Annotated in this window: 375 protein-coding genes, 14 tRNA genes, 6 pseudogenes and 1 riboswitch (2 of these 396 only partly in view); of the genes and pseudogenes, 175 read left to right on the forward strand and 220 right to left on the reverse strand. The window is 47.9% G+C overall.

Going from position 1 to position 461373, the window contains the following annotated elements; translation table 11 throughout:
* On the reverse strand, positions 1–60 hold the 5' portion of the coding sequence (locus CF168_RS09595) for a DUF58 domain-containing protein (protein WP_089067700.1). The gene continues 1026 nt to the left of window position 1, outside the view; 60 of the gene's 1086 nt are visible here — the first part of the coding sequence; its start codon is at positions 58–60; its stop codon lies beyond the left edge, outside the window.
* Positions 61–110: 50 nt separating this feature from the next.
* Positions 111–1022: an AAA family ATPase gene (locus CF168_RS09600; protein ID WP_089067701.1), complete on the reverse strand. Its 912-nt coding sequence runs from the start codon at positions 1020–1022 to the stop codon at positions 111–113.
* A 147-nt stretch (positions 1023–1169) separates the two neighbouring features.
* On the opposite strand from CF168_RS09600, the gene CF168_RS22635 reads away from it, so the two are divergent.
* A complete protein-coding gene (locus tag CF168_RS22635) occupies positions 1170–1301 on the forward strand; it encodes a hypothetical protein (protein ID WP_276207246.1) in 132 nt (43 codons plus the stop codon).
* A gap of 235 nt (positions 1302–1536) precedes the next feature.
* Here CF168_RS22635 and CF168_RS09605 read toward each other — a convergent pair whose 3' ends face one another.
* From CF168_RS09605 to CF168_RS09625, 5 genes are all read right to left on the reverse strand, one after another.
* Positions 1537–2085, reverse strand: a complete 549-nt coding sequence (locus CF168_RS09605; protein ID WP_089067702.1) for a YbhB/YbcL family Raf kinase inhibitor-like protein — start codon at positions 2083–2085, stop codon at positions 1537–1539.
* Between the two features lie 399 nt (positions 2086–2484).
* Positions 2485–3711, reverse strand: coding sequence for an MFS transporter (locus CF168_RS09610; protein WP_206191660.1), 1227 nt, complete (start codon positions 3709–3711; stop codon positions 2485–2487).
* A 65-nt stretch (positions 3712–3776) separates the two neighbouring features.
* Positions 3777–4457, reverse strand: coding sequence for a DUF4405 domain-containing protein (locus tag CF168_RS09615; RefSeq protein WP_157705939.1), 681 nt, complete (start codon positions 4455–4457; stop codon positions 3777–3779).
* Between the two features lie 47 nt (positions 4458–4504).
* Positions 4505–4987 carry a cytochrome P460 family protein gene (locus CF168_RS09620; protein ID WP_206191661.1) on the reverse strand — a complete coding sequence of 161 codons (483 nt, stop codon included), beginning with the start codon at positions 4985–4987 and terminating at the stop codon, positions 4505–4507.
* Positions 4988–5005: 18 nt separating this feature from the next.
* Entirely contained in the window at positions 5006–6166 is a 1161-nt protein-coding gene (locus tag CF168_RS09625) for an alpha/beta hydrolase (protein ID WP_157705942.1), read from the reverse strand.
* A 129-nt stretch (positions 6167–6295) separates the two neighbouring features.
* Between CF168_RS09625 and CF168_RS09630 the strand changes: the two genes are divergently transcribed.
* Positions 6296–7189: a LysR family transcriptional regulator gene (locus tag CF168_RS09630; protein WP_089067704.1), complete on the forward strand. Its 894-nt coding sequence runs from the start codon at positions 6296–6298 to the stop codon at positions 7187–7189.
* A 734-nt stretch (positions 7190–7923) separates the two neighbouring features.
* Here CF168_RS09630 and CF168_RS09635 read toward each other — a convergent pair.
* Complete coding sequence (locus tag CF168_RS09635) at positions 7924–8808, reverse strand: AraC family transcriptional regulator (RefSeq protein WP_089067705.1); 885 nt, start codon at positions 8806–8808, stop codon at positions 7924–7926.
* Positions 8809–9017: 209 nt separating this feature from the next.
* Here CF168_RS09635 and CF168_RS09640 point away from each other — a divergent pair, with 209 nt between their 5' ends.
* Positions 9018–9911: an aldo/keto reductase gene (locus tag CF168_RS09640; protein ID WP_089067706.1), complete on the forward strand. Its 894-nt coding sequence runs from the start codon at positions 9018–9020 to the stop codon at positions 9909–9911.
* A 165-nt stretch (positions 9912–10076) separates the two neighbouring features.
* Positions 10077–11231: an NAD(P)-dependent alcohol dehydrogenase gene (locus CF168_RS09645; protein ID WP_089067707.1), complete on the forward strand. Its 1155-nt coding sequence runs from the start codon at positions 10077–10079 to the stop codon at positions 11229–11231.
* Positions 11232–11485: 254 nt separating this feature from the next.
* Here CF168_RS09645 and CF168_RS09650 read toward each other — a convergent pair whose 3' ends face one another.
* The 3 genes from CF168_RS09650 to rmuC form a co-directional block, all read right to left on the reverse strand.
* Entirely contained in the window at positions 11486–12187 is a 702-nt protein-coding gene (locus tag CF168_RS09650; protein ID WP_089067708.1) for an EAL domain-containing protein, read from the reverse strand.
* Positions 12188–12410: 223 nt separating this feature from the next.
* Positions 12411–14336 carry a transglycosylase SLT domain-containing protein gene (locus CF168_RS09655; RefSeq protein WP_089067709.1) on the reverse strand — a complete coding sequence of 642 codons (1926 nt, stop codon included), beginning with the start codon at positions 14334–14336 and terminating at the stop codon, positions 12411–12413.
* Positions 14337–14429: 93 nt separating this feature from the next.
* Positions 14430–15995, reverse strand: a complete 1566-nt coding sequence (gene rmuC, locus CF168_RS09660) for a DNA recombination protein RmuC (RefSeq protein ID WP_089067710.1) — start codon at positions 15993–15995, stop codon at positions 14430–14432.
* A gap of 274 nt (positions 15996–16269) precedes the next feature.
* On the opposite strand from rmuC, the gene msrP reads away from it, so the two are divergent.
* Both msrP and msrQ read left to right on the forward strand, forming a co-directional pair.
* The gene (msrP, locus tag CF168_RS09665; protein ID WP_086904694.1) at positions 16270–17304 is read left to right on the forward strand and encodes a protein-methionine-sulfoxide reductase catalytic subunit MsrP; all 1035 of its coding nucleotides are present in this window, start codon (positions 16270–16272) and stop codon (positions 17302–17304) included.
* A 114-nt stretch (positions 17305–17418) separates the two neighbouring features.
* The gene (msrQ, locus tag CF168_RS09670) at positions 17419–18066 is read left to right on the forward strand and encodes a protein-methionine-sulfoxide reductase heme-binding subunit MsrQ (protein WP_089067711.1); all 648 of its coding nucleotides are present in this window, start codon (positions 17419–17421) and stop codon (positions 18064–18066) included.
* A 92-nt stretch (positions 18067–18158) separates the two neighbouring features.
* On the opposite strand, the gene gloA is transcribed toward msrQ, so the two are convergent.
* The gene (gloA, locus tag CF168_RS09675) at positions 18159–18569 is read right to left on the reverse strand and encodes a lactoylglutathione lyase (RefSeq protein WP_011626085.1); all 411 of its coding nucleotides are present in this window, start codon (positions 18567–18569) and stop codon (positions 18159–18161) included.
* Between the two features lie 730 nt (positions 18570–19299).
* Between gloA and CF168_RS09680 the strand changes: the two genes are divergently transcribed.
* The 9 genes from CF168_RS09680 (at position 19300) to CF168_RS09715 (ending at position 29806) form a co-directional block, all read left to right on the forward strand.
* Entirely contained in the window at positions 19300–20472 is a 1173-nt protein-coding gene (locus tag CF168_RS09680; RefSeq protein WP_089067712.1) for a cation diffusion facilitator family transporter, read from the forward strand.
* Positions 20472–20933 (forward strand): MarR family winged helix-turn-helix transcriptional regulator, encoded by a 462-nt coding sequence (locus CF168_RS09685; RefSeq protein WP_011622868.1) that lies wholly within the window; start codon positions 20472–20474, stop codon positions 20931–20933. The genes CF168_RS09680 and CF168_RS09685 overlap by 1 nt, the downstream gene beginning before the upstream one ends.
* A gap of 274 nt (positions 20934–21207) precedes the next feature.
* Positions 21208–23301, forward strand: coding sequence for a prolyl oligopeptidase family serine peptidase (locus CF168_RS09690; RefSeq protein ID WP_089067713.1), 2094 nt, complete (start codon positions 21208–21210; stop codon positions 23299–23301).
* Positions 23302–23554: 253 nt separating this feature from the next.
* The gene (locus CF168_RS09695) at positions 23555–25180 is read left to right on the forward strand and encodes a phosphoethanolamine transferase (protein WP_089067714.1); all 1626 of its coding nucleotides are present in this window, start codon (positions 23555–23557) and stop codon (positions 25178–25180) included.
* A gap of 155 nt (positions 25181–25335) precedes the next feature.
* Positions 25336–26364, forward strand: a complete 1029-nt coding sequence (locus CF168_RS09700) for a GGDEF domain-containing protein (protein ID WP_089067715.1) — start codon at positions 25336–25338, stop codon at positions 26362–26364.
* Positions 26365–26665: 301 nt separating this feature from the next.
* Positions 26666–27100, forward strand: a complete 435-nt coding sequence (locus tag CF168_RS09705) for a MarR family winged helix-turn-helix transcriptional regulator (RefSeq protein WP_086904272.1) — start codon at positions 26666–26668, stop codon at positions 27098–27100.
* 56 nt (positions 27101–27156) lie between these two features.
* On the forward strand, positions 27157–28029 hold the full coding sequence (locus CF168_RS09710; protein WP_240520081.1) for an HlyD family secretion protein: 873 nt from the start codon (positions 27157–27159) through the stop codon (positions 28027–28029).
* Positions 28030–28088: 59 nt separating this feature from the next.
* A complete protein-coding gene (locus tag CF168_RS22520) occupies positions 28089–28226 on the forward strand; it encodes a hypothetical protein (RefSeq protein ID WP_240520082.1) in 138 nt (45 codons plus the stop codon).
* The gene (locus CF168_RS09715) at positions 28223–29806 is read left to right on the forward strand and encodes a DHA2 family efflux MFS transporter permease subunit (protein ID WP_089067716.1); all 1584 of its coding nucleotides are present in this window, start codon (positions 28223–28225) and stop codon (positions 29804–29806) included. The genes CF168_RS22520 and CF168_RS09715 overlap by 4 nt, the downstream gene beginning before the upstream one ends.
* Positions 29807–29929: 123 nt before the next feature.
* Here the strand turns inward: CF168_RS09715 and CF168_RS09720 are convergent, their stop codons facing one another.
* Positions 29930–32644: an acetate--CoA ligase family protein gene (locus CF168_RS09720; protein ID WP_089067717.1), complete on the reverse strand. Its 2715-nt coding sequence runs from the start codon at positions 32642–32644 to the stop codon at positions 29930–29932.
* A 253-nt stretch (positions 32645–32897) separates the two neighbouring features.
* On the opposite strand from CF168_RS09720, the gene CF168_RS22640 reads away from it, so the two are divergent.
* Genes CF168_RS22640 through CF168_RS09770 form a run of 10 tightly spaced genes read left to right on the forward strand, consistent with a single transcriptional unit; the run spans position 32898 to position 43653 of the window.
* Positions 32898–34043 carry a methyl-accepting chemotaxis protein gene (locus CF168_RS22640; protein WP_089067718.1) on the forward strand — a complete coding sequence of 382 codons (1146 nt, stop codon included), beginning with the start codon at positions 32898–32900 and terminating at the stop codon, positions 34041–34043.
* Between the two features lie 15 nt (positions 34044–34058).
* Positions 34059–34352, forward strand: coding sequence for an STAS domain-containing protein (locus tag CF168_RS09730; protein ID WP_086904268.1), 294 nt, complete (start codon positions 34059–34061; stop codon positions 34350–34352).
* The gene (locus CF168_RS09735; RefSeq protein ID WP_089067719.1) at positions 34353–36050 is read left to right on the forward strand and encodes a fused response regulator/phosphatase; all 1698 of its coding nucleotides are present in this window, start codon (positions 34353–34355) and stop codon (positions 36048–36050) included.
* Positions 36051–36416, forward strand: a complete 366-nt coding sequence (locus CF168_RS09740) for a response regulator (RefSeq protein WP_011626096.1) — start codon at positions 36051–36053, stop codon at positions 36414–36416.
* 18 nt (positions 36417–36434) lie between these two features.
* The gene (locus CF168_RS09745) at positions 36435–38636 is read left to right on the forward strand and encodes a chemotaxis protein CheA (RefSeq protein WP_089067720.1); all 2202 of its coding nucleotides are present in this window, start codon (positions 36435–36437) and stop codon (positions 38634–38636) included.
* 14 nt (positions 38637–38650) lie between these two features.
* A complete protein-coding gene (locus CF168_RS09750; RefSeq protein ID WP_011622855.1) occupies positions 38651–39163 on the forward strand; it encodes a chemotaxis protein CheW in 513 nt (170 codons plus the stop codon).
* Positions 39164–39168: 5 nt separating this feature from the next.
* The gene (locus tag CF168_RS09755; RefSeq protein ID WP_089067721.1) at positions 39169–41139 is read left to right on the forward strand and encodes a methyl-accepting chemotaxis protein; all 1971 of its coding nucleotides are present in this window, start codon (positions 39169–39171) and stop codon (positions 41137–41139) included.
* Positions 41140–41970 carry a CheR family methyltransferase gene (locus tag CF168_RS09760; RefSeq protein ID WP_086904263.1) on the forward strand — a complete coding sequence of 277 codons (831 nt, stop codon included), beginning with the start codon at positions 41140–41142 and terminating at the stop codon, positions 41968–41970.
* A gap of 3 nt (positions 41971–41973) precedes the next feature.
* A complete protein-coding gene (gene cheD / locus CF168_RS09765) occupies positions 41974–42594 on the forward strand; it encodes a chemoreceptor glutamine deamidase CheD (RefSeq protein WP_089067722.1) in 621 nt (206 codons plus the stop codon).
* Positions 42595–42597: 3 nt separating this feature from the next.
* Positions 42598–43653: a protein-glutamate methylesterase/protein-glutamine glutaminase gene (locus tag CF168_RS09770; protein WP_089067723.1), complete on the forward strand. Its 1056-nt coding sequence runs from the start codon at positions 42598–42600 to the stop codon at positions 43651–43653.
* A 219-nt stretch (positions 43654–43872) separates the two neighbouring features.
* On the opposite strand, the gene CF168_RS09775 is transcribed toward CF168_RS09770, so the two are convergent.
* A complete protein-coding gene (locus tag CF168_RS09775; RefSeq protein WP_089067724.1) occupies positions 43873–45507 on the reverse strand; it encodes a diguanylate cyclase in 1635 nt (544 codons plus the stop codon).
* 352 nt (positions 45508–45859) lie between these two features.
* On the opposite strand from CF168_RS09775, the gene CF168_RS09780 reads away from it, so the two are divergent.
* Together CF168_RS09780 and CF168_RS09785 are read left to right on the forward strand one after the other, a co-directional pair.
* Complete coding sequence (locus CF168_RS09780; RefSeq protein ID WP_089067725.1) at positions 45860–47014, forward strand: DUF1570 domain-containing protein; 1155 nt, start codon at positions 45860–45862, stop codon at positions 47012–47014.
* Between the two features lie 111 nt (positions 47015–47125).
* The gene (locus CF168_RS09785; protein WP_089067726.1) at positions 47126–47575 is read left to right on the forward strand and encodes an SRPBCC family protein; all 450 of its coding nucleotides are present in this window, start codon (positions 47126–47128) and stop codon (positions 47573–47575) included.
* Positions 47576–47765: 190 nt separating this feature from the next.
* Here CF168_RS09785 and CF168_RS09790 read toward each other — a convergent pair whose 3' ends face one another.
* The 3 genes and pseudogenes from CF168_RS09790 to CF168_RS09800 all read right to left on the reverse strand — a co-directional run bounded on the left by CF168_RS09790 (position 47766) and on the right by CF168_RS09800 (position 54375).
* Positions 47766–49358 (reverse strand): ABC-F family ATPase, encoded by a 1593-nt coding sequence (locus tag CF168_RS09790; protein WP_011622847.1) that lies wholly within the window; start codon positions 49356–49358, stop codon positions 47766–47768.
* A 229-nt stretch (positions 49359–49587) separates the two neighbouring features.
* Positions 49588–51525 (reverse strand): phytase, encoded by a 1938-nt coding sequence (locus CF168_RS09795; protein WP_089067727.1) that lies wholly within the window; start codon positions 51523–51525, stop codon positions 49588–49590.
* Between the two features lie 24 nt (positions 51526–51549).
* A pseudogene (locus tag CF168_RS09800) lies at positions 51550–54375 on the reverse strand (TonB-dependent receptor).
* A gap of 651 nt (positions 54376–55026) precedes the next feature.
* Here CF168_RS09800 and CF168_RS09805 point away from each other — a divergent pair.
* The 3 genes from CF168_RS09805 (at position 55027) to CF168_RS09815 (ending at position 58314) form a co-directional block, all read left to right on the forward strand.
* Positions 55027–55992 carry a diguanylate cyclase domain-containing protein gene (locus CF168_RS09805; protein WP_089067728.1) on the forward strand — a complete coding sequence of 322 codons (966 nt, stop codon included), beginning with the start codon at positions 55027–55029 and terminating at the stop codon, positions 55990–55992.
* The gene (locus CF168_RS09810; RefSeq protein WP_089067729.1) at positions 55992–57200 is read left to right on the forward strand and encodes an AraC family transcriptional regulator; all 1209 of its coding nucleotides are present in this window, start codon (positions 55992–55994) and stop codon (positions 57198–57200) included. The genes CF168_RS09805 and CF168_RS09810 overlap by 1 nt, the downstream gene beginning before the upstream one ends.
* Positions 57201–57531: 331 nt before the next feature.
* The gene (locus CF168_RS09815; RefSeq protein ID WP_089067730.1) at positions 57532–58314 is read left to right on the forward strand and encodes a CLCA_X family protein; all 783 of its coding nucleotides are present in this window, start codon (positions 57532–57534) and stop codon (positions 58312–58314) included.
* A 10-nt stretch (positions 58315–58324) separates the two neighbouring features.
* Here CF168_RS09815 and CF168_RS09820 read toward each other — a convergent pair whose 3' ends face one another.
* Complete coding sequence (locus tag CF168_RS09820; RefSeq protein WP_089067731.1) at positions 58325–59281, reverse strand: hypothetical protein; 957 nt, start codon at positions 59279–59281, stop codon at positions 58325–58327.
* A gap of 254 nt (positions 59282–59535) precedes the next feature.
* A complete protein-coding gene (locus tag CF168_RS09825) occupies positions 59536–60357 on the reverse strand; it encodes an MBL fold metallo-hydrolase (protein ID WP_089067732.1) in 822 nt (273 codons plus the stop codon).
* A gap of 229 nt (positions 60358–60586) precedes the next feature.
* On the opposite strand from CF168_RS09825, the gene CF168_RS09830 reads away from it, so the two are divergent.
* The 3 genes from CF168_RS09830 (at position 60587) to CF168_RS09840 (ending at position 62584) form a co-directional block, all read left to right on the forward strand.
* On the forward strand, positions 60587–61756 hold the full coding sequence (locus CF168_RS09830) for a PepSY-associated TM helix domain-containing protein (RefSeq protein WP_089067733.1): 1170 nt from the start codon (positions 60587–60589) through the stop codon (positions 61754–61756).
* The gene (locus tag CF168_RS09835) at positions 61756–62220 is read left to right on the forward strand and encodes a hypothetical protein (RefSeq protein ID WP_011622838.1); all 465 of its coding nucleotides are present in this window, start codon (positions 61756–61758) and stop codon (positions 62218–62220) included. The genes CF168_RS09830 and CF168_RS09835 overlap by 1 nt, the downstream gene beginning before the upstream one ends.
* 97 nt (positions 62221–62317) lie before the next feature.
* Entirely contained in the window at positions 62318–62584 is a 267-nt protein-coding gene (locus tag CF168_RS09840; RefSeq protein ID WP_089067734.1) for a hypothetical protein, read from the forward strand.
* 141 nt (positions 62585–62725) lie between these two features.
* Here the strand turns inward: CF168_RS09840 and nth are convergent, their stop codons facing one another.
* The 13 genes from nth to CF168_RS09905 all read right to left on the reverse strand — a co-directional run bounded on the left by nth (position 62726) and on the right by CF168_RS09905 (position 72235).
* Positions 62726–63367, reverse strand: coding sequence for an endonuclease III (nth, locus tag CF168_RS09845; RefSeq protein ID WP_011626118.1), 642 nt, complete (start codon positions 63365–63367; stop codon positions 62726–62728).
* 66 nt (positions 63368–63433) lie between these two features.
* Positions 63434–64132: an electron transport complex subunit E gene (locus tag CF168_RS09850; protein WP_011622832.1), complete on the reverse strand. Its 699-nt coding sequence runs from the start codon at positions 64130–64132 to the stop codon at positions 63434–63436.
* Complete coding sequence (gene rsxG, locus CF168_RS09855; protein ID WP_083757899.1) at positions 64125–64763, reverse strand: electron transport complex subunit RsxG; 639 nt, start codon at positions 64761–64763, stop codon at positions 64125–64127. Before rsxG ends, CF168_RS09850 begins: the two co-directional genes overlap by 8 nt.
* 53 nt (positions 64764–64816) lie before the next feature.
* Positions 64817–65866, reverse strand: coding sequence for an electron transport complex subunit RsxD (gene rsxD, locus CF168_RS09860; protein WP_089067735.1), 1050 nt, complete (start codon positions 65864–65866; stop codon positions 64817–64819).
* 80 nt (positions 65867–65946) lie between these two features.
* Positions 65947–68286 (reverse strand): electron transport complex subunit RsxC, encoded by a 2340-nt coding sequence (rsxC, locus tag CF168_RS09865; protein WP_089067736.1) that lies wholly within the window; start codon positions 68284–68286, stop codon positions 65947–65949.
* A 3-nt stretch (positions 68287–68289) separates the two neighbouring features.
* Positions 68290–68871, reverse strand: coding sequence for an electron transport complex subunit RsxB (gene rsxB, locus CF168_RS09870; RefSeq protein ID WP_011626120.1), 582 nt, complete (start codon positions 68869–68871; stop codon positions 68290–68292).
* Positions 68872–69450, reverse strand: a complete 579-nt coding sequence (gene rsxA / locus CF168_RS09875; RefSeq protein ID WP_011622827.1) for an electron transport complex subunit RsxA — start codon at positions 69448–69450, stop codon at positions 68872–68874. It lies immediately after the preceding gene.
* Between the two features lie 125 nt (positions 69451–69575).
* On the reverse strand, positions 69576–71480 hold the full coding sequence (locus tag CF168_RS09880; protein ID WP_089067737.1) for an EAL domain-containing protein: 1905 nt from the start codon (positions 71478–71480) through the stop codon (positions 69576–69578).
* A gap of 205 nt (positions 71481–71685) precedes the next feature.
* Positions 71686–71761: transfer RNA gene (locus tag CF168_RS09885), tRNA-Asn, on the reverse strand.
* 47 nt (positions 71762–71808) lie between these two features.
* Positions 71809–71884, reverse strand: a tRNA-Asn gene (locus CF168_RS09890).
* Positions 71885–71930: 46 nt separating this feature from the next.
* Positions 71931–72006, reverse strand: a tRNA-Asn gene (locus CF168_RS09895).
* Between the two features lie 30 nt (positions 72007–72036).
* A tRNA-Asn gene (locus CF168_RS09900) sits at positions 72037–72112 on the reverse strand.
* Between the two features lie 47 nt (positions 72113–72159).
* Positions 72160–72235: transfer RNA gene (locus CF168_RS09905), tRNA-Asn, on the reverse strand.
* A 586-nt stretch (positions 72236–72821) separates the two neighbouring features.
* Between CF168_RS09905 and CF168_RS09910 the strand changes: the two genes are divergently transcribed.
* Positions 72822–73025 (forward strand): hypothetical protein, encoded by a 204-nt coding sequence (locus CF168_RS09910; protein WP_011622825.1) that lies wholly within the window; start codon positions 72822–72824, stop codon positions 73023–73025.
* 711 nt (positions 73026–73736) lie between these two features.
* On the forward strand, positions 73737–75758 hold the full coding sequence (gene uvrB, locus CF168_RS09915; protein WP_089067738.1) for an excinuclease ABC subunit UvrB: 2022 nt from the start codon (positions 73737–73739) through the stop codon (positions 75756–75758).
* 140 nt (positions 75759–75898) lie between these two features.
* Here the strand turns inward: uvrB and rrtA are convergent, their stop codons facing one another.
* Positions 75899–76516: a rhombosortase gene (gene rrtA / locus CF168_RS09920; RefSeq protein ID WP_089067739.1), complete on the reverse strand. Its 618-nt coding sequence runs from the start codon at positions 76514–76516 to the stop codon at positions 75899–75901.
* A complete protein-coding gene (queC, locus tag CF168_RS09925; protein ID WP_089067740.1) occupies positions 76513–77232 on the reverse strand; it encodes a 7-cyano-7-deazaguanine synthase QueC in 720 nt (239 codons plus the stop codon). Before queC ends, rrtA begins: the two co-directional genes overlap by 4 nt.
* Positions 77233–77420: 188 nt before the next feature.
* On the opposite strand from queC, the gene queE reads away from it, so the two are divergent.
* On the forward strand, positions 77421–78089 hold the full coding sequence (queE, locus tag CF168_RS09930) for a 7-carboxy-7-deazaguanine synthase QueE (RefSeq protein WP_089067741.1): 669 nt from the start codon (positions 77421–77423) through the stop codon (positions 78087–78089).
* A gap of 182 nt (positions 78090–78271) precedes the next feature.
* Here the strand turns inward: queE and CF168_RS09935 are convergent.
* The 3 genes from CF168_RS09935 to CF168_RS09945 all read right to left on the reverse strand — a co-directional run bounded on the left by CF168_RS09935 (position 78272) and on the right by CF168_RS09945 (position 78695).
* A tRNA-Tyr gene (locus tag CF168_RS09935) sits at positions 78272–78356 on the reverse strand.
* A 130-nt stretch (positions 78357–78486) separates the two neighbouring features.
* Positions 78487–78571, reverse strand: a tRNA-Tyr gene (locus tag CF168_RS09940).
* 39 nt (positions 78572–78610) lie between these two features.
* Positions 78611–78695 (reverse strand) — tRNA-Tyr (locus tag CF168_RS09945).
* 125 nt (positions 78696–78820) lie between these two features.
* Between CF168_RS09945 and CF168_RS09950 the strand changes: the two genes are divergently transcribed.
* From CF168_RS09950 to CF168_RS09960, 3 genes are all read left to right on the forward strand, one after another.
* Positions 78821–79309: a VC2046/SO_2500 family protein gene (locus tag CF168_RS09950; protein ID WP_086904921.1), complete on the forward strand. Its 489-nt coding sequence runs from the start codon at positions 78821–78823 to the stop codon at positions 79307–79309.
* 238 nt (positions 79310–79547) lie between these two features.
* Complete coding sequence (locus CF168_RS09955; protein ID WP_086904920.1) at positions 79548–79835, forward strand: DUF406 family protein; 288 nt, start codon at positions 79548–79550, stop codon at positions 79833–79835.
* Between the two features lie 188 nt (positions 79836–80023).
* On the forward strand, positions 80024–82207 hold the full coding sequence (locus CF168_RS09960; RefSeq protein ID WP_089067742.1) for a putative bifunctional diguanylate cyclase/phosphodiesterase: 2184 nt from the start codon (positions 80024–80026) through the stop codon (positions 82205–82207).
* Positions 82208–82286: 79 nt separating this feature from the next.
* Here the strand turns inward: CF168_RS09960 and CF168_RS09965 are convergent, their stop codons facing one another.
* Positions 82287–82781 carry a YchJ family protein gene (locus CF168_RS09965; protein ID WP_011717112.1) on the reverse strand — a complete coding sequence of 165 codons (495 nt, stop codon included), beginning with the start codon at positions 82779–82781 and terminating at the stop codon, positions 82287–82289.
* 27 nt (positions 82782–82808) lie between these two features.
* Positions 82809–83387 carry a DUF4440 domain-containing protein gene (locus tag CF168_RS09970; RefSeq protein ID WP_089067743.1) on the reverse strand — a complete coding sequence of 193 codons (579 nt, stop codon included), beginning with the start codon at positions 83385–83387 and terminating at the stop codon, positions 82809–82811.
* Between the two features lie 132 nt (positions 83388–83519).
* Here CF168_RS09970 and smrA point away from each other — a divergent pair, with 132 nt between their 5' ends.
* Positions 83520–84110 carry a DNA endonuclease SmrA gene (smrA, locus tag CF168_RS09975; protein WP_089067744.1) on the forward strand — a complete coding sequence of 197 codons (591 nt, stop codon included), beginning with the start codon at positions 83520–83522 and terminating at the stop codon, positions 84108–84110.
* A 169-nt stretch (positions 84111–84279) separates the two neighbouring features.
* Here smrA and CF168_RS09980 read toward each other — a convergent pair whose 3' ends face one another.
* Complete coding sequence (locus tag CF168_RS09980) at positions 84280–86142, reverse strand: M2 family metallopeptidase (RefSeq protein WP_089067745.1); 1863 nt, start codon at positions 86140–86142, stop codon at positions 84280–84282.
* Between the two features lie 218 nt (positions 86143–86360).
* On the opposite strand from CF168_RS09980, the gene CF168_RS09985 reads away from it, so the two are divergent.
* A complete protein-coding gene (locus CF168_RS09985) occupies positions 86361–86999 on the forward strand; it encodes a TetR/AcrR family transcriptional regulator (RefSeq protein WP_011622813.1) in 639 nt (212 codons plus the stop codon).
* Between the two features lie 15 nt (positions 87000–87014).
* Complete coding sequence (locus CF168_RS09990; RefSeq protein ID WP_089067746.1) at positions 87015–89294, forward strand: acyl-CoA dehydrogenase; 2280 nt, start codon at positions 87015–87017, stop codon at positions 89292–89294.
* Between the two features lie 139 nt (positions 89295–89433).
* Here CF168_RS09990 and pyk read toward each other — a convergent pair whose 3' ends face one another.
* Entirely contained in the window at positions 89434–90873 is a 1440-nt protein-coding gene (gene pyk, locus CF168_RS09995; protein ID WP_088212341.1) for a pyruvate kinase, read from the reverse strand.
* 184 nt (positions 90874–91057) lie between these two features.
* Complete coding sequence (locus CF168_RS10000) at positions 91058–91912, reverse strand: MurR/RpiR family transcriptional regulator (protein ID WP_011622810.1); 855 nt, start codon at positions 91910–91912, stop codon at positions 91058–91060.
* Positions 91913–92224: 312 nt separating this feature from the next.
* Between CF168_RS10000 and zwf the strand changes: the two genes are divergently transcribed.
* Genes zwf through CF168_RS10020 form a run of 4 tightly spaced genes read left to right on the forward strand, consistent with a single transcriptional unit; the run spans position 92225 to position 96906 of the window.
* Positions 92225–93697, forward strand: coding sequence for a glucose-6-phosphate dehydrogenase (gene zwf / locus CF168_RS10005; RefSeq protein ID WP_089067747.1), 1473 nt, complete (start codon positions 92225–92227; stop codon positions 93695–93697).
* A 9-nt stretch (positions 93698–93706) separates the two neighbouring features.
* The gene (gene pgl / locus CF168_RS10010) at positions 93707–94405 is read left to right on the forward strand and encodes a 6-phosphogluconolactonase (RefSeq protein ID WP_089067748.1); all 699 of its coding nucleotides are present in this window, start codon (positions 93707–93709) and stop codon (positions 94403–94405) included.
* A gap of 12 nt (positions 94406–94417) precedes the next feature.
* Positions 94418–96244, forward strand: a complete 1827-nt coding sequence (edd, locus tag CF168_RS10015; protein WP_011717105.1) for a phosphogluconate dehydratase — start codon at positions 94418–94420, stop codon at positions 96242–96244.
* 20 nt (positions 96245–96264) lie between these two features.
* On the forward strand, positions 96265–96906 hold the full coding sequence (locus tag CF168_RS10020) for a bifunctional 4-hydroxy-2-oxoglutarate aldolase/2-dehydro-3-deoxy-phosphogluconate aldolase (protein ID WP_011622806.1): 642 nt from the start codon (positions 96265–96267) through the stop codon (positions 96904–96906).
* A 69-nt stretch (positions 96907–96975) separates the two neighbouring features.
* Here the strand turns inward: CF168_RS10020 and CF168_RS10025 are convergent, their stop codons facing one another.
* From CF168_RS10025 to CF168_RS10035, 3 genes are all read right to left on the reverse strand, one after another.
* Positions 96976–98316: an anti-phage deoxyguanosine triphosphatase gene (locus tag CF168_RS10025; protein ID WP_089067749.1), complete on the reverse strand. Its 1341-nt coding sequence runs from the start codon at positions 98314–98316 to the stop codon at positions 96976–96978.
* A gap of 25 nt (positions 98317–98341) precedes the next feature.
* Positions 98342–98929: a 5'-deoxynucleotidase gene (gene yfbR / locus CF168_RS10030; RefSeq protein WP_089067750.1), complete on the reverse strand. Its 588-nt coding sequence runs from the start codon at positions 98927–98929 to the stop codon at positions 98342–98344.
* Positions 98930–99167: 238 nt separating this feature from the next.
* On the reverse strand, positions 99168–100382 hold the full coding sequence (locus CF168_RS10035) for a pyridoxal phosphate-dependent aminotransferase (RefSeq protein WP_089067751.1): 1215 nt from the start codon (positions 100380–100382) through the stop codon (positions 99168–99170).
* Positions 100383–101121: 739 nt separating this feature from the next.
* Here CF168_RS10035 and CF168_RS10040 point away from each other — a divergent pair.
* Positions 101122–102504, forward strand: coding sequence for a Na+/H+ antiporter NhaC family protein (locus CF168_RS10040; protein WP_011717101.1), 1383 nt, complete (start codon positions 101122–101124; stop codon positions 102502–102504).
* A 254-nt stretch (positions 102505–102758) separates the two neighbouring features.
* Here the strand turns inward: CF168_RS10040 and efp are convergent, their stop codons facing one another.
* From efp to CF168_RS10070, 6 genes are all read right to left on the reverse strand, one after another.
* Positions 102759–103319: an elongation factor P gene (gene efp, locus CF168_RS10045; RefSeq protein ID WP_011622801.1), complete on the reverse strand. Its 561-nt coding sequence runs from the start codon at positions 103317–103319 to the stop codon at positions 102759–102761.
* Positions 103320–103363: 44 nt separating this feature from the next.
* Positions 103364–104545, reverse strand: a complete 1182-nt coding sequence (gene earP, locus CF168_RS10050; protein ID WP_089067752.1) for an elongation factor P maturation arginine rhamnosyltransferase EarP — start codon at positions 104543–104545, stop codon at positions 103364–103366.
* Positions 104546–104624: 79 nt separating this feature from the next.
* Positions 104625–105152, reverse strand: a complete 528-nt coding sequence (fldA, locus tag CF168_RS10055; RefSeq protein WP_011622799.1) for a flavodoxin FldA — start codon at positions 105150–105152, stop codon at positions 104625–104627.
* Between the two features lie 55 nt (positions 105153–105207).
* Complete coding sequence (gene ybfE, locus CF168_RS10060; protein WP_011622798.1) at positions 105208–105480, reverse strand: LexA regulated protein; 273 nt, start codon at positions 105478–105480, stop codon at positions 105208–105210.
* 11 nt (positions 105481–105491) lie between these two features.
* On the reverse strand, positions 105492–105713 hold the full coding sequence (locus tag CF168_RS10065) for a DUF2788 domain-containing protein (protein WP_007648263.1): 222 nt from the start codon (positions 105711–105713) through the stop codon (positions 105492–105494).
* Between the two features lie 101 nt (positions 105714–105814).
* On the reverse strand, positions 105815–106591 hold the full coding sequence (locus CF168_RS10070; RefSeq protein WP_089067753.1) for an alpha/beta fold hydrolase: 777 nt from the start codon (positions 106589–106591) through the stop codon (positions 105815–105817).
* Between the two features lie 295 nt (positions 106592–106886).
* Here CF168_RS10070 and seqA point away from each other — a divergent pair, with 295 nt between their 5' ends.
* The gene (gene seqA, locus CF168_RS10075) at positions 106887–107438 is read left to right on the forward strand and encodes a replication initiation negative regulator SeqA (protein WP_089067754.1); all 552 of its coding nucleotides are present in this window, start codon (positions 106887–106889) and stop codon (positions 107436–107438) included.
* A gap of 71 nt (positions 107439–107509) precedes the next feature.
* A complete protein-coding gene (pgm, locus tag CF168_RS10080; protein ID WP_089067755.1) occupies positions 107510–109162 on the forward strand; it encodes a phosphoglucomutase (alpha-D-glucose-1,6-bisphosphate-dependent) in 1653 nt (550 codons plus the stop codon).
* A 119-nt stretch (positions 109163–109281) separates the two neighbouring features.
* Here pgm and msrA read toward each other — a convergent pair whose 3' ends face one another.
* Positions 109282–109761, reverse strand: coding sequence for a peptide-methionine (S)-S-oxide reductase MsrA (gene msrA / locus CF168_RS10085; RefSeq protein WP_011717096.1), 480 nt, complete (start codon positions 109759–109761; stop codon positions 109282–109284).
* A 278-nt stretch (positions 109762–110039) separates the two neighbouring features.
* On the opposite strand from msrA, the gene astE reads away from it, so the two are divergent.
* From astE to sodC, 6 genes are all read left to right on the forward strand, one after another.
* Entirely contained in the window at positions 110040–111074 is a 1035-nt protein-coding gene (astE, locus tag CF168_RS10090) for a succinylglutamate desuccinylase (protein WP_089067756.1), read from the forward strand.
* A 162-nt stretch (positions 111075–111236) separates the two neighbouring features.
* Complete coding sequence (locus tag CF168_RS10095; RefSeq protein ID WP_023265282.1) at positions 111237–112415, forward strand: thiamine pyrophosphate-dependent dehydrogenase E1 component subunit alpha; 1179 nt, start codon at positions 111237–111239, stop codon at positions 112413–112415.
* Between the two features lie 3 nt (positions 112416–112418).
* Positions 112419–113396 (forward strand): alpha-ketoacid dehydrogenase subunit beta, encoded by a 978-nt coding sequence (locus tag CF168_RS10100; protein ID WP_069454932.1) that lies wholly within the window; start codon positions 112419–112421, stop codon positions 113394–113396.
* Between the two features lie 9 nt (positions 113397–113405).
* A complete protein-coding gene (locus CF168_RS10105; RefSeq protein ID WP_089067757.1) occupies positions 113406–115001 on the forward strand; it encodes a dihydrolipoyllysine-residue acetyltransferase in 1596 nt (531 codons plus the stop codon).
* A 144-nt stretch (positions 115002–115145) separates the two neighbouring features.
* The gene (nadA, locus tag CF168_RS10110) at positions 115146–116219 is read left to right on the forward strand and encodes a quinolinate synthase NadA (protein WP_011622789.1); all 1074 of its coding nucleotides are present in this window, start codon (positions 115146–115148) and stop codon (positions 116217–116219) included.
* A gap of 291 nt (positions 116220–116510) precedes the next feature.
* Positions 116511–117023: a superoxide dismutase family protein gene (gene sodC, locus CF168_RS10115; protein WP_089067758.1), complete on the forward strand. Its 513-nt coding sequence runs from the start codon at positions 116511–116513 to the stop codon at positions 117021–117023.
* Between the two features lie 125 nt (positions 117024–117148).
* On the opposite strand, the gene gap is transcribed toward sodC, so the two are convergent.
* Together gap and CF168_RS10125 are read right to left on the reverse strand one after the other, a co-directional pair.
* Entirely contained in the window at positions 117149–118159 is a 1011-nt protein-coding gene (gap, locus tag CF168_RS10120) for a type I glyceraldehyde-3-phosphate dehydrogenase (RefSeq protein ID WP_011622787.1), read from the reverse strand.
* A 212-nt stretch (positions 118160–118371) separates the two neighbouring features.
* Positions 118372–119259 carry a DUF2989 domain-containing protein gene (locus CF168_RS10125; protein WP_089067759.1) on the reverse strand — a complete coding sequence of 296 codons (888 nt, stop codon included), beginning with the start codon at positions 119257–119259 and terminating at the stop codon, positions 118372–118374.
* A 206-nt stretch (positions 119260–119465) separates the two neighbouring features.
* On the opposite strand from CF168_RS10125, the gene CF168_RS10130 reads away from it, so the two are divergent.
* From CF168_RS10130 to CF168_RS10150, 5 genes are all read left to right on the forward strand, one after another.
* Positions 119466–120899 carry a glyceraldehyde-3-phosphate dehydrogenase gene (locus tag CF168_RS10130; RefSeq protein ID WP_011622785.1) on the forward strand — a complete coding sequence of 478 codons (1434 nt, stop codon included), beginning with the start codon at positions 119466–119468 and terminating at the stop codon, positions 120897–120899.
* A gap of 314 nt (positions 120900–121213) precedes the next feature.
* Positions 121214–121289, forward strand: a tRNA-Gly gene (locus tag CF168_RS10135).
* A gap of 23 nt (positions 121290–121312) precedes the next feature.
* Positions 121313–121386, forward strand: a tRNA-Cys gene (locus CF168_RS10140).
* A gap of 49 nt (positions 121387–121435) precedes the next feature.
* Positions 121436–121522: transfer RNA gene (locus CF168_RS10145), tRNA-Leu, on the forward strand.
* A 293-nt stretch (positions 121523–121815) separates the two neighbouring features.
* Positions 121816–123009, forward strand: coding sequence for an amino acid aminotransferase (locus CF168_RS10150; protein WP_089067760.1), 1194 nt, complete (start codon positions 121816–121818; stop codon positions 123007–123009).
* A 138-nt stretch (positions 123010–123147) separates the two neighbouring features.
* On the opposite strand, the pseudogene yvcK reads toward CF168_RS10150, so the two are convergent.
* Positions 123148–123985, reverse strand: a pseudogene (gene yvcK / locus CF168_RS10155) (uridine diphosphate-N-acetylglucosamine-binding protein YvcK).
* Positions 123986–124302: 317 nt separating this feature from the next.
* Between yvcK and CF168_RS10160 the strand changes: the two are divergent.
* Positions 124303–125115: a glucosaminidase domain-containing protein gene (locus CF168_RS10160; protein ID WP_089067761.1), complete on the forward strand. Its 813-nt coding sequence runs from the start codon at positions 124303–124305 to the stop codon at positions 125113–125115.
* A complete protein-coding gene (locus CF168_RS10165; RefSeq protein ID WP_089067762.1) occupies positions 125108–125731 on the forward strand; it encodes a DUF2987 domain-containing protein in 624 nt (207 codons plus the stop codon). The genes CF168_RS10160 and CF168_RS10165 overlap by 8 nt, the downstream gene beginning before the upstream one ends.
* A 58-nt stretch (positions 125732–125789) precedes the next feature.
* Here the strand turns inward: CF168_RS10165 and ttcA are convergent, their stop codons facing one another.
* From ttcA to ccoN, 11 genes are all read right to left on the reverse strand, one after another.
* The gene (ttcA, locus tag CF168_RS10170; RefSeq protein ID WP_011622780.1) at positions 125790–126758 is read right to left on the reverse strand and encodes a tRNA 2-thiocytidine(32) synthetase TtcA; all 969 of its coding nucleotides are present in this window, start codon (positions 126756–126758) and stop codon (positions 125790–125792) included.
* A 77-nt stretch (positions 126759–126835) separates the two neighbouring features.
* The gene (gene uspE, locus CF168_RS10175) at positions 126836–127768 is read right to left on the reverse strand and encodes a universal stress protein UspE (protein ID WP_011622779.1); all 933 of its coding nucleotides are present in this window, start codon (positions 127766–127768) and stop codon (positions 126836–126838) included.
* 142 nt (positions 127769–127910) lie between these two features.
* On the reverse strand, positions 127911–128663 hold the full coding sequence (etrA, locus tag CF168_RS10180; protein ID WP_011622778.1) for an electron transport transcriptional regulator EtrA: 753 nt from the start codon (positions 128661–128663) through the stop codon (positions 127911–127913).
* Between the two features lie 55 nt (positions 128664–128718).
* Positions 128719–129411 (reverse strand): sulfite exporter TauE/SafE family protein, encoded by a 693-nt coding sequence (locus tag CF168_RS10185; RefSeq protein ID WP_011622777.1) that lies wholly within the window; start codon positions 129409–129411, stop codon positions 128719–128721.
* Positions 129412–129419: 8 nt separating this feature from the next.
* Entirely contained in the window at positions 129420–129620 is a 201-nt protein-coding gene (gene ccoS, locus CF168_RS10190; protein ID WP_089067763.1) for a cbb3-type cytochrome oxidase assembly protein CcoS, read from the reverse strand.
* Between the two features lie 20 nt (positions 129621–129640).
* Positions 129641–132040, reverse strand: coding sequence for a heavy metal translocating P-type ATPase (locus CF168_RS10195; RefSeq protein ID WP_089067764.1), 2400 nt, complete (start codon positions 132038–132040; stop codon positions 129641–129643).
* A gap of 22 nt (positions 132041–132062) precedes the next feature.
* Positions 132063–132542 (reverse strand): FixH family protein, encoded by a 480-nt coding sequence (locus CF168_RS10200; RefSeq protein ID WP_011622774.1) that lies wholly within the window; start codon positions 132540–132542, stop codon positions 132063–132065.
* Positions 132543–132652: 110 nt separating this feature from the next.
* Complete coding sequence (gene ccoP / locus CF168_RS10205) at positions 132653–133621, reverse strand: cytochrome-c oxidase, cbb3-type subunit III (protein ID WP_011622773.1); 969 nt, start codon at positions 133619–133621, stop codon at positions 132653–132655.
* Positions 133621–133797, reverse strand: a complete 177-nt coding sequence (locus tag CF168_RS10210) for a CcoQ/FixQ family Cbb3-type cytochrome c oxidase assembly chaperone (protein ID WP_011072349.1) — start codon at positions 133795–133797, stop codon at positions 133621–133623. The genes ccoP and CF168_RS10210 overlap by 1 nt, the downstream gene beginning before the upstream one ends.
* A gap of 11 nt (positions 133798–133808) precedes the next feature.
* On the reverse strand, positions 133809–134435 hold the full coding sequence (gene ccoO, locus CF168_RS10215; protein WP_037430478.1) for a cytochrome-c oxidase, cbb3-type subunit II: 627 nt from the start codon (positions 134433–134435) through the stop codon (positions 133809–133811).
* Between the two features lie 12 nt (positions 134436–134447).
* The gene (gene ccoN / locus CF168_RS10220; RefSeq protein ID WP_089067765.1) at positions 134448–135884 is read right to left on the reverse strand and encodes a cytochrome-c oxidase, cbb3-type subunit I; all 1437 of its coding nucleotides are present in this window, start codon (positions 135882–135884) and stop codon (positions 134448–134450) included.
* A gap of 223 nt (positions 135885–136107) precedes the next feature.
* Here ccoN and CF168_RS10225 point away from each other — a divergent pair, with 223 nt between their 5' ends.
* The gene (locus tag CF168_RS10225; protein ID WP_089067766.1) at positions 136108–136593 is read left to right on the forward strand and encodes a hypothetical protein; all 486 of its coding nucleotides are present in this window, start codon (positions 136108–136110) and stop codon (positions 136591–136593) included.
* Between the two features lie 99 nt (positions 136594–136692).
* Here CF168_RS10225 and CF168_RS10230 read toward each other — a convergent pair whose 3' ends face one another.
* On the reverse strand, positions 136693–138279 hold the full coding sequence (locus tag CF168_RS10230) for a DUF3369 domain-containing protein (RefSeq protein ID WP_089067767.1): 1587 nt from the start codon (positions 138277–138279) through the stop codon (positions 136693–136695).
* Between the two features lie 171 nt (positions 138280–138450).
* On the opposite strand from CF168_RS10230, the gene CF168_RS10235 reads away from it, so the two are divergent.
* The gene (locus CF168_RS10235; RefSeq protein WP_089067768.1) at positions 138451–138669 is read left to right on the forward strand and encodes a hypothetical protein; all 219 of its coding nucleotides are present in this window, start codon (positions 138451–138453) and stop codon (positions 138667–138669) included.
* A 61-nt stretch (positions 138670–138730) separates the two neighbouring features.
* Positions 138731–140026: a tyrosine-type recombinase/integrase gene (locus tag CF168_RS10240; protein ID WP_089067769.1), complete on the forward strand. Its 1296-nt coding sequence runs from the start codon at positions 138731–138733 to the stop codon at positions 140024–140026.
* A gap of 1119 nt (positions 140027–141145) precedes the next feature.
* Here the strand turns inward: CF168_RS10240 and fdhE are convergent.
* From fdhE to CF168_RS10275, 7 genes and pseudogenes are all read right to left on the reverse strand, one after another.
* Entirely contained in the window at positions 141146–142045 is a 900-nt protein-coding gene (gene fdhE, locus CF168_RS10245) for a formate dehydrogenase accessory protein FdhE (protein WP_089067770.1), read from the reverse strand.
* A 2-nt stretch (positions 142046–142047) separates the two neighbouring features.
* Positions 142048–142671, reverse strand: a complete 624-nt coding sequence (locus CF168_RS10250) for a formate dehydrogenase subunit gamma (RefSeq protein WP_089067771.1) — start codon at positions 142669–142671, stop codon at positions 142048–142050.
* Positions 142668–143570, reverse strand: a complete 903-nt coding sequence (gene fdxH / locus CF168_RS10255) for a formate dehydrogenase subunit beta (RefSeq protein WP_089067772.1) — start codon at positions 143568–143570, stop codon at positions 142668–142670. Before fdxH ends, CF168_RS10250 begins: the two co-directional genes overlap by 4 nt.
* A 2-nt stretch (positions 143571–143572) precedes the next feature.
* Positions 143573–146590, reverse strand: coding sequence for a formate dehydrogenase-N subunit alpha (fdnG, locus tag CF168_RS10260; RefSeq protein WP_089068948.1), 3018 nt, complete (start codon positions 146588–146590; stop codon positions 143573–143575).
* A 523-nt stretch (positions 146591–147113) separates the two neighbouring features.
* Positions 147114–148016: an SMP-30/gluconolactonase/LRE family protein gene (locus tag CF168_RS10265; RefSeq protein ID WP_089067773.1), complete on the reverse strand. Its 903-nt coding sequence runs from the start codon at positions 148014–148016 to the stop codon at positions 147114–147116.
* A 99-nt stretch (positions 148017–148115) separates the two neighbouring features.
* Positions 148116–148966: pseudogene (locus CF168_RS10270) on the reverse strand (DMT family transporter).
* A gap of 99 nt (positions 148967–149065) precedes the next feature.
* Positions 149066–152431, reverse strand: coding sequence for a LamG-like jellyroll fold domain-containing protein (locus CF168_RS10275; protein ID WP_089067774.1), 3366 nt, complete (start codon positions 152429–152431; stop codon positions 149066–149068).
* 594 nt (positions 152432–153025) lie between these two features.
* On the opposite strand from CF168_RS10275, the gene CF168_RS10280 reads away from it, so the two are divergent.
* Positions 153026–155836 (forward strand): TonB-dependent receptor, encoded by a 2811-nt coding sequence (locus CF168_RS10280; RefSeq protein ID WP_089067775.1) that lies wholly within the window; start codon positions 153026–153028, stop codon positions 155834–155836.
* Between the two features lie 179 nt (positions 155837–156015).
* Positions 156016–156771, forward strand: coding sequence for a sulfite exporter TauE/SafE family protein (locus CF168_RS10285; protein WP_089067776.1), 756 nt, complete (start codon positions 156016–156018; stop codon positions 156769–156771).
* Positions 156772–156827: 56 nt separating this feature from the next.
* On the opposite strand, the gene CF168_RS10290 is transcribed toward CF168_RS10285, so the two are convergent.
* The 3 genes from CF168_RS10290 to CF168_RS10300 form a co-directional block, all read right to left on the reverse strand.
* A protein-coding gene (locus CF168_RS10290) for an IS3 family transposase (protein ID WP_089067777.1) occupies positions 156828–158044 on the reverse strand; the annotation gives its coding sequence in 2 pieces (ribosomal slippage) (positions 156828–157696 and positions 157696–158044; 1218 coding nt in all).
* Between the two features lie 212 nt (positions 158045–158256).
* Entirely contained in the window at positions 158257–160161 is a 1905-nt protein-coding gene (locus tag CF168_RS10295; protein WP_089067778.1) for a family 43 glycosylhydrolase, read from the reverse strand.
* Between the two features lie 2 nt (positions 160162–160163).
* Positions 160164–161231 (reverse strand): arabinan endo-1,5-alpha-L-arabinosidase, encoded by a 1068-nt coding sequence (locus CF168_RS10300; protein ID WP_089067779.1) that lies wholly within the window; start codon positions 161229–161231, stop codon positions 160164–160166.
* 208 nt (positions 161232–161439) lie between these two features.
* Here CF168_RS10300 and CF168_RS10305 point away from each other — a divergent pair, with 208 nt between their 5' ends.
* Positions 161440–162885: an MFS transporter gene (locus CF168_RS10305; protein WP_089067780.1), complete on the forward strand. Its 1446-nt coding sequence runs from the start codon at positions 161440–161442 to the stop codon at positions 162883–162885.
* Between the two features lie 107 nt (positions 162886–162992).
* On the forward strand, positions 162993–165380 hold the full coding sequence (locus CF168_RS10310) for a glycoside hydrolase family 127 protein (protein ID WP_089067781.1): 2388 nt from the start codon (positions 162993–162995) through the stop codon (positions 165378–165380).
* Between the two features lie 269 nt (positions 165381–165649).
* Here CF168_RS10310 and CF168_RS10315 read toward each other — a convergent pair whose 3' ends face one another.
* From CF168_RS10315 to CF168_RS10360, 10 genes are all read right to left on the reverse strand, one after another.
* Positions 165650–166240 carry a DUF4303 domain-containing protein gene (locus tag CF168_RS10315; protein ID WP_089067782.1) on the reverse strand — a complete coding sequence of 197 codons (591 nt, stop codon included), beginning with the start codon at positions 166238–166240 and terminating at the stop codon, positions 165650–165652.
* 283 nt (positions 166241–166523) lie between these two features.
* Positions 166524–167525: a family 43 glycosylhydrolase gene (locus CF168_RS10320; protein ID WP_089067783.1), complete on the reverse strand. Its 1002-nt coding sequence runs from the start codon at positions 167523–167525 to the stop codon at positions 166524–166526.
* A 61-nt stretch (positions 167526–167586) separates the two neighbouring features.
* Complete coding sequence (locus CF168_RS10325; RefSeq protein ID WP_089067784.1) at positions 167587–168723, reverse strand: glycoside hydrolase family 43 protein; 1137 nt, start codon at positions 168721–168723, stop codon at positions 167587–167589.
* Positions 168698–169660 carry a galactofuranose ABC transporter, permease protein YjfF gene (gene yjfF, locus CF168_RS10330; protein WP_011622755.1) on the reverse strand — a complete coding sequence of 321 codons (963 nt, stop codon included), beginning with the start codon at positions 169658–169660 and terminating at the stop codon, positions 168698–168700. Before yjfF ends, CF168_RS10325 begins: the two co-directional genes overlap by 26 nt.
* A complete protein-coding gene (locus CF168_RS10335) occupies positions 169657–170874 on the reverse strand; it encodes an ABC transporter permease (RefSeq protein ID WP_089067785.1) in 1218 nt (405 codons plus the stop codon). Before CF168_RS10335 ends, yjfF begins: the two co-directional genes overlap by 4 nt.
* Positions 170875–172374, reverse strand: a complete 1500-nt coding sequence (locus CF168_RS10340) for a sugar ABC transporter ATP-binding protein (RefSeq protein WP_089067786.1) — start codon at positions 172372–172374, stop codon at positions 170875–170877. It abuts the gene before it with no gap.
* Between the two features lie 31 nt (positions 172375–172405).
* Positions 172406–173347 (reverse strand): ABC transporter substrate-binding protein, encoded by a 942-nt coding sequence (locus CF168_RS10345; RefSeq protein ID WP_011622752.1) that lies wholly within the window; start codon positions 173345–173347, stop codon positions 172406–172408.
* A 98-nt stretch (positions 173348–173445) separates the two neighbouring features.
* Entirely contained in the window at positions 173446–174501 is a 1056-nt protein-coding gene (locus CF168_RS10350; RefSeq protein ID WP_089067787.1) for an aldose epimerase family protein, read from the reverse strand.
* 79 nt (positions 174502–174580) lie between these two features.
* On the reverse strand, positions 174581–175351 hold the full coding sequence (locus tag CF168_RS10355; RefSeq protein ID WP_086904278.1) for an SDR family NAD(P)-dependent oxidoreductase: 771 nt from the start codon (positions 175349–175351) through the stop codon (positions 174581–174583).
* 60 nt (positions 175352–175411) lie between these two features.
* Positions 175412–177145, reverse strand: a complete 1734-nt coding sequence (locus CF168_RS10360; protein ID WP_089067788.1) for an IlvD/Edd family dehydratase — start codon at positions 177143–177145, stop codon at positions 175412–175414.
* A gap of 176 nt (positions 177146–177321) precedes the next feature.
* Between CF168_RS10360 and CF168_RS10365 the strand changes: the two genes are divergently transcribed.
* Positions 177322–178269, forward strand: coding sequence for a glycoside hydrolase family 43 protein (locus CF168_RS10365; protein WP_011626170.1), 948 nt, complete (start codon positions 177322–177324; stop codon positions 178267–178269).
* Between the two features lie 87 nt (positions 178270–178356).
* Here the strand turns inward: CF168_RS10365 and CF168_RS10370 are convergent, their stop codons facing one another.
* From CF168_RS10370 to CF168_RS10390, 5 genes are all read right to left on the reverse strand, one after another.
* On the reverse strand, positions 178357–179073 hold the full coding sequence (locus CF168_RS10370; RefSeq protein WP_011622747.1) for a FadR/GntR family transcriptional regulator: 717 nt from the start codon (positions 179071–179073) through the stop codon (positions 178357–178359).
* A 235-nt stretch (positions 179074–179308) separates the two neighbouring features.
* Positions 179309–179917, reverse strand: a complete 609-nt coding sequence (locus CF168_RS10375; protein ID WP_011717044.1) for an HAD family hydrolase — start codon at positions 179915–179917, stop codon at positions 179309–179311.
* 76 nt (positions 179918–179993) lie between these two features.
* On the reverse strand, positions 179994–181496 hold the full coding sequence (gene araA, locus CF168_RS10380) for an L-arabinose isomerase (protein WP_011717043.1): 1503 nt from the start codon (positions 181494–181496) through the stop codon (positions 179994–179996).
* A 38-nt stretch (positions 181497–181534) separates the two neighbouring features.
* Positions 181535–182230, reverse strand: coding sequence for an L-ribulose-5-phosphate 4-epimerase (locus CF168_RS10385; RefSeq protein ID WP_089067789.1), 696 nt, complete (start codon positions 182228–182230; stop codon positions 181535–181537).
* A gap of 1 nt (position 182231) precedes the next feature.
* Positions 182232–183905: a ribulokinase gene (locus CF168_RS10390; protein ID WP_089067790.1), complete on the reverse strand. Its 1674-nt coding sequence runs from the start codon at positions 183903–183905 to the stop codon at positions 182232–182234.
* A 369-nt stretch (positions 183906–184274) separates the two neighbouring features.
* On the opposite strand from CF168_RS10390, the gene CF168_RS10395 reads away from it, so the two are divergent.
* A complete protein-coding gene (locus CF168_RS10395; RefSeq protein ID WP_089067791.1) occupies positions 184275–184805 on the forward strand; it encodes a hypothetical protein in 531 nt (176 codons plus the stop codon).
* Positions 184806–184904: 99 nt separating this feature from the next.
* On the opposite strand, the gene CF168_RS10400 is transcribed toward CF168_RS10395, so the two are convergent.
* The 3 genes from CF168_RS10400 to punC form a co-directional block, all read right to left on the reverse strand.
* Positions 184905–186133, reverse strand: a protein-coding gene (locus CF168_RS10400; RefSeq protein WP_089067141.1) for an IS3 family transposase whose coding sequence is annotated in 2 segments (ribosomal slippage) — positions 184905–185782 and positions 185782–186133 — 1230 coding nt in all. Because the reading frame shifts where the segments join, the coding sequence is not laid out codon by codon here.
* Between the two features lie 181 nt (positions 186134–186314).
* Positions 186315–186405 (reverse strand) — tRNA-Ser (locus CF168_RS10405).
* A gap of 80 nt (positions 186406–186485) precedes the next feature.
* Positions 186486–187757 (reverse strand): purine nucleoside transporter PunC, encoded by a 1272-nt coding sequence (punC, locus tag CF168_RS10410; RefSeq protein ID WP_089067792.1) that lies wholly within the window; start codon positions 187755–187757, stop codon positions 186486–186488.
* Positions 187758–187872: 115 nt separating this feature from the next.
* Here punC and punR point away from each other — a divergent pair, with 115 nt between their 5' ends.
* The 6 genes from punR to CF168_RS10440 all read left to right on the forward strand — a co-directional run bounded on the left by punR (position 187873) and on the right by CF168_RS10440 (position 191127).
* Positions 187873–188775, forward strand: coding sequence for a DNA-binding transcriptional activator PunR (gene punR, locus CF168_RS10415; RefSeq protein WP_041412630.1), 903 nt, complete (start codon positions 187873–187875; stop codon positions 188773–188775).
* A gap of 259 nt (positions 188776–189034) precedes the next feature.
* Complete coding sequence (locus CF168_RS10420; RefSeq protein WP_011717039.1) at positions 189035–189694, forward strand: Bax inhibitor-1/YccA family protein; 660 nt, start codon at positions 189035–189037, stop codon at positions 189692–189694.
* Positions 189695–189753: 59 nt separating this feature from the next.
* A complete protein-coding gene (gene tusD, locus CF168_RS10425; protein ID WP_167373615.1) occupies positions 189754–190143 on the forward strand; it encodes a sulfurtransferase complex subunit TusD in 390 nt (129 codons plus the stop codon).
* Between the two features lie 14 nt (positions 190144–190157).
* Entirely contained in the window at positions 190158–190514 is a 357-nt protein-coding gene (gene tusC / locus CF168_RS10430; RefSeq protein ID WP_089067794.1) for a sulfurtransferase complex subunit TusC, read from the forward strand.
* The gene (gene tusB / locus CF168_RS10435) at positions 190514–190795 is read left to right on the forward strand and encodes a sulfurtransferase complex subunit TusB (RefSeq protein ID WP_011622736.1); all 282 of its coding nucleotides are present in this window, start codon (positions 190514–190516) and stop codon (positions 190793–190795) included. Before tusC ends, tusB begins: the two co-directional genes overlap by 1 nt.
* On the forward strand, positions 190789–191127 hold the full coding sequence (locus CF168_RS10440; protein WP_011622735.1) for a TusE/DsrC/DsvC family sulfur relay protein: 339 nt from the start codon (positions 190789–190791) through the stop codon (positions 191125–191127). The genes tusB and CF168_RS10440 overlap by 7 nt, the downstream gene beginning before the upstream one ends.
* Before the next feature lie 67 nt (positions 191128–191194).
* Here the strand turns inward: CF168_RS10440 and CF168_RS22645 are convergent, their stop codons facing one another.
* The 7 genes from CF168_RS22645 to lrp form a co-directional block, all read right to left on the reverse strand.
* Positions 191195–191317 (reverse strand): hypothetical protein, encoded by a 123-nt coding sequence (locus tag CF168_RS22645; protein ID WP_011622734.1) that lies wholly within the window; start codon positions 191315–191317, stop codon positions 191195–191197.
* Positions 191318–191335: 18 nt separating this feature from the next.
* Positions 191336–192622, reverse strand: coding sequence for a serine--tRNA ligase (gene serS / locus CF168_RS10450; protein WP_011622733.1), 1287 nt, complete (start codon positions 192620–192622; stop codon positions 191336–191338).
* 18 nt (positions 192623–192640) lie between these two features.
* The gene (gene crcB / locus CF168_RS10455) at positions 192641–193015 is read right to left on the reverse strand and encodes a fluoride efflux transporter CrcB (protein ID WP_011622732.1); all 375 of its coding nucleotides are present in this window, start codon (positions 193013–193015) and stop codon (positions 192641–192643) included.
* Positions 193008–194339, reverse strand: coding sequence for a replication-associated recombination protein A (locus CF168_RS10460; RefSeq protein WP_089067795.1), 1332 nt, complete (start codon positions 194337–194339; stop codon positions 193008–193010). The genes crcB and CF168_RS10460 overlap by 8 nt, the downstream gene beginning before the upstream one ends.
* 8 nt (positions 194340–194347) lie before the next feature.
* Positions 194348–194968, reverse strand: a complete 621-nt coding sequence (gene lolA, locus CF168_RS10465; RefSeq protein WP_089067796.1) for an outer membrane lipoprotein chaperone LolA — start codon at positions 194966–194968, stop codon at positions 194348–194350.
* Positions 194969–195037: 69 nt separating this feature from the next.
* Complete coding sequence (locus tag CF168_RS10470; protein ID WP_089067797.1) at positions 195038–197785, reverse strand: DNA translocase FtsK; 2748 nt, start codon at positions 197783–197785, stop codon at positions 195038–195040.
* A gap of 322 nt (positions 197786–198107) precedes the next feature.
* Positions 198108–198614 (reverse strand): leucine-responsive transcriptional regulator Lrp, encoded by a 507-nt coding sequence (gene lrp / locus CF168_RS10475; RefSeq protein WP_007647640.1) that lies wholly within the window; start codon positions 198612–198614, stop codon positions 198108–198110.
* A 180-nt stretch (positions 198615–198794) separates the two neighbouring features.
* Between lrp and ald the strand changes: the two genes are divergently transcribed.
* Positions 198795–199910 carry an alanine dehydrogenase gene (gene ald / locus CF168_RS10480; RefSeq protein WP_011622728.1) on the forward strand — a complete coding sequence of 372 codons (1116 nt, stop codon included), beginning with the start codon at positions 198795–198797 and terminating at the stop codon, positions 199908–199910.
* A 47-nt stretch (positions 199911–199957) separates the two neighbouring features.
* Here the strand turns inward: ald and CF168_RS22530 are convergent, their stop codons facing one another.
* Positions 199958–200161 (reverse strand): hypothetical protein, encoded by a 204-nt coding sequence (locus CF168_RS22530; protein WP_089067798.1) that lies wholly within the window; start codon positions 200159–200161, stop codon positions 199958–199960.
* A 265-nt stretch (positions 200162–200426) separates the two neighbouring features.
* On the opposite strand from CF168_RS22530, the gene trxB reads away from it, so the two are divergent.
* On the forward strand, positions 200427–201380 hold the full coding sequence (gene trxB, locus CF168_RS10490; RefSeq protein WP_011717030.1) for a thioredoxin-disulfide reductase: 954 nt from the start codon (positions 200427–200429) through the stop codon (positions 201378–201380).
* A 196-nt stretch (positions 201381–201576) separates the two neighbouring features.
* Here trxB and rplT read toward each other — a convergent pair whose 3' ends face one another.
* The 4 genes from rplT to thrS all read right to left on the reverse strand — a co-directional run bounded on the left by rplT (position 201577) and on the right by thrS (position 204704).
* Entirely contained in the window at positions 201577–201933 is a 357-nt protein-coding gene (rplT, locus tag CF168_RS10495) for a 50S ribosomal protein L20 (RefSeq protein WP_006081652.1), read from the reverse strand.
* A gap of 16 nt (positions 201934–201949) precedes the next feature.
* Entirely contained in the window at positions 201950–202144 is a 195-nt protein-coding gene (rpmI, locus tag CF168_RS10500) for a 50S ribosomal protein L35 (protein WP_011072303.1), read from the reverse strand.
* 85 nt (positions 202145–202229) lie between these two features.
* Complete coding sequence (gene infC / locus CF168_RS10505) at positions 202230–202772, reverse strand: translation initiation factor IF-3 (RefSeq protein WP_084294816.1); 543 nt, start codon at positions 202770–202772, stop codon at positions 202230–202232.
* A gap of 3 nt (positions 202773–202775) precedes the next feature.
* Entirely contained in the window at positions 202776–204704 is a 1929-nt protein-coding gene (thrS, locus tag CF168_RS10510) for a threonine--tRNA ligase (protein ID WP_011622724.1), read from the reverse strand.
* Positions 204705–205079: 375 nt separating this feature from the next.
* Here thrS and CF168_RS10515 point away from each other — a divergent pair, with 375 nt between their 5' ends.
* Together CF168_RS10515 and CF168_RS10520 are read left to right on the forward strand one after the other, a co-directional pair.
* A complete protein-coding gene (locus tag CF168_RS10515) occupies positions 205080–205340 on the forward strand; it encodes a hypothetical protein (RefSeq protein ID WP_232015290.1) in 261 nt (86 codons plus the stop codon).
* A 220-nt stretch (positions 205341–205560) separates the two neighbouring features.
* Positions 205561–205761 carry a CPXCG motif-containing cysteine-rich protein gene (locus CF168_RS10520; RefSeq protein WP_086904633.1) on the forward strand — a complete coding sequence of 67 codons (201 nt, stop codon included), beginning with the start codon at positions 205561–205563 and terminating at the stop codon, positions 205759–205761.
* Between the two features lie 9 nt (positions 205762–205770).
* Here CF168_RS10520 and CF168_RS10525 read toward each other — a convergent pair whose 3' ends face one another.
* Positions 205771–206391 (reverse strand): riboflavin synthase, encoded by a 621-nt coding sequence (locus tag CF168_RS10525; protein WP_011622721.1) that lies wholly within the window; start codon positions 206389–206391, stop codon positions 205771–205773.
* A 33-nt stretch (positions 206392–206424) separates the two neighbouring features.
* On the opposite strand from CF168_RS10525, the gene CF168_RS10530 reads away from it, so the two are divergent.
* The 3 genes from CF168_RS10530 to CF168_RS10540 all read left to right on the forward strand — a co-directional run bounded on the left by CF168_RS10530 (position 206425) and on the right by CF168_RS10540 (position 208258).
* Positions 206425–207804, forward strand: coding sequence for an MATE family efflux transporter (locus CF168_RS10530; RefSeq protein ID WP_089067799.1), 1380 nt, complete (start codon positions 206425–206427; stop codon positions 207802–207804).
* Between the two features lie 251 nt (positions 207805–208055).
* Positions 208056–208132, forward strand: a tRNA-Val gene (locus CF168_RS10535).
* Between the two features lie 49 nt (positions 208133–208181).
* Positions 208182–208258: transfer RNA gene (locus CF168_RS10540), tRNA-Val, on the forward strand.
* Between the two features lie 720 nt (positions 208259–208978).
* Here the strand turns inward: CF168_RS10540 and CF168_RS22725 are convergent.
* The 7 genes from CF168_RS22725 to CF168_RS22315 all read right to left on the reverse strand — a co-directional run bounded on the left by CF168_RS22725 (position 208979) and on the right by CF168_RS22315 (position 215667).
* Positions 208979–209272 (reverse strand): YkgJ family cysteine cluster protein, encoded by a 294-nt coding sequence (locus tag CF168_RS22725; protein WP_206191662.1) that lies wholly within the window; start codon positions 209270–209272, stop codon positions 208979–208981.
* 2 nt (positions 209273–209274) lie between these two features.
* Positions 209275–210897, reverse strand: coding sequence for a GTPase (locus CF168_RS10550; RefSeq protein WP_157705945.1), 1623 nt, complete (start codon positions 210895–210897; stop codon positions 209275–209277).
* Position 210898: 1 nt separating this feature from the next.
* Positions 210899–212749, reverse strand: coding sequence for a dynamin family protein (locus tag CF168_RS10555; RefSeq protein ID WP_089067801.1), 1851 nt, complete (start codon positions 212747–212749; stop codon positions 210899–210901).
* Between the two features lie 34 nt (positions 212750–212783).
* Entirely contained in the window at positions 212784–213293 is a 510-nt protein-coding gene (locus CF168_RS10560) for a hypothetical protein (RefSeq protein ID WP_089067802.1), read from the reverse strand.
* A 3-nt stretch (positions 213294–213296) separates the two neighbouring features.
* Positions 213297–214154, reverse strand: a complete 858-nt coding sequence (locus tag CF168_RS10565; protein WP_089067803.1) for a GTPase — start codon at positions 214152–214154, stop codon at positions 213297–213299.
* A gap of 207 nt (positions 214155–214361) precedes the next feature.
* A complete protein-coding gene (locus CF168_RS10570) occupies positions 214362–215318 on the reverse strand; it encodes a 5'-nucleotidase (RefSeq protein ID WP_089067804.1) in 957 nt (318 codons plus the stop codon).
* Between the two features lie 172 nt (positions 215319–215490).
* Positions 215491–215667, reverse strand: coding sequence for a hypothetical protein (locus CF168_RS22315; RefSeq protein WP_157705948.1), 177 nt, complete (start codon positions 215665–215667; stop codon positions 215491–215493).
* Between the two features lie 51 nt (positions 215668–215718).
* Here CF168_RS22315 and CF168_RS10575 point away from each other — a divergent pair.
* A pseudogene (locus CF168_RS10575) lies at positions 215719–216864 on the forward strand (IS3 family transposase).
* 43 nt (positions 216865–216907) lie between these two features.
* On the opposite strand, the gene CF168_RS10580 reads toward CF168_RS10575, so the two are convergent.
* The 4 genes from CF168_RS10580 to CF168_RS10590 all read right to left on the reverse strand — a co-directional run bounded on the left by CF168_RS10580 (position 216908) and on the right by CF168_RS10590 (position 219507).
* Positions 216908–217603, reverse strand: a complete 696-nt coding sequence (locus CF168_RS10580) for a LysR substrate-binding domain-containing protein (RefSeq protein WP_206191633.1) — start codon at positions 217601–217603, stop codon at positions 216908–216910.
* 25 nt (positions 217604–217628) lie between these two features.
* Positions 217629–217817, reverse strand: coding sequence for a LysR family transcriptional regulator (locus CF168_RS22480; protein WP_206191634.1), 189 nt, complete (start codon positions 217815–217817; stop codon positions 217629–217631).
* A gap of 245 nt (positions 217818–218062) precedes the next feature.
* Complete coding sequence (locus CF168_RS10585) at positions 218063–219016, reverse strand: TIGR03571 family LLM class oxidoreductase (protein WP_089067805.1); 954 nt, start codon at positions 219014–219016, stop codon at positions 218063–218065.
* 8 nt (positions 219017–219024) lie between these two features.
* Positions 219025–219507, reverse strand: a complete 483-nt coding sequence (locus tag CF168_RS10590) for a nuclear transport factor 2 family protein (RefSeq protein ID WP_206191636.1) — start codon at positions 219505–219507, stop codon at positions 219025–219027.
* A 432-nt stretch (positions 219508–219939) separates the two neighbouring features.
* Between CF168_RS10590 and CF168_RS10595 the strand changes: the two genes are divergently transcribed.
* Entirely contained in the window at positions 219940–221571 is a 1632-nt protein-coding gene (locus tag CF168_RS10595; protein ID WP_089067807.1) for a methyl-accepting chemotaxis protein, read from the forward strand.
* A 234-nt stretch (positions 221572–221805) separates the two neighbouring features.
* Here CF168_RS10595 and CF168_RS10600 read toward each other — a convergent pair whose 3' ends face one another.
* The 3 genes from CF168_RS10600 to CF168_RS10610 are packed head-to-tail and all read right to left on the reverse strand — an operon-like array spanning position 221806 to position 227586.
* Positions 221806–223314 carry a sigma-54-dependent transcriptional regulator gene (locus CF168_RS10600; protein WP_089067808.1) on the reverse strand — a complete coding sequence of 503 codons (1509 nt, stop codon included), beginning with the start codon at positions 223312–223314 and terminating at the stop codon, positions 221806–221808.
* Between the two features lie 8 nt (positions 223315–223322).
* A complete protein-coding gene (locus CF168_RS10605; protein WP_089067809.1) occupies positions 223323–226682 on the reverse strand; it encodes a PAS domain S-box protein in 3360 nt (1119 codons plus the stop codon).
* Position 226683: 1 nt separating this feature from the next.
* Positions 226684–227586 carry a phosphate/phosphite/phosphonate ABC transporter substrate-binding protein gene (locus tag CF168_RS10610; RefSeq protein WP_089067810.1) on the reverse strand — a complete coding sequence of 301 codons (903 nt, stop codon included), beginning with the start codon at positions 227584–227586 and terminating at the stop codon, positions 226684–226686.
* A gap of 311 nt (positions 227587–227897) precedes the next feature.
* On the opposite strand from CF168_RS10610, the gene CF168_RS10615 reads away from it, so the two are divergent.
* The 12 genes from CF168_RS10615 to CF168_RS10670 all read left to right on the forward strand — a co-directional run bounded on the left by CF168_RS10615 (position 227898) and on the right by CF168_RS10670 (position 242509).
* Complete coding sequence (locus CF168_RS10615; protein ID WP_089067811.1) at positions 227898–229133, forward strand: PP2C family protein-serine/threonine phosphatase; 1236 nt, start codon at positions 227898–227900, stop codon at positions 229131–229133.
* Complete coding sequence (locus CF168_RS10620; protein ID WP_086904306.1) at positions 229130–229525, forward strand: ATP-binding protein; 396 nt, start codon at positions 229130–229132, stop codon at positions 229523–229525. Before CF168_RS10615 ends, CF168_RS10620 begins: the two co-directional genes overlap by 4 nt.
* 222 nt (positions 229526–229747) lie before the next feature.
* A complete protein-coding gene (locus CF168_RS10625; protein WP_089067812.1) occupies positions 229748–230089 on the forward strand; it encodes an STAS domain-containing protein in 342 nt (113 codons plus the stop codon).
* A gap of 35 nt (positions 230090–230124) precedes the next feature.
* Positions 230125–231393, forward strand: a complete 1269-nt coding sequence (locus tag CF168_RS10630; protein WP_206191638.1) for a polysaccharide biosynthesis/export family protein — start codon at positions 230125–230127, stop codon at positions 231391–231393.
* A gap of 81 nt (positions 231394–231474) precedes the next feature.
* Complete coding sequence (locus CF168_RS10635) at positions 231475–232887, forward strand: exopolysaccharide biosynthesis protein (protein ID WP_206191639.1); 1413 nt, start codon at positions 231475–231477, stop codon at positions 232885–232887.
* Positions 232842–234176 carry an O-antigen ligase domain-containing protein gene (locus tag CF168_RS10640; protein WP_240520017.1) on the forward strand — a complete coding sequence of 445 codons (1335 nt, stop codon included), beginning with the start codon at positions 232842–232844 and terminating at the stop codon, positions 234174–234176. The genes CF168_RS10635 and CF168_RS10640 overlap by 46 nt, the downstream gene beginning before the upstream one ends.
* A 216-nt stretch (positions 234177–234392) precedes the next feature.
* Complete coding sequence (locus CF168_RS10645; RefSeq protein WP_089067813.1) at positions 234393–235721, forward strand: oligosaccharide flippase family protein; 1329 nt, start codon at positions 234393–234395, stop codon at positions 235719–235721.
* Positions 235718–236773 carry a glycosyltransferase gene (locus CF168_RS10650; protein ID WP_089067814.1) on the forward strand — a complete coding sequence of 352 codons (1056 nt, stop codon included), beginning with the start codon at positions 235718–235720 and terminating at the stop codon, positions 236771–236773. The genes CF168_RS10645 and CF168_RS10650 overlap by 4 nt, the downstream gene beginning before the upstream one ends.
* A 403-nt stretch (positions 236774–237176) precedes the next feature.
* Entirely contained in the window at positions 237177–239123 is a 1947-nt protein-coding gene (locus tag CF168_RS10655) for an exopolysaccharide biosynthesis polyprenyl glycosylphosphotransferase (RefSeq protein WP_089067815.1), read from the forward strand.
* Positions 239124–239133: 10 nt separating this feature from the next.
* The gene (locus tag CF168_RS10660) at positions 239134–240642 is read left to right on the forward strand and encodes a sugar phosphate nucleotidyltransferase (RefSeq protein WP_089067816.1); all 1509 of its coding nucleotides are present in this window, start codon (positions 239134–239136) and stop codon (positions 240640–240642) included.
* Positions 240639–241067 (forward strand): adenylyltransferase/cytidyltransferase family protein, encoded by a 429-nt coding sequence (locus CF168_RS10665; RefSeq protein ID WP_089067817.1) that lies wholly within the window; start codon positions 240639–240641, stop codon positions 241065–241067. Before CF168_RS10660 ends, CF168_RS10665 begins: the two co-directional genes overlap by 4 nt.
* A gap of 44 nt (positions 241068–241111) precedes the next feature.
* Entirely contained in the window at positions 241112–242509 is a 1398-nt protein-coding gene (locus tag CF168_RS10670) for a CDP-glycerol glycerophosphotransferase family protein (protein WP_089067818.1), read from the forward strand.
* Positions 242510–242543: 34 nt separating this feature from the next.
* On the opposite strand, the gene CF168_RS10675 is transcribed toward CF168_RS10670, so the two are convergent.
* Positions 242544–242981, reverse strand: coding sequence for a hypothetical protein (locus CF168_RS10675; protein ID WP_089067819.1), 438 nt, complete (start codon positions 242979–242981; stop codon positions 242544–242546).
* 337 nt (positions 242982–243318) lie between these two features.
* Here CF168_RS10675 and eco point away from each other — a divergent pair, with 337 nt between their 5' ends.
* Positions 243319–243870, forward strand: coding sequence for a serine protease inhibitor ecotin (gene eco, locus CF168_RS10680; protein ID WP_086904738.1), 552 nt, complete (start codon positions 243319–243321; stop codon positions 243868–243870).
* Positions 243871–243953: 83 nt separating this feature from the next.
* Here the strand turns inward: eco and CF168_RS10685 are convergent, their stop codons facing one another.
* The 3 genes from CF168_RS10685 to CF168_RS10695 form a co-directional block, all read right to left on the reverse strand.
* Positions 243954–245930 (reverse strand): RecQ family ATP-dependent DNA helicase, encoded by a 1977-nt coding sequence (locus tag CF168_RS10685; RefSeq protein WP_089067820.1) that lies wholly within the window; start codon positions 245928–245930, stop codon positions 243954–243956.
* Positions 245931–246018: 88 nt separating this feature from the next.
* Complete coding sequence (locus tag CF168_RS10690; protein ID WP_011716988.1) at positions 246019–246345, reverse strand: hypothetical protein; 327 nt, start codon at positions 246343–246345, stop codon at positions 246019–246021.
* 154 nt (positions 246346–246499) lie between these two features.
* Complete coding sequence (locus CF168_RS10695; protein ID WP_011716987.1) at positions 246500–247000, reverse strand: hypothetical protein; 501 nt, start codon at positions 246998–247000, stop codon at positions 246500–246502.
* A 687-nt stretch (positions 247001–247687) separates the two neighbouring features.
* On the opposite strand from CF168_RS10695, the gene CF168_RS10700 reads away from it, so the two are divergent.
* Positions 247688–248737: a tyrosine-type recombinase/integrase gene (locus CF168_RS10700; protein WP_041412626.1), complete on the forward strand. Its 1050-nt coding sequence runs from the start codon at positions 247688–247690 to the stop codon at positions 248735–248737.
* 197 nt (positions 248738–248934) lie between these two features.
* A complete protein-coding gene (locus CF168_RS10705) occupies positions 248935–250992 on the forward strand; it encodes a PhoX family protein (RefSeq protein WP_089067821.1) in 2058 nt (685 codons plus the stop codon).
* Between the two features lie 48 nt (positions 250993–251040).
* On the opposite strand, the gene CF168_RS10710 is transcribed toward CF168_RS10705, so the two are convergent.
* The 4 genes from CF168_RS10710 to CF168_RS10725 all read right to left on the reverse strand — a co-directional run bounded on the left by CF168_RS10710 (position 251041) and on the right by CF168_RS10725 (position 257969).
* Positions 251041–252534 (reverse strand): efflux transporter outer membrane subunit, encoded by a 1494-nt coding sequence (locus CF168_RS10710; protein WP_089067822.1) that lies wholly within the window; start codon positions 252532–252534, stop codon positions 251041–251043.
* A complete protein-coding gene (locus CF168_RS10715; protein WP_089067823.1) occupies positions 252527–255694 on the reverse strand; it encodes an efflux RND transporter permease subunit in 3168 nt (1055 codons plus the stop codon). Before CF168_RS10715 ends, CF168_RS10710 begins: the two co-directional genes overlap by 8 nt.
* Positions 255694–256950 carry an efflux RND transporter periplasmic adaptor subunit gene (locus CF168_RS10720; RefSeq protein ID WP_089067824.1) on the reverse strand — a complete coding sequence of 419 codons (1257 nt, stop codon included), beginning with the start codon at positions 256948–256950 and terminating at the stop codon, positions 255694–255696. The genes CF168_RS10715 and CF168_RS10720 overlap by 1 nt, the downstream gene beginning before the upstream one ends.
* A 254-nt stretch (positions 256951–257204) precedes the next feature.
* A complete protein-coding gene (locus CF168_RS10725; protein ID WP_089067825.1) occupies positions 257205–257969 on the reverse strand; it encodes a tRNA-uridine aminocarboxypropyltransferase in 765 nt (254 codons plus the stop codon).
* A gap of 582 nt (positions 257970–258551) precedes the next feature.
* Between CF168_RS10725 and ampC the strand changes: the two genes are divergently transcribed.
* Positions 258552–259700 carry a class C beta-lactamase gene (gene ampC, locus CF168_RS10730; protein ID WP_167373700.1) on the forward strand — a complete coding sequence of 383 codons (1149 nt, stop codon included), beginning with the start codon at positions 258552–258554 and terminating at the stop codon, positions 259698–259700.
* 357 nt (positions 259701–260057) lie between these two features.
* The gene (gene emrD, locus CF168_RS10735) at positions 260058–261302 is read left to right on the forward strand and encodes a multidrug efflux MFS transporter EmrD (RefSeq protein WP_089068952.1); all 1245 of its coding nucleotides are present in this window, start codon (positions 260058–260060) and stop codon (positions 261300–261302) included.
* Between the two features lie 80 nt (positions 261303–261382).
* On the opposite strand, the gene tnpA is transcribed toward emrD, so the two are convergent.
* The 3 genes from tnpA to CF168_RS10750 all read right to left on the reverse strand — a co-directional run bounded on the left by tnpA (position 261383) and on the right by CF168_RS10750 (position 263634).
* Positions 261383–261820, reverse strand: coding sequence for an IS200/IS605-like element ISShes4 family transposase (gene tnpA, locus CF168_RS10740; protein WP_011623097.1), 438 nt, complete (start codon positions 261818–261820; stop codon positions 261383–261385).
* A gap of 156 nt (positions 261821–261976) precedes the next feature.
* A complete protein-coding gene (pssA, locus tag CF168_RS10745) occupies positions 261977–263290 on the reverse strand; it encodes a CDP-diacylglycerol--serine O-phosphatidyltransferase (RefSeq protein WP_089067827.1) in 1314 nt (437 codons plus the stop codon).
* Positions 263291–263301: 11 nt separating this feature from the next.
* Positions 263302–263634 (reverse strand): DUF1904 domain-containing protein, encoded by a 333-nt coding sequence (locus CF168_RS10750; RefSeq protein WP_011622704.1) that lies wholly within the window; start codon positions 263632–263634, stop codon positions 263302–263304.
* A gap of 392 nt (positions 263635–264026) precedes the next feature.
* Here CF168_RS10750 and CF168_RS10755 point away from each other — a divergent pair, with 392 nt between their 5' ends.
* Both CF168_RS10755 and dacB read left to right on the forward strand, forming a co-directional pair.
* The gene (locus tag CF168_RS10755) at positions 264027–264203 is read left to right on the forward strand and encodes a hypothetical protein (protein ID WP_011622703.1); all 177 of its coding nucleotides are present in this window, start codon (positions 264027–264029) and stop codon (positions 264201–264203) included.
* Positions 264204–264229: 26 nt separating this feature from the next.
* Positions 264230–265771 (forward strand): D-alanyl-D-alanine carboxypeptidase/D-alanyl-D-alanine endopeptidase, encoded by a 1542-nt coding sequence (dacB, locus tag CF168_RS10760; RefSeq protein WP_089067828.1) that lies wholly within the window; start codon positions 264230–264232, stop codon positions 265769–265771.
* A gap of 63 nt (positions 265772–265834) precedes the next feature.
* Here dacB and CF168_RS10765 read toward each other — a convergent pair.
* The 11 genes and pseudogenes from CF168_RS10765 to aroA all read right to left on the reverse strand — a co-directional run bounded on the left by CF168_RS10765 (position 265835) and on the right by aroA (position 277241).
* Positions 265835–267063, reverse strand: a pseudogene (locus tag CF168_RS10765) (IS3 family transposase).
* Positions 267064–267179: 116 nt separating this feature from the next.
* Positions 267180–268937, reverse strand: a complete 1758-nt coding sequence (locus CF168_RS10770) for an acyl-CoA dehydrogenase family protein (RefSeq protein ID WP_089067829.1) — start codon at positions 268935–268937, stop codon at positions 267180–267182.
* A gap of 217 nt (positions 268938–269154) precedes the next feature.
* Positions 269155–269697, reverse strand: coding sequence for a DUF2058 domain-containing protein (locus CF168_RS10775; protein ID WP_089067830.1), 543 nt, complete (start codon positions 269695–269697; stop codon positions 269155–269157).
* Positions 269698–269755: 58 nt separating this feature from the next.
* Positions 269756–270583: an SDR family oxidoreductase gene (locus CF168_RS10780; RefSeq protein ID WP_089067831.1), complete on the reverse strand. Its 828-nt coding sequence runs from the start codon at positions 270581–270583 to the stop codon at positions 269756–269758.
* A 72-nt stretch (positions 270584–270655) separates the two neighbouring features.
* The gene (gene pyrF, locus CF168_RS10785; RefSeq protein WP_089067832.1) at positions 270656–271351 is read right to left on the reverse strand and encodes an orotidine-5'-phosphate decarboxylase; all 696 of its coding nucleotides are present in this window, start codon (positions 271349–271351) and stop codon (positions 270656–270658) included.
* Between the two features lie 42 nt (positions 271352–271393).
* Positions 271394–272554 (reverse strand): lipopolysaccharide assembly protein LapB, encoded by a 1161-nt coding sequence (lapB, locus tag CF168_RS10790; RefSeq protein WP_089067833.1) that lies wholly within the window; start codon positions 272552–272554, stop codon positions 271394–271396.
* 1 nt (position 272555) lies between these two features.
* A complete protein-coding gene (locus CF168_RS10795) occupies positions 272556–272831 on the reverse strand; it encodes a LapA family protein (RefSeq protein WP_011626213.1) in 276 nt (91 codons plus the stop codon).
* Between the two features lie 122 nt (positions 272832–272953).
* A complete protein-coding gene (ihfB, locus tag CF168_RS10800) occupies positions 272954–273241 on the reverse strand; it encodes an integration host factor subunit beta (protein ID WP_011072380.1) in 288 nt (95 codons plus the stop codon).
* Positions 273242–273314: 73 nt separating this feature from the next.
* Positions 273315–274982 carry a 30S ribosomal protein S1 gene (rpsA, locus tag CF168_RS10805; protein WP_089067834.1) on the reverse strand — a complete coding sequence of 556 codons (1668 nt, stop codon included), beginning with the start codon at positions 274980–274982 and terminating at the stop codon, positions 273315–273317.
* 102 nt (positions 274983–275084) lie between these two features.
* Positions 275085–275777, reverse strand: a complete 693-nt coding sequence (cmk, locus tag CF168_RS10810; protein ID WP_011622694.1) for a (d)CMP kinase — start codon at positions 275775–275777, stop codon at positions 275085–275087.
* Between the two features lie 183 nt (positions 275778–275960).
* Complete coding sequence (aroA, locus tag CF168_RS10815) at positions 275961–277241, reverse strand: 3-phosphoshikimate 1-carboxyvinyltransferase (RefSeq protein WP_089067835.1); 1281 nt, start codon at positions 277239–277241, stop codon at positions 275961–275963.
* Between the two features lie 435 nt (positions 277242–277676).
* Here aroA and CF168_RS10820 point away from each other — a divergent pair, with 435 nt between their 5' ends.
* The gene (locus tag CF168_RS10820) at positions 277677–278867 is read left to right on the forward strand and encodes an amino acid aminotransferase (RefSeq protein WP_089067836.1); all 1191 of its coding nucleotides are present in this window, start codon (positions 277677–277679) and stop codon (positions 278865–278867) included.
* Between the two features lie 214 nt (positions 278868–279081).
* On the opposite strand, the gene serC is transcribed toward CF168_RS10820, so the two are convergent.
* Both serC and gyrA read right to left on the reverse strand, forming a co-directional pair.
* Positions 279082–280173, reverse strand: a complete 1092-nt coding sequence (gene serC, locus CF168_RS10825) for a 3-phosphoserine/phosphohydroxythreonine transaminase (protein WP_089067837.1) — start codon at positions 280171–280173, stop codon at positions 279082–279084.
* A gap of 105 nt (positions 280174–280278) precedes the next feature.
* The gene (gyrA, locus tag CF168_RS10830; protein ID WP_089068953.1) at positions 280279–283035 is read right to left on the reverse strand and encodes a DNA gyrase subunit A; all 2757 of its coding nucleotides are present in this window, start codon (positions 283033–283035) and stop codon (positions 280279–280281) included.
* 385 nt (positions 283036–283420) lie between these two features.
* Here gyrA and ubiG point away from each other — a divergent pair, with 385 nt between their 5' ends.
* From ubiG to CF168_RS10860, 6 genes are all read left to right on the forward strand, one after another.
* A complete protein-coding gene (ubiG, locus tag CF168_RS10835; protein ID WP_089068954.1) occupies positions 283421–284131 on the forward strand; it encodes a bifunctional 2-polyprenyl-6-hydroxyphenol methylase/3-demethylubiquinol 3-O-methyltransferase UbiG in 711 nt (236 codons plus the stop codon).
* Position 284132: 1 nt separating this feature from the next.
* Positions 284133–284807: an HAD family hydrolase gene (locus CF168_RS10840; RefSeq protein WP_089067838.1), complete on the forward strand. Its 675-nt coding sequence runs from the start codon at positions 284133–284135 to the stop codon at positions 284805–284807.
* A 487-nt stretch (positions 284808–285294) separates the two neighbouring features.
* On the forward strand, positions 285295–287583 hold the full coding sequence (gene nrdA, locus CF168_RS10845; RefSeq protein ID WP_011622687.1) for a class 1a ribonucleoside-diphosphate reductase subunit alpha: 2289 nt from the start codon (positions 285295–285297) through the stop codon (positions 287581–287583).
* 61 nt (positions 287584–287644) lie between these two features.
* On the forward strand, positions 287645–288775 hold the full coding sequence (gene nrdB / locus CF168_RS10850; protein ID WP_088211170.1) for a class Ia ribonucleoside-diphosphate reductase subunit beta: 1131 nt from the start codon (positions 287645–287647) through the stop codon (positions 288773–288775).
* A gap of 16 nt (positions 288776–288791) precedes the next feature.
* On the forward strand, positions 288792–289202 hold the full coding sequence (gene yfaE / locus CF168_RS10855) for a class I ribonucleotide reductase maintenance protein YfaE (protein WP_089067839.1): 411 nt from the start codon (positions 288792–288794) through the stop codon (positions 289200–289202).
* A gap of 198 nt (positions 289203–289400) precedes the next feature.
* A complete protein-coding gene (locus CF168_RS10860) occupies positions 289401–289856 on the forward strand; it encodes a nuclear transport factor 2 family protein (protein ID WP_240520018.1) in 456 nt (151 codons plus the stop codon).
* Between the two features lie 73 nt (positions 289857–289929).
* Here CF168_RS10860 and CF168_RS10865 read toward each other — a convergent pair.
* Positions 289930–291158 (reverse strand): IS3 family transposase gene (locus tag CF168_RS10865; RefSeq protein ID WP_089067141.1). Its coding sequence is split into 2 segments (ribosomal slippage): positions 289930–290807 and positions 290807–291158, totalling 1230 coding nucleotides; the frame shifts between segments, so codons are not numbered across the junction.
* Between the two features lie 140 nt (positions 291159–291298).
* Between CF168_RS10865 and CF168_RS10870 the strand changes: the two genes are divergently transcribed.
* Positions 291299–292515, forward strand: a protein-coding gene (locus CF168_RS10870) for an IS3 family transposase (protein ID WP_089067288.1) whose coding sequence is annotated in 2 segments (ribosomal slippage) — positions 291299–291647 and positions 291647–292515 — 1218 coding nt in all. Because the reading frame shifts where the segments join, the coding sequence is not laid out codon by codon here.
* A gap of 51 nt (positions 292516–292566) precedes the next feature.
* On the opposite strand, the gene CF168_RS10875 is transcribed toward CF168_RS10870, so the two are convergent.
* Complete coding sequence (locus CF168_RS10875; RefSeq protein WP_089067841.1) at positions 292567–294585, reverse strand: FAD-dependent oxidoreductase; 2019 nt, start codon at positions 294583–294585, stop codon at positions 292567–292569.
* 165 nt (positions 294586–294750) lie between these two features.
* Here CF168_RS10875 and sppA point away from each other — a divergent pair, with 165 nt between their 5' ends.
* Positions 294751–296595: a signal peptide peptidase SppA gene (gene sppA / locus CF168_RS10880; RefSeq protein WP_089067842.1), complete on the forward strand. Its 1845-nt coding sequence runs from the start codon at positions 294751–294753 to the stop codon at positions 296593–296595.
* Between the two features lie 110 nt (positions 296596–296705).
* Positions 296706–297719, forward strand: coding sequence for an asparaginase (gene ansA, locus CF168_RS10885; RefSeq protein ID WP_089067843.1), 1014 nt, complete (start codon positions 296706–296708; stop codon positions 297717–297719).
* Positions 297720–297789: 70 nt separating this feature from the next.
* On the opposite strand, the gene CF168_RS10890 is transcribed toward ansA, so the two are convergent.
* The 11 genes from CF168_RS10890 to CF168_RS10940 all read right to left on the reverse strand — a co-directional run bounded on the left by CF168_RS10890 (position 297790) and on the right by CF168_RS10940 (position 312325).
* Positions 297790–298071: a YeaC family protein gene (locus CF168_RS10890; RefSeq protein WP_011716957.1), complete on the reverse strand. Its 282-nt coding sequence runs from the start codon at positions 298069–298071 to the stop codon at positions 297790–297792.
* Positions 298068–298385 carry a hypothetical protein gene (locus CF168_RS10895; RefSeq protein ID WP_039977219.1) on the reverse strand — a complete coding sequence of 106 codons (318 nt, stop codon included), beginning with the start codon at positions 298383–298385 and terminating at the stop codon, positions 298068–298070. Before CF168_RS10895 ends, CF168_RS10890 begins: the two co-directional genes overlap by 4 nt.
* An 8-nt stretch (positions 298386–298393) precedes the next feature.
* Positions 298394–299521 (reverse strand): M14 family metallopeptidase, encoded by a 1128-nt coding sequence (locus CF168_RS10900; RefSeq protein ID WP_089067844.1) that lies wholly within the window; start codon positions 299519–299521, stop codon positions 298394–298396.
* Positions 299522–299701: 180 nt separating this feature from the next.
* Entirely contained in the window at positions 299702–300382 is a 681-nt protein-coding gene (locus CF168_RS10905) for a response regulator transcription factor (protein WP_089067845.1), read from the reverse strand.
* 197 nt (positions 300383–300579) lie between these two features.
* Positions 300580–303096, reverse strand: coding sequence for a TonB-dependent receptor plug domain-containing protein (locus CF168_RS10910; protein WP_089067846.1), 2517 nt, complete (start codon positions 303094–303096; stop codon positions 300580–300582).
* Positions 303097–304070: 974 nt separating this feature from the next.
* Positions 304071–305075, reverse strand: a complete 1005-nt coding sequence (gene ruvB, locus CF168_RS10915; protein WP_011716952.1) for a Holliday junction branch migration DNA helicase RuvB — start codon at positions 305073–305075, stop codon at positions 304071–304073.
* A gap of 120 nt (positions 305076–305195) precedes the next feature.
* Positions 305196–305813: a Holliday junction branch migration protein RuvA gene (ruvA, locus tag CF168_RS10920; RefSeq protein WP_011626232.1), complete on the reverse strand. Its 618-nt coding sequence runs from the start codon at positions 305811–305813 to the stop codon at positions 305196–305198.
* Complete coding sequence (gene ruvC, locus CF168_RS10925; RefSeq protein WP_011622671.1) at positions 305810–306331, reverse strand: crossover junction endodeoxyribonuclease RuvC; 522 nt, start codon at positions 306329–306331, stop codon at positions 305810–305812. The genes ruvA and ruvC overlap by 4 nt, the downstream gene beginning before the upstream one ends.
* 257 nt (positions 306332–306588) lie before the next feature.
* Positions 306589–307335, reverse strand: a complete 747-nt coding sequence (locus CF168_RS10930; protein WP_011622670.1) for a YebC/PmpR family DNA-binding transcriptional regulator — start codon at positions 307333–307335, stop codon at positions 306589–306591.
* A gap of 216 nt (positions 307336–307551) precedes the next feature.
* Positions 307552–309327 carry an aspartate--tRNA ligase gene (aspS, locus tag CF168_RS10935; protein ID WP_089067847.1) on the reverse strand — a complete coding sequence of 592 codons (1776 nt, stop codon included), beginning with the start codon at positions 309325–309327 and terminating at the stop codon, positions 307552–307554.
* Between the two features lie 184 nt (positions 309328–309511).
* The gene (locus tag CF168_RS10940) at positions 309512–312325 is read right to left on the reverse strand and encodes a diguanylate cyclase domain-containing protein (RefSeq protein ID WP_089067848.1); all 2814 of its coding nucleotides are present in this window, start codon (positions 312323–312325) and stop codon (positions 309512–309514) included.
* A 148-nt stretch (positions 312326–312473) separates the two neighbouring features.
* Here CF168_RS10940 and cmoA point away from each other — a divergent pair, with 148 nt between their 5' ends.
* The 8 genes from cmoA (at position 312474) to CF168_RS10980 (ending at position 321858) form a co-directional block, all read left to right on the forward strand.
* Complete coding sequence (gene cmoA, locus CF168_RS10945; RefSeq protein WP_011622667.1) at positions 312474–313205, forward strand: carboxy-S-adenosyl-L-methionine synthase CmoA; 732 nt, start codon at positions 312474–312476, stop codon at positions 313203–313205.
* Positions 313202–314194, forward strand: a complete 993-nt coding sequence (cmoB, locus tag CF168_RS10950) for a tRNA 5-methoxyuridine(34)/uridine 5-oxyacetic acid(34) synthase CmoB (protein WP_089067849.1) — start codon at positions 313202–313204, stop codon at positions 314192–314194. The genes cmoA and cmoB overlap by 4 nt, the downstream gene beginning before the upstream one ends.
* Positions 314195–314277: 83 nt before the next feature.
* Positions 314278–315105: an ATP-dependent zinc protease family protein gene (locus CF168_RS10955; protein WP_089067850.1), complete on the forward strand. Its 828-nt coding sequence runs from the start codon at positions 314278–314280 to the stop codon at positions 315103–315105.
* A gap of 215 nt (positions 315106–315320) precedes the next feature.
* Positions 315321–316829, forward strand: coding sequence for a UUP1 family membrane protein (locus CF168_RS10960; RefSeq protein WP_089067851.1), 1509 nt, complete (start codon positions 315321–315323; stop codon positions 316827–316829).
* Positions 316829–317773, forward strand: a complete 945-nt coding sequence (locus CF168_RS10965) for an alpha-L-glutamate ligase-like protein (RefSeq protein WP_089067852.1) — start codon at positions 316829–316831, stop codon at positions 317771–317773. The genes CF168_RS10960 and CF168_RS10965 overlap by 1 nt, the downstream gene beginning before the upstream one ends.
* Positions 317748–319655, forward strand: coding sequence for a M3 family metallopeptidase (locus tag CF168_RS10970; RefSeq protein WP_089067853.1), 1908 nt, complete (start codon positions 317748–317750; stop codon positions 319653–319655). Before CF168_RS10965 ends, CF168_RS10970 begins: the two co-directional genes overlap by 26 nt.
* Positions 319582–320781: a DUF3541 domain-containing protein gene (locus CF168_RS10975; RefSeq protein WP_089067854.1), complete on the forward strand. Its 1200-nt coding sequence runs from the start codon at positions 319582–319584 to the stop codon at positions 320779–320781. The genes CF168_RS10970 and CF168_RS10975 overlap by 74 nt, the downstream gene beginning before the upstream one ends.
* Before the next feature lie 174 nt (positions 320782–320955).
* A complete protein-coding gene (locus CF168_RS10980) occupies positions 320956–321858 on the forward strand; it encodes a LysR family transcriptional regulator (RefSeq protein WP_011716942.1) in 903 nt (300 codons plus the stop codon).
* Between the two features lie 178 nt (positions 321859–322036).
* Here the strand turns inward: CF168_RS10980 and CF168_RS10985 are convergent, their stop codons facing one another.
* The 9 genes from CF168_RS10985 to CF168_RS11025 form a co-directional block, all read right to left on the reverse strand.
* A complete protein-coding gene (locus CF168_RS10985) occupies positions 322037–324190 on the reverse strand; it encodes a putative metalloprotease CJM1_0395 family protein (protein WP_089067855.1) in 2154 nt (717 codons plus the stop codon).
* Between the two features lie 2 nt (positions 324191–324192).
* The gene (locus CF168_RS10990; protein WP_089067856.1) at positions 324193–324456 is read right to left on the reverse strand and encodes a chemotaxis protein; all 264 of its coding nucleotides are present in this window, start codon (positions 324454–324456) and stop codon (positions 324193–324195) included.
* A 124-nt stretch (positions 324457–324580) separates the two neighbouring features.
* Positions 324581–325696, reverse strand: coding sequence for a 2-iminoacetate synthase ThiH (gene thiH / locus CF168_RS10995; RefSeq protein WP_089067857.1), 1116 nt, complete (start codon positions 325694–325696; stop codon positions 324581–324583).
* Complete coding sequence (locus CF168_RS11000; protein ID WP_089067858.1) at positions 325693–326457, reverse strand: thiazole synthase; 765 nt, start codon at positions 326455–326457, stop codon at positions 325693–325695. Before CF168_RS11000 ends, thiH begins: the two co-directional genes overlap by 4 nt.
* A 1-nt stretch (position 326458) precedes the next feature.
* Complete coding sequence (gene thiS / locus CF168_RS11005) at positions 326459–326662, reverse strand: sulfur carrier protein ThiS (RefSeq protein WP_089067859.1); 204 nt, start codon at positions 326660–326662, stop codon at positions 326459–326461.
* On the reverse strand, positions 326659–327675 hold the full coding sequence (locus tag CF168_RS11010; RefSeq protein WP_089067860.1) for a HesA/MoeB/ThiF family protein: 1017 nt from the start codon (positions 327673–327675) through the stop codon (positions 326659–326661). The genes thiS and CF168_RS11010 overlap by 4 nt, the downstream gene beginning before the upstream one ends.
* The gene (gene thiE / locus CF168_RS11015; protein WP_089067861.1) at positions 327672–329369 is read right to left on the reverse strand and encodes a thiamine phosphate synthase; all 1698 of its coding nucleotides are present in this window, start codon (positions 329367–329369) and stop codon (positions 327672–327674) included. Before thiE ends, CF168_RS11010 begins: the two co-directional genes overlap by 4 nt.
* Positions 329370–329371: 2 nt before the next feature.
* A complete protein-coding gene (gene thiC / locus CF168_RS11020) occupies positions 329372–331534 on the reverse strand; it encodes a phosphomethylpyrimidine synthase ThiC (protein WP_089067862.1) in 2163 nt (720 codons plus the stop codon).
* 159 nt (positions 331535–331693) lie between these two features.
* Positions 331694–331792, reverse strand: a riboswitch (TPP riboswitch).
* 175 nt (positions 331793–331967) lie between these two features.
* The gene (locus CF168_RS11025) at positions 331968–333176 is read right to left on the reverse strand and encodes a hypothetical protein (RefSeq protein ID WP_089067863.1); all 1209 of its coding nucleotides are present in this window, start codon (positions 333174–333176) and stop codon (positions 331968–331970) included.
* A gap of 276 nt (positions 333177–333452) precedes the next feature.
* Between CF168_RS11025 and trhA the strand changes: the two genes are divergently transcribed.
* A complete protein-coding gene (trhA, locus tag CF168_RS11030) occupies positions 333453–334136 on the forward strand; it encodes a PAQR family membrane homeostasis protein TrhA (RefSeq protein WP_089067864.1) in 684 nt (227 codons plus the stop codon).
* A gap of 92 nt (positions 334137–334228) precedes the next feature.
* Here the strand turns inward: trhA and CF168_RS11035 are convergent, their stop codons facing one another.
* Together CF168_RS11035 and CF168_RS11040 are read right to left on the reverse strand one after the other, a co-directional pair.
* Positions 334229–334759 (reverse strand): NUDIX hydrolase, encoded by a 531-nt coding sequence (locus tag CF168_RS11035; protein ID WP_086903475.1) that lies wholly within the window; start codon positions 334757–334759, stop codon positions 334229–334231.
* Between the two features lie 113 nt (positions 334760–334872).
* Positions 334873–335718 carry a tRNA (adenine(22)-N(1))-methyltransferase gene (locus CF168_RS11040; RefSeq protein WP_089067865.1) on the reverse strand — a complete coding sequence of 282 codons (846 nt, stop codon included), beginning with the start codon at positions 335716–335718 and terminating at the stop codon, positions 334873–334875.
* A gap of 254 nt (positions 335719–335972) precedes the next feature.
* On the opposite strand from CF168_RS11040, the gene CF168_RS11050 reads away from it, so the two are divergent.
* The 3 genes from CF168_RS11050 (at position 335973) to CF168_RS11060 (ending at position 339779) form a co-directional block, all read left to right on the forward strand.
* The gene (locus CF168_RS11050; RefSeq protein ID WP_089067867.1) at positions 335973–338084 is read left to right on the forward strand and encodes a glycoside hydrolase family 97 protein; all 2112 of its coding nucleotides are present in this window, start codon (positions 335973–335975) and stop codon (positions 338082–338084) included.
* Positions 338085–338408: 324 nt separating this feature from the next.
* Entirely contained in the window at positions 338409–339293 is an 885-nt protein-coding gene (locus CF168_RS11055) for a helix-turn-helix domain-containing protein (RefSeq protein ID WP_089067868.1), read from the forward strand.
* 36 nt (positions 339294–339329) lie between these two features.
* Positions 339330–339779, forward strand: a complete 450-nt coding sequence (locus tag CF168_RS11060; protein WP_089067869.1) for a carboxymuconolactone decarboxylase family protein — start codon at positions 339330–339332, stop codon at positions 339777–339779.
* A 102-nt stretch (positions 339780–339881) separates the two neighbouring features.
* Here CF168_RS11060 and CF168_RS11065 read toward each other — a convergent pair whose 3' ends face one another.
* The 3 genes from CF168_RS11065 to CF168_RS11075 form a co-directional block, all read right to left on the reverse strand.
* The gene (locus CF168_RS11065) at positions 339882–340889 is read right to left on the reverse strand and encodes a class I SAM-dependent rRNA methyltransferase (protein WP_089067870.1); all 1008 of its coding nucleotides are present in this window, start codon (positions 340887–340889) and stop codon (positions 339882–339884) included.
* Between the two features lie 187 nt (positions 340890–341076).
* On the reverse strand, positions 341077–341955 hold the full coding sequence (locus tag CF168_RS11070) for an alpha/beta fold hydrolase (protein ID WP_089067871.1): 879 nt from the start codon (positions 341953–341955) through the stop codon (positions 341077–341079).
* A gap of 147 nt (positions 341956–342102) precedes the next feature.
* On the reverse strand, positions 342103–342396 hold the full coding sequence (locus tag CF168_RS11075) for a YciI family protein (protein WP_086903480.1): 294 nt from the start codon (positions 342394–342396) through the stop codon (positions 342103–342105).
* Between the two features lie 741 nt (positions 342397–343137).
* Here CF168_RS11075 and CF168_RS11080 point away from each other — a divergent pair.
* From CF168_RS11080 to CF168_RS11090, 3 genes are all read left to right on the forward strand, one after another.
* Positions 343138–344733, forward strand: coding sequence for an MFS transporter (locus CF168_RS11080; protein ID WP_089067872.1), 1596 nt, complete (start codon positions 343138–343140; stop codon positions 344731–344733).
* A gap of 137 nt (positions 344734–344870) precedes the next feature.
* Entirely contained in the window at positions 344871–347387 is a 2517-nt protein-coding gene (locus CF168_RS11085) for a glucan 1,4-alpha-glucosidase (protein WP_089067873.1), read from the forward strand.
* A gap of 264 nt (positions 347388–347651) precedes the next feature.
* On the forward strand, positions 347652–348794 hold the full coding sequence (locus CF168_RS11090) for a hypothetical protein (RefSeq protein WP_089067874.1): 1143 nt from the start codon (positions 347652–347654) through the stop codon (positions 348792–348794).
* Between the two features lie 9 nt (positions 348795–348803).
* Here CF168_RS11090 and CF168_RS11095 read toward each other — a convergent pair whose 3' ends face one another.
* Entirely contained in the window at positions 348804–349616 is an 813-nt protein-coding gene (locus CF168_RS11095) for an AraC family transcriptional regulator (protein WP_089067875.1), read from the reverse strand.
* A gap of 79 nt (positions 349617–349695) precedes the next feature.
* On the opposite strand from CF168_RS11095, the gene CF168_RS11100 reads away from it, so the two are divergent.
* A complete protein-coding gene (locus CF168_RS11100; protein WP_089067876.1) occupies positions 349696–351084 on the forward strand; it encodes an SLC13 family permease in 1389 nt (462 codons plus the stop codon).
* A 157-nt stretch (positions 351085–351241) separates the two neighbouring features.
* Here the strand turns inward: CF168_RS11100 and CF168_RS11105 are convergent, their stop codons facing one another.
* The 7 genes from CF168_RS11105 to CF168_RS11135 form a co-directional block, all read right to left on the reverse strand.
* Positions 351242–351850: a PqiC family protein gene (locus CF168_RS11105; RefSeq protein ID WP_089067877.1), complete on the reverse strand. Its 609-nt coding sequence runs from the start codon at positions 351848–351850 to the stop codon at positions 351242–351244.
* A gap of 1 nt (position 351851) precedes the next feature.
* Positions 351852–353504 carry an intermembrane transport protein PqiB gene (pqiB, locus tag CF168_RS11110; RefSeq protein WP_240520019.1) on the reverse strand — a complete coding sequence of 551 codons (1653 nt, stop codon included), beginning with the start codon at positions 353502–353504 and terminating at the stop codon, positions 351852–351854.
* Between the two features lie 25 nt (positions 353505–353529).
* Positions 353530–354813 (reverse strand): paraquat-inducible protein A, encoded by a 1284-nt coding sequence (locus CF168_RS11115; protein WP_089067879.1) that lies wholly within the window; start codon positions 354811–354813, stop codon positions 353530–353532.
* 125 nt (positions 354814–354938) lie between these two features.
* Positions 354939–356405 (reverse strand): efflux transporter outer membrane subunit, encoded by a 1467-nt coding sequence (locus CF168_RS11120; protein WP_089067880.1) that lies wholly within the window; start codon positions 356403–356405, stop codon positions 354939–354941.
* Between the two features lie 2 nt (positions 356406–356407).
* Positions 356408–359515 carry an efflux RND transporter permease subunit gene (locus tag CF168_RS11125; RefSeq protein ID WP_089067881.1) on the reverse strand — a complete coding sequence of 1036 codons (3108 nt, stop codon included), beginning with the start codon at positions 359513–359515 and terminating at the stop codon, positions 356408–356410.
* Positions 359512–360621, reverse strand: coding sequence for an efflux RND transporter periplasmic adaptor subunit (locus CF168_RS11130; RefSeq protein ID WP_240520020.1), 1110 nt, complete (start codon positions 360619–360621; stop codon positions 359512–359514). Before CF168_RS11130 ends, CF168_RS11125 begins: the two co-directional genes overlap by 4 nt.
* A gap of 85 nt (positions 360622–360706) precedes the next feature.
* Positions 360707–361612, reverse strand: a complete 906-nt coding sequence (locus CF168_RS11135; RefSeq protein WP_089067883.1) for a LysR family transcriptional regulator — start codon at positions 361610–361612, stop codon at positions 360707–360709.
* 767 nt (positions 361613–362379) lie between these two features.
* On the opposite strand from CF168_RS11135, the gene CF168_RS11140 reads away from it, so the two are divergent.
* From CF168_RS11140 to CF168_RS11185, 10 genes are all read left to right on the forward strand, one after another.
* Positions 362380–365052: a TonB-dependent receptor plug domain-containing protein gene (locus tag CF168_RS11140; RefSeq protein ID WP_089067884.1), complete on the forward strand. Its 2673-nt coding sequence runs from the start codon at positions 362380–362382 to the stop codon at positions 365050–365052.
* 436 nt (positions 365053–365488) lie between these two features.
* Positions 365489–365893, forward strand: coding sequence for an ArsC family reductase (locus tag CF168_RS11145; protein ID WP_157705950.1), 405 nt, complete (start codon positions 365489–365491; stop codon positions 365891–365893).
* Entirely contained in the window at positions 365890–367035 is a 1146-nt protein-coding gene (dapE, locus tag CF168_RS11150; protein ID WP_089067886.1) for a succinyl-diaminopimelate desuccinylase, read from the forward strand. The genes CF168_RS11145 and dapE overlap by 4 nt, the downstream gene beginning before the upstream one ends.
* The gene (locus CF168_RS11155; RefSeq protein WP_167373617.1) at positions 367029–367841 is read left to right on the forward strand and encodes a M15 family metallopeptidase; all 813 of its coding nucleotides are present in this window, start codon (positions 367029–367031) and stop codon (positions 367839–367841) included. The genes dapE and CF168_RS11155 overlap by 7 nt, the downstream gene beginning before the upstream one ends.
* Positions 367842–367906: 65 nt before the next feature.
* Positions 367907–368737 (forward strand): alpha/beta fold hydrolase, encoded by an 831-nt coding sequence (locus tag CF168_RS11160; protein ID WP_089067887.1) that lies wholly within the window; start codon positions 367907–367909, stop codon positions 368735–368737.
* Positions 368738–368890: 153 nt separating this feature from the next.
* Positions 368891–369496 carry a carbonate dehydratase gene (gene can / locus CF168_RS11165; RefSeq protein ID WP_089067888.1) on the forward strand — a complete coding sequence of 202 codons (606 nt, stop codon included), beginning with the start codon at positions 368891–368893 and terminating at the stop codon, positions 369494–369496.
* Between the two features lie 429 nt (positions 369497–369925).
* Positions 369926–371113, forward strand: coding sequence for an 8-amino-3,8-dideoxy-alpha-D-manno-octulosonate transaminase KdnA (gene kdnA, locus CF168_RS11170; protein ID WP_089067889.1), 1188 nt, complete (start codon positions 369926–369928; stop codon positions 371111–371113).
* A 19-nt stretch (positions 371114–371132) separates the two neighbouring features.
* Entirely contained in the window at positions 371133–372203 is a 1071-nt protein-coding gene (kdnB, locus tag CF168_RS11175) for a 3-deoxy-alpha-D-manno-octulosonate 8-oxidase KdnB (RefSeq protein WP_088211218.1), read from the forward strand.
* Between the two features lie 82 nt (positions 372204–372285).
* Entirely contained in the window at positions 372286–373023 is a 738-nt protein-coding gene (kdsB, locus tag CF168_RS11180; RefSeq protein WP_089067890.1) for an 8-amino-3,8-dideoxy-manno-octulosonate cytidylyltransferase KdsB, read from the forward strand.
* Between the two features lie 28 nt (positions 373024–373051).
* Positions 373052–373288, forward strand: a complete 237-nt coding sequence (locus tag CF168_RS11185) for a DUF2897 family protein (RefSeq protein WP_089067891.1) — start codon at positions 373052–373054, stop codon at positions 373286–373288.
* 371 nt (positions 373289–373659) lie between these two features.
* Here CF168_RS11185 and CF168_RS11190 read toward each other — a convergent pair whose 3' ends face one another.
* The 14 genes and pseudogenes from CF168_RS11190 to CF168_RS11255 all read right to left on the reverse strand — a co-directional run bounded on the left by CF168_RS11190 (position 373660) and on the right by CF168_RS11255 (position 388871).
* On the reverse strand, positions 373660–374082 hold the full coding sequence (locus CF168_RS11190) for a GNAT family N-acetyltransferase (RefSeq protein ID WP_089067892.1): 423 nt from the start codon (positions 374080–374082) through the stop codon (positions 373660–373662).
* Positions 374083–374222: 140 nt separating this feature from the next.
* Positions 374223–374480: a hypothetical protein gene (locus tag CF168_RS11200; protein ID WP_089067894.1), complete on the reverse strand. Its 258-nt coding sequence runs from the start codon at positions 374478–374480 to the stop codon at positions 374223–374225.
* A 13-nt stretch (positions 374481–374493) separates the two neighbouring features.
* The gene (locus tag CF168_RS22395; RefSeq protein WP_167373619.1) at positions 374494–374664 is read right to left on the reverse strand and encodes a hypothetical protein; all 171 of its coding nucleotides are present in this window, start codon (positions 374662–374664) and stop codon (positions 374494–374496) included.
* Between the two features lie 80 nt (positions 374665–374744).
* Complete coding sequence (locus tag CF168_RS11205; RefSeq protein ID WP_089067895.1) at positions 374745–375497, reverse strand: hypothetical protein; 753 nt, start codon at positions 375495–375497, stop codon at positions 374745–374747.
* Between the two features lie 81 nt (positions 375498–375578).
* Positions 375579–376346, reverse strand: coding sequence for a hypothetical protein (locus CF168_RS11210; RefSeq protein WP_089067896.1), 768 nt, complete (start codon positions 376344–376346; stop codon positions 375579–375581).
* A gap of 263 nt (positions 376347–376609) precedes the next feature.
* Entirely contained in the window at positions 376610–377632 is a 1023-nt protein-coding gene (locus CF168_RS11215; protein WP_089067897.1) for an IS110 family transposase, read from the reverse strand.
* Positions 377633–378405: 773 nt separating this feature from the next.
* A pseudogene (locus CF168_RS11220) lies at positions 378406–378992 on the reverse strand (cytochrome c3 family protein).
* A gap of 8 nt (positions 378993–379000) precedes the next feature.
* Positions 379001–379486, reverse strand: a complete 486-nt coding sequence (locus CF168_RS11225; protein WP_011716901.1) for a nitrate reductase cytochrome c-type subunit — start codon at positions 379484–379486, stop codon at positions 379001–379003.
* Between the two features lie 10 nt (positions 379487–379496).
* Complete coding sequence (gene napA / locus CF168_RS11230; protein WP_011716900.1) at positions 379497–381986, reverse strand: nitrate reductase catalytic subunit NapA; 2490 nt, start codon at positions 381984–381986, stop codon at positions 379497–379499.
* Positions 381987–381988: 2 nt separating this feature from the next.
* Positions 381989–382246 carry a chaperone NapD gene (locus tag CF168_RS11235; RefSeq protein ID WP_089067898.1) on the reverse strand — a complete coding sequence of 86 codons (258 nt, stop codon included), beginning with the start codon at positions 382244–382246 and terminating at the stop codon, positions 381989–381991.
* A 44-nt stretch (positions 382247–382290) separates the two neighbouring features.
* Positions 382291–382449 (reverse strand): periplasmic nitrate reductase, NapE protein, encoded by a 159-nt coding sequence (locus CF168_RS11240; protein ID WP_011716898.1) that lies wholly within the window; start codon positions 382447–382449, stop codon positions 382291–382293.
* Between the two features lie 714 nt (positions 382450–383163).
* Positions 383164–387045 carry an ATP-dependent RNA helicase HrpA gene (gene hrpA / locus CF168_RS11245; RefSeq protein WP_089067899.1) on the reverse strand — a complete coding sequence of 1294 codons (3882 nt, stop codon included), beginning with the start codon at positions 387043–387045 and terminating at the stop codon, positions 383164–383166.
* A 128-nt stretch (positions 387046–387173) separates the two neighbouring features.
* Entirely contained in the window at positions 387174–387590 is a 417-nt protein-coding gene (locus CF168_RS11250) for a CBS domain-containing protein (RefSeq protein ID WP_011716896.1), read from the reverse strand.
* 249 nt (positions 387591–387839) lie between these two features.
* Positions 387840–388871, reverse strand: a complete 1032-nt coding sequence (locus CF168_RS11255; RefSeq protein ID WP_086903498.1) for an isoaspartyl peptidase/L-asparaginase family protein — start codon at positions 388869–388871, stop codon at positions 387840–387842.
* 120 nt (positions 388872–388991) lie between these two features.
* Here CF168_RS11255 and CF168_RS11260 point away from each other — a divergent pair, with 120 nt between their 5' ends.
* Positions 388992–390848, forward strand: coding sequence for an autotransporter assembly complex protein TamA (locus CF168_RS11260; RefSeq protein ID WP_041412619.1), 1857 nt, complete (start codon positions 388992–388994; stop codon positions 390846–390848).
* Positions 390845–395188 (forward strand): translocation/assembly module TamB domain-containing protein, encoded by a 4344-nt coding sequence (locus CF168_RS11265; protein WP_089067900.1) that lies wholly within the window; start codon positions 390845–390847, stop codon positions 395186–395188. The genes CF168_RS11260 and CF168_RS11265 overlap by 4 nt, the downstream gene beginning before the upstream one ends.
* A gap of 109 nt (positions 395189–395297) precedes the next feature.
* Here CF168_RS11265 and rplY read toward each other — a convergent pair whose 3' ends face one another.
* Positions 395298–395585, reverse strand: coding sequence for a 50S ribosomal protein L25 (rplY, locus tag CF168_RS11270; protein ID WP_011622605.1), 288 nt, complete (start codon positions 395583–395585; stop codon positions 395298–395300).
* A gap of 312 nt (positions 395586–395897) precedes the next feature.
* Here rplY and CF168_RS11275 point away from each other — a divergent pair, with 312 nt between their 5' ends.
* Positions 395898–396332, forward strand: coding sequence for a hypothetical protein (locus CF168_RS11275; protein WP_011716892.1), 435 nt, complete (start codon positions 395898–395900; stop codon positions 396330–396332).
* Here CF168_RS11275 and CF168_RS11280 read toward each other — a convergent pair.
* From CF168_RS11280 to CF168_RS11325, 10 genes are all read right to left on the reverse strand, one after another.
* Positions 396283–396831: a DUF882 domain-containing protein gene (locus CF168_RS11280; RefSeq protein WP_011622603.1), complete on the reverse strand. Its 549-nt coding sequence runs from the start codon at positions 396829–396831 to the stop codon at positions 396283–396285. The two genes, CF168_RS11275 and CF168_RS11280, sit on opposite strands and share 50 nt — an antisense overlap.
* A 123-nt stretch (positions 396832–396954) precedes the next feature.
* The gene (locus CF168_RS11285; protein ID WP_089067901.1) at positions 396955–398631 is read right to left on the reverse strand and encodes a L,D-transpeptidase family protein; all 1677 of its coding nucleotides are present in this window, start codon (positions 398629–398631) and stop codon (positions 396955–396957) included.
* A 230-nt stretch (positions 398632–398861) separates the two neighbouring features.
* Positions 398862–401045 carry a glucans biosynthesis glucosyltransferase MdoH gene (mdoH, locus tag CF168_RS11290; RefSeq protein ID WP_089067902.1) on the reverse strand — a complete coding sequence of 728 codons (2184 nt, stop codon included), beginning with the start codon at positions 401043–401045 and terminating at the stop codon, positions 398862–398864.
* 23 nt (positions 401046–401068) lie between these two features.
* The gene (locus CF168_RS11295) at positions 401069–402706 is read right to left on the reverse strand and encodes a glucan biosynthesis protein G (protein ID WP_011716889.1); all 1638 of its coding nucleotides are present in this window, start codon (positions 402704–402706) and stop codon (positions 401069–401071) included.
* 444 nt (positions 402707–403150) lie between these two features.
* The gene (locus CF168_RS11300; protein ID WP_089067903.1) at positions 403151–404545 is read right to left on the reverse strand and encodes an ATP-binding protein; all 1395 of its coding nucleotides are present in this window, start codon (positions 404543–404545) and stop codon (positions 403151–403153) included.
* Positions 404546–404658: 113 nt separating this feature from the next.
* A complete protein-coding gene (locus CF168_RS11305) occupies positions 404659–405318 on the reverse strand; it encodes a response regulator transcription factor (RefSeq protein WP_011716887.1) in 660 nt (219 codons plus the stop codon).
* A 10-nt stretch (positions 405319–405328) separates the two neighbouring features.
* Positions 405329–406231: an FAD:protein FMN transferase gene (locus tag CF168_RS11310; RefSeq protein ID WP_089067904.1), complete on the reverse strand. Its 903-nt coding sequence runs from the start codon at positions 406229–406231 to the stop codon at positions 405329–405331.
* Positions 406232–406327: 96 nt separating this feature from the next.
* Positions 406328–407686 (reverse strand): DUF3570 domain-containing protein, encoded by a 1359-nt coding sequence (locus CF168_RS11315; protein WP_089067905.1) that lies wholly within the window; start codon positions 407684–407686, stop codon positions 406328–406330.
* A gap of 107 nt (positions 407687–407793) precedes the next feature.
* Positions 407794–408015: a DUF4266 domain-containing protein gene (locus tag CF168_RS11320; RefSeq protein ID WP_086903676.1), complete on the reverse strand. Its 222-nt coding sequence runs from the start codon at positions 408013–408015 to the stop codon at positions 407794–407796.
* Positions 408016–408018: 3 nt separating this feature from the next.
* Positions 408019–408486, reverse strand: a complete 468-nt coding sequence (locus CF168_RS11325; protein ID WP_086903675.1) for a TlpA disulfide reductase family protein — start codon at positions 408484–408486, stop codon at positions 408019–408021.
* A 350-nt stretch (positions 408487–408836) separates the two neighbouring features.
* Here CF168_RS11325 and hyaA point away from each other — a divergent pair, with 350 nt between their 5' ends.
* The 6 genes from hyaA (at position 408837) to hypF (ending at position 417393) form a co-directional block, all read left to right on the forward strand.
* Positions 408837–409973: a nickel-dependent hydrogenase small subunit gene (gene hyaA, locus CF168_RS11330; RefSeq protein ID WP_089067906.1), complete on the forward strand. Its 1137-nt coding sequence runs from the start codon at positions 408837–408839 to the stop codon at positions 409971–409973.
* A 3-nt stretch (positions 409974–409976) separates the two neighbouring features.
* Positions 409977–411680: a nickel-dependent hydrogenase large subunit gene (gene hyaB / locus CF168_RS11335; RefSeq protein WP_089067907.1), complete on the forward strand. Its 1704-nt coding sequence runs from the start codon at positions 409977–409979 to the stop codon at positions 411678–411680.
* Between the two features lie 21 nt (positions 411681–411701).
* Positions 411702–412376, forward strand: a complete 675-nt coding sequence (cybH, locus tag CF168_RS11340) for a Ni/Fe-hydrogenase, b-type cytochrome subunit (RefSeq protein ID WP_011626297.1) — start codon at positions 411702–411704, stop codon at positions 412374–412376.
* 7 nt (positions 412377–412383) lie between these two features.
* The gene (locus CF168_RS11345; protein WP_011622590.1) at positions 412384–412962 is read left to right on the forward strand and encodes a HyaD/HybD family hydrogenase maturation endopeptidase; all 579 of its coding nucleotides are present in this window, start codon (positions 412384–412386) and stop codon (positions 412960–412962) included.
* Positions 412943–414793 (forward strand): NiFe hydrogenase, encoded by a 1851-nt coding sequence (locus CF168_RS11350; protein ID WP_089067908.1) that lies wholly within the window; start codon positions 412943–412945, stop codon positions 414791–414793. Before CF168_RS11345 ends, CF168_RS11350 begins: the two co-directional genes overlap by 20 nt.
* A 71-nt stretch (positions 414794–414864) precedes the next feature.
* On the forward strand, positions 414865–417393 hold the full coding sequence (gene hypF, locus CF168_RS11355) for a carbamoyltransferase HypF (RefSeq protein ID WP_089067909.1): 2529 nt from the start codon (positions 414865–414867) through the stop codon (positions 417391–417393).
* Positions 417394–417397: 4 nt separating this feature from the next.
* Here hypF and CF168_RS11360 read toward each other — a convergent pair whose 3' ends face one another.
* The gene (locus CF168_RS11360; protein ID WP_089067910.1) at positions 417398–418276 is read right to left on the reverse strand and encodes a LysR family transcriptional regulator; all 879 of its coding nucleotides are present in this window, start codon (positions 418274–418276) and stop codon (positions 417398–417400) included.
* 171 nt (positions 418277–418447) lie between these two features.
* Here CF168_RS11360 and fdhD point away from each other — a divergent pair, with 171 nt between their 5' ends.
* The 7 genes from fdhD to hypA all read left to right on the forward strand — a co-directional run bounded on the left by fdhD (position 418448) and on the right by hypA (position 425399).
* Positions 418448–419308, forward strand: coding sequence for a formate dehydrogenase accessory sulfurtransferase FdhD (gene fdhD, locus CF168_RS11365; protein ID WP_089067911.1), 861 nt, complete (start codon positions 418448–418450; stop codon positions 419306–419308).
* Complete coding sequence (locus CF168_RS11370; RefSeq protein WP_089067912.1) at positions 419292–421613, forward strand: FdhF/YdeP family oxidoreductase; 2322 nt, start codon at positions 419292–419294, stop codon at positions 421611–421613. The genes fdhD and CF168_RS11370 overlap by 17 nt, the downstream gene beginning before the upstream one ends.
* Positions 421614–421825: 212 nt before the next feature.
* On the forward strand, positions 421826–422587 hold the full coding sequence (hypB, locus tag CF168_RS11375; RefSeq protein WP_089067913.1) for a hydrogenase nickel incorporation protein HypB: 762 nt from the start codon (positions 421826–421828) through the stop codon (positions 422585–422587).
* Complete coding sequence (locus CF168_RS11380) at positions 422587–422832, forward strand: HypC/HybG/HupF family hydrogenase formation chaperone (protein WP_089067914.1); 246 nt, start codon at positions 422587–422589, stop codon at positions 422830–422832. The genes hypB and CF168_RS11380 overlap by 1 nt, the downstream gene beginning before the upstream one ends.
* Before the next feature lie 59 nt (positions 422833–422891).
* A complete protein-coding gene (hypD, locus tag CF168_RS11385; protein WP_011622585.1) occupies positions 422892–424031 on the forward strand; it encodes a hydrogenase formation protein HypD in 1140 nt (379 codons plus the stop codon).
* Complete coding sequence (gene hypE, locus CF168_RS11390) at positions 424024–425043, forward strand: hydrogenase expression/formation protein HypE (protein WP_089067915.1); 1020 nt, start codon at positions 424024–424026, stop codon at positions 425041–425043. Before hypD ends, hypE begins: the two co-directional genes overlap by 8 nt.
* Positions 425043–425399, forward strand: coding sequence for a hydrogenase/urease nickel incorporation protein HypA (hypA, locus tag CF168_RS11395; RefSeq protein WP_089067916.1), 357 nt, complete (start codon positions 425043–425045; stop codon positions 425397–425399). Before hypE ends, hypA begins: the two co-directional genes overlap by 1 nt.
* A 116-nt stretch (positions 425400–425515) precedes the next feature.
* Here hypA and lpxM read toward each other — a convergent pair whose 3' ends face one another.
* From lpxM to pheS, 4 genes are all read right to left on the reverse strand, one after another.
* Entirely contained in the window at positions 425516–426454 is a 939-nt protein-coding gene (gene lpxM / locus CF168_RS11400) for a lauroyl-Kdo(2)-lipid IV(A) myristoyltransferase (RefSeq protein WP_089067917.1), read from the reverse strand.
* A 96-nt stretch (positions 426455–426550) separates the two neighbouring features.
* A complete protein-coding gene (ihfA, locus tag CF168_RS11405; RefSeq protein ID WP_011716870.1) occupies positions 426551–426847 on the reverse strand; it encodes an integration host factor subunit alpha in 297 nt (98 codons plus the stop codon).
* A gap of 3 nt (positions 426848–426850) precedes the next feature.
* The gene (pheT, locus tag CF168_RS11410; RefSeq protein WP_089067918.1) at positions 426851–429238 is read right to left on the reverse strand and encodes a phenylalanine--tRNA ligase subunit beta; all 2388 of its coding nucleotides are present in this window, start codon (positions 429236–429238) and stop codon (positions 426851–426853) included.
* A 14-nt stretch (positions 429239–429252) separates the two neighbouring features.
* On the reverse strand, positions 429253–430236 hold the full coding sequence (gene pheS, locus CF168_RS11415) for a phenylalanine--tRNA ligase subunit alpha (protein ID WP_041413005.1): 984 nt from the start codon (positions 430234–430236) through the stop codon (positions 429253–429255).
* Between the two features lie 470 nt (positions 430237–430706).
* Here pheS and CF168_RS11420 point away from each other — a divergent pair, with 470 nt between their 5' ends.
* Complete coding sequence (locus CF168_RS11420; RefSeq protein WP_089067919.1) at positions 430707–432224, forward strand: methyl-accepting chemotaxis protein; 1518 nt, start codon at positions 430707–430709, stop codon at positions 432222–432224.
* A 38-nt stretch (positions 432225–432262) separates the two neighbouring features.
* Here CF168_RS11420 and CF168_RS11425 read toward each other — a convergent pair whose 3' ends face one another.
* Both CF168_RS11425 and CF168_RS11430 read right to left on the reverse strand, forming a co-directional pair.
* Entirely contained in the window at positions 432263–432769 is a 507-nt protein-coding gene (locus CF168_RS11425; RefSeq protein ID WP_167373701.1) for a rod shape-determining protein, read from the reverse strand.
* 55 nt (positions 432770–432824) lie between these two features.
* Positions 432825–434804 carry an ATP-dependent DNA helicase gene (locus CF168_RS11430; RefSeq protein WP_240520095.1) on the reverse strand — a complete coding sequence of 660 codons (1980 nt, stop codon included), beginning with the start codon at positions 434802–434804 and terminating at the stop codon, positions 432825–432827.
* 730 nt (positions 434805–435534) lie between these two features.
* Here CF168_RS11430 and CF168_RS11440 point away from each other — a divergent pair.
* The 15 genes from CF168_RS11440 (at position 435535) to CF168_RS11510 (ending at position 451559) form a co-directional block, all read left to right on the forward strand.
* Positions 435535–435987 (forward strand): acyltransferase, encoded by a 453-nt coding sequence (locus tag CF168_RS11440; protein WP_089067920.1) that lies wholly within the window; start codon positions 435535–435537, stop codon positions 435985–435987.
* 54 nt (positions 435988–436041) lie between these two features.
* Positions 436042–436368, forward strand: coding sequence for a DUF7716 domain-containing protein (locus CF168_RS11445; RefSeq protein ID WP_089067921.1), 327 nt, complete (start codon positions 436042–436044; stop codon positions 436366–436368).
* A gap of 64 nt (positions 436369–436432) precedes the next feature.
* Entirely contained in the window at positions 436433–437260 is an 828-nt protein-coding gene (locus CF168_RS11450) for a hypothetical protein (RefSeq protein WP_089067922.1), read from the forward strand.
* A 653-nt stretch (positions 437261–437913) separates the two neighbouring features.
* Complete coding sequence (hisG, locus tag CF168_RS11455) at positions 437914–438813, forward strand: ATP phosphoribosyltransferase (protein ID WP_041409034.1); 900 nt, start codon at positions 437914–437916, stop codon at positions 438811–438813.
* A 3-nt stretch (positions 438814–438816) separates the two neighbouring features.
* A complete protein-coding gene (hisD, locus tag CF168_RS11460) occupies positions 438817–440118 on the forward strand; it encodes a histidinol dehydrogenase (RefSeq protein WP_089067923.1) in 1302 nt (433 codons plus the stop codon).
* Positions 440119–440184: 66 nt separating this feature from the next.
* Positions 440185–441360, forward strand: coding sequence for a histidinol-phosphate transaminase (hisC, locus tag CF168_RS11465; RefSeq protein ID WP_089067924.1), 1176 nt, complete (start codon positions 440185–440187; stop codon positions 441358–441360).
* An 82-nt stretch (positions 441361–441442) separates the two neighbouring features.
* Complete coding sequence (hisB, locus tag CF168_RS11470; RefSeq protein WP_089067925.1) at positions 441443–442534, forward strand: bifunctional histidinol-phosphatase/imidazoleglycerol-phosphate dehydratase HisB; 1092 nt, start codon at positions 441443–441445, stop codon at positions 442532–442534.
* Positions 442535–442680: 146 nt separating this feature from the next.
* Positions 442681–443331: an imidazole glycerol phosphate synthase subunit HisH gene (gene hisH / locus CF168_RS11475; protein WP_089067926.1), complete on the forward strand. Its 651-nt coding sequence runs from the start codon at positions 442681–442683 to the stop codon at positions 443329–443331.
* A gap of 131 nt (positions 443332–443462) precedes the next feature.
* On the forward strand, positions 443463–444200 hold the full coding sequence (gene hisA, locus CF168_RS11480; protein WP_089067927.1) for a 1-(5-phosphoribosyl)-5-[(5-phosphoribosylamino)methylideneamino]imidazole-4-carboxamide isomerase: 738 nt from the start codon (positions 443463–443465) through the stop codon (positions 444198–444200).
* Positions 444182–444955, forward strand: coding sequence for an imidazole glycerol phosphate synthase subunit HisF (hisF, locus tag CF168_RS11485; RefSeq protein ID WP_089067928.1), 774 nt, complete (start codon positions 444182–444184; stop codon positions 444953–444955). The genes hisA and hisF overlap by 19 nt, the downstream gene beginning before the upstream one ends.
* A gap of 44 nt (positions 444956–444999) precedes the next feature.
* Positions 445000–445659: a bifunctional phosphoribosyl-AMP cyclohydrolase/phosphoribosyl-ATP diphosphatase HisIE gene (gene hisIE / locus CF168_RS11490; protein WP_240520021.1), complete on the forward strand. Its 660-nt coding sequence runs from the start codon at positions 445000–445002 to the stop codon at positions 445657–445659.
* Between the two features lie 664 nt (positions 445660–446323).
* Positions 446324–447511: an aromatic amino acid transport family protein gene (locus CF168_RS11495; protein ID WP_089067929.1), complete on the forward strand. Its 1188-nt coding sequence runs from the start codon at positions 446324–446326 to the stop codon at positions 447509–447511.
* Between the two features lie 258 nt (positions 447512–447769).
* A complete protein-coding gene (locus tag CF168_RS11500; protein ID WP_089067930.1) occupies positions 447770–450970 on the forward strand; it encodes an intermembrane phospholipid transport protein YdbH family protein in 3201 nt (1066 codons plus the stop codon).
* Positions 450971–450983: 13 nt separating this feature from the next.
* A complete protein-coding gene (locus CF168_RS11505) occupies positions 450984–451184 on the forward strand; it encodes a YnbE family lipoprotein (protein ID WP_011622561.1) in 201 nt (66 codons plus the stop codon).
* Between the two features lie 24 nt (positions 451185–451208).
* Positions 451209–451559, forward strand: a complete 351-nt coding sequence (locus CF168_RS11510; protein WP_011626323.1) for a YdbL family protein — start codon at positions 451209–451211, stop codon at positions 451557–451559.
* 152 nt (positions 451560–451711) lie between these two features.
* Here the strand turns inward: CF168_RS11510 and CF168_RS11515 are convergent, their stop codons facing one another.
* The 4 genes from CF168_RS11515 to CF168_RS11530 all read right to left on the reverse strand — a co-directional run bounded on the left by CF168_RS11515 (position 451712) and on the right by CF168_RS11530 (position 455290).
* A complete protein-coding gene (locus CF168_RS11515; protein WP_086903647.1) occupies positions 451712–452053 on the reverse strand; it encodes a hypothetical protein in 342 nt (113 codons plus the stop codon).
* A gap of 55 nt (positions 452054–452108) precedes the next feature.
* Positions 452109–452894 (reverse strand): S1 family peptidase, encoded by a 786-nt coding sequence (locus CF168_RS11520; protein ID WP_089067931.1) that lies wholly within the window; start codon positions 452892–452894, stop codon positions 452109–452111.
* A gap of 289 nt (positions 452895–453183) precedes the next feature.
* Positions 453184–454023: an S-formylglutathione hydrolase gene (fghA, locus tag CF168_RS11525; protein ID WP_011622558.1), complete on the reverse strand. Its 840-nt coding sequence runs from the start codon at positions 454021–454023 to the stop codon at positions 453184–453186.
* A gap of 127 nt (positions 454024–454150) precedes the next feature.
* Positions 454151–455290 carry an S-(hydroxymethyl)glutathione dehydrogenase/class III alcohol dehydrogenase gene (locus tag CF168_RS11530; protein ID WP_011622557.1) on the reverse strand — a complete coding sequence of 380 codons (1140 nt, stop codon included), beginning with the start codon at positions 455288–455290 and terminating at the stop codon, positions 454151–454153.
* Positions 455291–455486: 196 nt separating this feature from the next.
* Here CF168_RS11530 and CF168_RS11535 point away from each other — a divergent pair, with 196 nt between their 5' ends.
* A complete protein-coding gene (locus CF168_RS11535; protein WP_089067932.1) occupies positions 455487–456368 on the forward strand; it encodes a LysR substrate-binding domain-containing protein in 882 nt (293 codons plus the stop codon).
* Between the two features lie 88 nt (positions 456369–456456).
* Here CF168_RS11535 and CF168_RS11540 read toward each other — a convergent pair whose 3' ends face one another.
* A complete protein-coding gene (locus CF168_RS11540) occupies positions 456457–457746 on the reverse strand; it encodes an NAD(P)/FAD-dependent oxidoreductase (RefSeq protein ID WP_089067933.1) in 1290 nt (429 codons plus the stop codon).
* Positions 457747–458023: 277 nt separating this feature from the next.
* On the opposite strand from CF168_RS11540, the gene CF168_RS11545 reads away from it, so the two are divergent.
* Complete coding sequence (locus CF168_RS11545) at positions 458024–458665, forward strand: DUF938 domain-containing protein (protein ID WP_089067934.1); 642 nt, start codon at positions 458024–458026, stop codon at positions 458663–458665.
* Positions 458666–458848: 183 nt separating this feature from the next.
* On the opposite strand, the gene CF168_RS11550 is transcribed toward CF168_RS11545, so the two are convergent.
* Complete coding sequence (locus tag CF168_RS11550; protein ID WP_240520022.1) at positions 458849–460546, reverse strand: class I SAM-dependent methyltransferase; 1698 nt, start codon at positions 460544–460546, stop codon at positions 458849–458851.
* Between the two features lie 558 nt (positions 460547–461104).
* Positions 461105–461373, reverse strand: partial view of a hypothetical protein gene (locus CF168_RS22535; RefSeq protein WP_232015282.1) — the 3' portion only. It continues 154 nt past the right edge of the window; 269 of the gene's 423 nt are visible here — the last part of the coding sequence; its start codon lies off the right edge, out of view; the stop codon is at positions 461105–461107.

Genomic DNA, 461373 nt, shown 5'->3' on the forward strand with positions numbered 1-461373 from the left:
ACTGGGCGGCATGCGCCTTGCCAACCAGCGTTGCCAGAAAGCCGTCAATACTCGTTTCATCCTGTCCTCATCATAGTCTGAGCATCCTTATCGATATGATTAGCAAGGCATTACATGATGGGGTTGACGCTGGCGAGGATCCGCTCCGATAGCGCTTCCCCCTGCAATTGGCTGCTGGTGCGCAGTCGATGTTCAGCCACACTGCAAAACACCGCTTGTACATCTTCGGGGACTAAATAGTGTCTACCCTCTAAAAATGCCCATGCTTTAGCCGCCTGCAATAGGGCTTTGGTTGCGCGGGGCGATAGGCCGACGGCATCGGTTTGATTGCGCGAGTCATGCACTAAGGCCAAGACGTAATTGAGCAGTGCATCGGACGCCGCGACTTTGTCGCATTGCTCCTGCAACTGGGTTAACGCCAGCGGGGTTAAACATTGGGGTAAATTATCGAGGGTTTGCGGCGTTTGATCGCTTTTCAGCATTGCCAGCTCCGCATCATGGCTGGGATAACCGATAGAAATCCGCATCATAAAGCGGTCGAGTTGGGATTCTGGCAGCGGAAAGGTGCCCGATTGTTCCGTGGGGTTTTGTGTGGCAATCACAAAAAACGGATTGGGTAATCTGTGGGTGACGCCATCGACAGAAATTTGCTGCTCGGCCATTGCCTCGAGCAGGGCGCTCTGAGTCTTAGGGCTGGCGCGGTTAATCTCATCGGCCAGCACCATCTGTTTAAAAATAGGGCCGGGATGAAACACAAATTGCGCTTGGTGTTTATCAAAAATCGATACCCCGAGAATATCGGCGGGCAGCATATCACTGGTAAATTGAATACGTTGATAGCTAAGGCCGAGGCTTTGGGCGAGGGCATGGGACAGGCTGGTTTTGCCCATGCCGGGCAAATCTTCAATTAATAGGTGCCCACGGGCGAGAATACAGGCGAGGGCTAAGCGAACTTGCCGTGGCTTGCCTAATAATACTTGTTCAAGTTGTTGTAATAGTTGGCTTAAACCAGAATGTGCCACGGGAGACTCCTTGTGCATGGATGAGGTCATTCGCTCTACCACTATGGCGGAATATGACGCGCTTAGCCAGTCGCTTTTACTGTGAAATCAATCGGCTTAGTGAGTCGTTGCTAAGTAACCTTATGTAGGATCTTACTGCTTGGAGCTTTGAAGCATAGATATATAGGTGAGCAATGGCATTTGCTCAACGACGCGCAGCGAGTCCATCCGTGGATGCTCGACCGCCCCGTCCGTGGGGCGGACGGTCGTCTCGCTAATCGCCATGGCTCACCTGTTTAGCATTAGCTTAACATTTAGATTTAAAAGCTTTACACAGCATGCTTTGGGACATTTCCGCGTTAGACTTTTAGCTCGGATTAGTGAATTTCGGATTAAAATTTCTATGGAACAACCGCCTGTAAGAACAACGTCACGTAGCAAATATCTTGAACTGAATCGCCACTACTTCAATAAACTACAGTTAGTCTCATTTGATACATCTCGGTGTCAAGGAATTACGGGCGATTCTACTTCATTAACGCGTTGATATTGGGACTATTTCCGCAACAGCAAGTTTATTTGACATGACCATTGCTCCCACTAACGCACCACTGGATTCATTTGTCACAGGTAGTTTATCAACCTTCAGTGCCCAAACTTTGAAGTGATAATGGTGAGATTTATCTCCCTCTGGAGGGCACGCTCCACCATAACCTGGATCTACAAAGTCAGTACGTCCCTGAACAGCACCTGTCGGAATATTTTTACCATTACGATTCCCTGTGTCAGATTTGAGAGAATGGACGGTATTTGGAATATTAACCAGTGTCCAGTGCCACCATCCACTTCCGGTCGGAGCATCAGGATCGTAAACAGTTACAGCAAAGCTCTTCGTATCAATAGGCTCTCCTGACCAAGATAGTTGTGGAGAAATATCGTCTCCAGTACATCCTGAACCATTTTGTATGAAGGCCTTGCCTAACTCCTGACTATTTTTAATATCTGAGCTTGTTACCTGGAAGGTCTGTGCCTGAGCTAAAGAAGTGATCATGATCAGGGGGAGTAGTTTTATATTTTTTTTCATTGTAAAAATCCTTAGTTGTTAAATTATATTCATAGTAGAGGATGAACTCTATAATGCGAAAAGCATTTAATTAATGTCTGATTTACATATAATTGTATGAAGAAAATTGCTAATTTAAAATCCAATCTCCACGCCAAGTTTATTCCGTATGGGACGAAGAAAATAAAATGACAAAAATACTAAATGATATAAAGCAATGCCCAGCATGCCGAGGTATCTTCTTCTGGTTTTACACAGTTTTTTCAGATGACAACGTGCTAATTCCTGCCTCCAGAACCACACTATCTATGCGAACTAACAACTTTTGCGGCACCGACAGCAACGGCACCTTGAATAAATGTTCTGCGGGAACTTTTCATTTGAAACTCCCCGGATTAACGCCAAGAAAATAACGACGTTTTACTCATTAAACCTCTGTTGTTTAAACTTCGAAGTAAAGAAGGTGAAGAATGAAGATGCAATTAGCAGCAATGCACTTATTGTAAATGTTGCGCGATATCCACTGTGGTCGAATGCGATCCCACCGGCAACTGAACCGAGTGCAATGCACATCTGGACCACGGCAACCATCAATCCACCTCCAGCTTCCACGTCGTCAGGCAACGTTTTTGCAATCCAGGTCCACCATCCTACCGGTGCTGCCGTGGCCACAAGGCCCCAGGTTGCTAACAATAACGCCACTACAAATGTGTTATGCCCGAACACCATCAGTAAAGCAGCAACGACCGCCATATATAGCGGTATCAGAAGCAATGTCTGATAGAATCCTTTCTTGAGAAAAAGACCGATAATCAACGTTCCTGCAAAACCGGCAATGCCTATGGCGAGGAGGATAAGAGACAGTGTGGAAATCTCCACGCGGGTTACTTTCTCCAGAAATGGTCTTACATAGGTAAATAATGTGAACTGTCCCATAAAAAATAGACCACAACCTGTAATACCCACTGCAACAATCGGACGTTTCAACAAGTAAAGAACACTGCCTGACTGCGACTCAGACCGCTTGTCATGCATTGAGGGCATACTCAGCCATTGCCAAATAAAGGCAATTATTGACAGAGGTATAAGGCTGTAAAATGCACCACGCCAGCCTATCAGTGAACCGAGATAGCTTCCGAGCGGAGCAGCAACAACAGTTGCAAGGGCATTACCCCCATTGAAAATTGCCAATGCGCGGGATACATATCGCCCCGGTACCAGTCTGATTGCTGTCGCGGCTGACAGTGACCAGAATCCACCAATAGCAATACCGATCAGGGCCCGCCCAAACATGTAAGTCATGTAACTTGTTGCCTGTCCAATAATTAGACCTGAAAGGGCCATCAGCGCGGTCATCCCTAGCAATACATGTTTACGATTAAGCCTACCTGCAACAGTCAGGATAAACAGGCTGGTGACGACGGCAAACGCACCAGAAATAGTGATCCCCTGACCAGCCAAGCCCTCGCTAACACCCAAGTCTTTTGATATCGGAGTTAGCAAACTGACAGGCATAAATTCCGAGGCAATCAATACAAAAACACAAAGTGTCATAGCAAAAATGCCGCTCCAGTACGCCCCCTCTTTTTTGCTATCATTTAGTTCGAAATTAATAATTGAAGATGCTTCTTCGACTTTAGAGTTCATATAAAACCGTATGCTTATTAGTTAAAAGTGGGTAGAAGATGACAGGTTGATACTCGGTAATCTTTTCATTTATTTCTGGCGAGCCGACTTTGGCGACACCAATACTTCATAGCGTAATGAGTCACAACAGCAGGAAGTGCGATGACCGTTAGCCAATGTCCAAAAAATGGTGTGACGGACGTTTTGAAGTTCCATACATCAAGGCTGTAGGTAAACGTCAGTTTCGTCCAAATGCCCAGAACGGAGAAACTCCATACTCCTATCCCCACGATAGCAACAACAGCGATTCGAAGAGCCAGTTTCCTGTATGCATTGTCGTTCAACTTCATTAAAGCCCGGCTCAATCCCATGACTCTCGCCCAGTGAATTCCTACATGGATACCGGTAATAACCATCACCCAATACGCAGAAAACCAGTGAATTTCTCTTAGATAAATACTATCGATGGGAAGAAAACCAAACACAGTCTTGGAAATCACAATGCTCGTCACCAGCAGAATGATCATGTTCACTAGCAGAGCGGCATGAAGAAGCACCATCACGATGCGACGCTTGTCGTACCGCCCTTTGAGTAAGCCATTAAGCCAGGATTTATGCCTCGCTATATGCCAGGTCAATAGCATGAAAAATAACGAGCCAAAAATTTCATGCGGAACATTTTCCAACCACCAATAAGCCAGTGAGAGTAAAAGAAAAGTGAGCATCACGCATGGTAGTAAAAGCGTCATTAAACGAGATAACTTCATTCTTTTCCCCATTGTGTTGCAGTGTCTAATCAAGGTTTGAATCGCCACTACTTCACTAGACGACTTTTAGCATCATTGTAGGTAAACATGTATTGACGACTTTCACGAGACTGATGGCATGAGTAGCATCGCGCTGGACTCTCATCATCCATCTTAAAGGTACGATCTGGTGTAAATGCTTGGTATGACCAATCTCCCGGTGCGTCCCCTGTTTTCTCGGATACTAGATAGCGAGCGAGCTCATCACTTTGAAAATCCACTAGTACCACATGAGTCCCGGTTGGCACTGGCTCACCAGCCTGTATTGCATCAAGTGCTGATTGAGTGGTTAACATATGCTCACGAGTTCGTCCTCTGCGGACAGTCGTGTAGTGAACTAACTTTTCCAACTCAGGAAAGGTGACCGCTTGCATTTCTTCTGCTGCATTGGCAGGAGAAATTATGTTTGTCGGCCAGATTGTATAAGTACCAACAAGTGCCACTGTACCGACAAACGCAACTGACATGAGTCTTTTCGTCATCTTATGCATAGTTAACCACCCCAGGTCTTAAGCTAAGTTTTTCTGGAAAAAGGCCGTTAACTTTTCAAATGGAATTTTGTCCATTTGGTCATAGAGATCGACGTGATCGGCATCTGGAATAATCATCAGCTCAGCATTATCAGGAGACAACTTATGCACATCTTCTGAATAATATCGAGAGTGTGCATTATCACCTGCAATCAATAGCACTGGTCGCGGTGCGATCATTTCTATGTTGGCGTACATAGGAAAACTAAAGAACGACATTGGTGTCGTCGCAGTCCAAGCAGAACTGGATATAACACTGCGAGAATGAAAACCACGTTTGGTGCGGTAGTAATCAAAAAACATGGCTAAAACCGGATCGGGATTAGTCGGTAGTGTCTCAGGCAGCATACGTTGACTTGTAATAATATGCCCATTGTCATCGAACGGAACTTCATGGTAGCCCAAACCATAACTGCCCCGATCGACATCAGCCCAACGTTGCTGACCGAGATAATCCAGAACTTTGTGGCGTTGTTCCATCGTGTAACTGTCTTTATAGCTGCGACTCATACTGCGAGACATGTCGTACATTGAAGCAGTTGCCACTGCCTTAATACGAGAGTCGCTCGTTGCTGCGGTGAGCGCCATGCCACTGTAGCCACAAACTGCAATAACACCTATTCTGTCACGATCGACATTGGGTAAAGAGCCAAGGAAGTCCACAGAGGCACTAAAATCTTCGGTATTGATATCAGGAGATGCAACATGACGTGGCTCACCACTACTTTCTCCCGTATAAGACGGATCGAAAGCAAGTGCTATAAACCCTCTTTCGGCCATTGTTTGAGCATAAAGCCCTGACGACTGTTCTTTAACTGCACCAAACGGACCACTAACAGCCAACGCTGGGTGTTTGCCAGTCATATTTTTGGGTACGTAAAGATCGGCAGCTAGTGTTAGGCCATATCGAGTTCTATAGCTAACTTTTCTATGCTCCACTTTGTCACTTTTTGCAAAAGTCTTATCCCACTCGCTAGACAGCGCGAGTGTTGGTGCACCATTACCTGCCGCGAAAGCCGCTCCTGTTAAAGATAAAGCTCCTAGCGTAACAGCACTTGCACCTGACTTTTTCAGAAACGTACGTCGAGTTAGCGCGCTATTTGCTTGTTCAACATGTTTGTTATTTTTGGATAACGTCATTGATGTGTCTCCTTTATTATTTCAATACAGTCATGATTGGGTAGGTGATTAATAACTTGGATCTTGACACATCTACTAAAAAATGATTAGTAGCAATTAATTTGATGTATTTGTGAGAAAAGCTCAGCAATGAATTTTACAAAGATTGATGACATACAGGCATTTCTAGCAGTTGCTGAAGATGAAAGCTTTACTAAGGCCGCCGCAAAACTAGGTATTACGCCATCTGCGTTAAGTCATCGGATGAAAGGGTTAGAAGAGCGGTTGGGCATAAGATTACTCTCCAGAACAACTCGCAACGTATCCGCGACGGAGGCTGGGGAGCGATTAATTACTTCTCTATCGCCTTTATTTGAAATGATTAATCATGAGGTTCAAGCGCTGGGTGAATTGCGTGACAAGCCCTCTGGCACTATTCGCATTTCATGTACTGATGACCAAATAGAGCTATGTTTGAGGCCTAAATTAGCTGAGTTCTTGAGAGATTTCCCTGATGTGACAGTTGAGCTTTACGTCAATTATGGTTTTACCAATGTGGTAACAGAAAGGTTTGACGCTGGGATCCGTTTAGGTCAATCAATTAGCCAAGATATGATAGCGGTTCCTATTGGCCCTGATATACGCTTGGTTGTCGTCGGCTCACCAAGCTACTTTAATCAACGTGGAGAACCAAACACACCTTACGAGTTACCTGAACATTCATGTATTGACATCCGTCATCGGCCAGACGGTTCTGTTTACGCTTGGGAATTTGAAAAAGACGGTAAAGCATTCACGGTCAAGGGCAAAGGGCAGATTGTATTTAACAGCATAATGCATGTCTTGAACGCAGCCGTCGATGGGATTGGTCTTGGATTTGTCCCGGAAGAATTGGCAAGACCGTATCTGGATGATGGTCGATTAAAATCGATATTGACCGATTGGACACCATATTTTTCTGGCTTTCATCTCTACTATCCCAACCGAAGGCTGTCATCTCCTGCATTTATAGCTTTTGTTGAGGTATTTAAATACAAAAAATAGTAACGCGAATCGCCATCAATACAACAGCCACTCTGTATCATTACTAAAATTTGGTTAACTAGAACGACATACGTTTTAATGAAAGCTCGGCGCATAGCAAGCTATGGGGCAAAAAACCTTTAGCCTGATGAACAGTTCAATGGTTGTTAAGATTGCCACTGTTACCACCGTGACCGTTGGCGGCATGGCCGCTCTTTCACATCTGACCCATAGGGATATGGGAAATGCCACTATGATGTCGGGAACATCATAGGCCATGTGAACGCGGCATTTGCACTTCCATGTGTTGCAGATGCCGCTGTCGAGCCTATATGGACACTTCTAGTTAAATAAATAGGCGGCGTGTCACTGGGGAAACAATGACAATTCATCCTGCACAGCTGACGATAAACTTATCTCGTTTTAGGGCAACAAGCTTTTAGCCAGTTGAACAGTTCAATGGTCGTTAAGATTGCCACTGTTGCAACAGTGACCATTGGCGTGCATTGCGGTGTTATTGACCGTATTGGGTTTGTCGGTGGCGTTTGTGGTGATGTTGATGGAGACTGACCGCGACAGCCACGTCTGTCGGTTGGTGGGCTATTTGTGATTGTCGTGCAGTTAGTCATAGCCCTAGGTTCAACATTGGGAGGGGGTTGTTCGATTTAGTCAGCTTTATTCGTCAGCATTAAAATCAGTATGAGCATACTCATCTGCTCAGCGTTGCTGACGGCCCTGACGATGCGCCAACAATCTTAGACTAGCGTAGCTCCCTCATGATGAAGCTCAGCAGGGCCATAACCAAAATAACGCTTAAACTCGCGGCTAAATTGTGACGGGCTTTCATAGCCTACGCGATAAGCTGCGACATAGGCCTTGGTGCCTTGCTGCGCGATCAGGTATTTGGCTTTGTTTAAGCGCAGCTTCTTAAGGTATTGCAGCGGGGTCTCGCTGGTCACGTCTTTAAATGCTTTATGGAACTTTGATGGGCTCATGCTGGCGAGTTCAGCAAGCTGCTCGACATCTATTTTTTCCGCATATTTACGCTCAATAAAACGCAGCACCTTTGTGATTTTATCAAAATCACTATTCGGTGTTGCGAGTGAATAAAGCACCGCCGCCTGATCGCCATTAAGGGCGCGATAGATGATTTCATTCACTATTGAGGGGCCTAAAATTTGCGTGTCATTTTTAGACTTTAAGCAACTCACCAAGCGACACACGGCGTCTTTCATCTCTTTATCTAAAAATGCTGGCCCAATGGCGCGATTCAATTTTTTGCTGTTGTCACTATTGGACCGCTGAAAACCAATTTGATCAATCATGTGGTACAGCTGCTCAACATCAATCTCAATGTAAATACCTAGGAGCGGCTCTTCCTTGCTGCCGAATGTTTCACATTCAAAGGGAATCGACACCAGATTAACCAAGTAATTATCTACGTTGTAGACGAATGATTCTTTGCCTAGATAGCCCACCTTATGACCCTGCGCCACTATGTAGATCCCCGGTTCGTAAACCATGGGGGTTCTTGGGCTTTGGGTGACGACTTTGAAAAATCTAACCCCCTTCAATGCGGTTTCAGTGGCATCATTTTCAATCAGGTCTAAGTCAGCCATTAGTTCGGCGAGTTCTGTCATGGTCGGTTCCATCTGCAATATTGATCCACCGAGAATCTATAAAAATCTGCTCCAAATAGAAAGCCTAAAACAGGAATAGGCAAGTTACTGCGAGGAACGTGCATTCAAGGTTTTACTGTCGTTGCTTAATATCATCAAAACGTACTTAGCTCGTTCTGCCCCGAATGAATAACGAGCATCGTCCCCGAATCGTTGAAAGGAGCAATAGCATGATATTGAACGAAACCTTCACACTTTCAAACGGTGTGCAAATTCCTAAACTGGGTCTCGGCACTTGGATGATTGGCAACAATGATGCGGCGCAAACCGTGCGCAATGCGATTGAAGCGGGCTACCGCCATATTGATACGGCACAAGCTTACGGCAATGAGGCTGGCGTAGGCGAGGGCGTGCGAACCAGTGGTGTTGCCCGCGATAAGATTTTTGTTACCACGAAACTCGATGCCGCAGTTAAAACCTATACTGAAGCCGCGAATGCAATTGATGGGTCCTTGCAGGCGCTAGGTCTGGATTATATCGATCTTATGATCATCCATAGCCCTCAACCTTGGACGGATTTTCGAGAAGGTGAACATTTCTTTGAAGGTAATTTGCAGGCATGGCGGGCGCTAGAAGATGCCTATAAAGCCAATAAACTTCGCGCTATTGGCGTATCCAATTTTGAGCAGCCTGATTTAGATAATCTGCTTAAAAACGGCACGGTTAAGCCTATGGTCAATCAGATCCTCGCCCATGTAGGCAATATGCCTTTTGAGCTGATTGAGTATGCCCAAAAGCAAGGTATTTTGGTTCAAGCCTATTCGCCAGTCGCACACGGTGCGGCCTTGGGAAATCCGACATTGCTGGCATTGGCGACTCAATACCAAGTGACTGTGCCACAACTCTGTATTCGTTACTGCTTACAGCTTGGCTTGCTGCCACTCCCTAAAACCGCCAATCCCGCACATATGCGTGATAACGCCCAAGTTAACTTCAGCATTACGGCCGTGGATATGACGCTGCTGCAACAAATTGAGCCATTAACTCACTATGGCGAGGCCAATATTTTTCCTGTGTTCGGCGGTAAGTTACTCGCCGACGGTACATGCGTTGCTCGGGATTAACTCCCAAACCTTGTCTATCAGCAAGCATGGTTACACAGAACATCGAGCCATAGCGGCAAGGTAACAACAGCATTTAGCGCAAATATTAATGCTATCGCCAGTAGCTGAGCGCGTTCGCTCAGCTACAGGCACGACATTATTCATACTCGTTAAGGAGATAATCAAATGTGTGAAGATACAGATAAAACGCGTAGAAACGTCATTAAACTGACCGGCGCGATTGGCATAGGCGCTATGCTGGGCGGTTCCATGAATGTGTTTGCGAGCGAGTCGTCAGGCAATATTCAATCCCGTGGTTATGCCGCGTTTGATGAATCAGGCAAACTCAAACCATGGCAGTTTGAACGCCGTCCCGTTGGCGATAATGATGTGTTAATCGATATCAAATTTGCCAGCATCTGCCACTCGGATATTCACCAAGAAAAAGGTCATTGGGGTAAGCAGCAATATCCACAGGTGCCAGGCCATGAAATCGTCGGTATTGTTGCCGCTGTCGGTAAGAATGTGACCAAATTTAAAGTTGGCGATCGTGCGGGTGTTGGCTGTATGGTCGGTAATCATAATCACAGCCATCAAACCGATGAGGAGCAATATAGTCCCGACACTATCTTTACCTATGGCGCTAAAGATGACCGCTCGCCAACGGGTATCACACAAGGTGGTTATGCTAACAATATCGTCGTTGAAGAAAACTTTGTTATGCATGTGCCTGAGAGTGTCGATCTAGCAGACGCCGCACCATTGATGTGTGCGGGGATCACCACTTATTCACCACTGATGCGTGCGAACCTAAAACCTGGCACTAAAGTTGGCATTGCAGGTATCGGCGGTTTAGGGCATTTGGCAATCAAGATTGCAGTATCAAAGGGCGCAGAAGTGTATGCCTTTACAACCTCTCCCGATAAAGTGAAGGATATTCTCGCGTTTGGTGCAAAAGAGGCCATTGTGGTGAATGATCTGAGTAAGCTGGCAGATTATCGCGGTCAAATGGACTATTTGCTCAGCACTATTCCCTATGAGTACGATGTGGCCGCTTATGCATCTGTGGTTAAACCTTATGGAACGTTCACGCAAGTGGGTATGCCCAATGGTTTCGAAGTTAACATCAACGCCCTGAGCCTTGCTTTCTCACGCGTCAATTTTAATGCTTCCCTTATTGGTGGCATTAAAGAAACTCAGGAAATGGTGGATTATTGCGCCACGCACAAAGTGTTGCCAAGAATCCAAAAGATTAAAGCAATGCAGATTAACGATGCTTGGGAGCGAGTGGTCAACAAAGAAGCCAGATACCGCTATGTGATCGATGCTTCGACCTTCTAAGTTGTATCATCGTTAAGATATCGTTTAATAAGGGCGCTCTAGAGAGCGCCCTTTTTGTTGGAATAGCTTCGGTGCTGTAAACGGCTATGGTGATATCAACCAATTGTTTTTAGGTAAGTAAATGTATTTTGTCCGCAGATATAAGAACCAAAATCTGAGCTTAGTTTACCGTCGTTTGGGGATACGTTTTTAGCACGATGAACGGCCGACGATATCAATGCCGCCATCGGCATCCTCAACCATTTTATTCCTCCCTAACAAATTAACCTTTCGCTTTGCTCTGGGCGGATAAACCAAGGTTTGAATAGGAATCCTTGAACCCAATCGACATTTAGCTCGCGGGCCTGCTGGAGCTGTGCCTCGGTTTCTATGCCTTCGAGAATGCACTGTTTACCCGTGCGCTTGCCAAATTCAATCAAGGCGCTGAGCAGGGCGATACCATGGGGCGCGTCGATTAATTGAAGCCAGTAGCGGTCAAATTTGAGGTAATCCACATTCATCATCAAATCGATGGAGAGCATGGAGTGGGGCGCACCGATATCATCGAGCGCCACTTGAATATTGGCCGCTTTAAATTGATGAAACAAGCGATTCGCGAGCTCGGCATCACTCACACAGGTGTTTTCGATGATTTCTACCGTCAATTGCGAATGCTGCGATAGCAGATCGAGTAACTTTGGGGTATGCGCGCCATCTACCGCGTGGGGATCCACATTCACAAATAAACGCAGGTCCCGTGGGGCGTGTTTGAGCTGAAAGGCTTTTGCCTGAAACTCAACCGCCGCCAGTTGTTCGCTGGCTTCGTGTAATTGCTCAAAGATGAGATTCGGGGCGATGGCTTGACCCTGCTCGAGGTAAAAACGAGCGAGTGCTTCATAGCCATGAATGCGTTGAGTGTGGGGACAGACAAAGGGCTGGTATTCGCAACTTAAGGATAAACCGCTGAGATTGAGCATCGAAACTGGGGGGGTAAATGGCTAATCGCTAATTATTCGCATTTAGTGGCCAAGAGTGCAAACAAGTTTACCTCGCTTGAGTGCGTTTGCCGATTTAATACTCATACGGTTAAGCGTGAGTGTAAACGGCATTTGATACCGCCAAAAATAATCAAGGTGGCCAACGCCACCTTGATTACTATTCGATTGCTGCTCGATTAGTATCCCATTTCCGCCATGCGGCTTAGTAATGGAACTTAAGCTCAGCCTCGTTGAATAAAGGCTGCGGCTTTTGTTTTTGCGCTTCGTAAATCAAGCGATAACTTAACACGGCTTGCACATATTCACGGGTTTCGGTGAAGGGAATGGACTCGATAAAACTCATGGCATCGAGTTGACCATTCGACTCCGCTAACCAGCGACGAACCCGCGAGGGGCCAGCGTTATAGGCGGCGGTTGCTAACACGCGGTTTTGATTGAAATCATTCAACAATTGCGCGTAATAGGCACTGCCTAAGTTTAAGTTAAGCTCGGCGCTGTAGAGATCCTTCGGATCGTTGTACTTAGCCCCGTGTTTCTTCGCGGTTGCCTTGGCGGTGGCGGGCATGATCTGCATTAAACCGCGGGCACCGACACCAGAGGTTGCGTAGAGGAAAAACGCACTTTCGCGGCGGCTAATGGCACGAATTTCATCAATATTGACCTTGTGCTTTTTACTGGCATGTTCAAAGCCAGATTGATGCGCCATCGGGAAGCGCAGGGGAATATCATCCCAGAGCTTGCCTTGGATACTGGCCTCCACGCCAAAGTCATACCAGCCTTGATCGTGGGCATAACGACCATAGCGGGCGCGCATCTCATTATTGCTGCGTTTTAGCAGGGCAACCCATTCATAGCGGGCATCGAAGTAACGGTCCAGCGCCATCAGCTCCAATACGCGCACAAAGCCTAAGTCGTCTTCGAGTTTTTGACTGGTCCCATCCACCACTGGCTCTGGGCTTTGATTTAAGGACACGGGTTTATTCAATAACTGTGACGCGGCAAACCCGTAAAAGTTACGCTCATTACTGACCGCCGCTAATGCCTTGGTGGCGCTTTCGGGGGCGTGTTTCGCGTTGGTACGATACAGCCAATATTGCCAGCGCTCCTTGGCTAAGGTCTCGGGCGATAATAAATCTAAGTAGCGCGCGATATGGGTGTTGTCCTGCTCGCGGATAGCCCAGCGTAAGCGGCGCTCGAACATATCATCGCTTTTCATCTCGGGCAGCAGGTTATCGGCCCAGTCTTTAAAATTATCATCCTGCTCAATCAACACGCGGCGTACCAAGTACTTTTGCAGCTGTTGATCCTGCGCTGGGGTAAAGCGTTTCGCTTTTTGATACCGAGTATATAAATTAATAGCTTGGTCGAGATCCTTGCGGGCAAGGCGTTTTAAACCTGCGGCAACGATATCGCCAACAATAGGATTTTTATCCTTAAATTTTTCGGTATGGCGCAGGCTATTGGGATCTTTAAATACCGCCACTAAGCGTTTTGCCTCGGCGCTATGCACGGTGATTTTTTGCGATAAGTAACTGAGCAGGCTGGTTTGGCCCTCATCGAAACTCAGTAACATCCGCGCCCAAATCACATCTTGAGTGCGCTTACCGGCCTTGGTCCAGGCATTGAAGAGGGGATCGCATTCCTTGGGACGGGAATCGCCATAAACCCAAAGTGACTGCGCCGCCGTGTAGGCGGTTTGGGTTTCGCCCTTGGCGAGTTTGGCTTCATAAAAATAACACTGCAGCCTGACATCGGTTGGCGCGTCTTGAGCGAGGCTCAAAAAGTCATTCCAACGCTTTTGGCCGCCGGCATTTAATAAATATTTTGAACGAAGGCGCTGATACATAGGCGTGGTTTGATATTTATCTATCATGGCCTTAGCGTCGTTGCCGCGTAAATCGTTAAGCTTGCCAATGTCGATATCATGGTCGAGATAAATCGCCAGCGGATACTCGCCTAACTTAGCACGCAGGGGCTTGTAGGTGGCATAGTCTTGTTTCTTTAAGGCTTTTTCAGCCTCAAGAAAGGTCTTCTGGGTAGAAGTTAACGCGAAAGCCGCAGAGGCATTGAATGCCCCTGCGATGATAATTGCGCTGGATAACACCATCTTTGTCAATGGGTTGCACATGCAGAACTTGCCTCCGGGCATCAAGGTTACAATCGACTTTTCCCTATCGATTCAGGATTATGAGTTATTGGCTTTTAAACTGCGTGTTTATCGTTATTGTTCGAGTGCGGTGGCATCCTCAGTATGGGTCAAAAGCGTATCGCGATTTGTGTCATTATCACTGCTGTCCTGGGCATCACCCTCGTCTAAGGCTTCATTGAGCGCCTTCTCAAGTAACATCTTATCGAGTTGTTTGCTGGTATCAACACCTAGTTGCTGCATTAAATGCGCTTGACGCACTAAATTGCCTTTTCCCGATGACAATTTGTTCATGGCACTGTGATAGGTTTTTTCGGCGTTATCCAGAGCTCGGCCGAGTTTTTCCATATCGTCGAGGTAGCCACAAAGTTTGTCGTAGATGCGACCTGCCTGTTTGGCAATGGTTTGGGCGTGCTGGTTTTGATACTCGTAACGCCAAATATTATTGATTGTTCGCAGGGCAACCAAGAGGTTGGTTGGACTGACCAGCATAATATTTTGCTCAAGGGCAAAGTTCACTAGGCTTGGGTCATGCTCTAGGGCCAGCAAGAACGCGGGTTCAATCGGGATAAACATCAGCACGTAATCTAAGCTTTTTAGCCCGTGTAAACGCTGATAATCCTTTTGACTCAAGCCCTTAATATGATTGCGGATCGATAAAACATGTTCATTGATGGCCTGTTCACGCACCAGCGGATCTTCGCTATTAAAATAGCGCTCGTAACTGATGAGCGACATTTTTGCATCGATAACTACGTCTTTATTTTCGGGCAAATGCACGATCACATCGGGCTTAAAGCGTTTGCCGCTGTCGTCCTTCAGATCCTGCTGGGTGTGGTATTCGTGACCTTCGCGCAGGCCGCTTTCTTGCAGCACGCGGTCTAAAATCACTTCGCCCCAGTTGCCTTGCTGCTTGTTATCGCCCTTTAAGGCTTTAGTCAGGTTAATGGCATCCTGGCTCATTTTTAAATTGAGCTCGCGCAGGTGTTCTAATTGATGTTTAAGGGCGCTGCGTTCCGACTGTTCATGGTTGTAGGATTCGCGAATTTGCTGTCTAAACCCTTCTAACTGCTGCTTTAACGGCCCGAGCACGCCTTCTAACTGATTGGCATTTTGATGCTTAAAGCTTTCGCTACGCTCTTCGAAAATTCGATTGGCAAGGTTCTCAAACTGGGTTTGCAGGCGCACTTCGGCCATTTCTAAGGTGGCGATTTTTTCCTGCATCGCAGATTGCTGGGCATCGGCCTTGGCTTGAATGGTTTGTTGCATCGCATTGGATTTGGATAAGGCCAGTTGTAGCTCGAGTTGGCGGCGATGGCTGTCGGCAAGTTGTTGCTCTAAACTCGGCAGGCGCTCGGCCATGGCTTCGGCTTTGCCCAGTTGTTCTATCTTTTGTTCTAAGCGCTGTTGGCACTGGCGCAGTTGGCTGTCTTTATCGTCGACTAAAATTTGCTGCTGGGCGAGGGAGAGCTCGGCGTCTTCGTTTACCTGCCGCATTTCTTGCTCTAATTCGTCTTTAAACTGTTGCCAGCGAGAACGGGTGAGACGTTGATTGAGCAGGGCACCGATTAACAGTCCTAAAAAGGCCACGGCGAGTAGGCCGATGATCTGGGCGAGGGAAAAAGATTGAGAAAATGGCATCTTACTAGCACTCCTTTAGCTGTGGCGCCTAGGGTCGCATGCCCCTAAAAAGGCTTCAAGTGCTTTAATAAACAATCTGTTTAGGCGATGACTCAAATGAGCAAGACTTAGTCGCTTAAGTTGAGATACTGTGAGGGATGAAATTTTTTTGCTGTTATCTGTGTCTATATCCCTACAGCTTATCAACACAGGTAAATGTACCTGAGGTTTTTGGGTGAGCGCTGAGGGTGAGTTAAGCGTCGGTAGATAACATTTATTTTTGCAGAGGTGTCCATTGGCTAATCAATCACGTTTTACACCGGGTATTTTGAAAAAAGCGCGCTGGCATATCCAAGATAATCAAGTGACACCCGAATCGGTGTTTAAGGCTCGCCGCCATATAGTCAAAGCCATGGGCCTTGGCGCGATTGGGGCTAGCATTCCGGGTTATGTGCAGGCGGGATTATTCGATCTGTTTGGCGAACAACCCAAAACCAGCTTTATCACCACACCATTAACCTTCGAGGCCAATGCGCGCTTTGGCAAGGACGAAGTGCTAACGCCCGTCGATAAGGTCACCACCCACAATAACTTTTATGAGTTTGGTACCAGCAAACAGGATCCGTCTGATAACGCCCAGCAGTTTAAGGTCGATCCTTGGCAATTACGTATCGAAGGCGAAGTGGAGCGCCCGATGACGCTCGATTATCAAGATCTCACTAAGCTATTTCCCCTGGAAGAACGTATTTATCGGCTGCGCTGCGTCGAAGCTTGGTCCATGGTGATCCCCTGGGTGGGCTTTCCGCTCGCCGCATTACTGAAAAAAGTCGGGGTGACCAGTAAAGGCAAGTATGTTGCCTTTGAAACGGCCTTCGATCCCGAGCAAATGCCGGGACAAAAGAGCCGTTTAATGGGCGGCGGTATTCATTATCCCTATGTGGAAGGTCTAACCATTGCCGAGGCGATGAATGAGCTGACGCTGATGTCGGTCGGACTCTACGGTAAAACTTTGCCGCCGCAAAACGGCGCGCCGATCCGTTTAGTGGTGCCTTGGAAATACGGTTTTAAGAGCATTAAATCCATTGTCCGTATTCGGGTGATGGACAAGCAGCCGCCCACCAGTTGGAATCAACTAGCGCCCCATGAGTATGGCTTTTATGCCAATGTGAATCCTGCGGTGGATCATCCCCGTTGGTCGCAGGCGAGCGAGCGGCGCATCGGCGAGGGTGGGTTATTCTCGGCAAAACGCATCGATACCTTGCCCTTTAATGGCTATGGCGAATTTGTCGCTTCTTTATATGAAGGCATGGATTTAAGGCAATTTTATTAACCCATGGCGGGCGTATTCTTAGGCGCAGTCGATTGCGCCTAGCGAACAAGTGGCAATATCTGTCTAGTGAGAGAGTTGTTAGCGCCTTTAAAGGGCAAAAAGAGTAGGAGTCCTATGTTTAACATCACGGCGTTAAGAGTCACGCCAAAACAGCTGCTCTGGGTAAAGTTAGTCTTTCATTTGATTGGGCTTATCCCGATTGCTTGGTTGGTTTTTACTGTGCTGTCGGGGCGTGCGGGCGGCGATCCCGTGCAGCATATTATCCACTTTACGGGCATTGCCGCGTTGAATGCGTTAGCGGCGACGCTGTTGATTTCCCCCCTTGCTAAGGGATTAAAGTTAGGCTGGTTGATGCAAACGCGCCGCTTGGTTGGCTTGTATGTGTTTGCCTATGCGAGTTTGCATATTGTGGCGTTTTTTAGTTTAGATCTGCTGTTTGCCTGGGAGTTATTCTTCAGCGAGGTGGCGAAACGGCCTTATATTTTAGTCGGCGCACTGGCCTATGTGATAGTCACCGCGCTAGCGCTGACGTCCTTTAAAGCCTTGATGCGTAAGATGGGTCGCCGTTGGCAAACGCTACACAATGGGGTGTATGTCGTGGCGATTCTGGCGCCGATTCATTTTTATTGGTCGGTAAAGTCCGAAATTATCGAACCGAGTCTGTATATTCTCGGCTTTGGTTTGTTGCTCGCGTGGCGTGTACCCATTTGGCAGAAGAAACGCAGCAGCCGTATCGCGATGGCCGCCGAGGGCAAGCGATAGTCTGCAGTGTTGGCATTTATCAATGAGTAAAGAAAACGGCGTTTGCAGGGCATGCAAACGCCGTTTTTATATCAGGCGGGAAGATTAAAGGCTTAACCTAAACCTTGGGTCGCCGATTTCATTTGAATAAATTCAATCTTATAACCGTCGGGATCTTCCACAAACGCGATTTCAGTGGTGCCGCCAGCAACAGGACCGGGCGCGCGAGTCACTTTACCTCCCGCAGCGGCAATGGCTTCGCAGCGGGCATAAATGTCTTCATCACCGATGGCAATATGACCAAAGGCCGTGCCGAGATCGTATTTTTCCGTTCCCCAGTTGTAGGTCAACTCGATGACGGCCTGACCCGTTGATTCTTCACCGTAACCCACGAAGGCGAGGGAATATTTGTACTCTGGATTTTCGGAGGTGCGGAGCAGCTTCATGCCCAGCACTTGAGTGTAAAAAGCGATACTGCGTTCTAAGTTACCGACGCGAAGCATGGTGTGTAACAGTTGTGACATAGGATTATCTCGGTCAATGAATTACGTCGGCAGTATATCAAAATTTGCCAAAAATCATGCCGGAATGTTAATCGAATAAATGGATTGCCCAATCTTGATTTCGATAATTACGTGCGCTAGGGAGGAGGGGCAATGTGAGCTGTATCACTTTGTCAGCCCGAGCGGTGTGAAAAGTGCACGATTATTTAGCTCTTGCTCACAAAATAACTATCTCAATATAGGCATTTTTCTCAGCCTTGATAATAATGGGGTTATACCAACTAGGAGAGTGAATATGAACACCGAACTAAAAATGGCGCTAGGTACGACAGTTGTAATTGCTTTATTTTTCAGTGCATTCTTTGTATCCATGTTCTGATATTGCATTCAAATCCCTTCCCATGCAGAGGCGCTTAAGTCGATTGATTTAAGTGCCTTTGTGTTATTTGTCCTATAGCGTTTATCCCGTTCTTTATTTCAATCTCCTGAGCTGTCGTGCTTAGGGTAGCCTAAGCGATGGCGTCATTGCTAAACACTTGCGGGGCTGGTTTTGCCTGCGTTTACTCCTGTGATATTTAGCAACAGTTGTGCAAATAGTTTGAAAAATGATTATTTTGATATTTATATATTTTGATTTTCAAACTAAACTGGCAACAGAAGTCATCAATCACCACAGCGTGTTTGCACTTGCCGCATGAATTTACGCTCACTCATTTATGCAAGCTAGGGAAAATCGCTTAGGAAAAAAATAATGAAAACAACATCTTCAACCGATAAGCCGATGCAGAGTACCGGGCTTGGGCATTCTGTCGCGCAGTGGCAGCATTCCCATGGATTTTCTAACCAAAATACGGCGGGCGAAAAAAACACTCGCTATGTGTTGTATCTCACCGTGATTACCATGGTAGCCGAGATTGTGGCCGGAACCATTTATGGCTCTATGGCCTTGCTGGCCGATGGTTGGCATATGGGCACCCACGCCGCCGCCTTTATGATTACCCTGTTTGCCTATTCCTATGCCCGTAAGCATGCCAATGATCCGGCCTTTGCCTTTGGTACTGGAAAGGTGAGTGTGCTTGGCGGTTACACCAGCGCCATCGCCTTAGGCTTAGTGGCCTTAGTGATGTTAATTGAATCGGGCATGCGCTTGATTAATCCTGAGGATATTCACTTTAATGAAGCGATTTTTGTCGCCCTGATTGGTTTAAGCGTGAACGTATTGAGTGTGTTCCTGTTGAAAGATCACCATTCCCACGACCATGGACATTCACACAGTCACTCACACGACCATGATCACGACGATGATGATCATAAAGAGCATCAAGATAATCATTGCTGCCATGGGCACGATCATCATGCTGCTGACCATGACCATGACCATGACCATGACCATGACCATGACCATGACCATGCCGACCATTCACACAGCCACGCACAGGGTCATTCCCATGGGCATTCACACGGGCACTCGGGCCATGATCACAACCTGAGGGCCGCCTATTTCCACGTTTTAGCCGATGCGTTAACCTCAGTGCTGGCGATTGCGGCGCTGTTATTCGGTAAATATATGGGCTTAACTTGGCTCGATCCGATTATGGGGATTGTTGGCGCGATTATTATCAGCCGCTGGTCATGGGGTCTTATCCAACAGACCAGTCCAATTCTGTTGGACGGTGGGGTAAAAGCCTCGCTACAGCGCAAAGTGCGTGAGACCATAGAGGCGGTACCGGATCATCAAGTGGCCGATTTACATATTTGGCGCGTGAGTGCCGATCACCATGCTATTATGGTGTCCATTGTGTCTCACTCACCGAAAGAAGCCAGTTATTTTAATCAGTTACTGACTAAGTTCCCTGAGTTATCCCATATTACCATTGAGCTGCATACTTGCCGTCAACGTGAGTGTGTGGCTAAGGAAGCCTAATGACAGTTGCACACCCGCATGATGCTTTATCAGCCGCGTCCGCCCATTCTACGGATCAGGCCTTGAACCATGTGATTATTGAGTTTTATGAAAAATTATCATCGTGGGAGCATGCTATTGTGCGCGATAAGGGTTTTAGCTTGTCGCAGGTACACACGATAGAGTTGTTGGGTGTGCACGGCGCGATGCGAATGAAGGAACTGGCCGACAAAATCGGTGTGACCACAGGCACGCTCACCGTACAAATCGATAAAATGGTCGAGTCCCAGTGGGTGATGCGCCGTCCCCATGAGAGTGACAGACGCTCGATTCTGGTTGAGCTTACCGAGAAAGGTCAGGCGCTGTTCCTCGAGCATGATGCACTGCATTTGCAATTAACGACCGATCTTACCGCTAAGATGAGTGCAGAAGAGCGAAGCTTACTGCTGAGTCTGTTGACACGGATGAATCAAGAGTTTTAATGGCAGCGTTAACTCGCGATTCAGTATTGATTAAAGCGCCCCGATGGGCGCTTTTTTTATGGCATAACATCTCGAATATTTTCGATTCATTCTCGATTAATCATCCGTGATTACAATATCTTACCTTTTGTTACATTCTTGTTGTATTAAAGGTTGAACTGGAGGTCAATTAAGGTAATGTAGGGCAGAAATCAAGATGGACTCAATCTAAGGGCTCTGGTCAAGGACTCTGTTCAAGGACTATGTTTAAGGGCTCTGTTTAAAAAGGAATAACATGAATCGTAAATTACTGCCTTGGTGCATCGCAGGGGTACTCACTATGAGTGGTCAACTCCACGCCGAAGAAGACAAATACCTTTGGCTTGAAGAGGTTGAAGGCGCAAAGCCAATGGAGTGGGTTAAGGCCCAAAATGCTACTTCTGCCGCTGAAATTAAAGCCTTCAAAGGCTTCGACACCTTAGTCGCCAACAGTCTCGCTATCCTCAATGACAAAGAGCGTATTCCTTACGCCACCCATATCGGCGATAAGCTGTATAACTTTTGGAAGGATGATACCCATGTGCGGGGGATTTACCGCCGCACTACGATGGAAGAATATGCCAAGGCGGATCCTAAGTGGGAAACCGTGCTCGATGTCGATGCCTTAGGCAAAACCGAAGCGGTGAACTGGGTATTCAAAGGCATTGATTGCCAGTATCCACAGAATCAGCGCTGCTTTGTGTCCTTATCCCGTGGCGGCGCTGATGCGGTCGAAGTGCGTGAATTTGATTTAACCACCAAAGACTTTGTGCCCGCGAAAGACAAACCTTTCTTCTTAAAAGAAGCGAAATCTAGCCTTAGTTGGATTAATACCGATCAGGCCTTTGTCGGTACCGACTTTGGCGATGGTCAAAGCATGACGGACTCGGGTTATCCCCGCGTGGTAAAGTTATGGCAACGTGGTATGCCGCTTGAACAAGCGAAAACCATTTTCAGTGGCGACAAAACTTCGGTCGCGGTATCGGGTTGGGTGATGTTTGACGACAAAACCCCTCTAAGCCTAGTTACCGAGGCGCATACCTTTTACACCGCCACCCAATATGTTTACCAAGACGGCAAACTCATTAAGCTGCCGCTCCCACAGGATGCCGAGATTAAAGGCTATTTCCAAGGCAAGCTGTTTATTGAGCTTAAGAGTGACTTAGCAACCCCTGCGGCGACATTCAGCCAAGGCGCAGTGGTGTACGCTAATGTGGCGGATTTGATTGCCCAAAAAGCCGCCTTTACTGAATTTGTCAGCCCAACGCCGACCGCATCAATCGCCCAGCTAACGTTCAGTAAGAGCGCGATTTTTGTTAATTGGCTCGATAACGTGAAAAGCAAACTGGTTCGCTATGAGCAAGACGCGAAAGGCGCATGGCAAAGCACGCCGGTACCCTTTGAGGCCAACGGCGCGCTTACCGTGATGGATATGGAGCGCGACAGTGATGATTTCTTTGTCAATTACACAAGCTTCCTTGAGCCATCGAGCCTGTATACCGTCAATGCTAAGGCGCTAAAACCGCAAAAGATGAAAGGTATGCCTCAGCAATTTGCGGCGGATAAATTTACCACCGAGCAGTATTTTGCGACCTCAAAGGATGGCACCAAAGTGCCGTATTTTGTGGTGATGGCAAAAGATCTTAAGCTCGATGGCAGCAATCCAACACTGCTTTATGGTTATGGTGGTTTTGAAGTGTCACTGCGCCCAGCCTATTCTGCAACCATTGGTAAAAACTGGTTAGAGCAGGGCGGTGTGTATGTGCTGGCGAATATCCGTGGTGGCGGCGAGTATGGGCCTGCGTGGCATCAAGCGGCGCTTAAGGAAAATCGTCATAAGGCTTACGAGGACTTTGAAGCCATCGCCGAGGATCTCATCGCCCGTAAGATTACTTCGAGCAAGCATTTAGGTATTCAAGGTGGCAGTAATGGTGGTTTGCTGATGGGCGCCGCTTTTACCCGTCGTCCCGATCTCTACAATGCCGTGGTCTGCCAAGTGCCGTTACTCGACATGTACCGCTTCAATAAGTTACTCGCCGGCGCAAGTTGGATGGGGGAATACGGTAATCCCGATGTTCCAGAGGAATGGGCTTACATTAAAACCTATTCGCCATACCATAATTTGCACAAGGATAAGCATTATCCAAAGGTGTTCTTCACCACCTCAACCCGTGATGACAGGGTCCACCCAGGACACGCGCGTAAGATGGTGGCCAAGATGAAGGACATGGGTATCGATGTGCTTTACTATGAAAATATCGAAGGTGGGCATGCTGGGGCTGCAGATAATAATCAAGCTGCGGAACTAAATTCAATGGCGTTTGCCTACTTATTACAGCAGTTAAAATAATCGTGACCTTTACACGCAAAAAGTGTCGCGATTAGCACCGAGCAAGTCCCTATAGGTTGGGGAGCAAAAAACGGTCGAATTCATTCAGGTTCGGCCGTTTTTTTAATCCGTATTTTAACTTGTTAATAATATTAATAATTTTATTGAGTGAGCCAAGGTCAGTTGCTAAGATGACATTCATTTTTAGGCATAAGATTACCTTAAGAAAACTAAGTTAGCTTCGGCCCACTATTTATTTGAGAGACCATTACCAGTGCTGACGAGATTTAAAACCCTAACTGTGAATCGCTTCACCTTCCTCACCGCATTATTTTACGTTTGCGTTTTTAATATCCCTCTCTTTGAAGTCATCAAAAAAGGCATTGAAAAACAACCTGATGTGGATCCGATCTTTATCGCCACTATGCCGCTGTTTTTAACCTTTGCACTGAGTTTTGTGTTTTCACTGTTTACGGTGAGGTATCTGGTAAAACCCTTTTTCATCATTCTTACGCTGCTCTCCTCGAGCGTGTTTTTTGCCGCGCTTAAATACAATGTCGTGTTCGACTACGGCATGATTGAAAACACCTTTCAAACCAACAGCGCTGAAGCCTTGATGTATGTGAACTTTGCTTCCATTCTCAACATGCTGCTCACGGGGATTTTACCCGCCTATTTAATTTATAAAGCCGATATCCAATACAAGCCATTTTTTAAAGAATTGCTGCATAAAGTTTTGTTTATGCTGGCGATGCTCGCGGGGCTGGGGATTATCGCCTTCTTCTATTTCCAAGATTACGCCGCCTTTGGTCGCAATAATGATGAGATCAAGCGCTATATAGTGCCGACCTATTTTATTGGTGCAGCTTCTAAATACATTAACGTGCATTATTTGCAAACGCCGATGGAATATCAGCAACTGGGCTTGGATGCAAAAAATGTGACGACCAATGCCAACGGCAAACCTAACTTGTTAGTGCTGGTGGTGGGTGAGACTGCCCGTTCGATGAACTATCAATACTACGGTTACGATAAACCCACGAATGCTCATACTCAGGGCCAAGGCTTGATTGCCTTTAAAGATACCCATTCCTGCGGTACGGCTACAGCGGTCTCGTTGCCTTGCATGTTCTCGCGTATGGGGCGTGAGGATTACGATTCTCGCCGTGCCTATGCCCAAGACACGGCCATGGATGTACTGAATCACGGCGGGATTAAAGTACAGTGGTTTGATAATGACTCGGGTTGTAAAGGAGTGTGCGATCAGGTTGAAAACATCACCATCGACCTTAATAGCGATCCTGAACTCTGTTCGGGCCAATATTGTTTCGACCAAGTGCTGCTCAATAAACTCGATGAAGCTTTAGCCAATGCGGAGCAGAAAGACACTGTGATTGCCTTGCATGTGATCGGCAGCCATGGGCCGACGTACTTCCTGCGTTATCCGCCAGAGCACCGCAAATTTACGCCGGATTGCCCACGCAGTGATATTCAAAACTGCAGCGCCGAAGAGCTGATGAACACCTATGACAACACGATTTTGTATACCGATTACATCATCAGTGAAGTGGTAAATAAGCTTAAACAGCAACAAGCTAAGTTTGATACCGCCATGTTCTATGTGTCAGACCACGGCGAATCTCTAGGTGAGAAAGGCATGTATCTGCATGGTGCGCCGTACAGCATCGCGCCGATTGAACAAACCAGTATTCCTATGCTGGCCTGGGTGTCGGAGGATTTCAGCCAAGACAACCATTTAAATATGGCGTGTTTGGCCAAAGAGGCCGAGAAGGGCGGCTTCTCCCACGACAATCTGTTCGACAGTCTGTTGGGATTAATGAACGTACAGACCCAAGTGTATCAGCCTAAGTTAGATATTTTTGCCCGCTGCCGCGGTTAAGTTCAGTACGCTTGTGAATAGATGAAGGAGGATGGCGACATCCTCCTTTGTTTTTTGCGCGCCATCATAATAATCATTGTGCCCAGTATCCAAATTGAAGTAGTTGAGTTAACTTAAATGATACAAAAACATAACAACCATTGGGTGCGCGATTCATGTCTTCTTCTGCAGCAAATAAAGAGCTCGATTCGGCGGTGCAAATCCTGCGATTAGCCGTGCCACAAATGTCTGCGCTTGATATTCCCGTGACCCCCGAAAACTACACGGTTTGGTATGAGTATTTTGCCCAGTCAAACCTCGACTTAAATCGCGCCATTGATGGCTTTCTGGCAAACAAAGTGGTGTTTACTAAGGAGGTGAATACCAGTCTGTACAAGAATTTTATTCAAGAAAAATCCCCAGAAGTGATTGAGAATGTTCAAATTGAAACTCAAATATTGATCAACTCGCTGATCAGTAAAATTTCTCAGTTAACCCAAGGGACGGAGGCCTTTTCAAGTACCTTGGCGGACTTTGGACTGCAATTGCAATCAACCCCCGATGTCTGCACCTTGAACCAATTAGTGGGTGGGGTGATAGATGAAATGCAAAATCTCTTAATCAACAACCAGAACATGGAGCAAAGCTTAACGGCCATGGGGCAAGAGGTGCAGAACTTAAAATCCGAGATGGAAAACCTAAGTTTAGCGGCCATGACAGATCAATTGACCTCACTGCATAACCGCCGCGCCTACGAGATTGCCATTCAAGATCATATTCACCGCGCCGAAGAGCAACAAACCCGTTGCAGCCTGTTACTCATCGATATTGACCGCTTTAAATTGTTTAACGACACCTATGGTCATCAAGTGGGGGATAAGGTGTTAGCCTATGTCGCGCTCGCCCTCAAACAATGTGTGCGGGGGGATGACTTTGTCGCCCGCTATGGCGGCGAGGAGTTTGTGGTGGTGTTGCCTAACACCCATTTCCACGATGCGCTCCAAGTGGCCGAAACCTTAAGGGAGCGTATCTCAGAGCGGCGTTTAGCCATAGGCAAAGATAAAAAACTCTCACTGGGCGCGATTACTGCGTCTATCGGCTTAGCCTCGTTGCAAAAAGGGGATGATGCCGAAACCTTATTTAGCCGAGCGGATAAAGCCTTATATGAAGCCAAATCCGATGGCCGTAACTGCGTGCGCGGCTAGCAAATTGGGCAAGATAGTATAGTGTGATGGCTTGGCAAATGTTTCTGAGCTGAGGTGTAAGTTTGTGCCATTTTGACTATTCGGCTAAGGCACTTTTGCTCAAAGGCACTTTCGTTCAAAGACACTTTCGCTAATGCCCCTGTATCAATCAATGAATAAAAATTAATCTCATCTCTTATCAATTAGTTATCAGGATCCTCCCGCCACATTTGCATTTTGTTACCTATGTTGCCTAAATGGGCAATTGCTTTACATCGCATAGCATCCATATAATAAGTAATGCTTACTATATGGATGGCTTATGAAATCATCATCAAATACCCTAGGCGCACTCTTAAGTGATATTACCCGCATGATGCGCCGCGTATTCCAAGAAACCTACAGGCCCACGGCAGACTGCTCACTGACACTGTCTCAGGCGAGAGCCTTATTGCATATCGCCCGTAATGAAGGTCTTAAACAGATTGAACTGGCGGATCGCCTCGAGATTAAACCTATCACGGCCGCGAGATTAATTGATGTGCTGTGTGATGCGGCGCTGGTTGAACGTAGACCCGATGCCAAGGACAGACGCGCTTTTCAGTTATTTTTGACTGAAGCGGCTGCGCCTCATTTGGCCGAAATTGAACGCGCCGTGACCATAGTGTACGCCCAAGCCTTTAAAGGATTCGATGAAGCCGAGTCACAAACGGTGATCCGCTTGTTGTCGCAAATTCATAAAAATTTTTCAGCCTAATCAAAGCTGATAACCCATCCCAGTGATAGAACGTGAGTGAAGTTGGAGTTGTTGTAATGAGTGACGCAAACCCTCAAGCCCCTCAAGGTAATATGCGTAAAAAACGCAGCGTGTTACTGATTGTGGTTCCCCTGTTATCTGTTTTGGCCATAGGTGCGGTTTATCTACATGGCGGCCGCTACATGGAAACCGATAACGCCTACGTGAAGGCGGATAAAGTCCCCGTGAGTGCTCAAGTGGCCGGGAATGTGGACAGCTTGTATGTGGTGGAAAACCAACGGGTTGAGAAGGGGCAAGTGTTGTTTCGCCTCGACGATGCCATGTTTAAGGTGATGGTCGATAAGGCAAGCGCCAAACTGGCACAGGTCAAAACAGATTTAGCGGTACTCAAGGCGAGTTACCATGAGAAGCAAGCCGAAATTACCTTAGCTGAAACCAAATTAACCTTTGCCGAGAAAGAGCAAAAGCGGCAGGAGAATTTAATCGGTAAACACTTTGTGTCCGAATCTCAGCTTGAGGATGCAAAACAAAATACCGATATTGCGCGGCAGAATATTCAGACTCTGCAAAAAGATTTACACCGCATTGCCGAAAGCTTAGGTGGCAGCCCCGATTTTCCGATTGAACAACATCCAAGCTATTTAGAAGCTTTAGCCCAATTAAATGAAGCCAAGCTTGATTTAAGCCGCGTGGAGATTAAAGCCCCAGTATCAGGCGTCGTTAGCCAACTGCCTAAGTTGGGACAATATGTGAATGTTGGCGCCATCGCTTTAGCGCTGGTGGCCGATCATGCCCTCTGGATTGAGGCGAACTTCACCGAAACCGATTTAACCCACGTCAAACCCGGACAAAAGGTCAATATCCATATCGATACCTTTCCCGACAATCCTTTCCCGACAATCGCTGGCAAGGTACGGTCGAGAGTTTAAGTCCGGCAACGGGCGCTGAGTTTTCGCTGATCCCTGCGCAAAATGCTACGGGCAACTGGGTGAAAATCGCCCAGCGCGTTCCGGTGCGAATTGCCATTGATACTGTGTTACCCGAGGCGCCGCTGCGCGCTGGATTAAGCGCCGTGGTGGATATCGATACTGAATATCAACGCCAGTTGTTGGGTTTTAGTCTGTGAGTCAGCAAGTGATAGCAGGGCAAGACCATGCCCCAACAAAGGGCGTGAATTCGAGCGACGCTTTGCAAGCCGATACTAAACCTAAGTCTGAGCAACACCTTGGGTTTATCACGCTTTCGGTGATGCTGGCGACCATTATGCAAGCGCTGGATACTACGATTGCCAATGTGGCCTTGCCCCATATGCAGGGCAGCATGGGGGCGACTCAGGATCAGATCTCTTGGGTGTTAACCTCCTATATTGTCGCCGCGGCGATTTTTATGCCGCTGACGGGATTTTTAACCGCAAGGCTTGGGCGTAAACGGGTATTTATGTGGGCCGTGGTGGGCTTTACGATTGCCTCCATGCTCTGCGGCGCTGCGCAAAATCTTGAGCAAATTGTGTTATTTCGCTTATTGCAAGGGGTGTTTGGTGCCAGCTTAGTGCCTTTATCTCAATCGGTATTACTAGACAGTTATCCGCCAGAGCGCCATGGTTCGGCCATGGCCCTTTGGGGAGTGGGTGTGATGGTTGGGCCGATTTTGGGACCATCCCTCGGTGGTTGGTTAACTGAGTATTACAACTGGCGCTGGGTGTTCTATATCAACCTGCCTTTTGGGCTTTTAGCTTGGTTTGGTCTTGCCGCCTATGTGAAAGAAACGCCGCTGGACCATAGCCGTAAGTTCGATTTACTCGGTTTTGCCATGTTGAGTCTGGCCATTGGCGCCTTGCAAATGTTGCTCGATAGGGGAGAATCCCTCGATTGGTTTTCTAGTCGCGAAATTGTTATCGAAGCCATTATTGCTGGCATGGCGTTTTATTTGTTTGTGGCCCATATCTTTACCCATAAACATCCTTTTATTGAACCCGGGCTGTTTAAGGACCGAAACTTCAGTGTGGGGCTTATCTTCATCTTTATCATTGGGATTATTCTGCTGGCGACCATGGCCTTACTGCCGCCGTTTATGCAGAACCTGTTAGGTTATCCTGTGATTGATGTGGGTTACTTGCTGGCGCCAAGGGGTGTCGGCACTATGATCGCCATGATGACTGTGGGTAAACTCGCGGGCAAAGTGGATGTTCGCTACCAAATCTTCTTAGGTTTGATGCTCACTATTTTGTCCCTATGGGAGATGACGGGTTTTAACACCAATATTACCGGCTGGGACATAGTGCGCACTGGGATTATCCAGGGCCTTGGCTTAGGGTTTATCTTTGTACCGCTCTCGACCATTACCTTTGCAACCTTAGCGGCGAAATACCGTAATGAGGGGACCGCGCTCTTTAGCCTGATGCGAAATATCGGCAGCAGCATAGGGATCTCCGTGGTGATCACCTATCTTGCCCAGCACACACAGATGAACCATGCGGTGTTTGCCGATTACATTCATCCCTTTAGTTTTGCGCTGCAACATGCTGTTGATGTTCATGCGGTAGATTTATCGACGACGCAGGGCATAGCCTTACTCAATGCCGAAGTGAATCGTCAGGCGGCTACCTTGGCCTATTTGCAGGACTTTAGGTTAATGATGTGGGTGACGTTATCCGCCGTGCCCTTAGTGTTTCTGCTTAAAGGCGTGCATAAAAAACCAAAGCTATAAAATGAGCAGTAAATCGGGGTTTAGTGGGTTCAGCTAAGCGTTAACTGCATGATAAATAAAAACGCCGCATCTTTTGAGTGCGGCGTTTTTTATTGTGTCCAGCGAAACGTAGACTGCTTCGCGCTATTGACTGCTATTGGCGTTGGGCGCCTTAAGATCCATATGCATTTTGATCAAATGTTCCTCCATATCGAAGGTGACCTTAAAGCCTAAGCTCTTGGCAAGGCTGGCCATATTACGGTTTTCAAACATGGTAAAGCCGGTTAGCACTGGGGTGTCGTTGGCTTGATAGTATTTAATCAATTTTTCGAGCAGCAATTTGCCTAGCCCAATACCTTGATGATCGCCTCGCACCGCCATGGCAAATTCAGCTTCGGTATTGTCGGGATCGATAGAGGCCCTGACCGCACCTAAGGTAATGTCATCACCGTCTGGCCCCTTTGCGGTGGCGATAAACGCCATTTCGCGGGCGTAGTCGATTTGAGTTAGTACCGCCATTTCCTCGTGGGTCATCTTAGAGCGCACGCCAAAGTAGCGTTTGTATCTATCTTCATCGGAGAGGGAATTGTCGAAGGCCAAATGCTTGGGCTCATCCTCGGGCAGGATGGGGCGTAGCATGACTTTAAGGCCATTTTTAAGCTCGGCAAATTCCTCTAATTCCTTGGGATAAGGCATGATGGCAAGGCGCGAGGTGTTATCGGTATTGGCATCGTGCAGACGGATATTCACATCGAGCAGGGTGATGTTTTCCCCCGCCGCCAGCACAGGGTTAAGATCTAACGATGCTATTTCGGGGCAATCGATGATGATGTGGGAAATTTGCGTCAGCATCACGCATAGGGCGTTCATATCCAGCCCCAGGGGTAAATGCCTGTCCTTTAACTTATGGGTCTTTAAGGCTTGGATCACCATGTAGCGGGCCAGCGCCATATTGAGTGGCGGCAAGGCGACTGCGGCATCTTGAGTCGGATCCCACTCCGAGCCGCCTTCCCCTAAACAGATGGCCGGGCCGAAGACGGGATCGCTTATCACGGCGACCCGAATTTCCTGCGCGCCCGCGGTCAATGCCATCTTCTGCACTATCATGCCCTCGATAATTGCGTCGGGATTGGCCTGATGCACCCGCTGGGTAATTGCATTGGCGGCATGGCGAATATCTTCTGCCGAGGTGAGGTTAAGCATGACGCCGTGGACATCGGATTTATGCAAAATATTCGGTGATTGCACCTTGAGCGCGAGGGGATAACCCGCCTCGTTGGCAATGGCGACGGCTTCATCGGCATCTTTGACAAACCAAGTGTCGATAGTATTGAGGCCATAGGCGCGCAAAATCGGGCTGGCTTCGTGGGTTTCGAGCACCGCTTTGCCCTTGGCCTGCGCCGCTTGCAGCAGTTTTCGCGCCGTTTGGCTATCGGTTGGAATATTGTCGGGGATGGACTGCGGCACTTCCTGCAGCAGTTTTTGGTTACGACGATATTCCACCATATGCATAAAGGCACCGACCGCACCTTCGGGGGTGCGATAGGTGGAGATGCCACCTTTGGTAAAGCGTTTGCGGGCCTGATAGGCCGAGTCTTCACCGCTCCAATTGGTGAGGATATTTAAGCGGTTTTTCTTCGGATGCGCGTGGATCACTTTAATTAAGGCATCGGCAATTTCGACACTTTCGCCAAGGGCGGACGGCGAATGCAGCACTAAGATGGCGTCTAATTCTTCACAATCCATCAAGATATTAAGCGCGCTGGCGTAACGGCTGGCGTTGGCATCGCCGATAATATCAACGGGGTTTTGTTTCGACCAAGTATTGGGCAGCACGGCATCGAGTTTAGCTATGGTCTCTTGGGATAATTCCGCCAGTTTGCCACCGCGTAGGATCAGTTCATCGACGGCTAATACCGCAGGGCCGCCACCATTACTGATAATGCCTAATCGTTCGCCCTGCAATGGATTAGAATGGGCGAGACTTTCTACTGCGGCAAAAAGTTCAATCAAATCATTCACCCGCAGCATACCCGCGCGCCTAAAGGCGGCCTCATAGACGGCATCGTTGCCGCCAATCCCACCAGTATGTAACTTGGCGGCACGCACGCCTTCGGCGCTGCGGCCTGATTTAATCACTAATATGGGCTTATTGCGGGAAGCGGCGCGGGCGGCGGAGAGGAAATGGCGTTTTTCATTGACCGAATCGATATACAACATAATGGCGCTGGTACGGCTATCGCGGCCGAGGAAATCGAGTAACTCATCGAAGTTAATATCGGTGGCATCCCCAAGGGAGATAAAGGATGAGAAACCGATGCCTTTGTTGTTTGCCCAATCCAGCACTGTGGTACAAATGGCGGCAGATTGCGATACAAAGGCAATTTTACCGGGCAGGGCGCTGGCATGGGCCAAACTGGCATTGAGTCCTAGCGGCGGCAACAACATCCCCAAACTATTGGGGCCAAGAATGCGCATGCCATAGCGTTTAGCATGTTGCATGGCTAAGTCGAGTAGGCTGACACCTTCTTCATTGACTTCCTGTGCCATGCCGGAGGCCATGATAATCGCCACTTTACAGCCGAATTGGGCCAGAGTTTCGACGATGGCGGGCACGCGGCTGGCGCGGGTACAGATGACCGCTAAATCGGGCTTTATCGGCAAGGCTTCAATATTGGGATAGGCAAGTACCCCCATTACCGCGCGGTATTTTGGCGTCACGGGCATGATGGGGCCTGAAAATCCGCTCGAGAGCAGGTTTTTCATCAGCACATTACCGGCACGTTTCTCGCTATTGGAGGCGCCAATAATCGCTACGGATGTGGGTTTAAATAAGGAGTGTAATGTACGTTGACTCATAAATGATCCCATCCCAGTCGAAGACATCGCCAGTGTAACCTAGCCTGTGGTGGCTGCACAGCTAAGTTTATGTATCCACTAGACAAGTCTCTACATTAATCAGTCATTCGCCTGACTGCAGACCGAATGCCTGTATAGCGTAACCATTTTGCGCATGCCGTTCTGATTTTAGTGAAAAAAGTCGATTAGTTGTTTGAAAACCCCTGAATATGAAACTACTTTTTAATCACAAATCAATAATTGCGAAGTCTCTATGACATACAAGGATGGCATTGTTGCAGTGTTTGCTGCAGTAATAGGATATTTCATCGGCAGCCTAGTCAGTTTTATGCTGAGTACCTTAGTCGCCGTGATCATTATGCTTGCTTGGCAGTTTTATCGACAATCTTCAGTGTCTCAACCCATCTCCCATGCCTATGCCACATCTGGTACTCGCGCCGATTGGCAAGACCAACTGACGCTGTATCAAGAAGTGTCTGTGTCACTAAAAACCTGTGAGCAGAGTATCGATGATGTGCTGTCGGTGCTGTCGGTGCAGTCGGATGCGGTCGAGCTATTGGGCGGCGCCTTTGATGGCCTAGGTAAGTTAATGCACGAGCAAAGCGAGTTTATTTCAGCACTGGTGCATAGCACTGATGATGAAGAGATTTTCCATTCTGAGCAGATGAAGCTATTTGCTAATAACACCTCGACCACGCTGGATCGATTTATTCAATCGACCATTGAGATGTCAGCTTCTAATATCGATTTGCTCGAGAAAGTGAATGTGATTTATGAAGCCATGCCGCAGGCGATGAAGGCATTGAAGGATATCGACCAAATCTCTTCGCAAACCAATTTACTGGCATTGAACGCGGCAATTGAGGCCGCCCGTGCAGGGGATGCGGGTAGGGGCTTTGCCGTGGTGGCCGATGAGGTGCGCGCCCTCTCTAATCGCAGTGCTGGTTTTAGTGAAAGCATTCAAAAACAGCTACATACAATTCAAGTACAAATCGAACAGTTAACCCATCAAGTGAGTAAAGTCGCCGCTCAGGATATGTCTTACATTATCGAGGCGAAAAAAGATCTCGATACGGCGCTAGAACAAATCATTGTAAAAGCAGAAAAAGACGCTGTGGTCATTGACCGCATCGACGCCTCCGCCCACGAATTAGAGAGTGCCATTGCCGACACGATTCGTGGCTTACAATTTAGCGATATCACCTCGCAAAGTTTAATTTATACCAATCAGAGTTTGCAGCACTTGCGTGAATCTTTAAATCGGGTCACGGCAATGTCGCCCGAAGAATTCGATGAGCAGTGTGATGGTCTAGTTTCACAGATCAGTGGTCGGCGTACCAACACCCATAATCCAGTGTCCGCAAGTCAAATCAGTTGTGGTGAGATTGAGCTTTTCTAAACAGGGAAGATTGTGATGGCTAATATTTTTTATATCTCTTTGCCAGAACGTTTTGATTTTTATCATCATAAAAAATTCACCAGCGATTATCAAAAGGCCTTTCTCGAAGAGGACATTAAGCACTTAGTGCTGGATTTTAGCCGCGTGCTCTACATTGATAGCTCGGCACTGGGGATGATGGTGTTACTGCATCGTAAGGCGCTTGAGCGTCAGATCAGCACGGCGATTCGGGGACTGCATGGGCAAGCGGAAGAAATTATAACGATTGCCAATATGGGACGTTTGTATCTTGTTGAACGGGATGTGTAAGTGCCTAAAAGCCAACGTTATATTCTGGTCATTGATGATGACTTAGTCACAAACCAAATTATTACGGCGTTTATTCACAGTAAAGGTTGGGGGGTGATTACTTGCTGTAATCTGGAGGAAGCAAACGAGGAAATTAATCAGCAAAATATTGAGCTTATTTTATTAGACTATTATTTGCCCGATGGTACCGCCCTGACTTTATTAGAAAGACTGCGATACCGAGAATCGCCCGTGCCGGTAATTGTTATCAGCGCGGATAATGAATATCAAAAAATAATATCCTGCTTTCGTTTAGGGGCCTTGGATTTTATTATTAAACCGATTAACTTAGAACTATTCTGGCATAAAGTTGAAGGGTTATTAGCGCATTTTTCCTTAGAGAAACAAGTTAAGCAACAACGCTCAATATTAGAAAAAATGCTGTATCAAAAGGCCCGTGAAGAACAAATGGCAAGGCATTTATTTGAGCATCTTGTTAATATTCGTAATGTCAGTTTTGATTTCGTCAAATCCTTTACCCAAGCAAGTGCTAATTTTAGCGGCGATATTATTCTTAATACCGTTGGTCCCAACGGAAACTTCTTCTTAATTATTGCGGATTCTACCGGCCATGGATTAAGTGCGGCTATGCCGATTTTACGGGTGGCCAATACCTTCAGGGCCATGGTAGCGAAAGGCTTTAATCTCGTCAGTTTGATTTATGAACTTAATGCCAACGTGTATGAAGACAGCCCCGGCGATCGTTTTGTGGCGGCCGTGGTCTTAGAGATAGATTTCTTTAAAAATCAAATCAATCTCTGGAATGGCGGCATGCCGGACGCATTGCTTTATCAAGATGAATTGGAGAGCGATTCGGCTTATGCCGAGCATGAGCACATACAGAAATACCGCTCTAAAAATATGGCTCTAGGCATTTTGTCGCCCAGTGCGTTTATCGCGAATATTGCTTCGTTTCCCATTCCGCGGACGGGGCGGATCTGTTTACTCAGTGACGGATTAATTGAGCAACAGAGTAAAGGCGGCACATTTTTTGGCATGGACGGCGTGATTTCGTTGCTGAGTTTTTATGGTCGCGATTTAACTGAATACCTAAGAACAAAACTCAAAACCATTTTTGAACACGAGATCACCGATGATATTGCGGTGTGTGTACTCGATTTCGAGTTATTACATAACTGGTATCGAGAACGAGAACATAAATCGAGTCAAATTTGTATGAAAGGCGAGTTTACTTGGGCCATAAAAATGATGGGCGCCATGTTATTAAATGCCGACTATTTAAATTCACTGAATCAGTTTTTGAATATTTTTGGGTTTTCTACTACGTTTAGTCAGAGGGTATTTACTGTTGTTTCTGAGTTAGTTACTAACGCAGTCGACCATGGTGTACTCAAGTTAGACTCTCGTCTTAAAAATGATCCTGAACGTTTTGAGTTATACCACAGTATACGTGAAAGCAGCATCGACAAGCTTAAGGCTGAAGATTGGGTCAAGGTTGAGCTGGAATGGCATGCACAACTCAGTGAACTCAGGATCACTGTATCCGACAGTGGTGATGGGTATGTGCCGAAGGAGCAGGAGGAAATCGCAGATTGGTTTCAAATTTCGGGTCGTGGTCTTTTATTGGTTAAATCCCTCTCTAAGAGCTATGAGTTAGTGGCTCCAGGAAATAAAACTAAAGTCATAATGGAATGGTAAATGAGCAAAAAAATATTAATTGTTGATGACTCGGCCGCGATCAGACAGATGGTTGAGGCGACGTTAAAGTCGGCAAATTATCAAGTCGTGCTCGCAAAAGATGGTCGTGAAGCCCTAGATTTATGTGGCGGACAACGATTCGATTTTATTTTGACGGATCAAAATATGCCCCGTATGGACGGTTTGACGCTCATTAAATCCCTCAGAGCCATGACGGCGTTTATGCGCACGCCCATCGTCATGCTGACCACCGAAGCTGGTGAAGATATGAAGGCGCAAGGTCGAGCCGCTGGCGCTACGGGATGGATGGTCAAGCCCTTTGACCCGCAGAAGCTATTAGCTATCACAGCCAAAGTGCTGGGCTAACCTAGGTCGGGGTGTGCTATGTCCATTAATATGGCAGAGTTCCATCAGGTTTTTTTTGAAGAAAGCCACGAACATCTTGAAAATATGGAGCAATTGCTCCTTGCATTAGATTTAGACGCCCCCGATCCCGAAGAGTTAAATACCATTTTCCGCGCTGCCCATTCGATTAAAGGGGGCAGTGGCATCTTTGGTTTTACTGCGCTCACCAGCGTGACCCACGTAATGGAGAATTTGCTCGATAAAACCCGAAAGGGCACGTTTGAGCTTTCTTCTTCTGTCATTGATCTTTTGCTTCGTACCGTCGATACCCTTTCACATATTTTAAACCTCTATCGGGAAGAGGAACCTATCGATTGGCAACAGGTGGAATTTGCCAAAAACCAGCTGGTGGCGGCCTTAAATGGTGAACCCTTTTCCACTCAAACCGCCAATGCTGCAAATGGTTTGAGTGCCGCAAATCCCAATACCAATAACCAGAGCGAAGATAACCCCTTACAAGCTGTGGTCACGCCAAGCGTGGTTAGTCAATCAGTAGACGATAGCTTCGGTTTTTTTGAGGATGAAGTGGAGCTAGGGTTAGTCGATGAAACGGAACATTTCGGCTTTTTTGACGAGGCCTATACCGCAAAGGAAATCCGCGCCGAGGATATTCACGCATCTACCGCAGCTGAGCTGAGTTCGACGCTGCAAGAACAGGCGGCTGCTGATCTGGCTGCCAATCACGTTGCTGTTGTTAGCGACGATGCGCTAGATGATGAATTAGGCTACGGCTTTTTTGAATCATTAACGCCCGAAACATTCGCCACTGAAATTGATGCATTAACTTCAACATCGGTAAAAGAGAAGTCCATCACCAATCAGGCGTCTGCGCCACGAGCAGAAGCGGACACTGCAAAGTCGCAGTCGACTCGAACCAAAAAGCCCGCACAAGAAGTCAGTAAACAGCCCGCTAAACCGGCAGCTAAAGCCGAGGCAATGCCGCAATCTTTTACTTCAACCATAGGCGCTGCATCCGGCAGTAGTAGTCAACCCGCAGCGAAAAAGGCCAGTGCCGCCAGCCAAGATGCCACGTTGAGGGTAGAAACCTCAAAGATAGATACTCTAGTTAATCTTGCGGGTGAATTGGTGATCACCCAATCCATGCTCACCCTTATCGGTAATGAGCTGGGCGGCGAATTAGGTGAGCGGCTAAAAACCGCGCTTAATGAGTTAGAACGCAATACCCGGGAGATGCAGGAAGCTGTGATGTCGGTGCGCATGTTACCCGTGTCGTTCGTGTTTAACCGTTTTCATCGACTGGTGCGGGATTTATCGGATCAGCTTGGCAAAAATGTCAGTCTGGTGATTGAGGGCGGCAACACTGAAATTGATAAGGGGATGATTGAAAAGTTAGTCGATCCGCTCACCCACCTTGTTCGTAACAGTCTTGACCATGGTATTGAAAAACCAGAAAAAAGACTTGCAGCAGGCAAAAGTGAAGCCGGTGTCTTGTCGCTTAAAGCCAGTCAGCGCGGCGGCAGTATAGTGATCGCAGTGCACGATGATGGCGGCGGGTTAAACCGCGAGCGCATTTTACAAAAAGCCCGGGAAAATGGCATGGCACTGCCCGAGAACATGACAGACAAACAAGTGTGGCAATTGATCTTTGCTGCGGGGTTCTCAACGGCGGCTGAGGTTACCGATGTCTCGGGGCGTGGCGTGGGTATGGATGTGGTACGCAAGAATATTGAGGCCTTAGGTGGTCGGATTGATATTGATTCCGTTGCGGGTCAGGGCGCGACCTTCGAAATCCAACTTCCCCTTACCTTAGCCATTGTCGATGGCATGAGTGTCAGCGTAGGCAATCAAATTTATATCTTACCTTTAGTACACATTATCGAATCGATACAACCGCAAACTGAGCAGCTTAAATTTTTGGCCAAAGAGCGGTTACTCAAGGTGCGGGAAGAATATTTACCCCTGCTAAACCTCTATCAATTAATGGAAATCGAACCCCAAGCCAAGACGCCAGAAGCCGGCATAGTGGTCTTGCTAGAAAGCAATAATAAACGCTTTGGTCTGTGTGTCGATGCTCTCGTCGGGCAGCAACAAGTGGTGATCAAGAGCCTTGAAAAGCACTATCGGCGGATCCCCGGTGTATCGGGAGCGACCATTATGGGCGATGGCAGCGTGGCCTTGATCCTCGATGTTGAATCACTTGCACTGCATATCAAAAATTAACTAAGGATGTCGCAATGGATAACCGCACGAACACGGTGAGTAAGCAGGAGTACAGCGTCCACGATGAGGTCGAGTTTTTAAGTTTTGTGCTGGGTGAAGAACACTATGCGCTCGACATTATGTCGGTGAAGGAGATCCGTGGGTATGAACCTGTCACCAAAATCGCCAATGCGCCGAGTTTTATCAAAGGTGTACTGAATCTTAGGGGCGATATCGTACCTATTGTCGATTTAAGGATGAAGTTTGCTGTGGGCAGTGCGACCTACAATGAGTTCACCATCGTCATTATGTTGAATGTGTTTGACCGTATCGTCGGGATTGTCGTCGATGCGGTGTCGGATGTGATTAAACTCGCCGCCGAAGAAATTCTACCCGCCCCCGAATTTGGGGTGGCCTTCGATAGCCGTTACCTCAAGGGGCTGGCAACGGTAGAAGACAAGATGATCATTTTGGTAAATATACAGGCTCTGATCAGCAGTGATGAGCTGGGTCTAATTGATGCAAATAGTCTGTCTGATCAGGAGTAATCATAATGGGTATTTTCAATGTGTTTGGAAATGAAGAGGCGCGCCAGCAAAAGGAAGAGGAGCTGCAACGCTATTTCCAATTATTAGATAACAGCGGCAACAGCTTTATGATCGCCGACAGCAACCGCAATATTATCTACGCCAATAAAGCGGTATTGAATATGTTATCCGAGGCTGAGGCGGACATTCGCAAAGAGCTGCCGCAGTTCTCTGTGGCCAAGGTGGTGGGCAGTAATATCGATATTTTCCATAAAAATCCGGCCCATCAACGCAATATGCTCGAGCGTCTTACCCAATCCCATACGGCGCAAATCACCATAGGAAAGCGGACTTTTAAGCTGATCCTGACGCCCATTATCACCCGCGAGAATAAACACTTAGGTACGGGGGTTGAGTGGATTGATAGAACGGAGAGCATAGAGTCCGAGCGGGCGACGCAGCGCATTTTAGAGGCGCTGAATAATACCAGTACCAATGTGATGATCGCCGATGCCAACCGCACCATCATCTATATGAACCGCTCGGTGGAATCGATGCTGCGCCAATCAGAGAATGAGATCAGGCAAGCGCTGCCGCATTTCTCCGTCGATAAAATTCTTGGCAGCTCTATGGATATTTTCCATAAGAATCCAGCCCATCAAGCCAGTCTGTTAGACAAGCTCGACCGTAAATATGAATCGCAAATCAAAGTGGCCAGTTGTCACTTCCGCTTAACCGCCAGCCCGATTATTTCCAAAACGGGTGAGCGGTTAGGTTCTGTTGTCGAATGGCTCGACCGCACGGTCGAAGTGCAAATCGAGCAGGAAATCTCGCGGATCGTCAATGCGGCAGCGGCGGGGGATTTCTCCCAACGGGCTGAGACGCAAGGTAAGCAGGGCTTCTTTTTGATGCTGGCGAACAGCCTCAATGCCTTGATTGAGACCTCGGATCGCGGTCTACAGGATGTGGCGCGGGTGTTGATGGCGCTCGCCGAAGGCGATTTAACCACGCGTATCTATAACGATTACGAAGGCACCTTTAATGATTTGAAAAACTATTCAAATCAAACCGCTGAAAAGCTCTCTTACATGATAAGAGACATTCAAAAAGCCGCCGATACCATCAATACCGCCTCTTCAGAAATCGCTCAGGGCAATGCTGATCTGTCGAGCCGCACCGAGGAGCAAGCATCGAGTCTTGAACAAACTTCGGCGAGTATGGAAGAACTGACAGGCACAGTGAAGCTAAATGCCGACAACGCCAGCCAGGCCAATGCACTTGCCTCTAAGGCCGCCGATGTCGCCGTCGATGGGGGCGAACTTATCCAGCAAGTGGTGCAAACCATGGCATCGATTAACGAATCGGCACGCAAGATTGCCGATATTATCGGTGTTATTGATGGCATAGCCTTCCAAACCAATATCTTAGCGCTAAATGCGGCGGTAGAAGCGGCCAGAGCTGGCGAGCAAGGTCGTGGATTTGCGGTGGTGGCCTCAGAGGTGAGAAGTTTGGCTCAACGTTCGGCCAACGCTGCCAAGGACATTAAAGCCTTGATCTCCGACTCTGTGACCAAAATCGAAAGCGGTAACAGTTTAGTCGGCAAATCCGGCGACACCATGAAAGAAATCGTCATCGCCATTAAACGGGTGAACGACATCATGGCCGAAATTGCTTCAGCCTCGAATGAGCAGGCGATCGGTATCGATGAGATCAGTAAAGCCGTAGTGCAAATGGATGAAATGACGCAGCAAAACGCGGCCTTAGTGGAAGAAGCCGCCGCCGCAGCCGAAAGCATGCAATCGCAGGCGCAGCAGTTAGCGGACAGTGTGGCCAACTTTACCGTGGACGAAGACACCACACCTGCGCCAAAACCCGTGGCGAGCCACAAGAAGTTAGCGGTTAAACCGCCATCGACTGTGACTCGCATGCCCGTTAAACCTAAGGCGATGGCGCCAAAGGTCAATAAAGCCGACCAAGATGAATGGGAAGATTTTTGATTGAGCGAACATCAACCTCTAGGGAAAGAGTTTGTTTTTACGGCGGCGCACTTTAATACGGTGAAAACCCGGCTGTACCAATTTGCCGGCATTAAGTTAGCCGACAGTAAAGACGCCATGGTGTATAGCCGTTTAGTCCGGCGGATAAGGGCGCTCAAGTTAGCGGGATTTACCGCGTATTTTGAGTATTTGCAGGCGCACGAGAGTGAACATCAGGAGTTTATTAATGCGCTAACCACTAATCAGACGGCGTTCTTTCGCGAGCCCCATCACTTTGAGATCTTAAAACAATATTTGCAGGCCCATCCGCACACCAAAAGGATCTGGTGTGCGGCCAGTAGCACGGGGGAGGAGCCTTACTCCATTGCTATGGTGGTCGCGGAGCATTTCGGCCGCTTCAACACCCCCATCGAAATCATTGCTTCGGATATCGACAGCGGCGTACTGAAAAAGGCGCAACTGGGCATCTATCCTATCGAGCGTATCGAGGCGGTAAGTGCCGAGCGCAAGAAGGCGTTTTTTCAACGGGGGCGCGGGGCACAACAAGGCAATGTGCGCGTGGTGCCTGAGCTCAAACAGATGCTGCAGTTCACCCGGCTCAACTTGGTTGATGAGTTTTGGTCAATCAAGACGCCAATCGATGTGATTTTTTGTCGAAATGTGATGATTTATTTCGATAAAACTACGCAGGAAAGTATCCTTAAACACATGATGCTTTCCCTTGCCGATGATGGACTCTACATCGCAGGCCATTCGGAGAACTTTAATATGTTCCCCCAGATCATTAAGCCAGTGGGCCAGACAACCTACAAGGCGGTAAAGGGAGCTTGATGAGTGCCAAAGCCGAATATTGAATACCCCGTTATCGAGCCGAATCGCTATTATGACCATCATTTTGGCTGTGATGCGGTCAAAATTTTGCCGGGAGAGTTTTTCGCCACCCGCGACCAAACCATGATAGTCACAGTGCTAGGCTCATGTGTGTCCGTTTGCCTCTCCGATCCCGATTTAAAAATTGGTGGAATGAATCATTTTTTATTACCGAGTGATAATGGCAGCAATTCGGGGATCTTAACCGATTCAGCCCGTTACGGTGTGTACGCCATGGAGTTGCTGATCAACGAGCTGCTCAAACTCGGTGCGCGGCGCCGTGCCTTGGTCGCTAAAGTGTTCGGGGGCGGAAATATGCTCAATGGGATCACCGCCCATAATATCGGTGAGCGCAATGCGGAGTTTGTACTCGAATATTTGCAGATGGAACAAATCCCTATCTTGGCCGCAGACTTACTCGATTATTATCCTCGAAAAGTGTATTTTTTTCCGGCGACAGGTTTAGTAAAAGTTAGAAAAATCAGAACAATGCATAATAGCACCATTATGGACAGGGAAAGTGAGTATCGCCTAAGGATCAGGAATTTGCCGAGTGGCGGAGATGTGGAACTCTTTGGTGACTAAGACATGACGATAAAAGTACTGGTGGTTGATGATTCGGCATTGATCCGTAACTTATTGGGCAAGATGATCGAAGCCGATAGCGAACTTTCCCTAGTTGGCATGGCCGCCGATGCCTACATGGCCAAGGATATGGTGAATCAGTATCGCCCCGATGTGATCACTTTAGATATTGAAATGCCTAAAGTGGATGGCTTGACCTTTTTAGACCGCTTAATGAAGGCTAGACCCACGGTGGTGGTGATGATTTCATCCTTAACCGAAGAAGGCGCCGATGCTACATTTAACGCGCTCGCCCTCGGGGCGGTGGATTTTATCCCTAAGCCGAAATTAGATTCCCCCCAGGATTTTAATGAATACCAAGATTTAATTTTAGAGAAAATTAAATCGGCCGCCCACGCTAAACTGAAAACCCAACGAGCAGCTCCTACCGTCGTGGTGCAACCTAGCCATAAACCCGCGCTGAGCAACCGAGTAATCAACACCCAATTGGTGGCAATTGGCGCCTCCACTGGCGGTACCGAAGCCATTTTGTCGCTGTTACAGCAGTTTCCGGCGGTAATGCCACCGATTGTGATCACTCAACATATGCCACCGGGCTTTACTCGCACTTTTGCTGAGCGGCTAAATAAACTCACCCGATTGAATGTCAAACAGGCCGAAGATGGTGAACGTTTGCTGCCCTGTTATGTGTATATTGCGCCGGGGGATCAACACTTAGAAGTGATTAAGGTCGGCGGCAGTTTTAAGACCCGCTTGACCCAGAGCGACAAGGTGAGTGGCCATAGGCCGTCGGTCGATGTGCTATTTAACTCGGTTGCCGAGTGTGCGGGAGCCAATACCACTGCGGCGATCCTAACTGGCATGGGCAAAGATGGCGCCGATGGGATGGCGTTAATCGATGAACAGGGCGGTAAAACCTTTGCACAGGGAGAGCAGAGCTGTGTGGTGTTCGGCATGCCAAGGGAAGCGATCAAACGCGGCGTTATCCATCATGTCGTCGAACTACCGCAACTGGCGGATAAGATGCTCAATTATTTAGCCTCGCTTAAGCGAGACTAAAGCACTGACAACGTCTGTTAAGGTTGCAGGACTAGCGCGTCGATGCACTTTGTTCTTATCAATCGCAAACAAAGGCAAATTACGCGCTATCTTGTCATTCCACACAACAATCTTATTTGTACGCATAAATTTCGTTACTCATGCAAATCACCGCGAAGGTCACTTCTTAACGCCCTAACATAACGAGATTATCGCCAGAGCATATCGCGTGAGTCGGGTTTATTTTATTAAGGTAGTGATTAAACGATTGCGCCCAGTACGTTTTGCCTCATACAGATTTTTATCCGCCAGCAATAAACAGTCTTGAAACTCGCTGCATTCGGTCGAAAAGGCTAAGCCCCCGCTTAAGGTGACTTTAAATTCGGCGCCTTCTTCGACAAACACAATATGGCTAAAGCTCTCGCGAATAGCATTAAGCTTGGCAATGGCTAAGGGCGCGGGGAGATCGGGCAAGACCAACATAAATTCTTCGCCGCCGTAACGACCCATAAAATCCACGGGGCGCAGGGATTGCTGCAACAGATGGGCAAAGGCCAACAGCACTTTGTCACCGCCAGAATGCCCATAGGTATCATTCACTTGCTTAAAGTGATCTAAGTCCAGCATGGCAATGCACACCGAAGAGTTGATGCGTTTGGCGAGGTTAAAACAGCGGCGGGCGGCAACGAGGATCTGGGTGTGATTGAGCAGGCCCGTTAAGCTATCGCGGCTGGCGGAGCTTCGAATATCATGGCCACGCTGGGCGCGGGAAATCACTTGCGTCACAAACAGACTTGGCGCGGTTTGTTTTGAGATTAAATCGTCGGAACCCGCCTGAATGATGCTGACCTTGTTCTGCATAGTGTCGTCGGAACTGAGCACTAGGATAGGGCTTGAGCTGTATTTATCTAATTGGCGGATCATTTTTGCCAGCTCTAAACCATTCACATCGGGCATATACAAATCGAAAATAAACAGATCTGGCTCAAATTGCTCTAGGGTTGGCAGTACTTGTTCGGGTTTGGTCATACCTTTGACCATCAGTCCATGACTGCGAAGCAGACTGGAAAAATAATCGACCATGGATTGCTGATCGTCCACCAGCAAAATTTTAAGCGGCTGTTTTTCTGACATTTTGAGCCACTGGTGGATCTTGCGTACCAGTAGGGTGGTTTCGGCGGGTTTAACAAAATACTCACTGACATTGGCACGGATGGCCAGTAGTCGCATCTCAAAATCACCGCGGGAAGAGAGAACAAATACACGGGTATTGTGTTTCTCAAACTCGGTCGCCGCAGTAAATAAGGCTTCTTCGGTATAATCGGGCAAGATGAGATCTAATAAAATCAAATCGAAGGGCGAGGTCTTTTGGATATCGAGGAAGTCGGTGAAATTTAAAAAGTGCTGCACATTAAAGCCAAATTCATGCAGCTGCTTCGTTATCATCGCCCCGACATTGTTGTCATCCTCAATAATCGCAATTCGATATTCGTGCCGTGCTTTTGTCGGCTTATAGGGACTGTGCTGCATTTGCGCTTCAACCACTGGGGCCGCTGGCTCACCACGGAGGTTATTTTGCAGTAATTGGTGGAAGAGGGTATCTAAGCTTTTGATCACATTCAGCGCTGGGGCGGGCGAATCGAGTAAATTTTTTAACAGCAGCTCAAGCTTATCGACAATCTCTTTGGTGTCGGTCAAGCCAAAAGTTTCGCAGGAGCCTTTTAAGTTATGGACTTCACGGTAGACCGCCGACAGCATATGGCTCTGCCAGTTTTTCCGAAGCGAGATCCACAGGGTGATAATTTGTTTCTTCTTATCGGGTAGTGCATGTAAGTACTGACGTTTTAGTTGTTCTAAGGATTCTTCAAGACTCATAGGCTATCACCACCATCAGAATTTATAGGATAAGCTGGTGCACTGCTGGCGCGTATGCAATACCTCATAAGTATTAGTCGGCACAATTAGTGGGATTTTCTGCTTATTCGATACCCTAAGAGTGTAAACCAAGGTTGAGAAAATGCGGCAAAACAAGCCTTTTCTGGTGGATATTTTGTTTAGTCTTAAGTGAATACTATAGTGTTGTGTATTTTGATGTAGTAGCTTGCTAACTGATCAAATAACGTCTTGTTTCAAGGCATCTTGGCATTCAACTTTTGAGAATTGAAGACAAGTTTTATGTGTTCACTCGACAGTTTAATCGTAATTGAATCTTAAGGGAGTGTTGGCAATGGAAAGCCGCACAAAGCGTATTTTTGTAACGTTATTTTCAATGGCCATTATTGCTTTGCTAGTCGATTATTTTCACTATCAAGGTCGATGGAGCCGAATTGAGGCCAGTCATCTATTGGCAGACATTCTGGAGCCCATTCACCGCAATTGTTCTGTGAATCAATGGGATTGGTGCAGTGCATCAGCAGAGATCTCTCCCACAATGAGTCAAACAACATCTCGGAATGTGGATAATGAGTCACATCAGATGGATTATGGTGGATGTGATGACTTAGTTATAAAACAAGCGGAAGAGGCCCAGCAAAGTAGAGGAATATATACTTGGGTTGATGAAAAAGGGCTGACACATTTCTCCGATAGTAGCCATGCAATTAAGGATAGTCAGCTGACACATTACACCGAGCCTCAATATAGTTTTGAGTTGAAGATAGATTCATTGGCCACAAGTCCTCCACCATTTTTTCGAGATCGCCTCAGCGCAACGATTAAAGACATTGATAGTATTTACCGAAAATACTTACCCAAACGCCAACTTCATCCCGTTAAGGTCAACTTAATGTTGGCTGGAAACCTGTCGGCTTATAACAAATTAAAGGCAATGTATGCTTCGCAAGTAGGAGCAAGCCAAGGATTTTACTCCGGTCAACATAATCTGGCAGCCGTATGGCATCGTGAAGACTCGCAAGCATTTAGAACCGCAATCCATGAGAGTGTTCATGTGATGAACGCCGGACAATTTGGTAGTACGCCTCGCTGGTTAAATGAAGGACTTGCAGAGTACTTTGAATCTTCAGAATTCTTAGAGACCGTTGAGTTAAATACTCGCTATGAATCAATTATTAACAATAACACTCGGAACAAGTCGAATATGATTTTTGTGGATGATAAAGCTCCTTTATCGATGGGACTTGTTGAACTTCTTACTTCAGAACAAGATTGGCAAGGACAGAAGCAAGATGCCCTCTATCAACATTCTCACAGCTTTGTTCGCTTTCTGTTTCAGCATAAAAATGGCAAACAGTTATTAAGGAAATTATTTGAGCACCTTAGTGCTCAGCGTTGTGAAAATAAGAATGTTGACGACATACTCGCTTCCTATCCTGGCGGGCTCAATCAATTGAATCGAGATTGGCTGGGGTGGAGGCAACGATAGATAGAGGATTTTGACTATAGAAATTAACCGAGCAACTATAATTTTGTCTTCGTTCTGGTTAAATACTGAGAGCAGACACGATGCTTCAAGGTCATTTTAAAGGATAAGGATATGTCAGATAACACAGGTACAGTGAAGTTACATAGAGTGCTACGTGCGCCCGCGGCGTTAGTCTACAAGGCGTTTACCGATAAAGCGGCCCTAGAGCGTTGGTTACCGCCTTGCGGCTTTGTGGGAACGATTCATGAGTTTGAATTAGCCGTTGGGTCAGGGTATTCCATGAGTTTTACCCAATTTGCGACCGGACACAGTCACTCCTTTAAGGTGATCTATACCGAGCTTATCCCCAACACACTTATTCGCCATACCGACCAATTTGATGATGAACATCTGCCTGGGGTGATGCAGGTGACTATCGCGTTAACCGAGGTGTCCTGTGGTACCAGTTTGCAGATCACTCAGGAGGGTATTCCTGCCGTGATCCCAGAGGAAATGTGTTACTTAGGTTGGCAGGAATCATTAACGCAACTTGCGGCTTTGGTGGAAGCGAAGACGGAATAAGGCTGTCAGTCACTGGGTGCTATAAAATGGTAATGTGAGAGGGTGATAAAAAAGACGCTTATCTCGAGTAGAGTGAAGCGTCTTTTTATTAGGTAACTTTATTGGGTAACTCTATTAGGCAATTTTGTAGGGCAACTTTATAGGCTAATGGATAAAGCCTTTTAAAAAGGCTTATCGCACAGCAGCAGGATTATGCACTGGCAAGGTTTGCCAGATACTCATCAAAGGTCCCTTGGAAGTTGACCAATTTTCTATCCCGAATATCGATAATGCGGGTCGCTAACGAGGACACGAATTCGCGGTCGTGACTGACAAAAATCAATGTGCCTTCAAAATCTTTGAGGGCATTATTTAAGGATTCAATCGCTTCCATATCCATATGGTTAGTCGGTTCATCCATAATGATGACGTTGATATCTTGCATCATTAACTTGCCGAAAATTAAACGGTTTTTCTCGCCGCCTGAGCAGTTTTTCGCTTTTTTGTTAGCATCATCTTCGGTAAACAGCAAACGACCTAACATGGCTCGCACCATTAAATCGTTGTGTTTTGGCTGACGCCATTGGTCCATCCATTCAATAATAGTCAAATCATTATCGAAGTCGCTGGTGCTGTCCTGTGGGCAGTAACCTATGGAAGCGTTCTCGGACCACTTAATCACGCCTTGATTATGGATTAACTCATTGACTAAACAGCGTAATAGAGTCGTTTTACCTACGCCGTTCTCGCCGATAATCGCAAGCTTTGCACCGGCTTCGAGGATTAAATCGCCGCCTTCGAATAATAATTCGCCATCAAAACCGTGGGCGAGGTTCTCAAGCACCAATGCCTGACGGTGCATCTTTTTGCCCGGCGCGAAGCGAATCGATGGCGCGATACGGCTGGAGGATTTCACCTCATCCAGCTTAATTTTGTCCATGCGCTTGGCGCGTGAACTGGCGAGTTTTGCCTTAGAGGCGTTAGCCCCAAAGCGGTTAACGAAGTCCTGTAGTTCTTCAATCTCGGCGCTCTTCTTGGCGTTGCTCGACAGCAGTTGTTCGCGCTGTAAGGCCGATTGCTCGAGGAAATATTCGTAGTTGCCGGGATAAATCCGCAGTTCACCGTAATCGATATCCGCCATATGGGTACAGACAGCATTTAAGAAGTGTCTGTCGTGGGAAATAATGATCATGGTGCATTTGCGCTTATTCAGCTCAGTTTCGAGCCAACTGATGGTGTGAATATCCAAGTTGTTGGTGGGCTCGTCGAGCAGCAGAATATCGGGGTTAGCAAACAGGGCTTGGGCTAACAGTACACGCAGTTTCCAACCGGGGGCGACCTGTGACATAGGGCCATAATGGAAGGATTCTTCAATCCCGGCTTCAATCAGAATTTCGCCAGCGCGGCTCTCGGCGCTGTAGCCGTCCATTTCGGCGAATTCACTCTCGAGATCGCCCACACGCATGCCGTCTTCTTCGGTCATATCGGGTTTGGCATAAATCGCGTCACGCTCTTGCTTGATTTTCCACAGCTGGGTATCGCCCATGATCACCGCATCGATAACTGTGTATTGCTCGAAGGCGAATTGATCTTGGCTTAGGGTGCCGACCTTTAACCCCGGCGTGATAGACACGTTGCCTGAGGTTGGGGCGAGGGCGCCACTTAAGATCTTCATAAAAGTCGATTTGCCGCAGCCGTTTGCGCCAATCAAACCATAACGGTTGCCGTTGCCAAATTTTGCCGAGATATTTTCAAATAATGGCTCTGGGCCGAATTGCATGGTGATATTTGCGGTAGAGATCAAGGGTATGTCCTAGGAAAAAGTCGTTAATAACGGCTTAAAAAGCTGACAACCGCAAAGGATTGCAATATCGAGCTAGTTATTGGCCACATATTTGGGCGCGGAGTATAGCGATTTCAGGCTCAAGATGCGAGTTTCAAGCATAAAGGTTCAAGGCAAAAACAAACCGAGCCACTCGGACTCGGTTATCATTCGTCTCGCCAGAACATGCCGATTTCAGTTGGCGAAATACTCAGTTAAGCGATAACTTCTCAACAATACTGCGCCAAGGCAGCCATTTAAAGGATTGATTATTATCGGGTAAATGATTGTGCCCATCCTGTACTACCAGCATTCCCTGTTGCCAAGCTCCCGTGCCGACGCTTAAGTGAGTCACGGCTAAGCCATCGGTTTCACTGCTGCCATCGATACTGGTTTCACGGCCATTTTCCATGCCGTTAAGGTTTATTCCAAGGCGAAACTTGCCTAATTGTGCGTAGGGCGGCTGCGCCTGATACAGCAAATAACTGTTATCGCCTTGGCTGGACACCACCAGCAGATCCTGCTTTTTACCGTGAATAGTCGCGCCTTGGTAGAGTGAAATCCCTTCGACATCGGGAACTAAATCGTCCTCGGCTTTAATGATGAGTTCGCCTTGGGTGCCGCCATTAGCCTTGGCATTAAAGCGCCAAATGCCTTTGTCCTCTTCACCGATAAATAGCGCGTGCTGAGCCTCATCGACCACACAACCTTCGACTTGGCTTGGGGTATGAATATCGCGCACCAGTTTAATACTTGGGCCATTTGCCTGCCAATCGACGCGGTATTGGGCGATGCGGCCAGACTTTTCATTAGCGAACACATACAGGCTATCGGCATCTTGATACAGGCACATGCCATAAATATCCTGCATATTCGTGGCTTGATTGGGATACTCGTTGAGCTTCCCTTCTGCGTCGATTTCATAAAAGGCGAGGCTGTCGTTATCCCTTAGGGTCGCCACCGCGATATCGCGTTTTTTACCGCCCAGCATCACTTGCTGGCGCAGATCGACGTTATTGATACGCCCCGACGGCAGGGCTTGAATCTGCTCGCCACGCATATTAAAGCTCAGTAGCCCCCAACGTTTGTTGGTGCCAAGCACTAGGCTTTTTTCCGGTTGAGTTGGATGCACCCAAATCGCTGGGTCGTCCATGGTATCTCCGGGTCTATCGGATGGCGCGCTTTCAACCCAAGCAGGGATTTCGATAATCTTATCGCTGGACTCGTTATTTGATTGACTCTGGTCTTTAGGCAAGACAGCTTGGCTGAATAAGTACTGATCGGTTTTATCATCATAGAGGGCAAACTGGATTGTCTTGTTGGTGCTGGTTCCGCTTAGATAACCACTGAAACCCTGCACCTTCCCTAAGTTGTAGTTCGCAATAGCCTGTTGATCTAAGGTCATGGCGCCTTTTTTATCGCTTAACAATAACTTGCCATCGATGACTTGCATGCCCGCGATATCATTATTGAGCGCGGCGAGCACCAACTTAGCGCTGTTGTCGGCGAAGGGGCTGGCATCAAATTGCCAGACACCGGCTTCGGGCTCACTGACTAACAGTTTGTCGCCGTCGATGGCGCAGCTGGTGCTGTTGACGGGAATTGCCTGACTGCGCAGTTTTTTCGGCATAAAGTGTCCGGCATCGCCTAACAGCCATTGCTCGCTATAACCGTCTTCGCCACCAAACCACGCGTAGATATTGCCGTCCTGTGGCCTTGGCTGAATACAGATCCAATTGATTTCAAATGACGCCATCGGCAGCAGTGGCAATACATTGGTCGCGACCTTGCCTTCTATCTGTTTGATCATGATAGGGCGAATGCGATCGGCGCGGCGATCGAGCGTTAAAGCATAGGGAGCGTTAAAGGCCAACAGCTCAAACTCGCCTTTGACTAAGGTTTTAGCTGCGGGCAGCGTCGTTTTATCTGCGCTTGGCATGCTTTGTAACATCAAACCTTGCTTTTCACTCACCCACAGCCAATCGACTGCAGGGAATACTGCGTGGTTATCGTTGTTAAACAGCAAGGCTTGGGCTTGGCTGCCCTTATTAGCCGTGACTGAGACGGGTTGAGCGAAGACGCTCAAGGGCGCACTGATAAGGCCTAAGGTGATTGCTATGGCACTAATTTGGGTAAATGCTGTTGTCATATCTTTGTTCTTTTCAATGGGTGATTAATAGTTGGTGTACTGCACGCCTAACTGGAAAGTGCGGCCATAGGCTTCGTATTGGGCGTTGTAGCTGCTGTCACCCGTGTAGCTGTAGTAGGGCTCGTCGGTCAGGTTCACCCCTTTGAAATACACGGTTAAATTGCTGGTTAAATGGGCCTTGGCGACAAAGTCCCACTGCAAGTGATTGTCTTGATAGAGATCGTAGCGCTCATCACTGAGCTCAGTGACTTCCTGTAAATATTCGGATTTATAGGCCGCCGATAACCAGACACTGGCGTAGCTGTTTTCATAGCCAAGCGACAGGTTTGCGGTGAGATCCGATTGGCTTGGCATCGGAATATCACGGCTCAGTAATTGGCCATCCTCCAGCCAACTAATCTTGGCGCTGGAATCCGTGTAGGTGAGGTTAGAGTTGAGCACCAGTGCATTAAAGGGCTCGGGCAAAAAGTTAAACTCTTGCACATAGCTGAGCTCCACGCCGTAGATGTCGGCACTGTCGCCATTGACAAAGGTCACGGCGCTGTGGGCATCGATATAATCGCCACGACCAGCTAAATCTGCCTGATAGATAAAGTTGTCGATATCTTTATAAAACAGCCCCGCCGAAATTAAGCCGATATTGCCAAAATAGTGCTCGAGGCTTAAGTCAAAGTTCATCGATTCGAGCGACTTAAGCTGTGGATTGCCAAAGGTTAAATCGATATCGCCATCATCCTCTTCGAGCAAATATCCCGGCGCCAATTGGCCGAATGTTGGGCGCACTAAGGTGTTGGTCCAAGCGGCGCGCAGCACGGTATTGTCGCTATAGCGGTAAGTGAGGTGCAGTGCGGGCAGCCAATGATCCTCATCGCGCGAATGCTTGATATCGATAAACTCGCTCTTGGCACCATCGTAACCGTAGCCGCTAGAGTCCCATTGATTTTGCTCGAAACGCAGCCCAGTTAAGATACGCAGTTTATCGATATCGATGTGGCCCATCAGATAGGCGGCGTTGATATCTTAGCTGATATCAAAATCGTTAATGGTGGACTCGATATCATCGCGATTGCTGTCGGCATCGAGGCTATCGATTAGCTGCCATAACGGCGCAGCATTGATGCCGCTGCCAAAGCGGCCGAGGTCATAGTCAAGTTCATTGCCCACATATTGACTCAATAACAAGTCTTCATCGCTCACGCCTTGATCGCCTAAGTCGCTGTAGATCCAAATATCTTCGCGATTGGATTTATCGCGGCGGCTCAGCTTGACGCCGGTTTTTAGCTCGACGCTGTAATCCGCAATAGTTAACTGGCGGGTGAGATCCAGTTGACCACTGTTGATGGTGTCTTCGGCCTTGGAGGCGGCGATTTCAATTTCATCTAATTCAAAGTTAGCGTTTTGAAAGTAATCTTCGGGGGCGATAATCTGTGGCTGTTTGGTATTGCTAAAACCCGTGTTATCAATCTTGGCGACAAAGTCGGCGCCAGCGATATCCCGCGGTTTGTCGGCGCTGGCGGTGCTGTGGCTCGCCTGATAGTCAAAGGTCCAGCGTTCGAAGCGGGTTTGACCGCCCAACACAAAGGAGGTGATGTTCTGGTTTTCGGTGCGTGATTTTAATGAGCGAGTGGTTTTGCCTTGGCTGAGGGCATTGGCTTGCTGCGGCGATTTCCACTTGGTTTTAGCGCTGTTACGGGTTTCGGTATCATCAAACTCACTGTAAAGGGTGCGCAGATACAGATCGGTATCATCGCTCGGGCGATAATCGAAGTTCACGCCTATGCCTAAACGTTCACGATTGATTTCATAATCCCGCGCATCGATGGATTCGAGCGCCGCATCCTCAAAGCCGTTATCCCCAGCAAACTCCCATTTACCTCCGGTTTCGACGTTGTCTGAGCCAAAGTCGCGGTTATACCAACTGGCTCCTATGGCTACCCCTAGCTTGTCAGCAAAGATATCGCTGTAGCTGGCGGCAAGTTTGGGATTGGTATTGTCGGTTAAGGTATCTTGGCTCGCCTCAGCGTTGAGGTTGAGATAAGTATCATCGCGATCGAAGGCCGACAGACTTTTAACCTCAATGGCGCCGCCCAGTGCATCGGCATCCATATCCGGCGTTAAGGTTTTACTCACTTCTACCGATTGCAATAGATCCGATGGCACCACATCGAGGGCAACCGCACGGCGATCACTTTCGGGTGAGGGCAAGCGCGTGCCGTTCATCGACACTGAGTTATAGTCCGGTGCCATACCGCGCACGCGCACAAAGCGACCTTCGCCCTGATCCCGCTCGATAGACAGTCCAGGCACCCGCTGCAGCGATTCACTGATATTGCTATCGGGGAAATTCCCCAGCACATCGGCGCTGACTACGCTCAGCACGTTATCGGCGCCGCGTTGGCGGTTCATGGATTTACTTAATGCGCCTTGTTGGCCGACCACGCGGATATGCTCGACATCTTGGCTATTTAAGTTGATGTCTTGCAGTGTGGTTTGTTTATCGCGGATGCTGATCCTATGTTCGGTCGGCATCGCCCCGAGGTAGTTGACCACTAAGGTGTAATCGCCATCCTGCACGCCGACAAAAAAGAAACGCCCATCACGGCCTGCTTGTTGGCTCAAGTTGAGCTCTTTTAAGGTGACGGTTGCACCTGCAAGGGGCTGTTGGCTGCTGTTATCGCGAATTTGCCCCTCAAGTTTGCCTATGGCCAGAGCATTGTGACTCAGGCCTGCGAGCAGCATGGCTAAGCTTAAGGCAGAGAGACGCGACGTGAGACGTTTGTGGACCCTAGCGACAGGATGCGCTTGTTGTGGCGGCAGAGAACCTAATTGTCGAGCGATTGGAAATTGCATCTTGAGTTCCGTTTCAGTTGTTTCAGTTGAGTGTTATTGCAAGCCTTGTGGAAAGGCTGATTTGTAATGGCGGCCAAGTTAGGGGAGCAAAATGTCAGATTTGTGACGGCATCGTTGAGCCGTACGGTTTGGCCCGCTTTTACCGAGTGATATGGCGATTTTGAGCTAAGGCTGAGCCAAAATGACGCTTACAGAATCAGCGCCGAATAAGAAGATGTTGGCTGTTATAGGTCGCTTGCATGATTGAATCATTCAATCCCGTTTGAAGTGAAAATAACGCAATTTTAGAATGGGTTAGAGAGTATTTGTTTAGATTTTGTCTCGTTACTTTAGGGCGGGGTGCGATGATTTTTTGTCCGCGAATACGGCGTAGATTGAGTTCACAGGGACTCAAATTAAGCGAAGATGGCACTTTTCTCGACTCAGCGGAAAACTGCCTGAGCTAATTTGCCGCAGTAGCAGTGCGTGCTGTGAGGTGGGAAGGTTATTTTTGGCTTTAAATTTAATTGGTTATGGATATGTCCTGCATTTTCTATCGTAAAGTCGCGACAAGTGACGTCACCGAGTTGTCACAAAAGCCCGCTAACTTGCGTCCCCATAGTATCAAGGCTTAATTCTCCTTTTAGGGCTTTAATAAACAAGGTGTGTATTTTGGAAACTCCTGCAAAATCATTACGACTCGCCAGCGTCTATGGCGTGAGTCTGCTGATCATCTTTATGGTGCCTTTACTGCTTTGGCAGAGCACCACGGCCAAAACCGTAACGGCGGTGGATTGGTTTGATGTGGTCACCGAGGGCGCCTTATTTGTGCTCGGCATGTGCTGGCTGATGGTGATGGTTTCGGTGCGCCCCTCGGGTAGAGTGACAAATCTGTTGATTGCGGGCCTCTCAAGCTATTGTTTGGGTTGTTATTTGGATTTACTGGACGAGATTTTTATTGTCAAAACCATTCCTGTATATAACTGGTTTGAAAAGATGCCAACGCCTGTCGGGCTGTTGGTGCTGACCTACGGTTTATGGTTATGGCGCGATGAGCAGACCGTCGTCAATCGCCAGCTACAAACTCGGGAGCAATTTCACCGCGAACATCAGTTAACCGACGGCTTGACCTTACTCAATGATGCCAAGGCATTCGAACAGCATCTCATTAGGCAAATATCGCAAAATCAATCATTTGGTCTGATTATGCTTGATGTCGATAATTTTCATCAATACAACGAATCAAACGGCGTCGAAGAGGGCGATAGGCTGTTGTCCCAGTTGGCATTGTGGCTAAGCGCGAGCCTAAGAAGTCAGGATTTAGTCTGCCGTTATGCTGGCGATCGCTTTATCATTCTGATGCGCGGCGCCATTCCGCCATTAGTGAGTGTGATGGCAGAACAGATACAGCAAGGGGTGAGGGAGTTGGGCTGCTCTGTTTCAGTGGTTTGGACGCTACCCTCTCCCAAAGCATTGGATAGGCAGGACAAGCAGAATAGTCCAAAGTCTCAGGCTGCAACTTTGTTGCAATCGTTGAATCAAAAAATATCACAGCAAAAAGCGTATCGCGCCTCAGCGGCGCCTTTCACCCCGCCGTTTCATCCGCGCAGCACCTCAACTGAAAGAGGGCTTAACTAATGCGCGCGCTCGCCACATGGCAGGATAAATGTATCGATAGCCAATTGCTGGTGGCAAGTTTAGTGATGTTGTTTAAGCAGCGTGAACTGGATACTGATAAGTTACTGCGCGGGACGGGGATTTTTATCGCGGATATTCGTAAACCCGATCACCTTATTAGCCCCAAACAATTATCACGACTGCTGGATAATGCGCTCTCCCTGTGGCCAAGTGGCGATTTAAGTTTTTTATTGGGTCAACGTTGGTTGCCATCCCAAAGCGGCGCGCTGACGGCGGCCATGTTTTGCGTACAGGATTTACAGGCATTAAGCCGCGTTTGGCATAAGTATCATTGGCTCACTCAGCCCTGGCTGCAAACTTGGTGCTGCCAAGGCGAGCATGAGTGGCATTATCTCTTGAGTCTCGACTTAGGTATGCAGCGCCATCGGCAATTTTTTGTTGAGCTGAGTCTGTCGTCGCTCACCGCAGCCTGTAAGCAGCTGCTTGGGCAAGCTTGGCGCGGCAGTCTGTGTTTTCCCTACCGCGCGCCGGATAATTTGGCCCATTACTATAAATACTTTGGTACCGACTTAAGTTTCGATGCGCCCCTTTGCCGGATTTCAATGACTAAAGCCCAGTTACGCCAACCCTCATTATTTGCGCGCCAGAGCGCGGCCTATGCCTTATCAACTGGGGAAGAGTGGGATGACAATCTCATTCATGATGGTGTGATTCATCATGGCGCTAGTCATTCTGTGGGTGACTCTCAGGCCATGGCATATCAAGCTACGGCGTCGCAAACTATTGTATCTCTACAGAATAGGCTGGATCAGACGCCAAACATGATATCAGCGCCAGATATCGCTCCAGCGCCGAATATAACCCTCGCGGCTCGCCAAGCGTTGTTAGTACACAAGTTTCGCCTTGGGTTGGCGGGAGGGATCCGCCTTAAACTGATGCGCAGCACTCTTTCCTTGCCAGAGATGGCACAATCGCTGGAGATGAGCCCCGCAACCTTAAAACGCCGCCTGACGGAGATGGGCTTAAGTTACGGGCAACTTGCCGACGAAACGCGTTTGATCCGAGCGCTGTATTTTTTAGCCGAACCCGAGCAAGATGCGCACACGATTGCCAATACTCTATCCTTTAGTGATGCCAGTAATTTCAGGCGTTCCTTTAAACGTTGGACAGGTCAACTGCCTGCGTATTTCCGCTTTTGGTTAGCCTAGCTCCAATTAGCCCAGTCCCCATAAGCCAGGCCCCAATTAGCTTAAACAACAGCACCCCGCAATTTCCCTCCAGACTGATGATAAATAAACCACCCTTATCCATTTTTGAATGACTATTCATTGGTTTGCATAGTTGTTAGAAGATTCCCGAGGGTTATATTTTTATTTATGCAAATGTACGAATAAATACTCAAAATAAATTTTTGTCTGTGTCATTGTTTCTGTGAATATTAAAGCGCCTTGTATCGTTGAAGAACTGGGCTATAAATGCTGTTTTGTTTCACTTAGAATAACCGTCCTCGACCTTTCACTTGCCGTTTTCAGGGATCGCGTGCTAATCCATCAGCAATACCATCGTCATGGCCCCGATTATCGCTTTGGGGAGCAAATGACTTTCCTCGATGTGAAGCAAACCTTTGGTTTTAGCCATGTCCGTGTGGGACGTTGGGTCACGCGCGAGGAGTCATTAATTGCCGCGAATTTGGTATTTGATTCGCTGGCAGATCTTGCCTTTATCCTCAATTTACCGCCGTTGACCTTAGGGTTAAGGCAAACCTTAAGCCTTGCCTTTGGCCATGGTGGGCAAAAGGGTGTGCAGGCACACTATGCGCCAGGGGCGCGAGAATTGGCATTAGCGAAAAATGCGGGTGCTGGGGCGCTGGCCCATGAGTTTTGGCATGCGTTTGACCACTATGTTGCCCCTAAGGCGTTTTCGCGCGCCACAGGGCGTTTTAAGTGCGCCAGCGATCTCTGGCTTGCGGATCAGCCGCTTATCGAGCATCCCCTTAATCACCGTTTAGCTGAGATCTTTCGGGTTACCTTGCTCTCCGAGGACAATTTGGAGCCAAGTGATTACGTGCGCCGCGCAATTGCCTTGGATAAGCGTTATGGCGCGCAGTATTTTGCTAAACCGACGGAAATGATGGCGAGGGCCTTTGAGGCCTGTATCGAATCCTATCAAGGGATCCAAAATCCCTATTTAGTCTCTGGCACGCGCTATTCAGCGCTGGCAAAGGAAGGGGCCTACCCCGATGAGCCACATAGACAACGTATCTTCAATGCCTTGATTGCCTACTTTGAGCCATTAGGCATGGCGTTAGGGAAAACCGGATAAACCTGAGGCGCTAGTCCGTGAGTTGCTGCTGGCAATAGGCGAGCTGGTGGCGAATGGCATCGAGGGTTTGCGAGGCGGCATAATCCATCAGATACCAAGGGCTGATTTGGCTCTCGGGCTGATGATTGAAAAACAGTGACTCCGATGCTTTAAGACTCGATTTTTCAGCAAATTGTTGCCAAATCGCACTGGGTGTAAGGGCGAGTTTGGCTAACTGTTCACGTAGTTGTTGTTTTGTTTGCTCACTTACGTTTGGCGTAAGTGTGGATTGTCTGAGTAAATCCAGTTGGCCGAAGGGATTTTCAAATCGTTCGTTTCGGTCAGTGTGGCGAGTTGGTTTACTCTCTGCGCCATCAGTCTCACAGGCCTTAGGCATGCTCTCCCACGGCGTTAAGGTAAATTCAGGCCAATCGATACGCTCGTATAACAGCGTTTGGGCGATTCTTCTCTCTCCAAGCCAGTTGTGTACCATACAAGGCAAATGAATGTTGTCTGGCAAGTCGATACTGCGCTGTAAGCTCGGCAACAGCGACATCCGCTGAACTTGTACCTTTTTGGCTAATGACATCATTAACACGACTGTGGTTAGGCCCGATGAAGGCCAACAGCCGAGGGAAGGGGTGAGATCGGTTGCGACTTGTGTCAGAGCCTTTGCCAATTGCACGCCTTGGGGATGACCTTGCACTTCGAAGGCATACTGAGATTCGGCAAAGCCACCATTGGCAATATTGACCACTTGGCCATGGGCGGATACATCTTCGGGGCATTGGGTGCCATTAAAGATAAAGGTGAGACCTTTGTTTGCGGGTTGCCAGTCGCCTGAAGCGTTACCGATAATGGTGGCCTGCTCAAGCTTGAGCTGCTCGGCTAATGCGCTTAACGAAATCCTGGGTTGTGGCTCAGCCAATTGACGGTGCATATGCGTATGTGATTGAGGCGCATCGGCTAAGGGCTGTGGATAGGACATACTCGCAAGGACTCTGTAAAACAAAGAGGCTAATTGTACTGGAACTTCCCCGCTGACTAAAGGGCTATTCCCTATCGATGCTCTGTAGATTCATGAATAAAATTTCACAATAACAGTACGTTAGACTGTTTTATTAAGGTTTGATGGGGAGCTTCACGTTTAAACAGACACTTGCAACCTGATGCCATCGAACGCCTTTTTGAACTCATTATTTAGCGTTTTTAGTGAGTTAACTAAATGGCTCACTGAATGATTTAGTTGCTATTGGTTGGCGTGCTAAGACGCGCTTTTTCAATCACGCTAATGGTTCTTTCGATAAATTTCCTTAAAGCCTTTGGCGGTAGAAAAGGGGATTTATCCTCCTGATTAAAGCGTGCAATAAGGGTCGCGACCTGTTGATGTTGAATGATGTCCTCCACACTTTTACCCGCATCTAGCTGGGCTTCAATCAATTGTACCCACTCGTTGGTGTTTTGCTGAAAGCTGCGAAGTGATGCTTTATTACTTGGCTTACCATGTCCCGGCACGATAAGGCTGTCTTCATCGCCGAGACGTAAAATGTGGTTAATTGCCGCATTAAAGCCGCGTATGCCACCAGCATAAAATGTGGGGTGCCAGCTGTTATCGACAATATCGCCGACAAATAGGCTGTTGCTTTGCGGATGAAAATAGATCCTGTCGACGGCAGAATGGGATGAAACTTGGATGGTCACTATCTCTGCCAAGAATGGCTGCGCTGAGGCTAGGCTTTGTGTTGGTGCTAAGCTGGCACCTTGTTGGATAAAATATTGATTACCGCCGGTATGATCGGCGTGTTCATGGGTATTCAAGATAAATTTAACGGGTTTGCCATAGAGGGATTGAACGGTGCGACTTAAGGCATCTAAGTGTTCATCCCCAGGCATAGGGTCGATAAGCACCAAGCCCTCGCTCGTTGATAGCACACCGATATTGGTGCCGTAGTCCACACCCTTCAATAGCTGTAGTTGATCGGAGACTTTTTCAACACTGATAGTATCGGCGTTGGCTGTAAAACAGCATGTAACAAAGACGAGGGGAGCTAATGCTTTATACATGTAGGCAAGCCTATGATTAAGTGTGAGTGTTGAAATCTATACGCATCAAATCTTTTCGCATCAAATCTATACGCATTATTAGCGTCAGTCAGCTGTCTCGCCAACTCTCACATCTGCTTAATTTGTGACAAATCTTATAAACCTATCGTATTATCAATATATCGTATTGATAACAATTCGTATTAACCTTACACTATCGGGATTCTAAAAGAGGTAGGAACAATCCCCCATGGCGAAAATAAGTAATCGCTTCTGGTTTATGTTACACGGTTGGGTATCTTTGCCCATCTGGATTTTATTCAGTTTTATCTGCTTAACGGGCACGGTTGCCGTACTCAGTCATGAATTGACTTGGCTGACCAACCCAGCCGCCCGTGCGCTAAATCCAGATGAGCTGCCCGCGAAACCCGTCGATGAATTAATGCTGGTGGTCGAAAAGGCCTATCCGAATGCGCAGGTGATGGGTGCTATGACCTTTGAGCCTTACTTAGTCAATGCGATTACCTTTACTGATGCCGATAAACCTTATGCTATCGCCTATGTGAATCAATATACGGGACAAATTCAGCAGATCAACGAAGGCCTAACTTTTATTGGCTTTATGCGTTCCTTACATGGTTGGTTATTGTTTCCTTGGCAGAGCGGTTACAGCGTCGGCTATTACCTTGTTTGCTCTATGGCACTCATGATGCTCGCCTCATTGATTACTGGGTTAATCGTTTATAAGCGTTTTTGGCGCAGCTTTTTTGCACCCAAACTTAGACTTACCCAAGGGAAGAAGACCTTACTCTCTGATTTGCATAAATTATCCGGCGTCTGGTCGATTTGGTTTATTGCGATTATGAGCCTGACTGGGCTGTGGTATTTAGTTCAAGCTATCTTCTGGCATGCGGATATTGATATCGAGCCCCATGCGCCTATGATTGCCTCCGAGCAAGTGCCGCTGATGCAAGCGGGTGATACGCAACTGCCAAGCGCCAATGTTTCTTTTACTGAGGCCTTAAGTTTAGCTAAGCAGCGCTTCCCCGATTTTCAACCAAGCTATGTGATGCTGCCTGAGCATCAACGGGATATGTACCATCTGAGTGGTAGTGGCGATCATATCTTCTACGATCAATATTCCTACAATCTCAGTATCAATCCGTGGACGGGTGAGATTGCTAGCGCAACCTCGCCAGACACCATGACCGGCATGCAAACCTTAATGCATATTGCCGATCCGCTGCATTACGGCACCTTAGGCGGGATTTGGACTAAATTGATTTGGTTCTTCTTTGGGCTAGTGCTTTCGGGGATGTCGATCACCGGTTTTATGATGTGGGGATTACGCCATGTCCGTGCCTTTAAACAGGCCGAAAGCAAAGACTTAGCCGCAGATATGTTAGGGGAGGCACGCTAATGGCATCATCGGTATTTTGGTTAAAACATAAATACAAGCTCAGTGGTTTGATTTTGATCTTACCCTTAGTGTTTCTCTATCAGTCGCTTAACCCGAGTTTTCCACCCGCGTGGCCGAGCCAGCAATTAGGTGAATTTAAAATCGCGCCAATGCCGTTAGATTTAAAGGCACCTTATAAGCACCACGATGATTACGTTAAAGATTTTATGTTGATCTTTGAACAGGGCAATGTGGCCCATATTCGCCAAGGTTATGCCAATATCGGCCCAGAGGCTCTGCCTTTAGAAGCCCTACAAAAAGGCGAAAATGGAGTGTTGCATGGCAGCAAACATGGCCAGCATGTGCATGCGATTACTGGCGCTAAGTTAGCGGCAACGGACAGCTTGTGGGTGTCGATTCAAAATTGGCAGGGTGAATGGTTGGTTAGCCAATGGCCCGTACCCGAGGCGGTGTTAGTTCAGTAATACCGTTCGCAAATTGTTTGCAGTAAAGTAGCCCTCAGGTGCAAACTGTGCCTGAGGGTTATTTTTTATCGGATAGGCTGACTGCAAAGGATTGGATATGGAATTTACGAATGCAGAACTTGCGCTAATCACTGCCGCGAAACAAAAAGTGCAAATGGCGCAGCGGGTGCGAGTTGGGGTTATTATTTTACTTATCTTAGGCACGCTTACGCTGCTGGCAGGATTTTGGAGTCACCCGTACGCGATTTATATTGCCTTTGCGCTGGTGGTCTTTGCGGTCGCGCTACCTCAGTTTGGCCGAGGGCCAAAATATGAAGAATTGCTCGCCCTATTGCAGCAAAAAGCCGCTCAGCAAAACGATTAATCTGCACCACAGTGCTAATCACAGTGCTTAGAACGGTGCTAAAACAGCGCTAATAACAAAAGGGCTTTCAGCAAGATTGAAAGCCCTTGTTGCTTGTTCATTCCGTTAGTTAAAGCGTTGAACGACAGTCTTGTGGCGCTTTTATTCTTCGGGATAGACCTTTTCCTTAAATTCGCAAAGGTCCTCAATAATGCAGCTACCACAACGGGGTTTGCGCGCTAGACAGGTATAGCGGCCATGCAGAATAAACCAGTGGTGTACATCGACTTTAAATTCGGCGGGAACAACCTTTAACATGCGCTCCTCGACTTCGACCACATTTTTACCGGGGGCGAATTTAGTGCGGTTTGCCATGCGAAAGATATGGGTGTCGACGGCGATGGTCGGCCAGCCAAAGGCGGTATTGAGCACCACATTAGCGGTTTTACGACCAACGCCAGGAAGCGACTCTAGCGCTTCTCTGTCCTCAGGGACTTCGCCATTGTATTTTTCAATCAAGATCTCACAGGCTTTAATCACATTGATGGCCTTGTTGTTATACAGGCCAATCGTCTTGATATATTCCTTTAATCCATCCACGCCTAAGGCATAAATACTGTGGGCGGTATTGGCGACTGGAAACAGTTTATCGGTTGCCTTATTCACGCTCACATCGGTCGCCTGCGCTGATAAAGTCACCGCCACCAGTAATTCAAAGGGACTGGAGAAATTCAGCTCGGTTTCGGGTTTGGGATTGTTTTCGCGAAGGCGGGTGAGGATTTGGATACGTTTTTCTTGATTCATAGTGATCCTTGGAAGTAGTGGGTTTAACGCTAAACCCACCACTTAAGCTGTTATCTCAATAAGGGCTTAACTCACTTTGGTGATCCGTGCCCGTGTCACGCTTGGTTGTACAGCCGCTTCGGGTTGACGCTCTTTAAGCTTTTTATCGATAACGTTTTTCAGGGCGATAAGTAGGCCCATCACAATAAAGGCGCCAGGCGGTAACATCGCCAGCAGGAAGGGGGTATCGACTTGCCATACCTGAATCGTTAAGGCTTTAGCCCATGGGCCGAGTAGTTGGTCGGCGCCATCAAACAGGGTGCCTTGGCCGAGAATTTCGCGCGTGGCGCCAAGAACCGCTAAGACTAAGGTAAAGCCAAGCCCCATCATCAGTCCATCGAACGCAGCGCTAAAGGCATTATTACGGGAGGCAAATGCTTCTGCGCGGCCAATGATAATGCAGTTGGTCACAATCAGCGGCAAGAAGATCCCTAAGGACAAATACAGACCATAGGCGTAGGCGTTGATCAGTAGTTGCACCGCCGTCACCAGCGCCGCAATGATCATCACAAACACGGGGATACGGATTTCCTTAGGCACATAGTCACGTACCAACGAGACTAAAATGTTTGAGCCTATCAGCACCAACATAGTGGCGACCCCAAGCCCGAGGGCGTTGGTGAGGGTGGCCGTTACGGCTAACAGGGGGCACAGGCCCAGCAATTGCACTAAGCCTGGGTTGTTTTTCCACAGTCCTTGCCAGGCAATTTCGCGATAATTAGTCATGGTTGGCCTCACAATTCAGAGGTTGGCTGAAAATCTCTGCTTGATGCTGAGTAAAGTACCATACGGCGCGTTTAACCGCTTTCACATAGGCGCGCGGTGTGATTGTCGCGCCGGTAAATTGGTCGAAATCACCGCCGTCTTTTTGCACTTGCCATTGCTTATCATCTTCTGATTTAAGCACTTTACCGACGAATTGCGTCACCCAGTCGGATTTACGTAAATCGATTTTATCCCCAAGGCCTGGGGTTTCTTGGTGGGCGAGTGTGCGCACGCCTAATACTTCACCTTGGGTATTGATGCCCACAATCAGCTTAATATTGCCGTTGTAACCATCGGGGGCAATGGCTTCTAGGGCGATAGCAACGGGTTTACCGGCAGCTGTGGCGATATAGGCGGGCATGGCATCTTCGGTGCCGAGCGCCTCTTTATCCTGCAACAGGGTGCATTGCGCGGTCAGCTCATTGTCATGGAGCTCATCAGGGATCAGCTGATGCAGCACGCGCATCAATTCCTGCTGCTCTTGCTGCTTAATTTTGTCTAAGGTCTGTTGATTGACCACTGCGACTAAGCCCGTGCAGAGCAGGGCAAATAGCGCAAGTAACAGACCATTTTTAATCATTGGATTATTCACTTTTATTCCTCAAGAATCTTTGTTCAAGCATGCTTGATTCTTTTGCCACAGGCCTAGGGCGCTGAATGGCCATAGGTGCGCGGACGCACATAGTAGTCAATAAATGGCGCGCACAGGTTTGCGAGCAGCACGGCAAAGGCGAAGGCATCGGGGTAGCCACCTTGGGTACGAATGACATAGACCAAGACGCCAATTAATGCGCCGAAAATCAAACGGCCGCGCGGACTGGTCGCCGCGGTGACAGGATCGGTCGCAATAAAGAAGGCGGCGAGCATGGTCGCGCCCGAGAATAAATGGAACAGTGGGCTTGCCTGTGTATCGGGCGACAGTAAAAAGCCAATGCTCGATGCCACAAATAATCCCGCCAATACGCCGGTGCTGATATGCCAACGGATGGCTTTTAATTTAAGTAGCACTAAACCGCCAGCAAGATAAGCTAAATTGACCCAAAACCAACCTACGCCAGTGCCGCCATCGAAGATGCTTTTAGCCATACTCTCAGTGGTAGTGAGCCCTAGTGATAGATCGGTTTTGAGGGTATCGAGTGGTGTCGCCATACTGATCCCATCGATACCGAGGCGGAATTGCTCCATGCCACCATGGGCGCCGACATTGAAGATCAATTGCAAACTATCGATCACACTTGGGGTATTGAGCGCAACGGTACTTGGTGCAATCCAACTGGTCATCTGTACAGGGAATGAAACCAGCAGTAACACATAAGCGGCCATCGCGGGGTTGAACAGGTTATGGCCTAGGCCACCGTATAGGTGTTTGACGATAACAATCGCAAACACTGTGCCCATAACGATCATCCACCAAGGTGCCAGCGGCGGGATCGCAACCCCGATTAAGATCGCCGTCAGCATAGCGCTGTTATCGCTTAAGCTCGCTTTGATGCTGCGCTTACGCAGTTTCATCACCGCGGCTTCACAGCTTAGGGCAACGATAATCGCCAGTAACACTTGAATAAGTGTGCCCCAGCCGAAAAAGGCGCATTGCACCACAAGGCCGGGTAACAAGCATAAAATGACCCTTTGCATAACCGTTGAAGTATGCAAATTACGGGTAACATGGGGTGATGAGGCTATTTTAAACGCCATTGTGATCCCTTTTATCTAATCTTGAGTCACTGATTTTTAAGCTAATCATTTTTAAAGCACTGAGGTTAAAACCCGCAGTGCTATTCATTTGCGTCGCTGATCGCATTCGCTTCTCTGGCCGCTTTTTTGGCTTTCGCGCGGGCAACCGCAGCAGCGACCTTGGCTTTCTTCTCATCTTCAGGACTGAGTGGCGCGTTTGGAATAGAGCCTGACTCCGATTCTGGCTTAGCGTCTGCTGCAAGCTTGGTTTGCTCGTCAACAACGTCAGTTGATTCAGCTTGCTGCGCGGCGGCTTTTTTGGCTTTCGCGCGGGCAACGGCAGCAGCGACTTTGGCCTTTTTCTCATCTTCAGGACTGAGTGGTGCGCTAGGAATAGAGCCTGACTCTGATTCTGGCTGAGCGTCTGCAGATAGCTTGGGCTGCTCGTCAACAACATCAGTTGATTCAGCCTGCTGCGCAGCGGCTTTTTTGGCTTTCGCACGGGCAACAGCTGCAGCGACCTTGGCTTTTTTGTCATCCGCTTCTGCGTTAGCAGTAGTCTCTGTTGCTGGCTTATCTGTGTTGCCTGTCGCGGCGTCAGTGTCGTCATTAGCATCCGAGTCGGCCTTCAGCGCCGCTTTTTTCGCTTTGGCGCGAGCGATAGCTGCGGCGACTTTATCTTTTTGCGATAGCGTCTCAGCTTGCTCAGTTGGCTCGTTTTGCTCAGAAGATACCGTTTGTTCAGAAGAGACTGCATCATCCGCACTTTGCGTCGCAGCGGCAGCTTTCTTGGCTTTAGCGCGGGCAATCGCGGCGGCTACGGCTGCTTTACCCTTAGGTGCCTCAGTGCTGTTTGCATCAGCATTCACGACTTCGACCGGTGTGTTATCCGCTGTGGTTTCTGCCGCAGCTGCCTTTTTGGCCGCGATCCGCGCCATGGCTTCGGCAACGGCATTTTTATCCGTTGAAGTCATGGTCGCTTGACGACGCGCAGCGGCTTCCTTAGCCTTGGCTTCGCGGGCGAGCTTTTCTTCTTCGAGGCGTTGAATACGCGCCTCGAAACGCAGTTTGGCGCGCTCGGCTTGATGTTTCTCATCGGCGGCTTGTTTTAGTGCCGATTTAGCGATGCGGTAGTATTCCACCAGTGGAATATCACTGGGACACACATAACTACAGCAACCGCATTCGATGCAATCTTTAAGGTTGTAGCTGGCCGCCTTGTCATATTCTTCGGCTTTTGCATGCCAAAACAGTTGTTGTGGTAGCAAGAGTGCAGGGCAGGCGTTGGCACATTCGCCGCAGCGGATACAGGCCTTTTCCTCTGGAGTGGTTCCAATTTCTTGACTGCTGGGCACCAAAATACAGTTTGTGCCCTTTAAAATCGGCACTTGGATGGTGGGTAACGCATGGCCCATCATTGGACCGCCAATAATCACTTTTTGATCGGCTTCGGCGTTAAATTCAGTGTGTTTGAGCACATGTTCAACGGGCGTGCCTATGGGTAACCAATAGTTGCCGGGCTTACCGACATTTTGGCCAGTAACGGTAACTACTCGCTCAATCAACGGTTTACCTTGGGTCACGGCTTGGTGAATCGCAAACGCGGTTCCTACGTTATGCACGACAATCCCAAGCTTTGCTGGGATGGAGCCTGAGGGCACTTCACGCCCCGTGATGATCTGAATAAGCTGCTTTTCACCGCCAGAAGGATACTTGGTTGGTATCGCCGTCACCCGCGTGCTGCCCGCAGGGAGCGTGGATTGATTCACCGCCTGTTGCATGGCTTTGATGGCTTCGGGCTTGTTGTCTTCGATAGCAATCACAATGCGCTTGGGCGCGAGGAGACGATGGATAATCCCAATACCCGCCAGAATGTCTTGGCTGTATTCGCGCATTAAGCGATCGTCGGCGCTGATATAAGGCTCACATTCCACGCCGTTGATAATCACTAATTCGATTTCACTGACGGGATTCAGCTTGATATGGCTTGGGAAGGCGGCGCCGCCCATACCGGCAATGCCTGCACCATGGATTTTGGCAATCATCTCTTGATTGCTAAGCTCAATTGAGCCTGGCATTAACTCGCACCAGCGGTCTTCACCATCGGCGGCAATCACGCAGGTATTGACCGGCAAGGCCGAAGCGTGGTTACTGGCTCTTGGCTCAATGGCGACGACAGTGCCAGAGGTTGGCGCATGTACTGGCAAATGCCAAATCGAGGTGCCTTGGGTTAATGGCGCGCCTTTTAATACTTTGTCACCCACTTTGACTACAAGGGTGCAGTTTTCACCCACCTGTGGCACGGGTACAAGGTATTCCTGCGCTAAGGGCAGTTGGCTAATCGGTGTCGTGTTGGAGAGGAATTTGACTTCAGGTGGATGAATGCCACCGGGTGAGCGCCAAAGGGTTCCTTTATCTAATTGATCTAATAAAGTCAGCACCGCTTATCCTCTCTTTTCTTCGTGCGGGGTCTCTTGGATAAGAGTCACGGGAATGGCATTTAAGCGCCAGTTCCAGTTTTTCAGATTTTGGCCCACAGGGATCATATCGATACAGTCAACGGGGCAGGGCTCGACACAGAGATCGCAACCTGTGCAGTCTGCCGTGAGCACGGTATGCATGAGTTTGCCCGCACCAATAATGGCATCGACTGGACAGGCCTGAATACATTTAGTGCAGCCAATACATTCATCTTCGCGAATGTAGGCGACTTTTTTGACTTGGGATTGGGCCTCTGCATTGAGCGGCTCAGGTTCTACACCCATTAAGCTGGCGAGCTTTTCCATGGTCGCGGTGCCGCCGGGCGGGCACTTGTTGACTTTATCGCCATTGGCTATTGCTTCAGCGTAAGGGCGGCAACCGGGATAACCACATTGACCGCATTGGGTTTGTGGCAGAATCGCTTCGAGTTCATCGACGATGGGATTACCTTCAACCTTAAATTTTAAGGCGGCAAATCCGAGTAATACCCCAAAGAACAATGCCAATAGGGTTAATAAAATAACGGCAATTAACATGGTGGACATCTATTTAACCAATCCTGTGAATCCCATAAAGGCCAAGGACATCAGCCCTGCGGTGATCATGGCAATCGCGCCGCCTTTGAAAGGCATAGGCACGTCGGCCGCTGCTAAACGTTCACGCATCGCGGAAAACAGAATTAACACTAAGGAAAAACCGACCGCAGCACCAAAACCATAAATAGCAGATTGAATAAAATCGTGTTTTTCGTTCACGTTTAACAGGGCAACCCCGAGTACGGCGCAGTTAGTGGTGATGAGCGGCAGATAGATACCGAGGGCGCGGTGTAAAGCCGCACTGGTTTTTTGCACCACCATCTCAGTAAATTGCACCACCACGGCAATCACCAGAATAAAGCTCATGGTACGCAGGTAACCTAAGTCAAAGGGCAATAACAGATATTGGTTGACGAGGTAACTGAGAATCGACGCTAAGGTCAACACAAAGGTCGTGGCCATAGACATGCCGATAGCGGACTCCAACTTGCTGGAGACCCCCATAAATGGACATAAACCTAAGAATTTCACTAAAACGAAATTGTTAACCAGCACTGTGCTGATCAACAACAGGAGATATTCACTCATCTGAATACTTGTCTAAACGGATCTTGGCCGTATTATCGACTTTTCCGTTTGCATAAACAACATATAGAATGCAGGGTTAACTATCTTTACTGTAAATTTGCGCGCTCCGTTAACCCTGCGCTGGTTTAAATTTGGTCAGTTAAAGTAATGGCTTGCGGCTGGGCAATATAATAGCCCTGCAGCCCATCGACGAGGAGTTTTTCGAGGGTCAGTTTTTCCTCCTGACGTTCGACACTGGTCGCGATAACACGAATGCCGATACGTCTTGCCACATCCACCATCATCCGCACGAAGAACTTATTATTGCTGTCCTCATCGATTGATGAGGTGTAGCTGCCATCGAGCTTAATGTAGTCTGGGCGCACTTCGCTGAAGAATTTGAAGGAGGTAAAGCTCATCCCAAATCGCTCAATTGAGACCCGCGAACCGACACTGTGAACCTCACGGACGAACTTATAGCTGGCACCTAAATTGGCTTGCATACCGGACTCGTTGATCTCAAACACTAGACGTGAGGCGATATATCTGTGCTTGCCGAGAACATCTCGCAACCAGCCGACAAACAGTTCTTGATGGGCCGAAAAAGCGCTGATATTGATGCCAAAGTTACCGCTAATGGTCGGATTTTCTTTAAGCATTCTTAATGTGCTGATCACCACGAGTTTATCTAATTCGGTGCTCATGCCGTGGCGCTCGGCCATAGCGATAACCGTGGTGGTGGGTAAAAACTTGCCTTCGCTGTTGTAAAAGCGTGCCAGTAACTCGCGGTAGACCTCGACATCATTGCGGCAAGGTTGAATGGGTTGTTGAAAAAACTTCAGCGCTTGGCGGCTAATTAAGTCGTTGATTGCCACTTTCCAACGATCGTCGCCAAACTGCTCGTCACCATTGAGTTTCTCTTGAATATGGAAGCTGTTGGGGCCTAAGGTTTGGGCTATGCTAACGGCGGTGTCCGCCAAGGAGAGCAAGTTAACGGGATCTGTACCCTGTTGGTAAGGCACTAAGCCAATGTGCGCCACGGATTCGGCTCTCGTCATCTGCTGGTATTCATCGAGGAATACTTTAAGTTGCTCTAAAAACTTGGGGCCGTCTTTTAACACTAAATCGGGTAAAAAAATCGCAAAATCGGCGCTGGAGACGCGGTAGCATTCCGAATCGGGATATTTTGAACAGGCCTTACGAATGCAATTGGCGACGCTGGCTAAATAATCGTCTCCGGCGGAGCGGCCTTGTAATTGGTTCACATGGGAAAGCTCAGTCGCTTTAACCATGGCCAGCAGCCCAAGTTGCGGCACGCTGCGGTTACTAATACTTTCTAACTTAGTGGTAAAACGTGGGCGGCTGCCAAATCCCGTGATCGGATCCTGATAAGCTACCTTATGCAGTTTCTGGTTTTCTTGGGTGAGGGTATCCATTTGCGATTTGAGCTGTAGCCGGCAGTCTTCGAGTGCCAATCTCACTGGCGTCATTTCACCATTGAGTTTGGAGGACTCAATGGCGGAAAAATTCATCTCTGGAATATGGGAAATATACTCAGCCGCATAACGGATAGCCGATCTTAACTTGTTGTTAAGCAATACAAACACAACCAAGAGTATAAGGTAGGTGAGTATCAATACTAAGCCGAGTTGCTGAGTACTGCCGATAGCCGTCTCAATCGCTTGGTCGGCACTGAGTTTCACCTGTAAACGACCCGCGGCCAGTTTTTGTGTATGAGCTAAATCTAAGGCAAATAATTCAGAGAGTGGATGAGAACCCTGGGAATTGAGCTCTCCTTGGGTGTAATTGAGCTGTCCATCGGTATCATCAATATATTGAAAAAACTGCAGTGGGTAATGGGCAGAAATAGTTTGATAGAGCTCGGCGCCATTGCCTTGCCACTGGGAAAAATTACCCAAGTATTGTTTGAAGTTACTGAGCTCTTGTTGTTGCTGGACCTGGAGTTGGTTGTTTTCGTTGTGATAAATCCAACCAAACAGCCCTAAAAAAATCAGCAATAAAAAGATGGGATATGATTTAGACATCGCCATAAAAATCCGCTCTCAAAGTGTCTCAGTATTACGGACAGAATATTAAATGAATGCTCAGTCAATATCCCTATCTGCGTGATGATACTCAAAATTTTGGTTAACAAGCAGATCACAGTGTAACTGTATTTGAGGCAAAACAGAAATGAAAAGCGATTAGTTTAACGGAGTCACAAAGGAGGGGATTGTGTGTATTGCGATAAGAAAGTGGCTCCCCTGACTGGACTTGAACCAGTGACATACGGATTAACAGTCCGCCGTTCTACCGACTGAACTACAGGGGAGTAGAGGGTGCGATATTGCTATCGACTTGAGATATCATCTTTTAAAGTGGCTCCCCTGACTGGACTTGAACCAGTGACATACGGATTAACAGTCCGCCGTTCTACCGACTGAACTACAGGGGAGTAGATGATGCGATATTGCTATCGACTTTAAGTTGTCTTGCGTTAGTGGCTCCCCTGACTGGACTTGAACCAGTGACATACGGATTAACAGTCCGCCGTTCTACCGACTGAACTACAGGGGAATCGTTTAACGCAACAGCTTGGTAATTAAGTGGCTCCCCTGACTGGACTTGAACCAGTGACATACGGATTAACAGTCCGCCGTTCTACCGACTGAACTACAGGGGAATCGTTAGTTACCTAACTGCATCCTCACTTTTATCGAGATTGAAATTTGGCTCCCCTGACTGGACTTGAACCAGTGACATACGGATTAACAGTCCGCCGTTCTACCGACTGAACTACAGGGGAATCGTTTCTCTCGTCTCGATGACTCGTTGAGAACGGAGCGCATAGTAAAACGCTCTGTGGGATGAGTCAACTCGAGTTACTAAAAAAAGTGTAATTATGCTGTTAAGTGCTCATCTAATGTGCATCGTGGTGCCAAAATCAGCATTTTGATGAAGAAATAACTTATGTTTTCGTAAGATAGCGTGTCTTCATCTTAAAAACACTTGGGATTTTTCAGGGAGACAAAAGCGCAAATAGACCTAGTTGGTTAAATTCTCAGCATTATTCTGGTGGGAGACCCATTTGATCTTTCAAAAACCTCAGGCTTAAATAGATAAAGTTTATTTGAGTGGCAACGAATCGATGCTTTTGTGGTCAAAACCATTACGCAGTCATACTGCCACTCGCTTGGTAAGTCTTAACCTGATGCTTTAATTACTGAGCTCACAATATAAGGTACTAATAATGAGGTGCTGACTATTTATAGAGTGCACATTATGCGATAGGTATATTAGGCAGCACTGCAGCTTCCACTGTTTATCCCTAAAGCGACAGCGGGAAGCCCATCTCAGCCGAGTGGCAAAACACTTATCGAGAGGTGAAAATAATGGCAATGAGTCGATTAGAACAAGCAGAAGCGTTACTCGAGCAGCCCTTAACCTTAGATGTACTGCGTCAGTACCGTGAGTTGTCCATGCATTTAGATGATCCTGATTTTCAAAAAATCCAAGATTTAGCCGAAATCCTCTTTGTGGTTGCCTCTACGGACGAAGCGCTTTTTGCGGCCGCGCTTGCAGAAGATTTAATTTAAGCGCTAATCAAGTTATCCCTCTGTAGTGAAAATTCACTTTCTACTATTTTCTGCGAACAGATAGCCCCAATTCTACTGACTGATACTGATAAAGCGGAAAACGCTGTCATTTTATGCTGTAAAACACCAATAGAGGTGTAACAGCAGGAGATCAATCAGATTTTGTGAATGTTATCGGTTGTAACAAGTAGTAACATTTATCAAATGTAATAAAATTACCAAACCCGATGAGAGCGTGAGCTAAGGGGGGAATAGTCCTCAATCCCGCATGGTTTCTCACTAATTTCGACTTATCAACAAATTCTGTGGATAACCCTGTGAGTTGCGGCTTGAAACAGGCGGCAAAGCCTTGCTGCACGTGCGATGGACTTAAATTGCACTATTTTGGCGATAAAAATTTAATAATATATTTATCAAATAGATATGAATTGCAAGCCTTATCTTTTTTGGGCTTGTTTGAGGTTGCAATTTTGTAAGCAAGTGAAAGTCAACTCTTGTGTATTAATTTGGCATTCCCCCTGTATTTTTGGGCGTTTTATCGCCAATTTGAGCATTAAAAGCTCGTGGTCAAAAAGTTTCATTTTCTGTCCATCAAACTGTCATTCAGATGGTTTAGGGCTTAATGTTCCCTTCGACTTCTAAAGGAGAACTGCTGGAGCTTAAAGGATGAGTTGATTAGAATGGGGCTACTAACCACAAGGATATGTTCGCGTGTCAGAATCTGTTTTTCAGCTTGAATCTCAATTTGCTCCCGCAGGGGATCAGCCCACGGCCATTGCCAAGTTGGTCGATGGCTTAGAATCGGGCCTAGCTTGCCAAACCCTATTGGGGGTAACGGGCTCGGGCAAGACATTCACTATCGCCAATGTGATCGCCCAATTGGGGCGCCCAACCATTATTATGGCGCCAAACAAGACGCTGGCGGCGCAGCTTTATGGTGAGATGAAAGAGTTTTTCCCCAATAATGCGGTGGAATACTTTGTCTCCTATTACGATTATTACCAGCCAGAAGCCTACGTGCCCGCATCGAACACTTTTATTGAAAAGGATGCGTCGGTTAACGCCCATATCGAGCAAATGCGACTCTCGGCGACTAAAGCCTTGTTGGAGCGTAAGGATGTCGTCTTGATTGCCTCTGTATCGGCAATTTACGGTCTGGGCGATCCCGATTCCTACATGAAGATGCTTTTGCATCTACGCCAGGGCGATACCATGGGGCAGCGGGATATTCTTAAGCGCTTGAGTGAGTTGCAATATACTCGCAACGATCTCGAGTTGCAGCGCGGTACTTTTCGCGCCCGTGGTGAAGTTATCGATATTTTCCCCGCCGATTCTGACCGCTACGGGATTCGAGTCGAGCTCTTTGACGATGAAATTGAACGCTTAAGCGAGTTTGACCCGTTAACGGGGCAAATTGTTAAGCGTATCGCGCGCACCACAGTGTATCCGAAAACCCACTATGTGACGCCACGGGAAAAAATCCTCGAAGCGACCGAGTTAATTAAAGAAGAGCTGCGCGAGCGTAAGCAGTATCTGCTCGACAACAATAAATTGATTGAAGCGCAGCGGATCCATGAGCGGGTGCAATACGATATCGAGATGATGGTCGAGCTGGGCTATTGCTCTGGAATTGAAAACTACTCCCGCTATCTGTCGGGTCGTGCACCGGGGGAAGGCCCGCCGACCTTGCTCGATTATTTACCCGCCGATGGATTGTTGATTATCGACGAGTCCCACGTCACTGTGCCGCAAATTGGCGCCATGTATAAGGGTGACCGCTCCCGTAAAACTACGCTTGTGGAATATGGCTTCCGTTTACCCTCGGCGCTGGATAACCGGCCGCTGAAGTTTGAAGAGTTTGAGCAATTGATGCCGCAGACCATTTATGTGTCGGCAACACCAAACCCTTACGAACTGGATAAGAGTGGCGGCGAGATTGTTGAGCAAGTCGTTCGGCCAACGGGTTTGCTCGATCCCGAGTTAGAAGTGCGCCCGGTCAGCATTCAAGTGGATGATTTACTCTCAGAGGTGGCCAAACGCGTCGCCGTCAACGAGCGGGTGCTTGTCACCACCCTAACCAAGCGCATGTCGGAGGATTTAACTGAATACCTCGATGAGCATGGCGTCAAAGTCCGTTATTTGCACTCGGACATTGATACCGTGGAGCGGGTGGAGATCATTCGCGATCTGCGCCTCGGTAAGTTTGATGTGCTGGTCGGTATCAACTTGCTGCGTGAAGGTTTAGACATGCCCGAAGTTTCCTTGGTCTGTATTCTCGATGCGGATAAGGAAGGCTTTTTACGTTCGGAACGTTCGCTTATTCAGACCATTGGTCGCGCTGCGCGTAACGTCAATGGCAAGGTTATCCTCTATGCGGATAGGATCACCCAGTCGATGGCCAAGGCGATGGGTGAAACCGAGCGTCGCCGCGAGAAACAACACGCCTACAACCTTGAGCATGGCATAGTGCCAAAAGGCGTGGTCAAGCGCATTACCGATGTGATGGATATCGACGATGGCAGAGATACTGAGAAGGGCTACAGCCCATCGTCACTGGGTAAAGTGGCTGAACCTAAAGCCAAACGTTATCAACCCGATGCGGCGCAGCTTAGCCATGATATCGACAAGCTCGAGAAGCAAATGCATGAACATGCGCGTAACTTGGAGTTTGAACAGGCGGCGGCCTTGCGCGATGAGGTGAAACGATTACGGGAGTTGCTGATCACAGCATAACAGAATCTAAGTCTTAGCTGAGGTAGACTCAGGACTTTGATGCTAATTAAACTGATCCCAAGCTTCTCTACCTAATAAAAAGCCGCCAATACAATAATGTAAGGCGGCTTTTTTGTATGGATTAATCAAACTTTGAGGTATTAGCGCTGCGTTTCCTTGGCGAATTTGCTTCGTTGGAATACCAACACCATAAGCGCGCAGACTAAGCCACAGATCAGGCCGACTAAATGCGCCTCAGTGGCCACGCGTGCACCAATCATTGCGGTCACATCATCACTGGCACCATAAAATTGTTCATGGCCGACTTTAACTATCACGCCGAGCAACAGCAGATAACCCGAGCGCATTTTGCGGCGTATATCCTGCACTGCACCAAAGGTGAATAGCCCGTGTAACATGCCACTCAGCCCCACATAACCTAATAACTGTGGATAGCCCAGATACAGGCCAATGCCTTCAAACAGACAGAGTAGGATAAACAGCGCGGTTAAGCCCTTGAGCCGGTAATGAAAGTGGTGCAAAAACAACACTACCCATAATCCTGCGAGGTTCATCAGCAGGTGCCAATGATTGGTATGCAGCAGATTGCCTGTGATCAGACGCCACCACTGGCCGTCACTGATAGCGCTGCGGCGATAGGCGAGCAGGTTATCTATGCTCGGGGTAAAAAGTCCCGCAATATACAAGAGCGCGCAGAGCAGACTGACGATAAACGCCAGCCAATAGGGGCCGAGTTTTTTGAACGTCACCAGTCTCACGCCTGCGGTTTACCCGTTTCTGTTGCCTTGTCGAGCGAGGCCATCACCTCTGCTTTATTTTGCAGGTAATCCTCTAGGCCTCGTTTGCGTAGATGGCAGGCTGGGCAGTCACCACAACCATCGCCGACAATGCCGTTATAACAGGTTAGGGTATGGTGGCGAACTAAATCGAGTTGCTGGTATTTATCGGCCAGCGCCCAGGTTTGGGCCTTGTTGAGCCACATTAATGGGGTGATGATCTCAAGCTTTTTATCCATGCCTTGCACCAGTGCCGATTCCATCGCGCGCACAAAGTCGTGGCGACAGTCGGGATAACCGGAAAAATCGGTTTCGCAAACACCGGTGATAATCGCCTCGGCCCCTAATTGATAGGCGTAGATCCCCGCCAAAGTCAAAAACAGGATATTGCGGCCGGGCACAAAGGTGTTGGGTAAGCCATTTTCCATTAATTCGTGGGATACGGGGATCGCATCTCGGGTGAGGGCAGAAATCGCTAACTCATTGAGTAAGCTTACATCCATCACTTTATGGCTAGTGATCTTTAAGCGCTTGGCGAGGAATTTAGCAACTTCAATTTCTTCACGGTGACGCTGACCATAATCGAAGGTGATCCCGTGGACTTCATCAAACTGAGTTAAGGCTTGAATAAGACAAGTCGTTGAGTCTTGTCCGCCACTGAAAACCACTACCACCTTTGAAACTGATGCTGCTGACATAGGATCCACTTAAATTGACACATAAAATAGGGCGTAAGTGTAACTCAGGCGCTAGGGGTTGCAAACTCTTTGCTGGCGCGTGGCGACGGGGATGCGGTACTTGGTATCACAATGGCTGAGGCGGTAAAAACTTGCAGCTGCAGCTAAAATCCTCTATAAATGCCGCCCCAGAAAAACGGAACGCTAGCATGAATTACCCAGTCAACGAAGTCTTTGAAACCATTCAAGGTGAAGGTGTCTTTACCGGAGTGCCCGCCATTTTTGTGCGTTTACAGGGTTGCCCTGTGGGATGTGCTTGGTGTGATACGAAACAGACTTGGGATCTGCTTGAGGAAAATAAGGTGTCACCCGAACAAGTGATCACCGTCGATGGCTCCGTGGGGCGCTGGGCGAATCATACGGCGCAGAGTCTTATTGAGGCGTTCAACGCTAAGGGATACACGGCGCGCCATGTGGTGATCACAGGTGGTGAGCCTTGTATGTACGATCTGAATGAACTAACTCACGCGCTTCATGCTGCCGGTTTTGCTACTCAAATCGAGACCAGTGGCACCTTTGAGGTGAAGTGCGATGCTGATACTTGGGTAACTGTCTCGCCCAAGATCAATATGAAAGGTGGTTATAAGGTGTTAGCGCAGGCCTTGATCCGCGCCAACGAGATTAAGCACCCGATAGCGACCGAAAATCATATCGACGAACTCGATGAGTTACTCAAAGGGATTGATGTGTCATCGAAAACGATTTGTCTGCAACCGATCAGCCAAAAACCAAGGGCGACGGAATTAGCCATGAAGGTGTGTATTGCCCGCAACTGGCGCTTATCGATTCAGACCCATAAGTACTTGAATATCGATTAATCGCCCACTTAGCGCTATGCACACTTCTTGAACGCTCCGAATGGGGCGTTTTTTATCAGCAAAATCTATAGATTAAAGACAATCGTTTTAACTAAGCGATAAAAAATAAGTTTGGATAAGCTGGAGTGTTAGAAAGAAAACTTGGGGAATAAAGCGATACAAAGAGTGATATGAGAAAGAAGTGGTGGAGGGAGAAGGATTCGAACCTTCGAAGGCGGAGCCGTCAGATTTACAGTCTGATCCCTTTGGCCACTCGGGAACCCCTCCACATATTTTCTTCAACTTTTAAGTCTGACTCATCGAGTCTTATTTAAAAGTTATCTTAAATCTTGGCCGGATTTAAGGGTAAAGCAAGTGTACAGCAGACTAACTATTGACGAACCACATAAGATAAAAGTGGTGGAGGGAGAAGGATTCGAACCTTCGAAGGCGGAGCCGTCAGATTTACAGTCTGATCCCTTTGGCCACTCGGGAACCCCTCCACGAGTATCTTTTATAGCATCGCTAATTGTTAGTGCAAATGGTGGAGGGAGAAGGATTCGAACCTTCGAAGGCGGAGCCGTCAGATTTACAGTCTGATCCCTTTGGCCACTCGGGAACCCCTCCTCAATTGCGGCCGCCATAGTAGTCAGAAACGTTTGGCATGTAAAGTCTAAATATGAAAATTTTCCTAAAGTTCTGGTTCAACTGGTCGATTAACTAACAACGAGTTGTTTTAATGATGTTTTTTTATGCAGATCGATGTTCCTTTAATCAACGAAGCCCAAATTGGCTCCCGCTTAAATGCGGCAATCGAACACAACAGGCGAGGAGAGTTCGCCCTGTTGCTGTCGCTATTGTCTGCAGACGCGAGGGACATGGCGCAGTTTCAATGGCAAAAAGAGCTCGATAATGCAGAAAAATTACAACGTCAGTTTGAGTTACCCCCAAAGCAAGCGCTTGTGGCGGATTTATCGACGGATAACAAGGTTACCGACAACAGTGCTGTTTTTGCTGAGCAAGGGGCGAGGGCGTTTCAACTGCAACAGGCATTGCGCCCAGAGGCATTAGTGATCCGCGGTGGTGAGCCTATCGCGATGGCCGAAGCCTTAAGCAATTGCGATCTCACCACACGTCTGCGCCAACGTGGCCAGTTGCCATCCCCGAAAATGGACGTCATGCATTTTGCCGATCAACTGGCGATTCAACGTAACTTAGTGCCGTTATTGGCCAGCGCCTAACGAGTATGTCGTCTTGCCTCCAAGTCGCTATCGGGCGGTTAAGCAAGATGCTGTCTTTAAAAGCACAGGTTGGGATTAAAGGAACTTGTTGGCCAAATAGCCGTCAACTGTGTCGATGCACAATAATAAGCGTGAGCTAAAGCTGAGTCTCTGCCGCCACTGTTACCTATAATAAGGCGTTAATGATGCTGGTTTAAGTTGATGCATCACCCTTACAGCGATTAGAGAGGAAAAACAGATGAAAGGTATCATTGCAGGACAAGCGGCTACCGTAAACGACACTTGCACCGATTGCGGCAGTTTTGTGGATATTGGCGCTGTGATTGACGAGCAGGATACAGTGCTGGAGTTATCCTTCGCGGGTGCAGAGGCTGAGGTCGAAGCGACTAAGATGTTGGAGCGGGCTCAAGCGCGTTTTAGCCAAACCCAAGGGAATATTGTGCATGATGAAGCGGGTGTTACCCTCAAGCTGGTCTTCGATGTGAGTGTCGAGAAAATGATTTTCCAATTAGAGAATGGCCTATGATGCAAGCGACCGTGAAGTCCGTTAGCGTTAATTTGTAATAAAGTGTGGCCGATGTTGCTGTTTTAAATGTAGATAGTGTAATCTGCATCAACAAAAATAAAGATAAATAGGCTCTATTAACACGCTTCTTTAGTGTGTTAGTCGCAGCAGTACCGTTTTACCCAACACGAAGTTTTGTAGGAATCAGAGTGAAGCGACGTCAGCATCAGCATTTATTAGAGTCTTTAGTGCATTCCACGGCTAAACAGCAGGGTGATTTTACTAAGACCGCAGAGTTAGCCACTGAGCTACTTTGCCAAAATTTAGCCGTTTCTCTGGTGTCGGTTTGGATTTTTTCCGCCGACCAATCGAGCCAATCCCTAGTGGCGCAATTTGGCGCTATGCCCCTACAAGACACTCATCGTCCTTCGCAGTTGCAGACGCTGCCACGCTATTTAGATGAACTCAAAAATCATCGCCATATCGATGCGAGTAATACGCTTATCGATCCGCGTTTGACAGAGTTAGTCGATAACTATTTTATCCCTCGGCAAATTTTATCTAGCCTCGAGATTGGCATTCGCATTAATGGCCATCTCGAAGGGGTGCTTTGCCTCGAGCGAGCGCAACTGACTCACCATTGGCACGACAGCGAAATTCACCTTGCCTGCCAAATGGCCGATCAACTGGCCCTCACGCTGGCCACCAAACATACCTACGATAAAGAAGAGCGCTTAAGCCTGTTTCGCTGTGCCACCGAGCAGTCTCGCCAGATGAGCATGCTGATTAACCTGCACACCGAAAAAGTGGAATACGTGAACCAAGCCCACGAGGAGATCACTGGCTTAGCGCGTGAAAAAAGCATAGGCACCAATTTACGCGAGTTAAGTTTCTTTAAGCAGCACAGTGAATTAGCCGAGCAGACCTTGGCTAAAATTTTCAGAGGCGAGCAGGCTAAAGGCGAAGTGCAATTTAATCGAGCCGATGGCAGTCGCTACTGGCTCAAGTATGTGGTCAGCCAATTTATCACCGATCGCGGCAATCATTACGCCTTAGTCTCCGGCGAAGAAAGCACAGATGAGCACAACTATAAGGCGGAGCTTGAGCGTTTAGCTTGGCGTTGTAGCCTCACTGGGCTGAATAATCGTAGTCACTTCAATCGCGTATTGGAGCGCACCACTAATGGATTGTTGCTGTTGGTCGATTTAGTCGCCTTTAAACGTTTCAACGATACCTATGGCCACGAAAATGGCGACAGCTTGCTGATTGAAATTGGCCGGCGCTTAAAACATTTTTCGGAAATTAATAAGGCAACCGAAATTGCCCGCGTCGGTAGCGACGAGTTTGCCGTGTTGCTCACCGATGATAACGCGGTTTACGATCTGGATTATTTCAGTACCCGCCTATATCAGCATTTAGCCATGCCGATTTTAATCGGTCGTGAGCAAATCGAACCTAAACCCGCACTGGCGGTTGTCGATATCGCCTCGGTGGCCAATCTGTTCGCGCCGCTGACCTGCGCCGATATTGCGGTGCAATACGCGAAGAAGAAAAAGGGCACCGCTATTCAAGTGTTTAACAGCACCTTGCTCAGCGCCTTTAAGGAAGATGCGCAAATCGAGCGTGATTTACATAGCGCGATTCGCGGCCGTCAATTCGAACTTTATTATCAGCCCTTACGGGATCTGGAGCAGAAAACCTATATCGGTGCCGAAGCCTTGATCCGTTGGCATCACCCGAAAAAAGGTGTGTTGTATCCCGGCGCCTTTATCGATATTGCCGAGCAATCTGGGATGATCAACGCCATTGGCAGCTGGGTGCTTGAGGCCGCGTGCCGACAATTGAATATATGGCAGCACCATAATGCCGATTTAAGCATGCATGTTAACGTGTCGGCGCGGCAGTTTTTTAGCGGAAACCTGTATGAGCAAGTCTGGCAACTGCTGACGCGCTATCGTTTAAAGCCTAAAACCCTGATCCTTGAGATCACCGAGACGGAATTGATGGGCGACATTCGCCATGCCACGCTCTTATGTCAGGAATTGGCAGAGCTGGGTGTGGGGCTGGCCATAGATGACTTTGGTACGGGTTACAGCTCGATGCGCTATCTTAAACAATTCCCGATCAGTAAGTTAAAAATCGACCGCTCCTTTATCTCCGATCTCGCCATTAGCCGCGAAAGCCAAGAAATCGTCTCGGCCATTATTGCGATGGCGAGCGCGCTTAATATTTCCTTGACCGCCGAAGGGGTTGAAACCGCCGAGCAGGAAGCGTTTTTAGCCAAGAGTTTTTGCCATCAGGCGCAGGGGTATTTATACAGTCCTGCGTTGCGAGAGCCCGAATTTGCGCAATTCTTATTGGCGGCAAAAGAACCTAATCTTGTTACGCATTAACCAGTTAGATTAGTCGTACAGGTGATATAAAAACAAAAGGCAATCAATAGATTGCCTTTTGTTTTATCTGTGGACTTGGTTAACCCTTCATGCAGCACTGCTTAAACTTTTTACCGCTGTGGCAGACGCAAGGATCATTACGCCCCGGTAATTTGGCATGCATTTGATGGCCTTTAGTGTAAAACCAACGACCTTGCTCGAAGATAAACTCAGAGCGCTCGTAAATGGCATCAATCTCGCCACTCATTTTATACCAGGCTTTGAAAGTTACAGTACCGAACTTGCTGCCATCGGGCTGGGTAGTGTCATTGGCGGATAATACATCGAGCCCTAACCATTCGGGATGTGGACCTTGTTGGAGCTGCTCAAGGGTTAAGCCATCGAGGTAAGCTGCATGGTGTGTTTTGATAATGTAATCAAAATTTTTCAACACAAAAGCGCAGTAGCGAGAGCGCATTAATTGCTCAGGACTTGTCGCCAGTTGTGCTCCTGAATCGAGCCCTAGATGCAGTATTTGACAGCAATCTTGATAGATTTTTGGGCTGCCGCAAGGGCAGGTTTTGTCGTGTGTCATAATGGTAATGCTTTAAAATATAATAGATTACTGCTTTTTCTTTTGGCTGTCCGGTAATGGTGGGAACTGGCGGCCATAGTAAAGATTGGGTACAGGTTTGGCATTCAAATAGAAACTGGGTTCGGCACGGTTATTCATATCCAGTGTGACGTTCCAACGCTGCTGAGAGTCTTTTTGGGTGCCAATCACAAATTTGCCAGCAAATTCACTCACTGGTTCGCCAGTTTCTTCTGCGGGGTAAAAACGCACTAAATAATAGCCAGTGTCGAACGCGCTGTTGCCCGAAAGCTTACGGTTGAGCACCCGGAAATCGATATCGATACGGGCCTTTTTATTGCGGATTTTATCGAAAAAACGTTGGTAGATAGCAACAATGCTGTCGCGGCCATAATAGATTTCTTTACTTTGACTTTCAGAGAGATAGCTTGCATCTTTCGCATAAATCTCTGCGGTGACTTCGGGGGCAAGCTCAGTAAATGCTTTACTGAACAGCGGATAATTCGCATTGATCAGCTGATCGGTTGTCATGGTTGTTTTGGCTTTTGCAGGAGTTGCAAAACTTGGAAGCGACAATAGGCATATCAGGGCTAGCAGCAAAAATCTCATTACATTATTCTAATCAAGCATTCATGGCGCCACTATAATGGAGGTGCCCGCTGAACTAAAGGGTTGAATGTTTACAAAGTGTGTTTCTGTTCTAAAAGTGCACACTGAGCGTTAAGAGTGGAGGAGCTTGCCATGCTAGATGATGAATCAGCACTGTTTTTTGAGGAAATGGCGGGGGTTGTGCCACTTAAGGGTGATGTGAAAGCGGTGAATTTGCAACCTAAGGCACTAACGGAGGAGCAACTTCAGCGCCGTGATGCGTTGCAACGCGAGGCTTATTTAGCCTGTATGCCCTTGGATTTGAGTTTGATCCCGATAATAGCGCCCGATGATATTGCCAGTTTTAAGCGCGAAGGGGTGCAAGGGGCAGTGTTTAAGCGCTTGAGGCTGGGGCAGTACAGCATTAAGATGGAATTAGATGTACATGCCTACCGTTTAAGTCAGGCCCGTGATGCGTTGCTCAATTATCTGTTAGCGGCGCAGGCCCATGGGGAACGCTGCGTCATGCTTATCCATGGTAAGGGTCATAACAGTAAACCCGTGGCTGGCCTGTTGAAATCTGCCGTCTGCCATTGGTTGTCTCAACTTGATATGGTGCTGGCCTATCATTCGGCGAAAACCGAGCAGGGCGGCACGGGCGCCTTGTATGTGATGCTCACTAAATCCGAACAGCTTAAGATTGAGAACAAAGAGGCAAATCGTAAGGGAATGGGTTGGCGTTAATAGGCTTCTGAACGCATTGATTTTATCTGATTGTTACTCGCGTTCGTTATTAATGCCGAAGCTTAAAAGAAAATGCCCAACATCGTTGGGCATTTTTATCGGTTACATTTTCACACCTAAGAGCCTAGGTGTTACTGACGTCAGAGGCTTCATTCCGTCATGGTTTTAATTACCAACCACATTGACGATTCGCCGCTGTGTTTTGCTCATCGAGCCAGGTTTTAAGCGGCGCAAAATAATCGAGTACGGCTTTGGCATCCATTCCCTCAGTACCTGTCACTTCTTTTAAAGCAACTGGCCAAGGTTGACTTGCACCTAGCTCTAACATTTTATTGAGTTTTTCCCCAGCGGCTTGATTGCCATAAATACTGCATCTGTGTACAGGTCCTTTATCGCCGGCGGTATCACACAGTGCCTTATGGAACTGGAATTGCAGAATATGCGCGAGGAAGTAGCGCGTATAAGGCACGTTACCGGGCACATGGTACTTGGCACCTGGATCAAAATCGGCTTCGCTGCGGTCCGTTGGCGCCTTAACGCCTTGGTATTTCTCTCTTAATTCCCACCAGGCTTGGTTATACTGCGCTGGAGTGATTTCACCGCTAAAGACTTTCCAGCGCCACTGGTCAATCATCAAACCAAAGGGCAGGAAGGCGATTTTATCTAAAGCTTGTTTCAGCAGTAAGCCAATATCCTTGGAAGCATCGGGCACGTCTTCGAGCAAACCAATCTGTTTTAGATAGCTTGGGGTAATAGATAGCGCGATCGTGTCACCAATGGCCTCATGGAAACCATCATTGGCACTGTTTTTAAACAGGAAAGGCTGCTGTTTATAGGCACGTTGATAGAAGTTGTGCCCAAGTTCGTGGTGAATAACGGTAAAGTCTTCAGCGGTTTTCTGGATACACATCTTGATGCGAATATCGTCGAGGTTATCCAAATCCCACGCCGAGGCATGACAAACGACATCACGATCCTTGGGTTGCAAGAATAAAGAGCGACTCCAGAAACTGTCTGGCAGCGGCGCAAAGCCTAACGAGGTGAAAAAGCTTTCGGCCTGTTTAACCATCTTGTGTTCATCATAGCCCTTCTGCTCGAGCAATTCCGTCACATCATAGCCAGGATCGGCATCGTCAGGGGCGACGAGATCGTACACATTGCCCCATTGCTGCGCCCACATATTTCCCAGTAAGTGTGCGGGAATAGGGCCGGTTTTTGGCGCGATGGCATCACCGTATTCGTTATTCAGCTCGCCGCGAACGTAACAATGCAGGGATTCATAGAGGGGCTTAACTTGTCCCCATAAACGATCTAACTCCTGTGAAAATTCATCGGGTTTCATATCGTATTGGCTGCGCCATAACTCAGAGAGGTTAGCGTAACCTAGATCTTTTGCACCTTCGTTGGCTAGTTCAACTTCACGTTGAAATAGTGGGCGCATCGGTTTTGCAATTTCGCGCCAACCTTTCCATGCTTCAAGCAGTTTGGCTGGGTCACGCGATTCCGCCATCAGGTTCGACAGCTCTGGCTGGGTCATACACTTGCCATCGGCGAAACAGTATTTGCCTTTACCATAGAGTCCATTGAGCTCGGAGCTGATTTGCGCCAGCTCAGCATTTTTGACGGGATCAAGCGGCGCAGGTAACACGAGTGCGCTGCGCAGAATATTCAGTTTGCGCGAATTGGCAGGATCGAGTTCCACATTGGCGTACTTGGCGGCTTCGGTGGCGAATTTGACCGACGCGGCACTGACTTTTTCCCCAACTGCGGCCGAGAGTGCAGCGGTATCTTCGGTGATGAAGTTACTGTAAATCCATTCGGCGCGATTCGCTTCGATAGAGAGCTGCGCCATGTGGGCTTCAGCATCTTGAATAAAGGCGATGGCCTGAGCTTTATCGGGCGCAGCATTAGTTGCAGCAGGTGCTGCTGCAGTGGTTTCGGCCTTGCTTTGGGCATCATTACAGGCGGTTAGGCCTAAGGTTAGCGCTATGGTAAGCGCAAGAGTGGTGGGACGATTCAATAGAATAGCCATGTATTGCAGTCCTTTGTTGTTTTTGTGTTAAGCATTCTACCTAAGCACAGTGTTTTTTGCACAGGACTTGATGACTTTTCATGGTTTTTTGCAACGGATGTGAGTGGCCTGTTAATCCATGTCAGCAAGGCGCAGCTTATTTGGCCATTTTTCGTTTGACAACTCCCATACCAATGTTTAATTTAAACGAGTGTTTTAAATTAATTCAAGGTCACGGAATGGCAAGTCGATCCGATACAAAAACTAGAATACTTGATGCCGCAGAGAAGCTATTTGCCGAAAGGGGGTTTTCTGAGACGTCATTGCGACTTATCACGAGCAAGGCGGAGGTTAACTTAGCCTCGGTGAACTATCACTTTGGCTCTAAAAAAGAGTTAATCCGCGCCGTGTTAGCCCGCTATTTAGACGTGTTTATGCCCGCCGCATCGACGGCCATAAAACGTTTGCATACTGCGCCAACACAAGCTTCGTTAGAGGAGATTTTCTCTGCGTTAGTCGATCCATTATTGGATTTGAACGAGCTGCGCACCGAAGGCACGACAATTTTCCTACAATTGCTGGGTCGCGGTTACATTGAAAGCCAAGGGCACCTGCGTTGGTTTATCACCACCCACTATGGGCAGCATTTAGACACCTTTGTTAAAGCTGTTTCGGCCAGTGCTCCGCATATTCCTCCTGCTGAAATGTTTTGGCGCTTACACTTTACCCTAGGCACGATTGTTTTCACCATGGCGTCAGCCGATGCGCTCAATGATATTGCCGCGGCCGAATTTGGTGAGCATAACGACATCGAAGCCGTGATCCGTAAAGTGATCCCCTACATGGCTGCGGGCGTATCAGTCCCCGTGGCTTCTTAATAAAAGGTCTTGATTATGTTGACGATTATAATTATTGCCCTGATTGCGATTATTGGGCTGTTTGCAGTAAAAAGCCTTCGGATGCAATTTATCACCCAGCCTGTGTTTCACTTCTTTAAAAAAGTATTACCGCCATTATCCGATACCGAGCGCGAAGCGATGGAAGCGGGTGATGTGTGGTGGGAAGGCGAGCTATTCCGCGGTAATCCGAATTGGAATACCCTGCACAGCTACGGTAAACCAACCCTGACGGCTGAAGAGAAAGACTTTATCGATAATCAGGTGATGACCGCCCTGAAGATGATCGATGATTTCGACATTGTGCATAATCGTAAGGATTTGCCACCAGAGCTGTGGGACTACTTTAAAAAAGAAGGCTTCTTTGCACTGATCATCCCGAAAAAGTTTGGTGGTCGTGCGTTTTCTGCCTACGCCAACTCGACGATTGTGAGTAAATTAGCCAGCCGCAGTGTGAGTGCCGCGGTCACTGTGATGGTGCCAAACTCATTAGGCCCAGGTGAGCTTTTGACTCATTATGGTACCAAAGAGCAAAAGGAGCGCTGGTTACCTGCATTAGCCAAGGGTGATGAGATCCCATGTTTTGCATTAACTGGTCCTGAAGCCGGTAGTGATGCGGGCGCTATCCCCGATGTGGGTATTGTTTGCCGTGGTGAGTTTAACGGCGAAGAAGTTTTAGGCCTTAAATTAACCTGGGACAAGCGTTATATCACCCTCGCACCAGTGGCAACCGTATTAGGTTTAGCCTTCCAGATGCGCGACCCTGATGGTTTGCTTGGCGATAAAAAGAATTTAGGTATTACCTGCGCCTTGATCCCAACCGATCATCCTGGTGTGATCATTGGCCGTCGTCATAATCCGCTAAACATGGCATTTATGAACGGGACCACTAAGGGCGAAGAAGTCTTTATTCCGCTGGATTGGATCATCGGTGGTCCTGAGTTTGCGGGCAGAGGCTGGCGTATGCTGGTTGAATGTTTATCGGCGGGTCGCGGTATTTCTCTGCCTGCATTGGCTACGGCCTCTGGCCATATGGCGACCAAAACCACAACGGCTTACAGCTATGTGCGTCATCAATTTGGTATGGCGATTGGCAACTTTGAAGGTGTGCAAGAAGCGCTGGCGCGCATTATCGCCAATACCTATCAATTGGAAGCGGCGCGCCGTTTAACCACTACGGGGATTGATCTTAAAGTTAAACCCTCAGTGGTGACGGCAATTGCTAAATTCCACATGACTGAACTTGGCCGTGCGGTGATGAACGATGCGATGGATATTCAGTCGGGTAAGGGCATCCAATTAGGACCTAAAAACTACTTAGGCCACCCTTATATGTCGAATCCGATTTCGATTACCGTTGAAGGGGCGAACATTTTGACGCGTTCCTTGATGATCTTTGGTCAAGGTGCGACCCGTTGCCATCCATATGTGTTGGCCGAAATGGAAGCTGCGGCGATGGAAAACGAGCACGATGCGCTCGAGCGTTTCGACTCGCTGTTAATGGGCCATATGGGTTACGCCACTCGCAACGCGTTCAGTGCCTTATTCAACGCCTTGACTGCCAGCCGTTTCGGCAGTGCGCCAGTGAGCGGCGAAACCAAGCAATATTACAAAGACATGTCGCGCATTTCATCGGCATTAGCCTTGATGACAGATATTTCAATGCTGATCATGGGCGGCGATTTGAAGCGTAAGGAAATGTTGTCGGCACGTATGGGAGATGTGTTAAGCCAGCTGTACTTAGGCTCAGCCACCTTAAAACTGTTTGAAGACAATGGCCGTCAACAGGACGATTTACCTGTGGTTCGCTATGTAATGGCAAATCGCTTGCACTTAGCAGCTAAAGCGCTTGAAGAAGTGATCCGTAACTTCCCGAACCGCCCATTTGCATGGCTGCTACGTGCGCTGATTTTCCCCATCGGCAACCATTTCACTGCGCCTAGCGATAAAATGGCGACTGAATTGGTCTCTGGCATGTTAAAACCAAGTCCTGCCCGTGAACGCATTACTTTCCTATGCCCAGAGTTTGAAGGCGACGTGGGGGGTATTGCTGAGGTTGAACAGGCCTTCGTGGCGCAATATGCCTGTAAAGAGATTTACAAGAAGCTCAAGAAAGCACAACGCGCCGGTGAGTTGCCAGCCAAAGTGCCTAACTTAGTGTTATTTGCTAAAGCGCTGGAGCAGGGCACTGTGACTCAAGATGAACATCAAAAGCTGTTACATGCCGATAAGTTGCGCTTAGCGGCCATCAATGTGAATGATTTTGAAGCCCTTTAATCTGGTCTGCTAGCACGATTGCAATCGTTTCTAGCCTGACAACATATAAAAAACCACCTCACTTGAGGTGGTTTTTGTTTTTAAGCTTAATGACGGTTAGCTTTACTTTGTACGTCTAGCTAACGCCAATCAGCAAAGATTAAGCAACGATCAACACTTTACAAGTGTTAGTGCCGCCGATAGTTTCCATCGCATCGCCCTTGGTCATTAATACCAAGTCGCCACTCTGCAGATAACCCGCCGTTGTTAATGATTCCAACGCTTTTTGCGCTAACTCATCGGCAGGATAAATGGTTGAGTCGAAGTAAATCGGTAACACACCACGGTACAGTGCCATCTTCGCCAGCGTTGTCTCATGGCGTGATAAACCAAGAATCGGTAAAGATGAACTGATACGTGACATCAGTTTAGGTGTTGCGCCAGACTCAGTTAAAGCAATAATTGCTTTAACGCCTTCTAAGTGGTTAGCAGCATACATAGTAGAGAGTGCAATCGTTTCTTCAACTGAAGTGAAACGTGCATCTAATCTGTGCTTAGACACTTTCACGCTTGGATGAGATTCGGCACCGATACACACATTCGCCATCGCCTTAACGGTTTCTTCTGGGAAGTCACCAGCAGCGGTTTCGGCAGACAGCATCACAGCGTCAGTACCATCGAGCACGGCGTTGGCCACGTCCATGACTTCCGCGCGAGTTGGCATTGGACTCGAAATCATTGACTCCATCATTTGAGTCGCAGTGATCACGATTTTATTCAGTTGACGAGAGCGGGCGATAAGCTTCTTCTGCACTGCAACCAGTGCTGCGTCACCAATCTCAACCCCTAAGTCACCACGGGCAACCATGACTACGTCAGAGGCTAAAATCACATCATCCATCGCTTCTTCGCTAGCAACGGCTTCAGCACGTTCTACTTTTGCGACGATCAGTGCATTACTGCCAGCTTGTTGCGCTAAAGAACGCGCGTATTCCAGATCGGCGCCGCTACGTGGGAAAGACACGGCTAAGTAATCTACTTGGATCATGGCCGCAGTCAGAATGTCTGCCTTGTCTTTTTCAGTCAGAGCCGCTGCCGAAAGACCACCACCTTGTTTGTTGATCCCTTTATTGTTTGATAGAGGGCCTGCAACGGTAACAGTCGTGTGCACTTTACGACCTTCAACGCGCTCAACACGCAGTTGAACGCGGCCGTCGTCGAGCATCAGGATATCGCCAACATTCACATCGTCTGGCAATTGCTTATAGTCGATACCGACTTGATTCTCGTCGCCTTCGCCTTTACCTAACTCGGCATCCAGAATGTAGGCTTGACCTAAGTTCAGTTGAACTTTCTTGTTGTCTTTAAAGGTAGATACACGGATCTTAGGACCTTGTAAGTCACCTAAAATAGCAACATGGACACCTAATTCTTTTGCAATTTCGCGAGCTTGAGTCGCGCGTTTGAGATGATCTTCGGGGGAGCCGTGGGAGAAGTTAAGACGAACAACGTTTGCACCTGCCGCGATAATACGGCGTAAGTTATCGTCACGGTCAGTGGCGGGGCCCAGAGTGGTGACGATTTTGGTTCTGCGGAACATAAGATACTCCGTTAAAGTTAAAAAATCTTGGGGCTATATTACCATGCAATTCCAAATTATGTAGTAAAGTTACAATCAAATTGATCTAAAGTTATGTTTCAAATTTGTGAGGTATCGCTGAAATTTGCTTTAAAAAAGGCTAGACGGACGATTTGCACTAGCCTTTTTTAAGATAGGAAGTGAATTACAGTATCGGATCTTTATTGATACGAGACTCTTTCAACACTTCTTTCACACGTTTTAAATTGTCACGGAAACGCGGGCCGCGGCGTAGGGTAAAGCCAGTCGCCAATACATCTATAGTCACCAATTGCGCTAAACGCGAGGCCATTGGTAAATACATATCGGTATCTTCAGGCACTTCCATCGTCACGGGCAGTGTACATTCCATAGATAACGGTGAGTTACGAGCTGTAATACCAATCACTGCTGCGCCGTTTTCTCTCGCTAAACGCGCTATTTCAATCAATGATTTAGTGCGACCTGTATGGGAAATCAGCACCACAACGTCGCCTTCATTGCTGTTAATACAGCTCATGCGCTGCATTAGAACATCGTCAAAACAGATGACAGGCACATTAAAACGGAAAAATTTATTCTGGGCATCATGGGCAACGGAGGCCGAAGCGCCTAAGCCAAAGAAGGAGATGGTTTTGGCTTGGGTCAGAATATCCACGGCTTTATTGATGGCAGTGACGTCTAAGCTTTGACGTGCTGTATCTAAGGAAGCCATTGATGATTCGAAAATTTTTGTCGTGTAAGACTCAGGAGAGTCATCTTCTTCCACATGGCGGCTCACATAAGGCGTACCGTTTGCGAGACTTTGCGCCAGATGTAACTTAAAATCAGGAAAGCCTTTAGTATCTAAGCGGCGACAGAAACGGTTCACAGTAGGTTCACTCACATCTGCCATCTTAGCTAGCGTGGCAATACTGGAGTGAATAGCTGTTTGCGGAGAGGCTAAGATCACCTCTGCAACCTTGCGTTCTGACTTACTAAAATGGGTGAGGCTTTTTTGAACCTTTTCTAGGGTATTCATACGCGTACGTCCGCTAAATTGAGAATGTAATTTTATTTATTTTTGTTTAGTGCTGCTGATCTGTTTCAGGATCTCACTAATCGACACTGCTTAAGTAAGTTTTAAGTACATTTTTGAAATAAGAATTTACTATCATCAGTAATTTAAGCACAAAAAGCATATCAGATTTATGCCCTAGGTGCCTAGTTAGCAAGAATGTTAATATTGATAAAAATAGATGCATTTAACAAATTCTGTTGTTATATTACAACAAAAGTGTGGATTTCTTCATTGGCATGAAGGGACACGACATACAAAGGAGAGCGTAACGCAATGGGCAAAACAACATCAGGCGCCAAAGCTTGTGACTTCGTACTCTTTGGTACTAAAGGCGACTTGGCACGACGCAAGTTGTTACCTTCTTTATACCAGCTAGATAAAGCTGAACTTCTGGATAAAAACACCAAAGTCATTGGGGTTGCCAAAGATGAGTTCAGTCAGGATGAATTTAGAGAACTCGTCATCCTTGCGTTAAAAACCTTCGTAAAAGAAGCCCTCTGCGAAGAGACTGTCCAACGCTTCTTGTCCCGCTGCCATTATGTCGGCACAAATTTCACTGAATCTGCAGGCTACAGCGCCTTCCATGAATTGCTCAAACCAGAAGATCGCGTCATGGTCAGTTATTTTGCCACCCCTCCTGCGATTTTTGGCGATATCTGCCGCTGTTTACACGAACAAAATCTTATCCATAGCGATTCTCGCGTGGTACTCGAAAAGCCCATTGGCTCTGACCTCGCTTCTTCCCGTGTGATTAACGATCAAGTTTCTGCCTATTTTAAAGAAAACCAAGTTTATCGTATCGACCATTACTTAGGTAAAGAGACGGTCCAAAACCTGATTGCACTGCGTTTCGCTAACTCGTTATTCGCGTCTAAGTGGGACAACCGGACCATTGACCATGTCCAGATCACCGTTGCTGAAGAAGTGGGTATCGAAGGCCGTTGGGGTTACTTCGACAAAGCCGGTCAGATGCGCGATATGATCCAAAACCACTTACTGCAAGTGTTGACACTGGTTGCCATGGATCCACCAGTTAACTTAGATGCCGACAGTATTCGCGATGAAAAAGTGAAAGTACTGAAGTCGCTACGCCCAATCAATGCCGACAATGTCTATGAAAACACTGTCCGTGGTCAGTACAGTGCAGGCTTCCTAAAAGGCAGTCCAGTGCCAGGCTATTTAGAGGAGGAGGGCGCTAACCTTCAGTCCCACACTGAAACCTTTGTGGCGCTGCGTGTCGATATCGACAACTGGCGTTGGGCTGGCGTGCCATTTTATCTGCGTAGTGGTAAACGCATGCCGTTCAAGAGCTCTGAAATTGTGGTGTATTTTAAAAACCCACCCCACAACCTGTATCGCTCAAGTTACCGTAACTTGCCACCTAACAAGTTAACCATCCGTCTGCAACCACATGAAGGGGTTGAGATCCAGATGATGAACAAGGTGCCGGGGCTAGAGCAGAAGCAACGTTTACAAACCACTAAACTCGACTTGAGTTTCTCGGATACCTTTAAAAACGAGCGTATCGCCGATGCTTACGAGCGTCTGTTGCTCGAAGCCATGCTCGGTAACCAAGCGCTGTTCGTTCGCCGTGACGAAGTGGAGCAGGCTTGGACTTGGGTGGATGGCATCATCCAATCATGGGAACAAAGTAACGAGAAACCGAAACCTTATCCTGCGGGCACTTGGGGACCTGTAGCGTCGGTCGCGCTGATCACCAAAGACGGCCGTTCGTGGGATGAATAGGGGGCTTCGATGATTAAAGAAACCGTATTTAAATCCTTTGATACACCCGCAGCGCTCGAGCAACAGTTGGCGAATAAGATCGCCAGCCAGTTGCAAGAGGCCGTGGATGCCCGTGGTAAGGCAAGCTTAGTCGTCTCCGGCGGCTCAACACCGCTGAAACTGTTTGAGCTCCTCAGCATGAAATCCATCGATTGGAGTGATGTTTATGTCACTCTCGCCGATGAGCGCTGGGTAGATGTGGAAGACAGTGCATCGAATGAGCGGTTAGTGCGTGAACATTTACTGCAAAACCGCGCGGCCAATGCCAAGTTCCGTGGATTAAAGAACATGTTTTCCACCGCTGAAGCGGGCGCCGATATGACCGCCGAGTCGCTGTCTAATTTCCCGCGTCCCTTCGATGTGGTGGTGCTCGGTATGGGCAATGATGGTCACACTTGCTCATGGTTCCCTTGCAGCGCCGAGTTAAATGATACCTTGAGCACTCAAGCCCTGTGTGTGGCAACCAATCCCACCACGGCGCCCCATGGCCGGATCACATTATCTAAGAATGCGATCCTCAATAGCAGACAGATTTATCTGCATTTGGTCGGGGAACAGAAATTATCCGTATATCGTCAAGCCTTAGAAAATGATGATGTTAATGCTATGCCCATCAGAGCCGTGTTAGCGCAGCGTAAAACGCCCGTTGACGTGTTCTGGAGCGCTTAAGGAGTCACTCTCATGCACTCAGTCGTTCAATCTGTTACCGATAGAATTATTGCCCGTAGCAAAGCATCTCGTGAAGCGTATTTAGCCGCGTTAAATGATGCTCGTAACCATGGCGTACACCGTAGCTCGTTAAGCTGCGGCAACTTAGCCCACGGTTTTGCTGCTTGTAGTCCAGATGACAAAAATTCATTACGTCAACTGACCAAAGCCAACATCGGGATTATTACCGCATTCAACGACATGTTGTCTGCACACCAACCCTATGAAACCTATCCTGAACTGCTGAAAAAAGCCTGTCAGGAAGTGGGCAGTGTTGCACAGGTTGCAGGTGGTGTACCCGCGATGTGTGACGGTGTGACTCAAGGTCAACCCGGGATGGAACTGAGCTTACTGAGTCGTGAAGTGATTGCCATGGCGACGGCGGTGGGCTTATCCCACAACATGTTTGATGGCGCCTTATTACTGGGTATTTGCGACAAAATCGTGCCGGGCTTATTGATTGGCGCCTTAAGTTTTGGCCATTTACCTATGCTGTTTGTGCCTGCAGGGCCAATGAAGTCGGGAATTCCTAACAAGGAAAAGGCCCGTATTCGCCAGCAATTTGCCCAAGGCAAAGTCGATAGAGCGCAGCTGCTTGAAGCTGAAGCGCAGTCTTACCACAGCGCTGGTACCTGTACCTTCTACGGTACGGCTAACTCGAACCAGCTGATGCTCGAAGTCATGGGGCTGCAATTGCCGGGTTCATCCTTTGTGAATCCTGACGACCCACTGCGTGAAGCCCTGAATAAAATGGCGGCCAAGCAGGTGTGCCGCTTAACTGAACTGGGTACTCAATACAGCCCAATCGGTGAAGTGGTTAACGAGAAATCCGTGGTGAACGGCATAGTGGCGCTACTGGCAACGGGTGGTTCAACTAACTTGACCATGCACATTGTGGCGGCGGCACGTGCGGCCGGCATTATCGTTAACTGGGATGATTTTTCAGAACTATCCGATGCGGTTCCTTTGCTGGCCCGTGTTTATCCAAACGGTCATGCGGATATTAACCACTTCCACGCCGCAGGCGGTATGGCTTTCCTTATCAAGGAATTACTTGATGCGGGCCTACTGCACGAGGATGTCAACACAGTTGCCGGTTTTGGTCTACGTCGTTACACCCAAGAGCCCAAATTACTCGATGGCGAGCTGCGCTGGGTCGATGGTCCAACCGTGAGCTTAGATACCGAAGTATTAACGTCTGTGGCTACGCCTTTCCAAAACAACGGTGGCTTAAAACTGCTTAAGGGCAACTTGGGCCGTGCTGTGATTAAAGTGTCAGCCGTGCAAGAAAAACACCGTGTAGTTGAAGCGCCTGCCGTGGTGATTGACGATCAAAATAAACTCGATGCGCTGTTTAAATCCGGTGCATTAGACCGAGATTGTGTGGTGGTCGTAAAAGGCCAAGGACCGAAAGCGAACGGTATGCCAGAGCTGCACAAGTTAACGCCGCTGTTAGGCTCTTTGCAGGATAAAGGCTTTAAAGTGGCTTTAATGACCGACGGTCGAATGTCGGGCGCATCGGGCAAAGTACCAGCAGCGATTCACTTAACGCCAGAGGCTATCGATGGCGGGCTGATTGCCAAAGTGCAAGATGGCGATCTTATTCGTGTCGATGCGCTGACCGGTGAGCTGAGCTTATTGGTCTCGGATGCCGAACTTGCCGCGAGAACCGCCGCTGAAATTGATTTACGCCACTCACGCTATGGAATGGGCCGTGAGTTGTTTGGGGCACTGCGTTCAAATTTAAGCAGTCCAGAAACCGGTGCGCGCAGTACCAGCGCCATTGACGAACTTTATTAATACAAAGGAAGAATACCGCAATGCTTGAGAATAACTGGTCATTACAACCACAAGATATTTTTAAACGCAGCCCTATTGTTCCTGTTATGGTCATTAACAAGATTGAACATGCGGTGCCGTTAGCAAAAGCCTTGGTCGCTGGCGGGATTAGCGTTTTGGAAGTGACATTACGTACTCCATGCGCCCTCGAAGCTATCACTAAAATCGCCCAAGAAGTGCCTGAGGCACTTGTTGGCGCGGGTACCATTTTAAATGAAGCCCAGCTCGATCAAGCGATTGCTGCCGGTGCACAATTTATTATCACCCCAGGGGCGACGGTTGAGCTGCTTAAAGCGGGTATGCAAGGTCCTGTGCCTTTGATCCCTGGCGTTGCCAGCATCTCCGAAGTGATGACGGGCATGGCGCTCGGTTACACTCACTTTAAATTCTTCCCAGCGGAAGCTTCGGGCGGTGTGGATGCGCTAAAAGCATTCTCTGGCCCATTAGCGGATATCCGTTTCTGCCCAACGGGTGGTATTACGCCAAGCAGCTATAAAGATTACTTAGCGCTTAAAAATGTGGATTGTATCGGCGGCAGCTGGATTGCCCCAACCGATGCAATGGAGCAGGGCGATTGGGCGCGTATCACTCAATTGTGTAAAGATGCGATTGGCGGACTCTAAGCCGTTTACTTGCGGAACGCACTGATAATAAAAAACCACCGCAAGGTGGTTTTTATTGCCTGTTCAGCGCTACATCTCTTTGCTGAGTTCCACGTTCGAGCCGGCCTTGGGGCTAAATAACTGCTGGTACAGTCTTCCGGCAAATTCATCCGTCATGCCAGAAATATAATCTGCCAACACCCTGTGGCTGTTTTGGCCTTGCTGCTCGCTGGTGCGCCAACGTTCTTGGGTATTGAGTGGTAATAACCGCTCGGGATCCGAGGCGAACGCTTCGAAGAGTCCCATCACTATCTGTTGGCCCTTGTATTCCAGCATCTGGATCTCAGGTTTACGGATAACGTATTTAAACACTAACTGCTTTAGCACATTGAGCGCATTAGCAAATTCGGGTTCGAGGCTCGCATTAAACCGCAGCAACGGTTCCTCGAAGGCCGGATCGTCGTTGATGATAATGGCGGTGACAAAACCATTTACTAAGGTACCGATGGCATCCTTTCGCAGATGATGTTCATGGGAGAAGAGCTTAGTGCCGATATCGGCAAGCTCCTGGCGGATCCAAGGATCGCCACTGTGCTTAAGTGTCGGCGCCACATCCTGTTGCCATTGTGAGGCGGTAACTATGCCCATGACAATCGCATCTTCAAGATCGTGCACGGCGTAGGCTATGTCGTCTGCCAGTTCCATAATCGAGCAATCGAAGGATTTAAACTGAGTGCGTAGATGCGGGTAGTTTGGCTGCAGGCTCGGCTGAACAGAGGTAAAGCGCGCTCTATCGGCAACGGATAAGGGTTCCAGTACCCAATCGAAAATGTCACTATCATCGTCGAATATGCCTTTAACAGGCGGCCATTGTGACGGTTTAAGCTGTCTGTGATTGGTGATTTCAGGATGTGTTCCAGGCACAAATAGCAGTGATTGCGGCGCGGGATATTTTAAAATGCCGAGCATAGTACGGCGGCACAGATTCATCCCAAAGGCCTCGGTGTAAGGCTCGAGTTTCGAGAGAATACGAAACGTCTGGCCATTGCCTTCAAAGCCGCCGTGGTGGCGCATCATATAGTTGAGTGCGACTTCACCGCCATGACCAAAGGGCGGATGGCCAATATCGTGGGCAAGACAGAGGGATTCGAGTAGGCTCATCGAGCCTAATAAGGGCTTATGCTCGGGATACTTGCGGCTGAGCTGCGCCGCGATGCCGGTGCCGATTTGTGACACTTCGAGTGAATGGGTTAAGCGTGTGCGATAAAAGTCATTCATGCCCACCCCAAGCACTTGGGTTTTGGCCTGTAGGCGGCGAAAGGCGGCGGAGTGGAGGATCCTTGCTCTGTCCCTTTGGAAAGGGCTTCGATGATCATTACGTCTTTGTTTATCTTCGCCATGGCGGCGTTCTTGCCAAACACTTGAGCTCATATGCATTCCTAGCGAGAGTGATACATCACAACATCTTGTTAATTTCGTCTAAATTCAAGGTGAAACTTGGCACAAAGCAATCCATAAAATATTTCACCGCCGGATCGGGATTGGCCGCCAGCATGGCTTCGAGTCGTTTACGCGCGGTATTAAATTCGGTGTTGCCGGCGCGGTTTTCCTCTAGACATTTAAGGTAAGCGCACAGGGTATCGGCGGATTTGACTATGGCTTTGTAAATCGGATCGGCGTAATCGCTAATAAAAAGGCTGCGATAATCCTCTTTAAATTCATCGGGTACCATATCGAGCATGCGTTGCTCGGCAATGGCCTCAATCTTCTTATACTCGGCTTCGATTTCTTTATTAAAGTACTTTACCGGAGTCGGTAAGTCGCCAGTTAAAATCTCACTGGCATCATGGAAAATCGCTAAACTGGTCGCCTGATGGGCATCGAGCGTGGTGCCAAATTTCTTATTACTGATAATCACGAGGGCATGGGCGACCATGGCAACTTGCAGTGAATGCTCTTGAACGTTTTCGGTGCGCACGTTGTACATTAAGGGCCAGCGCTGGATAAGTTTCATTCGGGCGAGGTGGGCAAATAAATGACTCATAATGCTCCTTTATATGAATGCCGGACCGCAAACACTCAACTCGAGATAAATCGGCGAGAAGCGTGGCTTAAAATACTGCATAAAAAGTACGGCGATGAAGCTTTAGCCTAACACAGGCAAGAGGATAAGTGAGTGGAATGATTGAAGAGTTTTTACGCACTGCAAAAAATAAAGCGACCCAGAGGATCGCTTTAGTCGAGGTTAACCTAATGGTCATCTTGGCGGTGAGACTAAAACATTATTGTTTGTAGGTCTCGAGGAAATTGCCAAACTCTGTCAATGCTTTAGTCAAATCTTCCTTATAGGGTAAAAATACGACTCTTAAGTGATCTGGCTCTGGCCAGTTAAAGGCGCTGCCGTGCACGAGGAGGATTTTTTTATCCCTGAGTAAATCGAGTACTAAGCGCTCATCATCCCTGAGGTTGAACTTTTTCATGTCCAATTTGGGGAAGGCGTACAGTGCCCCCTTGGGCTTTTTCACGCTCACACCGGGAATTTGGTTCAATAACTCATAACAGGTATCGCGCTGCACGGTTAAGCGGCCGCTAGGTAAAATCAGCTCATTAATGCTTTGGTAACCTCCGAGCGCGGTTTGAATCGCGTGTTGATTCGGCACGTTGGCACACAAGCGCATCGAGGAGAGCATCTCTAAACCTTCGATATAACTCTTGGCAGCCTTAAGATTGCCAGACAACATCATCCAACCGACACGAAAGCCCGCTGCGCGATAGGCTTTTGAAAGACCATTAAAGGTCACGGTTAAGATATCGTCAGAGAGGCTCGCGGCCGGAATATGTTTGGCCTCGTCGTATAAAATCTTATCGTAGATTTCATCGGCAAACAGGATCAGGTTGTGCTCGCGGCAGAGCTCGATAACTTGCAGCAGTAATTCTTTGCTGTAGACCGCGCCCGTTGGGTTGTTTGGGTTAATCAACACAATACCACGGGTACGAGACGAAATTTTGCTCTTAATATCATCAAGATCCGGGAACCAATCCGCCTCTTCATCACAGCGATAATGCACCGCTTTACCGCCGGCTAAATTCGCCGCCGCGGTCCATAGCGGATAGTCGGGTGAGGGGATCAGCACTTCATCATCGGTGTTTAATAAGCCCTGCATGGCCATCATAATCAGCTCAGATACACCATTACCGATATAGATGTCTTCAATATCGACGCCATGAATGCCCTGCGCTTGATAATGCTGCACAATCGCCTTGCGGGCAGAGAATAATCCTTTTGACTCACAGTAGCCTTGGGCACTGGGGAGATTGAGGATCACATCGCGCACAATTTCTTCCGGCGCTTCAAAACCGAAGGGGGCGGGGTTACCAATGTTGAGTTTGAGGATGCGGTGTCCCTCGTCCTCTAAACGTCTGGCTTCCTTGTGCACTGGGCCGCGGATGTCGTAGCAAACAGTATCCAACTTGTTGGACTTGATGATAGGGCGCATTTACACCTCGAAACATGCAGTTAATTTAGGCTTAAGTTTGTGCACCATAACGAAATTATTTGGCTTAAGGAAGGGGGGGGGAGCACAAATAACAAGTTTTTTTCATCAAACTCTCCAGTTAAATATGCTTTAACTAAGCTTTAAATAAATTAAAACAAGTTATATATGCTGAAAACTGTAACTTTTAAAAACTATTGAACTGCCCGTTTCAGTGGGGATAGCCTTTGCGACTATCAAGCGGCTCGCTTAAGCTTCGGCTCACTTTTTAGAAACTTGAAAATCCACTCAGAGGTTAAATGTTAATAAAATTGTTAATCAGTTTTTGCTTAACCGCTGATTTACTGGCGGTGATTTTAGTTAATGGGGTTTTATCGGGCATTCAGCCATTTTTTGATATTTAGGCAGATTAACTGAATGCTTATTAAGCATTTAAGGTCAAATAAAGATTTCTTTTAACTGGTTAAAAGTCATTTAAAATCAGTCGGATATATCAATGCTTATTTCAGTATTAAAAATTATTTATGGTTAGCATAAATTTATGGTTGACTCGATATTCGATGCGCTTTATTTTCTGCGCGATGTTTTTGGCAAGGCACCTAAGATAACAAGCTTTTAGCAGGTTTTATCAGCGGAGTTAGTCATCATGAAGCAGCAATATTGGCGTCCGTTATCGAGGTGATTTCAGGCGCTGTTCTAAAAACTTTTGCCTTTAGGCAACTTATTTAGAGGACCTAAGTGCATGTCTGAACCGACAGCGTTAAGTCTTATTCCACCTCTGGTGGTATTGGTGTTGGCCATTTGGTTACGCCGCCCCATTCTTTCTCTGATCATTGGTGCGGTAACTGGTTTCCTGTTACTCGATCCGTCGCAAGTCTTAAATAATTTCGCCAGTACTTCATTAAAAGTCATGGCCGATGAAACCATCGGTTGGTTGATTTTAGTCTGTGGTTGTTTTGGTGCGTTAATTGCCCTGTTAGTGCGTACTGGTGGTGCACTGGCGTTTGGTCGAAATGCGTTGAAATTTGCTAAAGGCCCTAAATCCTCCCTGTTTATGACCTTTATTCTCGGGATTGTGATTTTTATCGATGACTATCTGAACGCGTTAACCGTGGGTGAAACCATGAAGCGTGTGACCGATAAGTTTAAAGTGTCCCGTGAAATGCTGGCCTATGTGGTTGACTCTACCGCAGCGCCAGTTTGCGTGCTCGTGCCATTATCCACCTGGGCAGTATTCTTTGGTGGCTTGCTTGTTGATAACGGTGTGGCGGCAGAAGGTCAGGGCATTAGCGTATATATGCAGGCGATCCCCTACATGCTTTACGCTTGGTTAGCCGTAGCCATGGTGTTACTGGTGGTGTTAGGTGTTGTGCCTGCCATTGGTCCGATGAAAAAAGCCCAGCTGCGCGCCGCCCAAGGTGAACCTGCTGAGGCGCAAGTCGATTTAGACCAGGTACAAACTTCAGACGAATACGCGATTGCTGCGATTGAAGAAGAGTTTAAGCATGCCGACAATCAGGGCAAGCTGCACAACTTTTTGGTGCCTATTCTGCTACTGGTTGCCTTTACCGTTTATTTTGATATCGACGTGTGGAAGGGCTTGTTAGCGACATTAGTTATCACGCTGCCTTACTATGCGGTGCAGCGTTTAATGCCACTGTCAGAGATGATGGATCAGATGATCGATGGTTTTAAGAGCATGTTGCCCGCCATTGGTACCGTGATCGCCGCATTCGTGTTTAAGGATGTGTGTGATGCGCTGCTGCTGCCACAATATGTAATTGAATCATTGAGCCCATTCATGACGCCTAAGATGTTGCCTGCGGTAGTATTCCTCTCTATGGCTATCCTTGCTTTTGCGACGGGTTCAAGCTGGGGTATTTTTGCGGTGACCATTCCAATTGTGATGCCACTGGCGCAATCGGTTGGTGCGGATATTCCACTGGTGATTGGTGCGCTGCTGTCGGCATCATCATTTGGTAGCCAAGCGTGTTTCTACTCAGATTCAACCGTATTGGCCGCACAAGGCTCTGGTTGTAACTTAGTGAGCCATGCGGTGACTCAGTTACCCTATGCGTTAATTGCCGCTGTGATTGCGTTCTTTGGCTTTATCTTGATTGCCTAAGCTGCGATGCAGTAAATATAAAAAACCAGCTACGGCTGGTTTTTTTATTGCCAACGTTTATTGCGAAGGTTTATTGCTAACGTTTATTGAGCGTGTTGACTGGCTCGCGCCACTAAAGAACTCTTCGCTGTTTACCTCGATACCCAATTCCATGTGATAACTGTCCGGCAGCAAACCGTTAGAAGCATCAAATTCGAGGCAATAAAAAAGCCAGTGCAGGCACTGGCTTTTTTATCTGGGAGTGGGAAGGGCGATTATACGCGCTTCTTGAATTCGCCAGTACGAGTGTCGATTTCAATCTTGTCGCCAACTTTAACGAAGTCAGCCACGCTGATTGTACCGCCGCCAGTGATAGTTGCTGGCTTCATCACTTTACCTGAAGTATCGCCACGAGCAGATGGCTCAGTGTAGATCACTTCACGTACGATAGTGGTTGGCATTTCAACAGAAATTGCTTTACCTTCGTAGAAAGTTACTTGGCAAGTTTCTTCCATACCGTCAACGATGTAAGCCGCTGCGTCACCTAAGTTCTCAGCTTCTACGTCGTATTGGTTGTATTCTGCATCCATGAACACGTACATAGGATCAGCAAAGTAAGAATAAGTACAATCCAGACGATCTAGGATAATATCGTCAATCTTATCTTCACCTTTGAAAGTGGTTTCAGTACCAGAGTTAAGCAGTAAGTTTTTCAGCTTTAACTTAACGATGGCAGCGTTACGGCCAGAACGAGTTGTTTCTGTTTTCTGTACAACCCATGGGCTGCCTTCAAACATGATCACGTTACCAGGACGGACTTCATGAGCAGTTTTCATTACACAATTTCCTATATGTCGATTTTCTATTTCAGCGCAGCATCTTAGCTTTTTTTGACGAATTGGACTAGCCGAGTCGCAAGATCTGCAGCATTTATTGCGTCAATTGGCCAATCTTTAGCATGTTGCAAGAGTGGCAAACTGACAGGATTTAGGTTTTGCCAGTGAGTTTTCACGGCAGATTGCTCGCCTTGGTTAAATGCAACATTCAATTTAGACCAAGTGTCGGCAATATCAGGGGGCAGATTATCGCAGTAAAGTTGAATAAAAGCTTCTAATTTTATTAGATGATAATCATCTTCTTGCGGATAAATATGCCAAATGAAGGGTTTAGCGGCCCATTGCGCCCTCAGGAAGCTATCTTCTCCGCGGACAATATTAAAGTCGCAGCTCCACAGCAGGCGGTCGAACCCTTGTTGGTCTGTCATCGGCAAGATATGCAGGGTCAAATGACCTAGCTTAATTTGCTGTCCGGGGCTGAGCGCCTCAACCTTGCAGGGTAATAAGTGTTGTAAACTGTTTAAGCTGCGTCCCTTGGGAATAAGCGCATGGATTGTGGCATCGCTTGTTGCACTGGCTTGCCAGAGCTCACACAAGGCCGGCAGAGAATCAGTTTCATAGCTAAAGACGCTGTAGACAGTATCTTGCGCTTGAATATCCTTAAGACCAAGACGCTCAAATAATTGCAGTTTATTGGCGCTATCCTGTTGCCATGCATCGCGTTCGGCAAACAGCTCCCGCTCACAGATCAGTCCACCCGTCTTTGGGGTGAAACCCGGGAAAAAGAAATACTTTTTGATGCCGCTTGCCTGCATCGAGGGTAGCCCATGGCAGCCATCGACCCAGTCTTCGGCGCTTAAATATTCTAAATTCAGCCATACAGGCACAGCTTGCGGTGTGGTGCTGTGCAGCGTGATGAGTTGTTGTTTGACCTCGTCAGGCAGTTCGCAGGCAAAGGCTTCAATTAACACGGCGCCGGGCACAAATGCCACGGGCAGGGGCGTTGTCCAATGATTGATGGTGACGCCATTAAAGACTTGGCTGCTTTGGTTTGGGTCAAGGCTTGGTAAAATATGCGAGAAGCTGTTTAAGTCATCGACCCAGAGTGTAATGGGGAGCTGATATTCATTGACCAGCTGTTTGGCTAAGCGCCAAGTGACGCCGATATCGCCGTAATTATCGACGACGCAGCAAAAGATGTCCCATTGGGGAGCTGTGGTTGCCATTGAGTGTATCGCTTTCATTAATCGGGAGAGCACACATAAAAAAAGCGGCGTTTCGGCCGCTTTTTTTACGGAACTGAGCTTAGTCTTCGAACTCGGCTAAGCACATTTCTTCGTAGATTTGCTTAACCCAAGCATCCACACGCTCTTCAGTCAGCTCTGGTTGACGGTCTTCGTCAATCCCTAAACCGATGAAGTGGTCATCATCGACTAAGCCTTTTGACGCTTCGAAGTTATAACCTGCCGTTGGCCAGTGACCGATGATGATACCGCCACGTGCTTGAACGATATCGCCCACCATGCCCATGGCATCGAGGAAGTATTCTGCGTAGTCCTCTTGGTCACCACAACCGAAGATAGCAACCAGTTTATCTGTAAAATCAATCTGTTCTAATTCAGGGAAAAAGTCATCCCAGTCGCACTGTGCTTCACCGTAATACCAGGTTGGGATGCCGAACAGCAGCAGGTCGTATTCTGCGATCTGTTCTTTGGTGCTCTTGGCGATATCTTTCACCTCAACCATTTTCTTACCCAGTTTTTTCTGGATCATCTTGGCGACAGCTTCGGTGTTGCCTGTGTCGCTACCGAAAAAAAGACCTACAGTTGCCATTGTCTATCCTTTATGTCTAGTTCACTTATACGTTAATCTTGCTGCTATCGATTGCTCAGCATTCAATTTTTTGCTGAAGAATTAATTCGATTAACTGGCTTCGGCTGATGTTACTGGCCAATGCCTGCTCATTCAAGGCGTCATATAAATCTTGTGACACCTTTAACTCTATTCGCTTTAATCCTTTGGCTTTATCCCGCTGGATCTGGTTGCGCTTATTGACCTTAAGTTGCTGGCTACGGGACAAAGGATTGCTACGTGGGCGGCCCCGGCGCTTTTCATTGGCAAAAAGGTCAATGGTTGTTCTATCTGTTGCTTCTTTTGCCATGTTCTTATTGTTTAACCGATGCCCGAACCTTCCCAGGACATCTGGATAATACCTTTTGCAATAAACCCGGCGCAGCCGAGAAATAACACTAACCACACAATAAATCGACCAAATTTCGGCACATTACCTTGTTTAAGCACATCGTGGATGGCCATGCCGATAAAGAAAAATATCGCGGCAAAAAACAGGTTCAGGCCGATGGTTTCAATTTGTTCCATGTACTGAGATAACATACTTTCTTAGTCCTCTAGAGTCTTCTAAGGCTAAAAGAGGCGCGAATATATCACATCAGCAGGGTGTCGGCTATATGATTTAGGTCGAGAATCATTGTCATTTACATTGAGTGTTTGTCAATAAATTCAGACACAATACGATTAAACACCGCTGGTTTTTGAGCATGTAGCCAATGGCCACAACCTTCTAATGTTTTGGCCTGCGCCGCGGGAAATTGACGCATGATCTCGTCGCGATGTTCGGCGGTCACATAATTGGAGTCACCACCACGGATAAAAAGGCTCGGTCCGTTATAGACTTGCTGCGATTTGTGGTTTTCATTAGGCCAACCAATGATGTTGGGATAGCAGCTTTTTAAGCCAGTAAGGTTCATCTTCCAACGAAAGCCGGTGTCGGTGCGCTGGAGGTTTTTGAGTAAAAACTGCGCGGTCGGTTCATCGATGCCACCCGCTAATAAATGCGATAACGCAAAGCGGCGGTCGATGTGGCCTTCAAGTGGCAAACTTTCGAGTGCCGCAAATACCACATCATGGCGCGGCTGATAAGCAACTGGGGCAATATCAGCGGCTACCATGCTGATGATGCGTTCTGGATAGGCAAGGGCGGTTGCCATGGCGATTTTACCGCCCATGGAATGGCCAACAATGTGTACACGCTCAAGCTCAAGTTCATCTAACAATGCCACCATGGCCTCGGCTAAGCTTGGGTAATCCATTTCCTGCCAATGTTCACTCAAACCATGATTAGGCACATCAACACGGATAACCTGATGATTTGCTTCGAGGACTTGTCCTAGCCCCTTAAGATTATCTAAATTGCCAAAGAGTCCGTGGATAAGGAGGACTGCTTCTCCTTGACCTGTGGATGCAAAATTCATGGAATCGCCTGTGCTGTGGTACATAAAGTGCTGCGGATTGTGCCCCTAATGGGTTAAGTTTGACAAGTCTTGAGGCGATTTTGAGGCTCAGTGCGCCGAACTTGCTGGCTTTTTCAGCGATTAACGCGCTTGTGCTAATTTGATGTGCGATTTCACGCATTTTTAGATTAATGATGCTTTATCAGATTGATAGAGATAGATACACTGGGGCAACGATCGCACAGATCCTTTGCGAGGATCGCCTGTGGTGCACTTTTTCGGTTAAGCCTATCGAATAACAAAGGATAATAAGGTTATGAAATACATCGAAGTGGATGAAGAGCTCTATCGTCATATTGCCAGCAAAACGGAACGTATTGGTGAGAGCGCCTCTGACATTCTCCGTCGATTACTCGGCCTGTCCGTCGATGCGGTTGAACAGGCGCAGCCACAGGCCATTAGCCAACCGAGTTTAGAGGCAACGACGCCAGAGCCACAGATTGCGCCTCAGGTAGAAACCTTAGTCTCTGCCACCGATTTCAATCAATTGGTGGATGAGCATAAGTTAGAGCAGCAAAAAGGCGCCGTGGGTCGTTTCTTATTTTTGCTCGAGAGTTTATATCAACAGAGCCAAGCGCAATTCTCGCAAATTTTACAGATCCAAGGTCGCGATCGACTCTATTTTGCGCGTTCACGGGAAGAGTTACTCAAGGCCAGTGCTACCGCTAATCCGAAGGAAATCGGTAATACCGGATTTTGGGTCACGACCAACAATAACACCGCCAAAAAACGGGCAATTTTAGTCGAAGCCTTAATGCAATTTGGCTGCGATGCCCAAATCGCCAACGGCATTGCCGAACGCGTATAACGCTTTTATCGACGCCGCAATGATGCGGCGTTTCCATTTAATTAACCGATTTTCCAGTAGGAGAGGATCAGGTGGCAATACATCAACGGGCAGGACAAACCGCGAGTCAGACGGATCTGGTGAATATTCCAAAGCTGATGAGCCATTATTACAGCATCAAACCTAATGTGGATGCTGCAGAGCAACGTGTGACGTTCGGGACCTCGGGTCACCGCGGAACCGCGTTTCAAGCAAGTTTTAACCAAGACCATATTTGGGCGATTACTCAGGCCGTGGTGGATTATCGCCAATCGGTGAATATCGACGGTCCACTATTTTTAGGTATTGATACCCACGCCTTATCTTATGCGGCTTACGTGTCGGCGATTGAAGTGTTAGCGGCCAATAAGGTGACTGTGCATATTCAGCAAAATGATGGCTTTACCCCCACGCCTGTGGTGTCCCATGCCATTATTTGCGCCAATCGTGAAGCCGCGCTGAGTGGCGCCGCGTTAAGCGATGGTTTGATTATTACGCCATCCCATAATCCACCTCAGGATGGTGGTATCAAGTACAATCCTCCCCATGGCGGCCCAGCCGAAGGCAATATCACAGCGTGGATTGAATCCCGTGCTAATGATTACCTGCGCGCAGGGCTTAAGGGCGTTAATAAGCTGGCTTATGCCGATGCGTTAACCTCGGGTTATGTGCATGCCATCGATTTGATCACCCCCTATGTCGCGGATTTAGTCAATGTGGTCGATATGCACGCTATCGCTGAGGCTAAGCTGAAATTGGGCGTTGACCCATTAGGCGGCTCGGGTATTCATTATTGGGCACCGATTGCCAAGCACTATGGCATCGATATCACCTTAGTTAACGATAAGGTCGACCCAAGCTTTAGTTTTATGTCGCTCGATAAAGACGGCAAGATCCGCATGGATTGTTCTTCTCCCTATGCGATGGCAGGCTTATTGGCCCACAAAGAATCCTACGATTTATGTGTCGGTAACGATCCTGACTACGACAGACACGGAATCGTGTGTCCGGGCACCGGACTGATGGATCCCAACCATTATTTAGCGGTAGCCATTGATTATTTGCTGACCCACAGACCCGAATGGAGCGAGCAGTTAGCCATCGGCAAGACGCTAGTATCGAGCGCGCTTATCGATAAAATCTGCGCCTTCCATGGTAAAAAATTACTCGAAGTCCCGGTAGGCTTTAAGTGGTTCGTCGATGGATTAGCCGAGGCAACTATTGCATTTGGCGGTGAGGAGAGTGCGGGTGCGGCGTTCCTGCGCCGTGATGGCACGACTTGGTGTACCGACAAAGACGGTTTTATTCTGGTATTGCTAGCGGCCGAAATGCTTGCTGTTACTGGCAAGACACCGGGGCAACGCCATCAAGAATTAGTGGCGCAATTCGGTCAAAGTTTTTACAAGCGTATCGACAGTCCGATCAGCCTTGAGAACAAAGCCAAATTTGCCAAGCTTAATGCCGAAACCTTAAACGCCACTATGCTGGCGGGTGAGAAGATTGATGCCGTATTGACCCACGCCCCTGGTAACAACGCCTCGATAGGTGGCATTAAAGTGACGACGGCCAATGGTTGGTTCGCGGCGCGGCCGTCGGGCACTGAGGCGTTATTTAAGATTTACGGTGAGAGCTTTATCAGTGAGCAGCATCTTGCCGATATCATTAAGGATGCACAGGCCTTGATTGATAAGGCGCTTAGCGCCTGATCTAGCAGTTAAGCATTGTTTTTACCGATAAAAAACGCACTCATGGAAATCCTTTGAGTGCGTTTTTATTTGCAGCGGTGAGAAGTCGAGCCGCTCAAGCAGATGCTAAATGGTGATGATCAATACTCGAGATGGCAACTTGGTAAGTTGTTCTTATCGATATAGTTTTGATGATATTCCTCTGCCACATGGAATTGCTGCAAAGGTACAATTTCAGTCACAATGTGGCGTAATCCCCAGCGGCCCGAGCGGGCAAAGGCCAGCTTAGAAGCTTCGGCCGTCGCTTTTTGCTCACGGTCATGGAAGAAAATGGTACTGCGGTACTGAGTGCCGATATCGCCACCTTGCATATTGAGCGTGGTAGGATTGTGATTCTTCCAAAACACATCCAGTAACTCGTCGTAGCTGACAATCGCAGGGTCAAATTCCACTTGCACGACTTCAGCATGGCCTGTCTTACCTTTTTTGACTTCCTCATAGGTGGTCGCTTCGTTATTGCCACCCATATAGCCGCAGGTCGCGTTGGTCACGCCGTTGACTTGTCTAAAGAAATACTCCACGCCCCAAAAACAGCCGGCACCGAAAGTTGCTAACGCCATGATAAATCCTGATAGAAGTCTAGATGGCTAAGGATTGTGATAAAACTCATGCCTAAAAGCAAGTGTGTCGACAAAATTAATCCTATGTCGACCAAAGGCGGCTAAGATGCTGTGGTTTTGCCGCGAAATGCGCTTGTTTGACCAGAATGACAGAGTAACGGCCCAAAAACTTGTGTTAGTATGGATGCGCTTTTTAAGGCGGGTAGCGATAAGTGCCATGAAACAGGCAGTTATTGCCATCACTCCCGTCTTTGACACGCTATTATAAGGAGAATTCTGTGTTACAAGCTCTGTTAGATTCGAAGGATTTTCTCGCGCTGACCCTCGCCAATCCTGAAACCCTCGGAGATGAGTTTAGTTTCACCTTAGGGGAACATACTCGAGTCGAAGTGTGGGACACCGGCGTCATCGTCTTTGAGCCAGTACAAGCCCAAGGTAAGGATGTCATTCTCTCCTGCGGTGTCCACGGGAATGAAACCGCCCCCATCGAACTCTGCAATACCTTAATCAAACAGCTTCTCCAACAAAAAATCATCGCCAAACAACGCACGCTCTTTCTTATTGGTAACCCTTTAGCGATTAATAATGGGACTCGCATTATCGACGAGAACATGAATCGTCTCTTTAGTGGCGAGCATTCAAGCCCACCGGGATTAGTGAATCCTGAGCGGGTGCGGGCAAAAAAATTAGAAGCCTATGTCGACCGCTTCTTTAAGGGCGCAGCCGCAGGGCGCCAGCGCATTCACTACGATTTACACACGGCGATGCGGGCGTCAAAACACGAAAAGTTTGCGATTTATCCCTATCGTCCCGGCCGTGCTTACAGCGCCGAACAAATCATGTTTTTAGCCGCCAGTGGCGTCGATACTGTGTTATTTCACCATGAGCCGACAACCACCTTTAGCTATTTTTCCTCCGAGCAGTATGGCGCCGATGCCTTTACCATTGAATTAGGTAAGGTGTATCCCATGGGGCAAAACGATATGACGCGTTTTATTGCCGCCCAAGAGATGTTTATGCGCCTTATCACAGACAAACCCTTAGCGCTTGAGCCATTCTCAGCGGATAAGGTGAATCTGTATCAAGTGTGTCGGGTGATTAACAAACATTTTGATGATTTTGAATTTACCTTCGCGACCGATGTCGAAAACTTCCGATCGTTCCCGAAAGGCTTTGTATTGGCCCGAGAGGGTGGGCAGGAAATTAAAGTCGAACAGGAATTTGAAGCGATTGTCTTCCCCAATGCTAAGGTGCCCATCGGCAATCGCACTGTGATTTGCCTGATCCCTTCAGTCGCGCCAGATGTTCGCTAGTTTTGTAAAGCATTATATACATGCCCACAGGGGATTAGTTGTCGTTTGAACTGTGCCAACGGTTGATAGGTAGTTTACGTTAACGTAATGTTCATCCGGCATATTCGTATAAATTAGGCGTTGTGGATTTTCCATGGCGTAACGAGATAACAAGAGCACAATATGAGCAAAGCAACACTCAACACTGATACAGTGCACCGTGTCGGCTTCTTGGATAAGGCATCGCTTCACATTCCTATCCTTCGAATTCTACAAGCAGACGGCACTACCTATGAAACCGCGGTTTTGCCTGTAATAGATGAAGCCTTAGCCACCAAAATTTACGATACCTGCGTGTTTACGCGGGTACTCGACGAACGTATGTTAGGCGCGCAGCGTCAGGGCCGGATCAGCTTCTATATGACCTGCACAGGTGAAGAAGCGGCGATCGTCGGCAGTGTCGCGGCGCTGGACGCTGAGGACGTGATCCTCGCGCAATATCGTGAACATGCGGCGCTACGTTACCGTGGCTTTACCACTGAACAGTTTATGAACCAAATGTTCAGTAATGAGAAGGACTTAGGTAAAGGTCGCCAAATGCCAATCCACTACGGCTGCGCGGCGTTAAACTACCAAACCATTTCATCGCCACTGGCCACGCAAATCCCGCAAGCAACAGGTGTCGGTTATAGCCTAAAAATGCAGGGCAAACGTAATGTCGCCGTCTGTTATTTCGGTGAAGGCGCTGCGTCTGAAGGTGACTTCCACGCCGGCTTGAATATGGCTGCGGTGTTAAAATGCCCGGTGATTTTCTTCTGCCGTAACAATGGTTATGCGATTTCCACCCCAACCGAAGAACAGTTTGCTGGTAACGGTATCGCTAGCCGCGGTGTGGGTTACGGCATGCACACCATTCGCGTCGACGGTAACGATATGCTTGCGGTGTTAGCGGCGACGCAACAGGCGCGTGCCTATGCAATTGAGCATAATGCTCCCGTGTTGATTGAAGCAATGACTTATCGTCTGGGCGCCCACTCATCTTCTGACGATCCTTCTGGCTATCGCTCCAAAGAAGAAGAGGCGAAATGGCAACAACACGATCCAGTCAAACGCTTTAAGTTGTGGCTGATTAATAAAGGCTGGTTAGCCGAGGCCGATGATGCCCAGCGTTACGAAAAGTACCGTGAAGAAGTGTTAGCCGCCGTTAAAGTCGCGGAAAAATTACCTATCCCTATGCTGGATGAGATTATTGAAGACGTGTACGACAAGCCAACACCAGCGCTGAAAAAGCAGCTGAGTGAACTGAAAGAACACATCAAAAAATATCCGCAATCCTATCCCAAAAGTGCAGGGAGGCTATAAGCCGTGGCAGAAATGAATATGTTACAGGCCGTCAATGAGGCCTTGTCAATCGCCATGCAAGCTGATGAGCGCATGGTGGTGTTTGGTGAAGACGTTGGCCACTTTGGCGGCGTGTTTCGCGCAACCTCAGGTTTACAGGAAAAGTTTGGTCGCAGCCGCTGCTTTAACACGCCACTGACTGAGCAAGGTATTGCGGGTTTTGCCAACGGGTTAGCCTCTAATGGTATGACTGCCGTAGCGGAAATCCAGTTTGCTGATTACATCTTTCCGGCGTTTGACCAGATCGTGAACGAGTCGGCTAAATTCCGTTACCGCAGCGGTAATGAATTTAATGTGGGAAGCCTGGTGTTCCGCACACCTTATGGTGGCGGTATTGCGGGCGGTCATTATCATTCACAATCGCCAGAAGCCTATTTTACCCAAACTCCAGGCTTAAAAGTGGTTGTGCCGCGTAATCCTGCTCAAGCCAAAGGTTTATTATTAGCCTCTATTCGCGATAAAAACCCTGTGGTGTTCTTCGAGCCTAAGCGTTTATACCGTGCTTCTGTGGGGGAAGTCCCTGCGGGCGATTATGAAATCGAGCTGGGTAAAGCCGAAGTGGTGCGTGAAGGGAAAGACATCACGTTAGTGGCCTGGGGCGCACAGATGGAAATCATCGAAAAAGCGGCCGACATGGCGGCAAAAGAGGGGATTTCCTGCGAAATTATCGACCTGCGTACACTCTCGCCTTGGGATGTTGATACAGTTGCCGATTCTGTGAAGAAGACCGGCCGCTTACTGATCAACCATGAAGCACCATTAACGGGTGGTTTTGCGGGTGAAATTGCGGCCACCATTCAGCAGGAGTGTTTCTTGTATTTAGAATCACCCATCAGCCGTGTATGTGGTCTAGATACCCCATATCCACTGGTCCACGAAAAAGAATATATGCCCGATGCGCTCAAAACCTTTGAAGCCATTAAGGCATCAGTGAACTTCTAGGAGTCCGGTATGATTAAAGATTTTATTTTGCCGGACATTGGTGAAGGCGTTGTCGAGTGCGAACTCGTCGAGTGGTTGGTGCAAGAGGGCGACACGATTGTGGAAGATCAGCCCATCGCCGATGTGATGACTGACAAAGCCTTAGTGCAAATTCCGGCGCCTTTTGCGGGAGTCGTGACCAAGCTGTATTACGCCAAAGGCGATATTGCTAAGGTGCATGCACCGCTGTATGCCGTGCAGGTTGAGTCTGACGAAGCTGCGCCTGTTGCTGCGTCTCAACCTGAAGCACACACATCTACTCAAATACCTGCAAGCCAAGCCAGCGTGGCGGGTACCAGCGTCGAAGAGTTCCTGCTGCCCGATATTGGCGAAGGCATTGTTGAGTGTGAACTGGTCGAATGGCTAGTCCAAGAAGGCGATACTGTGGTGGAAGACCAACCCATCGCCGATGTGATGACTGATAAAGCCTTAGTGCAAATCCCCGCCATCAAAGCGGGCAAAATTGTCAAATTGCACTACCGTAAGGGCCAGTTAGCGAAAGTACATGCGCCACTATTTTCGATTGAGGTTGAAGGTGGCGTTAGTGCGCCGGTCAGCCATGCACAGGAAGCAAGCGCCACCGCTGTGAATACCGCTGCACCAGCCGCTTGCGCGGCGGTGTCCTCGGAGCCTGCTCGCCAAGGTAAAGCCTTAGCCAGCCCAGCCGTTCGCCGTATGGCACGTGCCTTAGATATCGATTTAAGTCGCGTCCCTGGTAGTGGCAAACATGGCCGTGTGTATAAGGAAGACATTACTCGCTTCCAAGCACAGGGCGGCGCTGTGCCTGCCGCTGCGCCAGTGGCTGCTGCCCCAAATGTGGCTCAATCGACCGTTTCTACCGCAGTGGCAAGCGCTGCACGGGGTGACATTGTTGAGCCTATCCGTGGCGTGAAAGCCGTGATGGCAAAAATGATGGTGGAGTCGGTATCCACTATTCCACACTTCACCTATTGCGAAGAGTTTGATTTGACAGACTTAGTCGCTCTGCGTGAAAGCATGAAGGCCAAGTATTCCTCCGACGAAGTAAAGCTGACCATGATGCCATTCTTTATGAAGGCCATGTCGTTAGCCTTAACGCAGTTCCCTGTGCTTAACAGCCAAGTGAATGCTGATTGTACGGAAATCACCTACAAGGCGCGTCATAACATAGGTATGGCGGTCGACTCTAAGGTGGGATTATTGGTACCAAACGTTAAGGATGTACAAGATAAGAGCATCCTTGAGGTCGCGGCCGAAATCACTCGCTTAACCAATGCTGCGCGCAGCGGCCGTGTGGCGCCGGCGGATCTTAAAGAAGGCACGATTTCGATTTCGAATATTGGCGCCTTAGGTGGCACAGTCGCAACGCCTATTATCAATAAGCCGGAAGTCGCGATTGTCGCATTAGGTAAGTTGCAAACCTTGCCGCGCTTTAATGCGAAAGGTGAAGTCGAAGCGCGTCAGATCATGCAAGTGAGTTGGTCTGGGGATCACCGCGTTATTGATGGCGGCACCATCGCTCGTTTCTGTAACCTTTGGAAACAATACCTTGAGCAGCCGCAGGATATGCTATTAGCCATGCGCTAATCGGTTGTCAGTCAAAACTTACAGCCAATCCAGCAAAAAAGGACGCAATTTAGCGTCCTTTTTTATTCGCAGGCCATAAATGGGTTAATCTTTTGATCCCAATTACGTATAATTCGCGAACGTTGTTATCCTGATGGATTTGTTATGAGCCCCAGCCCATTTGCCCCAACAATCGAAACTATTGATTATCCGTTTCCGCCTAAGCCAATTCCTCTGTCCGATGCCGAAAAGGCGGACTACAAGGCTCGTATCAAGCAGCTGCTGATTGAAAAAGATGCGGTATTGGTTGCCCATTATTATACCGACCCTGAAATTCAAGCGCTGGCCGAAGAAACCGGCGGTTGTGTTTCCGACTCACTCGAAATGGCGCGCTTTGGCCGCGATCATCCCGCTAAGACGTTAATCGTCGCCGGGGTGAAATTTATGGGTGAAACAGCCAAAATCTTAAGCCCAGAAAAAACCATTCTGATGCCGACCTTGGAGGCGACCTGTTCATTGGACTTAGGTTGCCCCATCGATAAATTCAGCGCCTTCTGTGATGCGCATCCTGACCATACCGTGGTCGTTTATGCCAACACTTCGGCGGCGGTAAAAGCCCGTGCCGATTGGGTGGTCACCTCAAGTATTGCCCTTGAAATCGTTGAGCACTTAGACAGCGAAGGTAAAAAAATCATTTGGGGTCCAGACCGTCATTTAGGCAGCTATATTGCCAAACAAACGGGCGCCGAGATGTTGATGTGGCAGGGCGACTGTATTGTTCACGATGAGTTTAAGGCCAATGCTCTGCGTGATTTAAAGCGTGTTTACCCCGATGCGGCGATTTTAGTGCACCCAGAGTCACCCGCGAGTGTGGTGGCGATGGCGGATGCTGTCGGCTCCACCAGCCAGTTGATTAAAGCTGCGCAAACCATGGCTAATGAGCGTTTTATTGTGGCGACCGATCGCGGTATTTTCTACAAAATGCAACAAGCGGCGCCGGGTAAAACACTGATTGAAGCGCCTACTGGCGGTAATGGTGCCACCTGTAAGAGCTGTGCTCACTGTCCTTGGATGGCGATGAACGGCTTGAAGGCTATTGAAGCGTCATTAAGTGACAGCGACAAAACGACTCACGAAATCTTTGTCGATGAAGATTTACGCGTGAAAGCCTTAATCCCGCTGACCCGCATGCTGGACTTCGCTAAAACACTGAATATGAAAGTGAAAGGCAACGCTTAATCAAGCGTCCATAACACTCACGAAAAATGAAATCCCTGCCACTTGGCGGGGATTTTTGTATCGGTTCAAATTGATCAGCAGCTAAGCTGCTAAGTATGTGCTTAATAAGGTGCGCTAGCTTTTAGACGCCATTCTTCATAGATGCATATATGCTTCAATTTAAAGAAATTCACGCTCTTTTACTTACTGGATCGGTGTTGTTGGCCTAAATTTGATATAGCAAAGCGTAGGAGAGTTCACTCACTGCGCTGTGTTCATGCAATTTTGTATAAGATAACCATGGAGAAGGGTATGAAAAACATCGTGTTACTGCTTGCATCAATGTCTGCTGCCAGTGCATTTGCAGACGTGAGCGTGCCAATGAATCTTGTCAACGAAAAGGGCGTGGCTGAAAGTGTCGGTCAAGTGACCATTTCAGAGTCGCAGTATGGAGTGGTATTTACGCCATCACTCAAAGGCTTAATGCCGGGATTACATGGTTTCCATCTACATGAGAACGGCAGCTGTGATCCAAAGGAAAAGGACGGAAAAATTGTCCCTGCTGGCGCGGCAGGTGGACACTATGATCCTGCCGCCACGAAGGCCCACGGCACGCCATGGGGAGAAGGGCATTTAGGCGATCTGCCACCATTGTTTGTCGATGCAGACGGTGCAGCTAGCCAGGCCGTGCTGGCACCGCGCTTAAAAATGGGTGATCTTAAAGGCCATGCGATCATGATCCATGCCGGTGGCGACAACCATTCCGATCACCCTGCGCCTTTAGGTGGCGGCGGTGCGCGTGTAGCCTGTGGTATTATCAATTAATGTATCGCCACATTCAGTTGTTAGCGGCGATATACTCGCATTGGTAACGACAGTGGATTAATGAGCCGTGAAATCGGTATAAAAAAAGCCCCGCAAGAGCGGGGCTTTTTGATAAAGAAGAATGATTACTTCGCGTTCATCAGCGCAACCGCGTTATCTAACATACGGTTACTGAAGCCCCATTCGTTATCGTACCATGCCATCACTTTGACTAAACGGCCGTTTACGCGGGTTTGAGTCGCATCGAAGTTAGATGAAAACGCATTGTGGTTAAAGTCGATAGACACCAGTGGCTCTTTGTTAACCGCTAACACTTCGCTCAGTGGCGCAACAGCAGCGGCACGTTCGATAATGGCGTTAACTTCTTCAACAGTGGTATCACGTGCAGCAATGAAAGATAAATCCACTAAAGACACGTTAACAGTCGGTACACGTACTGCTAAACCATCGAATTTACCTTGTAATTCAGGTACAACTAAACCTACTGCCGCGGCAGCGCCAGTTTTAGTTGGGATCATTGACAGTGCTGCAGCGCGGGCACGGCGTAAATCTGTGTGGTATACGTCAGATAAACGTTGATCGTTGGTGTAAGCATGAATGGTGGTCATCAGACCTGATTCGATACCAATTTCGTCATTTAACGGCTTAGCGAAAGGCGCTAAACAGTTAGTGGTACATGAAGCATTAGAGATAACTGTCATATCCGCGGTCAACACATTGTTGTTCACACCGTAAACGACGGTTGCATCAACGTTTTTACCTGGTGCAGAGATAATGACTTTCTTCGCGCCCGCCGCTAAATGTGGCTGTACAGATTCTTTAGAAGTGAAGATACCAGTACATTCGAACACGACGTCAACTTGTAAGTCGCCCCAAGGTAATTTACCTGGATCGCGTTCTTGGAAGGTGAGGATCTTGTCGCCGTTGACATAAATTGCTTCAGCATCATGCTCAACTTTGGCATTGAAACGACCATGTACAGAATCGTATTTTGTCAGGTGAGCGTTGATTGAAGCGTCGCCTAAATCGTTGATGGCAACAATTTTGATTGGGTAAGCTTTTTCGCTTTCATACAGGGCGCGTAATACGTTTCTACCGATACGGCCATAACCATTTATTGCTACACGGATAGTCATCTCATATCCCTCTGGTGATTATAAAATTCAACTGGTAGTAAAATTACCAAACTGACAGCTATCGTCAAGTGAATTCGGCAATTTTGCCGGGATTCGGTTAACAAATTAGGTGTTTTTTTTACATTGCTCGCGAAAACACCATTTTCAGCGCTGTATTTGGGTAAAAAATTACAAGGTGGCAAACATTTTGCCGACGTTCTTCAAAACGCAAGTTAAGGCGAATTTGGCTTTTCTGGCTCGACAGTTGTTGCCGCAGGCTGTGTGACCTCCGTCTTGGGCGGAGCAAGCCAGAGCGCAACTGGACTGGTCGAATAGAGGCCATCTTCTAACGCGTCAATTAAGTTCTGGGCGTATTGATCTAATTTGGCCGCTAGCGTCTTGTCGCCACCGATTAAGGCTAGCATCTTATCTTCAGAATACTTCTGCTGCGTAAGTAGTAAATTGGCTTTGGTCAGCATATATGTTTTTTCAAACGCTTGGGTTTGACGATAGGCTGAGGCGAGCCCAAGCAACCAGTTGGGATCAAAGTCGGCATATTGAATTTCTGCAAACACTTTAAGATAGAGTTGTTGCGCTTTGATGGCATTTCGATTGCTGTAATAGGTGGCGATTTGCGCAAGGAGAAAAGGCTCAGTGACTTCACCGGCATTTTCTTGCGCTAATAGTCGGTTTAAGGCATCGGTGTCGGCAAAACGTGTCCATTGATAGTAAGACATAAAGGGGTCTTGGCGTTCGCGGGTTTCTTCCTGTAGACGGCTGAGGTTTTCTGTACTCAGGCGAAAGGCTCTTGCGCGGTCAGCCGTGCGATTCGTATGGATGATATGTTGCACCCCTGAGGCCAATTCAATACAACGGCTGTAATCTTCAAGGTAAGTTAACTGTTGATAAAGTTGCTTACCCGTAGGATTTTTGTTGTCTAATAGGTCGAATCGGCTCTGGATCAGCAGGGTTTTCTCGGTTAAACACCATCCATCCTTATGCAAATCGGCACAAATTTCAGGATTATTTTTACAAATCGTTTCGATATTTCGGCCATTATCACAACCGAAAAGGCTTATCGCGAGGGTAAATGATGTAATTATTACTAGATTTTGTCTCAAAATACGCTCCAAAATGCAATTTTCTCTAATAAAATTACAGATTTACAGAAAATATCTTACTGGCAAGCTGGGTCAGTTTTCATTACAATGGCGCCGACCAAAACACAGGGTTTTCCCTAAAACCTCCATAAGATTATTGGTCTTTTCGTCATGTTACTCAAACCTTTCAATATATTTTATTGAAAAGTGAGATAAAGGATCTGTAAATGAGCGCTGATAAACACCTACAAAGTTGGCAAGAACGTTTTGAAATGGCAGAGGCAATGCAACCTTTGCTGGGCAAGTTGTACCGTAACCAAGGCGTCGAAGTTGTGGTTTATGGTAAGCCATTACTCAATGCTTCTACTATTGAGATTATTAAAGCGCACCGTTTAGTTCGTCGTCATGTCGGCGAGAAATTACGTTTACGCGAGAGTTTCCCGTTTGTTCAAGCCTTAAGCAGACTCGCAGTTAAACAATGTAAAGTGGATATTGGTAAGCTTGCCGTTAAATACTGGGCTGAACATACCGATACCAACGAAATTGAAAGCTATATGGCACGTGAATTAGCGGCAGCGATTGATCATGCTGATGATATCGCCCCGCGTGATGTAGTGTTGTATGGTTTTGGTCGTATTGGCCGCTTATTAGCGCGCTTACTGATCGAACGTACTGGCCGCAGCAACAAGTTAAGACTGCGCGCTATCGTGTTACGTGGTGGTAAGAAGGGCGATTTAGAAAAACGCGCAAGCTTACTGCGTCGTGACTCTGTTCATGGTCCATTTAACGGTTCAGTTGAAGTGGATGAAGAGAACAACGCCATCATCGCTAACGGCACCTATATCCAAGTTATTTACGCAAACTCGCCAGATGAAGTGGATTACACCAAATACGGTATTACAGATGCCTTAGTGGTAGACAACACGGGTATTTGGAAAGATGAAGCTGGCCTTGGCTTACACTTGAAGAGCCCTGGTGCGAGCAAAGTGTTACTGACTGCACCTGCAAAAGGCGCTATCAAGAACATCGTTTACGGCGTGAACGAAGGCGACATCACTGCAGAAGACATCATTGTGTCTGCGGCGAGCTGTACCACTAACGCCATCACACCAGTACTGAAAGCGGTAAACGACAAGTACGGTATCGAGAATGGTCACGTTGAGACTATCCACTCATACACGAACGATCAAAACCTGATCGACAATTACCACAGTGCTGACCGTCGTGGTCGCAGTGCACCATTAAACATGGTGATCACTGAAACGGGTGCAGCTAAAGCCGTGGCTAAAGCTCTGCCTGTATTAGCGGGTAAACTGACGGGTAACGCGATTCGCGTGCCAACACCAAACGTATCGATGGCGATCATCAGCATGAACCTCAATGCTGAGACCAACAAAGACGAATTGAACGAATACCTGAAAGACACGGCGCTGCAATCACCATTGCAGAACCAAATCGATTACACAGACTCAACTGAAATCGTATCAAGCGATTTAGTGGGTTCTCGCTATGCGGGTGTGGTTGATTCACAAGCGACTATCGCCGAAGGTAAACGTGCCATTCTGTACGTATGGTATGACAACGAATTTGGTTACAGCTGCCAAGTAGTCGGTGTGATGCAGACGATGTTAGGCCTGACGACTCTGTCTCTGCCAGCATAATCGCTACGCACATAAAAACGTCCAAGAAAAAGCGCCCAGTAGGGCGCTTTTTTTATGAAATGATGCGCGTTGATAAGGCTGGATAACATCACTTCAGCTCTTGTTGTTGCAAAGAAAATCATCAAATTGATTATTCCATCGGCAAGTTTTTATCTCTGTGGCTGAATATTGGGCAAACAGTGCTTCAAAGCGCAATATTTCAAATTTGTTGATTGACTCTGAAGGTTAAATCGGTAGAATGCCAATCCGCAGTCAGGGGAAAGCGTAGCAACGTAACTCCTAAGCTTAATGACTCATTAAGCTGTGACATCGATGCGACATTAGCTCAGTTGGTAGAGCGATACCTTGCCAAGGTATAGGTCATCGGTTCGAACCCGATATGTCGCTCCAACTCTTGACGAGTTTGGAAATATGGCGCGATGGCAGAATGGCTATGCTGCGGATTGCAAATCCGTCGATCTCGGTTCGACTCCGGGTCGCGCCTCCATAGATTAAGGTATTAATGACACAATTCCCGTCGTTAATATAAAGAGTTTGCCCGAGTGGTGGAATCGGTAGACACAAGGGATTTAAAATCCCTCGCTGGTAACAGCGTGCCAGTTCAAGTCTGGCCTCGGGTACCATAACATAAAAAAGGCCTAACATCTGTTAGGCCTTTTTTATTACCGCAAATCCCGTTATAACTCCTACAAATTAATCCTTAAACAAATAGTGATCAGCCTCTTAAAAATCACAATTATCAAAAATTTCAGCCTCAAGACAATTGATCTCTCATTTAGTTGTTATTTATTTTAATCAATCCATAATACGCAAACTATTTCCTTAAGATGCGGCAATAGGCGCTATTCCCCCTCTTAAGACAGTGGTATAAATAAGCCGAATTTCCCCTACACGTGAACATTTAGGATAAGTAGTCATGATTTTCTCTCAGGTAGTACTCGCACCCGCTGATCCCATCCTTGGTTTAACCGATACCTTCAAGGCCGATCCACGCCAAGATAAAGTGAACCTCGGTGTTGGCATTTATAAGGATGAAGCAGGGCAGACTCCAGTATTACAGTCAGTGAAGAAAGCAGAAGCCCTATTGCTTGAGCAAGAGAAGACCAAGAACTATTTAGGTATTGAAGGGGTTCAAACCTATAACCGCGTGGTACAAGAGCTATTATTTGGCGAGGGCAGTACGCTTGTGACGTCAGGCCGTGCCGCGACCGCTCAGGCGCCAGGTGGTACTGGTGCACTGCGTATTGCCGCCGAGTTTCTACTGCGCAACACGCCATCGCGCACTGTGTGGGTAAGTAACCCAACTTGGGCGAACCATCAGAATATTTTTGAAACTGCAGGTTTAACGGTTAAAGAATACGGTTACTACAATGCCAGTGCCCACGATATCGATTTCGATGGCATGATGACAGATCTCGCCAATGCACAGGCGGGTGACATTGTTCTACTACATGGCTGCTGCCATAACCCAACGGGTATTGATTTGACCTTAGCCCAATGGGAATTGGTTGCTAACCTGTGTGCAGACAAACAGTTAGTGCCATTGTTTGACTTTGCTTACCAAGGTTTTGGTGCTGGGATTGAAGAAGATGCCGCAGGCCTACGTTTAGTGGCAGCAAAAGTACCTGAGTTGTTAGTGGCTAACTCTTTCTCTAAAAACTTTGGTCTTTATAACGAGCGTATCGGTGCTGTGACTGTGGTTGCACAAAATGGCGATGAAGCGGTGCGTGCCTTTAGCCAAGTGAAACGTACTATCCGCGCTAATTACTCAAACCCACCAGCACACGGTGCGTTAATCGTTAGCACCATTTTAAGCGATGCGGCATTAAAAGCACTTTGGGTACAAGAGTTGACCGAAATGCGTGAGCGTATCGCCGAGATGCGTACCCTGTTCGTCCAAAGCTTAAAGGATGAAGGCGTGACCCAGGACTTTAGCTTTATTTCCCGCCAAAACGGTATGTTTAGCTTCTCTGGCTTAAACAAAGCGCAGGTTGCACGCTTGAAAGACGAGTTTGGTATTTATATCGTCGGCTCAGGCCGTATTAGTGTTGCCGGTATGACCAAAACCAATATGCCTTTGATTTGTAAAGCGATTGCCCAAGTTCTTTAACTTAGCTCTTTAATTTAGTCCTCTGAAATAAGAAGAGGGCTCACTAAAAAGGACAGCTTAGGCTGTCCTTTTGGTATTTTGAGTTGTCCTTTAGCATTTTGAATCTGTTGGATGCTAAAGGATGCGATTAGTCTGTCGTTATGACGCCAAGGTTTCTAGCGGTAAATCCGACTTAATTCTCAACACAGCGCTGAGCGCATCACGCAGCCCTGCCTGATCGTGTAATTGTGGATTATGGCGATTTCTTAACGGGAAGTAATTCATTAAAGTGCCAAGGCGCACTTGTTCTGAGTGACGTAGCACCTTAGTGATCACAGGCTTGCCAATCACTTGATGGCACCAAGCTATCCGCTGCTCAATACTAAACTGGCCGGCTGGTGAAGTTTCTTCATTCAGATTATCGATATAAACCACGGGCGCAGTGGTCATCGCTAAGGCTTTAGCAAAGCAGGGCAGTAACAGCGGTGGCATAATACTGGTCAGGAAGCTCCCTGGGCCTAGGATAATCAGATCCGCACGGCTGATGGCTTCACAGGCTTCGGCAGTCGCATCGACCTGTGGTTCAAGACATAAGGCAATGGGCGCCTCATTCATCTTATCGACATTAACCTCACCAAAGACCTTACAGCCAGAGGCCTGCAAAGCCACTAAATGGGTTGGTTGCTCTGACATAGGGATGATATTGGTTTCAATCTTAAGCATATGACGAATAAGATTGACGGCCTCGAGGGGCCTAACGCAAAGCTTGTCGAGGGCAAGCAACATCAAATTCCCCAGATTGTGGCCGCTTAGTTCGGTTTCGCCCTGAAAGCGGTACTCAAATAATTGCGAGCTCACCGAAGGGCGATGGGCTAGTTGAGACAGACAATTACGCAGATCGCCCCAGAAAATCCAGCGATGAGAGTACACGACCCAAGCCGTGACCACCGCCAATGGCGACCACGTGTCTGTATTGATTTAAGATTTGATGCTGCATGAGGGTTCCTTCCTGAATACCCAAAAAATCCTGTCCTGTTGTTAAGCGGTGTTGCGAAGCCTCGTTTGGGCTCGGTTGCCAATACCTGCGTTAACGGAACCTTAGTATAAAAGCTCAGTCAAAAGCATGCACTAAATATTCACGCTCAAATTGTGCCAATGTGTATGAGTTAAGCGTGGGATCGCATTTTCAGCACAGATACGCTTTGACTGCGCTTGGCATGGGCGGTTTTGTCGTCAGATTTCGTGAATTTCAAGATATGACATATAATCTGGCGCTTATTTTGCCACTCGTGACTCAATATCAAAGGTGACTTATTGAAAACAGGTAGAATTGGTTCGTTTACACTCGCGTTAGCCCTAGTGATCTTAGCGATTTTTTCGCTGAGAGTCTGGCTCATTCCTACTATTGATGAGCCTGAATCTATCGTTAACCAACTGGAAAACTCCGTTGATCCCGTTACTCAAGTGCCTGACTTTTCTGCCATCAATGATGTGGCGGAAAAAAAGCGTGCCTTTTTTGATTTTCTTAGGCCGATCATTCAACAACAAAACGCCATTATTGCCACCGAGCGTGACTTTATCACCGACATGTTGGCCTTAGTGGAGAACGACAGCACTTTGTCGGATAAACAGTTAGCACAGCTCAATCAGTTATTTGATAAATATCAATATGCTGCCCGTAATGTGGATGCAAAATCCCTGAACAGTTTACTGAAACGGGTCGATATTATTCCCGAATCTATGGTGCTTATTCAGGCGGCCAATGAATCGGGGTGGGGCAGTTCGCGTTTTGCCCGTGAAGGCTTTAACTTTTTCGGCGAATGGTGTTTTAGCAATGGTTGCGGCATAGTGCCATCCTCTCGAGGTTCGGGCAAAACCCATGAAGTGAAAGTGTTTCCCTCGGTGGACGCTTCAGTGTCTTCCTATATGCGCAATTTGAACTCGAATACGGCATACACGCTGTTTCGCTCAATACGGGCCGATTTACGCTCTCAGGAAGCAGAGCTAAGTGCCGACCAACTGATCTATGGACTAGTGAATTATTCTGAAAGGCAAGAAGCTTATATCGACGAGTTACTCGATATGTTACGTCATAATGAAAAATATTTGGTGAAGGCGGATGTATAAAAAATGGTGGTTAGTGGGGCTTTGCTTGTGTGCGACAAGCCTGCAGGCAGAAACGATTTCCCTCGAATATAAAGGCTTTTATGACAGATTAAAGCAAGTCAATAAGGGGAATTATCAGTTAGTCGAAATCGCCTTTAGTGTACCAATGCTGCCTAATTGTCAGATCCAGAGTGGAAGCATTTCGAGTGAATTAAATTCAACGCCACTCACTTATACTGCGGCGCAGCGGTTGTTTATTCCCTTTGATGACGCGCTGAAAGATCAACGCGCATTAGTGAATCTAGAGTTTGAAGGCAAGGCTGAGGGCTGTGGTATTGCGATGCAAGTCAGAGCTAAGCAGACTTTATCCACATACGACAAGACGAGACTAGCGCAAATCGTCAGCGAAATGGATGCTTTACTCGGAGCCATGCAGGGCTTCCCGATGCGCTATTTTAAGGAGCCAATCGCGGGATTAAACTTTGAATTTGCCCAAGACCAAGCCGTTACTGTGACGCTCGATGGGCGTGAGCAACAGGTGAACAGCAGCTTTAAGTTGAGTGTTGAGCAGCTTAACAGTTTGACGTCGTTGGAATTTAGCCAGGCGCCGACCGTGTTGAGCCCTTGGGTTAAGTAAGGATAGATTTAAGCTATAAAAAAGCCCACTCTCGTGGGCTTTTTTATGCGTATCGTGTTTAGGCTTCGTAAACGTTGACGATATTGATACGTTTTGCCGCATCTAAATCGATATGGCCGCTGTTGGCGATATCCAAAAAGTCAAATGCGGGTAAATCGGCTTCGGCCACATCACCCTTCATCGGCGCGTTGGGATCGCGTTTTAAGGACACAAAGTCAAACTGCTCACGGTCAACACCCTGTGAAGGGGCAGTGTTTTGCATGGCGGTGAAAATAGTTTCAATACGGCCTGGGTAGAGTCTATCCCACTGATTGAGCATGTCTTTCACTGCTTGACGCTTGAGGTTTTCCTGCGAGCCACAGAGGTTACAGGGAATGATGGGGAATTTTTTCAATTCCGCATATTCTTCTAAATCCTTTTCGCGGCAATAAGCGAGTGGACGAATAACCACGTTTGCGCCGTCATCCGAGAGCAACTTAGGTGGCATTGCTTTCATCTTGCCGCCGTAGAACATGTTGAGGAACATGGTCTCAATAATATCGTCTCTGTGGTGGCCTAGTGCGATTTTGGTTGCGCCAATGCGCTGGGCAAAGCCATAGAGAGTACCGCGACGCAGGCGAGAGCACAGCGAGCAAGTGGTTTTGCCTTCAGGGATCTTTTCTTTCACAATCGAGTAAGTGTCTTTCTCGAGAATGTGATAGGGAATATTTAGGCTGTCTAAATAGGCTGGCAGTACGTGTTCAGGGAAACCCGGCTGCTTTTGATCTAAGTTAACGGCAATAATTTCGAACTGTACGGGCGCGCGCTGCTGTAGATTAAGCAGAATATCCAGCATGGCGTAACTGTCTTTACCGCCACTTAAGCAGCACATGACTCGGTCGCCATCTTCAATCATGTTGTAATCGGCGATGGCACTACCCACTTCACGGCGCAGACGCTTCTGTAATTTATTCAGACGGGTAATTTGTTTTTTTGATAATTCTTCAGGCATTTGACTCGCCGTAACTTCAGACATAGCTTCCAACATAAAAAAAGCGCCCAGTAACTCAGTTTCAGGGCGCGTATTATTCCAGCTATCGACGGCGGGGTAAAGAGCGGCGTGCGTTATGCCTCTTCAAGCGGCGATTTATAACCATCGGGTTTGATGGCTAATAAATCACAGTTAATGCTATCAATCACATGCTCTGCGGTATTGCCGATAAGCGCCGCCGAGAATCCAGTCCGACCGACGGTACCTAAAATGACCAGCTCGGCATCGAGTTGCTCGGCAAGCTCAGGGATCACATCCTCTGGTAAGCCTTCTTTCACATGGCAGTGCAGGGTATCGATACCATAGGCATTGGCAAGGTATTGCACTCGTTGCTCATGCTGCATGCGAATGGTGTCGTTATAGGTTTGTGCATCGAAATCAGGCAGTTCAATGGCAAGATTCACCGGTGTGCCGGGATAACCATTGACTAAGTGCACTTCGGCGGCAAATTTTGCGGCTAAATCCTTGGCATGTTCGATAATCTTGCCGTTTAGCATCTGATGATCGGTGTCTTCGGTTGCCACGTTGACGGCGCAGAGGATTTTACCCGCTTCTGGCCAATCATGATCTTTAACCATCAACACAGGCACAGGCGCTTTACGCATTAAATGCCAATCGGTTGGAGTAAAAATAACGGCCTTTAACTTGTCGTGGGCGTGGGTGCCTTTGACGATCAAATCATATTGCCCTGCAATCGCATGGTTGATGATGCTTTCAAATGGGCGATTGTGCCAAATAACTTGAGTATCAATATCGAGTTGCAGGTGGTTATAGGCGGTCAGTAGATCTTGGATCCACGCCAGACGCTGATCAATCACACCTTGGCGCATGGCTTCGCGCTCTTGGCTCGATAGAATCGATGTCATTTCGTAGGAGAAGTCAAAAATAGAGAGAAACACAGTCACATGGGCGTTACTTTTACTGGCCAAGGTCACCGCTCGGGCGAGTGCAACTTGATGCTCTGTCGTAGGGTCGACTACTACCAGTATTTTTTGATAATCCTTCATAACATGTTCCTTTAGTCATAGGCTCATGTTCATCATGAGCCTTTGGCAATTATCTGTATTGTTCTAGATCAAAACTCTTTTCAAAACCAGTGCCTAGCGCATTTATTACGAATATTAAAGCACAAACGCAGGAAGGTGTGACTTATCTGGCGATCCTAGCATTACCTGCCAAGAGATTCAGTTCGTGGTGGTCAAGGATAGTGATGTACTTGCCTTTCACTTCAATCAAACCTGACTTTTGGAAACGGCCTAACAAGCGGCTGATGGTTTCTACGGTTAAGCCAAGGTAGTTACCAATATCACCACGGGTCATGGTTAAACGGAATTCTTTCGGAGAAAAACCACGGTTGCCAAAGCGGTTAGCAAGATTGCTGATAAACGCGGCGAGGCGTTCCTCGGCGTTTTTCTTGCTCAGCAATAAAATCATTTCTTGATCGCTCATGATTTCATTGCTCATTAAGCGCATGATTTGTTGGCGCAACTTGGGCATGCTGCCTGAAAGCTCATCGAGAATATTGAAGGGGATTTCACATACCATGGAGGTTTCTAAGGCTTGGGCAAAACTCTGGTGGGATTGAGCGTGAATACCGTCAAAACCAATCACATCGCCCGCTAAATGGAAACCGGTGATCTGTTCATCGCCCTGTTCGGTAATCGTATAACTTTTGACTGTACCAGAGCGGATGGCGAACAGGGACTTTAATGGATCGCCTGATTTAAAAATCTGCTCACCTTTTTGAATTGGCTTTTTACGCTCAATGATATCGTCGAGCTGATCAAGCTCGTTGGCATTGAGGGTAAACGGAATACAAAGGGTACCCATACTGCAATCGTGACAATGAATTGCGCACCCACTCGCGGCGGGACGACGGTTTTTATTCTGCTCTATTGTCATGTCGGTTCTCAAGTTAATCCACTGCAGCCATGTTAAACCAATTCACTCGCTTGGGCTAGTTTAGCTGCGACAGGGCGATATATAAAGTTTGTGCGCCAAAGGCAATTAAAAGTAAGCCACTCAATAATCTAACGGTTTTTTGCTGTACCCAATTGGCTAAACGTTTGGCCGCAACGCCGGCACTCAGGAGCGCTGGGAGTGTCCCTAATCCAAAGGCGAACATAATCAAGGCGCCTTGGCTGGCAGAGCCTGCCGCCACCGACCAGGTTAAGGTACTATATACCAAGCCGCAGGGTAGCCAGCCCCAAATCAGTCCGGCGGTGATGGCCTGCATGGGCGTAGTGATGGGAACGAGGCGCTGGGCTAAGGGTTTCAGGTAGCGCCATAACACTTGGCCAAGGCGCTCAATCTGCACTATACCCACCCAGATTTTTGCAATGTAAAGCCCAGTTGCAATCATCATCACGCCAGCAATGATCCTTAGGATCAACAGGTAACTGTCGAGTTCAAATAAGTGCCCAAGCATGGCCGATGAACCGCCGACTAAGGCGCCTGCGAGGGTATAACTTAAAATCCGGCCGAGGTTATAGCTTAATAAGTAGGTGAGTTGATGGGCTAAGTGATTGCCCTGTTTAGGATTCGGCAGTTGGGAGGAAAAGGCGCCAACGAGGCCGCCACACATGCCAAAGCAGTGGGCTGCGCCCATTAATCCCACCAGAAATGCCCCTGTGACGTTATACTCAATCACAGAGCCAATCACTGAGGCATGCCTTTATCTTGTGCCTGTGACGATGGATTGCCTTGAGTCGGTTTGTCTGCATCCTCATCGAAGAGAATCGACACGCTTTGACGGTCTAAGTCATCGAATTGTTCGGATTTTACCGCCCAAAAGAACACGGCTACGGCGATCAACACAAAGATCATCGCGATAGGGATTAGTACATAAATGATGCTCATAACCTAAGCCTATTTCATTGTTATAATTTAATTCGTAATAATCTCAAACTGTTACCCACAACAATCAAAGAGCTTGCCGACATGCCAAGGGCGGCAATATAAGGCGCAACATGCCCAGTTACCGCTAGCGGTAAAATCAGCGCGTTATAGCCTAAGGCCCAAGCGAGGTTTTGACGAATAATTTGTGTGGTCAGTTTAGCAACCTTGACCGCTTGGGTGAAGCGAGAGAGGTGATCGCCAAGCAGAATGAGGTCGGCGCTGTTTTTAGCAATCGCGCTGCCGCTCCCCATCGCCACAGATAAATCGGCGCCCGCCAGTACTGGCGCATCGTTGATGCCATCGCCGAACATCGCAACCGGTGTCGATTGCTGTAGTTTGGTCACCAGGGCCAGTTTATCGGCTGGAGTCAGTCCACTGTGGACATCGCTAATCCCGAGTTCTTTCGCCAATTGATGCACATGCCCTGAGCTATCGCCACTGGCAATACTGACCTTGCAACCTTGTTGCTTCAAAATATCGACGGTTTCTTTGCTATCGACACGGATATTATCTTGGATCTCAATAGTGGCAATGACTTCAAGCTGGCCATTCTGACTGTGGGCGAGCCAAATCAGCTGGTTTGCAAGTTTGGGCTCGGCGGCGGCCCCCGTGAAGTTTGAATTACCAATGCGGTACTCAGTGCCATTAATCAAGCCTTTCACCCCAAAACCCACTTCATGGTGAACTTGCTCGGCCACAACATCGACTTGGGCAAAGCTGGCAAAGGCCGCAGCGATAGGGTGGCGTGAGCCTGATTCTAGCGCTGCTGCGATTGCCAGTACCTGTTCTTCCTCGATATCGCTATGGCATTCAACCTTGGCAATCGATAGGGTGCCGCAGGTGAGGGTGCCAGTTTTATCAAATACCACATGTTTGATTTGTGGCAGTTTTTCAAAGACGCCAGCTTTGCGGGTAATAATCCCAAGGCGAGTAAAAATCGCGGTCGCGCAGGTGACGGCGGTGGGGGTGGCTAGCGCAAGCGCGCAAGGGCAAGTTGCCACTAATACCGACAAGGTGACCCAAAAGGCATCTTCGGGGGAGATTTGCAGCCACACCAGATAGGTGATTGTCGCAATCGATAAGATAGTGCCGGAGAAATAACGCGACAATTTATCAGCCAACATAGCGACAGCAGGTTTAGTATTTGAGGCTAATTCCTGCAGGCGAATAATTTCGGCAACCAATTGGTCTTGCCCAAGGGCGGTCACTTTAACCTTAATGGGTTGGTCTAGGTTAATGGTGCCAGCAAATACTTGGCTATCGACGGGCTTTTCAATCGGCATTTGCTCACCGGTGAGCATGGCTTCATTGATGCTAGTGTGGCCGTCAACGACGATTCCGTCGGCGGCGACCATTTCGCCGGGTTTAATAAGAATAATGTCCCCGAGGCGTAATTTTTTCGCGGGGATCTCTTCTTGCCCCTGGGCCGTGACTAAATGCGCCGTTAACGGCACTAATTTGTGGAGATTACTGGAGCTGACGGAAGCTTTTTGTCTTGCCTTCTGCTCGAAATAACGCCCCAGCAGCAGGAAGAAGGTAAACATGGAAACGGATTCAAAATAGACTTCGCCCGTGCCGTTAACCGTCGCAAAGCAACTGGCGATATAGGCGCCGCCAATAGCGATAGAGACCGACACATCCATATTGAGTTTGCCACTGAGCAGGGTGCGAATGGCGCTGAAATAGAAGGGCTGCGCCGAGTACAGCACCACGGGTGTGGCAAAAATCATGCTCACCCAACGGAAATAATCCCGATATTGCACATCCAAATCGGTAAAGTAACCGGTATAGAGGGCGAGGGCGAACATCATCACTTGCATGGTAGCAAAACCCGCCAAGCCTAAGCGCAGTAAAAATTTGCGGCTATTTTGCTTGGCGGTCAGTTCTTGCTCATCCACTTGATAGGGCGCGGCTTGATAACCTATACGGCTAATTTGTCCAAGAATATCACTGAGTTTAATTTGCTGGTTATCCCAGCTGATCATCGCCCTTTGGGTGGTGGAGTTGACCATCACTTGGCTGACGCCAGGCAGTTGTTTCACTTTATGTTCGATTAACCAAGCGCAGGCCGCGCAGGTAATGCCGTCGATGGACAGTGACACAGAGTCACTCTTTTCCTCCGAGTGGACAAAGTCCTGCTGTACTTCGGGCAAATCGTAGGCACTAAACTGATTTAATTCATCAGGTACCAGTGCCGTCTGTTTACTGCCAGGTTCGGTTCGAAACTTGTAATAGTTTAATAAGCCTGCATCCACAATGGCTTGGGATACCGCTTGGCAGCCTGGGCAACACATGAGTTCATCGCGGTCATTAATGCGGGTGACAAACTGAGTCCCAGTGAGCACGGGCTCATTACAGTGAAAACAACTTGGATGTGTCATAGCAATATTCATTCAACCACAATTAGTTCAGCCACAATTGGACGTTGTCTTTGAGTTCGACACGTTGATGAATACGCCATTTACCGTCAAAACCTTCGAGGCGGACTTCCCAAGCACCTGTTAATACATCGGGCAGAGTAATGCGATACACATGGTTAGCATCGGCCGTTACCGTCATCTTGATGTCTTTTTCGGCAATCGTTGGGTGATAAAATTCGACTTTTAACGCGGCTTGATAGGCAGGTCCACCGTGTTGGGTGAAGAGTACTTCGTGGTGATTTTGTTCGAGTTGCCATTGCATGCCAAGTTGCTTGGCATATTTGACTTTACTCAAGTCCATGTTGATGGCTTTGCCTTCTTTGTAATAATCCTCGGCGACCAGAGAGTCAGAGTTAGAGAGGGCAATTTTTAGCGTGGTAAAACTTGCGACGACGGCACACAAAGGAAGAATAATTAAAAACCAAGGCCAAAACTGCTTATACCAGGGTTGTTGTTCGCTCATGTTAAATACCCATAATAAAAATTTGCGCCATTTTACCGTTAAAAGGTGGCTTTAGCACTTTAAAAAAAAGGCCTCGACGTTATCGAGGCCTTAGCGTTACTCACATCTAATTACTTGTTTGACAAGCTATAAACATAAGCTGCGATCACGTGGACTTTCTCTTCACCGAGAACGTCTTTCCATGCTGGCATCACACCTGCACGGCCGTGTTTGATCGTTTCTTCGATCATGCCGCGGCTACCGCCATATAACCAAACATCGTCAGTTAAGTTAGGTGCGCCCATGAGTTTGTTGCCTTTTGCGTCCATACCGTGACACGCAAAACAACCCTTCATGAATGAACCTTGACCTTGAGCGGCGAGTTTCTCGTCGTGCTCACGGCCAGATAACTTAACTACGTACTCGGCCAGACCTGCAATCTCGCTATCGTCGATTGGCAAACCACCTTTTGGTGGCATCATGCCATGACGACCGTTCATGATAGTGGTCTTGATGGTCGCTAAATCGCCACCGTATAACCAATCACTGTCGGTCAGGTTAGGGAAGCCTTTGCTACCACGTGCGTCAGAGCCATGGCACTGCGCGCAGTTTTGTAGGAACAAACGGCCGCCCACTTTCAACGCTTCTTGGTTTTTCACTAACTCTTCGAGTGGTGTAGCCAAGTAAGCCGCGAAGATTGGGCCATATTTTTCGTTAGCGTGTTTAACTTCTTGGTCATACTGAACGTACATGCCTTCTTTTGCTGCCAGCTCAACCGCTGCTGCAGAATCGGCTTTAATACCTTTCTCTGTACCAATGCTTTGGTTAGAGCTGGTCCAGTTAAGTAGACCTTTATAGTTACCTAAACCTGGGAATAGGGCTAAGTAAACCAGGCCAAACACGATAGTGATATAGAACATATAACTCCACCATTTTGGCAGTGGGTTATTGAGTTCTTCGATACCATCGAAACTGTGACCCATAGATTCGCCTTCTTTGACATCCGTGGTGTTCTTTGAACACACACGCAGCAACAGAAAACATCCTGCGATCACAATTAACGAGAGTACGCTAATCCAAATACTCCAGAAGCTACTCATCACTTATTCTCTCCTGAGTCCTTCGATTCCTTGCTGATTTCCTCATCGGAAAACACAAGATTGGCTGCTTCATCAAAGGATTTTTGACGACGCGAGCTATATGCCCAAGCAAATATACCGACGAAGGTCAGCATCACAATGATGGTTAAAATACCTTGTAATGTGCCGTAATCCATATATTGCCTCCTTATTTGAGTGCGTGACCCAAAGACTGAAGATATGCAATCAAGGCTTCCAGCTCTGTCTTACCTTCAACAGCTTTCTGAGCGCCTGCGATTTCTTCATCGGTGTAAAGATCATTACCTTTGTAACCGCCTTTGTGCATGTTACGCAGAATAGTCATCTTGTCGCCGGTTAACTTGCCGTCTAACTTGTTTTCGGCAAGCCATGGGAAGGCTGGCATATTCGATTGAGGGACCACAGCACGAGGATCGATTAAGTGAACTTCATGCCATTTATCGCTGTAGCGACCGCCAACACGGGCCAAGTCTGGACCAGTACGCTTAGAACCCCATTGGAATGGGTGATCCCAAACAGACTCACCGGCAACAGAGTAGTGACCGTAACGTTCAGTCTCTGCACGTAAAGGACGGATCATCTGGCTGTGGCAGTTGTAGCAACCTTCACGCACATAGATGTCACGGCCTTCCAGTTGCAGGGCAGTGTAGGGTTTCAAACCTTCAACAGGCTCAGTGGTATCTTTTTGGAAAATCAACGGCGTGATTTCTACCAAGCTACCGAAGCTGATAGCGATAACAGTGAAGATCGCTAACAAACCGATGTTTTTTTCAACTATCTCATGATTAAATTTCATCGAGTTTGCTCCTTAAGCCGCTTTTGCTTCAGCCAGTGCTGGCAATGAATCTTTAGAGGCTTTCACAGTACGGATCACGTTGTATGCCATGATCAGCATACCGGTTAAGAAGAAACAACCGCCGAGGAAACGTACGAAGTAGAAAGGATAAGAAGCTTCCAGACTTTCAACAAAGCTATAAGTCAAAGTACCGTCAGCGTTAACTGCACGCCACATCAGACCTTGCATTACACCCGAAATCCACATAGACACGATGTAAAGTACAGTACCGATAGTCGCTAACCAGAAATGCACGTTAACTAACTTGATGCTGTACATACGGCCATGGCCGAACAGTACTGGGATCAAGTGATACAGAGAACCGATAGACACCATTGCAACCCAGCCTAGCGCGCCTGAGTGAACGTGACCGACAGTCCAGTCTGTGTAGTGAGATAAAGCGTTAACTGTCTTGATGGCCATCATCGGACCTTCGAAGGTCGACATACCGTAGAAAGACAGAGAAACCACTAAGAAACGCAGTACTGGGTCAGTACGCAGTTTGTGCCATGCGCCAGATAAGGTCATGATACCGTTGATCATACCACCCCAAGATGGTGCGAACAGGATCAGTGACATCACCATACCTAGAGACTGAGTCCAGTCTGGCAGGGCAGTGTAGTGTAAGTGGTGAGGACCCGCCCAAATGTACAGTGCGATCAGTGCCCAGAAGTGCACGATAGACAGACGATATGAGTAAACAGGACGACCGGCTTGCTTAGGCACAAAGTAGTACATCATCCCTAAGAAACCTGCGGTTAACAGGAAGCCTACCGCGTTGTGACCATACCACCATTGCACCATGGCATCGACCGCGCCACTGTACATAGAGTATGACTTGAACAAGCTAACAGGAACGGCCATAGAGTTCACGATGTGAAGCACGGCAACCGTAATGATAAATGCACCAAAGAACCAGTTCGCTACGTAGATATGCGATGTTGTTCGTTTGATAATAGTGCCGAAGAACACTATTGCATAAGATACCCAGACGATAGCGATAGCGATATCGATTGGCCATTCTAATTCAGCATACTCTTTACCACTGGTGTAACCCATTGGCAGCGTAATGGCTGCTGACAGAATGATGGCTTGCCATCCCCAAAACGTAAATGCAGCTAATTTAGGTGCAAATAGTCGGGTTTGACAGGTGCGTTGTACGACATAATAGGATGTTGCAAAGAGGGCTGATGTTCCGAACGCGAAGATAACCGCATTGGTATGTAATGGTCGCAAGCGACTATACGTAAACCAAGGAGTATCAAAGTTCAGATGTGGCCAGATTAACTGAGCCGCAATTAATACACCGACTGACATACCAACAATACCCCACAAAACTGTGGTTAAGGCAAATTGGCGGACAATGGTGTAATTGTAATCAGCGCCTGTTGGCTGGGAATGGTTCATCATAATGCTTCCACTGCTTATTACTTTTACTTTTAGTAAAGACAAGCTTTACCTGTTATATATGACACAAAGCTCGCTTCCCTATTAGGGTTGTGAAGCCATGTCAATGCGTTAACCTACACATTTGTGCTCAAATATGAGGTTTCGCAATGATACTTGAGCCATGTCAAAAAAGATACCAAAGATGGGGTCTGGAAAGTTGATCTAGATCAACCTACGCCATAGAATGTTAACATCTTGCATCACAAGGTTAATTTTTGTGCTTACACGCAAACTTCTGCCACTCACACTCATGCTAGTTATGATGAATCTCACAGCTTGCAATGAAAAGACCACGCAACAGATAAAAACTACGCCTGCAGACCCAACACTTTGCGTCTTTACGCAGGGAGATTGTATTAAACGCATTGGCGATATTGAGCTGCGTATTAGTCTCACCCCCGCCCATGCGCCGAGCGAAAAACCATTAACATTGAAGCTATTAACATCCGATACTATCGAAAACCTTCAGATCCGTTTAGAAGGCAGAGACATGTTTATGGGGGTTATACCTGTTAATCTTCGTGAAGTGAATAAAACCACCTATGAAGGGCAGATGATTTACGGCGCTTGCAGTAGTGGATACATGGTCTGGCGAGGATTTATCAGTTTTAACCGAAATGGTGTTCAACAAGCCGTCGTTTTTGACTTTCTGGCCGATAATCCGAGTTGATTGGAACGATTGAGCCAAATAAAACCTTATTTCGTGAATTTTTGCTGAAGAAATAGCAGATACAGCTATTTACCATTCAGTTTGTGCTGATTTTTAAGGTTATTTTAATGACTCGTCATGATCCTTCCAGTTATCTTTGACTCGAACAAAGATATCGATGTTATTGATAAAGAGTTCGAGCAAATCTGGGTCAAAATGTTTACCCGCACCTTTACGCATTTCGACGATTACATCCTCTAATGGCCAGGCAGCTTTGTAGCATCTTGCGTGTGATAGGGCGTCAAACACATCTGCGATAGCAACGATGCGGGCAAAAATGTGAATTTGATCTTGTTTTAAATTGCTTGGATAGCCAGAGCCGTCATATTTTTCATGGTGTTGTAGGGCGATAATCGCCGCCGCTTTTAAAATTGGCCGTTCGGAATTGGCGAGGATTTGGTATCCAATGCTGGGGTGCTGACGCATTACAGACCATTCTTGGTCATCTAATTTGCCTGGTTTGAGTAATACCGCCTCGGGGATGGCGATTTTACCTATATCGTGCATTGGAGAGGCGCGGCGCAATAAGTCGGCTTCGGTCTCGGTTAACCCCGCCAGTAACGCCAGTTGGGCACAATATTCCGCCATGCGCTTAACATGATTGGCGGCTTCTTTAGAACGGCTCTCGACCACATCGCCCAAACGTAGGATCAGTTCTGATTGAGTATCTTCCACCTCTTGATTCAAGAGGAGATTCTCAAACGCAACTCCGACGTTTATCGCAAAGATATCGACCAGTTTTTTATCCAAATCATCAATTTTATCAATGCCATCCATATAGAGCAGGTTAATAAGGCCGCTCTTTGTCGGGAAATAACCGATAAAACAATTGTCTTCGTATAAGCAGCGCTTTTGCATTAAGGCGCTACGCAACAGCGTGGCAATATGCTCAGGGAGTTCTTTATGTGAAGGACTATTGGCAAATTGCCCTGTACCGGCGAGGATTTCGATTTCAGCCGTATCCACATGGCCACTAATCGCATCCATCGCATTGCAGGTCAGCAGCAAGGTTTCGGTATCAAGATTAAGCAGAGTCGCAACTTGAGTGAGTAGGCCATCGGCAAATCGATGTAAGGTTCTGAGTTCAAAGAGACCCGAGGTGGCTTCAAGCACCCGCTCTAAGCCCTTACGATGATTCACTTGCGCTCGTCTTGCTTGCTCGATTTCCATAATGTCGCGATAGGAGCGAAGGGCTGAGTAGACGCTGGTCATGAGTTTGCGGGAATCGAGTTCAGATTTGGCTTTGTAATCATTGATATCGTAATTGACTATGACATCCTCTTCGGGGGCTTGTCCGGGCTGGCCAGTACGGAGAATGAGTCGAATATTTTTGTTCACTTGCACTTCGCGGATCCATTTAACCAGCTCGAGTCCCGCATGGTCGCTTTCCATCACCACATCGATAAAAGCAACGGCAATATCTTGTTCATGGGCGAGCAGCTCCTTTGCCTGTTCGCCACTGTAGGCATTAATAAAGGTGAGGGCACGGCCATCGAGGCGAAAACGGGAAAGGGCGAGTTTAGTCACGGTATGGACATCGGGCTCATCATCGACAACAAGGATCTTCCAGGGGGCCCCAGAGGTAGATGTTTCAGTGGTTTTCTTAGTGGAGAACAACGGCTTTTTGTTTGTAAGATCAATCACCATCCGGTACCTCAACACGTAAAGGAGCAGCACACAGTTAGAGTGTAGTAGAAGCCAATCAGATCAGTTGAAAATAATTAAGATAGTGGGGGAGTTAGCATTATTGCATTAAGCTTGTTGATAACTATTCTCATTTTAGTATTATCGACACAGGGTTAATCGCAGGGGATTTATATGGCTGAACGTATCAATCTATCCATATCAGAGGAAAAACTCGCGCAGCTTATTCGCGAAGGTACGTTATGTGCGGCGGACTTTTCTTGTCTCGATAGTCAATCAAAACGTAAAGTCTGGCAGCTTTGTCTGATTTGCTGCCAAAAACGCATCGGTTGCCAGCAATGTACGCAAACGAGCTGTCCACAAATTGAGTTTTTGGTTAATGCCGATAAATAACGTTATCGGCATTTGCATTTAAGTATTATCATGCAATAAACCATTAAATTTTAAAGTTAATATGCAGCTTCCTCCAGTATTACCATTATTTGATTCAATTCAATTCATACAAGACGGCAACAGTGTGGTGAATCAATACATCACACAAGTCAGTCTTGCAGATGTACCTGATGCGGGTTTAGTAATGGAACACGCAACTGATTGGTTATTCGAGCAAAAACACAGTGAAAATAACTATAAAGCCTATCGGAGTGAAGTAACAACGTTCCTGCATTGGTGTTTTGATGTCGCGAAAATGTCGCCTACACAGGTGCTACGTAAGGATATGAGTCGCTATGTAGATTATTGCTTGGCGCCACCATTAACGCTAATCGGTTACTTTAACGTGCCACAGTTTAAACTCGATAAATTGCGGGATGAGCGAGTGCCCAACAGCCTTTGGCGGCCATTTGTCGGCAAGAAAACCCTTGGGCAAGTACAGCCTTATGTGTTGAGCGATAACGCCTTAAAGACCAAGATTGCTATTTTATCCTCGTTTTATAGCTATTTAATGAGTGAGGAGTTTTGCGAGCGTAATCCCGCGCAAATTTGGTTGAATCACAGTCGTTTTGCGCAAAACAAGCAGTATCAAAGACAAACTGATGAAGATGAAAACAGCTTGGCTTTCACAGAATTACAGTGGTCCTATGTGATGAGTACAGTGACTCAGCTGACAGAAACGACACCCGAATTACACCAACGTAGTTTGTTTTTGATTTCATTGATTTATTCCTGTTATTTGCGTATTTCAGATGTTTCGGCTCGGGTTGGCTATTCACCCGTTATGGGGCAATTCAGGCAAAATCCACAGACTGGAATTTGGAGTTTTCACATTCCACTCAGTAAAGGTGGGAAAAAACGCAGCGTGGCGATTTCTAAGGCGTTACTCGATGGTTTGGTTAAATACAGGCAATTTTTGGGGCTGTCAGATTTTCCAAGGCAAGGCGAACATCATCCTTTGTTTGTTCGCCATCGCGCCGCCGGTCGTGGCCGCGACGCGGGTCTTGTCAATGCCAATCTCGGGATCCGGCAAATCCGCGAAGACATCCAAACTATTATCAATCTTGCCGCGGATAATGCTCAAACCGATGGCTTTAATCAGGATGCTGAGCAAATGCGAAAACTCACCGCACATAATATCCGACACACGGGGATCACCCATGATATCAACATCAATCGTCGGCCATTGTCACACGTACAAGCCGATGCGGGCCATGAGAGTATCGACACCACATCAAAATATTTGCATACCACACAAATAGAAAGACATGAAAGCGCCTTCAATAAGCCATTAGACCATTTACGAGGGATTGACTAGTACCGCGTTGGCATCCCAAAACCCTCTCATACAAAACTGCGCACAATGTATATTATGTTAAATCTAGTATGAGTGAATATGGTTGATTACCATTCCCTATGCAAATGACAGAGTTTCATTGATCCCTCTCATAAGTCACTCACATCAAGGGTTAAGAATGCCCTCGTTTTAACACTCACCGTTGGTTTTTAATCACCAGCCTAAGGATGTGTTTAATAGCTTTTTCTAAGGCGTTTCTACGTGAATATTTGGCTAGGATTGCCCTGCAAGTTGTGCAGATTTCACGTAGCGCACGAATGTGACTAAAGGATTGTGATTAACAAGGATTGATGATTTAGCGATATGTTTGGATGGACTCGCTTCATGCGCTATTAATGAGTGTGTTGATTTACCTCGCTAAATCGCATTGTTTAATCGAGTCTATAGTTCACAATACTCAGATACCGCAATCTACCATCAGTGGAATTGTCTTTAAGTAAAATGCCTGTTGTGCAATACGCCTAAATTATCTCAATTCCCAGAGCATTACGGTTCAATGCTGTTAAACCTACCCACATAAAGAACTCTGTTTGCTCGAATGATAATTTCGATTCCACGCTCGCAGTCCAAGTTAGATTCGATTTTAAGGCGAATAACGGCATTGTTGTTTGCCGCTGGGTCTCTAAAACGGGTTTGAGTGACTTAAGTATTCTTATGGAATGATTGAAGCTGCTTGGTTCGCTTTGTGGAGAAAAACTTTGTAATGCCGAGTGTAATCTTAACACAATAAAACCACTATATTTAGCTAAGTAATTATAAATCAAGCAGTTTAAACTCAGCTCCGCAAAATCCAATATTGTTTCATCTAGGCATTCCACATGGTCTTTTATAACCATTAACGTCTTGATAATGTGGATATAAAATGAAGGGGCCGTGCTGTGTTAGAGATAATGCGAAGGGGCATTCGAATTGATATAGCGTATGCCAAAAAGCCTGATAACCGCCCCACTCTGACTTTTATCTGTGAGTGAGTTTGATATCCAGTCAATGACCATTCGGTCACAACCTAAGTGGTGACCGAATGGAACATGTTTAGCAAAGGCCATCCATAGCCTTGTTTATTCAATCCTTTTTTATTGATTAGGCCTCATGTGCAAGTAACAGCGGATTTACCGTTGTCGCACCATAGCCCTTTGCATTGAGCTCGGCATCCAATCCCAGCGTTGCGATATCATCCGCAGCCGCATCTAACAATGGCAAACGGTTGGTAAACAACATCTTAGTGTATCCCTTACACGTCTCACAGCTCTCAATTCGCACGTTGGCTTTATGATCGTCAAAGGACCAAATGGACATCTCCCGAGATTGTTCGCAGCAAGTACAATGGGCACGCACATAATGCCACTCAGTTTCGCACAGACTGCAATGCAGATAACGCAGCCCTTCGCGGGGTTTATCGACAATCATGCTGGCTACCGGATGACTGCCGCACACAGGGCATAAGCTGGATTGCTTAACCCGATTGTCATCCATACGTGCAATCACCATGGGCGCCCAATGGGACCAATACAGTGACAAACCCGCCCAGATAAATAAGCTGAACTGTGCGGGAACGGCACTAAACTGCCCTTGCCTTAGTTGATTGCCCCACTCTAGCAATTGAGCTGGTGACTGCTGTTGTAGCTCTTGTATCACTGGCACTAAATGCGCAGGTACTTGAGATACCAACTCCGTCAGCAGTGCTTGCAATGGCTGTAACCAAGCTTGGGCCTTAGCAGTTTGACTCACTGACAGCGGAAATTGGACCTCAGGGTCAATCTTTGGCGCTGGGCCCATTTCCGTTGCAGCCAGTTTTTGCTGCGTCGACACAAGGATTTGGCAGAGCTTGAGATAATCCGCCAGCGGAGAATCCTGCGCTAATTGGGCTAAACGACGTGCTCTATGTTGGTAAATTTTCTCAGGATCTGCCGCTTTTAGCGGTTTTAATGCTAAGGGGGATTTATCAGCAAAACTTAACGGGATATCGCTGGCCATCTTCATTGCTATTTTTCCTCGTGTTCTTCTAACATAGCTGGATGGTGCTTACGGGCCCAAGCCTTAGAGACTTTGCCGTAGAGCATCCCTGTGATAGAGCCTTCAATCCAGCAGGCCATCCACACATGCACGACGAGGGAGAGCAGCATTAACACGCCGCAGGCCGAGTGGACTAAGGTGGCCCAATTGACGGCTTCTGCCGAGAACATGGGCGCAAAATAAGGCTGCCACATCATGATGCCGCTGATGAGAAACGCCAGCACAAAAACCACAAAGGCGCGGAATAACATTTTCTGACCTGGGTTGTAATGGCCCACGGGCGGAATGTTCTCTTCTTTCTGCAGTAACACCCACACCACGGCTTTCATCCAGGGCAAATCGTATTTATTCCACTTATTGTGCTGGTAGTAGCGGCTCAACATCACTGCCAGCAGCAGACACATGGCGATCCCGAAGAATGGATGCATCACTTTTGCCAGTTGTGGTGTGCCAACAATGCCACTGAGCCACTGGAACGAGGGATAAAAAAACGAGAATCCCGTTAGAAATGTCACTAGGCCAACAAAGACTATGGTCCAGTGGCACAGGCGATCAACGAGCTTATGACGGACAATCATTTCTTTATGATTCATAGCTTTTCCTCCTCTTTGACACCGGCATCAATGTAACCAGGCTGATCTTCCTCGACGATGTTGCGCCCTACTGCAATGCGGTGCATCAGGGCGAATGCCGCTGTTGCGAGCAAGCCTGCGGTGCCCAACGGTTTAAGCCAATCTTGACGCCACTCGGTGGCGGCGGGGATTTGCGGATCCTTGGGCATACCATAGCTTTCGGGTTGCGTGATGTCGTGGAGGATCATCATCATATGAGTTCCGCCAACCCCTTCGGGGTTATAGAGTCCCGCCTTGGTAAAACCGCGTTCCTTTAACTGCTCGACGCGTTTTTCGGCGTAGAACAACATGTCTTCACGGGTGCCAAAACGCAGCGCTCCCACGGTGCAGGTTTTAACGCACGAAGGCTCAAGGCCAACGGCGAGCCTATCGGAGCACAGGGTGCACTTATAGGCTTTGTTATCTTTGGCACTGATCTTAGGCACATTGAAAGGACAAGCACTGGCGCAATAACCACAGCCAATACACTTGTTCGAATCAAAATCCACTGTGCCATTGGCATGTTGCACTATCGCGCCGCTGGTAGAGCAGGCTTTTAAACAGGCAGGATCGGCGCAGTGCATACAGGCAGTGTGGGTAAATTGCCAACGCAACTTATTGTTATCCATCACTTCGTGATACTGCATTATGTTCCAGCTCTCCGGAGACAGTGTCATCGGGTTCTGGTAACTGCCTTGGAAAGTGCCGACATCTTCACGAAGGTCATTCCATTCGGAGCAGGCAACCTGACACGCTTTACAGCCGGTACATTTAGTCGCATCAAACAGCTTAGTCACCTGTTGGACCGCACCAATGCGCGCGTGGGACGCAGGGGTGATATCCGTGGTGCCTGAGATGCGGATAATATCTTGAGAAGCCATAATTAGAAGCCCTCCGCTTTGGCAATATTCACAAGGAATGCTTTGTATTCAGGGGTTTGGGTATTGGCATCGCCCACAGATGAAGTCAGCTCGTTGACGATATAACTCTTCTGCGTCAAGGCCTCATAACTGCCATGGCGTGGAATACCTATGGTGTGAACTTTTTTGCCCTGAACCATCATGGGTTGGAGTCGTTTAGTGACATAGGCCTTAGTGACAATATGCGAGCGCTTAGAGCTCACCTTGACCCAATCACCGTTATTGATGCCCTTTTCCGCCGCCAAGGTTTCATCGATTTCGATAAAGTGCTGTGGCTGGGTAATCGCAGCAAGGTGGCAATGCGTGGTCCAGTTGTTGAAGTGTTCCGTCATTGAGTAAGTGGTGCCAACATAGGGGAATTCTTCATTGGTACCAAAGCTTTCACGTAAGCCTTTGAACATCCGTGCCACCGGGTTATTGGTGACCTTAGGATGCAGCGGATTACTCGCCAGTGGTGATTCAAACGGTTCATAATGCTCTGGGAATGGGCCATCTTTTAAGTCACGCAGCGCAAATAAGTGGCCAACGCCATCAGCTTGCATGATGAAAGGATGGGCCGATTCTTCGGCATTCAATTTGGCATTAAAGTCTGGCACATCAATACCCTGCCACTTGTTGTCCTTATACTCGAGTAGCACACGGCTTGGATCGCGCGGCTTACCTTGCACGTCGCATGATGCGCGGTTGTACAAGATGCGGCGGTTTGCAGGCCAAGCGAATGACCAATTCGGGGTAATACCTTTGCCGGATGGATCGCTATTATCGCGGCGCGCCATCAAGTTGCCCGCTTCAGTCCACATGCCTGAGTAAACCCAAATACCGCATGAGGTTGAGCCATCGGCTTTTAATTCGGAGAAACCATTGAGCAGCTTACCGGTCGTGAGATCATAACCGTTCATCTCCCGCGCGATTTCCTCTGAACTTGGTTCATGCTCAATCGCATAGTCCCATTTAATGGCTTCGATAGGCGCAGGTAAACGGCCGCCCTCTTCACGGTATAAACGTTTTAATTCCAGCATGATGCCAGAAAGGATCGCAGGATCAGACAAGGCTTCACCGGGAGGATTAGCGCCCTTAAAGTGCCATTGTAACCAGCGGCTCGAGTTAGCAATTGAACCACTTTCCTCAGCAAAACATGTAGTTGGTAAGCGGAAGACTTCGGTTTGAATACTGGCGGTATCAACATCGTTGAATTGACCCGCATTGCGCCAGAAGCTCGATGTTTCGTTCGCGAGCGCATCCAGCACCACTAAGAACTTCAGATTCGATAAGCCCTTAGACACTTTTTGCTTATCGGGCTGGGAGTTAAGCGCGTTGATGCCTTGGATAAAGTAGCCGTTAACCTCACCGTGAACCATCATGTCGATTTGCTTGTTGATATCGTACTGTTGGTCCCATTTTGGCAGCCAGTCATAACCATAATCATTCTCTGCCGTTGCATGTTCACCGAAGAAGGCTTTTAACAACGACACGGTAAAGGCTGGGTAATTGTGCCAATAGTTGGTTTGGTTTGGTCTTAAGGCTTTAGGGGTGTAATGGGCTAAATAGTTTTGTAAATCAACATCTCTATCCTGTGGCAGTTTAAGGTAGCCAGGTAATCCTTGGCACAATAAACCTAAGTCCGTCGCGCCTTGTACGTTTGAGTGACCGCGCAGCGCATTCACGCCACCGCCCATGATCCCCATATTGCCAAGCAGCAATTGGATCATCGCCATGGTACGGATGTTTTGCGCGCCAACGCTGTGCTGTGTCCAACCAAGGGCATACAGGAAGGTGGCGGCTTTATGGTCAACATGGGTCGCCCCAATTTGCTGACACACTTCAAGATAGGCTTCTTTAGGCGTACCTGTGATGCTAGAAACCGTGTCGGGATCGTAGCGATCGACGTGTTTTTTCAGCAGGTTAATCACGCAGCGAGGATGGCTTAAGCTAGGGTCAACTTTTGCGTAACCCTCTTCATCTAGCTCGTAGAACCAAGTGGATTGGTCGTATTTATGGTTAGCCTCATCGTAGCCACTGAATAAACCGTCATTAAATTCAAAGTCTTCCCGCACGATAAACGTGGCGTTGGTATAGGCTTTGACATAATTAAAGTTGATTTGCTGGGTTTCGAGCAGGTAGCGGATCATGCCGAGCAGGAAGGCAATATCGGTGCCTGAACGAATAGGCGCATATAAATCGGCGACGGCAGCACTTCGGTTAAAGCGCGGATCGACCACAATCAACTTGGCGTTGTTATGCTCCATCGCTTCTGTCACCCAACCAAAGCCGACGGGATGCGCTTCTGCAGCATTACCACCCATTACAATGGCCAGATCGGTATTTTTCATATCCGCCCAGTGGTTAGTCATTGCACCGCGGCCAAAGGTGGGCGCCATTGCGGCCGGTGTTGGGGCGTGGCAAACACGGGCGATGTTATCTATCCCTAACATACCAATGGCACGGCCAAATTTATGGGTAATGTAGCAGCCTTCGTTTGCTTGGGCCGATGACGTCATCATCCCTAGGCTGACTAAGCGGTTAACGGTTTGCCCCTGGGTATTTTTCTCAACCAGATTGGCATCACGCTCGTCTTTGATAAGCCTTGCGATACGCTTAAAGGCCTCATGCCAGCTAATGCGCTGCCATTTATCCGAACCAGGTAAACGCACTTCAGGATATTTTAAACGGTGCGGACTGTTCACATAATCAACCAGTCCAGCCCCTTTTGGACACAGGGCGCCGCGGTTAATCGGATTATCGGCATCGCCTTCGATATGAAAAATGCTCTGCTCCGCATTTTTCCCATTACTGCTTTGGCTGTACATCAACAAACCACAACCCACAGAGCAGTAGCAACAATTGTTACGCGTCTCTTTTGCGCGTAGCAATTTAAAACCTCTGACGGATGCAAATGCCTTTTCGGACATTAACCCCAGTGCAGAAATAGCAGAAGTCGCGGCTCCTACAGCACAGAGTTTAAAAAACTGTCGTCTATTCATTGTCATTTCACACACTCTCTTTTATGTGCTCACAAGTTGCAGCGAATACGCTGCATGCTTGAGTAGAGAACTTAACCCTACTCATGGTGCGAGTATAAAAAAGTGACCAATAATGACAATTTCCGACAGGTGATCAAAGTCACATTAAGTCTTCAATGGAATAAATATCTAAATAAAAGGATTTGCTGCGAGGTTATAAGATTAATGCGTTTAATTTTCGTCAACATATAGAATTAAATGCCTTTTATGATGTGGACATTTTGATTGGCCAATTTGTCCGCTTTGTACCAATTTCCGATGGGCGTAAATCTTATTGTTGATGCGCATCACAAAAGTGGCGCCAGTTGCTCAGATTATGAGTGAAAATACCGATTAGCTGCTTTTTGAGCAAGATCACAATTTAAGGTAAATGATTGGGGCAACAAAGGGGGATTTTACCTGAAATTACGGTAAATCGTTTTTGTCTAAGGGATTGATGTGTGGCTGTGATAACAAGATTTTCGCTAAAAACGCTGATCTAAACTTATAGCTGCCCGCCAAAACGAGGGCTGCTTACACCATAAATACCCTGTAATGGGTAGATAAACACATCGCCTGCTTGCGGCTCTTGGTCTAATTGCGATGCGTTAAGTGAGTGTTTGGCACTGGTGACTATCAGTAAATCACGCTTTTCGCCGCCAAAAGCAATGCTGGTTGGGTGGGTAACGGGCAATTTGAGGATAAGATCGACTTCACCATCGGGACGATAGCGCACCACCTGGCCACCGCCCCACTGGGCATTCCAGAGATAACCCGCCGCATCGACATCTGAACCATCAGGGAAAATATGATGGCTCGTGCTCGCAAAGAGGCGCTTACGACTCAATAACCCCTGCTCAATATCAAAATCATATTGATAGATTTGGTGTTTTGGCGAATCAGCATGGTAGAGCGTTCGCCCATCTACGCTCCAGCACAGGCCGTTGGAGATTTCGAGATTTGTAAGGTGTTGGTGGCAAAGACCTTTCTCATCTAGACAATACAGGGCTGCGGTTTGTTGCAAAGTATCGCGCCGCTCAACCATAGTGCCCGCCCAAAAACGCCCTTGCCTATCAATCCGACCATCATTAAAGCGATTGCCAGCAAAATGAGATTCTGGCTGCGCCAACCATGTCAGGCTTTGATCTTCAATATCATAAGTTGCAATACCGATATCGAATGCGACGATAAGTGTTGTAGGCTTTACCGTGAGGCCAAAGGAGCCGACGCGGTGCGGCATGGGGAAAGTCTCTAAGGAGCGGCTCGCGAGATGAAAACGATAAATCACAGAGGATAAAATGTCGGTCCACCAAATAGATTGGTGTAAATCATCCCATAGCACACCTTCACCAAGGCGGTTGCCCACAGGGATTGTCATCAACAGATCGCCAACCGTGACCGTTTGCATGATTTACTCAAGACGTCCTTTTACCCAGAATGGCCTTATTCTTAAACAAGGCGTTGGCAGACGCAAGGGCAAAAGGAAAAGATAAATGTTTCTTTCTATTTAGCTTTTATTTTGTGGTGCAGATTTGCTGAGGACAACTAGTGCAATGCCACCGAGGATGGCACAGGAGGCTAGCAGTAATCTAAGGCTTAGGGGTTCACCCAGCAATAGCACTCCGCCAACGGCGGCAATTAACGGCACACTCAACTGTACAGTGGCGGCGTAGGTGGATGACAATAAAGGTAAAATGGAATACCAAATCGCATAACCTAAGCCTGAAGCGATGGCGCCCGAAGCTAACGCATAGATAATTCCCATCTGACTTACCGCTAAGGGATCTCGAACTAATAACAGTAATAACAGTGCCATCGGCACAGTGCGGATAAAGTTGCCTGCACTGACAGGAATGGGATGCTTGGCTCCCTTACCCTTAATCGAATAAATCCCCCAAGCGACCCCAGCGCTTATCATCAACAATGAACTCATTAGTGGCGGCGCCGACAGCCCAGGTAACAGCAGAAAAATCAAACCGGCAGCGGCGCAGGCTAATCCAAGCCATTGTCTGGTATTAAAGATTTCTTTTCGGTACAGCCCATAGCCAATCATGGTGGCTTGTACGGCGCCAAAGAGTAACAGAGCCCCCATTGAGGCCGTCATATTGATATAGGCGTAGGAAAATCCGGCTGCGTAGACAAACAATGCAAGGCTGAGCCCCAATGGCCCTTGGCCTCCTGCGCAGGTTTGTTAAGGCTTAATAGCCAGAGCATGATGGCACCCGACAACAACCGGATCAGGGTAAAGCTGCCCGCATCGATACTGCCATCCTTTAACGCAAGCCGGCAAAGTATCGAGTTACAGGCAAAGGCCAACATGGTGAGCGTTGTCAGCGTAAATAGACGAAAAACAGTCATTAGATTCCTTAGCCACGGATAACCAGAATTCAATTTCCATGCTGCAAACAATAAAAAAGCACCCGAATGGGTGCTTTCAGTATAGACAGCTAATCTCAATTATTGATTAGATTCACCAAATAAATCAGCTACATCTTGTTCAGTAATCGCTTCGTCATAGAACTTGATTTCATCGATTGCCCCTTTGAAAGGTGCATCCCAGAAGTTGACCCCGACCGCAAACTTAGTGGTCGGTACTGAGAAGATGTTCGGGAAGTTCGCGCCGGTAAACTTCAATTCACCATTGATATAGACCTTCACATCGCCGCCATTCACAGTGTACGCCAGGTGCGTCCATTGGGATTTTGGCATTACAAAACCGGTTCTACCGTCGTACCATGCTGTGCCTGACCATAACACCATGCGCTCATAATCATTTTGACCGCCTGGTAAGACGCTGGTCCAGCTAGAATCAGTTGCATAACCAAACAAGGCTGTAGTGTACTTATTCAGCTGCTCAGGGTTGAGCCACATTGACACTGAATAGGTGTAGTCTTTGATAAGGTTATTCGGCAATACAATACCAGAGGCACCATCAAAGACCGCCGCCTTGCCTACCGCGCCATCCATATAGCTGATTTTACCGCCTTCAACGCCAATCAGGTTACCCACTACAGTGCCCGCGCCGAAGTTAGCGGTACTGTCGTTAAGATTGTCTTCAAAGCTGTAGACTGCGACTGGTGTTGGCGGCGCCTTAGACTTAACGGTGGCGGTGAAGACTTTCGTCTGCGTCGCTTGACCGAGTTTTAAGGTTGCCGTTAGGGTCACCACCTTATCGGTTTCCTCACGGCCAGGCTGATTGACTGTGCCGCGGGTATCGATAATGGTTGGATCGGAAGAGACCCAAGTAATTGCCGAAGCGTAAGGACCCGTTACTGGCAGTTCGATATTTTCACGCACCGCCGATAAGTCGCCTAGCTCCAGAATGGCCGTTGCTGAGGACAAGAGTTCACTGTCGGCTAACTTGTCGATATCGAGGGCTTTGACTTCTTCAGCTGTTAATGCTGCTTCATATACTTTCAGCTCATCGATAAGGCCGTTGTATGGCAGATCCCAGTAGTTAACACCAAGACCGAAAATACCCTGTGCACCCGTATAGTAGTTGGCAAGGTTACCGCTACTGAAGCGCTCAACCCCGTTGATAAAGACTTTAACTAGCCCTTTATTGACGGAGAACGCTAGATGCGACCAAGTGTTTTCAGCGATGCGCTCACCAGTGACACCATCAAACCAGGTCTCCAGCACTGAGCTGCCGCTGGTATCGATATTATGGCTCCAGAACATGGTATTACCGTCCCAGCCCTGTGGCAGCAAGCTGACCCAAGTATTGGAGAACTTGCTACCATCTTCAGCGGTTTGCTCGTTAACTGCGCCGAAGAATGCCGTGGTAAATCCTGTGATAACCGCAGGACTTGCCCAGAAAGACACTGTGTACTCGTAGCTGGAGATAATGCCCGATGGCAGTAACACCCCGTGGGCACCATCTAATGAGAGGGCTTGTCCTTCAAAGCCTGTGGCGTAACCAATGGCATCACCCGCTTTGAAGATCCTATCGCCAGTGGGTTGACCATCACCAAATAAGCCTAGGGAATCCTTGAGGTTATTCTCGAAGCTGTAGTGGGCAATACGGTTATAGGTTTTATGGGCAAATACGGTAATTTGGAAGGTTTTAGTCACCTTCTTTCCATTGACCATAATTGTCGCGGTTAAGGTGACGACCTTATCGCCCTCGCCAACGTTGGGTCGGATAATGGTGCCATCGGTTCTGATCACTGACTCGTCGCTCGATTGCCACTCGATAGTTGATCCACGGGTACCTTGTGTCGGTAAGGCGATTTTACCTTCGGTAGCTTCGGTCGGCAGGCTAATGCCGTTTGCCGATGCCGTTAAAATTTCCTCAGTGGTTTTATCGGTGAGCTTCACGCCCCAAATACTTACCCCATCATTAGAAATGGCGCTAAATGTCGGCATGAGTTTGTTTTGCTCAGGATCCCATTGCCAAGCGAGTACGCCTTCAAAAGTGCCTAAATTGTCTAGCATTAAGGTGATTTGGTTGTCATCGCCCTGCTGGTAAGTACCAGTCACATCGCCAGATACATTGCCTTTATTGGTCCAAGTACGGGATAACTTAATGTGCAGGGAGGTGTGCGCCGCCGTATTGATATCTTTTGCGTGATTAATGAATTGATAATCACCAGTGACATCGATTTCATCGACAATGTTATCGCCGTTGATCGGTGCATAACGCTGTGGTGAGGCAACTAACCAACCATCGCTGTTGAGAAATAGCTCATGCACGCGCACGCTGTGACCTTCGCCGGTATCGGGGAAGCGCGTATGGAATACTAAGAAGTATTTGCCCGTTTGTGCATCATAAAAAGCGGAGTTGTGGCCGGGTGACAGGTAACCGTGATCATGACCCACATCGCCCGGGTGGGCCACAAATTGGAAACCGCCCATCAGTTTGACGCCATAGTCGGCGATATTGCCTGCGGCCGTTGCTCCAATCATGTCCAGACCCGCAGCATCCACATAGGGACCGTTAGGATTTTTAGAGCGAGAGATACGAATGTTGTAACCGTCTTTTTGGGCGAAGCCACCAAAGGAGGTAAACATATAATAGTATTCGGATTCAGGGCTATAGATAACATAAGACCCTTCAATCGCACTGTAATTGCCGCCCATGATCTTAGTGCCATAGCCCTGATCCGCTAACGGTTTACCCGTTGCTGGATCTAACTGCATCACCCAGATCCCGCCGGAATAGGAACCATAGGTCATCCACAGGCCGCCATCTTTATCGTAAAACACGGCTGGATCGATAGCGTTAGGGTCGACAAAACCATTGTAGTTTTGACCATTGGCACCGGGGTTTTCGGCTCCAACCTGTCCAGACTTTAAGATCAAGCCTTGGTTAACATAGGGACCGAGAATATTGTCCGAGGTGGCCATCCCCAAATAGGATCGCGATACGCAATCAATCTTATCGGGGCCGCCACAGAAGTCGTAATAGAAATGGTACTTACCGTCGGCAAGCTTTATCACATCCGGTGCCCACGAACCAACAAAGCCACCCGTCCATGCCGTGCCTTCCGCGATTTCTGACTCATAGGTATTAAACAGGCTGCTCTTGGCGGCACCATCCGAGGCAATTTGTGTCCAGTTCATCAAGTCTGTAGAACTGGCCACCGCCAAGTGTGAGCCGAAAACATAATAGGTGCCATCGGTATCTTTAATGATGGAAGGATCATGAACTACTGCATTTTTGTAGCTCACCTCACCTGCAATTGTTGGATCTGCCGATGTCACCGGGGCTGGAGGGGTAAAGGTATTTGTGTCGTTCGCACTGTAGCTGCTGTCGTCCCCACCACAGGAGGCTAGTGCCATGATCAAGCTTGCTGACACGAATGAGCGTTTAAGCACCATGAGCGTCGTTCCTTTTATTGTTGTGTTTGATAATTAGGTTAGCGTGTATCAATGTATCAATGTATCAAATATAAAAGTAATACAATACTACTGTAACACTAAAGTTACATTAGCATTATGGGGATAGAAGTAAATATCTTGTGACAGAGATTTGTGAGATTTTGCAAAACATTTGACGTTAAGGTCAGCTTGCTGGGTCTGTTGTGCCTATTCAATTCAGGTCGTGTTTTCACCACTAAACCATCATTATTTTCAATTAATTCATTTTATTTCATATGGATAAATGTGATTTATCCCATTTTCCGCATTTTAACGAAATGTGATCTTGCTTTCCTATTGCGTCAAACAGTGAGTTGACATGTAAATAGTCATACAATATGATTTTAACAGTTATGATAAATTCTTAACCTCGCCCGTTGGAGCGTAATTGACTTAACGCGGCGCACTATACGCTACAAAAAGGCTACAAAATTCTAAATTTTCAGGGACACTGTGGGGATGTCCGTGACTCTGAAGTGGAATAAAAAAGACCGGGACGTCAGATGGTGTCTTAGGCTACCGGGTCAAATAATAAAACTACCGGAGATTAACTAGATGTTTAAACAGACTTATTTGGCAAGTGCTATTCTGCTTGCTCTTGCTAGTCAAGCGACGTATGCGGCAGAAGCTGAAGCGACACAATCGCCTCAGGCAGAAGAAACGGCACAGCCCTCTTCTGGCGGCAAAGCGCAAAATAATAATGAAGAGATGGAGATCATACAGGTTCAGGGGATCCGCGGTAGTTTAAATAAAGCGGTAGAACTTAAACGTCAAAACATTCAAGTTGTCGATGCCATCGTTGCCGAAGATATTGGCAAATTCCCAGATAATAACGTGGTTGAAGCCTTACAACGGGTAACCGGTGTTCAAGTGACTGACCGCGCGTCTGGTGAGGCGAATGTTGTCAGTATTCGTGGTTTAACGGATGTGACGACCACAGTGAACGGCCGCCAAATCTTCACCGCAACGGGCCGCTCAGTTGCTATCGCCGATATTCCCGCTGCACTGCTTGGCAGTGTTGAAGTCTTTAAAACCCGTTCTTCTTCTCAAGTGGCCAGCGGTATTGCGGGTCAAATTGATATCCGCACCCATAAGCCTTTCGATTTTGAAGACAGTAAAGTCTCAGTTGCTGCTAAAGGCATCTATTCAGACCAACCCGATACTATCGACCCTAATTTCAGTGCATTAGCAAGTAATCGTTGGGATACCAGTATTGGTGAAGTGGGCGCATTAGTTAACGTGTCTTATATCCGCACTAACTATAAAGATGAAAGTGTGTCACCTGGCGCATCCTTCCCCTATTTTGTTGAAGATGGTACTCGCATTACCAGTGGTTGGAACGTGGGTTCAGCCCATGGTATCGATACCAGCGCTGGCGCCACCATTGATGGCAAAGAATATTTACTGGCTCGCGATGCGATGTTTGGCAACATTCTCGAGGGCGAGCGTGAACGTCCTGCGTTTAATATCTCATTGCAATGGGCGCCAAATGATACCTCTGAATACACCTTCGAAGCCTTCTACAATGGTTATCGCAATGAAAGCTTTAACTCTATGCTGTTCAGTACCGTCGATTCTGCTGCCAATTGGCAACAAGTGATCCAGGATGGGATTGAAGTGTACGATGGCACCAATGTGGTGAAATCGCGCACCGCATACAATGCTTACAACTTCAGCAGTGGCGATCACTCCAAAGCCAGTACCGATAGTTATGTCTTCGCCTTAGGGGGTAAATGGGACATTACCGACGAGTTCCAATTAAAGTCGGAAGTGGTTTATCAACAGAGTACCTATGAGAATGAATTTGCCGCAATGCGCGGTCAAACCACGGTTTACGGTGTCGCGATTGATGCTAATGCCGACGATGGTATCCCTAGCTGGAACTATTTAGATAATCCAGATACTGCGCTGGATGAGTCTGACTTAACTAACCCTGCCCTGTGGGAAACGGCAGATTTCTATGACAACGGTAGTAAAGATGAGGGTGATTCCTTGTCTTGGACAATGGATGGCAGCTTGTATGTGGATTATGCCATTTTCACTAAAGTGCAATTTGGCGCACGTTATGAAAAACGTAACGCTACTAACTCAAATCGCACGGCAAGCGGCGCGAAAAATATCGCTTATGCAGATTTAGATCCTTCCATGTATCTGGTGACATCGGGCTTCTTTGAAGGTCGCGCTAATGTGCCAGATTCATGGGCGGTGATTAACGGTTACAATCTGTATAAAAATCGCAGTCAATTTGAATCTCTCTGGGGCTTTGAACAAAGCAGCCTAGTCCTGCAAAAAACCTTCGATATTTCAGAACAAGCTTGGGCTGGCTACCTGATGGCTGACTTTGATACTGAAGTCTTTGGTAAGCGTTTAGATGGTCAAGTGGGCGTTCGCTACGAAGGCACTAAAGCGGATATGGACTTCTTTGACAATAAAGCCAAAGATGAAAACGACAATCTCTATACCGCCGTGAGCAGCGATACTACCGATACCTCTAAAGTGTTGCCTAGTTTTGTGATGCGTTATTGGTTAATGGATGATTTTGTTGCGCGTTTCGCCTACACCGAAACCATTCGCCAACCCGCCTTTGCGGATTTGAACTCTTTCACTTACTACACTCCGGATTTGACCCAAGTAGGTTTCGGTTCGGCCAGTGGTGGTAACCCTGATTTAGAGCCTGTCACTTCTAAAAACTATGACTTCACCCTCGAATACTATTTTGGTAATGGCAATTCAATTTACGGTACTTACTTCAGCCGTGATATTGAAGGTTTAGTCTACAGTTCATTAACCAGAACCCTGTATGACTACGATGGTGATGGTATCGAGGAAGCCTATATTCTGAACCGTCCTGGTAACACCTCAAACGGTAAGTTAACGGGCTTTGAATTAGGTGCAGTGTACTTCCCTGAAGGATTACCAAGCTGGTTAGACGGTGTCGGTACTCAGCTTAGTGCGACACTGCTGGATTCGTCGCAGGATATTCCAGAGTTCGATAGTGCTACAGGTGAGCAAATTGGCTTTACGACCCGCGATATGTTTGGGGTATCCGATGAGTCTTACAGTGCTGTGTTGATTTACGATAAGGATTTCTTCAGCGCGCGTATGTCTTATACCTGGCGTAGTGAGTTCTTAAACTCCTATGATGCGGCGTTCTTTGCTATGCCTCGCGGTATCTATCGTAAGCCTGAGCAGTCATTGGACTTCCAGTTAAGCTACAACATCAGCGATGACTTAGTCGTGAGCTTCGATGCGACTAACCTGCTGGACGATGTGTATCAGGAATACTATGAGGATTCGACCCTATTCAACCGTACGAACAATATCTTCACTCGTACCTTTGCTCTGGGCGTTCGTTACTCCTTCTAATTGACCACTGTTGTGTAAACCGAAAAAGCTAATCCTGTGGATTAGCTTTTTTTATGGTTTTAATCTAGATGCACAGCGAAAGCCATAGCCGCGCTTATGAACATGCTGGCCATCAAACTGCTTTTGTCTCTGGGCAAGCTTTGTTAGCTTAAGGATCCCACTCTTCTCGAATATTGACTATGCATACCGCCTGGTTCGACTTTACGCTGATCCCTATCGATATCTTTGCCCTGCTGACAATTACTGCGGCGTTTACTTCGTTTTTTACCGCCTGCTTCGGGATTGGTGGTGGCGTAATGTTATTAGGCGTGATGGCGCAAGTCCTTCCGCCTCAAGTGATTATTCCCCTCCATGGCGTGGTGCAATTGGGCTCGAATCTGGGCCGCGCCCTATTAGGTTGGCAGCATGTGCAGTGGTGGCTTATCAGTCGTTTCTTACCCGGCGCGCTCGTTGGCGCCGCCTTGGGGAGCTTAGTGTTAGTCGCATTGCCGCCAAAGGTCATGTACCTCACCATCGCCTTGTTTATTTTGTACTCCTGCTGGGGACCGAAAATCCCCCGTGTGGTGCTGGGAACAGCTGGGACGATAATCGCTGGTGCGGTAACAACCTTTATCTCGTTATTTGTCGGCGCGACAGGTCCCTTAGTGGCGGCCTTTATCAAACAATTAGACGTTGACCGTTTTCGCACTGTCGCGACCTTTGCGATGGCAATGTCGTTGCAACATGGGGTCAAAATTATCGTTTTTGAGGGGCTGGATATTCCTATCCTGCCCTGGTGGCCGCTGCTACTTTGCATGATTTTAAGCGGCGCCTTGGGTACCTGGCTTGGCTTTAAGATGTTAGCGCGGGTGACGGATAAACATTTCGGCGTCGCCTTTAATTGGGTGCTGACACTGCTGGCGATACGTTTATTGTGGCAGGCCTTCGTGGGATAAAACTTGGAATAAGAGAGCCTTGTCTCGTCCTGAAATAAGTTGACACTTATTTCCACCTAAAACGCTCGATGAACCTCATCGGGCGTTTTGTATTTTAAGGCCAAATGTGGCCGCCGTTGATTATAGATGGCTACCGCTTCTGTCACCATTTGTCGCGCCTCCTCCAGCGTTGCGGGCTTATGTGTTAAAAACTCCTGCTTCAAGATGCCATTCACTCGCTCTGCTAAGGCATTTTGATAGCAGTCATATCCGTCTGTCATTGAGCATGTCACGCCATGTTGTGCGTGAACCGCTTGATACGCGTTTGAGCAGTACTGTATCCCTCGGTCTGAGTGGTGTATCAGCGGTTTACTTTTATCTTGTCGCTGCTTCAGCGCCCGTTTGTAGGCCGTTAGCACCCCGTCTGTTTTAAGATTATCATCAACATGATAGCCCACGATTTTTCGTGACCAGGCATCGGTCACCAAGCTTAAATAGGCTTCATTATCTTGCAGTGGCAGATAGGTAATATCCGCCACCCAGACTTGCTCTGAGCGGCTGATGTCTACTTGCTGCTCGCTGGGCTTAAGCAAGTTGGGATGACACCTAAATCGATGATGGCTATGGGTCGTTTTATGGTACGCCCGCTTAGGCGTGACCAACAAACGATGCGCCCTAAGACAGCGAAATAACCGGTCTCGTCCTATCACTATTTGATGCATTTTGTTGAGTAAATACTGCAGTTTACGCGTACCGACTCGCGGTTGAAGTAGCCGTTCATATTGTACCATTTGCACCACCTGTTGCTCCCTTTGCTCCCATTCTGTTTGCCGCTGGCATTGTTGATAATACGCCTGGCGACTGATGCCAAGGTAACGACAGCATTGGGTGACGCCATAACCTATGGCCGTTTTTTCTTGGAGCGTTTCGCGGGTGGCTTTTTTACGACGGATATCACGTAGTCAGTTCTGAGTTTTTCGACAATGGCTTCGAAGAACGCCGCTTTCATGCGGGTATCTTCCAGTTCGGCTTCGAGGGCTTTTATCTTTTGCTCGGGGGTGAGCGTGGTGGGTTCAGTCATCAACTGTCCTCGCATTGATGTTGGCGGCGTCCCTAGGGACCAATCCAGTTTGCCATGCTTGCGTAACCACACTAACACGGTGGAGCAACCTTGAATACCGTACTTGTCTTGCGCCTGCTTATAGGTCAGCTCGCCTTTTTCCACTTGGTCGACAACCGCCAATTTAAAAGCGAGGGAATAATCGCGTTGAGTTCGTTTAATTGTTGAAGTCATTACACTCTCCAAAATGAGTTTGAAAAGTGTCAACGCTATTTAGGACGGGTCACCTGAATAAAAAAGAGCAGCAGATGCATACACAACTACTGCTCTGGTGCCGAGCAAACAAGGCTCAACCAAGATGCCGTTAAGCGACCTCAACTTAAACGACATTACAAGCACGCGTTTAGCCACCGCCGTGGTGATGCTCAGTTATTTAGAGGGATGAATTATTTCACCTCTCTAAAATAGAACTGTTGTGAAATGGTGTTTTTCCACACGTCTTCCACTATGTTATCGCCATTGGCATAGGAACCATTGGCCACTTTCATGGACGAACCGCCCTTGCGAGACACTAGTCTTAATGAGCCATTTGGCATCAACTCGCTACGGAACTCGCTGTCGATTGCATTACACGCCCCTAGTTCCAGATTACCTTCGTTGGTCACAAGGCATTGTTGCGCCTTGTTGTTTGAAAGTTGGATGGATTGTAGACGGTAAAATCCATCGGTTGTCGGCATTGCTTGCCACTGCTGACAGGCATCGCCGGTGTATTCAAACTGAGCCACATTGGCATTAGGTTTAAGCTGACATTGTTCGGCGCTGACCACTCGGCCGCTATGGGCGTTGACTATGGCAAATGTTGAAACTGGCTCAATCCGCCAATCGGTGCATTCACTGACACGGTTTTCCCCCGCAATCACCTCGGCGCCGGCCTTTTTACTGCAGTTTTTCGCCTGCAGATTGCCAATGGATAGATCGTTTGCGAAACGGAACCAGCCTTCACGGGTCGAATCCACCGACCAACGCTGACAACGGGAAGCAACCCAAGGCGCCGAATTCAGTGCCGTTGAAGACTCATCTTGGCACTGAGCCTGAGTTAAAAAGGTGCCCTGACCCACATTAGCAAAGCGATACAGGCCATCGTTACTCGGATCAATTACCCATTGGCTGTTGTCATCTTCGCACTTACCGACACTGACCTGGCCCTTGGCATTGGTCACTAAGCATTGACCGACCTCACGGCTCACGATGCGGTATTTCACGCCTTCCACTTGAGTGGCTATCGGACCAAACTCGCCACTTGGGACAGGCAATTGCTTTTTATCCGCCATCGGTTCGCCAAATTTAGGCAAGCCTTTGTTATCCCATGTAAAGGGTTGAGCACGTGCCGCTCGGGTACCACTACAGCCGTCGGAGGCCGAGGAGTTGCCATGGTAAATGAGCCAATCTTCTTTCCCATCGGGAGACTTGAAGAAACCATGATGGCCAGGGCCATAGACGCCATTGGCTTTGCTAAAGAAAGGCTTGTCGTACTTAGTCCATGCGGCGGGATCCATAGGATCGTCACCTGTGAGTTCAACCACGGCTAAGGAATAATCCTCAGTGTTACAAAAGCTTGCCGAGTGAACTAAGAAGGTTCTGCCCTCATGCTGGATGATTTCAGGCCCTTCGTTGACGTTTAAGCCTGATTTTTCCCAGTCGTGAATGGGCGCTGTGATCACCTTATGTTCGCCCTCGACGGTCCAAGGATTGCTCATCTTGGCAATCAAGTTGACTTGATCTTGGCCATGCCATTCGGACCAGAGGAAATATAACTGGCCTTTATACTCCAAATAGCTGCCGTCGATATTCCAGTGGTCGGGCATTGGCGTGCCCTTAAACTTGTATGGCCCCATAGGGTCACTGCCTTCACTCTCGAGGATATGGTTACGCTGGCCATCGAAGTTTTCAGCCACGCCCGAGGTGTAAATCACATACCAACGTAATCCCTGCGCAGTTTGCAGAGGGTGGAATTCGAATGCCCAAAAATTACAGCAGTTGGATTTATCGGTACCGCTCCAAATATTGTGGGCCGGCGCATCGGCAAGCCCTGCAATGGTGGGCGATTTACGCATCACCAGCTCAGAGGTCCAGGTGGTGGTCGTTAGGTAATAGTTACCATTGTGGTATTCGAGCCAAGGATCGGCCCCATTTCGAAATAACGGATTCGCAAAGGTCGCTGCGGTAATGCGGTTTTCATCCGCGCCCTTCGCACTCTCTGCAGCGTGTAGGTTACCTGCCCCCAAGCAGGTCGCACTAAGTCCCATGGCCAGCGCAAGCGTAGCCATTCGTTTGTTGATTGTATGAGTCATTATTATTTTGTTCCTTCGGGTGCAACTAATACGCTCTGGTATTGATTGAGCGCCTTAGGATCGACCTCTGGCCAACCTTGGCGCCAGCTCAGTTCCGCCATCTTGAGTTTTTGTAAGCCATTATCAGCCGATTCGTAGGCATGAAAGACTAAGTAATCTTTGCCATCGAAGGCATAAACACTGTTATGGCCCAATCCAGGCCAAGCCTTAGTGCCATGCAGTAAAACCGATCCGCCGCCTTGCGCCATGTCTTTGCCCTCTTTATCGAGGTAAGGCCCTGTCACCGTTTTGGCGCGGCCCACGGCTAAGTGGTAAGTGCTGTCGTCCCCACGACAGCAAAGGCCATAGGAGACAAAAAGATAGTAATAGTCATCTTTTTTATAGATAAACGGCGCTTCGATTTCAGCAGGACCTGGCTCAGTTTCACCCAGCAGTGAGGGGCGTTCTAGCTTGGCTAGCGTGTGCCACTCCTCTGGTTTGGCGATAGAGATAAAGTCTGGATTGAGTTTGACCAGTTTTAACCCTTGCCAGAAGGAGCCAAAACTCATCCAAGGTGTACCCTGCTCATCGACAATAATATTGGGATCAATCGCGTTCCATACATCGCGATTTGGCACAGATTGAATAACGATTCCCTTATCTGTCCACTGATAGTCTTTTGAGTTTTTGTCGAGGGTTTTATTGACTGTCACGCCAATGGCCGAGGTGTTTTTACCAAAGGCTGATACTGAGTAATACAGATAGAACAAGCCGTTATGCTCAATGATATCCGGCGCCCATAAATGGCCGTTAAACTCTGGCGCAACGTCCTTTGCCCAGCTAGGCTCGGTTTCGAATACCCGCCCAGCTAATTCCCAATGGATTTTATCCTTTGAGGAATAATAGGTAATACCGGGACCTGTGCTGAAGAGATAATACTGTCCGGCCTCTTTTGCCATCACAGGATCGTGAATACTCACCTGCTTGGCGCTCACTTGGCCTAGGGTTCCCAATACGCCTAGCAGCGCACAATTGAGCATCTTAAGGTGACGTTTTAGGGCTGTTTTCGGTGTGACTCTCATAGCTGGCATCAATTCTCCTTATGAACCCCATCCCATATAACAAAATAGCTATTATGCTATTGTATGATGAATTAAGTTATCATACTATCAGGACAAGGAAGTAACAATCAAATGCAAAAAAATTAACAGGAGAAAAATGTGTTAACATTGCGAATGCGGTAAATTGCAAAATAACACAATAACTCACTGTTTATAATAAATATAATAAGGATTTCTGATGAGTTCTTATAAATTGTCAGTCATTGAAAAGATCGGTTACGGCTCCGGGGACATGGCCGTTAACGTGGTGATTTCGTCAATGATGTTAATTATTACCTTCTTTTATACTGATATTTTTGGGTTAAAACCCGCCGATGTCGGGATATTGTTCCTGTTGGTTCGCCTTATCGATGCCATTACCGATCCTTTAATGGGCATTATTAACGATAAAGTGACGACCCGCTGGGGAAGATATCGCCCCTACTTCCTGTTTATGGCGATTCCCTTTGGTATTTCGGTTTTCTTAACCTTCTCAACCCCGGATTGGGATTACAATGCCAAACTTATCTGGGCCTATTCGACCTATATTCTGGTCACTATCATTTTCACCACTGTGACTATTCCATATATTTCGATTATCAGCGTGATCACCGACGATCCAAAAGAGCGGTTATCCGCCAACGGTTATCGTTTGTTCTTCGCTAAGATTGCCGCCTTTTTAGTGACCATTATCGTGCCTATGTTGGCGTCATCTTGGGGCGGTGAGAACATTGCCGCGGGCTATCAAAAAGCCATGGGCGTGATGGCATTGATGGCGACACTACTATTTTTATTCTGCTTTTTCACTACCACAGAGCGCGTGGCCTACAAGGTGGAAACTAAGCCTGTTGGCATGCAACTGCGATTATTGTTCAAAAACGATCAATGGTTAGTGTTAGTCGCGATTTGTGTGATTGGCACCATTGGCTATGTGATCCGCGGCTCGGTAGCAGCCTACTACGCCACCTATTACTTGGGCGGCGATGCGAAAATGCTTTCGGCATTCCTGTCGACCGGTGTGGGCGCTGCGATTCTGGCCATGGTCGCTTCAACTTGGATCACAAAGCGTTACTGCAAACTAAAACTCTTCCGCTATAGCCAAATCGTGGTTGGGATCTTAAGCGCCATCATGTTCTTTGCCGTGCAGCCGGGCGACATAGTGCTGGCCTTTGTACTCTACTTTGCGATTTCATTCGTGGTGGATTTACATGCGCCAGTCTTCTGGTCGGTGATTTCAGAGTCGGTGGATTATGGCACAGTCAAAACGGGCCACAGGGTCTCTGGCCTTGCCTTTGGCGGGATTTCATTCGCCCAAAAAGCGGGTATGGGCGCGGCGGGATTTGTGGTGGGTATGCTGCTGACCTACTTCAACTATCAACCCGGTGAAACCCAAAGCGAGTTTGCGTTGACCGGTATTTCGTTAATGCTGACGGTGATCCCTGGCGCATTCCACGCGCTGATGGGCTTACTGATGTTCAAATACAAGATTTCTGACCGCGTTTATGAAGAAATCAAACAGGCTTTACCCGAGCAGGCCCATTCAAGCCAAACGGACGCCAACCTGACGTCTAAGGCTCTAGCCTCTAGCTCTGAAGCCTCTGAGGCAGTAACGCCTAAGACTGCAGCGCCTCAAGTATCGGCGTAATCTATCTGCGATAACACCCTAAGCCCCTACCCAGGGGCTTTTTTATCACGCAAAAACTGAGTTAATCCAAACGTAAAACTCCAATCCGTATAATAAAGGGAGCCAAGATGAACACTGCCCGATTGTTTGGCCTTTGCCTGTTATTGCCATTAACTTGCCCATTCGTATCCCAGCCAAGTTTTGCTAGCCTTACCCCCATTCCCCTAAACGATGTGCGCCTCACAGCCGGGCCGTTTCTGCATGCCCAGCAGACCGATTTGGCTTACATCATGTCGATGGATCCCGAGCGACTACTGGCCCCTTACCGTAAGGAAGCGGGAATTGCGACTACGGCCGACAACTACCCCAATTGGGAAAATACGGGCCTCGATGGCCATATCGGTGGGCATTATCTATCGGCATTGGCCCTTATGTATGCTGCTACGGGCGATCAGGCGGTGCTTGAGCGACTCAACTACATGGTGGCCGAGTTGGAAAAGTGCCAACAGGCCCATGGCAATGGTTACGTGGGCGGTGTCCCCCATGGAGACAAATTATGGCAGCAGGTCGCCGCTGGTCATATCGAAGCGGATCTGTTTACGCTCAACCAATCATGGGTGCCTTGGTATAACCTGCATAAGGTATTTGCGGGCCTGCGGGATGCCTATCTTTATACTCAAAATCCTACGGCGAAGAAAATGCTCGTCGGTTTTGCCGATTGGATGCTGGATTTAAGTCGCAATCTAACTGATGAGCAGCTGCAGCTTATGCTGCGCACCGAATACGGTGGCTTAAATGAAACCTTAGCGGATGTGTACAGCATTACAGGTCAAAACAAATACTTAAATCTTGCGAATCGCTATACGGATCAAAGCCTGTTACAACCCCTGTTGAAGCATCAAGATAAACTGACGGGCCTACATGCCAATACACAAATTCCTAAAATTGTGGGTGTGGCACGTATTGCCGAGCTCAGTCATAACAAGGCCTGGTTAGAAAGCGCCGATTACTTTTGGCAGCAAGTGGTTCACCAGCGCACCGTTTCCATCGGTGGCAACAGTGTGCGCGAGCATTTTCATCCCAGCGAAGACTTCAGCAGTATGCTCGATTCGGTAGAAGGCCCTGAGACCTGCAATACCTACAACATGCTGAAACTGTCTAAATTACTCTATGAAAACAAACGTGATTTACGTTATATCGATTACTACGAGCGCGCACTCTACAACCATATCCTCTCGTCCCAGCATCCACAAACTGGCGGCCTAGTGTATTTTACGCCAATGCGCCCAGACCATTACCGCGTCTATTCCTCGGCGCAGGAAAGTATGTGGTGTTGTGTCGGCTCAGGTATAGAAAACCATGCTAAATACGGCGAGCTCATTTATGCCGAGGAGGACAACAATCTGTTTGTGAACCTGTTTGTCGACTCCGAGGTCAACTGGAAAGCCAAGGGCATCAGCCTTAGCCAAAAAACTCAGTTTCCCGATGACAATACTTCGCAGATGATTATCCATCAGGAGGCGGACTTTACCCTCAATCTGCGCTATCCCACATGGGCTAAGGGGGACGTGACCGTGAGCATTAATGGCGAGCCGCAAAGGTTTACACCGACTCAAGGGCAATATATTCCCTTAACACGGCACTGGCGCAAGGGCGATAGCGTGACCATCACCTTACCCATGGGCATTAGTCTTGAGCAGCTTCCCGATAAAACCGCCTATTACTCAGTGCTTTATGGGCCAATTGTGCTAGCGGCAAAAACGGCGCCTATCGCCAATGAAGCCTTAAACTTTATCGGCGATGCCAGTCGCATGGGGCATATTGCCAGTGGCCCTATGTGCGAACCCAGTCAGGCGCCAATTTTTATCAGTGATGGCACCCGCTTTTTAACCGATATCCGCCGTGAGCCCATGAGTCAGCTGCAATTTACCACGGGGAAAGCCCGTACAAATCAAGCGAGCCCCATCACGCTGATCCCCTTCTTTCGCCTGCATGACAGCCGCTATACCTTGTATTTTGGCCAGAGCGCTCCCGATGAATGGCAACAAAAACAGCAAGAGTTAGCTCAAAAAGCCCAGATGGAAGCCAAGCTGATGGCGCAAACCTTAGATAGTGTGCAGCCCGGTGAGCAGCAACCTGAGTCGGATCATTTCTTTAAGGCATCAAAGAGTGAAGCGGGCCTTAATGGTAATCGCCATTGGCGCCATGCCGAGGATTGGTTTAGCTATCAACTCGATGCCAAAGGTGAACCGCAACCCATATTGCGCTTAACCTACTTTGGCTTGGATGCTGGGCGACGTTTCGACATTTTGATCAACGATAAACGCCTTGCCGAAGTCACTCTGCCTGCCGATAAGGGGCCGATATTTTACAACGTCGACTACCCTATTCCCGCCGACATGCTTTCGGATAGCACAGTGCCCTTCAGGGTAAAATTTGTGGCAAAACCGGGCTCGATTGCTGGCGGTTTATATGAGGTGCGCCTACTAAAAAGTGAGTCGACCTCGACTCTGTAAGCGAGCATCCCGAGCGCATGTAGGCACTCGAGCTTAAAACACTGATTCAGATAAGGGAAAGTGAAACGCTTTCCCTTGTTTTTATCCCCTTACCCAGAGTTTCTACGCCTGGCACTAGCTAATGTTTGCTGGTGGCCCTATGCGACTCGCCGTAAATAACAACCACTAGTCGTCAATATTTCAGTCACCATTTCAGTCAATATTGAGTGGGACCTCGTCGGTAATAGACGAAATAAGCCAATTGAGTTGAAAATTTTTGTTGGCAATATTCAACGCCATTGCTGATAAAAACGAGCGACCATCTCTTTATCATTGCAACTTTGAACAAAATAATCGATATCAGCATAACTTTGATCGCCAAACCAGACGGAGAACAATATTGCCAGCGGGTTTAGCGGGCGCATGGCTTTAACCTCATTGAGCACCCTGACTAATATGGCGTACAAGGCTTTGAGGTACGCATCGTATGCCTCTTCGGACTCGAGCGCCTCAGCTTCCTCTTGCAGCAATTGCAGTTTGTCGTTAATCGCTTCAAAAATGTCTTCATTTTCATTGTGATGTGGAGAGTCGCAGGCCGACCAGCGCAGCGCTTGCTTAAGCTGTGCGAGGGATTTATGCCGAAAACGATCATCGTTTTGATATTGCTCTGCGACGGCCGTCAGGCCTTCCTCGGTGAAAAGGGTGACGCCTAAATATTCCACTAAGGGCGTGCTGTATAGGCAAAAACCGTAGAGGGTCTGCGCCGGATATTGTGACAGCCACCAATCGTAATATTTCGCAAGTGCCTGAGTGAGTTCTTGAGCAAACTCATCCATTCTTGCTTCAATATTTGCATTAAGTTTGTCTATGTTTATCGCCATTTCCCTACTTCTCGAACTTGGCAAAATCATCATCACTGATATTCACTTCCACACGCAGGCAGTACTTCTGCCCACCATGTGAATGCTCGGGCGGCAATATAACATCAATAGGTTCAAAGATTGAATCGGTTAAGTGATTGAAATAGCGAGCGGAATAGCTTGTTGTGCGTGCGAGCCTAAAAATCGCGTTTTACCTAAGCAATAGTGCATGAGTCAGGCATAAAAAAGCGGGGCTGCTGAAGCGTGCCCCGCGGTTATCACATCATTTGTGGTGGCAAATCAATTAGTAGAGATTGAACAAGGGGCGTCCGCTCTCATCAAATGACACCGCTAACGTCCGCGCATGGCGATTGGGATCATAGAGTGGATCTTTAATGATTTGCGCTAATGGACGGGTATCTGTCTTTGGCACCACGCTAGGATCGCCCACCGCATGTTCATAATCACGGGCATGGTAAACACAGATGGGCGTTACACCATCTTCTGCCACGGTGAAACTGTTATGACCAGGGCCGAAGATTTGCTTGTCGACATCCGTGCACAGCACTGGCTGGCGGGTTTTATTCCAGGAGTTACGATCGAGCAGATCAGCATGCTCATCGGCCTCCATATAACCCATGCAATAACAAGCACCTGTCGCGCTGGCTGAGAAAGTAATGAAGATTTTACCTTGGTGTTTAAGTACTGCAGGCCCTTCGTTAACCCAAAAATCGACGCGCTCCCAATCATAATCTGGGGTGGTGAGCATAAATTGCGCCGTCTTTAACTTGATGGGCGATGCCATTTCCGCAAGATACAGGTTGGATGCCGCAAATTGTCCACCGGTTTTCTCCGCCCAGCAGAAGTAACGCTTACCGTTGTTTTCGAAAATGGTCGCATCTAAGGAAAAGTCGATAAAGGATTTATTATCTCCCTCGGCCGCCTGCATCATGCCAAGTTCAATCCATTCATCATTTAATGGATCTTGTCCTAGACACTCAAGCACATAGGGGCGTAATGCCCAAATATTTTCCTCTTCGCTGGCCGCGAAGTAGATGTACCATTTGCCGTCAAGATAATGGATCTCGGGCGCCCACACGTGGCGGCTCATTGGGCCGCTTTGGTGTTTAAACCAGATATCGAAGGTTTGGGCGTCTTTCAAGCCGTCTAAGGTCTTGGATTTACGCAGTTCAATCCGATCGTAGGTCGGAACAGAGCCCGTAAAGTAGTAATAACCGTCGCTATGTAGGTACACAAAGGGATCGGCGCGCTGCTCGACTAGGGGGCTGTTTGTTGCTCTTATCATGGAAAACCTGTCTATTTCGATTACTTAAGTGTGCTGTTCGTGTCTATTAAACGCATTTCGCTTATTCGCGGGATTGCGTGTCTTGCTGATTAAAGGTTTGGCTATCGCTGTGCTGATTATCAAATACTGGGAAACCGTCCGCCGACCAGCGAATAGCGCGGTAGTAAGTGTGTCTATTACCGTCGGTCAATGGTGTCCCCTGCAGCTCAAGGTAATTACGAGCATGGTAAAACATCAGCTCGGTTTTACCATCCTCTGCCAGCACAAAACTATTATGGCCAGGACCAAAACGATTCAAGCTCGGCTCAGTGGTAAAGACTGGACTTGGCGATTTATGCCAACTCTTGGGATCGAGTAAATCGGCATTTTCATCGGCCCATAACAGCCCCATGGCATAACGGTCATCCGTGGCACTGGCGGAATAGGTCACGAAGACTTTACCGTTTTTAACCAACACAGCAGCGCCCTCGTTGACTTTAAAGCCTAAACGTTCCCAATCCAATAAGGGCTCGCTGATAATGGTTTCGTTATCAGAGAGTTGAGTTGGCGATAGCATTTTTGCAATCACTAAGCCGGTGTTGTAACGCTTGGCTTTGTCCTGCTGCGCCCAAATAAAATAACGCTCGCCCTTGAGGCTAAAGCTGGTCGCATCGAGGGAGAAGGCATCCTGTGCCGATTGTAACTTGCCAAGCTCTTGCCATTGGCCTGTCATCGGTGAGTCGCCCTCGAGTCCTAAGACAAACATGCGGTTATGAAAACGCACATCCTTATTGCTGGCCGCAAAATAGATATACCAGCGACCATCGATTTTGTGCAGCTCAGGCGCCCAAATATCGATACTCATGGGGCCAGTTTCATGCTTGTGCCACAGGGTTTTAGGTGTAGCTTGGCGTAAACCGTCGATGGTTTTGGCGTGGCGAAGTTCGATGCGGTCAAACTCAGGCACCGAGGCAATAAAGTAGTAACTGCCGTCATCGTCGCGTATCACCCAAGGATCCGCCCTTCTCTCGATAAAGGGCGCATTCGCATCTAGGGTTTGCGCCGTGGCGCTGTGGGATTGTGCGCGGTGAATCTCAAGTACAGGCACAGCTTGCGCTAATGGCAACGCCAATGCGGCGAGTAAGCCACAGGTCAAAGGCAAGCGTCGAAAGACGGGCAGGTTATGTTGACTATTATCCATGTTGTGTTTTGCGTCCATTCAAGAGTTTCTGTAACAGGATGAAGAAGAACAGTAACAGGCCAATGACAATCTTGGTCCACCAACTGCTTAAACTGCCATCGAAGGTAATATAGGTTTGAATCACCCCCATCAAAATCACCCCAAGCACAGTGCCGAGCACAAAGCCACTGCCGCCAGTTAACAGGGTGCCGCCAATGACCACGGCCGCAATGGCATCCAGTTCGACGCCAATGGCGCCAAGCGCATAGCCAGAAAAGGTGTAAAAGGTAAAGACAATACCCGCCAGCGTTGCCAGGAAGCTACTGATGGCGTAAATACTGATGGTGGTTTTAGCGATGGAAATCCCCATTAGCTCGGCGGAATGTTGATTGCCACCAATGGCATACACATTCGTACCAAAACGGGTGTAATGCATAACCACGGCGATAATCACAAAGAACAGGATAAAGATCAGCGAGCTTAAATCGAGCGCGCCATTGCCTGGCAGTGCAATGCTCATCTCGGCCACCGCATCGTAAAATGGATGGTCAATGGCAATCGACTCCTCGCTGAGCGTCGTCGCTAAGCCCCTCGCTAAGAACATCCCCGCAAGCGTCACAATAAATGGCTGCAACTTATACACATGGATAATGGTGCCCATGAGTGCGCCAAACAGAGTGCCCAAGGGCAGAATAACCGCAAAGGCCAACAATGGATGCCACTGGTACTCGGTGATCAATAAACTAGTGACGACCCCACTTAAGGCGATGACGGCGCCAACCGAAAGATCGATCCCGCCAGAGATAATCACTAAGGTCATGCCTAATGCGGTGATCAATAGGAACGCATTGTCACGTAACAGGTTGGTAACCACTCGGCCACTGGCAAAACCGTCAAACTGAAAGGTGCCGACCAGAAACATGGTCAGTAATAATGAGGCGGTGATCCACAGCGGGATAAAACGTCTTGCTATCATAGTTTTTCTCCTGTTGCGGTACTGGCTTTTGCACTTGTGCCCTTTTCTGCTGGTTTGGCATCCGCTTGACGCTTGGATGTGAACAGCGCCGACAATTGGCGCCTAAATTTAGCCGATTGCAACAGCAGCACGGTCAGGATAACGATGGCCTTGATCAGCAGGTTAAACTTAGCGGGTAAACCGCTGACGATAATGGTGGTCGCTAAGGTCTGGATGATCAGCGCGCCGACGACTGACAAGATTAACGAGAAACGCCCGCCCGTGAGCGCTGCGCCGCCAATCACGACGGCGAGCACGGCATCGAGCTCAAGCCAAAGCCCGGCGTTATTCGCATCTGAGCCTTGGATATCGGCGGTGCTGATCATGCCGGCCAACGCCGCGCACAGACCCGCAATGCCATAGGCAAACAGTTTGATGGATTTATCGTTGATCCCAAGGTAACGACTTGCCTTGGCATTACAACCAACCGCTTCGATAAAAAGCCCTAAAGCGGTTTTACGCAGCAGTAATTGGCTGAAGGTTAGCATCCCAATCACAATCCACACTGGCATCGGCAGGCCTAAAAACTGGCCCACGCCAATGGCGGCAAAGCCTGGGTGCTGGAAGGTGATAATTTGCCCTTGGTTGATAAGCTGAGCGACACCGCGCCCCGCCACCATGAGCAGCAAGGTCGCGACAATCGGTTGAATGCCTAAGAAACTCACCAGACCGCCATTAATACAGCCAGCTAAGAGCCCAACGATCAAGCCTGCTGCGATAACGGTGACTAAGCTGATATCCGGCACTAACAGTAGATTGGCGCAAACTGCGCCTGCAATCGCCATCACGGCACCAACCGACAGGTCGATTCCGCCAGTGGCAATCACGAGACTCATACCAATGGAGAGCAGCGCCACGGGTGCACTGCGATTTAAAATATCAATCAAGGAGCCATAGAGTCTGTCGTCTTGATAGCTGATATTGAAGAAACTGCTGTCAATAAACAGATTGGCCAGTAACAGAATAGTTAAGGCCAATAGTGGCCACAGGTATCGACCAATGGAGGTCGACTTGCCCGCTTGGTAACGGGCGTTTTTTTCTTGAACCATGGTCTTATGACTTTCCTGCATCCGCGGTTGCCGCTCAGATGAATGCGCCTCAGATGCGTTCATCTGGGGTGAGATCAAATCGGCGGATATGCGTGTGGATGATAGGGTTTCGGCTGAGCTTTTCATTTATCCCTCCGCAATCGCTTGCATTACGTGTTGCGAGGTTAATTCCGCTCCTGAAAGTTCACGTACTGCATATCTGTCGCGTAATACCACGACTTTATTTGAAAAGGCCACGAGCTCATCGAGCTCAGACGATGCAACCAGCAGCGACATGCCTTCATCACACAAGATTCTGATAAGTTTGACGATTTCGGCGTGGGCGCCAATATCGATGCCGCGGGTCGGCTCATCTAGCACGAGCAAGATGGGCTCGATGGCTAACCAACGCGCGAGGATCACCTTCTGTTGATTACCACCACTCAACTGTTCTATGGGTTTATCCGCATCAGGGGTCGCAATCTGTAATTTATCGATAAAGAACTGGGCAATTTCCTGCTGCCGAGCTTTAGATAGATACCGCCACCACCCGATACGCGCCTGCAGCGCGAGTATGATGTTTTCACGAATCGATAAAGGGCCGATGATGCCGTCAATCTTGCGATCTTCTGGGCACAGGGCGATTCCAGCGCTGATTGCATCCACGGGTTGTGACAGATTCAATTTCTGGCCAGCCAAATGAATACTGCCGCTATCGACCAAGTCCAGCCCAAAAACGGCGTTGCACACTTCGCTGCGCCCAGAGCCTAACAGCCCCGCAAGTCCAACTGCCTGCCCCTTTGGCACGGTGAGATTCATCGATTGGATTGAACCTTTTACCGACACATCTTTGAGGGACAAGAGCACAGCCTCAGCGCGGGTGACTGTGCGCTCCTTTTCCTGTTTATCAACCAATTGCTCCTGCAGAGAACGCCCGAGCATGGCTTCAATCAACTTAGGTTGTGGCAGTTCTGCCGTCAGATATTCGCCGATAAACTGCCCGTTACGTAACACGGTAATGCGATCGCTTATCTGATAAACCTGATCGAGGAAGTGAGTGATAAAGACGATAGCCACACCCTTGGCTTTGAGCTGGTTTAAGATCCCAAACAGCACTTGCACTTCTTTGGCATCTAAGCTCGCCGTAGGCTCATCGAGCACTAATACCTTGGCCGACATGGCTACGCCGCGGGCGATGGCGATCAGTTGCTGCACCGCGATGGAATAATCCGACAGCGGTGCACTAACATCGATATCCAGCTTGAACTGGGTTAACACGGCCCGCGCGTCGGCATACATTTTTTTAAAATGGATCAGCCCAAGGCGGCGCGGTTCGTAACCGAGGAACAGGTTTTGTGCCACGGTCAGGTTAGGCACTAAGTTCACTTCCTGATAAACCGTGCTGATCCCCGCCTTTTGCGCGTCCATTGGTGTGTTGAAGTGTTGCGGCTCACCTTGAAAGAGGATGTCGCCCATGTCTTTCGACTGGGCGCCTGTCATTACTTTCACCAGGGTTGATTTACCCGCACCGTTTTCGCCCAATAGGGCGTGAACTTCCCCTGCAAATAACCGTAAGCTCACATCCTCAAGGGCTTTGACGCCCGGATAATGCTTACTGATCTGCTTGAGTTCTAAAATAAGGCTCATAGCGCTATTCCCCAAGAAAGCGTCAATGGGATTATTGCTGGCGGCGCTTTTCGTACTCTGCGGCAGCGGTTTCTTGGGTAAATACATCACCCGTGGTGCTAATAAGCTTGGCTTGATCCTTATTGCCCTTCAGGTACGCATCGATAGCATCGAACGCTGGGCCGCCTAAGTATGGGCTAAGCTCAACCGTGGCATTAACATCGCCATCGGCCATCGCCTTAAAGTAATCGGGAACACCATCCACTGAGACAATCAGAATATCTTTGCCCGGTTTTAAACCGGCTTCTTTAATGGCTTGCACGGCGCCAAGGGCCATTTCATCGTTATGCGACCACACGGCGCACAGTGGCTGACCGTTTTGCGCCTTAAGGAAACCTTCCATCACTTCTTTACCCTTAGCGCGGGTAAATTCGCCGGTTTGGCTACGAACGATCTTGGCATTGGGATAATTGGCAATCACTTGGTTAAAACCGGCGGCGCGATCAATCGCTGCGGTTGCACCTACTGTGCCCTGCAACTCGGCGATATCGCAGTTGCCTTGGGTTTTATCCATTAGCCATTGGCCAATCTTGCGGCCTTCTTCGGTAAAGTCGGAGGCGATACGGGTAAGGAATAAGGAGTCATCATCGACCTTAATATTACGGTCGACAATCACCACAGGAATATGGGCACGTTTGGCTTCTTTGAGCACGGGTTTCCAGCCTGTTTCTACCACGGGAGCGATAATAATGGCATCCACGCCTTGGGCGATAAAGCTACGCACGGCTTTGATTTGGTTCTCTTGTTTTTGCTGAGCGTCGGCAAATTTTAAATCGATGCCACGCTGTTTGGCTTCGGCCTTGACCGCTTCACTAAAGCTGGTGCGCCAACCACTCTCGGAGCCAACCTGTGAAAAGCCCACCGTGGTGGCGTAGGCACAAGTTGCACTGACAGCCCATAATCCCAATGCGGTAATGATTTTATTATGTTTCATTATTATTCCCTTTATAATTTTAGGTAACAGAGATCCCCTAGCCTGCTGTTAACAGCAGGCCAACTCGTACAAATAAATGTTATTTCGCCTTGATTGAATTAAATATTCTTAAACTTATGTACCGTAATTTGTTGATATTGAGTATTTGCCTCAAGCATGACACTCGGGAAATGGTCAATGTTTACCGCATTCGGATAACCGTGGGTTTCTAAACACAGGCCATGGAATTGATTAATGCTATAACCTTCATCATCAATATGGCTGCCATCGAGAAAGTTCCCACTATAAAATTGCACGCCGACTTCAGTGGTACTAATTTCGAGTTCTCGGCCAGAAAGCGGATCTTTTAACACCGCAATAGTCTGCAAACTGTTTTTATTGTCTGGATTTCTATCCATCACAAAATAATGATCATAACCATTGGTTAATTGCTTAATATCCGTGGCAATTAGCTTCGGTTTTTTGAAATCGTATGCGCCATCGTCGACTAAGATTAATTCGCCCGTTGGGATCTGTTCATTATCGAGTGCCAGGAAATGGCTGGCTTGAATGGAGAGTTCGTGCCCTAAAATGCCTTGGTGTTTGTTGGAGGCAAGATTCCAGTAAGCATGATTGGTTAAACAGACGGGGGTGGTTTGATCACAAACGGCTTGATAGTTCAGAGTTAATTCATTGTTTTCATTGAGGCGATACTCGAGCTTAATGGCAAGATTACCCGGAAATCCTTGATCGCCATCGGGGCTGATAATGCTGAAAACCGCCGCCACACTGTCATTGTCCTGCAGCGTCTCAACCTGCCAAGTGCAATGGCTTAATCCTTTAGGTCCGCCGTGAAGTTGATTGTTGCCTTCATTGGCGACTAATTGAATTGTTTTACCTGCTAAGGGGAATTGTGCTTTACCAATGCGATTTGCGACACGGCCGGCGGTAATACCAAAATAATACGGATTAGTTGCCCAATCTTTAATATCTTGATAGCCAAGACTTAATGAAATAGGTTCTTGCGCTTGACCATAAAGTTTGACCGACCAAATACTGGCGCCGTAATTTGACAGAACCACTTCAAGCCCGTGGCTATTGGTGAGCGTGACTAATTGTAATTCATCCGCAAATGCGGCATGTTGTAGGCTTTTTTTAGTAACAGAAAGTTGCATGGTGAGTGCTTTACCTTTTATTTAAAATAAACTCAGCACTCACCTCATTATTTAATGAGCTGAAATTTTATTGTGATATTTAAATCCAACCACCATCGACAATAAAATTCTGTGCGGTGCAGAGTTTGCTATCATCTGCTGCTAAAAATAACGCCATAGCAGCAATATCTTCGGGCATTACATATTCTTTAATACATTGGTTATTTTCGATATGTTTTGCCGTATCTTTATCTACCCAGTGTGTGAGTTGACGTTTTGTCATCACCCAACCCGGCGTTAAGGTATTAATCCGAATTTTATCTTTACCTAAATCGGCAGCTAATCCTCGGGTTAAGCCCATGGCGCCAGCCTTAGATGCGGTGTAACCCGCCATGCCCGCTTGCCGATTGTGCCAACTCATTGAACCTAAGTTGATCACTGAACCTCCGCCGAGGCGCTGCATTTGCGGTCTGACCGCTTGTACGGCGAAAAAGTAATGCCGCAAATTGGTGTTTAGGCATTGGTCCCAATATTCTGGGGTCACTTCGTCGATGCTATGGCGTTGATCGCACGCGGCATTGTTAATTAATACCGAGATTGGACCTAAATCGTCCTCGACCTGAGTAATCACACGCTTGAGGGCGGCGATATCGACAAGATCGCAGTGATAAAATTTTACGCTGGCCTCTGGTTGAGTCTGCTTAAGGTCTGCGACGAGTTGAGTCGACTCCTCAACTAAAATATCGACAAATGCCACCTTAGCGCCCTGCTCTAAAAAAGCATTAACCAAGCAAGCTCCAATACCCGTTGCGCCACCACTGATAAAAATGGTTTTCCCTTGTAAACTCGGGTATTGATTAGTCAACTTCATAACTCAACCTTTTATTAAAATAATTATCTGGTTTTATTATAAAAGAAAACGAGTTCATATTTAATGGGAATGTGCTGGTATCTCTGCACCTCGACATCCCACGAGAAAATCAAAATCACATCCCTCATCCGCCTGGAGAACATGCTCCTTAAAAAGCGAGAGATAGCCACCATTCACAGGAATGGATTTCACCGTCGCCAGTTTGGCAAGGCGGGCTTGTAACTCTTGGTCACTGATCTCTAGCTGTAACGTTCCGGCATAGGTATCTAGCGCTATCATGTCACCATTTTGAACGGCGGCCAGTGGCCCAAGGGCTTGTGCTTCTGGGGCAACATGCAGCACAACTGTGCCAAAGGCGGTGCCACTCATGCGTGCATCAGAAATCCTAACCATGTCCTTAATTCCTTTTTTCAACAACTTAGGTGGCAGTCCCATGTTGCCGACCTCAGCCATGCCCGGATATCCCTTCGGGCCACAGTTTTTAAGCACCATAATGCTGTTTTCATCGATATCCAATTCAGGATCGCCGATGCGAGCGTTGTAATCGTCGAAGCTTTCAAACACCACGGCTTTACCGCGGTGTTGCATCAGGTGTGCGCTGGCGGCTGAAGTTTTGATCACAGCGCCTCGGGGCGCGAGATTGCCGCGCAGTACGCGAATGCCACCATTTTCAACCAAGGGATTTTCAAATGACATGATCACCTCTTGGTTATAACAAGGCGCCTCTTTGACATTGTCCCAGAGGCTAGCTGCATTGACTGTAAGCGTGTTTTTGCTCAGTAAATCATGTTCAAACAGCTGCCTTAATACTGCTGGCAGGCCACCTGCGTAGTAAAAGTCTTCCATTAAGTACTGACCCGAAGGCTTAAGATTCACTATGGTCGGTACTGTGTAACCATGGCGCCAGTCATCGAGTGAGAGCTCAACCCCTATCCTGCCGGCAATCGCCTTTAAATGGATAACGGCGTTGGTTGAACCACCAATGGCAGCATTGACTTTGATGGCATTAATAAAAGCATCACGGCTTAAAATTTTACTTAAGGTCAAATCCTCTTTGACCATGTCCACAATTCGCATTCCCGACATATGCGCCAATACTTGGCGGCGAGAATCCACCGCAGGAATGGCTGCATTGTGTGGCAAACTCACCCCAAGGGTTTCCACCATACAGGCCATGGTCGATGCTGTGCCCATAGTGTTGCAGGTGCCCGTTGAGCGTGACATATCCGCTTCGGCATTCATAAATGCGGCGAGACTGATGTTGCCCGCTTTATATTCTTGATGCAGTTCCCACACGAGTGTGCCCGAACCGACATCCTTGCCCTTATGCTTACCATTGAGCATGGGACCACCGGTAACAACGATTGTCGGTAAATCACAACTGGCCGCGCCCATCAATAAAGCCGGAGTCGTTTTATCGCATCCCACTAACAGCACAACACCGTCGATGGGGTTGCCACGAATGGCTTCTTCCGTGTCCATGGCCGCGAGATTACGGGTAAGCATGGCGCTTGGACGTAAGTTGGACTCACCATTCGAAAACACCGGAAACTCCACTGGAATGCCACCCGCTTCCCGAATGCCATTCTTTACTCTTTGCGCCAATTCCCGTAGATGACCATTACAGGGCGTCAATTCTGACCAGGTATTGCAAATACCAATCACAGGCTTATTTTGAAAGTGATGCTCGGGTATGCCTTGGTTTTTCATCCAACTGCGATACATAAAACCATTTTTGTCATCACTACCAAACCAACTAGCCGAACGAAGTGTTTTCGGTTTTTTATTATTCATATGACACCTTCGTCTTCCAAGGCATATGCCCTGCCCGAACGATTGAGTAACACTCAACATAAAACAAACGGACGAACCTAATGCCCTGAGTTAACAATTTGTACTTTAATATTGCTAGCACGTAAAAGTATTGGTATTACTATAATACCAAAATATCAAAAAACAATAGAGGAAGTATGAAAAAGGCATTTTTGAGTGTGTGTTTGGCATTGAGTACGAGTGTCAGCACTGCAGCTATTGCTGCTAACCCTCTGTTTACGGATGTATTTACCGCCGATCCTGCCGCCATAGTGCACCAAGATACTGTCTATCTTTATACTGGCCATGACGTTGCAAAGGACAATCGCACCTTCTTCGAAATGCATGATTGGCTCGTTTTTAGCTCTAAGGATATGCACAATTGGACGGCCCATGGCAGCAAGTTATCTGTGAAAGATTTCAGCTGGGCTAAAGGAGATGCATGGGCTAGCCATGTGATCGAAAAAGAAGGTAAGTTTTACTGGTATGTCACGGCAAGGCACAACAAAATCAATGGTTTTGCTATTGGTGTCGCGGTTGCAGATAGTCCACTTGGCCCCTTCAAGGATGCCCGCGGCAGCGCCCTTATCACCAATGACATGACCACAGATACCGAGATTGATTGGGATGATATCGATCCTGCTGTCTTTATCGATGATGACAAGCAAGCCTATCTGTTTTGGGGCAACACTAAGCCAAGATTTGCCAAGTTAAAACCCAATATGATTGAACTCGATGGCCCAATACACGCCATTGATGTCCCTAACTTTACCGAAGCGCTTTGGGTACATAAAAAAGATAAAACCTATTATCTTTCATACGCTTCAGGCTTCCCTGAAAAAATTGCCTATGCGACCAGTGATAGCATTCAGGGGCCGTGGAAGTACCAAGGCATCTTAAATGAAGTGGCGGGCAACTCGCCGACAAACCATCAAGCGATTATTGAATTTAAAGGTAAATCCTACTTTATCTACCATACCGGCGCATCGCAGGATGGTGGCGGTGAGTTTAGACGTTCAGTGGCAATTGACCCATTGCATTACAATGCCGATGGCACCCTACAGCGCATTCATATGACGAGCGAAGGCATTAGCGAGCCGCAGTAATCCTATTTTTTGCTCGTGCCAAAGTAAAAAAGGTGAACCTAAGTTCACCTTTTTTATGGGTAGAGTGCGTTCAAAATGAATAACTCGTTATTTACGCTCAATATTTTTATGCACTGTATCTTGAGACGTTGAGAGTAATTTATTCATCTCGGCTTTCGCCCCTTCACTGTCTCCTGCGGCAATCGCAGTATAAATGGCCTTATGGCCTGGGAGTGATTGGATAAAGTCATCCTGAATTGTGCTACTGAGTCTAAAGATTTCGAGCAGCGCAGATTGGATAGACACGCCGAGGGACACCATAAACTCGTTATTGGTCGCATCTAAAATTGCCATGTGGAAATCGATATCCGAGGTATAGACTTCATCCGTACCTAATTCGGCCGCTTCCATCTTGGCATAGGCCGCCGCAATCACCTCAAGCTGCTCAGGGGTGCGTTTTTTCGCCGCCAGTTCCGCCGCTGCGGGTTCAAACACTTCACGGATTTCATAGAGAGAAGTGTAAAACTCGGGCGAAGGTTTAGATTGGGAAAACCAGTTTAAGATCACCGGATCGAACATGTTCCAGTGGCGACGCTCACGAATGCGGGTGCCAAGTTTAGGACGAGATTCAATAAGCCCTTTTGCCGTGAGCACCTTAAAGGCCTCCCTTAAGGAGGTGCGTGACACTTCCAGCTCTTCACAGATAGCATTTTCATTAGGGATATATTCACCTGGCGCATAAAAGCCGCCCACAATGCGAGAACCTAATTCGCTTGCCACCCAGTTATGGATATTCTGCGGACGGTTATTTGCCTGATTTGCCATAGTGCCCTCTTTAACTCTCAATCTCTGTACTCAATCCAATCAGCTGGATAAGGTGCTTAACGCTGATAAACAAATGTTATGATACTACCTTTCCTGATAAAGGTAATAAAAATTTTGTTAACGCTAAGAATTTATGGGAATTTCCTCAAACTTACTGTCCCTACCTTACCCCAAACTTTTACATTGTAAAGCCTAATTTTGCGTTTTAGCCAGTGATTGGACAAGCTCGCAACGGCTACCGAGTGCCTAGGAAATAGTCATTTTCAATCTGTAATTCGGCATGTACATCGACCACAAACATCCCCGCAGCTTCGGCGGCTTGGATGCCCGCCTTCGCATCTTCAAATACGATACAGCGCTCAGGCGCTATGCCCATCAGTTCGGCGCAGCGTAAAAAGGTATCGGGCGCAGGTTTGGGTGACGCGACTTGGTCGGCGCCCACCACATAATCGACTAATTCCAACAATCCACATAGGGTCAAGATTTGAATTGCTTCCTCTGTGTAGGCGCCTGTGCCGACCGCCATTGGGCGTTTGCCCTGATTCTGCTTGGCAAATTCGGCTAATGCTGTCGGTTTCACATATAAATGCATAGTGTCGCGCACTAGGGCTTCTTTATACTCGTTCATGGCCTCACAACTAGCCGTTGGCGTGACGCCAAAATGGGCGATCAGAATCTCTAAGGTGCCAATGGTGGGCACACCCGCTAACGAGCGCATCAGTGCTGGCTCTACCGGGATCCCAAAGTGATTCAAGGTTTGTCGCCATGCCTGCTCATGCAACTGACCGCTGTCGACTAAGGTGCCATCCATATCGAAGATAATGCCGTCAAATTCTGTATACATCTGTGTTAACCCTATGAAATGAATGGTGCCAGAAAAATGAAAGCCGCCCGAAGGCGGCTTTGTTGCTGCGCGAGAATTATAAACCTCTTGCTAAACCGTAATAAACGGAATTTTGGCGAAGCTCATTCTTAAACTCACGGATCTTAGTGTCGGCATCGATGATAACCAGTTCAGCACCGGCCATTTCAGCAAAGTCGACAATCTGATCCGTCGTGATGGCTTGGCTGTAAGCTGAGTGGTGAGCACCACCGGCGTGGATCCAAGCCGCGGCGGCAACCGCTAAATTCGGACGAGGCTCCCACAGCGCTGACGCGACAGGCAGATTTGGCAGATCCTGTGGTGGTGTCACTGTATCTAATTCATTGAGAATGATACGGAAACGGTTGCCTAAATCGATAGTCGATACGTTAATTGCTGGGCCCGCTTTACCTGTGAACAATAGACGTGGCACGTCGCAACGCACACCAATGGTGTGGCGGTGAACTTCTAAACGCGGTTTTGCAGCAGCAATCGATGGGCACACTTCTAACATGTGGGCGCCAAGAACTTGGTCAGTCGCGCCAAAGTTATAGGTGTAGTCTTCCATAAATGAAGTACCACCGGCACGGCCTTGGCCCATCACCTTCATGATGCGCACCATGGCAGCCGTTTTCCAGTCACCTTCGCCGCCGTAACCGAAACCGTTCGCCATCAGACGTTGAGTAGCCAGTCCGGGTAATCCTGTCATGCCAGTGAGGTTTTCGAAGCAGTTGGTAAAGGCACCAAATCCACCTTGGGTTAAGAATTGGGTTAAGCCGAGTTCAATCTTGGCTTCTTTTCTTAAACGGTCTAATTGGTATTCATCGCCAAATAGCTCGTTACCTACTTGGTATTCGCTGGCGTAACGGTCGAGTTGTGCGGTTACATCGCCTTCGGCAATGTCTGCAATCGCCTCATTGAGTTCACCTAAGCTGTAGGCGTGCACTTCATAACCGAATTGAATTTGTGCGGCAACTTTGTCGCCTTCGGTTACGGCCACTTGACGCATGTTGTCGCCAAAGCGGGCGATACGCAGGTTTTGGCTCTCGTGCCAACCTGCCGCTGCGCGGCACCAATCATCGATTTGTGCTTGTACATCGCTCGATTGCCAGTGACCTACAACCACTTTGCGCTCTTTACGCATACGAGTGCCGATAAAACCAAATTCGCGGCAACCGTGAGCACTTTGGTGGGTGTTCATGTAGTTCATGTTGATTTCGCTCCAAGGGAGCTCAGCATTGAACTGCGTGTGTAAGTGCATGAATGGCTTGCTTAATTCATTAAGGCCTGCAATCCACATCTTGGCAGGAGAGAAAGTGTGCATCCACAGAATAACGCCAACACAGTTTTCATCGCTGTTGGCCGCTTGGCATACGGCGTGAATTTCCCGTGGGGATTTGACGGTTGGCTTATACACCACTTCGATGGAAATGGCGGATGATTCATTGAAGCCATGAACAATTTGCTCACTGTTTTTAGCGACTTGCTCTAATACTTTTGGGCCGTATAAATCCTGCGAACCCGTGATAAACCACACTTGTTTTTGTTTGAAGGCTTTCATATTACTCTCTCTAGTTTGAAATGAGACCCGACTGGCAATTACTTGCTTTGGCCGTAATAAGCGTCTTTTCCATGCTTACGCAAATAATGCTTATCAATAAGCTCTTGTTTTAACTGACTAATACCTGGTGATAAGGTTTTGGTGAGATACGCCATCCGAGCGATTTCTTCGAGCAACACAGCGTGGTACACAGATTTAGCCGCATTCGCGCCCCAAGTGAACGGTGCATGGCCTGCTACTACCACCATGGGTGACTCGTTGGGATCTCGGTCGGCGAAACAATCGAGGATCTGCACGCCGGTTTCTTCTTCATAGTCGCGGCTGATCTGATCGTTGCGCATCACCGCTGTGCATGGGATTTCACCGTACACATAATCGGCCTGTGTCGTGCCTAGGCAGGGAATCGCTATCTGCGCTTGCGCCCAGGCGGTTGCATAGGTCGAATGGGTATGGGTAATGCCACCAATACTCTGCCACTGGCGATACAAATAGGTGTGTGTCTTGGTATCGGATGAAGGACGCATGCGCCCTTCTACGATTTGATTCTCAAGGTCAACAATCACAATATCTTCAACCTTCAAATCTTCATAGGGCACGCCGCTGGGCTTGATACCAATCACGCCGAGTTGGCGGTCAATTTGTGAAACGTTGCCAAAGGTGTAAGTCACCAGTTTGCGTTTCTCAAGCTCCATGTTGGCTTCGTATACTTCGCGTTTTAGCTCTAAAAAAGACATCTTATTTCGCTCCATCAACATAGTGGCCAAGGGCTAAGTACCCTTGGTAAAGCGCTTGATATTTCTCTGCGTTTTCAGGATTTGGCTGATAGGTTTTCGCAACGTTTGAGGCCATGGCAGCTTGGGCACTCAGCACATTCGGATAAACCCCGGCTGCAGTTGCAGCATAAATAGCGGCGCCTAGGGCACAGCTTTGCTCGCTCTCGAGTACATCTATGTTGCAATTCCACACATCGGCGCAGGTTTGCATAATGAAGTCGGATTTTTTCGAGATCCCACCAATGGTGACCACATGGTCAATGCAAACGCCTTCTTGTTTGAAGCGCTCGATAATGGCACGTGCGCCATAGGCACTGGCTTCCACTAAAGCTTTGAAGACTTGCGGTGCTTGGCTGCCCATGGTTAAGCCTGTGATAGCCATGGCAACAGATTGGTCGGCATCGGGGGTGCGACGTCCATTAATCCAATCCAGCGCGACAATACCAGTCTCGCCAACGGGGATTTTCGCGGCCGCGTTGCCTAACATTGTCAGGGTTTCAGATTCGAGTTGCTGAATGAGTTTGGCTTTGGTGTTGTCATCAAATAAGGCTGAAGTGTCGAGCTGTTGCATCGGCCATGCGGTGAGATCCCTAAACCAAGCGTAGAGATCGCCAAAGGCTGACTGACCCGCTTCCAGCCCTATCATCCCGGGCAATACTGAGCCATCCACTTGACCGCAAATGCCTTTGATACAACGCTCACCAATATCTTCATAACTGGCGACCGTAATGTCGCAGGTTGAAGTCCCCATCACCTTGGTTAAGACACCAGGTTTAACATTGGCTCCAACGGCGCCTGCGTGGCAGTCAAATGAGCCAAAAGAAACGATAACCTCGGTCGATAGTCCTAAATGCTGTGCCCACTCTGGTGTTAGCTGGCCGCAAACTTTGTCAGATGTGCAGGTTTCAAGCGGTAATTTGTCTCTTAAACCATCAAGTAAAGGGTCGATGCCAACGAAAAAGTCATTCGGCGGATAACCATTCCATGACTCATGCCACATCACTTTGTGACCGGCGGCGCAGCGCCCTGCCTTAAAGACTTTTGGATGTGTGGTGCCCGTTATTAATGCAGTGATCCAATCACAGTGCTCGACCCAGCTATAGGCGGCTTGTCTGACTTCTGTGTCGTGACGCAGTACGAATAGCGCTTTTGCCCAAAACCATTCGGAGGAGTAAATTCCTCCTTCATATTTCAGGTAATTTTCGCTTGCATTGTTTGCCGCAGCGGTAATTTGCTGGGCTTCGAGAATCGCGCTGTGATCTTTCCAAAGCAAAAACATAGCATTGGGATTACTCGCAAACTCTGGTTTTAAGGCTAAGGCAACACCGGATTCATCAACCGCAATTGGGGTTGAACCTGTGGTATCAACACTCAAACCGCAGACTCTTTGCGCGGCGCCACTGGGAGCTTTTGCCCAGAGTCCTTGTACTACCTCGATAAGGCTTTCGATGTAATCGAGGGGATGTTGTCTAAATTGATTCTTGGCAGGATCGCAAAAAAGCCCCTTCTTCCAACGTGGGTAGTACACCACATTTGTTGCTACTTCTGCGCCCGTTTGGGTATCCACCAATAACGCGCGAACTGAATCTGAGCCGTAATCAAGCCCTAACGCGTAAGCCCCTAAAACATTCGACATTTGCATCCCCGTACATTTTATCTGCGTCCGATCCGGTTTACGCAGGTAGAGTGAATATTATTTAGTACTACAATATTACTACAGCTCAATAGTAATACAATATGATTTTAGTTGTTGAGTGATAAAATTTTTAACATTAAGGCTGAGCATGTAACGATTTAGGGGATGAAGCGTAAGGAAGGTAGAAGTAGTGCTGAGCTTGACTCGAGCATGAAGAAGTCGAATAATGGCGCCAGGTTGCAGAGACGCCTATCCGCAGAAGATGACATCACTCTGACTCATATCTCGATGTTCGCATCACATGTATGACACAACAATTGATTAGGTTTGGCTTAGCGGAGATGCCAATAAAACTTAGGAGAATTGTTTGTGATACAACAAATTACCCCAGCACCACGCGCCTTAACCGAAGTTAAAATCCTCGCTAAAAAGCACCTTAAAGCCTGCCAAGCTGGCGATGCCGTGGCGCTAGATAAACTCGCCCCCTTGATGAATAAGCAAGGTTTAACCCAGCAGGATATTCAGCTTAAGCATTGCCAAAGCCTATTGGCTCGTGAGCTAGGTTTTACTGATTTTAATCACTGTCAAAGAGTGTTATCGGGTCAAGCACAAATCGGTGAAGACTTAGGTACCCTATTCCATAGCAGGCGCTGCGATAGCTTGCTCAATCACTGGTTCAGCGTTTTTGATGAGGCGCAGGCTTTTTTACAGCAATCACCACAGATGGTGTTGTTGCCCTACAAAAAGCAGTTCTTTGTGGTTAATGGCGCCGACTATCTTGACGCTCTGGGGCTTAAATTGAGTGACCCCGCCAGCATCGACTGTATATGGGGGGGAAGTGAAACGGTTGTTGCCTATGAAGCTTTTGCGCTAAGTCTTATCAGGCATAAGCTCACTTAGCCTAGCCTTATTTAACCTAAGCTGCTTTGCTATTTGAACAACTAGGCTAATGGGTAAATGAAATCCATAGTGTCTCGTCCTAAGATAGGTTGACAGTTTTTAGGCCAGCTCCAGTAGCTGGTCTTTTCTATTGTGCACCTGATTAGGGGAGTCCATATTCAAACTCAGATGCGGTCTCATATTGTTGTATATTGCTATCGATTCTCTAACAAGTATCTTCAGCTCCGCAAATGTCCTACATCGGTGCAGTAAAAACTCCTGCTTCAGTATGCCATTTACTCTTTCTGCTAATGCATTTTGGTAGCAATCATAACCATCCGTCATTGACGGCTGGATTTGGCTCGCCTGAAGCGCATTCTGATAAACGGCTGAGCAGTACTGTAAGCCTCTGTCTGAGTGATGCACCGCGTTGCCGATATAGCGCTTATCTTTGATGGCCATTTTTAACGCTTTCACCACACTCTCGGCTTTCATGTCTTTACTCACGTGATGACCGACTATTTTACGAGAACTGGCATCGGTGATCAGTGACAGGTAGTGCACACCTTGGTCTGACTCAAGATAGGTGATATCGCTGACCAGTACATGCCCTGCATCGTGCAGTCCCTCCTCTTTCAGCAGATTAGGATGCTTCTTCATCCAGTGTTTGCTGAACGTGGTTTTTGTGTAGCTTTTCTTCGGTTTAACCAGTAAACCTTCACTTCTCAAATAGGTAAAGAACCCATCTCGCCCGAGTTTAATATCGTGCTCAACCAGCTTGGATTTTATCAACGTGTAGAGCTTACGGGCCCCTAACCTTGGCATATATTTACGCCAGTACTGGACCCAGTCTTTGATAACCGATAGCTCAGCTCTACGACTTTCCATTCGAGCAACTGCCTGATAAATACCTTGCCTCGACATACCCGCAGCACGACATGCGGCAGCGAGGTTTATTTCTCCGTTGCCTTTTGCTTGCCAGACGTACCGGATAAGTACTTTTTTCTGAGGCCTGCTCCATATTCATTGTCCATGATATCAACCATGCCATTGAGGATTTGGTTACGCAGTTTCTCTTCTGCTAACTCACGTTCAAGGCGCTTGATCGTTTCGGCAGGTGTTTCTTTTGACTTAGTCATAAGGGGATGCTGAAAAGGTTTCGACCAATCAAGTCTACCATGTTTTCTAAGCCAGACGAGTACCGTTGAACGGCCTTGAATACCAAAATGGGCTTGGGCTTGTTTGTACGTCATTTCGCCTTTTTCAACACGCTCTACAACGCCTAATTTAAAGGCTAAGGTGTAATCTCGTTGTGTGCGCTTACGGCTTGAGTTAATTAATGTTGTCATAAAGAAATCCTCTTTATGTCAACGTATTTCAGGACGGGACATAGCGAAAGAAAAAGGCCGCTAATCATTAGCGGCCTTTTTATCTGAATTTGGTGGAGAGCTGCACTTAGAATTAGGAACCTTGGGGTTCAAATGGCAAAAACAAAAAAGCCATCATTGCTGATGGCTTTTCCGTAGAATATGGCGGAGGAGCAGGGATTTGAACCCTGGGTGGGCTATAAACCCACGCCGGTTTTCAAGACCGGTGCATTAAACCACTCTGCCACCCCTCCGAACGATGCGCATAATATAAGTTAGTTTACTGACTGTAAAGCACTAACTGATAATTATGCGCTAACTGCTCGTATTACATTCAATCTGCTTGATTTTGCTTCGTATCTGCATTGATCCCAAGACGAGCAGGATCCGGCGCAGTAAAGTGTTTGGCAAAATCCGCCCAAGTTTGCTCGGTTTTTAACAGGTAACCCAAGATCACCACTAATGAACAGCTCAGAATGCCCCAACCTATGGCGACTTCTCCTGAACTTGCCCAGAGCGCGACTAAACTCGAGGCGCCAAAGGCGATGGTGATTTGCAAAAAGTTCTGTAATCCTGCCGCCTTAGCCGCATTTTGAGTGAATTGTTGTAAAGCACTGTTCACCACAATGGGATAAATCGCCCCGTTTGCCGCTGCGAGTATCGAGAAGGAAATCAGCAGTGGGAAAATGGTTTCCGCCTTCATTAATAAGGTGAAAAACACAATCGAGATAACGCAGAGTCCAAAAATGGCCAGTAATACGTTGAGTGTACGGTCGGCACCAATGCGTTTTATCAATAGCTTACTCGCGTATCCACCCACAATAAACATGATGGTTTGCGGAATAAAGCTCAGCCCAATCTCTGTTGCCTGATAGCCGTGTTGCTCCATCACAATCGGCCATACAGTAAGATATGCGAAAAACGCACCCGAACAGGCACCAAAAATCACCACATTGCCAAGGTAACGGGGATTTTTCAAAATCTTGCCGTAGGAAACGGCGCTTGGCTTAGCATCCTTATGCTCTGCATGGCTCGGCACGAAGTATAAGGTCATCAACACCAATAAAAAGGCAATCACACACAATGAGATAAAGATTGCACGCCATCCAAAATCGTTCAGAATATAAGCGCCAAGGATGGGGGCTAATGCGGGAGATAATGCCACTAACGGCATAATGTTACTGAAAATCCCCTGCGCTTTTTCGGCATCATATTGCTCGACCACAATCGCTTGCCAGATGACCCCTGCACTACAGGCGCCTACGGCTTGGAAGAAGCGAGCGATGTTTAGCATCAGTATCGAGTCGCTATTGGCGATGGCCACACTGGCGAGCGCAAAAATGCCAAGGCCGAGGATCAGGGCGTAACGTTTGCCGAGTTTACTGACCAAAGGGCCATAAATCAGTTGCCCTAAGGCTAAACCAGCCAAGAAACAGGTGAGCGACATCGCCACTTGAGACGGTGAAGAATTGAACGAACTTTCAATTGCTTTGAAAGCAGGCAAATACATGTCAGTGGCAATGAAGCCTAACATGCTTAGCAAGGCCAAATAGAATAAGAATATAAAAAACTTCATATTTACAAAGATATTACTAGACGTTTTCATAAAATAATCATGTCGAAAGACTTAAGGCGTGCAGTCTAAATACTTGTTAATTTGATTGGAAACGTTTATTTTTGACAGATGCTATCAATTATTTTCATCACAATGGATGTCAGCTATGCTCTCGGAACAAGCGTTAGAACTCATTGATATCGTGGCCCGTGTTGGGAGTTTTACGGCGGCAGCCAATCGACTGCACAAGGTCCCTTCTGCGGTCAGTTATGCCGTTAAACAAATCGAAGAAGAACTTGGCGTAGTGTTATTTGAGCGCCACCACCGCAGCGTGACCTTAACCCCTGCGGGAGAGCATTTTGTTAAGCAAGCCAGAAACTTGCTGACTCAAATGGATGAAATGAAACGCGGTACTCAGCGTGTGGCCAACGGCTGGCAACCCACATTATCTATCGCCTTAGATAACATAGTTCGCGCCGACAGAATTAGCGTATTAATTGCCGACTTTTACCGTCATTTCCAAGATATTGAGCTTATCATCCGCATCGAGGTGTTTAACGGTGTGTGGGAGGCGCTTGCGACTGGTCGCAGTGATATCGCCATTGGTGCAACAACGGCGATCCCTGTGGGGGGCGTATACCAATATAAAGACATGGGCGACATTCAATGGGCGTTTTTGGTGAGTAAAAACCATCCATTAGCCAGTATTGACCGGCCCTTGACCGATGATGAATTGCGCCCCTTCCCCTCTATTTGTTTGGAAGATACCTCGCGGGAAATTCCTAAGCGCATGACCTGGTTATTGGAGAATCAACGCAGACTTGTGGTGCCGGATTGGATCCGCGCAATTAACTGCTTTAGAGAGGGATTAGGTATCGGCTATATGCCAGTACATTTGGCCAGCGTATTTATTAAAGCGGGCGCCTTGGTTGAAAAGCAGCTTGAAAATCCGAAATTAACCAGCCCTTGTTGCTTAGCTTGGAACGCCGATAAGATGTCGCCCGCCTTAGCTTGGGTGCTCGACTATTTAGGGGATACCGATAAATTACACCGTGAATGGCTGGCGTAATATTTCCGTATTACCACTGGATTAAGCTTGTTTTAAAGTCTTTGTGTTGCACTGGTGTAACGAAATACGCCTTAAGCGTTAGGTCGCACAGAAAAATCAGTCATTACAACTTGTTATTTGTGGCGTGAATCCTTTAAGCACAGCGCTGTTTTCGGTAGTATTCACCCAGTTTTACTGGATTTGCGATATTGATGGGAACTCTCGTCCCCGTTAAAAATCAAAATGATCAGTTCGGATTTAAAAGCTAATGGAGAAAGATATGACTCAGCAAACCTTGTACTCAGCGAGTGCATCCACCCTAGAAGTGAATAAACTTCTTAAAAATACCTATTTATTGTTGGCCATGACCCTCGCCTTCTCGGCATTGTGTGCAGGCTTAGCGATGGCACTCAATATCAGCCCTCTGATGTCACTCGGTTTATCTATCGGTGGTTTAGTGCTGTTGTTCGTTACCCTACGCAAAGCCGACTCCGCTGCGGGCATCTTCTGGGTATTTGCATTTACCGGTATGGAAGGCGCCTCATTAGGTTACATGCTTAACCACTACGCTGGCATGACCAATGGCTCTGAGCTTATCATGCAAGCTTTAGGATTAACCTCGGTTATCTTTATTGCGCTCTCGGCCTATGCAGTCACGACGAAGAAAGATTTCTCTTTCCTACGTGGTTTCCTGTTCGCCGGATTGATTGTGGTGATCGCCGCTGCGCTGATTAACATTTTCGTGGGTAACAGTGTGGCCTTTATGGCGATTAACGCGGGTCTTGCGCTGTTAATGACCGGCTTTATCCTGTTCGACACTAGCCGCATCGTGAATGGTGGCGAGACTAACTATATCCGCGCCACTATCTCCTTGTATCTGGACTTTTTAAACCTATTCATTGCCATTTTGCATTTGCTTGGCATTGGTAACGATGATTAATCCCCTTTTCGGGAAACTTACGCTAAAATGGCCCTACTTTTAGGGCCATTTTTTTTATAATGAGCAAATTTATTATCCAAGTAAACGGGCCAGCCTATGGCACGTCGGCAAGTGTGAATGCCCTACGTTTCACCCAAGCCTCCCTGCAAAGCGGACATGAGATTGTCTGCGTGTTTTTCTATCAGGATGGCGTGTATAACTCGACGGACTTTAATTTACCCGCATCCGATGAATATGATGTGGTTAAAGGTTGGAAACAACTGGCAGCCGAGCATCAAGTCTCGTTAGTAAACTGTGTCTCAGCGGCATTACGACGTGGCATAGTCTCGCAGCAAGAGGCGCAGGAAAACGGGCTAAGCCACTGGAATGTTGAACATTCTTTTATTATGGGCGGACTGGGTGAACTGGTCACGGGAATTGAATCAGCCGATCGTTTGGTCTGCTTTTAAGCTTCGGAAATGTTATGAAAAAAATCTGTATATTGTTCCGAAGCGCGCCCCATGGCACCACTAAGGGCCGCGAAGCCTTAGACTTTGCCCTGTTAAGCGCCAGCTTTGAGCAAGAAGTGAGTTTAGTGTTTGTTGATGAAGGCGTGTTACATCTGCTAAAAGACCAACAACCCGAGCTTATCGGCGGTAAAGATTACCTTGCGGCGCTAAAAGCGCTCCCGCTGTACGACATCGAATCAGTGTTCGCCTGCAAACAGTCCTTAGGTGATTACGGCTTAAGCCATGGCCTGTTGTCGATTCCGGTGACTATCTTAAACGATGAAGCCATCTCGGCTCACTTCAAAGCCGTCGATGAGGTCTTAGTATTCTAATGATTTTACATCATATCCAAACCTCGCCCAGCCGAGACAATGCCCTCAAACTTTGCCTGCGTTATGCTTGCAAAGAGGATGCGATTTTACTCTCGAGCGATGGCGTTAACGCATTATTACTGCGCCAATGGGCCATGGCGCTTTCGCCCTTTAAGGTGATGGTGCTGAAGGACGATGTTATCGCCCGCGGCTTAACGGAACGTCTTAAAAACATTAGTCAGATTGATTACAACGAGTTTGTCGCTCAATCTTTGCAGCACGATAAGGTGATCACGTGGTAAATCCGCTTATATTCAATGGCGTCGAAATTGAACGCGACCATCAAGGCTATTTGAAGAATATCGCCGACTGGCAGCCGGATATGGCGCCGCTGTTAGCCCAAGAAGAACAGATTGAACTGACCAGTGCCCACTGGGAAGTGATCCATTTTGTTCGAGATTTTTATCTGGAATATAAAACCAGCCCTGCGATCAGGGTGTTAGTCAAAGCCATTGGCCAAGCCTTAGGGCCGGATAAAGGTAACTCTAAGTACCTCTATACCCTCTTTCCTGTTGGTCCTGCCAAACAGGCGACAAAGATTGCGGGCCTGCCTAAACCTGCCAAGTGTATTTAAGGTTTAATCACTTCTGCTAACAAAAAAGGTATATTCCACTGGAATATACCTTTTTATTTGAGTCGTGCTATTTCACGTTTTCTAACACAACCCAGACGGCTTTACCTAGGGTGGCCAACATCACAGCGCAAAACACGGCGATGACAGCAGTGTAGGAAAGCCAACGAAGATAACGTTGACCTTTATCCATGGTGTTGTGTTACGCCAATTAACCGATCTGAGTCAGTCCGCCCATGTATGGACGCAGCGCTTCAGGAATGGTCACACTACCATCGGCATTTTGATAGTTCTCTAAAATCGCAACTAAAGTACGACCTACCGCTAGGCCTGAGCCGTTTAAGGTGTGCAGCAAGGCTGGCTTGTTATCGGCCTTAACGCGGTAACGGGCTTGCATACGACGGGCTTGGAAGTCTTTCATGTTTGAACATGAAGAGATCTCGCGGTAAGTGTTTTGGCCTGGTAACCACACTTCGATATCATAGGTTTTGCTTGAACCAAAGCCCATGTCACCGGTACACAGGATCACTGTGCGGTATGGCAGGCCAAGGCGTTGCAGTACGGTTTCAGCGTGGCCCGTTAATGCTTCGAGCGCTGCCATTGAGTCTTCTGGCTTAACCAGTTGCACTAATTCCACTTTATCGAATTGGTGCTGACGGATAAGACCACGGGTATCTTTACCGTATGAGCCAGCTTCACTGCGGAAACAGGCGGTATGCGCGGTTAACTTAATCGGTAATTCGTCTTCATCGACAATGCTGTCGCGCACTAAGTTCGTTAATGGCACTTCTGCGGTTGGGATCAGGCTTAAACCTTGGCCTTCTTCGGTCGCAGGTTTAGTGTGGAACAAGTCTTCACCAAACTTAGGCAATTGGCCTGTACCCAGTAAGCTTGCTTCGTTAACCAGTAATGGCACGTAAGCTTCGGTATAACCGTGCTCAGTAGTGTGCAGATCTAACATGAACTGACCTAAAGCGCGGTTTAAACGGGCGATTTGGCCTTTCATAACGATAAAGCGTGAGCCAGTGATTTTCACGGCGCTCTTAAAATCTAAACCGTTTAGGCCTTCACCTAAGTCAATATGATCTTTAACAGGGAAATCGAAGCTGCGTGGTGTGCCCCAACGGCGGATCTCGACGTTTTCAGTCTCGTCAGCACCGATAGGTGCTGACTCATCCGGCAGGTTTGGCATCGACATGGCAATCGCGTTCACTTCTTCAAGTACCGCAGCCAGCTCGACTTTCTTCGCATCTAATTGCGCACCTAAATCGCCAACCTGCGCCATGATGGCATCCACATCTTCGCCGCGGGCTTTTGCTTGTCCGATGGACTTGGAAATAGCATTACGCGAAGCTTGTAGCTCTTCAGTCGCCACTTGCAGTGACTTACGTTTTTCTTCTAATTGAGTGAGATGAGCGACATCTAAAATAAAACCACGGGTAGCTAATCGCTCAGCGGTAACTGCTAATTCGTTGCGCAAAAATTTAGGATCTAACATGTGATATATTCTTAATAGTTAAATGCGAGAAAAAACCAGTTGTTGGCCTAAGTAAACCATAAACAAACATAGACTTAGGTTCAACACCACATTCAAAGCCGCCTTCAACCAATCTCCTTCTTGCATCAGCAATAAAGTTTCGTTTGAGAAAGTTGAAAACGTTGTCAAAGCGCCTAACAGGCCAACGCCGATCAGGGCTTTGAGTTCTGGGCTGATATGACTCATTTGTCCCAGTGCGTAAATGACGCCCATTAAAAATGAACCGAGGACATTGACCAACAGTGTACCAAAAGGAAAACTGCTGCCAAATACTTGGATCATGAATATTGAAATAAGATAGCGAAAAACCGCACCAATGGAACCACCCAAGGCCACAAGTAGGAGATTATTCATACCTTTTTCTCCCACTGGCTTGATCTAATTGCGCTAATTGCGCCAATTTGTCCTTAATTCGCTTCTCAAATCCGCGTTCGGTCGGGAAATAAAATTGCGAAGCTTGTAAGGATTCGGGGAAATAATTCTCGCCGCTGGCATAGGCATTGGGTTCATCGTGGGCATAGCGATACTCGGCGCCAAAGCCCATTTCCGCCATGAGTTTGGTCGGCGCATTACGCAGATGATAAGGCACGGCCTCTTGGCCCGTTTCGCGGGCGAGCGCCCTCGCCGCTTTAAAGGCGGTGTAAACGGCATTACTCTTAGGCGCACTGGCTAAATACACAATCGCTTGGGCAATCGCACGCTCACCTTCGGCAGGTCCGACACGGTGGAAACAATCCCAGGCATTGAGCGCGACTGTCATGGCATTAGGATCGGCATTGCCCACATCTTCCGAGGCTATAGCTAATAAGCGTCTGGCGACATATAACGGATCGCCGCCGCCTTCTAGAATGCGGCAGAACCAATACAGCGCTGCATCGGGCGCCGAGCCACGAATCGATTTGTGTACCGCCGAAATCAAATCGTAAAACTGATCGCCATTTTTATCGAATCCCGCCACTTGATGGCCAGCGACTTGTACCAGCATCTCTGTGGTAAAACTGCCGCCATCGGCCACCATATCGCTCATCAACTCAAGCAGGTTTAGCGCCTTGCGCGCATCGCCGTCACAGAGCTGCGCCAGCTTATTAAGCACATCCGTTGGCATAATTAACTGACGCTGCCCTAAACCACGTTCGGTATCCGTTAAGGCTTGGGTGATGATATGCACTATCTCGTCTTGGCTTAAGCGCTTGATAAGATAGACACGTGCCCGCGACAGTAAGGCGTTATTGATTTCAAATGAAGGATTTTCAGTGGTCGCCCCAATAAAAATCACAGTGCCATCTTCAATAAACGGCAAAAAGGCGTCCTGTTGACTCTTATTAAAGCGATGCACTTCGTCGACAAACAGCAAGGTGCGTTGTCCACGGGATTGGGCAACGGCTTGGGCCTGCTCGATGGCGGCGCGAATGTCTTTTACACCCGAGGTAACCGCCGAAATGCGTTCAACATGGGCATTGGAATAATGGGCAATAAGTTCGGCAAGTGTCGTTTTACCTGTGCCCGGCGGTCCCCATAACATCATCGAATGGGCACGGCCCGCTTCTAATGCTTGGCGCAATGGTTGGCCTTCCCCCAACAAATGGGCTTGACCTATATACTCGGCAATCGTCCTTGGCCGCATACGCGCGGCTAAGGGACGAAAATCAGGCGCAAAATTAAACGATAAACTGCTCACGCGCTAACCTATTGGGTTTTAAGACGTTGATCATCCACATCAACGTTCTCTGGCAACACAAACTTAAACAGCGCTTTATCCGCGGTGCTAATGCTGTGTTGATTGCTCAAGTCAAACTGGCTCAGGTTGCCTTTATCATCGAGCACATTAAATTTATTCAGTGTGCCTTTGTTAAAACAGACATTGACTGAGGTAATCCCGGCATCCGTGGACTTAGGTTTGATTTCATAACAGTCTTGCTTTTTGGTCACGCTATATTGCGACCAAGTGGCGTCATCGCGGTGCACCAATAAGGCGATGGGCGATGCATTAATGGCTTCGGCAAAATCCATGATCACCACTTCTTCGGCGAAGGGATTGTAGATCCATAAATCTTTACCATCGGCGACAATTTGGGATTCATCGGGCGCGGTTAAATGCCAATAAAACTGGTTCGGATGGGCCAGTGCGAATACACCCGCGCCCGTTTGGATAATCTTTTTATTGATATCGGTAACGGTTTGTTTGAAATCGGCCTTGAGTGACTCAGTGCCGTTTAAGGTTTCGCGTAATTGCTTTGCGTCATCGGCCAATACTGCATTGCTGTATAACAATGGTGATAACAACACAGCACACAACAGTTTTTTCATAGGTATCCTTTGGACTAAAAGTTGAACTCGCCGCATTATGGCGAGTTCAAACTGACATCTAGCTTAACATTAATAGTGTTTCGGGGCCGGCGGTGCCAGCACTTCGCGGTTACCATTATGGCCCTGAGCCGAGACCACACCCTGCATTTCCATTTGTTCGATAATACGCGCTGCGCGGTTATAACCAATCTTAAATTTACGCTGCACGCTCGAAATTGAACCACGGCGGGTTTCGGTCACGAAGGCGACGGCCTCATCGTAAAGCGGATCGTATTCTTCATCGGATTCGGCGGTTTCACCCGGCAAGAGCACTTGTTCGCCCTCACTCACGCCATTGAGGATCTCATCGATGTATTGTGGCTTACCCCGGGCACACCAATCGGCCACCACACGGTGAACTTCATGGTCATCGATAAAGGCACCATGAACACGGTTTGGCACCGCGGTTCCGGGTGGTAAATACAGCATGTCACCCATACCCAATAAGGTTTCAGCACCCTGCTGATCCAAAATGGTACGGGAGTCGATACGGGAAGACACTTGGAAGGCCATCCGTGTCGGGATGTTGGCTTTAATTAAGCCCGTGATCACATCCACCGATGGACGTTGGGTCGCGAGGATTAAATGGATACCCGCAGCACGGGCCTTTTGGGCGATACGGGCGATCAGTTCTTCCACTTTCTTACCGACAATCATCATCATGTCAGCAAATTCGTCGACGACAACCACAATCGATGGCAGTTTATCTAAGGCTGGCGCCTCTGGCTCCATGCTGTCAGATGACTTCCACATGGGGTCTAAAATCACTTCACCATTAGCTTTCGCTTCGGCAATCTTGGCGTTATATCCTTTGATGTTACGAACGCCCATCATAGACATTAGCTTGTAGCGGCGCTCCATCTCACCCACACACCAGCGCAGCGCATTGGCCGCTTCTTTCATGTCGGTAACCACTTCACAGAGTAGATGCGGGATGCCTTCATAAACCGATAATTCCAGCATTTTCGGGTCGATCATGATAAAGCGAACATCTTCAGGGCCAGACTTATACAATAAGCTGGTGATCATAACGTTCACCCCGACCGATTTACCTGAACCTGTGGTACCGGCAACCAGTAAGTGCGGCATTTTGCCTAAATCAACCACCACAGGCTCGCCGGAAATGTCTTGGCCAAGCACCATGGTCAGGTTCGATTTGCTCTCGGTAAAAGCTTCGCAATCGAGCACATCGCGCATGTACACGGTTTCGCGGAACTTGTTTGGCAGTTCGAGACCCACATAGGATTTACCCGGAATCACCTCAACCACACGCACTCGCTCGGCCAGTAGCGAACGCGCTAAGTCGTTTGCGAGGTTTGAAATCTTCGAGGCTTTAATACCTGGCGCTAAATCTAGCTCAAAACGGGTGATCACTGGACCGGGATAAACCCCCACTACAGTGGCCACAATGTTAAAGTCGGCAAGTTTGGCTTCGACTAAGCGGGCAACTTGCTCTAATTCCTCAGGGCTTATCGGATTCTTTTTACGATTAGGCACATCCAGCAAGCTGATGCTTGGCAGCGGATCCATAGGTTTTGCAGGTACAGGTTTATCCTCTTGTCCCGGTAAAACCACAATACCATCGACAATCTTCGCCTTTGGCGCTTCTTTTTGACGTTGCGCCTGAGTCACTGCGCCCGTTGAGGCTTTAGTATCAAAATCGATGACATCTTCATCGTTGAAACCCAGTTCGTCTTCATCCTCGTCATCGAGCATGGTTTCACGATGGAATACGGGTTCATCGTCGTCATCTTCATCTTCGAAAACGTGCGCCTTGAACTCAGTTTCATCATCTAAATCTAACTCGGCCTCTTTAGGCTTGGCGACCCAAGGCGGCGCCTCAAAATGACCATGCTCAGCTACGGCACTGGCTTGGTCTAATTGGGGCTCAACTCTTTGTAGGCCTTTAGGTTCAGCCTTGGGTTTATTGCTGTTTAAACTTAAGATTTTTGCGAGCGCCGACAGCTTACCCTTACCGGAGCTTGCTTCGGTGATGATTTCGTCGCTGACCTCTTCTTCCTTCGCGGGGCGAGTCGTGAAGATACGACTCGGTGTCACCTCTGGCTCACGCACCCGGGCTTTTTCAAGCTGATGCTGTGAGTCACGGCGTTGTTTAAACTTATCAACGACCGTCATAAAACCGCGGGTATCTTCGGTTTCACGCTCGCGTTTTAACGCTTGTGGCAGACGTTTGAGCTTTCTAAAACACCAAATGGAGACAAAGCCAACCTTCTCGACCACAGTCAACCAGCTGATCCCCGTTAACAGCGTAAAGCCCGAGCCTAAGAAGCACAGCAGCAACAAGGTAGTACCGAGCTTATTAAAATACGGCAACATGGCTTGGCCGATAACATCCCCTGCCACGCCGCCTGCGGAAAACTCATAGATATTATTGGCATTCATGCTGGCTAATGCTGAAAAACCAAGAATAAGCAGCAGAAAACCTATGATGCGCAGTGCGACTGAAAAGTAGTCAATTTCTAATAAATCATGGGCGCGTTTGAAAAGCAGCCAACCTGTAGAGGCTACAATGATCGGCATGATGTAAGCAGTGACGCCAAAAAAGTACAACAGAATGTCGGCAATCCACGCCCCTACTGCACCCGTCCAGTTTTTGATATCGCCTTGAAAATGAGACTGGCTCCAGCCCGGATCCGACGGACTAAAACTGGTTAAGGCAAGCAAAATATAGGTGGCTAAAACACAGCAAATGATGAGTCCGCCTTCGAGCAGACGCTGCAGCCCTGAGAGCGTGCGTACACTATTTCCTTGAGACAAACGACTTAATCCATAAAAATGAAAACAGGTGGGCTAACGATACCAGAATCCCACTAAATGTGGAGCATCTTAGGGCGTTTTTATCCTAAGAATTACTGGTACAAGACAAAAAATCGGCGCTAATGAGCTAAAGCACAGGTTTTCAGCACTAACTGGCTATTACGCAACCAATTTACGCGCTGTAAAGAAGATAAAAACCAGATAAAAATTTCGCCCTTAAGCTGGCAAACCTAAGGGCTAAGCAAGGTCATTTTTGAGTTCGAAACGGCTAACGTAGGAATAAATAAGGGGCCTAGGCCCCTTATTGTAAACGTTCAGGGTATTAAATATCGGAGAGCAGATGGTTTATCGCGACACGGCTAGTGTGTTTCACTTCTTCCATCACCACGTAAGTACGGGTATCGGAGACTGAAGGTAATTTCAGCAGCGTCTCACCGAGTAAACGGCGGTAAGCTGACATATCAGAAACACGTGTCTTTAATAAGTAGTCAAAGTCACCAGAAACCAGATGACACTCTTGAATATCATCTAACAGTTGCACAGCGCGATTAAACTTATCAAATACTTCGGGAGTATCACGGCTCAACGTGATTTCCACGAATACCAGTAGGGATGCACCCAAGAAATGAGGATTGACCAAGGCGGTATAGCCATTGATATATCCTTGCTTTTCGAGTCGTTTCACTCTTTCTAAACACGGAGTTGGACTTAATCCTACTCTTTTAGATAGTTCCACATTTGAAATGCGTCCATCAATTTGTAATTCATTAAGAATGTTGCGATCGATGCGATCCAAGTCTTTTACAGGACTCTTTTTATTATATGCCATTTATTTAACCTTGCTTTATCACTAAAACAACATTTTATTCTACGTATGTCAAAAGTTCAGCAGCATAAACTGCGTCGCCGATACTATACTAGATATCCCTGAATTAATCACGTTCAGGTCACGATAAAATAACAATTATGCCCATTAAAAGTGGGTTTTTCAGGCAATTGAGGCTCAAAAATGATTATTGGTGTACCAAAGGAAATTAAAAACCACGAGTATCGTGTCGGTATGGTTCCTTCAAGCGTTCGCGAATTGACCATCAAAGGTCATGAAGTGTTTGTCGAAACTAATGCTGGCACGGGAATTGGTTTTTCTGATCAGGATTATGTTGATGCAGGTGCCAAAATATTAGCAACTGCTGCTGAAGTCTTTGCTAAAGCAGAGATGATCGTAAAGGTAAAAGAGCCTCAAGCAGTTGAACGCGCTATGCTGCGTCATGACCAGATTTTATTCACTTATCTGCATTTAGCGCCAGATTTACCACAAACTGAAGATTTAATTAAAAGTGGTGCCGTGTGTATCGCTTACGAAACCGTGACTGATGACCGTGGTGGCTTACCTCTGCTGGCCCCAATGTCAGAAGTAGCTGGTCGTATGTCTATCCAAGCGGGTGCGATGGCGCTGGAAAAATCTTCTGGTGGTCGCGGCATGTTATTAGGCGGCGTTCCAGGTGTTGAGCCTGCAAAAGTCGTGATCATCGGTGGTGGCATGGTCGGTACCAATGCTGCACAAATGGCTGTAGGCATGGGCGCTGATGTCGTTGTACTTGACCGCAGCATCGATGCACTGCGTCGCTTAAACGTACAATTTGGTTCTGCAGTTAAGGCTGTTTACTCAACTGCCGATGCGATTGAGCGCCATGTATTAGAAGCTGATCTCGTGATTGGTGGCGTATTAATTCCAGGTGCTGCAGCGCCTAAGCTTGTAACACGTAGTATGATCGCACGCATGAAGCCAGGCAGTGCTATCGTTGACGTCGCAATCGATCAAGGTGGTTGTGTGGAAACTTCACATGCAACGACTCACCAAGATCCAACCTACATCGTTGATGACGTAGTGCACTACTGTGTGGCAAACATGCCTGGTGCCGTTGCCCGCACTTCAACCTTCGCTCTGAATAACGCGACTCTGCCTTATATCCTTAAGTTAGCTAACTTAGGTTATAAAGCTGCCCTGTTACAAGACAAACACTTACTGAACGGTTTGAACGTGATGCACGGCAAACTGGTTTGTAAAGAAGTGGCGCAAGCATTAAATCTTGAGTACACAGCGCCAGCAAGTTTATTAGCCTAATCATATGAGAGCCTAGGTCTTTCTGACCTACTCTGCTTTGTTCGGCCTCACTCTGTTGAGGCCGATTTTTTATGCTGATCACAAATATCTTCACCCGTGCGGGGTTTAATACCAATCGTATTAAATATCTGTTCATTCAGCGGGAATTCAACGCGCTTTAGACAAGGCGAAGGCTTGAAGGCATAGTGGCGCTCTGTCGAAAGCCTTAAACGCAGTATAAAGCGCGTTGAAACCTGCCCTTTGGGAGCCACACAGGCATCCCACTCCGGTGTTACATTGACTTAAAAGGGAATGACCATTTCTGCGTCAATGCGCCTTGTATTGAAATGCCTGCGAGGCTCTGAACTGATTAGATATTTAATGTGATTGGTATAAGCCAAAGCCTTAGTAAACTCAGGCTGACAATTTGCCTTAGGATTCGATTAGCATAATCTAAAAGAATCACCAAACAGCGCTTTACCCCTACAGGTAAATTCCCTACAATCCATGCAATTTGCTAAAGGCACGGAGAGAAAAATGAGCCAAGTCAGACACAGTAACCTATTGATTTTAGGTTCAGGTCCCGCAGGATACACGGCAGCAGTTTATGCTGCGCGCGCAAACTTAAAGCCTGTGATGATCACAGGTATGCAGCAAGGTGGTCAGTTAACGACCACGACTGAAGTTGAAAACTGGCCAGGTGATGCAGAAGACTTAACGGGTCCAGCATTAATGGAACGTATGCAAAAACATGCGGAAAAGTTTGATACTGAAATCCTTTTCGACCATATCAATGAAGTGACGCTGACTGAGCGCCCTTTCCGTTTAAAAGGCGACAATGGCGAATACACTTGTGATGCGCTGATCATTGCGACAGGTGCTTCTGCTCGTTACTTAGGACTTGAGTCTGAAGAAGCGTTTAAAGGACGCGGCGTATCGGCCTGTGCGACCTGTGATGGTTTCTTCTATCGCAATCAGAAAGTTGCCGTCATTGGTGGTGGTAACACTGCCGTTGAAGAAGCACTTTATTTGAGTAACATCGCCGCCGAAGTGCACTTAATTCACCGTCGTGACACCTTCCGCTCAGAGAAAATCCTTATCGACCGTTTAATGGATAAAGTGGCTAACGGCAACATTATCCTGCACCTTGATCAAACCATGGAAGAAGTAGTTGGTGATGCTATGGGTGTAACAGGCTTGAAAATGAAAAGCACCAAAGATGGCGCTATCACAGATCTGGCCGTTGCCGGCGTGTTTGTAGCCATTGGACACAGCCCTAATACTGGGATCTTCGAAGGCCAATTAGAGATGAACAACGGTTATCTGAAGGTACAAAGCGGCCTTCAAGGTAACGCGACCCAAACCAGCATCGAAGGTGTGTTTGCCGCAGGTGACGTTATGGACCAACATTACCGTCAAGCGATTACCTCTGCGGGTACAGGTTGTATGGCAGCATTAGATGCTGAGCGTTACTTAGACGCTAAAAAGTAATTACGCGAAGAACAATCGAGTGTGATTTTTACGTGTGCTCGCCCACTCAAATGAAATAGCAGGCATCAGCCTGCTATTTTTTTATCTGTATCTTGTGACTCGCTTGAAGCAAGCCTCAACGCTATTTATGACGGGTCACAGCAGCAACAAAAAAAGGGACCAAATGGTCCCCTCTTAAGTGCGACAAACTAATTGCTTAGTTTAACGCTTCTTTTGCTTTTTCAACTAAAGTTGCGAATACAACTTTGTCGAATACAGCGATGTCAGCCAAAATCTTACGATCGATTTCGATAGACGCCTTTTTCAGACCGTTGATGAAACGGCTGTAAGACAGACCATTTTGACGAGCTGCAGCATTAATACGTGCAATCCACAGTTGACGGAATTGACGTTTTTTCTGACGACGGTCACGGTAAGCATATTGACCAGCTTTAGTTACTGCTTGAACAGCAACGCGGTAAGTACGGCTACGAGCGCCATAATAACCTTTTGCTAATTTTAAAACTTTCTTGTGACGAGCACGTGCGGTTACACCACGCTTAACTCTTGGCATTTTCTAATCTCCTAAATTAAGCGTATGGTAATTGACGCGCGATTGCTGGAACGTCAACTTTAGCAACTAAACACTTGTTACGTAAGTGACGCTTACGCTTAGTGCTCTTTTTGGTCAGAATGTGACGTAAATGGGCTTGCTTGCGCTTGAAACCATTAGCGGTTTTCTTAAAACGCTTCGCTACACCTCTGTCGGTTTTCATTTTAGGCATTACTAAAACTCCGCATTGGGATGTTAAATAAAAAGCAAGGCGAGCGAAGGCATATAGCCTTCGCTACTTTTATAGGTTGCCCTACTTATTTCTTTTTAGGCGCTAGCACCATAATGGCTTGTCGGCCTTCCATTTTCGGGAAGGATTCAACAATTGCATACTCATCCAAATCTGTTTTGATACGGTTCAGCAGATCCATACCCAGGTTTTGGTGAGCCATTTCGCGGCCTCGGAAACGCAGCGTAATTTTCGCTTTGTCCCCGTCTTCCAGAAAACGTATCAGGTTGCGTAGTTTTACCTGATAGTCGTTTTCGTCAGTTCCAGGACGGAATTTGATTTCCTTAACCTGAACCTGTTTTTGCTTCTTCTTTTGTTCCTTTTGAGCTTTCGCTTTATCAAATAGGAACTTACCGTAGTCCATAATGCGACATACTGGAGGTTCAGCGTTTGGACTAATTTCGACTAGGTCTACACCCGCTTCATCTGCCAAATTCTGAGCATCTCTGATGCTTACCACACCAATAGCTTCACCATCAATGCCAGTTAAGCGTACTTCTGGTACACCTGTGATTTCTTCATTGATTCTATTAGGGGCCAGCTGACGCCCTGCTGTTTTCTTGATCTTTATGACCTATTCCTCCAACAATTTGAGACTACGGAGCGAAATTTGTTGATGGATCTTAGCGGCGAAATCTTCAATTCGCATCTTACCTAAGTCAACGCCATCACGTGTACGCACCGCAACTTCCTTATTTTCCATTTCCTGATCGCCAACGACCAATAAATAAGGAACACGCCTTAAGGTGTGCTCGCGTATTTTAAAGCCTATTTTCTCATTCCTCAAGTCAAATGAGGCGCGAATACCTTGTTCTTTGAAGAATTTGACCACTTCTTCAACATAATCAGCCTGTTTGTCGGTGATATTCATCACGACAACTTGCATTGGAGCCAACCAAGTTGGGAAACGGCCTGCGTATTCTTCGATCAAAATACCTAAGAAACGCTCCAACGAGCCTAAAATCGCACGATGGATCATCACAGGCGTTTGACGGCTGTTATCTTCGGCGACATAAGTTGCACCTAAACGGCTTGGTAATGCGTAGTCTAATTGCACAGTACCGCATTGCCATGCACGGTCTAAACAGTCGTGCAGCGTGAACTCAATCTTAGGACCGTAGAAGGCGCCTTCACCCGGTAAAATGGTGAACTCGATGTTGTTAGCACGTAAAGCTTGCTTAAGTGCTTCTTCGGCTCTGTCCCACATGGCATCGTCACCGATACGTTTTTCTGGGCGAGTTGAGAGTTTTACAACGATGTTTTCGAAGCCGAATGTCGAGTAAGTGTCGTATACCATTTGGATACAAGAGCTCACTTCTGCTTGAACTTGATCTTCAGTACAGAAGATATGGGCATCGTCTTGAGTAAAACCACGTACGCGCATCAGTCCGTGCAGCGAACCTGATGGCTCATTGCGGTGACAGCAACCAAATTCCGCCATACGTAATGGCAGATCACGGTAAGATTTCAAGCCTTGGTTGAAGATCTGTACGTGGCCAGGGCAGTTCATTGGCTTAACCGCGTATTCACGGTTTTCACTGCTGGTTGTGAACATGGCTTCTGAGTATTTATCCCAGTGACCAGAGCGTTCCCACAGTACGCGGTCCATCATCAATGGACCTTTCACTTCTTGGTAAGTGTATTGATTTAACTTACGGCGAATGAAACGTTCTAATTCGAGGAAGATGCTCCAACCGTCGTTATGCCAGAACACCATGCCAGGAGCTTCTTCTTGCATATGGTAGAGGTCAAGCTGCTTACCAATCTTACGGTGGTCACGTTTAGCCGCTTCTTCAAGACGGGCTAAATGGGTGCTCAGGGCTTTTTTATCCGCCCATGCTGTACCGTAAATACGTTGCAGCATCTTGTTTTCAGAGTTACCGCGCCAGTAAGCGCCGGCAATGCTCATCAACTTGAAATGATGGCAGAAACGCATGTTTGGCACGTGTGGACCACGGCACATGTCAGTGTATTCTTCGTGATGATAGAGCGCTGGAGTCGCATCTTTGCTGATGTTCTCATCCAGAATCGCGATCTTGTATTCTTCACCGCGGGCGGCGAAGGTATCACGGGCTTCTTGCCAGCTCACAACGCGTTTGACTACGTCGTAATTGGTCTTAGCCAGTTCAAGCATACGTTTTTCGAGGGCTTCGATATCTTCTTGAGTCAGCTTGTGCTCAAGATCGATGTCGTAGTAGAAGCCGTTATCGATCACAGGACCGATCGCCATCTTGGTTTGTGGCCATAATTGCTTGATTGCATGGCCTAATAAATGCGCGCAAGAATGGCGAAGGATTTCAATACCTTCTTCGTCTTTAGCGGTAATAATAGAAAGTTCAGCATCGGTTTCGATAAGATCGCAAGCGTCTTTAAGTTCGCCATTCACGCGACCAGCGATACAGGCTTTAGCAAGACCAGGGCCGATATCAGCGGCAACATCGAGAGTCGATACGGGATGTGCAAACTCGCGTTTGCTACCATCAGGAAGTGTAATTACAGGCATGAAATATCCTTGTCCAGTGGTGACCCACACGTAGGGCCACATGGTGATTAAGTAAAAAGAGAATGCTCGCGAGGTTAAGACAGTACAGGAGTCTTAGCCGCCTTGCGTAGCAGGACAGTTATTCTACGGGATAGTCTTTAAGGCACGCAAGTTAAATGGCCCAATTGCGAGGCTTAGCCCCCAAATCAACTCCTTTATTAACATCAATCCGCAAAGTTTGCCGTGAATTCATCATATTGCAGTCAATCGTTCATGTGGCAGTCATTTAACGCCCCTACGCTATGCGCGTTAAATGATTGCGGGTGGGTTGGAGGTTCACCTCCACGCATACCGCGCAGTCGCATCGCTGTAAATAATGAAGCCAAAGGAGTTGGTATGTTCACGAGTATCCTATTGACGGTTGCACTTAGCCATGTCGCCCAGAACCCAATCCCAGTTAGCCCCACGCCACCCACTCAACCTGAATCCCGAGCGGTTCAACGCCAAGCGGTGCAATTTGACACCATTGGTTTGCAGGACGATATCCACGCCGAGCTTTTGCTGCAGATAGAACTGCTATCACAGGCCATTAGTGACAATATAGAGGAAGGCATATTACCGACGGCGCCTGTCGAACTGATGACAGTAAAGGATTGAGTTAACTTAACTGGTGCGCATGCTTGACGGTTCTTACGCTAGATAAATATCTGTGAAAAAAGTACCAAGCGCTAAGCGGAACAGAAAAATCTAGTTAATGAGATTTTGATACCGACTTTATCTAAGTTGCAATAGCACATTCTTGTATACTCAACTAAAGCCAGTATCAAGGCTTAGCGACAAGTGTCATCCCTAGCATTCGTTAGAGAGGAGTTGCGCCATGAGGATCATGAATAAAGTGATTGTCTGTCCCCACTGCGGACACCATCAACATATAAGTATTGATGCCAGCAGCGGCGATCAGGATTATTACGATGACTGCCGAATTTGTTGTAATCCCATCCACCTGCGTTTACATGTGGATGATGCCCGCCGAACCATAGAGTTATATATTGACTCGGACGACGAGCAAATTTACTAGGCATGTTAATTAAGATTGGCCGCTAAAACGTTTGGCCAGCACGCGCTCGACGGTGTCGACTATGGCTTGGGTTTGGCTGTCAATTTCGATATTCAACTCATCTCCAACCTGACACTGGCCTAAATTGGTCAATTTGAGGGTTTCTGGGATCAAGTGCAGCATAAAACTGCTTTCGGTCACCTCGCCTACCGTTAAGCTACAACCGTTTACCCCGACAAAACCTTTATAAAGGATATAGTTCATCCATTTAGGCTCGACACTTAAGGTCAGATCATAATGCTGCTCGGTATGGCTAATGTGACTCACTTTCGCTTTAGTATGAATGTGTCCCGAGAGGATATGGCCGCCGATTTCGCTGCCAAACGTCAAAGAACGCTCGATGTTCACCCGCTGGCCAACGGTCAAATTGGCAAGGTTTGTCAACCTTAAGGTCTCTTCCACTACATCGAAAAATACCCTATCATCAACGACCTGAGTCACCGTCAGACATACCCCGTTATTTGCCACACTTGCACCAATCGCAAGTCCCTCATGCAAATCAGGTTTAAACGCTACCTCAAGGGTATTTAGGCCATCTTTCTTATGTATTGCAACCACCTCGCAGGTGGCTTGAACTATACCAGTAAACATTTTTTGCTCGCTTATTCGTTAAAGGCTGTATTTATGAATCATTCAGGCTTTCAGGCCAAACGCTTAATTCAACTCGCACTCCCAGTGTTGATCGCCCAAGTAACACAAACCATGATGGGGTTTATCGATACTGTCATGGCGGGCCGCGTCAGTGCTGTCGATATGGCCGCCGTGGCCGTAGGAACCAGTCTTTGGTTACCCGCCATCTTATTTGTCCAAGGGCTGCTGATGGCCTTTACGCCGTTATTTGCCCATCACAATGGCGCAAATAATCAGAAAGCCATTCAACCGCTGGCGTTTCAAGGCGCTTATCTGGCCTTAATTGGTGGCCTTGGGGTGATGGCGTTTCTCGCATCCGCGCCACTTGTGCTCAGCCATATGAATTTAGAGCCCCAATTGTACAACTTAACCATAGGATATATCGACGGTATTTTATGGGGCGCGCCCGCATTTGTGCTCTATCAGGTATTACGCGGTTGCAGTGAAGGGATTTCTTACACATTACCGACCATGATCATCGGATTCGTGGGGTTAGCGGTGAATATTCCGGCGAACTATATCTTTATTTATGGTCATTTCGGTGTGCCAGCCATGGGCGGTGCCGGTTGTGGTGTCGCGACCGCACTGGTGTTTTGGGCCATGTTGATAGCCATGACGATTTATATGCAGTTCCATAAAAAGTTTGCCGCATTAGCGCCCTTTAGCCAGTTCCATCGCCCCGATTTTGCCACGATGAAGAAGATGACGAAGCTTGGGATGCCGATTGCGATGGCACTCTTCTTTGAGGTAAGTCTGTTTGCGATTATCGCCCTGCTGCTGGCGCCATTGGGCGCGACTGTGGTGGCCAGCCATCAGATTGCCTTGAACTTCTCCGCCATAGTATTTATGTTGCCACTCTCGATTGGTATTGCTGTCTCGATTCGCATTGGTTACTACCTCGGCCGCGATCGTGCGGATATTTCTGCGGTGGTGGCAAAGGTCGGATTGTGGTTGGCACTTTCATTGGCCTTGTCGACGGCAATCTTAACTGTGTTATTCCGTTTCCAAATCGCCGAGTTGTATAACAGCGATCCCGAAGTGGTGGTACTTGCGGGCAGCTTGATGCTGATGGCCGCGCTGTATCAATTATCTGACTCAGTCCAGGTGGTCGCCGCCGGCGCCTTGCGTGGATATAAAGATACCCGCAGTGCATTTTACATTACGCTGTTCTCCTATTGGGGCATCGGCATGACCTTAGGTTACACCTTGGCGTATACCGACTTTATCGTACCAGCCATGGGCGCCCATGGTTTTTGGACCGGATTAATTGCAGGCCTCACCTCGGCGGCGCTGCTGTTTTTCATCCGCCTCCGTTATATTCAAAAGCATGGCGTGCATTTAAGTTTGATTGAAGGCGGCAGCGTGCATCACTAAGTAGATGGAAAGATAAAACGGCGAGCTAAATGCTCGCCGTTTTATTTCGCGCAGAGTGATTTTGGCCTGCATCTCAGTCTAACTTGCCGTTTTATCAACAACTTTGCTGAAACACTGGACAAGTTGCACAGCAATTCACCATTTGGCAATAAAATTCATTTTTTTGCTTGCCAGCCTTTCGCTATCCCCCTAATATAGCGCTCGTTCCGAAGCACAACGCAAAGTAGTGTTGCCGTAACTATTAAAACAATGCACCCGTAGCTCAGTTGGTTAGAGCACTACCTTGACATGGTAGGGGTCGGTGGTTCGAGTCCACTCGGGTGTACCACTCTCTTCACAGAGTATAAAAAGTGATTCCTTATTAAAAAGTAAACAGTGCACCCGTAGCTCAGTTGGTTAGAGCACTACCTTGACATGGTAGGGGGCGGTGGTTCGAGTCCACTCGGGTGTACCATTTATTCCTGTAACTTTATGAAATATCAAGTATTCAATATTTTACAATTTAAAATATTTTACATTATTCAGTGACAAACTCCAAAAATCTGTGCCAACTATCCATTGAAATATTATTTGAAACCCATTCGTTTTTTAAGAATTAAAGTTCTCTGCCGAATTTTTCAAAGTGCAAAATGACATTCAAAAGCTTAAAAAAGGCACAAGAGTCCTTATTATATTCATTAAGGATTGTTAACAGCTCGATTAAGCACTTTGATTCATATCGTCATAAAAGATTGATAACTCTTTTACACTGCTACTCCTTGGAACATAAATCCATTAAAATCTCCCTGTAAAATTTTTTCTAGTACGTGATCAGTTGCTTTTGCAAGCTCATCAAAAAAACGTAACCACTTTATGGTAAGCGATGGCATCATCTTGTTTGTACAGAACAGGATAACTAAGCATCCAGATGTTGTATTTAAACAATAGCACCTTAATTTGGCGAGTATCGTCTTTCGAAGTTGAATTCGGATTTAAAATTTATTCAACAGTTCTGCGCTTAGCTTCTCAAACATTGAAGGTTGCACTCTTTTTAACTCTTCACTCCCACATTTAGGGCACTCTTTTCGTACATCATTGGGTAATAATACATCGCTTTTTGGCGTTCGAACTGAACTCCATTTACATTGCGGGCAAATAAGTTTGTAAGGTTTAGGTGGAAATGGCATGTTAAAGTTTACTCACTGTTCAGTTTTGCTAAGCATTGCAATTCATTGCAAATTTCAACATTAAGATCGACAAAAACGGTCCAGGAAACTGATGAAGATAGATTCGCTTGATAATAATCTTCTACGCGGCATACCAATGGACGCTCGTCATAAATAGTACAAAGGTGTGTTTGCTCATCGAAATGACGACAAACACCATCGCTACGATCAAGAAAAGCCGTTTCCACGCTCTCATTCACTCTGTGGCAGCAAAGTCCACAAGCATTACATGGGAACGGCTTAGGTACGGTCAGACTCATCATTGCTATATGGTTGTTAGCAAAGTCTGAGCTCTCATTAAAGCAACACTCGTTGCTTTTTCTTGCTCGTTAGCACTAGTTTGCGCTGACTCTACTTTTGCCAGCATTTGTTGAAGGACAGGCTCCAGTTCCTGACGCAAAATTTGATTCATAGCGCGCTCAAACTGTTCCCCAAGATCTTTAGCTGTATCTTCAACCTGCTGCTCAAATCGCTCACGTTCTAGCTGAACTTTTGCTGCATGTTCACGCATTTCTTTATCAGAAGGGTCTTCTGAAAATAAATCGTAAATAGAAGAAATAACAGTAATCCCCGTCCCTACGTAGGGGATCCACTTGCCGATAACTTGACCAGCCCATTTCTCCATGGTTTTTGGCCCGATTCCTTTCATTAATGAAGGTGCCCAATCTTTAACCAGCTTTAATCCACTAACAATATGCTCTGGCTTCGCCATTTTTACGACAGAGCTCGCAGCATTTCCCAAAACCTCTTTATTTATCCTTCCTTGAATATTAGGATCTTTAGATTTTGAAGCAGATAAATGTGGAACGTCATTAATACTCGGTCCCTCATGCTGGGCATTTAAGACCGCCGACATTGTTTCCACATCATCGTTGAATTGATTCATCAAGTACTGCAACTCGTCCTCCATAACGGCGACAACCGCTTTACCAGAATCTTCAAAGACTTGCTCAAGCACTGCAAGACAGCCTTCGGGGTGTTGATGCATGGCAGCTTTACTTTTAACTGTAATATGCTTTCGATTGCAAGCAATTTCGCGATAAATATTATCCCGGCACTGACCTTGATAGGCGATCAACTTACGACACAATTCTTTATAGTGACTGAGTAGTTCATTACTGTCAGCATTTGTTAATTGTTGAATAAATTGGCTCAAAAATACTTGCAGAGAGTGAGCCAAACGACTGTTGACATCTTCTGGACTGATAGAAGAAAAAAAACTGTTAAGTGAGCTCTCAAGCTCAATGATACCACTATGCTCTACCAAGCCTTGCTGCTTCGCTAACTTCCCTTTTAAGGCACTAGCTGCATTAATACGCAATATCGGAATATCGGTCAAAATTTCACTAAGACCTTGAGCTACAGCAAGAGACTGAAGACGTGTACGAGTATCATTTTTAAGACGAATAAAATCCTCTTGAGAAAGTGGGCTTTTTTCATTGAATACCAAAAATACCTTTTTCCTCTTATAAATTAAGTCAATAAGCTGACCAAGGGTTTTCTCTTCTTCCGCGGCTCCAGATGGATTGACAACAAATATTACTGCGTCGGCAAGCATCATTTGTGCTTGTGTTACCTGTTCATGTGCTAATGGCGCATCAACACCAGGGGTGTCTAGGATACTAAAGTTATTCCATTGATAAGCCTTAACATCTGCCGTTAAAGGCACATCCCCTGTAGGAGCGACCTCTGAACCAACCAATGCATTTATCAGGGTGCTTTTACCGGCATTGTAAATGCCGTATACCATTACACTTAGTTCAGGTGAGGCCTTTTTATCTTCAAATAATGTTTCAACATCCCTAAATGCTGCCTGCATATCAGGATATTCAACAATTAACTTTTTCGTTTCAGCATAGGCTCTATAAAGTTCAGCACTTGTCTTCATCTTAAACTCCATTTTTTGTGATTTTTTGAAGCGATAGGGCCTTCAGCGCTTCGACCCGCTCATTCACTTCGCGTAGTTCGGTGGCAAGCTGTCGTGTCATTGTCCTCATTTCAGCCAATGCATTTGTAAGCACTTTTTTAGATTCATCCTCGATCACAGTCTTTACAACTCTCGCATAATTATCGCGTATCTCTTTTTTCAGTGACTCTAGATTATCGCCGACATTTAACTCTATCGTTTTCGTCTTTAATTTGGCATCACTACCAAATGCGCTACCAGCCATACTACCAGCCCCACCTGCCAATGAAGCACCCAAAGCTGCACCAGCAGGACCACCTAGCATAAAGCCCGCGACTCCGCCAGCAACTAAGCCGCCCAATCCCCCCCAGCCGCTATTACGCTTTTTTGTGCCATTGACTTGACCATCCGGGATTTGCTCTGTGACTTTTTCTATCGAGAAATTAGGCAATTCCAGTGACGCTGAATACCAAGTATTATCCACAGCATGTTTCAACTCTTTGGTGATATCCGCTAATCCACTTTCTAAAGCAATGCCAATAACTTGCTGAAGCTTGTCATCCCAACTTCGACGAGCGTACCTCAACTCTTGATTCATCTGCTCATCATCATCACGATAATTCTCTAACGTGTTAAATGTATCATCGATGATTGCATACATCTCTTTCTGCGCCTCTCGAGTATATCTCGCCATAACCTTTGGTACAGAGCTCTCCAAATGCGCAATCTCTGCATCTAGGTCATTTGTCAATTTTGTATAGGGCAGTAATTCCTTTCGGCACTTGTCTAAGAAATTACTGAAATTCGTCATTGGAACGGCGCGCTTTATCTGCACGCCTTGGTTTTGAGAAATGCTGTGCAATCGGCTAAATAGTTCAACCATGCCGCTGTTTTGCATCTCCTTAGGATCGGTAAAGTGCTCTTGAGCGTAACGGGCGGAGTTAGAAAGAATATCGTTACTGTCAATGCCGTCTAATTCTTTGGCGATATACTCTCGCTGCAGCTGCCGCGTTTCTTTCGACTTCATTTGAACTCTGGAAACACTCTCTCCCAGTTCATCGTCCCAATCCTCTTCATTGACATCACTTCCGGTAATCAGAATAAGCGTTTCCTTTCCCTTGTTTTTGAGCTCTCTGATTTCTTTTAAATCACTGGCACGACCTGGTGCGGCTGAACTCATTATATAGAGAATTAAATCTGCGTGAGCCACATACTCTTGCGCCAATTTACCGTTACTATCAGTCACGGAATGCAACCCTGGTGAATCCACCCAAGTTAAACCCGGTAGACGAAAACCTTGAATAGAGCTGGTCGCTTCCGTCGCTCCCACACGAAACTCTTTACGATGCTTCGCTTCATCATCAGCATCACCGTTTACAACGTTGGTATTGGCAGCAGTAAAATACTCAGGCTGCAATGATATTGGGACATTAGCTTTTAACTTTTTCGAAGGATCTGTATGGCCCCAGGCTATATAATTACCCAACGAGCTCTTGCCTGATTTGACCTTACCAAATACAAATACCAACAGAGAATCTTGGAAGTCCTGACGAAAACTCAACCCTTTATCATATGAAGCCAAATTAGCCTGCCACGCTTTGTCTGTATCACTGATCGCAGACAAAATACCATCAATTTGACTACTGAGCGGATTTTCCTCTGGTAAACGATCCTTTGCTTGTCTGATATGCGATTCCATACGCACCGCAAAAGTTTTTTGAGCCTTTTGAAACTCGCGATCCAGCTTTTGGGCATCGTCTAATGATGCCATAAAATCACTTTTCAACGTCCGAAATGACGTCAACAGCTGTTCACGTAAAATAAGGTCTGACATGCTTTATCTATCCTTTTAATCCATTTAAAAGTGCTTAAAGCTTTTCGCGCAACGCTTTTAATTGAGCAAGCTTGTGGTCTATTTCTTTTAGTCTGACTGGAACCTTCATTAATTCCTCTTCCGGCTCAAGCTCCACATCATACAAAGACTCCAATTTAACTAAGTAGTCCTGTGTTTCTTGAGGTAAAAACTGAAGGTCATAAACCTCAACGTATGTTGGACTAACCAGATTTTGATACTCTGGATCGTCATCAATAGTTGCTTTAAATGGTTTATCACCGAGCATGAGCACTTTTATTTGACCATCCAAACTTTGTTGAAGATCATCAGCTTTTTGCATGCCTTCATGCACAAACGCCTCTTTCATGCTCTCCAGTTTTTCTTTGTGGGCACGCGCCTTGCGTTCCTGCTCTGCCCGTTCTCTACGACGACGCTCTTCGTCATCGTTTCCGCCACTCCCTGAGTCACTATCATCACTGAAAGCAGAGACCGCAGCAGCTCCAAGTGCAACTACTGCCGCACCAATCAACCAAGGTAACGCCATATTTTACTCTCCCTGTAATCTTTCATTAAGGTATTCAGTTCTTTTCAATGTCATGCTGAGGTCTAACGAGAGCATGGCGTCGTTAAAGCGGGCAAAATTCCAATACATATCATCTTCTAATTGCAGTTTTTCATCATTGAGCGCTTCTTCAGCAGCCGAGATTTCCAATAACAATGTATTCTGTGCATGGCGTATTCTTTCTTCACGAACAGCCCGTACATCAATCCCCAAAGTTTCAATATGCTGCTTCAATTCTTGTAAATGACTGGCTTTTACTAAGCCATCCTTATGCTGTTGAATCCCCTTGTGAAAACGAGTTCCAGAAATGAGAAAACTTTCAGGTGCAAAACCCAAATAAAGATGACATTGCTCAAGCACTCTTTGCTCAATCTGTTCAATCTTCTCTAAGCTTTCTGCATCAGCTTTACTGATGACTAGGACGATATTTTTTTCAGCATAAACGCCAAATGATTCTTTCAACTGCTTAAGAAAATCGAGTTCAATTTTCTCGAGTTCTCCTTTAGGCTGGTGCACAAATAACACCACGTCTGCTTTTGCGGCGCCATCCATCGCAACTTGATCATCAGCGTCATGAGCATCCAAACCTGGCGTATCGAGGAAAATATAAGACTCTCCCTCAAACTGCCTTAGTTCGGCGGTCTCTCGGACATCATTAGTTGGAAAATACTCTGCGTTATAGTGGTGAGTAAGCATGTTCAGCAAATAGCTTTTACCTGCATTCATCATTCCCCAAACGGCGATAACAGGTTTATCCTTGCCCTGCTTTCTCGCCAATATATCTGATGCCTGTTTCAGCAATACATCTAAATCTGCTGAGGCCATCGAATCCTTAGCCGTCATACATGTTCCTTGTTAAGTTGTTCGAATCTTCACAATCTAGCTTAGGTATTTAAACAATTGCATTTAGACCATTGCTAGAGCCCTTAAAACAGCATTTTGTGCTAACTGCACAGCGCTTTCAATTTCCAACCGCAGTTCTCACACTGCCAAGCCATATTTCCAAGTGGCATAACCATTATTAATTACTCCCTGTGTTTTGATATGAGATCACTTGCTAACTTTTTCAGACAATGCTGAATCACTTAGATAAGGGACTTTTCCGGAAGGAACTAAATTAGCAGCATCAAGGTGGACGTCCTGATCATCGAAGAAGATGTGAGGCCGAAAGGCTTTTAACACTTTAGTCTTCTCTACTCCTCCTAAGAAAAAAGCCTCATCAACATACACGCCCCACTGCCTTAAGGTTTTAATTACTCGCATCTCCGAAGGGCTATTACGAGCAGTGACTAATGCAATGCGGATCGGTGAGTATTCAACGCGAATGGGTAATCTATCCTGCAAGCGAGACAACTTATGCAATAAACTGGCGTAAGGCCCCTCTGCCATTGGGATATTTTGTTTTGCGTCTTCTTGAGCATGAAAGGCTTCCATACCTTGGGTTTTGTAAACTAATTCACTTTCATCGGAAAACAATACGGCATCACCATCGAAGGCGATGCGGACTTGACCCTCGGGTATTTCCGGTGCATCCGTTGGCGGCGCTTTTAATATTGCCGCGGCGCAGTTCTTGGAATCAATCACCTGCTGCGCATCTTTAACATTGGTGGTGAGAAACAGATCCACATCAAAGGCATCGAGATAATCGGCAACGGTTTCGCCCGCGGTAAAGGCTGAACGGGTAATGTTGAGCTTGTCGTGGCGAATAGTATTAAGCACCCGAAGACCGGTATCAGGGCTGTTTTGTGACATCACCACAACTTCAACAAGAGGGCTATTGCCCTGCTGATATTGATTAAGGCCAAGTAAAGCTTTGATCAGAGGGTAACCGGTACCAGGTTTTATCGGCTCATCTTCGTGTGCCAACATAAACTCGCGGTATTTTTCAATGGCAGTATCAGGATCTGATTCAAAGGTTTTTCTGAAAATTTGGTCAGATTCCGCCATATCGAATAAGGCAGTGGCTGAAATACCAACGACTAAGGTATTAGAGAGAACTAGTGACATAAAAACATCCTTGTTTCAGAGACTTGTATTCAAGCATGAAGCTTTGCTGAACTCAATTTTTTTTGATAGAAAAGTTAAATAATTATAAAAAATACTGCTGAATACACAGCATATCCATTTAATGGAATTCGGCTTTTTACCTTTGTTTAATACTATTCCTAAGCTAGTCATATTAATCCTTTAACTTTTTTTGCTGTTTAAGCTTAGTATCTTGGCTAGCAATGTTTTTGCTAACTGGCACTTCATAGGTGTCGCCTTTGACAAGGTATACTAGCAAGGCGATGGCGTTGATGATCAAAATCACAATTAACAGGGCTAACAGTAACAACAGCTTGGACTGAATCGCCACTGATTTCCTAGACACCTTTTAGTTAGATAAACTAGCTAAAAAGAGGTGTTCATGAGCCATAAACGTTACCCCGAACAATTCAAAATCGAAGCGGTTAAACAAGTCACTGTTGCCGGCCATTCTGTTGCTGACGTTGCTCAGCGTTTAGGTACTACCACACACAGTCTTTACGCTTGGATTAAGCGCTATGGTCCAGATTCTGAGGAACACCTTCAGCAGTCTGCTGAGTCCGCCGAAATTCGACGACTCCAAAAAGAGCTCAAGCGCGTTACGGAAGAACGTGACCTGTTAAAAAAAGCCGCGGCGTACTTCGCAAGCCACCCCGAGTAAGATACGCCTTTATCCTAGAGCATCATCACAGCCACTCAGTGCGACAACTGTGTCAGCTGTTTGATGTCCATCCGAGCGGGTATTACGCGTGGAGAAGTTGCGCCAAGTCGAAGCGGCAACGCGATAATGACCGGCTGACTGGTCAGCTCAAACAGTGTTGGCTTGAGTCTGGTGGCGTCTATGGATACCGCAAACTCCATCGAGATCTTCGTGAACTTGGTGAGCAATGCGGTATTAATCGTGTGCATCGCCTAATGCAGCGAGCAGGACTGCGAGCGCAAGTTGGCTATCGCAAACCGAGAGCTCCTAGTGGTGAGCAACACGTTGTTACGCCAAATCGTTTAGAACGGCAATTCAATCCTTTAGCGCCGAACAAAGCGTGGGTGACGGATATTACGTACATTAAAACACATGAAGGTTGGCTCTATCTTGGCGCTGTAATGGACTTGTTCTCACGTCGAATTATTGGTTGGTCAAATCACCAAAGAACTTGCGTTAGATGCCTTATTGATGGCTGTTTGGCGTCGTAAACCTGATGGAAAAGTCTTGGTTCACTCAGATCAGGGAAGCCAATACACGAGCCATGATTGGAATGAATTTCTGAGTGCTCATAGTTTGGAAGGTAGCATGAGCCGTCGAGGCAATTGCCATGATAACGCAGTAGCCGAGAGTTTTTTTCAACTGCTGAAACGTGAACGGATCAAGCGAAAAATATATGCGACAAGGGACGACGCAAAGATGGATGTGTTTAATTATATTGAGATGTTTTACAACCCGAAACGACAACATAGTTCCAATGATGGGCTATCACCGTTAGAGTATGAACTTCAGTATTTTAATGAGGCTAAAAGTCGTCTAGTGAAGTAGTGGCGATTCAAAATGACTGGTATTAAGCGACTAGCGTTCAAGGTTAATCAAGCACCCCACGTTGACTTGCATCGATCAGCATATCGACAACATGCCGTATCTTGGGCAGCATTTGGCGATTTTTAGGCCATAGAGCATGGATTGGCATTTCTCCACCAGAATGTCCCTCGAGCACCTCACAAAGATTTCCTTGGCGCAGTTCTTCTCCCACCAACCACAAGGGTAATTGCGATAAACCACAGCCAGCAAGCACTGCCGATAGCATAGCGTCGCCATCGGATAATTCATGGGTCGGTGGCGGCGTGTATAGAGTCACTTCGCCAGTAGGTTGCTTCAGTAGCCAAGAGATGGGTTGCCCACAGCGAAAGCCAACAATACATTGATGCTGTTGTAAATCTTCAGGTTTTTGCGGTGCACCAACGCGCTTTAGATAATTGGGCGCCGCGCAGATCACTAACTTTTGTGAGGTTAATCTCCGCGCAATTAAGCCGCAACTGTCAGCCAACTCGCCGATACGCACCACGAGATCGATCCCCTCTTCAATCAGATCGACAAAGCGCTCGCTGAATGTCACGGTTAAACTCAACTCAGGGAACTGCTGCGTCATATCCAATAGCAAAGGCAAGATACGCTTGCGGCCATACGCAGCGGGTAAATCAATACGTAATCGGCCAGAAGGACGGCTAATGTGAGAGGTGAGTTCAGCTTCGGCTTGTTCAAGAATTTCCAATGCATTCAAGCAGCTTTCAAGATAACGTTCCCCATCAGGAGTCAAACTTAACCGCCGCGTCGAACGTTGAAACAAGCTTACCTAGCCGTTCTTCCAAGCGCGCCACACTTTTACCTACAGTGGATTTTGTCAGTCCCAAGCGTTCAGCTGCAGCGGTAAAACTGCCATGTTGCGCTGTCATCACAAACGCATTGATACCGCCCATATGGTCATTTTTTCCCATGAGAAGCCTTATTGCTGTGTCATCAGTTTGGTCATTCTGAGTTTACCTGAGTGGCTAGCGTTTATTGTAGAGTGAGTTTCCTCGCTGACCTAAGATTACATTCTTATTCATATTGAGTAACTTAACTAGGTGGAACCGTCACTAAGTCAACTTAAGAGCATGGGCGCGACCGTCTATGATGTTATGCAAAATCATGTAGGCATGAGACTTCACAAACCCATTGCCACCAGACCTACCCTCTTTCCTTAACGCGTTTCCAGCACTGGAATGACATAGCTCCCAAGCTCATCAATCACTTCAGCGGCTGGGCGCGATGAGGGTTTTAGGTTAATAGCCACATGTTGAACGCCCAAGGCTTGATGACGTTGTAACCTCTCGATGAGTGCGTTACGGCCAATACGCACCACATTATAAAAACGCTGATATGGTGCATTTGGATTCTTGTCCAAATCAAAAAAGGTCGAGTAACCATAAGCGGGCGCAGGCAGCTCACCCGCAGCCTGTTGCAGCGACGCAATAATATCTGTAATGGCGTTATCATCATCGACCGACCAGAGCCAGGCATCCACATTTTTGGCTAACCATTCAATGGGCTGCCTTGAGCGCCCTACTGCCATTATCGGCAGCTGCTGAGTCATTTTAGGATATAAATCGAGCTTGCCACTCAGTTGGCCATAATGGGTCGTTTGTACTCGAGGAAAGGATTGCTGCTGCAGATAACGAATATATTCAACGGCTTCACGATACAGCTCGCCACGGGCATCATAGTCAACACCAAAGGCGGGATATTCTACCGGGCGATCCCCCGTTGATAGACCGAGTACAAACCGCTGATGGCTAAGCAAATCTAGTGAAGCGGCTTGTTTTGCGACCGCTATAGGTTCACGCAGTGGAAGGACAATACCAGCGGTACCTAGGGTAATCTCTTTGGTCACTGCCGCTAGAAATCCTGCATATACCATGGGATCGAGCATTTGCGCGGCATCACCAAAGTTGGGGTCGTAAAACGGTACGTCTCTTAGCCAAATACTGGCGATGCCCGCCTCTTCAGCCAGTTGTGCCAAACGCTGATGTTCTACCAATGTTGGAAAGGGTGAGTCAGGATACGCCTCAAGTGGCGTTAATAAACCTATGGTTAGTCGCTGTGGCGAAAATACCCGGGTAAAACTGCGAGGCGCTTCATCTAATTTAGCGTACATGCCGCCTCCTATCGGTCTTTATTGGTTTTTACATCGCTTTCTGCGTGCGGCCAAATGACATCTAATATCGTTTTAGCAATACGCCACTCACCATTTACACGCTGATATTCATCAAGATAACGCCCTACCAGCAAGAATGGATGCTGGGCGCTTGGCCGATCTGTAACAAAATCGAGTAAGTAGCAACTACCCGTAGCTGAGTTGTTGCCTGTCAGCGTGATCATGTGATTGGTTATCGCATGCACAAATGGAAAGTGGCCGCGTTGCTGACTATCAAACTCTTGGTAGGCCTCGGCAAGGCTATGTTTGATTGCAGGCAAACCCTGCATTGAGCCAACGGTAACCACCACTTCAGCATCTTCGGTAAAGACTTCGCCCATACGCTCGGCATTGTTACCATCGAGCAGGTTACTATAGTGCTGGCGCAGCGCACGGATCTCTTCTCGATCTAATAACGCCTGAATACGCTGACTATCGATATGATTTGACATAATTACTCCCATTAGCTCATGCGTCTGTGGCGTGTGATTACGGACCACAGACGGGTGACTCAACTGATGGGCATAGTTTATTGCTTTATTTAAGCGAGATAATCACTCTGCAATTCGTTTCATTTGCGAAAAAAACTCTACAATCAACTTGCGTAAGAAGGCACACAGTTAGGTGAGCACCAATTTTTTCTGCTACTTAAAGCGCTAGTGTGCTTTGGCACTGCCCCACATTTATCGCTGTTACTTTAAATCATGTAATAGCCAAAGTTACCTCCGTTAAAACCCAGCAAATAACTACTGTTAATTCAGCGATTAATTATCCGTTGGCATAGCGAAAGTTGAATGTCTGGCTTATATATTTATGGAGGGAATAAGCCTGTATCAGGCGCCGGATAAACACATTTGAGCATAATCATCATTGCTGGGGTTTACATGCGTAATCTAAAGATAAGTCACCTATTACTTGGCGCGTTTGCGATTCCTATTATTGCGATTCTAGGGTTAACCATGATGGCAATTAGCAAAATGCAAGTCATCAATGATCAGTCCACCGTCATATCCAACGACTGGTTGCCCTCAGTGCGGGTCATTGAGCGACTCAACGGTCAAACCGCAGATCTTAGGGTATTAGAATCCCGACATATTCTTTCGTTGGATAGTGATCAGATGCAAGAAACCGAAAGAGAGCTGGATAAAACCAAAGCGCAAATCGATGAATCTATCCGCACCTACGAGCAACTGATCAGCGGCAATGAAGAACGAAATATCTTCAATGATTTTCAGCGCTTATATAAGGAATATCTTGTCGTTCATCAGAAGCTACTGGTACTGTCACGGGCAAATAAAAACGAAGATGCTAAGCAATTGCTGCTGACTGAATCACTCACTGCGTATAACGAATATTCGGATTTATTGCTGAAGTTATCGGATCTGAATTACAAAGGCGCGCAGGATGCAAGCAGCTATGGCGATGTGATTTACGATGAGTCGATAACGATAATGGTATCCATCTTAGTCATAGTGTCGCTATTAGTGTTAGCCACCTCCATCTTCATCTCAAAATTTATTATTACCTCCATTAAAACTGTGCAGAGCTTTATTGCCAAACTGGCTAATGGCGATCTTACCGACCGAATTCAGGATACAGGTAGCAATGAATTAGGCCTCTTGGCTCAGGGGTGTAATGAGACAGCCGATAAAATTTCTGAGATGACAGAGCAATTGATTACCGTCGCCGACAATACCGCCACTTCGGCCGAAATCCTCGCCTCCACCATGAATCAGGTAGAACATAATTCCCAGCACATGTTGGTTCAGGTCGAGCAAATTGCGACGGCGCTCAATGAAATGTCCAGTACCGCGCTAGAAGTGAGTAAAAATGCGACCGAGGCCGAAACCAGTGCCGGCGAAGCGATGGCGAATGTCTCTGAGGGCAATAAATCGCTCGGCGAGTCTGATAATATTTCAGTAAAAATCGGGGCGGCGATCCGAGATTCTGGCTCGATTGTGAATCAGTTGAAAGACTATTCCATCGAAATTGGCTCGGTTATCGATGTGATTACCAGTATTTCCGAACAAACCAACCTACTGGCACTCAATGCGGCAATTGAAGCGGCAAGGGCTGGTGAAGCGGGTCGCGGTTTTGCCGTTGTCGCCGATGAGGTTCGCTCTCTTGCGGCTAAAACCCAGCAATCCACCATTGATATCCAAGAAATTATTTCAAAATTACAGTCTCAGGCGGAAAAGGCCGACCATTATATGAAGGCCAATACCAGTTTGTTGGATGAGTCTCAAATGGTATCGGAAAAAGTGCGTAGAGCATTTCAGGGGATTTCGGCCTCAGTCAATGCGATTTCTAACGTCAATACAGTGGTCGCTACGGCCTCGAGCGAACAATCGAGTGTGACAGAGGATATTTCCAGAAATATCTCTTCTACGGTAGAAATGGTCGATCAAAACGTGGTGGGCGTCGGCAGTGCCAGTAAGGCTTGCCACGATGTGTTATCAGAAGCGGGTAAGCAAAAACAATTACTCGCCTTCTTCAAGACCAAGCGTCGCCATTGATTAGGGAAGAGGTTTAAGAATGTGGGTCGATTGCGAGTTACACCGAACCACTCAGCGTTAGCACGCTTGAGATTAAGCGCAGCCTAGGTTAGTGGAGTCTAGATTAGTGGAGCCTAGGCTGCGCAACAAAAGAGGATAAATATCTAATCGCAGATACTTTAACGTTCAATATGGAAGCTCGCTGTTGAAGCGCTGTGTTAACGCAAGTGTCTGCGGCTCAAATGCAGCGATTTATTAAGTTGAACGTTCCTCTTGTTCTTCCCATGTCATCCGTTTGCGATAAATGGTCGATGGGCTGATATCTAGTAGTGCTGCCGCTTTAGGAACATTACCATCACACAGGGCAATCGCCCCTTCTATCGTTTGCTTTTCGGTTAACCACAGTGGTTGGATCCGCATCTCTTGGATGTGTGGATGCGCCTCTGGCGTAGGCTCTGGCACTAAGTCGCTGCTTATCCGTGGAATAGCGTTATCTATGTTCTGTGGATTGTTAGGCTGCGTATGGGTTTCAGTCTTAGCACTGTTTTGTGAAAGCATATTGGTATGAACTTGTTGATTACTCCTCAGTTGCGAGGCCTGCTTCAGCGGTGCGGGGAACATGCTGGGCTCGACATGACTTGCGTCATTGAGCACCACAATTTGGCGAATCACGTTCTGAAGTTGCCTCACATTACCCGGCCAATCATAGGCTTGCAGCATACTCGCGGCTTGAGGGTTAAAGTCGACAAACTGCTTACCTTCTTCCTTGCTGTAGGTTTTTAATAATTGCTTGGCCAGCAATAGCACATCGCTGCCCCTCGCGCGCAAAGGGGGGAGCTCAATGGGGATGACATGCAGGCGGTAGAACAAATCCTCACGGAAATGCCCAAGTTTGACTTCTTCCCATGGCTCGCGATTGGTCGCGCTGATAAAACGAATATCCACATGCTCTTCCTTGGAGCCGCCTACCCGCTGGAAAGTCCCCGTTTGAATAAACCGCAGCAGCTTACTCTGGAGTTCTAAATCCATTTCGCAGATTTCGTCGAGGAACAAGGTACCACCGTCGGCACGCGTCGCTGCGCCATCTCGGTTGCTGTGGGCGCCGGTAAATGCGCCCTTACAGTGGCCAAAAATTTCGCTTTCAATCAGATCCTTAGGAATAGAGGCGCAGTTTAAGGCGATAAAAGGCTTGTCGGCGCGGTTACCCACTTGGTGAATGGCCTGAGCACACACCTCTTTACCCGTTCCGCTCTCCCCCATAATAAATACCGACGCCTTACTGTTAGCGACACAATCTATGGTTTTGTACACGCTCTGCATTGCCAGCGAATCACCGATAAACCCTTGGTAATGGCCTTTCGGTAAGCTGTTTTCATATTGAGTGACGAGCTCTAAGAGTTGCTTTTGCTTGAGCGCATTGCGAACGGTAATAGAGAGCCTTTTACTATCAAAGGGTTTGACTAAAAAATCGAATGCCCCTGAACGCATGGCATCGATGGCAATATCGATACTGCCGTGGGCGGTGATCATAATTGTGCTGATATGGGGATAGCGCTGCTGAACTTGCTTAAGGATATCCAGCCCCGACATATCCGGCAGCTTGATATCGAGGATCAGCAGGTCAGGCTGCCAGTTGGACAATTCGCTTAAGGCGTCGGCGCCACAATGGGCATGGGTCACTTTTATGTCCTCGGCACGCAGATACTCAGTGTACAGCGCGCTGAGTGACAAGCTATCTTCGACCAATAATGCAGAATAATTCATAGCTATCCCTATTGAATAAAACGTTCCGTTAATACGCTGTGTGTCTGCTTACCAAGGGCATCAATTTGTGCCATCAGCTCTGGGATGGCGCCCAGTTGCTGCTCACGGGCGCAGGTTTCTAATTTTCGGGCAAGTACAAATAATGCCGCCGCCCCAAAGCTGCCCGAGCTGCTTTTTAGAGTGTGGGCTTGATCTTCTATCTCGTCCACTTGACAGGCCGCGAGAGTGCTTAAGTTCTCGAGCCGCTGCGCTAGCTCATCGCAAAAGATACTCATCATATTCGATAGACTCGCCTTACCTAGGGTTTGCTCAAGCTCTGCAAGCAGCGGCTCATCGAGTAAACTGGCAGTATTTTCAGCGGGTTTTACCGGGCTTTGTATACTGACAATCGCATTGGGCAACCATTTTTGAATCACCTGCAACAAGGTCTTTTGTTTGACCGGTTTGGCGATAAAGTCCTTCATTCCAACTTGATAACAATGCTCTATTTCTTCTTTCATCACATTGGCGGACATGGCGAGGATCACTTGCTCTGGATGCTGCTGCAAAATAATTTGTGTGGCCTCAAGCCCATCCATCTCGGGCATACGCACGTCCATCAAGACGAGATCGAATGGCTTGTTATCGACTAAGTTAACCGCCTCGACACCATTACAGGCGTAAGTGACATCAAAGCCTGCCTTGGTGAGCATAGTCCCAGCAATAATTTGGTTAGCGGGACTATCCTCCGCCAGCAAAATATGGCCTTGGAATTTCTCCTGAGCCACGTATTCCTCTTCAAATTCGTTTGCCAGCGCATCCTTACTCAAGAGTGCCAACTGCATTGCGCGGCTTAATGGCTTATTGATCACTTGATCTAGACCTAAGGTCGCCAAGGTTTGGCCTATCTCAGTGCTCATGCCAGAGACCAAAGCCACCATGGAGCCATCGGACGCTAAATGCGCTTTTCGTAATTGGTGGACATCTTTTTCATCCACCTCGAAGAAAAAGGTTTCATCGAGCAGGATAAGATTGAATGGCCCCTTAAATTGCTTGGCGCGTTTAATCGATGGCCAATCCTGCACCTCGACCGTTTCAACGCCATATTGCGAATATTGTTTCGATACGAGCCTGAGCCAGGTCGCGTCTTGATGGGCAAGCAGTACCCGCGAGTGCGCGGGGAAGTAATAGCTATGGCAGAAGTTGCTATCGAGCAGCTGCAAAGACACATAAAAGGTAAAGCAACTGCCCTTACCGAGTTCGCTGTGTAATTCGATACTGCCGTCCATCATAGTGATAAGCTCGCTACAGATGGCTAAACCTAGGCCAGTGCCCTTGTAGTTGGTGTTGTGGGTATCATGGACTTGGCTGAATTCTTGGAATAATTTGCTTTGGGCCTCCGCCGCAATCCCAATACCGGGATCGGTAACACGGCAATAGAGTTGCACCTCTGTTTGATGATTATCCGGCAGCCACATTTCGACGGTAATGGTGCCAGATGAGGTGAACTTAATCGCATTATCCACTAAGTTATGCAGCACTTGGCGTAAGCGCTGCTGATCGCCAACCACAGTGCGGGGCACATTGCGATTTACAAAGCTCACCAGCTGTAATCCTTTCTCAAAGGCCTTAGGTTCCAGAATTTGCAGCACCTGGGCGACCAGTTTGTCCGGTTCAAATTCGTGGGACTCGAGCACCATTTGCCCGGCTTCAATCTTAGAGAAATCCAAAATATCGTTAATGGTATGCAGTAACGCACTGCCCGCTTCCCGTGCGATATTGGCGTGAATGCGTTGATCCTTACTGAGGGATGAATCGAGTAATAATTCCACCCCGCCTAAGATCGCATTCAGTGGCGAGCGGATCTCATGGCTCATGGTCGCTAAGAAGCGCGATTTCACTCGGCTGCCCTGCTCGGCTTGTTCCTTAGCAAATTGCAACTTGAGTTCGTTGGCTTTGCGCTCGGAAATATCCCGTAAAAATGCCGTAAACAGCACTTCATCACCAAGCTGAATAGGCACCACCTCAAGCTCAATGGGAATTTGATGACCCGCCTTGCAACGGGCCTGCAATTCAACCCGTTTATTGAGGATCTGCCCTTCACCCGTTTGTTTATAATGGACCATCCCTTGTCGGTGCCCATGGTGGTGCTCATCAGGAATGATTAAGTCTTCTAACAATGCCCCAACCGCCTCTTCGCGGCTGTAACCAAAGAGCCGTGTGGCCGCGAGGTTAAACTCAATGACTTTCCCCGACATATCGATAGTGATCAAACAATCTTGGCTCGCCGCTAAGGTGGCAAGCAGCACGGACTCAGTTTTCGCCGCGGCAATTTCTTTGCGTTTTGCTTCGGATAAGTCTTTGACCAAACCGATAAACATTGCCCGATTGTCGATGCTCATCTGCGACACGGATAAAGCAATGGGAAATAACTGCCCATCCTTACGTTGCGCCGTTAACTCGCGGCTGGTGCCGATGATTTTGGCAACATGGGTTGTGAAGTACTGCTGAATGTAACCATCGTGCAGTGGTCTTTGGTCGAACGGCATGAAAATCGACACATTCTGGCCAATCAATTCATTGTGAGCATAACCAAAGAGTCGACTGACGGCGGGGTTGATGTCGGTGATGATGCCAAATTCATTGATGATCACAAAGCCATCGACTGCTGACTCTAGAATAGTGTTAAGACGGATATTCGCCGCTTCCAACGCCTTAGTACGCGCATCGACCTTATCCACCATGTTGTTGAAAGCGCGAGTCATCTGGGCGATTTCATCTTTGCCCTTCACGGGGACACGCACCCCCAATTCCCCCGCTAAAATACGTTTCGAGGCGCTGGTCAGCTGGGTTAAATTACGGGTGAGATAATGCCCCAACAACAGTGAAAACAAGGCCACCAGCAACATTTCTACCCCTGCTATCGAGAGGATCTGCTGTGTCACTGTATGAACGAGGTTCTCAAGGCTTTGTGTCTCAAAGCCCATACTGACTGAGCCAAAATGATAGCCGTTGACTTCAATGGATTGCACCAGATCGAAGATCCCATCATCAACTTGATCTAAGTGTTTATCCGCCTGATGGGAGACTTGAATGTATTTATCGGCGCCGCCATAGGCCAAAATACGGTTCTGATCTGACACAGTGACGTACAGCACTTCCTTGTGGCTCAGCAGCTCTTGGATCAATGACTGCAGCGTTGCGAGATCGTTGCTGATCACCGCATCCTGCGCGGCGACCGAAAACAAGGTTAAGGTGGTCTCGGCCCGTTTTTCAATTTGCGACTGATTGGACAATTTAAGGTAGTTAATGCTGGTATACACCAACAAAAACAAGAGTAAGCCTTCGATTAAGGCGATCCCTAAAATGGTTTTCAGTCTAAAGGACACACTATTTCTCCTCGAGCGGCTTGGTTAATGTCCCCAGTTTTAATTCACGAACATCATCCCAATCCTTGTCTTCTGCCGCCACAAAGGATGAAAAGTCGACGGATTGTAGTAAGGCTTGCCCCTGTGGCGTCGTGGATAGCGCCATTAATTGTTCGAGTAACTGCTGACGCTGCGCCTTTGTCACTCTCGGATGGGTTGCAATGGCGTGGGGCGTGTAGGTTGGCGACTGCCAAAGCACATTTAGCTGCTGTTTTTGTGCATCGGTCAAATTGTTAAAGGTGCGCTGCACCCCGCCACCGGCATCAACGAGTCCTTGAAGTACTGCTAAGTAAACCGAGTCATGGGAGCCAACATATTTCACCTGCACATCGATATTACCCTGCTTTAAATGCGCTCTCGGTAATACGCTGGCCGCGAATGCGGCAGGTGCGGGAAAAGCTAAGGTTTTGCCCGCAAGCTCGGTTAAGGACTTTATCGGCGAATCCTTACGGACAACGAGCAATCCTTTCAGTTTTTTGTCCTTTTCCCGCGCAAGCGCTTGGTAGCCAGGTACTTCATGGAACACCACATAATGATAGGGATTCATATAGGCAATATCGTATTGCCCGTCTTTCAGGCGTTGCTCAAAGGTGGGAATATCGGGCGCCGTTGCAAATTGCAATTGATAATTTGCATTTTCGGACAAGGCCGCCAAGATTGGCGGCCATAGCTTAGCCAGTTGAATAGCCGATTGCTGAGGAACTATGCCAAAGGTCAATATGGGTTTTGTGTTTTTTGCGACGAGAGGAGCTTGGGCATTAACCGGTGAAATTAAACTTATCATAAGAATTATCAAACAGATAAATTGCCAATGACTCGCCTTATTCGGTGTCGACTGGGTGCTTAATGTCGAAAACTTATCCATGCTAAATGTCCTTTTGTTAATGATATGCAGGCTACACAGGGTGCCTCAACCTAGCGCGCCCTGAGGTGATATCAGCAACCCCTATGCCACAAAAAATACCACCAATAAAAACAATCACCTTGGAGAACATTGCACAAAAGATAAACTCACTATGGATGACGGATTTGCATTTTGCAACAAACTACAAAAAATCAGTCTTTAGCTTGGTCTTTCCAGCGCATGTAGACAGTATCAACCTCAATTAGCAGGCTTTTTTTAAATGGGCATAGCTCTTGCTTTCGAAGAATATTCGCCATTATCGGAGCCAGACTATGCCGCTCTCTTCGTTGTCATCGATGCAAACCGTTACCTTGTCTGTGCTGGTCGTGGAAGATACGGACAGTGAGCGCCTTTATATCACACAGCTATTGAGGCAATTTGGTTGGTTAGTTCAGAGCCTAAGCAATGGTCAGGAGGCGGTGGATTATCTCGCGCACAACGAGGTACATATTATTGTCAGCGATTGGCGCATGCCCAAGATGAATGGTATTGAGCTGTGCCAAATCGTTAAAAATCATCAGTTACCGCCCTTTGTGATCCTGTTAACTTCTAATAATCAGACCGCAGACATAGTGCTGGGTATTGAAGCCGGCGCCGATGATTTTATCTGTAAACCGTTTCACCCAGAGCTGCTTAAGGTCAGAATGTTAGCCGCGATGCGTATCGTGCAGCTGCAACAGCATCTGAGCCGCAACAATCAACTGTTACAGCAAGGGCTAGCTAAGGAATCCGCCTTGCTCAGTACCCTAAAACAAGATTTAGTTTCTGCCGCAAAAGTGCAGCGGGAATTGTTGCCCCGCAGTAAAACCTTGCCAAGGGGCTGGCAGTTACACCATGAGTTTCAACCCGCCCATTACCTTGCCGGGGATTTATATCAGTGTTTTGATTTGGGTGATGGTGAACTTGGTTTTTTCCTGATCGATGCCGCCGGCCATGGCGTTGCAGCCGCGCTGCAGAGTGTCAGCCTTGCCCAACGTTTGTCGCTAGAGCGAACCGATTGGCGTGGCTTGTCGCCACAGGAGATAGTCAATCAGCTCAATCGTGAGTTGAGCGATCCTGATAATACTGGCCGTTTTGTGACCCTACTACTTGGAAAGATCCATACCCAAACTGGCGAGCTGCGCCTGTGCAGCGCCGGCCATCCTGCGCCGTTACTACTGAGTGAAACTGACTGCGCGCCTTTGCCTCTTGATACCGAATTGCCCCTTGGGATCCACGCCGCCGTGCAGTATCAAGATCAACTCATAAGGCTTGCACCTGGGGCTCGACTCTTGCTGTTTTCCGATGGTGCCTACGAGTGCCAACACCCTAAATTTGGTTTTTTTGGTTTAGAACGGTTACAAGCCCTGTGCCGTAATGCCTACAGCCTAAACGACCAAGACTTGCTGCGCCATTTAAGCCACGCCTTAAAGCTGTGGCAAAGCGGCACAACCCAAGATGATATTTCCATGATGTTAATTACTTACCCATCTGCCAACTATGCCAATACGGCTCTGGAGGCCCTATGAACAGCTTGCAGTTTAATCTCACCCATGAACAGTGGCGTCAACATCCCTTCTGTGACGAGTTAGAGCAGTTTATGCTGATGCAAAATGTGCATGAACGCCAACGTTTTAAAGTGATTACCTGCGTACTCGAAGCGGTAAGTAATGTGATTAGCCATACTCAGGACACCCATGAGCCTATTGTGTTGATCGTGCATTGTAACCACGACCGTATCGTCGTCGATTTACTCGATCATTCCCCCACAGTGCCAAAGGTTGCCTTCGAGGAGTGTCCAAACCAACTGAGCGAGCATGGCCGTGGCCTGTGGATCATGTACAACTGGATGGATGCGGTGCGTTTTCAAACCACAGTGCTTGGCTCACACTTAAGATTAACCTTACTGCGTCATCATTAAACCCACTCGATATCAAACCTAGCGGTAGGCTTACCAACCGCTAGGTTTGGTTTTCGCGTTACACAATCCCCATTGCAAATTGCAATGCATTTTCAAATCTGACTATAGCGCCCAGTTAACAAGCAAAATAACCACATGATTTTAATCAATAAAAATCTTGGCCTGATAAATGCTATCTGAAGATGCGGTTTCAATACTAACTGGCAGGCAGAGGTGATTATCATGAAATTCTTCCCACTTGAAAAATACAACGCGAGCCTAGTGATATTTCCAACCGAGATGATGATGGCCAACACACCTACCCATAGGGCCGCGCTATTGCGCCATATGGAGCAGAATACCAACCGCTTAATCATCAATCTTGAACAAGTGAAATATATCGACTCTAGCGGATTGTCGGTGCTGATCTCCGCCCTTAAGCGGGCGCAGCAGCAAGATGGTGAAATTCTGCTGTTATCACCCTCGGCCCATGTGCGTGCTCTAATTGAACTAACGCGCTTACATCAGATATTCAGTATTTATGAAGATCAAGACGCGGCAATCGCGCACTTTAGTTGCCACTAGTTCAGCGTGAGCATCAGCTAAGAGGGAGTGACATCATGGAAACCTTATCACACCGCCATGTAGGCAAGATTGAATGCAAACGCCGTTTTTCCTTGACCCTAGTAACCCTAGGCGCCTCTATTTGCATGTTAACGGCCTGCGTCACTCCCCAGCGCACCACTCAGGATCAACTCTGTCAGCAACAGGCCGGAGAATATTGTCACTACTTTGGGCCGCAAACCTCCTATCTGCGTCAGGCGGATCAACAGTTGTTAACCGCGCAAACGGAGAACATCAGTCTTAATCCAACAGCAGTTCAAAACGTTAGTGCCACATTCAGCGATACAGCCGCCCTCGATGTGCAGCTCTCAGTGGGTGATAAATTGCGGGTAGGAGTTCTACATGGCGAGGATTTCAGTGCCGATGTCGAGATTGATGCCAACGGTCAAATCTATCTGCCCTACTTACCGCCCATCAATGCCCAAGGTTTAACAATCGCCGCCCTCAAACAGCGCATAAGCCAAACCTTAGTGAGCGAGCAATTGATGCAGGCCAGCAGTGTGCGCGTCAATATCAGCCCCATCGCCTGGGCTCCGATTGAAGTGACAGTATTAGGTTCAGTGTTTGAACCTGGGCAGCACTTTATCAATCAGAAATCCGATACCGAAATTAAGGATGACGATAAGAGCCATAGCGGCGATCAGGCCAGTGATAGAACCATAGCCGCCGCCCTTCGCGCATCCGGAGGTGTTAGACCCGACGCCCAGATCCGCCAGGTACGCGTGATCCGCGGCCAGCAGCATTTTTTACTGGATTTATCCGGGGTGATTAGCGGCACACAAGTGCCACGTTTCCTCTTAAGCGCTGGCGATCAAATCTTTGTCCCAAGTACCCGCCGTTTTGAAGATAAACTGGTGCGCCCTTCGCAGATCACCGCGCCAGGGATCCGCGTGTTTATTTCAAACTTAACTCAACCGGCGAGCAGTAACTCGCAATCTGCGGTGGATACCGAAGCGACACGTTTTCCCTACGGCACGCGTCTGCTCACGGGTGCTATTGCGGCCAACTGTGTTGGCGGTGCCCAAAGCACCAATGCCAGTCGTCATGTGTTACTGGTGACTCGCAATCCGCTCTCGGATCAAACCGATATCGTCGAGCGCTCATTGGACAGCTTGATCCGTGAGTCTTGGCAGCCTCAGATGAACCCCGTGTTGCTCCCCGGCGATGGTATCGCCTGTTATGACTCTGGCGTGACCAATGTGCGTGAGATTGCGCGCAGCTTAACCGACTTACTGGTGCCCGCAAGTTTACTCGGTTTGCTGTAATACGGAATTTGTAGTTCGGAACCAGCGCTTGGGTGACAGGTTACGTCACCCCTAGGATGATTCGACGAGGGGACATTGATCATGAAAGCATCTCAGGAAGGCTACCCTCTACTGTGGTTAAAGCGTGCGCTGGTCAATGGCAGCAGCCTGCCCGCCCCCGCCCGCCGTAAGTTATATCTAAAGACAGTGTTATCGGCATTAGCGGTGATTTGGCTGATCACAGGTCTTGTCATCGTTATCACTCCAACCCGTTACACCTGCAAATGGGTGTTGATTTTACCCGGTGCGGGCGCAGGCGCCGTCGTGAGTTTGGATAGCCTAGGTCAAGCCAGCAGTTCGAGCAGTTCTCCATATCTGAGTTCTGCCATCGATCCGCGGGAAAACTACAAGGCCATCGCCCTAAGCGACAAGCTATTAAGCGATGCCGCAGCGCAATTAGACCTTAAGCCCTCAGCGCTGGGCACGCCTAAGTTAAAGCTCCCCAGCCAAACAGGGCTGATGGAATTCAGCATCAGCGCTAACAGCGCCGAGCTTGCCGAGCAAAAGGCATGGGCACACTATCGCACCCTGCAGGGCACACTCTCACACCTGAGGATCGATGAAATCCATATCCGTGAAAACGGTGTCAGAATGGGACTGGAGAGCTTTGCCGATAAAGTGCATCAGAGTCAGGCCAATATCGTCGCCTTCCAATCTAAGACTGGGCTGGTCTCGCTGGATCAATTTAAGGAAGTGGCGGTTACCATTGAGCATTTACGCCAAAGCCAAGTCAATCTTACCGCTAAACTCAATGGCGGCCTTGCCAGCCAGCAACTGTTGGAGGCCGATTTATCCCTGACGGCAACCCAATCCACTGACTTACTCAAGCTGAAAAACGATCAGCTGTTCCAACAACTCTTACTCAAATATACCGAATCGACCGCGCTACTGGTGGGGCTCAATGGTCATTATGGCGAGCAACATCCGCAAGTGCTGAGCGCCAAGACAGAGCAAAAAACCATGTTGGATGCATTGCATAGCCGCTGCCAAAAATTGTTGGCGCGCTGCGATCCTAAGTTGATGTTGATCCTCTCCGTAGATGATATCGATGGCCGCGCCGCGTTGATGCAAAAACTGATTAATATCACCACAGAAAACGAAGGCTTAGCCCATGAACTAGCGTCCTTGAGCACCCAGATTGATGAATGGGAAAACCGGCTTAAACACAGTAATGACGATGCCGCTAAGCTTGAGGATTTACACCGCGACCATCAACTTGCCACCGCAGTGTTTACTTCCGCGATTGCTAAAATTGATGTGGGTAAGGCCGACATATTCTCCGCTTACCCGTTATTACAGCTGTTTGCAGCACCGACTCGCCCCGAAAAGCCTGACAAGCTGGGCTTGATTCTAACCTTAGTGGGTGGCATTGCCGCCTCAATGATGGTCATTGTCGGATTGAGCATACTATGGATACGCAAACCTATACTCCAGAAAATTCTGACGAACGACTAGTCTGGTTCGCTATTACGGGCACTTACTTCTTTTGGTTCTTAGGTGCCATGTATTTGATTGCTCCAGTGATTGGTTGGATCTTAGTGCTGCGAATGCTCGGCAGATTATTGTTTTACGCCGAAGGATGCTGGATTTCGTTACCGATAATAAGTTGGATATTTGCCATGTTGTTGATGCTACTGGCATTAGTCATAGGCCATCTGGTAGAGCATTTAGGCATAGCCCAACTGATTAAATCCTCCATTGGTTGGGCTAAGGGCTGGGCGCTGCTGGCGGTATTTCCACTGATTGGCGGTCTGCAAATTCGGCCACAGCTGATTTACCGCGCCTGCTGCGTGGTTGGCAAACATACCTTGATATTGTTTCCGCTGTTTGTGCTCGCTTGGCTGCTCCACCTGCCGACGACCTTATATGTCTCCCCCTTAAGCATTGTCGGCGGCCCTGGGCCTGAATTTTTCGCCGTCAGCCTGTATGAAATCGACCCTGGCAGTGGCATGCCAAGGTGGCGGCTATTTACCCCTTGGGCGCCCGCGCTTGGGATGGTAGGCAACTTTTATTTTCTGTTTGCCCTGCAGGAAACCAACAAGCGTTATCGCTTCTATGGCTTGGCTGGCAGTATCTTGATGGTGCTTATTTCCCAATCCAGACTCGCCATCCTCTGCTGCCTTGCCCTCGTCTGTTATTTCAACTTTATTCGCTATGCCAAATCCCCTTGGTTGTATTTATTGGTGAGTCCATGTTTTTTATTGGCGGGCATTTTTGGCGAGGCGGTACTGTCTAGCATTGAAGCCAGTATTCACAGCGTCAAAGCCGCCAGAGCCGACTCGACTCGGGTACGTGAGGCCCTTGGCCAAATCGCTCTCGAGCGCTGGGCAAACGAGGCAATTGTCTGGGGCCATGGCATTGTTGAGCGCGGCCCCCATATGGTGGAGTACATGCCGATTGGCTCGCATCACACTTGGTACGGCCTTTTGTTCGTGAAGGGGATCGTTGGCGCCTTCGCACTGGCGTTGGCCTTGTTTGTCAGCGTGCTCTGCCTGCTACCCAGTTTGATGCAATCCAGACTCTCGGCGGTAGGAATGGCGGTACTGATGATTTTACTGCTTTACACCTTTGGCGAGAATCTGGAGATCCTCGCCTATCTCTTCTGGCCAGGACTCATAGTGCTCGGTATTGCCCACAATCAGGCAAGACAAGCGGCAAGTCTTCGCCATAAGAGCTTATTACCGGAACCATCACAACAACCATCGCAACAATCATCAGAAGCCACTCAACCGAGTGCTCAGTGAAATCCCTTCGCGAGTTTTTCGTTGTCCTTTCAATACTCGCGGCCGTTGCATCTTGATTTGCATTTTGCAATGGGCCGCAAATCCTAAGGCTCTGCTAAATTGCAAACTAGTTAAAATCGCTATAACCACCTGTTTTAAAAATAGAAAATAAACCTTAAAAAGCTGGCATAGAAACTGAATAGTCAGAACAGGCACTCTTAACTGATAGGTGTTGCGATGAGCAGATGGGCATTGATACAACCCCTCAGGGACAACCAAGGTATTCGCCAATTGGCCAGCAGCATACTTTGGTTAGGCTCAGCCCAAGTTGGCGGGCGTATCGTGCGCCTTGGCAGCAGCATCATCTTAGCCCGTTTACTCACTCCCGAGGTCTTCGGTCAAGTCGCGATCATTTTGACAAGTTTTGAGATCCTCAGCATTTTCATCCGCAGGATCACTTCGGCGTCGCTGATCAAGATGGACGACAACGCCTTTACCGCTCATCTTGCCAGCGCCAATCTGATCAATATTTTTGTGTGTGTACTGTCTTTTGTTGCCTTGAGCTTACTCAGTGGATTGCTCGCCCTTTACTATCAAGACGCACAGATAGTGAAACCTATGATACTCATGGCAACAAGCTATTTGCTCCTCCCCTTTGGCATGCTGCATGCCGCCGCCAACCTACGCCAAAATAAGATGCGTATCGTCGCAAAAGCCAACCTGTGGCAGACGGTGGCCGATGGTTTGCTCACCGCCCTTCTGGCGCTGTGCGGAATGGGGATCTGGGGGATTATTCTGCCCAAGGTGCTGGTGGTCTTGATTTGGATAGCCGTGCACAAGCAGCATTCGGGCATTAATAATATGCACACCACCCCATTAGTGCATTGTTTCTCCCAGATAGACTTTGGCCAATGTCGCTCACTATTTCGTTTTGGTACTCAGGTGGCGCTTGGGGATCTTTGCCTCGCCCTGAGACAAAATATTGATTATTTATTAGTGGGTTACTTTTTAGGTGTCGAAGCGCTTGGGATCTATTTCTTCGCGGTCAATACCAGCCTTGGCATGAGTCTTGGTCTTATTCAAAGCTTTGGCACCGCTTTTTACTCCCATCTTTGTCAGAGTGATGGTGAAGATGCGCTGCTAAAGTATCGCCACGCCCTGCTAAGTATCATGCTGGTAACCTTGCCTATCATAGGGTTACAGAGTGCGCTCGCCCCTTGGTACTTACCCTTTGTCTATGGCCAACACTGGCTCGACGCTGGCGCATTGCCAGTCTTTATTCTGCTCTGCTTAAGTGGCCTAACTCGACCCTTAGGCGAGGCCGCGAGCCAACTGCTGATTTCCTGCGAGCTTAGCAAACTCAACTTAGTCGCCAATGCTAGTTTTATTGGCCTACTGGCCATGAGTATCAGCCTAGGCACCCTGTGGGGGCTAGAAGGCGTCGCCATGGGCATCTTCCTTTGTTACCTGATTTGTATGCCGCTGTTTGCTTATTTTGTGATGAAACCCACCGCACAAAAACTGCGTTTACCCACCTTATCCCCTTCATTAGGAGGTTCATTATGATCCCTACCGTCTCTGTGGTGATGCCGGTCTATAATGTGGAAGCTTTTGTATCAAAAGCCATTTCCTCTGTATTAGCTCAAAGTTTTACGGATTTTGAACTAATCATAGTCAATGACTGTGCCACCGATAATAGCCTTGCCCGCTGTAAACAATTTTGCGACAGCCGCATTCGTATTGTGCAGCACGCCGTGAATAAGGGATTAGCCGCCGCGCGTAATACCGGCATTCGCCATGCGATTGGTCGCTATGTCGCGTTTATCGATTCGGACGACCTCTGGCATCCAGATAAGTTAAAGCTGCATGTGGATCACCTACAAAAATCGCCCAAGGTCGGGATAAGCTTCTCGCGCTCAAGCTTTATCGATTATCGGGGCAACCCGATCAATTTTTACCAGATGCCGCAGCTCACAGACATTGATGCTGGCCATTTGCTGTGCCGCAATCCGGTGGGTAATGGCTCTGCGCCGGTGATCCGCCGCGAGACCTTAAATGACATTCGCTTCCAAGCGCTGAACCACAGCGAGCATTACACTTGTTATTTCGATGAACAATTTCGCCAATCGGAAGATATCGAGTGTTGGTTTCGCATCGTGGCGACAACCCAGTGGCAAATGGAGGGGATCCCAGAGCCATTAACTTACTACCGCTTAAACCACGGCGGCTTGTCGGCGAATTTAGTGAAACAACTGGCATCCTGGGAGCAAATGGTCACTAAAGCGCGCCGCTATGCCCCTAAGATATTGTTAAAGCATGAAAATGCCGCTAGAGCCTATCAGCTTCGCTATTTAGCCAGACAAGCCATTCGCCTAGGCGATGGCCGTATGGCGAAAAATTTAGTCAATCAAGCGCTGCTGACTTCGCCGCAGATCTTAATCAAGGAAACCAATCGCACCCTGACCACACTGGTCGCGGCCTATTTGCAATGGTTAATGCCACGCGGTTTATATCAAATGTGCGAAACCCTTGGGCAAAAGTACCTAGGCTATCGCCAACGTATGCAAATCAAACGTGATGGGGTGACGGCAAGCTTACTCACGACCCAATTAAAATGAGATAAATGGCAGTATCAACCGTGACACATTTATCATTTGCAGATTTAAGGCGGCTCACACAGCCGCCTTGCTTTTGTCGTAAGCCGCACTCTATTAGTTTGTTTCTTTGATATTGATTTCGAACCTTTGTTTTCAAGCATTGGTGATGAAGACAATAACAACGCCTGAGATAGTCACACCCTAGCCGATACTTCCATCTCAAATGGATTTGCAGCTTGCAAAGCAAACTGCGAAAAACCACTTAGCTTATCAATCGAAAACTGCTTAGTTATTGTTTATAAATGAGTTATCAATCTGGCCTGCATTATGCTTTGTGACTATTGCCAAGCGCACAACTAAGCCGTTATCGAGCGTCCCGACTTGGCACTAGGCGTAATGCTAAGCGAAATGCATGGAGGTCATGATGAATACTCAGAACTCGACTCAAGTACGCTGGTCTATTCGACTCTTCGATAGCGCAGTGGCGGCGTTGGCCCTCTTGATCTGCTTGCCCTTTATCTTTGGCGTTTGTGTGTTTCGTAAACTTCAGGGACAAAGCGTATTCGAACGCGTGTATGTGCATGGCGCTCAAGGTCAAGTGGGCCTGTGGCAATTTGCCTATCAAGGTGCGGGTTATCGCCTGCCGCAACTGCTGAATCTACTCAAAGGAGACATAGGCCTATTGGGCGCTGAAGCGCAATTTGCCATCGAACCTTCAATCCATGTTTCGCAAGAAATCCGCATCTCCCGGATCGGGATTTTCTCGATTAGTGCCATGCAGCGCCGCATGGGGATTGGGTTTGAGTCCAGCGAGCAAAGTTTAGTTAACGCCTATAGCAGCCTCAGTCGTTACCTCCTTGCACTAGCGAGCGCCATATTGAATCGTCTTATGACCTCAGAGTCCCGATCACACGCAAGCCAAGTCACCATTTTTGGCGTGACCATGCGCAACCTCAGCATGAATCAAATGCTGGATATGCTCGTACAACAAGCGCAGCAGCCAAAGCATCACTTAACCCCGTTTGCCTTTGTGAATGCCGACTGTTTAAACAAAGCCTATTGCGATCCTCAATATCATCAAAAACTCAATGAGTGCGAGGCCGTGTTTGCCGATGGAATTGGTGTACGTATGGCTTGCCGTTGGCAAGGTGTCGATCTTAAAGGCAATTTGAATGGCACCGATATGTTGCCACTCCTATGTGAGCGCCTGATTGAGGCCAATCTATCGCTCTATCTTCTGGGCGGCGCGCCAGAAGTGGCCCACCAAGCTGCTGAACAGTTGCAACGCCGTTTTCCCCAATTGCAAATTGCAGGCACACATCATGGTTATTTCCATGAGGCTGATACCAAGCAAGTAATTAAAAAGATTAATCAATCTGGCGCAGCCGTGCTGTTGTTGGCCATGGGCGCACCTAAACAAGAGCTTTGGCTTAATCAATATCAAGCCAAACTCACTCCAGCCGTTGGGATCGGTGTGGGCGGGCTGTTCGACTTCTACTCCAACCGCATTAGCCGTGCCCCGCTCTGGTTAAGACAAATTGGCATGGAGTGGATTTGGCGGTTAATGCAAGAGCCCAAGAGAATGTGGCGCCGCTATATTATCGGTAATCCCCTGTTTTTATATCGGGTATACAAAGCGCTGCGCGCTAACGCTAGCCTCAAGTCGAAGGCTCAAGCAGTGGCACTGCCGCAAGAAACGCTACTGTATCCTAACTTGAGTGACTCAGGCTCACTCAAACGTTGCAAACGCATCCGCTTGCATCTGCTATTAAACCGCATCGTCAAACGTTGTCTCGATATATGGGTCGCGGCCATCGCCATATTGTTGCTATCGCCTCTGCTCCTCATCGTGGCGTTACTTATCCGTTTAGAATCCCCCGGTGCTGTGCTGTTTTGCCAGCAGCGTGTCGGCAAATGGAATCAACCTTTTACCATGTGGAAGTTCCGCTCCATGTACCAAGACGCCGAGGCGCGGCTCGCTAGCCTACAACAGGCGAACGAAATGCAAGGCGGTGTCCTGTTTAAGATGAAACAAGATCCTCGTATCACCCGTGTCGGTCAATTTATCCGTAAAACCTCCATCGATGAGCTGCCACAGTTATGGAATGTGCTCAAGGGCGAGATGTCACTGGTCGGCCCGCGCCCAGCGCTGCCAAGGGAAGTCGCGCAATACAGCCCAAGCGATCGCCGCCGTTTAGAGGTGAAACCCGGCATTACCTGTATCTGGCAAGTGTCTGGCCGCTCTGACATTCCCTTCGACCGCCAGGTCGAGTTGGATGTGGATTATATCTACCAACAATCTTTAATGGCGGATCTGTACTTGCTACTCAAGACCATACCCGCCGTGATTTTCAGCCGTGGAGCCTACTAAGGGGGTTACTATGCAAGCCATTATTTTTGCCAATCGCCATGGACACGAACTGGCGCCGCTGGATAAACAATACTGTCCAGCATTGCTCCCCATGGGAAACCGTGCCCTGATTGAATACACCCTAGAAGATGTCGCCAGTGCGGGGATTGTTGAGGTAAAACTGATTATCTCAAGCCACGCCAAAGCCTTAGAGCAGCATCTTGGCGACGGTAGCCGCTGGGGCGTTAAGATTGATTACTTCCTCAGTAGAGAACAAGAACCGGTTAACTGCGTAATGTCGCGCTTAAAACTGGATTTCGACCAAAGCTACCTTGTGGTAAGGGGCGATATATTGCGCTCTCCCTGCATCAAACGTTTTGTCGATTACAGTGTTAACAGACCCAAGCACTTAGTCCTGCCGGTGCTGGCCGATTGCAATCCTGGCATGTTGCTATTGCCAAGTGCTTGTAATCACCTATATCTGCTCGATTGGCCGTTGGAGCGAGATACAAATATTACCAATGCCATGATGGAGCCGCTCCATGGACAATGCGCCATGTTGGACAGCTTCGAGTCCTACTTAAATGCCAACTTAGCGATCGGCGATGGTTGCTTCGATGGACTCGTGCCCTCAGGCCGTCCTATTCCAAGTGGCCGAAGCGCCAAGTTTTTTCACCTTGGGGCTAAGGCACAAACGGGCAAATTAGACCAACAAGCAGCCTGGGGCGCAATTGGTGAGCAAACCTGGATTGCCCCCGATGTGGATATGCACGATCAATTGATGATAGGTGATCAATGTGTTATCGAGAAAAACTGCCGTTTGAGTAACAGCGTGATCTTGACCAACAGTTTTGTCGGTGAAGGCTTGAATGTCGATAACTGCATTATCAGTAAAAACCTACTGATTAATGTTGGCTTTAATACCGCCATTGAGGTTGAAGACCCTAGGCTTATCGCCTCAACCCAAGCACAATTGCAGGCCCATGTGTCATGGTCAAGTCGACTGATGGCGTTGATATTACTTGGCCTTAGTGTTCCACTCTTGGTAATACTCTGGCTGTGGAGTCTGTGCAATTTATCAACTGCTGGCGCATCAAGGCAGACACTGAGTATTAAGCATCAACCCATTACACTCTGGCGCGTCAATCTGCCGCAATCCTGCATGGGATTAGCACTGTTGCCACAACTCTATCAAGTGTGTCTGGGGCGTTTGTTCCTGCTAGGTGCGCAATCCCCCGAGGTACATTCAGCCGCCTCGATTAGCGACGCCGCGCCGCAATATGGCGTTTACGGCCCGCTGCAGCTGCTTGGCGCCGAACTACCAGAGGAAGAACAAGCGCTGATTGAGCAGGAGTTTCTGGCCAAGCCTAAGGCAGCACAATGGTCCCACATACTCAAACTGTGTTTCATTTCGCTTTCAACATCAGTGGCTTCAACAGGCTCTGCCACGCCAAAACAATCCAATGCAAATAAGCTTAGTGCAAACCAACTTACTCCAAACCAGCAAGATATCGCCAATGAATGGGGGAACGGACAATGAAAACCATCATCACTTATGGCACCTACGACTTGTTCCACTATGGTCATGTGAGACTGTTTCAGCGCTTAAAGGCCATGGGCGATAAGCTGATCGTTGGCGTATCGACCGATGAGTTTAATGCGCTCAAGGGCAAAGCAGCCTTTTTCAACTATCAACAGCGCGCCGAAATGGTGGCAGCCTGTAAGTACGTCGATGTCGTGATCCCCGAGACGCACTGGCAGCAAAAACCTCAGGATATTGTGGCGTTAGATGTCGATATCTTCGGCATGGGTGACGACTGGCAAGGCAAATTTGATTACCTCGGCACCCTTTGTCAGGTGATTTACTTAGGCCGCACCGAAGCCATTTCGACAACGGAAATCAAAACCAACCTGGCGATACCGCAAACCCGGGGCAATTTGGCAACGACACTATTGGTCAAGTAAGCAGAACCCAATTACAGGATCTCAATGGGTAAGCGAGGGATATCATGGGCACAAATCTAGCGTTAGCCTTAGTGAAGAAATGCATTTTCGCCCTCTCTTGGTTGGTGCCAAGAAACGCCAACAAGGCGGTATTGGGCTGCTACAAGAACCGTTTTGCTGACAATAGCAAATACCTGTTTTTGCATTGGCAGCAGACGCACTTTATGCAAACCATTTGGATAAGCGGCGATAAAGCCCTTATCCATGCCCTCAGGCAACAAGGCTATACCGCCCATTCGCGCTGGAGCCTGCTGGGCATTTACCATGCGCTCACGGCCAAATACTATGTGTACAATAGTTATATTGGCGATATTAATCAGTGGCTTGCAGCAGGCGCGATTCGTATCAATCTCTGGCATGGCTCGCCACTTAAAAAAATCGAGTTTGATATCACCACAGGGCCATTGGCCCCCAAGTATCAAACCCAGTCCCTTTGGCAAGCTGGGCTGCAGGCGCTGCGTTATCATCAGGAATATGTCCGTCCGAGTTTGATGCTAAGCCCAAGCCCATTGGTCGGTGAGAGTTTCCGACGCGCCTTTCGGTTAAAAGAAGATTCCCTGCTATCAAGCACTAATCCGCGCACCGATTACTATCTGCGTTACCCAGAGCAACGCCAAACGTTGCCCTTAAAGGCGGATGCGACGGCCTATCGCCGAGTGATTCTCTACGCCCCTTCTTGGCGGGATGCCCTATGGCAAAATAGTCAGAATGTAGCTTCACATTCGACCCCACATTTAACGGGAGGTCATAGCGATTCGCCCTACCAAGCCGCCTTTGACTGGCAAAGCCTGTCCCAACATTTAGTCGATACAGATACCTTGTTACTGTTACGCCTGCATCCCAATGAACGCCACTACGCAGCGCAGTTTTGTGCCTATCCCAATGTACTCGATATCAGCGATTGGGACAATATTTATGGGATTTTGCATCGTGTCGACCTGCTGATCACCGATTATTCGTCGTTATTTATCGATGTACTGCCACTTGAGATCCCTGTCCTCTTCTACCGTTTTGACCATGAGCAGTATCTCAACCAAAGCCGTGATTGCTACGATATAGGTCAAGATCCGCTCAGTATTGGCCAGGTCGCCTATCAATTCGATGACTTATTGGCACTGCTGCAAGAGATGAGTCACCTTAACGCCAAACCCCAGCCCTGCGAGGCTTACAAACAATTACAGCGTTTGTATTGGTCGCAGCATGCTATGGGTTCATCAGCAGACAGTTTAGCGACTGATGGTTTGTCTATTGATGGTGTATCTATGGTTTGTGTATCTATGGTTGGTATATCTATGAATGAAAGGCATGATGATAGTTTTGCGCGCTTAGAACGGCATCTGCGCCAAGGGCAAACTCAGTCGTATAAGTTGGCCTTTGGCACTGATATCAAGCCTCAAATATGAAAGTTCAGATATTAAGGCTCTGGTATAAAGCCATTTATAAGAAGGTGTCTTTAAACCAATCCCAGATCCCGAGTGAGATTTCGGGTAATAAATCGATACCGAGCGCCGATTTAAGCAGATATAACAGCAACAGGCCAAACAAGGTACACAGCAAGATAAAAGCAATAAAGAACAGGCTAAACATAACCAAGGAGAAGCGTTTTTCTCGGCGTGTATAAGCGCGTCTGTTTTTGCCTAAAAGAAATACATAATAAAAGCGCCATTTAATAAAAGGCAGCGCAAACGTACCCCGGTTATCAATAAAGTGTTTACCCCAAGTTCTATCTCCCAAGGCAACACGTATCCCCATTAATTGTTCTTTTGTATAACTGTCGGCAACGTGTGGCGGTAATTTGGCCAATAACTTGAGAATGGTCGGATCCTGTTTAATCTGTTCAACCGTTTCTTGATCCCATGGCTCAAATTCATTCATGCCCTATTTCAACCCGATATTGATTGTTTCTCAACAGATTATAGTCAACAAATTAAGCCGTTTAGAGATATCTCCATCAATCATTCGGTGGATATTCCCGCGCTATTCAGCTCAGGTTAACCGCGACGAAGCTATCATAACGCTAGAAATTTACGCATAGATTAAGTTTTAAAAGCTATTATTTTCATAAGGTTGTAGAAAATACCGATCTTTTTTGAAATTTTTTTCAAAAAGATTAACCCTTTTTTGCTGCAACTGCGTTTACAAAGATAGGAATACAGCAAATGATGGTACAACCATCTGTGCTAGGCCTTATCAACATCACTAGGAGACTATTATGAAATTGACTCACATATTTAACACTGCGGCACTTCCCCTTGCCTTTGCATTACTGTCTTTTAATGCCGCAGCAGTGAGCCCACCACATCCAACGGGATTAAATGCACCTATGATCAGTGTCGCGAGTTTCAACCATAAAAATTATGCCGAGCAAGAAGCCACGAAAATGTTTCCAGCGCCTGAGGCGGGTATGGTGCAACATATTTTGACCTTACCTAAACTCGAAAATGAAGACGACTACATGGTCGAAATCCAAATTGGCCAGACCCAATTAGTCGACTGTAATAAGCATGGTCTGAACGGCGAGTTAAAAGAACTCTCGGTTAAGGGCTGGGGTTATAGCTATTATCAAGTGTCAGAAGTATCTGAAGGCCCAAGCACTATGATGGCCTGTTTAGAGATGGCGAAAAAAGAAGCCTTTGTCCGCATTCCAGGTGAACTTAAAATGCGTTACGACAGCCGTTTGCCTAAGGTATTTTATCTACCAGAAGGCACAGAGCTGCGCTTTAGAACCTGGAAAGTCGATTCAACATATCACTACGCTAAATAAACGCGCCTCAATATTAGTTGTTTATTTAATGGTATTACTGCGGTGATATAAAGGGCATATCTTACAAGATATGCCCTTTTTTTTCAGCAAGCTGCGTCAGCTAACTGCGCTAATTTAGCTTTAATTTCTGCATATCTGAGGTGTTCGCAGCGACCAAAACCTGATAATTTCCGTACTTGTAAGCGAGTAAACAGCGGTAATGTCATGCCGGCCATAAAACGGCATTGAGTATCTAAGGATAATGAAGCTAAACCTTTCGACCCCGCCGTACGCTTCAGTTCATGCAAATCGGCCTTAAGCTGCGCATCATCAGGCCACTTTGGCACTTCGGAATACGCCAATTTAGCCAATTGGCCGCGGCATACACTGCAATGACCACAGGATTGAGGCGCGGCATTATCATCAAAATAGCGGGCCAAATTGTAATTTAAGCAAGTTGTTAGCTCAAAAAATCGCACTAACTGGGCAATACGGGCGACTTCTTTCGCTTCTTTGTCGGTAAAGTATTGATGGAGCTCATCGGCTAAATGCCCCTGTGCTAACACCTCAGCATTCACTTGATAGACATCCGTTACTCGCTTAGCTTCCAATTCGATAAGCTGTTGACTGGCAAGATATTCTAATGCCGCTAATACTCGAGTACGTTCCGCACCTGTGGCTTGGTAGAGCGCGGAAAAATCTAAACTGCCCCATACTCGTTTCATCTGAGTATGGGTAAAGATGTCATTTAAAAATGCCTGACGCTCGGGGGAAAACTGGCTCAAGATCTGCGCCTGTGGCTCAATAAAACGGTAACTGATATCGGCGTAATAAGCATAAAGCGGCTTAATCACGCCCATCATTTCAAGCTGAACTAGCAAGGTTTTAAGTGGGAGCTGCCTGATATTACTCACATTTGATAGCTGATGAAGTTGCAACTCCCAACGTCCGTTATGGGTTTCTTCGCGAATGTTATCGATAACGGCTGCAATACTGGCCAGTTCCGGCGTATCACCGTAAACAAAATTTTCGACCGTGTTTATGCCATCTAAATTCGCCAAGGTCACACAATGTGACAACAGGCCATCCCTTCCTGCACGGCCAATTTCTTGGCAATAATTCTCAATGGATTTAGGCAGATCGTAGTGAACCACAAAGCGAATATTGCTTTTGTCTATGCCCATACCAAAGGCGATAGTCGCAACCACGATGCGGATCTTACCTTGCATAAAATCCTGCTGAATTTGCTGACGTTTTTCATCCTCAAACCCCGCATGATAGGCACTCGCATCAAAGCCCATTTGGCAAAGTTTCGCGGCAACATCCTCCGCAGTATGCTGCAAAGTCACATACACAATCCCCGTACCAGTAAAGAGATTAAGTTGTTGTTGCAGTGCTGTCAGTTTATGTTGGCTTGCCACAGGCAAGACGGTCAAGTCGAGGTTTGAACGATAAAAACCTGTTTGAACAATATGTTGTGGCTTGATATCGAAACGCGCCGCCATATCCAGTTTCACTTTGCGTGTCGCGGTCGCCGTGAGTAACAGCACCAATGGAATTGCTAATTCACGGCGATAATCGGGAAGCTTTAAATAGTCGGGGCGAAAATTATGTCCCCATTCCGAGATACAGTGTGCTTCATCAACAACCAACATAGATATAGGAATTGATTGAATAAATTGCCTAAAGCGCTCATTTTTAAAACGTTCAACCGATACCATCAGGAGTTTTAACTCGCCATAACGAGCATCACGCATGACCTGTTGGGTTAATTCAGGCGTTAAGGTTGAGTCGATACTTGCCGCTTTAATGCCCTTCTCATGCAGGAAACTCAGTTGATCTTTGATCAACGCCAGTAAGGGTGACACCACTAAGGTTAGATGGGGAAGTTGCAGAGCAGTAAATTGGTAACAGAGTGATTTTCCTGAGCCGGTGGGGAAAATAGCAAGGCTCGAATGGCCCGACAACAACTGCGAGACAACCTCATGTTGCCCTTGCCTGAACCCATCAAAACCAAACTGTTGCTGTAATAAAGATGCATAATCCGTAGCGTTCGCTGACGGCGTTATTGAATAAGACATAAACAAATCCTTATGCCACCACAAGGGTGGAGGCGGTGGCGACCACGCAAACAGATGAATGGGCGAGTGAATGCGAGTAAGCGGGTCGCTATGATTTTCTAGCTAAATATAAATTGATAAAGGCGGTGAGTTTGTCATTGAAGGCTTCTTCAAAGACATCAACATCTTGACCTAAGGTATTGAAATACTGTGTCACTTGCGCGCGAGATAAACTTTTGTTGGCGATACTGTATTCCATTTCTGGCAGTGTTTTATCATAACGGGGCACTAGCGTCCAAGTCACCATATCGGCGGCAAAATGCTTCATCGCTTGCTGTGCTAAGGCACAAAAAGCTTCAATATGCTCACGCCCATCCGGTCCCAAACACCCTGGTTCGACGCGGCAAAGAACGGCAACAGTTCTATGCTGTGACATGCTATTCCCTGTATAAAACTCATCAAAAATAGAAAGTTACAAAAGAGGTGGCGGAAGCGAATAAGCTATATTCACGCTTAAGCTCTCTCTTTGAGTGTATGTGACACCCGCAAGAAGTCACGTACGCTAAGGTTAAAAATCACACACAAATATTTTAAACCTGACTATCCTCTTCAGCCATGGCAGCTACGGCCGCGGCATGTTCCGATAATAACGTATCGAGCGCTTGATCAAAACTGTCCAAACGTTCGAGTTCCATATAACGCTTCAAACGTAAAATAATATCTTTACTGACTTCGATATGGGATTTCTTCTGGCGCTTTTTAATTTGTGAAAGTTCTTTTCGCACCATGCGCCAGCCCAAATCACTGAAATATTGATTCAGCATTCGATTTACAGATTGCAGTTGTTGGTCAACGGGCTGATTTTTTTTACGCAGTTGAACCAGTAAATTTAAATTAGCAATTAATTCGGTATAACTGGATTGAGACTGATTTAACTGAAACCACTCTGCCCGCTCAGTGACACTTTCGGGATGAACCATGCGATAAATTAACGGCAGGGCAAACACTAATTCAGATTTATCTAACAGTAATAATTTTCGGCCCGCGGTAGGTACGGCATGATGATATTCCCATAGCGTGTTTGTCGTCATTGGTATCGTTTTAGACTTTCTAATAATGGTTTATGAATAGACTCATAATACCGACAAACAGTATAGATTAAAAGAATGGTTACACCATTTTATGAGTTCATTTTTACAGCACAAGGTTAAACGCGCCACTTCACAAACAAACGAGATGGAGCTCGCACTTCTCTTGTCCTCTAATCCCCTGTTTTAGCATGGCCAAATCGATATCAGTTTTGCATCAGCAAAATCATAAGTTAAATTTTTCTGCTACTTTTCAACTTTATAAAATGGTTAAACCATCTTTTAAAAATAAAGCTATTCACCTACACAGTTAGCCGACCAGAGAAATAACTACAGGTTATTTTATCGCCAATTTTAACTCGCACAGCCGTAATTGACGAAATAACAACCAATAAACCAAGCTCATCTTTATCGCTTATTAACCTCTTATCTGAGTCCACCTTATACATTTAATTCGTATTGAGCCCGCCTTGCCAACGCCTCTATCTTAAATGATGCTTTCTTTTTGACCGATACGATTAATTAAAATACAAACAACAGCACTACCAGTGATAATGACGATTATCACTGGTAGATAAAGGCTGGTTTTACGTATAATTGCGCCAGTTTTATCGGCCGTAAAATACTCCCATGTCTAAATCGATTATCCATTATTCCACAGGTGGAAGTGCTCCTAGCCGTTCCTCTGACATGGCATCGAATATCACAGCAAGCGATAAACAAATAGATTCGCCATTTTTTGAGGAAAGCTCACTGCCCCAATCGGTTCACAGTGATTTTTTTAACGCGGCCGCCGAAACAGAATACGAAATCTCCATCAATACCCGTCGGGTTTATCGGACCAGCTTTGGCCTATTTGAGCAATATTGCGCGACGCATCAGCTGCAGTCCTTACCCGCCGATCCGCGCAGTATTATTTCTTTTATCGGTCATCAAAAAGAATTGCTCCAAGCAAGCAGTGGGACTCAGCTTTCAAAGCAAACCTTAACGACTCGGCTAGCCGCGATCCGTTACTATCATATCCAAGCAGGATTTCCATCCCCCACCGAACACCCACTGGTGATCCGTGTGATGCGCGGCCTGAGTCGTAATCACCATAGGCAAGTCCAAGATTATGATCAGCAACCAATCATGTACGATGAGGTCGAGCTATTGATCCAAGCAATAGAGCAACAACCCCATCCACTGCTGCGCTCAAGGGATAAGGCCATTATTCAACTTGGACTACAAGGCGGATTTCGCCGCTCAGAATTGGCCAATTTAAAAGTACAATATTTAAGTTTTATGCGGGATAAATTGAAAGTACGGCTGCCTTTTTCGAAAAGCAATCAGCAGGGATTAAGGGAATGGAAGAATTTACCCGACTCGGAACCCTTTGCCGCCTATAATGCCGTCAAGGACTGGTTAAATGAAAGTAAAATTACCGAAGGTCATTTATTTCGCTCAATTTCTCGAGATGGAAAAACCTTAAGGCCTTATCAAATCAGTGATAATGTCACATCTAAATCATCACTCATTCGAAATAGTGGATTTTTAAACGGTGACGATATTTATCGGATCATTAAGCAATATTGTCTAAAGGCAGGTTTACCAGCGCAATATTATGGCGCCCACAGTTTGCGCAGTGGATGCGTTACACAACTACATGAAAACAATAAAGATACCTTGTACATCATGGCAAGAACAGGACATACGGATCCACGCTCATTACGCCATTACCTCAAGCCAAAAGAAGATTAACCACAGCATTAGCACTTAATTAATAACACTGTTTTTAGTATTTGTTTTGAGAATATTTTTATTTTTAAGTTATTTTTAATAAACAAGAAAAATTATTATATTGCAGTATTACTGTCATATAAACTCAGCTTTAGTGTCATATTGCTACTTTAGGCTTAGGTTCGAAATTTAATTCATCGAACTAGCTGGAGTAAAATATGAGCAAGGCCACCTTTGACCCGACACTTTATAATAAAAGTAATAACGAACCTTTTAATCAAGTGTTGGATAAACATTTATCCCGCCGTAATTTTGTTAAAAGCGGATTAGGCCTAGGTGCGATGACCGCCTTCGCAGGCATGGGATTAGTGGGTTGTGGTTCGGACAATTCCCCTGCCCCAACACCTATCGATCCCGTGCCACCACTGCCACCGACTCAAAGTAGCGCCAAATTAAACTTCACATCCGTCGCTGGCGCTCGCCTGGATGCGGTTGTGGTACCCGAAGGTTACAGCGCACAAGTACTCGCCCCTTGGGGAACACCATTAAATTCTAAGGCTGCGCCTTGGAAAGCCGATGGCAGCAATACCGCCGATGACCAAGCAAACTCCGTCGGTATGCACCATGATGGTATGCATTTCTTCCCATTGAATGATGCAGGCGATGACGGTTTACTCTGTATCAACCATGAATATATCGACGAGATAGCCCTGCATCCAAATGGCCCAACCGTAGATGAAACCACTGGATTACGGACCATTATCGATGAGATCCGTAAGGAAATTAATGCCCACGGCGTGTCGGTGGTAAGAATTAAACTCGTTAATAATCAATGGGAAGTTGTTTACAACGACAGCCATAACCGCCGCTTTACCGGTGCAACTGTGATGGATATCGCCGGCCCACTCGCCTATTCGCCGCTACTCGAAACCCGTTACTCGCCCGATGGCAGTCAGGCTCGTGGCACCTTAAATAACTGTGGTAATGGTTACACGCCTTGGGGCACCTATTTGACCTGTGAAGAAAACTGGCCGGGTTACTTTGCCAACCGTGGCACTTTAGCCGCCGATCAAGCCCGCATCGGGATCAGCAAAAGCAGCACTCGCTATGGCTGGGATGATTTAGCGGGTCACGCCGAGGAACGTCTCGATGAATTCGCGCGTTTTGATGTCACGCCTAAGGGCAATAGTGCACAAGATGATTATCGCAACGAGGCTAATGGCCACGGTTATATCGTTGAAATTGACCCCTACAATCCAAGTTCACGCGCAATCAAACGGACGGCCCTTGGCCGCTTCCGCCACGAGGGTTGTACCTTCGGAAAATTAGCCGAAGGTAAACCTGTGGTGTTCTATTCTGGCCACGATTCTCAATTCGAATACTTATATAAATTTGTGTCGAATGCGGTGTGGGAACCACAGGATGCCAACAGCTCAAATCGCCTGCAAATGGGTGATAAGTATATGAATGAAGGAACATTATATGCCGCTAAGTTTAACGAGAATGGCGGTGGTGTCTGGTTGCCTTTGACCTTAGATAGCCAAACGACAGACGGTAAAACCCTAGGTGATAGCTTTGCTAGTCTGGCCGAGATTATCTTAAATACCGCGGGGGCAGCGGATTTAGTTGGCGCGACGCCTATGGACCGCCCTGAGTGGTGTGCGGTAGACCCCTTCACAGGTTCTGCCTATTTAACCCTGACCAACAACTCTAAACGTACCGAAGCCAACCCAGCCAACCCCAGACTCAAAAACACCTTTGGACATATTATTCGTTGGGATGAAGGTGATAAAGACACTGAATTCACATGGGATATTTTTGTCTTTGGCTCACCGAGTGATGGCAATGCCGAGACCAACCTGTCGGGCTTAACGGATCTAAACCAATTTGCCAGCCCCGATGGATTGGCCTTCGACGCCCGCGGTATTTTATGGGTGCAAACCGATAATGGTGCCAAAGAAGTCGCCGAAGAAACCAACGATCAAATGCTGGCAATTGTGCCATCAACCTTAGTCGACAGTGCTAACAAGCAAGCCAGTGTGACGCCCGAAAACCAAATGGAATTAAAGCGTTTCTTTGTCGGACCAAACGATTGTGAAGTCACAGGCTTTGCTATTAGCCCCGATTACACTTCGGTTTTTGCCAACATTCAGCATCCGGGTAACTGGCCGTACTCGAATAATGCGGCCGAAATAACGCCTGCTGGTACCGTACTGCGCCCACGTGCGGCAACGGTGGTGATCCGTAAACTCGATGGTAAAGAAGTGGCGGTCTAATTCCCCCCACCGAACCCCGATAAAAATCCCCGCCATGCGGGGATTTTTTTATTCACTGACTGCACCACCACCTAGGGCTCGGTACAAGGCGATTTTGGCCAATTGCTTATCCCTTAAGATCTCGCTGTAGGCTAATTGGGCGCTAAATAATTGCCGCTGCGCATCCATTAAATCCAGCGAAGTAGCGACACCATTTTGGTAACGCAGCCGTGCAAGACGCGCATAAGCTGATGAAGATTGGACTAATTCCCTCTGCGCTTTGATGGCCTCTTGGGCACGTTTAAGATTATTCAGCGCATCGTTCACATCAAAATAAGCGGTCAACACCACATTGCGATAACTTAGCATCGACTGCTTCGCCTCTTCGGTGGCGATATCGTATTCGGCGGCAATTTTCCCACGATTAAAAATCGGTGCACTAATGCCGCCAAGGAGCGACCAAGTCACGCCATTACTATCGAAAATATCCTTAAGGTGATTGTTTTCCCTGCCATATTGGCCCGAAATGGTGAACTTAGGAAAAAACGCAGCCTTGGCAATACCCACTTGTGCATTGGCGGCTATCATTGCTTGTTCCGACATTTTGACATCAGGCCTTAATGTCAGTAATTCTGACGGCACGCCTGCGCTGAGCTCATAGGGTAACCCCATATTTTCGGGTAAGCCCTGGGGGGATGGTAAAGCGTAATCATATTCACCGAGCAAGATATGAAGCTGATTTATTTTATATTTTCTTTCATAGTCTAATGTCGGCAAGGTCACTTTTGTACTCTGTAGCTCAACTTCAGCCTGACGCACATCGAGGCCCGAAATCACGCCATTGGCATGGCGAAGCTTGGCGATATCCAGCTCCTTCTGCCGTAAGCCGACGGTGTCGATAGACACACTATAACGCTGCTCGATATCGAGCCATTCGTAATAACGGCTGGCAATGTCACTGATAAGACTGACATAGGTGAGTCTGACTTTTTCAACCTCCGAAAGATAATCGGCCATGGCGGCCTCGCTCGCCCTGCGGTTGGCACCCCATAGATCGAGCTCCCACGACACAGTGCCCGCCAGATCCACTGCGGTAGTCGGGCTGGGATCCTTACTGGTTGCACCGCTATCGAGACTGCGCTCATAGCCTAAATTTGCCGAGACTTCTGGCCAAAGCGCACTGTCGACCACAGTCATTTTTGAACGGGCGGCGAGCAGGCGCGACTGCGCCATTTGCAGATCCAAATTGTTCGCCAGCGCATGTTCAATCAAGGAAATCAGTACAGGATCTTGGTAAAAATGCCGCCAAGAGAGGGCCGAGACGTCCTTTATATTCCCCTGCTCGGCAGTTGTTTGCGACAAGATTTGCGCTTGATACTGACTCGGTAATGCCAGCTCGGGTCGCTGGTAATCTGGCCCCATGGCGCAACCCGCAACACTGGATGCCGTCACTAGCCCTAGATAAAGCGGCTTTACGCGCAAACGAAAAACAAACGAAATGGGCTGTATCCAAGGCTGAGCCGCCCTTGATTGAGAGTCGGATAGAGTTAGGCGATTAACCACGGCTCACCTCCTCAACGGTTTCTTGATCTAGGAGTAATTCCTCTTTTGTTTTAATGGGTTGTTTAACCGTTTTCTTTTTTACCCAGCCTGCGGTCGTCACAAAGAATAGCGGCACAAACACTATACCTATGGTGGTTGCCAACACCATTCCACCCAAGATGGGTAACGAAATTGATTGCCGACTCACAGCCCCTGGCCCTTCGGATAACACCAGCGGTAACACCCCAAGAATAAACGCCATTGAGGTCATTAAAATCGGCCTAAAGCGCATGGTCGCCGCTTCGAGCGCCGCCGAAATTCGCGTACGCCCCTGCTGGTGCAACTGATTGGCAAACTCGACAATTAAAATCGCATTCTTCGCCGCCATGCCGATTAAGGCGATAAAGGCCACTTGGAAGAATAAGTTACTCTGCATGCCACTGATTAAGGTCGTGACCGCCGCACCTAAGAGTGCGATGGGCGCGATCAGCAATACCGCGACAGGGATACTCCAACTCTCATAGAGCGCAGCTAAAAACAGGAATACAAATAACAGGGCTAACCCAATGGCAATGCCGGTTTGGTTTGCCGACTGCACCTCTTGGTAGGTAATGCCTGTCCATTCGTATTTAAACTCATCGGGCAAGATCGGCGTTGCGACCCGCTCGATGGCTTGAATAACATCGCCTGTCGCGTAGCCCGTTGCGGGCGTCACATTGATGGAGGCGCTGGAGAATAAATTGTAGTGGGTCACGGAAGACGGCCCAACCGTATAATCATACTTAGCCAGCACACCAATCGGCACCATAGCGCCGCTCGATGAGCGCACATAATAATCTTTGATTTGGTGCGGGAATTGACGGTAACTCTCTTCCGCTTGGATCTTCACCCGATACACACGGCCAAAGAGGTTAAAGTCATTCACGGTTGAGGAGTCGGTTAAGGTTTTGATTGTGCTGTAGATATCACTCACATTCACCCCAATCGCCATCGCCTTTGCCTCATCGACCGTCAAATGCAATTGCGGGATTGCGCTCTGCAGCGACACGCTGGCACTGGCAACTTCAGGCTGCAGCTTTAGCTGCTCGACTAATTCGTTGGCGGTTTCAATCAAGCCATCAAAATGGGTGCCAGAGGTATCTTGGAGCTGCATTTCCACCCCAGAGCCATTGCCTAAACCGGGGACGGCCGATGGCAAATACAGGTTAAACTCAGCTTCTAAGACGTTTTTCAGATCCTTATCTATCGCCTTCATCACGGATTGTACCGTGGCATGACTGGCTTCGCGCTCAGCCCAAGGCTTAAGCACCACTTCAAATTGGCCGTTAGCCTGATTCGACCCCGAGCGGCGGTTTTCCCCCGCCAGCGTAAATGAATAGGCCACGGCGGGATTGGCGCGCACATATTGCTCGGCTTTCTTTAAAATCGCCTCGGTACGATTAACCGTAGATCCATCGGGCAATGTCATATCGATAAAGAATCGACCTTGGTCCTCATCGGGCATAAAGCTGCTCGGTAAATGGGACATGATGAAATAGGTACCACCAAACATAATCGCAAAAGCTAAGTAACTGCGTTTGGCGTATTTATTGGTTAAGGCGACTAAGCCGACATATTGGTTAGTCCCCAAGTCGAGTTTGCGATTCAACCAATGGAAGAATCCCCGCTGTGGTGCCTTGCTGGGTTTTAATAATAAGGCGCAGAGTGCGGGGCTTAAGGTCAACGCCACTAGAGTAGAAATCAACACAGCGACGGTAATCGCCACCGCAAACTCGCGGTACATGATGCCGGTGATCCCCGCTAAGAATGACACGGGCACGAATACCGCGCAGAGCACTAAACTGGTGGCAAGCAATGCGCCCGACAATTCTTTCATCGCAATCCGAGTCGCATCGATTGCACTCATGCCCTTCTCATGGATTAAACGTTCCACGTTTTCGACCACCACAATGGCATCATCGACCACGATCCCGATGGCAAGAACCAGCGCGAGTAAACTCACGGTATTAATGGTAAAACCAAAGGCCAACATGGCCGCTAAGGTTCCAATCAAGGAAACCGGTACCGCAATGGCGGGGATCAAAGTGGCGCGCACATTCTGCAGGAACAAGTAAACCACCAATACCACCAGTACTAAGGCCTCGATGAGGGTGTGGATCACCTCATCGATGGATTCTTGGATAAAGATGGACGCATCATAAAACACTTCCCATTTTATCCCTTGGGGAAACTTTTGCGACAGTTCGGCCATCGCCTGTTTCACCTTATGGGTCACCTCCAGGGCATTGGCACCGGGAAGCAAATACACCTGTAAGATGGTGGCATTTTCACCGTTTAACTGGGATTGCAACGTATAGGCGGATGAGCCGAGTTCTACGCCGGCAATATCCCGCAGCCGGATAATCGAGCCGTCGGGATTAGCGCGCACTATGATCTCGTTAAATGCTTGCACCGAGCTTAATCTGCCCGCCACACTGATGGGCAAAGTTAAACTGATATCGTCATTATTGGGTTGAGTACCAATGGTGCCTGCGGGGGATTCTTTGTTTTGCGCCTTGATGGCGTTGATCACATCTGTGGTGGTTAAGCTGTACCCCGCCATGGCATCGGGCTTTAACCAAATCCGCATCGCATAACTGCGTGAACCCGTGTTACGGGTGCGGCCCACGCCGGGGATCCGCCTGAGGGCTGATTCGATATTGATGGTGGCGTAATTGCTCAGGTAAATCTCATCGAACCTTTCATCGTTTGAGGTTAACGCGAGTTTAAGTAATTCCACCGACGCATCTTTAGAGACAGTCACCCCTTCGGTTTGCACATCGATTGGCAGTCCTCCCGAAGCTTGCTGAGCGGAGTTTTGCACATCCACCGCCGCCAAGTCCGCATTGGTGCCCACATCGAAGGTGATGGTCACACTGGTACTGCCCGAGTTAGTGCTCTTGGAGCTCATGTAAATCATATTGGGCACACCATTCACTTCCTGCTCAAGTGGTGTGGCGACGGATTCGGCGGCTGTGGTAGAGCTCGCACCTGGGTATGAGGCAGAAATGGTCACCTGTGGCGGGGTGATGTAAGGATACTGATCGACGGGCAGCTTAAACATCGCAATCACCCCGAGCAGCACGATAACGATGGAGATGACGCTGGCAAAAATCGGCCGATTAATAAAAAACTGCGCCATTATTTTTGCTCCTGCTTTTGCTGCTCCAAGGCTTGGCGCTTAAGTGCCTCGGCTTTTGACATCTCATCTTCCTTCTCGGCGTATTCCTTCACGCTTAACGGCTCGGCAATTTGCCCGTGGCGTACACGGTGCATGCCTTCGGTGATCACCATTTCCCCCGCCTTGAGGCCACTTTTGACCACCACACCTTCAATCCCTTGATGATCGATCACGATAAAGCGCCGCTCGACCGTGTTATTGGGCAATACCACCATCACGTATACCCCGCCCTGATCCACTTGAGTGGCCTTCTGCGGGATGACAATCGCATTGGGGATCTCGGACAGTTTAATCCGCACATTAGTATATTGGCCGGGCAACAGCTCCTTCTCAGGGTTGGGCAGAATGGCGCGCACCTCAAAGGTGCCAGTGTTAGGGTTTACCTGAGGATCGGTAAAACTCACATCCCCGAGGTAGCGATATTCACTGCTATCGGGGAGCGTTATCCGCACAAATCCCGCGAGCGCCTTACCTTCAACCTCGGCTTCTTTTTTCGCCGAGTAACTGGTCAGGCGGCGCTGGGCATTTAAATAATCCAGCGCCGACATATTAAAGCTGACATAAATCGGATCGACTTGTTTGACCCGCGTTAGAAGCGATTGGCCCTTACTACCCACGAGTGCGCCAATGTCGACCTCGGAGCGGCTCACCAGTCCGGCTATCGGCGCCTTAATTTCGGTATAACTCAGCTCTAATTCGGCTTCTTCCACCTCGGCGCGACTCGCGGTGAGGTTAGAACGCGCCTGCGCCAAAGTGGAGAGCGCATTATCGTAATCGAGTTGACTAGCGGCATCCTGCTCATACAGCGGCTTTAGGCGTTTCACATCCCGCTCGGCCTTATCGAGAATCGCCTGCTGTGAGGACAGCTTGGCTTTTAAACGATTCACCACAGCTACATAGGGTTTATTATCAATCTGATACAGCAGTTCACCCGCCTTGACCGCACTGCCTTCAACAAAACGTTTTTCCTCCACAAAGCCATCGACCCGTGCCCGAACTTCTACGTCTAAGGAAGCTTGGGTCACCCCAATATAATTGCCATAGAGAGGCACGGTTGCCGTGGTGACTTTTTCCACCACTACCATTTTGGGGGAGATTTTGATGTCGGGTTCTTGGCAGCCACTCACAGAGAGACAGAGCAAAACACCACTCAGATAAAGGGAAAATGAGCTTAAGCGTGGAACAAAAAAACGAGCTGTAACAGATGGTTGAGGCATATGCGAATCCCGCACTCTAAAGACAGTGGAACCACTCGCATAGGCAAAGTGGTCTGAACAATTTTAGTCGGTTCTAGGTAACGTCCTGTGACCAATGCAAAACCAGTGTAAGACAAACGGGATAAAATTGAAATTTTAAAATCAATAAGTTCAATGATTTGTGACGGGAATGCTAAAGCGAGAATTTAAAGGCGTTTACAAGGAAAGCACTCTCCCCAAGCGAGCGAGTACGCTTGGGGCGAATGAATAAAGGTTTACAGCTTGACGGAGTTTGCGGCACTGTACGCCGCTTCGAAGGCGTCGGTAAACTCGCTGATAGGCAGAATATCCTCGCGGCAGCGGCGGTTACGCCCGAGCAATGAGGACTCCACAAACAAATCGAACCAAGCCGTTAATGCCCTACCATTGGCCTCCTCGCCCATTGCCGCCAGCGCCAGCGAGGCAACTTCCGCTGTACCCAATTGAAAGTCATGGCTTCCCTTACGTAAGGCATAGGTGGCTAAGGTGTCGGGGTCGAAGGACAGCATAGGCAAGCCCTGTAGATAGGTACTCTTGCGAAACATCTTAATCGCCTCACGCCAGCTACCATCGAGCATGATAAGCAAAGGTCGTTTCCCCTCGCTAAGACTGGCCATGGGCACCTCAGTCAATACGGTTTGCCCTTGGTCGGCATATTGCGCCGGAAAGACTAAAAAGGGTTGATAGTCGTTTGAAGTCAATAGCGTCAACAACTCTGGGGCGGGTTCGGTACGCGACCAGAGAAAGGCATGGGTATCAGGGATAAGATCGGCAATTAAGCGACCGCTGTTAGTGGGCTTTAACACCTCATCGTTATACATCAGAAGTAGAAAACTGGCTTTAGTCGTCAACTGTTTACGCAGCGAGCAAGTACAAAATTGCTCGCCCAATAGACACAAATGACAGCGAATGAGTTTTTTACCGCGGGCGCCAAAGGGTTTAGTCGATATGGATTTACGGTATTCATATAAGCGATGTACAGCATGGGGAGCTAGAGCCATGGCAGCCAATTCTCAATCTATTTCGGTCGAACGGGTTATTAACGGTGGTACTCAGTGCACACCGGCTTTACGCTGCATAAGTGCAATCTGTATAAGCGCATGCCTGCACGCGGTGGCGCAGTGTATCCTTTGGCCGAGGAAGGTGCAATTAGCCTTATTGAAAAGCGCTATTTCCTACGCCTATGAAAAATTAAGGCCCTATCACGCTGCCCCACATTAGAACAGCCTGCAACATCAACCCACCTAGTCTGTAACGCTTTTACACCTTAGTCTTCACCGCTTGCTAAACTGTGGCTCAAACTTCAGCAGCTTGGGCTCAAACTTCAGCGGCTTGGGCTAAATCTAATAGTCAGTCGGGTTGTCTTATGTTACACCTTTCATCGGTCTCTGTTTTTAAACGTTACGATTTAACAGAGCCTACTTTTAATCTGCACGCTTTTGAATCCCAGCATTGTAGCCCATTGTCATTAAAGGAATTGTATGCCCTTTTCACCTCCGAAAATCGCAAAAAATACGCGCAGCGCATCATGCTTATTTGGAGTAAAACATTTTGCTCCACTCAGTTTAGTTCTGCTCGCAGCGATGCCATTGATGCCATTGATGGCTCATGCAGCGCCGGCTGCGCAAGACGCGACACAGGTACAAGCGCAGGCCATTCAATCCCTCGTCGATTCGGCGATTAATCCCTTAATGACAGAGTATGGGATCCCAGGTGCAATAGTTGGGATCAGCCTCAATGGGCAAACGTATTTCTTCCCCTATGGTGTCAGCTCTAAGACCAGCAAGCAGAAAGTCAGTACAAACACATTGTTTGAGATAGGGTCTATCAGTAAAACTTTTACCGCGACACTCGCAACATATGCTCAAATTGAAGGCAAGCTCACACTCACGGATAAGGTGAGCGAGTATGTGCCCGAGTTAAAGGGCAGTGCCTTTGACCAGATTAATCTTATCAATCTCGCGACCCATACTGCGGGCGATTTGCCCATGCAAGTGCCAGACAATATCACCAACAATGCCGAACTAATGGATTACTTTAAAACTTGGCAACCCGCTTATGGGGCAGGCACCCATCGTAATTATGCCAATCCCAGCATTGGGTTACTGGGCTTGATTACCGCAAAACAGTTAGGCAAAAGCTTTGCCGACGCTATGGAACACACCTTATTTCCGCAACTTGGGTTAAACCACAGTTATATCGAAGTGCCAGCTAACAGCATGGCCGATTACGCCCAAGGTTATAATAAACAAGACCAGCCCGTACGCCTCAATCTCGGCGTGTTAGCCGATGAGGCCTATGGGATAAAAACAACTGCGGTGGATTTGCTACGTTTTGCTGAAATCAACATGCAGCAGCACGCGATTGCTCCTGCATTGCAACAGGCTATCGATGCCACACATGTCGGCTACTTTGATGTGGGTATGATGACCCAAGCACTGATTTGGGAAGATTATCCCTATCCAATTGCACTCGATAAGCTGCTTGCGGGACATACTCAAGAAGTGGTGTTTGGCAGCGTGCCTGTGCGCGCTATGATGCCACCTCAAACACCACAAGCTGCTCAATGGGTGAATAAGACAGGCTCAACCGGTGGTTTTGCCGCCTACGTGGCTTATATTCCGGCAAAGAAATTGGCCATGGTGTTACTCAGCAATAAAAATTATCCCGTGCCACCACGCGTGACAGCGGGCTATCAAATACTCACAGGCTTAGAAACCCTGTCGAACTAAAACACTGTCGAACTAAGTCACCATCTAACCGTTTATTCCTGCCTAAATCCGGCAATCATCTTTGTGCTTTGGATGGAGAGCAAGCTCGCTCTTCGTCCGTACGCTTTAAGCATCAAATATCTTGTTAATAAAAATCGGCCAATCATTAACTTAGGCTCCGTCCGACGATCAATAATTAAACCTGATTAACAGCATAAACACCAAGTGTAAACCCCGTTTTACAGCCATAAAACGATAGAAAAACTTATGGGTAAGATTAAAAAATATTCCTGTAAATCAATATGATTGCCACTTGAACTGAAATGTTTTGGGGGTAAGATGCGCGCCATCGTTCAACTCTGCTTTTTTAATGGAATTATGATGTCAGACGATGCACCGTCTTTAATCTCACAAAAAGCGCCGACACCCGCCGCAGGAAGCGCCACACAGTTACTCTTTATGCTGGTTTTTATGGTGGCCTGTGGGCAGATGGCACAAACTATTTTTGTCCCCGCACTCCCCCTTATCGCCCAAGGCTTAGCCGTGGATGCCAGTCAATTACAGGCGGTCATGGCTTGCTATTTGCTCGCCTACGGCCTATGCCAGTTTATCTATGGCCCATTATCCGACCGCGTTGGGCGTAAAATGCCGCTGCTCATTGGCATTGGTATTTTTATCGTCGGCGCGTTTATGGCGGCAGAAGCCACAAGTTTTAGCCAACTGATTTTCGCAAGCCTACTACAGGGGCTGGGTACCGCGAGTGCGGGCGCCCTGTGCCGCAGTATTCCGAGGGATCATTACTTTGGCGATAACTTAGTTAGATTTAACAGTTATGTGTCTATGGCCGTAGTGTTTTTGCCCTTAGTCGCGCCCTTTTTAGGCAGCTTTGCCTCCGCTTACTGGGGTTGGCAGGCTGTGTATTGGGTACTGTTTGGATTTGGCAGTTTGGTTTGGCTACTCCTTTGCTTTGGTTTTAGAGAATCCTTACCCAAGGATAAGCGAGAGCAACAACCTATATTGGCATCCTATCGCCATGTACTGCGCCACCGCAGTTTTCGAGCCTATTTGCTTTCGCTTATCGCGACCTTTGCTGGCATTGCCGCCTTCGAAGCCATAGCAGGCGTACTCTATGGCCAATATTTGCAGCTTTCGCCGTTTATGGTGAGCTGTTATTTTGTCGCGCCCATCCCTGGATATTTACTCGGCGCCCTGATTGCGGGTAGACAAAAACAGGCGCAGCGTACGGTTTTGCAAGGCGTTGCACTCCTGGGCGCTGGTGCATTGTTTATGTTGATCCCCGGTATTTTTCAGCTGGTCGTGGGTTGGAGTTTATTGATAGGCTCCATTTTGTTTTTCAGTGGCGCAGGCATGTTATTTCCGACATTAACCTCGGCCGCGCTAGAGCCGTTTCCACGCCAAGCAGGCATTGCGGGCGCCCTACTCGGTGGCTTACAAAATTTCGGCGCGGGACTCGCTGCCTTAACCATGTCGCTCGTACCAATGGGCGGACAGTTAAGCATTGGTTTGCTGAGCGTGCTGATGGTACTGTTAGTGATAGTCGCCTTGCATTATGCAAGGGATCAAAACGATACCCACCACACCCTGTTACCGCAAAATCCATAATTGGCAAGACACCCAGTAAAGAATCCGCCTTCTTAGAAGGCGGCTTTGATTTGCCCCTGGAAGGGGCTATTTCCTTACACCTACTTCATCTGTAGCGACAATTGAGCATCATGCTCTAGATCTTGCTTATCTTGATGGCGAACATAGCGTCTTATGATTTCCTCATTTACGCCTACCGTATCAACAAAATAACCCCTCGCCCAAAAGCTATTTCCCCATAACTTCTTGCGAACATGAGGGAATTTGTTAAAAAGCCTTATTGCGCTCCTACCCTTCAATATCCCCATTAATGTGGATACTGACAACTTTGGGGGAATTATCACGACTAGATGCACATGATCTATCTGGACATTTAATTCTAAGACCTCACAACTTTTCATATTGCATAGAATATAAATCGACCTGTAGAGCTCTTTACCAAGGTTACCTTTTAGAATTTTGAATCTGTACTTAGGCGTCCAAACGATATGATATTTACAACGCCAGTAAACATGTGATGAACTTCTGTAATCGCCCATGTTTCTCGTTTCCTCTTACTTGTGGTGAATAAGAAGGTCTCTTTTAACATGGGCGTTATTCAGGCTATAGCCTTAAGGGACAATCACCACCGCCAGAGGCGGTGGTTTTGGGATGACAATAAAAAGCCCACATTCGTGGGCTTTTTATTGGGGCGATTAGAGAATGCGTCTGAGCAGGAAGTCTGCTTTTAGCCTTCTAATGCGATTCATAATCTTCTTCACTGGGGCGGGATAGCTTTGTAAGGTATCCACTTGACTGTAGTGATACAGGCGTTGCGTGTGTTCGAGGATATGGCTTTGTTCGGCCTCGAATTGCGCCTTCCAGCTACCGCTTTCATCGTGAATGAGTAAGCCATTCTCTAAATCCAGCGCCCATGCTCTTGGGTTTAAGTTTGAGCCCGTGATCAAATGCTTACTACCATCGGCGCTGATCCCCTTGAGGTGATAGCTATTGATACCGTGTTTCCACAGGTGAATATTAAGCTGGCCATTATCGATTGCCCATTGCTGACGCTTAGCAAATTTACGCAGCGATTGCTCATACAGATACGGCAATGCCCCTATGGTAGAGAAATCCTGCTCGGGCGGAATGTAAAAGTCATTCGCCGTTTTATCCCCTACCACTATGTCGATTCGTTTGCCTTTGCGGAGGTGCTTAGCCAAGGCACGCACCAGAATATAGGGAGGATTAAAATAAGGCGTGCAAATAAACAGTCTATCTTTTGACTCTTCCACCATGGCAATCACGGCTTTATTCAGCAGGTTATGTTTGCGGCCTAATCCCAGTAAAGGGGTGACACGGTTGCCACTGCGGGTCGCGTTAAACTCGTACTGTGCCTGTGATAATCGCAGTTTGAAGCTGCGCACATCGGTTTTGGGTGGCAAGACTTCTTGCTGCGCATCTTGAGTGAGCGAGGCAACGGCAGGATCGGCAATAATGTAGCGCTGGATCATAGTGCGCATACTGCGCGCTAACTCGGCCGACTCAATTACATGGTAACGGTCAAAACGGTATTTATCGTTTTGCTGCAGATAAATGTTATTCAGGCTGGCACCGCTGTAAATCACCGCATCATCAATCACAAAGCCCTTAAGGTGCAGCACGCCCATAAACTCACGGGATTTGACCGGCACGCCCATAATGTCGATAGGATGCTCTGCCTCGGCCATGACCTTGCGGTACATCAGATAGTTACCGCTGTCGCCCTTGTGACCAATCAAGCCACGTCTAGCACGGTGAAAATCGACCAAAATCTTGATATCTAACGCGGGGTTATTCGCCTTAGCCGTCATCAAGGCCTGTAAAATTTCGCGCCCAGCCTCATCGTCTTCAAGATAGAGTGCGGCGATATAAATGCTGTCCTTGGCATTTTCGATACGGCTAAGCAATTCTGCCTTAAATCGGCATGGCGTAAGCAACCACGTTAAAGCCTCGGGTTGAACGGCTATTCCACCAAGCTTATCTAGCAAGGCATCCTCCTTTAAACATGCTGACCACCCCGATAGGAAGCGCTTGGGGTCAGTGACAAAAACATCACAGCAATTTGGGTTAATTCTGGATAGGCTTCTGTCACTGCCAGCCTGATCGTTTGTTCTACTTTAAGATGGATATCAGGGTCGACCGGAAACCAAAGCAATTCGATTTGGACAAAGCGTTGATCAATTCTGCCATTACGGTAGCTGATGCTTGGGATCCAATCTAATGTAAAACTCTCTGCATTACCTTTACATATAGCCGCCAAAGACTGCAGTAATGTTTGGCTAAGCTCTGCAACAACTGCCTGTGGCAAGCCGCGCATACTAATATGAGGCATGGTTTTAGTGGTTACCTGAGATCCTAAAATCGTAAGGGGTAGAAATTACCGACTTCACTGCAACTCGGCAAGACTTTTCGGCGAAAAGCACGCGGGATAGCGCCTATTTTGCTGGTAATTTGACCTGAAACGACGCATTCCACACCAGCAGGACTAAAATGCAGCAATTTAGCCCACAAACGGCAGGCTTCTATGCCTGCATTCACGGCTAACTAAATGCTTTTTCAGTTTTTCCTTTAAACCTTTTGTCCATGATGGCTAATCGACGCTAGGCAGACCATAAGCAAAATGGTGTGTGAGTCACAAAACAGGGCTTCTGCCGCAGGCAAGCGTGCCTGTGGTCGTTGTTTTAGCGTAAACTAAAACATCTTAAGTCCCTATTGCCTAACACCATGAACAAAAAAATCCTACTGACCCTCGCCCTCACCTTAGCCTTAGCTTGGGGCATATTTCATTTTAAAGCGCAGCTCGGCTTGCTCATTTTGCCGCTTTTTATCGGATTGGTTTTATTTGTCACCCTAAGGCTGTATCGTCTAATGGAAAAAGACGATGGCAGCAATGACCGCTAATGGTAAAAAGGACATTCAGGACACCTATGACGCACTCGATAAACAAGGATCAGTTACAGGCATCATTTACTCGCCCCAAGCTTAATGGGTTCCTCGTAGGCAGCATGTTAAGTATTCTGCTGCCAACTCAAGTGATTGCAGCAATACATCCGCTGGATGAGTCGACATTTGCCAAGCAAATCGCCGACATTGCCCCGCGTCATTCGCAAGTCGCTTTGCTGGCCCGAGATTTAAGTACCAACACACTGTTATACAGCCAGCAAGCCGATACCTTATTTATCCCCGCCAGCACACAAAAAGTGCTGACCGCCGTGACCGCTATGGCCAACCTTGGCCCAGACTTTCGCTTTGTCACTGAGCTGTGGAGTGATGCGCCCATTCGCAAAGGTCATATTGCGGGCAGTGTTTATCTGCGTTTTAGCGGCGATCCAACGCTGACTCAGGACGATCTCAAAGCCTTGTTTGCCCATCTACAAAAGCAAGGCATAACAAGCATTGAGGGACATCTCTATCTTATCGGGGATAAACAAGAGCAATTACAAGCACCTGGTTGGGTGTGGGATGATCTCGGGATTTGCTTTGCAGCGCCAGTGTCGAGTTACATCATCAATCAAAACTGCGTTTATGGACAGTTTGCGCCAAGCTCAGCCAAGCATGCTTCTGAGGTCAAATTAAGGGCATCCAGTTTTGGAGTAAAAGTCAGTAGCGACGCCATATTCTCCCCCAAGGCAGGCCATGATTTTTGCCAGCTCGATTTAGTACGCCTTGGCCAGAACCAATATCATCTACGGGGCTGCTACCCCGGCAGTGAAGCGATACCACTGGCGATTGCCATTAGCGATCCCGAAAAATTTGCCATGGACACCCTAACAGCGACGCTCAAAGGTGAAATATCACTTTCGGGTAAAGTGAAAATAGGCAACACCATCCCTTCTAAGGCGAAACTGATCGCCAGCCATAGCAGCGCGCCCTTGCCTGAGCTGTTAAAAACCATGCTGTTGAAGTCGGATAACCTCATCGCCGATAGTTTGTTTAAGCGCGTGGGGAAAAATTATTACAAAGCCCAAGGCAGCTTTACCCATGGTGCTGCGGCGATGCGCCATATACTGACAGAGCTTGGGATTGATTTAACCAACGCCAATATTGTCGATGGTTCAGGACTTTCTCGCTATAACCTGTTGAGCGCAAAACAATTAGCCGATGTACTGGCGCTCATTTACCAAGATGCACGCTTTCACAGCCTCATTGACAGTTTGCCCGAGGCTGGTGTCAGCGGCACACTGCAATATCGCTTGGGATATACTAAACCGCCCTTAAAACATCTAGTGTTTGCCAAGACAGGCTCGATGCAGGGCGTCGCCAATTTAGCTGGCTTTATGCGTTTAGCGCAGCAGCGGGATATTCTCTTTGTGGTGCTCGAGAATGGCATTAGTCCTGAAACCAAAAAGCAACGTAAACCCGCCTTTAGCGCCGACTTTTTAACTCGGTTGTTGAGTGCTGTCGAAACTCAAACTCAGACCAGCCAAACAACGACCACAGAGCTAAGCACCGTTAAGTTAAGTGATTAATATCCGGTAAGGTGTAGAGTCATATACAAAGCAATGTCTCGTCCTAAGATAGGTTGACAGTTTTTAGGCCAGCTCCAGTAGCTGGTCTTTTCTATTGTGCACCTGATTAGGGGAGTCCATATTCAAACTCAGATGCGGTCTCATATTGTTGTATATTGCTATCGATTCTCTAACAAGTATCTTCAGCTCCGCAAATGTCCTACATCGGTGCAGTAAAAACTCCTGCTTCAGTATGCCATTTACTCTTTCTGCTAATGCATTTTGGTAGCAATCATAACCATCCGTCATTGACGGCTGGATTTGGCTCGCCTGAAGCGCATTCTGATAAACGGCTGAGCAGTACTCTAAGCCTCTGTCTGAGTGATGCACCGCGTTGCCGATATAGCGCTTATCTTTGATGGCCATTTTTAACGCTTTCACCACACTCTCGGCTTTCATGTCTTTACTCACGTGATGACCGACTATTTTACGAGAACTGGCATCGGTGATCAGTGACAGGTAGTGCACACCTTGGTCTGACTCAAGATAGGTGATATCGCTGACCAGTACATGCCCTGCATCGTGCAGTCCCTCCTCTTTCAGCAGATTAGGATGCTTCTTCATCCAGTGTTTGCTGAACGTGGTTTTTGTGTAGCTTTTCTTCGGTTTAATCAGTAAACCTTCACTTCTCAAATAGGTAAAGAACCCATCTCGCCCGAGTTTAATATCGTGCTCAACCAGCTTGGATTTTATCAACGTGTAGAGCTTACGGGCCCCTAACCTTGGCATATATTTACGCCAGTACTGGACCCAGTCTTTGATAACCGATAGCTCAGCTCTACGACTTTCCATTCGAGCAACTGCCTGATAAATACCTTGCCTCGACATACCCGCAGCACGACATGCGGCAGCGAGGTTTATTTCTCCGTTGCCTTTTGCTTGCCAGACGTACCGGATAAGTACTTTTTTCTGAGGCCTGCTCCATATTCATTGTCCATGATATCAACCATGCCATTGAGGATTTGGTTACGCAGTTTCTCTTCTGCTAACTCACGTTCAAGGCGCTTGATCGTTTCGGCAGGTGTTTCTTTTGACTTAGTCATAAGGGGATGCTGAAAAGGTTTCGACCAATCGAGTCTACCATGTTTTCTAAGTCAGACGAGTACCGTTGAACGGCCTTGAATACCAAAATGGGCTTGGGCTTGTTTGTACGTCATTTCGCCTTTTTCAACACGCTCTACAACGCCTAATTTAAAGGCTAAGGTGTAATCTCGTTGTGTGCGCTTACGGCTTGAGTTAATTAATGTTGTCATAAAGAAATCCTCTTTATGTCAACGTATTTCAGGACGGGACACAATTAAAACAAAAAGCACTGAATATCAGTGCTTTTTTATTAGGTCAATTCGAACGCTTAACGCGATTAAACTGGTTAGAACAGCTCTGCAGGCATCGCCATTGTGCTGGTATCTCCCGCGCGCACTTGTGCTAAGTGATAGTCAGCCTTAGGCAGCAATTTGTCGAAATAGAATTTAGCAAGGTAGGATTTTTGCTCGGCAAACTGTTTATCTTCAGCACCCACCGCTTTATCCAACATGGCTAACCAATAGAACCCATAGAGAGTGAAGCCAAAGGCATCCAAAAAGTCGACCGCACTGGCGTTAATGAGCGCTGGTTGAGTCAGCTTTTGCTCATTGATGGATTCGGCAACATTGACTAAGGCATCTAAACGGGCACAAACGGCGGAAACTTTCACCGCATCGACCTGAGTAAATTCACGCATTTGCGCCTTTAACTCGGCCACAAACTCCTTAAGGGTCGCGAGATTATCGCCAGTGACTTTTCGGCCGAGGAAGTCGATCGCCTGAATACCGTTAGTGCCTTCGTAAATCTGCGCAATACGAGTATCACGTACTAACTGCTCAATCCCGGTTTCACGAATATAGCCATGACCACCAAACACTTGCTGCGCCATGATAGCGGCATCTAAACCGCGGTCGGTTAAAAATGCTTTCGCCACGGGAGTTAATAAACCCACATAACGAGCAGCCTTAGCTTTGACTTCATCCGCGGCATATTTTGCTAAATCGAGTTGTTTACCGGTAAATACTGAGAGTGCGCGCCCCGCTTCTGTCATCGCACGGATAGTCAACAGCATACGACGCACGTCACCATGCACAATAATAGGATCGGAATCGCTGCCCGTAGGCGAGCCGCCAGCGGCAACGCCTTGGTTGCGCTCTTTGGCATAATCGGCGGCCATTTGATAAGCAGCCTGCGCACTGCCAAGCCCTTGAATACCGATGGCTAAGCGCTCGTAGTTCATCATAGTGAACATACACACTAAACCACGATTTGGCTCACCAATCAGGTAACCCTTGGCTTCATCAAAGTTCATCACACAGGTGGCTGAGCCCTTAAGCCCCATTTTATGTTCGATGGAACCCACGCTCACGCCGTTCGCCTGACCTAAACTGCCATCGGCATTAACCGTGGTTTTAGGTACGAGGAACAGCGAAATACCTTTGCTTTCAGGAAGCTTTGCCAGTACTAAGTGAATGACGTTCTCGGTCAAATCATGATCGCCACCCGTGATAAAGATTTTGCTGCCACTAATGGCATAACTGCCGTCATCCTGTGGGATAGCACGGGTACGGATATTACGTAGATCTGAGCCTGCCTGAGGTTCAGTCATATCCATGGCACCTGCCCATTCACCGCTGTAGAGTTTTGGCAAATAGGTTTCTTTAATCTCTTCACTGCCGTGGGCATTAATACACAGTGCCGCCCCCGCCGTGAGTGAACCATACAGAGTAAATGCATTACAGGCGCTGTAAGCCATTTCATCGACTAACACCCCCAGCATTTTCGGCATGCCCATACCACCAAACTCGGGTTCACCACACAGGCCCACCCAGCCGCCTTGGGAATATTGATCGTAAACGGCTTTATAACCATCGGGCGTAATCACTCGATTATCCTGATGAAGAACACCTTGCTCATCGCCAGCACGGTTAAGCGGATGGATTAATTCAGCACTGATTTTCGCGGCTTCTTCGAGAATCGCGCCGGCCGTATCCATATCGACCATTTCTGCAATATCAGGGAGTTGTGCCCAAGTATTTGGCGCATCAAAAACCTGTTCCAATAAGAAACGCATATCCGCTAACGGAGCTTGGTAAGGATTCATGGGTAGACTCTTAAACGTAGGATTTAAACAGTTGTTTTAATTTATACCAGTTCAATACAGAAAACAATCTCATTACAAATTCACTTTGCAACTTAGAACCAGTAAAACCGTTAATGTGAAATACGGGTAATAAAAAACCCTTAAGTTGCCTTAAGGGTTTTAGTGTAGCCACAGATAAGCGATGCGTCGTCGGCTTAGCTCACGATTAACGCATTGATTACCACATTAAATCGTCTGGGATCGCATAATCTGCATAGGGGTCATCTTCGACCTCTATCGCCTTCCCTTCATCCTGTTGCCATAGATAACCGCACCATTGTGGCACTAAAAGATTGACGCGCTCAGCCAATTTATGGGGGACAAGGAAGCTCTTATCTTCATATCGAACAATCCCTAACAGGCCTTTAAGCAGTTCCGATTGGATTTTCTCATCGATATAGACTGAGTAAATTTTATTATCGAGGGTATAGTTAAACTTAACCTCGGCATGGCTTGGGATCTTAATCGCAAATTGAGTAAATTCACTCACTAAGCCACGTACCTGCCCGCGGGCTGTTGCTTCGGCAAAGCGCTGCTCGTTCAATGCTTTATCTTTTTCAGCTTGGAGTCGTTTTTGCTCGGCAATGTCACTCTTCAATGCGCTCGAACCATCATCCACCCGCGCCTTTTTATCGCGACGTTTTTGCGTCTTCACATCACGCACTTTTTGTTTACTGGCAAGGCCAGCCTTAAGCAGCTGCTCTTGTAATGCATTCGCCATGGATTTTCACCCGATTTCTCTATCAAATAAATAAGTTACAACGCTTAACTAATTGTTATCACTGCTGCGCTTTAGTCGCCAACTCGCCTAATGCGGTCATTGCAATGCTCGCACCGCCAAGTGACCAGCCACCATCGACGGGTAACACAACCCCTGTGATGTACGAGGCATACTCTGATCCTAAAAACATCGCGGCATTAGCAATATCCTGCCCTTCGCCATTACGTTTTAACGGTACAGACTGTGCAACTTGCTGTTGCAGCGCTGCGCTCGGCGCTAAACGGTTAAATCCTTCAGTGCCTGCGATTGGACCAGGAATAATGGAGTTTATACGTATCCCTTCACAACCCCATTCTATCGCCAATGTCCGAGTGAGCATGTCTACGCCCGCTTTAGCGGCGCACACATGGGCTTGCATTGGCATGGCTATCGATGCCTGCGGCGCCGAGATTTGAATAATATTCCCTTGGGGGCGACGCAGTAAAGGATAAGCCGTCTTTAGCACTTGAAAACTGCCCAGCAGATCAATATCCATCACGGCTTTAAAGCCATTAGCAGAGAGTTTTGCCGCTGTAGCCGGAAAGTTACCTGCCGCGCCACTTACCAACACATCGATAAAGCCAAATTCGGAGGCGATAGTATCAAAGCCCTGCTCGACCGCAGCCAAATCTCTGACATCAAAACTCACCCCAAGGTGGATCCCATCAGGATTTGACTGCTTTAATTGCAACACGGCGGCATCAATCTTGTCTTGGCTGCGACTCGCCACCGCCACATTCGCGCCGGCCTGCGCAAACGCATTGGCTATCGCGAGGTTAATTCCACTCGTACCACCGACAACGACAACATTCTTACCTTGATAATTAAACATCGTAGTATTCAGCATGGGCATTCTCCGTGAACGGTCAAATTAACGCGCGAATAAGTGCTTAAGCCGCAATGGCTTTCATCATTTCTCTCAAGCGAGAGATTGATGAATCGCCTGCAGTGCAGCCAGAGGGTCGGCGGCCTTAGTGATTGGTCGACCAATCACTAAATAATCAGAACCAGCTGCCAGCGCCTGCGGTGGCGTCATCACCCGGTGTTGGTCACCCACGTCGCTGCCCACTGGGCGGATACCTGGAGTGATAAGTTTAAAATCTTGACCTAAAAGTGATTTAAGTACGCTTGCCTCTTGAGCCGAACAGACTACACCATCGAGGCCCGCCAGTTTGGTGAGTTTCGCGAGACGTTGCACATGCTCAAAGGCAGGAACATCAATGCCGATGAGTTTTAAATCTTCATCACTCATTGAAGTGAGAACCGTTACTGCGATTAGCATAGGAGCATCATTACCATAGGGCAGCAATGCTTTTTTCGCCGCTTCCATCATGGCCAAGCCACCGCTGGCATGCACGTTTGTCATCCACACGCCCAGTTCTGCCGCCGCCGCGACCGCTTTGGCAACCGTATTAGGAATATCGTGAAACTTTAAGTCCAGGAAAAGATCGAAACCACGGTCGTGAATATCTTTCACCAATTGTGGGCCAAACAGGGTAAACATTTCTTTGCCCACTTTGAGGCGGCACATGTTGGGATCGAGTTGATCTATCAGTTGTAAGGCGTGGTTTTTATTATCGTAATCAAGCGCTACGAGGATAGGTTTGGTCGTCATCATCTCTCCAACAGGGTTACACTAACAAGGTATTTCTAAAGGTTATTCACCGTCTAAGCCACGGATCCGTTTAATGGTGCCCCATTTTTTACAGGAGGGGCAATGCCAATACAGGGTGTGGGATGGGAAACCGCATTCTTTACAGCGATAACTTGGACGGAATTTAATTTGCTGTTCAACAAGTTGCTCAAGCATAGTCAAACTTTGTTTGGCTTGCCCTTCTTCTGCTTGACGCAGATGCATCTGCATTAAGTGCTGAAACCCCTTCATGGTGGGATGGCGATACAGGGCATCTAACACCATGTTTTCAGCAGCTTTTATCTCTTCGAGACTAATCATATGTTGAGCAAGCGCTACCACTACCGAGGCACCCGCCCCTTCGGCCATCGCGCCCGCTAATAATTCTTGATACCCCTCTTTATCTTGGGTATCACGATACACTTGTTTCGCCGTGGGTAAGGCATCGGCGAAGAGTTCTATGTCGGCCTTTTTCAGTGCCATCAGCATAGATTTGCACTGGTTGTAATCCTTAGCGTCGAGAAATTTTTTGGCGAGCGTGAGTAAGGCACGGCCGCACTTAGGATCTTGTTTTAATGCCTGTTGTAATAGCTTGATCTTGTCAGCATCATCACTGGTCTCGTCCGCAAGCTGACAATAAAAATGGGCGATAATCGGTTTAAGCACCTGCTGGCGCTTTCGACTTAAGCGCTTGGTGATATCGATGGCTTTTTGCCATTCCTTAATGACTTGATAAATGGCAATCAGCTGCGTCTCAGACTCTTCGCTATGGTCATCTTGACTCACCAAATTCAGGAAAATCTCTTCCGCTCGGTCGTAAAACCCCGCGGCAAGGTAATCTTTACCCAGTTCCATCATCGCGATATCGCGCTGCTCATTGGTGAGTGTGGGACGTGCGATTAAGTTTTGATGGATACGAATGGAGCGGTCAACTTCACCGCGTTTGCGAAATAGCGAACCGAGGGAAAGATGGGTGTCGATGGTTTCATCGTCCACATCGAGCATACTGATAAACAAGTCGACCGCTTTGTCTGACTCGTTCGACAACAGGAAATTCAAGCCAGTGAAATAATCCCGACTTAATTGTTTACGCTGGTTACTCTGGTTTTGCCTTATGCTCCGCCGCCCCATATACCAACCGTAACCGGCAGCAATAGGAAGCAACAGGAAGAGGATCTCAAGCATATTAGGCGTCTACACCTTGAGGAGTTTTAGCGGTTTGGACCGTTAATTTCTTTCTGGTCGCCGCTAAAGCCAATTTCAGTTTGACAATATAATAGCTGGCCACGAGCCAACTCAACATAAAGCCTGCAAAGAAAACCACGGCTAATACTACGGGTAAACGGTACTCACCCTGAGCCACAAAGTAGCTGATCGTCACTACTTGTTCATTACGCGCACCAAAAATCAATGCCACGATAAATAACAGTGCCACAAGGACTGTCGCTACAAAAGATTTCACGTCGCACTCCCTTAAACGCCTTTCAATTTTCTGATTATCCAAGAAATTTACTGAGCTGACCAGCTTTGCTTGCATTAGATATAAAAAAGCCCCCTTACGGAGGCTTTTTGTAATGCGGTCAATTATACATTAACTGCGTCAACGCGTTCGCGCAGTTCTTTGCCTGGCTTAAAGTGCGGGACATATTTGCCTTCCAATTCAACTGATGAACCAGTCTTTGGATTACGGCCAGTACGCGGTGCACGATAATGAAGCGAGAAACTACCAAAGCCACGGATCTCAATACGATCACCGCTTTCTAATGTTGTTGCCATTTGCTCCAACATCTCTTTGATTGCGCCTTCAACCTCTTTCGCCGACAGCTGCGACTGCCTGGTGGCGAGTTTTTCGATCAGTTCGGATTTTGTCATCCTAGCTATCCCCTATTATCAAGCCAAACACAGTCACCTAATGGGGAGAAATAACTCCCCATACAACAGGCGATTATTTGCGAGCTGCTTTAAACGCTTCAGCCATTGCATTACTAATAACAGCGTCTTCTTGTTTATTCAAGGTCGCCATTACTTCTTTTTCTTCAGCTTCGTCTTTCGCTTTGATTGACAGGCTGATAGAACGGTTCTTACGGTCAACACCCATGAACTTAGCTTCGATAGCATCACCTACTGCGTAAACAGTAGATGCATCTTCGATGCGCTCACGGCTGATGTCAGCTACACGGATGTAACCTTCAACAGTGTCAGCTAGTTCAACAGTCACACCTTTAGCATCAACAGCAGAAACAGTACCGTTTACGATAGTACCTTTCTTCTTGTCAGCTAAGTAAGCGTTGAATGGATCGTCTTCAGTTTGCTTAACACCTAAGCTGATGCGCTCGCGCTCTGGATCAACAGACAGAACCACTGCGTGGATTTCGTCGCCTTTCTTGTACTCAGATACTGCGTCTTCGCCAGTGCCGTTCCAAGAAATGTCAGACAGGTGAACTAAACCATCGATACCGCCGTCAAGACCGATGAAGATACCGAAGTCAGTGATTGACTTGATCTTACCAGAAACCTTGTCGCCTTTGTTGTAACGAGTTGCGAAGTCATCCCATGGGTTGGTCTTACATTGCTTCAGACCTAGAGAAATACGACGACGCTCTTCATCGATGTCCAGAACCAGAACTTCAACTTCGTCACCTAAGTTAACAACTTTAGATGGGTGAATGTTCTTGTTAGTCCAATCCATTTCAGAAACGTGAACTAAACCTTCAACGCCTTCTTCGATTTCAACGAAACAGCCGTAGTCAGTCAGGTTAGTTACGCGACCAGTTAACTTAGTGTTTTCTGGGTAGCGCTTGCTGATTTCTAACCATGGATCTTCGCCAAGTTGTTTCAGACCTAGAGACACACGAGTGCGCTCACGATCGTACTTCAGAACTTTAACGTTGATTTCGTCACCAACGTTTACGATTTCAGATGGGTGCTTAACGCGTTTCCATGCCATATCAGTGATATGTAACAGACCGTCAACGCCACCTAAATCTACGAATGCACCGTAGTCAGTCAGGTTCTTAACGATACCTTTAACTGCTTGACCTTCTTGCAGGTTTTCTAACAGTGCATCACGCTCTGCGCTGCTTTCTGATTCGATAACTGCACGACGAGAAACAACTACGTTGTTACGCTTCTGGTCTAGTTTGATAACTTTGAATTCTAATTCTTTGTACTCTAAGTGAGCGGTGTCGCGAACTGGGCGCACGTCAACTAGAGAACCTGGTAAGAAGGCACGGATACCGTTTAATTCAACAGTGAAACCGCCTTTCACTTTACCATTGATGATACCGATTACAGTTTCAGCATCTTCGTAAGCTTTTTCCAGAACGATCCAAGCTTCGTGACGTTTCGCTTTTTCGCGAGACAGTTGAGTCTCACCGAAGCCGTCTTCAACAGAGTCAAGAGCTACGTCAACTTCATCACCAACAGCGATTTCTAAAACGCCTTGAGCGTTTTTGAATTGTTCAGCTGGGATTGGGCTTTCAGACTTCAGACCTGCATCAACCAGAACCATACCGTTTTCGATAGCAACTACAGTACCACGAACGATAGAGCCTGGACGGAATTCCAGAGTTTGAAGGGATTGTTCAAATAGATCAGCAAAAGATTCAGTCATGTTTAGGTTACTTTAATGTAATAAACCACAGTCAATCCTAGACGTGGAGTCAGTCAAATTATCCGTATCATCCTTAATACGAATACCTATCCAAACAATAACTTAGTTAGTGTTGGATAATTTTTGGTTGATGTAGTTGAGCGCAAGCTCAAGCACTTCATCAATACCTTTATCACTAGTATCGATAACGAGCGCGTCCTCGGCAGGGACCAAAGGGGCCACTGGACGATTCATATCGCGGTCGTCACGCTCGATAATTTCAGCTAAAAGGCGCTCGATATTAACATCGAAGCCCTTGTCCTGCAACTGATTATAGCGTCTTTGAGCCCGCTCCTCTGCAGAAGCAGTTAAATATAATTTAGCCGATGCCGTTGGGAAAACAACCGTGCCCATGTCGCGGCCATCGGCGATTAACCCTGGTGCCGTTCTAAAGGCACGTTGACGGCGTAATAAGGCTTCCCGCACACGGGGAAATGCCGCCACTTTAGAGGCCGCATTTGAGCATTCTTGAGTACGTATCGCAGTAGTGACGTCTTCACCTTCTAAGATCACTTGAACTGGGTCTTTCTCGTTGCCGGTTAAAAATTTCACATCAAGGTGCGCAGCAAGGAGTGTGATGGATTCTTCATTTTCCAGTTCGACATCGTGGTGAATTGCAGCTAACGCAAGCACTCGGTAAATAGCACCACTATCAAGCAGTTGCCATCCAAGATGCTTAGCCAATAATTGGCTAATTGTCCCTTTACCAGCACCACTTGGGCCGTCGATTGTGACTACAGGAGCCCGTTCAGACATACATTCCTCCGCAAAAAATAATCATCATCCGTGAGTTCTTAACTAGAGCCCCGAAAATGAGCGCGCCGCATTGTACAATACTATACAAATAAAATCCGTGGATTTTTTATGAAGTTTAGAAGCCGCTCAAATGCGGCTTCATCATCTTGATATGACCCAAAGTCAGCCTGTTACAGAAAGCGGTTAGGCTTTGAGGCTGGCAAATTGGGCAAAATAGTCAGGAAAGGTTTTCGAGGTACAATCGGGATCATTGATGGTAATCCCGCAATCAGCAAACGCCATCATGGAGAAGCACATCGCCATGCGGTGGTCGTTATAAGTATCAATCTCTGCAGTATTGAGCACAGCTGGCGGCGTGATTTGAATATAATCATGCCCCTCTTCCACTAAGGCGCCCACTTTACGCAGCTCTGTGGCCATCGCCGCTAATCGGTCGGTCTCTTTAATGCGCCAGTTATAGATGTTACGGATAGTGGTCGTGCCCTTAGCAAACAAGGCAGCGGTGGCAATGGTCATTGCCGCATCGGGAATATGGTTCATGTCTAAATCAACCGCAGTTAACGGTGCGCCACGGGCAATAATGTAATCATCGCCCCACTCAATATCGGCACCCATTTTTTCCAGCACATCGGCAAATTTCACATCGCCCTGAATGCTTAAACGGCCAACACCAGTGACTTTCACTTCGCCGCCTTTAATGGCTCCTGCGGCTAAAAAGTAAGATGCAGAAGATGCATCCCCTTCCACTAACACTTTACCCGGAGACACATACTGCTGCCCGGCCGGGATCTCAAAGCGGGCATAGTCATGGTTAATCACCTGAACGCCAAACTGCGCCATCAAGGCTAAGGTAATATCGATATAAGGCTTTGAAACCAGTTCACCTTTGACATGAATATTCACACTGCCCTTAGCGAGGGGGGCAACCATTAACAGCGCCGTTAAGAATTGGCTAGACAGATCGCCAGCAATTTCCACATCGCCACCGTTAAGCCCGGTTGCATTGATGGTCAGAGGCGGAAACCCTTCATTCTTAAGGTACACAATATTAGCGCCTAATTGTTTTAGGGCATCGACCAAGTCACCAATGGGACGCTCTTCCATGCGCGGTTCGCCCGTTAGGGTAAATTCGCCACGCCCTAAGGTCAGCGCCGCGCACAATGGGCGCATAGCCGTGCCCGCATTGCCTAGAAACAGTGTTTGCGCAGTATCCGCCGAAATAGCGCCACCTAAACCAGTGAGCTCGCAGACAGTATTATTTTGCGATAAGCGGTATTCAACCCCCAACTGCTTTAAAGACGCCAACATATGACGAATATCATCGGAATCGAGCAAATTGGTTAGCGTGGTGGTGCCTTTGGCTAAGGTCGCCAATAATAATGCGCGGTTAGAAATGCTTTTTGAGCCCGGAATGTTGATCTCACCGCGGACTTGCACAACAGGTTCAAGACGTAATTGCTTCATGAATAAATCTTCTTTCTCTTAGGGCGTAACCATCGATGGCACGCAGACTGAAAATAGGTAAATGGCAACCTCACGCTACATGGCGTCAAGTTAAGATTACAAATTAAAGGAGATTGGGGACCTTGTTGGTGCTTCGTCGTTATAAAATTACCGATAGTGACGCAGGATTCAACCGTTTTTTACTAAAAAACGGCTTTTTAAACCGGAAAATTACTCAAGTCAGTCTAAAAATAACAAAAACACAAAATATCTGCGGTTAAATTGTGATCTAAAGCGTTTTTTGGCAGGCTTTTTTGCCAGATTAATTGGCCATAGTTCACAGTTTTTGCTTTAAATTTTTCATCTATCCACGCTATTCTAGGTTTCAAACGATAAATCACGCATATTCTTTGCAATTCATGTTGTCGCAATATAACCAAAAAGGTAGATGGAGCCATGTTTAACTCACTCGTCGCAATGCCTGCGGATCCTATCCTCGGCCTATTAACCCAGTACCGTGAAGACTCACATCCTCAAAAAGTCGACTTAGGTGTGGGCGTTTATAAGGATCCCGCTGGAAACACTCCCATCCTTAATTGCGTGAAAAAAGCCGAAAAATTCCGTTTAGACACTGAAACCACCAAAGTGTATATCGGCCCAACCGGTTCGCCTCAGTTTAATACCCTGATAACAGAATTAGCCTTTGGCAGTGATCACAGCGCGATTATCGCCAACCGAATTCGTACAGTATCAACTCCTGGTGGTACAGGCGCCCTGCGCGTTGCCGGTGATTTTATTAAACGCTGCAATCCCAATGCTGTGCTATGGGTGAGCGATCCTACATGGGCTAACCATATAGGCTTGTTTGAAGCGGCGGGTCTAACCGTTAAAACCTACCCTTACTATGATTACGACACTAAATCGTTAAAGTTTGATGAAATGCTCAGCGCGCTTGCGCAGATTGGCCCGAACGATGTGGTGCTATTCCACGCCTGTTGCCATAACCCGAGCGGGATGGATTTAACAACAGAACAATGGGATAAAGTGGTTGCCCTCACCAAGGAGCAAGGTTTTACCCCGCTTATCGACATGGCTTACCAAGGTTTTGGTGATGGTGTCGATATTGATGCCTACGGCGTGCGTAAAATGGCCGCTGCGGTCGATAATATGATCCTGTGTAACTCTTGCTCGAAAAACTTCGGTCTCTACCGTGAGCGTATCGGTTCATGCTCTGTGGTTGCAAAAGATGCAAACACGGCAAACATCGCGCAATCTGTGCTGCTTTACGTGGTTCGCTGCCTGTACTCCATGCCGCCAGCCCACGGCGCGGCGATTGTCGAAACTATTCTAGGTTCGGCAGAATTAAAGCAAGAATGGTTAGATGAGCTGAAAGTAATGCGCGACCGTATCAACGGTAACCGCGCCATTTTAGTGGAAAAACTCAAAACCAATGGCGTGGATCGCGACTTTAGCTTTATCGCACGCCAAAAAGGCATGTTCTCTTTCCTAGGGGTTAATCCCGAGCAAGTGGCGCGCCTGCAGAAAGAATTCAGCATTTATATGGTGGGTTCGAGCCGCATTAGCATTGCAGGCATTAGCGAAGACAATGTGGATTACTTAGCTAAGTCGATTGCCAAAGTACTGTAACGAGACTGTTGGGATGAAGCGCCTAATTCGGCCTAAGTCCCCTAGCCTTCCTTTAGCTATTACTTAGTGCATGCTTTCATATTAACTTTAAGCTTTATGCAACCAATAAAAAACGAATGCCTAGGCATTCGTTTTTTTTCTCACTTTACGCTGTTAAAACTGACTTTAAACGACACGTATCAATCAGCAAGTTAGGTAAACTTCATTACTTGGCTTAGCTATGCTTTGCCGCAAATTCGTTCATAAAGCTCACCAGCGCGGCGACACCTTCAAGTGGCATCGCATTGTAAAGGCTGGCACGCATGCCACCAACGATTCGGTGCCCTTTTAAGGCCACTAGGCCCGCCGCTTCGGCCTCTTTTAAGAAGGCGCCATCAAGGGATTCATCCGCCAGTTGGAAAGTCACGTTCATTTGTGAGCGGTTTGCCGCGACGACACCATTTTTATAGAAAGGATTGGCATCGATACAGGCATACAGCATTTGCGCTTTTTGCTGATTGATTTTCGCGATACTGGTCACACCACCTAAGGATTTGAGCCAAGCAAACACTTCAGCTGCTAAGTACCAAGCAAAGGTTGGCGGCGTGTTGAACATAGAGTCATGCTCAACGGCTAAACGGTAATCCATGATGGATGATTGGGTTAAACTCGGCAGTTTCAACATATCATCACGCACGATCACAATAGATAAGCCCGAAGGACCAATGTTCTTTTGCGCACCAGCATAGATTAAGCCGTAACGACTGACATCGATTTCGCGAGACATAATGGTAGATGATAAGTCGGCGACAATCGGCCATGGACTGTCTAACTCATCAAAAATTTCGATACCATCAACTGTCTCATTTGGGCAATAGTGCACATAACGGTAATCGGCATCAATCTTATGCAGATCAGGTAGCACTACTGCATTGAGTCCATTATGTTTTTCAACAATGTTAAGGCTATCAATTTGTGTGTTGCCCGCCAGCTTTTGTGCTTCGGCTAATGCTGCAGAAGACCATTGACCACTGACTAAATACAGGGCACGGCCTTGGTTGCCTAAAAAATTATTCACAACGGCAGAGAACTGACCGCGACCACCGCCGTGCATAAACAACACATGATAGTTCTGTGGAATATGCATCAGCTCGCGTAAATCCGCCTCAGCTTGCTTGGTCAGCGCGATAAATTCCTTACCTCTGTGGCTGACTTCCATCACGGAGACACCTAGCCCATTCCAATCGAGTAATTCCTGTTGTGCTTTTTTCATTACCGCTGCGGGTAACATCGCAGGACCTGCACAGAAATTATAAATCGCGCTCACTGCCACTCTCCTTATTTACAAACCATGATATTAGAATTCATAAAATAAAACGTTGCCATGAAAAAAACGAGCGTCCAATTGGACGCTCGTTTTCATACTCTCGAATTAGTCTTCGTCTTGCTCGTCGTCAAGCTCTTCGTCTTCGTCTAATTCTTCTTCCAGTTCATCCTCTAAAGGCTCTTCTTGAACAGAGTCACCTTCAGTGACAACTGGGACGATTGGCATACCGTTTTCATCCAGCTCGACTTCATCTTCGTCGCCTTGGATCTCATCAATACGCTGCAGACCAACCACTTTCTCGTCACTTGCGGTACGGATAATGGTCACACCTTGGGTGTTACGGCCGATGATAGACACACCGTTCGCTGGCGTACGCACTAAGGTACCTTTGTCGCTGATGAGCATGATTTCGTCATTGCCGCCAACTTGTACCGCGCCAACCACTGCACCGTTACGCTCGCTCACCTTGATCGATACCACACCTTTGGTCGCGCGGCTCTTCGATGGGTATTCGGACAGTTCAGTACGTTTACCGTAACCGTTTTCGGTCACGGTTAAGATAGCGCCATCGCCCTTAGGTACGATGAGAGACACTACTCTTTGACCTTCTTCGAGCTTGATACCGCGAACACCTGTCGCGCCGCGGCCCATTGGACGCACGCCCTTGAAGTTGATTTGAGGGTTGCCTTCTTCGTCCAGCACTGCGTTGCCGTTTTCATCGAGTACGGCGACTTCTTCGCCTTCTTTAAAGCGAACCACTTTACCTTCGTTCGAGAACAACATGATCTCATCATCACCATTAGTGATATCGACACCGATCAGTTGGTCACCATCTTTCAGGTTCACGGCGATAATGCCGTTAGCACGTGGGTTGCTGTAAGCCGTCAGCGCAGTTTTCTTCACGGTACCGTTAGAAGTCGCCATGATGATGTACTTATCTTCTGCGTATTCACGCACCGGCAGAATCGCCGTAATGCGTTCGCCATCGGACAGCGGCAGTAAGTTAACAATCGGACGCCCGCGCGATGTGCGGCTTGCCAGCGGTAATTGATAGACCTTGAGCCAGTACATCTTACCGAAATCAGAGAAGCACAGAATCGTATCGTGAGTGTTGGCAACCAGTAGTTTTTCAACGAAATCTTCGTCTTTCACTTTAGTCGCGGCTTTACCCTTACCACCACGGCGCTGGGCTTGGTAATCGCTCAGCGGTTGGTACTTGGCGTAACCTAAGTGTGACAGGGTCACAACCACGTCTTCTTCGTTGATTAAGTCTTCAAGACTCATATCAATTTCATTAGCGTTGATGACAGTGCGGCGTGCATCACCGTATTCAGCCAGAATTTCTTCTAGCTCTTCTTTGATCACTTCCATCAAACGCTCAGGGCTGCGCAGAATAAACAGCAGACCCGCGATGAACTCGAGCAGCTCTTCGTATTCGGCGATGATCTTATCGTGCTCAAGACCAGTTAAACGGTGTAAACGCAGCTCAAGGATCGCCTGAGCCTGTTGCTCGGTCAGGTAATATAAGCCATCACGGATACCGAATTCTGGCTCTAACCATTCAGGACGCGCCGCATCGTCACCCGCTTTTTCAAGCATGCCCTGTACATGGCCAAGTGCCCAGCCCTGCTCAACCAGTTTGACTTTCGCATCAGCTGGGGTAGGAGATGCTTTGATCAGCGCAATAATCGGATCGATATTGGCGAGTGCGACCGCTAATGCCTCAAGAATATGGGCACGTTCGCGCGCTTTACGCAGTTCGAATACGGTACGGCGAGTCACCACTTCACGGCGGTGCAGGATAAAGCATTCGAGCATTTCTTTTAAGTTGAACAACTTAGGCTGACCATTGGTCAATGCCACCATGTTGATACCAAAAGAACATTGCATTTGTGTCTGGGCATAGAGGTTATTCAAAACAACTTCACCCACTTCACCGCGTTTGATTTCAATAACGATACGCATACCGTCTTTGTCAGACTCGTCGCGCAGGCCGCTAATGCCTTCAATCTTCTTATCTTTGACTAACTCAGCGATTTTCTCGATGAGTTTCGCCTTGTTCACCTGATAAGGAATTTCGGTGACGATAATGCGTTCACGGCCGTTATCTTCGGTTTCGACTTCAGCCAGTGCGCGCATGACGGCGCGGCCGCGGCCCGTCTTATACGCATCGATAATGCCTTTACGGCCGTTGATAATCGCAGCCGTTGGGAAGTCTGGGCCAGGAATATGTTCCATCAACTGTTCGATAGACAGCGCAGGATCGGCGATCAGCGCTAAACAGCCTTTGACCACTTCGGTTAAGTTGTGAGGCGGAATGTTTGTCGCCATACCGACCGCAATACCCGATGAACCGTTGATTAACAGGTTAGGGACACGTGTCGGTAATACAGCGGGAATTTGTTCTGTGCCATCGTAGTTGGGCACATAGTCAACGGTTTCTTTTTCAAGATCGGCGAGGAGCTGGTGCGCTAACTTATCCATACGGATTTCGGTATAACGCATTGCCGCTGCGGAGTCACCGTCAACCGAACCGAAGTTTCCTTGACCGTCGACTAAGGTATAACGCAGAGAGAAAGGCTGAGCCATACGTACGATAGTATCGTAAACCGCCAAATCACCATGGGGGTGATATTTACCGATCACGTCACCAACCACACGGGCAGACTTTTTGTACGGCTTGTTCCAATCGTTCTTCAATTCACTCATGGCAAACAGCACGCGGCGATGCACAGGCTTAAGGCCATCACGCACGTCTGGTAATGCACGTCCCACGATGACGCTCATGGCGTAATCAAGGTACGAATTCTTTAGTTCGTCTTCGATATTAATTGGCGAAATAGATGATGCCAGATCAGTCATAAACTGCTCGTTCCCCTGAAAATTAGCCGACAACGTATAATCCGTATCATTGAGCGGCCCAAAAACGTGATTTGGCATTCTAACACAGTTATTTAATGTCGCCAGACCTATCCTACGTGAATTGCGAAGGATGTGGCTTAATAGATGAAAACACTGTCAATTTGCCCTTTTAAACCCGATAAAATCCGTTGTTAATGGCGAAATTGAGGCCAAGACTTGATTAATCTCTGAGCAGAAAAACCGCTCTGCTTCACAAAGTGTTTAAGAATTAATGATAATTGCTGAAATTTCACTCAACCACAAAGACTTAGGATTAGCCAATACTGTGTTTATCCCCCATTGTCGTTATAATAGCCGCACAATGACAGCCGTAATAGGTAATAGCATGCAACAGAATACCAACGTAGACCCGCAGGAAATCGCAAAGTTTGAACGTATGGCCGAAACCTGGTGGGATCTCAACGGCGAGTTTAAGCCGCTGCATCTATTAAATCCCCTGCGCCTTAACTATATCGATCAAACCGCGGGCGGGATTTTTGGTAAGAAAGTGCTCGACGTCGGCTGCGGCGGCGGCATTTTATCCGAAAGCATGGCGCGCATCGGCGCGATCGTTGACGGCCTCGATATGGGGGAAGAACCATTAGAAGTCGCGCGTTTACATGCACTGGAAACGGGTGTGAGCATCAATTACGTCAAAAACACCGCCGAAGCGCATCGGGAAGAACACCGCGAATACTACGATGTGGTGACCTGTATGGAGATGCTCGAGCATGTGCCTGATCCACAATCGGTGATTCAAGCCTGCTGCGATATGGTTAAACCCGGCGGTTTTGTATTTTTCTCCACGATTAATCGCAATATGAAATCTTTTGTCGAAACCATCATTGGCGCTGAATATCTACTGAAGATGCTGCCCATTGGTACTCATGATCATAATAAGTTTATTAAACCTTCTGAATTGATTGCCTTAGTCGATAACACCGATCTTATCTGTAAAGATGCACTTGGGATCACCTATAACCCACTGACGGGGATCTTTAAGTACACCCCAAAGGTCGATGTTAACTATATGATCGCGACGCAAAAGGTAGATTAAGATGAGTTTAGCTGAGGTTAAAGGGGTCTTATTCGACCTTGACGGTACCCTTGCCGATACCGCACCGGATCTGGTTCAGGCCCTTAACCTCAGTTTGTCGGATGTCGGTATCGCGGCAAAACCCATCGCAGACATGCGTAGCGCCGCCTCCCATGGCAGCTTTGCCTTAGTCGATGCGGCGATTCCAGGCGCGGATAACGCACTGCGCACTCAAGTACAGCAAGGACTCCTCGCCCATTATCAAAGGATCAATGGCGACCATTGCCAGTTGTTTGATGGTATCGCCCCCCTACTCGACTGGCTCGAGTTGTGCCGCGTGCCATTTGGGGTGATCACGAACAAACCCGCTCGCTTTACACGACCTCTATTACATAAGCTTAAGCTCAGCTCGCGTATGCCGGTGATGATCAGTGGCGATTCGACTCGTTACCCTAAGCCCCATACCGCACCTATGCTATTGGGCGCACAGCAATTGCAATGCCGGCCACAGCAAATTCTCTATTTAGGCGATGCAGAGCGGGATTTACTCGCGGCCCAAGCGGCGGGCATGCTCGGCGGTGTGGCGCTGTGGGGATATTTGGGTGAGGCCGATACGCCCGATGCATGGCCTGCCTATGCGCAGTTTAACTCACCATCGAGTTTGCATTCGGCCTTAAGCCAAGCATTGGCCAAATAGCGGTAACGGATTGACCAAGGTTAACGGCCCAACCGAATCCCATTAACGGCGAAATTATGCGCCCTTCGCTGGTAATGCAATTTAGGTTAAGGGTCAATCCTTGCGATCGCGATCGCTGCTTATTTTAGCGATCGATCACACAGTGAAATTTGCACAAAAAAACGTCATCAATGTCGCACGCTAATCTCAATTTGAGCTTCAGGGTTAGTCATCACTAACGCTTTTCTTTATCCTCAAGATATCCACAAGATACCCCCTGAATTGAGACTTGCAAATAGCGTCAAACCTCACTATCTTGTATCTCAGATTATTTAAAACACCATATCTTGTGTATAGGTAGCAATCAGACACACTAGAAGTTCCCCGTTAAATCGACTATCTCCTGCATAGTCAGCAGTATTAAGGGTTTTCAGGTTGATTGTTTTACAAGGAAACGTACGGTGACTTAGTTCACCTGAACAGATATCAGAACCAAGGCCTCTCTTCAATGAATAGCAATATGACAGTCACAAAACGCTGTGGTGCACGTGAGACAATCGATCTCGACAAAATACACCGCGTAATTACTTGGGCAGCCAAGGGATTAAAAAACGTTTCTGTTTCTGAAGTTGAACTTCGCACGCATTTACAGTTTTTCGACGGGATCCCAACCGAAGCTATCCACGAAACGATCATCAAATCTGCGGCGGATTTAATTTCCCCAGAATCACCGGATTATCAGTTTCTGGCTGCGCGCTTAGCCGTATTCCATTTACGTAAGAAGGCCTTTGGTCAGTTCGAACCGCCAAAGTTATACGACCATGTGACTAAACTGGTCGAGCTTGGCAAGTATGATATGCATATTCTGCAGGATTACACCCGCGAAGAACTCGATATCATGGATACCTATATCGACCATTGGCGCGATATGAACTTCTCCTACGCGGCGGTAAAACAGCTCGAAGGTAAGTATCTGGTACAAAACCGTGTGACCCACGAGATCTACGAGAGCGCCCAGTTCCTCTATATTCTGGTGGCGGCCTGCTTATTTGCCCGTTATCCAAAAGAAACGCGCCTGCAATACGTTAAAGATTTTTACGACGCGGTATCGACCTTTAAGATTTCTCTGCCCACGCCAATCATGGCGGGTGTACGTACGCCAACGCGTCAATTCAGTTCTTGTGTACTGATTGAGTGTGGCGACAGCTTAGATTCTATCAACGCGACCGCCTCTTCTATCGTTAAGTATGTCAGCCAACGCGCGGGTATTGGTATCAACGCTGGTCGTATCCGTGCATTAGGTAGCCCAATCCGCGGCGGCGAAGCCTTCCACACCGGTTGCTTACCTTTCTACAAGTATTTCCAAACGGCGGTGAAGTCTTGCTCGCAAGGCGGCGTTCGTGGTGGTGCTGCGACCCTCTTCTACCCGATTTGGCACTTAGAAGTAGAATCTCTGCTGGTACTGAAAAACAACCGCGGTGTCGAAGATAACCGTATTCGCCACTTAGACTACGGCGTGCAGCTCAACAAGCTGATGTATCAACGTCTGATCAAAGGCGAAAACATCAGCCTGTTCAGCCCATCGGACGTGCCAGGTCTTTACGATGCCTTCTTCGAAGATCAAGACGAATTCGAACGTCTGTACCTGCAATATGAGCAAGACAGCAGCATTCGTAAGAAGACATTGAAAGCGGTCGAACTGTTCTCATTGATGATGCAAGAGCGTGCTTCAACGGGCCGTATCTACATCCAAAACGTCGACCACTGTAACACCCACAGTCCGTTCGACTCGAAAGTCGCTCCGATCAGACAATCTAACCTTTGTCTTGAAATCGCGCTGCCGACCAAGCCGTTGAACAACATTGACGATCCAAACGGTGAAATCGCGCTGTGTACACTGTCAGCATTAAACTTAGGTGCGATCAAAAACTTAGCCGAGCTTGAGCCATTAGCCGATTTAGCGGTACGTGCACTGGATAACCTACTGGATTACCAAGATTATCCAATCAAAGCGGCTGAAATTTCATCGATGAACCGTCGTACCTTAGGTATTGGAGTTATCAACTTCGCTAACTACTTAGCGAAGAATGGCATGAAGTACTCCGATGGTAGCGCGAACAACCTGACTCACAAGACCTTTGAAGCAATTCAGTTCTATCTGCTCAAGGCGTCAATGAATCTGGCAAAAGAGCAAGGTGCGTGCCCATTATTTAATGAGACCACTTACGCCCAAGGTATTTTACCAATCGATACCTACAAACGTGATTTAGATAAGATTTGCAGCGAGCCATTGCATTTAGACTGGGAAACACTGCGCCAAGACATTAAACAGCACGGTTTACGTAACTCGACCTTGTCTGCGCTGATGCCGTCTGAGACTTCATCACAGATCTCAAACGCGACTAACGGTATCGAACCTCCACGCGGTTTGATCAGTGTGAAAGCCAGTAAAGATGGCCAGTTAAAGCAAGTGGTGCCTGATTTTGATGAGCTGAAATACAACTACGAACTGCTATGGCAAATGCCAAGCAACGAAGGTTACTTACAGCTCGTGGGTATCATGCAAAAATTCGTTGACCAAGCAATTTCGGCCAACACTAACTATGACCCAACGCGTTTCGAAGGCCGTAAGGTTCCGATGCAGACTCTGCTGAAAGACTTACTCAATGCCTATAAGTTAGGTGTAAAAACGCTGTACTACCATAACACTCGCGATGGTGCATCGGATCAACACGATGACATTACCAACATAGAGAAAGAAGATGACGGCTGTGCTGGCGGCGCCTGCAAAATCTAATCTTCAATGTTAACGGTTGCGGGATCCCTTTGGGATCCCGACTTATTGGAATACTCGTACCATGACCTACTCTACTTTTTGCCAAACACCCAACGATGCCACCCGTGAACCTATGTTCTTCGGACAATCGGTTAACGTCGCTCGTTATGACCAACAAAAATATGAAGTGTTTGAAAAACTGATTGAAAAGCAGTTGTCTTTCTTCTGGCGCCCAGAAGAAGTTGACGTTAGCCGCGATAAAATCGACTACAACTCACTGCCAGATCATGAAAAGCATATTTTTATTTCGAACCTGAAATACCAAACGCTGCTCGACTCTATCCAAGGCCGCTCGCCTAACGTGGCATTTCTGCCCTTAGTGTCGCTGCCCGAATTAGAAACTTGGATTGAGACTTGGTCTTTCTCCGAGACCATCCACTCGCGCTCATACACTCACATTATTCGCAATATCGTAAACGATCCTTCAGTGATTTTTGACGATATCGTGGTGAATCAAGAGATCCTGCGCCGCGCGACTGACATTGCCGAATACTACGACCACTTAATCAAGCTGACCCAGGTTTACCACCTGTTAGGCGAAGGCACCCATGTGATCGATGGCGAACCGATTGAAGTCAACACTCGCACGCTAAAGAAAGCGTTGTACCTGTGCATGATGTCAGTTAACGCCCTCGAAGCGATTCGCTTCTACGTCAGTTTTGCCTGCTCATTCGCATTTGCTGAGCGTAAGCTCATGGAAGGTAACGCGAAAATTATTCGTCTTATCGCCCGTGACGAAGCCCTGCACTTAAACAGCACCCAGCATATCTTAACCATTATGCAGGGCGGCAAGGATGATCCTGAGATGGCCGAAATTGCTGCGGAATGCCAACAGGAAGCCTATAACCTGTTCCTCAAGGCCGCCGAGCAAGAAAAAGAATGGGCAAAATACCTGTTCAAAGACGGCTCAATGATAGGTCTCAACGAGCAGATCCTCTGTCAATACGTTGAGTACATCACTAACCAACGGATGAAGTCAGTTAACCTGCCACTGCCTTATGCCGAGCAGTCTAACCCTCTGCCTTGGATGAAGAACTGGTTAGAGAGTGACGCCGTACAAGTAGCACCACAGGAAGTCGAAGTGTCATCTTATCTTGTCGGTCAAATCGATTCGGCCGTCGACAGTGATGAATTCCTCGATTTCGATCTCTAACGGGATTTGATTGCTTATGGCTAAATCGAACCTGCTGTTAAACAACCCCTTTGCGAAGGCGCCCATTGTGCGCCTTCAAGGGCAACCTGTGCTGCTATTTACCGAGCAGCGCAATTCGTTGTTGCAAGCACTCGAAGCCAAAAAAGTGACCATATTCTCTGAGTGCCGCAGTGGTTTTTGCGGCGCTTGCAAGACCCGTATCATTAGCGGCAGTGTCAGCTATTTAACCGAGCCTTTGGCCGAGCTTAATGCCGACGAATGTCTGCCCTGCTGCTGTATTCCTAGCGAAGATTTAGAACTCGATTTATCCCCCGAAGGTGCTGACGTGGTGACCTATCCTTGCGGTAACACTCGCGCACAAACCCCATCGACGCGTAAAATCGCCAATCTCAAAGCTGTGCCACAGCAAGAAATGGTCGAAGACTAGCAGAGTCGTCTGCAGCGGATTCGTATTGACGAATATATTCCCTGCATAACACCCACTGATTTGCAAAAGACAACATCATTACGGATTCCCAAACGCTTTACCATTCGTCCTTGTTAGCTTGCCAAAAGATCATTATGTTATTGCTTTCCACTTACTTTTACTTTGTATTAGGTGGACCAGTTTATGCCAAGGAGAGCTATGGATAAGTTAATCGCAATCAGTTTGCTGCTTGTGTCAATAAGTGCATTTTCGAGTGAAGATAACCTCGTTGCCGAGATGAAAGACATGGATAGTAAGGTATTTGATTCATTTAATCGTTGTGCCGATGAGCAACAACTCAAGCTGCACGAAAGTTACTTTACAGAGAAGGTCGAGTTTTACCATGACAACGGTGGTGTCACTTGGGACCGCCAGTCGATGATCAACAACACTAAAAACTATGCCTGTGGTAAATACACCCGCTCACTGGTTGAAGAGAGCTTTCAAGCCTATCCCATCAAGGACTTTGGCGCGATAACTGAGGGCGTACATAAATTTTGCAGCTTAGAAACAGGCAGTTGTGACGGTAAAGCCAAATTTCTAATGGTCTGGCAACACGCCAATGGCCAGTGGCAAGTCACGCGGGTGGTAAGTTATGGGCATTTACCCAACTAAGCAGATAGCCCACTCATATAGATAAGCGTTTATCTTCATATCAATGTCTCGTCCTAAGATAGGTTGACAGTTTTTAGGCCAGCTCCAGTAGCTGGTCTTTTCTATTGTGCACCTGATTAGGGGAGTCCATATTCAAACTCAGATGCGGTCTCATATTGTTGTATATTGCTATCGATTCTCTAACAAGTATCTTCAGCTCCGCAAATGTCCTACATCGGTGCAGTAAAAACTCCTGCTTCAGTATGCCATTTACTCTTTCTGCTAATGCATTTTGGTAGCAATCATAACCATCCGTCATTGACGGCTGGATTTGGCTCGCCTGAAGCGCATTCTGATAAACGGCTGAGCAGTACTGTAAGCCTCTGTCTGAGTGATGCACCGCGTTGCCGATATAGCGCTTATCTTTGATGGCCATTTTTAACGCTTTCACCACACTCTCGGCTTTCATGTCTTTACTCACGTGATGACCGACTATTTTACGAGAACTGGCATCGGTGATCAGTGACAGGTAGTGCACACCTTGGTCTGACTCAAGATAGGTGATATCGCTGACCAGTACATGCCCTGCATCGTGCAGTCCCTCCTCTTTCAGCAGATTAGGATGCTTCTTCATCCAGTGTTTGCTGAACGTGGTTTTTGTGTAGCTTTTCTTCGGTTTAACCAGTAAACCTTCACTTCTCAAATAGGTAAAGAACCCATCTCGCCCGAGTTTAATATCGTGCTCAACCAGCTTGGATTTTATCAACGTGTAGAGCTTACGGGCCCCTAACCTTGGCATATATTTACGCCAGTACTGGACCCAGTCTTTGATAACCGATAGCTCAGCTCTACGACTTTCCATTCGAGCAACTGCCTGATAAATACCTTGCCTCGACATACCCGCAGCACGACATGCGGCAGCGAGGTTTATTTCTCCGTTGCCTTTTGCTTGCCAGACGTACCGGATAAGTACTTTTTTCTGAGGCCTGCTCCATATTCATTGTCCATGATATCAACCATGCCATTGAGGATTTGGTTACGCAGTTTCTCTTCTGCTAACTCACGTTCAAGGCGCTTGATCGTTTCGGCAGGTGTTTCTTTTGACTTAGTCATAAGGGGATGCTGAAAAGGTTTCGACCAATCAAGTCTACCATGTTTTCTAAGCCAGACGAGTACCGTTGAACGGCCTTGAATACCAAAATGGGCTTGGGCTTGTTTGTACGTCATTTCGCCTTTTTCAACACGCTCTACAACGCCTAATTTAAAGGCTAAGGTGTAATCTCGTTGTGTGCGCTTACGGCTTGAGTTAATTAATGTTGTCATAAAGAAATCCTCTTTATGTCAACGTATTTCAGGACGGGACACAATCAACAAAAAAGCCTGAGTCTGACTCAGGCTTTTTTGTTGGTAATGACCCGTCCTAAATAGCGTTGACACTTTTCAAACTCATTTTGGAGAGTGTAATGACTTCAACAATTAAACGAACTCAACGCGATTATTCCCTCGCTTTTAAATTGGCGGTTGTCGACCAAGTGGAAAAAGGCGAGCTGACCTATAAGCAGGCGCAAGACAAGTACGGTATTCAAGGTTGCTCCACCGTGTTAGTGTGGTTACGCAAGCATGGCAAACTGGATTGGTCCCTAGGGACGCCGCCAACATCAATGCGAGGACAGTTGATGACTGAACCCACCACGCTCACCCCCGAGCAAAAGATAAAAGCCCTCGAAGCCGAACTGGAAGATACCCGCATGAAAGCGGCGTTCTTCGAAGCCATTGTCGAAAAACTCAGAACTGACTACGGGATATCCGTCGTAAAAAAGCCACCCGCGAAACGCTCCAAGAAAAAACGGCCATAGGTTATGGCGTCACCCAATGCTGTCGTTACCTTGGCATCAGTCGCCAGGCGTATTATCAACAATGCCAGCGGCAAACAGAATGGGAGCAAAGGGAGCAACAGGTGGTGCAAATGGTACAATATGAACGGCTACTTCAACCGCGAGTCGGTACGCGTAAACTGCAGTATTTACTCAACAAAATGCATCAAATAGTGATAGGACGAGACCGGTTATTTCGCTGTCTTAGGGCGCATCGTTTGTTGGTCACGCCTAAGCGGGCGTACCATAAAACGACCCATAGCCATCATCGATTTAGGTGTCATCCCAACTTGCTTAAGCCCAGCGAGCAGCAAGTAGACATCAGCCGCTCAGAGCAAGTCTGGGTGGCGGATATTACCTATCTGCCACTGCAAGATAATGAAGCCTATTTAAGCTTGGTGACCGATGCCTGGTCACGAAAAATCGTGGGCTATCATGTTGATGATAATCTTAAAACAGACGGGGTGCTAACGGCCTACAAACGGGCGCTGAAGCAGCGACAAGATAAAAGTAAACCGCTGATACACCACTCAGACCGAGGGATACAGTACTGCTCAAACGCGTATCAAGCGGTTCACGCACAACATGGCGTGACATGCTCAATGACAGACGGATATGACTGCTATCAAAATGCCTTAGCAGAGCGAGTGAATGGCATCTTGAAGCAGGAGTTTTTAACACATAAGCCCGCAACGCTGGAGGAGGCGCGACAAATGGTGACAGAAGCGGTAGCCATCTATAATCAACGGCGGCCACATTTGGCCTTAAAATACAAAACGCCCGATGAGGTTCATCGAGCGTTTTAGGTGGAAATAAGTGTCAACTTATTTCAGGACGAGACATAAACCGGTTAAAAACTACAATCGCATGGCAAGCTCGGCACCTTGACGAATGGCACGTTTTGCATCGAGTTCGGCGGCCACATCGACACCGCCAATCAAGTGCACAGGAATACCCGTTGCTTTCATCTCATCGACTAAGGTGCGGTTAGATTCTTGTCCGGCGCAGAGGATAACATTATCCACGGCCAATACTTCGGTTTGCTCGCCAACACGGATATGCAGGCCCGCATCGTCAAACTTGTCATAGCTGACGCCGGTTTTCATCTTCACATCGTGCTGTTTTAACACTAAACGGTGGATCCAGCCGGTGGTTTTACCTAAGCCTTGGCCCATCTTAGAGGTCTTACGTTGCAGCAAGTAAACTTGTCTATGATCGCTATTATCGACTTCAGGCTCAGCTAACCCACCCGCATGCTGATATTGCTTGTCTATACCCCACTGCTTTAACCATTTTTCAGGATTAAGCGTACTCGACTCAGATTCGCAGAGGTAATGCGCCATATCAAAGCCGATACCGCCTGCACCAATCAGGGCCACTTTGTCGCCAATCGTGGCTTGGCCCGTCAGCACCTGTTGATAATCCACCACTTTGGGGCTATCAAAACCTGGCAAGCTTAACTCACGCGGTACCACGCCGGAAGCGATAACAATCTCATCAAACGTTTCGGTTTCTAGCACCTTAGCATCTAAACGGGTATTTAAGCGCAAATCAATTTTATGCAGTTTGATTTGATTAAGGAAATAACGAATCGTCTCGTTAAACTCTTCTTTCCCTGGGATTTTACGTGCCAGATTAAACTGACCACCCACCTCGGATTTGGCCTCAAAGAGCACCACTTCATGGCCGCGCATCGCCGCATACACAGAAAATGCCATCCCAGCGGGGCCTGCGCCCATCACTGCGATACGCTTCTTGTTATGGGTAGGTAAGAAGTTAATTTCGGTCTCATAACAGGCACGGGGGTTGACCAAGCAAGTGGCACGTTTCAGAGAGAAAGTATGGTCCAAGCAAGCCTGATTACAGCCAATACAGGTATTGATAAGCTCTGGCGTGTTGGCCGCCGCTTTATTCACAAATTCAGGATCGGCCAAAAACGGCCGCGCCATTGACACCATATCCGCTTGACCAGAGGCAATGATTTGCTCGCCAATCTCAGGCGTATTGATGCGGTTTGTGGCAATCAGAGGCACTGAAACCGATTTTTTAAGTTTTTCAGTCACCCAAGCAAAGGCGCCGCGAGGCACGCTAGTCGCAATGGTTGGCACACGGGCCTCATGCCAGCCAATCCCGGTATTGATAATCGACACCCCAGCATGCTCAAGCCACTTGGCCAGTTGCACGACTTCGTCCCAGGTGGAACCGTTATCGACTAAGTCGAGCATGGATAAGCGGAAGATAATGATAAAGTCTTTGCCCACTTTGGCGCGAATGGCATTCACAATCTCAATCGGGAATTGCGCACGTTTTTCAAAACTGCCGCCCCATTCATCGGTGCGCGTATTAGTTCGCGAACTGATAAATTGGTTGATCAAATACCCCTCAGAGCCCATCACTTCAACGCCATCGTATCCCGCTCTTTTCGCTAAAGCGGCAGAACTTGCGTAATCCTTAATGGTGGCGCGTACCTGGCGGCTCGACATGGCCGAAGGTGTAAAGGGAGTGATAGGCGACTTAATTTTACTCGGCGCCTGCGAAAAAGGATGGTAACCATAACGCCCCGCATGCAGGATTTGCATACAAATTTTACCGCCACCCTCGTGCACCGCTTGAGTCACAATGCGGTGTTTACCCACTTGCCAGGGGAAACTCAGCTGACACGCATGGGGAGTCAAGCGACCACGTAGGTTGGGTGAGATACCGCCGGTGACAATTAAACCGACGCCGCCTAACGCGCGCTCTTTATAAAACGCTGCCAGTTTCTCAAATCCGCCCTTTTCTTCTTCTAAACCCGTGTGCATGGAGCCCATTAACACACGATTTTTGAGCTGGGTGAATCCCAGATCTAAGGGTTCTAATAAATGGGGAAACGACATTCAAACATCCTTTTTAAACAAGTGATTTAAATGAGCATACCTTGAGTCAAATGTAAGCTCAACTGTTGCTAGGGGGTTAAAAGTTAAAATCCTTTACAATTGTGTTTAGCCAGTGAGGGGATTTTCAGTTAGCATTGGCACATTCGATAAGCAAAGGAGTGGCTAATGTCCGCTAACCCATCGTTTTTCAAGAGAATATGTTTATTTATATGGAACACCCTCAACGGGATCCGTAAATTCATACTCAACCTGATTTTTTTTGGCTTCCTCGCCATCATCCTCATTGCTATTGGCAGCAGTGAAGATATTCAGGTCGAAGATAACTCAGCATTGGTGCTTAATCTGGCGGGCTCCATTGTCGATCAAAAACAGCAGGTCGACCCGATTGAAGCCGCACTTAAGCAAGGCAATAACGGCAGTAGCGATGGCGAAATCCTGCTGGCAGATATTATCTATGTGATTGATAACGCGACGCACGATAACAGGATCAGCACCATAGTCTTAGACTTGGCCGAGCTGAAACGCGCAGGGATCAGCAAATTACAATCCATTGGCGATGCCCTAAATCGTTTTAAAGAAAGCGGCAAAAAGGTGGTGGCAATTGGAAACTACTATGAGCAAAACCAATACTTTCTCGCCAGCTTTGCCGATACTATTTACCTCAATCCCCAAGGCAGCGTCTCCCTCGATGGCTTAAGTATGTATAACCAATACTTCAAGTCTGCCCTTGAGAAACTCAAGATAAAGGCCCACATTTTCCGCGTCGGCACCTTTAAATCCGCAGTAGAACCATACATGCGTGACGATATGTCGGATGCGGCCAGAGAAGCCAGCAGCGCCCTACTCGCCGATGTTTGGCAGAGTTACACTCAAACTGTGGCTGAAAATCGCCAAATTGATGCCAATACCTTAGTACTCGACTCTGCAAATTACCTCGCGCAACTCGATAAGGCCGAAGGTGACTCCGCCACTATGGCCATCAATATGAAATGGGTCGATACCCTAGCGACCGATGAAGAGTTTCGAAAAGTTATGCTCGATAACGTGGGTAAAGAGAAGTCGGGTGACAGCTTCAAACAAGTCAGCTTCTACGACTATTTAACCCTAGTGACACCTCTGCCAAGTTTCGTTGAGCAAGACAGTGTTGGCATTATCGTTGCCAGCGGTACTATTTTAAATGGCAGCCAACCCGCCGGCCAAATCGGTGGTGATAGCACCGCAGAACTGTTACGCAAGGCGCGATTTGATAAGCATATCAAAGCACTAGTACTTCGAGTCGACAGCCCTGGCGGTAGCGCCTTTGCCTCGGAGCAAATCCGCCAAGAATTACTCGCCCTCAAAGCGGCGGGTAAACCTGTGGTGGTGAGTATGGGTAGCCTTGCGGCGTCTGGTGGCTATTGGATTTCGGCCAGCGCCGATTATATCTTCGCAACCCCAACCACGCTGACGGGTTCTATCGGGATCTTTGGGATGATCACTACTTTCGAAGATTCACTCGCCAGCTTAGGTATCCATACCGATGGCGTATCGACCTCAGAATGGGCTGGTTTGTCAGTGACTCGTACCCTCTCGCCACAAATCGAGTCGGTTATCCAGCGCCATATCGAGCGTGGCTATTTAGACTTTATCTCACTGGTCGCTAAAGAACGTAAAATGACCTTAGAACAAGTAGATAGCATCGCTCAAGGCCGTGTATGGAGTGGTAAAAAAGCCCTAGAGTTAGGTTTAGTGGATGAACTTGGCGATATCGACCAAGCCGTCGCCAAAGCCGCAAAATTGGCAGATTTAAGCCTGTTCGATACCCGGGTGATTGAGCAAGAGCTCACGCCTGAGCAGCGTTTTGTACAGCAAATGTTTGCCTCTGTGTCGGCCTACTTACCCGCGTCACTCAGCCATTCAACACTGCTTGAACAAATGCTGGCGCAATGGACGGGCAACTTAAAGACCATCGCGGCCTTTAACGATCCTAACCATGTGTATGTATATTGTGACAGCTGTGCGATCAACTAACACAGACTTAAGATGAAAGACACAAAAGCCCGAACCCTCGGGCTTTTTTATTGGGTTTATGCCTGTAAAATCGTATAATTAGCTCACTTGCAGCTAAGATAACGACAAGAATGACTAAACGCTCCATTTACGTCGCCTATACGGGCGGCACCATAGGCATGCAAAAAACCGCGAATGGTTTTGCTCCAGTGGCGGGTTTTTTGACCCAATGCGTCCAATCCATGCCCGAGTTCTACCATGACGAAATGCCTGAGTTTGTGATCCACGAGTACTGCCCACTCATCGACTCATCAAACATGGCACCGACCGACTGGCAAATGATCGCCGATGATATCAAGGCCAACTACGATAAGTACGATGGTTTTGTGATCCTCCATGGCACAGATACCATGGCCTACACCGCCTCAGCCTTATCCTTTATGCTTCAAGGCCTGTCAAAGCCTGTTATTGTCACTGGCTCCCAAATTCCTTTGGCACAACTGAGATCCGACGGTCAAACCAACCTGCTTAACTCTTTGTATATCGCCGCCAATTATCCGGTAGCTGAAGTGTGTTTATTCTTTAATAACAAACTATTCCGTGGCAATCGTTCCACCAAAGCCCACGCCGATGGCTTTGATGCGTTTGCCTCACCAAACTTCCCTTTACTGCTTGAAGCTGGCATCAAAATTAATCTGCGTGCAGGTAAAATTGCCACGCCAAGCGATAAGCCGTTAGAAGTCGCTAATATCAGCCCGCAGCCCGTCGGTGTAGTGACTCTCTACCCTGGCATTTCGACGCTAATTTTTGAAAATATCCTGCAGCAACCCGTTAAGGCGCTCATTTTACTGACCTTTGGCGTGGGCAATGCACCGCAAGATAAAGCATTACTCGATACTCTAAAGCAAGCGGATGAGCGTGGAATTGTGTTAGTGAATCTAACTCAATGTTTCCAAGGTAAAGTGAATATGGGCGGTTACGCTACGGGCAATGCCCTCGCCAAAGCCGGGGTGATCAGTGGCGCTGATATGACCATTGAGGCTGCACTGGCTAAGTTGCATTATCTGCTATCAAAAAACTTAAAGCCGAGCGAAATTAAAACTGCCATGTTGCAAAACTTGGTTGGTGAGCTCAGCCCCGACTAAGTATCGAAACGCTGCATATGAAAAAGCCCACATTAGTGGGCTTTTTGTTGTTTAAGCATAAAGTCTGCTATTACAGCTCGTCAGCTTTAAACTCGGCAATCGACTCGCCACGGAATTGTTTCTTCAATTCCGCCTTCGACAGCTCATTTAATTTTCCACCGGCAGCTATAGTGAAATGCTCAGTTTGATCTAAGCGGCGCGCCTGATAGAGCATCACCACTTGAAGAGTCGATTCACGCTGGGCTTCGGTCAATACAGTGCCATCTTCCCATTTGCCTAATTCAGCGGCGCTACGCAGCCTTTCATAGACTTCTTCGGGCATTTGGTCGATAACTTGATTAATGTCGGTCATACACTCTTTCGCTTATGTAATACGATTCTAACGCGGGTAATTAAATAGCCCACAAAACCAAAGACAAAACAGATGGCGCCAATGGTCGCGCGTAAGCCTTCAGCGGGCTCACCGCCCCAAAACCAAATCACCACCCCCGCAATAAACAGCGTCATGGCGACAAAGCTTTGGTTCATTAAGCTGCTGGATTTTTGGATATGACTGATCCGAGCGAGCGAGCTATTGTCACCATTGGTTTTTGCCTCACAATGCGGGCAAGCTGGCGCTTTGCTCGACATCCGTTTACGGCAGATTGGACATTCGATTAATGCCATAGTCGCACCTATCTTAACTTATCAACCACGGCGAGCATGGCAATCAATGACGCTTCGCCTAAATAAATACTGCGCTCTGGTGACCAACCCACAAACGGATCCTGCAGATTGTTGTTGTCTTTAAAAGGCATTTCTAAGGTGTTCGATAAGCAATCGAAGGTTTGCGCTACCCAATTAGAGGCCACGGTCAAGTTGGCTTGACCAGGCTCGTCTTTAGCGTAACCGAACTCGGTTTGAAAATCGGCACTGGCTAAGGTTAATGCCTGACTAAAGTCAGCTTGCAGCTGTGCCAATCGCTCATTGTAAGCTGGCACGCCCTCACAACCCGCGAGGAATACATAGGGCAGACCTTCATCACCATGGACATCGTAAAATAAATCGACGCCCGTTTGCTGCATCTTATGCACTACATGGTAGACCTCAGGGCTTCTTTCTAAACTCGGGGTTTGCCATTCACGGTTAAGGTTAACCCCAATCGCATTAGTACGCAGATGACCTCTTACGCTGCCATCCGGGTTCATGTTAGGCACAATGTAAAAATTGGCTTTATCGAGCAACGCTTTTGCCGTTGGACAATCATTATCCAGCAAACGATTCACTAAGCCTTCGACTAACCATTCCGCCATGGTTTCACCGGGATGTTGCCTTGCGGTGATCCAAATATTGCGTTTATCAGGATTGCCATCGCCCACTTTCATCAGGGTGATATCACGGCCATCTAAGGTCAGGCCTAAATGCTCAAGATTAACATCGGGATGCAATTGTGCGTTGCTGAGAAGATCTAAATGACGCTCATAGCTGTATGGCGCAAAGTATGCGATTTGAATCGCATCACAATCAAGCGCTAACTGAATCCTCAGTTTGCCGTCGATATATTGGGTTGGCACACGGAACCAATGTTGGCGATCGTAACTGGCAACCGCATGATAATCTTGCCAGCCCTTAGGATAGGAAGCCGTGCCCGCATTGATGATATTTAAGGTGTATTGATTACCCACCTCACCTTCGAATCGGAAGTTGAACCATTGATAAAACTCACCGCCCGCATCGGGACGGATTGCCAGTTGAATATCGTCTTTATTATCAAGATTAATGACTTGGATATTTCCGCCATCAAAATTGGCACTGATCCGCATAATGATTCCTACTTGGTTATTCATGTGAGGGTAATGATGTTAAATGCACATCTACTTTAATGCCCGTTAGAATAAACCAAATCCGTATCAGGGGAAAATGAAAGCGACTAAAATTGCCTAAGAAGCCAGCAGTCGCGCTTTAATTCATCAGTGCCAAGTTTGTTAGCCTTTCACTACACATCAAGCGGAAAAACTGTATCCTTGACCACGGACCGTGTTGATTAATGTCCGCGGTAAACGGGTATTTGCCAGTTTGCGCCGCGTGTTACTGATATGCATATCTAAATTACGGTCGAATCGGCCTAAGTCCTTCTGCAACACCGATTTTTGCAATTCCTGCTTAGTGATCACTTGCCCTTTACGTTCGAACAGATATTTAAACAGCCTAAACTCGGTTTGCGTCAGTTCCACGGCATTTTTACCTATGGTGATCCTATAGGCGGCTTCATCGAATTTGACTGGCTGGACGCTCGCCTGCTCAATTGCCATTTGCGCCATGGGACGGGGAGACAATCGCCGCTCTAGAGCATGCAGACGCACTAATAATTCTTTAATGCTAAAAGGTTTTGTCAAAAAATCATCCGCACCAAGCTCGTAGCTTCTGATCCTATCTTCCTCGTTGTCACGGGCAGAGAGCATCATGATCGGCGTCATACAGTCTCTCGCCTCTAATAGGGAAAAACCATCCATTTGTGGCATCACCAGATCGAGCATAATAATGTCGGGCATAAAGCTGCGGATCCGTTTCAGCCCTTCAATGCCATTTATGGCACATTCAACCTCATGTCCCTGTGTTTTCAGCGCTTCAGTTAACCAAACTCTGAATAATGGATCATCATCGACTAATAGTATTTTACTCATCCCTAAACACCAAACGAGAATCAATATCATTTATGTTACCATAACTAAAAATATGTCTCTAGCGTTAGAAGATGATTAAAAATCAGTTTTAGCTTAATTGTGATCAAGTTGGCAGCAATAGATAACCACCTGTAACCTTTTGCACCAAAACAAAAAAGCGCCCGAAGGCGCTTTTTTAGGGTGAGTTCTAGTTAATATTAGAACTTAACAGTTACACCACCGTAAATAGTACGGCCGATAGTGTCGTAAACCTCTGGAACAGTACCGCCATCACTACCGTTAGATACGGTCAATGGTTTTTCATCGGTAAAGTTCTTCACGCCTAAGCTTACAGTTGCCATATCATTGATATGGTAAGTACCAGAAATGTTGTGATACAGGATATCACCCACTTTGTTACCTTCGCTCAGGTCACGCATATCACCGATGAAGCGGTTGAAGTACATTACGCTCCAATCGTCTTGACCAGCAGAGATGCTGAAGTTGTTACGTACGCGAGCATATGCACCGAAGTTACCATCGATAGTGCCAGTATAGTTTTCACCATCCTGCTCAAACTTCACTAAGTAAGTAGTATCGTTAACTACTTTCCAATCTAAGCCAATCAGCTCGAAGTTGTAGGCTAAGTTGAAGTCGATACCGCTAGTGTCTTGTGAACCTACGTTAGTTAACGCGTTGGTTAAGTTATCCAAATCGCCATTAGGGCCGATATTGAAAGTTTCACAAGCTGTTTGGTCGCCAGCATAACAAGCATCTAAACCGGCTTGAGTATCCATACGCGCAATGGCGTTGTCTACTTTGAAGCGCCAGTAGTCAAGTGTCACTGACATACCATCGAGGTAGCTTGGTGAGTACACTAAACCAGCAGTGTAAGACTCTGACTCTTCAGGTTTCAAATCTGGATCTGAAGTACGGTTTACTAAGATTTGTGGATCTTGAGCGTTACCCCATGGATCATCTAAGTAGTCATATGAACCAGAGTTACCACCATATAGCTCAGCTACGCTTGGTGCACGGAAACCTGTTGCAGCTACGGTACGAACCATCAGCTCGTCAGTGGCATTGTAAGTTAAACCGATTTTCCAAGTAGTTGCTTTACCGAAAGTTGAGTAATCGTCTAAGCGCAGAGCAAATTCACCTGTCAGTTTTTCGGTGAATGGTACGCTAACTTCTTGGAAGATAGAGATAACGTTGTAGTTACCATCAGTTGGATCTTGTTGAGCAGAAGTACTCTCACCTGCGATAACCACTTCGTCTGGCGTGTAGAAACCACTTTCACGACGGTATTCAGCACCGATAGCGAAACCTACCGCACCAGCGCTCAGGTCGAATAACTCACCGTTCAGACCAGCAGACAGTGTTTGTTGCTCGTTACCGCCTTTCGCTTCTTCTGTGTAGCTAATGTCATTGATCATTTGCTGAGTTAATGGTGCACCACTGAACCATGCATCTGGACTTGCATAGATTGAGGTAGCCATATCAGAAGCATTGATTGAGTTTTCTACAGCAGTTTTAGCTTGGTTTTTACCGTAGGTGTAAGTGACATCCCAGTTCATACCAGTATGTACATCTAAAGTACCCGCTAAACCACCAGATAAGCGCCAAGTGTCAGTATCTTGAGTATAGATACGTGGACCTACGTCATTGGTACGGCGACGGTAGTTTACTAAACCTTTGTCGTCAGCTTTGATGCCAGCTGCAGTCATTGCGCTGTCTAAAGTTACACAAGGCTCACCAGCTGGCACATGTGGGTCACCACATACGTTCAGCATAATGTCTGCAGGTTGAGCAGCCATTTGCTGATTTGAACGACGGTTAGTGTAGATAGCATCTGCGGTTAATACCACATCGTTACCTAACTCTTGGGTCATGTTTGCGAACAAACTACGACGCTCGCTTGGCGTTTGGTAGTAGCTATCTTGTGTAAAGTCATAGCCATAAGTACGGTCAACCCAGTTGCCGTTAGCGTCTTGAACTTTACCACCTAACGAACCTGTTGGGATGAATGAACTTGCACCTGGCTCAGTCCAGCTACGGTCACCTTGGATCACACCACGACGATCTGAGTAAGCTGCACCAAAAGTGTAGTTACCACCATCGGTGTTAAAGCCATACAGTGCACTCACATCACCGTTTTGACCGTCACCTTTGTCGGTACCGCTGCCGTTGAAGTCTAATTGGAAACCATCGAAATCTTTCTTAGTGATGATGTTCACTACACCGGCAATCGCATCAGAACCGTATACCGCTGAAGCGCCGTCTTTCAGGATTTCAACGCGAGCGATCATAGCAACTGGGATAGAGTTTAAATCCACAGCACTGTCAGCACCTGAACCAGAGTTCACCATGCGACGGCCGTTTAATAGCACGAGAGTACGTTGCGAGCCCATACCACGTAAGTCAACTTGTGCAACACCGTCAGCACCGTTGTTTGTGGTTGAACCAATCGCAGCACCTGCCATTGAAGTTTGAACTTGTAGCATTTGGTCTACAGAGGTAAAGCCTTCGGCTTTGATTGCAGCAGCATCAATAACGGTAACAGGAGAAGCTGTTTCCATATCTTGACGTTGAATACGTGAACCCGTGACTTCAATACGCTCAACTTTTGCAGTTTCTTCAGCTGCAAATGCGCTTGATGCTACAAAGGTACCAGCAGCAATTGAGCTAACGACAGCTAAATTAATAGCCGACGCAACTTTGGTTCTTTTGATCATGAATGAATGCTCCCTAGATCTTACTATTATTTTTATGCTTACAGCTTGTACAACAATTTGCTGTACGACTGTTGCGCTTGATACTGAGGATTCACTTTCATTCAGTCAATATTCATTTTTTTAACCTTAAAAACTATTTTGTTTATTATTTTATCTCTTGTTGTAAAATATTTGTTTAATTACAACCTTGAATGCTAATTCACTTCTATTTACAGCATTAAAAACCGTATAACCCAGTAATTTACAGCGATTAAAACTGTTAAAAAAATAACATTTAATAAACATGCGACAACCTCAAAAGTGTGATGTTGATCACACTTTTTCAGTGAGCAACTATCTGACGCACAGAATAATGTGTCGATTAATTATGAAGAAATATGCATATTGGTAATCATTGCAACAGAAGGAATCGTGTAAAAATCAGGGATTTCACAGCGCACACTGATACAAAATGAATAAATTGTGATTTTTATGCACCGCAAGTGTGCAATACACACAAATGCAACAATTCATCGCCAATTTGGAACAAGCATAAATATGAGGTGCTTTAGGATGAGATAAGGGTTAAAAAGCGGAAATAAACAGCATCTACGGAATAAGAAAGCATTGAACCACCCTACTCTGAATGCTGTTTTTATAAACAATACAAATGTCATTTCGAGTTGTTTCAACTCAACATATAAATACATTTGTTTTATTATTGTTAATTCATTAGATTAAATATTATTTACAAACAAAATAAGATTATTATTTAACCGAATAAACTTAAATAAAAACAGCACTCCAATGACTAGTCCGCGCTATAGTCAATTAAGTGAAACCGCCGTTCATTAAATAATATTCATCTTATGATTTGGATGTGGTTCGTTCTAGCGACAAAGTTATCTGGTGACAAAAAGGGACAATAATGAAATCGGTAAAAACAAAAAGCGGCCAAGGCCGCTTTTTGTTAACAAGGTCATCCTTCTTGGATGTTACTCTGGTTTTATCATGCCAAAATGCAGATAGGCTCTGGTTGTGGCAATACGACCACGTGGAGTACGTTGGATAAAGCCTTGTTGGATAAGGAAAGGCTCCAATACATCTTCAATGGTTTCACGCTCCTCACCAATAGCCGCGGCAAGGTTATCAAGCCCTACAGGGCCTCCCATAAACTTATCGATAATAGCAAGCAGCAGTTTTCGATCCATATAATCGAAACCTTCGCCATCGACATCGAGCAAATCAAGCGCCTGCTCTGCGACTTTTTGCGTTACAGCACCGTCGTGTTTCACTTCCGCATAGTCACGCACTCGGCGCAGTAAACGGTTGGCGATCCTCGGTGTTCCCCGTGAGCGTTTGGCAATTTCGGTGGCCCCTTCACTATCAATGGCCAATCCCATCACCTGTGCCGAACGGGTCACAATGGTGCTTAAATCTTTGACATTATAAAACTCTAGCCGCAGTGGAATGCCAAAACGCGCCCTTAGCGGAGAGGTTAACGCCCCTGCCCGCGTGGTCGCCCCCACTAAAGTAAAAGGCGGTAGATCCAACTTAATTGAACGTGCAGCAGGCCCCTCGCCGATCATAATATCCAGCTGATAGTCTTCCATCGCAGGATACAGAATTTCTTCGACGACAGGACTTAAGCGGTGAATTTCATCGATAAAAAGCACATCCCCCGCCTCAAGATTGGTGAGCAGCGCCGCCAAGTCCCCGGCTTTCTCAAGCACTGGCCCCGACGTCGATTTGATGTTCACCCCCATTTCATTCGCCACAATCATGGCTAAGGTGGTTTTACCTAACCCCGGCGGGCCGTAGATCAACATATGGTCTAAGGCTTCTTCGCGATTCTTTGCCGCTTGAATAAACACTTTTAATTGGGCACGCGTATCATCCTGCCCAGTATATTCATCGAGCAATTTAGGGCGCATGGCCCTGTCGATAACATCATCTTGACCTTGCAGCTGCGGCTGGATCAGTCTATCTGCTTCAATCATTTACCTATTCCTGTTACCACATCGGCATACGGCACTTGCTATTTTGGTGCAGTTGCAACCAAACTGGCTGCAAAAATCGCGTACCGCAATATAACACTAGCCTCAATGAAAACCATGCCATTAGAGCATCGATTTTAACGCGGCCTTAATCAAGGTCTCACTGTCCATGCCTTCTTTATAGGCGGCAGAAACGGCTTTACTCGCCTGTGGTGGTTTATAGCCGAGGGAGATCAAGGCTGAAATCGCATCCTCTTCGGCACTGTTGACCGTCGGAGCCGGTGAATAGTTAGATTGCAGCACGAACTCACGCTCAGAGCCTACGGATGCCTCCATCAAGCTCTTCAATTTATCGCGCATCTCAACCAATAAACGTTCGGCAGTCTTTTTACCAACACCGGGTAATTTCACCAGCGTCACTATATCATCGCGCTCGACACAACCCACAAACTCGCTGGCAGTCATGCCAGAAAGAATAGTTAACGCCAGTTTAGGACCCACGCCGTTGGCTTTGATAAGCAAACGAAACAGTGAGCGCTCTTGTTTAGTGATAAAGCCGTAAAGCAGCTGGGCATCTTCACGCACCACAAAATGGGTATACACTGTGGTCGGTTGATTGACCTCGGGGAGTTCATAAAAGCTGGTGAGGGGCATCTGTAACTCGTACCCCACGCCATTGACATCAATCAACACCTCTGGCGCTTGCTTTTCAATTAACACGCCACGTAAACGACCTATCATCTGTACCGTCCATATGTTCTTGTTGTCGCTCGGCCGCTTAAAGCGACCAAACTTTGATTGGTGTGATAATGACATACCGCAACGCCGAGCGCATCCGCAGCGTCGGCCTGTGGCGCCGCAGGCAGCTTAAGCAATTGCTGGATCATATGTTGAACCTGTTCTTTCTTGGCTCGCCCCGTTCCGACCACCGCATTCTTAATTTGGGTGGCACTGTATTCGGCAACGGGTAAGTTGGCCACTGTCGCAGCCACGATGGCCGCACCACGGGCTTGGCCCAATTTCAAGGCCGAGTCGGCATTCTTGGCGAGAAACACTCGCTCAATCGCAAATTCATCGGGTTGGTATTGGCGAATAATTTCACTGATCCCATCAAAGATTTGCTTGAGTCTTAATGGTAAATCCTCGCCCGAGGTGCGAATGCAGCCGCTGCCCAAATAAAGTTGCTGCCGCCCTTGGCATTGGATAACGCCGTAACCTGTGATCCGAGAACCTGGGTCAACACCTAAAATAATCGCCATGCTATCCCTAATGTCTGTGCTCGACTTAATTCAACCTAGATAACGGCGGTTATAAGCCGAGCAACAACGCAAAAAACATCAATAAATCAAAGGTAAATCTAAGGTGACCCAATAAGCAAGATGCGGTGTCTAAACGCTGGTTCAAAACTCAAAGTTAAGCGCTTGCTCTATGTAAGAACCGCTCTATGCAAGAACCAAGCTCTGGCGAGCTCAGTTCCGGCCACCTACTAAGATAAAAATCAAATGACAGCTTGGGTTTACCCTAAACTTTCCATAATCTCATCGGAGATTTCGGCATTATGATACACCTCTTGCACATCATCGTGCTCTTCGAGGGTATCGATAAGACGCATAAACTTCTCCGCCGTTTCGGCATCTAACTCGGCTTTAGTCGAGGCTATCATCGCGATTTCGGCGTTATCACTGACAAATCCCGCCGCATCGAGGGCATCTTTCACCCCATAAAACTCGGTCGGTTCGGTAAATACGTCAATTGCACCATCATCGTAACTCACCACATCTTCGGCGCCTGCTTCTAGCGCCGCGTCCATCAGGGCGTCTTCATCTGTGCCCGGCGCATAGGACAACACGCCGCGCTTAGTGAACAAATAGGCAACCGAACCATCGGTCCCTAAGTTCCCACCCGATTTACTAAAGGCATTACGCACGCCGCTCACGGTACGGTTACGGTTATCAGTCATGGTCTCGACCATCACAGCGGTGCCGCCCGGACCATAGCCTTCGTAAATTATGGTTTCGAGTTGCTGACCTTCAAGCTCACCGGCACCACGTTTGATTGCGCGCTCAATGGTGTCGCGGGTCATGTTGCCGCCAAGCGCTTTATCGATAGCGATACGCAGACGCGGGTTTGAATCGGGATCCGAGCCACCTTCACGGGCTGAAACCGTTAACTCGCGGATAAATTTGGTAAAGAGTTTACCGCGTTTGGCATCTTGCGCTGCTTTGCGGTGTTTAATGTTGGCCCACTTACTATGACCTGCCATGGGAGTTCTCCTCTACACATAGCCATTGCACATCTTATCAATAGCCTAAGGTAACCTTGACGGCGCCTCTTGTGAGGTTCCTATAACCAATGTTCCTTTACACAAAGATTGACGGCAAATTCAGTGACGTCGATGACGCAGATATTGATAAGAAATGAAATGACGGGGTAAAAATAGACCGAGGCTTGCGCCTCGGTACTCGATAATCACTAAAGATTAGTCTTCAGTCTTCGCGGCTTTCACCACGGAAATACCTAGTTCAGCTAATTGTTGTGGGTTAGCAAAACCTGGAGCATTGGTTAACGGACACGCCGCTGTGGTGGTTTTCGGGAAAGCCATCACATCACGGATTGAGCTTGCGCCCGTCATCAGCATGATAATACGGTCTAAACCGAATGCCAGACCCGCATGTGGTGGCGTACCGTAGCGCAGCGCTTCGAGTAAGAAGCCGAATTTCTCTTTCGCTTCTTCATCGGTAATGCCAAGAATACGGAATACTGCAGATTGCATCTCTTGGTTGTGGATACGAACTGAACCACCACCTAATTCACAGCCGTTTAATACCATGTCGTAGGCATCTGACACACGGTTAGCCGGATTGGCTTCCAGCTCTTGTGGTGTCACGCCGCGTGGCGCAGTAAACGGATGGTGAACCGCGTGGAAGCTGCCGTTGATCTTCTCAAACATTGGGAAGTCAACCACCCACAGTGGACGCCATTGACCTTCGAGCAGGTTAAAGTCTTCACCGGCTTTAAGACGCAGTGCGCCCATAGATTCAGCAACCACAGTCGCGGTATCGGCACCAAACAGGATGATATCGCCAGTTTGTGCGCCAGTGCGGCTGATAATTTCGTTCACAATGCCTTCGTTCAAGAACTTCAGCACAGGTGATTGAATGCCTTCTAACCCTTGAGTCAGGTCGTTTAGCTTCATCCACGCTAAACCTTTAGCACCGTAAATACCGACAAACTTAGTGTAATCATCGATTTGCTTACGGGATAAGCTCGCACCACCTGGAATACGCAGCGCCGCAACACGGCCTTCTTCGTCATTAGCTGGGCCTGAGAATACCGCAAACTCCACTTCTTTGAGCAAGTCAGCCACGTCAACCAGTTCTAATGGGTTACGTAAATCTGGCTTATCTGAACCGAAACGACGCATGGCTTCGTTATAGGTCATACGTGGGAATTCGCCTAAATCGACGTTCAGCATTTCAATGAACAGACCACGCATCATTTCTTCGGTCTTAGCCATCACCTGCTCAGACGTCATAAATGAGGTTTCGATATCGATTTGAGTAAATTCTGGCTGACGGTCAGCACGTAAATCTTCGTCACGGAAGCATTTTACGATTTGATAGTAACGGTCAAAGCCTGACATCATCAGCAACTGCTTAAACAGCTGTGGTGATTGTGGCAGCGCGAAGAATTGACCTTTGTAAGTGCGGCTTGGCACTAAATAGTCACGGGCACCTTCTGGCGTCGCCTTGGTCAGAATAGGCGTTTCGATATCTAAGAAGCCGTTTGAGTCGAGGAAACGACGCACGGCACTGGTCACTTTCGCGCGGAACATTAAGCGCTGCGCCATTTCTGGGCGACGTAAATCTAAATAACGGTACTTTAGACGCTGCTCTTCACTGTTGTTTTGATAGTTATCTAAGCTCAGCGGCAGCGGCTCAGAACTGTTGATGATCGTCAGTTCTTTACCTAATACTTCAATTTCGCCGGTCTTCATTTGCGCGTTGACTTGGCTATCAGGACGGGCACGAACCACGCCTTTTACCTGCACACAAAACTCGGCGCGCAGCGTACTGGCCACATTGAACACCTCAGGTAAATCTGGATCGTAAACCACTTGGACCAGACCTTCTCTGTCTCTTAAATCTAAAAAGACCACGCCACCCAAATCACGGCTACGATTAACCCAACCTACCAAGGTAACTTCTTGTCCAACGTGAGACTTATTGACGTCTCCACAATAATGACTGCGCATCTAACTCTATCCTTTATCCGGAAACCGGTGCTTTGGAAATAATCAAAACGAGATAAAAGCGGCATTATAGTCAAATAATGCCGATTACCAAAGTACTTCACTTTTAGGCGGTGAAGTATCAAACAGTTTTACGCCCTTGACTAGAGGCGAACGCACTATCTGCGTATAAGCGTTCAAAAAACCATCAAGCTAGGCGGTAGCAACGGCCACCCGCCGTTTTGGCTTGATACATCAGTTGGTCTGCTTTCTTCATTAACTCGATGGCCGTATCGCCATCGCGGGGATAAATGACCACGCCAATACTGATAGCCACCTCAACAGTCACCCCTTCTATACTAAAAGGTGACGATAACGAGTGCAGAATATTATCAGCAACTTGGGTCGCGGCATCGAGATCTTGCACACGATTTAGCAGGATCACAAACTCATCGCCGCCGAATCTTGCCACTGTATCAGAATTGCGAATGGCTTTGGTCAATAATCCCGCCACTTTTAATAGCAGTGCATCCCCCACAGGATGACCATATTGATCGTTAATTTGTTTAAAGCCATCTAAATCGATAAACAACAAGGCGAAATGGCTATGATCCCGCCGATGGGCAAGTAAGGCCTGTGACAATCTATCATCCAACAGCGCCCTATTAGGCAACTGGGTTAAGGCATCGTGACTAGCAACATGCTGCAAACGCTTTTCGGCAGCAATTCGGCGAGTGATCTCAAGGTTTAAACGACGATTAACGACTAAAACCGCCACCATCACGCCAGATAACACTAACGCCCCGAGTAATAAATAACGGATCCATTGCAGATATTGACTGTTATCCGTCGTCAAAGAAAAACTCACCCAATGGGAATAGATTTGTTGCTGCGTATGTTGATCGATTTGTGCCAACACGCGATTGATTAAGGGAACCAACGGTGCATACTGCGGATTGAGTCCAAAGTGGCTGTGCTGATCGGCTAAGTCACTGAGGAGTGACATTTTCAGCAACGGATATTGGCCCGTTTTTAGCTCAGAGGCTAGCGTCACGACTTTATCGATAAACACATCCGCATGGCCATCGTTGACCGCCGAGAGTCCCGACTGGGTATCAGGCACCAGCACCAGTTTGAGCGAAGGCTGCAAGGCCATCAGTTGCGCCACTAGATGATAGCCCTCCACCACTGCAACCCTTTGTCCCGCCAATTGCGCCAGATTAAATACCGAGACTTGCTCAAGCTGCGACACTAAACCCCACGGCGATGGCCAGTAGGGATCGCTAAAGGTTAAAAATTGCTGGCGCTCGGCGGTTTGAGCAATACTGCCCGCCAGTGCAATCTCGCCTGAACGCAAGGCGCCGATCAACGAATGCCAATCGTCAAAGGCGACGGGCTGAATATTAATCCGCAGCTGCTCGGCTAACAGCTGGGTAACATCGCTGTTAATCCCTGCAAACTGGCCTTGCTCATCGCTAAATTCCATTGGCGGCCACTGTTTCAAGTAACCGAGTTTAAGTTCACCGAGTTGCGAGAGGTAATCTTGCTCACTGCTTGAAAGCTGGATGCCGTGTAATCCCTTCTGGTTAAAAATGCGATCCTTAGGATTAAGCATCCATTTCTGCTCTACCTCGGCAAATTCCTGCATGCCAATACTGCGAAAACCATTAGCAATGCGCTGGGTTAAGCCGGGATCGTCACTGCGGGTCAGTACATACACATCGGTCGGAAACTCAAGCTCAGGATATTGATGAAATTCGGACCAAGCCTTATTTTGCAGCAAATAGTGGGAAGTCCATGCACCCGCGGCAACAAAGCCTGCAATCTCGCCCGAGCGCGCGCCCGCCACCATGCTGTCCATATTTTCGTAATAACGCAGCGTAACATCGGGCAGCGCTTTACGCAGCGCAACGAGATAAGGCGCTGTCGGCACAACACCGATACGTTTGCCTTTTAGACTTTGTAAATCTGTCAGTTGTTGCTGATATAAAAACAGCCGACTCTTCACCGTGTAGAGTTGCCATGCGCGGGTTAAACCGGTTTTCAATTCGTCACTTTCAGGGTAACCAATATGCGCATCGGCTAAACCCTGGCGCACATCATTGACACTGGCATTCATGTCACCTGAGATAAAATCCACATTAATGCCGGTCTTCGCCGACCATAGTTGCCAGAGATCCACATAAAATCCATGGGGCAAGCCATCGACGCCTAAATCGACAAAGGGCTCAACGCCTAGCTGCATCGCCACCACAAGACCCGCCTTCTGCCCGTGATAGCCTAACCAGCGGCGCTCGGTTTGTTGCACAAAACGTGCATCGAGTGAATGAAAGCCCTGATTAATCTTCTCAACTAAAGCCTGATTGCCTTTCATCACCGCGGGGACAAACTGCATGGCCTTGATTGGAATACGCGCACTGATGGGAAAACTGCCCGCAATTGCTTGGCTTGACGCGGGATCGCGCAGATAGCCATCGAGTCCTGCAAAGACGACCGTTTCGCCCGCTGCAACACCCTCCAGTAATTTTTCACGGCTCTCGTAATATTTGAAGACTAAATTCGGCTCGATACGGCGAAGCTCAGCCTCATGGGATGAGCCACTCACAATCCCGATTTGGTAAGGAATAAGTTCCTTAATGGACTTTTTACCCTGCAAAGATTTATGCAGGTAAAGATAGGTACTGACATCGGCAATTGGCTCCGCAAAATCAAACAACTGCTCACGTTCAGTTGTCTGTCCCATACCGATATGCACTTGGGCTTTGCCCTGCTGCAACTGCTGTAATGACTCATTCCAGTGACGCGCCACAAACACTAATGGTGTATTGGTACGCTTGCCCCATTCCTTCCACAGATCCACTAATAAACCCGTGGCTTCGCCGTCGTTGTCGACAAACTGATAGGGAAAGCTGTCTTCCCCCATCACCACAATCAGTGACTCAGTCTGTCCTTGACTGGCGTTAACTGCGTTGTTGATAAATATGCAACACAGGATCACGATAAGCTGGAGCACTAACTTCAACTGGGGTCCCTAGTACTTGATGTACAATGTAAATACTTTGTTATTGATGCATATTAGACAGAAATTTCGGGCAAATTACTAGCCGAGACTTGCTGCTAGTCAACGGGATTCGTTAAAATGCATGGCTGAATTTTCGAGATATTCCCAGATGAACGCTTCCCAAGATACTATCTACGCTCAAGCGAGCGAACACATTAGCGATTTCCAGTTTGATAATCGTGTCGCGGGTGTCTTCAGTGACATGATCCGCCGCTCGGTGCCTGGCTATACGCAAATTATCAATACTATTGGCGATTTTGCGGATCGTTTCGTCAAGCCGAATACCCAAGTATATGATTTAGGCTGCTCTTTAGGCGCAGCCACCTTAAGTATTCGCCGTCAAATCCAGGGCCGCGATTGCCGCATTATCGCCGTGGACAATAGCGAATCCATGGTGACGCGCTGCCAAGAAAACCTCAATGCCTATGTGAGTGATACTGAGGTTGAGCTGATCTGCGGCGATATTCGTGATATTCACATCGAAAACGCTTCTTTAGTCGTGCTTAACTTTACCCTGCAATTTTTACCGCCAGAGGACAGAGAAGCGCTGATCGCGAAGATTTATCACGGTTTGAATCCCGGCGGCCTGTTAGTGCTGTCGGAAAAAATTCGCTTCGATGATGCGCCTATTCAAAGTGTGCTCGAAGAGCTGCACTTAGACTTTAAACGCGCCAATGGCTACAGCGAGCTCGAAATCAGTCAAAAGCGCAGCGCGCTCGAAAACGTGATGAAGCCCGATACCTTAACTCTCCACCAGCAACGTTTGACTCGCCAAGGGTTTAGCCACTTTAGCTTGTGGTTCCAATGTTTTAATTTCTCTTCCATGGTGGCCATCAAGTGATCAGTTTCAGCTCCTTTTACCAACAAATTGCCGATTCCAATTTGCAGCATTGGCTCGAGACTTTGCCAGCCATTCTCGGCAAATGGCAAAGAGAACATAAACACGGCAACTTACCCAAGTGGGAAAAAGTGCTCAATAAGCTGCACTATCCTGCCCCAGATCACGTTGACTTTGTCAGCAGCGTCACCGTCGGCACAGGCGAGCAACTCACGCCAGGCGAAAAGGAAAAGCTTGAGAACCTACTGCGCCTGTTTATGCCTTGGCGCAAAGGCCCTTTCCATATCCACGGCATTCATATCGATACCGAATGGCGCAGCGATTGGAAGTGGGATCGCGTGAGCCCGCATATTTCTCCTTTGCAAAACCGCACAGTGCTCGATGTCGGCTGTGGCAGCGGTTATCACATGTGGCGCATGCTTGGCGCGGGCGCAAAACGCGTGGTGGGCATCGACCCTTCACCGTTGTTTTTGTGCCAATTTGAAGCCGTTAAGCGCCTAAGTGGTGAAAATCACCCGGTGCACTTATTGCCGCTAGGCATTGAAGAGCTGCCACCACTGGATGCATTCGATACGGTTTTCTCCATGGGCGTCTTGTATCACAGACGTTCGCCAATTGATCACTTGTTACAATTACGTGATCAGTTACGTATGGGTGGGGAATTAGTGTTAGAGACTTTAGTAATAGATGGTGATGAAAACGCCGTACTCGTCCCTCAAGATAGATATGGGAAAATGAATAATGTATGGTTTATTCCATCCGTCGCGGCCCTGATGCTCTGGCTAAAGAAGTGTGATTTCACAGACATACGTTGTGTCGACACCGATGTCACCGCCCTAGCCGAACAGCGCCGAACCGATTGGATGCCGAATGAGTCACTGGTTGAATATCTTGACCCTAACGATATCACTAAGACTATCGAGGGTTACCCCGCGCCGAAACGCGCAACGATTATTGCGGTGAAAAATCAACCCAATCAAGATTTGACCTAACGAGTTAACTCCAGTGGCCTAATACGCTTATGCCTAGGTAAACCCTAGGCATAAAACCCGTTTTAACGCCAATAGGAAGTACTATGCTAAAGCAGTTGATCGCTATCGCCGTTGCCAGCAGCTTAATGGGATGCGCAGCGACAGAACCGACCGCCCACGCCCCCAAACCACTCGATACTGATACCTTTAATACCCGTCTTAATCAGCAGCAAGATCAATTAGTGGCTGCGATTAATCAGCAATGCCAGCCTGCGGATTTAACCTCGCTTGCGACACTCAACAGCCAAGTCGAGCAGCTCAGTCTGCAAATCAATCACTTAAATCAAGCGGCGAAAAACCTCACCGTAAAAAAGCAAGCCGCGGTGGTGACGCCTGCACCGAGCCAATGCCCCAAATCTGCCCTTGGGGATAAGTTTTTACTCGGTGAAATCGAAAATGTGTTTATCGATGAACTCAATGCCAGCTTTGCCACCCGCATTGATACGGGCGCAGAGTCCTCCTCCATCGATGCCCGTAATATCACCCTGTTTGAGCGCGATGGCGCCCAATGGGTGCGTTTCGATGTGTTTACCCAAGGGGAAAAACAGCCCGCGACAAATTTCGAATCTAAGGTCGTGCGTTTTGTACGGATCAAGCAGGACGCGAATGAAAAGGACGATCGCCGCCCCGTGATCCACGCGCACCTAAAGATTGGCCAATATTCAGCAGAGACAGATCTTAACCTCACCGACCGTAGTCACCTCGACTATCCCTTATTGCTCGGCCGTAAATTTATTAAAGATATCGCCGTCGTCGATGTCGGCCAGCGCTATGTACACGGTAAAGCTAAACAGCCCAAAGCCACACCTAAACAACCCGATCCTGAACAACCTAAAGCAGAGTCAGCTATCGTCTCCAGCGGCAAAAAATAATAAGCGCTAGAGCCAAAGCTGTTCACAAGCTTAAGCATGGAGCCGCTTGTGTGCTTATTGGTCTGTCAGCTTGTGACATCGCCGCTCAATCTGACGCAGCCTGACGTAGCTAATACCCGCCACGCGTGGATCTTACGCGTGACGACGAGTTCGAACCGCCAATGCCTGGGGTAATCCCACGCTTTTCGGCTATTGGCGCAACATGGGAAACACGTATGCATTCACGTAAACCTTTTTACATTTTGGTGGCATTACTTTTTATTGTCGGTTTAAGCGCCAGCATCTACCGCGGCGTTAAGCATCAGGTGCCTTTTCTCCCCGGCGAGCAAGTGCAAAGCTGGGCGGTAGACGCCAAGATAAGCTTCGATGGCACAGGGGATGCGGCCGAAGTGTCCTTCTCTTTACCACAGGATCCCGCCTATGAAGTCTTGGTCGAGAACGCCAGCTCCCCAGGCTTTGGGCTGTCCCTGAGTGATGATAAGGACGCGCGCCGTGCCAATTGGTCGATTCGCGAGGCCTATGGCAGCCAAGATCTCTATTATAAAGTGACCCTAGTGCCGACGGGCGTGACCCAAATCCACAGCGACGAAATCCCAAGTCAACCGGAGCCTTACCTCTGGCCCGCAACCGAGAAGACCGCCGCGGAGCAAGTGATTAACGAAACCTGGGCGCGCAGCGCATCGAACTTGTCCTTCGCCCAGCAATTAATGAATGCAATCACGGCCACTAAGCGCAGCCAGAATATGGAGCTACTGCTGTCAAGCCAAACCGCGACGCAAGTGTTTTTGCACATGCTGCAAACCAAGGGCATTCCCGCCCGTGAAGTCAGCGGACTCTACCTTGAAGATCAGCGCCGCCGTCAATCCCTGTCCCCCTTTGTGGAAGTGTTCCATAACGGCGAGTGGGTGTTATTCGATTTAGTTAAAGGCAAGCAAGGCCGACCAGAGAACTTACTGCTGTGGGAACGTTCGGGCCATTCCGTGCTCGATGTGATGGGCGGCGTGAACTCGCAGGTGCATTTCTCGATGTTGCAAGATACTCGCTCGGCATTGGCGACATCCATCGATATGATGATGAATAACAATGCCTTGGATTTTTCACTCTACCAATTACCGCTAGAAGAACAGAGTCTATTCAAGGGCATTTTATTGATCCCCATCGGGGTGCTGATGGTGGTGTTTTTACGGGTGATCATTGGGGTGAAAACCTCAGGCACCTTTATGCCAGTCCTTATCGCCCTCGCCTTTATTCAAACCAGTTTAGTTACGGGCTTAGTTGGCTTCTTACTGATCGTGGCCTGTGGCCTGATGATCCGTTCTTATTTATCCCAATTGAATCTGTTGCTGATCTCGCGAATATCGGCGGTGATCATCGTCGTTATCGGCATTATCGGTGTCTTTACCTTACTGTCTTATAAATTCGGTTTAAGCGAAGGACTGACGATTACCTTCTTCCCGATGATTATTTTGGCGTGGACCATCGAACGTATGTCTATCCTGTGGGAAGAAGAAGGCCCGAAAGAAGTGATAGTGCAAGGCGGTGGTAGCCTAATGGTCGCCACCCTAGCCTACTTAGCCATGAGCGCCAGTTGGGTACAACACTGGGTATTTAACTTCCTTGGGATCCATTTAGTGATCTTGGCCTTAGTCCTATTAATGGGCCAATACACAGGTTATCGCCTACTGGAACTCAAACGCTTTAAACCACTCGCGGGAGATGCCTAATGAATATTGCTTGGCCATGGGAGCTTCGCGCGCGCGGCGTGCTCAATATGAATAAGCGCAATATCGATTACATTGGTCGCTATAATCCGCGTAAATTTTATAAACGAGTGGACGATAAGCTGCTGACTAAACAGTTGGCATTGGCCAATGATATTGCCGTGCCCGATTTAATCGCCGTTGTGCGCGAGCAGCACGAAATCGTGCATATTCCCGAGCGCGTTAAGGGCCGCACAGGGTTTGTGATCAAACCTGCCAAGGGCTCTGGTGGTAAAGGCATTTTAGTGATCACCCATATCGAACAGGGACGTTACTATAAACCCAGCGGGCATGAAGTCAGCCCATCGGAATTGGATAGACACGTGTCCAATATCCTCAGCGGTTTATTCTCCCTTGGCGGCAAACCCGATGTGGCGATTGTCGAGGGACTGATTGAATTCGATCCTGTGTTTGATGGTTACAGCCATGAAGGCGTGCCCGATATCCGCTTGATTGTCTTTAAAGGTTTTCCGGTGATGGGAATGCTCAGGCTCTCCACCGCAGCCTCCGATGGTAAGGCCAATTTGCACCAAGGCGCCGTAGGTGTGGGCGTTGACATTGCCACGGGAAAAGGGTTACATGCTGTGCAATTTGATGCTCCAATTGAGTTTCATCCAGACACAGGCAAAAAACTCACCGATATCGTCGTCCCCCATTGGGACAGCTTGCTGCATACCGCATCGAGCGCATATGAAATGTGTGAGATGGGCTATTTAGGCACAGATATGGTGCTTGATCAGACTAAAGGCCCGCTGTTATTGGAACTCAATGCACGCCCGGGACTGGCGATCCAGATTGCAAATGGAAAAGGCATTTTGCCTAGACTTAAGCATGTCGAAGCCATGTCATCCCATTCAATGACAGTTGCAGAACGTGTAGCCTATGCAAAAATCCATTTTAACGGCTAGCCTGTTTGGCTGGTGTTTATCCTCCCTCGGTGCAGCCTATGCTGCGCCAAGTCCTGTGCCGCTGCTGGTTGAGCAGTGTTTGCGCCAACCCAATATCGATTTGGCTGGCGCCTTCGCCAGTTACGTCAGCACCCACCAGCTCCAAAGCTTAACACTGGCAGATAAGGCCCTAGTGTTAGAGCAGCAAACCATAGGGCTGAATAATGTCAACGACAGACTCACCTACTACCGAGGTTTGCCACTGTCGGGGGATGAGCGCCAAGGTTTACTGCAGTGTCAGTTGCGCTTGGCCGACACTTTGAGCGACTTACTAAATCAGGCGGAATTTAGCCAACTGGCGTTTGAGCTGACGCAAGCAGCATCGATAAATCATGCTGCAGCAAGTCAGGAACAGGCCTTGCTCGGCGAGCAATTAACGGCTTTATTGCGCCAACATTTATCCATTATGGATAAAGCCAAGCTGCACACGGCGCAGGCCAGCATTCGCCAAGGTTTAGGTAACCAGCAATTTCAACTGGATATTCAAGCGGCTAACTGCCAGCTCATGGATGAAGGAGCCGAGGTTAATACAGCCAATAACGATGAAGAAACGGCAAATTCAGGCACTTTTTCAGGGACTATCGCCAATTACCTGTTAAAGCAACCCAATGCCGAATGTCGGCAAACCCTGTGGCAAGCCTATCAAGGTCGAGCCAGGGAACATAATCAAGTCGCCTTACACCGTATTGCCGAGCTACGCCAACGCATTGCCAATGACGCAGGTTTTAGCGATTACGCCAGTTACAGCCTCAGCGATCAGCAACTCAATAGCCCGGAATTAGTTAAAGCCTTTCTCGATAGCCAAACCGAAGCGATTCAAGTTGCCCCTTGGGATCTTGGCCGTACCTTATCGCAATTACCCAGCGCGCAAACCACCGCCCTCAATACCCGTGAGCTGCTCGACAAGGCCTTAACAAGCTTCAGCGAATATGGTTTACGTTTTGAGGTGATTGGCGAGCATCTAGACTCGAAAGCTACTCAAACAACACTTTCTCAAACTACACTCGCACAAACGCAGCAACAAATCCTCCGCGTTTACCATATGGATAGATTATTAGGAGAAGTGTATCTGGCTATCGGCGCTCAAGATAAAGTGAATAAACCTAGGAATGCCAGTCAACACACCCTCAGGCAAAATGTGATTGGACAGCAATTTGGTCAACAGACGCTTGAGCTCCCCGCGACACTCAATAATTTCAAAGATATCGAACGCTTTACCCAAGCCCTCGCCGATGCAATGACTTCACTGGCGCGCGGCAGTCATTTTTACCTTAACAACACCTTAGGCCCGACGCTCGATACCAATCAATTACCGAGTCTTTGGCTCACGAAGGCGTTACGCCAAACGCTATTCCCCCAATTTGATACCCTATATATTCAGCCGAGGGAAACGCTCGCAAGCGCCTATGCAACGCAGCTTAAAGTCTTTCGTGCTAAGGTAACACTTAACTTTTACCAGTCCTTAAACCAGCAAAGCTATCCGGATCTTCCTGCGGAGTTTAGCAAAAGCTTTGGGGCGAACTGGACACAAGCGATTGATTACCCATACAGTTTCAATGCTATCGCCAACGAAGGCCCACGTTATTATCAATCCCTGTGGCAAGCCAAACTCGCAACGCTTGTCCATCAATCCACCCAAGACTGCCAAGATAAACTTAGTCTTTTTAATCTCCTCGTGGTCAATGAGACCGCACTCACCTTGAGCGAGCAACTGCGCGCCATACTTGGCGAACCCGTGGATGCCGCTGCGCTTATCCAAAGGATTATCCATGTCTCAGGATCTGAAAATCACCCATACACCACAACCGAAACACAAACTCACACTACCCATTGCGCTTTTTAGCGGTTTAGCCTTCTTTACCGCACAGAGTGCTTTCGCAAACACGCAAAGCTCCCCCCTAAGTCACGCTGGGCTTGAGTACTCACAAAACGTATTCAAGCCAAACGCCGCGGATAAACCCGAATTAAGCCAAAGCGACGTTGCGCAGCTTATTCAACACAACCTTGAAACCCATCTCTATACACTCCCGCCTCGGGTGCAAGGCCATTATGGGATCCGCCTCTATCGCCTGACGGGCGATGAGCAATATGCCAACGCGGCGTTAGTCGATCTTTATGCGGTAACCGAAGCTCAAGCGTTTTATGCCTGCCAAATGGATAACCCTGAGTTTGTACGCCAAGCCTCACAAAATGCCATCGCCGAACTGGGCAATGGTCCCAGAGCCAAGGCCCGTAAAAAAGCACTCGCACCCTTTCCTGAGTTTTTATTTTACTCCGATGTGCTATTGCGATTTGCCAGTCGAATCGATGAGTTAGGCTTTACAGGTCCTTGCCATAATCAAATGATCCAAGCCCTCAAAAAGGCCGACTTACGCCAAGGTTTGACCGATCCCGCGATGATTAAAGCCTGGGCGGCGCAGCTAATTAACTATGTGTATTGGGCCAAACAATTGGGGGTAGGAGATTATCTAGAGGATTATAAAACGGCGTTTACTCGGGTTTACCCCGACGCACAGGATGCCACACTCAGCAAAGCACAGTTTCGCAATAAGCTCTACGGCATGACGCATTTTATCTTTGCCGCCAGTGAATATTATCAGCATCGGGTGGATGCCACTGAGTTTGCATGGATTTTGGATTACTTTGACGCCAACATTGAGCGAATTTTACAGGATGCGACCGACGATATTATTGCCGAAGTCGGCATTAGTTTTCTGCTAGCGGGCAAGACAGACCATCCTGTCGTGGCTCAAACTCGGACTTATATTGCCAACTCGTTCGACCCAAATAGTCAAATTATCCCCTCACCCAAGGGCAATCCTGACTTAGCCCTTGGCGAGCATCGTAATGTGCTTGCGATAATGTTGCTTAACTGGCCAGAAAGGCTCTATCCCGGCCCCTATCTGAACGAACTTAACGCGACGAAAAAGTATTTACCTATGGGCGTAACGCCTAAGGTTATCGATTAATCCATTACCCATAGTTCGAACTGATAAGAGGTTGTCACGCCGCAGCATTGCAACGCGATAACCTCATTTTCAATTAACACGATAATAGTATTGAAAAAACGATCATAGCTCGCCACTATAAGCCTCAATCTATCGCTTTTTTAGAAACCTGTCGTTTTCGACATGAGGACAACCATGACTCGCGCGAAATCCACCCTTGAGCAATGGCGTATTTTACAGGCTGTCGTCGACTATGGCGGCTACGCGCAGGCGGCAGAAAAGCTCAATAAGAGCCAATCCTCACTCAATCATGCGGTGGCTAAGTTGCAACACCAGCTTGGTATAGAACTACTCGAAGTTCGAGGCCGCAAAGCTTACCTGACACCACAGGGCGAAGTATTATTGCGCCGTTCGCGCCATGTGACTCAAGCGGTCAATGAGTTAGAACAACTCGCGAGCAACCTTGAGCAAGGTTGGGAGCCCACACTCACCATTGCCCGCGAAATCGTCTATCCGATGGAAAGTCTAGTGTGCGCGCTAAGTGACTTTTTGCCCCATAGCCGCGGCACTCGGATCATTATGTTGGACTCAGTCATCACAGGTACTCAAGAATTAATCCTTCAAAATAAAGTCGATATTGCAATTTGCGCCGGAATTCCACCGAAGGGCTATTTATCCGAGCCCCTGTGTGAACAGGAGCTGCATCTGGTTTGCCACCCGAGCCACCCCTTGGCAGAAATGGGCACCTTAGACGATGACAAGCTACTGGCGCAGCACCTGCAACTGGTGATCAAAGACACGGGCCTGCAACCCAATGTTGATATCGGTTGGTTGAAGGCCGAGCAGCGCTGGACAGTATCGAACTTTCATGAGGCGAAAGTCATTTTAAATCAAGGTATTGGTTTCTGCTGGATCCCGTCCTTCCTTATCCAAGAAGAATTAGCCGCAGGCAAACTAGTGCGCTTACACCTTCAAGGTAGCCAGAAACGGCGGATTATGCTAAGCCTAGTGATCCCGAATCGTGACCAACAGGGCCCCGCTTCAAAACTGCTGGCCTCTTATCTCCTCAAACATCATGGTGTGAGTACAAGCGATTAACCACGCTCACCTTCTTCCACCGTGTGCGGCAAAACGAGCACCAGGCTAGCAGGGAATCATTGTGGGTTTATCCTTTTAATGGCGACTGAACTTGTCATGCAGAGCATGGCTTAAGCGATTGTCCTTAATAGGCAAACGCTAGTTAGTTAAGATTTGCGGGCATCTCGAGAACGAGAGGCTAGACATTCACATCTAAGAAGCGTGGACGGTGCAGTGCTAAGGTTTGAGGATTGAACAGGCCGCGTGTATTTTGACCGCTTGAGGACTCGAGCGCCAATCCATTGGACATAATACTATCTGGCTCATAGCTAGACGAGTCACCTATCGGCTCAAGTGAAACATCATTCGAACCTGATTGATTAACTTCAGTGTTTCCCTTACTTGCCAGCGTTGCCACGGCGACCGAGCCATAGAAACGCACCGCATTACTGCCGTTTGTGGTGTGACTCGATGTGCCCTTGTTGTCACGAGACGACGCCAACCGCTGCATAGCAAGCTCTGGCGCTTCATCCTTATTTGATACGGCGCCGATCGCTAAGGTCGCCGTTGGCGGCTCAATGGTCTCTGTCTTATCAACTTCAGAGGTACTTGCTACATCTGAGGTTTTACTCGATGCAACCTGCGCCGCAATGGCTTGTTTAATCTTATCAATCACGTCTGTTACAGGCGCCGATGGTTCCTCTTGGGGCGCTGCGATATTGCCATTAGCATCAATCTTGCCTGTGACTTGAATTTGTCGCTCCTTAAGCGGTGGTAAACCTTCAATCTGTGCCTCTGCGCCAATCAGCGTTTCCATTGTCGGTTGATCAACAATCTGCTGCTGACGTTCCTCTGCAAGTTTCGCCTTGGCCTCATTCATTTTCTGCAGTGCTTCTGCGGCAACACGAATATCCGCCGAAGAAGGATCAACAGGTGCCATCGCCGCCGCATAGACTTGCTTCATCTTATTGATGGTCGCCAGTGGATCGCCAGGTACTATCGACACATCGATTTGCACCTCACCGTCAGTCGCATAACGCTGACCATCGGCACCTTTTTCATATTTGAAACTGGGGCTTTGGGCATATTGACCGCCCACACTGGCGTGAGCATGCTCATGGGCTTTGACTTCTGTGTCCCTTGATTTTAATGCATCCACTTGGGCTTTTTGCTGCTCAATTGCCTTTTCTTGCGCCTGTTTAACTTGCTCCTTCGCTACGTCTTGCTGACGAGTTTGCTCGTCCTGTGTCTGCTGAGCTTGCTTAGTTTGCTCAGCTTTGGCAAAAACCTCGGCTAACGCTTGCTGCTTTTGCTCCTGCTCTTGTGCCGCCTGTGCCCTTGCCTGCTTGGCTTGTTCATCTCGCGCATCTTGAGCCTGAATTTGTTCTGTTTGAGTCTGCTGTTGTTGCGTTTGAGCATTTGGGGGAATTCCAGCACCGACTTGGCCACTTTCACCCGAAGATTCACTAAAGACACGGCTCAACTGCTCGCTTAAACCGCTGGATTGATTGCTATCAGGAAGCGCATTTGAATTGGCAAAAGCTGAAGCGCTGGAATGTGACGCTTTACCTATAGCATCTGCACCAGCAAATTCAGTCGTAAAAGGAGTCACCACTGCACTTGAGGCATTTGGATTAATGCTATTAGACTCGGTTGAGCCAATATTCGTAGCGACCGCTGTCGATGTGGAGAAAATATTGGCTACCCCCACACTCGCGGAGCCAACACTGCTGCCAGTCGTGGCAATTATGGCCGCAAGGCTTGGGGCCAGAGGAGAAAAAGGCGTAACAGCACCACTTGGGGCGCTAAAACCAACATCCGATGCCCCCAAGGTTGACACTGAAGACTGAGTGGCTATAGCTGCAATTTGCCCTTCCCTCATTCCGCCAATCGAGCGAGGGCCTGTAAGTAAGCTAAAGCTACTTGAAGCATGAAGGCTTGTATCTAACGGAGTCGAAACAGTCTCGTTAGAATGGAGTTGTGCCTTGGCATTTCCACCGAGTGCGGTGAAAGCCTTCTGAACAGATCCAGTATCAACATGAGATGAAATCGGAGGACTAGCAGGTTTGACATCCGTCAATGAAGCGGGCAGTGTCGTACTGATTGGCATAGCTTGGTCCATCACAGCCACGAGGCTGCTTAGTGATGGTGCAAGTGCCCCACTCGCTTCGAGTTTTGGCGCATTTAGGTTAAGGGTTGAAGCGGAGAACGTTGCGACCGCCTGACCATTTCCCCCTTGATAAGTCTGACCGCCTTGAGGTTTTACGCCTTTTGCTGGCTCAATAGACTTATCCGCGCCCAAAAACGAAGTGGATGGCGCGCCAATTTGTGCTGACAGCGCCATAACCGACATAACTATACCTTGATGTTAATTATCGAACCTATGGTTTCTGACTCTCGCTCGAGTACCTCAGTCGATGCCTCACCTTGTCGCAATGATTCATTCGCCGCCAGTAACGCCGAAGTTTTATCGGGTTCATCTACCGCCTTCGCGGTTTCTGTCGGCGCAGCACTTTGCGATGAGCTGGGTTTGGCCACATCAATCGTTGCCTGCGTGAGCCCTGATTGAGCCGTTTGCAAGCCTTGCAGACCGGAAGCATAAGCAGATTGGATTTGCATAGGAGTATTCCTGCATCTGGTGATGATTGGATTAATTATTAACCAACTCTAGTGCGAAGTACAGATTTATCGCCCCTTCTAGCGGCATTTTCGAACGCATTTCTGCAAGATATTCGCACGCCATTTAACCCGCAATCCAAGCCGATTCCCAATCCTTAAAAACCGGATTAAATCCCCTAAGGCGCATCTGAGTCATGACTTGCTCAACGGTACGTTCATCGCTTATCTCAAACTGATCTAATTGGCTCTCTGGCGCCTGATAACCGCCAGGTTGCGTTGAACTCCCCGCACTCATTTGTGTTATCCCAAGTGGCAGTAAATTATCCCGAAGTGATGGCGCCTCGCGTGTCGATAAACTGATATCAAGTTGCTGATTAAAAAGCCTGAAGGCACAGATCAATTGTACCAGTCCGAGATCGGTTAAATGCACTTTTGGCGTTATACCGCCGGTACAAGGTCGTAAACGCGGTAACGAAATACTAAAGCGAGTCCGCCAATAATGCCGTTCTAAATAGTCCAAATGATGCCCCATCAGTAAGGCATCGAGTCGCCAGTCATCCAAACCCAATAATACGCCTAGGCCAATCTTATCGACACCTGCGCTGGCAACGCGGTCGGGCGTTGCCAGCCGATACGCAAAGTCCTGCTTATTGCCTCGGGTGTGATGCTTAGCATAGGTCGCCGCTTGATAAGTTTCCTGATACACCATCACAGCATCAAGCCCTAGCTCGACAAGCTGGCGATAATCAATCTCTTCAAGCGGCTGAACCTCCATGGCCAAATAACTAAACTGCTGTTTTACAATGGGTAACACGCACTTAAAGTAATCCATCCCCACTTTGGTTTCATGCTCACCCGACACCAGTAAGATGGAGTCAAAACCACGGGATTTAATAATCGCCATTTCGGCCGTAATTTCCTGCTCATTGAGCACTTTACGCTTTAACTTATTGCTCATGCTAAAGCCGCAATAGTCGCACTCGTTGGCACACAGATTTGACAGATATAACGGCAAATAGAGTCCAATATTGGCCCCAAAGCGTTGCCGAGTGAGCGCCGCCGAGCGCTGCGCCATCTCTTCGATATAGGGCTCTGCGGCTGGAGACAACAAGGCGAGTAAACTCTCTAGATTACCCTCGGGTTGCATCAGGGCGCGCTCAACCTCCGCTGCCGTGCAGGAATATAACGCCAGCAATAACTTATCCCGTTCAATGCGGGCAAATTGGTCGACAAAACTCATTGCTGCAAGAATCCCGTTAATGGACTGGTATGGACAGCCTGGGTTTGCACTCGGCCAAGCCCCGCTTCAAAGGCGCGTCGCCCGCAATCTACTGCATCCTTAAAGCACAGCGCCATTTCAATGGGAGAAGCACTGCTCGCAATGGCGGTATTAACCAGCACGGCATCGGCTCCCAATTCCATCGCGTGCGCCGCATGGGATGGCGCGCCGATCCCCGCATCAATCACCACAGGCACTTTTGCCTGCTCAATAATCATCTTAATAAAAGGCTCAGTCACCAACCCCTGATTGGTGCCAATTGGGCTTGCCAATGGCATCACGGCGGCGCAGCCGACCTCTTCTAAGCGGCGACACAGCACAGGATCGGCATGCACGTAGGGCATCACGATAAATCCGCGCTCACACAAGGTTTTGGCCGCCGCTAACGTCTCGACTGCATCGGGCATCAGGTATTTAGGATCGGGATGAATTTCAAGTTTAACCCATTGTGTTCCCAGCATTTCCCGCGCTAATTCGGCGGCGAATATCGCTTCTTTAGCATTACGCGCCCCCGAGGTATTAGGCAAGAGTCGCACGCCCGCTTGCCTAAGTGGCGATAACAAATCATCGGCCCCTGTTTTTAAATCAATTCTTTTCATCGCAACCGTAACCAACTGCGACTGAGACGCCTTAATTGACTCCAGCATCAGCTGACTTGAGCTGAATTTTCCCGTGCCCGTAAATAATCGTGACTCAAATTCCACGCCCGCAATCGTTAACATCTTAACCTCCAGCTACAACGGCAAATACATCAATCTTATCCTCGTTTTGGCACTGGATAGATGACCATCGGTGTTTTGGCACAACGGCCTCATTAAGCACTAAGGCAACCGAGTGTTGGCAAATATTTTGTGCTTCTAACAAGGCTTGTAAACTCAGCGGTTGTTGCAGTGTCTGGGGCACATTATTGATGTGAATTAAAATCATAACAAACCTCGACTAGGGACAGATTTGAATGAAACGGTTGCGGTCGAATGCTGAGTGTTAGCATTCGCCTTTTCTACGCGCTCGCTTGATTGGCGTTGCATTAATTCACTCGGCTTTAATGAATTAAGCTTTAATGAACTCGGTTTTAATCCGCACACCTCGCACTCGGGATCACGAGTTAATGCGGCCGAATGCCATTGCAGCAACTTGGCATCGAAGCGCCAGAATCGCCCAAGTAGCGCCCTCGTGGAGGCGATTGAATGGCCTGCCTCTTCGAAAGTCTGATTGGCTGTTTGCTTTGTTGCAGAGGTTGGCGGCGTGGCTAGGAGCAGTAATTGCATGGCTAGCAGCGCCTGCATCGATGCCATCACGCCGACACTGGGGCCAAGCACACCTTGGCTGCTACAGTTTTGTGGCGCGCGAGTACTTGAGGGGAAAACACAGTGATAACAACCGCCCATTGGGAAACGCTGTTGATCAACTGCAAACAGTTGGCCGTTGAAAGCGGCAATGGCGGCACTCACCAGAGGTAAGGCATGCTCAATACACAGCCGATTGATACAATGGCGCGCCGCAAGATTATCAGTACAATCAAGCACTAACCTCGTCTCTTTACCATAGGCTAACAGACCAGAAAATACAGTGTTCGCAGACTCAAGAGTCAAATGCTCGGCAAAGGCATCAATCTCACAACCTTGCGCCAACACGGCCAATTTTTGTTTAGCAATGAGGGCCTTGTGATGGCCAATATCGTCATCACTAAAGAGTAATTGCCTTGGCAGATTGGACAATTCCACCCTATCGCCGTCGACAAGCGTTAAGCGCCCAACACCGGCACAAGCCAAATACTGCGCCGCCAATTGCCCAAGGCCGCCGAGGCCTACGATAAGGACATGAGCCTGCTTAAGCATCAACTGGCCAGTCTCGCCGACTTCAGGTAAAAATATTTGCCGCGAATAGCGAATAAAGTCTTTATCGGCAAGGGATTGCGCCTGTTCTTGTGTGATGCTCATAGGCTTGACTCCCAAGCTCGCGTCAATTCGGCAAAGGCCATTATTGGATCGCTTGATTCAGTAATCGCCCGCACCACGGCAATATTGCTCACCCCAGTCGCTTTGACTTGGTCAAGATTCGAAGATCCTATGCCGCCAATTGCCACTAAGGGATAGTGCGGATTTAACAGTTCAACATAATGAGTGAGTTTGAATAATCCCTGCGGCGCCGATGGCATTTGCTTGGTGGTCGTCGGGAAGATATGCCCAAGGGCGATGTACGATGGCGCATGTTGATGGGCACGCAGCAACTCGAAATAACCGTGGCTCGAAATGCCAAGAGCCATTCCCGCTGCATGAATGGCGTTAAGATCCGTCACCGCCAGATCTTCTTGACCAAGATGGACCCCAAATGCGCCATGTTTTATCGCTAGCTGCCAATGATCATTGACAAAAAGCTGCGCATCATAATGCTTACCTAAGGCAATTGCGGTTTGGATTTGTGCCTCAAGTTCGTCCGACGCCAGCACATTAGACTTTAGCGCATTAGACTTTATCCTGAGCTGTACCGTCTTCACGCCCGCCGCCAATAACTGCTCGAGTAACAGTAAGTTATCAACAACTGGATAAATCCCTAAGTCAGGTTCAAGGCGTTTAAACGCGCCGCATTGCAAATCACTGGATTCACTCAAGCTGTTTTGAGAATAAGCTGTGACGTGAGGATACGCCGTTAAGCTGTGCGGCCAAGCGGTACGCGCCAGTGGCCCTGGGCCTTGGCCAATCCCCTGTGCATAAGTTAAGCCTTGATTGACATAGGCTTTTGCTACCACAACCGCATCCTGCAATACAAAGCCAAAGGCTAATACCGAGGCGATGGCCGAAGACAAAGTACAACCACTGCCGTGGTTATGGCGCGTGTTTATCCGCGCACTGCTCAGCCAAAAACCGCCATTCGCGTCGAGCGGTGAGCAGCCAGTAACCTGATGACAAATCAGCAGATCTTCCGCCAAACGCTGATTATCTGCGGCGATGCGATGACTTGTGATATCGCTTTTTTGTTCGCTTAAGAGATCACTGGTGTTAATGCCAGCACTTGTCTGAGTCGCAAAATCAATATCGCCGCCCTTGGCTAATACACTGCACGCTAATTGCGCTGAGAGTTGCATTGCCGCAGCGGCAAATTCTGCTTTTGTGTGAATTGCTGACGCTAGTTTGTCTGTGGCGACAGTAAGCCTTGCCAACTCCTGCACATTCGGCGTTATCAGGCTAATCAAGCCTTTAAAGGGAGCAAAATCCAGAGGTCTGCTCGCCGTGCTCTTATCGCCGAGTTCGTCTCCACAGCTTGCAACCATCACAGGGTCGAGAATAACAGGGACGAGCGGAAATTGGGTTTTAAAACCAGCCAACCAATCGGCAACTAAGTGCACTTGCTGCTGATTTGCGAGTAAACCAATCTTAATCGCCTGAGGCGGTAGATCGGCTAACAGGGTCGAGAGCTGTGTGAGTAACATTGCCTCACTCACGGGCTCAACTAACGCCACCGCCACCGAACTTTGGGCCGTTAGCGTGGTGATCACGCTGCATCCATGGCCGCCCAAATCCTTGATGGTGGCTAAGTCGGCTTGGATCCCCGCGCCGCCACCGCTGTCTGAACCGGCAATGGTCCAGACGATAGGTTTTGGCGCCACCAGGCTAATATGTTTAGCTGGGGTCATTATCAAACCTCCGCAACCTGTGCTATTGGTTGGAGCTCTGTCCCATCCTGCTGCTTGGCCGATTCTTTGGCTGTATTGGCTGTATTAGCATCGGCCAGCGGCAGATACAGTTTGGCGCCCGAGGCCGCAAACTCGGCCGATTTTTGCGCCATGGCCGCCGCTAATTCATCTTGGGTTTTGACTCTGATCTGCTGGATTGCTTCGTTGCCAGATTGCCCTTGTTGAGCAGGGTTTATCGATGCAAGCGCTTCAGCGCTCTCAACATTCTGGCTTGACGAAGCCACTGACAACGTACCCGCCGTTAAACTTGCCGCATACTCGCGCACATCTTGGGTGATCTTCATCGAGCAGAACTTAGGGCCACACATAGAGCAAAAATGCGCAACCTTGGCCGATTCCTGTGGCAGGGATTCATCGTGATAGGCTCGGGCGGTATCAGGGTCGAGTCCCAGGTTATATTGATCTTCCCAACGGAATTCAAAGCGCGCCTTGGATAATGCATTGTCGCGGATCTGCGCGCCCGGGTGACCTTTTGCAATATCGGCGGCATGGGCAGCAATCTTGTAGGCAATCAGCCCTTGTTTGACATCCTGCTTATTGGGCAAACCTAAGTGCTCCTTCGGCGTCACATAGCAGAGCATGGCGCAGCCATACCACGCGATCATCGCCGCGCCTATCCCTGAGGTGAAATGATCGTAACCCGGCGCAATATCAGTAATTTGTGGACCTAGGGTATAAAACGGCGCCTCGGCACAGTGGATAAGCTGCTTATCCATATTCTCTTTGATAAGTTGCATCGGGATATGTCCAGGCCCTTCGATAATGGTCTGCACATCGTATTCCCAAGCGATTTTGACCAGCTCGCCTAAGGTCTCAAGCTCGGCAAACTGTGCCTCATCATTGGCATCGGCAATCGAGCCTGGACGCATACCATCGCCTAATGACAGCGACACATCGTAGGCCACGCACAGCTCGCAAATCTCTCGGAAATGGGTATAGAGGAAGTTTTCTTGATGGTGGCTCAAGCACCATTTGGCCATGATAGAGCCGCCGCGGGACACAATCCCAGTCACCCGTTTGGCGGTCATGGGCACATAGCGCAATAACACGCCCGCGTGGATGGTAAAGTAATCGACGCCCTGCTCCGCTTGCTCAATCAAGGTATCGCGAAATACTTCCCAGGTCAGGTGTTCAGCAACACCATTTACTTTTTCCAATGCTTGATAAATCGGCACTGTGCCAATCGGCACTGGCGAGTTACGGATGATCCATTCGCGGGTTTCATGGATATAGCGCCCAGTGGACAAGTCCATCACAGTGTCTGCGCCCCAACGGGTTGACCAGACTAGCTTTTCGACTTCCTCCTCGATGGAGGACGTGACCGCCGAGTTACCGATATTGGCATTCACTTTCACTAGAAAGTTACGACCAATAATCATAGGCTCGGCTTCTGGATGATTGATATTTAACGGAATAATCGCGCGGCCACGGGCAATTTCATCGCGGACAAACTCTGGGGTAATCGGTTTACCAATCACAGCGCCGAAGGATTCACCTTGGCCACGGCGGTTTAAGATTTCGTCCTGCACCTCGGCGAGCGCCATATTTTCCCGAATCGCCACATACTCCATTTCGGGGGTAATAATCCCTTGGCGGGCATAGTGTAATTGGCTCACGCGTTTACCCGGTAAGGCACGGCGAGGACGAACAATCGCACTTGAGCCGGCTTCGAAACGCAGATGATCGAGCCCATCATCCTTGAGGCGTTGCTGGGTAAAATCTGAGGTTGCACAATCGAGCACTTCGGTATCTTGGCGCTCGATAATCCAGGGTAATCTGAGTTTGGCTAAGCCTTGGCGCACGTTAATTTGCGCAGCCGGATCGGAATAAGGACCGGCGCAGTCATACACAGGAATGGGAGGATTTTTCTCGACTATAGGCGCGGTAGCAGTGCCGCCAATTCGCGTATCGGTTTGCAGAATTTGCCGCATCCCTACACGGAGATCCTCGCGACTTCCCTGCAGATATAACTTTTGCGAATTAGGGTGTTGTAATGGTTTAAGGGTATCGATAAAGGCTTGCGCCTGGGCGCGCGCCGCACGGCGACTCGTTTGCCCTTGGGCATTAACGGCAATCGATTCTGAGGACGATTCTAAACTGGACATAAGCAATCTCACTTTAACAAATAAAAATGGGGTTGCTTGTCTGGAGACTTGAGTGTTGAAGCTGAGCCGTGCAAACCCAAAGCGGATTTACGGACTCAATAACGACTAAATCGATGAGTTAATACAGGGCGAAAAGGTGGCCGCTGATACGATTTAATGGATGTTATTATGCTTGTTTCCTTCGCAGGTTTTAACCTGATCAGGTTCAACGGATCCCGAATAAACGGTCTCAGCCAAGAGGCACTCCGACAAGATGGGCAAAAGTATAGGCAGAAGCGCAGCAAACAAACAAGCGTAATTTTAGGATAAAAATTAAATTATAAATCAAAAATAAAGAACGAATAACACAATGTATTTAAACGCTTTTAATTTTTATTCGTTTTAAAATCGCTGATTAAAACTATTTTTAGTGAAAATTTATCATGACTATTATTTATCCTTTGGGCCGCTTTACCATCATTTTATCGAGCTGCGCCTTAATGGCATCGTCAATTTCTTGGTTCATTTTCTTGCCACTGCAATCAAAGGGGAAACCTAAATTCTCGGCATAGGGATTAATTTGAGTGCCTACTTTGACGACCCGATAGCAGGTATCCCCTTTACGGACAATTCGATTGGGATCCAGTTCTAAATCTAAACTGGTGGGGCCGCTAAAATCGTCGGCATTGGGCACAATCAGCACCTCCATCTCAGGGCTCATTTCAGACAAATTCGACCGTTTGCTGTAATGATTTGCTTGTTCTAACACTAAATCATCCAAGGCTTGCTCACGCTGGCGCTCAAAATAGCGCTGGGTAAATAATCCCACGCTACCAGCCGCCCCGCCGCTTTGCCCACTTGCCGCTGACTGCTCTGTACTTACCGCTTGTGCCGAGCGTGATTGGATTTCTGCCTTTTTAGGTTTAACAACCTCTTTTGCACTCTTCTGGGTTTGGCTTTGTGTTGAAGCGTTAGGTGTTGAGGCGTTAGGCGCTGATGTGTTCGGCACTGATGTGTTCGGCACTGATGTGTTCGGCACTGATGTGCTTGGTACTGGTGCTGTTGATTCTGTTACTTCTGATGCTTTTACTTTTGATAATTGGGCACTGACTTCAGGAGGTTTTGTAATCTGCTCAGTGGGTTTTGGCATCGGCTTTACCGTATTAGGTGCTGAAGTTATCGGCTCGCGAGAAACCGCAGACTCTTCCACTGAGCTATCTTGAGCCGAATCCGCAGGAGCGGTTTGCGTTGGCGGCGCATAAATAAAATATGCCTTTAACGCTTTGGTTTCAGTTCGTGCATTGGCTGAAGATTCGCTAAACGACAGCCCTAACTGCTCCGACTGGGTTCGCCATAAAAAAATTAATAACAACAGCAGTAAACCATGACCCAAGATGACCCAAAGCAATAGCTTAAGATTGAAATAATGCGACCACTCTCGCCAACTGAAGCCTGAATTGGGGTGGAATGCGCTATCGCTCTCTCTTTGGTTAGCCTCACTCAAATTAAGGTTTATTGCACAGCCCAAAGGCTCTGCATGGGCGCTAAAAGAGGTAGCACAAAAAGGCATAGCGGAAAATGCGACAGTCTCGTCGTTTGTCACGCGGCGGTGCGCAACAAAACTGAGATCATCTTCTGGGGTAATAGTCGAACGAACAGGCAAAATCCATCCCTTAGTACTTTATGGACAAAGTACTTAACAAATCCATGATTACTACGGGGGATTAGAGAAAGCGCACCGCACAAAGTTCCAAGGCGTTGACATTAATCGGTCGTAAATAGGCACCATAATGTTGTACAACTAGATAAGAGCTCGCCTAAGTCTCAGTTGATAGTGTTAACCCTAAAATAAATTAGCTTACACGTGTAAGCTAATTATGGCTTTCCAATTTACCAACTGATAGACTCAGCCATTATCACCATCGAGTGGATCAACAGCATGCCAAGCCAGAGTTTGATAGAGCCGCAAATGAGTCATGAAAAACCATTGAATATCAGTGGGTATAGTCTTAGTGAAGAGATAGCCAATAGCATCAGCCATGGTCTAGGGGTAATCGCGGGTGTGGTTGGCTTAGTGTTTATGATCCTCAAAGGCGTCGACCACCTCACCAATATTCAGCTCACAGGTGTTATTATTTATGGCACAAGCCTCATCCTGTTGTTTTTAAGTTCTACCCTGTATCACAGCGTGACACATATAGGCTGGAAACATAAACTCAAGATTGCCGATCATTGTGCCATCTACTGCTTGATTGCAGGCACTTATACCCCGCTGATGTTAATCAGCCTGCAAGGACAGCTTTCCACCGTTATCCTCACGGCGATTTGGTCTTTGGCTATTGGTGGAATTTTATTTAAAACTTTGTTTATTCATCGCTTTAAAAAAATGAGCCTAGTGCTCTATTTAGTGATGGGTTGGCTGTGTGTGACTGTGATGGGCGATTTGACGGCGGCGATGTCACCGCTAGGATTTAAGCTTCTGCTATTGGGCGGGTTGTTTTACACCTTAGGGGTGATCTTCTATATCGGTAAACGCATTCCGTACAATCACGCGATTTGGCATTTATTTGTATTGGCGGGCGCGATGAGCCATTTCTTTTGTATTTATTTAACCGTGATCTAGCCGCTAACACTGCCTTTCCTCACAAGCCATCCTCAGGATGGCTTTTTTATGTCTGCGCTTTTTGAGCCAATATGATCATCGAACATGGCTTTCTACAGTAATTCTTCAACGATTCGTTTAAGCAGAAAGGTTTCCCTATCGATGGATTGCCCTTTATTGGCAAACGTCCGTAGGATCGCTTCATTATGGGCAATCGCTTGATGGATATTGATCCATTCAGGGCGCATCCCATTTTTTATCTCATGGGCTTCGAGTCTTGGCTCACCCAAGCCGCGTTCGCCAAGGCTCATATCGATTTCGCAAAGATAGCAGTAAGAGTCCATATGCATCACGTTTGCCCCCTCACGAAACCAGGAGCGATATTCCTCATAACGGCCAAAAGGCGCTAACACTCTGGCGGCAATGGCGCCAGTTTCTTCCTGTAATTCACGGATAAGTCCAACTTCGATACTCTCGCCCTTATCCACCCCACCGCCAGGCAAACCATAATCGCGATATTTCTGGGTATAGAGCAGCAAAATATCTTCCCCCGACAGCACTATGGCACGGGCGGCTTGGCGATAAAAAATCTTCGCCTGTTTAAGATTGAGATTGGCAGCTTGGGTGGACTTCAATAAACGCATAATAAAACTCAAGATTAACGGCCTATTAGCATAAACCAACTCGGTGGATTTACAGAGCAAAACCGTTTTAACGCCAAGATGTAGCGCTCAATGGCGCATGTTGGCCTATGAGGTTAACAATTCAGTTGCTGCAAAATGTGCTGATAGGCCGCCACAATTTGTGGTTTGTTGGGCATGCGTTGCTCAGGAATACGCTGATAATGACCGATAGTTTGGTCAAGATAACGCTTGGCCTGACGGGTTTTATCCGCATCTAAGCCTTGCCACATGATTGAGCCCGTCGCACTTAAGGGCACAACAGCTTCAGCTGTTTTTGAGCTGGCATTCGTCTTTGAGCTGGTATTTGCCTGCGTTAAATGCAGTATCTCGTAGAAACGTTGGTTTTCTTCGAGTAAATATTCATCTTTAAGGGATAAGCCCAATTCTGCCAACGCGCTGCGCACATGGTAATTATGATGCACGGGACACAAAATAAATTCGAGCTGGCGGGCGCCTTGACTAAGGTCATGATTGCTCGAATCATTTCCACTGTGAGCATCACTTTGACTTTGCTGATTTGCCACAATACTGCGCACCAATTCAACCAGTAACTCACCACCGACACCCGCAATAATCACTAAGTGTTTGGCTTGCTTGCCGTATTGCGCCAGTGGCAAGGCCGCCACATCGAGGCAATGCACTTGCCATTCACTTTGAAGATTGGCGGTTTGCTCAGTTGTGGTTTGCTCAGTTGCATTTTGAGGGTTTGAGATAGGCTGTAGAGGGAAAAACCTTGCTAACTCAAGGCTGAGTTGCTGCATCAAGGGCGCGACACAATCGACAAAATGCACCTTAGGTGCCGCATTTCTTTGCAGTAACAACATGCCGAGTAAACCATGATCGCAGCAGCAGTCCCAGATATGATCGTACCCTGGCCCCACCATTCGATTGATCTGCTGTAATCGCTGACTGATTTTCACCGCTCACTCCCAAACCCGTTGATATCGCTGCCCATATCGGCTTAAGTCTTAAGCGCCTTAAACAAAATAAGAAAGCCAAGAAAGCCGCGCATTCTACCCGAGTCAGCAGTTAAAACCCATCTCTTTACGCCTTGCGTTCGGCCTGCCACCAACCCGCTCGCTATGGTGAATACGTATGCAAAGCATTGCGAGCAAAAAGCCATCGCCACTAGTATGCATTGACCCATATTCACTATAAAAACAAGGATCAGGGAATGTTCAGCAATCCTCTTACCCACGCACGCCACATCAACTCACCAACGCAAAATAGCCGCCATTGGGCCGCCAGCCTATTCACGCCCAGCTTGCTCGCACTCAGCATTGGCAGCCTGCTCAGCACCAGTGCCACAGCACAGACCCTCAACCTAAGCTCCCCCGATAAGCAAATCGTCTTGAGTCTGAGCGATGATACGGGCCGCCCCGAATACCAAGTCCATTTTCATGGCAAATCGATTATCGAACCGAGCCGCTTAGGGTTAGTCTTTGCCTCATTGGGCGAATTAGGCCAAGGTCTTCGCATCAAATCGAGCCACACCGCCAGCGCCGATGGAAAGTGGCAGCAACCTTGGGGTGAACAAGAGTGGATAAAGGATCAACACAATCAACTGAGCGTGGTATTAACCGACGGTAAAATCGACTTAAACCTCGAGTTTAAAGCCTTTGACGATGGCATAGGCTTTCGTTATCACTTAGCGACCCAAAACGCACTACCGACCAATACGCCGCTTGCCATTACCGATGAACTTACCGAATTTAATATTGGCCAGAGTGATAAGGCCACCGCCTGGTGGATCCCTTCTCGTGGATGGAACCGCTACGAGTATCTGTATCGCACCAGCGCGCTCAATCAGGTCGACCGAGCCCACACCCCTTTTACCTTTAAACTGGTCGATGGCACCCATTTGAGCATTCACGAGGCGGCGTTAGTTGATTTTGCCTCGATGACCCTCGATCAGCAGCGTGATGGCAAGCTCAAGGCCGATCTCACCCCTTGGTCTGATGGTATTCGGGTTAAAACCCAAGCGGGCTTTTATACCCCATGGCGCACGATTCAAATCGCCGACAAGGCCACGGGCCTGCTTAATTCTCACCTTATCCTCAACCTGAATGAACCCAATAAACTGGGGGATGTCTCTTGGGTTAAACCGGGTAAATATGTCGGTATTTGGTGGGGGATGCACCTCAATGAAAACACTTGGGGCTCGGGTCCAACACACGGCGCAACCACCAGCGAAACAGAGCGCTATATGGATTTCGCCGCCAAGTACCAGTTTGATGGCGTCTTGGTCGAAGGTTGGAACCAAGGTTGGGATGGCGATTGGTTCCATAATGGCGATCAATTCAGTTTTACCAAGGCCTACGATGATTTCGATTTACCCGCCATTACCGCCTACGGCGCGAAAAAAGGCGTGCGCCTGATTGGTCACCATGAGACCGCAGGCTCAGTGACCCATTACCGTAATCAAATGGATGATGCCTTCGCCCTGTATGAAAAACATGGCGTGACCCAAGTCAAAACCGGTTACGTGGCTGACGGTGGACAAATCAAACGCATCGATGAAAACGGCATCACCCGTCACGAATGGCACGATGGACAGTTTATGGTCGGTGAATATCTGCACAGTGTCACCGAAGCCGCAAAGCACCATATCAGCATCAACAGCCATGAACCGATTAAAGATACCGGACTTCGCCGTACTTATCCAAACTGGCTTGCCCGCGAAGGCGCACGTGGACAGGAATACAATGCTTGGGGCAGCCCACCAAATAGCCCAGAACACACTGCCATGCTGCCCTTTACCCGCATGCTGGCAGGGCCAATGGACTTCACCCTGGGGATTTTTGACTTAGCGCCCAAGGGCTTAGATGCCGAAAATCGTGTGCAAACCACCTTGATGAAGCAGCTCGCCCTGTATGTGGTGCTCTATAGCCCAATCCAAATGGCCGCAGATTTGCCGCGCAATTACCAAAAACATCTAGATGCTTTCCAGTTTATCCGCGATGTACCAACAGACTGGTATCAAAGTATCGCACTGGCTGGCGAAGTAGGTGATTATGTGGTGTTTGCCCGTCAGGCCAAGGATCAACAGGATTGGTACTTAGGCGCGCTGACCGACGAAAATGCCCGTCAGGTTAAGGTCAAACTGGATTTCCTCGACCCAAATAAACGCTATCAAGCACAGATCTACCGTGATGGCGCTAAAGCCGATTGGAAAACCAATCCCTATGATTATGTAATTGAAATCAAAGAGGTTAGCGCCAAGGATAGTCTGACATTACAGCTAGCCAGCAGTGGCGGCACAGCGATCCGCTTTAAAGCGCTGTAACGACAAGCGCTAACATAAACGCTTAAAAACCCCGAGCAATAGTCACCGAGAAACCATTCTTGGTGACTATTTTTATTATTGAGCCCCTTCGTTACTTACTAAAGTTACTTACTAAAGTTACTTGTTTAAGTTACCTTGCTTAAGTTGCTTTGTTTAAGTTCCTTTATTTTAGTCACTTAGTTTGAGTTGCTTAATTTAGTTACAGCGCCTAACAACCGTTGGCGGATTGCATGTGAGCTGTGCCATTGCCCTCCACTACTGAGTCACACTTGATACGGATGCAAATGGCATTAAGTTAGCTTAAGCTAAACTCCCCAATGCTTAATGGTGACGACCTTGCGATACACGGCTTATGAACTCGAAATGTGCAGTTTTAAGCGTTTCGAGACCCAATTTGCCCACTTAGGCTTTAATCATTTTCAAGCCATTACCCCACTGCGTCCTTGGGTGCAGCGTTATTTTCATTTGCATGTCGCAGCGGATTTACCACAGCCAATCGAACAATGCTTCTATCCTGACGGCGGCACAAGCCTGCATTTCTATTTACCATCACCCAGCACTGGCGATACGCCTTTAGCGTATTTTTACTCGGGACAGCAGCGGCATTATCACAGCTTCGCACCGGGTACCGAGCAAATTACGGTGCGTTTTCAGCCCGGTGGCGCCTTCCATTTATTGGGTCTTGAGCTAGCCGCTATTCGTGTCGATACGACAACAAACGTTATCGATGTGACCCAGTGGCCCATCGTGGGTTTAACAGCGCTCTTATACCAACTCGTCGACACTCCACAGCCTAGCGAGCGTATCGCCCTCGTGGAACACTGGCTATTGCAACGAGCGAAGCAATTAGACTTAAGCTTATCGACGCGAATGAGCCTAGTTCCCGCAACCTTGCCTCGACTCATCCACACCCAAGCCAATTTAGACACGTTTTACGGGCAACTCCCCATGAGTCGGCGCCAATTTGAACGTAAATTTAAGCAGGAAACAGGTTTATCGCCCGCGCAATTATTGCAGCTAAATCGAGTCAAAATCGCCCGCAACTTATTGAGCCAATCGCCATCCCTTAGCCTAGCGCAGGTAGCCTTCGATTGTGGATTTTACGATCAAGCCCATCTACACCAGCATTTTTTGCGGGTAATGCAGCAAACACCGGGGCAATATAAAAAACGCAAGATGTCGCAAATCTCCAATAAAACGCCCAATTAAGCCCTTAGATTGAAGCCTCAACTTACAGGAGGCTTTATGTCAGAACGAATTCCACGCCAACAGATTTACCAACTCCAACCCGAACTCGCCAAGGCACTCATTAGCCTAGATAAAGCGGCGGCTGACTCGGCGTTTTCACCATTATTGGTACATTTAGTCAAACTGAGGGCATCGCAGCTCAATGGCTGCGCGTTTTGTCAGCGAATGCACGCTGAAGAAGCGCGCCACGATGGTGAAACCCAGCGGCGTTTAGATTTACTGGCCGCTTGGCACGAAGTCGATGATCTCTTTGATGCACGGGAGCAAGCAGCGCTGCGCTGGACCGAAAGCTTAACCCGCGTCGCCCAATCGCCGGTGCACGACAGTGAATATGCCGCGCTCACCGAGCATTATTCTGAGAAGGAGATTGTCGATCTCACCTGCCTCATCATTGCCATTAATGGTTGGAACCGCGTTGCGATCGCCTTCCATTTACAACCCATCTAGCGGCAGATAAATCGACAAATAAACAGGGCACCGAATCGGGTGCCCTGCTTGTTGATATCACTGTGTCGTTCGTATCACTGTGTCGTTCGTATCACTGTGTTGTTAGTTTAAGGTCAACGCGACAATTTTAAGTGGATGATTATCATCGAATGACGGGAAATCCTCATGGGGATCGAGCCAAGTGTGCTCAGTCACACCTCGGCCTTGTTTTTCAACGCAGCGTACTAGGCTATCAAACCAATCTTGTCGGTCTACTTTGGCGACATTATTGCAACACACGATTGTGCCACCGGCCTTGGTTGATAATAAGGCGGGTTTAAATAACCCTTGGTAATCATTAACCAAATCGACAATTCCGAAGGCACTTTTGGCATAACGAGGAGGATCGAGGAACACCAGATCAAACTGGGTTTGCGGCAATTTAGGGTAACTCGGCAATTTTTGATTGCGACGTCCGCCCACATTTAAACCTGCTAATTGGCGCAGGGCCGGAAACGCATCGCTCTGCACAAATTCACATACCTCTGACACTTGGTTTAACTCGGCATTGGTTCGCCCTGCGGCGAGTGCAAAGGAGGAAAAGTCAACATTCACAACCCGTTCTGCACCGCCCATGGCGGCTGCGGTTCCGATACCACAGGTATAAGAAAACAAATTCAGCACGGTTTTATCTTGGCTGTGTGCCCGCACATATTCACGACCAATACGCATATCAAGAAATAGCAGCGGATCCTGTCCTTCGTGGCGCAGCTTAGTGGTGAATTTAATCCCATTTTCCTGCATCACCAACTCCGCACAGGCAATATCATCCAGCTCAGGGCTTAATGCATTGAGCACGCGGGAATGACCAGCGGAGCGATCGTTATACACCACAGGCAGAGCCACTTCTTGGGTGAGCACTTCCACTATTTCAGCTAATTCCGCATCGGTTAAGGTTTGGTGAAAACTCTGCACTAACCAATTATCGCCGTAGCGATCGACATTCAAACCACTGACACCTTCGACTGTGCCATGGAACACCCGAAAACAATCGGTATGGTCTTGTTCTGCTTGCAGTAAAAAATCATGGCGCTTGGCCAGAGCCGTCGATAACAGCGTTTGAATAGACATAAAAAGCGGGACTCATACAGCGGAAACCTGCTTAAGGTTTCGAGGGCAAAACGGCATAATACCAAACTAGGCCGCAGAATATCGGATAAATTCACCCTGCTGGTGCGAAAAAATAGCCTTTAGCATCTTGGCTCGCCGCGATTGTTAGTTCGTTTTTTAGCTTTTGTCGTTACCGCTAAATGCATGCTCAGACTAATTTATACCTTCCGTTTCGGTGCAATTCAGCGAGTCCACTTTGGATAAGGCTAACGCAGGCTGAGGGATCTTCTAATGGCAGCAGATGTCCATAGCGCGGATCTTCTAAAAACACTGTGTCTGGCGCGAGCTGTTGCCAGCGCCGCCAAGTCGCTTCAGAAAAGAAAACTGACGGTTTCCCTCGGATGGCGACGCAGGGAAGCTTTAGCTGCTGCAATATCGATAATACATTCGGCGGTTGAGTGTAATTATGCGCTTCCCACTGTTTAGGAAACTTCAACGTGAACTGTCCATCAGTGTTTTGATAAACCCCGAATTCGGCTAAGGCGGCAAACGCCTCATCATCAAAGCGTTTGTATAGCTTACTCATTTTGCAATATTCAAGAAAATGCTCACGGCTTTCCCACATATCGCGCTTCTTTAAGGTATTTTTTGCGGGCGAAGTAAAATTCATTAGTGATTTAGGCATTAGCTTGGCAAACCAAGCGATAGAGCGCGATACCATTGCGGGTTCAATAAGGACCAATGCCTTAAACAAATCGGGTCTTTTGCTGGCGGCAAGAATAGTACTGGTTGCTCCCATCGAATGGCCTATGCCCACAATTAGCTCACTGCAATGTTGTTCAATATGCGAGATCAAATCATCGGCATATAGCTGCCAATCTCGGCGCTTAGGCGGCAAACCAACATCGTGCCATGTCGGTCTTAACTCGAGTGCACTCAGGCTAAACGCTTGCTGCAACTTTGCTAATAAGGGCGCATAAACCCCCAATGGAAACCCATTAGCATGGTAAAAATGCGCACCTTCACCAGTGCCAGAAAAGGTCTTAAAAACCTTTGCCTGTTGTAATTCATTGCAAATTTGATCCATCAAATCCTACTTATCGCGTCCCGCTTTGCTAGTTAAGCGGGATGAAATTACCCAATCTCAGCATATGGCACCTTTCGCTAAAGCGACGAAATCTAGCGACGAAATCTAGCCTGCCGATATCAGCCTCTATGACTGACTTAAAGGCCATTAAATCACTTCAATCAACGGCTCTAAACCTGCTGCGGCTCGAGTGGGGACAAATTCCACCACCTCAAATTCGGCCACCTCTTCGATATAGAAGGGGTCGAGTTTGACAATGGCTTCAAGCTCGGCGCGATTATCCGCTTTGGCAAGGATCACTCCACCTGTGCGGGGTACCTTACGGCCAGAGGCGATAAAGGTGCCCTTGGCATAATATTCATCGAGATAGGCAATATGGGCCGCCAAATGCAGTTCCACATCGGCCAGCGGTTTTTTGTAGGTTAAAGTAATAACAAACATAGCGTTCCTTAATGGCGTAATAACAAGCCAGAATGAATTCTCAATTGCTCTTGCCACAAACATCAATGGCGGCAAGTCGGTAAAGTCTGGCGACATAGTGATGCATTATGCTTTCGCTATCAATAGCCTATAAAGATGAGTCTGTTGATTAAGCTGAAAGATGAGCCACGTGCTTACCCACATATCTGAGTGGATTGAATGCATAGCCCTTCATCACAGCGCGAGTGACCCATGGAGCAAGGTTCTGAACGCCCCCCACCGATGTGATAACAGGATAAATCGAGGGTTTAAACCCATCCACGCCTCACGTAAAATCAACACACCATTAGTTACAGGGCTGTTTCGCCAGGGTTATCAAGGAATGATGAATACGTATGTAAGCGGTTGTGCGTCAATTGGCGCTGCGGCTACTATAAATTCGCTAGTTTCACCCTCTGCTTGTGGGGTTGAACACTGTGAGGTCGTTTCTGGTGGTTGCCTTTGAGGATAGCTGTCAGGCTTAGGTTCTTTTCTGCTATTGAGCATTTGCATCATTGAGTATGAAAATGAATTTATTGGCGAATATGCTTCTGAGGGAGAGGTATATTCGCCATTTTTTCACCCACACTGCCATGCGGTAATGCACGTTTGGGAAGCTAGCACAACACGCGTAAAACTGAGCAAAGGCCATTGAATAGGCCACACATTATAACGATAAATGACTCAAGGCAGCCCCGCTGCCCGCTACTGAAGGGAAGTTGCATGTCCGCGGATCAACAAACGGTTACCCCATTAGAGAATTTCTCGCCCAAGGTGGCGCAGCGCGCCGTGCATAGGGTGCAACCCGAGCTGAATTTCTGGCAAATCTTCAATATGTGCTTTGGCTTTTTGGGGATCCAATTCGGCTTTGCGCTGCAAAATGCCAACGTCAGCCGCATTTTCCAAACCCTTGGCGCCTCTATCGATGATATTCCTATCCTGTGGATTGCCGCGCCGTTAACGGGTCTGCTGGTTCAACCTATTATTGGTTATCTGAGCGATAACACTTGGGGGCGTTTAGGTCGCCGCCGGCCGTATTTTTTAATCGGTGCCATTTGTACGACGCTCGCCATTTTTGTGATGCCGCATTCCCCTACGTTGTGGATTGCCGCGGGCATGCTGTGGATTATGGATGCCTCAATCAATATCGCCATGGAACCCTTCCGTGCCTTTGTGGGGGATAATTTACCTCCTAAGCAGCGCACCCAAGGCTATGCGATGCAAAGCTTTTTTATCGGCATCGGCGCGGTTGTGGCCTCGGCCCTACCCTATATTCTCAGCAACTTCTTTGCTGTCGCCAATACCGCACCCGCGGGCGAAATAGCCGATTCGGTGCGTTATGCCTTCTATTTTGGTGGCGCAGTGCTGTTTCTTAGCGTGGCTTGGACTGTTGTGTCCACCAAAGAATATTCCCCCGATGAACTCGCCGCCTTCCATGGCAATGCTGACGCAGGCATAGATGAGCAACAAAACCGCACACGCACCCATAAGAATTATCAATCTGCCGCTATCGTTTGGATAGCTGTAGGCGCACTGCTAACGCTTGCGGTGTGGACACAGGATTTAGATAAGCAGCTGTATATTTTAACCTTAGGGATTTTTGCCTTTGGCCCATTGCAACTTTACTGCGCCCTGCGTTTAGGCAAATCTTCGCCCTCACAGCGCGCGCAACTGGGCATTGTCTTTAATGTCGTCGACGATTTATTCCATATGCCTAAGGCCATGCATCAGTTAGCCATAGTGCAGTTTTTCTCTTGGTTCGCGCTCTTTGCGATGTGGATTTACACCACTTCAGCGGTCACGTCCTACCATTTTGGCAGCAGCGATGTGTTATCTAAGGCCTATAACGATGGCGCCGATTGGGTGGGCGTACTGTTCGCCTCCTACAATGGATTTTCGGCCATTGCGGCTCTGTTTATCCCACTGCTTGCTAAACGTATCGGCATCAAACTGACCCACACCTTTAATATGTTCTGCGGCGGTTTTGGGTTGATCAGTTTCTATTTTATCAAAGATCCCAGTCTGTTATGGCTACCCATGATTGGCGTGGGTATCGCCTGGGCCTCGATTCTCTCCGTGCCCTACGCCATGTTATCTGGCGCCTTACCGCCGAAAAAGATGGGCGTGTATATGGGAATTTTTAACTTCTTTATCGTGATCCCACAGCTGCTCGCAGCCAGTGTTTTAGGCTTAATTCTTAATGGATTATTTGATGGTCAGCCCATCTATGCCCTGATCACCGGCGGCGTCCTGATGCTCTGCGCCGGGGTTGCCGTGCTCTTTGTTGAGCAGCCGAATACTCAGCACACTCAAGCGTAAATCGCAGATCCTACAACTCGGCAACTTTGACGTCTTGGCGTTTGAGCAACTAAACGCCAAGACGCATGGCCACATAGCTTACAACAAGAATAAATCGCAATTAGCACCATCTATTGATTGGGGAGATTTTGAAGAATATGGCATCGACAACAGTACCTTCACAGCAGGCTCGCAGCTTAACTCACCGCCGCAACTTAACTCGTAAGCCGATTGCGCTCGCAATTGCCGCAAGCCTTATCGGCGTTGCCAGCTTAACGGGCTGCCCACCCTCGGCCCCCAATGCAGACACATCAACACCGACCGTCACCAAAGCCACAGACGCACAGATTGCCCCCGGCGCCCCCGGCAAAGCCCCAACCTGGGCGTTTTCCGGCAAAACCGGTATCGGTACCTCCTATGAGCCTTATACTCAGGGGCAATACCAAGACAGCGCGCAAAATCCCATTAGCCGAGTGTGGTTCTCCGTCGCGCAGGGGATTTTAACCGAGACCATGTACGGCCTTATTCACAACGCTCAGCTCAAAGAGTTGCAATTTGTGATCACTGGCAATGGCTTTGTCGATACCGAAAAAGACAACACGATCAGCAGCATTGAATACTTAGATACCGATGCCAATGGCCGCCCACAATCCTTGGCCTATAAGATTATCAATCGCGATGTTGAAGGTAAGTATCAGATAGAAAAACATATCTTTACCGATCCCGACCGCGATACCCTGATGATGCACGTGACGTTTACCGCCTTTGAAGCAGGCATCACACCGCATTTATACGTTAACCCCCATATCGATAATGCGGGCGCGAATGATATTGGCAGAATCGATCATCAAGCCCTTATCGCTCGCACCAATGATCCCCACAGCAGCGTGATGACAGTTAAATCGGATATCGATTTTGCGCAGGCGACCACGGGCTTTGTTGGTGTATCCGACGGTTTGGCCGATTTAGCCGATAACGGCAAGCTCGATACGCTGTATCAGGCCACCAGCAGCGCCGAAAATCCTACTCAAGGCAACATTGCTTTTACCGCCAGTTATCCTGCACTCCAAGCTAATCAACCTCTTAATGTGAATTTGGCGATTGGTTTTGGCCATGATGAAACGAGCAGTTTAGCCAATGCCAACGCCAGCTTAACGGCGGGGTATGACGCTGTGCTGAGCCAATACAACGCCGGTTGGCACAGTTATTTACAATCGCTGCCCGCGATGCCTGATATGGCGCGGAGCACCACAGATAATGGCAAGCTGCTGTATACCAGTGCCATGGTACTGAAGGCGCAGGAAGATAAAACCTATGCGGGCGCCCTTATCGCGTCGCTTTCTAATCCTTGGGGCGATACTGTCCCTGCTGTCACACCCAGCACGGGTTACAAGGCCGTTTGGCCCCGAGACTTTTACCAATGCGCCATGGCATTTCTCGCCATGGGCGATACGCAAACGCCTAAAGTCGCCTTTGAGTACCTTAAAAAGGTGCAAGTGAGTGACAAAACTCCAGGCTATAGTGGCACGCCCGGTTGGTTCTTACAAAAGACCCATGTGGATGGCCAAATCGAATGGGTAGGCGTACAGCTCGACCAAACGGCGATGCCGATCATGCTCGGCTGGAAACTCTGGCAAGCAGGCGTGCTTAGTCAAGCTGAGCTGAGCCATTGGTATCAAGAGATGCTAAAAGCCGCGGCGGACTTTTTAGTCAGCGGCGGCGAGGTCAATCTCGACTGGAATAACACGCAAATTACGCCACCGAAAACCCAGCAAGAACGTTGGGAAGAACAAGCTGGTTATTCGCCCTCCACCACGGCCGCAGTGATCGCAGGCTTAGTGGCCGCGAGTGATATTGCTAAGGCAGTAAACGACAGCGATGCCAGTCAGCGTTATCTCGCAACCGCTAAAACGCTTAATCAACAACTTGAAAAATACTTAGTGACGACCCAAGGTTTGCTTACCGATAGCCAAGGCATTAAGGCGCCTTATTATCTGCGATTAAGCCCCAACGGTGAGCCAAACACCGCCGAGCAACTCGCCGCTAATAATGGTCGTGCGGGATTAGATCAACGTCAGATCCTCGATGGCGGCTTTTTAGAGTTGGTGCGCTACGGCGTACGTGGCGCCACCGATAAGCTGATTAATCAAAGCCTAGCGCTGGTGGATAATACCGAGCTTGAAGACAATTTACGCCTCAAATACAACTTTACAGCAAAAGATGGCAGCAGCGTTCCCGGCTTTAGACGCTACGGTAACGATGGCTACGGTGAAGATACCCTCACTGGCGCAAACTACGCCGAATCGGGCAGTAATAGCGACAACCAACGCGGCCGCGTCTGGCCCTTCTTCACCGGTGAGCGTGGCCATTTTGAATTGGCCCTCGCCAGCGCTAAGGGAGAGCTAAGCGGTACTCACGCGCAGCAAACCAAACAGCAGCTTATCAATACCTATGTGCAAGGTATGGAAACCTTCGCCAACGCGGGTCTGATGCTCCCCGAGCAAGCGTGGGACGGTGTGGGTAACGCCACACGTTACCAATATCAACTCGGCCAAGGCACTAACTCCGCCACCCCGCTCGCCTGGACCCACGCTGAATATATCAAGCTGGTGCGTTCGATGAGCGATGGTCGAGTCTGGGATAACTACCCAATCGTCCCAGAAGCGTTGAAATAGTTTTTAAGGCTGATACCAGTGAGTAAAGCCCGCAAAACCTCAGTTTTGCGGGCTTTATGATCACAAGCGGCATATCATTCAGCACCGACTTAATTCCTTCAATTCGCCCACATCATCCATCTGTGCACAGTAAAGGTATCCTCTGATTTTTACGTGAGCACTTGTTTTTATTGCCGTTGTTTAAATAAAAAATTGACTTACAGAAGCTGGCTTAAATGTTAATCTATTTGCGATTTTGTTAATTTATCGAGAAATGGAGTTTTGATGAAACATTTAAAAACCGCAATCAAATGGATTTTGCTCACACTATTCTTGGTGCCAGTGAGTCTTTATCTGATCCTTGTCGCCATCAACATGAAAGATAGCCCAGCTTCAGAGCAGGCCAAAGCCTACCTAGACGAAATTCAAAAGAGTGATAAGGCATTAGCGAATAACCAAGCTCAGAATGCCTATCTCTATGCGCTGGGCTTTGATGTGAATAGTGGTGCCTCACCGATGGATGCCGGGATTTCTCGACTCAAAACCATACAAGAGCTTGGCATTTTGGAGCGTTCTCCAACGCTAAACACAACGCGTATAGATAAACCGCAAACACCATTCAACGAGTGCATTAATCGTGATGACTTTTTGTCCAGTTGTCTCCCTGTACTGACAGAACAAACGCCTTTTGACGAACTCATCGCAACAAACGCCGAATTAATCGCGCGATATAAAACATTAATTCAGTTAAATACTTGGCAAGAAGGCAGCCAGTTTAATGTCTTTTTGTCTTCTCCGTCACTTTCACATCTGCTCACGGCACAAAAACTCTACTTCATCGATTTACTGGCTCACGCTCAAACCATGTCTGCGCAGCAGATTGCCGATGTGATCAATCAAGATATGTTGTTTTGGCAACGCGTAGCAGCCAACACCCATGTGCTGCTAATAAAAACCGTTAGTCAAAACGGCATCACAACAAATATGAAATTTGGCGAATTAGTCTTGAAGCAATTACCACACGCTCAACTCAACAGCGCTATTCCCGTTAGCTGGCAAATGCCTATTCCGTCAGTGGTGATGTCGTTTGATAGCACGAAAGCGGGTGAATGGTATTACTTTACAGGCATGACCAAAGCATTACAGACAATTGATGATGAAGATATCACCACAACAGTGACGAAATGGTTACTGACGCCGTTAATGCAACCTCAAGACACAGCGAATCGCTACGCGGCAATTTTAGATGGTACAACACCTCTGCAAGATTGCCCCGCCCATTTGTCTATCGCTGTCGTCGGCCAGTTTATGTATAACCCGCTAGGTAAATTTGTCCTCTGCTCTAGCATTCCACCATTAGACCGCTATCAACAAGGTTTGAATGAGCTTGAGCCACAAAGAGCCCAACTCATCACTAGACTGCTGTAGGCCTGTGGCTTAGGGTTGTGGTTGCACGCTTTTTTGGGCGTATTCCTGAGGCGTGCAACCAAATAGGGCTTTAAATGCAGCGCTAAAGCTACTGACACTCAAATACCCCAGACTATGGGCCACGCCCGTCGTGCTCTCCCCTTGGGTTAACCGCTCAAGGGAGTTGAGTAATCGATACCTTTGGCGCCATTGTCTATAGGTCTGTCCGGTTTCGGCTTTAAAGAGTCGTTCTATGGTTCTGATACTCGCCCCCGCACCTTGGGCTAATTCGGCCAAGGTATACTCCGCCTGCGGTTTTTTGATCAACAGTTGGATCACTCGGCCAAGACGCGGATCCGAGCCCGCATTCAAATAGGTATTCACACTGTCGAGTGTATCTAGCTCGTCAATGGCACTTAAGCCCAAGCGGAAATACTTTGCGGGTTCCATCGAGGTGTTTTGACATAGCTTCAGCACCATTTCGCGCATTAGCGGCGTCATAGTAACCATCACCACCTGCGTGTCCTGCACTCTAACGCGATAACTGGGATCGATATACAAGTTGCGAAGATGAGCATGGGTTTCACAGTTAATTTGATGTCGGCAACCACTGGGGAGCCACACGGCATGGGTCGATGGCACCACCCAAACCGCATTGTCGCTCTGTACCCGTAAAATCCCTTTTGCCGCCCAAAGTAACTGCCCCCGAGGGTGAGAATGGGGTTCAACGCCCATTTCGGCCTCGAGATTGCGCGCATTACTCAATACGGGACGATTCGGGTCTAACGTGAACGCAAATTGGCTGGGCGCCAACATTGTCGCTTTGGAAATAACATCTGACACATTACCACCTTAAAACGCCATATCAACTGGACTATCTTAGGTCGCAATATCAATGCCCGCAATATTAAGGTGATCCCCTATGGGTAAGTTAAGTATTAAAAAATGGTTGATCTTTAGCGCCATGCTTGTCGCCATTTTGTTGGCTATGTTTCCACTCAAGCAGCACCCCGCCCTTTTTTCCTACAGCGCATCGGTCGTACTCATCACCCTGCTGTTTTGGAGCACGGGTTTTATTCCGCCCTTTATGGCGGGGCTGATCTTTTTTGCCTTGGCCACCATTTTTAAGTTGATCGATCCCAGTGCGTTGTTCTCGGGATTCGGTTCGGCGGCGGTGTGGTTAATTATCTCTGGCTTTGTGATTGGTAGCGCCATTTCAGAGTCGGGATTAAGTCGTCGCCTCGCCGCCCTTATCGCCCCCGCGTTAACCATGAGTTATCCACGCATGATTGCAGGACTGGTCATCAGCGCGATGTTACTGGGATTTGTGATGCCATCCTCCGTTGGGCGCGCGGTTGTGATGCTGCCCATCGGCATGGCCTTGGCCGAACAACTCGGATTTAGCCGCGGCAGCAATGGTAGAATAGGCATAGCCACCGCCCTGGCACTTGCCTGTAATATGCCAAGCCTTGCGGTGCTGCCCGCCAATATTCCCAATATGATTTTGGCTGGTGCGAGTGAAAATCTGTTTAACGTGCATTTTGGCTATGCTGAATATCTGTTTCTGCACTTTCCGATTTTGGGTCTGCTCAAATCGGCCATCATAGTGGCGCTCGTGGTGTATTTGTTTCCGGCCAAGATAGATAAAACCCAGATGGCGGCAGCGACGGATATCGAAGCGTATGATGTGGTCAAGCAAGTTAAGCTCGGGGTGTTACTCATCATCACCCTGTTATTTTGGATAACTGACTCATGGCATGGGATCAATCCAGCATGGGTGGGGCTAACGACCGCCATTATTCTTTTGCTGCCGAAATGGGGCATTATTGAACCAAAGCGATTTAATCAATCGGTTGATTTTTCGACGGTTATCTTTGTTGCCGCCGCACTCGGACTAGGCGTCTTAGTCAATCAATCTGGGCTTGGCAGCGAACTCGGCCAAGTATTCAGTCAATACCTTCCCTTGTCACAAGGCGCCTCCTTCCTCAACTTTATGTCCTTATCACTGATATCGACCTTAACTGGATTAGTGGCAACCGTGCCTGGCGTACCCACGGTATTAACCCCAATGGCTGCCGACTTAGCGAATGCGACAGGGTTTTCTCTCCCTGCGGTATTGATGACCCAAGTGATCGGCTTTTCGACGGTGATTTTCCCCTATCAAGCGCCGCCGCTGATTTTGGCGATGCAACTATCTCAGGAGTCTCTCGCCCATCTGCTGAAAGTCACCTTACCCTTAGCGCTGATCACCTTACTAGTGCTGATGCCGCTGGATTACCTCTGGTGGCAGTTATTGGGCTGGATAAGCTAAGTTTCCCCTCAAGCAGCACTAACAGCTTTTCCTGCGACAAACCTTAAGTTGAAGGCGACGTTAAGTAATTCAAACTTAGGCACCTAATGCCAAAGTTCAACTTAATGTCGCCTATAGATGTACATCAGCCTAAGTGACTGACAACACAACATTTCACCTACTGAGCTGACGATAACTGAGCAGACATATGCGATGGCGCCATTAAGCGGATATCGTCAGCAAGCTGCATCAAGCCTTTATCCATGCTGCTGACTAGAGCGGTATAGCCTTCTTCAGGTAATGCAATCCGATATTGGAACGGCTGTTCAAACCGTACTTGCTGCATTTTATCCATCAGGCGCCACCGTCCCCCGACTACAGCCTCACCCGTATAGCTGCCATAAAATTCAGTCACAGTGAGATCGAGTTGGCCTAAATTAGTCTGCTCATTAGTTAATAAACTCAATCTAGCAGGTAAACTGCATGACTGGCTTAGCAAATTATTTAACCTAAATTGGATTTGCTCGGCTAGAGAGCCTGCCCATAAATGCTGCCTCGCAACGGCTAACTCCTGTGGTGAGGTTTGATAGAGCAAACCATGGGTATTGAGGTAGTCAGCTAAGCTCACCCTATTAATACCTAGTGCGCATGCACCGCCAGACCCCATTGTGCTACTGTTTTGACCAGGATCCGTTGTATGTTGCAGGGCGATAAAATAGGTTTTAGGTGCGGGTTGACTGCTACAGCCCGCCATCAAAAATACAATAAATAACACTAAAATACGCATATTAGTTACCTTTAACTGGGATTGGGTCTGCAGGCAGATCTGCCCCTAAAATAAGTGCGTTAGGCTTTTGATTCAGCTGGCGCGACAAGGGCGCTAATTCTTTCATCAAGGTTTGCAGTTGCTGCAGACTGGTCTGAAGTTCGGCATAAACACTCGATTCAGGCCCATATCCCTTCGCAACCGAACTCACGGCTTGTAAGGTTTGCTGCATTTCTGCGGGCAGTGACAACATTTCCTGCTGTTGCAACACTTGGTCTAAACTGGCACCCACCTTATCCCATTGAGCTAATGCACTGGCGGTGTTTTGTAGCGTGGCATTGATCTCTGTGAAGGTTTTTTCCAACGGTAAATGATTGAGTTTGCTGATAAGTTGTCCAACTTGTTTTTGGATCTCAGCGACACCTGCGCGTTGTGTTGGGAACACCGGATAGCCCATGAAATTGGCAGTTTGATAGGCGTTCGCATCAGCATATAAATCCAGATCGATAAATAATGCCCCAGTGAGTAAATTGCCGGTTTTCAGGCTCGCCCGCAGACCCGAGTGCAATTCACGCTCAATTTCAACCCGTAAATTGTCCAACCCGACCTGTTCGGCATGTTCAAAGACCCGCGCTAACTCGATTTTGACCAATACGGGAATAGTGCCATGGCTAAAGCGGCCAAAGTGAGGCTCGAGCTGCTGCAAAGTGAGCGGAGATTTCACCACTTCACCGATAGTGATACCGCGGAACTCCACGCTCGCGCCGTCGTGTAATCCTCGAATAGACTCATCGAATAACATGACAAACTCCAAGTACTTATCGTATATACTCTGGCTCGCAAGCTCCTGTGAGTCATACAATCTAAATTCGCTGCCATCCTCATCGACTTTTGCCCCAGCAAAACGCCCTTCGGGCAAACTGAAACTCACACCTCCCGTAAGTAAGGTTTCAAGCGAACCCACTTGCAGATTAAGCCCTTTGGCTGAGAGCTGCATATTGATGCCAGAGGTCAACCAAAACTGGCTGTTATCGCGGACAAGCTCATCATAGGGCTTCTTGATAAATAATTGATAAAACGCTTCGCGACGCTCGGTGTTAAATCCTAAGGTTTCCACTCGGCCGACACTAAAACCTTCATACAAAACTGGCTCACCCACACTTAATTTGCCTGCTTGCGGACTTCTCAGGGTGATCCTTATCCCTTCCTCATCGGCCGATGCCACTGGTGGGTTGTCTAATACAGTAAACTCATACTGGGGCGAGTCAGCCTTACCCGGCTCCAATTCAATATACGCCCCTGAGAGCAAGGTATCTAACCCAGATACCCCTTCCATCCCAATCCGCGGTTTCACCACCCAAAAGCGTGTATCCTGCTTCAACATGCGTTTGGCATCATTTGAGATCCGTGCCGTTGCAATAATCGCACTGTAGTCATCGCTCAATTTAATACTTTCGATCACCCCAACGTTCACATTGCGGGATTTTATAAAGGTTTTACCGACCTCAATGCCCTCGGCGGTTTTTAAATGTAGTTGGATCTCGGTGCCTAATTGACTGAAATAGCTATATAACATCCAGCAGCCAATCATGGCGGCGATAATAGGGATCAACCAAACGGCTGAAATCTGCCGAATCTCAGACTCTTTTGCTCGGATATTTTCATTATTTATCATGTTATTACTCATTTAAAATAGCTCATTACTCTCTATGGGCCGCGCTAGATTGTTGCCACAGCACACGAGAATCAAAGGCGATTGCCGACAGCATGGTTAAAATCACCACCATGGCAAAGGACAGTGCCGCAGGACCGGGTTTGATCGCCATAAGTTCATCGAGCTGTACCAGTGCAGTGAGTAAGGCCACCACAAAAATATCAATCATCGACCATCGACCTATGAATTCTGTCACCCGATAAAGCTGTTGATTTTTAATGGCCTTATCCAGCGAACGGGGATTGCCTGCTTGGCGAAATAAATAGGCCAAAGAGACGATTTTCGCGGTTGGGATCACTATGCTGGCAAAGAAAATAATCGATGCCACAGGGTAAGACCCCATGTGCCATAACAGCACCACACCACTGATAATGGTCGACGCCTCGGTTTGCCCCACGCTGGTGGTGTACATAATGGGATAAAAGTTTGCCGGTATATAAAACACGGCCGCCGCGAGCAAAAATGCCCAAGCAGCTTGCATGCTTGTCGCGGGTAAGTACTTGTGTATCGCGCCAGTGCAACGGCAACATTCGGAGCTATCAATGGCATTTAACTGGCTGCAGATAGGACACACTGCATGATTCTGCTGTAGATGCGACTCTCCCGCTCCCACATACGGCGTTGCGAGCCTCGGTGTTAACTTATCCCAGACCCATGAGCTGTCGACGAGACTGACAAACTTCACTAGCAGCAAGGTATAAATGCAAAATGCCCAGAAAGACGGTCCAAAACCGACTTCTGCCAGTGACAGGATTTTCACCATGGCAACTAAAATCCCCACGAGGAACACATCTGCCATCAACCAAGATTCAAAACGAAATACCCACTTGCTGAAAAACTTAAGCCAGCGAAATTCAATCGTTTTGCCTTTTTGCACTAAATAGGCATGCCAATAAATCTGCATTGAAAAACTGATATAAATTAGCGGCAAGATCACCACACACAGCAAAATCACCCCAGCCAACAAACTGTTACTGGCAAAGTGCATACTGACCAATGCCGACCATAAACTCGCCTCTTGGGATAAACCCTGCACACTAAAGGATAAAAAGGGAAACCCTAGACTTAGCCCCAACATGATTAAGGTCGCAACGCCATAAGCCCAAATCGGCTGAAAGGGAGTCGCCAACACGGACTGCAATCCATGCTGACATCTTGGGCAATAGGCGCGATAGCCAGGCTTCGGCTCTGTGTAGGGCGTGACTAACCCACACTCCTCACAGGCCTGTAAAACGCCTTCATGGTGGTGGGCATAAATGCTCTGTGACACGACAACTCCTTACTCTCTAGTCACGGTTAAAGCGGCATTTCAGCAGCTGATAATCCGCATGACGCAAGGATGTGCTTGTCTGCAGGAGTCGCCTCCTAAGAGTAAGCACATCCTTATTTGCATCATTAATCCGTGGCGTTTGCCAGTGTCCAATCGCCGCCCAATGCCTTATAAAGCGACACCACACTCGATGCCGTTTGTAGACGGGCTAACACTTCCGCGTCCTGCATATTGTTTTTCACATTCTGCGCATTTAACACGCTTAAGTGATTTTCTAAACCGGCGCGATATAACGAAGTCGCCTTTTGTACAGCAACCTCAGACTGCGCTTCAGCTTTTGCAATAAAGCGATGATATTGCTGATTATTGCCATAATGCTTGAGCACTGTTTCAACTTCATTGATGGCATTGTTCACAGCCTGCTGATAGCCGAGTACCGCAGTCTTAAACCCTGCTTCTTGAATTTCCACCATGGCTTGAGTGCGGCCACCATCGAAGACATTCCAACTCACGCCCGCACCGAGTGCCCAAGTCAGTGAATCCGAGGAAAACAGATCGTCGATATGATCGGCCGATAATCCTGGGGCACCCGTTAAGAAAAAGCTCGGATACTTAGCCGCAATCGCCGCGCCCAATTCTTGGTTTTTAGCAGCCATTTCGCGCTCGGCAATGGCAATATCTAAACGACGTGTTAATAACTCAGAGGGCACCCCCGTAGGGATGAGCTCCGTCATTGCTGGCAACGCCGCTGCGCTTAATCGCCCTGATGCCTCATTCACGTTTTCTCCGAGCAAAATCGCCAATCGATGTAAATGCGCCTGCTCGGCCGAACTTAACATAGGTAACATGGCCTCGCTGGCAGCAAGCGCCGCCTTAGCATTAGCGACGTCTAGTGGTGAGCCATAGCCATTACGCTCCAATGATTCCACCAACGCCAAGACTTCGGCTTGTTCAGCAATATTTTGTCTTGCAATCGCCATCCGCTCCTGCGTTCCACGGTATTGCAAATAGTTGTCGATCACTTCCGCAGTCATGAGTGTGGCCAGATTGGCGCGGTACAATTGTGCCTGTTCGGCGCGGATTTCCGCCGCCTGAGTTAAGCTCGCTATCCGGCCAAATAAATCCGCTTCCCAAGCAATGGTTGCGCCTACGGTCGTACTGTTGGGATCACGATTCATCAGCTTAAGATTACCGCCACCCAAACCAACGGGTAGATCGATTCCCGTAACGGCACTGCCCATTAGCGGATCGTTTTCACTGATGCGCATGTCGAGGTAACCCGCCCCCACCGAAATAGTGGGCACTTTTAACGATGAGACCGCAGCCTGATAGGCCCGTGCAGCTCGCACACGCTCGCTAGCAATCTGCAGGCTAATATTTTGCTGCTGCGCTTTTACTACCAGAGCATTGAGCTGAGGATCGTTAAACTGACGCCACCAAGCTTGGTAAGCCAATGCCTCTTGGCTCACTCCCACCGCCGAATTTAAATACAGCTCACTGACTTTTACCTTTGGCGGCGCGTAATCCGGAGACATACTGCATCCACCAAGCAAGCTCATTGCCGTTACGGCCATTAATAGATGTTTATTCATGATCAGACCTCTTTGGCGCTGGCAACTACCGATGGTGTGTTGTTCGTTGGTGCATCGCGTAATGCATCCTCCTCACGTTCATCTCGACGATAAAAGAGTCGATACAAGGCCGGCATCACAAATAAAGACAGCACCGACGCTGCGGTCAAGCCACCAATAATGGTCGCCGCCATTTGGTCAAATAGTCTGTCGGTCAACAATGGGATCATCCCCAGCGCGGTGGTCAGTGCTGCCATCGAAATCGCCATGGTACGATTAAGCGTTGCAGCCTTAATGGCTTCGGCAATTCTGCGGCCATTGCGTCGTTCGAGTTCAATCTGATCCATTAGCACAATGCCATTTTTGATGATCATTCCCGACAGACAGATCATGCCGACGATCGCCATAAAGCCGAAAGGTTTATCCAGTAACAGCAAACTCCAAACGATACCAATCGCCGCCAATGGCAAGGTAATCATGATGATCAGCGGTTGACGGAAAGCGTTAAACATCGCCACCAAAATAATCACCATCAACAGGGTTGCCTTAGGGTTTTGCTGCATCAAATCGTCAATCGAGCGCTGCTCATCGTAGTATTCACCGCCCCATTCCATCCGATAGCCTTCTGGCAGCGCAATCGCCTCAATATCGGCTGCAATACTCTGGCGTACGTTCGATGCGGTATCGCCACTCACACCCGCTTGAGCGGTGATCGCAGGTAAACGATTACGGCGCCATACCATGCTTTCTTCACCTTTTATCTCAATACTCTCAACCACTTGCCCCATAGGCACGCTGTGTGTACCTAGTAATGAACGCACGGGAATATTTTCAAAATGTGCCAAAGAAGCATCGGCACTGCGTAGTTTAATTGGGATCAAATCGTCACCGTGTCGCATCGTGCCAACATTGGTGCCTTCGGTGACACGATTGATGGCATTGGCAATATCGGTGCGCGTCACTCCAGCTAAACGGGCGGCATGCATATCCACCTGTGGCGTCATCACTTTGCTCTCTTGCCGCCAGTCATCTCGAACATATTTTAAGTTCGGATGTTGACGCATGATGTCCTTAGCCTGATCGGCTAAGTCATGCAGCACCTTAGGATCCGGACCGATAAAACGTGCTTCAATCGAATATTTATCCTTAGTCGCTAGCTTTAGCTCTCTAAATCGAGGTTCTGCATAGGGAAACTCCTTGGCTAACCAAGTATCACCACGCTGCACTAAGGTATCGATATCTTCAAAACGACGCATATTGACTAGGATCTGACCATAGCTCGCATCCAAAGGCTCAGGCTCGACAGTGACCGAGAAACGCGGCGCACTCTCGCCCACATAACTAGAGATATTTTCCACCTCAGGTTGCGCCAATAACCAATGCTCAACCTTACGCATATCCGTCGAGGTTTGTTCGATGCGCCCGCCATTAGGCAGCCAATAATCGAGAAACACGATGGCACGGTCGGACGACGGCATAAAGCTCACTTTCAATAACGGCGCGACCAGTAAAGTGCCCAGCAGTAAAGGCACGGTGAAGAGAATGGTCTTCTTTGGGTTTTCCACGACCCACTCCACCGCTTGCTGATACATCAGCACATAACGAGAAGATGGTTTCGCATTTTCAGCCTCGACATTGCTGGTTTTCCCTAAGAAGTACCAACACATAAGCGGTGTGACCACCATGGCAATAATCCATGAGAGCAGTAACGAGCTACACAACACCTGCACAATCGAGAGTGAAAACTCCGCCGAGTCTGTTTGTGATAACAGCACAGGCGCCGTACCCATAGCGGCAATCACAGTCGCACCTAGGAGTGGCATGGCCATTTCTTTGATACTGTCGCGCACTGCCTGCGTGCGCTCAATCCCCTGCTTAATCTTGGCTTGGAACAGGTCAACGATCACAATGGCATTGTCCACCAGCATCCCAAGTGCTAACACGAAGGAGCCGAGAGAAACCCGCTGCAAATCTACACTGGTAAGTTTCATATAAATCAAGGTGAATAAAATAGTGAGTAGTAAACTCACTCCCACTATCGCGGCGCTGCGCCATCCCATAAAAATCAGCAGCACGACAACCACAATCACCACGCTTTCAATCAAGTTAACGATAAAGTTGTTAACTGACTTTTGAACTTCTTCCGGTTGATAAGCAATCACCCCAATACCAGCACCATCTGGCAACTTGGTTTGATAATCAGCAAGCACAGCCTTTAAGGTATCGCCGATGCTGACCACGTTGATGCCATTCACAGGACTGACGGCCAGAGTAATGGCCTGCTGGCCGTTATAACGGCTGAGTGTGGTGGCAGGATCTTGGTATGCCATAGTCACATCGGCAATATCCCCTAAACGGATCACCGCCGATTGCAGCCCATTTAAGCCAGTTTGAATACTAAGATTGCGAATATCCTCAATGCTCTTAAAGGTATCGCCCTGCTCTACACGTAGGTTTTCAATGCCAAGGTCAAAATCCCCTGCCACGATCGGCATATTTTGGCTATGCAATTGCTCAATCAATTGCAGCATGGTGAGGTTAGCTTCTGCCAGACGTTCCTCTGAGATGCGGATATTCACCACCTGCTCATTAACGCCGTGCAGCTGAACTTTTTTCACCCCATCGACAGCTTTAATTCGGCGCTGTAGCTCCCGCGCATGGTCCTTTAGCTCCGCCATTTCCATATTGTCGCCATAGACAGCAAACACCATGCCGTAGACTTCAGAGAATTCATCTTGAACTATGCTGATCTGCGCCTGTACTGGCAGCTCTAATTTGACGTCTTCAACTTTACGACGCATCAAATCCCACTGCTGTGGTAATGCCTCTGAGTTCACTTTTTCCTTCAGATCGACAAAGATCATTGAACTGCCTGGACGGGATAATGAACGTAACTTCCAAAGGGACTCCATCTCTTCAAGCTTAGTTTCAATTTTATCTGTGACTAACTCCTCGACTTCCTTTGCATTCGCGCCAGGATAGAGAGTCACAATCACTGCGCTTTTTACGGTAAAAGAGGGATCTTCTAGCTTGCCTAAATCAAAGTAGGAATAAATACCCGCGATAATCGACAGCACAGTGAAGAAAATAACAAAGGTTTTTTGCCTTAGCGCAAAGGTTGAGAGACTCATGATTTAACCGACGCCCCATTCAAGATGGTGACGGTTTGGCCTTCCTCGACAAAAGCGCCGCCCGCAATCACGATGTGCTCTCCGGATGTTAAACCGCCTGTTACGCATAAGGAGTCGTCGGTTTGACTGACCGATTCGACGGGGGTGGCACTCACACGCTCGGCAATGACACGATTGACATAAAGCTGGGTATCGCGACTCGCAACCGCCATAGCGGGAATACAATAAATAGGCTTATCACTGGCATAAGGTAAAGCGACGTCCACACTCACCGCCTTGCCCGCGACTAACTGTTGTGGAACATGCGCTAGATTGAAGGTCACCTCATAGGTGCGCTTTAGGCGATCGGGCACTGACGCGATTTTGGCAACCACAGCGGGTACGGCTTCAGAGGCCTTAAACCAAGTCACACGGCCTTCAGTGCCAAGCTTAAGATTCCAGATCTGGCTCTCGGGAACATCTACTACCGCATTGAGCAATTCAGGGCGATGAATGGTAAGGATTTTTGTGCCAACATTGACTTGTTCATGTTGTTCGACAAAGGTTTTACCCACCACGCCGTCATAGGGTGCGGTCAGCTCAGTGTAACGCAGGGCATCCTGTGCTTTTTTCAGCGACTGGCTGACTAATTCGACTCCAGCTTTAGCGCGCGCCTCGGCGGCTACGGCACGGTCTAACTTCACACTCGCAATTGCGCGATCATTAATCGCACTTTTAACCCTTTGTAGTTCAATTTTAGCCAATTGGTGGGCGGTTTTCGCCTCATCCAACTTAGCCGTTAGCTCAAGAATACTGACTTGAAAATCATGGGGATCAAGCCTTGCAATCACTTGTCCCTTGGTAACCTCTACTCCTTCTTCGGCCAACAATTCTGCGAGTACGCCTTGGACTCGGAAGGATAAATCCGCACGATTTTCCGACTCCAACACGCCGCTAAACTTGTAACCTTTATCCGTGACTGGCGATGGCAATTCCATCACTTGCACTAACGGACGCTTTGAGGTTGTGAGGGGTTGGTCTTCGCTGCTGCCACAGCCTGCGAGCACTAATGCAATGCCTGCACAACACAAACCCGTTCCGATTTTGATTGGTTTTACTCTGTTCACCACAATTTCCTGTAACTACGACTAAGGCGGCACAGAGTAAAGGAGGTGAATTTATTGGACAATAATCAAAATAGATACATCAATGTCACGAATTTTGTGACAATGTGACGCTCGGCGTCTTACTCGCCTCTTGAATTAAGCTATCGATCAACAGTCGAGCCGCATGGGTCATGCCTTTGCGACTTGGATAGACTAACCAAGCATCGTCAACGTAAACCTCATATTCAGGTAAAACTTCAACCAAATTACCCAATTGCAAGTGCTCAACCACACTTAATTCGGATAATAAACTGATCCCTGCTCCATTTAAAATGGCATGGCGTATGTAATGGCCACTGTTAGATATAAGCCGACTCTTTACTCGATATTCGCCTAAATTAAACTTCCAACGGTCTTCTAGCTCGCCATTTTGCATACGATAGATCATCAGCGCGTGCTGGTTTAGATCCTCCAATGACGTTGGCATACCATGGACCGAAATATAGTCAGGACTTGCATATAACTTGCGAGACACACGCATCAAAGGCCGAGCGATAAATGAATTATCTTTGATATTCCCTATATGAATACAGGCATCTAAACCATAATTTAAAATATCATGATATCCCAGATTGCTGACATGGGTTTCGATGGTAATTAAGGGATAATTTTTTAAGAAGTCCTGTAATAGATTATGTGTTGCTACATCGGCTTCGGCTACTAATCCCAACTTAACGGTTCCCGTGGGCATATTGCGTTGGTTTTTGACTGACTCATTGAGGGATTCAAGCCTTGGAATAATCTCCATTAACTGCTGGTGATAGTTTTCGCCTGTCGGTGTTAACGATAATTGGCGTGTAGTACGTGTAAACAGCTTAGTTCCAAGATCCGTCTCTAACTCACCGATACGTCGACTGACCGAAGCCCGTGGGATCCCAATAGAACTGGCCGCGGCAGCAAAACTGCCTAACTCTACGACCAATAAAAAAAGCCTTAGATCATTAATTCTCACATTCACCTCTTTTTATCTACCTACCATCAGCGAAGCTCTAGTGACGAACCGCTAGCCTAGGATCTTATCGCTGTAATGTTACTCACTATACATGATAGCAAATTGATTTATCGACCTTTTACATCTTGCTAGATCAAGATGGGACATTAACCATAAAACTGCCCTTTTTAAAAGCCGTCAATTGATAGGGCATCATTTAAGAATGATTAAGTATGAATATTACATTGGACACAATATCAACACTTAAAATACAATTTATCTTTATTCGTGACATAACATTTCAAATTATTCTATGAATACGATGATTTTAAAACTGAGCATTTTTAAATTAATAAATTTGACCATTTTTGTGGAGTTAAAATGTTAAATTGTGTTTTAATTTTATTTTAAGGTGGAATTTTAAACACTTAATAGCACTTCTTAAATTTACATCATTGATACCTGTTTGACGAAAGTCACATTATTTGAAATAACTTAAGCTTTAATGTCTAATCAGAAAATGGACATTGTAAAGACAATGTTTCGTTACATTGAGATACAACCACGCCATAGCGCATACCGTGCCGCCATTCTTTATTTCCCCTCACACTTAATTAGCCTCCTCGCTTTTACAAACACAACATCCAGGCAGCATACGAATAACAATTAAGCTGTTGATATTAAAGTTGTTAATGATAATTTTCCGACTATGGAGGGCAGTTGCAAATAAATATAAGCCGTGATGAAACCCTTCCTGATCGTCATGGCATTGTTAAGGGAATGAAAATATGACTACGCAAACAACCGTGGCGCGTGCGGTTCGTTTTAGTTTACTCGCTTTGGTCTCCGCCTCGGTGACACCGCAAGTATTTGCCGCCGATGAAGCGGCCGTTATCGATGATAAAGTGGAGCGTATTGAGGTCACGGGTTCACGCATTAAACGTACCGATCTTGAAAATGCCTCCCCTATCGTGGTGGTGAGCGCCGCAGATATCGAAAAAGGTGGCTTTAACTCAGTGCAAGACGTGTTAGGCAACCTGTCGCAAAACTCCGGTGGGTCGATGACCCAGCAGGAAGTGCACGGCTTTACCCCTGCGGCATCGGCCGTCAACCTACGTGGCGTGGGCGCTGGACGTGTACTGACGCTGATCAACGGTAAACGTGTGCCTAAATATCCCTTTGGCGCTGGCGGCACTGATAGCTTTGTCGATACCGCCAACATTCCGTTAGGGGCGATTGAGCGTATTGAAATTTTAACCACGGGCGCCTCGGCCATTTACGGCTCCGATGCGATGGGCGGTGTAATCAACATCATCTTGAAAAAAGACGTTGAACAAAGCACCTTCAAATACCGTCACTCAGATACCTTCGATGGCGGCCTGCAGAACAACCAGTTCTCCTTTATGACGGGCGTCAGCAGCGATAAAGCAAACCTGACTTTCTTCGCCGAATATGAAGATCGCCAAGCGTTAAAAGCCTCAGATCGCCCTGAATGGGGCACAGATATTATCACGGGTAACTATTATGCTGGTTACAGCTCCTATGGCGCCAACCTTGTGGATAGCAATGGCAAATTACTCAAGAGCTTAAGCGCCGCCGAATGTGATGCGCGCGGCTATGTGATGATGTCCAATGGCAAATGTGGTTTCGATCGCTCCGCACAGCGCGACTTTTCGCCTGAGCAAAAGCGTTACTCCACCATGATTAACCTCACCAAAGACTTAAACGACAATCATCAGCTGTATTCGCGCCTCGATTACACCCATGCCTCGACCTACACAGAAATTGAATCGGCCACTGTGGGTGACGATTTCATGTTTAACGTGTCGGGCGATAACGTCACTATCATCGATGAGCTCAATGGCTTATCCCAAGTGTTCGATAAAAATACCGCCTTCGGCGGAGATTTTGCCGGTGCGGCCGATGGGGACTATTACTACACTCGCCGTATGTCTGAGTTAGGTCCACGCACCTCTGATTTTGAGACCAATAACTTCTCCTTCTTATTAGGTAGCAAAGGTTACCTCACTGATACTATCGAGTACGACACCTCGTGGTCGATTGCACGCCAAACGGTAGATTCCACCACCGCAGGCTCACCCACCTACCAAAGCATGTGGAATTACCTCACCGCGGGCACAAACGGCAATTCGCTACTTGATGTAATTTCGCCGGACGATGCCGCAATGCTGGATTTCCAAGGTGGCAAGAAGGGGCAATCTACCCTGTCGAGCTTCAACGCGGGGATCAGTGGCGATGCCTTTGAATTACCAGCAGGAACAGTGGCTTATGCCGTGGGCGTCGAATACGGTAAAGAATGGTTCTACGATAAGTCCGATAGCTTCACCAGCAATGGTGGCGTGATTGGTAAAGGCGGCAGCAGCGCCCAAGGTGAACGTGAGCAATACGCAGGTTATGCCGAAGTCGCCGTGCCTGTGATTGAAAACCTCACCGTCACCCTTGCGGGCCGTTACGACTACTATGACGATTTATCCGATGTCGGCGGTCAATTCAGTCCACAAGTCGCAGTCGAGTATCGTCCGATTGATAATCTGTTGTTACGCGGTCTGTATGCCGAAACCTTCCGAGCGCCAGACATGCAGCGCTTATTTGGTGAGCCAACGGCAGCCTATAGTACAGTGATCGACACTCCAACCTGTGAGGCCGCAGGTGGTACAGGCCCAGCCTGTGAGAAGATTGACTCACTGCCAATTACTATCGGTGCAAACCCAGAGCTTGAAGCGGAAACCGGTAAAAACTATAACCTCGGCATGGTGTGGGATTATAACGATCTCAATTTAACCTTGGACTACTGGATTGTTGAAATCGATAACCTAGTCAATAGCCCAAGCGCCCAGTATATCTTGGATCACTCTGACGCCTTCGCCGATAAGATTTTCCGCGATGCAAGCGGCAAGTTAATTCAAGTGAATACTCAAGCCATCAACATGTCATCCCAAGAAACTTCAGGTATCGACTTCTCGGTGGGCTATCGCTATGAGACTTCAGGCTACGGCGATGTTACCGCCCGCTTAGAAGGCACCTATTTGCTGAAGTGGGAGGAGCAATTAACCCCAGATTCTGATCCATTAGATCTGATCGATGGTGACGGCTCTGCCCCGCAAATCCGCGGTAACTTAAATCTGGGTTGGAACTACGATGACTTCGCTACCAACCTGCTAATCAAGTACACCGACAGCATGAATGGTCAGCGTAAAGAGGCATTCATTAACAATGGCTTGGCGGATAAATATGCCGTCACTATCGACAGCCATGTCGAAGTGAATTGGGCCGCCAGCTATATGTTAACCGATGCGATTAAGTTCTCCGGCGGTATTAATAATATCTTCGATGCAGGCCCTGAGATTGATGAAACCCAAAACTCTTGGCCGCATTACCCACGTTCTTACTACAACGTTGTTGGACGTGAATATTATTTAGCGGTAGAGATGAACTTCTAATCAACCTCATGTTTTGATTAGCATTGCTTCCTAAAACACAAAGCCGAGCAACTGCTCGGCTTTTATCTATTGGCTTCACACTCAGTTACGCGTAGGTATCAATCGATTCGCCTTGACTCGCCTCACGGGCGCGCTCTTTGGCGGACTCACTCACTCACCTCTTCCACCTTGGCTGGTGCAGGTTGAGCGGGTAACGCAGTGGGTGAAGACGAACGGTTGACAGCATAGCTATGCGCTAACATTGGGCTGCTTGCACTGATATTCATAGCGATCCCCTTGTCGATTTAGGCTCAATGCTCAGGTTCAATACTTAGGCTAGAAGCCAATACTTAAGTGACGCTTAAGCACTTGCGCTGAAAAATCCTTTGCCATTGGCTGCATCGCCTGCAATTGATGACACACAATACGATAACCCCCTTGTGGCATCTAACGCACAATGCCACAATGCGAGCAAAATCAATGCGTGCCAACGGCGCCCCTCGATAGGAGCATCATCTTGACCCTTTTTGGTATTAAAAATTGCGATACAGTGCGTAAAGCACGTAAATGGATTGAAACCCATCAACTTTCGGTCAACTTCCATGACTTTAGGGAAGATGGATTAGCAGAAAAGGATCTTCAGCATTGGTGTCAAATTGCAGGATGGGAAACCGTCTTTAACAAACGCAGTACCAGTTTTCGCGCCTTGAGTGATGCAGATAAGGCCAATATCGACCAAGCCAAAGCCACTCAACTGATGCTCACTCACCCGACGCTGATCAAGCGCCCTGTGCTGGTTGTGGGTGAACAAGTGCTGGTGGGCTTTAACGAAGCCGAATATAAGAAGGTCTTTTCCCTATGACGCGCGCTTCGAACACCCACCCAGTTACCGAACTGACCAAAGAGTTAATTGCCCGTCCTTCGGTCACCCCGCTGGATGAAGGCTGCCAAACCCTGATGGCCGAACGCCTCGCCGCTATTGGCTTTAATATTGAGCCCATGGTCTTTGAAGACACCACCAATATGTGGGCGCGTCGCGGTAATGAAGGCCCAGTATTTTGTTTTGCCGGCCATACCGATGTAGTGCCCGCGGGCGATTTAAGCCGCTGGCATACCCCACCTTTTGAGCCAACGATTATCGACGGTTACCTCTATGGCCGCGGCGCAGCCGACATGAAAGGCTCACTGGCGGCGATGATCGTCGCGACTGAGCGTTTTGTGGCTAAGCACCCAAATCATCCCGGCTCGATTGCGTTTTTGATCACCAGTGATGAAGAAGGCCCCTTTATCAATGGCACCACACGGGTTATCGATACCCTAGAAGCCCGTAATGAAAAAATCACTTGGGCACTGGTGGGCGAACCCTCATCGACCCTAAAACTCGGTGATGTGGTCAAAAATGGGCGCCGTGGCAGCCTAACCGCTAACTTAACCGTTAAGGGCATTCAGGGCCATGTGGCCTATCCGCACCTTGCGGATAACCCAATCCACAAAGCCGCACCGTTTTTAGCCGAGTTAAGCCAAACCCATTGGGATAATGGCAACGAATTCTTCCCGCCCACCAGCATGCAAATCGCCAATATTAACGGAGGCACGGGCGCATCGAACGTGATCCCAGGCACCCTAGAGGTGATGTTTAACTTCCGTTATTCGACCGAAGTGACCGCCGAGATATTAATCGAACGCGTGGAGGCCCTATTAACCGCCCACGAACTGGATTATGACATCAGCTGGACCTTCAACGGTCTGCCATTTTTAACCGGCGAAGGCCCACTGTTAGACGCGACTCGCTATGCGATCCGTCAGATCACTGGCTATGATACCGATCCGCAAACCACGGGCGGCACCTCTGATGGACGCTTTATTGCGCCAACGGGTGCCAAAGTGTTGGAACTCGGTCCAGTGAACGCCACTATCCATAAAGTGAACGAGTGCGTGAAGATCGACGATCTCGAGCAGTTAGCCCTGTGCTACGAAGTGATTTTGGAACAATTACTGTGTTAAACGCTACGCCACGCTTAACCAACACCGCCCAGCTTTATGGGATAGAGAGTGGAATAGAGAGCGGAATAGCGAGTGGTGTCTCAAGCGGTTTAGACACGGGCTTACATACCGACTTATCCGCTGCTGTAACACAAGAGTCAACGGATAACCTGAAGCTAGTCGAACTGCTCAGTCCCTATCACCCGAGCGAAACACGCTTCATGCTGGAGGCTCAAACTGCCCTCGCCTTTAAGGCGATGGCGGACAGCGCCGCCAAAGATGGGATAGCCCTCGCGATTTGCTCGGCCTATCGGCCTTTTGACAGGCAACTCGCCATTTGGAACGCCAAGGCCAGCGGTAAGCGTGCAGTGCTGGATATCAACGAACAGCCCGTGGATATCAGTCCACTGAGCGATGATGCATTAGTCGATTTGATTTTGCTTTGGTCGGCACTGCCCGGCGCGTCACGTCATCACTGGGGCACGGATATCGATGTGTTTGATGCCAAGCAAATCGAGGTAAAATCCCTGCGGTTAGTGGAAGCGGAATACACTGATGGCGGCCCCTGCGCCCACTTGCACCAGTGGCTACTCCAGCACGCCAAGGATTTTGGGTTTTATTTTCCTTTTCAGCGCGGTAAAAGCGCCGTCAGCGCCGAGCCTTGGCATATCAGCTATTTCCCCGTGTCTCAAAACTTGTTACCCCAATTTGAGGTGCAGGCCTTAGCGCAGGTTATCCAGCACAGCGATATGTTGCTTAAAGACGCGGTGCTCGCCCGCTTACCTGTACTTGTGGCGGAATATGTACATCGAGTTGCAAAGCCTTAAGGTGTCGCCATTCGCACAACTTGATGGCGCCTTACACTCGGCGCTTATCTTTATAAGTAGGTTTTATGGATTTTTCTTCACACAGAAAACAACTCAACATCGCCGGTAGCCAACTCAGTTACCTCGATATAGGTTCAGGCCCAGCGCTGTTATTTGGTCACAGTTACCTCTGGGATAGCGCCATGTGGGCGCCGCAAATTGCCAGCTTAAGTCAACAGTATCGCTGCATCGTACCTGAGCTCTGGGGACACGGCCAATCGGGCGCAGTCCCAGAAAGCTGCAACAGCCTCTTAGACATCAGCGAGCATATGCTGATTCTGATGGATAGCCTCAATATCGAGCAATTTGCGGTTATCGGTTTATCCGTGGGTGCCATGTGGGGCGCCGAGCTCGTGCTTAAAGCCCCCGCGCGCGTCAATGCTCTGGTGATGCTCGACAGTTTTATTGGGTTTGAGCCCGAGATCACCCGCGCTAAATATTATGGCATGCTGGACATGATCCAAGCCGCTGGCAGCATACCAGCGCCGCTTATCAGCGCCATTTCGCCACTGTTTTTCGCCGATAATGCCAAACAAAATAACCCCGAATTAGTGCAGCGTTTTGAAGCCTACTTGGCCGCGCAAACACCAGAGACTATCCCGAGCATAGTTAAGCTTGGCCGAATGATTTTTGGCCGCCGCGATACCATGGAATCTGCCGAGCAATTGACTCTGCCCTGTTTAGTCATGGTCGGGGTTGAAGACAAGGCCCGCAGCGTGCTAGAGAGTTACCTGATGAGCGATGCCATCGACGGCAGTCAATTAGTGCATATTCCTAACGCTGGGCATATTTCCAGCCTAGAGCAAGCCGAGTTTGTCACTGAGCATTTAACTCAGTTTTTAGCGAAGGTATTGTAACGGCGCACCTATCATCAAGGTGCCACCCAACCGTGGCACATTGGATAGACCAGCAAGCGTAAATTTACTGGTATACTCTTGCTACAAATGTGCTGCTTGCATCACTTAGGGCAATAAAGACATTTTAATATGTCAATAAAACAATAGGTTAAAATGAAACTACTCAAACCCTTATTCGATAACAACCGTCGCTGGGCCGGACGCATTCGCCAAGAGCACCCTGATTTTTTTGAGCAACTGGCGAAACAGCAGAACCCTGAATATCTTTGGATTGGTTGTTCCGACAGCCGAGTACCTTCAAACCAAATCATCGATTTAATGCCGGGCGAAGTCTTCGTTCACCGCAATATTGCCAACATGGTGATCCACACCGATCTTAACTGCCTATCAGTTCTGCAATACGCCATCGATGTGCTTAAAGTGAAGCACATTATGGTCGTAGGCCATTACGGCTGTGGTGGTGTACGTGCCGCCATGGGGAATCAACGCTTAGGGCTTATCGACAACTGGCTCGGTCATTTACGTGATGTTTACCGTCTTCATCAGGATGAATTAATGCAAATGGATGATGCCAAGCGTTTCGACCGTCTGTGTGAACTCAACGTAATTGAACAGGTTTCTAATGTCACCAGCAGCACAATCGTGCAGGAAGCTTGGGCTCGCGGCCAAGAACTGGCGATCCACGGCTGGATTTACGGTATCGATAATGGTCTGTTAACCGACCTTGATGTGACTGTCGATCGCGCGCAAAAGATTTAATTCGATTTGAGTGAAACGCGCCATAAGCCCCGCCCAAAACCTGCCCCGTGCAGGTTTTTTGTTTTAATGCATGCCAATATCTATCGCACGCCACATACAAGCTCCATCCGCCTGAATTAACTTGTTGCCAAGATACTTCCACACTCGCCCCATTGGCTCTGAATGACGCAGTTCATCTCAACCAATCGGCTAAACCTCGAGCTGCACCTCGCTGAATGGACTCCCATGCCCTAATACAACGGCTCGCAAAGGCTAGCAAACACGAACACATGCAATAACACAGTGTTAAGTGAGCAAAATCTAAGCTCGAAACGTCAACATGACCTTATTTTCATCAATAAAACATCGCAAGGGATCTTTAGCCCAGTTATAATCCGCCAGTTAATTGCAGCGCGACCATGCGCCACAAATTCTAAGGAGATACCTTCCATGCCCGGTTTTGAATTATTTGGTCCAGAAGAAAAGCAAGAAGTCGCCGATGTGATGGAGCACGGCTTTACCTTCCGTTATAACTTCGACCATATGCGTAATGATCGCTGGAAGACTCGCGATATGGAGCAACTGCTCTGCGAGAAAATGAATGTTAAGCATGCTCACCTCTTATCTAGCGGTACTGCTGCGCTGCAAACAGCCTTAATGGCGGCAGGCATTGGTGCTGGCGACGAAGTTATCGTGCCACCTTTTACCTTTGTTGCTTCTGTAGAAGCGATTTTCATGGCCGGTGCTGTGCCAATTTTTGCCGAAATCGACGAGACACTGTGTCTATCACCAGAAGGTATTGAAGCGGCGATCACCCCACGTACTAAAGCGGTGAACTTAGTACACATGTGTGGCTCTATGGCCAAGATGGACGAAATCAAAGCCGTTTGCGCTAAGCACAACATCGTATTGTTAGAAGATGCTTGCCAAGCCATTGGCGGCAGCTACAAGGGCCAAGCCCTAGGTACTATCGGTGATGTAGGTTGCTACTCTTTCGATTCTGTTAAAACCATCACCTGTGGTGAAGGCGGCGCGGTGATCACCAATAACACCGAAATTTACGATCACACCCATATGTTCTCCGATCACGGCCATGACCATATTGGTAAAGACCGTGGCGCCGAGTCACACCCTATTATGGGTCTGAACTTCCGTATCTCTGAAATGAACGCGGCCTTAGGTTTAGCCCAGTTACGTAAACTCGATACCATTATCGACATTCAACGTAAAAACAAAAAAGCCATTAAAGAAGCCATGGCGAGCATTCCTGAAGTCAGCTTCCGCGAAATCCCCGATCCAGAGGGTGATTCAGCTGGCTTCTTAAGCTTTATGTTACCAACAGAAGCACGTACCCAAGAGATCAGCAAAAAACTGGCTGAGAATGGCGTTGACGGTTGCTTCTACTGGTACGTGAACAACTGGCATTATCTGAAAAACTGGAAACACATTCAGGAGCTTAAGGCCCCTGCTGCGTTGCCAATCACATTAATCGCCGACAGACCTGACTATACTCAAATTTCTGTGCCGAAATCTGATGCCATTATGAGCCGCACCATTTCCATGCTCATTAAATTGTCTTGGACCGATGCTCAGATTGCCGAGCGTATTGAAAACATTAAGAAAGCATTTGCCCAATAATTTAACGGGAGTTTTTGCAATGAGTTTTAAAAATTTTAAAGTAGTTGAAAAGATGATCTTTGGTCGTGGCTCCTTCGCACAATTAGACGAAGTATTAGCTGCACAGCGTAAGGCCGACGATGACTTCGTGGTATTTTTAGTCGATGACGTTCACCAAGGCAAACCACTCGAAGCACGCATCCCAGTGAAAGCCCAAGACTTACTGATTTGGGTTAACGTAGATGATGAGCCAAGCACAGTGCAAATCGACACCCTGACCGAGCAAGTTCAAGCCTTCAACGGCAAACAACCGGTTAGCGTAGTGGGTTTAGGTGGCGGTTCAACCATGGACGTCGCAAAAGCGGTATCACTGATGCTGACCAACCCAGGCGGCTCTGCCATGTACCAAGGTTGGGATTTAATCAAAAACCCAGCGGTTCACCACATTGGTATTCCAACCATTTCTGGTACGGGTGCTGAAGCATCACGCACCGCAGTATTGTGTGGTCCAGTGCGTAAACTGGGTCTGAACTCAGATTACACAGTGTTCGACCAAATCATCATGGACTCTGAGTTAATCGATGGCGTTGAAACTGACCAATGGTTCTACACAGGTATGGATTGCTATATCCACTGCGTTGAATCATTAGAAGGTACTTTCTTAAACGAATTCTCTAAGTCATACGCCGAAAAAGCCATGGAGCTTTGCCGCCAAGTGTACTTGGAAGATCACCCAGAAAAAGACGACAAGCTGATGATGGCGTCATTCATGGGCGGTATGAGTATCGCTTACAGCCAAGTGGGTGCATGCCACGCGGTATCTTATGGTCTGTCTTACATCCTCGGCTACCACCATGGTATCGGTAACTGTATCGCCTTCGACGTGTTAGAAGAATTCTACCCAGAAGGTGTAGCTGAATTCCGTCTGATGATGAAGAAGCACAACATCACTCTGCCGAAGAACATCTGTAAAGATCTGCCAGATGAAACCATCGCGAAAATGGTTGCCGTGACTAAGAGCATGGGTCCATTATGGGCAAACGTGTACGGCCCAACATGGGAAGAGAAAGTCACTGACGAAATGTTGACTGCCCTGTTCCGTCGCATTTAAGCTCTCAAGCAGATGACAAGGGCTCGTTGTGAGCCCTTTTGTCTATCTACACTGCATATCTTTGATAAATTAGGATAATTTAATGAATGTGACTCTGTTAATCCCGGCGCGTTACGGTTCAAGCCGCTTCCCGGGCAAGCCCTTAGCCCCGATTAACGGCAAGCCGATGATCCAACACGTGTACGAACGCGCGTCGTTAGCCAAAGGCCTCACCAATATTTATGTTGCAACCGATGATGAGCGTATCAAAAGCGCCGTAGAAGGCTTCGGTGGCAAAGTGGTCATGACCAGCCCTGATGCGGCATCGGGCACAGACCGTATCAATGATGCGATTAACCAATTAGGTTTGAAGGATGACGATCTGGTCATCAACCTTCAAGGCGACCAACCCCTAATCGACCCGACTTCCATCGAGCAAGTGATCAGCCTCTTCGAACGCCACCCTGACGAGTTTGAAATGGCGACCCTCGGCTATGAAATTGTCAACAAAGCCGAACTCGACGATCCTATGCATGTGAAGATGGTGTTCGATAACGACTACTACGCGCTGTATTTCTCCCGCGCACGTATTCCCTTCGGCCGCGATACCAAAGATTACCCGGTTTACAAGCACTTAGGCGTGTATGCTTACACCCGCAGATTTGTGCAAGCCTTCGCAGCCCTCCCCTTAGGTCGTCTCGAAGATCTGGAAAAATTAGAGCAGCTACGTGCCCTAGAACATGGCCATAAGATCAAAGTCGCCATCAGCGCCTTCGACTCAATCGAAGTTGACACGCCAGAAGATATTCGTAAGTGTGAGCAGCGTTTAGCCGTTGATTAATAAGGGCGTTGCTCAATAAGGAGTTGTCATGTCGAGCTTAGAAGTGTGGATCATTATTATTTTGGTGGTCGGTGTGATTGCCAGCAATCTTGCCGCACTGAAATACAGTGCCAAATTCAAACTGCCACAGTTTGGTCAGCACGATAAGGAAAAGCAGTTAAAGACCGATAATCGCGCTAATTCCTCACCCGATGCCGACAAGTCTGCGGATACGGCGATTCAAAATCGCGATAAATCAACCCAAGTTGAGCAAGATAAACCCTAAGCGAGTAGCTTTACTCCTCTGATTTATCTATCAAAAAGGCGCAATAGCGCCTTTTTTGTGGGTGAGAAATAACGTTTCGCTATAGCTTTGCGTATACGCCCAATCTTTCACAGCAAAGATGAAGCATTGAATTATCAAGAATAATACTCGCCACTAAAATGCGTCAGGAAAAGAACAGCCTCATGTATTGAAGTTTTATACAAATCGAAGCAAGAGCGCGTGGAAAGGCATAAAAGCGTGTCGGGACGTCAGCTGTATCTGGTGAGTTTCGGGTAAAAATGTCTATGGGTTAACGCCCCAATTTAGCGCGGAATGCCGCGCTGCGGATTGACGTCGCCACCAGCGCTTTTGCTGGCGATAAAATTTGATGGTTAGGAGATGGCACGGCTCATGTAGTAAAACCGATCATCTTCACTTGTTAAACCAAACCCTTGTCTCTTATACAAATGAACGGCAGGGCTATTGTTAAACACTTTAAGCTTCAAAATGTGAGAACCATGCTCTTTAGCCAGACGTTCCGCCTCAGCAATAGCGATTGAGCCAATCCCACGATTCTGGTAACTCTGATCCACTTGCAAATCTCGTAACCAGCACGCTTCAGTGTCGAAAGATAATCTAACGACACCAACAAGCTTTTCTTCAAATAAAATATCAAAGTTCACAAGCTCTTGTGTCATTTTCTCAATCTGAGCTTGATCCCAATCTACAGCGTATTGTGCATAATATGGCTGCATATTCGACAGAGTAAAATGTGCTGCTTTTGCTAAATCCTTAGCTGGTCTAAATGTAACCACAGATCTAGTCTCCTAACGCCCTATTAAGGTGTGAGCAACGCAATACCGAAGCCCCCGCATATCACCTTAAACACTAAACTCAATGCATAGTAAAAATGCCACGCGTTGCGAATCACTCTTAAACAGTTTGTTATACGAATTTATATACGACCAGCTTTAATTTCTTCGCCAATAATCTTTAAAACAACTCGGGAAAGGATCTCATCATTTGAAGCTTTGTATGAGTGAGCTGTATCAGAATCGAATGCGATTCTCATTTGATTACCAGTATCATCATTACTGACAAACATAAAATTATCTTGATAATCACTCGATGAAGCAAAACGAATTGTGTACGTTTGTCCATTGAAAGGAACTGAAATTGTGCGAAATATATTAATACCTAACAACTGTGTCATTTTTTATAATACCTTAATCTAATTCTCTAATTGATCTTTTAATATTTGATTCTGCATCATCTAATTCTCTCAGTGCACGACGAATATCCGAGCTTTCAGGTGAAGTACTTCTTGCACGCTTCAACGCTCTTTGCGCATCATCAATTGCACTCAGCGCTCGCTTTAGCTTTTGTTTTGCTGACATAAAATATCCATTTATATCCAGATTCGTATAACGCTTCAAGCAGGGACGCAGCTTTGCTGCGTCCCTGCTTGATTTGTTAGCTATTTCTCGCCTTTTGATCCGCTATCGGAAGCACTTGTCTTACCTCCTTCAGTGTTGCCCTTAAAGACTACATTTTGTGGACCTGCTGGTTTAGGAGCAGCTGAAGGCGTTTGTGATGGTGCTGCGCTTGGAGCGGCTTGCTGACCTTGGTTGCTGCCACCTGAATCGTTATCGGCCATATCTTCGTCCTCTTTTATGGATGTATTGTCAATTAAATTTACTTGGTAGACCTTATCTTCTGAAGTAACTTGCTCGTAAATATAAAAAGGCGAGGCACAGAATAGAAAAACAAAGGCAACAACCACAAATAAGGTTGCATCGTGTAGGTAGTTGCCTCTTTTTATATTATTTGAACTATTGTGCTCAGCGGCTTCCGATAATCTTTCGTCAAAATATTCAGCAAAATCAATAATTGCCTTATCGTCACTTGAGCCATTTGCATTGTGCCAATTTTTTAAATTTTCTAGGTGTTCCCTTAGCTGTTTTGCTGGTGGTATTTTTTGATATGAATAGCCTAAGAATGTCCTAACCAGCTTATAAACAGAAATCAACATGCTGCCAATAGCAAGAAGGGCAAACAACAAAAATAAGTATGTAACTGGTTCATTCGAGTATTTGAATCCAGTAATTACAGCAGCAAGCGCCCCACCGAGTATCGTTAATGCAACAATAGGCGTATTTGTCGCCGAAGCTATACCGTTTCTCTGCTCAAGCTCAAAGTCGTATTGTTTCTGAAAAACATCCCTATTCAAATCTTACCCCCCTGATATAGCTAACGCCGTGCTTTGGGGCAAAACGGAGCGCAGCGTAGTTTTGTCCCTAGCAGCACGTTGTTAAGCCCCTTCTCTAGCAGTAGTGAAATAGCTATTTTCAAGATATTGATACCAATGCTCGAAGGTTTCGTTTTCTCCTTTGGGGGCATAGGGATTACCATTTTTGTAGAGAGTACCACCAATCAAATAGTGAGAAACACGAATTTTCAGCACACCATCAACGACAGAAAGACTGTTGAATTTTGAGGAGTTTCTTCCCTCGCGAATGAAATAAAAATATATGTGATGATTTGTATTAGAAAGCTCAAAAAGCTTTTTAAAGGTATCTAAATCGGGGTGGTGTGTACGAACCACTTCGATGATTACATTGGGATAGGCTGAACGAGGAAAGAATTTCTTTGTGTCCCTGCCTGCAATATCAGGCTGAATGTAAGTGCTTTCATGAAATGCAATCCGCGCATCTGATTCCTTAAACCACTTATAATCACTATCATTAAGTGGACTAAAAATCACTTGCTCTTCATAATGTCGAGCTTCCCCGAAAACATTAGTCGAAAACTTAACTGCTCCAATTTCTGGATTCACCAATTCATCATGCAGATATTTAACACAATCATCATGTGTTGGATTGTTTTCTTCTCTTCCGAGCCTTCTGCCAAAAGATGGACTTCCCACCCTTCTATAGTGAGGAGTGTTTTCATTCCTAACAGGTACAACAATACAGTCGTCATCATTAAGAAGAGGTTCCTCTTTCATTCTTGGATACAGAATAGGATCAAAGATGTCTTGTTCGGTATATTCTCTACCTGAGATTAGCCCTCTTGGCACGATTTCTCCTTAGGCTTAACATCTATGGACACCCCATTTTTTGCAAGAAAAATCAACCGATAACAAATGTGGTTTTGCAGCCATCTATTCGGATTCCTTGTAAGAGACTAGCTCTTGATCCCCGATGAACTTCGCTGACTTGGCTCTAATCATTTTATCGTTTTCTAAGAAACGATGTTAGGCACAGAGTTTCCAAGTCACGGTCTAACCTGTCTTGTCATCACTTGCTTTCACTTAGCAAAACTGGATGTACTTTTATTTACTTAATAGGTTCGTCCTGCGCTAAAACTTTCTTCTTTGGCTAATATGGCCCAAGAGATACGAACCAGTTTATTTGCTAATGCCACTATCACTTTGTTTTTATGCATTCTCTTGAGCAACGAGGTTACCCATTCAAAGAACGGTTTTCCTTCTTTTAAATGCCTAATCACCGCTCTAGCACCATGGATAAACATGCGTCTTAAGTAGGTATCTCCTCGCTTACTGATACCTAGCAGTAGTGACTTACCTCCGCTAGAGTGCTGGCTTGGTACTAACCCCATCCAAGCGGATAACTGACGCCCTGATGAAAACGCTTTTGCATCACCAATACTGGCAATTAATGCGGATGATGTTAAGCGACCAACACCTGGGATCTGCCTTACTTTCTGACACTCATTACTGACTTCACTCGTGAGATCTATCTGCTTATCCAAATATTCTGCATACTGTTCGAGCTCCCTCAAACGTGTTTGCATTAAACTAATGTGCTCAACTAGCAGCTTTGGCAACTTATGCTCGACCAAGCTAAAACCTTCTCTAAACCATTTTCTTAGCTGAAATCTTCCAGCAGGAACACTAACACCAAATTCTTGAAGGCTTGCCCTGATTCTATTGATTAATGCAGTACGGTCTCTGATTACGCCTTCTCTTTCTCGATGAAGCAGCAATAAAGCTTGTTGCTCTTCACTTTTAACAGAAACAAATCGCATCGTGGGGCGACGAACCGCTTCGCAAATCGCTTCAGCATCAGCCATATCGTTCTTATTTGTTTTTACATAAGGCTTAACATACTGAGGTGGCATGAGTTTGACTTCATGACCCAGCTTTTTTATTTCTCGTGCCCAATAATGAGAACTAGAACAGGCTTCCATTCCAATCAGACAAGGAGCAATATTGCTCAAAAATTTAATGACTTGGTTTCTTCTTAGTGATCTATTAATCAGTTTTTTCCCTGTCTTATCAAACGCACATAATTGAAAAACAGACTTTGCTAGATCAATTCCGATTGTATAAATATCACTCATGGCGGTCTCCTTTTAAACTGACTTCCTCAGTATAGAAGGGGTGTCCATTTCATTATTTTATTCGTTTGCATGCGCGTTTACCTCGTTGAACCAGTGAAAATGCGCACGATTAACTATCTGTATGCAAAGAACTTATCAGCTTTCTGCTAGATACACCATAAGGAAAAGCGCGTATGCGCTTTTTCCAAACCTATTATCTAATCCATGAATTTATAGGTGACTGATTTAAAAAGTATTTATTTATAGAAATGTGAGAAAACACAAGAGTATAGGATGAAAAATTTCTGGGTTAGAAAGTCTAGTTTTGACTACAACACTGACAACTTGTTAACTCATTTTGAGGCAAAAAACTTTTAGCCAGATGAACAGTTAAATGGTCGTAAAGATTGTCATTGTTGCAACTGTGACCGTTGGCGGCATGGCCGCTCTTTCACATCTGCCCCATAGGGATATGGGAAATGCCACTATGATGTTGGGAACATCATTGGCCATGTGAACGCGGCATTTACACTTCCATGTGTTGCAGATGTCGCCGTCGAGCCTATAGTGATGCTTCTTATGAAATAAAAAGGCGGCGAGTCACTGGGGAAACAATGACAATTCACTCAGTGCATCTAATGATAAAGCAATCTTGCTTTGAGGCTGAAACAAGCCAGAAAAGGCGATAGCGAACTAAATCCCGCCTATGCCACATACGGATTTTTCTTCGCCATAAAAAAGGCCAAGTGTGGAGAGCACTTGGCCTTTGGCTGGAGATGGAATGTGAGTCGAGTTTAGAAGCCTTCAACCCCTGCCATATCGGGAAGATGGTGAGCAATCCCTTTATGACAATCGATACAGGTTTTCTCACCACTGGCCAAGGATGTCGAGTGCATCTGGGCGGCGCGTGGCGACTGTCTGGTAAAGTCCATGTAGGTAAAGTTATGGCAGTTACGGCACTCAAGCGAGTCGTTTGCCTTTAACCGTTCCCATTCATGTTCGGCCAGCTCGCGACGTTTGTTCTCAAACTTTTCGCGGGTATTGATGGTACCAAACACTTTACCCCACACTTCTTTCGATGCCTGCATCTTACGGGCAATCTTATCGGTCCAGTTGTGCGGCACGTGGCAGTCAGGACAAGTCGCACGCACACCACTGCGGTTCGTGAAATGGATAGTCGACTGTAACTCTTGATAGACGTTATTTTCCATTTCATGGCAACCGATACAGAAGGCTTCTTTGTTGGTGGCTTCAAGCGCGGTGTTAAAGCCCCCCAGAAGATCACCCCCGCCACAAAGCCACCTAAGGTTAAAAACCCTAAACTGTAGTGCACACTCGGACGATTGAGAACTTGCCAGATCTTTTTGAGTTTATCTAACATGCTGACTCCTAGTGTGTTTTCTGCTCAGTGTTCGCTTTAATCAGATGATCCATATCCACAAAGTCATTCTCGACCAGTAATTTGGCATCCAGTTGCGGCACATGGCACTGAGTGCAGAAGTAACGTCTTGGCGAAAGCTCAGCTAAGAAGTTGTTATCCCTATCCATATAGTGAGTCACGCTGACCATAGGCGCTTGGGAGTCCCCCGTGCGGTGTCTGGCATGGCATGACATACACTTGTTGACCTTAAGATCGAGCTGATAGCCGTCGATCTTGTGCGGGATCACCGGTGGCTGCATCGGGTAGTTACGCATCTCTTTGATATCTTTGTTCAGCACCGCCTGCATCGCGGGCGGAGTTGGCTCAACGTTGATTGGCGCTTGGCGCAAAGTATCAATTCTGTCCTCAGGAATGCTTGCCGCAGTCACGCTGGTCATCATCAGGGTGGAGAAGGCAAGCACACTGAATGCTGAGACTAATTTGAATGTTTTCATCCTGTACTCCTTATACCTTGACGATTTTCACGGCGCATTTCTTAAAGTCGGTTTGTTTTGACAGTGGATCTGTCGCATCCAAGGTGACTTTGTTAATGAGCTGACTGGCATCGAACCAAGGTACGAACACGAGTCCCACAGGTGGTTTGTTACGGCCACGGGTTTCAACACGGGTTTTGATTTCACCGCGGCGAGACACCACGCGCACTTCATCCCCACGGCGTAAACCGCGTTTTTTCGCATCTTCTGGGTGCATAAAACACACAGCATCGGGGAAGGCACGGTAAAGCTCTGGCACGCGTTGAGTCATCGAACCTGAATGCCAATGCTCGAGCACCCGTCCGGTGGATAACCACATATCGTATTCAGTGTCTGGCGATTCTGCAGGCGGTTCGAAGGGCAAGGCATAAATCACTGCGCGGCCATCGGGTTTACCGTAAAACTCAAAGCCTGAGCCAGGTTTAACGTAAGGATCGCTACCTTCACGGAAACGCCATTTGGTTTCTTTACCATCGACCACCGGCCAGCGAATACCATGGGCTTCGTGGTAGGCATCGAAAGGTGCTAAATCGTGACCATGGCCACGGCCAAAGGTGGCGTATTCTTCAAACAGGCCTTTTTGGACATAGAAGCCAAAGTGTTTCGCTTCGTTGTTCAAATACTTAGGATCGGTATCGGCCAGCGGGAACTTATCGACATTGCCGTTTTTGTACAGCACTTCAAATAAGGTTTTGCCCTTAAATTGTGGATTCGCCGCTAAGACTTCCTTCGACCAGACTTCGTCGGTCGTAAAGCGCTTAGAGAATTCCATCAATTGCCACAGATCCGAGTGGGATTCGCCCGGTGCCTGTACCATTTGATGCCAGAATTGAGTACGACGCTCGGCATTACCATAGGCGCCCTCTTTCTCAACCCACATGGCGGTTGGCAGAATTAAGTCCGCAGCCTGAGTCGTGACAGTGGGATACGCATCGGATACCACAATAAAGTTGGCGGGATTGCGATAGCCAGGTAAGCCTTCCTCGTTGATGTTCGGCCCTGCCTGCATATTGTTGTTCACTTGCACCCAGTAGCAGTTCAAGTCGCCATCTTTTAAGCGGCGGTTTTGCTCTACGGCGTGATAACCGGGTTTTGGCGGGATAATGCCACTGGGGATCTTCCAAATTTCTTCGGCGTGTTTTCTATGCTCTGGGTTTGTTACCACCATGTCGGCGGGTAAACGGTGTGAGAAGGTTCCCACTTCGCGAGCCGTACCACAGGCAGAAGGCTGACCGGTTAACGAGAATGGGCTGTTACCGGGCGTTGAAATCTTACCTGTCAGTAAGTGGATGTTATAAATCAGGTTGTTACACCATACACCACGGGTATGTTGGTTAAAGCCCATGGTCCAGAAAGACGTGACTTTAGTCTCGGGATCGGCATAGAGTTTGGCCAACTCGATAAGTTTAGCTTCAGGCACACCTGACATCTTGCTGACCTTCTCCACCGTATATTCGGCCACAAAGGCCTTAAAGGTATCGAAATCAATCGGAGTCGAATCCCCTGCCGTTTTCACGTTTTTGGCTTTCTGCTCCAGCGGATGGGTTGGACGTAAACCATAGCCGATATCCGTGGTACCTTGGCGGAAGTTAACGTGCTTCTTCACAAAGTCCCAGTTCACTTTATCGTTTTGAATGATGTAGTTGGCGATAAAGTTTAGGATGGCTAAGTCGGTTTGCGGCGTAAATACAATCGGTAAATCCGCGAGGTCGAAGGAGCGATGCTCAAACGTCGAGAGTACAGCCACCTTCACATGGGATGCACTTAAACGACGGTCAGTCACCCGAGTCCATAAGATCGGGTGCATTTCGGCCATGTTGGAGCCCCAAAGCACAAAGGCATCGGCCGCTTCCATATCATCGTAACAGCCCATAGGCTCATCGATACCGAAGGTGCGCATAAAGCCGACAACGGCAGACGCCATACAATGGCGCGCATTCGGGTCGATGTTGTTAGAGCCAAAGCCGGCCTTCATCAGCTTAACCGCGGCATAACCTTCCCAAACGGTCCACTGACCCGAGCCAAACATCCCAACTGCAGTCGGGCCTTTGGCTTTTAGGGTTTCTTTCCATTTCTGCGCCATGATATCGAAGGCACTGTCCCAGCTGATGGGGGTAAACTCACCGTGCTTGTCGTACTTGCCGTCGGTCATTCTCAGCATTGGCGTGGTCAAACGATCGCTGCCATACATAATTTTCGACAGGAAGTAACCTTTAATACAGTTAAGACCGCGGTTCACTTCACTGTTTGCATCGCCGTGGGTGGCAACCACTTTGCCCTCGCGGGTCGCGACAATCACAGAGCAGCCCGTACCACAGAAGCGGCATGGGGCTTTGTTCCACTCTAATTTGGTTTGCTCTGAGCTGGTGATTAAATTGCTCGCCGATGCCGGCAGTGCTAAGCCTGCCGCGCCCGCTGCTGCAATCACCGCATTGGCTTTGATAAAGTCACGTCTATTCATGTTCATTCTTCACCCTCTTCGAGCTCTTCACTCTGGTGGTAAACCATAGTGGCGGACAAGACGCCAGGAATGGCATTAATCTGTTCGATACCGTCCATCAAGGCACGTTGGGAGTCACCTTCAAGTACGACGACGAGTTTCACTTCGTTATTAACAGAGAGTTCGGCATTTTCAATCGCCATAATGTGTTGCCTAACATCCGCCATTTTGTGTGGCATTACTTGCACCACTAGACTCGTGATATGAAGCTCTTTGCTCATCCGACACTCCGCTTATTCATGCTGTTGTTATTGTTCTTTAGGTCTCAACCTGCACCCGGTGGGCCGGTGAAGATTTGGCTAAACCATATGGCAAATCCCAATCCACTTACCAACAACACGGATAAGAGGGGGGCGAGAAATACGGTTAAAAAGATAAAAATTTTCAGTTCTAAGGATTTTTCTGCTGCGCTGTTAGCACTCATGCGTCCTCCAAGAGGTTCGTTCCTGTGATGGATTGCTCTGACCAATGCAGGATTTATAGGTATCTCAATTACATCTTTGATCCACGAAATGATCATAGCGTTAAGGTGTTAACAAACTGTATACCTCCAAATCGGTAAACCCTTTGATGCTTGATCCAGATCATCAATTTGGCGATATATTTAGTTAGATCATGGTTTTTAAGCGTTTTTTTAGATTGTAAATAGATTGATTGGTTATGTTTTTTTATTAACCAATTGCTAAAGCATGGAAAAAAGATAGGCGCTCAGCAAGTAAAGCGCACAAGATTTAAACAAAATATTCCTTAAGGAGTATTAGGGGATGGTAAAGGAAGGCGCGAATGACCGATTATCCACGGCGAAATTGGCTTAACATCTTCGTCAACTTGTTAACTCACTCAAGTGACAGCCAAATCCCCTACCGTATTGGCTAACTGACCAAGCAAATTTGAGGTTCTTAATATCGCCATTAAGACCCCTTCATTTGCCACCGACTTTGCCCTTTGGAGTTAGTGGCTTGTAATATCCCATAGCGAAAATCTATGCAGTAAGGGACAAGTCTGTCGTGGCTAATGGTAGTTAGGTGAAAATGATCAATAAAAAAGCCGAACCCTAAGGTTCGGCTTTTAATGCTAAAGATAACGCTACGCTCAACTCACTGAATCTACAGATTCAATCCGTAATGTATCAACATCATTAACTCAGCAGGATATGGTTTAAGATACGTTTTTCCGAGATCGGATAAGCCGTTCCCAGCGCCTGTGCAAAGCATGATACCCGGTACTCTTCAATCATCCAACGGGCTTCAATCAGTGCCGCAGGCACGGGCTGAGCGCGCGGCACCTTGGCAAGTTGCGCTGCTAAGGCCTCCTGCACTTTAGTGATACTCTGCATATGCAAACGATCACGGGTCGGATCCACGGGTAGCTTATCGATACGGGTTTCAATCGCCTTTAAGTAACGCGCCACATCCGCTAAGCGATTCCAACCACAGGCTTCGACGAATCCCTTGAACACTAATTGGTCTAATTGGCTTTGAATATCACTCATCGCAAAAGCGATATCTAAGCTGATTTTGCCCTTAGTCCGCTTTTTAATGCCTTGATAGAGCGTCAAAATCTGCTCCACTTTTAGGGCGATTTGCTCAGCCGTTGGATTCAGCTCTTGGCGTACCCAATCCTTGGCCTGTTCGAACTGAGCGGCATCGCGTACATCCAGCGCCTTTTCATCAAGCAATTGCTGCACGGCTGCGGCAATGATGTCATCAATCAGAATTTGCACTTGGCCAAATGGATTGAAATACATTGCCAGCTTTGCCTTGTTTGGCAGTGCCTGTTGCAGGTGTTTTACTGGTGATGGAATATTGAGTAACAGCAGACGACGTAGACCTTGACGATGCGCCGTCTGTGCCTCAAATTCATCATCAAATAATTTGATGGCAACTGAGTCTTTATTATCAATCAGCGCGGGGAAAGCCCGCACTTGATAGTTGCCCTTACGCTGTTCAAATTGTTTTGGTAAGTCGCCAAAGGACCACTCGGTGAGCGCTTCTTTCTCAATGCCCTTATCCGCTACTTGACGAATCGCCTTAGCGACCACGCCCTGTAACTCGGCCTTTAAGGTATCGAGTACCCGCCCCTGTGCGACTAATTTGCCCTTGTCGTCCTCAATCTTAAAGTTCATTTGCAAATGCGCGGGCATCTGCGTGACATCAAAATCTTCAGGATTGACGCGGGTGCCACTCATACGCAAAAGCTGTTTGCACATGGCGTCGAGTAAACTGGCGCTAAAGGGCTGCATTGCTTGCACGCAGGCTCGGGCATAATCGGGCGCAGGCACAAAGTTACGTCTTAGTCCTTTAGGCAAAGACTTAATCAGCGCGACGCATTTCTCCTCACGCATCCCCGCCACAAGCCAATCGAAATCCGTATCATCGATTTGATTGAGTAGCGCCACTGGAATATGCACAGAAACGCCATCATCACTCGCCGCAGGATCAAAGTGATAACTCAGTTGCAGGCGGATATTGCCCTTGTGCCAAGTATCGGGGAAATCGAGCGCCGAGATGTGATCGGCGCTGCGCTGCATGAGCAGTGACTTATTAAAATCGAGTAAATCGGGCTGAGTTCGGCGCGCTTCTTTCCACCAGCTAAAGAACTTAGGCGCGTTATAGATGCCTTCGGGAATGCGCGGCTCGTAAAAGTCCATCAACACTTGTTCATCGACCAAAATATCGCGGCGACGGGACTTGTGCTCGAGCGCTTCGACATCCTCCAATAACTTTTGGTTAGCGAGAAAGAAGGCTTCTTTGGTTTGTAATTGCCCTTCGGCAAGTGCGCTACGGATAAAGATCTCCCGCGCTTCAACAGGATTAATCGGCCCGTATTGCACGCGGCGGCGATGCACCACGGTCAAACCGTAAAGCACTTGGTTTTCAAAGGCAATCACACTGCCCTGTTTCGCCTCAAAATGTGGCTCTAGGTGATTCTTTTTAATCAGATGCGCCGCTAACGGCTCGAGCCATTCTGGCTCAATTTTGGCGCAGCAGCGGGCAAACAGCTTAGAGGTTTCGGTCAGCTCAGCCGCCATGATCCATTTCGGGCCTTTTTTCGCCAGCGGTGAACCTGGGAACACAAAAAACTTACGATTGCGCGCGCCTAAGTATTCGTTGTTATTATCCTTAAAGCCGATATGACTCAGCAAACCCGATAACAACGCACGGTGCAGCGCATCGTAGTTGGCTGGCGTCTCGTTTAAGCGCCACTTTAAATCGTGAACCGCTTGTTTTAGCTGAGTATATAAATCCTGCCATTCACGCACACGCAGGTAGGCTAAGTACTCGTCGCGGCATTTTTTACGGAACTGGCTGGCGGATAATTCCTTTTGCTGCTCTTTTAAGTGCTGCCATAGGTTCACCCAACTGACAAAATCTGAATGGGGATCGGCAAAACGGCGATGGGCCTCATCGGACGCCTGCTTTTTATCCATGGGACGCTCGCGGGGATCTTGAATCGACAGACCCGCAGCGATCACTAGCACTTCCTGCAAACAGCCCAGCTGATGACTCTCCACCACCATACGCGCTAAACGCGGATCCACCGGGATCTGCGATAGCTGACGCCCAAGCGGCGTTAACACTATATTGCCCTTCTGCTGCTTAACGGCTTGTAATTCCTCAAGCAGTAAGAAGCCATCGCGAATATGGCGCGGATCGGGCGGCTCAATAAAGGGGAACGCCGCAATATCGCCAAGGCCGATGGCGAGCATCTGCAAAATCACCGAGGCTAAGTTGGTGCGTAGGATTTCGGGATCGGTAAACGCGGGACGACTGTTAAAATCCGCCTCATCGTATAAACGAATACAAATACCCGGACCAACACGGCCGCAGCGGCCTTGACGCTGATTGGCACTGGCCTGTGAAATGGGCTCGATGGGCAGGCGCTGCACCTTAGTGCGATAACTATAACGGCTGATCCGCGCAGTCCCAGGGTCAATCACATAACGAATACCAGGGACGGTGAGCGACGTTTCCGCCACGTTAGTGGCAAGCACGATGCGACGCCCAGTATGGCTGCTGAATACCTTGGACTGCTCGCCGTAGGAGAGGCGCGCATATAACGGCAAAATCTCGGTATCGCGGTAATTGCGACGATTAAGCTGCTCGGCGGTATCACGAATTTCGCGCTCGCCGTTCATAAAGATCAGAATATCGCCCAAGCCTTCGGCGACTAATTCGTCAACGGCAGCAAAAATCCCTTCGATTTGGTCGAGATCCGCTTCGGTATCTTGCACTAACGGGCGATAACGGGTTTCCACCGGATACGTCCGGCCAGAGACTTCGATAATAGGAGCATTATTGAAATGCTTAGAAAAACGCTCAACATCGATAGTCGCCGAGGTGATGATAATCTTAAGATCGGGGCGTTTTTTCAGAATTTGCTTGAGGTAACCCAAGATAAAATCGATGTTGAGGCTGCGCTCGTGCGCCTCGTCGATAATGATTGTATCGTATTGATCTAAATAGCGATCCGAGGTGAGCTCCGCCAGTAAAATCCCGTCAGTCATCAGCTTAATATAGGATTCACTCTTTAAGGCATCGGCAAAACGCACCTTAAAGCCCACCAGTTCACCGAGCGGACTTTGTAATTCTTCGGCAACACGTGTCGCCACGCTGCGCGCCGCTAAACGCCGCGGCTGGGTATGACCAATAAAGCCGCGACTACCAAGGCCCAGTTCTAAACAGATTTTGGGGAGCTGTGTGGTTTTACCCGAACCAGTTTCACCCGCAATGATCACCACCTGGTTTTCACTGATGGCTTTAGCGATCTCCTCGCGCATGCCGCTAACGGGCAGATTATCTGGATATTGGATTTTCGGGCGCGCCTTAAGACGCTGCTCGACCTTTTCGAACGCTGCTTGCGCCTGCTCTGCAAGTTTGGCTAACTCTTGGGTTTTCTTATCAGAATCGGCTTCTTTATTGAGCTTAAATAAACGGCGGCGGATCCGCGAGGCATCACTTTGAAAGCACTGCTTGAGAAAGTCGCTCGATAGCGGATGTTTGTCAGAGTTCAAAACCAAATTCCATTGCTAGCATCGAAAACAGCGATCCTAGCAAGGAACGGGACGTATTGGTACGACTAATTTGGCCTCAAAAGGATGAAAAATAGGCAAATTAATCACCTTTTGAAAGGCTTAGCGCTTAGAGCTTAGGCGGGTGCTAAGTAACATTGCTGCATATACACATTCATGGCGCGCAGCACATTGGTGCGGTTAATGGTGCCAACGACTTTGCCCTGCTCGACCACGGGATAAATCTTAGGTTTAGAGCCAAGCATTTGCTCTGCTAATTGCAAAATGCTGTCATCGGGACCGACATACAAGACTTCGGTGCGCATACAATCTTTTACCACTGAGGTCATATCACAGTGATAACTGCTCTTTAGCATCACGGCTAAACAATCTTGCTGGGATAAAAAGCCCACTAAATCGCCGTTATCATCCACGACGGCGGCACCCATCTTGTTATTGTCTAACAATTTTTCAACCGCAGTGGCCAGCGACATATTGGCGCGTAGCAATACGGGTTGACGATCCATATGGTCGCGTATTTTTATTGAATCCATAGCAATCTCCCCAATCTATCCTTTACTAACTCAACTCGGCTTACGCTTTGAGTCTAGTCAAAATCTCGTAAGTGGTAAGCGATTAATATCGATTGGAGTTATCTATTTACTTAGCGGGAAGGAAATTGGGCGGATAAAAGCGGTGATTTAGAGGGGTAACACTGGGCCTACAAACGCCATTTTGAAATGGATGACTTAGAGATATTGCCTTAGCGCATGTTAAGCGCGCTAAGGCAATAGGCGGTAACCTTATTGGTCCTGCCAAATCATCACTTGGGCAGGCTCGCCATTACTACGAGTAGCGCGGTACATGCCTTCGGTGTTAAATGGCGTGGCAATATTGCCCCTGTGGTCGACAGCTATCACACCACCAGAGCCGCCAGCGGTGATAAGGCGTTGATTAATCACTTCATCTGCCGCTTGAATAATGGATTTTTGCTGGTATTTCACCTTAGCGCAGATATCGCCCGCCACTTGGTAGCGAATAAAAAACTCGCCGTGGCCCGTGGCCGACACAGCGCAAACGCCGTTTTCGGCATAGGTGCCAGCCCCAATCACGGGCGAGTCACCAATGCGACCAAAACGCTTGGCCGTCATACCGCCAGTCGAAGTCCCCGCCGCTAAGTTGCCGTTTTTATCTAAGGCGACAGCACCAACGGTACCAAATTTATAATCGAGATCTTTCATCTCAATACCCGCAATTTGATCTGATTTTTCAGCCGCCTGCAGTTTTTGTCTGGCATCGAGTAATTGCTGATAACGGGCATCGCTATCGAAATGGCTGTTAGGTACCAGTTTAAAACCTTGGGTTAAGGCAAACTCCTCGGCGCCTGCGCCCGACAGCATGACATGCTCGGACTTATTCATCACGGCTAAGGCCAAATCGATGGGATTAGCGATATGACGCACGCCCGCTACGGCGCCCGCATTCATGGTTTTACCATCCATAATGGACGCATCTAACTCGTGGCCGCCATCATAGGTGTAAACCGAACCAACACCGGCGTTAAACAGTGGGCTGTTTTCTAATACATTGATAGCGGTTTGCACCGCGACTAAGCTATCACCGCCCTGCTCGAGCACTTTTGAGCCTTTGTCGACCGCTTCTTTAAGCTTGTCTTTATAGGCCTGACGCAGTTCTGGCGTGAGGTTGGCCTTAGAAATAGTGCCAGCGCCACCGTGGATCGCAATGGCAAAAGGTTTTTCATTCGCTTGGGTATTTTGTGACATAAAAAGTGCACTCGAGAGAATTAAACTAAAGGTGGCTAATTTTATTTTCATTATTTACATCCCCTTAAACAGTAACGTCCTTTGTAACCATTTCAATGACTAATTTCAATCATCTCCTTGCCTGTTGCGGCTATTCTGGCGACAATGAACTCACATCACAGGGATTATAAAGTGCAGCGATACTTGCAAATAACGTCATTATCTTTTCGTCTTCATTTGCTACTTGGCCTGAGTTTAGTGACATCGGGGGCGATGGCCGCCGATAACTTGTTAACGCTTTCAGTGAACGGGGTCGACGAAGCCCTAAAGCGTAATATTCTCGCCCACTTAGGTGCTATGCCCGACTCCGAAGTGCAGCGCCGAGCCTTCTTATTTAACGTGGAAGACAATGTCTCCACCGCCCTCGAGTCCATGGGCTATTACCATGGCGAAGTGGAAGAACAGTTAGTCGAAAAAGAAAAAGGCCCGTGGGAATTAAAGCTCACGGTCAAAGCGGGTGAACCGGTAAAGATCCAATGGGTTGATATTAATTTTTCCGGTGAGATGCTCGACGATCGCGCCTTCGATAAGTGGCTTGCGGAGGTGAATATCAAGCCTGGGGATACGCTCAACCATGGGGTATATGCCGATGTGAAATCCCAACTGGTGACGCTTGCCTTGGCGAGGGGGTATTTCGATGGCGAATTCACCGAGTCACAAATCAAAATCAACCGCGATTTAAACACGGCGCAAATTAGCCTGCATTTTAATTCAGGCGCACGTTACCGTTTTGGACAAGTAAGCTTTGAGGGACACACCTTAGAGCCGGATATTCTCACTAAACTTATCCCTTTCAAAGAAGATGCGGCCTATTCGACCCGTCGGGTCAGCTCTCTAAACCGCCAATTGTTGGATACGGGCTATTTCGCCAATATCAAGGTCATACCGCAGATAGATCAGGCAAAGGATAACCAGTTGCCCGTCAAGGTGGAGCTCACCAATAAGGCCAGCCACTCGATTGAATTAGGTCTCGGTGGCGACATAGGTCAAAGCGCAGATAAAACCTTCGATCCGCGAGTACGGGTCACTTGGCGTACGCCACAAATCAATAAATACGGTCACTCCCAAGAAACCAGTTTGGAGTGGTCGCCTGACAGGCCTAAGTTTTTAACCACTTATACGATTCCGCTGACTCATCCCTTAGACGATCAACTCAAAATTCGCCTAGGCTTGCTGCGGGATAAATACGGGGTGACCCAGATTTACGAGCCCGAGAACCGCGATTTTCGTAACACGGGACAACTGGAATCGACTAAGTATTTGCTCGGACTACTCAGGCAGCAACGCTTGGATAATCAATGGCTGATGACCTATTCCCTCGATGCGATTCGCGAGGAATATACTCAGTCCGATACCGATTACAGCCCCAGTTTTTATCTGGCGGGGATTAACTTTTCTAAAACGACCCGTGGGGATAACTCACTCGATCCTAAGTCTGGTTTCAGGCAAATGTATAGCTTAGATTATGCCGATCCTTATCTTGGCTCCGAGACACGCCTTGCCCGCTTACAGGCCAAGTTTAAGTGGATTGACACCTTTTTTGATAACCACAGAATCGTGGCGCGTATGGATCTCGCCGCCAACTTAGCCAATGAAAATGAGCTGGCCTTTATTCCACCATCACTGCGCTATTTTGCCGGTGGCGACCAAACCATACGTGGTTATGGCTATCAAGAACTTGGGCCTTATCTCGATTACATCGATGCCGATGGCAAAGTCAATCGTGAAGTTATCGGTGGTCGTTATCTCATGGTTGGCAGTTTGGAATATCAATATTACGTCACCCCGACTTGGCGTGTTGCCACCTTTGTGGATGCGGGTAACGCCTTTGATAACAATCAGTTTGAACCCGTAGTCTCAGTGGGTGGTGGTATCCATTGGATCTCCCCCATTGGCCCAATTAAGTTAGATTTAGGGGTTGGTTTGAAAGAGACAGACACCATTGACCGTTCATGGCGCATTCACTTAACCATGGGGACAGAGCTATGAGCAAGCCCCCTATTCATGAGCCTAATGCAACGGCTCAACAAGAGAATCAAACCCCTGAACAATTGTCTTTGGAACAAAATCCAACGTGTGTGCAGCCCAAAACACTTAAGCTGCGCATTTGGCAAATATTTAAACTCTGCACGCGGATTATTGTTTACGTTCCCTTAAGTCTTTTGGTGTTAACGGCATTACTGCTCGGGACTGAAATTGGCTCGCGGATAACGGTGGGTTTAGCCGATAAGTTTGTGCCCGATCTGGCGCTCACCTACACCTCTGGCTCGTTAAATAAAGATCTCACCTTAGCCCACGCCAGTTGGTCGATGGATGGGATTAAGGTCGAGCTCAAGGATTTACATTTGGCATGGCAACCCACTTGTCTGCTACAAAAGCAGCTGTGCGTGAATGCCTTAACGGCGAGCCAAATCGATGTCAATATCGATACCGAGGCCTTAAGCTCAGGTTCCACTGAAGCAGACGTTACCCCCGAAAATGATCAGCCGAGTGAACTGGTTCTGCCCTTTGGCATAAAGCTCGACAGCGCCGAACTGAACAACATCAATATTGCGGTCGATAAGATGCGCTTTTCGGCAAATCATATTCAGACCGCTGCAACTTGGTTTGCCGAAGGACTGACGGTCGAGCAGCTTAGCAGTGAAGGCTTGGCCGTGTTAATTCCAACCGACGACAGTCCTGCGCCAGACACAGATCCTCAAGGCGCAGGCACTCAAGCTACAGGTACTCAAGCCACTGACACTCAAATCACAGGCACACAAGTCACTGACACCAAGGCAGCCGAGACAGCTGCAACTGCAGCGGCAAAAACCACGACCGCAGCGGCGACAACTCAGCCTGAGACCGAAAAATCAACAACCACAGTGGCGACTGCAAGTGCTAAAGCTTCAGCGGACAAGCCAATTGTCGAAAAGAAACCTTCTACGGAAACTGCCGCAAATCCTCAAGCAGATAAACAAACGGATGAAAACGCCGATAAGCAAGCATCTACAGAGGAATGGGCACTTGCCCATTTACCACAGGTTTTTATGCCTTTCCCGGTGGATGTCAAGCACCTCAGTTTAGACAACAGCCGTTTACAGATTGGTCCGCGCGAAGATCTATTTAGTCATATTGAGCTTCAAGGTCAATTTGCCAAGTATCAGTTAACTCTAGAAAAACTGCTGCTTGCCCATAGTTATGGCGAAGTGTCTGTGGTGGGTCAACTCGCCCTCGAACAGGACTATCCGCTCGCGCTTGAGGTTCAGGCCAATGTCACTCAGGTTGCCGAGTTGCCAGAACTGACCCATCAACAATTAAGCCTAACCCTTAGCCAAAGCGTCGGACAACTGGGGATCCACGCCCTTGCCAAAGGGGATGTGGATTTTAGTCTCAATGGACAATTGACCCTCAAAGATCCCACGCTGCCCTACAAGGTGAAACTGGAAAAAGTCCGCGCACAGTGGCCGCTGCAACATGCCGAGTATCTTGTGAGCGACCTCAATCTCGACAGCCAAGGCTCCCTCACTCAACAGGCCGCGACGCTCAATGGAAATGTCATCACACCTTTCCATAAAGTGTTAGCCATTAGCAGTGAGCTTCATCATCAGGGTGCAAAGCTCGATATTAAGCAGTTTACTGCGAAGGGCGAACTAGGTTCGGTCGATGTGACTGGTGAGCTAGATTACGCTAAGGCGATCACTTGGAAAGCCAAGGTATTGCTCGATAATCTGAAATTACAGGAAATCACACTGCCGGAAACTGCACAGACTCCAGAATCAACACCTACAAAGGACGCTAAAGCACCGAGCACAAATACCGATAAGCCAGCGCCAGCAATAACAAATGCTCCCGCTCCTGCGACAACAACTGCAGCTGCAACTACAAATGCAAAAGCAACTACAACTACAAGTGCAAGTGCAAGTGCAAGTGCAACGAGCAGCTTGCCAAACAGTTTAATCTCGGGCCAATTGCAGACCACCGGGCGCCTGTTAGATAAACAGTGGCAAGTGGCTCTAACGGACACCCAACTGTCAGGCACAATGCAGGGTTATCCGTTTGATATCACAGCCGATGTCAGCATCAACGATAAACTGTATATCAGCGCCAAAGGTGTCAATGCCAAGGTATTGGGTTCCACCTTAACCTTAGCGGGCGAAACCAACAAAACCTGGAACCTTGAGGGTAAACTGCAAGTCCCCGATTTCGGTTTATGGTTGCCCCAGGCCAGTGGTCAATTGCAGGCCGATATCAATGTCACTGGGGAAGAGAAACATCCACAAGTCGAGTTAACCGCGCAACTGGTCGATCTGGTGCATCAAAATATTAAGCTCAGGGAGTCAACACTCAAGGCTTACTATAAGCCTTTGGATGCCCATGAGTTTGCCCTATCACTCAAGTCAAAGGCACTGCAACTTGGCTCACAGAGTTTAGATACCGTGACCTTGGGCAGTAAAGGCGATATTCAAAACCAAAAATTGACTCTCAGCGCCACAGGGGATCTTGGGCTCGAGCTTGGCGTCACTAGCCAATACGATATGAAAAAATCCCAACTGCAGGCGCAGGTGAATAAAATCAACTTGGCAACCCCCGTCGGACGTTGGGAGATAGATAAGGATATTCTTGTCGGCTGGGATCAAAATAAGTCCAAAGGCAATATCAGCCCCTTCTGTCTAGTGAATCCCAACAGTAAGGTTTGCCTCGATAATCAAGTGACTATTGGCAAAACTGGCGAGGCTCAGCTCAGTTATGCGGGCAATCTAGGCAAGCTATTAGTGCCTGTATTACCCAACAATATGCAGTGGGATGGCAGTTCTTCACTGTTGGCAAATTTTGCTTGGGCGGCGGGACGTAAACCCACGGCCAATGTCGACTTTAATTTTACTCCCGGTAGCATCAAGCTTAAACGAGCCAAAAACCGTGAAGTCACCATTAATTATCAACAACTTGATTTCAAAGCTAACTTAGACGCTAAACGACTCCTCTCGTCAATTAGCTTTGAATCGGAAGATGTCGCCAGTTGGCAGAGTGAGGTCACGGTCAACGTAACGCCGGACAGAACCTTGTCGGGTTACGCCAATATCAAGCAAATTAACCTGCAACCTTTAGGTGAGTTTTTCCCGCAGCTCAATACTCTCGAAGGCTTGCTCACCAGCAGATTAAACTTTGCTGGCACCTTGGATGCGCCAGAAGTGTCGGGCAATGTGTCCTTAACCCAAGGCGCCCTCGCATTGACGGCCAACCCTACGCTTATCAATAAAATCGACATGTCGATGGACTTGGGCGGTCAACAGGCATCCCTCAAAGGCCGCTGGATGATGGGCAATGGTTTGGGGCGTGTTACGGGTGATATGCGCTGGCCTCAGGGCCAATTCAGTGGCGAGCTTGCAATTAAGGGCGACAAATTAGCCGTGATCCAACCGCCACTTACGCTACTTGATGTCTCGCCCGATCTCACCATCGCCTTTAGCAGTCAACAGCTCGAAGTTAAAGGGGTTGTCGATGTGCCTTCGGGTAATATCAAGATAGTCCAACTCGCTGAAGGCGGTGTTGCCCTGTCGGAAGATGTGGTCTTCGATGACTCGATTGCCGCGGCGCAACCTAAAGCTAGCCCCTATGCCATTGTGGCGGATCTAAACATTAATGTCGGTAACGACTTAAAAGTCGATGGCATGGGCCTTAAAGGTAAACTGCAAGGAACCTTAAAACTGCAGCAACAGGCGTTCCGCCCACCACTGCTATTTGGCGATATTAAAGTCAAACAAGGCAGCTATAAGTTTATGGGACAAACCCTGAAAATCCGTACCGGTGAAGTGCAGTTTGTCGGCCCGACATCCGTGCCTAACTTAAATATCGAAGCTATTCGTGAAATTAAGAGTGAAGATCTAGTCGCGGGTGTCCGTGTCACGGGCACGCCCGCCCGCCCAGTGGTAACCCTGTTCTCTAACCCTGCTAAGGAGCAAGCAGAGATCCTGTCTTACATTATCAAAGGCAGCGGCTTTAACAGCAGCAATAACGAGCAGAACAATTCGTTGATGATGGGAGCGGCGCTGGGCTTAGGTTCACAGGTCGGCGGCGGTGGCGCCATCAATAACATTGGCAGTACCGCCACTGGGATTATTGAAGAGTTTGGCTTCTCTAACGTACAACTGGACACCAACGATGAGGGCCGCGTGGCGATCAGTGGCTTTATCGGTGATAACCTGATGGTGAAATATGGTGTTGGGGTATTTAACCCAGGCTATGAGATGACGGTCAGATACTACCTGTTATCGCAACTCTATCTGGAAACGGTATCAGGTACCTTAGGCCAATCCCTCGATATCTATTACAACTTCAATATCAAGTGATGCTCCCCCGCGTAGTTAGGTTGCGCGGGGATAATTTTATGTTCTTGTTCGTTAAAAAACAGCCACAAAAAAAGCGCCCTATAGGCGCTTTTTTGCTTCAATCACGCGATTAAGCGTAAACGAAGTCAACGTGCTCGATCATTGGCTTGAACGCGTGACGTTGCATAGCTTGTGCACGAACACCTACTTCTTTGCCATCTAAAACGATAGTCACAACAGAAGTGTAGAAGTCTTCGTTAGTTTGAATGTTGATGATGTCTTTGTGATCAAAAACAATAGAAACTGGCTCTTTGCCTGCGCCGTAGATAACAGCAGGAACTTTACCTGCATGACGTAGGCGGCGGCTCGAACCTTTCCCTATTTCAGTGCGGGTTTGTGCTTGGATAGTGTAAGACATGTGTTTCTCACTTAAATTTAGAGTAAAAACCGTCACCATTTTCGACCAATGGTGACTCATATAAAGCGCGCGCATACTAACACAGTTACTCAGCAGGTACAAGAACAGCCCCACTCTTAAACCTGAATGATACCGAGCGGCTATCGTTATAAATCACAAAGAGTATTTATTGAATTGGAAAACTTGTTTGTAGCCTGTTAAATAGCCGAAGCGGCTTTGATCTGAATCAAAAAACCCGCGATCTTGATCACACTTAAGCCAGTCGATGCCTGCTAAGCTCGGGCAAATTTTGTCACTTTAGTCTTGTCAAACATGCGTCACGAGCTGTATTTATTGCAACAAGAAAATCGTCTTTCATGCCAATTAGCCCGTGAACTCGTCTCACTTATCGAAACTGTACCCTATCAGCAGACCACGATCGAATTGAAACTGTTAGAACTGCTCGCCTGCACTCAACAAAAAAATCGTAGCTTACTGATGTTGATGCAGCTTTGTGAATCATCCGCGGTTGAAGGCCAACGACTCAGGCAATTTAAGTTTTCACAGTGCCTCAATCAGCATGTGAACGACTGGCAACAACACCGGGAAATGAACAAGCTTGGGCAACTCTTTTTGCCGCTGTTAAAACATTATTTGCAGGATATTCAAGCACTCGAGCTGCAGTTTTATCAGCAGCTCTCAGTGCAAAACGATAAGACTACCAGTGGCGGACTGGGCCACAGTCAACATGCACAAAACCTGACTTAGGGTAATAACCCACTCCTCCTAATTTAAGCGATAACGCCGCATCACGAAGGGTCTTTAGGTTCACACCCGGGATAGCGATGTCCATTGCCATGCCTTGCATGTGATAACTTTTCTTTGCCACCCCACTGCTCTTACCCGCCAACATGGCGTTAGTCTTGGGCGAACGATAACCAGAAATCACATGGATCTCATTCTCCGTATTGAGGGTGCTCTTGAGGGTGTAAAGCAGATCGAATAAGCGTTTATCCATGGGCGCCGCCACATTCTGGCGATGATCCCGCAGCAAGTGACTAAAATCATTCAACACTTCGCTCTGGTAATGGCCGTCAATCCAATAACTGCCATTGTTATGCTCGCCCGTGTGGCGATTGTAGAGGCTGAGATCGCGAACCCCTTTGGTCGACCGACTTGCAAACGCTTTAGAAGGAATTAAAGAACACAATGCCACACCACTGAGGCCTAACAACAACTGCCTACGGGCAGGACAAAGTAACGTCACATCATCACCTTTTGTTCGTTTTTTGGACACTAAAACCGCAAATTATACTGAATCGCCATTCAGATCAAGCCTTGACTGGCTCACAAGATTTCAGATTTCAAAATCTCTTAAAAGTTCAGGTCGTTATAGAATGTAAAAAATTGCTGCAGGCACCGCCTGGGTAAACTCAACTTCTAAGTGATAAATATCATTGCGATATTGAATTTGCCCAGCATCATCAAGCCATGCTGTCCAATAAACCGTGTAGACAGGCATGGTATCTGACAGCGCAAACCATTGGGATTGAGTGGTATTAGGCGTTAATTTGTCCCAAAGGCGCGTATCTTTAACTAAGTGAGTTTGAAACCAGCGGGCCAGCTCCTCGACCTTTTCAACCCGAATGCAACCCGATGATAAGGCCCTATCGGTCTTTTTAAAGAGACTTGGCTCAGAAGTTCCGTGCAAATACACACTAAAACTGTTGTCGAAATGAAATTTATATCGACCTAAGGCGTTTTTCGCCCCGGGGCGTTGCACTAAACGATAGGGAAAATGGCTGGACGCTAACTCTTGCCACTCCTGCGGCGAATGTTCGACTCGCGCGCCGTCATAGTCGTAAACATCAAACCCGCGGTCCTGCAGGTAATGACCATCTTGGCGTATATGGGGCATGATATCGCGCCGCACTATGGTGCGCGGTACGCGCCACGGTGGATTGAGCACCACGCTGGAGATATGACTACTTAGCAGCGGTGTTGGCCGCGATGCTTTGCCCACTATTACTTTTGAATTAAGGATCACCTTCCCCGCTTCGACGAATTGCAGCTCAAATGCAGGGATGTTTATCACCAGATAGCTTGCAGGTAAGGTGCGAGTAAAAAGCTGCTGCCTAAGGGTATTTTTCGCCAGCAGCTTTGCCCGAGCATAGGGAGATTGATTAAGCCAATACAGGGTTTGTTTACCTATCACCCCATCCGCCTGTAAGCCATGCTGGGTTTGAAAGTTTTTGATCGCGCGAACCAGTTCATCATCATAAGGCATGGAATTGTTATCAGTTGAAGCCTGCTCAGTCCGTGCAACTGTTCCAGCATGAGTTGTTGCGTCTGGTGAAATGATGTCTGGCTCAATGGTTGGCTCAGATCCTAGTTCAGATACTGGCAAAGCTGCTTCATCGGCTACAGACTCGGAAGCCGTGCTAGGCATCTCTGCTAGAAAACCTAATAGGAAAAGGCGCTGTGCAATCGGCGCAATGAGCGGGCTCTCTTGCCCTGGACTGAGCTTATCTTCGAGGATGAGTGTCTCCCACGAAGAGGATTCCGCTAACGCCATCAATTGCTTCAACTTGAGGACCACAGCGCGAAAATACGTATCCTTAGGGATCAGTGCTGCCGATAGGCATGGCGCAGTGCATTCAGCTTGGGCATCAAGATACTGCCAATAGTTATCCAATTGCAGCTGCATTTGGCGAAGCTTCAATTGCTCCTCGTTATTCAGCGCCCTATGTTGCCACTGGATCAACTGTTGATAATTGGCGCTAAAAACCGGGCTAACATCGGCAAGACTCAAGAGTAAGGTTTGCCCTAGAATTTGCTCAACTGCAGTGTCTGGGTCAGCGACTTCTGCGGAAGGCGGAAGAGCGGGCTGTTCAACCCTTTCTGCTTCAACGCTTAAAGGTGCTGTTACCAGTGGTTCGGCGGCGTAGGATTCTATGACTGCAAGCGAAAGTCCCATCAACAATGCACCGAGTGGCCAGCGCTTAAGTGAACTAAAGCTGCGGTTGGATGTATTAGGATTTAGCGTTAATCGACTCACAGGCATCATAAACGTCCCCTGTCACAGCAGATTCTTGACCGTAAAATTACCGCAAGTGCAAACATCGACACTCAATTCACCAGTAATCTGTGTTCACTATAGCTGAAGCCGTTGCCGAAATGCAGGCGAGCAAAGGGATAAAACAAAAATGCCACTGACAGACGTCAGTGGCATTTCAATTATTTGACAACAATTAAGCCCATTAAGCGAGGTGAATTATTACCCTAAAAACGTGTTACCTAGCAGAAAGAGACCAAGTCTTCTGGCACAAACTGCTCTGGCAGCTTTTGCAAGCTTCGCAGCATCAGCGGATTGGCTAGCACCAGCGCCATCTCCTGACGGTTAAATAACGCCAAGGCACTCTGTTGGCACTGCGCTTCATGCACTTTTACGTGCACAATAGCTTCAACCGGTTCAATGGGTGTACCCGCCGCACGCAGTGGCTGCTTATCAACCATAGCTAAATGCAGTTCCATTAACGCTGGATCTTTTAACACTTGCGCTAATGTCCAAGGCTGCTCGATATGCGCCTGATAAGCGGCACGTGCCTCTTGAGCACGAATACAGATAGGCGCAGGATTACGCTCCTCTGGCGTGGCCAAAATGCCAATGCGTTTAAAGAACTCACCAATTTTGATTGACCCCGTCCACGCCGAAATCGGCACGGCTAACCACAGACCAATCAAGGCGGGGCTCATCCACGCAAGCAATGTTAAGGAGTCCAAAATCGCCGCATAACCTAACATCACGCCCGCCAGCATATGCCAGCGGTGGCGATAGATCAGGGTTAACCAAGGCATGCTGCCATCGTCACGGCGCTGTGGAGACCAGCCACTGTCACGCCCCATCAGAATCGACATCACCGCACCGCAGTGGATAAACATCATGATAGGTGCGATTAGCGCAGAGAGGATCACCTCAAAGATCACGCTCAAAATCGCCTTGATGCGACCACCGACACTGCGGGCAAAATTTCCATCTTTTAGCAGCAATAATACGCCGAAAATCTTAGGTCCAAACAACACGCCCATGGTGATATAGAACAATCTTAATGCCCTATCCGAGTCCATGATTGGCCATGTCGGGAACAGCGAGAATTGGTCGGTAAAATACTCAGGACGAATAAAGTGTGCCTGCAAGGCGAGCATCAAACCGGTCAAAATCAATAACAACCAGAATGGCGATGACAGATACGCCATAATGCCCGTCATTAAGTGCAAACGGCTGACCCAGTGCAAGCCTTTAGTTGGCAGAATACGGGAATGCTGCAAGTTACCTTGACACCAACGGCGATCGCGCACAGCTAAATCGACAATAGATGGCGGACATTCTTCATAAGAGCCAGGTAAGTCGTAGGCAATGACCACACTCCAGCCCGCACGGCGAATCAGCGCCGCTTCGACGAAGTCATGGCTTAGGATATGACCACCAAATGGCGGTTTACCTTTCAGGTTTGGCAGACCTGCTGCGCCCATAAAGGCTTCGGTACGAATAATGGCGTTATGACCCCAGAAGTTACCTTCTTTTTGTACCCACCAACCGAGCCCAGTACCAATCACAGGACCATAAATACGTGCCGCAAACTGCTGCAGACGCGCCATTAAGGTAGTGCCATTGATGAGCGATGGAATCGTCTGGATAAGTCCGGCGTCAGGATCGGCCTGCATACGTTGTGCTAAGCCAGTGATGGTCGATGACTCCATCAAACTGTCAGCGTCGAGCACCAATAAGTGATCGTAACGAGAGCCCCAACGGCGGCAGAAATCCGCCACATTACCCGCTTTACGCGCCACGTTCTTACGACGGCGGCGGTAATACACGCGAGAATGTTTATGGGTTTCTTGGCGCAGCACTAAAAACGCCTGTTCTTCTAACAGGGCGATTTCAGGATCTGTGGTATCACTTAAGATAAACCAATCGAACGCATGACCATGCCCCGTTTGGGATAAGGCTTCCGCCATCACAGATACCGCGGAGAACACCCGATCAGGCGACTCGTTATAGGTTGGCATCAAAATCGCGGTGCGGGTATGTAGCTCAGTCTGCTCAAGCTCGTTTGGCTTGGGCTTTTTCAGCAATATGAAGAAGCCTGCGATACCACTACAAAACGCCAAGGCAATCCAGCAGAAGTTAATCGCAAATAACACCAACATCAGATATTCGAGGGGAGTGATCCCTCCGATACTGAATACAGCGCCCATTTCGTAGATAGCAAAAGCAGACAGCGCCAAAGCTCCGCCCACGACAAAGAATCGACGGGATACCTTCGAGCGCACACCATTGGCTACGGTGCTACGACGCGGAAATCCTTCAGGCATTTGGCTTAAGCTTTGGGGTTCCATTGCGCCAGGCCTTTCATTAGGCATGGCGCTACCACCCACGAGCACTTCAGTCTCAAGAACCGAATTCTCGGATACAGTCATATTATGTTGCTCCGTCATGGACCTTAAAGCGTCCAGCGATAGAGCCAGGTTTCAACCTGACGCGGTGTTGAGAACTTGAGTTCGGCACGTAATTCGATAAGTTCCTTATCTTCTGGCTCCAACTCAAACGCGAGGCGATAACCATTGTTAGCCGCGTTACGCGCAATAACCACATTTGAAATCACCCCACCGGAAGACTCAACCTTCGCGAGCGGTAATTCATCGGGCATAGCGCCGTTAAGATGATAATCCACGACAAACAAACGTCTTGGGGTCGCTTTTGCGATGTCGGCACGACCACTGGCAGTACGACTCACCACGACAGAATTGGTTTTCGCCACTGGCTCCTCGCCCCAGCTCATACGGTAAGCAAAATGATATTCGCTGCCCGCAGGAATAGGCTGACGCGGCTTCCAGAAGCTCACGATATTATCATGAATTTCTGATTCTGTTGGAATTTCTGTCAGAACGACTGCACCTTGGCCCCAGTTACCCACAGGTTCAATCCACAAACTTGGACGACGCTCATAGTGGGCTTCGAGATCTTGATAAGAGGCATAATTGCGTTCACGTTGAATTAACCCAAAACCCTGTGGCGAGTTATCAGAAAACGCACTTACCTGTAATTGGCGTGGGTTAGCCAGTGGGCGCCATAGGTGCTCACCGCGGCCGTTAAACATTAACAAACCGTCTGAATCGTGGACTTCGGGTCTAAAGTCGTCGGTATCATGGCGGCCATTGAGTGAATGTAAGAACATGCTAGTACTTGGCGCTAGACCCACTTTGCTGAGTTCGACGCGAGGGAATAATGTCGCTTCAACGTCGATTTGGGTGTTGTCACCTGGGCGCACCGAGAAGCGATACGCGCCCGCTACACTTGGACTATCAAGCAGAGCATGAACCACGATCAAGTTGCTGTCGTAGGAAGGACGTTCAACCCAAAATGCGCGGAAAATCGGAAACTCTTCCCCTTCAGGGTCTGCGGTTTTCAAGGCTAAACCACGGGCAGATAAACCATAGGAATTACCTTTACCTAAGGCACGGAAATAACTCGCACCTTGGAACACCATCAACTCGTCATAAACGCCGTTGGTGTTTAACTGGTTATGAATGCGAAAACCTGAGTAACCAATGTCATCATTTGGCAACGCTTGAGTGATAACCTCACCCGCAGTGAAATACTTAGGCTCGTAGGCTAAGTGAGTCGCTTGGTTAGCTTCAACAATGGCAATTTCGATTAAATCTTGGAAATAGAAGCCACGGTGAAACATTTGCATTTGGAATGGTAAACCTTGGTCACGCCAAATCGACGAAATCGGGTTAAAGCGAATGTCGCGGTATTCATCGTAGGTTAACTTAGCGAGGCCTGCTGGCAGCGGATCCTTCAATACCACATAAGGTTTAGAAGCCAACTTGCGAGCTAACTTCACGACTGAGTCGCCATCAAAGGTGCCCGTTTTAGTAAATCTCACTTGATTTTTGTTCGCCGGCTGAGCCGTCGCCTTAGGTGGACTCACCACAGGTGTGGCGGGTTTGTTTTCAGCAGGCTTTGTCTCTTCAGCAAATGCCGAGCTCGACAGCGCAAATGCTGCGCTAAGCGCCAGTGAGCAAATGAGTGAAGAAGAAGGTTTAAACGATTGGCAACGCAACAAGCTAACCATAGGATAGGTAACCTAAAAATAAACTAAGAAATCAACGTTTTTTGTGTGCACAGTGAAATTTTTTTACCGCTGTTTGAACGAAAAAAAACACAGGCTGTTACATATCGCGAAAGATATCAGAAGGAGTAAAAAACTCATAAATAAAGATGCAGTTAACTCCTTTTGCACGATACTATTTAGCAATATACTTATACCAATAAAGAATATCAAATTCGAATTAACATACCAATTTGATCTTTAAAAGTTACAAGTGCTAATAAAGTGCTGCCAAGTTCGCATAATAGAAACAAAATCAATCTGTTTTGCAAATTTGCGGTATCACTCATCTTAGCGATTTGCCCTAACTACAAATCTTAGATGATGCCTGCCAATACGCGAGCCAGCGGGCATAAAATAATTATGTTAAGGCTGCGAATCGCGTTGAAATACCATTTGAAATGTGAGTTACAGGGGAAGCACAAGCGTGACCACTAAACCGCCATTTTCACGGGGCGTGATCGTCAATTCTCCTTGGTGTAAATCAATGATGTGGTGGCAGATGGACAGCCCCAATCCCGCGCCTATTCCTTCGTTTTCATTGACGCGGTAAAAACGCTCCGTGGCGCTGGCGATTTGCTCCAGAGTCATGCCCTGCCCGCGGTCGGCGATCTTTACCACGACGCGGGCGTGGGTGACTGCGGCACTGATACTAATCTCAGTTTCGACAGGACTGTATTTACAGGCATTTTCGATGATGTTTTTTAGCACGATCAGTAGGTAAAACCGATCGCAGTTGAGCGTTAATGCCGCATCGATCTCGATATTCCATTCATAGTCAGTGATCAGTGGCATTAGCTGGTTCAGCGCATCTTCCACCATTGGCAGTAACGGATGAGGCTGCACATTGAGTTCGGCAATTGAATCGACCCGCGCAAGCAACAAAAGCTGCTCAACGGTGTGACTCATATGCTTCACACCAGCATCGATGGCGGCGAGGTGAATGCGCTCCGCATCACCCTCGCCCACTAAACCTTCTAACCCCTGTTGATGTAATTTAATCACGGATAAGGGGGTTTTTAACTCATGGGCCGCATCGGCACTAAAGCGACGCTCCCTCGCAATAAAGTGCGCAATGCTGCTGATATATTGGTTTAGCGCGCGGCGCACAGGCACGAGTTCCTTAGGCAGTGACATTGTGAGCGGCGTGAGATCGTTAGGCGAGCGTGCCATTAACTCGCGCTCGAAGGACTTCAACGGACGGAATAAGATGTAAAACAGCAAGCTGACGATAAGTAAGGTCAAGGGCACAACGATCAGCGGCACGATTACGGCATTGTGCATAATTTGCGAGACCAGCTCTTGGCGCACTTCATCTTGCTGGGCTGTGATGATCCAGACTTTGTGTTTAACCGAAAAAAAGCTGAACACATGCCACAGCTCCCCTTCGAACACTTTTTTGCTATAGCCTTGAACAAACTTAGTTATGGGTTGTCGGCCGATATTGTCTGAAAACACCAGCGCTTGCCCCGCCTCGCTCCAGATCTGAAATGCGAGTTTGTGCTCATAGGCCAGCTTTAGCGCATCGGCCTTTTGTGCAAAGGTACTGATCTGGCTATCGGGGACATGGAGAATTTGCGGCAGCTCTTGTGGCGTTTTAAATTCCGCCTCATCGTGATAAAAAAGCTCAAGCATTTTCGCGCTTTGCAGCATTTGCGCATCAAATAACTCTTCGATTTGATGCTTAGAATCCCGGGTGCTGAACCAGCTTGAAATGCCCACGGAAACCGAAATCCCTGAGAGCATCAGCAAGGTTAATAACAAACGTAATGAGTACACATCCAGCACCTTGAGTCGATTCACCCCGTAGTCCCCGTCGTTTATGGTGAGAGTAAACATGCCTAAAAGGCTGTTACTAAATACCGATAAACGCCGAGTTTGTCACTTAAATCCTGACTCTCGCGTTAATTTTCAGGTTAATTGACTTCGGTTAGGGTATAGCCAATGCCGCGTACGGTCTTAATCAAGTCATTGGCTAACTTTTTACGTAAATGGTGGATATGGACCTCAATCGAGTTGCTGCCAACCTCATCCCAGCCATAGGTTAACTGCTCTAGCTGATTACGGGTTAACACTCGGCCAGCGGATTGCGCCAGTTCGAGTAACAGCTGAAACTCCCGACGTGATAACGGCACATTTTGATCGCGAAAACTCACCTCACGGGTGTTGAGGTCAATACTTAATGCACCGATATTCAAGCTGTTATTATCCAGACCATATTGCCGGCGAACGATCGCCCGAATGCGCGCGGCTAACTCACGCACATCGAAGGGTTTACCTAAATAATCGTCGGCGCCGATATCGAGGCACTCAAGTTTGGTATCAAAATCCGTGTTGGCCGTGAGCACAATGGTCGGAATCGACACGCCCTCTGCCCGCCACGCTTTAAGTAGCTCCTTACCATTGCCGTCGGGTAAGCCTAAATCGAGCACTATGGCGCTAAAGGTTTCATTCTTAATGCCCACTAATGCTTGCTGATAACTACTTAGGTGATCGACCTGCATCCCCATTTTGGCAAGGCTCAAGCAGATCCCTTGGGCTAATAACTCGTTGTCTTCCACTAACATGATACGCATTGATAATGCCCTATCGAAAAATACTAGATTGCACCGATTGCTCGGCTAAAAAGGCTTCGGCCTGCTCACCCTGTAACATGGCCATGGTGGCCAACATGCCTGCGGTGACGCAGTTTGGCCCAAGAACTGTCACCGAGCGCGGCGCCCCACTTACCGGATAGCCAGTGCGCGGATCGACAATATGCCCATAACGCTTGCCATCAACTTCAATAAATCGCCGTGTATCACCACTGGTAGCTAAAGCGCCTTGGGTTATTGCCAGCACTTTCGCGGCATGGTCGAGCTGATGCGGATTTTCAATCCCCACCTGCCAAGGCACGGCATTTGCCACTGGACAAGCGATATCGCCGCCAAAATTGACCAATACCGAAATCCCCGCATAGGACTCGGCAAGCTCATAGGCGACCCTATCGACCGCATATTCTTTGGCGATACCGCCAAAATCGAGCTGCATGCCTTGGGGCATCAACAACTCATGGGAATTAAATTCGATGCGCTCAAAGCCAACTAAGGCTCGTGCAGCCTCGATATCCGCTTTGTCGGGCATCTTGGCATCGGCCGTAAAACGCCACAGCTGCATCAATGGGCACGCCGAAATATCGAAGAGCCCATCGCTCAACTCAAAGCATTGTTTCGCAAAAGCCAACAGTTGCCAGGTTTCTTCATCAATAGCGCTGCGTTGCCCCTGAGCATGATTAAGCCGCCATAGCGGGTTACCCTCAATAAAGCGGCTGTACTTTTGCTCGATTCTTTGCGCCTCGCGCACCGCCATATCGAGCATATCGTAGGCAATATCCTCATCATGGCTTGCGATTAATAGCTCGCATGGGCTAGCCATGGCCCTAAATTCGCCTAAATACCCCCAATCTCGACGCGCGAGTCGATATGGCGGATTAGGGGAAACTGCTGGCATCTTCGTATCCTTATTCTGTGACTTCGCGTAACGCTCAATATGGGCAACACCTCCATATTGAGCGCTTTGTTTGCGGCTCAGTAACAGAGTATACCTTTAAAAAGAATAACTAAACTGCGCCGTTATCGCCTTTTGGGTCGGGAACAAGTCGTAGTTTTGCAGCTCATCCGGGATCGTTGTGCCATTGTTTTTCGGATCCTGTTGGTAATATTCCAAGCGATATGTCATTTCATGGCCGCCCGACAGACGGTGACCAAACTTAACGCCAATGGTATAGGCACTCATATCACCAATCCGGTAGTCTGCACTGGCAAATTCGGGTAACGGCGTATCGGCAAGCAGGAACGGTTGATAGAAATTCACCGCCGACTGTTGGTAATAGCGTAAATGCAATTGCCCGTAGAAACTGCCGCTGAAGTAATAGCGATAGTGGGTTTCTAAGGTGTGCGAAGTTAAATCCCAATCATCCGTGTTATAGCGGTAGGAGAAATCCACAACGCCGGAATCGAGTGCCCCTTTGGTCATCACATAAAAACTGTGTTTCAGGCGCGAATCGGGACGATTTTCGTAGACAATATCCTCGGTCGTGCCGTTATTGTCCACCACGCTCAACACTTTATAGGGATCGGTTAAGTAGCCGCTGACGCTGGATAATCCATAGTTCGCCTGTAATAACCAACGTTGATTTAGTACTTGGGTGATCCCTAGCATCAAATCGACGGTTTGTTTATCGTCACTGCTCGTTTGGCGAGTCGCATCGAATGCACTGCGGTAAGCTTCATCACTGGTAAAATTGTCGCGAATAGCCATAGAGGATAAGGCTACGGGTCTGCCACCGACGGGGTCAACCACATCGAAGCTGTAGGCCGTGCCCAAAAACAGCGTGGTATTGTCCTTGTTAAAACCACGTTCTACCCCTGCATTAATACCCATCGACATATAGTCAAATTCTTTTGAGCCATACACGCCGCCATTGACTTTCCAATCGGAATTGAGCGCCTGTGACCAATTGGCACTGCCCTGCACTCGGGTATCGTGGAAGGTATCATCGAGCGGTGTATCACCGGCCGCCACTTTATATTGGCCATTACCGGAAGGACGGGTGAAGGTTTGGCTGTCGCTTTGGGCGACCGCACCGGAGGCCGAGGCCCCCGTTAAGCTGTCGACCACCAGCTTTAAATCCAGCACACTGTCGTCGCCAAAGTTTTTCTGCGCCGTACCTATGGCTTCAACCGCTTGTACCCTGTCTTGCTCGCCGTAGTACATCAGCGCGGCATCGACTTTCCAATCATCGGCATTTTTTGCAAGCTCAGTGGCATGGCCGCTTGAGACAAACAAGCCACAACTGGCTAAGGCTAAGGCGCTGGCAATATGTTTAGTCTGGGGTTTTACCTGTGCTGTGACTTGCAGCGATTGTGGGGCGATTGAGTCTAACTTATTGTTATTATTTGTCATGGCAGACAACACCTTTATGTCATTAACGCGTTTTTAGACTAAAAACCTAATTTATGCTAAACCTCAGTAGGCTAAACCTCAGGTACCACTTGTTGAATGTACAAGGCTTAGTTACAACCGCAGCCGCCGCCCGCAAACGCGCGGCCACCGCTACTACCTTCCTTACTGAAGTAGATATGATCGTCTAACGCCTGATCTAACTTTTCACTGTCAAGGGCCATATCCGCCCGCGCGAGTTGTCCTTTTTCCCAAGGCTGCACCCCAAGGCTCGAACAACCACTTACCCCTAACATCACTAACGACATGGTAACTAACGCGATGTTACGCATAACTTACTCCTTCAACAGATTCACGAGTTCTTGTTCATAATCGGCGGCATTATCTTGGTAAAAGCCCACATGGCTTTTAACTAACTCGCCTTGGCGATTGAACATAAAGCTGCTGGGCATGCCCAGTAAATCAAAGCTTCGTGCCACATCACCCTCAGGGTTAAAACGCACAGTAAAGGTCGCAGGCACCTGCTTTAAAAATTCATCGGCAAGCGCCTTATCGGTATCGAGGTTAATCGCCACCACGGCTAAACCTTGCTCGCGATACTTTTGTGCCATCGCATTCATCCAAGGGAAAGACTTACGGCACGGACCACACCAAGACGCCCAAAAATCGACGTAGACCACTTTGCCCTTAAACTCAGTCAAGGAAACACTTTGGTTATTTGCATCAAACACCTGATGCTCCAGCGACGGTGCAGCCTGGGCGCCAAGACTTAACAAACTGAGTAACAACAAGAGTTTTTTCATACTAGGTCCATCCATCACAATTGCGTTTGAATTTATTAACTGAATCTTAAGGTTTGCTTAAACTGTAGAAGAATAAATTTAAGCTCGCGTTGGCGGTTATTGTTTGCCGTATCAATTGATTACAAAGTGAGCTGCAACAGAAAAAAGGTTAAAAGTGCGACATTTTGTCCCATTAGCAAAATCGAAATTAGATCTGCATCATGTTAATTAAATGTCAAAATCAGTTTCATCACATCTCTTGAAAATTCTTGATATGCATCAAGAATTCTGTATCGCCTAAGGCCTAAACTGGCAGTGTCAATTATGTAAACCCTTACCAATTTACATTCAAATAACAAAAAGGTTGACCCATGGACACACATGCAGCCCTCTATGAACAGGGAAAGGCGCGCTTAGACGCACTGCGCCAACTCGCTCCCCGTCAACAGCAAACATTAATCGAAAAATTACAACAACACGGCATCACCCGTCGTGACTTTATGAAGTGGAGCGCCATGGTGACGGGCATGCTCGCCCTACCACTGCCCTTTAGTAACTTAGTTGCCGAAGCCGCCGAACTCGCCGACCGTGTACCCTTAATCTGGTTACACATGGCCGAATGTACTGGCTGCTCTGAATCCTTAGTGCGCGCCGATACGCCTAATTTAGATTCGCTGATCTTCGACCATATCTCGTTGGAATATCACGAAACCTTAATGGCCGCTGCCGGCTGGCAAGCAGAAGAAAACCTCGAGCACGCTCTTGAAACCTACAAGGGCCGTTATCTACTCGCCGTTGAAGGTGCCGTACCGACCGCTAATAACGGCAGCTTTTTAACCGTGGGCTGTAAAGGTCATACCGGCTTAGAAATTATCAAGCATGCCGCCGAAGGCGCCGCGGCGATTATTTCTGTGGGCACCTGCGCTTCCTTTGGTGGCGTGCAAGCCGCCTACCCTAACCCCACAGGGGCGAAAGGGGTACACGAAGTCGTGAGCAAGCCTGTGATCAACTTAGGTGGCTGCCCACCGAGTGAGAAAAACATCGTCTGCACCCTGATGTATTTCATCATGTTCGGCAAATTACCTGCCCTGGATATGTTTAATCGTCCTAAATGGGCTTATGGCGCACGGGTGCACGATAACTGTGAACGCCGCGGCCGTTTCGATGCCGGTGAGTTCGTTGAAGAGTTTGGCGATCACGGTGCGAAGGAAGGTTACTGCCTCTACAAAGTGGGCTGTAAAGGACCTTATACCTATAACAACTGCCCTACAGAGCGCTTTAACCACCATACCAGCTGGCCAGTGTTAGCGGGCCACGGTTGTATGGGCTGCTCAGAACCTAACTTCTGGGATGATATGGCCGACTTTGAAAAACCCCTTGGCCGTCAACTACTCCATGGATTGGATGCTACCGCAGACACAGTCGGTGCGGTGATTTTAGGCGCGACCGTCGTCGGCATTGGAGCCCACGCCGTTGCCAGTATTTTTGCCAAGCCGCTGGAGGAATAACCCATGAGCAAGCGCGTTGTTATCGACCCTATCACCCGTATTGAGGGTCATTTACGTATCGAAGTCGAAGTTGATGAGAATAATGTCATCAACAAAGCATGGTCATCCTCTACCCTGTGGCGTGGTATTGAAGTTATCCTCAAGGGCCGCACGCCAATGGACGTGGGGCTGATTGTGCAGCGGATCTGCGGTGTTTGTACTTATTCCCACTATCGCTGTGGTACCGAAGCGGTGGAAAATGCCCTAGGCATTCAAATCCCGTTAAACGCGAAATACCTGCGCTCCTTGATGCAAACTTCGCTCTATATGCATGACCATATAGTGCACTTCTATCATCTACACGGTTTAGACTGGGTGGATGTGGTATCAGCTTTAAGCGCCGATCCCGCCAAGGCTGCTCAGGTTGCCCTTAAATATACCGACAAGCCGATTGCTGCGGGCGAAGGCGAATTAAGAGCGGTGCAAGAGCGGGTTAAAGGCTTTGTCGAAACCGGCAAACTCGGCCCCTTCGCTAACGCTTACTGGGGCAATGGCACCTATAAATTTACCCCAGAGCAAAACCTGATTGCCCTGTCGCATTACCTCAAAGCCCTTGAAGTACAAAGGGTTGCCGCCGAAATGCTGGCGATTTTCGGGGGTAAACAGCCGCATCCACAATCATTGGTTGTGGGTGGTGTGACCTCAGTGCGCGATATGTTAAGCCCTGCACGCCTGCAGGAATGGAAACAAAAACACGCGATAGTGACCGACTTTATTTTGCGTGCCTATCAGGCGGATATCGTCATGGCGGCGGAAGCCTTTAGTGGTGAAGCCAGCGTACTTGGCGGCGTGAACGTTAAAAACTTCATGGCGACCAATGACTTTGTACTCGCCAATGGCGAATATCTGTTCGACCAAGGCGTGATCATGAAAGGCGACCTAGCGGGCGTGAGCGACATCAACCCAGAGCTTATCGCCGAAGACGTCAGTCATGCTTGGTATAGCGCCGATGCGCCGCAGCATCCCTACGATGGCACAACTATCCCCAACTACACCGGCTTTGTTGAGCGCGATACGGTTTATGGCAAACTGCCCACCTTAGATGGCGATGGTAAATACTCTTGGGTGAAATCGCCCCGCTATCAAGGCGAGCCGGTCGAAGTGGGTCCATTGTCCTGTCTGCTGGTGAGCTATGCCCGTGGCAACAAAGTGGTGGTCGATGCCGTCAATGCGCTGCTGGCTCGCACGGGTCTGCCGGTTGAAGCCCTGTTCACCACCTTAGGCCGCACCGCCGCGCGGATGCTGCAAACGGTTATCGTGGCGCAGGAAGGTCTGAAAACCTTCGATGCCCTGTTAACCAATATTCAATCCGATGAAACCACCTATGTGAAACCCCATATCGACCCAAGTCGTGAATATGTGGGTCACGCCATGATTGAAGCGCCACGCGGCATGTTAAGCCACTGGATCCGCATCAAAAACGGCGTCATTGAGAACTATCAAGCCGTGGTACCCACCACTTGGAACGCAGGTCCAGTGGATGCCAATGGCAAGATTGGCCCCTACGAAGCCTCACTCATTGGTTTGAAACTGGAAGATCCCACTAAGCCCCTTGAGGTGATACGTATTATTCACTCATTCGACCCTTGCATGGCGTGTTCAGTACACGTGATGGATTTCAAAGGTCAAGCACTGAGCGAGTTCCGTGTCAGCCCCAATGGTCAATAACAACGAGGGAGGGAACGCAACATGAACCATTCTGAAACCCGCATTCGGACACTGGTTTTTAGTCCCGCGATACGGATTTTCCACTGGCTACGGGCACTGTCGATTTTAGTGCTGGTGATCACCGGATTCTATATCGCTTGGCCGTTTCTTGTAGCGCCCGACAGCACGGATGTATTGGTACAAGGTTGGGTGCGATTTGCTCATCTGATCTGCGGTTTTGTGTTGACCGCAGTCACCTTGGTCCGCTTCTACCTGTATTTTTTCAGTCGAAGCGATATCGAGCGACGCTCATTCCGTGATGTGATGAGTGTTAAGAGCTGGATAACCCAACTGAAATCCTACATTTGGATGGGACACTTGCATAAAGCCGGTGTTTACGGACCGCTGCAATTTGTGACCTACGTAGCAATCTCCTTCGTGGCACTTGTGATATGTATTACTGGACTCGTGCTGTATGCCAACGTCTACCATGAAGGTTTAGGTGGCATGCTTTGGAGCAGCGCAGCTTGGATCACGGCGCAAATGGGTGGACTGGCACAGGTGAGAATTTGGCACCATTACCTCACTTGGGCTTTCGTTATCTTTGTGGTTATCCACGTCTATATGGCGGTTTGGTCAGGGATACGCTTCAAACATAACTCTGTCGACTCAATTGTCTCTGGTTACGACTACCCGAAACCAGACTCACACCACTAGGAGTCCAATGAAGATATTGCTACTGGGTATTGGCAATGTCCTGTACGCCGATGAAGGCATCGGCGTACATTTTGTCAATTACATCGCTGAGAATTATCAGTTCACACACGAGTCCCACCAGCTGGAGATGCTCGATGGCGGCACCTTGGCTCAGGGACTCATTCCGATTATTTGCCAATACGATTATTTGATCGTAGTCGATACCGTCAATGCCAACGGCGTCGAGGCTGGCGAAGTGTATTTCTTTGATTTTGATAAAGCCCCGCAGGAAATCGACTGGCAAGGAAGCGCCCATGAAGTCGAAATGCTGCAAACCCTCAATATGATGGAAATGGTGGGCGACAGACCCAAAACCTTTGTGTTAGGTGTCACCCCTACCGTGTTAGAACCGATGACACTGGGACTGACCACTAAGGTGGCCGCCGCCGTCCCCTTGATGGAACAAACCCTGTTAACCCACTTAGCCTCCCTCGGGTTCACCGCGACACGCATTGCCGAGCATAGTATCGATTCGCTGATCCCCAATTCTTACAAACGTGGCGTCACTACTGGCGAAAATATAGAAGATGAAACACATCAGATTTGAGTTTACCTGCTCGCGTCAGGTGCCTTTGTATGCGCATTTATGTAATCAATACCTAAATTATGATGCGCTCAATATCAGCATTGGCTGCGACAGTCAGCAGGATTTTGGTTCGCACACTTATTTTATTGAGGCCCAAGGCGAACAAGCGCAGCTAGAACAGTTAGCCGAGGCGATCGCCGCCGACTTTTTAATTTCAGTCTGGCTGGTCGACTCAGGCATTCATGCGATTGAGGCGCCACAGGGACAGCGGACATTATTGACCGTCCCATCCACTGAGGGTGCGCTTAACGTGCAATCGGTCGCGGCTTTTTGCCAGCAGTGTTATCCCAGATTTGGTGATAATCAGGCGGCGCAATTTGGTCAGATCGATTTAGCCTGCACTTGCTGCCACGGAGAAAAGCGCTTAACCAGCGCCCAAAAGGCGTTAACGTTGTCCGATCTCAAGGCGATGGCCGCGCAGCTTATCAGCCAAGGCTCACTAGATTTAGCCAGCGAAGGCGTACAATTAAGCCTAACACCCTTTGTCCATACAACAGCATCCAGACCGCAACTGCTTATTTGTAATCCCAATACCCTCAACGCGCATTTTTGCCTGAAGGATAATCAAGTCCTCGCCCTATCCAGTATCGAAAAACCGCTGATGTGTGTCAGACCAACCCAAGATAATCAAAAGCTGCCCGCACCGCTCTACGATATCTGCTTTGGTTACAGCCGAGTGGTGTTAGTGCTGAGTGAAATCCTGCGGCAAAAAGGTATCGATTGGGTGTATCTTGAGGGGTCGCACCAGAGGCCGGCGCTCGCCTGGGTCGATGGCGCTTGGGCTCAGTTAGGCAGCCACACAGCCGAAAACACAGCGCCGCAAACCATTAAGCAATTCAGTGCGCCGGAGCCTCTGCGGGAAGACATTCACTTTTTAGGCTTTAAGGCCAAATGGCAAGCCAATAAGAAAACCCGTTCACACCAAGGTTTATTGACTGTGCAGGCCATACCAAATAAGGCCGATACAGCTGAATATGCAGCAAATGAGGAAGACCATACCATAGCGGATGCAGCCCTGTTTGCAGCGCTGCTTAATGGTAAATTTACGACCCATAAGCAGGCTAAAAATGCGGCGGTGATTTACTTAAGCCATCACCACACTGGCCAAATCGTCACCTGCGACAATAAGGGAGACACCTCACTGTTTTTCGCCCTCCCCGAACTGCCCGACAATGGTTACGAGATTTTCCATTGCCTCGACAGCAGTCCACAAAAAGCCGTCGCGCAAAAATTTAAGAGCTTGTTTCCAGAAGATTACTTAAAGTTGCTGAGCCTAAAACTTAACGGCAGACGTGATAATCTTCAGAGTCTGTGGGCGATTGCGGCAGTATTGATTGGCCTAAATCCGCAGGAAGAAACCCAATCTCAAACCTATTTGAGCGATGCACTGCTCGCCGCCGCCATGCGTTACCATGGTGCGAATGCGCCGCGCATCGATTTTCCCCTCACCAAAGGTGAGGCCCACCGCAGCCTGAATTGGTGTAAAACCCTAGGCACGCTGCTGAGTTTTCGCGTCGCCGGGCACAGCGATCCGAGTCAACTGGCCTTTGCAATGCAGGACTCCCTCGCAGACTACCTCGCTAATTGGCTTGAACACATTGACTTAAATATCGGTGTACACAACATTGCTTTAGCGGGCAATGAGTTAGCTAACGAAACCCTCTGTAAGCGTATTAGGCTGCGGCTCGGGAAAAACTTCCCGCTATTGGTCAATCGCAGTCTGGATTTAGAGGGCGACAACCTAGCCGTAGGCGCGCTCTATGTGAAGCAGCGGCAGTTAAATAACCTTTAACAACACCCGCTCACCGCTAACCTTACATTCAGATAGCGCTAACGCATGGAGGATAAAATGTTTTATCTTCCATGCAGATGCAGCCAGATAAGCGAAGAATACCGAGATTGAAAAAAGCCACCTCACCCACCAATCAAACCGAGCAACTCGAGCAACTCGAGCGCCGCCAGCTGCATATCACGGGCATTGTGCAAGGTGTGGGCTTTCGCCCCTTTGTTTACCGCTGGGCGAGTGAGCTTAAATTAACTGGCACTGTGCTAAATAATGCCAATGGCGTGATGATTGAGCTGCAAGGCCCCACCGCAAACTTAGATAACTTTGTGCGTGAGTTAACCACCAATCCGCCGCCACTGGCGCGCATCTATCAGATGACCCAGAGTCCGTTAGCGGTAAAGCTTGAAGAGACTAGCTTCAATATTATTCAAAGTGATAGCCAAAGTGATGACCAAAGTGATGAATCTGGTGAGCATCATTTAGCCGCCCTCGTTGCCGTATCGGCCGACAAGAGTACCTGTCAGGATTGCTTAAGCGATATGCATAACCCGCAGGACCGCCACTTTGGCTATGCCTTTACCAATTGCACTAACTGCGGCCCAAGATACACGATTATCAATGCCTTACCCTACGATCGCCATCATACGGCCATGGCGGATTTCGCCATGTGTCCCGACTGCGCTAAAGCCTATCAAGATCCGCTAAATCGCAGATACCACGCTCAGCCTGTGAGTTGCCCTAAGTGTGGTCCTCAATTGAGTTTAAAATCGCCTCAGGGCGAGTTACTTGCACCTAATTCCTTGTCCGCTTTGCAAGATAACAGCCTTGCAGTATTGTCGGCGGCGGCCGAGAAACTGGCTCAAGGGCAGATTCTTGCGATAAAGGGTTTAGGTGGCTTCCACTTAATGTGCGATGCAACCAACACTTTAGCCGTCAATCAATTAAGGCAACGCAAGCAACGAAAAGCCAAGCCGCTAGCGGTGATGATGCCGAGCATCGAAGTGGCAAAACGCTATGTAACGGGTACACAGGCTGAGTGGCAAACCTTAAGTTCGCAGGAGCGGCCCATCGTACTGATGCAGGCGCTGGATAAACACAATCTGAGCCATCAGATTGCTCCTAATATCCCAAAACTCGGGATATTTTTGCCCTACACACCGCTGCATCATTTACTGCTCGGGCAATTTAATGGCCCACTGGTTGCGACCAGTGCGAATGTCTCTGGCGAGCCGATTATCACCGATTGTGATGAGCTTATCAGCCAACTAGGCCATGTGGTGGATGCCATAGTCGATCACAACCGCCCCATCCTCAACGGCTGTGATGACAGCGTGGTGCAACTTATCCAACCGCCAAATGGCTGTGCCCCACAGGTGCAAGTGCTGCGTTTAGCGCGGGGATATGCGCCCTTAAGCTTCCCGTTAACAAAGCCGCTGAGTCACTCCATACTTGCCGTGGGCGCCCAACAAAAAAATGCCATTGCGTTAGGTTTTGGTTCGAATGTGTTTTTAAGCCCGCATATTGGCGATCTCTTTAGTGTCAGCGCCGAGCAGTACTTCGAGCGTACCTTGGCGACCTTCGCCCGTCTGTATCATTTCAGCCTCGAGCTAATTATCCACGATAAGCACCCAGACTACGCACCATCGCGGTGGGCTGAGACGCAGCAACAGCAACGTCTTGATACGCAAAGCCAAGACACGCACCCAATCCGAACCTTAAGTGTGCAGCATCACCACGCCCATGTATTAAGCGTAATGGCCATCAATCAATATCAAGATCCAGTATTAGGCTTTAGTTTCGATGGCACAGGGCTTGGTGATGATGGCAGCCTCTGGGGCGGCGAAGTCTTACTGACCACCCTTAACGGCGCCGAGCGGCTTACCCATTTCGAGGCAATTCCCTTGCTCGGTGGAGAACAGGCAATTAAGCAACCTGTACGATTGCTACTCGCATTACTGTTTCAGCAGATGAGTCTCGAGGAAGTGCAAGCCCTTAAGTTGCCGATTCTGACAACCTTAAGCCCCATCACCTTAAGCAATCTGCATCGGATCTGGCAAAACGGCCATGGGATTAATAGCTCCTCGGTGGGACGCTTGTTCGATGCCCTCGCCTGCGCCTTAGGCTTCATCGACACCACTCAATTTGAAGGTCAAGCGGGTATGTTAATTGAAGCGGCAGCAAGACGGGCCGATGCCAAACAACTGCCAACGCTGATGCTCGACTTGCCCTTGGAAATCTCAGATATATCCAGTGATAGCTCGATGCACGAACCGTATATCTGGCGCAGTAGCCAACACTTTAAACAGATAATCACGCTGATCACCGAAGCACCGCTCACTCGCGATCGGCAAGTGCAGATCGCCCGCGCCTTTTTGCATAGTGTGGGGGATGCCGTTTGTGGTTTTGCCGCGCGCTACCCAACTCTGCCCGTAGTGCTGTGCGGCGGCGTGTTTCAAAACCAATATTTGCTCGAATATTGCCTCAGTAAACTGCACCAACAGGGTAATACAGTGCTGGCCAATAAACATATTCCCGTTAACGATGGCGGTATCGCCCTCGGGCAGCTTTGGTATGGTATCCATCAAAACGTGAGCAATAACCAGTGATGGTTTAAGACTCAAGCTGGTTCATAAAGGCTTTCATTGCGGGCGTAATGCTGTGCTTACGGGTCATAAAGACCGTTTGCCCTGAACTGACTCCGTCTAACAGCTGATACGGGATCCCAAAAAGTTGCGCCACCGATTCGGCAATACCGCGGCTGACGATAGCACTGCCTAAGCCATGCTTTACCGCGCCGATTAAGTGGAATAATGAGTCGGTTTCCAGCACCAAATTAAAATCGATCCCCGCCTGCGCCATCGCATTATCTATGTATTTTCTAAACTGCATATTTTGACTGAGCAGCACTAAGGGACGCGTACCTATGTCCGCTAAAGGCAAGGATTTACTTGCACTGTCATCAACCGAATCACAGGACAACAGCGCCATTTGATTGGCACGCTGCGGATAAAACACGAAGCTGCGCCGATTAGCCTCGGTGAGTTGTTCGTCAAACCCAAGGCCAATATCGGTTTTATGCAAACTAAGATTTTCAATCAATTGCCCATTGGTCATTACAGATAACTTGATGCTGATATTGGGATAAGCCTGATTAAACAGCTTAATCAGCGGCATGATGTCGATACTCGATTGCGGCACTATACCAATCCGTAACGAACCTGTGAGCTGGCCGCGAAACAAGCTCAACTCCTGCTTTAACGCTGCCTGTTCCTGCAACATTCTCTCGGCGTATTGCAGCATGATCTGTCCCGCATCCGTGAGCGCCACAAACTGGCTCCCCCGCACCACAAGCTCTGTGTCTACGCTTTTTTCAAGGGCGCTTATCCCCGCGGAGAGTGTCGGTTGCGTCACATGGCAGGCGTTCGCCGCTTTGGCAAAATGCTGTAATTGTGCGAGTTGTTGGAAATAATGCAGGTGGCGAATATTCATAGTGTTTTCGACATAGTTAGATACAGTGCTTTAGACAAATCTGAAAAATCAAACCCTATTGGTATCCATAGTTTAATAGAAATATTCTATCAATCCATAAAATAGTTTGATTGGCCTAGCGCGTAAACCCTCCCTAGAATGTGATCAACATCCAATTTCAGGTTGAAATGCGTGCTAACTCACCCACTCGATTCGGCGAATGATCCAAGGCTCTGCCCTGGATCTCAACACAGCCCAAACGCGGCTCAACAGCCTAACACCCGTTACTCGCATCTGGTTGAAGAGGTCGCAGCCGCCATCAACCTCAATGGCATCAGCTATGCGGTGATGATGATAACGCCCGATCACTTTGAGGATTTTGTGATTGGCTTCTTATTCGCAGAAGGCATTATCAGCCAAGACCAAGATGTGCATGAGATTGATATCACTCCCGTCCAAGACGGGGTAATGCTCGATGTCACCTTAGCCAATCGTTGTTTCATCGCCCTTAAACAACGCAAAAGACGGCTCGTTGGCGCAACTGGCTGTGGGATCTGCGGTGTGGAAGCCCTAGGTCATGCCCTACCAGATTTACCACCATTACCCGCCTGCGCTCCCTTAGTGCTTGAGCAAGTCGACAGCCTCAAACAGCAAATACATACACATCAGCTTAAAGCGCAGCGCAGCGGCGCTATCCATGCGGCTTTTGCCTTGGATGAGGCTGGTAATATCCTTGAGTGTCGTGAAGATATCGGTCGTCATAATGCGTTAGATAAGCTTATTGGCGCGCTGCTGCGGCAAAAGCGCAGCGCCAAGGCTCTGCTGATGACCAGTCGCTGCAGCAGCGAGTTGATCCAAAAAGCCGTGCGTTATGGTGCCAACCATTTGATAAGTCTCGCATCACCGAGCCAGCTCGCGGTGAAACTGGCGCTGAAATACCAGCTTAATCTTGTCCATATTCCTAAGTTTGATCCGCCAATCCACTACTCCATATTTGATGAAAGCCTTGCATCCCAATGCAATCGCGGAGAATTTTATGCCTGTTCATATTGAAAAACCGACCAAAGCCGGCGGCTTCCCCTCACTGCAATCGACCTTAAAGCATGTGCTACGTAGCCAAAAGACCCAGCAAAATATCAAAAATCTGCTCAGGGTAAACCAAACCGATGGCTTTGACTGCCCAGGTTGTGCCTGGGGCGATAACAAGGCTGGCGCCTTTCAGTTTTGCGAAAATGGCGCCAAAGCCGTGGCGTGGGAATCGACGGGCAAGATTGTTGACCGAAACTTTTTCGCCGAGTATTCGGTGCGCCAGTTAGCTAAGCAGACCGACTATTGGCTCGAATATCAGGGCCGCTTAGCCGAACCTATGCGCTATAACGCCGCGACCGATCACTATGAACCCATCAGCTGGGATGATGCCTTTCAGCTAATTGCTGATACGCTCAATGGCCTTAGCGATCCCAATCAAGTGGAGTTTTACACCTCGGGCCGCGCCAGTAACGAGGCCTCCTATCTCTATCAATTGTTTGGCCGACTATATGGCACCAATAACTTCCCCGATTGCTCGAATATGTGCCACGAGGCCAGCGGCGTTGCATTGAACCAAGCCATTGGTGTCGGCAAAGGCACAGTCGTATTAAGCGATTTCGATGCGGCCGAGGCGATTTTTGTTTTCGGGCAAAATCCCGGCACCAACCATCCACGGATGATGAATGCCCTACGTAAAGCCGCCAGACAGGGTTGTAAAATTGTCACCTTCAATAACTTAAAAGAAGTGGCGCTGGAGCGATTTGCCAGCCCACAAAGTCCAACTGAGTTATTAACTCCCGCTGCGACCACCATTAGTCATCAATACCTCACGCCGCTGCTGGGCGGCGATATGGCGGCCATTCGCGGCATGGCAAAGCATATCCTTGAGTCGAACGCAAAGTGTATCGACCGGGAGTTTATCGCCACCCACAGTGCTTTTTTCGCAGATTATGAGCAGAGCGTCCGTCATACCGACTGGCAACAGATTGAAGCCCAATCGGGCTTATCCAAGGCCGATATTATTCAAGCCGCCACAGTCTTTAGCCAAAGCAAGACGGTGATCAGCTGCTGGGCCATGGGCATCACTCAGCATAAACATTCTGTCGATACCATCCGTGAAATCATCAACCTGCATCTGCTCTGCGGCCAAATTGGCAAAGCAGGCGCCGGCCTTTGCCCTGTTCGCGGTCACAGCAATGTGCAGGGTAACCGCACTATGGGTATTAACGAAAAACCCAAAGCCGAATTTATTGACCGTTTAGAGCAGTATTTGGGCTGCCAATTACCCCGCGCTGCAGGTCATAACGTGGTTGAAGCCTTAAAGGCCTTAGAGTGTGAGCAAAGCAAAGTGCTTATCTGCCTCGGTGGAAACCTCGCCGCCGCCGCGCCCGACAGCGCTTTTACCTATAGCGCCATGGGAAAAGCGCGCTTAAATGTGCAAATCAGTACTAAGCTCAATCGTAGTCACTTACAGGTCGGCAATGATGCGCTGATCTTACCTTGCCTTGGCCGCACCGAACTCGATAAGCAAAAACACGGCATTCAAAAAATCACCGTCGAAGATACCTTTAGCATGGTGCACGCCTCAACTGGGATGAACGATGCGGTATCGCCACTCTGCCTGTCGGAAATCGATATTGTGGCGCGCATGGCACATGCCACCTTGGCTGTGAAACCACCCTCAATGAATGCAACCAGTGCCAAGTCAATTGACTGGTTAGCCCTAAGGGATGATTACAGCCTGATCCGCGATTTGATTGAGCAAACCATTGCAGGTTTTGAAGACTACAATCAAAAAATTAACGTCCCTGCGGGATTCCATTTAACTAATAATGCCGCGCAGCTCGACTGGCATACCCAAAGCCACAAGGCTGAATTTAACGCCAGTGCTTTACCCGACTCCATCATCGCCGATTGTTCGAGTCAGGCCCTGACCAGTACGCTGCCAGTGTTACTGCTGCAGAGTCTGCGTTCACACGATCAATACAACACCACCATCTACGGCATGGATGACAGATACCGCGGCATTAAAGGCAAGCGCAATGTGCTGTTTATGAACGGTGATGATGCCAAAGCGCAGGGGTTTAGCGACGGCCAGTTAGTCGATATCCAATCGCTCACTAACGATGGTAAATTGCGCAAAGTGTATGACTTTATGGTGATTTATTACGAGATCCCCAAGGGCAATATCGCCGCCTATTACCCAGAGACCAATCCCTTAGTCGCCATCGACAGTGTGGGCGTAGGCTCCTATACCCCAACCTCAAAATCGGTTCCCGTTATCTTAACCCCCGCGAGCAGCAACAAAATCAACATCCTTCAACGCTAAGCCACGTAAGCGCGTTATCCCCAAAGGCCAAAGAAATTTTCTTTGGCCTTTGTTTATCCAAATAAACCTGACGAACATCAAAGAATCCACAGCCGATTTGTATCACACTTAACATTAGCGTAATCAAATTAACCCTATTCGATAGCATCAGCATATTGTCAGGCTAATACCGCCCAAAGAGGCATTTTGCCTAGGACAAGGAGAAATATAAGATGTGTAAAGACTGCGGCTGCTCCTTACCCCGCCATTCCCATAATCACGGCCATCTGCATCACCATCAGGAATTGCACACCAATCCTCAGCTTAACGATAAAAAAACCTTGTCGGTGATCCATAAAATTCTCGATAAAAACGATGTTGAAGCCGCCCATAACCGCGCGCATTTTGAGGCGCACAATATCACCGCCTTCAATTTAATGAGTAGCCCAGGCAGTGGCAAAACCACCCTGCTTGAACACTTAAAAGAGTACACCGCCCTCAACTACGCCGTCATTGAAGGGGATTTAGAGACCTCCCGCGATGCCGACCGCTTAATCGCCAAAGGCATTCAGGCTCATCAAATTCAAACTGGCAGTGCCTGCCACCTCGACGCCTTTATGGTGCACGGCGCTTTACATCACTTGCCACTCGAAGGCTTAGATATTTGTTTTGTCGAAAACGTAGGAAACCTCGTCTGCCCCGCCAGTTACGATGTCGGCACCCATAAAAATATCGTGCTGCTTTCGGTTCCCGAAGGCGATGATAAGATTGAGAAATATCCCGTCATGTTCCGCCGCGCCGATCTGGTGCTCATCACCAAGTGTGATCTCTTGCCCTACTTCGATTTCAGTGTTGACGAGGCCAAAGCCCAACTTAAAAAGCTCAACCCCGACACACAGATTTTGGAAGTCTCGATTAAGGATGGCGATTCCATGCGAGCCGTCGTTGCATGGCTGAACAACAACCTTCACCACGCTTCGGGAGAGCCACAATAATGTGCCTGTCAATTCCCTCCCAAGTGGTGGCCGTCGATAACGAGCGTCAATCTGTCACCGTCGATACGCTAGGTGTCAGGCGCGATGTGAGCAGTCATTTAATGACTGAGCCTTTAGCCATTGGCGACTATGTACTTATCCATATTGGTTTTGTGATGAATAAAATTGATCGCAATGATGCACTGCAAAGCCTTGAATTATATAAAGAGATAGTTTCAAAACTTGAAGCTGAGACCACGCATTAAGTAATCACCGCAGTAAAAGTGATAACAAATAACAGCCAAAAACTGCGCAAGGACTGAAGATGCTTGACCTAAAACAACTTTATCAAGGCTTTCGCGACCCCGATACCATAGCCTCGTTTGCGGAGGATATCGCTAAATGCGCCCGCACACTCAAAGAGCCTATCAATATCATGGAGGTCTGTGGCGGCCATACCCACACCATCATGAAATACGGCTTACTGGATTTATTGCCGGAAAATATTGAATTTATCCACGGTCCCGGCTGCCCAGTGTGCGTGATGCCCAAGGAGCGAATTGACCAAGCCGCAGTGCTCGCCCAGCAAGAGAATGTGATTTTAGTGACCCTAGGGGATATGATCCGCGTCCCCGGCTCCCAAGGCTCACTTGCCAGTTTCAGGGCCAAGGGCTGTGATATTCGCCCTATCTATGACCCTTTAGACACGCTCAAAATCGCCCGCGACAATCCCGATAAAACCGTGGTGTTTTTCGCCATTGGCTTTGAAACCTCGACCCCCATGACCGCAGTGCTGCTACAACTGGCCGAGCAGGAAAAGCTGGCGAATTTGTTGTTTCATATCAACCACGTCTTAGTACCACCCGCGATTGATGCTGTGATGCACGACCCTAAAGCCAGAGTAAACGCTTTCATTGGCCCAGCCCATGTCAGCGTGATAAGTGGTGCCAAAATCTATCGCCCCGCCGTCGAGCAATACGGTACGCCTGTGGTGGTATCGGGGTTCGAACCCGTCGATGTGATGGAATCCATCCTGCGCATCGTTCGGCAAAAGGTGGCGGGAACGGCGCTATTAGATATCCAATACAGCCGCGCCGTGTCGGAGGAAGGCAATCTTGCCGCTCAGGCCAAGGTAGATCAATTTTTCCAGACTCGGCCGCAATTTCGTTGGCGCGGGCTTGGGCCCATTCCCAACTCGGCGCTAGAGTTAAGACCCGAATACGCCCACAGGGACGCCGAGAAGTACTTTAAGGACAGATTACCCGTCAAAGAGATTGACGATCACAAGGCGTGCCAATGCGGCGATATTCTTCGCGGGCTCGCCAAACCTAAGGACTGTAAAGTCTTTGGCCGCGGCTGCAATCCCGAAACTCCTCTCGGTAGCTGTATGGTTAGCTCCGAAGGCGCGTGTAATGCGTATTACCGCTATCAAGGCATAGATAGCAAGGAGCCACACCATGGCTGATTTCCAACCCAAAGATAAAGCGATTCAACTCAGCCACGGTGGTGGCGGCAAAGAGATGAATAAACTCATTCGTGAACTGTTTTTTGCCGAGTTCGATAACCCCATCCTGCGTAGCGAAGAAGACGCGGCCAAGCTTGAATTGCAGGGCGCGACCGCCTTTACCACAGATTCCTTTACCGTATCACCGCTGTTTTTTGCCGGCGGAGACATTGGCAAGTTGGCGATCGCCGGCACTGTGAATGATCTTGCCATGATGGGCGCCGAGCCACAGTATTTAAGTTGCAGCGTGATCATCGAAGAAGGCTTTTCGCTCAATCAGTTAACCACTATTGTGCGCAGCATGGCGAAGGAGCTGAAACAGAGCGGCGCCAGAATCGTCTGTGGCGATACTAAAGTCGTGCCTAAGGGCTGTGCCGATGGCTTGTTTATCAATACCTCAGGCGTTGGGCGCATTTTACGTCCGAATATCTCGGCGGCGAATGTCGCACCGGGGGATGCAATCATTGTCTCCCGCGATGTGGGCTGCCATGGCGCCGCGATTCTGATGGCGCGCGAAGGCCTAACCCTCGAATCGGCTTTGCAAAGCGATTGTGCCACTCTTTGGCCCGTGGTTGAGCAGCTTATTGCGGCGAATATTCCCATTCATGCGATGCGTGATGCGACCCGTGGCGGGCTTTCAGCCGTGTTAAACGAATGGGCAGTAGCCGCCAATGTCGGGATAACCGTCAATGAAGCCAGTATTCCGGTTTGCGATGAAGTCAAAGGCTTGTGCGAACTCTATGGCTTTGAGGCCATGGATTTAGCCAATGAAGGCACCTTTATCTTGGCGGTCCCTAACGATATCGCCCTAGGCGCCCTAGAAATCATGCAACGTTTTGGTCATTGCGAGCAGGCGGCCATCATCGGCACCGTCAGCGACGAACTTCCTGGAAAAGTGATCTTAAGAACGCCATGGAATACCAAACGTTACTTAGACCTGCCCCAGGGTGAACTGCTGCCAAGGATTTGTTAATGCACGAATATTCCATCGTTAGCGCCTTGATTGAGCAATGCGAGCAACACGCTAAGGCCAATCGTGCCAATAAAATCACCCGCGTCAATATCAAACTCGGGGTGATGAGCGGAGTCGAACCCGCCTTGCTTGAGACCGCCTTTGAGACCTTTAAACTCGATGGGATCTGCCGTGATGCTGAACTGCGGATGACACTGCAACCCTTAGTGATTGCCTGTTTGGATTGCCAGCAAGAGTCTGAGCTTGCTGAGCGCTCTATCGTTTGTCCTGCTTGTCACAGCTACCATACGCGGGTTTTAGATGGCGAAGATATGCTGCTGATGCAGCTCGAAATGGAGCAAGAGGACGAGCGTTGAGTGGCTGTAAGCCTCTTACTTAATTATTCGCGCTTGATAAAAAATGGGCTTTAAGTATTCCACTTAAAGCCCATTTTATTGGTCTGCGAGCCGCGACTTTCACTATGGACAAGTCGCTATTGATAAATCGAAGCTTGCCCTTCGGGACGGGTCTTAAGCAGTCTTAAGAACCACATATATTGCTCAGGGTAAGCGAGGATCACTTGCTCAACCGCTTTATTCAGTGCCAACGCTTCGTTTTCTTTACCGACCATGTCTTCGGCGGCAATAGCGGGCATCACAGTTAAATCAAACTGGCGTGAAGCTTGGTTATAACCAATTTTTACCGGCAGCACTTGGGCATTTCCCGCCTGAGCTAAGCGGCCAACCACGGGTAATGTCGCTTTAACTGTGCCTAAAAACGGGGTAAACACGCTCTGATCTGGGCCTAAATCTTCATCGGGCAGGTAAAAAAAGCTATTGTTCTGCTTCAATTCGGCCAACAAGGCGCGGATCCCCGCCTCTCGCATATAAACATGGCCACCGCCACTGCTACGTACCCTATTATTAAACCAGTTAAATAGCGCGTTTTTATGGGCCTTTGCCATAGTCACCATGGGCAAGTCGAGGTTTAACCTCAGTCCCGCATAATCGATAGGCCACACATGGGGCATGATAAATATCACAGGTTGCCCTTCCGCTTGTGCCGCTTGCACATGCTCAAAGCCCATGAGATTCACACGGCGGCGTAAATGCACCTTTGAGCGTACCAACAGCTCACCTTGAGATAACAGCACTAAGACGAAGTTCTGCACGTTCTCATCGATTAAGGCTTCAATCTCTGCTGCGGATTTTTCAGGGAAACATGCCTTTAAGTTCGCTCTGGCAATACCTATCGGCTTTTTCGCAATAGGCGCCACCAGTTTGGCCAAGGTTCTGGCGATAGGATCACGCAGCCACGCGGGCATGATCCCAAAAATCACTAATAGGCCGATCGCCAACCAAGTGACCCAATATTTAGGGTGCAATAAGGCCAGTTGAAAACGTCGGTCAAAATGTTTGGGCTGTCTTGACAAAGAAATCACCTCAGACAGTAAAAGACTGAATTCACATAGGAAGAAAATAGGAAAGCCACTCGCGATGGAGTGGCTTTCCTATCAAACTTTAAGAAATTACTTGCCCGCGTTAGCAGCTTCTACGCGAGTTTTCAGTTTCTGGCCGGGACGGAAGGTCACGACACGGCGAGCGGAAATCGGGATATCCTCGCCTGTTTTTGGGTTCCTTCCCGGTCTTTGATTCTTATCCCTAAGGTCAAAGTTGCCAAAGCCAGATAACTTGACCTGCTCACCACTTTCAAGTGCGCCTCGAATTTCTTCAAAGAACGACTCAACCATCTCTTTGGCGACACGCTTGTTAATGCCTAGTGTTTCAAAAAGATGTTCTGCCATTTCGGCTTTGGTAAGTGCCATACTTTAATCCCTCAACGATGCGTTGAACTCGGTCTTCAGGGCAGAAACAACTGAATCTACTGTCTCAGCGATCTCTTTTTCCTCAAGTGTACGAGTAGTGTCTTGTAATGTAAGTGCTATCGCCAAGCTCTTCTTGCCGGGCTCAACACCTTTACCTAAGTATACATCGAACAAGTTTATGCCAACCAACTGATTTTCGCCAACTTTTCTTATCAATTTCATTACATCGCCTGCAGATACACTTTCATCTACGACTACTGCGATGTCACGACGATTAGCCGGGAACTTAGATACAGCTTGGGCTAGCGGTAAACTGGTATGCAATAAAGCATCCAATTCCAACTCAAAAACGATGGTTTTACCATTGAGTCCAAAAGGCTTCTCCAAACTAGGATGGATAGCACCTATATGACCGATCACTCGATCATTTCTCAATATTTCAGCACATTGCCCTGGATGAAGAGCAGAATGCGTCGCTACTCTAAAGCTAAATTCTGATGCGGAAACTGTCAAGCCGATAATTGCTTCTAAATCGCCTTTAAGGTCGAAAAAATCAACAGTTTTCGATTCCATAGCCCAATGTTCGTCATTTTGGAGGCCAGTTATGACGCAACCGAGCATAGCTTGCTGTCTTACACCTGATTCTGCATTAATATCAGGAACAAAGCGCAGGCCAGTTTCAAAAAGTCTCACACGCCCCTGTTGACGACTTTGGTTGTAGCCAACCGCAGTCAATAATCCTGTGAACATCGACAAACGCATGGCCGACATTTCGCTAGAAATCGGGTTCGGTAATACCATGGCTTGCTCACCTGGGTGAACCAGATTTTGCAGCTTAGGATCGACGAAACTGTAAGTCACGGCTTCTTGGAAACCTCGGGCCACTAACAGCGAACGTACGCGCTTGAGGCTTAAGTCGGTCTCTTTATGGTCTGACATCCGCAGTGACGCCACAGGCGCAACGTTTGGAATGTTGTTGTAACCGTAGATACGGGCAACTTCTTCGATTAAGTCTTCTTCAATCGCCATATCGAAGCGGTAAGTGGCGGTGGTGACCTGCCAGCTACCCTCACCTGCAACGACGCCAAAACCTAAACGTTCGAGGATTTCAACTACGTCGCTATCGGGAACATGGTGACCCAGAATTTTATCTAACTTGCTGCGACGCAATAAGATTTGCGCAGGCTTTGGTAAGTCAGCGTCAGATTTGGCCTCAACCACAGGGCCCGCTTCACCGCCGCAAATATCCAGCACTAAGCGAGTCGCACGGTCCATAACCTTATGCTGCATCTCAGGGTCAACACCACGTTCGAAACGGTGTGAAGAATCAGTATGCAGACCTAAACGGCGTGACTTACCCATAATCGCTAATGGTGCAAAGAAAGCACATTCGAGCAGAATGTCTTGCGTGGTGTCACTCACACCCGAATATTCGCCACCAAATACGCCAGCAAGCGCTAATGGGCGAGCATCGTCGGCAATCACTAGGGTATCGCTTGGAATGGTCACTTCGCTGCCATCGAGCAGAGTGATTTTCTCTTCGCCATTCCCCAAACGCACTTGGATATCGCCAGTCAGCTTGGCAAGGTCGAAGGCGTGCATAGGTTGACCGAATTCAACTAACACGAAGTTAGTGATATCGACGATAGGATCGATAGAACGGATACCACTGCGGCGCAGTTTTTCCTGCATCCATAATGGCGTAGCCGCTTTCACGTTCACATTCTTCACCACACGACCTAAGTAGCGTGGGCAAGCTGCGGTTTCCTTCACATTGATAGCCACTTTGGCATCAATCGTTGGCGTAACGGCTTGCCATTGTGGCTCAGTCACAGCTGCACGGTTTAACACGCCGACTTCACGGGCCAGGCCCACCATGCCTAAACAGTCGGCACGGTTAGCAGTTAAATCCACTTCAATCACAGCATCATCAAGCTGGAGATACTCACGTAAATCCGTGCCTAATGGCGCATCTAATGGCAGTTCGATAATGCCATCGCTGTCGATGTCGATGCCCAGCTCGCTGTATGAACACAGCATGCCTTCTGAAGGCATACCACGCAGCTTAGCCTTTTTAATTTTAAAATCGCCTGGCAATACAGCGCCAACCATGGCAACGGCAACGCGTAGACCTTGGCGGCAGTTAGGTGCACCGCAAACGATATCGATAAGTTCACCACTGCCGACACTGACTTTAGTCACACGCAGTTTGTCTGCATCTGGATGCTGGCCACATTCGACCACTTCACCAATCACAACGCCGTTGAACTCGGCAGCCACGGCATCAACGCCATCGACTTCAAGGCCAGCCATAGTGATCTGGTGGGATAATGCTTCACGGCTAACGGCAGGATTGACCCACTCACGAAGCCAAGATTCGCTAAATTTCATGCTATACAGCTCCGTTATTTAAATTGCTTCAGGAAACGCAGGTCGTTTTCGAAAAACGCACGTAGATCGTTTACGCCGTAACGCAGCATAGTTAAACGCTCAACGCCCATACCAAAAGCAAAACCAGAGTATTTTTCTGGATCGATGCCCACGCTACGTAGCACGTTCGGGTGCACCATACCGCAGCCTAACACTTCTAACCATTTGCCGTTTTTACCCATCACGTCTACTTCGGCTGAAGGTTCAGTAAATGGGAAATAAGAAGGACGGAAACGCACCTGCAAATCTTCCTCGAAGAAGTTACGCAGGAAGTCGTGTAACACGCCTTTTAATTCGGCGAAGTTAACGTTTTCATCCACCAGCAAACCCTCCACTTGGTGGAACATTGGCGTGTGAGTTTGGTCGTAGTCGTTACGATACACACGACCCGGTGAAATAATCCGCAATGGCGGTTTTTCAGTTTCCATAGTACGGATCTGCACGCCCGACGTTTGGGTACGCAGCATCAGCTTAGGATTAAAGTAAAACGTATCGTGGTCGGCACGCGCTGGGTGGTGCTCAGAGATATTCAAGGCGTCGAAGTTATGGAAGTCATCTTCGATTTCTGGCCCTTGTTTTACCGTAAACCCTAATTCCCCAAAAAAGGTTTCGATACGTTCAATGGTGCGCGTCACTGGGTGTAAGCCACCGATGTCGATAGTGCGGCCTGGTAGCGTCACATCAATCTTTTCGGCGATTAACTTGGCTTCCAGTTCGGCACTTTTCAGGCCGTCGATGCGCTCAGTTAATTTCTGTTGAATGGCCTGCTTCGCATCATTGACCGCCTGACCAAAAGCGGGTTTTTCTTCAGGACTTAAGCTGCCCATCATTTTCATCATGTCGGTGATCTTACCCTTCTTACCCAGGTAATCGACACGGATATCATCCAGTGCTTTTAGATCACTGGCCTGGTCAATAATGACTAAGGCTTGTTCTACGATCTCAGTTAACTGCTGCATTTTCTCTTCCACTGCATAGTCGCGCTTGATAAACAAGTGCTATGGGCGCCAAACTTTCAGGCTATTTGGGTGCTCAGGTTATCGGGCGTTAATGCCAGACGCTTTGCTAGCTATAACGAAATAAAAGGAGAGAAATTTTACGCGAGCGAGCGGCATATTACTAGGGTTTATTCGGGGTTTTTATCATGCAAATTCATGTGTTACCCCAACAAATCCGTCGAGTTTGACACCTTGGAAAAACATTTGCTGATTTTTACAGCAATCGCCTCATCGGACACTAACTACTAGCGACACATGTAACTAAACTGTAAACTTATGTTTGTACCTTGCCAAAATTGCTGCAAAACAAACAAAAATGCCGCAATTGGACAACAATAATACAAGCAACTGCTTACTAAACAGAAAATCATAAAGTCTATGGCAAACCGACCGATATCAATTTGGTCACAGCCCAATTTATCGAGGCGCTAATGAAAGAAGTTAAATTTCGCTGGATAGATCAATACCTTATCCACATGACCTTAAAAACCAAGTTTGCAATTCTCGCCCTAGTTCCCATGTTTATGATTGTGGGATTAGCGGTCTTTTTAAATACTCAGTTTAGGGACACCCTGCTCGAAAGCCATTTGAACGGCATTCAGGACTCGTCACAGAAAATCAATCAACTCGCGGCGCAGGTCTATAACAAATTGCCCGAACAAGAACAGCAAAATCTCCCTAATCTGTTAAGCCAAGGGATGCAAAATGTTCGAATTATCACGGTTTCAGAGGCTGACAGCCGCGCGCAAACCATTGCACGCAGTGGTGGCGGTATCGATACCAGCAGTTCACCTCAAAGGGCGATAAGCTCAGTGAACGAGCACAATATGTTAACCATTATACCCGTCGACGAGCGTCAACTCGATGCCCTGTTATCTGCCGATAATCTCTTGGTTTATAGCGTGATGGCGGTACTGTTATTCGTGCTCTTCCTCTTTAGCTATTACATTTCCACCTTTGTGGGCGGCGCACTCTATACCACAGTCATGGCGCTCAAACGTGCCGCTTCAGGGGATTTGACTGGCCGATTAAACTTCTTCGAAGTGAAAGATGAGTTCAGCATTCTTGCTATCAGCATCGACACTCTCGTTGAACGTCAACATACCCTAGTGAAGCAAATTGCTGAATCCACCAGCAAAATTCGGGAAGTGGTTTCATCATTTAGAAGCACGGCGCAGCAAGGACAAGCCCTTGCGGTCAATCAACGTCAGCATCTCGATTCCTTAGCCACAGCGATGGAAGAAATGACCGCCGCGGTTAAAGAAGTGGCACGCAACGCCGAGCAATCCTCCGCCGAAACCCAAGAGGCGAATCAGCAGGTGAATGCAGGCTCTAAGGATATTGAAACCACAGTTAGCGCGATTGATGTGCTGTCTGATGAGATTTCTGCGGCCTCAGATGCGGTGAATATCCTCAACGAAAACGCCAGTAAAATTGATGAAGTGGTGTCGACCATTAATGCCATTTCTCAGCAGACTAACCTACTCGCGCTCAATGCTGCGATTGAAGCGGCACGTGCTGGCGAACAGGGCCGTGGTTTTGCGGTGGTCGCCGATGAGGTGAGAACCCTTGCCGGTCGCACACAGGCGGCAACGGTTGAAATCAAGTCGATGATCGAGTCATTGCAACAAGGTAGCCGCAACCTGACGCAAGTCATGTCGCGCACCGTTAACCAAGCGAGTGAAGGCAAGCAACATGTGCTGCAAACGGGTAAAGATCTCGAATCCATTGCCCACCACAGCAGCCGCGTGTTCGAAATGAGTGTACTAATCGCAACATCAGCCGAAGAACAATCGGCCGTGGCTAACGAAATCGCGACCAATCTGATGGAAATTCGCAATCAATCCCACGATGTCGAGCAATCGGCGAACCAGTCTGTGTCGGGTTGTGATGAATTGCAAGCCACTGCGGGACAACTTGACCAACTGATGGTTGGATTAAAAGTCTAATTCTTAAAAAGTCTGAGTTAAGCTGAGAAGGGATAGTTTTATCCCTTCCTAGCTTTAAATTGTGCGCGTTTAATGTCGTCATAATGCTCAAATTGAGTATTAATCCTAGGACCAAGATAAATCACGACCTCTCTTGCCCCAGCGCCCAGAGCAAGTTCACGCAGTACCCTATCCTCAATATCGGTTAGACCACCTTCCGTCTTTTCTAACTGGTGCACAATCACCCGCGGCGCCGCCCGAAATCCAGATGTGTGAAGTTGCGAAATGCCATATTGGAGCAGTTTTTCAGCCAGTTCAAAGCTTGCTACAAACATCCGAGGATGGGAAAAAGGATTAACAAGGCGAACGTCCTTGCCTGACATTCCTGCAGCCTCATGACCAATGGCCTTGATCCGCGTCTGATTCGGCTCATCGACTAGAGCAATCACAGGTTCAAATTCAACACAGCTCTTATCACCAAAAGACTTTATCCTAGTCTTAGCTTCAGTTAACTCAATCAATAGATCTTTGGAGACTAAGCCCTTTAACCAATTAAACACGTCCATACTCCAGAAAGGAAACACATTGTTGAAGCGTTGCAGCTTCAACTCATTATTTGTACTAAGGGATTTTCCTTAAAAATTGCAGGGCTTGGTCTAAATCTCGGGTACGCGCCATCGGCGGCAATGAGTTTAAAAACGCCTGTCCGTAGGCGCGATTCACAATTCGATTATCACAAAGAATGAGTACACCGCAGTCCTTTTCGTCACGGATCAAACGTCCAACCCCTTGTTTAAGCGCAATAATCGCCTGAGGTAATGATACTTGGGTAAAAGGATCGCCGCCCTGACGGCTGATATTGTCGGCGCGGGCACGGTAAAGCGGCTCATCGGGTGACACAAAGGGCAGCTTATCGATAATCACGCAGCTTAATAACTTGCCGCGCACGTCCACCCCTTCCCAAAAACTGCTCGTGCCCAGTAACACTGCATTCCCCAGTTGGCGAAACTTGGTCAGCAGACTCTGCTTACCCGCCTGCCCTTGCACCAAGAGTGGATATTGAGTTCGTGTGCGCAATGCCAGCGCGGTTTGCTCGAGCATTTTATGGCTGGTAAACAGAATAAAGGTTCGCCCCTGCGCCGCCTCAATCGATTTGACACATACATCGACTAACTGCTTAAGCGCTTGCTGTTGATTCGCCACATTTCCCAGTTGCCTAGGCACACAAAATAACGCCTGACGCGGATAATCAAAGGGACTGTCTAAGATATGCGCCTTGGCATCGCTTATCCCAAGTTCCTGTGCAAAATGCCCTAGGCTGCGGTTCACTTGCAAGGTCGCCGAGGTAAAAATCCAGCTAGTATTGGCGACAAATAGCTGCTGACACTCGCGGGCAATATTGATGGGTGACATACGTAGCATGACAAAGCGGCTACCAAACTCAACGCTGTACGCCGCCTGCGGGTTATCACAATTAAAAAATTGATTCAGTTTATGATTAAGCTCAGTCAGCTTTACCGCAATATCATCCAATAATTCACTGCGTCCAACGTGTACAAGTAACAGCTTTTGCAGTGCGGTTAATTCAGCTAATAAATCCCAAGAAGCTAAGGCGATGGATTTATTGCCAAGCTGCATCCGCCAGTCCGACTCGCCACTCGAAAATAACGCATTATGCCAATCACTTAACTTGGTTAAACAGCGCTGACAAAATTGAGCAATCTGCCCCGTATCGCTGAGCTCAGTTTGATAAATCTGCAATAACTTTTGCAGATAATCATCAATGGTGCGACTCGACGATTGCTGCCCAAAGTAACTGACGCAGATGTCTGGCAGCAAATGCGCCTCATCGAAGATCACAACATCAGGATCGGGCAACAGCTCGGCAAAGCCCGTATCCTTTAACACGCTGTCGGCAAAGAATAAGTGATGATTCACCACGATGATTTTTGCGTCCATGGCGCGGCTGCGGGCCTTGCGGATAAAACAGGCATCATAAAATTCACAGCGCTGGCCAAGACAGGTCTCTTTGGTACTGACCACTAAGGGAAGCGCGGGTGAGTTTTCGGCAACAGAGGTTAAGCCACCGATATCGCCATCTTCACTCATACCCGCCCATTGATTGATTTTGAGTAAATCATCCAATATGCGCGCCTCAATATGGCTGGCCTCCTGCATCTGCCTATCGAGTCGATGCTGGCATAAATAGTTATTGCGGCCTTTTAATAAGGCAAGCTTGGGCGCAATCCCAAGCATAGATGTCAATGCGGGTAAATCCTTTAGAAACAATTGCTCCTGCAAGTTTTTACTGCCCGTGCTCACGATTACTTGCTTGCCACTTAAGATCGCCGGAATTAGATATGCGAAGGTTTTACCGACCCCAGTTCCCGCTTCAATCAGTGCATTGCCCTTACTCGCAATCGCTTCACTGATGATTTGCGCCATTTCAACCTGACTCTGACGCGCACTAAACCCTTGAATATGCTTGGCAAGCACCCCATCGCTGGCAAAAGCGCGCAGCACTTCACTCGCCAATCGGCTCATTGGACGTTGAGCGTCGCTCGACTGCAGATTGGATTGCTGAAGTATGGCTTGCCGCATCGCTGGGCGTCGGGAGTGATTCAAGGGCGTGCGAGGTCCTTTAATAGGGTTAACATAATACGGTTCTAAGATGGCTAACTCAGAGTAAATTTGTCAGCAAGAGCTAAGGAGCCGGACTCCGTAAGGCCGCAGTGTAATTAAGCCCGCCTAATAATACCAATAGTTTCAGTCCTGCGCCGAATTCAACATGAACATAGTTCTATGCGAGAATATTACGAAGTTTGGCGGCCAGTCGAAAATACGCTTAAAAGATTGGTGCTCCTTGCCACGGATGAAGGTTTATAACGCGACAGGATGATTCAATGAAATACCTGTCTGGTTTTTTACTATTGTTGGCTTTTAACCCCGCCTCATGGGCTGGTTGTGATGAGTGACTTCACAATGCCTCGTTATTAATGGGCAGGAAGAACGCTCTGAATCTTGTGAAATCGCAATTTGCGCCAATATGAGCGAATACCTAGTTAATGTCTCGCTCGAAAATGGAGGTACGATTTTTATAAGACAGGATAATCAATCGCAGCTGATTCGTGTTAATGGCAACCCAGGTATCTTCATAAGGCCGTCACCCGAAATGAATGACAAAACCTGTTATGCTATGGCAGATAAAAGCATAACTTACTGCTTGCCTGGTGCAGTGCTGTAATCAATATTGATAACCGTATATTTTAGACAGCAAAACAGACTGCAGATCACTCACTATGAAGGTAAGCGTGGAGCATAGAGGTTAACCATGCAAACGACATTATCTTTGTCACAATATGTGAAAAAGCGAAATGGTGTGCCACTGGGTGCCAATCACTCGATGAGAAATATGCTATCCCGCGCCCTTGGCGCTAAGTCATTCCCCATTTTTTGGCATTATTGGAATCCGATTTGGGGTTATTATTTATCACGTAATGTCATGCGTCCTAGCAGTCAGTTTCTGCCCATGTGGCTCGCCGTACTCGTCACCTTTTTGGTCAGCGGTGCGCTACATGATCTCGCCATCGCTCTGGTAAAATGGCAGACCATGTTCTTTTTTACCCCTTGGTTTGCCATCATGGGGATTATCGTGATTGCCTCAAATAAATATGGCCTTTCCTACGGCGCATTACCTTGGATTATGCGGGCCTTGATTAATTTGCTGTTTATTTTCTCATCATTTGCGTTAACCGAATTCATGCTGGGTCTATTGAATCCTTAACCCTAATTAACTTGCCATAATGATGTAAATGATGCTCGCTTAAAAGGATATTTCATGCGATTAACATTAACCTTGGAAACTCTATTATCCCAACTCGGTTCTTTTTCGTGGCACCTGGATATGTACAAAGCCCGAGAACAACCATTAAGTCCCACAATGTCGGTGTTAATCATTGACGATGAACTTGAAGAAGAACGCGACCAACAGGATGAGCCTCTCTACCCACAAACCCAAGGCTATCAATACGTTTTAAGCATTGCGGATTTACAAAGCATCAATGCTAACTTAGTGCAACAGCGGCCAAATGCCACCTTGCATGACTTAATTCATGCTGTCAGTTATTACTATCAAAACGATGCTTATATAAATGTAGAGTGTTAACCGCTTTAATTGAGATTTTTAAGATATATTAAACCCAATTATTAGAAGATAAAAAGAATCAGCTATGGATAAAAAAGCAAAAAGGATTTTATTCTCCACCTATTGGAAGAATGGTTGGATTGACGCCAAAAATAGAAGTCTCTCCGAGTCCGACTTTAACTACGCCAAATCGAAAGGATTAATGTTTGATCCTTTAACTATCTCCCACGATGAATGCATCATTGCCATCGCAGCGCTAGTAAAAGGCATTTCGCAAACACAAGTAACAAAAGGATTTTTAAGCAGTCTAACCTCTAGGCGATTGGATTGGCGCTCATCCCTTGCATCCTATGCGATCGCCCAAAAAATCCCATCACACCAATATGCGCCCGTCATTTCAGGCACTTCCTATACGGATGGCAAACCAACGGCACACTCCTATACCTGTGGCATTTGCCGAGACAGTCAATATGGCATCCGAGAAAGTGAATCCTATAACGAGATGGATATTAATGTATTCAATTTCGAGCGCATTAAATGGGGCGGCGTGCGCCATGGGGATATTTTGTATACCTATTTTGATTTAAACCAATTTATCAAGGCCGATATTCCAGAGCCAACGACAGCCGATATTGCCTGTTTTAGGGAGATATTAACGATTATAGAAACATCTCAGCCGAGCGATTATCCCAGCGCATTGGAGAAAAGATTAGCGAGTGTAATAAAATCGAGTAAAGCTGAACGACAAATATTAATCGAAATATTAGCCAGTCTCGGAATATTAAAACCCAATACTGTCGATAGACAACGCCAAGGCAAAAATGACTGGGTATTTGCCGAATATTGGCGTGGTGAAGATAAATATTGCCAACAAACAGTTGATCGCCTGTTTGGAGAATATTTAACACGGTAAAAGGGATGTCACGCGCTAATCCAGCATTAGCGCTGTGACTGACACTCAATCGCCAGTCTAGAGGATGCTGCTAGATAAAATCTGCCATCCTTGCCGCTATTCTAGCTGCCGAACGATTCTAAACACAGAGTCAGCTTTATGCCCATCCCTAGTAAACCTCAAGTAGTCCCCTCATGCAATCGGTTGATTTACCTCCAGCGACCTTCAAGATGAAACATTTTCATAAAGCGCATAAATATTCTTATTTAGTTAAAATTAGCTGTTGCAAACGGCACAGAAAGCGGTTAGCTTAAAAAAACGTTCGATGGATAAGTATCCATCAGCACCGAATTCAACAGAATACAGAGTATAGAGAGTCATATGAGCCCATTACTGAACGCTATCCACCATCACCACCATATGCGGTAGCCTTCGGACGCTCACTGCCGGAGGACTGTATCCTTCTGGCGGACTGATTCAAAGATGATCACTAACCCCTGGAAGGAATTCCGGGGGTTTTTGCTTTTAGGCTTTTTAACTTACGACTTAACCCATGTTTAGTATGTAATTTCAATATGTTAGCTAGATAAACGCCGGCTAAACATAGAAACCAGTTAAACCATGCGACAAAAGAATATCATTTTGAATTTGTTAACTTTGAGCGAGACAAGACTATGACTGAATCAAACCGTTTACGCATCGCCATCCAAAAATCTGGCCGTTTATCCACCGACTCACAGCAATTACTCAAGAGCTGCGGTGTTAAGTTTTCCATTAATGAACAACGTCTTATCGCGCACGCAGACAACATGCCTATCGATTTACTCAGAGTGCGTGACGATGATATTCCAGGGCTGGTGATGGATGGCGTGGTCGATTTAGGCATTATTGGTGAGAACGTGCTTGAAGAAGAGCAGATTGAACGTCAAACCTTAAATAAACCCGCCGAGTTTGTGAAATTACGCCAACTGGATTTCGGTGCCTGTCGCCTATCGTTAGCCGTGCCAACCGAATTTAGCTATGCCGATGCCTCATCCTTGGAAGGCTTGCGAATTGCCACCTCCTACCCAAACCTGCTTCGCCGTTTTATGCAACAAAAAGGCATAAGTTATCGCGACTGTATGTTAAAAGGCTCAGTTGAAGTCGCGCCGCGTGCCGGGCTTGCCGATGGCATTTGTGACTTAGTCTCCACCGGCGCCACCCTTGAGGCCAACGGTTTATACGAGACCGAAGTCATCTACCGCTCCATGGCCTGTATTATTCAATCGACCCAAACCCAAACGCCGAGCAAACAAGCGCTAATCGACAGAATTTTATCCCGCGTAAACGGCGTGATCCGCGCCCGTGAAAGTAAATATATTTTGCTGCACGCCCCCACTGAAACCTTAGATCAAATTGTCGCCCTGCTGCCCGGCGCCGAAAACCCGACTGTGCTGCCATTAAACGACGATACTAATCGAGTGGCCATCCACGCCGTCAGTACTGAAGATTTATTCTGGGACACCATGGAGCAGCTCACCGCGCTAGGTGCCAGCTCTATCCTCGTAATGCCAATTGAAAAAATGATGGGGTGATCTATGGATATTTTGACTTGGGCAGCATTATCCACCGATGAACAAAAAGCCGCGCTCCAACGCTCACCTTTAATTGGTGACAGCGGCTTAGAACAAAGTGTTCGGGCGATTGTTGATGCCGTGGCTAGCCGTGGCGATGCGGCGCTGAAAGAGTTTAATCAAAAGTTTGATGGCTTTAATAGTGCCAATATCGACAGCCTGCGTTTAAGTGAAAGCGAGATTAGCGCCGCCAGCGCACGAGTCTCGGCAGAACTTAAAGCCGCCATTGCCCAAGCGATGGCCAATATTGATGTGTTCCACAGCGCGCAGCAATTTCGCCCCATAGAGATTGAAACCCAAGCGGGTGTTCGCTGCGAGCTTCGTAGCGAACCGATTGAAAAAGTCGGTTTATATATTCCCGGCGGCAGCGCACCCCTCATTTCGACCGTGATGATGTTGGCTCTGCCAGCCAAAATCGCCGGCTGTGAAAAACGCGTATTGGTGAGTCCGCCGCCGATTAACGATGCGATTGTGTATGCGGCAAGCGTCTGTGGGATCACTGAAATTTATCAAGTGGGCGGCGCGCAAGCCATTGCCGCATTGGCCTTTGGCACTGAAACGATTCCTAGCGTCGATAAGATTTTCGGCCCAGGCAACCGTTATGTCACCGAGGCCAAACGCTTGGTCTCCCAAGATGGTCGCTGCACTGTGTCTATCGATATGCCAGCGGGACCCTCCGAGGTGTTGGTTATTGCAGATAGTGATGCCAATAGCGCATTTATTGCCGCGGATTTACTCTCGCAAGCGGAGCATGGTCCAGATTCGCAGGTCATTTTAGTCACGGATTCTGAGCCATTAGCACAATCTGTCAATCAAGCGCTCGAGTCACAACTGGCCGCCCTGCCGCGCCAAGAGATTGCCGCGACCGCCCTAAAAGGCAGCCGCACCATTTTGGTAAAAGATATGCAAGAAGCGGCGCTCGTTTCGAATCGCTATGGGCCCGAACACTTAATTATTCAAACCCGTTTCCCACGGGACGTACTAAATCATATTCGCGCCGCAGGCTCAGTGTTTTTAGGTGCCTATACACCTGAATCGGTTGGGGATTATGCCAGTGGGACTAACCATGTATTGCCGACTTACGGTTATAGCCGCGCGGTATCTAGCCTCTCCTTGGCAGACTTTAGCCGCCGCTTTACGGTGCAAGAACTCAGTGCCAAGGGGCTACTCGGACTCGGGCAAGCGGTAATGACCCTTGCCAGCAATGAGTTACTCGATGCCCATAAAAATGCGGTCGCGATACGCTTAGCCAGTCTTAAGGACTGATGGAAATAAGTAACGCAATCAACAGTACGCTTAATTAAAGTCGTAGCCAGACTTAGGATGAATAGGATGAGCCAAGTGCCAACTAGCCAAGCACCAACGAGCAACGTGCCTGTGACAAATATTCCGAGCGCCAATTGCGCCAGCAATACTCTCGAAAACATAAACATCGAGCCAACAACCCTTGCCGCACGTCTTGCTCGGCCTGAACTGCTCGAGTTAACGCCTTACCAAAGTGCTCGCAGGCTGGGTGGTCGTGGGGATATTTGGATCAACGCTAACGAATCGCCCTTCAATAATGTGGCCGTTGCCGAACTCGATTTATCTAAGTTAAATCGTTACCCCGAATGCCAACCGCCCGCATTAATCAATGCCTATAGCCAATATAGCGGTGTTGCTGAGAGCAAAATTGTCGCCAGTCGCGGCGCCGATGAGGCCATCGAGCTACTTATTCGTGCTTTTTGTATCCCAGGCATCGACTCAATTGCGACCTTTGGGCCCACTTACGGCATGTACGCCATTAGCGCGCAAACCTTTAATGTAGGCGTTAAGGCATTAAGCTTAACGGCGGAGTACTGTCTCCCAAGTGACTTTGCGACGGCCGCGCGCGGCGCTAAGTTAGTGTTTATCTGTAATCCCAATAACCCAACTGGCACTGTGATTGACAAGGCGCGCATAGAGCAAGCCATCCAAGCCCTACCTGACGCCATCGTTGTTGTCGATGAGGCTTATATCGAGTTTTGCCCCGAATATAGCGTCGCCGATTTACTCGAGTCTTACCCAAACCTTGTGGTGCTACGCACCCTTTCAAAGGCCTTTGCCTTAGCGGGCGCGCGCTGCGGCTTTTTGCTCGCCAATGAAGAGATTATCGAAATCATCATGCGGGTGATTGCGCCCTATCCTGTGCCATTGCCCGTGAGTGAAGTGGCCGTGCAAGCGCTATCAGCTGCTGGGATTACGCGGATGAAAACCCAAGTCAAAGCGCTCAATGCTCAGGGCGAGCGACTCGCGGCAGCGCTGAATTTGTACTGCGAGCAATGGGGCGGCGCCGTGCTAACACCCAATGGCAACTATGTGCTCGCCGAATTCGACGACGTGGCAAAAGTGGCAAAGCTGCTTATCGACAATGGCATTGTCGCGCGGGCCTATAAGGACCCTAGATTGGCTAAAGCCATTCGTTTTAGCTTTAGCTCTCAGGCTGACACCGACCGCTTAGTGTCGCTCTTTGAATCGCAAAAGCTGTGAGCATTTAGCGCAAGTATCAACGCAGCATTGGCCTAATAGACTGATTTTATAAAGATAACAAACTGAATTGAAAGGTAGCAGCATGAACCCAGTATTTACCCCAAATGTCGCCCAGAAAATACTTTTTATCGACCGAGATGGCACCTTAATTGAAGAGCCCATCACCGACAAACAGGTCGATAGCCTCGCCAAACTGGTATTCGAGCCCCAAGTGATCCCCGCATTACTGCGCCTGCAAAAAGCTGGGTTTAGGTTGGTGATGGTCAGCAATCAAGATGGACTCGGTACCCCTTCCTTTCCGCAGGAAGATTTCGATGCGCCGCACAATATGATGATGCAAATCCTCTCCAGCCAAGGGGTTAGGTTTGAAGATGTACTCATCTGCCCGCACTTTAACGATGAAAATTGTAGCTGCCGCAAACCAAAACTAGGGCTGGTAAAAGACTTTTTGACCCAAGGGACCATCGATTTTACTCAGTCCGCCGTGATTGGTGACAGACACACAGATGTGGAACTGGGCAATGCCATGGGGATTAAAAGCTTTCAATATCAGCGTGGCAGCCTAGGCTGGGACGCGATTGCCGATGCCTTACTCAACAAGGGCCGCACCGCGACTGTGGTACGCACCACCAAGGAAACCGATATTCGCGTGACTGTCGATCTCGACAATGCCAGCAAAGGCGTCATCAACACTGGCATTGGTTTCTTCGACCATATGCTGGATCAAATCGCCACCCACGGAAACTTCAAAATGGAGGTGAATGTCGATGGCGATCTCGAGATAGACGATCACCACAGCGTTGAAGACACGGCATTGGCGATTGGGGACGCACTGCGCCAAGCACTTGGCGATAAACGCGGTATTGCCCGTTTTGGTTTTAGTTTGCCGATGGATGAGGCCAAGGGCGAATGCTTACTCGATCTCTCCGGCAGGCCTTTTATCAAATTCGCCGCCCAATTTGAACGGGAAAAAGTCGGTGAAATGGCCACCGAAATGGTGCCGCACTTTTTCCGATCTTTTGCCGATGGCCTACGCTGCACCCTGCACGTCGCAGCCGAAGGAGATAACGATCACCATAAGGTCGAAGCGCTATTTAAAGTACTGGGCCGTGCGCTGCGTCAGGCAGTCAAAGTTGAAGGTGATGTGTTGCCATCGAGTAAAGGCGTGCTCTAACACCGTGATAAATCTGAGTTAGGTGTTTAATGACCTGATGCAGATTGATTAGCGAATAATACAAAGCCTGATGATTTTAACGAGGGGCAGTTTCGGGAATGTGGCGACAAACCACTTCCCCACTGACCCATCAATAGGAAAACCCAATGTCAGCAAACATAGATGAATTTGATGTTGTCATCATAGACACAGGTTGCGCCAACTTAAGTTCGGTCCGGTTCGCCTTTGAGCGCCTCGGCGCTAAGGTGTTAGTCACCGATGACAAGGCCAGCATTAAAGCCGCTAAACGTGTAGTTCTGCCTGGTGTAGGCAGCGCTGGCGCCGCGATGGCTTCATTATCTGAAAAAGCCTTAGTCGAATTAATTCAAGGGTTAACTCAACCCGTGCTGGGTGTCTGTTTAGGGATGCAAATGCTTACCCTGCTCTCTAAAGAACGCGGCGGCCAAGCGCAGGATTGCCATTGCTTAGGCATTATTCCAACTGAGATTGACGAGCTAGACCGTCAAATACTTAAGGCCGAAGATTTACCTCTGCCGCACATGGGCTGGAACCAACTGACCTTTAGCAATCCGTCTCAGGTTCACCCGCTGTTTGCCGGTGTTCCAGCTGGCAGTTATGTGTATTTTGTGCACAGCTACCGCGCGCCATTAAGCGACTACACCTTGGCACAATGCCGTTATGGTGAGGACTTTAGCGCCGCCATCGGTAAAGACAACTTTATGGGCGTGCAATTTCACCCCGAGAAGAGCGCAGCCGTGGGCGCACAAATCCTAGGTAACTTTTTAAAAATGCAGTAAATGCAATTGCTTATTAGCTTTTGACTGAGTTAAGTGTGGGGAGGCTAAGTTTGGCTAAGCCAGCTTGTTTAGCCACAACATTCAGCAATAAAGCGTGGCAGCAAATGCGCCAAAAGAATTAAGGACAACAGATGATCATTCCAGCAATTGATTTAATTGATGGCAAGGTAGTTAGGCTCTACCAAGGGGATTATGGGCAGCAGACCACCTTCGATTTAAGCCCACTGGCCCAGTTGCAATCTTACCAAGGCCAAGGGGCAAACTGGCTGCATATCGTGGATTTAACTGGCGCCAAAGAACCCGCTAAACGCCAAACGGCTTTGATTGCCAAGCTGACTGCAGGGCTAAGTGCCAATATTCAAGTGGGCGGCGGGATCCGCACTGAAGAGCAAGTTGCCGAGTTATTATCCCTTGGGGTTAAACGCGTGGTGATAGGCTCGCTCGCCGCCAAAGAGCCCGAGTTAGTCAAGGGCTGGTTTAACAAGTTTGGCAGCGAGGCTATTTGCCTCGCACTGGATGTGAATATCAATCAGAACGGTGAGAAAATCGTCGCGGTTTCTGGCTGGCAAAGCGGTGGCGGTAAGAGTCTAGAATCTATCGTTGAAGACTTTAGCCAAGTTGGGTTTAAACATGCGCTGGTGACTGACATCAGTCGCGATGGCACCCTCACAGGCGCCAATACCGAACTCTATCAAGAGCTATCCAGCCGCTATCCCGACATCGCTTGGCAAGCCTCGGGCGGCATTGCCACCCTTGAGGATGTTGCCGCCGTCAGAGACAGTGGCGCCGCGGGCATCATTATCGGTAAAGCTTTACTAATCAATCAGTTTAATGTGGCGGAGGCAATCCAATGCTGGCCAAACGAATAGTCCCCTGTTTAGATGTGAAAGATGGCTGCGTGGTTAAGGGCGTACAGTTTCGCAACCATGAAATTGTTGGCGACATAGTACCACTCGCGGCACGTTACGCCGCAGAGGGCGCCGACGAACTGGTGTTTTACGATATCACTGCCAGCGCCCACGACCGTGTGGTCGATAAGTCTTGGGTGAGCCGAGTGGCGGAGCAAATCGATATCCCCTTCTGCGTTGCCGGCGGCATTAAAACCATCGGCCAAGCCCGTGAGTTACTGGCCTTTGGCGCGGATAAGATTTCGGTCAACTCACCCGCTCTTAGCGATCCGAGTTTAATCTCGCGTCTGCAGGATGAATTTGGCCGTCAATGCATAGTGATTGGCGTAGACTCTTTTTATGATGCGGCAAGCGACAGTTATAAGGTAAAGCAATTTACCGGCGATGAAGCCGCCACCAAAGAAACCGCTTGGTACACTCAGGATTGGGTCGAAGAAGTACAAAAACGCGGCTGCGGCGAAATTGTGCTCAACGTGATGAACCAAGATGGCGTGCGTGGTGGCTATGATATCAAACAGTTAAGCCTCGTACGCCAGCTGTGCGACGTGCCCTTAATCGCCTCGGGCGGCGCTGGCACTATGGCGCATTTTCGCGATGTGTTTATCGAGGCTAAGGTGGATGCAGCGCTGGCGGCCAGCGTGTTCCATAAAGCCATTATCAATATCGGCGAGTTAAAACAGTATTTAGCGGCCGAAGGCATCGCCATTCGCCAGTAACTCAACATCAGTAGCGATTGATAGAAATAATAAGGTATGCAGATATGACAACTGGAACCACTTCAAGCTGTTGCCAAGGCGCTGCAAGTGCAGAACTGGTTAATAGCCTCGACTGGGAAAAACAACAAGGGCTTATCCCTGCGGTTATCCAAAATCACCTATCGGGCAAAGTGTTAATGCTCGGATTTATGGATAAAGCCGCGCTGCAGCACACACTGGCAACCGGTGATGTGACGTTTTTTAGCCGCTCTAAGCAACGTTTATGGACCAAGGGCGAAACCTCGGGCCATACCCTAAAATTGGTTGCCATCGATAAAGACTGCGATAACGACAGCCTGTTGGTGCAGGTGTTGCCCAATGGCCCAACCTGCCATAAAGGCACCGAAAGCTGCTGGCTCGATGGCAATGCTCACCCGTTTTTAAACAATCTAGCCGAACTTATCGCCTCACGTAAGGGGCAAAACCCTGAGTCGAGCTACACCGCCTCTTTATTTGCCCGAGGCACCAAACGCATCGCCCAAAAAGTCGGTGAAGAAGGATTAGAAACCGCCTTGGCCGCGGCAACTCATGATAAAGAGGAGCTGATTAACGAGGCATCGGATCTGGTGTATCACTTGCTAGTCTTGCTTGAGGATCAATCACTAAGCTTAAGTGATATTAACGCCAACTTGCTCGCTCGCCATCAAAAAGCGCAGCAAAAATAGCTCGCTTTCAAACCTCGAAGCACCACTCTGCCGCATTCCTTTTGGTCTGCGGCAGAGTATTCTTGATTTTGCATTCAGTTACGGCCTATTCACTTGCCGTAACCAACAAAAGTTCAGCCTCCATAATCCATCTTGCTACTCTTAACCTCAGCTAAAAACGGCACGACGTCACACAAATTGTACACTTGGCCCCTGACAAAAATTCAGCAAAATACTGTTGTAATGGTTGACAAGTACACCTTAACTGCCTATCGTAGCCTGCGTCCTCGAACCCGCACGAGGCATTGACGCAACTTATTAACATTTAAGACAAATTTAAAAACAGACGAATTGCCTTCGTTATGTGATGTGACCAAGCAATTAGATGTGCTCAAGTCACTCGATGTTATTAAGTGCCGAATTAACCCCAAGCAAAGGCGAGTTTTATGCGTATTACCACAGCTTATTATCCCTATCTGTAGCCGCAATGGCATAGATAGGCACACTCGCCTGACCTTCCATTGTGGCCATATCCCCAACGATCCGCAGATTGCGCCACGATCACAATACAGGTACAGCACGTACCCTTTAGTTCACAGTATCACGCGCCATTCTGCACTGCTCCTCAATAAAGCACTCAACTGAGACAGTTGAGCCATTAATAAAGACGTTTGAGCGTAAAGTTATGACACAAAATAAATTTTTCGGCAGTTTGCTACTGATTGCAGGCACCACCATTGGCGCGGGTATGCTCGCACTCCCTATCGCCTCGGCAGGACTCGGTTTTGGTGTATCGAGCATCATTATGTTGCTCCTCTGGGCGCTGATGGCCTACACCGCCCTGCTTATGGTTGAAATCCATCAATTTGCTCCGAGTGATGCGAGCCTGAACCAATTAGCCCGCACGCTTTTGGGCGCGAAGGGCCAAGTGATTGCCAGTGTTGCCCTGATGTTTTTACTCTACGCCCTGTGCGCCGCCTATATCGCGGGTGGCGGCGAGCAAGTCAATCAAAAGCTCAATGCTTGGTTAGGATTAAATCTGCCGCCACAGGCGGGCGCCGTGTTATTTACCCTGTTAATCGGCACCATAGTCGGCTTAGGCACCCATTGTGTCGATTTGATCAATCGCGTGCTCTTTAGTTTGAAAATCATTGCGTTAATCCTAATGCTGGCCCTATTACTGCCACAGGTTGAAGGTACACATTTACTCGAGTTGCCACTGGAACAAGGGCTTATCGTGTCGGCCATTCCAGTGATTTTTACCTCCTTTGGTTTTCATGGCTCGATTCCGTCCGTGGTGCGCTACTTAGGCGTTGAGGTAAAAAGCCTGCGTAAAATCATGCTGCTCGGCTCGGCATTACCGCTACTGATTTACCTGCTGTGGCAACTGGGCAGCCAAGGCGTGCTCAGCCAAAGCCAACTGATGACGAATCAGAGTCTTTCAGGCTTTATCAATCAGTTAGCCAGTGTACTGCACAGCCAATACTTAAGTTCAGCCATCAGTGTCTTTGCCGATCTGGCGCTGGCCACCTCCTTTTTAGGGGTCAGCCTCGGTCTGTTTGACTTTATGGCGGCGAATTTAAGGCAGCAGGATAATGCCGCGGGTCGCAGTGTTACCGCCGCCATTACCTTCGTGCCTCCTCTGGGGTTTGCCCTCTTTTACCCGCAGGGATTTATTACCGCCCTCGGTTATGCGGCAATCGCCCTCGTGATCCTCGCGATTTTTTTACCCGTGGCCATGGTGTGGGTACAAAGACAAGCGCGCGATAAAGCGAATCTGCCACTAGGTTACCGCGTCGCAGGGGGCAAGCTCGGTTTACTGTTAGCTATGCTCTGCGGAGTGGCCGTGATTGGCGCTCAGCTCTTAGGATAAGCGACGCGGATAAACAATCGGGATAAACGCTATTTTAGCTTAAGCCGTATAAGTGCCTGTAAAATCAAGATGAATAATGACAGGCACTCAATCTTGCTTCGCGCAAGATTGCCAAGTTCTTTATTAGTCAGCCAGCGGCTTGGATGTTAAACTGCCGCTAATCCCGCTTGCCGCTCAGCATCGGCAGCCCCAAATCGCCTCACGCTCCCACGGGGAACAATAGCAAGGCGCTGATGATAAGGATGACATTCGAACCCCATGGTTAACACGCCGACATCGCCAGATCAGGAGACTGCCAAGCACGCGCATCAGGCGATGCCTCAAGAAGCGACTGCGGCCGCAGCGCCAGATTCGGCGGCGCCCCGCCGCGGTTCTACACTCAAAAAGCGCTTAAAACAAAGCCTGATTGCCACCACTGTGGCGGGCCTGTTAGCTGGCGCGGCGCTAACCATTTGGATAGTCAACAGTCAAACCGAAGCCCTGATCCTTCGCGTCGCGAATTATGCCTTAAGCGGCATGGACGGTGAGCTTAGCGATATTCGTTTAGGCCCCATGGGTTTAGAACATTGGCACATTCGCTCTGCGAGCCTGCGTGTACATGACTCGCATTTAGTGATCAATAACCTGGATATTCAGCTTGAACTCAACTGGCCCAAAAGCCTTGAAGAACTGAAGCAACTTGTCCAAGTTGAGAGTTTAACTCAAAAAATCAAGCGCATTAGCACGGGCGAGATAGACGTTGAACTTGGCGCATCGCTGCTGGAGCGAAGCCCCACCATCGCCGATGAACAAACGCCAGCGTTGGCGTTAAATATCCAATCCTTACCTTTAATTGATATAGGTAAAACCACACTCAGATTAGCGCCGCAGGCAGAGCTTCCGGCCTATCAGCTGGTGATGGATAAACTCAGCCTGAATCATCAAGCTGAATTAACCACAGCCTTTAGCAGCCCTGAGGGTGAACCGTTAGCCCAGCTTGCAGCGACGCTTGGCAACGAACAATGGCGCTTGAAAAGCGAACTGAATATCGCGCCGCTACTGGAAAACCTGCATCAAATTGGCCTGCGCCAAACCCAAGGGAGCATCCTCAGCCAATTAACCCTGTGGGATCAACAGTGGCAACAACTTGGGATAGGACTAAGTGGGCAACTCAGTTCTGAGAGCACGATGACACTCGCTAGTGGCGAAATCACAAGCCGCCACCGCATTCAGCAGCCCAGCATCAACTTAAGCCATTTTGCCGACTTAACGCTCGCGCCCCAGCCAGCTTTGGGGTTTGAGCTTAGTGGATCACTTGCTTCACTTAATCTCACCCTCGAGCCCTTTCATCTTGCGCTCACGCCCAATCAGGCACAGCACGCGCAGCTCTTAGCCGCACTTAATCAGTCACTGCAATTGAGCGATGAAAACTCTCAAGCGCTCCTTACCCTACTTTCGGGGCTTAAAAGCACCGAGGCGCCCGTGGGCCTTGCCTTTTCGATGACAGCGCCACTGCACTATGCTCTGGCATCTCAAGCGAACACCTATGAACCCATAGCGCTGCCCGCATTCGAGTTAACCACGCTAGGCAGTAAGCTTGAGACGCGTATTCACTTACAAGATATCCAGTTAACGCCCACGCCAGATGCTTGGAAGGTCGCGAGCCGCTGGCAATTGGCACTTACGCAAACGACGCCGCTGTCGCTGCGGGAGCTTTGGCACGCAGCACCGCAGGATTTCAGTTGGAGCGCGGGAATGCTTCAAACAGCGGGTCATATCAGTGTTGCTCAGTCGGCTCAAGGGCTGAATTGGCAAGTGAGCACAGCGCCTGTGACGAGTGACTCGGATGTCTCAAGCGATACCTTACAATTTGCACTTGAAGATCTGCAGCTACAGCAAACTGCGCAAGCCGCCGAGCATCAAACTAAACAAACGCAGTTAAGCCTTGGCAGTATTCAGCTCAACGCTAAGGCCCCGATTGCCGCGAGTGCAACCCCATTAGCGACTCAGGATACGACTGGCGCACAATCGACCGAGTTTGCCTTCAAGCTGCCGCCGCTATCACTCGCCCTGTCGCAGCTGCGCGTGAGCCAAGCGGTAGAGAATCTTGCGGACAACAGCGCTGCCGCAGTGCAGAGCAGCCGCAACGATATTAACCTCAAGACGTTCTCCCTTGAGACATCAAAGGCGATGACGCTCGATTACTCCTCGCTGCAATCCATTGAAAATGCAATCCAATCGAGTCAGTTGAGCAACCAAGTGAACTGGCAAGCACAGCAACTCTTGATTGAAAAGCAGCTCAGCGCCAAAGGCCGCACACGTAAACAGACTGTGCTTAAACTGGATAATTTGGCACTCGCGCAGACGTTAAACTGGCAAAACCAACGTCTTCACGGCCATGAACAGTGGCGAGTCGGCACGGTTAAGCTGCAAAGCGACCATCAATTACAGTTTGCCGCGCCTCACAAACCACTGCTGTTAACGGGCCAGTGGGTTGTCGATACCAGCATGACAGAAGCGCTATCGCTGCTGAATCAAACCCAGCCCTTGCCCGCTGAGTTAAATGTGACAGGTCATAACCAATTACAAGCACAATTTAAGCTGACACATGAGCCAGAGCAGACTCAATTTGCCATGCAAATTACCCAGTCGATGACAGAGCTGGAAGGTTTTTATCAAGACACGACCTTTGAAGGCGGGAAATTACAGGCTCAATGCGAGTTCACTTGGGGGCAATCCTATAAGGCGCCGCAAGCACCAGGCTATTTCAGCAGTTTAAGCCGACTGAACTGCCCGCAGACCATGATGACCTTTAACTTGTTCGATCCCGGCTTCCCTTTGACCGATATCGAAGTGGAGGCCGATATTGTCCTCGCCAAGGATGCCGAAAAACTTCCCGACAATTGGCTGCAACAACTCACGGGCTTGAGTGATACCGACGTGTCGATGACTGCTAACGGCAAAGTATTGAGCGGCCAGTTCTTACTGCCTGATTTTAATTTAAAATTACAGGACAAATCCCACGCCTATCTATTATTGCAGGGCATGAGCCTTGAGGAAGTGCTGCGCATTCAGCCGCAAATTGGTATCTATGCAGATGGTATTTTCGATGGTGTATTACCCGTGGATTTGGTCGATGGCAAAGTCTCGATCAGCGGTGGCCAGTTGGCGGCCCGTGCGCCCGGTGGCCTTATTGCGATTTCGGGTAATCCAGCAGTCGATCAAATGCGTCAATCGCAGCCTTATCTCGACTTTGTATTTTCAGCACTAGAACATTTAGAATACAGCCAGTTATCCAGTAGTTTCGATATGGTTCAAACCGGCGATGCCAAGCTCTTAGTGGAAGTCAAAGGCCGCAGCCGAGGGATTGAACGCCCCATCCACTTGAATTACTCTCATGAAGAGAACATGCTGCAATTATTCAGGAGTCTTCAGATTGGTAACGATCTGCAGGACAGAATCGAAAAATCCGTGAAGTAACAAGGAAACCTCAGTGAAGATCATTCAATTACAGCAAGTGAGTTTAGGTGCATTGCTGCTACTGGCGGCATTGCAAGGCTGTGCGCCAACGGTAAAGATTGAGCCGCCTGACAAACCGATTGTGATTAATCTCAATGTGAAAATTGAACACGAGATAAAAATCAAAGTGGATAAGGAGCTAGATCAGCTTCTATCAGATGATAAGTTGTTCTAATCACTAAGAATTGAGGAATATACAATGAAATCAATGCCACTCAAAACCCTGCTACAAAAGCCAACATTACTCCTGTTGCTCGGCCTAAGTTTATTCAGCTTAAATGCCTTTGCCATGTCACTACAGGAAGCCAAATCCCAAGGTTACTTAGGTGAGCAGCTTAATGGCTATTTGGGCCTAGTGCAGAATAATAGCGAGGCCAAAGCCGTGATGGACGATGTGAACAACAAACGCCGCGCCCATTACGAAACCATCGCTAAAAAGAACAATATCTCCGCCGCCGATGTGGCCAAACTTGCCGGTGAAAAAGCTATCGCCGCCACAGATAAAGGCAACTATGTGCAAAACGCCCAAGGAAAATGGGTTAAAAAGTAGAGAGTTAACACTGCTTAGCGACTAAGCACTGACAAAAACGCCTGCAATCGCAGGCGTTTTTGTCTCAAGCATATCTTGCAGATTGCCCCTCTCAATGCGATTGCACTTGCTAAAATCCTAAGAGATGGAGAGAAATTTGTGCGTGATTTGTACTACTGAGTGATATACAGTTCTTCAACCACGAAATACCAGCCTTGTTTCTGCATACATTGGACGAGTAAAACACTTCGAAGTGCGTGGCTTGGCAATATTTCAGCGGATGAGCGCAATTGTTCCAAGCACAAATTCAGAGCCTGAACTTGCTCAGCTTGTTGCTCAGCTGTCATCTGGTGAGCTCCTTCATTACCCATTGGCGCCCATGATTTAAAGTAACCAAGGTGGGGCGCTATCAATTCAAGCCCCGTCAACTCTTGGCTTGTTTGTTCATAGGTCCCCTTCGTATTGCAACCAAACAACATGGCCAGTGAACAACACAAAATCGGTAGTTTACCCATAGTTTCCTAAAGCTGATAAGTTGAGGTTAAGCCAACATTGTACATGGGTTATCAATTAGCTATCAGAACAGCCAGCGAGCACAATCTTTGATGCCTGAAATAAGGTTTGCTCAATCCAATCCCGAAAGAATGAAATACGTGAGTAATGCTCAATCACGCCATACTTGCCCTCTTCCCAATTGGTTGACTCGGCATTTTGCCATGAGCTGACACCGATAAGACAAACTGAATCGGCCGAGATGAGATACGCGGGGCCGCCCGAATCTCCTGGGCCACTTATCCCCTCCAATGGTAAGGCATTCGCGTCACGGTCAAAGATAAATTGCAACCATTGCTCCTGCACACCGACCACGGCATTGTGTGCAGCGCGTAATTGTTTGTCGGCCCCCGCAACGCCCACCAGTCCATTACCATAATCGCCACGTCCGACGAAGGTGGCGATTTTGCCCGTTTCGGTTGTGGCATGATTCAATTTAGCGAGTGTTGCATCCTCAATGGGAGAAGCCAATTGAACCAAGGCAATATCGTAGGGAAAGTGCCTCTCTTTCCAAAGTGGATGTTTTATCACGTCTTTAATCGGGTAAAAATGCGTTTTAAATTGCACCTTATTGCCGACCGTTAGCTCATTAGCCACGTGCGCCGCCGTCACAATCCATTGCTTATCGATAAGGCTGCCAGTACCAAGCACGATTTCATCGTCTTTATAAAGTCCTAAAAAGCTGACCGTCGAATTATCGCTTTGCGCCGCCGCTTGATATTTCGCGTCATCCGCATCATGCCTGATAATCATGGCATTGGCGGTACTGGTTATCGCCAGTAACAGTACGAACATCCATTTCATATTGAGCTCCTATCCTTGCGTATATTTATTCGTCAATATTGTGTGATGAGAATATCGAGAATGAATCATCATTAATGTCGAGAACTTAACAGCTTTTTATCATTTGAGATATAGCCGCTGCATCCAGATTATTCAGGCGTGATTGATCAACATGACATGTTGAATGACATCGCAATTTATCCGTAGAAAACAAAAGCGCAGCGAACTTGTGTTCACCGCGCTTTTTAATATTTACCCCTAGGCTTTAACTCTGAGGTTTAATCCTGAAAGGGGTTAACGATTGGCAGCCTTATTTAAAATACAAGCTATGGAATTTAAGGTGCTCTTCAATAAAGCTCGCAATAAAATAATAGCTATGGTCGTACCCCGCCTGCATACGTAAATCTAAGGGGTAGCCTTTTGCTTTGGCGATATCACTAAGCGTTTGTGGCATCAGTTGTGCTTCTAAAAAGCTGTCGGCATCACCTTGGTCGACTAATACAGGCACTTCGTTAATCGCCAGTTTTAGCAACTCACAGGCATCGTATTGGCGCCAGTGCTCACGATTTTCCCCTAAATACTCGGTAAAGGCTTTAATCCCCCAAGGCGCATTGCTTGGATTACTGATCGGACTAAAGGCCGAGATTGAACTGTATCTGTGGGGATTGGTTAACCCTATCACTAACGCGCCGTGCCCGCCCATGGAGTGGCCAGAAATAGCGCGCTGCCCGGTTACGGGGAAATTCGCTTCAATCAGCGCTGGCAGCTCATGCACTATATAGTCATACATTTTATAGTGGCGATTCCAAGGCGCTCTGGTCGCGTTTAAATAAAACCCCGCGCCAAGACCTAAGTCATAGGCTTTATCCGGCGCATCGGCAACATCATCGCCACGAGGACTCGTATCGGGGGCGACGATAGCCATTCCCAACTGAGCCGCAATACGCTGCGCGCCCGCCTTCTGCATAAAGTTTTCGTCGGTACAGGTGAGACCCGATAGCCAATACAACACAGGTACAGGTTTGTTGGCCGCCTCGGGTGGCAGGTAAATCGCAAAGCGCATCTCGCAATTCAGCGCCTGAGATTGATGGCGATACTGTTTGTGCCAACCACCAAAACTCTTGTTACAGCTGATATTTTCTATGGTCATTTCAATCCCTTTCCTGTTCACTTTTAGCGTTTAGCTTGCCGTTCAAGACCCTATCACAAGCTTAAAACGCATAAGCAGCAGATAAGCCGTTAGCGGTTATCTGCTGCTGTGATGGCAAACCGAGCGTTTATTTATCGAAATGGATCACGCTGCGAATGCTCTTGCCTTCATGCATCAAGTCGAAGGCTTCGTTGACTTGCTCAAGTCCCATAGTGTGGGTGATAAAGTCATCGAGCTTAAACTCACCTGCTAGGTATTGTTCAACGATTTTAGGTAATTGCGAGCGTCCTTTCACGCCACCGAAGGCAGAACCGCGCCATACACGGCCCGTCACCAGTTGGAATGGACGGGTGGAGATCTCCTGCCCTGCGCCCGCAACACCAATGATCACTGACTCGCCCCAGCCCTTGTGGCAACACTCGAGCGCGCTGCGCATCACATTGACATTACCGATACATTCGAAGGAGTAATCCACGCCGCCATCGGTCATCTCGACAATCACCTCTTGAATAGGTTTGTCGAAATGTTTCGGATTAATACAATCGGTTGCACCTAATTTACGGGCAAGTTCGAATTTAGATTCGTTAATATCGATGGCAATAATTCGGCTGGCTTTAGCCATGGTCGCACCAATAATGGCCGAAAGACCAATACCACCTAGGCCGAAAATCGCCACGGTCGCGCCTTCTTCCACCTTAGCGGTGTTCATTACGGCGCCCATACCTGTCGTCACACCACAACCTAGCAGACAGATCTCTTCTAATGGCGCAGTTTTATTAACCTTAGCCAATGAAATTTCTGGTAATACAGTGTATTCAGAGAAGGTAGAACAGCCCATGTAATGGAAAATGGGCTGGCCATCTTTATAGAAACGCGTGGTGCCATCTGGCATCAAACCTTTGCCTTGGGTCGCACGGATCTTCTGGCACAGGTTTGTTTTACCCGATAAACAGAATTTACATTCACCACACTCAGGCGTGTAGAGAGGGATCACATGGTCACCCACCTGCACGCTGGTCACGCCTTCTCCCACTTGCTCAACAATACCACCGCCCTCATGGCCGAGGATCGCTGGGAACACGCCTTCTGGATCGTCACCACTTAAGGTAAACGCATCGGTATGGCACACCCCAGTCGCCACGATGCGAACTAATACTTCGCCGGCTTTAGGTAACATCACATCGACTTCTTCAATCTTGAGCGGCTGTCCCGGCCCCCAGGCCACGGCGGCCTTTGACTTGATAAACTGTGGTTTTTCGTTCGACATGCTTGTCTTTCCTTCTTTTAATCAATGGGCTTATCGATTTACGGCTTACCTCATGCCCTACTCGCTTGTAAGCATAGATTGAGGCGGATGGATAAGCTTAAAAATAGTGTGCGCTAATGCAGTCACTAGATTGTATTTATTTCCTGAGGATTGATAATCTAGAATTTTAGCAATTCATTTTTACTGAGAAGCAACAATGTACCTTTGGGATGGCATATCAGAATTTGTAGCAGTGGCCGAAGCCGAGAACTTTACCTTGGCCGCACAGCGCCTCAATGTGTCCACCGCCCACGTGAGTCGGCAAATCGGCGCGCTGGAAAATCGCCTCGGCACTAAGCTGTTTTACCGTACGACTCGCAAGGTATCGCTTACCGAAGAAGGCACGATTTATTATCGTCATTGCCGCCAATTGCAAACAGGCCTCGAGGAGGCCGAGCGGGCAATTACCGATCTAAAAGGTTCGCCCCAAGGACTGGTGAAACTCACCGCGCCCGTGGCCTACGGCGAAAAATTTATCATGCCATTACTCAATGATTTTATGGTGCAATATCCCAGTGTGGAATTTAATGTCGACTTGACCAACAGAACCTTAGATTTGATTGAGGGCGGTTACGATTTAGCCATTCGCCTTGGCAAACTCGCCGACTCCAGCCTGATGGCTAAACCCTTGAGTAGCCGCACCCATTATGTGGCAGCCTCGCCCAGTTACGTTGAAAAATACGGTGAGCCCCATACGCTTTCGGAGTTAAATCAACATAATTGCCTGATCGGGAATCACAATTACTGGCGCTTTATTGAAAATGGCCGTGAGCGCAATATTAAGGTACGTGGCAACCTTATTTGCAACAGCGGTTACGCCCTGCGGGATGCGGCGTTAAAGAGCATAGGAATAGTGCAACTCCCTGATTACTATATTGAAGAAGATATTCATGCAGGCCGACTCATCTCCTTCCTCGACGCGCACCGCGAAGCTAAAGAAGGCATTTGGGCGCTCTATCCGCAGAATCGTCACCTGAGCGCCAAAGTAAGGGTATTAGTGGATTATCTCGCGGAAAACCTGGCGATGGAGAATGCGTAGTAGCGAGTCCATCGCGGCGAACCAGAGCAACAAATCACCCAATATTGCGACCAATAACGCCGCTTGAGCTTGACGGATGACTCACTATTTAGCGCCAATTTTCCCTCAGCGTGTAATACAACATCCCTAGCGCAAGGGCCTGATTACCAAACCATTCATTCAATGGGATCCGGATATGACGCATGGCGGCAAAGAGATCGAACTCTCGCATTTGACCATCGATCGCCTGCCCCATGATCTCGGCCATAATATGGGAAGTCGCCACGCCATGGCCCGAATATCCCTGACAATAGAAAATATTCGGCGCAATCTTGCCCAGCTGGGGAATACGGTTAATCACTATCCCCGCCATGCCAGCCCAGGCAAATTCAATGTCAACACCCTTTAACTGGGGGAAAGTGCGTTCAATCGCCGGACGCAGCTCGGCTGCAACGTTTTTAGGATCGCGGCCGCTGTAATTGGTTCCGCCCCCAAACATCAAACGGTTATCGGCGGTTAAGCGGTAATAATCCAGCACGAAACGGCAATCATACACGGCTAAATCCTGCGGATTGAGTTGCTTAGCCAGCTCTGGCGGTAATTGAGCCGTCGCACAATTACCAAGTGAGGCAGGAAATAACATGCCCCGCAGCTGAGGCCGGCCCAATTTGTGATAGGCATTACCGGCGATAAGCACACTGTTTGCCTTCACCCTGCCCTTTGGCGTGACCACAGTAGCGAGCTCTCCTTGCTGAATATCCAGCACCTGCGAATGTTCAAAAATCTTAGCGCCCAATGAAGCCGCCGCTCGCGCCTCACCAAGACATAAATTCACCGAATGCAGATGCATATTCCGCCGATTGACCAGCCCACCGTGGTACAAGGGCGAAGCTAAGTAGGCGGGCATCTCATGTGCTGGCACTAAGGTCATCAATTCCCCCATGCCACGGCGATTAGCTTCATCAAACATTTGCTGTAACTCGACCATATGTGCGGGGCGATACGCCGTCTGGATATGGCCAAATTTTAAGTCACAATCAATCCCATACTTCGCCACTCTGTTTTTGATAATATCGTGGCCGCGCCAACGAAGGTTCCACACATAATCTTCGGCCTCCTGACCAAGCTGACGCCGCAATTGTTTTGTCATGGCGGCATCGCCGGACAAACTCCCCGTCACTTGGCCGCCATTTCGCCCTGTCGCGCCCCAAGCAATCTTATTGGCCTCAAGTAGCGCCACTTGGAAACCCTTTTCAGACAATTCCACCGCCGTTGCCACACCGGTAAATCCACCGCCGATAATGGCCACATCGACCCGAATTTCGCCTTCAAGTTCAGGATAATCAGACTCTTGCTTGATGGTGGCATTGTAATAAGACGCGCAGCGTTTAGCAGACATAGGGATCCTTTGAACAGATTTAAGCTGTTTTTGTTTTATATTTTTTACATTTGTTCAGAATTTTTGAGTATATCTAAGCTAATATCGTGGTCAACAGAAGATTGTAGAACGGGATAAAACTCAGCCCGGGCTGCCATCCCAAATCGTGCTTATCAATAGAATTTGCCGCCGCATTGGCTTAAGCTACAGGCCATTACGACCGCGATGCAGACTGACACCGCGTGTTTATCAGACAAACACTTTGCTTGCCCCCGCAAGGATAAATTTAGGACATACCATGTTTCAGGATCCTCAAACGCCGCCTAGCTTGCTGCCGTTTTCTCAAGCCTGTGAAAATAACAAAGCGCCAATACTCGCCGTGCTACAAACCGCCTTTGCCAGCGCCAAACAGGTGCTGGAAATTGGCAGCGGCACGGGACAACATGCAGTTTATTTTGCTGAAAATCTACCTCAGCTTTTCTGGCAAACCAGCGATCAAACCGATTACCTTGAGGGCATTAGCGCAAGATGCCACCAACAAGGGCATCAAAAAGGTATCAACAACCTCGGCTTGCCCTTCGCACTCGATGTCACCCAACCTTGGCCCATTAATGACACCCGCATCGACGCCGTCTTCAGCGCCAATACCTTGCATATTATGAGTCAAACCATGGTTGAAGCCTTTTTTGCTGGTTTGAGCCAATATTTGCCACAACTCAATACCCTCTGTATTTACGGCCCTTTTAACTACCAAGGCCAGTTTACCAGCGACAGTAATCGTCAATTCGATCAGTATTTAAAACAAAGAGATAGTGAGAGTGGTATTCGGGACATAGAATGGATTATTCAGCTCGCCCAAGCGCAAGCCATCACATTGGTTGCTGATACCGCCATGCCCGCCAATAATCGGCTGCTGCATTTTTCAAAACAGGAAAAATAATATTGCCGTGGTGTTATGTAACGTAATGCCAGAACCTTGAAAGACTTCATCGCCAGCATAACTCAGCAGATGCGAACCTATAATTCGCATCACTTAGAATGGAAAACTGATTTACATGAAGTTGAGTTTCGAGAATGTCAAAGTTTGGTGTGTTATTAGACCTGAAAATACTTTTAGGCCGAATCACCATTCTTTTAATTGTTGAAGTGACTTTATTCGATCTCGCTGAAAAAGCATCGCTTCAAATACATCACTGAATTGATCTGTATTAACACCTAACCCTGGCAGCGCAAAACTTGCCTGCGTAAAAAATACATTTTTGTTTTCGCTCCAAGCAATCTCCCACCAATCAAGGATCCAATCCTTAGATTGCTGCATTCTCAATTTTGTCGGAAGACGATCACTTTTATTAGCATTAATGGAGTGCTTAGTCGGAAGTAGATTCCAAAGATCGTTATTAGGCCATCGCGCAAATGGAAACGCATGGTCAATCGCAAATTCACTATGATCCAACAGATCACCACTCCAACAACAGTTCAGATCCGCAACTTGTTGCAGTTCTTGTACTCTGTCTCTGATCTGCTGCGTATTACGCTGAGCATCTTCCCACTTAAGTGCAGCATAAAAATCGACCTGACTATAAGCATACTGTTTATTAAGTTCATATCCAGCCATAACTGAACACCACTCGTTGATTAGTGCTGGTTCAATCCAAATACTGTACTGAGTTAACGAATCCCAAATTCGTTTGGGTACTTTAAAAATACCAAATGACTTCAGATAATTGAAATCTATTGATAGATAGCTTTTCGGGGATCTATTCGGCAGTATTTCAACTTCAAATACAGCCTTATCAGTACCTGGCAAGGTAATATATTTTGCCGGCATATTTTTGATAGTGGAGCTAATATCTTTTAGTGTGTGATGCACCGCATCGATTAATGAAGTCTCGACAAACGCAGCACCTAAATAAAAATCGTTGTTAGCAAAGCTAGCCAAACTCCCCCAGCCATTCGGTTTTATAAATCCAAGCCCTTTATTGACATTGCTGCTTTGCTGCATCGGTTTAGGGCCATCCACTAGCGGTTTATATAATTTGAGCCAGTATAACGCCACGAGTCCTAATGGTAGTAAAACAGAGTCTTCATGTTGTTCGATGACAGCTCCAGCATGCCCTTCAGCAATTCGTAATAATGCCCTCAGTAAAGCCAACTTATAGGTGGATGACTTACTATCATTTACCACGATATTTCTGATCAGTGGAAATGCGCCAGTGCCGTCATCAGGTAAGGTACATACAACTGTTTCCCAAACAACTTCGGATCTTCCAAGCTGATCAGCTTGAGATGCTCTACCTATCTCAAACTGTAAGCCGAATTGGCTTGCTAATTCAGCCACTTCTGACGAACTCACATCAAACATCAGCCTGTCATCAGGACTAGCGCCATGTCGTAACGAGATCACCATCTTCCCATTAGGTTTGAGCAATGAACTCAATTTACGAAAAGCGCGTTGGCGGTGAGATGGCGGGATATGCATCCAAACCGCACTTAATAAAATAAGATCGAATTTGGTGTGTAATGCAAAGACAGAGGAAAGCTCAGGCAAAGAGTCATTGAGCCAAAAAACGTCTAAATCCATAGAGCGCTGTTTTGCTATTTCTAATAGTGCTTTGGCAGGTTCAACGGCTACAACACTGTAACCACGTTGCGCGAGATAACGAGCATCACGTCCAGAACCAGCTCCAACATCGAGTATCATTCCCTCTTTAGGAAGATATTCAAGCCATTCCTTATGAACAGCTTCGAAAGACAAGCTGTCGTATTGAGATGCAAACTGTTCAGCACTTTTTGAGTAAAACTCTATTGTCTTATTGTTCACAGCATTTGAAAATCCACTGAGCGAATACACCCTATGCTAACTCAATTTAAATCAATGAATCAATTAGTTAACAATATTCTTGAATTCGTTCAGCGTCACAGTGTTGGCTGTTTTGTTAAAACGAACCACATGAATGGCTAGCACGCCAACTTAAGTGTGAAACATCACGATGCTCAAGAAGCGCTATGGCACGTCGCATATCTTAAATGATGGGCTTTAATGCGAACATAAACGGACAGGAAAACGCAGATTTTGCCCAGAAACAACAAAGGGAACCAGTAAGATACTGATTCCCTTTGCTTAAATGTGGCGAGAGAGGGAGTCTACTTCATGGCATAACGTATTGAAAAACATAATCAATATAAGTCAAACATAGGGCTGCATTACTTTTTGCATTACTTCTGTTTTTTGATATTTTCTTCAATTAGACCAATGACTTACCCTGAGAATCCGACTCCTTAATTTCAGTTCAAAATAACAACATAACCAATTGTATTTAATGGCTTTTGCTCCATTTCAAAAAAATCAACAAAAATTTAAAACAAATAACGCTAATCGTCATTTTTGACTAATATTCGCACATCTGTGATTTATTTTGATAGCTTCAATGCCTAGATCAGACATCGTTTCAGTAACGGCTTCATCACTAACTGGCAAACGTAAGATAACGCTTGCATGATCTGTAAGTTCTAGTGGATCGCAACAAGATTTAAATGTTACCTTTGTTGCATCTTTTTGATACGCAAGCTTACCGATAGCACTCTCAAAGGCTTTCTCATCAATCCAACCTGTACCGAAATCAATTTCCACATGCTGAGCCCGTATCA

This window comes from Shewanella bicestrii (assembly GCF_002216875.1).
Classification (GTDB): Bacteria; Pseudomonadota; Gammaproteobacteria; order Enterobacterales; family Shewanellaceae; genus Shewanella; species Shewanella seohaensis.

What these genes read in the sequence shown, in the direction of transcription:
- ttcA (WP_011622780.1), bottom strand. Translation starts at nt 126,758, where the DNA reads ATGTTGGAAGCTATGTCTGAAGTTACGGCGAGTCAAATGCCTGAAGAA.
- CF168_RS10070 (WP_089067753.1), bottom strand. Translation starts at nt 106,591, where the DNA reads ATGAATTTTGCATCCACAGGTCAAGGAGAAGCAGTCCTCCTTATCCAC.
- tusD (WP_167373615.1), top strand. Translation starts at nt 189,754, where the DNA reads ATGAGCAAATTTATTATCCAAGTAAACGGGCCAGCCTATGGCACGTCG.
- CF168_RS22395 (WP_167373619.1), bottom strand. Translation starts at nt 374,664, where the DNA reads ATGTCAGCAAAACAAAAGCTAAAGCGAGCGCTGAGTGCAATTGATGAT.
- trhA (WP_089067864.1), top strand. Translation starts at nt 333,453, where the DNA reads ATGCCAAGCCAGAGTTTGATAGAGCCGCAAATGAGTCATGAAAAACCA.
- CF168_RS10685 (WP_089067820.1), bottom strand. Translation starts at nt 245,930, where the DNA reads ATGTCTTATTCAATAACGCCGTCAGCGAACGCTACGGATTATGCATCT.
- kdnA (WP_089067889.1), top strand. Translation starts at nt 369,926, where the DNA reads ATGCCCGGTTTTGAATTATTTGGTCCAGAAGAAAAGCAAGAAGTCGCC.
- CF168_RS10595 (WP_089067807.1), top strand. Translation starts at nt 219,940, where the DNA reads ATGCGTAATCTAAAGATAAGTCACCTATTACTTGGCGCGTTTGCGATT.
- punR (WP_041412630.1), top strand. Translation starts at nt 187,873, where the DNA reads ATGCTCTCGGAACAAGCGTTAGAACTCATTGATATCGTGGCCCGTGTT.
- rplY (WP_011622605.1), bottom strand. Translation starts at nt 395,585, where the DNA reads ATGTCTTACACTATCCAAGCACAAACCCGCACTGAAATAGGGAAAGGT.
- gap (WP_011622787.1), bottom strand. Translation starts at nt 118,159, where the DNA reads ATGACTATCCGTGTAGCAATAAATGGTTATGGCCGTATCGGTAGAAAC.
- CF168_RS10390 (WP_089067790.1), bottom strand. Translation starts at nt 183,905, where the DNA reads ATGTCGAATGTTTTAGGGGCTTACGCGTTAGGGCTTGATTACGGCTCA.
- rsxB (WP_011626120.1), bottom strand. Translation starts at nt 68,871, where the DNA reads ATGTCCACCATGTTAATTGCCGTTATTTTATTAACCCTATTGGCATTG.
- etrA (WP_011622778.1), bottom strand. Translation starts at nt 128,663, where the DNA reads ATGACAATAGAGCAGAATAAAAACCGTCGTCCCGCCGCGAGTGGGTGC.
- thiC (WP_089067862.1), bottom strand. Translation starts at nt 331,534, where the DNA reads ATGTCCAGTTTAGAATCGTCCTCAGAATCGATTGCCGTTAATGCCCAA.
- mdoH (WP_089067902.1), bottom strand. Translation starts at nt 401,045, where the DNA reads ATGACTGTATCCGAGAATTCGGTTCTTGAGACTGAAGTGCTCGTGGGT.
- CF168_RS11295 (WP_011716889.1), bottom strand. Translation starts at nt 402,706, where the DNA reads ATGGTTAGCTTGTTGCGTTGCCAATCGTTTAAACCTTCTTCTTCACTC.
- ybfE (WP_011622798.1), bottom strand. Translation starts at nt 105,480, where the DNA reads ATGGCAAAAGAAGCAACAGATAGAACAACCATTGACCTTTTTGCCAAT.
- CF168_RS10700 (WP_041412626.1), top strand. Translation starts at nt 247,688, where the DNA reads ATGGCATCGAATATCACAGCAAGCGATAAACAAATAGATTCGCCATTT.
- CF168_RS11160 (WP_089067887.1), top strand. Translation starts at nt 367,907, where the DNA reads ATGGATTTTTCTTCACACAGAAAACAACTCAACATCGCCGGTAGCCAA.
- rmuC (WP_089067710.1), bottom strand. Translation starts at nt 15,995, where the DNA reads ATGCCATTTTCTCAATCTTTTTCCCTCGCCCAGATCATCGGCCTACTC.
- hypF (WP_089067909.1), top strand. Translation starts at nt 414,865, where the DNA reads ATGCAGATGCAGCCAGATAAGCGAAGAATACCGAGATTGAAAAAAGCC.
- CF168_RS09730 (WP_086904268.1), top strand. Translation starts at nt 34,059, where the DNA reads ATGGCTAATATTTTTTATATCTCTTTGCCAGAACGTTTTGATTTTTAT.
- CF168_RS10225 (WP_089067766.1), top strand. Translation starts at nt 136,108, where the DNA reads ATGTTAACATCTTGCATCACAAGGTTAATTTTTGTGCTTACACGCAAA.
- fghA (WP_011622558.1), bottom strand. Translation starts at nt 454,023, where the DNA reads ATGACCATAGAAAATATCAGCTGTAACAAGAGTTTTGGTGGTTGGCAC.
- CF168_RS10285 (WP_089067776.1), top strand. Translation starts at nt 156,016, where the DNA reads ATGCATACCGCCTGGTTCGACTTTACGCTGATCCCTATCGATATCTTT.
- CF168_RS10555 (WP_089067801.1), bottom strand. Translation starts at nt 212,749, where the DNA reads ATGTCAGACCTTATTTTACGTGAACAGCTGTTGACGTCATTTCGGACG.
- yfbR (WP_089067750.1), bottom strand. Translation starts at nt 98,929, where the DNA reads ATGAGTCATTTATTTGCCCACCTCGCCCGAATGAAACTTATCCAGCGC.
- CF168_RS10515 (WP_232015290.1), top strand. Translation starts at nt 205,080, where the DNA reads ATGTTCACGAGTATCCTATTGACGGTTGCACTTAGCCATGTCGCCCAG.
- efp (WP_011622801.1), bottom strand. Translation starts at nt 103,319, where the DNA reads ATGAAAACTGCTCATGAAGTCCGTCCTGGTAACGTGATCATGTTTGAA.
- kdnB (WP_088211218.1), top strand. Translation starts at nt 371,133, where the DNA reads ATGAGTTTTAAAAATTTTAAAGTAGTTGAAAAGATGATCTTTGGTCGT.
- CF168_RS11320 (WP_086903676.1), bottom strand. Translation starts at nt 408,015, where the DNA reads ATGCGTAACATCGCGTTAGTTACCATGTCGTTAGTGATGTTAGGGGTA.
- CF168_RS10670 (WP_089067818.1), top strand. Translation starts at nt 241,112, where the DNA reads ATGGGCACAAATCTAGCGTTAGCCTTAGTGAAGAAATGCATTTTCGCC.
- CF168_RS10150 (WP_089067760.1), top strand. Translation starts at nt 121,816, where the DNA reads ATGATTTTCTCTCAGGTAGTACTCGCACCCGCTGATCCCATCCTTGGT.
- CF168_RS11085 (WP_089067873.1), top strand. Translation starts at nt 344,871, where the DNA reads ATGGCATCGACAACAGTACCTTCACAGCAGGCTCGCAGCTTAACTCAC.
- CF168_RS09990 (WP_089067746.1), top strand. Translation starts at nt 87,015, where the DNA reads ATGTTGACGATTATAATTATTGCCCTGATTGCGATTATTGGGCTGTTT.
- CF168_RS09720 (WP_089067717.1), bottom strand. Translation starts at nt 32,644, where the DNA reads ATGAGTCAACGTACATTACACTCCTTATTTAAACCCACATCCGTAGCG.
- rsxA (WP_011622827.1), bottom strand. Translation starts at nt 69,450, where the DNA reads ATGAGTGAATATCTCCTGTTGTTGATCAGCACAGTGCTGGTTAACAAT.
- ccoS (WP_089067763.1), bottom strand. Translation starts at nt 129,620, where the DNA reads ATGAGCATCATTTATGTACTAATCCCTATCGCGATGATCTTTGTGTTG.
- rpmI (WP_011072303.1), bottom strand. Translation starts at nt 202,144, where the DNA reads ATGCCTAAAATGAAAACCGACAGAGGTGTAGCGAAGCGTTTTAAGAAA.
- fdxH (WP_089067772.1), bottom strand. Translation starts at nt 143,570, where the DNA reads ATGGCTTCTCAAGATATTATCCGCATCTCAGGCACCACGGATATCACC.
- CF168_RS10345 (WP_011622752.1), bottom strand. Translation starts at nt 173,347, where the DNA reads ATGAAACATAATAAAATCATTACCGCATTGGGATTATGGGCTGTCAGT.
- nrdA (WP_011622687.1), top strand. Translation starts at nt 285,295, where the DNA reads ATGAATAGCAATATGACAGTCACAAAACGCTGTGGTGCACGTGAGACA.
- CF168_RS11530 (WP_011622557.1), bottom strand. Translation starts at nt 455,290, where the DNA reads ATGTCGAACGAAAAACCACAGTTTATCAAGTCAAAGGCCGCCGTGGCC.
- CF168_RS09980 (WP_089067745.1), bottom strand. Translation starts at nt 86,142, where the DNA reads ATGGCTATTCTATTGAATCGTCCCACCACTCTTGCGCTTACCATAGCG.
- CF168_RS10695 (WP_011716987.1), bottom strand. Translation starts at nt 247,000, where the DNA reads ATGACGACAAACACGCTATGGGAATATCATCATGCCGTACCTACCGCG.
- ald (WP_011622728.1), top strand. Translation starts at nt 198,795, where the DNA reads ATGATTATTGGTGTACCAAAGGAAATTAAAAACCACGAGTATCGTGTC.
- CF168_RS10280 (WP_089067775.1), top strand. Translation starts at nt 153,026, where the DNA reads ATGTTTAAACAGACTTATTTGGCAAGTGCTATTCTGCTTGCTCTTGCT.
- CF168_RS10660 (WP_089067816.1), top strand. Translation starts at nt 239,134, where the DNA reads ATGCAAGCCATTATTTTTGCCAATCGCCATGGACACGAACTGGCGCCG.
- rplT (WP_006081652.1), bottom strand. Translation starts at nt 201,933, where the DNA reads ATGCCAAGAGTTAAGCGTGGTGTAACCGCACGTGCTCGTCACAAGAAA.
- CF168_RS10985 (WP_089067855.1), bottom strand. Translation starts at nt 324,190, where the DNA reads ATGTCGGTTATGGCGCTGTCAGCACAAATTGGCGCGCCATCCACTTCG.
- CF168_RS10875 (WP_089067841.1), bottom strand. Translation starts at nt 294,585, where the DNA reads ATGTCGTTTCCCCATTTATTAGAACCCTTAGATCTGGGATTCACCCAG.
- eco (WP_086904738.1), top strand. Translation starts at nt 243,319, where the DNA reads ATGAAATTGACTCACATATTTAACACTGCGGCACTTCCCCTTGCCTTT.
- thiH (WP_089067857.1), bottom strand. Translation starts at nt 325,696, where the DNA reads ATGAGTTTTGTCGACCAATTTGCCCGCATTGAACGGGATAAGTTATTG.
- queE (WP_089067741.1), top strand. Translation starts at nt 77,421, where the DNA reads ATGAATTACCCAGTCAACGAAGTCTTTGAAACCATTCAAGGTGAAGGT.
- CF168_RS11265 (WP_089067900.1), top strand. Translation starts at nt 390,845, where the DNA reads ATGAGCAAGCCCCCTATTCATGAGCCTAATGCAACGGCTCAACAAGAG.
- CF168_RS10325 (WP_089067784.1), bottom strand. Translation starts at nt 168,723, where the DNA reads ATGGACGCAAAACACAACATGGATAATAGTCAACATAACCTGCCCGTC.
- CF168_RS10350 (WP_089067787.1), bottom strand. Translation starts at nt 174,501, where the DNA reads ATGCAACTTTCTGTTACTAAAAAAAGCCTACAACATGCCGCATTTGCG.
- ccoN (WP_089067765.1), bottom strand. Translation starts at nt 135,884, where the DNA reads ATGATGAACCATTCCCAGCCAACAGGCGCTGATTACAATTACACCATT.
- hisF (WP_089067928.1), top strand. Translation starts at nt 444,182, where the DNA reads ATGCTGGCCAAACGAATAGTCCCCTGTTTAGATGTGAAAGATGGCTGC.
- CF168_RS09625 (WP_157705942.1), bottom strand. Translation starts at nt 6,166, where the DNA reads ATGACGTTATCCAAAAATAACAAACATGTTGAACAAGCAAATAGCGCG.
- CF168_RS11450 (WP_089067922.1), top strand. Translation starts at nt 436,433, where the DNA reads ATGGATAAAAAAGCAAAAAGGATTTTATTCTCCACCTATTGGAAGAAT.
- trxB (WP_011717030.1), top strand. Translation starts at nt 200,427, where the DNA reads ATGAGCCAAGTCAGACACAGTAACCTATTGATTTTAGGTTCAGGTCCC.
- CF168_RS10715 (WP_089067823.1), bottom strand. Translation starts at nt 255,694, where the DNA reads ATGGCGCAGTTTTTTATTAATCGGCCGATTTTTGCCAGCGTCATCTCC.
- CF168_RS10615 (WP_089067811.1), top strand. Translation starts at nt 227,898, where the DNA reads ATGCCGCTCTCTTCGTTGTCATCGATGCAAACCGTTACCTTGTCTGTG.
- CF168_RS11105 (WP_089067877.1), bottom strand. Translation starts at nt 351,850, where the DNA reads ATGCGTATTTTAGTGTTATTTATTGTATTTTTGATGGCGGGCTGTAGC.
- napA (WP_011716900.1), bottom strand. Translation starts at nt 381,986, where the DNA reads ATGAATAGACGTGACTTTATCAAAGCCAATGCGGTGATTGCAGCAGCG.
- CF168_RS10250 (WP_089067771.1), bottom strand. Translation starts at nt 142,671, where the DNA reads ATGAATCATAAAGAAATGATTGTCCGTCATAAGCTCGTTGATCGCCTG.
- CF168_RS09685 (WP_011622868.1), top strand. Translation starts at nt 20,472, where the DNA reads ATGACAGTTGCACACCCGCATGATGCTTTATCAGCCGCGTCCGCCCAT.
- CF168_RS10570 (WP_089067804.1), bottom strand. Translation starts at nt 215,318, where the DNA reads ATGTCACTAGTTCTCTCTAATACCTTAGTCGTTGGTATTTCAGCCACT.
- CF168_RS11275 (WP_011716892.1), top strand. Translation starts at nt 395,898, where the DNA reads ATGCGTCACGAGCTGTATTTATTGCAACAAGAAAATCGTCTTTCATGC.
- CF168_RS22725 (WP_206191662.1), bottom strand. Translation starts at nt 209,272, where the DNA reads ATGATGAGTCTGACCGTACCTAAGCCGTTCCCATGTAATGCTTGTGGA.
- sodC (WP_089067758.1), top strand. Translation starts at nt 116,511, where the DNA reads ATGAAAAACATCGTGTTACTGCTTGCATCAATGTCTGCTGCCAGTGCA.
- CF168_RS10420 (WP_011717039.1), top strand. Translation starts at nt 189,035, where the DNA reads ATGACTCAGCAAACCTTGTACTCAGCGAGTGCATCCACCCTAGAAGTG.
- tusB (WP_011622736.1), top strand. Translation starts at nt 190,514, where the DNA reads ATGATTTTACATCATATCCAAACCTCGCCCAGCCGAGACAATGCCCTC.
- CF168_RS09965 (WP_011717112.1), bottom strand. Translation starts at nt 82,781, where the DNA reads ATGACACACGACAAAACCTGCCCTTGCGGCAGCCCAAAAATCTATCAA.
- CF168_RS10990 (WP_089067856.1), bottom strand. Translation starts at nt 324,456, where the DNA reads ATGCAAATCCAATCTGCTTATGCTTCCGGTCTGCAAGGCTTGCAAACG.
- CF168_RS09780 (WP_089067725.1), top strand. Translation starts at nt 45,860, where the DNA reads ATGGAAAGCCGCACAAAGCGTATTTTTGTAACGTTATTTTCAATGGCC.
- CF168_RS11060 (WP_089067869.1), top strand. Translation starts at nt 339,330, where the DNA reads ATGTCAGAACGAATTCCACGCCAACAGATTTACCAACTCCAACCCGAA.
- emrD (WP_089068952.1), top strand. Translation starts at nt 260,058, where the DNA reads ATGATGTCAGACGATGCACCGTCTTTAATCTCACAAAAAGCGCCGACA.
- CF168_RS10335 (WP_089067785.1), bottom strand. Translation starts at nt 170,874, where the DNA reads ATGAAAAGCTCAGCCGAAACCCTATCATCCACACGCATATCCGCCGAT.
- CF168_RS09650 (WP_089067708.1), bottom strand. Translation starts at nt 12,187, where the DNA reads ATGCTCAATCTCAGCGGTTTATCCTTAAGTTGCGAATACCAGCCCTTT.
- CF168_RS10095 (WP_023265282.1), top strand. Translation starts at nt 111,237, where the DNA reads ATGAGCAAAGCAACACTCAACACTGATACAGTGCACCGTGTCGGCTTC.
- CF168_RS11065 (WP_089067870.1), bottom strand. Translation starts at nt 340,889, where the DNA reads ATGTCTATTCAAACGCTGTTATCGACGGCTCTGGCCAAGCGCCATGAT.
- CF168_RS11315 (WP_089067905.1), bottom strand. Translation starts at nt 407,686, where the DNA reads ATGACAAATAATAACAATAAGTTAGACTCAATCGCCCCACAATCGCTG.
- CF168_RS11100 (WP_089067876.1), top strand. Translation starts at nt 349,696, where the DNA reads ATGGGTAAGTTAAGTATTAAAAAATGGTTGATCTTTAGCGCCATGCTT.
- CF168_RS09740 (WP_011626096.1), top strand. Translation starts at nt 36,051, where the DNA reads ATGAGCAAAAAAATATTAATTGTTGATGACTCGGCCGCGATCAGACAG.
- CF168_RS11255 (WP_086903498.1), bottom strand. Translation starts at nt 388,871, where the DNA reads ATGAAAATAAAATTAGCCACCTTTAGTTTAATTCTCTCGAGTGCACTT.
- CF168_RS10955 (WP_089067850.1), top strand. Translation starts at nt 314,278, where the DNA reads ATGCTAAAGCAGTTGATCGCTATCGCCGTTGCCAGCAGCTTAATGGGA.
- fdnG (WP_089068948.1), bottom strand. Translation starts at nt 146,590, where the DNA reads ATGAATAGACGACAGTTTTTTAAACTCTGTGCTGTAGGAGCCGCGACT.
- rpsA (WP_089067834.1), bottom strand. Translation starts at nt 274,982, where the DNA reads ATGACTGAATCTTTTGCTGATCTATTTGAACAATCCCTTCAAACTCTG.
- CF168_RS10930 (WP_011622670.1), bottom strand. Translation starts at nt 307,335, where the DNA reads ATGGCAGGTCATAGTAAGTGGGCCAACATTAAACACCGCAAAGCAGCG.
- CF168_RS09605 (WP_089067702.1), bottom strand. Translation starts at nt 2,085, where the DNA reads ATGAAAAAAAATATAAAACTACTCCCCCTGATCATGATCACTTCTTTA.
- msrA (WP_011717096.1), bottom strand. Translation starts at nt 109,761, where the DNA reads ATGGCGTTAGCAACTTTCGGTGCCGGCTGTTTTTGGGGCGTGGAGTAT.
- CF168_RS11510 (WP_011626323.1), top strand. Translation starts at nt 451,209, where the DNA reads ATGAAATCAATGCCACTCAAAACCCTGCTACAAAAGCCAACATTACTC.
- CF168_RS10235 (WP_089067768.1), top strand. Translation starts at nt 138,451, where the DNA reads ATGGCTGAACGTATCAATCTATCCATATCAGAGGAAAAACTCGCGCAG.
- CF168_RS11430 (WP_240520095.1), bottom strand. Translation starts at nt 434,804, where the DNA reads ATGCGGCAAGCCATACTTCAGCAATCCAATCTGCAGTCGAGCGACGCT.
- cybH (WP_011626297.1), top strand. Translation starts at nt 411,702, where the DNA reads ATGAACCATTCTGAAACCCGCATTCGGACACTGGTTTTTAGTCCCGCG.
- CF168_RS10300 (WP_089067779.1), bottom strand. Translation starts at nt 161,231, where the DNA reads ATGCCAGCTATGAGAGTCACACCGAAAACAGCCCTAAAACGTCACCTT.
- hisH (WP_089067926.1), top strand. Translation starts at nt 442,681, where the DNA reads ATGTCAGCAAACATAGATGAATTTGATGTTGTCATCATAGACACAGGT.
- ampC (WP_167373700.1), top strand. Translation starts at nt 258,552, where the DNA reads ATGCCATTGATGCCATTGATGGCTCATGCAGCGCCGGCTGCGCAAGAC.
- CF168_RS11370 (WP_089067912.1), top strand. Translation starts at nt 419,292, where the DNA reads ATGCCTGTTCATATTGAAAAACCGACCAAAGCCGGCGGCTTCCCCTCA.
- ruvB (WP_011716952.1), bottom strand. Translation starts at nt 305,075, where the DNA reads ATGATTGAAGCAGATAGACTGATCCAGCCGCAGCTGCAAGGTCAAGAT.
- CF168_RS10365 (WP_011626170.1), top strand. Translation starts at nt 177,322, where the DNA reads ATGAAAAAGGCATTTTTGAGTGTGTGTTTGGCATTGAGTACGAGTGTC.
- CF168_RS10165 (WP_089067762.1), top strand. Translation starts at nt 125,108, where the DNA reads ATGTATAAAAAATGGTGGTTAGTGGGGCTTTGCTTGTGTGCGACAAGC.
- CF168_RS10960 (WP_089067851.1), top strand. Translation starts at nt 315,321, where the DNA reads ATGCATTCACGTAAACCTTTTTACATTTTGGTGGCATTACTTTTTATT.
- CF168_RS10360 (WP_089067788.1), bottom strand. Translation starts at nt 177,145, where the DNA reads ATGAATAATAAAAAACCGAAAACACTTCGTTCGGCTAGTTGGTTTGGT.
- CF168_RS09750 (WP_011622855.1), top strand. Translation starts at nt 38,651, where the DNA reads ATGGATAACCGCACGAACACGGTGAGTAAGCAGGAGTACAGCGTCCAC.
- hypA (WP_089067916.1), top strand. Translation starts at nt 425,043, where the DNA reads ATGCACGAATATTCCATCGTTAGCGCCTTGATTGAGCAATGCGAGCAA.
- CF168_RS11520 (WP_089067931.1), bottom strand. Translation starts at nt 452,894, where the DNA reads ATGAAATGGATGTTCGTACTGTTACTGGCGATAACCAGTACCGCCAAT.
- pgl (WP_089067748.1), top strand. Translation starts at nt 93,707, where the DNA reads ATGATTAAAGAAACCGTATTTAAATCCTTTGATACACCCGCAGCGCTC.
- CF168_RS09825 (WP_089067732.1), bottom strand. Translation starts at nt 60,357, where the DNA reads ATGTATAAAGCATTAGCTCCCCTCGTCTTTGTTACATGCTGTTTTACA.
- CF168_RS09680 (WP_089067712.1), top strand. Translation starts at nt 19,300, where the DNA reads ATGAAAACAACATCTTCAACCGATAAGCCGATGCAGAGTACCGGGCTT.
- smrA (WP_089067744.1), top strand. Translation starts at nt 83,520, where the DNA reads ATGCTAGATGATGAATCAGCACTGTTTTTTGAGGAAATGGCGGGGGTT.
- hypB (WP_089067913.1), top strand. Translation starts at nt 421,826, where the DNA reads ATGTGTAAAGACTGCGGCTGCTCCTTACCCCGCCATTCCCATAATCAC.
- CF168_RS10520 (WP_086904633.1), top strand. Translation starts at nt 205,561, where the DNA reads ATGAGGATCATGAATAAAGTGATTGTCTGTCCCCACTGCGGACACCAT.
- CF168_RS09655 (WP_089067709.1), bottom strand. Translation starts at nt 14,336, where the DNA reads ATGTGCAACCCATTGACAAAGATGGTGTTATCCAGCGCAATTATCATC.
- pyrF (WP_089067832.1), bottom strand. Translation starts at nt 271,351, where the DNA reads ATGACGACCAAACCTATCCTCGTAGCGCTTGATTACGATAATAAAAAC.
- CF168_RS11515 (WP_086903647.1), bottom strand. Translation starts at nt 452,053, where the DNA reads ATGGGTAAACTACCGATTTTGTGTTGTTCACTGGCCATGTTGTTTGGT.
- CF168_RS10530 (WP_089067799.1), top strand. Translation starts at nt 206,425, where the DNA reads ATGAATCATTCAGGCTTTCAGGCCAAACGCTTAATTCAACTCGCACTC.
- pyk (WP_088212341.1), bottom strand. Translation starts at nt 90,873, where the DNA reads ATGTTCCGCAGAACCAAAATCGTCACCACTCTGGGCCCCGCCACTGAC.
- CF168_RS10230 (WP_089067767.1), bottom strand. Translation starts at nt 138,279, where the DNA reads ATGGTGATTGATCTTACAAACAAAAAGCCGTTGTTCTCCACTAAGAAA.
- ansA (WP_089067843.1), top strand. Translation starts at nt 296,706, where the DNA reads ATGACTAAACGCTCCATTTACGTCGCCTATACGGGCGGCACCATAGGC.
- cmk (WP_011622694.1), bottom strand. Translation starts at nt 275,777, where the DNA reads ATGTCTGAACGGGCTCCTGTAGTCACAATCGACGGCCCAAGTGGTGCT.
- CF168_RS11235 (WP_089067898.1), bottom strand. Translation starts at nt 382,246, where the DNA reads ATGAGCAAAGAGCTTCATATCACGAGTCTAGTGGTGCAAGTAATGCCA.
- CF168_RS10130 (WP_011622785.1), top strand. Translation starts at nt 119,466, where the DNA reads ATGAGCGCTGATAAACACCTACAAAGTTGGCAAGAACGTTTTGAAATG.
- CF168_RS10310 (WP_089067781.1), top strand. Translation starts at nt 162,993, where the DNA reads ATGAACACTGCCCGATTGTTTGGCCTTTGCCTGTTATTGCCATTAACT.
- msrQ (WP_089067711.1), top strand. Translation starts at nt 17,419, where the DNA reads ATGTTTAACATCACGGCGTTAAGAGTCACGCCAAAACAGCTGCTCTGG.
- dacB (WP_089067828.1), top strand. Translation starts at nt 264,230, where the DNA reads ATGACGCACTCGATAAACAAGGATCAGTTACAGGCATCATTTACTCGC.
- thrS (WP_011622724.1), bottom strand. Translation starts at nt 204,704, where the DNA reads ATGCCTGTAATTACACTTCCTGATGGTAGCAAACGCGAGTTTGCACAT.
- CF168_RS11000 (WP_089067858.1), bottom strand. Translation starts at nt 326,457, where the DNA reads ATGTTAACGATTGCGGGCGTGGAATTTGAGTCACGATTATTTACGGGC.
- CF168_RS09615 (WP_157705939.1), bottom strand. Translation starts at nt 4,457, where the DNA reads ATGAAGTTATCTCGTTTAATGACGCTTTTACTACCATGCGTGATGCTC.
- CF168_RS09795 (WP_089067727.1), bottom strand. Translation starts at nt 51,525, where the DNA reads ATGACAACAGCATTTACCCAAATTAGTGCCATAGCAATCACCTTAGGC.
- yfaE (WP_089067839.1), top strand. Translation starts at nt 288,792, where the DNA reads ATGGCTAAATCGAACCTGCTGTTAAACAACCCCTTTGCGAAGGCGCCC.
- CF168_RS11050 (WP_089067867.1), top strand. Translation starts at nt 335,973, where the DNA reads ATGTTCAGCAATCCTCTTACCCACGCACGCCACATCAACTCACCAACG.
- CF168_RS10780 (WP_089067831.1), bottom strand. Translation starts at nt 270,583, where the DNA reads ATGCTGAATACTACGATGTTTAATTATCAAGGTAAGAATGTTGTCGTT.
- CF168_RS10890 (WP_011716957.1), bottom strand. Translation starts at nt 298,071, where the DNA reads ATGACCGACATTAATCAAGTTATCGACCAAATGCCCGAAGAAGTCTAT.
- aroA (WP_089067835.1), bottom strand. Translation starts at nt 277,241, where the DNA reads ATGAAGCAATTACGTCTTGAACCTGTTGTGCAAGTCCGCGGTGAGATC.
- CF168_RS10905 (WP_089067845.1), bottom strand. Translation starts at nt 300,382, where the DNA reads ATGAGTAAAATACTATTAGTCGATGATGATCCATTATTCAGAGTTTGG.
- CF168_RS10635 (WP_206191639.1), top strand. Translation starts at nt 231,475, where the DNA reads ATGAAAGCATCTCAGGAAGGCTACCCTCTACTGTGGTTAAAGCGTGCG.
- CF168_RS10020 (WP_011622806.1), top strand. Translation starts at nt 96,265, where the DNA reads ATGCTTGAGAATAACTGGTCATTACAACCACAAGATATTTTTAAACGC.
- CF168_RS10035 (WP_089067751.1), bottom strand. Translation starts at nt 100,382, where the DNA reads ATGCGCCCTATCATCAAGTCCAACAAGTTGGATACTGTTTGCTACGAC.
- CF168_RS10720 (WP_089067824.1), bottom strand. Translation starts at nt 256,950, where the DNA reads ATGCCTCAACCATCTGTTACAGCTCGTTTTTTTGTTCCACGCTTAAGC.
- CF168_RS10725 (WP_089067825.1), bottom strand. Translation starts at nt 257,969, where the DNA reads ATGGCTCTAGCTCCCCATGCTGTACATCGCTTATATGAATACCGTAAA.
- thiS (WP_089067859.1), bottom strand. Translation starts at nt 326,662, where the DNA reads ATGATTTTAATTCACATCAATAATGTGCCCCAGACACTGCAACAACCG.
- ccoP (WP_011622773.1), bottom strand. Translation starts at nt 133,621, where the DNA reads ATGAGTAGCTTCTGGAGTATTTGGATTAGCGTACTCTCGTTAATTGTG.
- CF168_RS10650 (WP_089067814.1), top strand. Translation starts at nt 235,718, where the DNA reads ATGATCCCTACCGTCTCTGTGGTGATGCCGGTCTATAATGTGGAAGCT.
- CF168_RS09880 (WP_089067737.1), bottom strand. Translation starts at nt 71,480, where the DNA reads ATGGCGATGTCTAAATCATATCCCATCTTTTTATTGCTGATTTTTTTA.
- CF168_RS10630 (WP_206191638.1), top strand. Translation starts at nt 230,125, where the DNA reads ATGGAAACCTTATCACACCGCCATGTAGGCAAGATTGAATGCAAACGC.
- CF168_RS11120 (WP_089067880.1), bottom strand. Translation starts at nt 356,405, where the DNA reads ATGAATAAACATCTATTAATGGCCGTAACGGCAATGAGCTTGCTTGGT.
- CF168_RS10750 (WP_011622704.1), bottom strand. Translation starts at nt 263,634, where the DNA reads ATGCCTCATATTAGTATGCGCGGCTTGCCACAGGCAGTTGTTGCAGAG.
- cmoA (WP_011622667.1), top strand. Translation starts at nt 312,474, where the DNA reads ATGAACGCTTCCCAAGATACTATCTACGCTCAAGCGAGCGAACACATT.
- ihfB (WP_011072380.1), bottom strand. Translation starts at nt 273,241, where the DNA reads ATGACAAAATCCGAACTGATCGAAAAACTCGCCACCAGGCAGTCGCAG.
- CF168_RS09835 (WP_011622838.1), top strand. Translation starts at nt 61,756, where the DNA reads ATGGCATCATCGGTATTTTGGTTAAAACATAAATACAAGCTCAGTGGT.
- lapB (WP_089067833.1), bottom strand. Translation starts at nt 272,554, where the DNA reads ATGCTTGAGATCCTCTTCCTGTTGCTTCCTATTGCTGCCGGTTACGGT.
- CF168_RS22640 (WP_089067718.1), top strand. Translation starts at nt 32,898, where the DNA reads ATGACATACAAGGATGGCATTGTTGCAGTGTTTGCTGCAGTAATAGGA.
- CF168_RS09690 (WP_089067713.1), top strand. Translation starts at nt 21,208, where the DNA reads ATGAATCGTAAATTACTGCCTTGGTGCATCGCAGGGGTACTCACTATG.
- tnpA (WP_011623097.1), bottom strand. Translation starts at nt 261,820, where the DNA reads ATGGGCGATTACAGAAGTTCATCACATGTTTACTGGCGTTGTAAATAT.
- ccoO (WP_037430478.1), bottom strand. Translation starts at nt 134,435, where the DNA reads ATGAAATTTAATCATGAGATAGTTGAAAAAAACATCGGTTTGTTAGCG.
- CF168_RS11425 (WP_167373701.1), bottom strand. Translation starts at nt 432,769, where the DNA reads ATGGACGTGTTTAATTGGTTAAAGGGCTTAGTCTCCAAAGATCTATTG.
- CF168_RS09840 (WP_089067734.1), top strand. Translation starts at nt 62,318, where the DNA reads ATGGAATTTACGAATGCAGAACTTGCGCTAATCACTGCCGCGAAACAA.
- CF168_RS11420 (WP_089067919.1), top strand. Translation starts at nt 430,707, where the DNA reads ATGAAAGAAGTTAAATTTCGCTGGATAGATCAATACCTTATCCACATG.
- hypE (WP_089067915.1), top strand. Translation starts at nt 424,024, where the DNA reads ATGGCTGATTTCCAACCCAAAGATAAAGCGATTCAACTCAGCCACGGT.
- CF168_RS09955 (WP_086904920.1), top strand. Translation starts at nt 79,548, where the DNA reads ATGAAAGGTATCATTGCAGGACAAGCGGCTACCGTAAACGACACTTGC.
- CF168_RS11145 (WP_157705950.1), top strand. Translation starts at nt 365,489, where the DNA reads ATGCCACAATGCGAGCAAAATCAATGCGTGCCAACGGCGCCCCTCGAT.
- CF168_RS22645 (WP_011622734.1), bottom strand. Translation starts at nt 191,317, where the DNA reads ATGGATAAAGGTCAACGTTATCTTCGTTGGCTTTCCTACACTGCTGTC.
- CF168_RS10000 (WP_011622810.1), bottom strand. Translation starts at nt 91,912, where the DNA reads ATGAATACCCTAGAAAAGGTTCAAAAAAGCCTCACCCATTTTAGTAAG.
- CF168_RS11055 (WP_089067868.1), top strand. Translation starts at nt 338,409, where the DNA reads ATGGTGACGACCTTGCGATACACGGCTTATGAACTCGAAATGTGCAGT.
- CF168_RS11540 (WP_089067933.1), bottom strand. Translation starts at nt 457,746, where the DNA reads ATGTCTGCTAAACGCTGCGCGTCTTATTACAATGCCACCATCAAGCAA.
- nadA (WP_011622789.1), top strand. Translation starts at nt 115,146, where the DNA reads ATGAGCCCCAGCCCATTTGCCCCAACAATCGAAACTATTGATTATCCG.
- CF168_RS09640 (WP_089067706.1), top strand. Translation starts at nt 9,018, where the DNA reads ATGATATTGAACGAAACCTTCACACTTTCAAACGGTGTGCAAATTCCT.
- CF168_RS09970 (WP_089067743.1), bottom strand. Translation starts at nt 83,387, where the DNA reads ATGAGATTTTTGCTGCTAGCCCTGATATGCCTATTGTCGCTTCCAAGT.
- CF168_RS10240 (WP_089067769.1), top strand. Translation starts at nt 138,731, where the DNA reads ATGCAGCTTCCTCCAGTATTACCATTATTTGATTCAATTCAATTCATA.
- CF168_RS10775 (WP_089067830.1), bottom strand. Translation starts at nt 269,697, where the DNA reads ATGGCGAATGCATTACAAGAGCAGCTGCTTAAGGCTGGCCTTGCCAGT.
- CF168_RS10840 (WP_089067838.1), top strand. Translation starts at nt 284,133, where the DNA reads ATGAGTTTAGCTGAGGTTAAAGGGGTCTTATTCGACCTTGACGGTACC.
- CF168_RS09785 (WP_089067726.1), top strand. Translation starts at nt 47,126, where the DNA reads ATGTCAGATAACACAGGTACAGTGAAGTTACATAGAGTGCTACGTGCG.
- kdsB (WP_089067890.1), top strand. Translation starts at nt 372,286, where the DNA reads ATGAATGTGACTCTGTTAATCCCGGCGCGTTACGGTTCAAGCCGCTTC.
- pheT (WP_089067918.1), bottom strand. Translation starts at nt 429,238, where the DNA reads ATGAAATTTAGCGAATCTTGGCTTCGTGAGTGGGTCAATCCTGCCGTT.
- fldA (WP_011622799.1), bottom strand. Translation starts at nt 105,152, where the DNA reads ATGGCAACTGTAGGTCTTTTTTTCGGTAGCGACACAGGCAACACCGAA.
- CF168_RS10970 (WP_089067853.1), top strand. Translation starts at nt 317,748, where the DNA reads ATGCAAAAATCCATTTTAACGGCTAGCCTGTTTGGCTGGTGTTTATCC.
- CF168_RS11250 (WP_011716896.1), bottom strand. Translation starts at nt 387,590, where the DNA reads ATGGATTCAATAAAAATACGCGACCATATGGATCGTCAACCCGTATTG.
- CF168_RS09645 (WP_089067707.1), top strand. Translation starts at nt 10,077, where the DNA reads ATGTGTGAAGATACAGATAAAACGCGTAGAAACGTCATTAAACTGACC.
- CF168_RS10705 (WP_089067821.1), top strand. Translation starts at nt 248,935, where the DNA reads ATGAGCAAGGCCACCTTTGACCCGACACTTTATAATAAAAGTAATAAC.
- CF168_RS10295 (WP_089067778.1), bottom strand. Translation starts at nt 160,161, where the DNA reads ATGACTCATACAATCAACAAACGAATGGCTACGCTTGCGCTGGCCATG.
- CF168_RS11305 (WP_011716887.1), bottom strand. Translation starts at nt 405,318, where the DNA reads ATGCGTATCATGTTAGTGGAAGACAACGAGTTATTAGCCCAAGGGATC.
- CF168_RS11240 (WP_011716898.1), bottom strand. Translation starts at nt 382,449, where the DNA reads ATGAGTGCTAACAGCGCAGCAGAAAAATCCTTAGAACTGAAAATTTTT.
- CF168_RS10610 (WP_089067810.1), bottom strand. Translation starts at nt 227,586, where the DNA reads ATGGATAAGTTTTCGACATTAAGCACCCAGTCGACACCGAATAAGGCG.
- CF168_RS09705 (WP_086904272.1), top strand. Translation starts at nt 26,666, where the DNA reads ATGAAATCATCATCAAATACCCTAGGCGCACTCTTAAGTGATATTACC.
- hyaA (WP_089067906.1), top strand. Translation starts at nt 408,837, where the DNA reads ATGGACACACATGCAGCCCTCTATGAACAGGGAAAGGCGCGCTTAGAC.
- CF168_RS11445 (WP_089067921.1), top strand. Translation starts at nt 436,042, where the DNA reads ATGCGATTAACATTAACCTTGGAAACTCTATTATCCCAACTCGGTTCT.
- CF168_RS10565 (WP_089067803.1), bottom strand. Translation starts at nt 214,154, where the DNA reads ATGACGGCTAAGGATTCGATGGCCTCAGCAGATTTAGATGTATTGCTG.
- CF168_RS09820 (WP_089067731.1), bottom strand. Translation starts at nt 59,281, where the DNA reads ATGTCCTATCCACAGCCCTTAGCCGATGCGCCTCAATCACATACGCAT.
- CF168_RS11360 (WP_089067910.1), bottom strand. Translation starts at nt 418,276, where the DNA reads ATGAATATTCGCCACCTGCATTATTTCCAACAACTCGCACAATTACAG.
- CF168_RS10040 (WP_011717101.1), top strand. Translation starts at nt 101,122, where the DNA reads ATGTCTGAACCGACAGCGTTAAGTCTTATTCCACCTCTGGTGGTATTG.
- nrdB (WP_088211170.1), top strand. Translation starts at nt 287,645, where the DNA reads ATGACCTACTCTACTTTTTGCCAAACACCCAACGATGCCACCCGTGAA.
- fdhE (WP_089067770.1), bottom strand. Translation starts at nt 142,045, where the DNA reads ATGAAGATGGCCAGCGATATCCCGTTAAGTTTTGCTGATAAATCCCCC.
- CF168_RS10275 (WP_089067774.1), bottom strand. Translation starts at nt 152,431, where the DNA reads ATGGTGCTTAAACGCTCATTCGTGTCAGCAAGCTTGATCATGGCACTA.
- tusC (WP_089067794.1), top strand. Translation starts at nt 190,158, where the DNA reads ATGAAAAAAATCTGTATATTGTTCCGAAGCGCGCCCCATGGCACCACT.
- CF168_RS11035 (WP_086903475.1), bottom strand. Translation starts at nt 334,759, where the DNA reads ATGCGTTTATTGAAGTCCACCCAAGCTGCCAATCTCAATCTTAAACAG.
- can (WP_089067888.1), top strand. Translation starts at nt 368,891, where the DNA reads ATGAAACTACTCAAACCCTTATTCGATAACAACCGTCGCTGGGCCGGA.
- CF168_RS09770 (WP_089067723.1), top strand. Translation starts at nt 42,598, where the DNA reads ATGACGATAAAAGTACTGGTGGTTGATGATTCGGCATTGATCCGTAAC.
- CF168_RS10320 (WP_089067783.1), bottom strand. Translation starts at nt 167,525, where the DNA reads ATGATAAGAGCAACAAACAGCCCCCTAGTCGAGCAGCGCGCCGATCCC.
- CF168_RS10385 (WP_089067789.1), bottom strand. Translation starts at nt 182,230, where the DNA reads ATGTCTTTTTTAGAGCTAAAACGCGAAGTATACGAAGCCAACATGGAG.
- CF168_RS09745 (WP_089067720.1), top strand. Translation starts at nt 36,435, where the DNA reads ATGTCCATTAATATGGCAGAGTTCCATCAGGTTTTTTTTGAAGAAAGC.
- CF168_RS11380 (WP_089067914.1), top strand. Translation starts at nt 422,587, where the DNA reads ATGTGCCTGTCAATTCCCTCCCAAGTGGTGGCCGTCGATAACGAGCGT.
- hypD (WP_011622585.1), top strand. Translation starts at nt 422,892, where the DNA reads ATGCTTGACCTAAAACAACTTTATCAAGGCTTTCGCGACCCCGATACC.
- CF168_RS11070 (WP_089067871.1), bottom strand. Translation starts at nt 341,955, where the DNA reads ATGGATCAAATTTGCAATGAATTACAACAGGCAAAGGTTTTTAAGACC.
- CF168_RS10355 (WP_086904278.1), bottom strand. Translation starts at nt 175,351, where the DNA reads ATGAAGTTGACTAATCAATACCCGAGTTTACAAGGGAAAACCATTTTT.
- CF168_RS11200 (WP_089067894.1), bottom strand. Translation starts at nt 374,480, where the DNA reads ATGACACAGTTGTTAGGTATTAATATATTTCGCACAATTTCAGTTCCT.
- CF168_RS11090 (WP_089067874.1), top strand. Translation starts at nt 347,652, where the DNA reads ATGAAACATTTAAAAACCGCAATCAAATGGATTTTGCTCACACTATTC.
- CF168_RS10370 (WP_011622747.1), bottom strand. Translation starts at nt 179,073, where the DNA reads ATGGCAAATCAGGCAAATAACCGTCCGCAGAATATCCATAACTGGGTG.
- CF168_RS11545 (WP_089067934.1), top strand. Translation starts at nt 458,024, where the DNA reads ATGTTTCAGGATCCTCAAACGCCGCCTAGCTTGCTGCCGTTTTCTCAA.
- CF168_RS10645 (WP_089067813.1), top strand. Translation starts at nt 234,393, where the DNA reads ATGAGCAGATGGGCATTGATACAACCCCTCAGGGACAACCAAGGTATT.
- edd (WP_011717105.1), top strand. Translation starts at nt 94,418, where the DNA reads ATGCACTCAGTCGTTCAATCTGTTACCGATAGAATTATTGCCCGTAGC.
- CF168_RS09810 (WP_089067729.1), top strand. Translation starts at nt 55,992, where the DNA reads ATGCGCGCGCTCGCCACATGGCAGGATAAATGTATCGATAGCCAATTG.
- CF168_RS10375 (WP_011717044.1), bottom strand. Translation starts at nt 179,917, where the DNA reads ATGTATACAGAATTTGACGGCATTATCTTCGATATGGATGGCACCTTA.
- CF168_RS10200 (WP_011622774.1), bottom strand. Translation starts at nt 132,542, where the DNA reads ATGAGCGAACAACAACCCTGGTATAAGCAGTTTTGGCCTTGGTTTTTA.
- CF168_RS09830 (WP_089067733.1), top strand. Translation starts at nt 60,587, where the DNA reads ATGGCGAAAATAAGTAATCGCTTCTGGTTTATGTTACACGGTTGGGTA.
- hisG (WP_041409034.1), top strand. Translation starts at nt 437,914, where the DNA reads ATGACTGAATCAAACCGTTTACGCATCGCCATCCAAAAATCTGGCCGT.
- CF168_RS11285 (WP_089067901.1), bottom strand. Translation starts at nt 398,631, where the DNA reads ATGATGCCTGTGAGTCGATTAACGCTAAATCCTAATACATCCAACCGC.
- aspS (WP_089067847.1), bottom strand. Translation starts at nt 309,327, where the DNA reads ATGCGCAGTCATTATTGTGGAGACGTCAATAAGTCTCACGTTGGACAA.
- pheS (WP_041413005.1), bottom strand. Translation starts at nt 430,236, where the DNA reads ATGCAGCAGTTAACTGAGATCGTAGAACAAGCCTTAGTCATTATTGAC.
- CF168_RS10665 (WP_089067817.1), top strand. Translation starts at nt 240,639, where the DNA reads ATGAAAACCATCATCACTTATGGCACCTACGACTTGTTCCACTATGGT.
- CF168_RS11500 (WP_089067930.1), top strand. Translation starts at nt 447,770, where the DNA reads ATGGTTAACACGCCGACATCGCCAGATCAGGAGACTGCCAAGCACGCG.
- dapE (WP_089067886.1), top strand. Translation starts at nt 365,890, where the DNA reads ATGACGCGCGCTTCGAACACCCACCCAGTTACCGAACTGACCAAAGAG.
- yjfF (WP_011622755.1), bottom strand. Translation starts at nt 169,660, where the DNA reads ATGATAGCAAGACGTTTTATCCCGCTGTGGATCACCGCCTCATTATTA.
- CF168_RS10590 (WP_206191636.1), bottom strand. Translation starts at nt 219,507, where the DNA reads ATGTCAAATCATATCGATAGTCAGCGTATTCAGGCGTTATTAGATCGA.
- CF168_RS09700 (WP_089067715.1), top strand. Translation starts at nt 25,336, where the DNA reads ATGTCTTCTTCTGCAGCAAATAAAGAGCTCGATTCGGCGGTGCAAATC.
- CF168_RS11440 (WP_089067920.1), top strand. Translation starts at nt 435,535, where the DNA reads ATGCAAACGACATTATCTTTGTCACAATATGTGAAAAAGCGAAATGGT.
- CF168_RS10620 (WP_086904306.1), top strand. Translation starts at nt 229,130, where the DNA reads ATGAACAGCTTGCAGTTTAATCTCACCCATGAACAGTGGCGTCAACAT.
- CF168_RS22480 (WP_206191634.1), bottom strand. Translation starts at nt 217,817, where the DNA reads ATGGGAAAAAATGACCATATGGGCGGTATCAATGCGTTTGTGATGACA.
- CF168_RS09910 (WP_011622825.1), top strand. Translation starts at nt 72,822, where the DNA reads ATGGCAATGAGTCGATTAGAACAAGCAGAAGCGTTACTCGAGCAGCCC.
- lrp (WP_007647640.1), bottom strand. Translation starts at nt 198,614, where the DNA reads ATGGCATATAATAAAAAGAGTCCTGTAAAAGACTTGGATCGCATCGAT.
- CF168_RS10065 (WP_007648263.1), bottom strand. Translation starts at nt 105,713, where the DNA reads ATGTTATCTCAGTACATGGAACAAATTGAAACCATCGGCCTGAACCTG.
- CF168_RS09630 (WP_089067704.1), top strand. Translation starts at nt 6,296, where the DNA reads ATGAATTTTACAAAGATTGATGACATACAGGCATTTCTAGCAGTTGCT.
- CF168_RS10655 (WP_089067815.1), top strand. Translation starts at nt 237,177, where the DNA reads ATGAATACTCAGAACTCGACTCAAGTACGCTGGTCTATTCGACTCTTC.
- CF168_RS10980 (WP_011716942.1), top strand. Translation starts at nt 320,956, where the DNA reads ATGACTCGCGCGAAATCCACCCTTGAGCAATGGCGTATTTTACAGGCT.
- sppA (WP_089067842.1), top strand. Translation starts at nt 294,751, where the DNA reads ATGTCCGCTAACCCATCGTTTTTCAAGAGAATATGTTTATTTATATGG.
- CF168_RS10900 (WP_089067844.1), bottom strand. Translation starts at nt 299,521, where the DNA reads ATGCGGATCAGTGCCAATTTTGATGGCGGAAATATCCAAGTCATTAAT.
- CF168_RS11225 (WP_011716901.1), bottom strand. Translation starts at nt 379,486, where the DNA reads ATGAAAACATTCAAATTAGTCTCAGCATTCAGTGTGCTTGCCTTCTCC.
- CF168_RS10105 (WP_089067757.1), top strand. Translation starts at nt 113,406, where the DNA reads ATGATTAAAGATTTTATTTTGCCGGACATTGGTGAAGGCGTTGTCGAG.
- CF168_RS11350 (WP_089067908.1), top strand. Translation starts at nt 412,943, where the DNA reads ATGAAACACATCAGATTTGAGTTTACCTGCTCGCGTCAGGTGCCTTTG.
- CF168_RS10550 (WP_157705945.1), bottom strand. Translation starts at nt 210,897, where the DNA reads ATGAAGACAAGTGCTGAACTTTATAGAGCCTATGCTGAAACGAAAAAG.
- uspE (WP_011622779.1), bottom strand. Translation starts at nt 127,768, where the DNA reads ATGAAGGATTATCAAAAAATACTGGTAGTAGTCGACCCTACGACAGAG.
- CF168_RS11215 (WP_089067897.1), bottom strand. Translation starts at nt 377,632, where the DNA reads ATGAGTGATATTTATACAATCGGAATTGATCTAGCAAAGTCTGTTTTT.
- CF168_RS10770 (WP_089067829.1), bottom strand. Translation starts at nt 268,937, where the DNA reads ATGAATCCTTACCAAGCTCCGTTAGCGGATATGCGTTTCTTATTGGAA.
- hisIE (WP_240520021.1), top strand. Translation starts at nt 445,000, where the DNA reads ATGACAACTGGAACCACTTCAAGCTGTTGCCAAGGCGCTGCAAGTGCA.
- CF168_RS10210 (WP_011072349.1), bottom strand. Translation starts at nt 133,797, where the DNA reads ATGGATTACGGCACATTACAAGGTATTTTAACCATCATTGTGATGCTG.
- CF168_RS09635 (WP_089067705.1), bottom strand. Translation starts at nt 8,808, where the DNA reads ATGACAGAACTCGCCGAACTAATGGCTGACTTAGACCTGATTGAAAAT.
- CF168_RS10640 (WP_240520017.1), top strand. Translation starts at nt 232,842, where the DNA reads ATGGATACGCAAACCTATACTCCAGAAAATTCTGACGAACGACTAGTC.
- CF168_RS11075 (WP_086903480.1), bottom strand. Translation starts at nt 342,396, where the DNA reads ATGTTTGTTATTACTTTAACCTACAAAAAACCGCTGGCCGATGTGGAA.
- CF168_RS10675 (WP_089067819.1), bottom strand. Translation starts at nt 242,981, where the DNA reads ATGAATGAATTTGAGCCATGGGATCAAGAAACGGTTGAACAGATTAAA.
- CF168_RS09710 (WP_240520081.1), top strand. Translation starts at nt 27,157, where the DNA reads ATGAGTGACGCAAACCCTCAAGCCCCTCAAGGTAATATGCGTAAAAAA.
- CF168_RS11310 (WP_089067904.1), bottom strand. Translation starts at nt 406,231, where the DNA reads ATGCCAGCAGTTTCCCCTAATCCGCCATATCGACTCGCGCGTCGAGAT.
- CF168_RS09850 (WP_011622832.1), bottom strand. Translation starts at nt 64,132, where the DNA reads ATGACTAATTATCGCGAAATTGCCTGGCAAGGACTGTGGAAAAACAAC.
- serS (WP_011622733.1), bottom strand. Translation starts at nt 192,622, where the DNA reads ATGTTAGATCCTAAATTTTTGCGCAACGAATTAGCAGTTACCGCTGAG.
- crcB (WP_011622732.1), bottom strand. Translation starts at nt 193,015, where the DNA reads ATGAATAATCTCCTACTTGTGGCCTTGGGTGGTTCCATTGGTGCGGTT.
- ruvC (WP_011622671.1), bottom strand. Translation starts at nt 306,331, where the DNA reads ATGGCGATTATTTTAGGTGTTGACCCAGGTTCTCGGATCACAGGTTAC.
- CF168_RS11010 (WP_089067860.1), bottom strand. Translation starts at nt 327,675, where the DNA reads ATGAGCATCACACAAGAACAGGCGCAATCCCTTGCCGATAAAGACTTT.
- CF168_RS09755 (WP_089067721.1), top strand. Translation starts at nt 39,169, where the DNA reads ATGGGTATTTTCAATGTGTTTGGAAATGAAGAGGCGCGCCAGCAAAAG.
- CF168_RS09775 (WP_089067724.1), bottom strand. Translation starts at nt 45,507, where the DNA reads ATGAGTCTTGAAGAATCCTTAGAACAACTAAAACGTCAGTACTTACAT.
- hisD (WP_089067923.1), top strand. Translation starts at nt 438,817, where the DNA reads ATGGATATTTTGACTTGGGCAGCATTATCCACCGATGAACAAAAAGCC.
- CF168_RS09620 (WP_206191661.1), bottom strand. Translation starts at nt 4,987, where the DNA reads ATGCATAAGATGACGAAAAGACTCATGTCAGTTGCGTTTGTCGGTACA.
- CF168_RS09985 (WP_011622813.1), top strand. Translation starts at nt 86,361, where the DNA reads ATGGCAAGTCGATCCGATACAAAAACTAGAATACTTGATGCCGCAGAG.
- ubiG (WP_089068954.1), top strand. Translation starts at nt 283,421, where the DNA reads ATGCAACAGAATACCAACGTAGACCCGCAGGAAATCGCAAAGTTTGAA.
- CF168_RS10525 (WP_011622721.1), bottom strand. Translation starts at nt 206,391, where the DNA reads ATGTTTACTGGTATAGTTCAAGCCACCTGCGAGGTGGTTGCAATACAT.
- CF168_RS09950 (WP_086904921.1), top strand. Translation starts at nt 78,821, where the DNA reads ATGCAGATCGATGTTCCTTTAATCAACGAAGCCCAAATTGGCTCCCGC.
- CF168_RS10195 (WP_089067764.1), bottom strand. Translation starts at nt 132,040, where the DNA reads ATGACACATCCAAGTTGTTTTCACTGTAATGAGCCCGTGCTCACTGGG.
- CF168_RS10690 (WP_011716988.1), bottom strand. Translation starts at nt 246,345, where the DNA reads ATGTCACAGCATAGAACTGTTGCCGTTCTTTGCCGCGTCGAACCAGGG.
- CF168_RS11495 (WP_089067929.1), top strand. Translation starts at nt 446,324, where the DNA reads ATGACACAAAATAAATTTTTCGGCAGTTTGCTACTGATTGCAGGCACC.
- CF168_RS10975 (WP_089067854.1), top strand. Translation starts at nt 319,582, where the DNA reads ATGTCTCAGGATCTGAAAATCACCCATACACCACAACCGAAACACAAA.
- gyrA (WP_089068953.1), bottom strand. Translation starts at nt 283,035, where the DNA reads ATGACTGATCTGGCATCATCTATTTCGCCAATTAATATCGAAGACGAA.
- CF168_RS10305 (WP_089067780.1), top strand. Translation starts at nt 161,440, where the DNA reads ATGAGTTCTTATAAATTGTCAGTCATTGAAAAGATCGGTTACGGCTCC.
- nth (WP_011626118.1), bottom strand. Translation starts at nt 63,367, where the DNA reads ATGAATCAAGAAAAACGTATCCAAATCCTCACCCGCCTTCGCGAAAAC.
- CF168_RS11535 (WP_089067932.1), top strand. Translation starts at nt 455,487, where the DNA reads ATGTACCTTTGGGATGGCATATCAGAATTTGTAGCAGTGGCCGAAGCC.
- araA (WP_011717043.1), bottom strand. Translation starts at nt 181,496, where the DNA reads ATGAAAGCCTTCAAACAAAAACAAGTGTGGTTTATCACGGGTTCGCAG.
- CF168_RS10585 (WP_089067805.1), bottom strand. Translation starts at nt 219,016, where the DNA reads ATGTACGCTAAATTAGATGAAGCGCCTCGCAGTTTTACCCGGGTATTT.
- thiE (WP_089067861.1), bottom strand. Translation starts at nt 329,369, where the DNA reads ATGACCCCAGCTAAACATATTAGCCTGGTGGCGCCAAAACCTATCGTC.
- CF168_RS10265 (WP_089067773.1), bottom strand. Translation starts at nt 148,016, where the DNA reads ATGCAAACGGTCACGGTTGGCGATCTGTTGATGACAATCCCTGTGGGC.
- zwf (WP_089067747.1), top strand. Translation starts at nt 92,225, where the DNA reads ATGGGCAAAACAACATCAGGCGCCAAAGCTTGTGACTTCGTACTCTTT.
- CF168_RS10315 (WP_089067782.1), bottom strand. Translation starts at nt 166,240, where the DNA reads ATGGCGATAAACATAGACAAACTTAATGCAAATATTGAAGCAAGAATG.
- earP (WP_089067752.1), bottom strand. Translation starts at nt 104,545, where the DNA reads ATGGCAACCACAGCTCCCCAATGGGACATCTTTTGCTGCGTCGTCGAT.
- CF168_RS11345 (WP_011622590.1), top strand. Translation starts at nt 412,384, where the DNA reads ATGAAGATATTGCTACTGGGTATTGGCAATGTCCTGTACGCCGATGAA.
- CF168_RS10755 (WP_011622703.1), top strand. Translation starts at nt 264,027, where the DNA reads ATGAACAAAAAAATCCTACTGACCCTCGCCCTCACCTTAGCCTTAGCT.
- CF168_RS10910 (WP_089067846.1), bottom strand. Translation starts at nt 303,096, where the DNA reads ATGATCAAAAGAACCAAAGTTGCGTCGGCTATTAATTTAGCTGTCGTT.
- ihfA (WP_011716870.1), bottom strand. Translation starts at nt 426,847, where the DNA reads ATGGCACTTACCAAAGCCGAAATGGCAGAACATCTTTTTGAAACACTA.
- hisA (WP_089067927.1), top strand. Translation starts at nt 443,463, where the DNA reads ATGATCATTCCAGCAATTGATTTAATTGATGGCAAGGTAGTTAGGCTC.
- hisB (WP_089067925.1), top strand. Translation starts at nt 441,443, where the DNA reads ATGAACCCAGTATTTACCCCAAATGTCGCCCAGAAAATACTTTTTATC.
- CF168_RS10625 (WP_089067812.1), top strand. Translation starts at nt 229,748, where the DNA reads ATGAAATTCTTCCCACTTGAAAAATACAACGCGAGCCTAGTGATATTT.
- CF168_RS10820 (WP_089067836.1), top strand. Translation starts at nt 277,677, where the DNA reads ATGTTTAACTCACTCGTCGCAATGCCTGCGGATCCTATCCTCGGCCTA.
- gloA (WP_011626085.1), bottom strand. Translation starts at nt 18,569, where the DNA reads ATGTCACAACTGTTACACACCATGCTTCGCGTCGGTAACTTAGAACGC.
- CF168_RS10895 (WP_039977219.1), bottom strand. Translation starts at nt 298,385, where the DNA reads ATGGCATTAATCGAATGTCCAATCTGCCGTAAACGGATGTCGAGCAAA.
- CF168_RS10560 (WP_089067802.1), bottom strand. Translation starts at nt 213,293, where the DNA reads ATGGCGTTACCTTGGTTGATTGGTGCGGCAGTAGTTGCACTTGGAGCT.
- CF168_RS10860 (WP_240520018.1), top strand. Translation starts at nt 289,401, where the DNA reads ATGGATAAGTTAATCGCAATCAGTTTGCTGCTTGTGTCAATAAGTGCA.
- CF168_RS11080 (WP_089067872.1), top strand. Translation starts at nt 343,138, where the DNA reads ATGTCCGCGGATCAACAAACGGTTACCCCATTAGAGAATTTCTCGCCC.
- CF168_RS10025 (WP_089067749.1), bottom strand. Translation starts at nt 98,316, where the DNA reads ATGAGCTCAAGTGTTTGGCAAGAACGCCGCCATGGCGAAGATAAACAA.
- CF168_RS10600 (WP_089067808.1), bottom strand. Translation starts at nt 223,314, where the DNA reads ATGAATTATTCTGCATTATTGGTCGAAGATAGCTTGTCACTCAGCGCG.
- queC (WP_089067740.1), bottom strand. Translation starts at nt 77,232, where the DNA reads ATGTCAGCAGCATCAGTTTCAAAGGTGGTAGTGGTTTTCAGTGGCGGA.
- seqA (WP_089067754.1), top strand. Translation starts at nt 106,887, where the DNA reads ATGAAATACATCGAAGTGGATGAAGAGCTCTATCGTCATATTGCCAGC.
- CF168_RS11325 (WP_086903675.1), bottom strand. Translation starts at nt 408,486, where the DNA reads ATGAAAAAACTCTTGTTGTTACTCAGTTTGTTAAGTCTTGGCGCCCAG.
- CF168_RS10340 (WP_089067786.1), bottom strand. Translation starts at nt 172,374, where the DNA reads ATGAGCCTTATTTTAGAACTCAAGCAGATCAGTAAGCATTATCCGGGC.
- punC (WP_089067792.1), bottom strand. Translation starts at nt 187,757, where the DNA reads ATGAAAACGTCTAGTAATATCTTTGTAAATATGAAGTTTTTTATATTC.
- pqiB (WP_240520019.1), bottom strand. Translation starts at nt 353,504, where the DNA reads ATGATAAATAATGAAAATATCCGAGCAAAAGAGTCTGAGATTCGGCAG.
- CF168_RS11185 (WP_089067891.1), top strand. Translation starts at nt 373,052, where the DNA reads ATGTCGAGCTTAGAAGTGTGGATCATTATTATTTTGGTGGTCGGTGTG.
- CF168_RS11140 (WP_089067884.1), top strand. Translation starts at nt 362,380, where the DNA reads ATGACTACGCAAACAACCGTGGCGCGTGCGGTTCGTTTTAGTTTACTC.
- CF168_RS11125 (WP_089067881.1), bottom strand. Translation starts at nt 359,515, where the DNA reads ATGAGTCTCTCAACCTTTGCGCTAAGGCAAAAAACCTTTGTTATTTTC.
- hisC (WP_089067924.1), top strand. Translation starts at nt 440,185, where the DNA reads ATGAGCCAAGTGCCAACTAGCCAAGCACCAACGAGCAACGTGCCTGTG.
- CF168_RS10965 (WP_089067852.1), top strand. Translation starts at nt 316,829, where the DNA reads ATGAATATTGCTTGGCCATGGGAGCTTCGCGCGCGCGGCGTGCTCAAT.
- ruvA (WP_011626232.1), bottom strand. Translation starts at nt 305,813, where the DNA reads ATGATAGGTCGTTTACGTGGCGTGTTAATTGAAAAGCAAGCGCCAGAG.
- rsxD (WP_089067735.1), bottom strand. Translation starts at nt 65,866, where the DNA reads ATGGCGTTTAAAATAGCCTCATCACCCCATGTTACCCGTAATTTGCAT.
- hyaB (WP_089067907.1), top strand. Translation starts at nt 409,977, where the DNA reads ATGAGCAAGCGCGTTGTTATCGACCCTATCACCCGTATTGAGGGTCAT.
- lolA (WP_089067796.1), bottom strand. Translation starts at nt 194,968, where the DNA reads ATGAAAAAACTGTTGTGTGCTGTGTTGTTATCACCATTGTTATACAGC.
- CF168_RS09610 (WP_206191660.1), bottom strand. Translation starts at nt 3,711, where the DNA reads ATGAACTCTAAAGTCGAAGAAGCATCTTCAATTATTAATTTCGAACTA.